At 71.3% G+C, this 368,781-nt stretch carries 323 protein-coding genes, 6 tRNA genes, 1 rRNA gene, 2 pseudogenes and 3 riboswitches (1 of these 335 cut by a window edge); of the genes and pseudogenes, 118 read left to right on the forward strand and 214 right to left on the reverse strand.

What is annotated here, in order from left to right; genetic code table 11:
* From ACFYZA_RS18660 to ACFYZA_RS18670, 3 genes are all read left to right on the forward strand, one after another.
* On the forward strand, nucleotides 1-12 hold the end of the coding sequence (locus tag ACFYZA_RS18660; protein WP_359832340.1) for a DUF3618 domain-containing protein. 309 nt of this gene lie to the left of the window's left edge; only the last 12 of its 321 coding nucleotides appear in the window; its start codon lies off the left edge, out of view; it ends in the stop codon at nucleotides 10-12.
* Between the two features lie 44 nt (nucleotides 13-56).
* Complete coding sequence (locus tag ACFYZA_RS18665; RefSeq protein WP_100578561.1) at nucleotides 57-389, forward strand: co-chaperone GroES; 333 nt, start codon at nucleotides 57-59, stop codon at nucleotides 387-389.
* 78 nt (nucleotides 390-467) lie between these two features.
* A riboswitch (guanidine-III (ykkC-III) riboswitch) is annotated at nucleotides 468-538 on the forward strand.
* Between the two features lie 31 nt (nucleotides 539-569).
* Entirely contained in the window at nucleotides 570-890 is a 321-nt protein-coding gene (locus ACFYZA_RS18670) for a multidrug efflux SMR transporter (RefSeq protein ID WP_161256944.1), read from the forward strand.
* Nucleotides 891-903: 13 nt separating this feature from the next.
* On the opposite strand, the gene ACFYZA_RS18675 is transcribed toward ACFYZA_RS18670, so the two are convergent.
* Nucleotides 904-3,537 (reverse strand): transglycosylase domain-containing protein, encoded by a 2,634-nt coding sequence (locus ACFYZA_RS18675; RefSeq protein WP_388491645.1) that lies wholly within the window; start codon nucleotides 3,535-3,537, stop codon nucleotides 904-906.
* Between the two features lie 205 nt (nucleotides 3,538-3,742).
* Between ACFYZA_RS18675 and ACFYZA_RS18680 the strand changes: the two genes are divergently transcribed.
* The 4 genes from ACFYZA_RS18680 (at nucleotide 3,743) to ACFYZA_RS18695 (ending at nucleotide 7,429) form a co-directional block, all read left to right on the forward strand.
* A complete protein-coding gene (locus tag ACFYZA_RS18680; RefSeq protein ID WP_388491984.1) occupies nucleotides 3,743-4,543 on the forward strand; it encodes an ABC transporter permease in 801 nt (266 codons plus the stop codon).
* Between the two features lie 178 nt (nucleotides 4,544-4,721).
* On the forward strand, nucleotides 4,722-5,549 hold the full coding sequence (locus ACFYZA_RS18685; protein ID WP_388491648.1) for an ABC transporter permease: 828 nt from the start codon (nucleotides 4,722-4,724) through the stop codon (nucleotides 5,547-5,549).
* Between the two features lie 64 nt (nucleotides 5,550-5,613).
* On the forward strand, nucleotides 5,614-6,702 hold the full coding sequence (locus ACFYZA_RS18690) for an ATP-binding cassette domain-containing protein (protein WP_388491651.1): 1,089 nt from the start codon (nucleotides 5,614-5,616) through the stop codon (nucleotides 6,700-6,702).
* 43 nt (nucleotides 6,703-6,745) lie between these two features.
* Nucleotides 6,746-7,429 (forward strand): DUF1707 domain-containing protein, encoded by a 684-nt coding sequence (locus tag ACFYZA_RS18695; RefSeq protein WP_382592279.1) that lies wholly within the window; start codon nucleotides 6,746-6,748, stop codon nucleotides 7,427-7,429.
* 96 nt (nucleotides 7,430-7,525) lie between these two features.
* Here the strand turns inward: ACFYZA_RS18695 and ACFYZA_RS18700 are convergent, their stop codons facing one another.
* Nucleotides 7,526-8,911, reverse strand: coding sequence for a DUF445 domain-containing protein (locus ACFYZA_RS18700; protein ID WP_388491653.1), 1,386 nt, complete (start codon nucleotides 8,909-8,911; stop codon nucleotides 7,526-7,528).
* A gap of 212 nt (nucleotides 8,912-9,123) precedes the next feature.
* On the opposite strand from ACFYZA_RS18700, the gene ACFYZA_RS18705 reads away from it, so the two are divergent.
* A complete protein-coding gene (locus tag ACFYZA_RS18705) occupies nucleotides 9,124-10,380 on the forward strand; it encodes an SGNH/GDSL hydrolase family protein (protein WP_388491655.1) in 1,257 nt (418 codons plus the stop codon).
* 373 nt (nucleotides 10,381-10,753) lie between these two features.
* Here the strand turns inward: ACFYZA_RS18705 and ACFYZA_RS18710 are convergent, their stop codons facing one another.
* The 4 genes from ACFYZA_RS18710 to ACFYZA_RS18725 all read right to left on the reverse strand — a co-directional run bounded on the left by ACFYZA_RS18710 (nucleotide 10,754) and on the right by ACFYZA_RS18725 (nucleotide 12,873).
* Nucleotides 10,754-11,065, reverse strand: coding sequence for a hypothetical protein (locus ACFYZA_RS18710; RefSeq protein ID WP_382592136.1), 312 nt, complete (start codon nucleotides 11,063-11,065; stop codon nucleotides 10,754-10,756).
* A gap of 94 nt (nucleotides 11,066-11,159) precedes the next feature.
* A complete protein-coding gene (locus tag ACFYZA_RS18715) occupies nucleotides 11,160-11,288 on the reverse strand; it encodes a DUF397 domain-containing protein (protein ID WP_388491658.1) in 129 nt (42 codons plus the stop codon).
* Nucleotides 11,289-11,377: 89 nt separating this feature from the next.
* Entirely contained in the window at nucleotides 11,378-11,830 is a 453-nt protein-coding gene (locus ACFYZA_RS18720) for a very short patch repair endonuclease (RefSeq protein WP_388491661.1), read from the reverse strand.
* Between the two features lie 29 nt (nucleotides 11,831-11,859).
* Nucleotides 11,860-12,873, reverse strand: coding sequence for an SEC-C metal-binding domain-containing protein (locus ACFYZA_RS18725; RefSeq protein WP_382592153.1), 1,014 nt, complete (start codon nucleotides 12,871-12,873; stop codon nucleotides 11,860-11,862).
* Between the two features lie 137 nt (nucleotides 12,874-13,010).
* On the opposite strand from ACFYZA_RS18725, the gene ACFYZA_RS18730 reads away from it, so the two are divergent.
* The 3 genes from ACFYZA_RS18730 to ACFYZA_RS18740 are packed head-to-tail and all read left to right on the forward strand — an operon-like array spanning nucleotide 13,011 to nucleotide 15,520.
* Entirely contained in the window at nucleotides 13,011-13,790 is a 780-nt protein-coding gene (locus ACFYZA_RS18730; protein ID WP_382592282.1) for a class E sortase, read from the forward strand.
* 9 nt (nucleotides 13,791-13,799) lie between these two features.
* Nucleotides 13,800-14,012 (forward strand): DUF3311 domain-containing protein, encoded by a 213-nt coding sequence (locus ACFYZA_RS18735; protein ID WP_382592156.1) that lies wholly within the window; start codon nucleotides 13,800-13,802, stop codon nucleotides 14,010-14,012.
* Nucleotides 14,009-15,520, forward strand: a complete 1,512-nt coding sequence (locus ACFYZA_RS18740; protein ID WP_388491666.1) for a sodium:solute symporter — start codon at nucleotides 14,009-14,011, stop codon at nucleotides 15,518-15,520. Before ACFYZA_RS18735 ends, ACFYZA_RS18740 begins: the two co-directional genes overlap by 4 nt.
* Before the next feature lie 62 nt (nucleotides 15,521-15,582).
* Here the strand turns inward: ACFYZA_RS18740 and ACFYZA_RS18745 are convergent, their stop codons facing one another.
* Complete coding sequence (locus ACFYZA_RS18745; RefSeq protein WP_388491668.1) at nucleotides 15,583-16,965, reverse strand: MFS transporter; 1,383 nt, start codon at nucleotides 16,963-16,965, stop codon at nucleotides 15,583-15,585.
* A 184-nt stretch (nucleotides 16,966-17,149) separates the two neighbouring features.
* Between ACFYZA_RS18745 and ACFYZA_RS18750 the strand changes: the two genes are divergently transcribed.
* The 4 genes from ACFYZA_RS18750 (at nucleotide 17,150) to ACFYZA_RS18765 (ending at nucleotide 20,057) form a co-directional block, all read left to right on the forward strand.
* Nucleotides 17,150-17,683: a winged helix-turn-helix transcriptional regulator gene (locus ACFYZA_RS18750; RefSeq protein ID WP_388491671.1), complete on the forward strand. Its 534-nt coding sequence runs from the start codon at nucleotides 17,150-17,152 to the stop codon at nucleotides 17,681-17,683.
* A gap of 186 nt (nucleotides 17,684-17,869) precedes the next feature.
* Nucleotides 17,870-18,193, forward strand: a complete 324-nt coding sequence (locus ACFYZA_RS18755; protein ID WP_388491674.1) for a DUF6412 domain-containing protein — start codon at nucleotides 17,870-17,872, stop codon at nucleotides 18,191-18,193.
* Nucleotides 18,194-18,298: 105 nt separating this feature from the next.
* A complete protein-coding gene (locus tag ACFYZA_RS18760) occupies nucleotides 18,299-19,066 on the forward strand; it encodes a YidC/Oxa1 family membrane protein insertase (RefSeq protein WP_382592171.1) in 768 nt (255 codons plus the stop codon).
* Nucleotides 19,067-19,199: 133 nt separating this feature from the next.
* Nucleotides 19,200-20,057 carry a fumarylacetoacetate hydrolase family protein gene (locus tag ACFYZA_RS18765; protein ID WP_388491676.1) on the forward strand — a complete coding sequence of 286 codons (858 nt, stop codon included), beginning with the start codon at nucleotides 19,200-19,202 and terminating at the stop codon, nucleotides 20,055-20,057.
* A 274-nt stretch (nucleotides 20,058-20,331) separates the two neighbouring features.
* Here the strand turns inward: ACFYZA_RS18765 and ACFYZA_RS18770 are convergent, their stop codons facing one another.
* The 9 genes from ACFYZA_RS18770 to rpsB all read right to left on the reverse strand — a co-directional run bounded on the left by ACFYZA_RS18770 (nucleotide 20,332) and on the right by rpsB (nucleotide 30,250).
* Nucleotides 20,332-21,360 carry an ABC transporter ATP-binding protein gene (locus tag ACFYZA_RS18770; protein ID WP_388491678.1) on the reverse strand — a complete coding sequence of 343 codons (1,029 nt, stop codon included), beginning with the start codon at nucleotides 21,358-21,360 and terminating at the stop codon, nucleotides 20,332-20,334.
* Nucleotides 21,360-22,973: an ABC transporter permease gene (locus ACFYZA_RS18775; protein WP_388491680.1), complete on the reverse strand. Its 1,614-nt coding sequence runs from the start codon at nucleotides 22,971-22,973 to the stop codon at nucleotides 21,360-21,362. The genes ACFYZA_RS18770 and ACFYZA_RS18775 overlap by 1 nt, the downstream gene beginning before the upstream one ends.
* Nucleotides 22,974-23,050: 77 nt before the next feature.
* A complete protein-coding gene (locus tag ACFYZA_RS18780; RefSeq protein ID WP_388491683.1) occupies nucleotides 23,051-24,148 on the reverse strand; it encodes a thiamine ABC transporter substrate binding subunit in 1,098 nt (365 codons plus the stop codon).
* Between the two features lie 82 nt (nucleotides 24,149-24,230).
* A riboswitch (TPP riboswitch) is annotated at nucleotides 24,231-24,349 on the reverse strand.
* A 91-nt stretch (nucleotides 24,350-24,440) separates the two neighbouring features.
* Nucleotides 24,441-25,547 (reverse strand): 23S rRNA (adenine(2503)-C(2))-methyltransferase RlmN, encoded by a 1,107-nt coding sequence (gene rlmN, locus ACFYZA_RS18785; RefSeq protein WP_053729267.1) that lies wholly within the window; start codon nucleotides 25,545-25,547, stop codon nucleotides 24,441-24,443.
* A gap of 90 nt (nucleotides 25,548-25,637) precedes the next feature.
* Nucleotides 25,638-26,744 carry a phosphatidate cytidylyltransferase gene (locus tag ACFYZA_RS18790; RefSeq protein ID WP_382600355.1) on the reverse strand — a complete coding sequence of 369 codons (1,107 nt, stop codon included), beginning with the start codon at nucleotides 26,742-26,744 and terminating at the stop codon, nucleotides 25,638-25,640.
* The gene (gene frr / locus ACFYZA_RS18795) at nucleotides 26,744-27,301 is read right to left on the reverse strand and encodes a ribosome recycling factor (protein ID WP_120727660.1); all 558 of its coding nucleotides are present in this window, start codon (nucleotides 27,299-27,301) and stop codon (nucleotides 26,744-26,746) included. The genes ACFYZA_RS18790 and frr overlap by 1 nt, the downstream gene beginning before the upstream one ends.
* A 123-nt stretch (nucleotides 27,302-27,424) precedes the next feature.
* Nucleotides 27,425-28,213, reverse strand: a complete 789-nt coding sequence (gene pyrH / locus ACFYZA_RS18800; RefSeq protein ID WP_388491687.1) for a UMP kinase — start codon at nucleotides 28,211-28,213, stop codon at nucleotides 27,425-27,427.
* A gap of 157 nt (nucleotides 28,214-28,370) precedes the next feature.
* Entirely contained in the window at nucleotides 28,371-29,207 is an 837-nt protein-coding gene (tsf, locus tag ACFYZA_RS18805) for a translation elongation factor Ts (protein WP_388491690.1), read from the reverse strand.
* Between the two features lie 122 nt (nucleotides 29,208-29,329).
* Nucleotides 29,330-30,250, reverse strand: coding sequence for a 30S ribosomal protein S2 (gene rpsB, locus ACFYZA_RS18810; RefSeq protein WP_382600349.1), 921 nt, complete (start codon nucleotides 30,248-30,250; stop codon nucleotides 29,330-29,332).
* A 293-nt stretch (nucleotides 30,251-30,543) separates the two neighbouring features.
* Between rpsB and ACFYZA_RS18815 the strand changes: the two genes are divergently transcribed.
* Nucleotides 30,544-31,059 carry a murein hydrolase activator EnvC family protein gene (locus tag ACFYZA_RS18815; protein WP_388491692.1) on the forward strand — a complete coding sequence of 172 codons (516 nt, stop codon included), beginning with the start codon at nucleotides 30,544-30,546 and terminating at the stop codon, nucleotides 31,057-31,059.
* Nucleotides 31,060-31,124: 65 nt separating this feature from the next.
* Here ACFYZA_RS18815 and ACFYZA_RS18820 read toward each other — a convergent pair whose 3' ends face one another.
* The 18 genes and pseudogenes from ACFYZA_RS18820 to proS form a co-directional block, all read right to left on the reverse strand.
* Complete coding sequence (locus ACFYZA_RS18820) at nucleotides 31,125-31,682, reverse strand: TetR/AcrR family transcriptional regulator (RefSeq protein ID WP_382595129.1); 558 nt, start codon at nucleotides 31,680-31,682, stop codon at nucleotides 31,125-31,127.
* Between the two features lie 83 nt (nucleotides 31,683-31,765).
* On the reverse strand, nucleotides 31,766-32,608 hold the full coding sequence (gene whiG, locus ACFYZA_RS18825; RefSeq protein WP_100577968.1) for an RNA polymerase sigma factor WhiG: 843 nt from the start codon (nucleotides 32,606-32,608) through the stop codon (nucleotides 31,766-31,768).
* 242 nt (nucleotides 32,609-32,850) lie between these two features.
* Nucleotides 32,851-34,116 (reverse strand): DNA-processing protein DprA, encoded by a 1,266-nt coding sequence (gene dprA / locus ACFYZA_RS18830; protein ID WP_388491694.1) that lies wholly within the window; start codon nucleotides 34,114-34,116, stop codon nucleotides 32,851-32,853.
* Nucleotides 34,117-34,211: 95 nt separating this feature from the next.
* The gene (locus ACFYZA_RS18835; protein WP_382595112.1) at nucleotides 34,212-35,828 is read right to left on the reverse strand and encodes a YifB family Mg chelatase-like AAA ATPase; all 1,617 of its coding nucleotides are present in this window, start codon (nucleotides 35,826-35,828) and stop codon (nucleotides 34,212-34,214) included.
* A gap of 1 nt (nucleotide 35,829) precedes the next feature.
* Nucleotides 35,830-36,207 carry a YraN family protein gene (locus ACFYZA_RS18840; RefSeq protein WP_388491697.1) on the reverse strand — a complete coding sequence of 126 codons (378 nt, stop codon included), beginning with the start codon at nucleotides 36,205-36,207 and terminating at the stop codon, nucleotides 35,830-35,832.
* 245 nt (nucleotides 36,208-36,452) lie between these two features.
* Entirely contained in the window at nucleotides 36,453-36,761 is a 309-nt protein-coding gene (locus tag ACFYZA_RS18845) for a DUF2469 domain-containing protein (protein WP_003965949.1), read from the reverse strand.
* Nucleotides 36,762-36,816: 55 nt separating this feature from the next.
* Nucleotides 36,817-37,302, reverse strand: coding sequence for an NUDIX hydrolase (locus tag ACFYZA_RS18850; RefSeq protein ID WP_388491701.1), 486 nt, complete (start codon nucleotides 37,300-37,302; stop codon nucleotides 36,817-36,819).
* Between the two features lie 5 nt (nucleotides 37,303-37,307).
* Nucleotides 37,308-38,048, reverse strand: coding sequence for a signal peptidase I (gene lepB, locus ACFYZA_RS18855; protein ID WP_388491704.1), 741 nt, complete (start codon nucleotides 38,046-38,048; stop codon nucleotides 37,308-37,310).
* A gap of 104 nt (nucleotides 38,049-38,152) precedes the next feature.
* On the reverse strand, nucleotides 38,153-39,145 hold the full coding sequence (lepB, locus tag ACFYZA_RS18860; RefSeq protein ID WP_388491985.1) for a signal peptidase I: 993 nt from the start codon (nucleotides 39,143-39,145) through the stop codon (nucleotides 38,153-38,155).
* Nucleotides 39,087-40,157 (reverse strand): annotated as a pseudogene (lepB, locus tag ACFYZA_RS18865) (signal peptidase I); the annotation flags it as partial. The gene lepB (ACFYZA_RS18860) and the pseudogene lepB (ACFYZA_RS18865), both read right to left, overlap by 59 nt.
* The gene (lepB, locus tag ACFYZA_RS18870) at nucleotides 40,150-40,923 is read right to left on the reverse strand and encodes a signal peptidase I (protein ID WP_388491706.1); all 774 of its coding nucleotides are present in this window, start codon (nucleotides 40,921-40,923) and stop codon (nucleotides 40,150-40,152) included. The pseudogene lepB (ACFYZA_RS18865) and the gene lepB (ACFYZA_RS18870), both read right to left, overlap by 8 nt.
* A 56-nt stretch (nucleotides 40,924-40,979) precedes the next feature.
* Nucleotides 40,980-41,330, reverse strand: coding sequence for a 50S ribosomal protein L19 (gene rplS / locus ACFYZA_RS18875; RefSeq protein ID WP_100577961.1), 351 nt, complete (start codon nucleotides 41,328-41,330; stop codon nucleotides 40,980-40,982).
* Between the two features lie 126 nt (nucleotides 41,331-41,456).
* Nucleotides 41,457-42,278 carry a tRNA (guanosine(37)-N1)-methyltransferase TrmD gene (trmD, locus tag ACFYZA_RS18880; RefSeq protein WP_382595088.1) on the reverse strand — a complete coding sequence of 274 codons (822 nt, stop codon included), beginning with the start codon at nucleotides 42,276-42,278 and terminating at the stop codon, nucleotides 41,457-41,459.
* Complete coding sequence (rimM, locus tag ACFYZA_RS18885; RefSeq protein ID WP_388491708.1) at nucleotides 42,278-42,874, reverse strand: ribosome maturation factor RimM; 597 nt, start codon at nucleotides 42,872-42,874, stop codon at nucleotides 42,278-42,280. Before rimM ends, trmD begins: the two co-directional genes overlap by 1 nt.
* 144 nt (nucleotides 42,875-43,018) lie before the next feature.
* The gene (locus ACFYZA_RS18890) at nucleotides 43,019-43,258 is read right to left on the reverse strand and encodes an RNA-binding protein (RefSeq protein ID WP_005311361.1); all 240 of its coding nucleotides are present in this window, start codon (nucleotides 43,256-43,258) and stop codon (nucleotides 43,019-43,021) included.
* Between the two features lie 2 nt (nucleotides 43,259-43,260).
* Nucleotides 43,261-43,698, reverse strand: a complete 438-nt coding sequence (gene rpsP, locus ACFYZA_RS18895) for a 30S ribosomal protein S16 (RefSeq protein WP_161245001.1) — start codon at nucleotides 43,696-43,698, stop codon at nucleotides 43,261-43,263.
* A 236-nt stretch (nucleotides 43,699-43,934) separates the two neighbouring features.
* The gene (locus ACFYZA_RS18900; RefSeq protein WP_100577957.1) at nucleotides 43,935-44,537 is read right to left on the reverse strand and encodes a hypothetical protein; all 603 of its coding nucleotides are present in this window, start codon (nucleotides 44,535-44,537) and stop codon (nucleotides 43,935-43,937) included.
* A gap of 281 nt (nucleotides 44,538-44,818) precedes the next feature.
* The gene (gene proS, locus ACFYZA_RS18905) at nucleotides 44,819-46,231 is read right to left on the reverse strand and encodes a proline--tRNA ligase (RefSeq protein WP_382595080.1); all 1,413 of its coding nucleotides are present in this window, start codon (nucleotides 46,229-46,231) and stop codon (nucleotides 44,819-44,821) included.
* 198 nt (nucleotides 46,232-46,429) lie between these two features.
* Between proS and ACFYZA_RS18910 the strand changes: the two genes are divergently transcribed.
* The gene (locus tag ACFYZA_RS18910) at nucleotides 46,430-47,293 is read left to right on the forward strand and encodes an SAM-dependent methyltransferase (protein ID WP_388491711.1); all 864 of its coding nucleotides are present in this window, start codon (nucleotides 46,430-46,432) and stop codon (nucleotides 47,291-47,293) included.
* A 64-nt stretch (nucleotides 47,294-47,357) separates the two neighbouring features.
* Here the strand turns inward: ACFYZA_RS18910 and ftsH are convergent, their stop codons facing one another.
* The 6 genes from ftsH to ACFYZA_RS18940 form a co-directional block, all read right to left on the reverse strand.
* Nucleotides 47,358-49,202, reverse strand: a complete 1,845-nt coding sequence (gene ftsH / locus ACFYZA_RS18915; RefSeq protein ID WP_388491986.1) for an ATP-dependent zinc metalloprotease FtsH — start codon at nucleotides 49,200-49,202, stop codon at nucleotides 47,358-47,360.
* Between the two features lie 255 nt (nucleotides 49,203-49,457).
* Nucleotides 49,458-50,999: a signal recognition particle protein gene (gene ffh, locus ACFYZA_RS18920; RefSeq protein ID WP_382595071.1), complete on the reverse strand. Its 1,542-nt coding sequence runs from the start codon at nucleotides 50,997-50,999 to the stop codon at nucleotides 49,458-49,460.
* A gap of 277 nt (nucleotides 51,000-51,276) precedes the next feature.
* Nucleotides 51,277-53,736 carry a [protein-PII] uridylyltransferase gene (locus ACFYZA_RS18925; protein ID WP_382595068.1) on the reverse strand — a complete coding sequence of 820 codons (2,460 nt, stop codon included), beginning with the start codon at nucleotides 53,734-53,736 and terminating at the stop codon, nucleotides 51,277-51,279.
* Between the two features lie 65 nt (nucleotides 53,737-53,801).
* Nucleotides 53,802-54,140 carry a P-II family nitrogen regulator gene (locus ACFYZA_RS18930; RefSeq protein WP_161244991.1) on the reverse strand — a complete coding sequence of 113 codons (339 nt, stop codon included), beginning with the start codon at nucleotides 54,138-54,140 and terminating at the stop codon, nucleotides 53,802-53,804.
* Nucleotides 54,137-55,477 carry an ammonium transporter gene (locus ACFYZA_RS18935; RefSeq protein ID WP_388491715.1) on the reverse strand — a complete coding sequence of 447 codons (1,341 nt, stop codon included), beginning with the start codon at nucleotides 55,475-55,477 and terminating at the stop codon, nucleotides 54,137-54,139. The genes ACFYZA_RS18930 and ACFYZA_RS18935 overlap by 4 nt, the downstream gene beginning before the upstream one ends.
* A 338-nt stretch (nucleotides 55,478-55,815) precedes the next feature.
* Nucleotides 55,816-57,291 carry a hypothetical protein gene (locus ACFYZA_RS18940; protein WP_382595126.1) on the reverse strand — a complete coding sequence of 492 codons (1,476 nt, stop codon included), beginning with the start codon at nucleotides 57,289-57,291 and terminating at the stop codon, nucleotides 55,816-55,818.
* A gap of 461 nt (nucleotides 57,292-57,752) precedes the next feature.
* On the opposite strand from ACFYZA_RS18940, the gene ACFYZA_RS18945 reads away from it, so the two are divergent.
* Complete coding sequence (locus ACFYZA_RS18945) at nucleotides 57,753-58,418, forward strand: bifunctional DNA primase/polymerase (RefSeq protein ID WP_388491718.1); 666 nt, start codon at nucleotides 57,753-57,755, stop codon at nucleotides 58,416-58,418.
* A gap of 68 nt (nucleotides 58,419-58,486) precedes the next feature.
* Here ACFYZA_RS18945 and ftsY read toward each other — a convergent pair whose 3' ends face one another.
* On the reverse strand, nucleotides 58,487-59,695 hold the full coding sequence (gene ftsY, locus ACFYZA_RS18950) for a signal recognition particle-docking protein FtsY (protein ID WP_388491720.1): 1,209 nt from the start codon (nucleotides 59,693-59,695) through the stop codon (nucleotides 58,487-58,489).
* Between the two features lie 192 nt (nucleotides 59,696-59,887).
* Here ftsY and ACFYZA_RS18955 point away from each other — a divergent pair, with 192 nt between their 5' ends.
* A complete protein-coding gene (locus ACFYZA_RS18955) occupies nucleotides 59,888-61,354 on the forward strand; it encodes a cytosine permease (protein ID WP_388491723.1) in 1,467 nt (488 codons plus the stop codon).
* Nucleotides 61,355-61,425: 71 nt separating this feature from the next.
* Nucleotides 61,426-62,391 (forward strand): LLM class flavin-dependent oxidoreductase, encoded by a 966-nt coding sequence (locus tag ACFYZA_RS18960; protein ID WP_388491725.1) that lies wholly within the window; start codon nucleotides 61,426-61,428, stop codon nucleotides 62,389-62,391.
* Between the two features lie 174 nt (nucleotides 62,392-62,565).
* On the opposite strand, the gene ACFYZA_RS18965 is transcribed toward ACFYZA_RS18960, so the two are convergent.
* From ACFYZA_RS18965 to ACFYZA_RS18980, 4 genes are all read right to left on the reverse strand, one after another.
* Nucleotides 62,566-63,984 (reverse strand): sugar porter family MFS transporter, encoded by a 1,419-nt coding sequence (locus tag ACFYZA_RS18965; RefSeq protein ID WP_388491728.1) that lies wholly within the window; start codon nucleotides 63,982-63,984, stop codon nucleotides 62,566-62,568.
* Nucleotides 63,985-64,217: 233 nt separating this feature from the next.
* Nucleotides 64,218-67,775: a chromosome segregation protein SMC gene (smc, locus tag ACFYZA_RS18970; RefSeq protein WP_388491730.1), complete on the reverse strand. Its 3,558-nt coding sequence runs from the start codon at nucleotides 67,773-67,775 to the stop codon at nucleotides 64,218-64,220.
* A gap of 258 nt (nucleotides 67,776-68,033) precedes the next feature.
* Nucleotides 68,034-68,252, reverse strand: a complete 219-nt coding sequence (locus tag ACFYZA_RS18975; RefSeq protein ID WP_053727915.1) for a hypothetical protein — start codon at nucleotides 68,250-68,252, stop codon at nucleotides 68,034-68,036.
* Between the two features lie 378 nt (nucleotides 68,253-68,630).
* Nucleotides 68,631-68,924, reverse strand: a complete 294-nt coding sequence (locus tag ACFYZA_RS18980; RefSeq protein ID WP_382595041.1) for an acylphosphatase — start codon at nucleotides 68,922-68,924, stop codon at nucleotides 68,631-68,633.
* Between the two features lie 180 nt (nucleotides 68,925-69,104).
* On the opposite strand from ACFYZA_RS18980, the gene ACFYZA_RS18985 reads away from it, so the two are divergent.
* Complete coding sequence (locus ACFYZA_RS18985) at nucleotides 69,105-70,019, forward strand: CAP domain-containing protein (protein WP_388491733.1); 915 nt, start codon at nucleotides 69,105-69,107, stop codon at nucleotides 70,017-70,019.
* A 186-nt stretch (nucleotides 70,020-70,205) separates the two neighbouring features.
* Here ACFYZA_RS18985 and ACFYZA_RS18990 read toward each other — a convergent pair whose 3' ends face one another.
* Nucleotides 70,206-70,796 (reverse strand): NAD(P)H-dependent oxidoreductase, encoded by a 591-nt coding sequence (locus ACFYZA_RS18990; RefSeq protein ID WP_382595035.1) that lies wholly within the window; start codon nucleotides 70,794-70,796, stop codon nucleotides 70,206-70,208.
* A 167-nt stretch (nucleotides 70,797-70,963) separates the two neighbouring features.
* Here ACFYZA_RS18990 and ACFYZA_RS18995 point away from each other — a divergent pair, with 167 nt between their 5' ends.
* Nucleotides 70,964-71,389 (forward strand): winged helix-turn-helix transcriptional regulator, encoded by a 426-nt coding sequence (locus ACFYZA_RS18995; RefSeq protein ID WP_382595032.1) that lies wholly within the window; start codon nucleotides 70,964-70,966, stop codon nucleotides 71,387-71,389.
* Here the strand turns inward: ACFYZA_RS18995 and mutM are convergent.
* The 9 genes from mutM to ACFYZA_RS19040 all read right to left on the reverse strand — a co-directional run bounded on the left by mutM (nucleotide 71,362) and on the right by ACFYZA_RS19040 (nucleotide 80,479).
* Nucleotides 71,362-72,231, reverse strand: coding sequence for a bifunctional DNA-formamidopyrimidine glycosylase/DNA-(apurinic or apyrimidinic site) lyase (gene mutM, locus ACFYZA_RS19000; protein ID WP_388491736.1), 870 nt, complete (start codon nucleotides 72,229-72,231; stop codon nucleotides 71,362-71,364). The genes ACFYZA_RS18995 and mutM overlap by 28 nt on opposite strands.
* A gap of 110 nt (nucleotides 72,232-72,341) precedes the next feature.
* The gene (gene rnc / locus ACFYZA_RS19005) at nucleotides 72,342-73,154 is read right to left on the reverse strand and encodes a ribonuclease III (protein WP_382595026.1); all 813 of its coding nucleotides are present in this window, start codon (nucleotides 73,152-73,154) and stop codon (nucleotides 72,342-72,344) included.
* 19 nt (nucleotides 73,155-73,173) lie between these two features.
* On the reverse strand, nucleotides 73,174-73,347 hold the full coding sequence (rpmF, locus tag ACFYZA_RS19010) for a 50S ribosomal protein L32 (RefSeq protein WP_007493396.1): 174 nt from the start codon (nucleotides 73,345-73,347) through the stop codon (nucleotides 73,174-73,176).
* Between the two features lie 2 nt (nucleotides 73,348-73,349).
* Nucleotides 73,350-73,997 (reverse strand): YceD family protein, encoded by a 648-nt coding sequence (locus tag ACFYZA_RS19015; RefSeq protein WP_382595123.1) that lies wholly within the window; start codon nucleotides 73,995-73,997, stop codon nucleotides 73,350-73,352.
* Between the two features lie 166 nt (nucleotides 73,998-74,163).
* Nucleotides 74,164-75,246 carry an ATP synthase F0 subunit B gene (locus tag ACFYZA_RS19020; protein WP_388491740.1) on the reverse strand — a complete coding sequence of 361 codons (1,083 nt, stop codon included), beginning with the start codon at nucleotides 75,244-75,246 and terminating at the stop codon, nucleotides 74,164-74,166.
* Nucleotides 75,247-75,365: 119 nt separating this feature from the next.
* The gene (gene coaD / locus ACFYZA_RS19025; protein WP_216826912.1) at nucleotides 75,366-75,845 is read right to left on the reverse strand and encodes a pantetheine-phosphate adenylyltransferase; all 480 of its coding nucleotides are present in this window, start codon (nucleotides 75,843-75,845) and stop codon (nucleotides 75,366-75,368) included.
* Nucleotides 75,846-75,871: 26 nt separating this feature from the next.
* Nucleotides 75,872-76,468 carry a 16S rRNA (guanine(966)-N(2))-methyltransferase RsmD gene (gene rsmD / locus ACFYZA_RS19030; RefSeq protein WP_382595018.1) on the reverse strand — a complete coding sequence of 199 codons (597 nt, stop codon included), beginning with the start codon at nucleotides 76,466-76,468 and terminating at the stop codon, nucleotides 75,872-75,874.
* Between the two features lie 93 nt (nucleotides 76,469-76,561).
* Nucleotides 76,562-78,775 carry an ATP-dependent DNA helicase RecG gene (gene recG / locus ACFYZA_RS19035; protein ID WP_388491742.1) on the reverse strand — a complete coding sequence of 738 codons (2,214 nt, stop codon included), beginning with the start codon at nucleotides 78,773-78,775 and terminating at the stop codon, nucleotides 76,562-76,564.
* Nucleotides 78,776-78,871: 96 nt separating this feature from the next.
* A complete protein-coding gene (locus ACFYZA_RS19040) occupies nucleotides 78,872-80,479 on the reverse strand; it encodes a DAK2 domain-containing protein (RefSeq protein WP_388491745.1) in 1,608 nt (535 codons plus the stop codon).
* 278 nt (nucleotides 80,480-80,757) lie between these two features.
* Between ACFYZA_RS19040 and rpmB the strand changes: the two genes are divergently transcribed.
* Nucleotides 80,758-80,943 (forward strand): 50S ribosomal protein L28, encoded by a 186-nt coding sequence (gene rpmB, locus ACFYZA_RS19045; protein ID WP_003951095.1) that lies wholly within the window; start codon nucleotides 80,758-80,760, stop codon nucleotides 80,941-80,943.
* A gap of 109 nt (nucleotides 80,944-81,052) precedes the next feature.
* On the opposite strand, the gene thiD is transcribed toward rpmB, so the two are convergent.
* Nucleotides 81,053-81,835, reverse strand: coding sequence for a bifunctional hydroxymethylpyrimidine kinase/phosphomethylpyrimidine kinase (gene thiD, locus ACFYZA_RS19050; protein ID WP_382595009.1), 783 nt, complete (start codon nucleotides 81,833-81,835; stop codon nucleotides 81,053-81,055).
* Complete coding sequence (locus ACFYZA_RS19055; RefSeq protein WP_382595006.1) at nucleotides 81,832-82,797, reverse strand: thiamine-phosphate kinase; 966 nt, start codon at nucleotides 82,795-82,797, stop codon at nucleotides 81,832-81,834. Before ACFYZA_RS19055 ends, thiD begins: the two co-directional genes overlap by 4 nt.
* A gap of 224 nt (nucleotides 82,798-83,021) precedes the next feature.
* Between ACFYZA_RS19055 and ACFYZA_RS19060 the strand changes: the two genes are divergently transcribed.
* Nucleotides 83,022-83,255, forward strand: coding sequence for an Lrp/AsnC family transcriptional regulator (locus ACFYZA_RS19060; RefSeq protein ID WP_100577926.1), 234 nt, complete (start codon nucleotides 83,022-83,024; stop codon nucleotides 83,253-83,255).
* 20 nt (nucleotides 83,256-83,275) lie between these two features.
* Entirely contained in the window at nucleotides 83,276-83,761 is a 486-nt protein-coding gene (locus ACFYZA_RS19065; protein WP_388491748.1) for a DUF3515 domain-containing protein, read from the forward strand.
* A gap of 12 nt (nucleotides 83,762-83,773) precedes the next feature.
* Here ACFYZA_RS19065 and ACFYZA_RS19070 read toward each other — a convergent pair whose 3' ends face one another.
* The 3 genes from ACFYZA_RS19070 to ACFYZA_RS19080 are packed head-to-tail and all read right to left on the reverse strand — an operon-like array spanning nucleotide 83,774 to nucleotide 86,753.
* Nucleotides 83,774-84,931, reverse strand: coding sequence for a D-alanine--D-alanine ligase family protein (locus ACFYZA_RS19070; protein ID WP_388491751.1), 1,158 nt, complete (start codon nucleotides 84,929-84,931; stop codon nucleotides 83,774-83,776).
* Between the two features lie 59 nt (nucleotides 84,932-84,990).
* Complete coding sequence (locus tag ACFYZA_RS19075) at nucleotides 84,991-86,004, reverse strand: NAD(P)H-dependent glycerol-3-phosphate dehydrogenase (RefSeq protein WP_382594996.1); 1,014 nt, start codon at nucleotides 86,002-86,004, stop codon at nucleotides 84,991-84,993.
* Nucleotides 86,001-86,753: a lysophospholipid acyltransferase family protein gene (locus tag ACFYZA_RS19080; RefSeq protein ID WP_382594993.1), complete on the reverse strand. Its 753-nt coding sequence runs from the start codon at nucleotides 86,751-86,753 to the stop codon at nucleotides 86,001-86,003. Before ACFYZA_RS19080 ends, ACFYZA_RS19075 begins: the two co-directional genes overlap by 4 nt.
* 247 nt (nucleotides 86,754-87,000) lie before the next feature.
* Between ACFYZA_RS19080 and cofC the strand changes: the two genes are divergently transcribed.
* Nucleotides 87,001-87,624 carry a 2-phospho-L-lactate guanylyltransferase gene (gene cofC / locus ACFYZA_RS19085; protein ID WP_382595120.1) on the forward strand — a complete coding sequence of 208 codons (624 nt, stop codon included), beginning with the start codon at nucleotides 87,001-87,003 and terminating at the stop codon, nucleotides 87,622-87,624.
* Between the two features lie 9 nt (nucleotides 87,625-87,633).
* Entirely contained in the window at nucleotides 87,634-87,837 is a 204-nt protein-coding gene (locus ACFYZA_RS19090) for a hypothetical protein (RefSeq protein ID WP_100577920.1), read from the forward strand.
* Between the two features lie 107 nt (nucleotides 87,838-87,944).
* On the opposite strand, the gene ACFYZA_RS19095 is transcribed toward ACFYZA_RS19090, so the two are convergent.
* From ACFYZA_RS19095 to leuC, 4 genes are all read right to left on the reverse strand, one after another.
* Nucleotides 87,945-88,604 (reverse strand): HU family DNA-binding protein, encoded by a 660-nt coding sequence (locus tag ACFYZA_RS19095; RefSeq protein ID WP_161244487.1) that lies wholly within the window; start codon nucleotides 88,602-88,604, stop codon nucleotides 87,945-87,947.
* Between the two features lie 144 nt (nucleotides 88,605-88,748).
* Nucleotides 88,749-88,976: a hypothetical protein gene (locus tag ACFYZA_RS19100; RefSeq protein ID WP_161244486.1), complete on the reverse strand. Its 228-nt coding sequence runs from the start codon at nucleotides 88,974-88,976 to the stop codon at nucleotides 88,749-88,751.
* 239 nt (nucleotides 88,977-89,215) lie between these two features.
* On the reverse strand, nucleotides 89,216-89,809 hold the full coding sequence (gene leuD / locus ACFYZA_RS19105) for a 3-isopropylmalate dehydratase small subunit (protein WP_382594986.1): 594 nt from the start codon (nucleotides 89,807-89,809) through the stop codon (nucleotides 89,216-89,218).
* A gap of 5 nt (nucleotides 89,810-89,814) precedes the next feature.
* Complete coding sequence (gene leuC, locus ACFYZA_RS19110) at nucleotides 89,815-91,239, reverse strand: 3-isopropylmalate dehydratase large subunit (RefSeq protein WP_388491757.1); 1,425 nt, start codon at nucleotides 91,237-91,239, stop codon at nucleotides 89,815-89,817.
* Between the two features lie 172 nt (nucleotides 91,240-91,411).
* On the opposite strand from leuC, the gene ndgR reads away from it, so the two are divergent.
* A complete protein-coding gene (ndgR, locus tag ACFYZA_RS19115) occupies nucleotides 91,412-92,128 on the forward strand; it encodes an IclR family transcriptional regulator NdgR (RefSeq protein WP_329462822.1) in 717 nt (238 codons plus the stop codon).
* Nucleotides 92,129-92,248: 120 nt separating this feature from the next.
* Here ndgR and ACFYZA_RS19120 read toward each other — a convergent pair whose 3' ends face one another.
* The gene (locus ACFYZA_RS19120) at nucleotides 92,249-92,752 is read right to left on the reverse strand and encodes a DUF4188 domain-containing protein (RefSeq protein WP_382594979.1); all 504 of its coding nucleotides are present in this window, start codon (nucleotides 92,750-92,752) and stop codon (nucleotides 92,249-92,251) included.
* A gap of 96 nt (nucleotides 92,753-92,848) precedes the next feature.
* On the opposite strand from ACFYZA_RS19120, the gene ACFYZA_RS19125 reads away from it, so the two are divergent.
* Complete coding sequence (locus ACFYZA_RS19125) at nucleotides 92,849-93,496, forward strand: MerR family transcriptional regulator (protein ID WP_382594976.1); 648 nt, start codon at nucleotides 92,849-92,851, stop codon at nucleotides 93,494-93,496.
* A gap of 82 nt (nucleotides 93,497-93,578) precedes the next feature.
* On the opposite strand, the gene ACFYZA_RS19130 is transcribed toward ACFYZA_RS19125, so the two are convergent.
* The 10 genes from ACFYZA_RS19130 to ACFYZA_RS19175 all read right to left on the reverse strand — a co-directional run bounded on the left by ACFYZA_RS19130 (nucleotide 93,579) and on the right by ACFYZA_RS19175 (nucleotide 98,547).
* Nucleotides 93,579-93,651: transfer RNA gene (locus ACFYZA_RS19130), tRNA-Glu, on the reverse strand.
* A 52-nt stretch (nucleotides 93,652-93,703) separates the two neighbouring features.
* Nucleotides 93,704-93,775 (reverse strand) — tRNA-Gln (locus tag ACFYZA_RS19135).
* Nucleotides 93,776-93,791: 16 nt separating this feature from the next.
* Nucleotides 93,792-93,864 (reverse strand) — tRNA-Glu (locus tag ACFYZA_RS19140).
* 61 nt (nucleotides 93,865-93,925) lie between these two features.
* A tRNA-Glu gene (locus tag ACFYZA_RS19145) sits at nucleotides 93,926-93,998 on the reverse strand.
* Between the two features lie 22 nt (nucleotides 93,999-94,020).
* A tRNA-Gln gene (locus ACFYZA_RS19150) sits at nucleotides 94,021-94,092 on the reverse strand.
* Between the two features lie 89 nt (nucleotides 94,093-94,181).
* A complete protein-coding gene (locus ACFYZA_RS19155; RefSeq protein WP_388491760.1) occupies nucleotides 94,182-94,901 on the reverse strand; it encodes an HAD family hydrolase in 720 nt (239 codons plus the stop codon).
* Nucleotides 94,902-94,968: 67 nt separating this feature from the next.
* A complete protein-coding gene (locus ACFYZA_RS19160; protein ID WP_382594971.1) occupies nucleotides 94,969-95,640 on the reverse strand; it encodes a DUF4241 domain-containing protein in 672 nt (223 codons plus the stop codon).
* A gap of 298 nt (nucleotides 95,641-95,938) precedes the next feature.
* Nucleotides 95,939-97,423, reverse strand: coding sequence for a glutamate--tRNA ligase (gltX, locus tag ACFYZA_RS19165; protein ID WP_382594968.1), 1,485 nt, complete (start codon nucleotides 97,421-97,423; stop codon nucleotides 95,939-95,941).
* The gene (locus ACFYZA_RS19170) at nucleotides 97,416-98,210 is read right to left on the reverse strand and encodes a fumarylacetoacetate hydrolase family protein (RefSeq protein WP_382594965.1); all 795 of its coding nucleotides are present in this window, start codon (nucleotides 98,208-98,210) and stop codon (nucleotides 97,416-97,418) included. The genes gltX and ACFYZA_RS19170 overlap by 8 nt, the downstream gene beginning before the upstream one ends.
* A 145-nt stretch (nucleotides 98,211-98,355) precedes the next feature.
* Nucleotides 98,356-98,547 (reverse strand): hypothetical protein, encoded by a 192-nt coding sequence (locus tag ACFYZA_RS19175; protein WP_382595118.1) that lies wholly within the window; start codon nucleotides 98,545-98,547, stop codon nucleotides 98,356-98,358.
* Nucleotides 98,548-99,128: 581 nt separating this feature from the next.
* Here ACFYZA_RS19175 and ACFYZA_RS19180 point away from each other — a divergent pair.
* The 8 genes from ACFYZA_RS19180 to ACFYZA_RS19215 all read left to right on the forward strand — a co-directional run bounded on the left by ACFYZA_RS19180 (nucleotide 99,129) and on the right by ACFYZA_RS19215 (nucleotide 109,672).
* Nucleotides 99,129-102,851: a nitrate- and nitrite sensing domain-containing protein gene (locus ACFYZA_RS19180; RefSeq protein WP_388491763.1), complete on the forward strand. Its 3,723-nt coding sequence runs from the start codon at nucleotides 99,129-99,131 to the stop codon at nucleotides 102,849-102,851.
* 9 nt (nucleotides 102,852-102,860) lie between these two features.
* The gene (locus tag ACFYZA_RS19185) at nucleotides 102,861-103,274 is read left to right on the forward strand and encodes a roadblock/LC7 domain-containing protein (protein ID WP_100577622.1); all 414 of its coding nucleotides are present in this window, start codon (nucleotides 102,861-102,863) and stop codon (nucleotides 103,272-103,274) included.
* Between the two features lie 178 nt (nucleotides 103,275-103,452).
* A complete protein-coding gene (locus tag ACFYZA_RS19190) occupies nucleotides 103,453-103,860 on the forward strand; it encodes a DUF742 domain-containing protein (protein ID WP_053727885.1) in 408 nt (135 codons plus the stop codon).
* Nucleotides 103,841-104,422 carry an ATP/GTP-binding protein gene (locus ACFYZA_RS19195; protein WP_100577621.1) on the forward strand — a complete coding sequence of 194 codons (582 nt, stop codon included), beginning with the start codon at nucleotides 103,841-103,843 and terminating at the stop codon, nucleotides 104,420-104,422. The genes ACFYZA_RS19190 and ACFYZA_RS19195 overlap by 20 nt, the downstream gene beginning before the upstream one ends.
* Nucleotides 104,423-104,792: 370 nt before the next feature.
* Nucleotides 104,793-107,993, forward strand: coding sequence for a nitrate- and nitrite sensing domain-containing protein (locus ACFYZA_RS19200; RefSeq protein WP_388491766.1), 3,201 nt, complete (start codon nucleotides 104,793-104,795; stop codon nucleotides 107,991-107,993).
* Between the two features lie 10 nt (nucleotides 107,994-108,003).
* Nucleotides 108,004-108,417 carry a roadblock/LC7 domain-containing protein gene (locus ACFYZA_RS19205; protein ID WP_053725133.1) on the forward strand — a complete coding sequence of 138 codons (414 nt, stop codon included), beginning with the start codon at nucleotides 108,004-108,006 and terminating at the stop codon, nucleotides 108,415-108,417.
* A gap of 111 nt (nucleotides 108,418-108,528) precedes the next feature.
* A complete protein-coding gene (locus tag ACFYZA_RS19210) occupies nucleotides 108,529-109,110 on the forward strand; it encodes a DUF742 domain-containing protein (RefSeq protein WP_382600775.1) in 582 nt (193 codons plus the stop codon).
* On the forward strand, nucleotides 109,091-109,672 hold the full coding sequence (locus tag ACFYZA_RS19215) for an ATP/GTP-binding protein (RefSeq protein ID WP_100577617.1): 582 nt from the start codon (nucleotides 109,091-109,093) through the stop codon (nucleotides 109,670-109,672). The genes ACFYZA_RS19210 and ACFYZA_RS19215 overlap by 20 nt, the downstream gene beginning before the upstream one ends.
* Nucleotides 109,673-109,714: 42 nt before the next feature.
* On the opposite strand, the gene ACFYZA_RS19220 is transcribed toward ACFYZA_RS19215, so the two are convergent.
* From ACFYZA_RS19220 to ACFYZA_RS19240, 5 genes are all read right to left on the reverse strand, one after another.
* Nucleotides 109,715-110,545, reverse strand: a complete 831-nt coding sequence (locus ACFYZA_RS19220; protein ID WP_388491769.1) for an alpha/beta fold hydrolase — start codon at nucleotides 110,543-110,545, stop codon at nucleotides 109,715-109,717.
* The gene (locus ACFYZA_RS19225; RefSeq protein WP_382600771.1) at nucleotides 110,538-111,131 is read right to left on the reverse strand and encodes a TetR/AcrR family transcriptional regulator; all 594 of its coding nucleotides are present in this window, start codon (nucleotides 111,129-111,131) and stop codon (nucleotides 110,538-110,540) included. The genes ACFYZA_RS19220 and ACFYZA_RS19225 overlap by 8 nt, the downstream gene beginning before the upstream one ends.
* A 145-nt stretch (nucleotides 111,132-111,276) precedes the next feature.
* Nucleotides 111,277-111,492, reverse strand: coding sequence for an acyl-CoA carboxylase subunit epsilon (locus ACFYZA_RS19230; protein ID WP_382600769.1), 216 nt, complete (start codon nucleotides 111,490-111,492; stop codon nucleotides 111,277-111,279).
* A gap of 36 nt (nucleotides 111,493-111,528) precedes the next feature.
* Complete coding sequence (locus ACFYZA_RS19235; protein ID WP_382600767.1) at nucleotides 111,529-113,112, reverse strand: acyl-CoA carboxylase subunit beta; 1,584 nt, start codon at nucleotides 113,110-113,112, stop codon at nucleotides 111,529-111,531.
* A 210-nt stretch (nucleotides 113,113-113,322) separates the two neighbouring features.
* Nucleotides 113,323-115,713 carry a polysaccharide lyase 8 family protein gene (locus ACFYZA_RS19240; RefSeq protein WP_388491773.1) on the reverse strand — a complete coding sequence of 797 codons (2,391 nt, stop codon included), beginning with the start codon at nucleotides 115,711-115,713 and terminating at the stop codon, nucleotides 113,323-113,325.
* 244 nt (nucleotides 115,714-115,957) lie between these two features.
* Between ACFYZA_RS19240 and ACFYZA_RS19245 the strand changes: the two genes are divergently transcribed.
* Nucleotides 115,958-117,010 carry a substrate-binding domain-containing protein gene (locus tag ACFYZA_RS19245; RefSeq protein ID WP_388491776.1) on the forward strand — a complete coding sequence of 351 codons (1,053 nt, stop codon included), beginning with the start codon at nucleotides 115,958-115,960 and terminating at the stop codon, nucleotides 117,008-117,010.
* A gap of 440 nt (nucleotides 117,011-117,450) precedes the next feature.
* On the opposite strand, the gene ACFYZA_RS19250 is transcribed toward ACFYZA_RS19245, so the two are convergent.
* Nucleotides 117,451-118,767 (reverse strand): M64 family metallopeptidase, encoded by a 1,317-nt coding sequence (locus tag ACFYZA_RS19250; protein ID WP_382592543.1) that lies wholly within the window; start codon nucleotides 118,765-118,767, stop codon nucleotides 117,451-117,453.
* A gap of 214 nt (nucleotides 118,768-118,981) precedes the next feature.
* Between ACFYZA_RS19250 and ACFYZA_RS19255 the strand changes: the two genes are divergently transcribed.
* Both ACFYZA_RS19255 and ACFYZA_RS19260 read left to right on the forward strand, forming a co-directional pair.
* Nucleotides 118,982-120,313, forward strand: coding sequence for a helix-turn-helix domain-containing protein (locus ACFYZA_RS19255; protein WP_388491778.1), 1,332 nt, complete (start codon nucleotides 118,982-118,984; stop codon nucleotides 120,311-120,313).
* A 262-nt stretch (nucleotides 120,314-120,575) separates the two neighbouring features.
* The gene (locus tag ACFYZA_RS19260; RefSeq protein ID WP_388491780.1) at nucleotides 120,576-121,199 is read left to right on the forward strand and encodes a YceI family protein; all 624 of its coding nucleotides are present in this window, start codon (nucleotides 120,576-120,578) and stop codon (nucleotides 121,197-121,199) included.
* A 48-nt stretch (nucleotides 121,200-121,247) separates the two neighbouring features.
* On the opposite strand, the gene ACFYZA_RS19265 is transcribed toward ACFYZA_RS19260, so the two are convergent.
* Nucleotides 121,248-121,562 carry an ArsR/SmtB family transcription factor gene (locus tag ACFYZA_RS19265; protein WP_382592535.1) on the reverse strand — a complete coding sequence of 105 codons (315 nt, stop codon included), beginning with the start codon at nucleotides 121,560-121,562 and terminating at the stop codon, nucleotides 121,248-121,250.
* Between the two features lie 137 nt (nucleotides 121,563-121,699).
* On the opposite strand from ACFYZA_RS19265, the gene ACFYZA_RS19270 reads away from it, so the two are divergent.
* Entirely contained in the window at nucleotides 121,700-122,431 is a 732-nt protein-coding gene (locus ACFYZA_RS19270; RefSeq protein WP_388491782.1) for an SDR family oxidoreductase, read from the forward strand.
* 18 nt (nucleotides 122,432-122,449) lie between these two features.
* On the opposite strand, the gene ACFYZA_RS19275 is transcribed toward ACFYZA_RS19270, so the two are convergent.
* The 8 genes from ACFYZA_RS19275 to ureA all read right to left on the reverse strand — a co-directional run bounded on the left by ACFYZA_RS19275 (nucleotide 122,450) and on the right by ureA (nucleotide 132,387).
* Nucleotides 122,450-123,346 (reverse strand): hypothetical protein, encoded by an 897-nt coding sequence (locus ACFYZA_RS19275; protein ID WP_388491784.1) that lies wholly within the window; start codon nucleotides 123,344-123,346, stop codon nucleotides 122,450-122,452.
* Between the two features lie 85 nt (nucleotides 123,347-123,431).
* Nucleotides 123,432-124,778 carry a hypothetical protein gene (locus tag ACFYZA_RS19280; RefSeq protein WP_382592527.1) on the reverse strand — a complete coding sequence of 449 codons (1,347 nt, stop codon included), beginning with the start codon at nucleotides 124,776-124,778 and terminating at the stop codon, nucleotides 123,432-123,434.
* Nucleotides 124,779-124,945: 167 nt separating this feature from the next.
* Nucleotides 124,946-126,589, reverse strand: coding sequence for a citramalate synthase (gene cimA, locus ACFYZA_RS19285; protein WP_388491787.1), 1,644 nt, complete (start codon nucleotides 126,587-126,589; stop codon nucleotides 124,946-124,948).
* A 308-nt stretch (nucleotides 126,590-126,897) separates the two neighbouring features.
* Nucleotides 126,898-128,211 carry an MFS transporter gene (locus tag ACFYZA_RS19290; protein ID WP_388491789.1) on the reverse strand — a complete coding sequence of 438 codons (1,314 nt, stop codon included), beginning with the start codon at nucleotides 128,209-128,211 and terminating at the stop codon, nucleotides 126,898-126,900.
* A 99-nt stretch (nucleotides 128,212-128,310) separates the two neighbouring features.
* Nucleotides 128,311-128,916, reverse strand: a complete 606-nt coding sequence (locus ACFYZA_RS19295) for a TetR/AcrR family transcriptional regulator (RefSeq protein ID WP_382592518.1) — start codon at nucleotides 128,914-128,916, stop codon at nucleotides 128,311-128,313.
* A gap of 44 nt (nucleotides 128,917-128,960) precedes the next feature.
* Nucleotides 128,961-129,998, reverse strand: a complete 1,038-nt coding sequence (locus ACFYZA_RS19300) for an agmatine/peptidylarginine deiminase (RefSeq protein ID WP_382592515.1) — start codon at nucleotides 129,996-129,998, stop codon at nucleotides 128,961-128,963.
* 11 nt (nucleotides 129,999-130,009) lie between these two features.
* Nucleotides 130,010-131,692, reverse strand: a complete 1,683-nt coding sequence (locus ACFYZA_RS19305; RefSeq protein ID WP_388491793.1) for an urease subunit alpha — start codon at nucleotides 131,690-131,692, stop codon at nucleotides 130,010-130,012.
* A complete protein-coding gene (ureA, locus tag ACFYZA_RS19310) occupies nucleotides 131,692-132,387 on the reverse strand; it encodes an urease subunit gamma (protein WP_388491795.1) in 696 nt (231 codons plus the stop codon). Before ureA ends, ACFYZA_RS19305 begins: the two co-directional genes overlap by 1 nt.
* A gap of 128 nt (nucleotides 132,388-132,515) precedes the next feature.
* Between ureA and ACFYZA_RS19315 the strand changes: the two genes are divergently transcribed.
* Nucleotides 132,516-133,961, forward strand: coding sequence for a cytosine permease (locus ACFYZA_RS19315; RefSeq protein WP_388491797.1), 1,446 nt, complete (start codon nucleotides 132,516-132,518; stop codon nucleotides 133,959-133,961).
* Between the two features lie 34 nt (nucleotides 133,962-133,995).
* Here the strand turns inward: ACFYZA_RS19315 and ACFYZA_RS19320 are convergent, their stop codons facing one another.
* Both ACFYZA_RS19320 and ACFYZA_RS19325 read right to left on the reverse strand, forming a co-directional pair.
* Entirely contained in the window at nucleotides 133,996-135,081 is a 1,086-nt protein-coding gene (locus ACFYZA_RS19320) for a branched-chain amino acid aminotransferase (RefSeq protein ID WP_382592503.1), read from the reverse strand.
* A gap of 234 nt (nucleotides 135,082-135,315) precedes the next feature.
* Nucleotides 135,316-136,365, reverse strand: a complete 1,050-nt coding sequence (locus ACFYZA_RS19325) for a 3-isopropylmalate dehydrogenase (protein ID WP_382592500.1) — start codon at nucleotides 136,363-136,365, stop codon at nucleotides 135,316-135,318.
* A 164-nt stretch (nucleotides 136,366-136,529) separates the two neighbouring features.
* On the opposite strand from ACFYZA_RS19325, the gene ACFYZA_RS19330 reads away from it, so the two are divergent.
* Nucleotides 136,530-138,104, forward strand: coding sequence for a purple acid phosphatase family protein (locus tag ACFYZA_RS19330; RefSeq protein ID WP_388491799.1), 1,575 nt, complete (start codon nucleotides 136,530-136,532; stop codon nucleotides 138,102-138,104).
* Nucleotides 138,105-138,125: 21 nt separating this feature from the next.
* Here the strand turns inward: ACFYZA_RS19330 and ACFYZA_RS19335 are convergent, their stop codons facing one another.
* Nucleotides 138,126-138,254 (reverse strand): hypothetical protein, encoded by a 129-nt coding sequence (locus tag ACFYZA_RS19335; RefSeq protein ID WP_267895424.1) that lies wholly within the window; start codon nucleotides 138,252-138,254, stop codon nucleotides 138,126-138,128.
* A 193-nt stretch (nucleotides 138,255-138,447) separates the two neighbouring features.
* Nucleotides 138,448-139,887 carry an MFS transporter gene (locus ACFYZA_RS19340; protein WP_388491801.1) on the reverse strand — a complete coding sequence of 480 codons (1,440 nt, stop codon included), beginning with the start codon at nucleotides 139,885-139,887 and terminating at the stop codon, nucleotides 138,448-138,450.
* Between the two features lie 86 nt (nucleotides 139,888-139,973).
* Between ACFYZA_RS19340 and ACFYZA_RS19345 the strand changes: the two genes are divergently transcribed.
* The 4 genes from ACFYZA_RS19345 (at nucleotide 139,974) to ACFYZA_RS19360 (ending at nucleotide 144,249) form a co-directional block, all read left to right on the forward strand.
* Nucleotides 139,974-140,903: a LysR family transcriptional regulator gene (locus ACFYZA_RS19345; protein WP_388491804.1), complete on the forward strand. Its 930-nt coding sequence runs from the start codon at nucleotides 139,974-139,976 to the stop codon at nucleotides 140,901-140,903.
* A 19-nt stretch (nucleotides 140,904-140,922) separates the two neighbouring features.
* Nucleotides 140,923-141,270 (forward strand): PadR family transcriptional regulator, encoded by a 348-nt coding sequence (locus tag ACFYZA_RS19350; protein WP_382592488.1) that lies wholly within the window; start codon nucleotides 140,923-140,925, stop codon nucleotides 141,268-141,270.
* Entirely contained in the window at nucleotides 141,267-142,001 is a 735-nt protein-coding gene (locus ACFYZA_RS19355; protein ID WP_388491806.1) for a hypothetical protein, read from the forward strand. Before ACFYZA_RS19350 ends, ACFYZA_RS19355 begins: the two co-directional genes overlap by 4 nt.
* 202 nt (nucleotides 142,002-142,203) lie before the next feature.
* Complete coding sequence (locus ACFYZA_RS19360; RefSeq protein ID WP_388491808.1) at nucleotides 142,204-144,249, forward strand: phosphocholine-specific phospholipase C; 2,046 nt, start codon at nucleotides 142,204-142,206, stop codon at nucleotides 144,247-144,249.
* A 20-nt stretch (nucleotides 144,250-144,269) separates the two neighbouring features.
* Here the strand turns inward: ACFYZA_RS19360 and ACFYZA_RS19365 are convergent, their stop codons facing one another.
* Nucleotides 144,270-144,803, reverse strand: coding sequence for a GNAT family N-acetyltransferase (locus ACFYZA_RS19365; protein WP_388491810.1), 534 nt, complete (start codon nucleotides 144,801-144,803; stop codon nucleotides 144,270-144,272).
* A 130-nt stretch (nucleotides 144,804-144,933) separates the two neighbouring features.
* Between ACFYZA_RS19365 and ACFYZA_RS19370 the strand changes: the two genes are divergently transcribed.
* The 4 genes from ACFYZA_RS19370 (at nucleotide 144,934) to ACFYZA_RS19385 (ending at nucleotide 148,358) form a co-directional block, all read left to right on the forward strand.
* Nucleotides 144,934-145,509 (forward strand): CDP-alcohol phosphatidyltransferase family protein, encoded by a 576-nt coding sequence (locus tag ACFYZA_RS19370; RefSeq protein ID WP_388491812.1) that lies wholly within the window; start codon nucleotides 144,934-144,936, stop codon nucleotides 145,507-145,509.
* Entirely contained in the window at nucleotides 145,506-146,348 is an 843-nt protein-coding gene (locus ACFYZA_RS19375) for a phosphatidate cytidylyltransferase (protein WP_388491814.1), read from the forward strand. The genes ACFYZA_RS19370 and ACFYZA_RS19375 overlap by 4 nt, the downstream gene beginning before the upstream one ends.
* On the forward strand, nucleotides 146,345-147,538 hold the full coding sequence (locus ACFYZA_RS19380; protein WP_388491817.1) for a 1-acyl-sn-glycerol-3-phosphate acyltransferase: 1,194 nt from the start codon (nucleotides 146,345-146,347) through the stop codon (nucleotides 147,536-147,538). The genes ACFYZA_RS19375 and ACFYZA_RS19380 overlap by 4 nt, the downstream gene beginning before the upstream one ends.
* Before the next feature lie 115 nt (nucleotides 147,539-147,653).
* Nucleotides 147,654-148,358 carry a nitroreductase family protein gene (locus ACFYZA_RS19385; RefSeq protein WP_388491820.1) on the forward strand — a complete coding sequence of 235 codons (705 nt, stop codon included), beginning with the start codon at nucleotides 147,654-147,656 and terminating at the stop codon, nucleotides 148,356-148,358.
* A gap of 96 nt (nucleotides 148,359-148,454) precedes the next feature.
* Here ACFYZA_RS19385 and pruA read toward each other — a convergent pair whose 3' ends face one another.
* Both pruA and ACFYZA_RS19395 read right to left on the reverse strand, forming a co-directional pair.
* On the reverse strand, nucleotides 148,455-150,086 hold the full coding sequence (gene pruA, locus ACFYZA_RS19390) for an L-glutamate gamma-semialdehyde dehydrogenase (protein ID WP_388491821.1): 1,632 nt from the start codon (nucleotides 150,084-150,086) through the stop codon (nucleotides 148,455-148,457).
* A gap of 90 nt (nucleotides 150,087-150,176) precedes the next feature.
* Nucleotides 150,177-151,103, reverse strand: coding sequence for a proline dehydrogenase family protein (locus ACFYZA_RS19395; protein WP_388491824.1), 927 nt, complete (start codon nucleotides 151,101-151,103; stop codon nucleotides 150,177-150,179).
* Between the two features lie 202 nt (nucleotides 151,104-151,305).
* On the opposite strand from ACFYZA_RS19395, the gene ACFYZA_RS19400 reads away from it, so the two are divergent.
* The gene (locus ACFYZA_RS19400) at nucleotides 151,306-152,463 is read left to right on the forward strand and encodes a PucR family transcriptional regulator (protein ID WP_388491826.1); all 1,158 of its coding nucleotides are present in this window, start codon (nucleotides 151,306-151,308) and stop codon (nucleotides 152,461-152,463) included.
* Between the two features lie 48 nt (nucleotides 152,464-152,511).
* On the opposite strand, the gene ACFYZA_RS19405 is transcribed toward ACFYZA_RS19400, so the two are convergent.
* The 7 genes from ACFYZA_RS19405 to ACFYZA_RS19435 all read right to left on the reverse strand — a co-directional run bounded on the left by ACFYZA_RS19405 (nucleotide 152,512) and on the right by ACFYZA_RS19435 (nucleotide 163,013).
* On the reverse strand, nucleotides 152,512-153,105 hold the full coding sequence (locus tag ACFYZA_RS19405) for a TetR/AcrR family transcriptional regulator (protein WP_382592458.1): 594 nt from the start codon (nucleotides 153,103-153,105) through the stop codon (nucleotides 152,512-152,514).
* A gap of 94 nt (nucleotides 153,106-153,199) precedes the next feature.
* On the reverse strand, nucleotides 153,200-154,792 hold the full coding sequence (gene serA / locus ACFYZA_RS19410) for a phosphoglycerate dehydrogenase (protein ID WP_382592455.1): 1,593 nt from the start codon (nucleotides 154,790-154,792) through the stop codon (nucleotides 153,200-153,202).
* A 253-nt stretch (nucleotides 154,793-155,045) separates the two neighbouring features.
* Nucleotides 155,046-156,047, reverse strand: coding sequence for a ketol-acid reductoisomerase (ilvC, locus tag ACFYZA_RS19415; RefSeq protein WP_382592452.1), 1,002 nt, complete (start codon nucleotides 156,045-156,047; stop codon nucleotides 155,046-155,048).
* Between the two features lie 109 nt (nucleotides 156,048-156,156).
* Nucleotides 156,157-156,684, reverse strand: coding sequence for an acetolactate synthase small subunit (gene ilvN, locus ACFYZA_RS19420; protein ID WP_100577584.1), 528 nt, complete (start codon nucleotides 156,682-156,684; stop codon nucleotides 156,157-156,159).
* Between the two features lie 26 nt (nucleotides 156,685-156,710).
* A complete protein-coding gene (locus ACFYZA_RS19425; protein WP_382592447.1) occupies nucleotides 156,711-158,579 on the reverse strand; it encodes an acetolactate synthase large subunit in 1,869 nt (622 codons plus the stop codon).
* A 226-nt stretch (nucleotides 158,580-158,805) separates the two neighbouring features.
* Nucleotides 158,806-161,679, reverse strand: coding sequence for a putative bifunctional diguanylate cyclase/phosphodiesterase (locus ACFYZA_RS19430; RefSeq protein WP_382592444.1), 2,874 nt, complete (start codon nucleotides 161,677-161,679; stop codon nucleotides 158,806-158,808).
* A 392-nt stretch (nucleotides 161,680-162,071) separates the two neighbouring features.
* Nucleotides 162,072-163,013, reverse strand: coding sequence for a 2-hydroxyacid dehydrogenase (locus ACFYZA_RS19435; protein WP_382592442.1), 942 nt, complete (start codon nucleotides 163,011-163,013; stop codon nucleotides 162,072-162,074).
* Nucleotides 163,014-163,087: 74 nt separating this feature from the next.
* On the opposite strand from ACFYZA_RS19435, the gene ACFYZA_RS19440 reads away from it, so the two are divergent.
* Both ACFYZA_RS19440 and ACFYZA_RS19445 read left to right on the forward strand, forming a co-directional pair.
* The gene (locus ACFYZA_RS19440; protein WP_388491831.1) at nucleotides 163,088-164,101 is read left to right on the forward strand and encodes an aldo/keto reductase; all 1,014 of its coding nucleotides are present in this window, start codon (nucleotides 163,088-163,090) and stop codon (nucleotides 164,099-164,101) included.
* Nucleotides 164,102-164,240: 139 nt separating this feature from the next.
* Nucleotides 164,241-165,389, forward strand: a complete 1,149-nt coding sequence (locus tag ACFYZA_RS19445) for a PQQ-dependent sugar dehydrogenase (protein WP_382592437.1) — start codon at nucleotides 164,241-164,243, stop codon at nucleotides 165,387-165,389.
* Between the two features lie 7 nt (nucleotides 165,390-165,396).
* Here the strand turns inward: ACFYZA_RS19445 and ACFYZA_RS19450 are convergent, their stop codons facing one another.
* The 9 genes from ACFYZA_RS19450 to gatC form a co-directional block, all read right to left on the reverse strand.
* Nucleotides 165,397-168,456 carry an AAA family ATPase gene (locus tag ACFYZA_RS19450; protein ID WP_388491989.1) on the reverse strand — a complete coding sequence of 1,020 codons (3,060 nt, stop codon included), beginning with the start codon at nucleotides 168,454-168,456 and terminating at the stop codon, nucleotides 165,397-165,399.
* Nucleotides 168,457-168,606: 150 nt separating this feature from the next.
* On the reverse strand, nucleotides 168,607-168,786 hold the full coding sequence (locus tag ACFYZA_RS19455; RefSeq protein WP_382592435.1) for a hypothetical protein: 180 nt from the start codon (nucleotides 168,784-168,786) through the stop codon (nucleotides 168,607-168,609).
* A 212-nt stretch (nucleotides 168,787-168,998) separates the two neighbouring features.
* A complete protein-coding gene (locus ACFYZA_RS19460) occupies nucleotides 168,999-169,607 on the reverse strand; it encodes a hypothetical protein (protein ID WP_388491834.1) in 609 nt (202 codons plus the stop codon).
* 133 nt (nucleotides 169,608-169,740) lie between these two features.
* Nucleotides 169,741-170,301, reverse strand: a complete 561-nt coding sequence (locus tag ACFYZA_RS19465) for a GNAT family N-acetyltransferase (protein WP_382592429.1) — start codon at nucleotides 170,299-170,301, stop codon at nucleotides 169,741-169,743.
* Nucleotides 170,302-170,476: 175 nt separating this feature from the next.
* Complete coding sequence (locus ACFYZA_RS19470; protein WP_388491990.1) at nucleotides 170,477-172,573, reverse strand: phosphocholine-specific phospholipase C; 2,097 nt, start codon at nucleotides 172,571-172,573, stop codon at nucleotides 170,477-170,479.
* 422 nt (nucleotides 172,574-172,995) lie between these two features.
* Nucleotides 172,996-174,504, reverse strand: a complete 1,509-nt coding sequence (gene gatB, locus ACFYZA_RS19475; RefSeq protein WP_382592426.1) for an Asp-tRNA(Asn)/Glu-tRNA(Gln) amidotransferase subunit GatB — start codon at nucleotides 174,502-174,504, stop codon at nucleotides 172,996-172,998.
* 17 nt (nucleotides 174,505-174,521) lie between these two features.
* The gene (locus tag ACFYZA_RS19480; RefSeq protein ID WP_267056547.1) at nucleotides 174,522-174,761 is read right to left on the reverse strand and encodes a hypothetical protein; all 240 of its coding nucleotides are present in this window, start codon (nucleotides 174,759-174,761) and stop codon (nucleotides 174,522-174,524) included.
* A complete protein-coding gene (gene gatA / locus ACFYZA_RS19485) occupies nucleotides 174,758-176,251 on the reverse strand; it encodes an Asp-tRNA(Asn)/Glu-tRNA(Gln) amidotransferase subunit GatA (protein ID WP_120721242.1) in 1,494 nt (497 codons plus the stop codon). The genes ACFYZA_RS19480 and gatA overlap by 4 nt, the downstream gene beginning before the upstream one ends.
* Before the next feature lie 5 nt (nucleotides 176,252-176,256).
* Complete coding sequence (gene gatC / locus ACFYZA_RS19490) at nucleotides 176,257-176,553, reverse strand: Asp-tRNA(Asn)/Glu-tRNA(Gln) amidotransferase subunit GatC (protein ID WP_003966094.1); 297 nt, start codon at nucleotides 176,551-176,553, stop codon at nucleotides 176,257-176,259.
* A gap of 283 nt (nucleotides 176,554-176,836) precedes the next feature.
* On the opposite strand from gatC, the gene ACFYZA_RS19495 reads away from it, so the two are divergent.
* Nucleotides 176,837-178,234, forward strand: a complete 1,398-nt coding sequence (locus ACFYZA_RS19495; protein WP_388491839.1) for a hypothetical protein — start codon at nucleotides 176,837-176,839, stop codon at nucleotides 178,232-178,234.
* A 38-nt stretch (nucleotides 178,235-178,272) separates the two neighbouring features.
* Nucleotides 178,273-180,222 carry a phosphocholine-specific phospholipase C gene (locus ACFYZA_RS19500; RefSeq protein ID WP_388491841.1) on the forward strand — a complete coding sequence of 650 codons (1,950 nt, stop codon included), beginning with the start codon at nucleotides 178,273-178,275 and terminating at the stop codon, nucleotides 180,220-180,222.
* A 202-nt stretch (nucleotides 180,223-180,424) separates the two neighbouring features.
* Here ACFYZA_RS19500 and ACFYZA_RS19505 read toward each other — a convergent pair whose 3' ends face one another.
* From ACFYZA_RS19505 to ACFYZA_RS19525, 5 genes are all read right to left on the reverse strand, one after another.
* Entirely contained in the window at nucleotides 180,425-182,542 is a 2,118-nt protein-coding gene (locus ACFYZA_RS19505) for a putative bifunctional diguanylate cyclase/phosphodiesterase (protein WP_388491844.1), read from the reverse strand.
* Between the two features lie 275 nt (nucleotides 182,543-182,817).
* Nucleotides 182,818-185,019, reverse strand: coding sequence for an NAD-dependent DNA ligase LigA (gene ligA, locus ACFYZA_RS19510; RefSeq protein ID WP_382592412.1), 2,202 nt, complete (start codon nucleotides 185,017-185,019; stop codon nucleotides 182,818-182,820).
* 25 nt (nucleotides 185,020-185,044) lie between these two features.
* Complete coding sequence (locus ACFYZA_RS19515; RefSeq protein ID WP_382592409.1) at nucleotides 185,045-186,070, reverse strand: methionine synthase; 1,026 nt, start codon at nucleotides 186,068-186,070, stop codon at nucleotides 185,045-185,047.
* Between the two features lie 40 nt (nucleotides 186,071-186,110).
* Nucleotides 186,111-186,800 (reverse strand): SDR family oxidoreductase, encoded by a 690-nt coding sequence (locus tag ACFYZA_RS19520; RefSeq protein ID WP_382592405.1) that lies wholly within the window; start codon nucleotides 186,798-186,800, stop codon nucleotides 186,111-186,113.
* A 28-nt stretch (nucleotides 186,801-186,828) separates the two neighbouring features.
* A complete protein-coding gene (locus ACFYZA_RS19525) occupies nucleotides 186,829-187,368 on the reverse strand; it encodes a TIGR00730 family Rossman fold protein (RefSeq protein WP_382592402.1) in 540 nt (179 codons plus the stop codon).
* Nucleotides 187,369-187,420: 52 nt separating this feature from the next.
* Between ACFYZA_RS19525 and ACFYZA_RS19530 the strand changes: the two genes are divergently transcribed.
* Nucleotides 187,421-187,750: a DUF427 domain-containing protein gene (locus tag ACFYZA_RS19530; protein ID WP_388491848.1), complete on the forward strand. Its 330-nt coding sequence runs from the start codon at nucleotides 187,421-187,423 to the stop codon at nucleotides 187,748-187,750.
* On the opposite strand, the gene ACFYZA_RS19535 is transcribed toward ACFYZA_RS19530, so the two are convergent.
* Nucleotides 187,723-188,751: a GlxA family transcriptional regulator gene (locus ACFYZA_RS19535; RefSeq protein ID WP_382592396.1), complete on the reverse strand. Its 1,029-nt coding sequence runs from the start codon at nucleotides 188,749-188,751 to the stop codon at nucleotides 187,723-187,725. The two genes, ACFYZA_RS19530 and ACFYZA_RS19535, sit on opposite strands and share 28 nt — an antisense overlap.
* Before the next feature lie 115 nt (nucleotides 188,752-188,866).
* Between ACFYZA_RS19535 and ACFYZA_RS19540 the strand changes: the two genes are divergently transcribed.
* Nucleotides 188,867-189,817, forward strand: coding sequence for an NADP-dependent oxidoreductase (locus ACFYZA_RS19540; protein ID WP_388491850.1), 951 nt, complete (start codon nucleotides 188,867-188,869; stop codon nucleotides 189,815-189,817).
* A gap of 18 nt (nucleotides 189,818-189,835) precedes the next feature.
* On the opposite strand, the gene mnmA is transcribed toward ACFYZA_RS19540, so the two are convergent.
* Nucleotides 189,836-190,981: a tRNA 2-thiouridine(34) synthase MnmA gene (gene mnmA / locus ACFYZA_RS19545; RefSeq protein ID WP_388491852.1), complete on the reverse strand. Its 1,146-nt coding sequence runs from the start codon at nucleotides 190,979-190,981 to the stop codon at nucleotides 189,836-189,838.
* A 150-nt stretch (nucleotides 190,982-191,131) separates the two neighbouring features.
* On the opposite strand from mnmA, the gene ACFYZA_RS19550 reads away from it, so the two are divergent.
* The gene (locus ACFYZA_RS19550; protein WP_382592387.1) at nucleotides 191,132-191,737 is read left to right on the forward strand and encodes an N-acetylmuramoyl-L-alanine amidase; all 606 of its coding nucleotides are present in this window, start codon (nucleotides 191,132-191,134) and stop codon (nucleotides 191,735-191,737) included.
* A 31-nt stretch (nucleotides 191,738-191,768) separates the two neighbouring features.
* Here the strand turns inward: ACFYZA_RS19550 and ACFYZA_RS19555 are convergent, their stop codons facing one another.
* From ACFYZA_RS19555 to ACFYZA_RS19565, 3 genes are all read right to left on the reverse strand, one after another.
* Nucleotides 191,769-192,938, reverse strand: coding sequence for a cysteine desulfurase family protein (locus ACFYZA_RS19555; protein ID WP_388491855.1), 1,170 nt, complete (start codon nucleotides 192,936-192,938; stop codon nucleotides 191,769-191,771).
* 69 nt (nucleotides 192,939-193,007) lie between these two features.
* Nucleotides 193,008-193,277: a DUF4190 domain-containing protein gene (locus ACFYZA_RS19560; RefSeq protein ID WP_382592381.1), complete on the reverse strand. Its 270-nt coding sequence runs from the start codon at nucleotides 193,275-193,277 to the stop codon at nucleotides 193,008-193,010.
* Between the two features lie 2 nt (nucleotides 193,278-193,279).
* Nucleotides 193,280-193,435 carry a hypothetical protein gene (locus ACFYZA_RS19565; protein ID WP_382592378.1) on the reverse strand — a complete coding sequence of 52 codons (156 nt, stop codon included), beginning with the start codon at nucleotides 193,433-193,435 and terminating at the stop codon, nucleotides 193,280-193,282.
* A gap of 173 nt (nucleotides 193,436-193,608) precedes the next feature.
* Between ACFYZA_RS19565 and ACFYZA_RS19570 the strand changes: the two genes are divergently transcribed.
* A complete protein-coding gene (locus ACFYZA_RS19570) occupies nucleotides 193,609-194,226 on the forward strand; it encodes a TetR family transcriptional regulator (RefSeq protein WP_382592375.1) in 618 nt (205 codons plus the stop codon).
* Between the two features lie 324 nt (nucleotides 194,227-194,550).
* On the opposite strand, the gene ACFYZA_RS19575 is transcribed toward ACFYZA_RS19570, so the two are convergent.
* The 11 genes from ACFYZA_RS19575 to ACFYZA_RS19625 all read right to left on the reverse strand — a co-directional run bounded on the left by ACFYZA_RS19575 (nucleotide 194,551) and on the right by ACFYZA_RS19625 (nucleotide 207,005).
* A complete protein-coding gene (locus tag ACFYZA_RS19575) occupies nucleotides 194,551-195,420 on the reverse strand; it encodes a thioesterase family protein (protein ID WP_388491858.1) in 870 nt (289 codons plus the stop codon).
* Nucleotides 195,421-195,490: 70 nt separating this feature from the next.
* Entirely contained in the window at nucleotides 195,491-196,150 is a 660-nt protein-coding gene (locus tag ACFYZA_RS19580) for a trimeric intracellular cation channel family protein (RefSeq protein ID WP_382592369.1), read from the reverse strand.
* Between the two features lie 46 nt (nucleotides 196,151-196,196).
* Nucleotides 196,197-197,600, reverse strand: a complete 1,404-nt coding sequence (locus tag ACFYZA_RS19585; RefSeq protein WP_388491860.1) for a M1 family metallopeptidase — start codon at nucleotides 197,598-197,600, stop codon at nucleotides 196,197-196,199.
* Nucleotides 197,601-197,697: 97 nt separating this feature from the next.
* Nucleotides 197,698-198,999 (reverse strand): ABC transporter ATP-binding protein, encoded by a 1,302-nt coding sequence (locus ACFYZA_RS19590; protein WP_388491991.1) that lies wholly within the window; start codon nucleotides 198,997-198,999, stop codon nucleotides 197,698-197,700.
* A 29-nt stretch (nucleotides 199,000-199,028) separates the two neighbouring features.
* Nucleotides 199,029-200,126 (reverse strand): ABC transporter ATP-binding protein, encoded by a 1,098-nt coding sequence (locus ACFYZA_RS19595; protein ID WP_382592364.1) that lies wholly within the window; start codon nucleotides 200,124-200,126, stop codon nucleotides 199,029-199,031.
* The gene (locus ACFYZA_RS19600; RefSeq protein WP_388491863.1) at nucleotides 200,123-201,121 is read right to left on the reverse strand and encodes an ABC transporter permease; all 999 of its coding nucleotides are present in this window, start codon (nucleotides 201,119-201,121) and stop codon (nucleotides 200,123-200,125) included. Before ACFYZA_RS19600 ends, ACFYZA_RS19595 begins: the two co-directional genes overlap by 4 nt.
* Before the next feature lie 123 nt (nucleotides 201,122-201,244).
* Complete coding sequence (locus tag ACFYZA_RS19605; protein WP_382592359.1) at nucleotides 201,245-203,017, reverse strand: ABC transporter substrate-binding protein; 1,773 nt, start codon at nucleotides 203,015-203,017, stop codon at nucleotides 201,245-201,247.
* A gap of 80 nt (nucleotides 203,018-203,097) precedes the next feature.
* Nucleotides 203,098-204,102, reverse strand: a complete 1,005-nt coding sequence (locus ACFYZA_RS19610; protein WP_382592357.1) for an ABC transporter permease — start codon at nucleotides 204,100-204,102, stop codon at nucleotides 203,098-203,100.
* Between the two features lie 388 nt (nucleotides 204,103-204,490).
* Complete coding sequence (locus ACFYZA_RS19615) at nucleotides 204,491-205,288, reverse strand: enhanced serine sensitivity protein SseB C-terminal domain-containing protein (RefSeq protein WP_388491866.1); 798 nt, start codon at nucleotides 205,286-205,288, stop codon at nucleotides 204,491-204,493.
* 168 nt (nucleotides 205,289-205,456) lie between these two features.
* The gene (locus ACFYZA_RS19620; RefSeq protein ID WP_382592350.1) at nucleotides 205,457-206,230 is read right to left on the reverse strand and encodes an enhanced serine sensitivity protein SseB; all 774 of its coding nucleotides are present in this window, start codon (nucleotides 206,228-206,230) and stop codon (nucleotides 205,457-205,459) included.
* A gap of 106 nt (nucleotides 206,231-206,336) precedes the next feature.
* Nucleotides 206,337-207,005, reverse strand: a complete 669-nt coding sequence (locus ACFYZA_RS19625) for an AAA family ATPase (RefSeq protein WP_382592347.1) — start codon at nucleotides 207,003-207,005, stop codon at nucleotides 206,337-206,339.
* 129 nt (nucleotides 207,006-207,134) lie between these two features.
* A riboswitch (glycine riboswitch) is annotated at nucleotides 207,135-207,232 on the forward strand.
* Nucleotides 207,233-207,385: 153 nt separating this feature from the next.
* On the opposite strand from ACFYZA_RS19625, the gene gcvT reads away from it, so the two are divergent.
* The 4 genes from gcvT (at nucleotide 207,386) to ACFYZA_RS19645 (ending at nucleotide 211,814) form a co-directional block, all read left to right on the forward strand.
* Entirely contained in the window at nucleotides 207,386-208,501 is a 1,116-nt protein-coding gene (gcvT, locus tag ACFYZA_RS19630; RefSeq protein WP_388491868.1) for a glycine cleavage system aminomethyltransferase GcvT, read from the forward strand.
* Between the two features lie 100 nt (nucleotides 208,502-208,601).
* Nucleotides 208,602-208,976: a glycine cleavage system protein GcvH gene (gcvH, locus tag ACFYZA_RS19635; protein WP_382592341.1), complete on the forward strand. Its 375-nt coding sequence runs from the start codon at nucleotides 208,602-208,604 to the stop codon at nucleotides 208,974-208,976.
* A 38-nt stretch (nucleotides 208,977-209,014) separates the two neighbouring features.
* The gene (gene glyA, locus ACFYZA_RS19640) at nucleotides 209,015-210,274 is read left to right on the forward strand and encodes a serine hydroxymethyltransferase (RefSeq protein WP_382592338.1); all 1,260 of its coding nucleotides are present in this window, start codon (nucleotides 209,015-209,017) and stop codon (nucleotides 210,272-210,274) included.
* Nucleotides 210,275-210,431: 157 nt separating this feature from the next.
* Nucleotides 210,432-211,814, forward strand: a complete 1,383-nt coding sequence (locus ACFYZA_RS19645) for an L-serine ammonia-lyase (protein ID WP_382592335.1) — start codon at nucleotides 210,432-210,434, stop codon at nucleotides 211,812-211,814.
* 19 nt (nucleotides 211,815-211,833) lie between these two features.
* Here ACFYZA_RS19645 and ACFYZA_RS19650 read toward each other — a convergent pair whose 3' ends face one another.
* Both ACFYZA_RS19650 and ACFYZA_RS19655 read right to left on the reverse strand, forming a co-directional pair.
* Nucleotides 211,834-212,556 carry an NADPH-dependent F420 reductase gene (locus ACFYZA_RS19650; RefSeq protein ID WP_388491992.1) on the reverse strand — a complete coding sequence of 241 codons (723 nt, stop codon included), beginning with the start codon at nucleotides 212,554-212,556 and terminating at the stop codon, nucleotides 211,834-211,836.
* A gap of 61 nt (nucleotides 212,557-212,617) precedes the next feature.
* Complete coding sequence (locus tag ACFYZA_RS19655; RefSeq protein ID WP_382592332.1) at nucleotides 212,618-212,830, reverse strand: EF-hand domain-containing protein; 213 nt, start codon at nucleotides 212,828-212,830, stop codon at nucleotides 212,618-212,620.
* Between the two features lie 390 nt (nucleotides 212,831-213,220).
* On the opposite strand from ACFYZA_RS19655, the gene ACFYZA_RS19660 reads away from it, so the two are divergent.
* Together ACFYZA_RS19660 and ACFYZA_RS19665 are read left to right on the forward strand one after the other, a co-directional pair.
* Nucleotides 213,221-213,889, forward strand: a complete 669-nt coding sequence (locus ACFYZA_RS19660) for a tRNA-dependent cyclodipeptide synthase (protein WP_388491872.1) — start codon at nucleotides 213,221-213,223, stop codon at nucleotides 213,887-213,889.
* Nucleotides 213,886-215,076 carry a cytochrome P450 gene (locus tag ACFYZA_RS19665; protein ID WP_382592326.1) on the forward strand — a complete coding sequence of 397 codons (1,191 nt, stop codon included), beginning with the start codon at nucleotides 213,886-213,888 and terminating at the stop codon, nucleotides 215,074-215,076. Before ACFYZA_RS19660 ends, ACFYZA_RS19665 begins: the two co-directional genes overlap by 4 nt.
* A 64-nt stretch (nucleotides 215,077-215,140) precedes the next feature.
* Here the strand turns inward: ACFYZA_RS19665 and ACFYZA_RS19670 are convergent, their stop codons facing one another.
* The 6 genes from ACFYZA_RS19670 to ACFYZA_RS19695 form a co-directional block, all read right to left on the reverse strand.
* Nucleotides 215,141-216,322: a YncE family protein gene (locus ACFYZA_RS19670; RefSeq protein ID WP_388491874.1), complete on the reverse strand. Its 1,182-nt coding sequence runs from the start codon at nucleotides 216,320-216,322 to the stop codon at nucleotides 215,141-215,143.
* Nucleotides 216,322-217,140, reverse strand: coding sequence for a polysaccharide deacetylase family protein (locus ACFYZA_RS19675; protein ID WP_382592546.1), 819 nt, complete (start codon nucleotides 217,138-217,140; stop codon nucleotides 216,322-216,324). The genes ACFYZA_RS19670 and ACFYZA_RS19675 overlap by 1 nt, the downstream gene beginning before the upstream one ends.
* Before the next feature lie 424 nt (nucleotides 217,141-217,564).
* Complete coding sequence (locus tag ACFYZA_RS19680; RefSeq protein ID WP_161248687.1) at nucleotides 217,565-218,068, reverse strand: ATP-binding protein; 504 nt, start codon at nucleotides 218,066-218,068, stop codon at nucleotides 217,565-217,567.
* Between the two features lie 285 nt (nucleotides 218,069-218,353).
* Nucleotides 218,354-219,121: an enoyl-CoA hydratase/isomerase family protein gene (locus tag ACFYZA_RS19685; protein ID WP_388491877.1), complete on the reverse strand. Its 768-nt coding sequence runs from the start codon at nucleotides 219,119-219,121 to the stop codon at nucleotides 218,354-218,356.
* Nucleotides 219,122-219,203: 82 nt separating this feature from the next.
* A complete protein-coding gene (locus ACFYZA_RS19690) occupies nucleotides 219,204-220,445 on the reverse strand; it encodes an Ig-like domain-containing protein (protein WP_388491879.1) in 1,242 nt (413 codons plus the stop codon).
* A 235-nt stretch (nucleotides 220,446-220,680) separates the two neighbouring features.
* Nucleotides 220,681-221,910 carry an Ig-like domain-containing protein gene (locus tag ACFYZA_RS19695; protein ID WP_382592314.1) on the reverse strand — a complete coding sequence of 410 codons (1,230 nt, stop codon included), beginning with the start codon at nucleotides 221,908-221,910 and terminating at the stop codon, nucleotides 220,681-220,683.
* Nucleotides 221,911-222,049: 139 nt separating this feature from the next.
* On the opposite strand from ACFYZA_RS19695, the gene glgX reads away from it, so the two are divergent.
* A complete protein-coding gene (glgX, locus tag ACFYZA_RS19700; protein WP_388491881.1) occupies nucleotides 222,050-224,305 on the forward strand; it encodes a glycogen debranching protein GlgX in 2,256 nt (751 codons plus the stop codon).
* 15 nt (nucleotides 224,306-224,320) lie between these two features.
* Here glgX and ACFYZA_RS19705 read toward each other — a convergent pair whose 3' ends face one another.
* The 4 genes from ACFYZA_RS19705 to ACFYZA_RS19720 are packed head-to-tail and all read right to left on the reverse strand — an operon-like array spanning nucleotide 224,321 to nucleotide 227,973.
* A complete protein-coding gene (locus tag ACFYZA_RS19705) occupies nucleotides 224,321-224,965 on the reverse strand; it encodes a response regulator (protein WP_382592308.1) in 645 nt (214 codons plus the stop codon).
* Nucleotides 224,955-226,223: a sensor histidine kinase gene (locus ACFYZA_RS19710; RefSeq protein WP_382592305.1), complete on the reverse strand. Its 1,269-nt coding sequence runs from the start codon at nucleotides 226,221-226,223 to the stop codon at nucleotides 224,955-224,957. Before ACFYZA_RS19710 ends, ACFYZA_RS19705 begins: the two co-directional genes overlap by 11 nt.
* Nucleotides 226,224-226,282: 59 nt before the next feature.
* On the reverse strand, nucleotides 226,283-227,074 hold the full coding sequence (locus ACFYZA_RS19715) for an ABC transporter permease (RefSeq protein ID WP_388491885.1): 792 nt from the start codon (nucleotides 227,072-227,074) through the stop codon (nucleotides 226,283-226,285).
* On the reverse strand, nucleotides 227,071-227,973 hold the full coding sequence (locus tag ACFYZA_RS19720; RefSeq protein ID WP_382592300.1) for an ATP-binding cassette domain-containing protein: 903 nt from the start codon (nucleotides 227,971-227,973) through the stop codon (nucleotides 227,071-227,073). Before ACFYZA_RS19720 ends, ACFYZA_RS19715 begins: the two co-directional genes overlap by 4 nt.
* A 183-nt stretch (nucleotides 227,974-228,156) precedes the next feature.
* On the opposite strand from ACFYZA_RS19720, the gene ACFYZA_RS19725 reads away from it, so the two are divergent.
* The 3 genes from ACFYZA_RS19725 (at nucleotide 228,157) to ACFYZA_RS19735 (ending at nucleotide 233,253) form a co-directional block, all read left to right on the forward strand.
* A complete protein-coding gene (locus ACFYZA_RS19725; protein ID WP_388491892.1) occupies nucleotides 228,157-230,166 on the forward strand; it encodes an ABC transporter ATP-binding protein in 2,010 nt (669 codons plus the stop codon).
* Nucleotides 230,163-232,016, forward strand: a complete 1,854-nt coding sequence (locus ACFYZA_RS19730; RefSeq protein WP_388491894.1) for an ABC transporter ATP-binding protein — start codon at nucleotides 230,163-230,165, stop codon at nucleotides 232,014-232,016. Before ACFYZA_RS19725 ends, ACFYZA_RS19730 begins: the two co-directional genes overlap by 4 nt.
* Nucleotides 232,017-232,101: 85 nt before the next feature.
* Entirely contained in the window at nucleotides 232,102-233,253 is a 1,152-nt protein-coding gene (locus ACFYZA_RS19735) for a DUF1266 domain-containing protein (protein ID WP_388491896.1), read from the forward strand.
* A gap of 23 nt (nucleotides 233,254-233,276) precedes the next feature.
* Here the strand turns inward: ACFYZA_RS19735 and ACFYZA_RS19740 are convergent, their stop codons facing one another.
* Both ACFYZA_RS19740 and ACFYZA_RS19745 read right to left on the reverse strand, forming a co-directional pair.
* Nucleotides 233,277-233,783 carry a DinB family protein gene (locus ACFYZA_RS19740; protein ID WP_388491899.1) on the reverse strand — a complete coding sequence of 169 codons (507 nt, stop codon included), beginning with the start codon at nucleotides 233,781-233,783 and terminating at the stop codon, nucleotides 233,277-233,279.
* Nucleotides 233,784-233,946: 163 nt separating this feature from the next.
* The gene (locus tag ACFYZA_RS19745; RefSeq protein WP_388491900.1) at nucleotides 233,947-235,470 is read right to left on the reverse strand and encodes an MFS transporter; all 1,524 of its coding nucleotides are present in this window, start codon (nucleotides 235,468-235,470) and stop codon (nucleotides 233,947-233,949) included.
* A 113-nt stretch (nucleotides 235,471-235,583) separates the two neighbouring features.
* Between ACFYZA_RS19745 and ACFYZA_RS19750 the strand changes: the two genes are divergently transcribed.
* Nucleotides 235,584-236,495, forward strand: coding sequence for a TetR/AcrR family transcriptional regulator C-terminal domain-containing protein (locus tag ACFYZA_RS19750; protein ID WP_388491902.1), 912 nt, complete (start codon nucleotides 235,584-235,586; stop codon nucleotides 236,493-236,495).
* Between the two features lie 203 nt (nucleotides 236,496-236,698).
* Nucleotides 236,699-238,732 carry a M4 family metallopeptidase gene (locus tag ACFYZA_RS19755; RefSeq protein WP_388491905.1) on the forward strand — a complete coding sequence of 678 codons (2,034 nt, stop codon included), beginning with the start codon at nucleotides 236,699-236,701 and terminating at the stop codon, nucleotides 238,730-238,732.
* An 83-nt stretch (nucleotides 238,733-238,815) separates the two neighbouring features.
* Here the strand turns inward: ACFYZA_RS19755 and glgP are convergent, their stop codons facing one another.
* Complete coding sequence (glgP, locus tag ACFYZA_RS19760; RefSeq protein WP_382600555.1) at nucleotides 238,816-241,446, reverse strand: alpha-glucan family phosphorylase; 2,631 nt, start codon at nucleotides 241,444-241,446, stop codon at nucleotides 238,816-238,818.
* A gap of 358 nt (nucleotides 241,447-241,804) precedes the next feature.
* Here glgP and ACFYZA_RS19765 point away from each other — a divergent pair, with 358 nt between their 5' ends.
* The 4 genes from ACFYZA_RS19765 (at nucleotide 241,805) to glgB (ending at nucleotide 249,509) form a co-directional block, all read left to right on the forward strand.
* Nucleotides 241,805-243,904, forward strand: a complete 2,100-nt coding sequence (locus tag ACFYZA_RS19765) for an alpha-1,4-glucan--maltose-1-phosphate maltosyltransferase (RefSeq protein WP_382600553.1) — start codon at nucleotides 241,805-241,807, stop codon at nucleotides 243,902-243,904.
* A complete protein-coding gene (treS, locus tag ACFYZA_RS19770) occupies nucleotides 243,901-245,616 on the forward strand; it encodes a maltose alpha-D-glucosyltransferase (RefSeq protein ID WP_382600551.1) in 1,716 nt (571 codons plus the stop codon). Before ACFYZA_RS19765 ends, treS begins: the two co-directional genes overlap by 4 nt.
* Nucleotides 245,617-245,759: 143 nt before the next feature.
* Nucleotides 245,760-247,127, forward strand: a complete 1,368-nt coding sequence (locus ACFYZA_RS19775; protein WP_382600549.1) for a maltokinase — start codon at nucleotides 245,760-245,762, stop codon at nucleotides 247,125-247,127.
* A gap of 39 nt (nucleotides 247,128-247,166) precedes the next feature.
* Nucleotides 247,167-249,509 carry a 1,4-alpha-glucan branching enzyme gene (gene glgB / locus ACFYZA_RS19780; protein WP_382600547.1) on the forward strand — a complete coding sequence of 781 codons (2,343 nt, stop codon included), beginning with the start codon at nucleotides 247,167-247,169 and terminating at the stop codon, nucleotides 249,507-249,509.
* An 88-nt stretch (nucleotides 249,510-249,597) separates the two neighbouring features.
* Here the strand turns inward: glgB and ACFYZA_RS19785 are convergent, their stop codons facing one another.
* The 6 genes and pseudogenes from ACFYZA_RS19785 to ACFYZA_RS19810 form a co-directional block, all read right to left on the reverse strand.
* Nucleotides 249,598-252,606 (reverse strand): glycoside hydrolase family 38 C-terminal domain-containing protein, encoded by a 3,009-nt coding sequence (locus ACFYZA_RS19785; protein ID WP_388491909.1) that lies wholly within the window; start codon nucleotides 252,604-252,606, stop codon nucleotides 249,598-249,600.
* Between the two features lie 28 nt (nucleotides 252,607-252,634).
* A pseudogene (locus tag ACFYZA_RS19790) lies at nucleotides 252,635-252,985 on the reverse strand (endo-beta-N-acetylglucosaminidase); the annotation flags it as partial.
* A 38-nt stretch (nucleotides 252,986-253,023) separates the two neighbouring features.
* On the reverse strand, nucleotides 253,024-254,265 hold the full coding sequence (locus tag ACFYZA_RS19795) for a glycosyl hydrolase (protein ID WP_382598138.1): 1,242 nt from the start codon (nucleotides 254,263-254,265) through the stop codon (nucleotides 253,024-253,026).
* Between the two features lie 59 nt (nucleotides 254,266-254,324).
* Nucleotides 254,325-255,191 carry a carbohydrate ABC transporter permease gene (locus ACFYZA_RS19800; protein WP_382598141.1) on the reverse strand — a complete coding sequence of 289 codons (867 nt, stop codon included), beginning with the start codon at nucleotides 255,189-255,191 and terminating at the stop codon, nucleotides 254,325-254,327.
* A 25-nt stretch (nucleotides 255,192-255,216) separates the two neighbouring features.
* Entirely contained in the window at nucleotides 255,217-256,176 is a 960-nt protein-coding gene (locus ACFYZA_RS19805; protein ID WP_388491912.1) for a carbohydrate ABC transporter permease, read from the reverse strand.
* Nucleotides 256,177-256,191: 15 nt separating this feature from the next.
* Complete coding sequence (locus ACFYZA_RS19810) at nucleotides 256,192-257,487, reverse strand: ABC transporter substrate-binding protein (protein WP_388491915.1); 1,296 nt, start codon at nucleotides 257,485-257,487, stop codon at nucleotides 256,192-256,194.
* Nucleotides 257,488-257,688: 201 nt separating this feature from the next.
* Here ACFYZA_RS19810 and ACFYZA_RS19815 point away from each other — a divergent pair, with 201 nt between their 5' ends.
* Nucleotides 257,689-258,768 carry a LacI family DNA-binding transcriptional regulator gene (locus ACFYZA_RS19815; RefSeq protein ID WP_382598147.1) on the forward strand — a complete coding sequence of 360 codons (1,080 nt, stop codon included), beginning with the start codon at nucleotides 257,689-257,691 and terminating at the stop codon, nucleotides 258,766-258,768.
* Between the two features lie 264 nt (nucleotides 258,769-259,032).
* On the opposite strand, the gene ACFYZA_RS19820 is transcribed toward ACFYZA_RS19815, so the two are convergent.
* The 3 genes from ACFYZA_RS19820 to ACFYZA_RS19830 form a co-directional block, all read right to left on the reverse strand.
* On the reverse strand, nucleotides 259,033-261,267 hold the full coding sequence (locus tag ACFYZA_RS19820) for a HelD family protein (protein WP_388491917.1): 2,235 nt from the start codon (nucleotides 261,265-261,267) through the stop codon (nucleotides 259,033-259,035).
* Between the two features lie 140 nt (nucleotides 261,268-261,407).
* A complete protein-coding gene (trxA, locus tag ACFYZA_RS19825) occupies nucleotides 261,408-261,740 on the reverse strand; it encodes a thioredoxin (RefSeq protein ID WP_388491919.1) in 333 nt (110 codons plus the stop codon).
* A 4-nt stretch (nucleotides 261,741-261,744) separates the two neighbouring features.
* Entirely contained in the window at nucleotides 261,745-262,188 is a 444-nt protein-coding gene (locus ACFYZA_RS19830) for a MerR family transcriptional regulator (protein WP_388491921.1), read from the reverse strand.
* A 129-nt stretch (nucleotides 262,189-262,317) separates the two neighbouring features.
* Here ACFYZA_RS19830 and ACFYZA_RS19835 point away from each other — a divergent pair, with 129 nt between their 5' ends.
* Nucleotides 262,318-263,229 carry an NAD-dependent epimerase/dehydratase family protein gene (locus tag ACFYZA_RS19835; protein ID WP_388491923.1) on the forward strand — a complete coding sequence of 304 codons (912 nt, stop codon included), beginning with the start codon at nucleotides 262,318-262,320 and terminating at the stop codon, nucleotides 263,227-263,229.
* A 126-nt stretch (nucleotides 263,230-263,355) separates the two neighbouring features.
* Here ACFYZA_RS19835 and ACFYZA_RS19840 read toward each other — a convergent pair whose 3' ends face one another.
* Nucleotides 263,356-265,002: an MFS transporter gene (locus tag ACFYZA_RS19840; protein ID WP_382598213.1), complete on the reverse strand. Its 1,647-nt coding sequence runs from the start codon at nucleotides 265,000-265,002 to the stop codon at nucleotides 263,356-263,358.
* A 242-nt stretch (nucleotides 265,003-265,244) separates the two neighbouring features.
* On the opposite strand from ACFYZA_RS19840, the gene ACFYZA_RS19845 reads away from it, so the two are divergent.
* The 3 genes from ACFYZA_RS19845 to ACFYZA_RS19855 all read left to right on the forward strand — a co-directional run bounded on the left by ACFYZA_RS19845 (nucleotide 265,245) and on the right by ACFYZA_RS19855 (nucleotide 267,274).
* Complete coding sequence (locus ACFYZA_RS19845; RefSeq protein WP_382598216.1) at nucleotides 265,245-265,808, forward strand: TetR/AcrR family transcriptional regulator; 564 nt, start codon at nucleotides 265,245-265,247, stop codon at nucleotides 265,806-265,808.
* Nucleotides 265,809-266,004: 196 nt separating this feature from the next.
* Complete coding sequence (locus ACFYZA_RS19850; protein WP_382598157.1) at nucleotides 266,005-266,457, forward strand: phospholipase; 453 nt, start codon at nucleotides 266,005-266,007, stop codon at nucleotides 266,455-266,457.
* Nucleotides 266,458-266,557: 100 nt separating this feature from the next.
* Entirely contained in the window at nucleotides 266,558-267,274 is a 717-nt protein-coding gene (locus ACFYZA_RS19855) for a hypothetical protein (RefSeq protein ID WP_388491925.1), read from the forward strand.
* A gap of 77 nt (nucleotides 267,275-267,351) precedes the next feature.
* Here the strand turns inward: ACFYZA_RS19855 and ACFYZA_RS19860 are convergent, their stop codons facing one another.
* Nucleotides 267,352-268,704, reverse strand: coding sequence for a cation:dicarboxylate symporter family transporter (locus ACFYZA_RS19860; RefSeq protein ID WP_388491926.1), 1,353 nt, complete (start codon nucleotides 268,702-268,704; stop codon nucleotides 267,352-267,354).
* Nucleotides 268,705-268,851: 147 nt separating this feature from the next.
* Between ACFYZA_RS19860 and ACFYZA_RS19865 the strand changes: the two genes are divergently transcribed.
* The 6 genes from ACFYZA_RS19865 to ACFYZA_RS19890 all read left to right on the forward strand — a co-directional run bounded on the left by ACFYZA_RS19865 (nucleotide 268,852) and on the right by ACFYZA_RS19890 (nucleotide 275,222).
* Nucleotides 268,852-270,450 carry an ATP-binding protein gene (locus ACFYZA_RS19865; protein WP_388491928.1) on the forward strand — a complete coding sequence of 533 codons (1,599 nt, stop codon included), beginning with the start codon at nucleotides 268,852-268,854 and terminating at the stop codon, nucleotides 270,448-270,450.
* Nucleotides 270,447-271,133 carry a response regulator gene (locus ACFYZA_RS19870; protein WP_382598165.1) on the forward strand — a complete coding sequence of 229 codons (687 nt, stop codon included), beginning with the start codon at nucleotides 270,447-270,449 and terminating at the stop codon, nucleotides 271,131-271,133. The genes ACFYZA_RS19865 and ACFYZA_RS19870 overlap by 4 nt, the downstream gene beginning before the upstream one ends.
* A gap of 121 nt (nucleotides 271,134-271,254) precedes the next feature.
* Complete coding sequence (locus ACFYZA_RS19875) at nucleotides 271,255-272,655, forward strand: extracellular solute-binding protein (protein ID WP_388491929.1); 1,401 nt, start codon at nucleotides 271,255-271,257, stop codon at nucleotides 272,653-272,655.
* Complete coding sequence (locus tag ACFYZA_RS19880; protein WP_382598169.1) at nucleotides 272,652-273,539, forward strand: carbohydrate ABC transporter permease; 888 nt, start codon at nucleotides 272,652-272,654, stop codon at nucleotides 273,537-273,539. Before ACFYZA_RS19875 ends, ACFYZA_RS19880 begins: the two co-directional genes overlap by 4 nt.
* Before the next feature lie 59 nt (nucleotides 273,540-273,598).
* A complete protein-coding gene (locus tag ACFYZA_RS19885; RefSeq protein WP_388491994.1) occupies nucleotides 273,599-274,423 on the forward strand; it encodes a carbohydrate ABC transporter permease in 825 nt (274 codons plus the stop codon).
* 130 nt (nucleotides 274,424-274,553) lie between these two features.
* Nucleotides 274,554-275,222: a helix-turn-helix domain-containing protein gene (locus tag ACFYZA_RS19890; protein ID WP_382598174.1), complete on the forward strand. Its 669-nt coding sequence runs from the start codon at nucleotides 274,554-274,556 to the stop codon at nucleotides 275,220-275,222.
* Between the two features lie 62 nt (nucleotides 275,223-275,284).
* Here ACFYZA_RS19890 and ACFYZA_RS19895 read toward each other — a convergent pair whose 3' ends face one another.
* Complete coding sequence (locus tag ACFYZA_RS19895; RefSeq protein WP_382598176.1) at nucleotides 275,285-276,310, reverse strand: ATP-dependent 6-phosphofructokinase; 1,026 nt, start codon at nucleotides 276,308-276,310, stop codon at nucleotides 275,285-275,287.
* 256 nt (nucleotides 276,311-276,566) lie between these two features.
* Between ACFYZA_RS19895 and pta the strand changes: the two genes are divergently transcribed.
* The 7 genes from pta (at nucleotide 276,567) to ACFYZA_RS19930 (ending at nucleotide 288,391) form a co-directional block, all read left to right on the forward strand.
* Nucleotides 276,567-278,654: a phosphate acetyltransferase gene (pta, locus tag ACFYZA_RS19900; protein ID WP_388491932.1), complete on the forward strand. Its 2,088-nt coding sequence runs from the start codon at nucleotides 276,567-276,569 to the stop codon at nucleotides 278,652-278,654.
* Nucleotides 278,651-279,868 carry an acetate kinase gene (locus tag ACFYZA_RS19905; RefSeq protein WP_388491933.1) on the forward strand — a complete coding sequence of 406 codons (1,218 nt, stop codon included), beginning with the start codon at nucleotides 278,651-278,653 and terminating at the stop codon, nucleotides 279,866-279,868. Before pta ends, ACFYZA_RS19905 begins: the two co-directional genes overlap by 4 nt.
* 106 nt (nucleotides 279,869-279,974) lie before the next feature.
* Nucleotides 279,975-281,405 (forward strand): pyruvate kinase, encoded by a 1,431-nt coding sequence (pyk, locus tag ACFYZA_RS19910; RefSeq protein WP_382598182.1) that lies wholly within the window; start codon nucleotides 279,975-279,977, stop codon nucleotides 281,403-281,405.
* A 339-nt stretch (nucleotides 281,406-281,744) separates the two neighbouring features.
* Complete coding sequence (locus ACFYZA_RS19915) at nucleotides 281,745-282,668, forward strand: FG-GAP-like repeat-containing protein (protein ID WP_388491935.1); 924 nt, start codon at nucleotides 281,745-281,747, stop codon at nucleotides 282,666-282,668.
* A 91-nt stretch (nucleotides 282,669-282,759) separates the two neighbouring features.
* Entirely contained in the window at nucleotides 282,760-286,590 is a 3,831-nt protein-coding gene (locus ACFYZA_RS19920; RefSeq protein WP_388491937.1) for a hypothetical protein, read from the forward strand.
* Between the two features lie 14 nt (nucleotides 286,591-286,604).
* Nucleotides 286,605-286,958, forward strand: a complete 354-nt coding sequence (locus tag ACFYZA_RS19925) for a hypothetical protein (RefSeq protein WP_382598188.1) — start codon at nucleotides 286,605-286,607, stop codon at nucleotides 286,956-286,958.
* 194 nt (nucleotides 286,959-287,152) lie between these two features.
* Nucleotides 287,153-288,391 carry a D-alanyl-D-alanine carboxypeptidase family protein gene (locus ACFYZA_RS19930; protein WP_388491939.1) on the forward strand — a complete coding sequence of 413 codons (1,239 nt, stop codon included), beginning with the start codon at nucleotides 287,153-287,155 and terminating at the stop codon, nucleotides 288,389-288,391.
* Here the strand turns inward: ACFYZA_RS19930 and ACFYZA_RS19935 are convergent.
* The 5 genes from ACFYZA_RS19935 to ACFYZA_RS19955 form a co-directional block, all read right to left on the reverse strand.
* A complete protein-coding gene (locus ACFYZA_RS19935; protein ID WP_388491941.1) occupies nucleotides 288,370-289,830 on the reverse strand; it encodes a hypothetical protein in 1,461 nt (486 codons plus the stop codon). The two genes, ACFYZA_RS19930 and ACFYZA_RS19935, sit on opposite strands and share 22 nt — an antisense overlap.
* A gap of 258 nt (nucleotides 289,831-290,088) precedes the next feature.
* The gene (locus ACFYZA_RS19940; protein ID WP_388491942.1) at nucleotides 290,089-291,447 is read right to left on the reverse strand and encodes a hypothetical protein; all 1,359 of its coding nucleotides are present in this window, start codon (nucleotides 291,445-291,447) and stop codon (nucleotides 290,089-290,091) included.
* Nucleotides 291,437-291,955, reverse strand: coding sequence for a DUF6114 domain-containing protein (locus tag ACFYZA_RS19945; RefSeq protein WP_388491943.1), 519 nt, complete (start codon nucleotides 291,953-291,955; stop codon nucleotides 291,437-291,439). Before ACFYZA_RS19945 ends, ACFYZA_RS19940 begins: the two co-directional genes overlap by 11 nt.
* 99 nt (nucleotides 291,956-292,054) lie before the next feature.
* On the reverse strand, nucleotides 292,055-292,735 hold the full coding sequence (locus ACFYZA_RS19950) for a DUF6230 family protein (RefSeq protein ID WP_382598198.1): 681 nt from the start codon (nucleotides 292,733-292,735) through the stop codon (nucleotides 292,055-292,057).
* A gap of 644 nt (nucleotides 292,736-293,379) precedes the next feature.
* Complete coding sequence (locus ACFYZA_RS19955; protein WP_388491945.1) at nucleotides 293,380-294,351, reverse strand: tetratricopeptide repeat protein; 972 nt, start codon at nucleotides 294,349-294,351, stop codon at nucleotides 293,380-293,382.
* Nucleotides 294,352-294,647: 296 nt separating this feature from the next.
* Between ACFYZA_RS19955 and ACFYZA_RS19960 the strand changes: the two genes are divergently transcribed.
* The gene (locus ACFYZA_RS19960; RefSeq protein WP_382598202.1) at nucleotides 294,648-295,283 is read left to right on the forward strand and encodes a TetR/AcrR family transcriptional regulator; all 636 of its coding nucleotides are present in this window, start codon (nucleotides 294,648-294,650) and stop codon (nucleotides 295,281-295,283) included.
* A 27-nt stretch (nucleotides 295,284-295,310) separates the two neighbouring features.
* Here the strand turns inward: ACFYZA_RS19960 and ACFYZA_RS19965 are convergent, their stop codons facing one another.
* On the reverse strand, nucleotides 295,311-296,309 hold the full coding sequence (locus tag ACFYZA_RS19965; RefSeq protein WP_388491947.1) for a GDP-mannose 4,6-dehydratase: 999 nt from the start codon (nucleotides 296,307-296,309) through the stop codon (nucleotides 295,311-295,313).
* The gene (locus ACFYZA_RS19970) at nucleotides 296,306-297,451 is read right to left on the reverse strand and encodes a glycosyltransferase (RefSeq protein ID WP_388491949.1); all 1,146 of its coding nucleotides are present in this window, start codon (nucleotides 297,449-297,451) and stop codon (nucleotides 296,306-296,308) included. The genes ACFYZA_RS19965 and ACFYZA_RS19970 overlap by 4 nt, the downstream gene beginning before the upstream one ends.
* Nucleotides 297,452-297,514: 63 nt before the next feature.
* Between ACFYZA_RS19970 and ACFYZA_RS19975 the strand changes: the two genes are divergently transcribed.
* Both ACFYZA_RS19975 and ACFYZA_RS19980 read left to right on the forward strand, forming a co-directional pair.
* A complete protein-coding gene (locus ACFYZA_RS19975) occupies nucleotides 297,515-298,210 on the forward strand; it encodes a response regulator transcription factor (RefSeq protein ID WP_382598209.1) in 696 nt (231 codons plus the stop codon).
* Entirely contained in the window at nucleotides 298,207-299,595 is a 1,389-nt protein-coding gene (locus ACFYZA_RS19980) for an ATP-binding protein (protein WP_388491951.1), read from the forward strand. Before ACFYZA_RS19975 ends, ACFYZA_RS19980 begins: the two co-directional genes overlap by 4 nt.
* 243 nt (nucleotides 299,596-299,838) lie before the next feature.
* On the opposite strand, the gene ACFYZA_RS19985 is transcribed toward ACFYZA_RS19980, so the two are convergent.
* The 3 genes from ACFYZA_RS19985 to ACFYZA_RS19995 form a co-directional block, all read right to left on the reverse strand.
* Nucleotides 299,839-301,539, reverse strand: a complete 1,701-nt coding sequence (locus tag ACFYZA_RS19985) for a methylmalonyl-CoA mutase (RefSeq protein WP_382600797.1) — start codon at nucleotides 301,537-301,539, stop codon at nucleotides 299,839-299,841.
* Between the two features lie 95 nt (nucleotides 301,540-301,634).
* The gene (locus tag ACFYZA_RS19990; protein ID WP_382600800.1) at nucleotides 301,635-301,973 is read right to left on the reverse strand and encodes a DUF3817 domain-containing protein; all 339 of its coding nucleotides are present in this window, start codon (nucleotides 301,971-301,973) and stop codon (nucleotides 301,635-301,637) included.
* A gap of 259 nt (nucleotides 301,974-302,232) precedes the next feature.
* Nucleotides 302,233-302,739, reverse strand: coding sequence for a MarR family winged helix-turn-helix transcriptional regulator (locus ACFYZA_RS19995; protein WP_382600802.1), 507 nt, complete (start codon nucleotides 302,737-302,739; stop codon nucleotides 302,233-302,235).
* Nucleotides 302,740-302,919: 180 nt separating this feature from the next.
* Between ACFYZA_RS19995 and ACFYZA_RS20000 the strand changes: the two genes are divergently transcribed.
* Nucleotides 302,920-303,927: a glycoside hydrolase family 6 protein gene (locus ACFYZA_RS20000; protein ID WP_382600804.1), complete on the forward strand. Its 1,008-nt coding sequence runs from the start codon at nucleotides 302,920-302,922 to the stop codon at nucleotides 303,925-303,927.
* A gap of 36 nt (nucleotides 303,928-303,963) precedes the next feature.
* Here the strand turns inward: ACFYZA_RS20000 and ACFYZA_RS20005 are convergent, their stop codons facing one another.
* The 4 genes from ACFYZA_RS20005 to ACFYZA_RS20020 form a co-directional block, all read right to left on the reverse strand.
* On the reverse strand, nucleotides 303,964-305,919 hold the full coding sequence (locus ACFYZA_RS20005) for a galactose oxidase-like domain-containing protein (protein WP_382600806.1): 1,956 nt from the start codon (nucleotides 305,917-305,919) through the stop codon (nucleotides 303,964-303,966).
* Between the two features lie 3 nt (nucleotides 305,920-305,922).
* The gene (locus ACFYZA_RS20010) at nucleotides 305,923-307,689 is read right to left on the reverse strand and encodes a glycosyltransferase family 2 protein (protein WP_382600808.1); all 1,767 of its coding nucleotides are present in this window, start codon (nucleotides 307,687-307,689) and stop codon (nucleotides 305,923-305,925) included.
* A gap of 233 nt (nucleotides 307,690-307,922) precedes the next feature.
* The gene (locus ACFYZA_RS20015) at nucleotides 307,923-308,219 is read right to left on the reverse strand and encodes an MTH1187 family thiamine-binding protein (RefSeq protein WP_100577478.1); all 297 of its coding nucleotides are present in this window, start codon (nucleotides 308,217-308,219) and stop codon (nucleotides 307,923-307,925) included.
* Nucleotides 308,216-308,560, reverse strand: coding sequence for a DUF3817 domain-containing protein (locus ACFYZA_RS20020; RefSeq protein WP_382597205.1), 345 nt, complete (start codon nucleotides 308,558-308,560; stop codon nucleotides 308,216-308,218). The genes ACFYZA_RS20015 and ACFYZA_RS20020 overlap by 4 nt, the downstream gene beginning before the upstream one ends.
* A gap of 164 nt (nucleotides 308,561-308,724) precedes the next feature.
* Between ACFYZA_RS20020 and ACFYZA_RS20025 the strand changes: the two genes are divergently transcribed.
* The 4 genes from ACFYZA_RS20025 (at nucleotide 308,725) to ACFYZA_RS20040 (ending at nucleotide 311,405) form a co-directional block, all read left to right on the forward strand.
* Entirely contained in the window at nucleotides 308,725-309,357 is a 633-nt protein-coding gene (locus ACFYZA_RS20025; protein ID WP_382597211.1) for an AIM24 family protein, read from the forward strand.
* Nucleotides 309,357-310,007: an AIM24 family protein gene (locus ACFYZA_RS20030; protein ID WP_382597203.1), complete on the forward strand. Its 651-nt coding sequence runs from the start codon at nucleotides 309,357-309,359 to the stop codon at nucleotides 310,005-310,007. Before ACFYZA_RS20025 ends, ACFYZA_RS20030 begins: the two co-directional genes overlap by 1 nt.
* The gene (locus tag ACFYZA_RS20035) at nucleotides 310,004-310,780 is read left to right on the forward strand and encodes an AIM24 family protein (RefSeq protein ID WP_388491954.1); all 777 of its coding nucleotides are present in this window, start codon (nucleotides 310,004-310,006) and stop codon (nucleotides 310,778-310,780) included. The genes ACFYZA_RS20030 and ACFYZA_RS20035 overlap by 4 nt, the downstream gene beginning before the upstream one ends.
* 148 nt (nucleotides 310,781-310,928) lie before the next feature.
* Complete coding sequence (locus tag ACFYZA_RS20040; RefSeq protein WP_382597199.1) at nucleotides 310,929-311,405, forward strand: MarR family winged helix-turn-helix transcriptional regulator; 477 nt, start codon at nucleotides 310,929-310,931, stop codon at nucleotides 311,403-311,405.
* Nucleotides 311,406-311,442: 37 nt separating this feature from the next.
* Here ACFYZA_RS20040 and meaB read toward each other — a convergent pair whose 3' ends face one another.
* Nucleotides 311,443-312,399: a methylmalonyl Co-A mutase-associated GTPase MeaB gene (gene meaB / locus ACFYZA_RS20045; protein ID WP_382597197.1), complete on the reverse strand. Its 957-nt coding sequence runs from the start codon at nucleotides 312,397-312,399 to the stop codon at nucleotides 311,443-311,445.
* Between the two features lie 55 nt (nucleotides 312,400-312,454).
* Nucleotides 312,455-313,657 (reverse strand): acetyl-CoA C-acetyltransferase, encoded by a 1,203-nt coding sequence (locus ACFYZA_RS20050; protein WP_382597195.1) that lies wholly within the window; start codon nucleotides 313,655-313,657, stop codon nucleotides 312,455-312,457.
* A gap of 138 nt (nucleotides 313,658-313,795) precedes the next feature.
* Between ACFYZA_RS20050 and mce the strand changes: the two genes are divergently transcribed.
* From mce to ACFYZA_RS20085, 7 genes are all read left to right on the forward strand, one after another.
* Nucleotides 313,796-314,236 (forward strand): methylmalonyl-CoA epimerase, encoded by a 441-nt coding sequence (mce, locus tag ACFYZA_RS20055; RefSeq protein ID WP_382597193.1) that lies wholly within the window; start codon nucleotides 313,796-313,798, stop codon nucleotides 314,234-314,236.
* 200 nt (nucleotides 314,237-314,436) lie between these two features.
* Nucleotides 314,437-318,660, forward strand: coding sequence for a polarized growth protein Scy (scy, locus tag ACFYZA_RS20060; protein WP_388491956.1), 4,224 nt, complete (start codon nucleotides 314,437-314,439; stop codon nucleotides 318,658-318,660).
* A 114-nt stretch (nucleotides 318,661-318,774) separates the two neighbouring features.
* On the forward strand, nucleotides 318,775-319,713 hold the full coding sequence (locus ACFYZA_RS20065; protein ID WP_100577468.1) for a cellulose-binding protein: 939 nt from the start codon (nucleotides 318,775-318,777) through the stop codon (nucleotides 319,711-319,713).
* A gap of 98 nt (nucleotides 319,714-319,811) precedes the next feature.
* Complete coding sequence (locus ACFYZA_RS20070) at nucleotides 319,812-320,813, forward strand: ABC transporter ATP-binding protein (protein WP_382597188.1); 1,002 nt, start codon at nucleotides 319,812-319,814, stop codon at nucleotides 320,811-320,813.
* A 3-nt stretch (nucleotides 320,814-320,816) separates the two neighbouring features.
* Nucleotides 320,817-321,596: an ABC transporter permease gene (locus ACFYZA_RS20075; protein ID WP_382597186.1), complete on the forward strand. Its 780-nt coding sequence runs from the start codon at nucleotides 320,817-320,819 to the stop codon at nucleotides 321,594-321,596.
* A 163-nt stretch (nucleotides 321,597-321,759) separates the two neighbouring features.
* Nucleotides 321,760-322,998, forward strand: coding sequence for an ABC transporter ATP-binding protein (locus ACFYZA_RS20080; RefSeq protein ID WP_388491958.1), 1,239 nt, complete (start codon nucleotides 321,760-321,762; stop codon nucleotides 322,996-322,998).
* Nucleotides 322,995-323,846 (forward strand): ABC transporter permease, encoded by an 852-nt coding sequence (locus tag ACFYZA_RS20085; RefSeq protein WP_382597182.1) that lies wholly within the window; start codon nucleotides 322,995-322,997, stop codon nucleotides 323,844-323,846. Before ACFYZA_RS20080 ends, ACFYZA_RS20085 begins: the two co-directional genes overlap by 4 nt.
* Nucleotides 323,847-323,865: 19 nt before the next feature.
* On the opposite strand, the gene ACFYZA_RS20090 is transcribed toward ACFYZA_RS20085, so the two are convergent.
* Entirely contained in the window at nucleotides 323,866-324,195 is a 330-nt protein-coding gene (locus ACFYZA_RS20090) for an ATP/GTP-binding protein (RefSeq protein WP_161247694.1), read from the reverse strand.
* 226 nt (nucleotides 324,196-324,421) lie between these two features.
* On the opposite strand from ACFYZA_RS20090, the gene ACFYZA_RS20095 reads away from it, so the two are divergent.
* Nucleotides 324,422-325,459: an LLM class flavin-dependent oxidoreductase gene (locus ACFYZA_RS20095; protein ID WP_388491959.1), complete on the forward strand. Its 1,038-nt coding sequence runs from the start codon at nucleotides 324,422-324,424 to the stop codon at nucleotides 325,457-325,459.
* 97 nt (nucleotides 325,460-325,556) lie between these two features.
* Here the strand turns inward: ACFYZA_RS20095 and ACFYZA_RS20100 are convergent, their stop codons facing one another.
* On the reverse strand, nucleotides 325,557-325,949 hold the full coding sequence (locus ACFYZA_RS20100) for an SCO5389 family protein (protein WP_120721356.1): 393 nt from the start codon (nucleotides 325,947-325,949) through the stop codon (nucleotides 325,557-325,559).
* Nucleotides 325,950-326,177: 228 nt separating this feature from the next.
* Between ACFYZA_RS20100 and nucS the strand changes: the two genes are divergently transcribed.
* Nucleotides 326,178-326,849, forward strand: coding sequence for an endonuclease NucS (gene nucS, locus ACFYZA_RS20105; RefSeq protein ID WP_382597177.1), 672 nt, complete (start codon nucleotides 326,178-326,180; stop codon nucleotides 326,847-326,849).
* Between the two features lie 92 nt (nucleotides 326,850-326,941).
* Here the strand turns inward: nucS and ACFYZA_RS20110 are convergent, their stop codons facing one another.
* The 4 genes from ACFYZA_RS20110 to ACFYZA_RS20125 form a co-directional block, all read right to left on the reverse strand.
* A complete protein-coding gene (locus tag ACFYZA_RS20110; protein ID WP_388491961.1) occupies nucleotides 326,942-329,482 on the reverse strand; it encodes an ATP-binding protein in 2,541 nt (846 codons plus the stop codon).
* Between the two features lie 334 nt (nucleotides 329,483-329,816).
* A complete protein-coding gene (locus tag ACFYZA_RS20115; RefSeq protein WP_100577458.1) occupies nucleotides 329,817-330,140 on the reverse strand; it encodes an STAS domain-containing protein in 324 nt (107 codons plus the stop codon).
* A gap of 136 nt (nucleotides 330,141-330,276) precedes the next feature.
* On the reverse strand, nucleotides 330,277-331,125 hold the full coding sequence (locus ACFYZA_RS20120) for a 3-hydroxyacyl-CoA dehydrogenase family protein (RefSeq protein WP_388491995.1): 849 nt from the start codon (nucleotides 331,123-331,125) through the stop codon (nucleotides 330,277-330,279).
* Between the two features lie 145 nt (nucleotides 331,126-331,270).
* Nucleotides 331,271-331,912, reverse strand: a complete 642-nt coding sequence (locus tag ACFYZA_RS20125) for a TetR/AcrR family transcriptional regulator (protein ID WP_382597170.1) — start codon at nucleotides 331,910-331,912, stop codon at nucleotides 331,271-331,273.
* A gap of 82 nt (nucleotides 331,913-331,994) precedes the next feature.
* Here ACFYZA_RS20125 and ACFYZA_RS20130 point away from each other — a divergent pair, with 82 nt between their 5' ends.
* The 3 genes from ACFYZA_RS20130 to ACFYZA_RS20140 are packed head-to-tail and all read left to right on the forward strand — an operon-like array spanning nucleotide 331,995 to nucleotide 334,134.
* Complete coding sequence (locus ACFYZA_RS20130) at nucleotides 331,995-332,777, forward strand: ABC transporter ATP-binding protein (protein WP_388491962.1); 783 nt, start codon at nucleotides 331,995-331,997, stop codon at nucleotides 332,775-332,777.
* Nucleotides 332,778-332,786: 9 nt separating this feature from the next.
* On the forward strand, nucleotides 332,787-333,548 hold the full coding sequence (locus ACFYZA_RS20135) for an ABC transporter permease (protein ID WP_382597166.1): 762 nt from the start codon (nucleotides 332,787-332,789) through the stop codon (nucleotides 333,546-333,548).
* 13 nt (nucleotides 333,549-333,561) lie between these two features.
* A complete protein-coding gene (locus tag ACFYZA_RS20140) occupies nucleotides 333,562-334,134 on the forward strand; it encodes a cob(I)yrinic acid a,c-diamide adenosyltransferase (protein WP_382597164.1) in 573 nt (190 codons plus the stop codon).
* Nucleotides 334,135-334,347: 213 nt separating this feature from the next.
* Here the strand turns inward: ACFYZA_RS20140 and ACFYZA_RS20145 are convergent, their stop codons facing one another.
* From ACFYZA_RS20145 to ACFYZA_RS20165, 5 genes are all read right to left on the reverse strand, one after another.
* Complete coding sequence (locus tag ACFYZA_RS20145; RefSeq protein WP_388491964.1) at nucleotides 334,348-334,527, reverse strand: hypothetical protein; 180 nt, start codon at nucleotides 334,525-334,527, stop codon at nucleotides 334,348-334,350.
* A 14-nt stretch (nucleotides 334,528-334,541) separates the two neighbouring features.
* On the reverse strand, nucleotides 334,542-334,958 hold the full coding sequence (locus tag ACFYZA_RS20150) for a hypothetical protein (protein WP_382597160.1): 417 nt from the start codon (nucleotides 334,956-334,958) through the stop codon (nucleotides 334,542-334,544).
* A gap of 45 nt (nucleotides 334,959-335,003) precedes the next feature.
* Nucleotides 335,004-336,467: a sensor histidine kinase gene (locus ACFYZA_RS20155; protein WP_388491966.1), complete on the reverse strand. Its 1,464-nt coding sequence runs from the start codon at nucleotides 336,465-336,467 to the stop codon at nucleotides 335,004-335,006.
* A gap of 66 nt (nucleotides 336,468-336,533) precedes the next feature.
* The gene (locus ACFYZA_RS20160; protein WP_388491967.1) at nucleotides 336,534-337,229 is read right to left on the reverse strand and encodes a response regulator transcription factor; all 696 of its coding nucleotides are present in this window, start codon (nucleotides 337,227-337,229) and stop codon (nucleotides 336,534-336,536) included.
* Between the two features lie 31 nt (nucleotides 337,230-337,260).
* On the reverse strand, nucleotides 337,261-337,887 hold the full coding sequence (locus tag ACFYZA_RS20165; RefSeq protein WP_382597154.1) for a hypothetical protein: 627 nt from the start codon (nucleotides 337,885-337,887) through the stop codon (nucleotides 337,261-337,263).
* A gap of 162 nt (nucleotides 337,888-338,049) precedes the next feature.
* Between ACFYZA_RS20165 and ACFYZA_RS20170 the strand changes: the two genes are divergently transcribed.
* From ACFYZA_RS20170 to ACFYZA_RS20180, 3 genes are all read left to right on the forward strand, one after another.
* Nucleotides 338,050-339,243 carry a sensor histidine kinase gene (locus ACFYZA_RS20170; RefSeq protein WP_388491969.1) on the forward strand — a complete coding sequence of 398 codons (1,194 nt, stop codon included), beginning with the start codon at nucleotides 338,050-338,052 and terminating at the stop codon, nucleotides 339,241-339,243.
* Nucleotides 339,240-339,884, forward strand: coding sequence for a response regulator (locus tag ACFYZA_RS20175; RefSeq protein WP_382597150.1), 645 nt, complete (start codon nucleotides 339,240-339,242; stop codon nucleotides 339,882-339,884). The genes ACFYZA_RS20170 and ACFYZA_RS20175 overlap by 4 nt, the downstream gene beginning before the upstream one ends.
* A 167-nt stretch (nucleotides 339,885-340,051) precedes the next feature.
* Complete coding sequence (locus ACFYZA_RS20180; protein WP_382597148.1) at nucleotides 340,052-341,893, forward strand: glycosyl hydrolase family 18 protein; 1,842 nt, start codon at nucleotides 340,052-340,054, stop codon at nucleotides 341,891-341,893.
* A gap of 214 nt (nucleotides 341,894-342,107) precedes the next feature.
* Here ACFYZA_RS20180 and ACFYZA_RS20185 read toward each other — a convergent pair whose 3' ends face one another.
* From ACFYZA_RS20185 to ACFYZA_RS20305, 25 genes are all read right to left on the reverse strand, one after another.
* Nucleotides 342,108-342,554, reverse strand: coding sequence for a DUF2550 domain-containing protein (locus ACFYZA_RS20185; RefSeq protein ID WP_382597146.1), 447 nt, complete (start codon nucleotides 342,552-342,554; stop codon nucleotides 342,108-342,110).
* A 127-nt stretch (nucleotides 342,555-342,681) separates the two neighbouring features.
* On the reverse strand, nucleotides 342,682-343,056 hold the full coding sequence (locus tag ACFYZA_RS20190; protein ID WP_382597144.1) for a F0F1 ATP synthase subunit epsilon: 375 nt from the start codon (nucleotides 343,054-343,056) through the stop codon (nucleotides 342,682-342,684).
* 110 nt (nucleotides 343,057-343,166) lie between these two features.
* A complete protein-coding gene (gene atpD / locus ACFYZA_RS20195) occupies nucleotides 343,167-344,609 on the reverse strand; it encodes a F0F1 ATP synthase subunit beta (RefSeq protein WP_167156903.1) in 1,443 nt (480 codons plus the stop codon).
* Complete coding sequence (locus ACFYZA_RS20200; RefSeq protein WP_382597142.1) at nucleotides 344,609-345,526, reverse strand: F0F1 ATP synthase subunit gamma; 918 nt, start codon at nucleotides 345,524-345,526, stop codon at nucleotides 344,609-344,611. The genes atpD and ACFYZA_RS20200 overlap by 1 nt, the downstream gene beginning before the upstream one ends.
* 23 nt (nucleotides 345,527-345,549) lie before the next feature.
* On the reverse strand, nucleotides 345,550-347,142 hold the full coding sequence (gene atpA / locus ACFYZA_RS20205) for a F0F1 ATP synthase subunit alpha (protein ID WP_359831613.1): 1,593 nt from the start codon (nucleotides 347,140-347,142) through the stop codon (nucleotides 345,550-345,552).
* Between the two features lie 139 nt (nucleotides 347,143-347,281).
* Complete coding sequence (locus ACFYZA_RS20210; protein ID WP_382597139.1) at nucleotides 347,282-348,097, reverse strand: F0F1 ATP synthase subunit delta; 816 nt, start codon at nucleotides 348,095-348,097, stop codon at nucleotides 347,282-347,284.
* Nucleotides 348,094-348,630 carry a F0F1 ATP synthase subunit B gene (locus tag ACFYZA_RS20215; RefSeq protein ID WP_063802014.1) on the reverse strand — a complete coding sequence of 179 codons (537 nt, stop codon included), beginning with the start codon at nucleotides 348,628-348,630 and terminating at the stop codon, nucleotides 348,094-348,096. The genes ACFYZA_RS20210 and ACFYZA_RS20215 overlap by 4 nt, the downstream gene beginning before the upstream one ends.
* Nucleotides 348,631-348,681: 51 nt before the next feature.
* Complete coding sequence (gene atpE / locus ACFYZA_RS20220; protein ID WP_053726990.1) at nucleotides 348,682-348,915, reverse strand: ATP synthase F0 subunit C; 234 nt, start codon at nucleotides 348,913-348,915, stop codon at nucleotides 348,682-348,684.
* Between the two features lie 76 nt (nucleotides 348,916-348,991).
* Complete coding sequence (gene atpB / locus ACFYZA_RS20225; protein WP_114038173.1) at nucleotides 348,992-349,816, reverse strand: F0F1 ATP synthase subunit A; 825 nt, start codon at nucleotides 349,814-349,816, stop codon at nucleotides 348,992-348,994.
* Between the two features lie 225 nt (nucleotides 349,817-350,041).
* Entirely contained in the window at nucleotides 350,042-350,479 is a 438-nt protein-coding gene (locus ACFYZA_RS20230; protein ID WP_053726988.1) for a hypothetical protein, read from the reverse strand.
* 264 nt (nucleotides 350,480-350,743) lie between these two features.
* Nucleotides 350,744-352,072: an MraY family glycosyltransferase gene (locus tag ACFYZA_RS20235; RefSeq protein ID WP_388491973.1), complete on the reverse strand. Its 1,329-nt coding sequence runs from the start codon at nucleotides 352,070-352,072 to the stop codon at nucleotides 350,744-350,746.
* A gap of 202 nt (nucleotides 352,073-352,274) precedes the next feature.
* The gene (gene glyA / locus ACFYZA_RS20240; protein ID WP_388491975.1) at nucleotides 352,275-353,513 is read right to left on the reverse strand and encodes a serine hydroxymethyltransferase; all 1,239 of its coding nucleotides are present in this window, start codon (nucleotides 353,511-353,513) and stop codon (nucleotides 352,275-352,277) included.
* Between the two features lie 66 nt (nucleotides 353,514-353,579).
* Nucleotides 353,580-354,230 (reverse strand): protein-tyrosine-phosphatase, encoded by a 651-nt coding sequence (locus ACFYZA_RS20245; RefSeq protein ID WP_382597132.1) that lies wholly within the window; start codon nucleotides 354,228-354,230, stop codon nucleotides 353,580-353,582.
* The gene (locus tag ACFYZA_RS20250; protein ID WP_382597129.1) at nucleotides 354,227-354,874 is read right to left on the reverse strand and encodes an L-threonylcarbamoyladenylate synthase; all 648 of its coding nucleotides are present in this window, start codon (nucleotides 354,872-354,874) and stop codon (nucleotides 354,227-354,229) included. The genes ACFYZA_RS20245 and ACFYZA_RS20250 overlap by 4 nt, the downstream gene beginning before the upstream one ends.
* A 46-nt stretch (nucleotides 354,875-354,920) precedes the next feature.
* On the reverse strand, nucleotides 354,921-355,802 hold the full coding sequence (gene prmC, locus ACFYZA_RS20255; RefSeq protein ID WP_382597127.1) for a peptide chain release factor N(5)-glutamine methyltransferase: 882 nt from the start codon (nucleotides 355,800-355,802) through the stop codon (nucleotides 354,921-354,923).
* Nucleotides 355,803-355,834: 32 nt separating this feature from the next.
* Nucleotides 355,835-356,914, reverse strand: coding sequence for a peptide chain release factor 1 (prfA, locus tag ACFYZA_RS20260; protein WP_100577433.1), 1,080 nt, complete (start codon nucleotides 356,912-356,914; stop codon nucleotides 355,835-355,837).
* Between the two features lie 102 nt (nucleotides 356,915-357,016).
* A complete protein-coding gene (rpmE, locus tag ACFYZA_RS20265; protein WP_053726981.1) occupies nucleotides 357,017-357,244 on the reverse strand; it encodes a 50S ribosomal protein L31 in 228 nt (75 codons plus the stop codon).
* Nucleotides 357,245-357,401: 157 nt separating this feature from the next.
* The gene (locus ACFYZA_RS20270) at nucleotides 357,402-358,511 is read right to left on the reverse strand and encodes an LCP family protein (RefSeq protein ID WP_382597124.1); all 1,110 of its coding nucleotides are present in this window, start codon (nucleotides 358,509-358,511) and stop codon (nucleotides 357,402-357,404) included.
* Nucleotides 358,512-358,911: 400 nt separating this feature from the next.
* Nucleotides 358,912-360,996: a transcription termination factor Rho gene (gene rho, locus ACFYZA_RS20275; RefSeq protein ID WP_388491977.1), complete on the reverse strand. Its 2,085-nt coding sequence runs from the start codon at nucleotides 360,994-360,996 to the stop codon at nucleotides 358,912-358,914.
* Nucleotides 360,997-361,399: 403 nt separating this feature from the next.
* The gene (gene thrB / locus ACFYZA_RS20280; RefSeq protein ID WP_382597119.1) at nucleotides 361,400-362,317 is read right to left on the reverse strand and encodes a homoserine kinase; all 918 of its coding nucleotides are present in this window, start codon (nucleotides 362,315-362,317) and stop codon (nucleotides 361,400-361,402) included.
* 280 nt (nucleotides 362,318-362,597) lie between these two features.
* Nucleotides 362,598-363,656, reverse strand: a complete 1,059-nt coding sequence (gene thrC / locus ACFYZA_RS20285) for a threonine synthase (RefSeq protein WP_382597117.1) — start codon at nucleotides 363,654-363,656, stop codon at nucleotides 362,598-362,600.
* Nucleotides 363,657-363,662: 6 nt separating this feature from the next.
* On the reverse strand, nucleotides 363,663-364,952 hold the full coding sequence (locus ACFYZA_RS20290) for a homoserine dehydrogenase (protein ID WP_382597209.1): 1,290 nt from the start codon (nucleotides 364,950-364,952) through the stop codon (nucleotides 363,663-363,665).
* Between the two features lie 101 nt (nucleotides 364,953-365,053).
* Entirely contained in the window at nucleotides 365,054-366,445 is a 1,392-nt protein-coding gene (lysA, locus tag ACFYZA_RS20295) for a diaminopimelate decarboxylase (protein WP_388491979.1), read from the reverse strand.
* A 68-nt stretch (nucleotides 366,446-366,513) separates the two neighbouring features.
* On the reverse strand, nucleotides 366,514-367,506 hold the full coding sequence (gene nrtL / locus ACFYZA_RS20300; RefSeq protein ID WP_388491980.1) for an ArgS-related anticodon-binding protein NrtL: 993 nt from the start codon (nucleotides 367,504-367,506) through the stop codon (nucleotides 366,514-366,516).
* Between the two features lie 91 nt (nucleotides 367,507-367,597).
* On the reverse strand, nucleotides 367,598-368,023 hold the full coding sequence (locus ACFYZA_RS20305) for a response regulator (protein WP_388491998.1): 426 nt from the start codon (nucleotides 368,021-368,023) through the stop codon (nucleotides 367,598-367,600).
* A 166-nt stretch (nucleotides 368,024-368,189) separates the two neighbouring features.
* Between ACFYZA_RS20305 and ACFYZA_RS20310 the strand changes: the two genes are divergently transcribed.
* Nucleotides 368,190-368,261: transfer RNA gene (locus tag ACFYZA_RS20310), tRNA-Arg, on the forward strand.
* Between the two features lie 427 nt (nucleotides 368,262-368,688).
* Here ACFYZA_RS20310 and rrf read toward each other — a convergent pair.
* Nucleotides 368,689-368,781: ribosomal RNA gene (rrf, locus tag ACFYZA_RS20315) — 5S ribosomal RNA — on the reverse strand; the annotation flags it as partial.

Below are 368,781 nucleotides of genomic sequence, written 5' to 3' on the forward strand. Positions count from 1 at the left end.
CGACGGGCCTGACCCTTCCGCGTACGGCCGTGGCCGGTGCGGGTAGGTTCGACCCCGTGAGCGAGAACACCCACGACAAGCTGCCCATCCGGATGCTGCACGACCGCGTGCTGGTCCGGTCAGACACGCCAGAGGGCGAGCGGCGTTCGGGCGGCGGCATCCTCATTCCGGCGACCGCCGCCGTCGGCAAGCGCCTGGCCTGGGCGGAGGTGGTCGCGGTCGGCCAGAACGTACGCACCGTGGAGCCGGGCGACCGGGTCCTGTACGACCCCGAGGACCGTGCCGAGGTCGAGGTGCGGGGCGTGGCGTACGTCCTGATGCGGGAGCGCGATCTGCACGCCGTGGCCTCCGAGCGGGTGTCGGAGGACTCCACCGGGCTGTATCTGTGAGTCGCGGGTCCGGGCGGCGCCGTCGGCCGCGTCCATAGCCGTCCTCAAGGGCTGGTGACCGTTGTCACCAGCCCTTTTGCCTGCCCTTTGTTATCGTGGTGGGACCCCGACGAGACGCGTCGTACCGGGTCAGGACAAGACGACGCACCCGTGTTTCCGTACCGCGTCTCGGAGGTCCTCATGGCCTGGGTTCTGCTCGTCGTCGCCGGTCTGCTCGAAGTGGGCTGGTCGATCGGAATGAAGTACACCGACGGCTTCACCCGTCTGGTGCCCAGCGTGCTCACCGGCGCCGGGATCATCGCTTCCATGATGCTGCTGTCGCAGGCCGCCAAGACGCTGCCCATCGGTACCGCGTACGGCGTGTGGGTGGGGATCGGCGCGGCCGGTGCGGCGGTGCTCGGCATGGTGGTGCTCGGTGAACCGGCCACCGCCGCCCGGATCTTCTTCGTGTGTCTGCTGCTCGTCTCCGTGGTCGGGCTCAAGGCGACGAGCGGGCACTGACGCCGCCCGGTCCTCAGGGGCTCCGTGAGCCCCGGGGCCGTTCGGCCAGGCCCGTCGTGGCGGCGCCCGGTCCTTCGGTGCCTCCGTTGTCCGTGCCGCCCTGGGTCTGGCCCTGTGTCTGGCCCTGGTCCTGGCCCTGGATCTGACCTTGTGTCTGGCCCTGGGTCTGGCCGCCGGTGTTGGTGCCTCCGTTGTCGGCGCCGCCCTGCGTCTGGCCCTGGGTCTGACCCTGCGTCTGCCCCTGTGTCTGGCCCTGCGTCTGACCTTGGTTGCGGCCGCCCTGGGTCTGCCCCTGGTCCTGGCCCTGCGTCTGCCCCTGGGTCTGGCCCTGGTTGCGGCCGCCCTGGGTCCGGCCCTGGTCCTGGCCCTGCGTCTGGCCCTCGTTCTGCCCCTGGGTCCGGCCCTGGTCGCCGCCGGGCGTCGGGGACTGGAACGGGTTGGGGGCCGGCGGCTCGACGGGGATGTTCGCGCCGTCCTGGAGCTCCAGGTCGAAGTCCTTGGGCTCGCTCCCGCTGAGCGCGCCCTTGGTGTACTGCGCCCAGATCTGCGCGGGCGGCCCGCCGCCGTTCACACGGGGGTAGCCGAGCGCCCCGTACAGCGGCTGCTGCACGGCCGTTTCGGGGTCGGCGCCCATCAGCGCGACGACGGTGGCCAGGTCCGGGGTGTAGCCCGCGAACCAGGCGGCCTTGTCCTGTTCGGCGGTGCCGGTCTTGCCGGCGGCGGGCCGCCCGGAGGCCTGCGCGGCCGTGCCCGTACCGCCGTCGACGACGCTCTGCAGCATCGACGTCGTGGTGTCGGCGGCCTCGCGCGTGACGGCCTGTTCGGCGTCCTGCGAGGGCAGTTCGGTCTTCTCGCCGTCCTTGATGACGGACTCGACCATCGTGTACGTGCCGTGCCGGCCGTGCCCGGCGAGCGTGGCGTACGCCTGCGTCATGTCGAGCACGCTCGCGGTGGCCGGGCCGAGCGCGATCGAGGGGGACGCGTTCAGGTCGGGGGTGTCGGCGGGGAGGCCGAGGTCGATCGCGGTCTGCTTGACCTTGGCGGAGCCGACGTCGACGGCCATCTGCGCGTACACCGCGTTGACGGACTTGTCGGTGGCGGTGCGCACGGTGATAGGCCCGTAGGAGGCGTCGTCCTCGTTGGCGGGCGCGTAACTGCCGCCGTCCCAGCCCTGTACGGGGCGCTTGTTGGTGCCGTCGTAGATGGTGTTGGGGGTGATGGGGCGGCCGTCCTGGGTCCTGGAGTTGTTGACCACCGCCGAGGTGAAGACGAACGGCTTGAAGGTGGAGCCCACTTGGAAGTCGCGCCGGGTCGCGTTGTTGACGTACTGCTTGGTGTAGTCGATGCCGCCGTACATCGCGAGGACCTTGCCGCTGGCCGGGTCGATGGAGGCGCCCCCGACCCGGACGTTGCGGTCGGCCTTGCGGTCGGCGCTCAGCTTGGAGTTGACGCTGTCGTCGACGGCCTTGACGAAGGCGTCCTGCTTGTCCCTCTGGATGGTGGTGGTGATCCGGTAGCCGCCGGTGGCCAGGGTGTTCTCGTCGATGATCTTGTTGCTGGTGAGGTAGTCCTTGACGGCTTCGACGAGGTAGCCGCGCTGACCCGCGAGGCCCGCGCGCGCCTTGACCTTTCCGGGTACGGGGAAGGTGGTCGCGGCCCGTTCGGAGGCGCCGAGCCACTTCTTCTTGACCATGCCGTCGAGCACGTAGTTCCAACGGGCCAGCGCCCGGGGCTTGTTCTGCGGGTGGGCGATCACGTCGTACGCGCTGGGGGAGTTGAGCAGCGACGCGAGGTAGGCGCCCTCGCCGGTGGTGAGCTTCTCGACGTCCTTGCCGTAGTACGCCTGTGACGCGGCCTGGATGCCGTAGGCGTTGCGGCCGAAGTAGCTGGTGTTCAGATACCCGGCGAGAATGTCCTCCTTGGTCTCCTCGCGATTGAGTTTGATCGCGATGAAGAACTCCTTCACCTTGCGGGTGACGGTCTGTTCCTGGCCCAGGTAGTAGTTCTTGACGTACTGCTGGGTGATGGTGGAACCGCCCTGGGTCCCCTTGCCGGTGAGGGTGTTCCAGGCGGCGCGGACCATCGCCTTGGGGTCGACGGCGCGCTCGGAGTAGAAGTCCCGGTCCTCGGCGGCCAGTACGGCGTGCTGGACGGTCAGCGGGACCTGTGCGAGCTGTACATTCTCGCGGTTGATCTCGCCGTCCGAGGCGAGCTGGGTGCCGTCGGCGTACAGGAAGACGTTGGACTGGGCGGTGGCCCCGGCGTTGGCGGCCGGGATCGACACGAGCGTGTAGCCGGCGATGAAGCCGCCGATGAGCAGCAGCGCGAAGAGCAGGACGATGCCGAGGACCACCCGCCAGCGGGGCACGAACCGGCGCCATCCGGTCCGCCTGGGCCGCTTTCCGGGGCCGCTGGGCGCGCCTGGTCCGGTACCGGTGCCGGGGCCGGGGCCCGCGCCGGTGGGCGTGCCAGGGGCCGGGTCGGAGTGGCCGGGCGGGTCCGTGGGGTGGTCCGGGTCGACGGGGTCCTCGGCCGCGGCGCCGTGGCCCGGCGGGGTGGCTCCGGCGGCGCCGAGGTCGCGGGGCGTCCACTTGCGCGGCCCCTCGGGTCCGGGGTGCGGTGGCTCCGGCTGCTCGTCGTCGCTCATGTCTCTCCGGCTCTCTCCGGCCATTGCGTCCCGGTCGCGTGCGGGGTGGGGTGCGGGCTGGTCGTCGGTACGAATCGCCTGATTAGGGCGATTCGTACCGTAAAGGACATCTTGCCTGTCCTGCCGCGGAAATTCCGTCGCGAAGGGCCGGGGGGCTGGGCTAGGCTCCCGCGCTTTGGTGTCCATGACGGGTGAGGGGGCGTTCGTGCGGCTGTACGGGGTCGTGGCCGCGGGCGGGTTCCGGCGCTATACGACGTACCGGGTCGCCACCGCGGCCGGGGTGTTCACCAACACCGTCTTCGGCGTGATCGTGGCGTACACCTATATAGCCCTGTGGGACCAGCGCCCCAACCTCGGTGGCTACGACCAGTCCCAGGCGCTCACCTATGTGTGGGTCAGCCAGGCCCTGCTGATGACGGTCAACATGTTCGGCGGAGGCTTCGCGGACGAACTCGTGGAACGCATCCGTACGGGTGACATCGCGATCGACCTCTACCGTCCAGCCGACCTCCAGCTGTGGTGGCTGTCCGCCGACCTGGGCCGGGCGCTCTTCCACTTCCTGGGGCGCGGAGCGGTCCCGCTCGCCTTCGGCGCGCTGTTCTTCGACCTCGCGCTGCCCACGAACCCGGGTACCTGGCTCGCCTTCCTGCTCGCGGTCCTGTTCGGCGTGGTGGTGAGCTTCGCTCTGCGCTTCCTGGTGGCCCTCTCGGCGTTCTGGCTGCTCGACGGGGCCGGCGTCTCCTCGCTCGTCTCCATCGCGGGCCTGTTCTTCTCCGGGATGCTGCTGCCGCTCAACGCCTTCCCGGGCCTGCTCGGCGAGGTGTCCCGGGCGCTGCCCTGGTCCTGCCTGCTCCAGATCCCGGCCGACGTCCTGATGGGCCGCCACCAGGGCGGCGGCCTGCTCGGCGCCTACGGCTTCCAGCTCGGCTGGGCGGCGGCCCTGCTCGGCGCGGGCCGGCTGCTCCAGTCCGCGGCGGTACGGAGGGTGGTGGTGCAAGGTGGCTGACACGGGAGCGGGAGAGACGGGCGCGGCGGGCACGGTGGGCGCGGCTGGCGCGGTTGGCGTGCCGGGTGCGGCGGATGGGGCGGGCGCGACCGGCGTGACGGGGGCCACGGGTGTCACGGGTGCCACGGGTGCCACGGGGGCGACCGGCGTGACGGGGGCCACGGAGGTGACCGGAGTCATGGGTGTGGCCGCGCGGCTTCCGGCGCCGGGTATGTGGGCCACGTACAGGATGATCGCCGCAATGTGGATCCGCTCCACACTCGCCTATCGGGCGTCCTTCGCGATGATGCTGGTCGGCAACTTCCTGGTGACGGCCTTCGACTTCGTCGTGATCGCCCTGATGTTCTCGCAGGTCCGCTCGCTCGGCGGGTACTCCTTCGCCGAAGTGGCCTTCCTGTACGGGACGTCGACGACGGCGTTCGGGCTCGCGAACGCGCTGCTCGGCTCGATCGACAGGCTGGGCGCGCGGATCCGGGACGGTACGCTCGACACCCTCCTCGTACGCCCGGCGCCGGTCCTCGCCCAGGTCGCCGCCGACCGCTTCGGCCTCCAGCGCCTGGGCCGCCTCCTGCAAGGCATCCTCGTGCTCGGCGGTTCGCTGCTCGCCCTGGACGTGCACTGGACGGTGCCGAAGGTGCTGCTCGTGCCGGTGATGCTGCTCAGCGGGACCGCGATCTTCTGCGCGGTGTTCGTGGCGGGCGCCGCCTTCCAGTTCTGGGCGCAGGACGCGGCCGAGGTGCAGAGCGCGTTCACGTACGGCGGCCAGACGCTCCTCCAGTACCCGCCGACGGTGTTCGCCAAGGACATGGTGCGCGGCGTCACCTACGTGCTGCCGCTGGCCTTCGTGAACTGGCTGCCCGCGCTCTACGTCCTGGGCCGCCCCTACCCGCTGGCCCTGCCGGACTGGCTCGCCTTCACACCCCCGCTGGTGGGGGCGCTGTGCCTGACCCTGGCGGGCCTCGCGTGGCGGGTGGGCGTCAGGGCGTACCGCAGCACGGGAAGCTGACCGGCGTGCTCCTTCCCGAACGGCCGAGCGCCCATGAACTCGCAGAGCAGGAAGGGCAGTTGAAGTGACGGACCTCATCGAACTCGACGGCGTCGAGAAGGTCTTCGACGTACGCCGCAGGACGGGCCGCTGGCGGCGGGAGAAGCGGCAGGTCAGGGCGGTGGACGGGATCAGCTTCCGGGTGCCGCGCGGCGAGATGGTCGGCTACATCGGCCCGAACGGCGCCGGCAAGTCCACCACCATCAAAATGCTGACCGGCATCCTCACCCCGAGCGCCGGCCGCCTCAGCGTCGCGGGCCTGGACCCGTCCCGCGAGCGTACGAAGATGGCGCAGCGGATCGGGGTGGTGTTCGGTCAACGCACCACGCTCTGGTGGGACTTGCCGCTCTACGACTCCTACCGCCTGGCCCGCCGCATGTACCGCGTCCCGGACGCCCGCTTCCGCGAGAACCTCGACCGCTGCGTCGAACTCCTCGACCTGGCAAGCCTGTTGGACGTTCCCGTACGTCAGCTCTCGCTCGGCCAGCGGATGCGCGGCGACATCGCGGCGGCCCTGCTGCACGATCCGGACGTGCTGTACCTCGACGAGCCGACGATCGGGCTCGACGTCATCAGCAAGGCCAAGGTCCGCCAGTTCCTGCGCGACCTGAACGCCGAGCGCGCCACCACGATCCTGCTCACCACCCACGACCTGACCGACATCGAGCAGCTCTGCAAGCGCGTGATGGTCATCGACCACGGGCGCCTGATGTACGACGGCGCGCTCGCCGGGCTGCACGAGGCGGGCGAGAGCGAACGCACCCTGGTGGTCGACCTGGAGCGCGAACTCCCGCCGGTCCGGGCCGAGGGCGCCCGCGTGGTCAAGGTCGAGGGCCCCCGCCAGTGGCTCGCCTTCCCCGCCTCGGCGTCGGCGGCTCCGCTGGTCGCGCACATCGCGGCGGCGTACCCGCTGGTCGACCTCTCGGTGCGGGAGCCGGACATCGAGGCCGTGATCGCGCGCATGCTGTACCCGGACGGGGCGGGCCCCGGGGAGCCGGGCGGGCCGGGCCGCCCCGAAGCGGGTGGGGGGAGCCCCGGGGAATCGGAGGGGTCGGACTCTTTGGAATCGGACGGAACGAGCCCGAGGGCTCCCGTGGATGGCGGCCTTCATTAGGCTTCGCACCATGACGAGTGAACCAACGGGTGGGCTGCCGGAGATGCGTGCGTCGGACGCCGAACGGGAGCGGGTCGCCGAGTCGTTGAGGGACGCGGTGGCCGAGGGGCGCCTCGACATGGAGGAGTTCGAGCAGCGCCTGGAGGCGGCCTACACGGCGCGCACGCACGGGGAGCTGGAGCCGCTCGTCCGCGACCTGCCCGCGCCGGGATCGGCGGGTCCGATGGGTGCGGCGGGTCCGGCCCCCGCCCTCCGCCGCACCGAGAACGAGGCCGAGGTGCACTGGCCTTCGCGCATCGGCCACCCGCCCACCTCCGCGGGAGGGTTCGCCTTCTGGAGCGGGTTCTCCCGCAAGGGCACCTGGACGGTGGCGCGCAGGTTCACCGCGTTCGCGATGTGGGGCGGCGGCAACATCGACCTGCGCGAGGCCCGCTTCGAGGACCGCGACACGGTGCTGCGCCTGTTCACGATCATGGGCGGCATCGGCGTGACCGTACCGCCCGAACTGAACGTCCGAGTCAAGGGCTTCGGCATCATGGGCGGCGTCGACGGCAACAAGGCCAGCGGCGACGGCACCCCAGGCTCCCCGAACGTCACGATCGTCGCGTACGCCCTGATGGGCGGCATCGGCGTGGACCGCAAGCTGCGGAAGGCGCAGAAGGAGCGGCTGCGGCTGGAGAAGCAGCAGGAGCGGCTGGAGAAGCGGGAGCGGAAGGAACTGGGCTGAGGCGGCCGCGCGAGCCGGGGGAGCTGGACCTGGGCGGCCCAACTCCCTTGCCTGCCGAGCAAGTTGCCGGGATCGGCCCTGCTTCCCGTGCCGGTCCTATCCGCCCAGCGCGTGCGACACCGTATAGATCAACAGGCCGGCGAGCGCACCCACCACCGTGCCGTTGATGCGGATGAACTGCAGGTCGCGGCCGATGTTCGCCTCGATCTTGCGGGAGGTGTCGTTCGCGTCCCAGGAAGCGACCGTGTCCGTGATCAGGGACGTGATCTCGGCGCGGTACGTCGACACCACATAGGCCGCCGCGTCCTCCAGCCAGCCGTCCACCTTGGACTGGAGGCGGGGGTCGGTGGACAGCCGGGTGCCGAGCGAGAGCAGGGACGCCCGTGCGCGCAGGCGCAGTTCGCTGTGGTCGTCCTCCGCCGCCGCGATGATCATTGACCGTACGGAGGACCAGGCCGAGGCGATGATGTCCTGGACCTCGGGGCGGGCCAGTATCTCCGACTTGAAGCGCTCCACCCTGGTCCGGGTCTCGGAGTCCGACTGAAGGTCCGCCGCGAAGTCCGCCAGGAAGCGGTCCAGGGCGCCGCGCGCCGGGTGGGCCGGCATGTCCCGCATCTCCGTGACGAAGCGCAACAGCTCCCGGTAGACGCGCTCGCCCACCTTGCGGTCGACGAACCGGGGGGTCCAGCCGGGGGCGCCGCCCTGCACCGCGTCCATCACCGAGTCGCCGTGCGTCACCAGCCAGTCGTGGGCCCGTACACACACCAGGTCAACGGCCCTGCGGTGGCTGCCGTCGGCGACGATCCGCTCCAGGGCCTTGCCGACGCCCGGCGCGATCTCCGCCGCGTCCGCCCGGCGCGTGATGGCCTCGCCGACCACCGCCTGCACGTCGGAGTCCCGCAGCACGGTCAGCGCGCCGCGCAGGGCTGTGGCCAGCTCCGACGTGACCCGCTCGGCGTGATCGGGCTCGGCGAGCCAGGTGCCGAGGCGGCGGCCGATGCCGAGGGCCTGGAGGCGGGTGCGCACCACGGCGGCCGACAGGAAGTTCTCGCCCACGAAGGTGCCGAGGGAGGCGCCGAACTGGTCCTTCTTGTTCTGGATGATCGCCGTGTGCGGGATGGGCAGGCCCAGCGGGCGGCGGAACAGCGCCGTCACCGCGAACCAGTCGGCGAGCGCACCCACCATGCCCGCCTCGGCCGCCGCCGCGACATAGCCGGCCCAGGCGCCCGCGCCCGAGCGGTCCGCCCAGGTGGCGAGCCCGAAGACGACCGCGACCAGGAGCAGCAGCCCGGTCGCGGTGGCCTTCATCCGGCGCACGCCCCGGCGCTTCTCCTCGTCCGCCGCCGTATAGGCGAAGGGGGACGAGGACGCGCGGGGCGTGCGCGCGGCTTCGCCCGCCGCCGCGGCTGCCGCAGCTGTCGCTGCCGTCGCTGCCGTCGGCTCGGCGTCCTCGGCGTCGGGCCCCGTTCTCGTACGTTCCATTCGCTCCACCTGTCCGCGGGTACCCACGCCCCGATCATTCACATCCACCACGAACCGACTTCGGCCCGTCTCCCCCGTGCGTGTGGCGGGCCCCCGCCCACCTCCACTGACCTCTACAGGAAGTACTCACGGGGCGCACGTTCAGTTCCCGTACACGCGTCCCGTCACCCGTTCGCGTGGCCGGACTGGCCGTCGCTCCGTACATTCGGATCATGTCCACGCGGACTCGCCTGGCCCAGCTCGCGGCGGTGATGGTGCTGGTCGCCGCGGCCCTGTGCGCGGTGGTCCCGCCCAGCGTGGCGGGGGCCGGGCCGGGTGTGGGTGCGGCCCGGGACGGCTGGGCTGCGGATGCGGGAGGCGACGGCTGGGCTGCGGCTGCGGGCTGGGACGGCTGGGCCGGAACCTGGTACTCCGCCCCCGTCGAGGCCGAGCCCGGGGGCGTCGCGGCGCGGACGGTACGCAATGTCGTGCACACCTCGGTGGGCGGCAGCCGGGCCCGCGTCACCTTCTCGAACCTGTTCGGGACGGCCCCGCTCGACCTGCGCCACACCACCCTCGCGACCGCGGCCGACCCGGCACGGACCATGCGGACGCTGACCTTCCGCGGCCACGCGCGGATCTCCGTACCGCCCGGCGGACAGGCCGTGAGCGACCCGCTGCCGTTCGAGGTGCCCGCGTCGGCCGACCTGTACGTGTCCGTGTACGCGGCCGGCCCCGTCACCTGGCACCCCCAGGCACAGCAGACCTCGTACGAGTCCTGGGGCGAGGCCGACCGGGCCGCCGACCCCGGCGCGTTCGCGGTAACGACGGGGGCCTGGCAGTACGTGACCGCGCTCGACGTGCAGGGCGCCGGATCGGCGGCGGGCAGTGTGGTCGCGTTCGGCGACTCGATCACCGAGGGGGTCGGCTCCACCCAGGGTGCCGACCGCCGCTGGACGGACGTGCTGGCCGGGCGCCTGCGGGAGGCGGGTCCGGCCGGCGCGCCCCGGGCGGTCCTCAACGCCGGCATCGGCGGGAACGGCCTGCTCGGACGACTCACCGGCCCGAGCGGCCTGGACCGCTTCCAGCGGGACGCGCTGGCCCGCGCCGGGGTGCGGACGGTCATCGTGGAGCTGGGCATCAACGACCTGCTCAGCGGCGGCGAGCGGAACGCGGACGCGCTGCTCGCGGGCCTGCGGGAACTGGTCCGGCTCGGCCACGCGCGGGGCGTACGCGTCCTGGGCACCACGCTTACGCCGTGCGGCGGCCTGCGCGTCTGCACGGCGGAGGTCGAGGCGGTGCGGGAAACGGTGAACGCGGCGATCCGCGAGGGCGGGGTGTACGAGCACGTCATCGACACGGACCGCGCACTGCGGTCCCCCAACGCCCCGCACGAGCTGCGCGCCCCGTACGACTCGGGGGACGGGCTGCATCCGAGCGATGCGGGGTACGGGGTGATGGGGCGGGGGGTGGATCTGGGGGTGCTGTGAGGGGGTGGGCGGGGGTGGGCCGTTGTGCGGGGCGTGCCTGTGCCGGTCGGCCCTCCGTCGGGTGGGCCGTTGTGCCGGGCGGCCCTTCGGCGGGTATGCCTGTGCCGGTCGGCTCTCCGCCGGGCGGCCGTCTGCCGGGCGGGTCTGTACGGCCTGCCCTCCGCCGGGTGTGCCTGTGCCGGGCACCTCTCCGCCGGGCGGGCCTGTACCGCACGCCACCCCCCCCGCCGGGTGCACGACCGAGAACGGCCGGCTTCTGCCTGTCCCTGCCGTACGGCCATGCACCCGACCACTATGGGGAGTTGCCCCTAAGTACGGGCGGGAGGCGCCGAGTGTTCAGCGCCCCCGAGTTCTCTTTCCGCGAGTTCGACCGCTACTCACCCGCGCCAGAGCCACGCGTGACGGCCCAGGACGCGAGGGCGACGGCCCCGGCCACGCCGAACACGGAGGGCCAGGCGCCGACCTTCTTGGCCAGCGGGTGCGAGCCGGCGAAGGCCGCGACATAGGCGCTGGTCAGCCCGACGGCCGCCTTGGTTCCGGCCGACTGCTGCCACTGCCGGGCCGCGACCGCCCCGGCCCCGGCCAGCGCCACCCCACCGAGCGGCCGCTTCTTGGTCCACCGGGCCACCCCGTACCCCCCGATGAGCCCACCGGCCGCGATCAGACTTGCGGGGACCTTTGCCATGGTTTGCCTCCTGGAGTGCGATTTCCTTGAGGCTAGCTGCCGGGGGTTGTGGGGGGTCGAGGGGGGCCCGGGATGCGTGTGCGCGGCGCTCCCCTCACAGCGCCTCGCGCCTGATCGCCCGCACGAAGTCGACCCAGGGGCCGGCCGCAAACGATATGCGGGGCCCATCGGACCGCTTGGAGTCACGCACAGCCATACGCGTCGAAACTCGCGCTGTCTCCACGCATTCCGCCCTTGTCGGACGTGTTCGGTCTGCCGTCTCGATATCCGCAGAGTGAACTGATGAATGGGGCAGGCATTCTCCCTCAATCCCTATCGGTGAGTTTTCCGCGCTCGGCCGGGAAGGTCGACTGCGCAGCTCTCCCTCGCCCGGCGAATCGAGCGGGCCACGAGTTCCGGACTCTCGTGTTCCCAGAAGCGGAGCACTGTCCATCCCGCAGCCCGCAGGTGCTCGGTCGTCTCCTGATCGCGTGCCATGTTCTTGTCCAGCTTCGCCCGCCACCACTCCGCGTTCGCCTTTGGGTGGGTGGCATGTTGGGGGCAGCCGTGCCAGAAGCAGCCGTCCATGAAGACGGCGATCTTGGCCGAGCCGAAGGCGATGTCGATCGTGCGGCGTGGCATGCCGGGGACCGGGACGTTGACGCGGTAGCGCAGGCCCGCCGCGTGCAGCAGTCTGCGGACGGCCAGCTCCGGGGTGGTGTCCCGGGAGCCCTGACGGCTCATGCGGGCCGAGACGGAGGCAGAGGACGGGAGGGCGTCGGACATGGCGGGCATTCTGTCAAAGGGTCGACGGATCAAGCCGACCCGTGGCAGTCCCCATAGTTGACCCCCGAGCCGCACCAGCAGTCGGCGCCTCGGCCGGGGGGCCAGGAGGTGGCTCGGGCTCGGGCGGCCAGGGTGGTGGCGTACTGGGGGAGGAGGTCGGCGTTGGCGGGGGAGGAGGACTCCGAGGCGGCGAAGGCCTCGTAGGAGGGGACCGTGGCCGTCACGATGCCGAGGTTGGGGGTGCCGGCCGCGGCGAGTTCGCGCAGGGAGGCCTCGATGTCCAGCAAGTGGGCCGCGTGCGTGGGGTATTCGGACTGCAGCTCTGGGTACGCCGTCAGGAGTTCCTCCAGTTCGGGCTCCGGCCAGTGCAGGACCGCCACCGGGAACGGGCGGGACAGGGCCGCGCGGTAGCTGCCCAACTCCGCGCGCAGGCGCGCGAGTTCGGCCTGGAGTTCGGCCGGGTCCTCCGAGCCGAGGGACCACAGGCGCTTGGGGTCGTGGAGTTCGTCCAGGGAGATCGGCGCCGTGTGCAGCTCGTCGGCGAGGGAGTCCCAGGTGTCGTGGGGCAGCGCGAGCAGGCGGCGCACCCGGTGGCGGGTGGTCACCAGGGACTGGGTGCTGTACGGGATCGCCCTCGTGTCGACCGTGGCCTCGGCGATGCCCAGGAGCGTCAGGGCCGTGGTCAGGGAGGCGTGGGCGAGGTCCAGCTCGTCGTGGGCCTCAAGGGTCTCGGCGACGATCTCCCACGCCGCCGGGTCCAGCGGGGCCGCCGCCCGGATGCCCTCGATGATCGCGCGGGCCTCGGCCTCGTGGCCGTACTCCCACAGGTTCGCGGCCTTGAACGCCTTCACCAGGTGGGGGTGGTCCACCGCCGAGGACAGCAGGCGGTCGTAGAGCGCCGTGGCCCCGGGGCGGTCGCCGGAGAGCTCCAGGTGGGCCGCGGCCTGGAGCAGCAGGGGCTCTTGGTCCTCCGGATACTGCGCCGCGGTGCGCAGCAGACGCTCGGCTTCGGTGGTGTGATCGGCAGGCGTGTCGGGGCGCATGAGGGACACCGTACTGCTGTACGGGGGCCCGGCGGAGGGCGCTTCCGGCCCTGGTGGGTCGACTGCGTCACGTTGTGGGCCTGGTGAGTTGCCGCCCCGGCACCTACCCTGCGCCCGTGCGCACAGGGATACCGGTGATGGTGCAGGGCGGACGCGGGCGGCGGGCCTGGGCGGCGCGCGGGCTGTGGGGCGGGGCCGAGCTCGCCGTGACGTTCGGGCTCCTGGTGCTGCTGCTCGTCGCGCACCAGCTGTGGTGGACCAACCGGGAGGCCCGCGCCGAGGCCGGCCGCACCGTCCATTCCCTTGAGGATCAGTGGGCTGCCGCCGCTCCGTCCGTTGCTCCCGCGCCTTCCACGGACGTTCCGGCCGATGAGGGTGACGAGAGCGTCGCCGTTGAGGGCGGGGGCCCGGCCGGCGCCCCCCGTGGTGGCAAGGGCGGTCCCGGGGGCGGGGCGGCGCCGCGCGGGGACCAGGCGTACGCCGTCATCCGGATACCCGGGATCGGGGTCACCGCGCCCATCGCGGAGGGGATCAGCAAGGCCGGGGTCCTCGACAAGGGGTACGTCGGGCACTACGTGGGGACCGCTCAGCCGGGGCAGACCGGGAACTTCGCGCTCGCCGGGCACCGCAACACCCACGGTGAGCCGTTCCGCTACATCAACCGGCTGCGGGTGGGGGACTCCGTCGTCGTCGAGACGCGGGACACCGTCTATACGTATGTGGTCGATTCGCTCCTGCCGCAGACCTCCTCGCGCGACGGCGGGACCATAGCTCCCGTTCCCCGTAGCGCCGTCAAGCCCTCGTACGGGTACAGCGCGCCCGGGCGTTACATCACGCTCACCACCTGCACGCCCGAGTTCACCTCCACCTACCGGCTTGTCGTGTGGGGCAAGTTGCGGGGGAGCCGTCCGCGCTAGCGTTCGGGGATGCGTCGTCGTCGATCTCATGTGCTCTGGCTCGGAGTGCCCTATGTGCTGTATCTCGGGGCGTTGCCCTTCGTGAACAAGGTGCGGCCCGTGGTGTTCGGGCTGCCCTTCCTCTTCTTCTGGCTGCTGGTCGCGACGGTGGCCACCCCGCTTGCCATCTGGCTCACCTGGCGGGGCGATCACAAGGGCGGACGCCAGAGGAGGGCTCGATGAGCAGCGCCGCTGTCGCCACGTCCGTCTTCGGGGTCTTCATGGTGGCCACCGTCGCCCTCGGGCTCTTCGCCGTGCGCGGCCGGGGCGGCGGGGGCGGTGGGCTCGCCGAGTGGTCGGTGGGCGGGCGGAGCCTCGGGACCGTGTTCATCTGGGTGCTGATGGCGGGCGAGAGCTACACCAGCTTCAGCTATCTGGGCGCCGCGGGCTGGGGCTACAACTACGGTGCGCCGGTGCTGTATGTGGTCGCCTACATGTCCTGCGGCTACGCCGTGGGCTATGTGGTCGGGCCCATGTTGTGGGCGTACGCGAAGAAGCACCGTCTTGTGGGGATCACCGACATGGTGGCCCATCGGTACGGGCGGCCCTGGGTGGGCGCGCTCGTCGCGCTGCTCGCCACCGTGTTCCTGCTGCCGTACATCCAGTTGCAGATCACCGGCATGGGTGTGGTCGTGTCGACCATCTCCTACGGGGCCATCTCCCTCAACTGGGCTTATTTCATTGCCTTCGCGGTCACCACGGGATTCGTGGTGGTCAGTGGGCTGCGCGGCAGCGCCTGGGTGTCGGTGCTGAAGGACGTGCTCGTCATCGCCACCCTGGCCTTCCTGGCGGTCTATGTGCCGACGCACTACTTCGGCGGCTACGGGGACTTCCTCGACCGGGTCGTGAACGAGAAGAGTGACTGGCTCACATTGCCGGGACACGGCGGGGCCTTCGGGCAGGCGTGGTTCGCCACCACATCCGTCCTCAACTCCCTCACCGTGGTGATCTTCCCGACCACCGTCGCCGGATACCTCGGGGCGCGCAGCGCCGACGCCCTGCGGCGCAACGCCGTGCTGCTGCCCGCGTACAACGTGCTGCTCTTCGTGCCGATGCTGCTCGGGATGGCCGCGATCTTCGTGGTGCCGGGCCTCGCCGGGGCCGACTCCAACCTCGCGCTGTTCAAGCTGGTCGTCGACTCGCTGCCCGCCTGGACGGTCGGCCTGATCGGGGTGGCGGCGGCGCTCTCCTCCATCGTGCCGATGGCCGTGTTCATGCTGGTCATCGGCACGATGTGGGGGCGGAGCGTGCTCTCGCTCGTGCCCCGGCTCCGAGAGCGGCAGAAGGCGGCCTCGCAGGTCGTGGTCGTCGTCGCGGGGGCGCTCGCCCTGCTCATGACGTACACCGTGCCCAACACCCTCGTACGGCTCTCGCTCATCTCCTACGAGGGGATGGCGCAGCTTCTGCCGATGCTGCTTCTGGGGCTCGTGTGGCGGAAGTTGACTCTGGTGGGCGGTCTCGCGGGGCTCGCGGTGGGGGTCGGGGTGGTCTGCGGGTTCGTGTTCACCGACCACGATCCGGTGTGGGGGGTCAACGCCGGGATCGTCGCTCTGGGCGTCAACCTCCTTGTGGCGCTGGCCCTTTCCTACCTCGGTCCGCAGGGGACGCCGGTGGGTGACGACGACGATGTGCTGGCCCGTGATCCCATCCACGACCTGGACGAGGAGGAGCCCGCCTCGGTTCGGACGTAACGCGTCCCCTCTCGTCCGTCCGTTCCCCTCTCGTCCGCCCGTCCCCGCGCGAGCCCCGCCGCCTACCCCCGCGTGCGCAGCATCGCCGTGAGCGCCGCGGCCGCCGCCGCGAGGGCGGCCGAGAGGACGAGCACCGTGTTCGGGCCCGCCGGCGCCACCGCGATCGTCAGGGCGACGCCCGCCGACGAACCGATGTAGCGGGCCGTGTTGTTGGCGCCCGAGCCCATCGCCGCGCGCTCGGACGGTACGGATTCGACGGCGAGGCGGGGCAGCGCGGCGTTCAGGAGGCCGCTGCCGATGCCCGCGAGGAGGAGGCCGGGGACGAGGCGCGGGAGCGGGCCGGAGGCGAGGGCGCCCAGCATCGCGAGGACTCCGGCCGCGTGCAGGACGAAACCGATGGCCAGCTGGTGGCGGGCGGCGACGCGGCCCGCCAGGCGCCTGGCCTGGAGCGCGACCACGAACGCGGAGCCCGACCACAGCACGAACAGCCAGGCCGCGTTCATCGGCGAGGTGCCGAGCGAGTGGCTGAGCAGGGCGGGCAGATAGCTGAAGAAGCCGATCACGGCGAGGCCGGTGAACAGGGCGCCCGCCGAGGAGGCGAGGAACTCCGCGCGGCGGAAGAGTGCCAGGTCGATCATGGGGGTCGCGGCGCGGCGCTCCACGTGGACGAAGCCGGTCGTCAGGGCGGCCGCGGCCACCAGCAGGACGATCACGCCGGGGCGCAGCCAGCCGTCGCGGCCCAGCGTCAGCGCGCCGATCAGGGCGGTGAACGCCAGGCTCAGGGTGAGCGCGGCCGGCACGTCGGGGCGGCCGCCGCGCGGGGCCCGCGACTCGGTGAGGACGCGCAGCGCGAACCCGGCCGTGACCAGTGCGGGGATGGCCAATACCCCATATATCAGGCGCCAGTTGAGGGTGGCGAGGGCGCCGGCGAGCAGCGGGCCGAGGGCGATGCCGCCGCTGACGAAGGCGCCCCACACGCCGGTGGCGCGGATGCGGGCGGCGCCCGCGGGGAAGGCGGCGACGAGCAGGCCGAGGCTGCTCGCGAGGACGGCGGCCGACGCCATGCCCTGGGCGACCCGGGCGAGGGTGAAGGTCAGGGTGGTGGGAGCGAGCGCGCCCAGCGCCATGGTGATGCCGAGCGCGAGGGTGCCGGCCAGGAAGACCCGGCGGCGGCCGTGGTCGTCGGCGAGGCTGCCCGCGATCAGGAGCAGCGCGGCGAGCCCGAGCGGGGCGCCGTTGAGCAGCCAGGCCTGGGCGGAGAGCGCGGTGTGGAAGGACGCGGTCATGCCGGGCAGGGTCAGCATCGGGGCGGTGTAGTTCATCAGCGCGACGGCGGTGGCGGCGCTGGTGACGGCGAGCGTGGCGCCGGGCCGGACGCCGGGACCGGTCGCCTCGCCCGGGTGCGAGGCCGAGGTGGCGTGAGTGGTGCGTGCTGCCTGCGTCATGGCTTCCCTCACCAAGGCGTGGGTCCGGTGCGGTTGCACAGCGGGTGCGGATGGGGCGGACGAGGGGTTCGGACCGCGTGCCCCGGAAGGGCCGCACCCCGGCCTGGTTCAGTGAATGAACCCGCCCGTCTTCGACCTTAGCACCGTAGGTTCGTTCAGTGAACCCAGGCGGTAGACTGGGCGTATGGCTCTGGGCAAGGACTACGACTACGCCGCGCAGGAGTGCTCCATCGCGCGGGCGCTGGAGATCGTCGGCGAGCGCTGGACGCTGCTCGTCGTGCGGGACGCGCTCTACGGGGTGCGCCGCTACAACGACTTCCTGGTCCACCTCAAGATCCCTCGGGCGGTGCTCGCCGCCCGCCTCCAGTCGCTCACCGAGGCCGGGATCCTGGAGAAGCGCCGCTACCAGGACTCACCGCCGCGCGACGAGTACGTACCGACGGAACTGGGGCGGGGGCTGTGGCCGGCGCTGAGGGCGCTCGGGCTCTGGGGGCGGGCCTTCAACCCGGACGCGCGCCCGATGCGGACCTTCCACCATGCCGAGTGCGGTACGGAACTCGGGTCGTACGGGCAGTGCCCGGCCTGCGGGCGGGCCGTCGACCCCGCAGACGTCGAGATGCGGCCCGGTCCCGGGCTCGGCCCGGCCGAGGACGCGGTGAGCCGCGCGCTGCGGGCTCCGAGGCGACTGCTCCAGCCGCTCGAACTCCAGCCGCTCTGATCTCCGTTGCCCCTGGCCCTCCCTCTTTGGCTCTGACGGCGACGGACGGCGACGGCCGGTGACCGCTGTTCGAGCACCGCTGTTCGAGCGTCGTGTATAACGGCTGGAGGGAAATCCGCAGGAGCTGCCACGGAAGGCCGTGGCATGCGTGAAGCCGGCGGAACGAGAGCGAGCGGGGAGGTCGGCATGAGCGGCGTCATCGCGCGTTGCGCCCGGCCGGCCCGGCCGCTGCTCGGACTCTTCCTCTTCCTGCTGGCCCAGGCCGTCCTCATCGAGGGCGGCATGCTCTCGGCCGCCGTCGCGCTCGCCGCGACCGCCGCCGCCGGATCCGCGCTCGCCGTGTGCGCCACGCTGGCCTCGCGCGCGGTGCCGCAGGTGGCCCGCACCCGGGTGCGCACCGCGATCCGGGACCGGGAACGGCGTACCGCCTTCCTTCCGCAGCGCGACCCCGACGCCTCCGGGCGGCCCCGGCCCCGAGCGCCCGGGGCCCTCGTCCCGACGGCCGCGTAGGGGCACCCTCGTACCTCCGCTCCGCCCGGCTCGTCACGCCGAACCGCACCTCATTCAGGTGCGCTCACGTGCCATTCCTGACGAGACGCCCCGGAGGGCTTCGCCATGTTCACCTCCCTTTTCAGCGCTATCGCGAGCCTCGCCGCGCACCTGGCCGACCTGCTCGAACCGGTCTTCCACGGTGCTTCGACAGCTGCGGCGATCGTGCTCTTCACCGCTCTTGTACGTCTCGCTGTTCACCCCCTGTCGCGGCAGGCAGCGCGCGGTCAGAAAGCGCAGGCCAGGTTGAGGCCGCAGCTGACGGCGTTGCGCGAGAAGCACGGCAAGGACAGCAAGGCACTCCAGAAAGCGGTCATGGAGCTGCATGCCGCCGAGAAGGTGTCCCCGCTGTCCGGCTGCCTGCCCAGCCTGCTGCAGATGCCGGCGTTCTTCCTGCTCTACCACCTGTTCTCCAGCGCTCGGATCGGCGGCAGGGCGAACGCGCTGCTCGACCACACCCTCTTCGAGGCTCCGCTCGGCGGGCGCTGGACGGACGCGCTCGCGCACGGCGGGGTCTTCGGGGCGCAGGGCCTCGTCTACGTCGTGCTGTTCGCGGTCGTCGCGGCCGTGGCCACGTTCAACTTCCGGCGGATGAAGCGGCAGATGGCGGCCAACCCCGTCGCCGCGCCGGGCGGGCAGGACGCGGTGCCGGGGATGGCGGCGATGAACAAGTTCATGCCGCTGCTGTCCTTCGCGACCCTGTTCACCGTCGCCGTGGTGCCGCTCGCCGCCGCGCTCTACGTCGTGACCAGCACCACCTGGACCGCCGTCGAGCGGGCCTTCCTCTACCGGGACGTGCTGCCCGCGCCGGCCGCGCTGGCCGCCGCCGCATAGCACCCCGAACCCTGGTTACGGTCCAGTTTGTGAACGGGGTCTTGCGGACTGGACGTACACCTTGGAGGATCGGACGATCCTCCGATGGCCGCTACCCATCGGCCGGGCCCGGCTCGACCAAGGGAGACTGACCATGAAGCTGCTGCGCGTAGGCAACGCCGGTGAGGAGCGTCCGGCGCTGCTCGACGCCGACGGGACCCTGCGGGACCTGTCCGGCCTTGTGGGCGACATCGACGGCGCACTGCTCGCCGACGAGTTCGCCCTGGACCGGATACGTGCCGCGGCGGACACCGGCGTGCTGCCCGCGCTCGACGACGCCGGTGTGCGCGTCGGGCCGCCGGTGGGGCGGATCGGCAAGGTCGTGTGCATCGGGCTGAACTACCACGACCACGCCGAGGAGACGGGGGCGGCGATCCCGGCCGAGCCGGTCGTCTTCTTCAAGGCGGCGGACACGGTCGTCGGGCCGAACGACACGGTGCTCGTGCCGCGCCGCTCGGTGAAGACGGACTGGGAGGTCGAACTCGCCATCGTCATCGGCCGCACCGCGCGGTACGTGAGTGACGACGAGGACCCGCTGGCGTACGTCGCCGGGTACGCGGTGTCGCACGACGTGTCGGAGCGGGAGTTCCAGATCGAGCGTGGCGGCACGTGGGACAAGGGCAAGAACTGCGAGACGTTCAACCCGTTCGGGCCGTGGCTGGTCACCCGGGACGAGGTCCCGGACCCGCAGGCGCTCTCGCTCAAGCTCTGGGTCAACGGGGAGCTCCGGCAGGACGGGACGACGGCTCAGCAGATCTTCCCCGTCGCGGAGGTCGTCCGGTACGTCAGCCAGTTCATGACGCTGTACCCGGGGGACGTCATCAACACGGGTACGCCCGCGGGCGTGGCCATGGGGCAGCCCGAGCCCAAGCCGTACCTGCGGTCGGGGGACGTCGTGGAGCTGGAGGTGTCGGGGATGGGGCGGCAGCGGCAGGTGTTCAAGGACGCGTAGCGCCTCCGGCGGGGGTGGGGGGTTGGGGGGCTCGGGCCTGCGGCCCTTCGCCCCTTTTTGCCCCCCCCCCCCCCCCCCCCCCCCCCCCGCGGGGGGGGCCCCCCCCGGGGGGGGGGGGGCGGGGGGCCCCCCCCCCCCCCCCCCCCCGCCCCCCCCCCCCCCCCCCGCCCCCCCCCCCCCCCCCGCGGGGGGGGGGGGGGGGGGGGGGGGGGGGGGCCCCCCGGGGGGGGGGGGGCCCCCCCCCCCCCCGCACCCCGGACAGCCCGACAGCCCCCTACCCCTCCCCCTCCCCCAGCACCACGACCCCGCCCGCCGCGAAGGCGACCCCCACTCCGGAGCCGACCTCCGGCGCCCCCGCCAAGTCGCACTCGGCCTCGAGCAACGGCCCGTCGACCGGCCGCAGTTGGAGCGCCACATGGCTCCCCCGGAACGTGCGCGAGACGACCTCGCAGGCCAGGCCGTCGAGCGGGGGAACGAGACGGATGCCGCCGGGCCGGACCAGCAGGCGCACCTCGCCCCGCCGGGAGCCGGGAGGCACCGGCACCTTCCCCCAGGGGGTGGCCGCGACGGCCCCCGACACCGTCGCCGGCACCACGTTCTCGAAGCCGAGGAAGCGGGCCACGAACTCGGAGGCCGGATGCTGCCACACCTCCAGCGGCGTACCGCTCTGCGCGATGCGGCCGTCGCGCATCACCACGACCCGGTCGGCCAGCGCGAACGCCTCGCCCTGGTCATGGGTGACGGCGAGCACCGTCGTGCCCAACCGGCCGAAAAGGGCGCGGAGTTCGAGCACCAGACGCTCGCGCAGGGTGCGGTCCAGCTGGCCGAGCGGCTCGTCCAGCATGAGCAGGCGCGGCGAGGGCGCCAGCGCCCGGGCGAGGGCGACGCGCTGCTGCTCGCCGCCGGAGAGCGCGGCGACGGCCCGTCGCTCCGCGCCGGGAAGCCCGACCAGATCGAGCAACTCCTCGACCCGGCGCGCCTGTTCGGCCCGCGATGTCCCGCGCATGCGCAGCCCGAACGCCACGTTTCCGGCGACGTCGCGCTGCGGGAAGAGCTGGTGGTCCTGGAACATCAGGCCGAGCCCGCGCTTGTGCACGGGGACTCCGGCCTGGTCGGCGCCGCCGAGCAACACCCGTCCCGCGTCCAGGGGTTGGAGGCCCGCGACGACCCGCAGCAGGGTCGACTTGCCGCTGCCGCTGGGCCCCAGCACGCACACCGTCTCGTGGTCGGCGACCTCCAGATCGACCGCGTCGAGCGCGGCCCGCTGTCCGAACCGTACGGTCACACCGTCGAGCTTCAGCATCAGAACTCCCCGCTCCGGTCGGTCCGGATGCGTTCCAGGACGAGCAACGACACCGCGCACACCACCATCAGAATCGTGCTGAGGGCCATCGCCTGGCCGTAGTTGAGGTCGCCGGCCCGGCCGAGCAGGCGGGCCACCGCGACGGGCAGCGTCGGGTGGTCGGGCCGGGCGATGAAGACGGTCGCCCCGAACTCGCCGAGCGAGACCGCGAACGCGAAGCCCGCCGCGACCAGGAGTGCCCGGCGCACCAGCGGCAGGTCCACCTCGCGCCAGGCCCGCAGCGGGGACGCGCCTAGCACGGCCGCCGCCTCGCGCAGCCGTCCGTCCACCGCGCGCAGCACCGGCAGCATGATCCGTACGACGAAGGGCGTGCCCACGAGTGCCTGGGCGAGCGGCACCAGGATCCAGGAGGTCCTGAGGTCCAGCGGCGGTTTGTCGAGGGTGATCAGGAAGCCGAAGCCGACGGTCACGGCGGAGACGCCGAGCGGCAGCATCAGGAGCGCGTCGAAGCTGCGCATGAGGCGGCCGGTGCCGCGCCGGGCGAGGGCGGCCGCCGCGAGTCCGCCGACGACGAGCGCGATGGCGGTGGCGGCGAGCGCGTACTGGAGCGAGTTCCCGATCGCCTCGATGGGCGGCACCAGGAAGCTGCCGTTGTCACCGGCGGCCTGGAGCGCCCGGTAGTAGCCGAATCCGTAGCCGTCGGGGGTGTCGAGGGAGCGCTGGATCAGGACGCCCAAGGGCAGCAGGATCAGCAGCGCGACGACCACGAGGACCGAGGCGAGCAGGGTGCGCTGGGCGGCGCCGCGCGGCCGTCGTGCGGTCTGGGCGGGGTCGACGAGTCTGAGGGCGCTCTCGCGGCGGCGCACCGTCCAGGCGTGCACGGCGAGGATCAGACCGACCGCCGCGAACTGCACGATCGTCAGGACGGCCGCGGTCGGCAGGTCGAGGAGTTCGGCGGTCTGGCGGTAGATCTCCACTTCGAGGGTGGAGAAGGTGGGGCCGCCCAGGATCTGCACGACGCCGAAGGAGGTGAAGGTGAAGAGGAAGACCATGAGGGCGGCCGCGGCGACGGCGGGGCCGAGCGCGGGCAGCGTGACCTTGCGCCAGGCCGCGAGGCGGGACGCGCCGAGGACGCGGGCCGCTTCCTCCTGGCGCGGATCCAGCTGGGACCACAGGCCGCCGACGGTGCGTACGACGACCGCGTAGTTGAAGAAGACGTGCGCGAGCAGGATCGCCCACACCGTGGTGTCCAGGCGTACGCCCCACAGCTGGTCGAGCAGCCCGCCACGGCCGAGCAGAGCCAGGAACGCGGTGCCCACGACGACGGTCGGCAGCACGAACGGCACGGTGACCGCGGCCCGCAGGAGCTGTTTGCCGGGGAAGTCGAGGCGGGCGAAGACATAGGCGCCGGGCAGCGCGATCACGAGGGTGAGCGCGGTGGAGGCGAGCGCCTGCCAGGTGGTGAACCACAGGACGTGCGCGATGTCCGGGTCGGCGAGCACCTCGGTGATCCGGCCGAACTGCCAGGCGCCGTCCGCCTTGAGCCCGCGGCCGACGATGGCGGCCACGGGCCAGGCGAAGAACAGCGCGAAGAACGCGAGCGGCAGTGCCATGAGGCCGAACCGCACGCCGCCGCGGCGCAGCGCACCGCGCCGCGCCGCGTTTGCCCGCGCTCGGCCCGGGGGGCGTTCTACTTCAGGACGAGCGAGGACCACGTCTTGACCCACTGGTCACGGTTCTTGGCGATCTTGTCGGGGGCGACGGTCGTCGACTCCGTGATCTTCGTGCCGAACTTGGTGAACTCCGCGGGCAGCGCCGCGTCCTTGGCGACCGGGTCCACGAACATCTGGAGCGGCATGTCCTCCTGGAACTTCTTGGAGATCAGGAAGTCGAGGAGCGCCTTGCCGCCGGTCTCGTTCTTGGCGCCCTTGAGCAGGCCCGCGAACTCGGTCTGGCGGAAGCAGGTGCCGGTGGCGACGCCGGTGGGGGCTTCGGCCGGCTTCGGGTCGGCGTAGATCACCTCGGCGGGCGGGCTGGAGGCGTAGGAGACGACCAGCGGGCGGTCGCCCTCGGCCTTCTTGCCGCCGGCCGAGCCGGAGAAGTCCGTGTTGTAGGCCTGCTCCCAGCCGTCGACGACCTTGACGCCGTTGGCCTTCAGCTTCTTCCAGTAGTCCTGCCAGCCGTCGTCGCCGTACTTGGCGACCGAGCCGAGCATGAAGCCGAGCCCCGGGGACGAGGTCGCCACGTTCTCCGTGACGAGCAGGTCCTTGTACTCGGGCTTGATCAGGTCGTCGAAGGATTGCGGGGGGCTGAGCTTCTTGTCCGCGAAGTACTTCTTGTCGTAGTTGACGCAGATGTCGCCGGTGTCGATGGGCGTGACCCGGTGCTTGTCCTTGTCCAGCTGGACGTCGGCGGGCACCCGGTCCAGGCCCTTGGCCTCGTACGGGGTGAAGATGCCGTTGTCGAGGGCGCGCGAGAGCAGGGTGTTGTCGACGCCGAAGAACACGTCGCCGCGCGGAGAGCCCTTGGTGAGGATCTCCTGGTTGAGGGCGGCGCCCGCGTCCCCGCTCTTGAGGACCTTGACGGTGTATCCGGTCTCGGCGGTGAACGCCTTGAGCACCGGGTCGGAGGCGTTGAACGAGTCGTGGCTGACGAGCGTCACGGTCTTGCCGCCGGACCCACTGGCCGAGCCGGACGCCTTGCCGTCCGAGCCGCCGCAGGCCGCCAGCGTGGTGACCCCGAGGGCGGCGGCGAGAGCGCCGGCCGCGAGCCTCTTGGTACTGCGCATTTCTTCATTCCTCCTGGAGATGACCAGGAAGAGACGCGGCCCTGCCCGCACGACACGAGGTCGTGCGGGCAGGGCGCAACAGCTTGAGTAATCGCCGAACTTCCTACCCCGAATGACCGGGGCAAGGTTCAGAGGGTCTGCGGTCCGTATCCCTTGCGGGTACCGCACTCTCAGCGCTGTGGCGCTCCCCTGTCGGAATATGCAGATGTTTCCAGCCAGGTTACACGGGGCCCCTGACATGGCCCCGACCGTTCTGCCCTTCGGACTGCGGCGCTGCCGGGCCCGCTCGGGACTACCGCTCGGAGGCGGCGAGCTGCCCGCAGGCCCCGTCGATCTCCTGGCCGCGGGTGTCGCGGACGGTGACGGGCACGCCGTGGGCCGCGATGGCCTCGACGAACGCCTTCTCGTCCTCGGGCCGCGAGGCCGTCCACTTGGAGCCCGGCGTCGGGTTCAGCGGGATCAGGTTGACGTGGACCCGCTTGCCCTTGAGGAGCCGGCCGAGCAGATCGCCGCGCCACGCCTGGTCGTTGATGTCGCGGATGAGGGCGTACTCGATGGAGATGCGGCGCCCGGACTTCTCGGCGTACTCCCACGCGGCGTCGAGGACCTCGCGGACCTTCCAGCGGGTGTTGACCGGGACGAGGGTGTCGCGCAGCTCGTCGTCAGGGGCGTGCAGGCTCACCGCGAGGCGGCACTTGAAGCCCTCGTCGGCGAAGCGGTGCATGGCCGGCACCAGGCCCACGGTGGAGACGGTGATACCGCGCTGGGACAGGCCGAGGCCGTCCGGCTCGGGGTCGGTGAGGCGGCGGATCGCGCCGACGACCCGCTTGTAGTTGGCGAGCGGCTCGCCCATGCCCATGAAGACGATGTTGGACAGGCGTGCCGGGCCGCCCGGCACCTCGCCGTCGCGCAGCGCGCGCATGCCGTCGACGATCTGGTGCACGATCTCGGCGGTCGACAGGTTGCGGTCCAGGCCCGCCTGGCCGGTGGCACAGAACGGGCAGTTCATACCGCAGCCGGCCTGCGAGGAGATGCACATCGTCACCCGGTCCGGGTAGCGCATCAGGACGGACTCGACGAGGGTCCCGTCGTGCAGCTTCCACAGCGTCTTGCGGGTGGTGTCGTCGTCGCAGGAGATGTGCCGCACGACGGACATGAGGTCGGGCAGCAGCTCCTCCTGGAGCCGGCCGCGCGCGGCGAGCGGGATGTCGGTCCACTCCGCCGGGTCGTGGGCGTACCGCGCGAAGTAGTGCTGCGAGAGCTGCTTGGCGCGGAACGGCTTCTCGCCGATCGCGGCGACGGCTTCCTTGCGCTCGGCGGGCGAGAGGTCGGCGAGGTGCCGCGGCGGCTTCTTGGCTCCGCGGGGGGCGACGAAAGTGAGTTCTCCGGGCTTGGGCATGGTTCCTCAAGTGTCTCAGACGTACGGAAAAGGGCTCGCCGTCCTGTGGACGAGGAGCCCTCACCGTTCAAAGCGATAAGAAAACGCAGGTCAGCCAGTTCCTACGAACACCGCCAACAGCAGCCACACCACTGGAGCCGTGGGCAGCAGGGAGTCGAGGCGGTCCATGATGCCGCCGTGGCCGGGCAGCAGGGTGCCCATGTCCTTGATGCCGAGGTCCCGCTTGATCATCGACTCGCCGAGGTCGCCGAGGGTGGCGCTGGCGGCGACCGCGAGGCCGAGCAGCAGGCCCTGCCACCAGGTGCCGTCGTCGATCAGGAACTCCATGCACAGGGCGCCCGCGACCATCGCGAAGGACACCGCGCCGAACAGGCCCTCGCGGGTCTTTCCGGGGCTGATGCGCGGCGCCAGCTTGTGCTTGCCGAAGCGCCAGCCGATCGCGTACGCGCCCGTGTCGCTGACCACGGTCAGGAGCAGGAAGGTGAGCACCCGCCAGGGGCCGTCGTCCGCGGTGAGCAGCATCGCCACGAACGTGGCGAGGAACGGCACGTAGAACGCGGCGAAGACGCCCGCGGTGACGTCCCGCAGGTAGTTCTCGGGCGGCTCGGTCATCCGCCACACGAGCACCGCGAGCGAGGTGAGCGCCATCGCCACCCACGCGCCCTCGGCGCCGCTGACGTACCCGGCGACGACCATCGCCGCGCCGCCGACGGCGAGCGGCACCAGGGGCGCCTTGATCTGCTTGCGTTCCTGGAGGCGACTGGTCAGCTCCCACAGTCCGACGACCACGGCGACCGCGACGACCCCCACGAAGACGGCCTTCACGATGAACAGCGACGCGAGGACGACCGCGCCGAGGCCGACACCGACCCCTATCGCGGACCGCAGGTCGCGGCCCGCCTTCTTCTTCTCCGGCTGGGCGGGCACGGGCGGCACGGGCGGAGGGCTTGCCATGGGCTCCTGCGGCGTCTCGTCGCGGAAGTCAGGGCCGCCCGGCAGAGCGGCCCCCAGATCACGTTCGCGGTCTTCGGCGCCTCTGCCGGTGTCGGGCACGACGGGCATCGGCTGTGTCCGTGACACGGGCGGGGCGTCATACGCATCGTATGCAGGCCCCGCCGGGAACGCCCCCTGGGAAGGCCCCTCGGGGGTTCCCCAGTATTCGGGTCTCGGCGGAGCCCCCCAGGAAGAGTCGTTCATCAGACCTCGAGCAGCTCGGCTTCCTTGTGCTTGAGCAGCTCGTCGACCTGCGCCACGTACTTGGCGGTGGTGTCGTCGAGCTCCTTCTCCGCGCGACGGACCTCGTCCTCGCCGGACTCCTTGTCCTTGACGAGCTTGTCGAGGGCGTCCTTGGCCTTGCGGCGCACGGCGCGGATCGACACCTTGGAGTCCTCGGCCTTGGTGCGCGCGACCTTGATGTAGTCCTTGCGGCGCTCCTCGGTCAGCTCCGGGAAGTTCACGCGGATGATGCTGCCGTCGTTGCTGGGGTTGACGCCCAGGTCCGAGTCGCGGATGGCCTGCTCGATGTTGCGCAGCGCGCTCTTGTCGAACGGCGTCACGACCGCCATGCGCGGCTCCGGCACGGAGAACGAGGCGAGCTGGTTGATCGGCGTCAGCGCGCCGTAGTAGTCCGCCACGATCTTGTTGAACATCGCCGGGTGCGCACGGCCGGTGCGGATCGCGGCGAAGTCCTCCTTGGCGACCACGACGGCCTTCTCCATCTTCTCCTCGGCCTCGAGGAGGGTTTCTTCGATCACCACTTGCTCCTGCATGTCTTGGATGGGCCGGGAGTTCTCAGTGCGACCTGAGCCTTGGGCCCTGGATAACCAGCGTCTTTCCCTGCACGGTGTCCGACCGGCAGGGGATTGTCCATCCCCCGGTCAGGCCCGGGTGCCCTGGTCGCTCACGAGCGTGCCGATCTTCTCACCCTTGACGGCGCGCGCGATGTTGCCGGCCGTCAGGAGCTCGAAGACGAGGATCGGGAGGTTGTTGTCGCGGCACAGGGTGATCGCGGTCATGTCGGCGACCTTCAGGTCCCGGGTGATGACCTCGCCGTACTCGAGGGCGTCGAACTTCACCGCGTCCGGGTTGGAACGGGGGTCGGAGTCGTAGACCCCGTCCACTCCGTTCTTGCCCATCAGCATGGCCTCGGCGTCGATCTCCAGGGCGCGCTGGGCGGCGGTGGTGTCGGTGGAGAAGTACGGCATGCCCATGCCGGCGCCGAAGATCACGACGCGGCCCTTCTCCAGGTGGCGTACGGCCCGCAGCGGGATGTACGGCTCGGCGACCTGACCCATCGTGATGGCGGTCTGGACGCGCGAGTCGATGCCCTCCTTCTCCAGGAAGTCCTGGAGGGCGAGGCAGTTCATGACCGTGCCGAGCATGCCCATGTAGTCCGAGCGGGCCCGGTCCATGCCGCGCTGCTGGAGCTCGGCGCCCCGGAAGAAGTTGCCCCCGCCGATGACGACGGCGATCTGCGCGCCGTCCCGGACGACTGCGGCGATCTCGCGGGCGATGTTGTGCACGACGTCGGGGTCGACACCGAGCCCCCCACCGCCGGCGAACGCCTCACCGGAAAGCTTCAGCATGAAGCGCCCGGCCACCTTGCCGTCATCGCGCTTGTGGTCGGCCGAGTGATCGGCCTTGGCGGCGTCCGCGCCCTGATTCATGGGGATCTCCTCGTGCACATACGAAGAAGGCCATTGCCGGTGGGTACTCGTAGTCCCTAGCGGCAATGGCCTCCTCGTCAGATCTGCGGTCGTCCGTCGCGTGCGCGGACGACTGCCTCAGACCCTAGCGGGGTCTAGTGTCGAACGCTGAACAGACTCAGATGCCGACCTTGATGCGCGAGAAGCGCTTCAGGGTGACACCGGCCTCCTTCAGAATCTGCTCGACGGACTTCTTGTTGTCCAGCGCGTACGGCTGGCCGAGGAGCGTGGCGTCCTTGAAGAAGCCGTTCACGCGACCCTCGACGATCTTCGGGAGCGCGGCCTCGGGCTTGCCCTCGGCGCGGGTGGTCTCCTCGGCGACGCGACGCTCGGTCTCGACGACCTCGGCCGGAACGTCCTCACGGGTGAGGTACTTCGGCGCGAAGGCGGCGATGTGCTGCGCGACACCCTTGGCGACCTCGGCGTTCTCCTTGTCGAGCTCGACAAGGACACCGATCTGCGGCGGCAGGTCAGGCATGGTGCGGTGCATGTACGCGGCCACGTAACCGCCCGTGAACTGCGCGAAGCGGTCCAGGACGATCTTCTCGCCGAGGTTGGCGTTGGCCTCGTCCACGAACGCCTGCACGGTCTTGCCGGCCTCGATCTCGGAGGCGAGCAGCGCGGCGATGTCGGCCGGGGAGGTGGCGGCGACGTGCTCGGCCAGCTTGGCGGCGACGGCCTGGAACTTGTCACCCTTGGCGACGAAGTCCGTCTCGCACTTCAGCTCGACCAGAACGCCGGAGGTCTTGTCCTCGGAGATGAGGGAGACGACGGCGCCGTTCTCGGCAGAACGGCCCTCGCGCTTGGCGACGCCCTTCTGACCCTTGATGCGCAGGGCCTCGACGGCCTTGTCGACGCTGCCGTCGGCCTCGTCCAGGGCCTTCTTGCAGTCCATCATGCCGGCGCCGGTGAGCTCACGGAGCTTCTTGACGTCAGCGGCGGTGTAGTTCGCCATGAGTCTGTGTTTCTCTCTCGGAGTCTAGAAAGATCTACGAAGATCTGCGGGGCTACGGGTCGACGGCGGGGGCTTGTGGCCCCCGCCGTCAACTACCGCACCTGTGGTTCCCGGTTAAGGGGTCAGGCCTGCTCGGCGTCCGCGGCCGGAGCCTCGGTGGCCTCGGCGGCCGGAGTCTCGGCAGCGGCCTCGGCCTCGGCCGGCTTCTCGGCCTCGGCGGCCGGAGCAGCCTCGGCCGCGGGGGCCTCGGCGTCGTCGGCCTTCTTCTCACCCTCGAGCAGGTCGCGCTCCCACTCGGCGAGCGGCTCGCCGGCCGCCTTCTCGCCCGGCTTCGAGTCGCCCGTGGCCGCACCGGAACGGGCGATGAGGCCCTCGGCGACGGCGTCGGCGATCACGCGGGTGAGCAGGGTGACGGAACGGATCGCGTCGTCGTTGCCCGGGATCTTGTAGTCGACCTCGTCGGGGTCGCAGTTCGTGTCGAGGATCGCGACGACCGGGATGTGGAGCTTGCGCGCCTCACCGACGGCGATGTGCTCCTTCTTGGTGTCGACGATCCAGACGGCGCTGGGAACCTTCGACATCTCACGGATACCACCGAGGGTCTTCTCCAGCTTGGCCTTCTCACGCGAGAGGACCAGGAGCTCCTTCTTGGTGAGACCCGAGGCCGCGACGTCCTCGAAGTCGATCTGCTCGAGCTCCTTGAGGCGCTGCAGACGCTTGTAGACGGTGGAGAAGTTGGTCAGCATGCCGCCGAGCCAGCGCTGGTTGACGTAGGGCATGCCCACGCGCGTCGCCTGCTCGGCGATCGCTTCCTGCGCCTGCTTCTTGGTGCCGACGAACATGATGGAGCCGCCGTGCGCGACGGTCTCCTTGACGAACTCGTAGGCGCGGTCGATGTACGACAGCGACTGGAGCAGGTCGATGATGTAGATGCCGTTGCGCTCCGTGAAGATGAAGCGCTTCATCTTCGGGTTCCAACGACGGGTCTGGTGACCGAAGTGGACGCCGCTTTCCAGCAGCTCCCGCATCGTGACGACGGCCATGGCCGTACTCCTTGAGGTACTCGGTTACCGCGGCCGCCGGTCGGCTGCCGCGCCTGACGCCCCGGTGCGCCGTGCCCTGGACCCTGCGTGGGTTGAGGACCGAGAGGCGCGGCCGGCGATAGTGGTGAGACCGCCGGCGGGGCGTGCGAAGTCGATCCGGTCACCCGGATCGCCACAAGAAGTGTACGGGACCCGCACAGTGCCGGGTGACGGCGCTGTCCACAACCAGCGAGTACTCCACAGCTTCCGAGCAAGATCCACCCCGATCGCCCCGCCCCGGGACCCTGTTCCCCATGTACCGAGCACTCCTGCTGACCCTCACCGGCCTGACCGCCACGGCCACCTGGCCCATCGTCCCGCCCACCGTCATCCACCCCTGGGCCCCGCCCTCCACGCCCTACGGCCCCGGCCACCGCGGCATCGACCTGGCCGCACCCCCGGGCACCCCCGTCCGCGCCGCGGCCGCCGGCCGCATCACCTTCGCGGGCCAGGTGGCAGGCCGAGGAGTCCTCACGATCACCCTGTCCGGCACCGCGCCCCCGCTCCCGGAAACCCCGGGAACGCCAGGAACCCCGGGAACCCCGCTGAGAACCACCTATGAACCAGTACGGGCCACGGTGAAGGAAGGCGCGGAAGTAACCCCGGGCGAGATCGTGGCCACCACCACCGAAACCCCCTCCCACTGCCCGGAAGGCTGCCTGCACTGGGGCCTGAGAAGAGGCGACGTCTATCTGAACCCGCTGCTGCTCCTGCACCGGGCCGCACGGTCACGGCTACTGCCGGTGGTGGGGGTGGTTGAGCCGGGGTGAGGGGGTGGGGTGGGTGGGGAGGGGGTGGGGGCGGGGGGGAGGGAGGGGGAGCCCCCCCCCGCACGTCAGCCCCTGACGCCCGTCAGTGCCATCGCCACCGCCGCGTCCGCGATCGCGGAGGAGGATTCCGCTGTGGCCGTCTCGATGCGGCGGACCGCCGCGTCGACGATGCCCTGGAGGAGGACCGCGGCCAGGCGGGGCTCGGTGTGGTCCAGGTCGGCGAGGGCTTCGACGATCATGGCGATGAGGCCGCCGTGGGCGGCACGGATCTTTTCGCGGGCCCCGGCGTCGAGTTCGCTGGCGGAGATGGCGACCACGGCTCGGTGGCGCTGGTCGCCGACGAGGCCGAGCTGGTGGCGTACGTACGCCTCGACCTTGCCCTCGGGGGTGTCGGCCCGCTGCATGGCGCCCTCGATCTCGGCGGCCCAGAGCGGGAAGTCGACGGCGCACAGTTCCTCGACGACCGCGGCGCGGGAGCGGAAGTACTCGTACACGGAGGAGCGGGCGAGGCCGGTGCGCTCGGCAAGGGCGGGGAAGGTCAGCGCTTCCGTTCCGCCTTCGGACAGCAGCGATCGTGCGGCGTCCAGCAGGGCGTCGCGCTGCATGGTGCGGTGCTCGGCCACGGAGGCCGCTCGGATCCTGGGCACTGCTCCACTTTACGGCCGGGCGCCGAACGAGATCGGCAGGGACGATTCGCCAGGGCCCCTCAGCGCCCGACGTCCGCCAGTTTGGCCCTCAGCTGGAGCACCGATTTGGTGTGGATCTGGCTCACCCTGCTCTCGGTGACCCCGAGGACGTTGCCGATCTCGGCGAGCGTGAGGCCTTCGTAGTAGTAGAGCGTCACGACGGTCTTCTCGCGCTCGGGCAGCGTGTTGATCGCGCGGGCGAGCAGCCGGCGCAGTTCTCGGTCCTCGGCGACTTCGACGGGGTCGTCGGCTGAGGTGTCTTCGAGGGTGTCCATGAGGCTGAGCCGGTCGCCGCTCTCGCCGCCGACGTGCAGCAGTTCTTCGAGGGCCACGACGTTGGCGAGCGACAACTGGCTGAATACGGCGTGCAGTTCCTCGACGGCGATGCCCATCTCGGAGGCGACTTCCGCCTCCGACGGGGTACGCCTGAGCTGGGCTTCGAGGGTCGCGTAGGCGCGCTCCACGGCGCGTGCCTTCTGGCGTACGGAGCGCGGGATCCAGTCGAGGGCGCGGAGCTCGTCGATCATCGCGCCACGGATCCGGGTGATGGCGTACGTCTCGAACTTGATGGCCCGCTCGATGTCGAACTTCTCGATGGCGTCGATGAGTCCGAAGACTCCCGAGGAGACGAAGTCGGCCTGTTCGACGTTGGGCGGCAATCCCACGCTCACGCGTCCCGCGACGTACTTGACCAGGGGCGAGTAGTGCAGGATCAACTGCTCGCGCAGCCGCTCGTCGCCGGTGGCCTTGTACGACCGCCACAGCTCGTCGACGGAGGAGGGTGCCGGTGGCCGCACGGTGCCGCTGCCGCGGGCAGCCGGGGGCGCTGCCGTGCGATCAGACCCGGAGGTGTGCTGGGGCATGCGTTGCCTTGAGCCGTTCTGCTGTGACGTGAGCGGGGGCTGTTTCCGGTCGGGGATCCTCGTGAGCGTAGCGTGACTGGGCGGTCGCGGTGCGCGAGGGCCGGGTGGGCGGGCCCGGTCGCCCCGGCCGCCTCCGGCGCACGCGCAGGTGGGGGCCGCGGTGCCGCGCGTCGGCCCCGAAAGCTCTGCCGTGCGGCCCGCGGTGGACATCGCCTCTCACCTTGTCACCCGAATGCCCCTGGTCAAGCACCGCCTCGCCGGGTGCTCGGCGCCTGGAGTGCGCCGGGCGCCAACTTCCAGCTGTCGCCGACGCGTTCGACGAAGCCGAGCGAGTGCAGTTCGTAGAGGCGGCCGAGTGCTTCGTCGAGGCTGGTTCCGGCTTCGCGGGCGAGGTCGCGGGCGGCCGCGGTCCCACGGGCGGGCAGTGCTTCCAGGACACGGGCGGCGTCCGGGGCGAGGAGGTCCCTTGGCAGTACGGGGCCGCGGCGGGCGGGGGCGAGTTCGCCCATGTCACCGACGAGTTCGACGATTTCGGCGGCGTCGGTGACGAGGGTGGCCTCGCCGCGCAAAAGTTCGTGCACGCCGGCCGAGAGTCCGCTGGTGGCGGGGCCGGGGACGCCCATGGTGAAGCGGCCCAGCTTCTGTGCGGCGCGGGCGGTGACGAGCGAGCCGCTGCGGTATTCGGCCTCGACGACGACGGTGCCTCGGGTGAGGGCGGCGATGACGCGGTTGCGCAGGATGAACCTGCTGGGCGTCGGGTGGTCTCCGGGTGGCAATTCGCCCACGAGGAGGCCCTGTTCGGCGATGCGTCCGATCAACTCGGCGTGGCCGCGCGGGTAGATGACGTCGACTCCGCAGGCGAGCACGGCGATGGTGGCTCCCCCGGCGGCGAGGGCGCCTCGATGGACGGCTCCGTCGACTCCGGCGGCCGCCCCGGACACGACGACCCACCCTTTTTCGGCGAGCCCGGAGCCGAGGACCGCGCCCATGTGGGCCCCGTAGGGGGTGCAGGCCCGGGCGCCGACCACGGCGACGGACCGCAGTGCCCAGATCCGCAGGTCGGCGTGGCCCCGTACCCAGAGGCCGATGGGCCGGGCGTCGGCGAGGTCGTCGAGTTGGCTCGGCCATTCCTCGTCGCCGGGGATGAGGAATCTGGCGCCGGCTGTCGCGGCGGCGGCCAGGTCGCGTTCGGGGTCGGCCAGGGCGGCTCGGCGGCGGTGGCTGTCGAGCCGGGCGGGGCTGGCGCCGGGCGGGTCGTCCTCGGGCCCTTGGGGTGCGGTGAGGCGGCGCAGCAGGTCGACGGCGCCGTAGGTGCGCAGCCAGCGGCCGCCGCGTTCGTCGCCGGGTTCGATGACGCGGGTGAGGGCGGCTCTGGCGAGGCGCTCGGTGGCTGTCGCCGCACGGCACCCGGGATCCTCCTGACCGGCGTGGATGCGCGTCGCGGGGGGCTCCCGCCAGGCATCGGGGCTGTCCACCTCCCGCTCCCGCCGGGCACCGGGGCTGCCCACGTCGCGCTCCCGCCCTGCGTCGGCTCTCGTCGTGGGCGGCTCCTGTCCAGGGTGCGTGCGGTCCCGGGGATGCTCGCCGCCGGCGTGGGCGCCGTTCACAGGCTCGCTCCGGCCGGCATGGGGGCCCCTCGGGAGATGCCGGTGCGCAGTTCCAGGGCGAGGGCGACGTGTCCCGCGTCGGGGCGGTCGTGTCCGGCGAGGTCGGCGATGGTCCAGGCGACGCGCAGGACCCGGTCGAGTCCTCGGGCGGTGAGCAGGCCGCGTTCCATGTCGCGTTCGGCGCCGGTGAGGGCGCCGGGGGCGGTGAGCCAGCGGGTGCGCAGTTCGTGTCCGGGGACTTCGCTGTTGTTGCTCCAGGGGGTGTCCTCCAGGCGGGCCGCGGTGCGTTCGCGGGCGGCGAGTACGCGGGCGGCGACGATGGCGCTGGGTTCGCCTCGGCCGCCTCCGCCGAGGAGGTCTTCGCGGCGTACGGGTTCGACTTCTACGCGGAGGTCGACGCGGTCGAGGAGGGGGCCGGAGAGTCTGGCCTGGTAGCGGCGGATCATGGAGGCGGGGCATTCGCAGCCGGCGCCGTGCAGGGTGTGACGGCCGCAGGGGCAGGGGTTGGCGGCGAGGATCATCTGGAAGCGGGCGGGGAGGCGGATGACTCCGGCGCTGCGGGCGATGACGACGTGGCCCGATTCGAGGGGTTGGCGGAGCGCGTCGAGGGCTTTGCCGGCGAATTCGGGGGCTTCGTCGAGGAAGAGCACGCCTCGGTGGGCGACGGATACGGCGCCGGGGCGCGGCAGGCCGTTGCCGCCGCCGACCAGGGATTGCATGGTGGCGGAGTGGTGGGGGGCGCAGTAGGGGGCGCGGCGGACGAGGGGTTCGCCGGGCGGGAGGATTCCGGCGACGGAGTGGACGGCGGTGACTTCGAGGGATTCCTGGCGGGTGAGGGGCGGCAGGATGCCGGGGAGGCGTTCGGCGAGCATGGTTTTGCCTGCTCCGGGTGGGCCGGAGAGCAGGAGGTGGTGGCCTCCTGCGGCGGCGATTTCGAGGGCGGCGCGGGCGGCGTGCTGGCCTGCGACGTCGATGAGGTCGAGGTCGGCGTCGCGTGGGCCTGCGGCGAGGCCGGTGCCTGCTCCCGCGCCGGGTACGACGAGTCCGGCGAGCATGGCGTCGGGGCGGCCTTTTTCGGCGGGTTCCTCTTCGGGGACGGGCTCGTCGGTGAGGATGGCGACGAGTTGGCGCAGGCTGCGGACGCCGAGGACGGAGATGCCGGGGACGAGGGCCGCTTCGGCGGCGGTCTGTTCGGGCACGACGACTTGTTCGTAGCCGGCTTCGGCGGCGGCGAGGACGGCGGGCAGGATGCCCCGGACGGGGCGTACGCGTCCGTCGAGGCCGAGCTCGCCGATCATGACGAGGTCGGTGAGTTCGCGGGGGTCGATGCGTTCCGCCGCGCCGAGGATGGCGCAGGCGATGGCGAGGTCGAAGCCGGCTCCGCTCTTGGGGACGGATGCGGGGCTGAGGCCGACGGTGAGTTTCTTCTGGGGCCAGGTGTCGCCGGAGTTGACGACGGCGGCCCGCACCCGGTCGCGGCTTTCGGCGAGGCTTTTGTCGGGGAGTCCGACGAGGGTGAAGGCGGCGACGCCGGGTTCGAGGTCGGCCTGGACTTCGACGACGACGCCTTCGACGCCGACGAGGGCGACCGAGCAGGTGCGTGCGAATCCCATGTCAGGCCACCCCTCGCACGTGTTCGGCGCGGGGTGCGCCTTTGCGGGGCAGGACGATGCCGACGAGGTCGACGCGTACGCCGCCGGAAGGTGGTCCTCCGTGGTCGGCGAGCCAGTGGCCGGCGAGGCGTTTGAGGCGGTCGGCCTTGGTCGGGGTGATGGCGGCCATGGGGTGTTCGTAGGCACCGGTTCTGCGGGTCTTGACCTCGCAGATGACGAGCACGGGCCCGCCGGGGGACGTGTCGTCGTGGGCGACGATGTCGATCTCGCCGGTCCTGCCGCAGCGCCAGTTGCGTTCCAGGATCGTCATTCCGGCCGCTTCGAGCAGCCGCACCGCCAGGTCTTCGCCGTATTTTCCGAGTGCTCCGCGAGCGTTCATCCGGCACCACCTCCGGCACCGACTTTTACGCATCCGGCGCGAAGGAGTGGATCTTGGTGGATAACCCTTCGGTTGTGGAAAACTCCGCCCCCCGAAGGGGTTCCTCCGCCCTCGCCCGACCCCGACCCCGACCCCGGCCCCGGGACCACCGCACCCGCGAGCACGCACGCCCTCGGCGCGCGCCCAAAGCAGGCCCCCTCGGCCCACCCGGCCCACCCGGTGTCGGCCGCTCAGCGGCCCTCCGCTCAGCCCCCCGGCAGTTCGAGGTCGCTCTTGTTCAGCTCCTCGATGTTCACGTCCTTGAAGGTGAGGACCCGGACCTGCTTGACGAATCTGGCGGGCCGGTACATGTCCCACACCCAGGCGTCCGCCATCGACACCTCGAAGAACACCTCGCCCTGGACCGAGTGCACCTGCATCTCGTAGTCGTTGGTGAGGTAGAAGCGCCGCTCGGTCTCGATCACGTATTTGAACAGACCGACGACGTCGCGGTACTCCCGGTAGAGCTTCAGCTCCATCTCGGTCTCGTACTTTTCGAGGTCCTCGGCGCTCATGGCATGTTCCCCTTCAGCCGTGCGTCCCCCTATTGTGCGTCAGCCCCCTGGGCCCCTAGACGATTTCCGGGGCCAGGACCACCGGCGCGTGCGGAGGACCCTCGTCGAGCAGCGTGCGCAGCAGCTCGGCGAGCCTGGTCGGGTACACCGTCTCACGCGCCGCTGACAGTTCGGCGGAGGTCCACCACCTCAGACCGGAGGTACTGCGTCGCTCCAGTTCGGTCAGGCCGGCCACGGTGACCTCGGTCTGGGTGGTGCGGGCCAGGTAGTACCACTCGTCCTGGTCCCAGCGGCGCCCGTCGAAGGGGAACGAGCAGACGCGCTGCCACAGGACGGGGCCGAGTTCGACGTCTGTGATCCCGGTCTCCTCGGCGAGTTCGCGCAGGGCCGCCTCGGCGCGGGTCTCGTCGCCCTCCAGGCCGCCGCCGGGGGTGAACCACCAGGTGTCGGCGGGGTCTTCGGGCTCGTAGCCGTGCATGAGCAGGATGCGGTCGTCGGGGTCGAGCAGGATGATCCGGGCGACCTTGCGCAGTTCGGTCACGGGTTTCACCTTCCGGCGGGCGTGGTGGCGCGGGTCCTGCGGCGGCGGGCGAGGCCTGCGATGGGGCCGTAGGCGGCGCCGGCCACGATCAGCACGGCGCCGGCCACGACGGCGCCCAGGAGCAGTTTCAGCGGCCCGGGCGAGGAGATGCCGCCGGGCATGCTCTCGAAGCCCGTGGGCCGCGCCAGCATGCCGCCCATGGGCCAGGCGATGGCGTCCACGCGGGCGGTCACCGTGCTCAGCGGGACGGAGCCGTTGGCGGCGTCGTCCAGGTGGACGCGGGAGTCGAGCGAGACGAGGCGGTCGTCGCCGAGGAGGAAGACCTGTCCGGCGGGGACCTTGGCGTCGAAGGGGTTGCCGGAGGCCTTCGCGCCGTGCAGATACGGTTCGTCAACGGGCTTGCCGTTGACGGCGAGGCGGCCGTCCTGGCCGCAGCAGGTCACGTGGTCGCCGCCGATTCCGACGACGCGCTTGAGCATGGGCACGTTGGCCCACTTCGGGTCGTTGAACACCACGACGTCGCCACGCCGTACGTCGCCGCCGGATATGCGCTGGGCGAGCACCCGGTCGCCCGCCTTCACGGTGGGCGACATGGACTGGGTGGGCACGGTGTACGGCTTGTACTGCACGGCGCCCCAGGCGAAGCCGCCGAGGAAGAGGACACAGCCGACGGCCACGGCCACCCCCGACAGCACACTGCCGAGACTGCGGCCGTGGCCGTCGTGGTCCTGTCCGTTACCGCTCATCGCAGCGCTCCCTTGCCGGCAGCGCCCCGGGACGCACATGGCATCCCGGGACCCCGGAGATCGACATTCCGGGACCGCACCCTACCCGGCGGTATGCCCGCGGGTCAGCCCTTGGCTGCCGGGGTTTCCGCCTTGACCTGCGCTTGAACGAGCTTGCGGCGGCGCCACAGCACCATCGGCATCGCGCCCGCGAGGCCGACCGCGGCGGGTGCCGCCGTGCCCATCGCGCTGAGGCCGGGCTGGTCGAAGGTGTCGGGGACGCCGAGCCAGTCGATGCGGTTGAGCGGCCAGGCGATGGTGAAGGCGCGGCCGACGACCTCGTCGGTGGAGACCGTGCCGCCGCCCGTCAGTTCCTGGTGGTAGCGGGAGTCGAGCGAGTTCTGGCGGTGGTCGCCCATCACCCAGATCCGCCCGTCGGGCACCTTGATCGGCCCGAACGGCATGTCGTCGCAGGCGCTGTCGCCCGGGAAGATGTACGGCTCCTTCAGGGCCTTGCCGTTGACCGTGACCGGTCCGCCCTTCTTGCACTCGACGGTGTCGCCGCCGACCGCGATGACCCGCTTGATCAGGTCCTTCTCCTCGGCGGACGGCATCAGGCCGATGAAGCTGAGGAACTTCTGCGCCGCGTTCGGGTTCGGCGTGGGCTCGCCGTCGAGCCAGCCGCCCGGGTCGTGGAAGACGACGACCTCGCCGCGCTGCGGCTCGGCGCCGAACCACGGGGTGAGCTTGTCGACCAGCACCCGGTCCCCGCGCTGCAGGGTGTCCTGCATCGAGTCGGACGGGATGGAGAACGCCTGGACCAGGAACGTCTTGATCAACAGGGCGAGGACCAGCGCGATGCCGATGAGGAGCGGCAGTTCCTTCCAGAAGGAACGCGGCTTCCTGGGGGTGCGCCCCTCGCCGTCACCGGGTCCTTCGCCATCGGTACCGCCGTCGCCCCGGCCGCTGTCCTGCGCCGGCACCAGGTGCTCGCCCGGGGGGCTGTTCGCCGGTTCCGCGGAGCCGTGGCCCGCGGCGGGGCCCGGGGAGGAATCGGCGAGCTGCTGCTCCGGCCGCTCCTCCGGCTCTTCGCGTCCGGATCGTGCGCCGACCGCCAAATCCCCCACATCCACTCCTCACTCTGTGCCACCGCCTGGCCCGTACGAGGCTCAGGCCCACCACTCCCATAACGAGCGGGAGTTCCGCAGGGGTCGGGGGCTGGGTCGCTTGGTCCGGCTGCGCCGCCGGATCTCGGGACGACACCCTATGCGACATACCCTGTGCGAAATCGCCGGGCGCGGCGGGCACCGAGCCGAAGGTGGGCGGCACCTCGAGTCTGCGCCAGTGCGAGAAAGGCCAGGCCACGACCACTGCGCGGCCCACCACCCCGCTCACCGGCACGGTGCCGTGCTGACCGTCGTCGAGGTGGTAGCGGGAGTCCGCGGAGTTGGACCGGTGGTCGCCCATGACGAAGATCCGGCCCTCGGGAACCTTTACTTCGAATTGGATGAGTGCGGGCGGATCGTCGGGCGGCGTGAAGACGTACGGCTCGTCGAGGGGGCGGCCGTTGACGGTGACCTTGCCGTCCTTGTCGCAGCATTTGACGGTGTCGCCGCCGACCCCGATGACGCGCTTGATGAGGTCCTGCTCGTTGTCGGAGGGCAGCAGGCCGATGAAGGTCAGGCCCTGTTTGACCTGTTTGACGACGACGGGGTCCTGGCTTGAGGGCGCCTTCTGTTCGCCCTTGAGCCAGCCGCCGGGGTCCTTGAAGACGACGACGTCGCCCCGTTCGGGCTCGGAGCCGAACCAGGGGGTGAGTTTGTCGACGAGGACGCGGTCGCCGATGGTGATGGTCTGCTGCATCGAGCCGGAGGGGATCACGAAGGCCTGGACGAGGAACGTCTTCAGGACGAGCGCGATGAGCAGCGCGACGGTGATCAGCAGCGGTATCTCGCGCACCGCGGACCTGCGTCTGCGCCGTTTGACCTTGCGGGCGAGCCTGCGCCGCTCGGCCCGGCCGCTCTGGCCGCGCCGCCCGGGGGCGGCCGGCGCGGGGGTGGGCCGGGTGCCGGTGGGCAGCGGCTGGTCGCCGGCGGGGGCGGTGGGGCGCGAGCGCCCGCGGCTACCCACGGCCGCCGCCCGGACCCCGTACGTCAGTGAAGGCGCCGGAGCCGCCGACCGAGGTCCAGCGTCCCAGCGGCCAGCCGATCCAGTCGGCCCGTCCGATCACCCGGTCCACCGGGACCATGCCGCCGCCGGGGTCGCCGAGGTGGTCGCGGGAGTCGCTGGAGCGGGAGCGGTGGTCGCCGAGGACCCACAGGGTGCCGTCGGGCACGACGATGTCGAAGGGCACCTGGGAGGGGCTGTCGCCGGGGTGGAGATAGGGCTCGTCGATGGCCGTGCCGTTCACCTGGATCCTCCCCCGCCGGTCGCAGCACACCACGTGGTCGCCGCCCACGCCGATGACGCGTTTGACGTAGTCGGTCTCGGCGGGCTCGGTCAGACCGAGGGCCGCTCCTGCTGAACGCACCGCGCGTCCCAGCGGGTTCCCCTCGTCGCCTTCTCGTACGAAGGAACCCCGTCCGTCGAAGACGACGACGTCGCCGCGTTCGGGCCTCGTGCCGAAGCGGTAGGCGAGCTTGTTGACGAGGACCCGGTCGCCGACCTGGAGAGTGGGTTCCATCGAGCCGCTGGGGATGAGGAAGGGCTGCACCACGAAGTGGCTGAGCAGCAGCAGGAAGACGACGCAGAGCGCGAACAGCGCCCCGGTCTTGCGCCAGGGGCCTTCGAGGCGGCCGGCCAGGGTGGTGAAACGCGCGGAGCGCGACCGTTGCGCGGGCCCCGGGTCGGGGGTCGCGCAACGGTCGCGCTCCGTGTGCTGTGCTTCGGTGTCCATCGGGGCCAGAGCTTATCCGGCCGCCGTCAGGCCCGTACGCGGGTGTGAGCCGGGGCTCAGCGGTCGCGCTTCTCCTTGATCTTCGCGGCCTTGCCGCGCAGCTCACGGAGGTAGTAGAGCTTGGCGCGACGGACGTCACCGCGGGTCACGACCTCGATCTTCTCGAAGATCGGGGAGTTCACCGGGAAGGTGCGCTCGACGCCGACGGAGAAGGAGACCTTGCGGACCGTGAAGGTCTCGGAGACACCGGCGCCCTGGCGGCGGATGACTACGCCCTTGAACTGCTGGATACGGGAGCGGTTGCCCTCGATCACGCGGACGTGGACGTTGACGGTGTCACCCGGGCGGAACGACGGGACGTCGCTGCGCAGCGTGGCGGCGTTGACGGAGTCGAGCAGGCTTGCCATGACTGACTACTTCCTCACTGATGCCACAGGTCATCAGCGGAATTCGAGATGAATGGGGTGCTGTGCGCGAAGGGCGGGCGTCGTTCCCCCTGTGGCAGGGGCGCCGGCTGAGCGTACGGCAGCGGCCTATTCTTCCACGGCCTGCGGCCTGCGCCAAAATCGGCCGCCGGGCTCGGGGGCCCAGCCGAGGATGGAGAGGGTTTCGCGGTCCTTCTTGTCGAAGGCGGCGGCCTCGCAGCGCTCGATCAGGTCGGGCCGGTTCAGGGCGGTGCGCTTGAACGCCTCGTCCCGCCGCCAGCGCGCGATCTTGCCGTGGTGGCCGCTGAGCAGGACGTCGGGGATGCCGTGGCCGCGCCACTCGGGGGGCTTGGTGTAGACGGGCCCTTCGAGGAGGTTGGCCATGGCGCCGGGTGCGAAGGAGTCGTCGCGGTGGGACTCGGCGTTGCCGAGGACGCCGGGCAGCAGCCGGGCCACCGCCTCGGTGATGACCAGGACCGCGGCCTCGCCGCCGGCCAGGACGTAGTCGCCGATGGACACCTCGTACACGGGCAGCCGGGTGGCGTACTCGTCCATGACGCGGCGGTCGATGCCCTCGTAGCGGGCCGGCGTGAAGATCAGCCAGGGCCGCTCGGAGAGTTCGACGGCGAGTTCCTGGGTGAAGGGGCGGCCGCTGGGTGTGGGCACGACGAGGACCGGGCCGTGCGCCCCGGCCTCGTAGCCGTCCGCGAGCGCGTCGTCGAGGCAGTCGCCCCAGGGCCCGGTCTTCATGACCATGCCGGGGCCACCGCCGTAGGGGGTGTCGTCGACCGTGTTGTGCCGGTCGTACGTCCAGTCCCGCAGGTCGTGGACGTGCACGTCGAGCTGGCCGCGGGCCCGGGCCTTGCCGACGAGCGAGACGTTCAGCGGTTCGAGGTACTCGGGGAAGATCGTGACGACGTCGAGCCGCATCAGCCGGCGTCCCCGGCGTGGTCGGCACCCTTGGCGGGCTCTTCGGAAGCTTCGGTCTCCTCGTCGCGCGCGGAGGCGATCTCGGCGCGGTCGTCGATCAGGCCGGGCGGCGGGTCGATGACCGCGCGCTGTGCCTCCAGGTCGATCTCGGTGACGATCTGTCCGACGAACGGGATCATGACCTCGCTGCCGTCGGGCCGCTCCACGATGAAGAGGTCCTGCGAGGGCAGGTGGGTGATCTCGGTGATGCGGCCGACCTCGGTGCCGTCGGCGAGGACCACGTCCAGGTCCATGAGCTGGTGGTCGTAGTACTCGTCGGGCTCTTCCGGCAGTTCGGCCGGGTCGACGTCGGCGATGAGCAGGGTGTTGCGCAGGGCCTCGGCGGCGGTGCGGTCGCGCACGCCCTCGAAGCGCAGCAGCAGCCGGCCGCTGTGCACCCGGCCGGTCTCGATGGTGAGCGGGCCCGCCGACGCCGGGTCGGTGGTGAGGACGGCGCCGGGGCCGAGCCTCAGCTCGGGCTCGTCGGTACGCACCTCGACGGTGACCTCGCCCTTGATGCCGTGGGCGCGGCCGATCCGCGCGACTACCAACTGCACGCTTGCTTCTCCTTCGGACAACTGCGGCCTCGTGGTGGCCGAGGCCTTCGTACCACTATGGCCCGGAATACGACTACGGGCCGGGGAGGGCGAGAAGCCCTCCCCGGCCCGAGCCGGCGTATCTAGGTAAAGCGACCCAACTGGTCAGCGAACCTGGTCCACGTCGACGAGGTCGACCCGGATGCCACGTCCGCCGATTGCGCCCACGACGGTGCGCAGGGCGCGAGCGGTGCGGCCGTTGCGGCCGATCACCTTGCCGAGGTCGTCGGGGTGGACCCGGACCTCCAGCACGCGCCCCCGGCGCAGGTTGCGCGAGGCGACCTGCACGTCGTCGGGGTTGTCGACGATGCCCTTCACGAGGTGCTCGAGAGCCTCCTCGAGCATGCTCAGGCCTCGGTCGACTCGGCGGCGGCCTCGGCCTCGTCCGCCTTCTTCTCGGTCTTCTTCGCCTTCTGGGTGATGGCCTCACCCTTGGCGTCGTCGCCCTCGAGGGTCTTGGCGAAGGCCTCGAAGGAAGCGCGCTTGTCTTCCTTCGCCTCCGGCTGCAGCAGCGGCGCGGGGGCCGGGAGGCCCTTGTGCGCCTGCCAGTCGCCGGTGAGCTTCAGGATGGCGAGGACGGCCTCGGTCGGCTGGGCGCCGACGGACAGCCAGTACTGCGCACGCTCGGCGTCGACCTCGATGCGCGAGGGGTTGTACGTCGGGTGGTACAGACCGATTTCCTCGATCGCGCGACCGTCACGGCGAGTGCGGGCGTCGGCGACGACGATGCGGTAGTGCGGCTGGCGAATCTTGCCGAGGCGCTTGAGCTTGATCTTGACTGCCACTGGAGTGGTGTCTCCTGGTCTTGACGTGGTTGGGCACATGAGATGCCACGTGGGGTTGCGGTACTCGGGTGCCCGATGGACGCGTCAGCCGGAGGCGAGAGGGTTCCTATGCGGCTGTCGAGTACAGCTAGCCATTGTGCCACACGCCTGGAGTGCGCACGCCGGGGGTCCGTGGGGCACCCCCGGGCGGCCCGCTCCCCCGGACCTGCCGCCCCTGCCGGCGGCCGGGCCCGGGGTCAGCCGGCCGCGGCGACCACCTCGGCCCCTTCCGGGATGCGGAACGGCTTGCCGCAGCCGCCGCAGACGATGGGCGCCTGGGCGAGCACGGACGGGACGACGCGTACGTTGCGCCCGCAGTCGCAGACCGCCTTGACCCGCACGCCTCCTCCGGAGGAGCCGTGCCGGGCGGCCGGTCCGCGGAAGGAGCGCTTGGTGTCGGCGGCGGTGGCGACGGTGTGCGCCTTGAGCGCGCGCTGCAGCCGTTCGATGGTCGGCCGGTAGCGGCGCCTTGCCTCGGCGTTCAGCGTGACCAGGGAGAAGCCGCTGCTGGGGTGCGGTTCCTCCGGATGGTCGAGGCCGAGCTCCTCGGCGATCGCCAGGAACCTCCGGTTGTGGTAGCGGCCGGCGCGGGAGGTGTCGCGTACACCGCGGGCGGCGGCAATGCCGTGGACTGCCTCATGGAGCAGTCGCTCGAAGGAGAGCTCGGCGCCACAGGCGGACGACGACTCTCCGATCAGGGACTCGGGCGCGGCTAGGTCCGGCAGCTCGGAGTGGTACCGCTGAATGTCGGCCCACGCCTGTGCCAGCTCTGCGGCGAGAACAGGTGGTGTCGTGCTCACGTCGTGACAACGAGCCGCAGGGCCGCTGTGTTCCTATTCCGGGGCATCCCAAATAATTTGCTCGTACCCGTCAGTTGGCATTGATGCGCGCGGACGAGGGCGGGTGCGCTGATCTGCGGAGAAGGCTCACAGCTCACACCAAGGTATGACGTAGCGGCGTGTACGCCCCGGCGTGTAGATGAAGTACCCACGCCGGGACGACCGTTGTCGGACGGTGCGCAAGAGGGGTTTCGGCCGACTGTGCGTGGCCGGTGCGCCACCGGTGCCGGGACGGACCCTCCTCAGTAGGCGCGGGCCACGATCGCGACCGTACCGGGTGCGTCGTCGGCGTCGGGCACGGACCCGTCCTCGGCGACCAGGCACCGTACGGAGACGGCCTGTTCGGCGAGCTTGGCCTCGCCCTCCGGGCCGAGTTCGGCCCACGGGATGCGCGCCCAGCCGCCGGCGATCGCGGCCTCGGCCGCCTCGGCGAGGGTGGCCACATCGCTGGTGCGGGATTCGCGGCGCTCGCGGGACTGCTTCAGGAGCAGCGCCTGGTCCTCTTCGAGGAGGGCGGGCAGGAGCTCGGCGAGGGCGTCGATGGAGACGGGCTCCTTGCCGCCTGGGATGCGGCGGGCCAGCATCGCGGTGCCCGCCTCCAGGTCGCGCGGGCCGATCTCGACGCGTACGGGGACGCCCTTGAGCTCCCAGTCCACGGCGCGGCGGCCGAAGGGGGTGTCGGTCCGGTCGTCGACCTGGACGCGCAGGCCCGCGGCCTTGAGCCGGTCGCCGACCTCGCGGACCTTGGCGACGGCCTCGTCGCCCTTGATCGCCACGACGACGACCTGGACGGCGGCGAGCCTGGGCGGCACCCGCAGTCCGCTGTCGTCGCCGTGCGACATGATCAGGCCGCCGACCATGCGGGTGGAGACGCCCCAGGAGGTCTGCCAGACCAGTTCCTGCTTGCCCTCCTTGGACAGGTACTGGGTGTTGAAGGCCTTGGCGAAGTTGGTGCCCAGTTCGTGGCTGGTGCCCATCTGCAGGGCCTTGCCGTCGCCCATCATCCCTTCGAGGGTGAGGGTGTTGATGGCTCCGGCGAAGCGCTCCTTGGCGGTCTTGCGGCCGAGGACGACGTCGATGCCGAGCACGTTGATCATGAAGTCGGCGTAGACGTCCCGGTGGATGCGCGCGGCGTAGTCGCGGGCGTCCTCGTAGGTGGCGTGGGCGGTGTGCCCTTCCTGCCACAGGAATTCGCTCGTACGGAGGAAGACGCGCGGGCGCATCTCCCAACGGACCACGTTCGCCCACTGGTTGATGAGCAGCGGCAGGTCGCGGTAGCTCTGGACCCACTTCGAGAAGTAGTCGTTGATGATCGTCTCGGAGGTGGGGCGGACCACGACGGGCTCGTCGAGCTCCTTGCCGCCACCGTGTGTGACCACCGCGAGCTCGGGCGCGAAGCCCTCGACGTGCTCAGCTTCGCGAGTCAGGTAAGACTGGGGGATGAAGAGCGGGAAGTAGGCGTTCTGGGCGCCTGCGTCCTTGATGCGTGCGTCCATCTCCTGCTGCATCCGCTCCCAGAGGCCGTAGCCGTACGGTCGGATCACCATGGTGCCGCGCACCGGACCGTTGTCCGCGAGCTCGGCCTTGTTGATCAGATCCTGGTACCAGCGCGGAAAGTCTTCCGCCTGGGGCGTGAGTACGGGTGCCTTTGCCATGGCGCGAATGGTACGGCGCCGGGGTCGCGGGGCGTGAATCGCCTTCCGGCCGCGGCTGGAGCGCGGTTGATGGCTCCGCCCTCTGGACGCGGGCCGGGATGCGGAGTTCCCTGGCATACGGGGGAAGTGCGTACGGACATTCACGGGGGGCTGTCAATCAGGGCACAGCTGACCTCTCGGCGGATTGGGGCGCTTTCCATGACACCAACGCTCGTCCGGCATCACTCCCGCACGGCCACCGCCCCTTCGGCGGGCACGACCGAGCGCGCGCGGGACTGGGCGGAGATCCAGGAACGGATGCTGGTCCCCCTCATCGAAGCGGCCTATGAACGGCTCGACGTGGGCCCGTCCACCCGGCTGCTCGGGCTCGGCTGCGGCTCGGGGCTCGCCCTGCTGGTCGCGGCGTCGCGCGGCGCGGCGGTGACCGGCGTGGACGGCCCCGAGCGGGTCGCGCGCCTGGCGCTGGCGCGGGAGCGGCTCGCCCCGGATTCCGGGCGCCTCGGCGGGGCGGGCAGGGGCCCGGCCCGGCTGGTGTCGGGCGGTCCCGCCGATGCGGCGGAGCCGGACCGGCCTCCGTACAACTTGATCACCGCTTTTGAGCCCATCGGCTGTGCGGCCGGCGATACGGAAGGCCTGGTGCCCGCCCTGGAGGCGGCCGTGGCGCTGGCCGAGCGCGGCAGCCCGGTGGTGCTGGCCGGCTGGGGGCCGCCGGAGCGGTGTGCCACCTCGGCGGTGCTGCGGGTGGCGACCCGGCTGACGACCCGCGTGAGCGATGCCCCGCGCTGGCGGCCGAGCCTGCGTGACGACCTGGAGGACGTGGCGGCCCGCGCCGGCCTCAAGCCGGACGGCTCGGGCCGGGTGGCGTGCCCGTTCGGATATGCGGATCTGGACAGTGCGATACGGGGTCTGATGTCGACCGGTGCCTTCGACGCGGCGGCCCGCGCCACCGACCAGGCGCAGGTGGAGAAGGAGATCGTCGAGGCGCTGCACGGTCATGTACGGCGCGACGGCACGGTGTGGATGCCGAACGTCTTCCGTTATCTGATCGCCCGCACCCCGTGAGTCATCTGTAACTCCCTTGCGGGAAAGGGCAGTTGGGGCGGCCTCGGTCTCGGTTCCGTCCCGCCTACGCCCCCGCCTTCGACAGGCGGGGGATGCCGGCCGCGCGGTAGGCCGCCTCCTCCTCCAGCGTCTCGTTGGCGAGCAGCGCCTCCGCGAGGGCGTCCAGCTTGTCGCGGTTGTCGCGAAGGAGCCGGCACGCCTTGTCGTAGCACTCGTCGACGATGCGGCGCATTTCGACGGCGATGGTGTCCAGGGTGCCGGGCGCGGCCGAGAGCCCGTAGGCCTGCTGGGCGTCGCCCGGCAGCGCGGACAGCGGGCCGATCTTCTCGCTCATGCCCCAGCGGCCGACCATGCCGCGCACGATGTTGGTGACCTGTTCCAGGTCGTTCTCGGCGCCGGTGGTGATCACGTCGAAGACGATCTGCTCGGCCGCCATGCCGCCGAGCGCCCCGATCACGCGGCCGCGCAGATATTCCTCGGTGTAGGCGTACTTGTCGGCGTCCGGGGTGGACAGGGTGACGCCGAGCGCGCGGCCGCGCGGCACGATGGTGACCTTGCGGACCGGGTCGGCGCCGGGCTGGAGCATGCCGAGCAGCGCGTGGCCGCTCTCGTGGTAGGCGGTGCGCCGACGCTCCTCGTACGGCATCACCAGGGGCCGTTCCGCGCCGAGTTGGACCTTTTCGAGGGCGTCGGAGAGGTCGGACTGGGTCACCTCGCGCTGCTGGCGCTTGACGGCGAGCAGGGCCGCCTCGTTGGCGAGGTTGGCGAGGTCGGCTCCGGTCATGCCGGGTGTGGTGCGGGCGACCTGTTCGAGGTCGACGTTCGGCGCCATCGGGATCTCACGGGTGTGGATCTTCAGGATGGCCTCGCGGCCGCCCCGGTCGGGCGGGCTGACGTGGACGATGCGGTCGAAGCGGCCGGGCCTGGTGAGCGCCGGGTCCAGAACGTCGGCCCGGTTGGTGGCGGCCAGCACGATGACGCCTTCGGAGCCGGTGAAGCCGTCCATCTCGGTGAGGATCTGGTTGAGGGTCTGTTCGCGTTCGTCGTGGCCGCCCATGCCGGAGCCGCCGCCACGGGCCCGGCCGATGGTGTCGATCTCGTCGATGAAGACGATCGCGGGGGCGACCTTGCGGGCCTCGGCGAACAGCTCGCGTACGCGGGACGCTCCGACGCCGACGATCATCTCGATGAACTCGGAGGCCGAGGCCGAGAAGAACGGCACCCCGGCCTCCCCCGCGACGGCCCGTGCGAGCAGTGTCTTGCCGGTGCCGGGCGGGCCCGCGAGGAGGACGCCGCCGGGCATGCGGGCGCCCATCTCGTGGTAGGCGGCCGGGTTCTTGAGGAAGTCGACGACGTCGTTGAGTTCGCCCTCGACCTCGTCGATGCCGGCCACGTCCTGGAAGGTGGTGCGCTTGTCGTCGGCCATCTCGACCGGTTTGGGCGGGGTCTTGCGGCCGAGCATCCCGCCGGCGCCGCCGCCGAGTCCCGCGCTCATGCGCCGGGCGATGAACAGCCACAGGACGACGAGCAGCAGCATCGGGGCGAGCGAGATCAGCAGGTTGGCGAGGAAGCTGCGGTGTTCGACGACGGGCTCGGCGGTGACGGTGACGTTCTGCTTGGTCAGCTGGGCCCACAGGTCGTCGTCGGCGAAGGTGGGGCGCTGGGTGGTGAACTTCGTGTAGTCGCCGCTGCCCTCGCCGGAGGGTACGGGCGCCTTGTTCTTGAGCTGGCCCTGGATGGCGTCGCCCTTGGCGTAGATCTTGGAGACGTTGCCTGCCGTGACCTGCTTGCTGAACTCGGTGTACGAGACGGTCGGCTCGTCGCCGTCGTTGAAGAACGACAGGATCAGATTGGTGATCAGGTAGACGATCAGGGCCGTGAGGATGAGCCGGCCCCAGCCGCCGGGCATCTTCTTCTTCGGAGCGGGCGGCGGAGGCGCCCCTTCCGAGCGCCACGGTTGGTCGGGGCGGTCGCGCGGGGGTACGGAAGTGGGCACGTGCTCTCCTCTTGGCCGGTACGCGCCATTATTGGAGACCCGCGCAAAGAGGGCATTCCGGGCGGGTCCTGACGGGGTGCCCGCCCGCGTGGGCGTGCGGCGCCGACATACGCGTGGGGCGCCTTCCCGGTCCACCGGGAGGCGCCCCACACAGCCGTACGCGGGCGGTCAGCCCATGAACTTCTTGAACTCGTCGGGCAGCTCGAAGTTCTTCTGCTCCTCGGCGGACGGCAGTCCCAGCGCGCCGCCCTGGGCCTTGCGCTCGGCGGCCGCGGCCTCCTCGGCCTTGCGCTTCATCGGGTTGCCGCTCTTGCGCTTGCCCTTGCCCTGCTTGATCTGCTTCTTCTGCCGGCCGGGGCCGCCGCCCATGCCCGGCATCCCCGGCATGCCCGGCATGCCGCCGCCCTGGGCCATCCGGGACATCATCTTGCGGGCGTCGAAGAAGCGCTCGACGAGGTTCTTCACCGCGCTGACCTCGACGCCGGAGCCCTTGGCGATACGGGCGCGGCGCGAGCCGTTGATGATGGTCGGGTCGTGGCGCTCGCCGGGGGTCATCGACTTGATGATGGCCGCGGTGCGGTCCACGTCCCGCTCGTCGATGTTGTTGATCTGGTCCTTGATCTGCCCCATGCCGGGCAGCATGCCGAGCAGCTTGGAGATGGAGCCCATCTTGCGGACCTGCTCCATCTGGGCCAGGAAGTCGTCGAGCGTGAAGTCCTTGCCCTTGCTGGACGCCAGCTTGGAGGCCATCTTCTCGGCCTCGGCCTGGCTGAAGGTCTTCTCCGCCTGCTCGATCAGGGTGAGCAGGTCACCCATGTCGAGGATGCGGGACGCCATCCGGTCCGGGTGGAAGGCGTCGAAGTCCTCCAGCTTCTCGCCGTTGGAGGCGAACATGATCTGCTTGCCCGTGACGTGGGCGATCGAGAGCGCCGCGCCGCCCCGGGCGTCGCCGTCGAGCTTGGAGAGCACCACGCCGTCGAAGCCGACGCCGTCGCGGAAGGCCTCGGCGGTGTTGACCGCGTCCTGGCCGATCATCGCGTCGACGACGAAGAGGACCTCGTCGGGGCTGACGGCGTCGCGGATGTCCGCGGCCTGCCGCATCAGTTCCTGGTCGATGCCGAGGCGTCCGGCGGTGTCGACCACGACCACGTCGTACTGCTTGGACCGGGCGTACTCGATCGAGTCCTGCGCGACCTTGACCGGGTCGCCGACGCCGTTGCCCGGCTCCGGGGCGTAGACCGCGACTCCGGCGCGCTCGGCGACGACGCTCAGCTGGTTGACGGCGTTGGGGCGCTGGAGGTCACAGGCCACCAGGAGCGGGGAGTGACCCTGCCCCTTCAGCCACTTGCCGAGCTTTCCGGCGAGGGTGGTCTTACCGGCACCCTGGAGACCCGCGAGCATGATCACGGTCGGCGCGGTCTTGGCGAACCTCAGGCGCCGGGTCTCGCCGCCGAGGATGCCGATGAGCTCCTCGTTGACGATCTTGATGACCTGCTGGGCGGGGTTGAGGGCCTGGGAGACCTCGATGCCGGACGCGCGCTCCTTGACCTGCTTGATGAAGGCGCGGACTACGGGCAGCGCGACGTCGGCCTCGAGGAGCGCGATGCGGATCTCGCGCGCCGTGGCGTCGATGTCCGCCTCGCTCAAGCGTCCTTTGCCCCGGAGGTTCTTGAACGTCGCACTCAGGCGGTCGGAAAGGGTATCGAACACGGTGGTCGCGGGTCCTCGGCTCGTGGGGCGGTCGGGTGGGAACCTGTGTCCGCGCCCCGGCCGGATCGGCGCGCGGCGTCTGGTGCGGGCGATCGCAAGGCGCCGGAAGGTTCTGGTGGCGGAGCCACCAGGGCCTTTCGGCGACGCGGCGAGCGTGCGTGCCAGGCGTCGTGCGCCCGGCCGGGACGCGGACACAGGCTTCGAACGTCCCCCAGGGTATCCCGGCGGGTGGGGGTACGCGGGGGTGCCCGCACAGCCCTTCCCCCGCCGGGCACGCTCACACCGGCCCGGGCACCGCTCCCAGGGCCGACTCCAGCTGCCGGGCCACCTCCGCCGCCTCCCCCGGCTCAAGGGCCGCACCGTGAGCGTCCGTCACGTAGAAGGCGTCCACGGCGTTGGAGCCCAGCGTCGAGACGTGTGCGGAGCGCACCCGTACGCCCGCGCTCTCCAGGGCGTGGCCGATGCGGTGCAGGAGGCCGGGGACGTCCTGGGCGCGGACCTCGATGACGGTGGCGTGCCGGGAGGCCGACGGAGCCACGGTCACCCGGGGCGGTGGGGCTTGGGCGCCGCGGCGGCGCGGGTAGGCGGCTTCGCGCTCGGCGAGGCGGGCCTCGATGTCGAGGGAGCCCGCGAGGGCCCGCACCAGGTCGGCCCGGAGCCGGGCGGCCTGCGGCAGGGAGCCGTACGCGGCGGCCACCCGCCAGTCCAGGAGCAGGACCGAGCCGCCGACCGGGTCGGGGAGTTCGACCGCGCGCAGGTCGGCGGCGCGGACGGTGAGGCGGTGCAGGGCGAGCACGCCGGCCGTCACGGGCAGCACGGCGGGCTGGTCGGGGACGGCGATCAGGAGTTCCACGCCGAGGGGTTCGTGTTCGTCCGAGCCGTCGGTACGGGCCCGCAGGGCGAGGACGGGCCCGCCGGTGCGGTGGGCCTCCACGGCGAGGCGTTCCTGTTCGGCGGTGACCGCCGCGGGTTCGGGGTCGACGGGCCTGCCCGCGAGGACCGCCGAGGCCCGCCCGGCCAGGTCGGCGACGAGCGAGCCGCGCCAGGAGGACCAGGCCGCGGGGCCGGTGGCCAGCGCGTCCGCCTCGGTGAGGGCGTGCAGCAGTTCCAGAGTGCCCGTCGAGCCGACCGCCTCGGCGACCGAGCGGACGGTCACCGGGTCGTCGAGGTCGCGCCGGGTGGCGGTCTCGATGAGCAGCAGGTGATGGCGTACGAGGGTGGCGATGACGGCCACGTCGGCGGGGTCGAAGCCGATCCGGGTGGCGACGTCGCGGGCGATGGTCTCGCCGGCCACCGAATGGTCGCCGGGCCAGCCCTTGCCGATGTCGTGAAGCAGGGCGGCGACCAGGAGCAGGTCGGGGCGGTGCACGCGGCGGGTGAGGTGGGAGGCGCGCACCGCCGTCTCGACGAGGTGGCGGTCCACGGTCCAGGTGTGCACGGCGTTGCGCTGGGGCCGGCAGCGCACCCGCTCCCAGTCGGGAAGCAGCGCGGTGATGAGCCCTTCCGCTTCGAGGGCCTCCCACACGGCGACGGTGGACTCGCCCGCGCCGAGCAGCGTGACGAGCCGGTCGCGGGCCTCGGCGGGCCAGGGCGTGGGCAGCGGGGCCGCCGTGCTCGCCAGGTGGCGTACGGCGTGCAGGGAGATGGGCAGGCCTGCCTCGGCGGCCGCGGCGGCGGCGCGCAGCGCGAGGACGGGGTCCTTCTCGGGGCGGGCGGCGAGCGCGAGCCCGACCTCGCCGTCCTGTTCGACGACGCCTTCGGCGAGCGGGGTGCGCTCGGGCGCGCCGGGGCGGCCGCCGCCGAAGAGCTGGCGCAGGCGGGGCCGGGCGGAGCGGGCGCGCAGCACCCGGCCGACCTCGCGCCAGGTGACGTCGCCGGCGTAGGCGATGACGCGGGCCGACTCCGAGACCTGACGCAGCATCACATCGGCGTCGAGGAGGTCCAGTTCGGCCGCCACCGCGTCCTGCTCCTGGAGGGCGAGGCGGTCGGTGGCGCGGCCGGTGCACAGGTGCAGCGCGTCGCGTACGTCGAGCAGGCGGCGCCTGGCCTCGGTGAGGCCCTCCCGGGGGGCGTCCGCGAGCCAGGACGCGGCGACCGCGCGCAGGGCGGTCGCGTCCCGCAGTCCGCCCCTGGCCTCCTTGAGGTCGCCTTCGAGGAGGTACTGCAACTCGCCCTGGCGCTGCGCCCGTTCACGGCACAGTTCGTCGAGCTCGGGCAGCCGTCGGGGGGCGGTGTTGCGCCAGTCGGCGAGGACGGTGGTGCGCAGCGCGGTGGTGAGGCCGAGGTCGCCCGCGACATGGCGGGCGTCCAGGAGGCCGAGCTGCACCTTGAGGTCCTCCCCCGCCGTCCTGCGCGCCTGGGCCGGGGTGCGTACCGAGTGGTCGAGGGCGAGGCCGAGGTCCCACACCGGGTACCAGATCCGGTCGGCGAGCAGGGCGAGCGCTCCGGCGTCGGCCCGCCCGTCGTGCAGGAGCAGCAGGTCGAGGTCGCTGCGCGGGGAGAGTTCGCCGCGCCCGTAGCCGCCGACCGCGACCAGGGCCGCGCCGCCCACCCCGGCCGCCTCGGCGGCGCCGGCGAACAGGGTGGCCAGCCAGTCGTCGGTCAGCTGGGACAGGGCCGTGCGGCGCGGCGGCCCGGACCGCCCCTTCTCGGTGAGAAGGCGCAGCCGGGCCGCCGCGTAGCCGCCGGGCTCCGAGTCGCCGTCGTTGGATCCGGTACTCACTTCAACGCTCGTCACCCAGCAGCTCCTTGCCGTGTCCAGCGGGCGTCCGGCGGTTCGCGGCCGCGGCCCGCCGGACGCCCCTACAGTGCGTCAGGTCCGCGTTCGCCGGTCCGCACCCGGACGGCGGTCTCGACGGGCACGCTCCACACCTTGCCGTCGCCGATCTTTCCGGTGCGGGCGGCCTTGACGACGACGTCGATGAGTTCCTCGGCGTCCTCGTCCTCGACCAGGACCTCTATGCGGATCTTGGGGACGAGGTCGACGGTGTACTCGGCGCCGCGGTAGACCTCGGTGTGGCCGCGCTGGCGGCCGTATCCGCTGGCCTCGGTGACGGTCAGGCCCTGGACGCCGAAGGCCTGGAGGGCTTCCTTGATCTCGTCGAGCCGGTGCGGCTTGACGACCGCGGTGATGAGCTTCATGCGTCCACCTTCTTGTTCGCTGCCACGTCGCCCGGGGCCGGCACGGCCTTGCGGGGGGCGGTGCCGCCGCCCGCGCCGCTGAAGTCGTACGCCGTCTCGGCGTGCTCGACCTGGTCGATGCCGGAGACCTCGTCGTCCTCGGGCACCCGCATCCCGATCGTCTTGTCGAGGGCGAAGGCGAGGACCGCGGAGACCACGAGGGAGTAGCCGAGGACCGCGCCGACCCCGATGGCCTGCTTGCCGAGCTGGTCCAGGCCGCCCCCGTAGAAGAGGCCCTTGGCGGTGGACTGTACGCCGCCGGTGGCGAAGAGGCCGACGAGCAGCGAGCCGGTGATGCCGCCGACCATGTGGACGCCGACGACGTCGAGCGAGTCGTCGAATCCGAAGCGGTACTTGAGGCCGACGGCCATGGCGCACAGGACACCGGCGACGGCGCCGATCGCGATCGCGCCGAGCGGGCTGACGCAGCCGCCGGAGGGGGTGATCGCGACGAGGCCCGCGACCGCGCCGGAGGCGGCGCCGAGGGTGGTGAAGGAGCCGTGGCGCAGCTTCTCGTAGAGGAGCCAGGCGAGCATGGCCGCGGCCGTGGCGACCTGGGTGTTGATGAACATCACGGCGCCCACGCCGTCGTCGTTGCCGAGCCAGGAGCCGGCGTTGAAGCCGAACCAGCCGAACCACAGCAGGGCCGCGCCGAGCATGACGAGCGGCAGGCTGTGCGGCCGCATCGGGTCCTTCTTGAAGCCGACGCGCTTGCCGATGACCAGGATCACGCCGAGGGCGGCCGCACCCGCGTTGATGTGCACGGCGGTGCCGCCGGCGAAGTCGATGACGCCCTTCTTGAAGAGCCAGCCGTCCGAGGCCCACACCCAGTGCGCGACGGGGAAGTAGACGACGGTGACCCACAGGGCGGTGAACAGCGACCAGGCGGTGAACTTGACGCGGTCGGCGAGGGCGCCGCTTATGAGCGCGGGCGTGATGACGGCGAACATCAGCTGGAAGACGGCGAAGACGTAGATCGGGATGGTGTATCCGGGCCAGAGCTGGACCAGGCCGATGCCGCTGAGCCCGAAGTAGTCCTTGGACCAGCCGATGAAGCCGTTGCTCTCGCCGAAGGTCAGGCTGAACCCGTAGAGCACCCACAGGATCGTGACGATGCCGAGGCTGATGAAGCTCATCATCAGCATGTTGAGGGTGCTCTTGACGCGGACCATGCCTCCGTAGAAGAAGGCGAGGCCGGGCGTCATGATCATCACCAGCGCTGAGCAGATCAGCATGAATCCGGTGTTGGCGCTGGACAGCTGCGGAGCGTCAGCTGCGAGCGTGATGCCTGGAGGCATCGGCGTCTCCTCGTCGTCGGTACGGCCCGTGCGGGGGCGTTACTCGGGCGGGAACTGGCTGGGGGCCGGTTATGCGCCATGAGGTTGTCCCAGCACGGTTTCCGTCGATGCCGCTCGATGTTTCACCGCAGTGACGAAGGAGGCGGGCGTGTTACACACCGGTGAACTGCCGGATCAGCCGGGGTGCGGCCCCTGCCGTCCGGGGCGTCCGCACCGGGCGGACCGGCCGCGACGCCACCCGTTTGACCTGGCGTGGGGGAGCCGAGTCGGGCTGAACGGGGTGGGTGTCGCGGCCGGGGTCTTGTATGCCGTCGCGGGGCCGGGCGACGGCGGGTGACTCAGACGGCCTCGGCCGTCTCGGGCAGCTCCCTGGTGAGCAGGTCGGTCATCCGGACCACCTCGGCGACGTCCGAGAAGTCACGGGCGGCGGTGTCGACGGTCTTGCGCAGCCGGGTGTTGACCCGCTCGGAGCGGACCCGCTTGGCGACCCGGAGGGCCTGCTCGGCCAGCACGGTCGACTGCTCGGGCTCCCGCTTGAGCAGGTGCACGGTGGCCATCCCGATGAGGTTCAGGGCGTAGCTGCGCTGGTGCTCCTCGTCCTTGCCGAACAGGGCCACGGCCTGTTCCATCACGGGCTCGGCGAGCGAGGCGTAGGTGGGGCTGCGGCCGGCCACGTAGGCCAGGTCACGGTAGGAGTGGGCGTTCTCCCCGTTGAGCTCCGCCTCCGAGAAGAAGCGGATCCAGTCGGGCTCCGGCTCGCCGTCGAGCCCGGCGTCGCCGAAGGTGTCCTCGGCCATCCGGACGGCGCGCTTGGTCTTGCTGGGCTGCCCCATGTTGGCGTATGCGCGGGCCTCCATCGCATACAGCATGGCCTGGGTGCGGGCGGTGGCGCAGTCGCGGCTGCCGTACTGGGCGAGGTGGATGAGTTCGAGGGCGTCGTCGGGCCGGCCGAGGTGGATCATCTGGCGGCTCATGGAGGACAGGATGTACGAGCCGAGCGGCTTGTCGCCCGCCTCCTTGGAGGCGTGCAGGGCGAGCACGAAGTACTTCTGGGCGGTGGGCTGGAGGCCGACGTCGTAGCTCATCCAGCCCGCCAGCTCGGCGAGTTCGGCCGCGCACTTGAACAGGCGCTTGGAGGTGGCGGCCGGCTGGGGCTCCTGGAGCAGGTCGGTGACCTCGTGGAGCTGGCCGACCACGGCCTTGCGGCGCAGCCCGCCGCCGCACTGGGCGTCCCACTGGCGGAACATCGCGGTGGTGGATTCGAGCAGTTCCAGCTCGGGCCGCGAGAGCCGGGAGGGGCGCCGCGCGCTCGCGGCGGTCTCCGGCGGCCCGGGGTCGCTGGTGAGCGAGGGGACCAGCCAGCGCTGCATGGGCTCGATCAGGGAGGGGCCCGCGGCCAGCATCAGCGAGGTGCCGAGGAAGCCGCGCCGGGCGAGCATGAGGTCGCTGCGCGAGAACTCGCTGAGCAGCGACACCGTCTGGGGCCCTGCCCAGGGCAGGTCGACCCCGGAGACCGAGGGCGACTGGTGGGCCTGGCGCAGGCCGAGGTCCTCGATCGCGACGATGCTCCCGAAGCGCTCCGAGAACAGCTCCGAGAGGATGCGGGGAATGGGCTCGCGCGGCATCTCGCCGTCGAGCCAGCGCCGGACTCTGGACGTGTCGGTGCTGATGTGGTGGGCGCCCATCTGGCGCGCCCGCCGGTTGACCTGGCGCGCCAGCTCGCCCTTCGACCAGCCGCTGCGTACGAACCACGAACCCAGCTGCTCGTTGGGGCGCTTTCCGGCGCTCGTACCGCTAGCCCCACTGCCGCCCACTGGAACGCCCCCAATCTGCTGAAGCCTCATGTGCGTCGGTTGTGCGTCGATCGCGCGAACCCCTATCAGAATGCCGCTAGTTGGGCTCCCTGTCCCGCGGTTGCACCCGCCCGGACCGGAAACCGCCTTGCCTCCGGCATACCCGCGGGTGCGCATACCCCCAAGGTCCGTGTACCGACGGTAATCCTACGATCACCCGTCCGGCCATGGCGATTCCAGAAACGCCACCATTCGCCACCCCTTCGAATGAACTCCCCTGCCGCCAGGCGCGATTCACTTGACACATGACGATCAGCGTCGGGTGGAGCGGAGTGAGCCGGGGCGCGCGAAGCACCTCGCACCACCCCTTTCACGACCGTGTCCAACCTGGCGGAGACGGAAAGTGACGGGAAAACTCCGGATCGTCACGACTACGTCACTGGCGTCGTAACCACCGACGCGGCAGACCCGTTGGAGGGGGCATGGGCTTCACGATCGGCGGCAGCCGGGGCATCAGGGAGACCCGGCCCGGCTCTTGGCGCCGCGGCCGCTCCACGCGCACGACCCGTACCAGCGAGGTCACCGCCGTGGCCGAGTACACCGGCCTGTGGGGCTGGGACGTCGCACCGGGCGCCCGCGCCCTGAACGGCGCCTGCTCGTGCGGCAGTTCGTCCTGCACCGAACCGGGCGCGCATCCGCTCGCCTTCACCCCCGAGGTCCCGGCGGGCGCCACGCTCGACGAGGTGACCAAGGCCTGGTCGCAGTGCCCCGGCGCGGCGGTGCTGCTGCCGGTCGGGCGGACCTTCGACATCCTGGACGTGGCGGCCCCGGCGGGCCGGCGGGCGCTGGTGCGCCTGGAGCGGATGGGGCTTCCGCTGGGCCCGGTGTCCTCGACGCCGGCCGGCCGCACCCACTTCTACGTCGCACCGGGTGCCTCGGGTGAACTCCCCCGGCTGCTCTACCGGATGGGCTGGGACGACGCGGTCCTCGACCTGCGCTGCCCGCCGCGCGGCAGTTACGTACCGGCGCCCCCCTCGGGCCAGGTGAACTGGCTGCGCCCGCCCTCCCTGGACACCGCGACGCGCCCGCCGGAGGCGCGCCTCCTGCTCGGCACGCTCGCCTACATCTGCCACCGTTCGGCGGCGTAGACCCCGGACGCGCGAACGCCCCGCCGCACCTGACTGGTGCCGCGGGGCGTTCTGGCGCAAGGGGTTGGCTAGTCGCCGATGAGCGCGTCGACGAACGCCTCCGGCTCGAAGGGGGCCAGGTCGTCCGCGCCCTCGCCGAGTCCGACGAGCTTGACGGGGACGCCCAGTTCGCGCTGGACGGCGATGACGATGCCGCCCTTGGCGGTGCCGTCGAGCTTGGTCAGGACGATGCCGGTGATGTCGACGACCTCGGCGAACACGCGGGCCTGGACCAGGCCGTTCTGCCCGGTCGTGGCGTCGAGCACGAGCAGGACCTCGTCGAGCGGGCCGTGCTTCTCGACGACGCGCTTGACCTTGCCCAGCTCGTCCATGAGACCGGTCTTGGTGTGCAGGCGGCCCGCGGTGTCGATGAGCACGACGTCCGCGCCCTCGGCGATGCCTTCCTTGACGGCGTCGAACGCGATCGAGGCGGGGTCGCCGCCCTCGGGGCCGCGCACGGTGCGGGCGCCGACGCGCTCGCCCCAGGTCTGGAGCTGGTCGGCGGCGGCGGCACGGAAGGTGTCGGCGGCGCCGAGCACGACGGACTTGCCGTCGGCGACCAGGACCCGGGCGAGCTTGCCGGTGGTGGTGGTCTTGCCGGTGCCGTTCACGCCGACGACCATGACGACGCCGGGGACGGTCTCGCCGCCCTCGGTCTTGACCTCGCGGTCGAAGTCGGTGCCGAGCAGGGCGAGGAGCTCCTCGCGCAGCAGCGCGCGCAGGTCCTCCGGGGTGCGGGTGCCGAGCACCCGGACGCGCTCGCGGAGCCGGTCGACCAGCTCCTGGGTGGGCGCGACGCCGACGTCGGCGGTCAGCAGGGTGTCCTCGATCTCCTCCCAGGTGTCCTCGTCGAGGTGCTCGCGGGAGAGCAGGGTGAGCAGCCCCTTGCCGAGCGAGTTCTGCGAGCGGGCGAGGCGGGCGCGCAGCCGGACGAGCCGGCCGGCGGTCGGCTCGGGGACATCGAGCGCCGGCGCCTCGGGGGCGGCGGGCTCCTCGATGACGACCGGGGTGGCGGGCGCCTCGGGGAGGCCGACCTCCTCGATGGTGCGGCGCGGTTCCTCCGCCGTCTCCGCGGCGTCCTCACCGACCTGAGGCTCGGCGGGCGGGGCTGTGATGGTCGGCGTGCTCGGCGGGGCGGTGGGCGGCAGCTGCTTCTTCTTGCGGCTGCTGACCACGAGCCCGCTGATCGCGCCGACCGCGACCAGGGCGATGACTACAGCAAGGATGACGAATTCCATAACGCTCCCAGTATCGGGTACGAGCCCACAGGGGCCCAGTTTGTACCTTTCTCCGAGAACGGAAGGGAATTATGGGGCAGGTGTCAGATTAAAGTACGATAGAGGTGGAAGCATCAACGCGCGTAGAGTCCCCTTCGACTACCCCCACCGGCTCAGCGTCGAGCCGAGCGAGAGGCACGGAACTCCACCCCCATGAACGACACCGGCTCCCCCGACGAACCGCAGAGCGCCCTGGAAACACGTGGCTTGGAGCCCGTGCCGGACGCGGAGCGCACCGCCAGAACCCGCGAGCTCTTCCCCACCTGGGTCGCCGCGAACATCAGCGTGCTGCTGCTCACGATGGGCGCCAGCCTCGTCGTCGCGTACAAGCTCAACTTCTGGCAGGCGATCGTGGTCGCCGTGTGCGCGCCCATTCTCTCGTACGGCCTGGTCGGGCTCATCGGGATCGCGGGCAAGCGCGGCGGCGCCCCCGGCATGGCCCTGTCGCGCGCGGTGTTCGGCCAGCGCGGCAATCTGCTGCCCGGTTCGCTGATCTGGGTGGCGCGCTGGGGCTGGGAGACCATCAACGCGGTGACCGGCGCCTATGCGGTGCTGACCGTGCTCGACATCCTCTTCGGGATCAAGAGCAACACGTTCCTGATCATCGTCACGCTCGCCGTCTTCGTGGTCATCACGTTCGCCATCTCGGGCCTCGGCATCCACGTCGTCCAGAAGTGCAACAAGTACGCGACGTTCCTGTTCGGCGCGTTCTCGGTCCTCGTGCTCGTCTACCTCGTGATGAACACCGACTGGTCCGCCGTCTTCCACCAGCCGGCCGGCAAGACCTCGCTGATGGTCGCGGGCATCGGCATGATCGCCGCAGGCGGCGTCAGCTGGATCCCGTCCGCCCCCGACTTCGCGCGCTACCTGCCGCGCGACGCCTCCGCCAAGGCGATCGTCGGCAACTCCATCGGCGGCGCCGGCATCGTGGTGCTGCCGATGGTCCTGATGGGCGCGGTCATGGCCGTCTCCACGCCGGACCTCGCCTCGGCCGCCGACCCGGTGTCCTTCCTCGGCGAGATCCTGCCGATGTGGATCGCGGTGCCCTACCTGCTGATCGCGCTCGTCGGCATGCTCCTGATCAACTCGATGTCGATGTACTCGGCGGGCTTCACCGCCCAGACCCTCGGCTTCAAGATCCCCCGGCACTGGGCCGTCTCCGTCAACGCGGTGATCTCGCTGGTCTTCGGCGGCATCCTGATGCTGGTCGCCACCAGCTTCATGGGCTCCTTCATCGCCTTCCTCTCGCTGCTCGCCGTCGCGTTCTCCGCCTGGGTCGGCGTGTTCGGCGCGGACATGCTGCGCCGCACCGAGTACGACGCGAAGGCGCTGCTCGACACGACCCGCACGAGCGCCTACTGGTACAAGGGCGGCTTCTCCCCCGCCGCGGTCATCGCCTGGGCGGTGGGTCTGCTCGGCGGCCTGATGTTCACCAAGTCCGACTGGTTCACGGGCCCGCTGTCCGCGAACAACCCGGTCGGCGAGTACGGCCTCGGCTGGGTCGCCACCATCGTGATCTCCGGCCTGCTGTACCTGGCCCTGCCCAAGCCGCCGGTGGCGCCGGCGAAGGCCGTCGAGGCCTCGGAAGCCGACAAGTCCGCCGAGACCCTGGCCGTCTGACGCTCCGTCAGCTACCGTCCCCCTTCGCCCGGGGTTCCCCTGGAACCCGCCCGGTGGAGGGGGACGTTGCCATGCCGTTCACGGTCGTACGCATGAACCTGGTGGACCCGGACGCCACCGCGCAGTCGCTGTCCGCCCGCTACCGGGCGGCCCTGGAGATGGCGGCGTACGCCGACGACCGGGGCATCGACACCGTCCAGACCGAGGAGCACCACGGCACGGACAACAACTGGCTGCCCTCCCCCTTCGCCTTCGCGGGCGGGGTCTTCGGCGCCACCCGCCGCATCGCGGTGACGGTCTCCGCGATCATCGGGCCGCTGTACGACCCGCTGCGGCTCGCCGAGGACATCGCGGTGCTCGACCTCCTGAGCGGCGGCCGCCTGGTCACGGTCTCCGGGATCGGCTACCGCCCGGCCGAGTACGAACAGCAGGGCGTCGAGTGGGGCCGGCGCGGCAAGCTCCAGGACGAGCTCCTCGAAACCCTTCTGAAGGCGTGGAGCGGCGAGGAGTTCACCTTCCGGGGCCGTCAGGTGCGGGTCACACCGCGTCCGTTCACCGAGCCGCATCCGATGCTCCTGGTCGGCGGCTCCTCGCGGGCGGCCGCGAACCGCGCGGCCCGGCTCGGCCTGCCGTTCTTCCCGAGCGCGCATCTGCCGGAGCTCGAGGCGTACTACAACGAGAAGCTCGCCGAGTACGGCACCGAGGGCTTCTGCATGATGCCGGCGGCGGCGACGCCCCTGCTGCACATCAGCGAGGACCCCGACCGCACCTGGGCCGAGTACGGCGAGCACTTCCTGCACGAGGCGCGGATGTACGCGTCCTGGCAGTCCAAGGACATCCGCTCGGCGGTGAAGTCCGCGGCGTCGACGGTGGCGGAGCTGCGCGCGGAGGGCGTCTACCGGGTGCTGACCCCGGAGCAGTGCGCCTCGCTGGCCTCGGACTCCCTGGTCCTGCACCCGTTGTGCGGCGGCATGCCCATCGACGAGGCGTGGAGCAGCCTCCACCTGTTCTGCGACCGGGTGCTTCCGGCGCTCTGACGACTCCTTTCGGCGGCGGGCCGCCGGGGCCCTCGCGCAGTTCCCCGCGATCCTGGGTACGGCACCCGGCACCAACCAACCGCGCCCCCGGAGGGCGGCCGCACGGAACGCCGGACCGCCCCGGCTCGATGGGCGAGCCGGGGCGGTCGGGTGAGAGGAGAGGGGCAGCGGGGATTAGCCCATCTCCTCCAACGCCTTGCCCTTGGTCTCCTTGACGTACCGGAGCACGAAGGGGATCGAGAGCGCGGCGAAGACCGCGTAGATGATGTACGTGCCCGACAGGTTCCAGTCCGACAGGCTCGGGAAGCTCGCCGTGATGGCCCAGTTGGCGATCCACTGGGCGGCCGCGGCCACACCGAGGGCGGCGGCGCGGATCCGGTTCGGGAACATCTCGCCGAGGAAGACCCAGACCACCACGCCCCACGACAGGGCGAAGAAGAGCACGAAGACGTGGGCGGCGATCAGGGCGACGACGCCCTGGGTGTTGGGGAGCTTGCCGTCGACGAGGTGGGCGGAGAACGCCCAGGCCTCCACCGCGAGGGCGATCGCCATGCCGATGGAGCCGACGAGCGCGAGCGGCTTGCGGCCGACCCGGTCGACCAGGACCATCGCGATCACGGTGCCGATGATGTTGATGATCGACGTGGTGAACGAGTAGAAGAACGAGCTCGAGGGGTCGATGCCGACGGACTGCCACAGCGTCGAGGAGTAGTAGAAGGCGACGTTGATGCCGACCAGCTGCTGGAAGACCGAGAGGCCGATGCCGACCCAGACGATGGGCAGGAAGCCCATCTTGGAGCCGAGCAGGTCCTTGAAGCTCGACTTGTGCTCGGACCGCATCGCGTGCTCGATCTCGGCGACGCGGGCGTCCAGGTCGACGTCCTTGCCCTCGACGTCGGCGAGCACCTTCTTGGCGTCGGCGTCGCGGCCGACCGAGATGAGGAAGCGCGGCGACTCGGGGATGGCGAAGGAGAGCAGCCCGTACAGGACGGCCGGGATGACCATCACGCCGAGCATGACCTGCCAGGCCTCGAGACCCATGAGCTTGCCGCGCTGGTCACCGTTGGCGGCGTTGAGGATGCCCCAGTTGACGAGCTGGGAGATCGCGATGCCGATGACGATGGCGGCCTGCTGGAAGGAGCCGAGCCGGCCGCGGTAGGCGGGCGGGGCGACCTCGGCGATGTAGGCCGGGCCGATCACCGAGGCCATGCCGATGGCGAAGCCGCCGATGACCCGCCAGAAGGCGAGGTCCCAGAGCGCGAACGGCAGCGCGGAGCCGACGGCGCTGATGGTGAAGAGGGTCGCCGCGATCTGCATGCAGCGGATGCGGCCGATGCGGTCGGCGATCCGGCCCGCCGTGGCGGCGCCGATCGCGCAGCCGATCAGGGCGATGGCGATGACCTGGGCGAGCGTCCCCGAGCCGATGGAGTACCGGTCGCGGATCGCCTCTACGGCGCCGTTGATCACGGAACTGTCGTAGCCGAAGAGGAAGCCGCCCATCGCGGCCGCCGCCGTGATGAAGATGACATGGCCGAGGTGGTCCGGGGCGGTGTGGCCGCCTCCGGACGCCTGCGCCTGCGCGGTACTGGTCACATGTACTCCTGGGGCCGCCCGGCAACGCCGCCGGGGGTGAGGGGACTCCTCCAAGTGGGGCACAACTTCCGGTCACCCACCACTTGAACGTAAAGACAACGTTGCAGAGACTATGCCTTCAAGTTTCGAAGTCAATACCTGTTCGGTTGTGAATTTTCGGGGACGACTCGCCGCAGGATGTTCAAGACTTGAACAGGCGAGGGTCAGTCCCCGGCTCTGCCCGGGGTCGGCGCTCAGCGCAGCCGCTGGCTGATGACCTTGGAGACGCCGTCGCCCTGCATCGAGACGCCGTACAGCGCGTCGGCGACCTCCATGGTCCGCTTCTGGTGCGTGATCACGATCAGCTGGGAGGACTCCTGGAGCTCCTGCATGATCCGGATCAGCCGCTGCAGGTTGGTGTCGTCGAGGGCGGCCTCGACCTCGTCCATCACGTAGAACGGGCTGGGCCTGGCCTTGAAGATGGAGACGAGCAGCGCCACCGCGGTCAGCGAGCGCTCGCCGCCCGAGAGCAGCGAGAGGCGCTTGACCTTCTTGCCCGGCGGACGTGCCTCCACGTCGACCCCGGTGGCCAGCATGTTGCCCGGGTCGGTCAGGATCAGCCGGCCCTCGCCGCCCGGGAAGAGCCGCGAGAAGACGCCCTCGAACTCCCGGGCCGTGTCCCGGTAGGCCTCGGTGAAGACCTGCTCCACCCGCTCGTCCACCTCCTTCACGACTTGAAGGAGGTCGGCCCGGGTCTTCTTGAGGTCTTCCAGCTGCTCGGAAAGGAACTGGTGGCGCTCCTCCAGGGCCGCGAACTCCTCCAGGGCGAGCGGATTGACCTTTCCGAGCTGCTGATACGCCCGTTCGGCTGCCTTGAGCCGCTTCTCCTGCTCGGCCCGCACGTACGGGACGGGCTGGTTGCGCGGGTGCATGGGGTCATCCGGCAGCTCCTCTCCCTCGGCGGGCGGAGAGGGGGCCACCGGCTGGTCGGGCCCGTACTCGGCCACGAGCCCGGCCGGCTCGACCCCCAGTTCCTCCAGCGCCTTGGTCTCCAGCTGCTCGATCCGCAGCCGCTTCTCCGCTCCTAGTACCTCGCCGCGGTGAACTGAATCAGTGAGCTTGTCGAGTTCTGCCTTCAGGTCCCGGCCGGCGCCCCGGGCCGCGGTCAGCTCCTGCTCCCGCTCCGCCTTGGCGGCCTCCGCCCCGGCCCGCTCCCGCTCGGCCCGCACCAGGGACACCTCGACATGGGCGAGCAGGGTGCGGGCACCCGAGGCGACGGCCTCGGCGACGGCCGCCTCGTGCCGCAGCCGGGCGCGCCGCTGCTCGGCCCTGGCCCGCGCCTCGCGCTCGGCCCTGGCCGCGCGGTCGAGCGCCTCGGCCCGTCCGGCGAGCGCCTTGACGCGTTCCTCGTGGGTACGGGCCTGGAGGCGGGCCTCCATCTCGGTCTGGCGGGCGTTGGCGCCGTCCGCCGCGAGCCGGTCCCGCACCGAGGTGTCGGGCTCCTCCTCGACCGGCATCTCCTCGGCGACCAGGAGCCGTTCGGCCAGTTCCTCGGCCTCCTCGGTCGCCCGCTCCAGCGCCTCCTGGGCGCGGGCGGCAGCGGCGGCGGTCCGCTCGGCCTCGCCGGCCGCACCGCGCGCCTGTCCCGCGAGCCGCCCGAGCTGCTGGGCCACGGCCGACCGCGCCTTCTCGGCGGCCCGCCTGCGCTCCCCCAACTCCTCTACCTCTACGCCCAGTTGACTCCGCCGCTCCCCCGCCGCCCGCTGCGCCCCGGCCAGCTCCTCGCAGCGTACGGCCAGGTCGGCGAGCTCGGCGGCGGCCTCGTCGACGGCTGCCTGGACCTCGAGGAGGCTGGGTGCGCCGGCCGAGCCGCCGTGCGCGAAGTGGGCGCCGAGCACATCGCCGTCGGCGGTGACGGCGGTCAGCGCGGGACGCGCGTAGACGAGGTCCTCGGCGTCCTCAAGGGTGGCGACCACGACGACCCCGCGCAGCAAGTGCCGTACGGCGGGCATCAGTTCGGCGGGTCCGCGCACCAGGTCGGCGGCGCTGGGCGGGCCCTCGCCGCGCGCCGGCCGCTCGCCCTCGTCCTCGGGGGCGCCGCTCAGGAGCAGGGCGGCGCGGCCCGCGTCCTGCTTGCGCAGCATCCGGATGGCTTCGGCGGCCGACGAGGGGCCGCTGACCGCGATCGCGTCGGCGGCGACCCCGAGGGCGGCGGCGAGCGGCACCTCGTATCCGGGGGTCACGGTGAGCAGTTCGGCGGCGGGGCCGAGCAGTCCGGTCAGCGCGTCGCGGGCGCCGAGCAGGGCGCCCGTGCCGTCCTTGCGGCGCAGGCCGAGCGCGAGGGCGTCGTGCCGGGCGGCGACGGCGGCACGTTTGCGCTCGGCGGCGGTGGCCTCCTCGCGGGCGGCGCCGAGCGCGGCCTCGGCCGCGGCCAGCTCCCGCTTGGCCGCGTCGTGGGCGTCGGCGAGCTCGGTGTCATCGGCTTCGAGGCCGTCCACCTCGGCCTTGAGCCGCTCGTACTCCTCCTGCGCGAGCGCGGCCCGCTCGCCGGCCTCGTCGCGCGCGGCGGCGAGCCGGTCGATCTCGGCCTGCGCGGAACCCGCCCGGCCGCGCGCCGCGTTCACCTGGCCGTGCAGCCGCGCGAGGCCCTCGCGCCGGTCCGCGATGGAGCGGGCCACATCCTTCAAACGGCGTTCCTCGGCGGCGAGTTCCCGTTCCAGCTCGCCTCGGTGGGCCGTGGTGTCCTCAAGCGCGTGTTCGGCCGCTTCCAGCGCGGCCTCCAGCTCGGCCTCCTGCTCGCGGATCCGGGCGGCCTCGCGCTCCATGTCCTCCGGGTCGCGGCCGCGCCGCTCCTCGGGGGGCTGGGCGCTCGCGCTCTTGACCCGGGCGTCGGCGAGCGAGATCGTGCCGCGCACCCGCTCGGCCAGCTGGGACAGCTCGTACCAGGTCTGCTGGGCTCGCTGGAGCCGTGGCGTCAACTGCCGCACCTGGTCCTCCAGTTGGGCCTCGCGTGCGAGGGCCGCCCTGAGGTCGGCGGCGGCGCTCTCCTTGCGGCGCAGCAGCTCGGCCTCGTCGGCGATCTCCGCGCTGAGCGCCTCCCGCATCCGGACGAGGTCGTCGGCGAGCAGCCGCAGCCGGGCGTCGCGCAGGTCGGCCTGGATGACGGCGGCGCGGCGGGCCACGGCGGCCTGCCGGCCCAGCGGCTTGAGCTGTCGGCGCAGCTCGTCGGTGAGGTCCTGGACGCGGGCGAGGTTGGCCTTCATCGCGTCCAGCTTGCGCAGCGCCTTCTCCTTGCGCTTGCGGTGCTTGAGGACGCCCGCGGCCTCCTCGATGAAGGCGCGCCGGCCCATCGGGTCGGCGTGCAGCACGGAGTCGAGCTGGCCCTGTCCGACGATGACGTGCATCTCGCGGCCGATGCCGGAGTCGGAGAGCAGTTCCTGGATGTCGAGAAGACGGCAGGTGTCGCCGTTGATCTGGTATTCGCTGCCGCCGTTGCGGAACATGATCCGCGTGATGGTGACTTCGGCGTATTCGATGGGCAGCGCGCCGTCGGAATTGTCGATGGTGAGGGAGACCTCGGCCCGGCCGAGCGGCGGACGGCCGGTCGTCCCGGCGAAGATGACGTCCTCCATCTTTCCGCCGCGCAACGACTTGGCGCCCTGCTCGCCCATGACCCAGCTCAGCGCGTCCACGACATTGGACTTGCCGGATCCGTTGGGGCCCACCACACAGGTGATGCCCGGCTCGAACTTCAGCGTGGTCGCGGAGGCGAATGATTTGAATCCGCGCAGGGTGAGGGCCTTGAGGTGCACGCCGCCGGACTCTACCTTTCGCTCTCGGTTTCGCCCAGGAAGGTCCAGGGCAGATCAGAGCGTGAAGGGAAAGGCCGCCGGTCCGGTGCCCGCCGGAGGAAGTCGCGCCGGGGCGCGTTGGACCGAAGGGCAGTGCACCCGGGAAAGGTGCACGGGAGGAAAGAAAGAAGGGACGCCGAAGCGTCCCTTGCAATACATTGCAGGTCTTGCGGATCTCTCGATCTCGACGAGAGAGCGGAAGCCTCTCCCACCTCTGGATCAGGTGAGGGCGGGCTCCGCCTGGGGGACGTCGATGTCGATGCCTTCGAGCAGCGAATCTCCGCGGTGCGAAGCGGCGGCAGCGGACAGCACGTCGTTCTCGGACTGAATCCGGTTGAGCTCGGATTCGAGGTCCTGGACGCGCTGCTGGAGCCGTCGCATCTCGGCGAGGAGTCGCGGGTCGGAACCGCCGACGTAACCGAGAAGCGCCTTTGCCATGATGGATGGTCCTCCACACTGAGTGACCGACCGAAGCGGTGTGGGTCGTGAGGGAATCGCACCCGCGGTGCTTGGACTTGACTGCGGTTCTTCATGCCAAACAGCTAAGGTGCGCGGGGCTTCCAGAGTCTCACCAAAAAGTTTGACGGTCAACACGATCACGCCCCGTATCCACCGGCAATCCGGGGGCACGCGGCCGCGAACCGGGCGGCGGTGCCTCTCCTCGGAGCCCTGGGGGCGTGGAGATCATCCTTACTGGCAGAGCCTTCCACGCCGAGCGCTCGATGGCAACAGGCAGATCGTTCGAGGTCAGCGCGTGGTTGCGAGCCGGGCGCGGGGTGTCACCGGGGCCGGCCCGCACGCGCGGGCCGGCGCGGCTCAGCGGATCGCGAAGCCGTCGTAGCCGCCGCGGGCTGTGTCCCAGATCTCGGTCACTCCGTCGACCCGGCCCGGTGTGTCGTCGGAGCGAAGCCACTCCAGCAAACGGTGGCAATTCTCACGCGGCCCCTCGGCGACGACCTGCACCCGCCCGTCGTCCAGATTGAGGGCGAAACCACGGAGGCCCCCGATCTCCAGAGCATTTGCCCTGGTGAACCAGCGGAAGCCGACTTGCTGTACTCGCCCGCGCACCCAGGCCGTGACTCGAACATCTCCGTGCGCATCTTCGTTCATACGTGCACGCTAACCGGCCAATTGCTCACGCGGCACTTCGCCCCCATGCGTCATGGCGTACAGTCGCGACGCACTGAGCCTCACCCGTATGGGTTAGTGGCCATTTGATCATTCCGGGCCGATCGCGGCCCCCGGGGCCATGCGCCAGGCATTGCCCCGGCATTGAGGAAGGCACCGCAGATGGGACGCCATCGTCGCTCCGCCGCCGACCCCGCGCCCGCCGAATTCGCGGCAGGGCAGGACGGCCGGTCATCCCGGGGTGGGTCACGCCGGAGGAAGCGTGCCGCCGCGCCCGTGCGCACCGGGCTGCTCGGTGTCTCCGCGGCGGTGGCCGTGGGCGCCGTGGCCGTCGCCTCGGGACTGCTGCCCGGCGGCGGTACGTACAAGGTGAGCGGCGACACGATGACCGGCCCCCGGGTCCAGGCGAGCCGCACCCCCGATGTGCGGGCGCAGGGCGGCGAGTCGGAGAAGCCGACCAACGCGGCGCCCACGCCCGCCGGCTCGGCCAAGGCCTCGTCGCGGACGCCGTCGGCCGCCCCCTCCTCCCCCAGCTCTTCGGCCACGCCGTCGGCACCCGCCCCCGCCACTCCCTCCGCGCCGCCCAGCCAGCGGCAGCAGAAGTCCGAGGCCCCGGCCCCCGCGCCGTCGAAGCCGGCCACCGCCTCCAGCGCCCCGCCGAGCGCCGCGCCCTCGCAGCAGGTCCAGCTGCCGACCGCCGAGGTATCGGCCGCCGCGACCGTGGTGTCACTGGTCAACCAGCAGCGGGCGCAGGCGGGTTGCAGTCCCGTGGCGGCGGACCCGGCACTGGCCTCGCTCGCCACCGCCTTCAGCGACGACATGGCGGCCCGCGGCTTCTTCGACCACACCGACCCGGACGGCCACACCCCGTGGGACCGGGCCGCGAAGGCGGGCGTGCAGGGACTCGGCGGCGAGAACATCGCGCGCGGCCAGGCCGACGCCAAGGCCGTGATGGACGCCTGGATGAACAGCCCGGGCCATCGCGCGAACATCCTCAACTGCGAGTACAAGTCCCTGGGCGTCGGTGTGCACTTCGGCCCGGGCGGCCCCTGGTGGACCCAGGACTTCGGTTTCTGATCATTCGCCCGGGCCCGCTCGCGATACGGGAATTTGATCAATTCCATCGCTCATTCGTTACCGCGGTCCCGTAATTCGTTCGTACGCGCGTGACGTTCTCGCAGGAACACGAAAGGGCCCCCTCCGTTGCGAAGGGAGGGGGCCCTTTCGGCTGTGCGGAATTCGATCATGCGGCGGGCGATCCCGTCAGGCGCCTACGGCCGCCCTGCCCGAGACGAAGACGCGGGCCGTCTCGGCGATGCGGCGGCCCAGGTGCTCGGCGGTCGCGATGTCGGCCTTGTGGACGGCCTCGGGGCCCTCGTCGTTGTTGGTCTGGGCGCCGGCCCCGGCGAAGAAGCCGAGCCGGTTGAGGTCGTACTCGGATCCCGTCGAGACGTTCCAGCCGGGCTTCAGGCCGAGGTTGACCCAGTGCATGCCGTGCTGGGCGGCGAGGGTCTGGAAGAACTGCAGGGTGTGGCCCTTGTCGCCGCTCTTGGAACCGGAGTTGGTGAAGCCGGCCGCGAGCTTGTCCCGCCAGGCGTCGGTGAACCAGCGCTGGGAGCTCGCCTCGGCGAACTGGTGGAAGGCGCCGGAGGCGGTGCCCATGTAGGTGGGCGAGCCGAAGACGATGGCGTCGGAGCCGTCGAGCAGCTCCCACTCGGCCTCGCTGATGGCGTCGACCTTGATGAAGTGCACGGTGGCCCCGGCCTCGGCGGCCGCGCGGCGGACCGCCTCCGCGAGGACGGCGGTGTGGCCGTAGCCGGAGTGGTAGGCGATCGAGACGACAGGAGTGATCACGGCGGTAATCCCCTCAAGGGCATGGAAAGGCGGCAGTACGGGTGCGACGGCCGGGGCCGGGGCCGGTGCAGCGGCCCGGCGGCCAGGGTGTCGCTGCACTCAGGTAAGCACTAACTTCTAGTTAGCGCAACCTGTGCGTCGGCGCTGTCGCGGAGTATGGTGAGGTCATGAATGAGACTTCTGCCCCGCGCACGGGCAACGCCGACGAGGGCGCCGCGGATGCGGACCTCGCGTTCAATGTGTTCGCCAAGACCTGCCCGTCGCGGCGCACCCTGGAGGACGTCACGGGGCGGTGGGGCAGCCTGACGCTGGGCGCCCTGCACGAGGGGAGCCTGCGCTTCAACGAGCTGCGGCGCCGGGTCGACGGCGTGAGCGAGAAGATGCTCTCCCAGACGCTGCACTCACTGGAGCGCGACGGGCTCGTCCACCGGGAGGCGCAGCCGACGAATCCGCCGCGGGTGGACTACGAACTGACCCCGCTGGGGCGCGAGGTGGCCGAGCGGCTGCTCTCGCTCATCCACTTCGTGGAGGAGCGGATGCCGTCGGTGCTCGACGCGCAGCAGAGCTACGACGTGACGCGCGGGACCCGCTGACACTTCGGGCAGAAGTAGCTGGACCGGTTCATCCAGGCCCGCCTGCGCATCGGCGTTCCGCAGCGCCGGCACGGCTCGCCCTCGCGGCCGTATGCGTCGAGCGAGCGGTCGAAGTAGCCGGACTCGCCGTTGACGTTCACGTAGAGGCTGTCGAAGCTGGTGCCGCCGACGGCGAGCGCCGCGTTCATCACGTCCCGCGCGTGGCCCAGGAGTTCGGCCGCCTTGGGGCGGTTGAGGGTCGCGGTCGGGCGGTCGTAGTGCAGCCGGGCGCGCCAGAGCGCCTCGTCGGCGTAGATGTTGCCGACTCCGCTGATGAGCGATTGATCGAGCAGTGCTCGTTTGACCGTGGTGCGCTTGAGCCGGAGCGCCACGAAGAAGGCCTCGTCGTCGAACTCGGGGTCCAGCGGGTCCCGGGCGATGTGCGCGATGACGTCCGGGAGCCCGTCCGTGCTGTTGGCGGCGGTGTCGTGCAGCGAGAGACCGCCGAAGGTGCGCTGGTCGACGAAGCGCAGTTCGGTGCCCGCGTCGTCCTGGAACCGCACCCGGATCCGCAGGTGCTTCTCGTCCGGGGCGTCCTCGGGCTGCACCAGGAGCTGCCCGCTCATCCCGAGGTGCCCGAGCACGGAGGCGTCGGTGTCCGCGAGCGGCAGCCACAGGTACTTGCCGCGCCGACGCGCCACGCCGATCCGGTGGCCCTTGAGCCGGGCCGCGAAGTCGTCGCCCCCGGCGAGGTGACGGCGTACCGCGCGGGGGTGCAGCACCTCGACGTCGGCCACGGTGCGTCCGGCCACCCAGCGCTCAAGACCACGCCGGACCACTTCGACTTCAGGCAGCTCGGGCATGGCCGCAGATTACCCCCGTGGCGCCGGTCGAGTCGCGGCGGGCCCGGACAGAGCGAAACCCCCGCCCGGCGCCGGAGCGCGCTGGACGGGGGTTCGCAAGGAAGGGGCGGTCAGGCCGCCGAGCCGCCGGCGGCGGGGGTCGGCGACCCGCCATCGGCCGGAGCGGCGACGGGGGCCTCGGCCGCCGTCTTGGCCCGCTCGTCGGCGGCGGCCCTGATGGCCCGCCATGCCGACTCCGCGGCCTGCTGCTCCGCTTCCTTCTTGCTGCGGCCGGTGCCGGTGCCGTACGAGACACCACCGACGCGGGCGGCAGCAGTAAAGGTCTTCTCGTGGTCGGGACCGGTTTCGGAGACCAGGTACTCGGGGACACCGAGCCCTTCGGCCGCCGTCAGCTCCTGGAGACTGGTCTTCCAGTCCAGGCCGGCTCCGAGGTTCGAGGACTTCTCGATCAGGGGGTCGAACAGCTTGTGGACGAGCGCGGACGCCGCCTCAAGCCCCTGGTCGAGATAGACAGCACCGATCACCGCTTCAAGGGTGTCGGCGAGGATGGAAGCCTTGTCCCGGCCGCCCGTGCCCTCTTCACCCCGGCCGAGCCGGATGAAGGAGCCGAGTTCGAGCCCACGGCCCACCTCCGCGAGCGCACGAGAGTTGACCACCGCGGCCCGGAGCTTGGCCAGTTGGCCTTCCGGAAGGTCGGGGTGGGTGCGGTACAGCGTGTCGGTGACGACCAGACCGAGCACCGAGTCCCCGAGGAACTCGAGCCGCTCATTGGTCGGCAGACCGCCGTTCTCGTACGCGTACGAACGGTGGGTGAGCGCACGCACCAGAAGGGCGGACTCGAGCTGATACCCGAGCCGCCCTTCCAGAAGCGTGTGGGACGAGGCCGTGTTGTTGTCCGCCTTTTTGGCGTTGGACTCAGACATCGGGCCTCTCACCAGCCGCTCAGACCTCGAGGACCTGGCGCTTGTTGTACGTGCCGCAGCTCGGGCACGCGATGTGCTGGAGCTTCGGCTCATGGCAGCGCTCGCACGCAACCAGGGTGGGGACCGCAGCCTTCCACTGCGACCGGCGGTGGCGCGTGTTGCTGCGCGACATCTTCCGCTTCGGAACAGCCACGGCTACTTCTCCTGCTTCTCGGCGGCATCCTGCACGTCAGACGCAGTGCCGCTCATGTTGTCCTTCTCGCCGTCCTGGATGGTCCCGGCGAGTCCCTGCAGTGCCGCCCAACGAATGTCGACGGCGTCATGGTGGTGGTCCGGGTCGTCCGCCAGGCGCGCTCCGCATTCGGAACACAGGCCCGGGCAGTCCTCCCGGCACACCGGCTGCATCGGCAGTGCGAGCACTACCGCGTCACGCAGCAAAGGCTCGAGGTCGAACAGGCCGTCCTCGAGCGGAATCATGTCCTCGTCGTCCTCGGCATCGTCGTCCGCGGCCGCCTTGTGGCGACCCCGGTCGTCGGTGTCGGGGTACGAGAACATTTCCTGGAAGTCCACTTCAACGTCCTGCTGAAGCGGCTCCAGACACCTTACGCACTCGCCCTCGGCCGATGCACGGGCGGTGCCTGTGACAAGCACCCCTTCCATGACCGACTCCAGGCGGAGCTCAACATCCACGGGCCTGCCCTCGGGCACGTGGATGACCTCGGGAATCCCGAGTTCCTTCGGGGCCTCCACGGTGCGGGAAACACGCTGGAGCGCACCGGGACGCCGTCCCAGCTCGTGTGTGTCGAACACGAGGGGATTGCGGTGGTCAAGGCGCGTGCTCAGGGTTCTTCCCGCTTTCAGGGTCGTGGAGTGGCTGCCACCGGCTTCGCGGAGCGAATCGGGCAGCTTGGATCGCGGACGTACGCGCGACCGAAGAACCAGGATACTGGACCGGCCGCCATAGACCCAATCCGGCCCGGTCCCTCCCGTTCGGGCCGCCCGGAGGGGGCTAGGAGCGGTTCTGCCCGTGGCCCTGCTCGTAGGCGCGCAGCTGCTCCAGGTCGATCATGCTGGTGTCGAAGAGGCTGGTCTCGTCGAGCGCGGCCTGCTGCGGCTGGTGCTGGTGCTGCACCCCGTACTGCCCGGCGTCCGGGGCCGCGTACTGCTGCTGGCTCTGGTCGTAGGCGTACGGATCCTGCTGTGCGTACCCGTACTGCGCGTACGGGTCCTGCTGGGCCTGGGGCTGGTAGGCGTACGGGTCCTGCTGCGGCTGCGGGTAGCCGTAGGGGTCGTAGGCCGGGGGCTGTGGCTGGGCCGGGATGAGCGGCTCGGCGGCGGCGTGGGCGGCGGCCGGCTCGGGCTCGGCGAGTTCGGCGAGGCCGGCCAGGTAGTCGGCGTCGCTGGTGTGCTGGTGCTGGCCGGCCGCCGCGTCCTGGGCGGCCATGTGGGCGCCGAGTTCGTCGGAGACCGTCCTGCCGTGCAGCTTGAGACGGCCGCGGCCGACCGCTTCGAGGGTCTTGGCGAGCACCGCCTCGAAGGCGCCCAGCTTGGCGTCGACGTACTCGTCGGCCCGGTGGATCAGGGTCTGGGGGTCCGCGCTGTACTCGGGGGCGTCCTCGTCCGTGCGGCCCTGGTCGTCCAGGCCGGGGCCGCGGCCGAGCAGCTTCTCGCGGCCGCGGTCGACCGAGCCGATGGTCTTGGTGAGGACGACCTCGAAGTTGGCGAGCTTGGAGTCGACGTAGTCGTCGGCCTCGGCGCGGATCTCCTCGGCGTCCCGGCGGGCCTCGTCGAGGATGCGGTCGGCCTCGTCCTGGGACTGGCGGGCGACGGCGGTGTCGGAGATCAGCGTGCCGCGCTGGGCGTGTGCGGACTCGATGATCCGCTCGGCCTCCTGGCGGGCCTGCTCGACCATCTGCTCCCGGCCGCCGATGAGCTCCTGGGCCTGGGCGAGCGAGCCGGGCAGCGCCTGGCGCACCTCTTCCAGCATCGCGAGGAGGTCGGCGCGGTTGACCACGCACGAGGCCGACATGGGCATGGACCGGGCGCTGCCGACCACCTCGACGATCTCGTCGAGCTTCTTCTGCACGTCCACCGGTGATCGCCACTCTTCTAACGGATTGGAGACGGACGGGACGACTGTAAGGCCAGTCGGCGCCCGCCCGACACCGGATGACGGACTGTCAGCGATCCGCTCCCCGTCCGCTCAGTGGCTCACTTCTGGGCGAGCCGGGCGACCAGGGCCTCGTGGACGGTGGCCGGCAGCAGGTGGGAGACGTCTCCGCCCCAGGTGGCGACCTCCTTGACCAGCGAGGACGACAGGAAGCTGTACGTCGGATTGGTCGGCACGAACAGGGTCTCGACGCCGGAGAGCCCGTTGTTCATCTGGGCCATCTGCAACTCGTAGTCGAAGTCACTGACGGCCCTGAGGCCCTTGACGATCGCGGGGATGTCCCGCTGCTTGCAGAAGTCGACGAGCAGGCCGTGGAAGGACTCGACCTCCACGTTGCCGAGGTCGGCCGTCACCTCGCGGATCATCTCGATCCGCTCCTCGATGGTGAACAGGCCCTGCTTCGACTGGTTGATCATCACCGCGACATGTACGACGTCGTACAGGCGGGAGGCGCGGGCGATGATGTCGAGGTGTCCGTTGGTGATGGGGTCAAAGGACCCCGGACAGACGGCGCGGCGCAACTGATGTCCCTCGCTCTCCGGTCCGGTCATGGGGTGTCTCGTGGTGCGTTTTCGCACGTGGAGGCGGCGCGACCGTACCAAAGCGTGCCCTCGCCGTAACGACGGGCCCGCAGCGCTTCGAATCCTTCGGGCCAGCCGAATTCCCCGCCTCTGGTGCTGCGCTCCACGGTGACGAGACAGTCCTCCGCGAGCCAGCCCCCACGACCGAGTGTGAGCAGGATCTCCCGAAGATCGTCATCGGTCACGGCGTACGGCGGGTCCAGGAAGACCACGTCGTACGGATCGGCGGGCGCCGGACCTGTCACGATCTGTTCCGCTTTGCCGGCACGCACCTCGGCGCCCGGCAGCTTCAGCGCGGCCACGTTGTCCCGGACGGTACGGGCGGCCCGGGCGTCGGCCTCGACGAGCAGGGCGTGGGCGGCGCCCCGGGAGAGCGCCTCCAGGCCCACGGCACCCGACCCGGCGTACAGATCGGCGATCCGGATGCCGTCGAGCGTGCCGAGCAGCGCCTCCCAGGTGGAGAAGAGGCCCTCGCGCGCCCGGTCGGAGGTGGGGCGGGTGCCGTTGCCCGGCGGTACGGCCAGGCGGCGTCCACCGGCCAGGCCGGCGATCACGCGGGTCATCTCAGTCCTTGTCCGTGTCCATGCGGTTCAGGCGGGTTCAGGCAGTTCATGCGGTTCATGCGGTGCCTGTGTCGGATGTGCTCCCCCAGTCTCTCAGCCCTTGTCGAGGTACTGCTCGCGGTCCTTGTCCAGCAGGGCGTCCAGGGCGGTGCGCAGTCCCGGCAGGTGGACGAGGTCGGGGTCGGCGGCGACCACGGAGACGGCCTCCTCGCGGGCCGCGGCGATGACCTCCTCGTCGTCGATGACGGTGAGCATCCGCAGCGAGGAGCGCACCCCGGACTGGGCCTGGCCCAGCACATCGCCCTCGCGGCGCTGTTCGAGGTCGATGCGGGAGAGCTCGAAGCCGTCGAGGGTGGCGGCCACGGCGTTGAGCCGGGCCCGGGCCGGGCTCGCCTCGGGCATGTCGGTGACGAGCAGGCACAGGCCGGGCGCGGAGCCGCGGCCGACGCGCCCGCGCAGCTGGTGGAGCTGGGAGACGCCGAACCGGTCGGCGTCCATGATCACCATCGCGGTGGCGTTCGGCACGTTCACACCGACCTCGATGACGGTGGTGGCGACCAGGACGTCCACCTCGCCGGCGCCGAAGCGGCGCATCACGGCGTCCTTGTCGTCCGGCTGCATCCGGCCGTGCAGGATCTCGACGCGCAGCCCTTGCAGCGGGCCCTTCGCCAGCTGCCCTGCGGTCTCGATCACGGCGAGCGGCGGCCGCTTGTCGGCGGTCTCGGCCTCCTCCGCCTTCTTCTTGCCCTTGGCCGTCTTCGCCTCCTCCTCGTCGTCCCCGATGCGCGGGCAGACCACGTACGCCTGATGTCCCTTGTCGACCTCCTCGCGGACCCGCTCCCAGGCGCGGGCGAGGAAGTGCGGCTTGTCCTGGGCGGGGACGACATGGCTGGCGATGGGCGAGCGGCCGGCGGGCAGCTGGTCGAGGACGGAGGTCTCCAGGTCGCCGAAGACCGTCATGGCGACCGTGCGCGGGATGGGCGTGGCCGTCATGACGAGCAGGTGCGGGGGCTGCTTGCCCTTGCCGCGCAGGGCGTCGCGCTGCTCGACGCCGAAGCGGTGCTGCTCGTCGACGACGACCAGGCCCAGGTCGTGGAACTGCACCTTGTCCTCGATGAGGGCGTGGGTGCCGATGACCAGGCCCGCCTCACCGGTGACCAGGTCGAGCAGGGCCTGGCGCCGGGCGGGCATCCCCATCGAGCCGGTGAGCAGCACCACCTTGGTGCCCTGCTCGGACCCGCCGAGCAGTCCGCCCTCGGCGAGCTCGCCCATCATCTCGGTGATCGAGCGGTGGTGCTGCTGGGCGAGGACCTCGGTGGGCGCGAGCATCGCGGCCTGGCCGCCCGAGTCGACCACGGCGAGCATGGCGCGCAGCGCGACCATCGTCTTTCCGGAGCCGACCTCGCCCTGGAGCAGCCGGTGCATCGGGTGCTCGGTCGCCAAGTCGTCGAAGATCTCCTTGGAGACCTTCTCCTGGCCCTCGGTGAGGGTGAAGGGCAGCTTGGCGTCGAAGGCGTCGAGCAGGCCGCCGGGGGCCGGTCGCCTTGCCGCGGCCGGGAGTTGGCCGTCCGCGTGGCGGCGCCTAGCCAGCGCCACCTGGAGGACGAAGGCCTCGTCCCACTTCAGGCGCTGCCTCGCGTCCTCGATGTCGGCCTTGGTGTGCGGCCGGTGCACCTTGAGGAGGGCCTCGGGCAGCGGGACGAAGCCGCGCCCCTCGCGCAGGGCTTCGGGCAGCGGGTCGACGGCCTCCTGGGCGCTGGGCAGCACCGCGTCGACCGCCTTGGCGATCTTCCAGGACTCCAGGCCCTTGCAGGCCGGGTAGAGCGGGATCAGGGCGCCCGCCCACGAGTCGATGTCCACCGCGTCATCGCCCTCGGCCGCGTCCGCGCCCAGCTTCGCGTAGGTGGGGTGGGCGAGCTGCATGCGCCGGTTGAACATCGACACCTTGCCGGCGAACATCGCCCGGCTGCCGGGCAGCAGTTCCTTGTGGGGCTTGTGGATGCCACGTCCGAAGAAGACCAGTTGGAGCCGGCCGCTGCCGTCCGTGATGGTGATCTCCAGGCGCTGGCCGCGCCCGCCGTTGAAGGTGTGCACCCGGGCGTCGGCGACCTGGGCGACGACGGTGACGTCCTCGTCCAGGGGCAGCTCGGCCAGCTTGGTGAGCTGGCCGCGCTCCTCGTACCGCCGGGGGTAGTGGTGCAGGAGGTCGCCGACCGTGTGCAGGTCGAGGTGCTCGGCCATCACCTTCGCGGTGGGTCCGCCGAGCAGCTTCTTCAGTGGTTCTTCGAGCGCAGGCACGCGATCCATTGCACACCACCGGACTGACAGCCCGCCAAAGCCTGTGGATAACCGCTGGTCAAACCCGTGCCGCGGCCGTCTCCCGAAGAGCGCGGCGCCCGGGTCCTACTCCACGCCGATCAACAGCGGCACCCCTTGGCGGCCGCCCTCGTACACGACGGTGTCGACCGCCAAGTGGCCCTTGCTGACGTGCGATTCGAGCTGTGCGGCCAGGCCCGGCGGGGCGTCGGCCGACAGGACGAGGGTGACCAGCTCGCCGCCCGCCGCCAGCATCCGGTCGAGCACGGTACGGGCGGTGTCGGCCAGGTCCTGGCCGATGACGACGACGTCGCCGTCGATGAGGCCGAGCACGTCCCCGGCCTGGCAGACGCCGGCCATCGTCCACGACTGCCGTTCCGCGACGGCCAGTTCGGCGTGCCGGGTGGCGCCGGCCGCCGACGTCATCGCGACGACGTCCTCGTCGAAGCGCCGCTCGGGGGCGTGCACGGCGAGCGCCGCGATGCCCTGGACGGCGGCCCTGGTCGGGATGAGCGCGACCCGGATGCCCTCGGCGCGCGCCTGCTCGACGGCGGCCGCGGCCGTGTGGCGCAGCTCGGCGTCGTTCGGGAGCAGCACGACCTCGCGGGCGTGCGCGCGCCGGATCGCCTCGACGAGTTCCCCGCTCGCCGGGGCCTCGCCCGGCCGGGCGAGCACGGTCGTCGCGCCGGCCTCGGAGCACAGCCCGGCGAGCCCCTCGCCCGGCACGACGGCGACGACGGCCCGCTGGACCTGTTCCCTGGGCGGCTCGACGGCGGCCCGCTGCTCGAAGTGCGTGATGCGGATCCGGTGGGGCCGGCCCGCCTCGACCCCGGCCTCCACGGCGGCGCCCGCGTCGTCCACGTGGACGTGCACGTTCCACAGGCCGTCGCCGCCGACGACCACCAGGGATTCGCCGAGCCGGTCGAGCCGGGCGCGCAGCCGGTCCACGGCCGCGTCGTCGGCGTCCAGGAGGTAGATCACCTCGAAGGCGGGCCCCGCCCCGGCGGCCTCGGCCGGGCAGTCGTCGTCAGGCACCGGCACCGGCGCCTCCCGGCGCACCACGGGGGCCTCGCCGGAGAGGGCCTGGACGAGGGCGCCGAGCACCGTGACCAGGCCCCGCCCGCCCGCGTCCACGACGCCCGCGCGGCCGAGGGCGGCCAGCTGGGAGGGCGTCGCGTCCAGGGCGTCGCGGGCGCCCGCGTAGGCGGCCTGGGCCACCGCCGCCGGGGTGCCGCTCGCGTCCCCGGCCGCCTTCGCGGCGGCGGTGGCGACGGTGAGGACGGTGCCTTCGACGGGGTGGGCGACCGCCAGATAGGCGGCGGACGCGGCCCGGTCGAGGGCCGCGGCGAGGCCGCCCTCGCCCGCCGCGACGACCTCCGCCATGCCCCTCAGGAGCTGGGCCAGGATCGTGCCGGAGTTGCCGCGGGCGCCGATCAGGGCGCCGTGCGCCATGGCCCGTACGACATCGGCGGTGGGCGGGACCCCGTCGTACACGGGCGGCTCGGGGTAGGCGGCGAAGACGGCCTCGACGGCCTGTGCCGCGGACTCCATCGTCAGATAGAGGTTGGTGCCGGTGTCCCCGTCCGCGACCGGATAGACGTTGATCGCGTCGATCGCCTCGCGGTCCCGGCCCAGTGCGTCCAGCGCCAGCGCGCACCAGCCGCGTACCGCGACGGCATCGAAGGTCTGCGGCACCTGGTGGTCCTCCTTGTGGGCGGGGAGCGGATGAGAGCCCGTGTCGGGGTGCGGACACAGGCTCTGAGCGCAGGGTAGACCCGGGGCGCCCGGGGGCCGGGGCGGGGGCGGCCGCGACCGTGGTAGTTTCGTATCTCAGGAGCAGGCGTTGTATGCTGCTTCGGTTGCCCGGCGAGAGTCGGGCCAATTCCCCCGGCAAGCCACTTCAGATCTCTGATTCCGGTGCGCCGGATTCACTGTAAGTGCATTTAATGCATCTGAAGCTTTTGGAGTGACCCGTGGCTGCCAACTGCGACGTCTGCGGCAAGGGGCCGAGCTTCGGCAACAACATTTCGCACTCGCACCGCCGTACGTCTCGTCGCTGGAACCCGAACATCCAGCGTGTGCGTGCCGTGGTCGGTCGGACGCCGAAGCGGCTCAACGTCTGCACCTCGTGCATCAAGGCCGGCAAGGTCTCGCGCTAATTGCGACGTCTGTCGTAGCGCAGCCCCTGCGGTTGCCTTGAAAAGCCGGTCCACCTCGGTGGACCGGCTTTTTGCCGTACCCGGGGGCCGGCCCCCGGGTACGGCTTCGCTAACGGAAGCGCCAGCCGTGGTCGACCGGCCCTATGCCCGCGCCGAGCGCGAAGCCCGCGGCTATCGCGCCCGTGACGTACTCCTTGGCCGCCGCGACCGCCTCCGGGACCGCGAGCCCCCTCGCCAGGCCCGAGGCGATGGCGGAGGCGAGCGTGCAGCCGGTGCCGTGGGTGTGCCGGTTGTCCAGGCGCGGGGCGCGCAGCCAGTGTTCCTCGGTGCCGTCGCTGAGCAGGTCCACGGCGTCTCCGGGGAAGTGCCCGCCCTTGATGAGCGCCCAGCGCGGCCCGAACTCCAAGATCGCGCCCGCCGCCCGCCGCATCCCGTCCTCGTCCTCGACGTGCACGCCGGTGAGCTGGGCCACCTCGTCCAGGTTGGGGGTGGCCACGGTCGCGGTGGGCAGCAGCCTGGTGCGTACGGAGTCGAGTGCCTCGGCGGCGAGCAGCGGGTCGCCGTGCTTGGAGACGCCCACGGGGTCCACGACGACCGGGGCGTCGGTGCCGGCGAGCAGCTCGGCGACCGCTTCGACGAGGGGGGCCGAGGAGAGCATGCCGGTCTTCACGGCCTGGACGCCGATGTCGTCGACGACGGCCCGGTACTGGGCCCGCACCGCGTCCACCGGAAGCTCCCACGCACCCCGCACGCCCAGCGAGTTCTGCGCGGTGACGGCGGTGATCACGCTCATGCCGTGCACGCCGAGCGCCAGCATCGTCTTGAGGTCGGCCTGGATGCCGGCGCCGCCGCCGGAGTCGGATCCGGCGACGGTCAGCACGCGGGGGATCATTCGGGATCGTCCCCGAAGTGGTCCCAGCCGCCCTTGCTGGTCCAGGGGGCACCGTCCACGGTGACGGTGGGCAGCGCGGACGGGTTGAGGACCTCGCCGATGACCCGCCAGCGGGCGGGCAGCTTCACGTCCGGCGGGAACGTCGCCACGATCGCGTGGTCCTCGCCGCCGGTGAGCACCCACTGCAGCGGGTCCACGCCGACGGCCTGGCCGATGTCGCTCATCTGCGTCGGAATGTCGATGAGCCCGGACCGCAGGTCGATGCGGACCTTGCTGGCCTCGGCGATGTGGCCCAGGTCGGCGACGAGGCCGTCGCTGACGTCGGTCATGGCGGTGGCGCCGAGCCCGGCCGCGGCGGGGCCCGCGTGGTACGGGGGTTCGGGGCGGCGGTGGGCCTCGACGAAGGCGCGCGGCGAGCGGAAGCCGCGCGAGAGCACCGCGTAGCCCGCCGCCGACCAGCCGAGCCAGCCCGTCACCGCGACGACGTCGCCGGGCTGCGCGCCGGCCCGGGTCACGGGCTCGTGGTTGCGCAGGTCGCCGAGCGCGGTGATGGCCACGGTGATGGTGTCCCCGCGCACGACGTCACCGCCGACCACGGCCGCGCCCGCGACCTGGCACTCGTCGCGGATGCCGTCCATCAGCTCGGTGGGCCAGGTGACCGGCAGCTCGGCCGGCACGACGAGACCCAGCAGCACCGCGGTCGGGACGGCGCCCATGGCGGCGATGTCGGCCAAGTTCTGCGCCGCGGCCTTGCGGCCCACGTCGTACGCCGTCGACCAGTCGCGCCGGAAGTGCCGCCCCTCCAGGAGGATGTCCGTGCTGGCGACCACCCTGCGGTCGGGTGCGGTCACGACCGCGGCGTCGTCGCCCGGCCCCAGCCGGACCGCGGGGGTGGTGGTGAGCCGGGAGGTCAGCTCCCTGATGAGCCCGAACTCCCCCAACTCGCCCACAGTGCCTTTCACCGTGTCCCACCTCTCATCGTCGTACCTCTTCTGCCCCCGTGCGCTTGCGGTCGCGAGCGGTCACGTGCATGGGTACCGTCAACACATACGTCAACTTCAGGGCCGCTCTCGCTGCTCGGCGTGAGCGGCCGCTCGCGCGGGTCTCCCCGTCGCGCGTGGCGACGCGGTACCGTGGCGTCTCTTTCTCTCCCCCACATGATCCTCGTGGCCGCCCTGGAGGTTCCGTGGTACAGGCGTACATCCTCATCCAGACCGAGGTGGGCAAGGCGTCGACCGTCGCCGAGGCCATCGCAAAGCTCCCGGGAGTGATCCAGGCCGAAGACGTGACCGGGCCCTACGACGTGATCGTGCGGGCCCAGGCCGAGACGGTCGACGAACTCGGTCGCATGGTGGTCGCCAAGGTCCAGCAGGTGGACGGCATCACAAGGACCCTGACCTGCCCGGTCGTCCATCTGTAGCCCCCGCATACCCTGGGCTGGTGACTCTTCTCCGCCACCGGCCGCTTCTCGTCCTGTCCGCGGTCGCCGTCCTGGCGGCCGCGGGCTGTTCTTCGTCCGACGCCACCGCGGATGTGGCGGTTCCCTCGCCCCCCGCGAAGGAGGCGCAGGCGTGCGCGGCGCTGGACAGGCTCCTGCCCGACACCGTCGCCGGCCAGAAGCGGCACGACCCCACCCCGGACTCGCCGCTGACGGCCCGGTGGGGGGACGGGGACGCGGAGATCGTACTGCGCTGCGGGATCCCGCGGCCCGACGAGGTGGCGGATCCGAAGTATCCCGGGGTCGAGGTGGAGGGGGTCTCGTGGACCGTGCAGGCCCGCGCCCAGGGCCCGCGCTTCATCACCCAGTACCGGGAGCCCTACGTCGAGCTGCTGACAGGGGCACGGTACGAGCACGACGCCTCGGTGCTCCAGCCGTTCGGCGCCCCTGTCGGCAAGGCGATTCCCAAGACGCTCGACGTGCCCTAGGGCCCGAAGGCGTCAGCGCAGCCCGGTCGGCCGGCGCAGCGCCGCCTGGATCAGCTTGTCGACCAGGTCCGCGTACCCGACGCCGCTCTCCTGCCACATCCGCGGGTACATCGAGATCGGCGTGAAGCCGGGCATCGTGTTGATCTCGTTGATGACGAACTCGCCGTTGTCCTGGAGGAAGAAGTCCGCGCGGACCAGGCCCTCGCAGGAGGCGGCCTCGAAGGCCTCGACGGCCAGGCGCCGCACCTCGGCCGTGGCCTCCTCGCCGATCGGCGCGGGCACGATGCCGGCCGCCGAGTCGATGTACTTGGCCTCGAAGTCGTAGAAGTCGTGGGCGGTCACCGGCGGGATCTCGGCGGGCACGCTGGCCCGCGGCCCGTCCTCGAACTCGAGCACCCCGCACTCGATCTCGCGGCCGCGCAGCAGCGATTCGACGAGGAACTTGGGGTCGTGGCGGCGGGCCTCGGTGATGGCCTCGTCCAGGCCCTCGAAGGAGTCGACCTTGGTGATGCCGAACGAGGATCCGGCCCGGGACGGCTTGATGAACAGCGGCCAGCCGTGCTCGCCGGCGAAGTCCGCGATGCGCTGGCGGGCGCCCTTCTCGTCCTGCTCCCACTCGCGCGGGCGCACCACCAGGTAGGGCCCGACGGGCAGCCCGAAGGAGGTGAAGACGCGCTTCATGTACTCCTTGTCCTGGCCGACGGCCGAGGCGAGGACGCCCGCGCCGACGTACGGGATGCCGGACAGTTCCAGGAGGCCCTGGAGGGTGCCGTCCTCGCCGTAGGGGCCGTGCAGCAGCGGGAGGACGACGTCGACCTCGCCGAGGACCTTGGGCGCCATTCCGGGCTCGCTGTAGACGACTTCGCGGCTGCTCGGGTCCACGGGCAGGACCACGCCGCCCTCGGCGGACTCGGCGAGCTCCTCGACGCTGGGGGTGCGCCGGTCGCTGATCGCCATGCGCTCCGGTTCGTCGGCGGTGAGCGCCCAGCGGCCGTCCGTCGTGATGCCGATGGGCAGCACGTCGTACTTCGTACGGTCGATGGCGCGCAGCACCGCGCCGGCGGTCACGACCGAGATGCCGTGCTCCGAACTGCGGCCGCCGAACACCACGGCCACCCGCGGCTTGCGGAGCTGCTTCTCAGGACTCTGGGGGAGGTTCTCGCTGCTCATATCGCGTTGAGGGTACCCGTTCGAGGCGTCGTAGCCACGGCCGCAGGGGCCCGGCGCGGTCAGCGTCGCTCGGCCTTGGCGCTGCGGGACATGAGCTCCTTGAGCGCGACGACCGGCGGCTTCCCCTCGTGGACGATGCCGACGACGGTCTCCGTGATGGGCATGTCGACCCCGTGCCGACGGGCCAGATCCAGCACGGATTCACAGGACTTGACGCCCTCGGCGGTCTGCTTGGTGACCGCGATGGTCTCCTGCAGGGTCATGCCCCGGCCGAGGTTGGTGCCGAAGGTGTGGTTGCGCGAGAGCGGCGAGGAGCAGGTGGCGACGAGGTCGCCGAGGCCCGCGAGCCCGGAGAACGTCAGCGGGTCGGCGCCCATCGCGAGGCCGAGCCGGGTGGTTTCGGCGAGGCCCCGGGTGATGAGCGAGCCCTTGGCGTTGTCGCCGAGCCCCATGCCGTCGGCGATGCCGACGGCGAGCCCGATGACGTTCTTGACGGCGCCGCCCAGTTCGCAGCCGACGACGTCGGTGTTGGTGTACGGGCGGAAGTACGGGGTGTGGCAGGCGGCCTGGAGGCGCTGGGCGACGGCTTCGTCGCGGCAGGCGACGACGGCCGCGGCCGGCATCCGCTTGGCGATCTCCTTGGCCAGGTTGGGCCCGGTGACCACGGCGACGCGGTCCTCGGTGACCTTGGCGACCTCGGCGATGACCTCGCTCATCCGCTTGGCGGTGCCGAGTTCGACGCCCTTCATCAGGGAGACGAGGACGGTGCCGGGGGCCAGCAGGGGCGCCCAGGCGGCGAGGTTGTCGCGGAGCGTCTGCGAGGGGACGGCGAGGACGGTGAAGTCGGCGCCGGCCGCGGCCTCCGCGGGGTCGGTGGTGGCCCGCACGGACGCGGGAAGTTCGATGCCGGGCAGGTAGTCCGGGTTGGTGCGGGTGGAGTTGACCGCTTCGACGAGGTCGGGGCGACGGGCCCACAGGGTCACCTCGCAGCCCGCGTCGGCGAGGACCATGGCGAACGCCGTGCCCCACGAACCGGTCCCGAACACCGCTGCCTTGGTGGTGCCGTGTGTCACTTGGTGCCCTCCCCGGCGGCCTCGCGGCGCTGGCGCGCGCGGACTTCGCGCAGATCGTACGGCTTCTCCGGGGCCCGCTCGCCCCGCAACTCCTCGAGCAGGGAGGTGATCGCGGCCATGATGACCTCGGTGACCTCCTTGAGGACCTCGGGCGTCGGCTCCTTGTCGTAGAACCGGTCGAGGTCGACCGGCGGACCGGCCTTCACCTGGAGGGTCTTGCGGGGGAAGAAGCGGACCTTCTTCTCCTTGGCGTAGGGCGGCATCGCCAAGTTGGCGCCCCACTGGGCGACCGGGATGACGGGCGCCCGCGTCAGCATGGCGGCCCGCGCGACGCCGGTCTTCGCGGTCATCGGCCACTGGCCGGGGTCCCGGGTGAGGGTGCCCTCGGGGTAGAACGCGACACATTCACCGCGTTCCACGGCATCCACGGCGGCCCGGAAGGCGCCGACCGCGTTGGTGGACTCGCGGTAGACGGGAATCTGGCCCGTGCCGCGCAGCAGGATCCCGACGCCGGGCGCCTTGAAAAGCGCGGCCTTGGCCAGGAATCGGGGCACCCGTCCGGTGTTGTATTGGAAATGCCCGTACGAGAACATGTCCAGATACGAGTTGTGATTGATGGCGGTGATGAATCCGCCGTCGGCCGGAATGTTCTCCATTCCCTGCCAGTCCCGCTTGAACAGAACGACCAGCGGCGGTTTTGCGATGACCGCTGCCAGGCGGTACCAGAAGCCGATTCTGCGGCGGGACACTCGGACACCTTCCTCTGTGGACCCCTGTCGGGCCGCTGCGGGACCCGGGGGAACTGACCTGCGTGGCTGCTGGGGGAAAGTGTCGCCCCAGGCCCCTGGTCTGTCGAGAACACCGTACGCCCCGGTCCGCACGGCGGCCGTCCGGGCGGGTGACAATGAAGCCCGCCGCCGCCCGGCCGACTCGGGGCGGCGTCCGGACGGAGGGGACGCCACGAACACCGCCACAGCTGCCCGCTGGTCCCTCGTCATCCCGCTCAAGCCCTTGGCTCTGGCCAAGAGCAGGCTCGCGGCCGCCGTCGGCGACGAGCTGCGGCCGCGGCTCGCCCTGGCGTTCGCCCGCGACACCGTGGCGGCCGCCCTCGCCTGCCCCGCCGTGCTTGATGTGGCGGTCGTCACGGACGACCGGCTCGCGGGCGCCGAACTGGCCGCGCTCGGCGCCCGCGTCGTGCCCGACTCCCCCGGCGCCGGCCTCAACGCGGCGCTCGCGCACGGGGTGCGGCGGGTGCGCGCGCGCCGGGCGGCGCTCCCGGTGGCCGCCCTCAACGCGGACCTGCCCGCGCTGCGGCCGGCCGATCTCGGCCGGGTGCTGGGCGCGGCCGGGGCATTTCCGCGGGCATTTCTCTCGGATGCGGCCGGAATCGGCACGACTTTTCTCTCGGCCCTTCCCGGCAAGGATTTGAACCCGCTTTTCGGCGGCCCGTCACGAACGGCCCATTCGGTGTCGGGCGCCGCCGAAATCCTGCTCGACGGCGTGGACTCGGTACGCCGTGACGTGGACACCGGCGCCGATCTGCGCACCGCCCTCGCCCTGGGCGTCGGCCCCTCCACCACCGCCCTCCTGGGCGCCCTGGACGCCGTACAGGGGCACTAGGCTGGCGCCATGCAGGCGACCGCGTACACATACGACTCCGAGACCCGCAGCGGCAGTGTGCTGCTCGACGACGGCACCCCCGTGGACTTCGGGGCGCCGGCCTTCGACGCGGGCGGGCTGCGGCTGCTGCGGGCCGGGCAGCGGGTCCGTATCGAGACCGAGGGGTCGGGGGCGGAGCTGCGCATCACGCTGGTGACGCTGCAGACCTTCTGAGGCGGGCCTTCCGAAGCCGCCGCGCGCGTGACTTGGCCGGAAAACGGCCGCGGGCCGGGTCTCCCCGAGGGGAGCCCGGCCCGGCGCATGAGCCTTGCCGCTGGTGACTACTTCTTGCGAGCGGTCGCCTTCTTGGCGGTGGTCTTGCGCGCCGTGGTCTTCTTCGCGGGCGCCTTCTTCGCGACGGTCTTCTTGGCCGGCGCGGTCTTCTTCGCGGTGGCCTTCTTGGCGGTCGCGGTCTTGGCCGGCGTGGCCTTCTTGGCGGTCGCCGTCGTCTTCTTGGCGGTCGCCTTCTTCGCGGTGGTCTTCTTCGCCGCCGTGGTCTTCGCGGCAGCGGTCTTCTTCACCGCCGCGGTCTTCTTCGCGGTCGCCTTCTTGGCGGTCGTGGCCTTCTTGGCCGCGGCCTTCTTGACGGTCGTCCGGGTGGAAGTACCGCCCGAGAGGCTGCCCTTGGGGGCCTTCTTGACGGCCACGTCGTTCTTCGGGAGCTTCTTCGAGCCCGCGACGAGGTCCTTGAAGCCCTGGCCCGCGCGGAAGCGCGGCACCGAGGTCTTCTTGACCCGGACGCGCTCACCCGTCTGCGGGTTGCGGGCGTAACGGGCCGGGCGGTCGACCTTCTCGAACGAGCCGAAACCGGTGACCGAGACGCGGTCGCCGGCGACGACTGCGCGGACGACCGCGTCCAGCACCGCGTCCACCGCGTCCGCGGCCTGCTGACGGCCGCCGACCTTGTCGGCAATCGCTTCTACGAGCTGCGCCTTGTTCACGTCTTCCCCTTCGGAGACATTGCCTGAGCGAAAGTGTCCAGGCCTTTTCGCACGTTAGGCAGATATATACCGCAAATCAAACACGAAACGGGCTAATCACCCTAGTGCCGCAACGAAGTCGGCTCTCGCCTAGTTCCTTACGGCTCAGTCGCCTTCGGGGAATCGGCCCTCGTCGAGGTCCTTCAACAACCGGTCCAGACGCCTTGCCGCATCGGCGAGATCGTGTTTGGCAGCCGCTGTTATGACCAGCAGCTTCCGGGACAGCGCCATCCGTACGCCCTCCGGGACTTGCAGTTCGCGCACCCTTGTGTGCGCTTCTTTCAGTTGGTCCGCCACCACCCCGTAGAGCTCGAGTTGGCTGTCGCGTTCCATGCGTCGATTGTGCCATCTGAGGCGAGTTGTCACCTCCGGCGGGGGCAACTGAGCGAATCCGGCGACTCGGGGACGTCCGCACGTCCCCGCGATCGCGCAAGCGACTATCCGGCCATCTGCCCTGCGCACAAGGCTAGTTGACGTCACCCCCGGAGCCCAAAACGCGACGCGCCCCCTGCCCGGAAATCAATCCGGAAATCAGGGGGCGCGATGCAGCCGAAGGGGGGTCAATAGGCGGTTCAGGCCTGGATCGTGCTCGGCTTGAAGGAGGGCCGACGACCCTCGTAGGCGGCGATGTCGGGCTCGTTCTGGAGCGTGATGGAGATGTCGTCCAGGCCGTTCAGGAGCCGCCAGCGGGCGTTCTCGTCGAGTTCGAAGTCGGCCGTGACGCCTTCCGCGCGAACTTGGCGATCCTGCAGGTCAACGGTGATTTCGGCCTCGGGATCGCGCTCGATCAGCTGCCACAGGGCGTCCACGACTTTCTGGTCGAGAACAACGGTGAGCAGTCCGTTCTTCAGCGAGTTGCCGCGGAAGATGTCGGCGAAGCGGGACGAGATCACCGTTTTGAAGCCGAAGTTCTGCAGCGCCCACACCGCGTGCTCGCGGGAGGAGCCGGTACCGAAGTCGGGACCGGCCACCAAAACGGTGGCGCCCTTGTACTCGGCCTTGTTCAGGACGAACTCGGAGTCCTTGCGCCAGGCCTCGAAGAGGCCGTCCTCGAAGCCGTCGCGGGTGACCTTCTTCAGCCAGTGGGCCGGGATGATCTGGTCCGTGTCGACGTTGGAGCGGCGCAGCGGAACGCCCCGGCCGGTGTGCGTGGTGAAAGCTTCCATGGTTCTCAGGCCTCCACGGGGGTACGGGCGTCGGAGAGGTCGGCGGGCGAGCCCAGATGGCCGAGAACCGCGGTTGCGGCGGCGACCTGGGGCGAAACCAGGTGGGTGCGGCCGCCCTTGCCCTGCCTGCCCTCGAAGTTGCGGTTGGAGGTGGACGCGGAGCGCTCGCCGGGGGCCAGCTGGTCCGGGTTCATGCCGAGGCACATCGAGCAGCCCGCGTGCCGCCATTCGGCGCCGGCGGCCGTGAACACCTTGTCCAGGCCCTCGTCCATCGCCTGCAGGGCGACCCGGACCGAGCCGGGGACGACCAGCATCCGTACGCCGTCGGCGACTTTGCGGCCCTCGATGACGGCGGCCGCGTTGCGCAGGTCCTCGATGCGGCCGTTGGTGCACGAACCTACGAAGACGGTGTCGACGTTGATGTCGCGCAGCGGCTGGCCCGCAGTCAACCCCATGTATTCCAGGGCCTTTTCGGCGGCCAGGCGCTCCGAAGCGTCCTCGTACGAAGCCGGGTCGGGGACGTTGGCCGACAGGGGCGCGCCCTGGCCGGGGTTGGTGCCCCAGGTGACGAACGGCGCGAGTTCGTCGGCCTTGATGACGACCTCGGCGTCGAAGACCGCGTCCTCGTCGGACTTGAGGGTCTTCCAGTACGCGACGGCCGCGTCCCAGTCCTCGCCCTGGGGGGCGTGTGCGCGGCCCTCCAGGTAGTCGAACGTGGTCCGGTCCGGGGCGATCATGCCGGCGCGGGCGCCCGCCTCGATGGACATGTTGCAGATGGTCATGCGGGCTTCCATCGACAGCTTCTCGATGGCGGAGCCGCGGTACTCCAGGACGTAGCCCTGGCCGCCGCCGGTGCCGATCCTCGCGATGATGGCGAGGATCAGGTCCTTGGCAGTGACGCCGTCGGGCAGTTCGCCGTCGACGGTGATGGCCATCGTCTTGAAGGGGGCCAGCGGCAGCGTCTGGGTGGCCAGGACGTGCTCGACCTGGCTGGTACCGATGCCGAACGCCAGCGCGCCGAAGGCGCCGTGGGTGGAGGTGTGCGAGTCGCCGCAGACCACGGTGGTGCCCGGCTGGGTCAGGCCCAGCTGCGGTCCCACCACGTGGACGACGCCCTGCTCGACATCGCCGAGCGGGTGCAGACGCACACCGAACTCGGCGCAGTTCTTGCGCAGCGTCTCCAGCTGGATCCGGGAGACCGGGTCCGCGATCGGCTTGTCGATGTCGATGGTGGGGGTGTTGTGGTCCTCGGTGGCGATGGTGAGGTCGAGGCGCCGCACCTGGCGACCGTTCTTGCGCAGTCCGTCGAAGGCCTGCGGGCTGGTCACCTCGTGCAGCAGGTGAAGATCGATGAAGAGCAGGTCCGGCTCGCCCTCTGCTCGCCTGACGACATGGTCGTCCCAGACCTTCTCCGCGAGTGTCCTACCCATCGCCTTCCCTCCGGCCGGCGGCTTCGCCGGCACTTCTAGAGACCGATTGCCCGTACCCGTGCGCACGCCCCGGGCGAGGCCGCGTCCCGTTGTACGGATCGCCAGTACAGCTTGACGACTTCCGGAGAAAATTGAACTTGCGTTTCACAGAGTGAGACGCGAATATCGTTGCATGGACAACTCTAGCGGCGTAGGCGTTCTGGACAAGGCTGCCCTTGTCCTGAGCGCTCTGGAGTCCGGTCCGGCCACCCTCGCAGGTCTGGTCGCGGCCACTGGGCTCGCACGACCCACGGCACACCGACTGGCCGTGGCACTGGAACACCACCGGATGGTGGCGCGGGACATGCAGGGCCGTTTCATTCTCGGCCCGCGTCTCGCCGAGCTCGCGGCGGCGGCCGGCGAGGACCGCCTGCTGGCCACGGCCGGCCCGGTCCTGACGCATCTGCGGGACGTCACGGGCGAGAGCGCGCAGCTCTATCGCCGCCAGGGCGACATGCGGATCTGCGTGGCGGCCGCCGAGCGCCTCTCGGGCCTGCGCGACACCGTGCCGGTCGGCTCCACGCTGACCATGAAGGCCGGGTCCTCCGCGCAGATCCTGATGGCCTGGGAGGAGCCGGAGCGCCTGCACCGCGGGCTCCAGGGCGCCCGCTTCACGGCGACGGCCCTCTCCGGCGTACGCCGCAGGGGCTGGGCCCAGTCCATCGGCGAGCGCGAGCCGGGCGTGGCCTCGGTGTCGGCGCCGGTGCGCGGCCCGTCGAACCGGGTGGTGGCCGCCGTCTCGGTCTCCGGCCCCATCGAGCGCCTGACCCGGCACCCGGGCCGGATGCACGCCCAGGCCGTCATCGACGCCGCGGGTCGCCTGTCCGAAGCCCTGCGCCGCAACGGCTGAGTCCCTCCCCTCTCCCACAGTCCGGCCCACCGCTTCAACGCCGCAGCGGTGGGCCGGAGGTGTGTCCGGGGCCGGCCCCCGGGCGTTCGAGGCCTGCCCCGGGATGTCCGAGGGGCGGGATCAGACGGCCTTGATCCTGAGACGGTCGGCCGCCCGGTCGCCGCGACGGCCGACCGGGACGAGTCCGGTGGCCGCGCCGAGCCCGGACGCCGACTCCGGCATGTTCACGTACACCGATTCATACGACCCGGCGGGCACGACGTACGTCTCGTGCCAGATCCCGACGTTGTCCCGGCCCGCCCGGGCCCGGCGGTTGAAGGCCGCCCAGGCCGGCCGGTGCTCCTTGTCCGCCGCCGACGCGTACGCCAGGAGCTTCTCCTTGGACTCCCAGTACTGGATCACGCCGATCAGGCGCGGCCCGCCGAGCACGGGCCGGTAGCCGAGCAGCCCGTTGCCCTGCGCCTTCTCCCTCTCCAGTTCCTTCAGCATCCGCGGCATGGCCGCCGAGACGGGCCACCAACTCCGCAGCGCCCGGAAGCTGTTGATGCGCATCCCGATGAGGAAGACGACCACATCGCCCTCGGCCGCGGCGGTCATCCGTCCCTGGACCGGCTTGTCGTTCATGACGTTCCCCCTGTCACGATTCCTGCCCGTTGGATAGCCGCGCTATCCATGATTGGATAGTGACACTCTCCAACTGACGACGCAAGGGGGCAGGCCGTGAAACTGGCGGAACTGAGCGAGCGCAGCGGGGTCTCCACGGCCACGATCAAGTACTACCTGCGCGAGGGACTGCTGCCGCAGGGCCGCCGGGTCACGGCCACCCGGTCCGCGTACGACGAGACCCACCTCCAGCGCCTCCGACTGGTGCGCGCCCTGATCCAGGTCGGCCGGGTGCCGGTGGCCACGGCCCGGGAGGTGCTCGCGGCGCTGGAGGACGACTCCCTCGACCACCACCACCGCCTGGGCATCGCGGTCGGAGCACTGCCGACCACGCCCGAGCCGGCCCCCGGCGACCCCGCCGTCGACCGCGCCCGGCACACCGTCGACGCCCTGCTCTCACGGCTCAACTGGCTTCAGGGGCCGCACGCCTGGGGCCCGGACTCCCCCGCCTACGGCACGCTGGTCGGCGCGGTCGGCGCCCTGGCGCGGCTCAACTACCCGTGTGACGTGGACGACTTGCTGCCCTATGCCCGGGCGGCGGCCGAACTGGCCGTGACGGACCTGGATTTGGTGGAGCGCTACGAATCCGCCGACGCACAGGTGGAGGCGGCGGTGGCCCTGACCGTGCTGTACGAGCCGGTGCTGCTCAGTCTGCGCAGGATCGCCGAGGCGCAGGAGTCGGGCCGGCGCTTCGCGAGCGGGTGACCGGGAGGCAGGGGACGGTGACCGGGCCACCGGGCACACGAAAAGGCCCTCCGCAAGATGCGAAGGGCCCATTCTCTGTGCGTACCCCCGACCGGATTCGAACCGGCGCTACCGCCTTGAGAGGGCGGCGTGCTAGGCCGCTACACAACGGGGGCCTACCTGCGTGTTCGGACCTTCGAAGAAGATCCAGGATCTTGAAATGACCCGCTGGGCTACCAGGACTCGAACCTAGAATGACGGTACCAGAAACCGTAGTGTTGCCAATTACACCATAGCCCATGGTGGTTTAGACCAGTACCCCCGACCGGATTCGAACCGGCGCTACCGCCTTGAGAGGGCGGCGTGCTAGGCCGCTACACAACGGGGGCCCTAGCGATCCTGCATCAGGTTCACCGGGTGCGACCCTGGTGATCCCGCGGGAAGGATCTGTACCCCCGACCGGATTCGAACCGGCGCTACCGCCTTGAGAGGGCGGCGTGCTAGGCCGCTACACAACGGGGGCCTTGCAGATAAAGCTCTGCGAGCTGGGCTACCAGGACTCGAACCTAGACTAACGGAACCAGAAACCGTCGTGCTGCCAATTACACCATAGCCCACCAAAACGCAACTCCCGTAAGGAGTTTTGCTTGGCTTGCGCTTTCGGTTCGGGGTTTTTCTTCCCGTTCCCCTTGGCGCAGGAAGAACATTACCCGAAGGTGTCCGGCGCTCCAAAACGGGTATCGCGGCGCAGCAGACCGGGGAGCTGGTCGAGTCCCGTGATGCGGACGAGCTCGGGCCTGCCGCCCGTCCCCGAGCGGTCCAGCCAGACCGCCTTGAGCCCCGCCTCGACCGCCCCGCGTGCGTCGATGTCCGGCTGGTCGCCCACGTAGACGACCTCATCGGGCGGCAGTCCGAGCGCCGCGCAGCCCGCGTGGAAGGCGCCCGCCTGCGGCTTGGCCACGCCGAGTTCGGCCGCGCAGAGCAGTGCCTCGAAGCGGTCCCGCACACCCAGGATGCGCAGCTTCCGATCCTGGTTGGGCAGGGAGGAGTTGGACAGGACGGCGTGCCGGTAGTCCTCGGCGAGCACGTCGAGGACGGGCAGCGCGTCCGGGAACAGGCTCCAGGCGGCCTCGTAGTGCGCGATGTGCCGCTCGAACCAGGCCTCGGCCCGCTCGTCGCTCATGGCCTCGCCCAGGAACGCCCGCACCCGGTCGCGCCGCTGCCCGTGCCAGTCGGTCTCCCCCGCCGCGAACCGCGCCCAGTGGTACGCGGTGAGCTCGTCCCAGGCGTCGAGGGCCGTCTCCAGGGACTCGTACGCGCGGGGCAGTCCCTCGATGTCGAGGTGCGCGCGCATGCCGGAGCGGGAGGCCGTGGCGTAGTCGAAGATCGTGTCGTCGATGTCCCACAGGACGGCGCGGATGGCCATGCTTCGAGCTTAGGCCCCGGGCCCGGCGGAGGCGCCGCGTTCCGGCATGTGCGGCGGGGCCGGCGGCTCAGGGCACCAGTGCCTCGGTGGGGACGACGAAGAAGTCGGTGACGAAGCAGGTGACCGCGCCCGCCTCGTCCCGGCCTATCCAGGTCGGGTACGCGCCGTCGCCCCAACCGGAGGTGAAGGCGATCAGGTTGTGACCGGAGGCGGGGTCGGTGACGGTGTGCGGGCCCGGCGAGGGCGGGACGGTGTCGAAGGCGTCCCACAGCGGCCCCTCGTCGCCCTCGCAGTCGGGGAAGGACCCGTCGGACCCCGCGTCGTAGAAGCAGCCGGTGCCCGCGTCGACCCCGTACCCGAAGAACTCCTCGTCATCCAGCTCGGCGAGGTCCTGCCCCGGCTGGAGGGCGAGCTCCCACGAGACGGCGGGGGCGTCCTTGATGACCAGCCGCGCGGCGGCCACCCGCAGGTGCGGGCCGTCCACCTCGGGCTCGCCCGGCCGCACCAGGGTGGCCACGGCCGCGTCCACCCGGTAGCGCCCCGGTGCCACCTGTGCCGTGAACGGCTCGGCCTCGCCGGCCCCCAGCGAGACGAACGGGTCGCAGGCGATGACCCGCCCGGTGTGCAGCCACAGCTCCCCGCCCCGCACCACACTCATCGTGCCGGTACTGCCGGACTCCTCCTCGAACACGTTGCCCGGAGTGAAGTGCCAGGAGAAGTCGGGGGCGGGCATGGGCATGAGGGTCTCCCGGTGTGACAGGCGTGGAGGCGGCGGCGGTTCGCACTACAGGCAACATAACTCGCCCCGCTGACAGAGCAGTCCCGGTCAGTATGAGGCCGGGCCGCCAGGCCGCCGTCCTGCACGCGGGGTCAACTCGCCCACGGGCGGGGCCCGTTGAGCCCCGGCACAGGCATGGCGTGGCACGGCGTGCGGTGCGGGCCACCGGGTGGTGTCACGCCGGAGTTCGGGCCGAGCCGGACACGCCGAGGGGCGGCAGCCGGCCGGCTGCCGCCCCTCTCTCACGTACCGCCTGCGGCTACGCGGCCAGCTTGGCCAGGGCCGCGTCGATCCTCGCCAGGGTCTTCTCCTTGCCCAGGATCTCCAGGGACTCGAAGAGGGGCAGGCCCACCGTGCGGCCGGTGACCGCCACGCGGACCGGGGCCTGGGCCTTGCCCAGCTTCAGGCCGTGCTGCTCGCCCGCCGCAAGGACCGCGTCCTTCAGGGACTCCGGGGACGTCCAGTCCGCCGACTCCAGCTTCTCGCGGGCCGTGCGCAGGAGCGCGTCCGAGCCCTCCTTCATCGCCTTCGCCCAGGACGCCTCGTCCTCGACCGGCTGGTCGAGGAAGAGGAAGTCGACGTTGGCGGTGATGTCCGAGAGGACGGTCACGCGCGTCTGGGCGTGCGGGGCGATCGCCTCCCAGGCCTTCTCGTCGAAGGCCTCGGGGGCCCAGTTGGCGTGCGGGGCGCGCAGCCACGGCTCGCAGGCCTTGGCGAACGCCTTTTCGTCCAGCATGCGGATGTGGTCCGCGTTGATGGACTCGGCCTTCTTCAGGTCGAAGCGGGCCGGGTTGGCGTTCACGTCGGCGATGTCGAACTTCGCGACCATGTCCTGGATCGAGAAGACGTCCTGGTCCGCCGAGAACGACCAGCCGAGCAGCGAGAGGTAGTTGAGCAGGCCCTCGGGCAGGAAGCCGCGCTCGCGGTAGACGTTCAGGGACGCCTGCGGGTCGCGCTTGGACAGCTTCTTGTTGCCCTCGCCCATCACGTACGGCAGGTGGCCGAAGGACGGGACGTCCTTGGCGATGCCCAGCTCGATCAGCGCCTTGTAGAGCGCGATCTGGCGCGGGGTGGAGGAGAGCAGGTCCTCGCCGCGCAGGACGTGGGTGATCTCCATCAGCGCGTCGTCGACCGGGTTGACCAGCGTGTAGAGCGGGGCGCCGTTCGCGCGGACGATGCCGTAGTCGGTGGTGTTCTCCGCCTGGACGGTGATCTCGCCGCGGACGAGGTCCGTGAAGGTGGTCGCCTCGTCCGGCATCCGGAAGCGGACGACGTGGCTGCGGCCCTCGGCCTCGTACGCCTGCTTCTGCTCGGCGCTCAGGTCGCGGCAGTGGCCGTCGTAGCCGGAGGGCTTGCCGGCGGCGCGGGCCGCCTCGCGGCGGGCGTCCAGCTCCTCGGTGGTGCAGTAGCAGTTGTACGCGTGGCCGGCGGCGAGCAGCTTCTCGGCGACGTCACGGTAGATGTCCATGCGCTGCGACTGGCGGTAGGGCGCGTGCGGGCCGCCGACCTCCGGGCCCTCGTCCCAGTCGAAGCCCAGCCAGCGCAGGGAGTCCAGGAGCTGGTTGTAGGAGTCCTCGCTGTCGCGGGCCGCGTCGGTGTCCTCGATGCGGAACACGAACGTGCCGCCCTGGTGCCGGGCGAACGCCCAGTTGAACAGGGCGGTGCGGACCAGGCCCACGTGGGGGTTGCCGGTCGGGGAGGGACAGAAGCGAACGCGGACGTTCGCGTCCAGGGGGTTAGCCACGCTTGATCACCCTGTTGGTGAGAGTGCCGATGCCTTCGATGGTGACGGCGACTTCGTCGCCGACGTTGAGGGGGCCGACTCCGGCCGGGGTGCCGGTGAGGATGACGTCGCCCGGGAGCAGCGTCATGGCCTCGGTGATGTGGACGACCAGGTCCTCGATGGAGCGGATCATGTCGGTGGTGCGGCCGAGCTGGCGCTGTTCGCCGTTGACGGTGGCCTGGATGGTGAGGTCGCTCGGGTCCAGGTCCGTCTCGACCCAGGGGCCCAGCGGGCACGAGGTGTCGAAGCCCTTGGCGCGGGCCCACTGCTTCTCGCGCTTCTGTGCGTCACGGGCGGTGACGTCGTTGGCGCAGGTGTAGCCGAAGATGACGTCCTTGACGCGCTCGCGCGGGACCTCGCGGCACATGCGGCCGATCACGACGGCGAGCTCGGCCTCGTGGTGCAGCTCGTTGGAGAAGGAGGGGTACTCGATGTTGTCGCCGGAGCCGATCACCGAGGTGGTCGGCTTGAAGAAGGCGACGGGCATCTCCGGACGGCCTTGGTCGTCGACGATGGCGTTGCCGAGCTCCTTGGCGTGCTCCGCGTAGTTGCGGCCGATGGCTACGACCTTGTTGGGGAGCACGGGCGGCAGCAGGCGGACCTTGCTCAGCGGCACCTTGGTGCCGGAGAGCTCGAAGTCCGCGTACGGGATGCCCTTGATGATGTCGAGTACGAGACCGTCGGGGCCTTCGCCCTCGACGGCTCCGAAGGCGACATTGCCGTCGATGGAGAACCTGGCGATGCGCACGAGTGCTGTCGCCCCTCACTTCGCTTAGCTGGTACTGGCCGACTGGCCGGAGTCTGACGCTCCAGGCTAACGCGGGCGGGGGCACCGGCCGTGCGATTTCCCCCGGTCGCGGGGCCGCCGGGTCGGGCGCGGCGGGGCCGCCGGGTCAGACGGTGGCGGCGTCGGCCTGGGCCGGGGCCTTCATCAGGATGGTGCGGCGCGGGTTGGCCGTCTGGGCCGGCAGTTCGACGGTGTGCTCCGGCTGGGCCGCCCGCTGCAGTTCCTCGGCGTCCGCGAGGTGCGCCAGGGTGGTGCGGCGCGGGTTGGCTATGTTGCGGATGATCATCGTCGTCTTCATCTCTGCTACGAACCCTGTCTTTACGGACGCCTCGGGGGCGCCGGTTGTCGGAGTGGCCATCCCTGTAAAGCGTCAGGCTAAACATTCGAATTCCCGGCAAAGGGACGTAGAGACGACGATCAACATGTGAGTTTGCTCACGAATCAAGCCACAAAAGGGATATAAGGGTCCGTCAACTGGCCCTCCAGGAACGGACATTCCGGTATTGAACCCTGCATTCCGCTCCTGATCATCGCGACTGGGACACCCCCCGCCCGTAAGTGACTCGTAAGCATAAGTCCGTTTTCTCCGCGATCACTTTCTACGTCTTGTGACGCGATACTCACAATGTGTCACCCAGGTCACGGCCCGGTACGCGGGCCTTGTTGGAGATCCGGCACTGTGCTGGAATTCCACGCACCGCCGCGGGTCACTGACCGGTGCGCAGGGGCGCAACGCAGCGCCGGGTGAGCGGCGGGAGGGGGAGCAGGACAAGCGCCGGTCACTCAGACCACACAGGGGGCGCGCAGTGCCCCCATGACGCCGACACCGTCCCATCCGCCTACAGCGGGGGGACGCCTGGTCCAGAGGTTGCGACGCTAGTGCAGGGACGTTTCAAGAGGGATGGCAGCGCTGCGGCGGAGCAGGAGCCGCAGGGCGGGACTGGCCCCAAGACGGCCAGTTCCTCGCCCCAGCACGCCCAGAACCCCCGGGGCCCCGAGAACCCATCAGCCTCGCCGGCCGGCGAGGCGAGCGGCCAGACGGCCCGCACCGGTGGGCCCGCCGGCCCGTCCGGAGGCGAGAGCGCCGGCGCCGACCGCAAACCCACGGGTCCCGTGGACACGGGCTCCCGAATAGCCCTGCGCAACTGGCGCATCTCGACCCGCCTCGTCGCCCTGCTCGCCCTCCCCGTGGTGGCCGCGACGACCCTGGGCGGGCTGCGCATCCAGCAGTCGATGAACGACATGCAGCAGCTCGACCACATGCAGCTGCTCACCGACATGACCAAGCAGGCGACCGAGCTCGCCGCCGCGCTCCAGACCGAGCGCGACGACTCGGCGGGCCCGCTCTCCACCCAGACTTCGGACGCCCGCGTCCAGACCGACCGGTCCGCCACCGACCTGGTCAAGAAGTCGTTCATCAACGCGACCCAGGACGTCAGCGGCACGGAGAACGACGACGCGCTCGAGTCGATCCGGCGCAACGTCACCAACATCGCGATCCAGCTCCAGGACCTGGAGAGCATCCGCAGGACCGCGTACAAGGAGGGCTCGACCAACTCCCAGACGGTCGAGTCCTACAGCCGTCTGATCCGCGGTCTGCTCAGCCTCTCCCAGGACATGGCCCAGGCCACCTCCAACCCGGAGATGATCAAGCGGACCCGTGCGCTCGCGGCCTTCTCCTCGGCCAAGGAGTACGCCTCGGTCCAGCGCGCGATCATCGCCGCGGCGCTGCCGGCCACCAAGGACAAGGCGGGCGACCTCACGGAGCCCGACCGCCTGTACGCCAAGGCCGCGCAGGACGGCGAGCGCCAGTCGCTCGCCTCGTTCCAGAACGTGTACGAGGCCAACGGCGGCAACTCCACCGAGCTGATGGCCCCGCTCGACAAGGGCAACTCGGAGATCACCGCCGCCAACGCGTACTCGCAGCGCGTGCTCAAGAACACCGGCGGCATCAACCAGGAGCAGCGCCGCTCGTACCTCGACTGGTACGACCAGGACTCCAACAAGATCAACCAGATGAAGACCATCGAGCAGACCCTGCTCGGTGAGATGGAGCAGAAGGCGCGCGAGCTGCGCGACTCCTCGCAGCGCGACGCGATCCTCAACGGTGCGCTGATCCTCATCGTGCTCGGCGTCTCGCTGGTCGGCGCGTTCGTCGTGGCCCGCTCCATGATCCGCTCGCTGCGCCGCCTCCAGGACACCGCGACCCGGGTCGCCCAGGACCGTCTGCCCGAGCTCGTCAAGCAGCTCTCGGAGTCGGACCCGCAGGACGTCGACACCTCCGTGGAGTCGGTCGGCGTGCACTCACGCGACGAGATCGGCCAGGTGGCCGCGGCCTTCGACGACGTGCACCGCGAGGCCGTCCGGCTCGCCGCCGAGCAGGCGCTGCTCCGAGGCAACGTCAACGCGATGTTCACCAACCTCTCGCGCCGCTCCCAGGGTCTGATCCAGCGTCAGCTCTCGCTCATCTCCGAGCTGGAGTCCCGCGAGGCCGACCCGGACCAGCTGTCCTCGCTCTTCAAGCTGGACCACCTCGCGACCCGTATGCGCCGTAACGGCGAGAACCTCCTCGTCCTCGCCGGTGAGGAGCCGGGCCGCCGCTGGACCCGCCCGGTCCCGCTGGTCGACGTGCTGCGCGCCGCGGCCTCCGAGGTGGAGCAGTACGAGCGCATCGAGCTGGCCGCCGTGCCCGCGACCGAGGTCGCCGGACGCGTGGTCAACGACCTCGTGCACCTGCTCGCCGAGCTGCTCGAGAACGCGACCTCGTTCTCCTCGCCGCAGACCAAGGTCCGCGTCACCGGTCACGCGCTGCCCGACGGCCGCGTCCTGGTCGAGATCCACGACACCGGCATCGGCCTCTCCCCCGAGGACCTCGCCGCGATCAACGAGCGGCTCGCGTCGCCGCCCACCGTGGACGTCTCGGTCTCGCGCCGCATGGGCCTGTTCGTGGTCGGCCGCCTGTCCCTGCGACACGGCATCCGCATCCAGCTGCGCCCGTCGGACTCCGGCGGCACGACCGCGCTCGTCATGCTGCCCGTCGATGTCGCCCAGGGCGGCAAGAAGGTGCCCGGCAAGCCGGGTGCCGGCCAGCCGCAGGCCCCGGCGGGCCAGGGCGGCCGTCCCGGTCTCGCGGGCGGTCCGCCCTCGCGTGCCGGTCTCGCCGCGGGCCCGCTCAGCGGTGGCGGCCCCGGCGCTCCGGCCGGACGGCTCGGCGCGGGCGCCCCGCGCGGCCAGGTCACCGGTGGCCAGGGTCCGCGTGCCGCCCTCCCGCCCCGGAACGGCGGCCCCCAGCAGGGCCAGCCCCCGCAGCAGCAGGGCCAGCAGAACGCCTTCGGCAGCGCCCCGGCGGCCCCCCGCCGCGGTGACCGTCCGATGACCCCGCCGCCCGGCGCCCCGCGTGCCGAGCTGCCCGGCGGCAACCCGCTGACGCAGCAGCCGGCCCGGCCGCAGGCCACGAGCTGGGGCACCGACCAGCCCTCGGCCCTGGACGCGCCGCGCGGCCACGAGGAGCCGGAGCAGCACACCGGCCAGTACCCGCGCCCCGCCCTCGACGACCGCCAGGGCCCGGCCGCGACCGCCGAGTTCGCGCGCCCGGGCTTCGACGGGCCTCCGCCCGGCTCCCAGCAGGACCAGGGTTCGGGCACCGGCACGTTCGTGCGCCCCGACGTGTTCGGCACGCCGGCCGCCCAGGACCCGGCGGCGACGGGGCAGTTCGAGCGCCCCGGCACCTACAACGGGTACGGCGACCAGTCCTCGAACACCGGCCAGTTCACGCGTCCGGACCAGGACCCGTCCAGCACCGGCTCGTTCGCGCGGCCCGGCCAGGACGCCTCCAGCACCGGCTCGTTCACCCGGCCCGGCCAGGACACCGGCCAGTACGGGCGCCCCGCGGCCGACGACCGGCAGAACCCGGCGGCGACCTCCGCGTTCGCCCGCCCGGACTTCAACGCGCCGCGGCCGCCCGCGCCGCAGCCGGTCCAGCCGCAGCAGTACCAGCAGGGTCAGCAAGGCCAGCAGGGGCAGCAGGGCCAGGACTTCGGTCCGGGTGCCCCGCGCCGGCGCCCGGAGGGCAACGACTTCGGTGCCCCGCGTCAGCCCGAGGCGCTGCCGCCGGCCGGTGCCGGTGACGGTCGCACCCCGCTGTACGACACGCTCGAGACCAACTGGTTCCAGCAGCAGGGCGGCCCGCAGGCTGCCCAGGCCCCGCAGCAGCAGGGGCCGCAGGGCCGGGGCGATGCCCCGCAGCAGCCCGCGCCCGAGCGGCTGCCGGTCCGCGAGGGCGGCTCGGCCGGCTCCAACGGCGGCGGCAACTGGCGCAGTTCGCCCAACGACGACCTGGTCCGCCAGGCCGAGCGGGCCCGCAAGCCCGCCGCCGGCGGCGTGACCACGTCCGGACTTCCCAAGCGGGTCCCGCGCGCCAACCTGGTGGCGGGCACCGCACAGCAGCAGAACCACCAGGCAGGACCCCAGGTCTCCCGGGCGCCCGATGACGTGCGCGGCCGACTGACCAATCTCCGCCGGGGCATCCAGCAGGGCCGGCAGGCCAACAACGGCTCAACCGGCAGCTTCCACGTGGACCCCACTCACCAGCAGGAGCGTTAGTTGAGTCCGATGAGCCAGGCGGCACAGAACCTGAACTGGTTGATCACCAATTTTGTGGACAACACCCCAGGGGTGTCCCACACGGTGGTGGTCTCCGCCGACGGCCTGCTCCTCGCCATGTCCGAAGGCTTCCCGCGCGACCGCGCCGACCAGCTGGCCGCCGTGGCGTCCGGTCTGACCTCGCTGACCGCCGGGGCCTCCCGGATCTTCGAGGGGGGCAGCGTCGCCCAGACCGTGGTCGAGATGGAGCGCGGTTTCCTCTTCCTCATGTCCGTTTCCGACGGTTCCTCGCTGGCCGTACTCGCCCACCCGGAGTGCGACATCGGCCTGGTGGGCTACGAGATGGCCCTCCTGGTCGACCGCGCGGGCAGCGTCCTGACTCCGGACCTGCGCGCCGAGCTCCAGGGCAGCCTGCTCCACTGACCGCAAACCCCCCGGCCGAGCCGCTCGCGAGGCCGGGGGTCGGGAGCCGAGGCGCCGCCCCCTCCGGCGCGTACGGCTCCCGCACGACGCAGAACATCCGTCCAGGCCGCACCACTTCCCCCCACCGGCCCTGCCAGACGGCTTGCAGATGCCTTGCTGTCCCCGCCCGGAGGAACCAATGACCCCGCCACCCGCCTCACACGATTCGTACGGCGCGCTGCACGACGCGGCGTACGACGGTGAAGGCGACCAGCCGCTGGTCCGTCCGTACGCCATGACCGGCGGCCGGACCAGGCCGCGCTACCAGCTCGCCATCGAGGCGCTGGTCAGCACCACAGCAGACCCGGCGCACCTTGCCACGCTGCTTCCCGAGCACCAGCGGATCTGCCACCTCTGCCGTGAGGTCAAGTCGGTGGCCGAGGTCTCCGCGCTGCTCCAGATGCCGCTCGGTGTCGCCCGGATCCTCGTAGCCGACCTGGCCGAGGCCGGCATGGTGGCCATCCACCAGCCGGGCAATGGAGAGACCGGCGGCACGCCGGACGTAACGCTGCTCGAGAGGGTGCTCAGTGGACTTCGCAAGCTCTAGCGGCGGTGCCGCCCGTTCCACCACGTCGGCGAAGATCGTGGTGGCGGGCGGCTTCGGCGTGGGCAAGACCACGTTCGTCGGCGCGGTCTCGGAGATCAACCCCCTGCGCACCGAAGCCGTCATGACCTCGGCCTCCGCCGGAATCGACGACCTGACCCACACCGGAGACAAGACCACCACCACCGTGGCCATGGACTTCGGCCGCATCACCCTCGACCAGGACCTCATCCTCTACCTGTTCGGCACCCCCGGACAGGACCGCTTCTGGTTCATGTGGGACGACCTCGTCCGCGGCGCCATCGGCGCCGTCGTCCTCGTCGACACCCGCCGCCTCGCCGACTGCTTCCCCGCCGTCGACTACTTCGAAAACTCGGGACTCCCCTTCGTCATCGCCCTCAACGGCTTCGACGGACACCAGCCCTACACCCCCGACGAAGTACGCGAAGCACTTCAGATCGGCCCCGACACCCCCATCATCGTCACCGACGCCCGCCACCGCGCCGACGCCAAAAGCGCCCTCATCACCCTCGTCGAACACGCCCTCATGGCACGACTCAAGTAGGCAGTGCTCAAGTAGGCAGTGCCCTACGGCAGTTGTCGTAGGCGAAACGGGGGCGGACTGTGTCCTTTGACACGATCCGCCCCTGTGTTCATAACGTTTCGACAGAGAATTCTCGTGTCACCGCAACCCGCCGCGTTCATCCGGTGTCACTGCGCTCACAACAGCCCCGTCATTTGGCGGGGCTCGCTCTTTATGCCCGTTTTATCTGAGGTCTTGGCCACTCGGAACCCCAGATTCCAGACGTTTGGATGGCAGCCGTCCCACGTGCTGGAATTCGACGAACTCCCGAGTAGTACGGCCCCGAGAAGTACGGCTCTGAAACACACGCGGCACGCCCCACGGGTGCCGGCTCCGAGAGGTTGTTGGTCGAGTGAAGCGAAGCAGGACGAGCTCCGCGACGCAGCAGGCGCGGGGCAACTTCACCCCGCCGCAGCGCACGGCGGTGTCACAGCCCGCGCCCCAGACCTCTGCCCCGGACAACGGCAAGAAGGCCGCCCCGGGCAGCAACAGCCGTTTCTCGCCGCGCAACTGGCGGGTGGCCACCAGGCTGAACGCGATCCTCCTCATCCCCGTGCTGGTCGGCCTCGTCATGGGCGGCTTCGAGGTGAAGGGGTCCATATCCACCTGGCGCGACGCCCGCAACGCCGAGAAGGTCGCGACCATCGTCCGCGCGGCCTCCGACTACGGCCAGGCCCTGCTCAACGAGCGTGACCTCACCGCTCAGCCGCTGCTCGAGAACAAGCGCGACAGCGACATCGTCAGCAAGGCGTACGCCACCTCCGACGCGGCCCGCGCCAAGTTCGACGAGTCCGTCCAGGGCATGCCGGACACCCCGAGCCTCAAGCGCCGTCTCGCCAAGGTGCACGAGGCCGAGAAGACCCTCGACGACCTGCGCAAGACCGCGTACGCCAAGGGCGTCGAGGCCAAGAACCCGGTGCTGACCGAAGAGGGTTACACCGCGATCCCGCACTACCTGAGCACGTTCTCCAACGAGCTCGGCCTGGGCACCGGCAACATCACCAGCTACGGCCGCATGGTGTACGCGGTCGACCTCGCCAAGTCGGCGGAGTCGCTCCAGCGCTCCATCGGTCTGCACCTGCTGCTGCGGCCCAACGACGACCTCAAGACCTTCCAGATGCAGGTCAAGGCCTTCAACTCGTACAACTACCTGGAGTTCATCGCCCTCGGCGAGTTCGACGCGGGTGGTACGGACGCCGACAGCCAGCGGCTGAAGGACGTCCTGCAGACGAAGGCGGCCGAGGTCGCCAAGCAGTTCCCCGGCACCAAGCTGGGCGCCGACAACGGCCCGCACATCGGTGCCGCTCCGGCCGCCGACGGCTCGATCTACAACGGGATGGCCGCCGCGCTCGGCGAGGGCCAGACCCCCAAGCAGCTCAAGGCCGCGGGCATCACGCCCGAGTCCTGGATGGCCGCCTCGACCTCCAAGTTCGACGGCTACAGCCAGATCGAGGACGAACTGGTCACCCGGGCCGTCACCGAGGCCGGCCAGATCGCCGACGACGCCAAGACCACCGCGTACATCAACGGCGCGATCGTCGTGGTCGCCCTGCTCGCCGCGTTCATCCTGGCCGGCATGGTGGCCCGCCAGATGAGCCGCTCGATGCGCCGGCTGCGCAACGCCGCCTTCGACGTGGCCGAGCAGCGCCTGCCGATGCTCGTCGACCAGCTCTCGCGCACCGAGCCGGGCCGGGTCGACACCCGGGTCGAGGCGATCCCGATCGACTCCACCGACGAGATCGGCGAAGTCGCCCGCGCCTTCGACCAGGTGCACCGCGAGGCCGTCCGGCTCGCCGCCGAGCAGGCCCTGCTGCGCGGCAACGTCAACGCGATCTTCACCAACCTCTCGCGCCGCAACCAGTCGCTGATCGAGGGCCAGCTGACCCTCATCACCGACCTGGAGAACAACGAGGCCGACCCGGACCAGCTGGAGAGCCTGTTCAAGCTCGACCACCTGGCGACCCGTATGCGCCGCAACGGCGAGAACCTCCTGGTCCTCGCGGGCGAGGAGCCGGGCCGCCGCTGGGACCAGCCGGTCCCGCTGGTCGACGTGCTGCGCGCCGCCTCCTCCGAGGTGGAGTCCTACGAGCGCATCGAGCTGTCGGGCGTGCCGGAGGCCGAGATCCACGGCCGGGCCGTGACCGACCTCGTGCACCTGCTCGCCGAGCTCCTGGAGAACGCGACCACGTTCTCCTCGCCGCAGACCAAGGTCCGCGTCACCGCGACCCGTCTTCCGGACGGCCGCGTGATGGTCGAGATCCACGACAAGGGCATCGGCCTGACCGCCGAGGACTTCGCGGACATCAACCACCGCCTGGCCAACCCGCCGACCGTGGACGCCGCGGTCTCGCAGCGCATGGGCCTGTTCGTGGTCGGCCGGCTTTCCGACCGGCACGGCATCCGCGTCCAGCTGCGCCCCTCGGGCGAGCAGGCCGGAACCACGTCCCTGGTCATGCTCCCGGACCCGATCACCCACGGTGGCGGTGGCGAGAGCTCGCCGATGGGCGACGACTTCACGGTCTCCTCGATCATCCCCGAGCAGCACAAGCAGCAGCCGTACGAGGCCGTGCCCGCGCCGATGCGCACGGCGGCCGAGCTCGGCTTCGACGACTCCCGGTACGAGAGCGGCGAGCAGTCCGACCCCCGCGAACTCGACCCGGTGAACCGGTCGTTGCTGCGCGAGGAGCGCCGCGCGGCCCTGGAGGCCCAGGCGCAGGGCGGCGAACGCCCGCTGTACCGGGACGAGATCGAGCCGCAGAACCCGGCGTACGACGGCTCGTACCAGGACCAGCAGCAGTACGCCGCGCAGGACCAGTCCTACGAGGGCTCCTACGAGCCCCAGCAGGGCGCCGGTTACGACGGCTCGTACCAGGGCCAGGGTTACGCCCCCGAGCACACCGGTGCCTACGCACAGGACTCCTACGCGCCCCAGGAGGGTTACCGGGAGTCGGCCTATCCGGAAGGCTCCTACCGGGAGCCGGCGGCCGACCAGGGCCCCTACGAGGCACCGTACGCGGGCCAGGCGCCGCAAGGCGATTGGCCGCAGGAGAACGCCTACCAGGAGCCGTACACGGCCCCCTTCCAGCCGGAAGCGGAATCCGCGGAGGAGTCCCGGGGCGTTCCCGCGGGCGCCGCGGACCGCGTAGGCTTCGACCGTCCGGGCTCCACGCCGGCCGCCCACGAGATGACCGACGCGGGTCTGCCGCGGCGCGGCAGCCAGCAGAGCTGGCCGGCCGAGCCCGAGCAGGAGCAGCAGGCCGAGACCTCGGACGGACCGGCAGGCGACTGGCGCTCGACCAACGACGAGCGCTGGACGCGGGCCGAGAAGCTCCGTGAGCCCAAGGCCGGCGGGGTCACTCCCTCCGGTCTCCCCCGGCGGGTGCCCAAGGCCAATCTGGTCGAGGGCGCGGCCGAGCAGACCCCGCAGGGCGGCCCCCAGGTCTCCCGCGCTCCGGAGGACGTGCGCGGCAGGTTGAGCAACCTGCGGCGCGGTGTCCAGCAGGGCCGTAACGCGGGGTCGGACACAAGTAACACCTACAACCAGGAGCGTTAGTGTGAGCCCGATGAGCCAGGCGGCGCAGAATCTGAACTGGTTGATCACCAACTTCGTGGACAACACCCCCGGGGTGTCCCACACGGTGGTGGTCTCCGCCGACGGACTCCTGCTGGCGATGTCCGAAGGCTTCCCCCGGGACCGGGCCGATCAGCTGGCGGCCGTGGCCTCCGGTCTGACGTCCCTCACCGCGGGCGCCTCCCGGATCTTCGAGGGCGGCGCCGTCAACCAGACGGTGGTGGAGATGGAGCGCGGCTTCCTCTTCATCATGTCGGTGTCCGACGGTTCCTCCCTCGCCGTCCTCGCGCACCCCGAGGCCGACATCGGCCTGGTGGGTTACGAGATGGCACTGCTCGTGGACCGGGCCGGAAGCGTGCTGACCCCCGACCTCCGCGCGGAGCTTCAGGGAAGCCTTCTTAACTAGTTACCGATCAGTTCTCAATCAGCAGACAGGCCGTGCGTTTCTCGCCACCGCCCCATAAGGTGCGGTGGCGCGGCCCCAATGGGACGGGCACCGGTAGTCGGAGGAGGAAACGTGACAACACCCCCAGGCGGGCACCCCTACAGCGGTGGACAGCAGTCTCCGGGTGAGCACGGCCAGAACCGCTTCAACTTCCCCTCCGCAGCCGGCAGACACGGTCAGGGCCAGGGCCCGTACCAGCAGCCCTATCAGCAGCCGAACCGTCAGCCCAGCCCGTACGACCAGCCGCCGCAGCCCCGGATCGAACCGGTGCAGCCGAGGCAGACCCCCCAGCCCTCACCCGCGGGCGGCGCGCACAACCCTCTCGTGCGCCCGTACGCCATGACCGGCGGCCGTACCCGGCCGCGCTACCAGCTCGCCATCGAGGCGCTGGTGCACACCACGGCCGAACCGTCCAGGCTGCAAGGGCAGTTGCCCGAGCACCAGCGGATCTGCCACCTGTGCCGCGAGATCAAGTCGGTCGCCGAGATCTCGGCACTCCTCACCATCCCCCTCGGCGTTGCCCGGATCCTCGTAGCCGACCTGGCCGAGGCCGGACTCGTCGCCATCCACCAGCCCGGCGGCGACGAGTCCGCCGGCGGACAGCCAGACGTGACACTGCTCGAAAGGGTGCTCAGTGGACTTCGCAAGCTCTAGCGGCGGTGCCGCCCGTTCCACCACGTCGGCGAAGATCGTGGTGGCGGGCGGCTTCGGCGTGGGCAAGACCACGTTCGTCGGCGCGGTCTCGGAGATCAACCCCCTGCGCACCGAAGCCGTCATGACGTCCGCAAGCGCGGGCATCGACGATCTGACCCACACCGGAGACAAGACCACCACCACCGTGGCCATGGACTTCGGCCGCATCACCCTCGACCAGGACCTCATCCTCTACCTGTTCGGCACGCCCGGACAGGACCGCTTCTGGTTCATGTGGGACGACCTCGTCCGCGGCGCCATCGGCGCCGTCGTCCTCGTCGACACCCGCCGCCTCGCCGACTGCTTCCCCGCCGTCGACTACTTCGAGAACTCAGGACTCCCCTTCGTCATCGCCCTCAACGGCTTCGACGGACACCAGCCCTACACCCCCGACGAAGTACGCGAAGCACTCCAGATCGGCCCCGACACCCCCATCATCGTCACCGACGCCCGCCACCGCGCCGACGCCAAAAGCGCCCTCATCACCCTCGTCGAACACGCCCTCATGGCACGACTGCGGTAACGAGACGCAGCTGCGCGCGGAGCCCCGAATCCGGGGCTCCGCTCAGCGCGACAACTCGCCCAGCCTGACGGCGAATTCGCGGGCGTGCGTCACCACGCCGACGTGGCCCCCAGGGAACTCCGCGAGAGCGACCCCGTACCGCTGCGCGAGCCAGGCCGCCGGCCGGTACAGCCGCAAGCCGTACGAGGCCCAGCCCGCCGCCGGCACCAACTTGGCCGCGCACGCGTCGAGTTGGGCCAGGTCCGGGGCATGGGAACTGAACTGCCCCAGGATCCGCCCCAGGAAGAACGCCGAGTTCCCCTGGACCCGCTGGAACGTGGTGGCCATCCGGGGCGAAAGCCCGGAGAGGTCCGGCTTCTCGCCCCGCTCCTCACCGCACCCCGCACTCATCTCGGCCATCGCGGCGCCCACTCCCGCGCGATGGAAGGTCGCCACGATCTGGCCGAAAAAGGCGTGTTGCTCGGCCGCGTCGGGCAGCAGCGAGACCAGCACCGGCTCATGTGCGACGACCCGCGCCAGCCGTTCGGGATGCCGCGTGAGCAGCTCCACCGCGACGATCGCCCCCGAGCTGGTGCCGAAGACGTACGCGGGCGAGCCGTCGGGCGCGACCCGGCCCAGCAGCCGGTACGCGTCGTCGGCCTGCGTCGCGACGCACTGGTCCACGTCCGGCCCGTCGAGCGGGCTGCGCGAGTGGCCGCGCGGATCGTAGGTGACCACCGCGAAGCGGTCGGCGAGCGCTTCGGCGACCGGCTCGAAGATTCCGGCGTCCCCGCCGCCGCCCGCGATGAGCAGCAGCACGGGCCCCGTGCCGCGCACCTCGTAGCGCAGGGTCGCGCCGGGCACCTTCAGTGTGTCCACGACCGGCTCAGTCATCGTCCTTCTCCCCCTCCTCGCTCCTGGGCCAGTGCTCCAGGAGGATGTGCAGTGCTTCCACCCCGCGCTCCCACGACCTCCGCACCTCACGGGGGTGGCCGAATCCGCCCTCCGACTCCAGGGCGATGTAGCCGTGGAAGGTGCTGCGCAGCAGGCGTACGGCGTCGGTGAGGTCGGGCTCGGCCAGGCCGTAGGCGCGGAGCATTCCGTACGTCGTGTCCACCGTGCGCGCCATGACGGCCGAGCCGGCCAGCAGCTCCGGGTCGACCTGGTGCTGGGTGGCGGCGTAGCGGCCGGGGTGGGCGAGCGCGTAGGCCCGGTAGGCGTCGGCGAAGGCGACTAGCGCGTCCTTGCCGGCCCGGCCGGCGACGGCGGCCGCGATGGAGTCGATGAACTCGCCGGCCGCGTACAGCGTGACGCGCTGGCGCAGCTCGCGGAGGTTCTTCACGTGCGAGTACAGGCTCGCGTCCTTGACGCCGAAGCGCCGGGCCAGCGCGGACACCGTGATGCCGTCGAACCCGGCCTCGTCCGCCAGCTCGGCGCCCGCGACGGTGAGCCGCTCGACCGTCAGCCCCGCTCGGACCATCCCCGCACTCCCCCGATTCCGGCACCCAGGCCGAACCTAGGCCCCCTAGGTTCGCGGCTAATATACCTAGCCTCTGGCTTCGGGGACAGCGAAAAAGCCCCCGCCTGGCGAGGCGGGGGCTTTCTGCGTACGGCTCCTGGGCGGGTCAGCCCTGCCAGGAGTGGGGAGCGCGGAAGCCGGGGGTGCGCTCCAGGCGGCGCCAGCCCGCGGTGGAGCGGCCGCGCTTGGGGGCCGCGGCAGCGGGCTGGGCGGCGGCGCGCGCCAGCAGGACCGCGGTGATCGCGGCGAGCTCCTCGGGAGCGGCGTCGCCCTTCTCCACGCGGAGCAGGGACTCGGACGAGTTGGAGTTCGGGGTGTTCAAGTTCGTCTCCTCTTGACTGAGGTCCGGTAGGTCCTCTTACTGAGGCGGGTTGCCGTGCTTGCGGGACGGCAGGTCGGCGTGCTTGGTCTTGAGCATCGCGAGCGAGGCGATGAGGACGGCCCGGGTCTCGGCGGGGTCGATCACGTCGTCGACCAGGCCCCGCTCGGCCGCGTAGTAGGGGTGCATCAGCTCGGCCTTGTACTCCTTGACCATGCGTGCCCGCATCGCCTCCGGGTCCTCGGCGTCCGCGATCTGACGGCGGAAGATGACGTTGGCGGCACCCTCGGCACCCATCACCGCGATCTCGTTGGTGGGCCACGCGTAGGTGAGGTCGGCGCCGATGGACTGGGAGTCCATGACGATGTACGCGCCGCCGTAGGCCTTGCGCAGGATCAGCGAGATGCGCGGGACCGTCGCGTTGCAGTACGCGTACAGGAGCTTCGCTCCGTGGCGGATGATTCCACCGTGCTCCTGCGAGACACCCGGCAGGAAGCCGGGGACGTCCAACAGAGTGACGATCGGGATATTGAAAGCGTCGCACATCTGGACGAAGCGTGCCGCCTTCTCGGACGCCTCGATGTCCAGGACGCCGGCCAGGGACTGCGGCTGGTTCGCGACGATGCCGACGACCTGGCCGTCGAGGCGGGCCAGCGCGCAGATGATGTTCCGCGCCCAGCGCTCGTGGATCTCCAGGAAGTCGCCGTCGTCGACGAGCTCCTCGATCACCTTGTGCATGTCGTACGGGCGGTTGCCGTCCGCCGGGACCAGGTCCAGAAGGATCTCGGAGCGGCGGTCGGCGGGGTCGTCACTGGCGTGGACCGGCGGGTTCTCCCGGTTGTTCGACGGCAGCATCGAGATCAGGTAGCGCACCTCCGCGAGGCACGTCTCCTCGTCGTCGTACGCGAAGTGCGCCACACCGGAGGTCTCGGCGTGCACGTCGGCGCCGCCGAGGCCGTTCTGGGAGATCTCCTCGCCGGTGACCGCCCGCACCACGTCCGGTCCTGTGATGAACATCTGCGAGGTCTCGCGGACCATGAAGACGAAGTCGGTGAGCGCCGGGCTGTAGGCGGCGCCGCCCGCGCACGGGCCGAGCATGACGCTGATCTGCGGGATCACGCCCGAGGCCCGGGTGTTGCGCTGGAAGATGCCGCCGTAGCCGGCGAGCGCCGAGACGCCCTCCTGGATACGGGCGCCCGCGCCGTCGTTGAGGGAGACCAACGGGGCACCGGCCGCGATGGCCATGTCCATGATCTTGTGGATCTTCGTGGCGTGCGCCTCGCCCAGCGCGCCGCCGAAGATGCGGAAGTCGTGCGCGTAGACGAAGACCGTGCGGCCCTCGACCGTGCCCCAGCCGGTGATCACACCGTCCGTGTACGGCTTCTTCGCCTCCAGACCGAAGCCGACGGCCCGGTGCCGGCGCAGCTGCTCCACCTCGTGGAACGAGTCCGGGTCGAGCAGCAGGTCGATGCGCTCGCGGGCGGTCAGCTTGCCCTTGGCGTGCTGCGCCTCGGTCGCCCGCTCACTCGGCCCGCGACGGGCTTCCTCACGCAGGGCGAGAAGTTCCGCCACACGTCCACGCGTATCGCTCGGCTCACCCGGGGTCTGGTCCACAACGGTCATGTATCGACCCTACGAAAGGGGTCAAGGATTTCCTCCGTCGACTCCGAACAGTCTCGGGACCGCTTTCCTAGTGAGGGCTGACAGTAGACCTGCACCAGGCAGCCGACTCGACAGCGCAGGGGCCCCGAGATCTGTTGGGTTCCGACAACGACCCCGACCCCCGTCGTCAGCGTCGCGTCAGCGCGTCGTCAGGCCGGTGTCAGCTCCGCGTCAGCCGAGGACGACCTCGGTGCGCACCGTGGCGCAGGAGGTGCCGGGCGTGATGCGCAGCCGGAGCGAGCGCCCGGTGGCCAGGACCGTCACCCTCGCATCCCGGGTGGCGACCGAGCGGACGGGCCTGTCCCAGGTCAGCTCGACCGGCGCTCCGGTGCGCTCGGGCGCGGCGAGCGAGAGGGTCGCCGTGCGGTGTGCGGTGTTCACGAGCACGCTCGCCGGGCCGTTCACGCCGAGCCCGCCGGTCGCGCCCGCCGTCCAGAAGTTCGCGGCGAGCAGCCCGAGCCTACGGGCCGAAATGGCCTGCACGGAGGCCGAGTTGGCCAGGATCCGCACCTTGTCGCGGTCGGCGGCGCGGACCGCGGTCTCCAGCTGACGGGCACCGGGCAGCAGCACGTAGGCGTACGAGGCGTCGGCGGGGTCGGTGCCGTGGTCGAACCAGAGGGTGAGGTAGCGGCGGGTGACCGGGTCGGCGGTGCCGCCGGTGTTGATGGCCTTCCAGGTGCCGGTGCGCTCCTCGCGCAGGGTCTGGACGGCGGCGCCTTCGGGGAACACATAGCCGCCGTGGCCCGCGAGGTGCGCCCAGCGGGCCCGCCGGAAGGTGTCGTGGCGGCCGAGCGTGGCGGGCAGGCGGCGGCCGTCGACGGTGAGGGCGTTGGTGCCGGCGGCGCCGAGGTTGCGGTGGTCGGCGACCGTTTCGACGGGGGTGCCGTCGGCGGCGGTGATCCCGGCGCCGAGGCAGACGATCTCGTCGCCGACGAAGAACCAGGACTTGCGCGCGGTGAGGGTGGAGGAGAGCCCCTTGAGGTGCTGGCCGACCGCCGCGTACGTGCCGTCACCGGCGCCGCCGACCCAGGCCGTGTCGGGCCTGGCCGCGCCCCACGCGCCGCCCTCGCCGTCCGCGAGCGGCTTGCGCGAGACGGTGGTGCCGGGCATGCGGTACGGATCGGCGGTCGGCCAGAAACCGTCGCTGTACTGGTCGCCCGCGAAGCCCTCGCCCCACCAGGCGAGCATGCCCGAGCCGGTGTGCCAGCCGCGCAGGTTCTCGCCGTTGCCGTTCTCGTAGTACGCGATGCGCCGCGAGGACATGCTCAGGGAGGCGGCGAAGCGGGCGCCCCGGTGGACCGCGCGGTCCATCGCGGGGAACAGGCGCGGCCCGGTGGGCGCGGGCGCCGCCGAGGGCGCGGCGTCCACGGCCGCGCGCAGCAGGGCCAGGTTGGCGACGGAGAGGCGCTGGTCGGTGAGGACGGGACTGGTCCGGGACCGTTCGGACCAGCCCTTGATCAGCGTGCGCCAGCGGTCGCGTTCGGCGGCCGACGCCCCGAGGGCGAGCATGGCGATGTGGGCCATGATCGTGCGGCCCATCAGCTGGTCGTCGGTGGTCTGGCGGGAGATCGCCCGGCCGTTGACGCAGTCCATCATCAGGCCGTCGTGAATGAACGGCGCGTAGCTGCGCTCGACGGAGTCGAGGATGATCTGCCGGTTCGGGTCGGTGACCGCCCAGGTGGAACCGGCGAGCAGGGCGAAGAGCCGGGACAGGCCGTCGATCTGGACCTCCCCGTACGAGCCGGTGTAGGCGATCCAGGTGTGCTGGACGAACGATCCGTCGGCGTACAGGCCGTCCCCGCCGGTGACGTACGGGAAGACGGGCGAGAGCGCGTCGCGGGCGAGGGCGATCTTCGCGGCGCTCTTGCCGAGCACCCCGCGCGTGGCGAGCACCCGGCACAGGTCGGTGCGGTTGGCGCCGGTGGAGGTGCCGCTGTAGACGGCGACCGCGCTGTCCGGCACGAAGTGGTCGATCGCGGCGGTGTAGTGGGCGATCTGCTCGGCGGTGAGGGTGTCGTACGCGATGACGGCGGTGTCCAGGACGAGGCGGGAGCTGCCGATCTGCCAGTCCCACCAGTTCCCGAAGGACTTGGTGTTCTCGTTGTAGATCCGCGTGTAGAGGTGGTCGAGGCCCCTGCCGACGGCGGCGATCAGGGCGGCGTCGCCGGTGGATCCGGTGCCGGGCTGGGCCCAGGCCTGCGCCATGGTGTTGAGCCGGCCGTAGCTCGCGCTCATGTTGGCGGAACCGGTGGCGGGGTCGGTCAGCGGCTGGTCGGGCCAGAGCGAGCCGTTCGCGGGGGCCATGGTGGCGAGTGCGGTACGGGCCGAAGTGCCGAGCGCGGCGAGCTTGGTGGCGTAGGGCTCGGCGGTGGCGTCGAAGCCGGTGCCGAGCGTCAGATCGCGCCACCGCAGGCGCAGGGTGTCGAACTCATCGGCCGCCGGGGCGAGTTGGGCCGCGCCGGCCGCGGCGGCAGGCAGTGTCAGACCCAGGGTGACGGCGGCGGCGCCGGTGCCGGAGGCGGCGAGGAAGGTACGGCGTGAACTGCCCTGCGGGGATGGCATGGTGGCGGAACCTCCGGAGCGAAAGCGAAGAAGGAGGGGCACGGGTGCGCGTGGAGCCCGGGGCGAGCGAGGCGCGATTGAGCGGTTTCTCTCATGACATCGAAAGAACGCGCAATACTTCGCACATTCATCAAGGAAATTGATCGTTCGCGCAGAATCGTGCACGAACGATCTAACGAGGGTTACGCTCCTGGTCAGCGGTTGACGGCGGTCGGCGGAAGCCGACGGGGAGGGGCGGAACCACGTGCACGCCGAGGACAGGCACCAGGCGATACTGCGGCGGCTGCGGGAGCGCGGCTCGCTTCGAGTGACGGACTTCGCCGCGGAGTTGAAGGTCTCCGCGGTCACCGTGCGGCGGGATGTGGAGGCGCTCGCCGAGCGGGGTCTGGTGGCCCGGGTGCACGGCGGGGCGCTGCTGCCCGAGACGGCTTCGGCCCCCGCTTTCCAGCCGCCCGTTCCGCCCGGCCCGGGTCTGGTCTTCGGCCTCGTCGTACCGACGGCCGACTACTACTACCCCGAGGTCATCAGGGGAGCGAGGGAGGCGGCCGCCGCCCGGGGCATCCGCCTGGTGCTCGGCCTCTCGCAGTACCAGCCCGACGAAGAGCGGGCCCAGGTCCGCCAGTTGCTGGCCCACGGCATCGACGGGCTGCTCATCGCCCCGTGCACCCCGGTCGGCGACCACGACTGGCTGGCGGCGCTCGGGGTGCCGTGCACGCTGGTGGAGCGGCGTTCGGGGGACGATCTGCCGGACGCGGAGCGGGTGGTGACCGACCACGCCCACGGCGCCCGGCTGGCCGTCCGCCATCTCGCCGACTCCGGCCGCGAGCGGATCGGGCTGCTGCTGCGCGCGGACAGCCCGCACAGCGCGCTGGTCCAGGAGGGCTACCTCGCGGGCCTCGCCTCGCTCGGCCTGCCCGCGCCGGAGTCACTGCGCTTCACGATCGCGGCGCCGGAGGCGGACCCGGTGCGCCGCGAAGCCCAACTGGACGCGTTCACGAGGGCGGTTGAGGCCGGCCTGCTCGACGCGGTCCTGGTCCACAACGACCACGACGCGATCGTGCTGCTGCCTCGGCTGCGGGTGCGGGGCCTGTCGGTGCCCGGCGATCTCGCGATCGTGGCGTACGACGACGAGGTCGCCGCGCTGGCGGACATCCCGCTCACGGCTGTGGCGCCGCCGAAGCGAGCGGTCGGGGTGGCGGCGGTCGACCTCCTCGCCCTCCGCGTGGCCGACCCCGCGCGACCGAGGCACCACCTCTCGATCCTGCCCGAACTGAACCGCCGCGCCTCCAGCACGTAGCCCGACCCCTGGGGGTGCTCCGCCCCCCACCCCCGCCGGCCGCGCGGGCCGTGCGGCCTCGCCTCGGGCGCGGGGCGGCTTCGGGCGCGGGGCGGCTTCGGGCGCGGGGCGGCTTCGGGCGCGGGGCGGCTTCGGGTGCGGGGTTGCGCGCGTGTGCGGGGTTGCGCGCGTGTGCGGGGGCCGTTCGCGCGGTTCCTCGCGCCCCTGAGGGTTTTCCCCCGCCCCGCCCCTTCCCTAGCCCCTCCGGGGGAGAGTTCATCGGCTGCAGACCGTGCGTGGCTGGGCGCGCAGTTCCCCGCGCCCCTAAATGCCTCGGTGCCGGCCAGTACGGGCATCCTCAGCCCGTCCGGCGATTGAGGACGAGCGCCCTTAAGGCGCGAACGGGGGTCTGGGGGCGGAGCCCCCAGGGGCCCGGAACCAACCAACCCCGAGCCGGGCCGCTAGCCGCGCACAGCCCAGCGCACCGCACCCCCCAACCCCGCCCGCACCGCAGGATCCCGCACCGAAGGCGTCCGGTCGGAGACCCGGACCGTCAGGGCATGGGACCCCCGGCCGAGGCCCAGCTCCCGCACCGGCACCCCCGTACGCCCCGCATACCGCCGCAACTCCCTGCCGTCCAAGTACCACCGCACCGTCAACTGCCGCGCACCCGCGAGGCGCGGCACGACGACCCGAGCCGTGTCGGACGGCCGCAACGTACGCGCCGTGGAAACCCCCGGCGTCGCGATCGACGCATGCCGGTAGAACCCCGCGATCATCGCCTCGACCCCCGGCAGATTGAACGGCTTGCCCAGAATCCGCATGATCGACCCATCGGTCGGCCGGCTGAGCCCGGTGACGTAATAGCCGCCGCCCTCGTACGCCCCCACCGTGCCTCCGTCCGGCGAGGTCTCGCCCAGCCACCGGTACCACTTGGTCCGGTCCGCGGCCATCTGATCCGCCGTCAGGATCGAGATGTTGGACTGCTCGGCCTCGGGCCCCTCGTAGTGCTCGTAGCCCGGCGTGTCCGGATAGAAGTACTCGTCGGCCAGCTTGCCCAGCGAGTGTCCCGTCTCGTGGATGGCCACCTGCCCGGACTTCGCGTTGCCGGCCGACGCGGTGGATATGCCCTCGTAACCCAGCTTCTGCGAGGGCTCGTTGTACCCGGCCCCGCCGTACTTCGCGCTGTTGGCGAGGACGACGACCAGGTCGGCCTCGGGCGCCTTCGCCACGTACGAGTCGACCTTGTCCTGGTCGACGCAGAGCAGCCGCTCGATGCCGTCGCACCAGAAGTACGAGCCGAGCGCGGTGCTCTTCGCATCGCCCTGCGCCGGGTCACCGGAGACGCCGCTCTCGGGCGAGACCGCGTCCACCGTCCATACGTTGAAGAGGTTCTGGTACGTCGTGTACGGCTCGACGCCGGTGATCTCGCCCCACTTCTCCTCGGCGTCGGCGTGGAACTGGTCCAGCTGGTCCGCCGTGTAGCCGTCGCCCACGACCACGATGTCCAGGCGGTCCGCGGTGGAGCCGTGGTCGACGACCTTGGTGACCCGGCCGTCCGCGGCGAGCGCGGCCGGCGCCGAGAGGTGCGGCGCGGGCCCGCCGCGCCCGGTCGTCGGCACCAGGGTGTGGCCGGAGCCCGCGAGGGTGGGCCCGGAGGCGGCTTCCGGGCCGGGTATCTCGACCTGCACCCGAGGCCCCGGCGGGGGCGGGCCGGCGGCGGCCGCGGTGCCGGGCCCGGCGACGAGCGCGGCCAGAACGGCGCCGCCGGCGAGCACGGCGGTACCGAAACGCCCAGGCAGACGCGTGAATGAGCGCGTGGACGAGCGCGTGGATGGACGTATGAATGGACCCATGGATGGACGTATGGGCGGACGCATGAAGTCCCCTCCCGGTAACGGAAGTTAAGCAGTCGGGTAAACGCATTGAACGGGCTGCTTAAATTAGGGGGCGCACGGGGCGTGCGCAATGCCCTGGGGCCAAGGGGACGCCATGGATGAACCTGCCGTGATCGGCCGCCGAGTTCAGCGACTGCGCGCCCAACTGGGCCTGACACAGCGCCAGTTGGCCGAGCCCGCCTATACGCCCGCCTATGTCTCCACCCTGGAGTCCGGCAAGGTCCGCCCCTCCGACGCGGCCCTCCGCCATCTCGCGGAGCGCCTCGGCACGACGTACGAGGAACTGGCCACCGGCCGCCCGGCCCGCCTGGTCACCGAGCTGCGGCTCTGCCTCACCGACGCCCAGCGGGCGCTCGCGACCGGCGAGGCCGACGAGGCGGCCGTCCGCTTCCGCCACCTGCTCACCGAGGCCGAGCTGCACCACCTCGACGAGGAGCGCGCCGAGGCGTTGCTCGGGCTCGGCGACTGCGCGCTCGAAACGGGTGAACTGACCGACGCGGTACGGCACTTCGAGGCGAGCGAGCGGATACTGGCCGCCGAGCCGCTGCCGCGCCGGGTGCGGGCGGTCCGGGGCCGGGCGGTCGCCCACATCCTGGCGGGCGAGCTGCGCTACGCCTGCTACGTGCTGGAGTCGGCCATCGACGAGCTCGGCACCAGCGGGCTCGCCGACCCCGAGGCGCTGGTGCTCCTGTACGCCGCGATCATCGGGCCGTACCTGGACATGGGTGCCCAGGCCCGCGCGGCGCGCGCCGCCGAGCTGGCGCTCGCGCTCGCCCCGCAGGTCTCGGATCCGGCCCTGGTGGCCGGGATGCACCGCCAGGTCGCCCGGACCTTCCTGGCCGAGGGACGCCTCGCCGACGCGGACGTCTCGCTGGCCAAGGCCCAGTCGATCTACCGCCAGCTTCGGCTGCGCACCGACCTGGCGCACTGTCACTGGATGCGCGGCTACGTGTACGCCCAGGAGTCCCGACTCGGCCTTGCGGAGCGGGAGTTGCGTACCGCACGGGACATGCTCGCGGCCAAGCGGGCCGCGTTGTTCACGGCGCAGGTCGAGGTGGAGCTGGCGGACGTCCTGCGGCGCCTGGGCCGGCACGCGGAGGCGATGACCCTGCTCACCCCGCTCACCGAGCTCGGCGACCAGCACGGCGCGGTGCACGCGGGCGGCGCCCACCGCCTGCTCGGCCTGATCCACGAGGAGCAGGGGGACGGCGAGGCGGCGGAGGAGCACTACGTCACCGCGCTCGGCCTCCTTGAGCGCAGCGGGGCGAGCGGGGACCTGGCCGACCTGTGCCGGCTGCTCGGCGACCTGCTGCGCCGCACCGGACGTGTCGAGGCGGCCATGGACGCCTACCGCACCGGCCTCGGCCACCGCGCCGCCCCGGGCACCACCACCCTGGGCCCGGCCCCCCTGCCGCCCCGCATCTGAGGACCCACCCCGACCGGCAGGCCCCACCGCGCCGCACATCCGGCCCCACGCCCCCCGGACGCCCCAGCCCCATCACGCACTACCGCACCCCGCCGGACCCTGCCGGACCCTGCCGGACGCCGCCCGCACACGGGCCGCCACGCCGTCGCGTCGAAGTAGTTGAATCTCGAACGGAATAGTCCTACAGTGAATCGCGTTGAACTCGTTGAAACTTAAACCGCTTCGGCGCAAGGCCGCGGCACGTCCCCCAAGGGAGCACGTCATGGGTCTCTTCGGCCGCAAGAACAGCACCGCCACCACCACCCCCGACTCCGCCGCGCCCGCGGCCACCGCGGTCGACCCGGCGCTGGCCGCGCTGAGCGGTACGTACACCATCGACCCGGCGCACAGCAGCATCGGCTTCACCGTGCGGCACGCCATGGTCACCAACGTCCGCGGCTCCTTCACCGAGCACGAGGGCACCCTCACCCTGGACGGCTCGAACCCGGCCAACGCCACCGCGTCCATCGACGTCAAGATCGCCAGCGTCGACACCGGCATCGCCGACCGCGACGCGCACCTGCGCAGCGGCGACTTCTTCGACGCCGAGCGGTTCCCGCAGATGAGCTTCCGCTCCACCGAGGCCCGGGAGCTGGGCGGCGACAAGTACCGGATCATCGGCGACCTCACGATCAAGGACGTCACCCGGCCGCTCTCCATCGACCTGGAGTTCAACGGCACGGCCACCGACCCCTACGGCAACGAGCGCGTGGGCTTCGAGGGCGGCGCCGAGATCCTGCGCTCCGACTGGGGCCTGACCTGGAACGCGGCGCTGGAGACCGGCGGCGTCATGGTCAGCGACAAGGTGAAGCTCACCTTCGACATCTCCGCGATCAAGTCCGCGTGACGCGCGGCCGCGTCGCGTGACGCGCGGCCCGGATCCCCGCCGGGGGCCTCACGGCTCCCGTGGCGGGGCCGCCGCAAGCACCGCCGCGAGCAACCCCGGGAAACGGGCGTCGAGTTCGGCCGTGCGCAGGGTGATCTGCTTCTCACGGCCGGAGCGGCTCTCGCGGGTCAGGCCGTTCTCGCGCAGCACCCGCCAGTGGTGGGTGGCGGTGGCCTTGGTGACCTCGACGGGCAGGCTGCCACAGCTGCGCGGCCCGGCCGAGCCGGCGAGCTCGCGCACGATCGACATCCGCACCGGATTGCCCAGGGCGGCGAGCACGTCTTCGACGGCGATGCGGTCGAGGTCCGGGTGGTGGGTCGGCATCCCCCCAGTGTAAGCGCCACGGTAAGAGAGATCTCGTACTGTACGATTTCTTACGTACTCTCGTACTGAGACGAGCCGCACCGCGCACTGCGGGCCACCCCACGGCCCCGCCGACCGAACTCCCGGAGTCCTCCCCCATGCCTCACCCGACCCCGACCCCGACCTCGACCCAGCCCGTCGCCCTCGTCACCGCCGCGAGCCAGGGCATCGGCGCGGCCATCGCCCGCGAGCTCGCCGCCGACGGCTACCGGGTGTCGCTGCTCGCCCGTTCCCCGGGCGTGCTCGACCTGGCCGAGGAACTCGGCGGCATCGCGGTCCGAGGTTCGGTGACCGAGCCCGCCGACCTGGAAAGGGCCGTCGCCGCGACCCTCGACGCGTACGGCCGGATCGACACGGTCGTCAACAACACCGGGCACCCGGCCAACGGCGGCCTCCTGGAGACCAGCGACGCCGAGTGGCACGCGGGGCTCGACATGCTGCTGCTCAACATCGTCCGCATGGCCCGGCTCGTCACCCCGCACCTGACGGCCAACGAGCACGGCGGCACGATCGTCAACATCTCCTCGTACACGGCCTTCGAACCGCTGGACTTCATCCCGGTCTCGTCCAGCCTGCGCGCCGCCCTGACGTCGTTCACCAAGCTGTACGCCGACGAGTACGCGGCCCGGGGCGTCCGCATGAACAACGTGCTGCCCGGCTATGTCGACAGCTGGCCCGAGGACCCCGACACCGTCGCCCGCATCCCGGCCGGCCGGTACGCCACCGTCCAGGAGGTGGCCCGCGCCGTCACGTTCCTGGCCTCACCGGCGTCCTCGTACATCACGGGCCAGAACCTGCGCGTGGACGGCGGTGTGGCCCGCACCCTCTAGCGGATCCCCGGGCCGCGCTCAGCCGGGGAAATGGGCCGCGAGCACGGCCAGCGTGACGGCGACCGTGAGCACGACCAGTGCCGCGGTCGCCTTTTCGCGTGTCGTGTACGGCGGCACGGGCGGCAGTGACGGGAACGCATCGTGGGCGGGCGTCGGCGCGGGCTCGGCGGGCGCACGTCCGGCGGCCCTGCGGCGGGCGCCGCGCAGCAGCCCCCACAGCAGCGGGAACAGCGCCGGGCCGAGCAGCGCGGCCAGGCCCGTCCAGGCCGGCAGGTGCAGTGCGGCCACCGTCAGGAGCACCGCCTCGAACCACGCCCAGCAGCCGAGTGCGGCGCTCAGCGGGGCCCTTACGAGCAGCCGCAGCGGGGCGCGGCCCCGGCGGGCCAGCGTGGTGAGGGTCTCCGCGAGCACGGCGGTCCGGTCGTCCGCCGGCCGCGCCCGCGCCCGGTCCCAGGCCTGCTGGGCGGCGCCCGCCGGGTGGCCGATCACCGTCAGGACGAGGCGGGCGTCATGGCGCTGCATCCGGCCCCCGGGCGTCGGCGCCGCTTCGGGGCCAATCGGCCCGGGCACCGCGTCGGGGTCCAACTGCCGTATCCGCGCGGTGAGTTCGGGGAGCTGACGGCCGCGTTCGGGGTCGTCGCCGGCCCGGCACAGCTCGAAGTAGGCGAGCAGCAGGCCGAGGTCGTCGGGGAAGGTCGCGAGGCCCTCGCTGAAGACGGCCTCGGCCCGGTCGGCGTGGTCGCCGTGGCCCTCGGCCGCGTGCGCGCGGCCGAGCAGGGCGTACAGAGCGGGGTCGGGCCCGTCCGTGTAGAGCGCGGCCCGTGCCGCCTTGCGGGCGGCGCTGGTGCGGCCCGCCCTCAGCAGCGCCTCCGCGTCGGCGCAGGCCGCCGTGACGTCTTCGTGCCCGGCTTGCAATGTGTCCCCAACCCTGGATGTGCGGCTCGCAACTATCACCCGCTGGAACGGGGCGGGTCAACAGCGGCCTGGCAGGTCAGGCGGGTTACCAGTCCCCGCCGCCGAAGCCGCCGCCGTCTCCGCCGCCGCCCCCGTCGCCCCAGCCGCCGCCGAAGTCGGACGGGTTGAAGTCGGAGCCCGACACGTCGCCGCCGTCGAAACCGGAGCCCGCGTCGTAGGACCCGGCCCCGTAGTCGGCCGCGTACGCGGGCGTCGACAGCATCGAGCCGAGCATCGTGCCCATCAGGAGGCCGGGCAGCATGCCGCCGCCGAAGTAGCCGCCCGCCCAGGGGCCGTAGGCCGGGCCCGCGTCGTAGTAGGGGCGGCGGCCCTGGTCCGTGTCGACCTCGCGGACCATCGGGTCCTGGCCGTCGCGCAGCCGGGTCGCGTCGGCCTGGCACACCGGGACCTGGCGCGGGGCGCCGCCCGCCGGGGTCCAGGTGGCGTCCTCTACGGAGGGCCCGTGGCGCGGGTCGAAGAAGCAGGGGGCACGGCGCTCGGGCAGCGGCCGGTGCTCGCGGCGGGCGGCGAGGGTGGCGAGCGAGAACCGGCCGTCCTCCAGGGCCTGGGTCACGCCCGTCACGTCGGCGGGCCGCTCGGCCTTCGCCATCAGGGTCTTGGACGTCTCGTAGGAGTCGAGGGCGCGCTCGTAGTCGGCGCGCATCGCGTCGTCGGCACCGGCCTCGGCGGGGTGGAAGTCGAGCCGGTCGAGCTCCTCGCCGAAGGCGGTGATGTCCTCGTCCACGACGACCTGGAGGCGCTGGAGCGCGGCCCGCTCCTCCTCGGCCTTCTTCTTGCGGTTGCGGCGCACCAGGGCGTACGCACCGGCGCCGCCCGCCACGACCACCGCTCCCACCGCGATCAGCGCGCCGGTGCCGTCCCCGCCGCCCGAGGAGCCCGAGCCGCCGCCCCACGAGGCGGGAGCGCGGCCCTTCATCTGCGGGAGCGCCTTGTCGACGAAGGCGTTGAGCTGGGTCGCGGCGTCTTCCCCGGTGCCGGGGGCGCGCACGGCACTGTTCAGGTTCTGGACGGCCTGGCGCTGCATGACCTTGCTGTCCGCGCCGGAGGTGAAGGCGTCGCCGAGCCGGATCGCGTACAGGCCGGTGACGCCGGTGTCCGTGCGCAGGTTCGGCAGGATCGAGTTCTTGGGGAACGCGCTGCTGTTCGGCAGCACGGCCACGAACAGCGGCTTGTTGGCGTCCTTGATCTTCTTGGCCAGGGCGTCGGCCTGGGCCTGGCTGAGCTGGTTCGCGGCTCCGGGATCCACGTAGACCGGGCTCTGCTTGAGGTGGTCGGCCACGTCGGACGCGCCGCTGGCGGCCATGGCGGGACCCGCCGTGGCCAGTGCGGCGAGCGCGACGGCGGAGAGTGCGGAGAAAACCCTGAGCCTCATGGTCCCGACGCTACCCGAGGCCGCGCGGAAACGGACATACGGGGTGGAGCGGCCGGGGGTCGGCCGTGCCGCGGCGGACCGGACTCCGGGGAGCCGCGAGCCTCGGATCCGCCCGCTCCCCCGGTCGCGCGGGCCGGCGCGACGGCCGGGTCCCGGCTCCCGCGCGGCTAACGGAGCGGCTGGGTCCCGGCCCGCAGCAGGCCGTAGGTGTACGCGTCCTGGAGTGCCTCCCAGGACGCCTCGATCACGTTGGGGGCAGCACCGACCGTGGTCCACTCGCCGGTGCCGTCGGTGGTGGTGATCAGGACGCGGGTGGTGGAGGCCGTGCCGTGCTTGCCCTCCAGGGTGCGGACCTTGTAGTCGACCAGCTCGAACTTGGCGACCTGCGGATAGAACCGCTCAAGGCCCTCAAGGAGCGCCGAGTCCAGCGCGTTGACCGGGCCGTTGCCCTCGGCGCTGACGATGATGCGCTCGTCGCCGACCCAGAACTTCACGGTGGCGCCGTTGGCGTGGGTGCCGTCCTTGAGGGTCTCGATGATCGCCCGGTAGGACTCGATGCGGAAGTAGTCGCGCGGGCCGCCCTCGACCTCGTCGCGGAGCAGCAGCTCGAAGGAGGCGTCGGCGGCCTCGTAGGTGTAGCCCTGGAGTTCGCGGGCCTTGACCCGCTCCACGACCCGGGCGACGACCTCGCGGTCGTTGCCGAGGTCGACGCCGAGCTCCTTGCCCTTGAGCTCGATGGAGGCGCGTCCCGCCATGTCGGAGACCAGCATCCGGATGTGGTTGCCGACCAGGCCCGGGTCGATGTGCTGGTACAGATCGGGGTCGACCTTGATCGCGGAGGCGTGCAGGCCCGCCTTGTGGGCGAAGGCAGAGACACCGACGTACGGCTGGTGCGTGGAGGGGGCGAGGTTGACCACCTCGGCGATGGCGTGCGAGATGCGGGTCATCTCGGCGAGCGCGCCCTGCGGCAGCACCCGCTTGCCGTACTTGAGCTCCAGGGCGGCGACGACCGGGAACAGGTTGGCGTTGCCGACCCGCTCGCCGTAACCGTTGGCGGTGCACTGCACGTGGGTGGCGCCCGCGTCGACGGCGGCCAGGGTGTTCGCGACCGCGCAGCCGGTGTCGTCCTGGGCGTGGATGCCGAGCCGGGCGCCGGTGTCGGCGAGCACGGTGGCGACCACGGCCTGGACCTGGGCGGGCAGCATCCCGCCGTTGGTGTCGCACAGGATGACGACGTCGGCGCCGGACTCGCTGGCGGCCCGCACGACGGCCTTGGCGTACTCGGGGTTGGCCCGGTACCCGTCGAAGAAGTGCTCGCAGTCCACGAAGACCCGGCGGCCCTGCTCGCGCAGGTGGCTGACGGTGTCCCGGACCATCTCCAGGTTCTCGTCCAGGGTGGTGCGCAGGGCCAGTTCGACGTGCCGGTCGTGCGACTTGGCGACCAGCGTGATCACCGGGGCACCGGAGTCGAGCAGCGCCCGCACCTGCGGGTCCTCGGCGGCCCTGCCGCCCGCGCGGCGGGTGGCGCCGAAGGCCACGAGCTGGGCGTTGCGGAAGCTGATCTCCTGCTGCGCGCGGGCGAAGAACTCCGTGTCGCGGGGGTTGGCGCCGGGCCAGCCGCCCTCGATGAAGCCCACACCGAACTCGTCCAGGTGCCGGGCGATCGTCAGCTTGTCCGCGACGGTGAGGTTGATGCCCTCGCGCTGTGCCCCGTCGCGCAGCGTCGTGTCGAAGACGTGGAAGCTGTCGTCGACCCGGAGGCCGTCGCGAAGACTCTCCTCGGCGGCTTCGTTCGCCTCGTTGGTCGTCATGCTGATCTGACTCCTGTCGGGTGAGTGGCTCCGAACTCATGGCTCCACTTGCCCCCGTCGTCGCGCTCCTCGCCCCGGCCGTGGTGGGGGCCGGTAAACGAAAAGACCCCTCGCGGGTGCGAGAGGTCTGCGCGCGGGTCTGGGGCACGATGGCCGCTGCCGCGGGATGTGTCCACGGTTTCAGCGGTCACTGCGGACCGGCGCGCTGCTGTCCATAATCATGTCGGAAGCGAGCACGCTCGCAGTCTGCCATACGGGCCGGGGGTCCCGAGATGGGGTCTCACCATCCGGGCGCCCCCCGACCTGCGCTAATTCGACGGAACCGGTTCCGCCTGGGTTCGCCGGGACTCGTCCTTGACCCGGTTGAGATCGATGTCGCGGGTCTCGCGCATGGTCAGGTAGACGACCAGGGACACGGCCGCGCAGCCCGCCACGTACCAGTAGAACCCGGACTCGACGCCGGCCTTCTTGAACCACAGCGCCACGTACTCGGCGGTCCCGCCGAACAGCGCGTTGGCGATCGCGTAGGGCAGGGCGACGCCGAGGGCGCGGATGTTGGTCGGGAAGAGCTCGGCCTTCACACAGGCGTTGATCGAGGTGTAGCCGGTGACCACGACCAGGGCGAGCAGGGCCAGACCGAAGGCCGGCCAGAAGGTGCCCGCGTGCTTGAGCATCGTCATGATCGGCACGGTCAGGAAGGTGGAGCCGACGGCGAAGGTGATCAGGAGCGGGCGGCGCCCGATCCGGTCGGACAGCGCGCCCGCCAGCGGCTGGAGGCACATGAACACGAACAGGGCGCAGAAGCTGACGAGCGAGGCGGTCGACTTGTCCATGCCCGCGCTCTTGGAGAGGAACTTCGTGAGGTAGGTCGTGTACGTGTAGTACGCGACCGTGCCGCCCATGGTGAGCGCCATCACCAGGAGCGCCTCGCGCTTGTGCGCCCACAGCGCCTTGAGGGTGCCCCGGTCCTCGTCGCGGGCCGCGTCCGACTCCTCGTACACCTCGGTCTCCAGCATGGAGCGGCGCAGGTAGAAGACGACGGCCGCGCCCAGTGCGCCGACGATGAAGGGGACGCGCCAGCCCCAGCTGTGCAGGGCCGCGTCCGAGAGGTTCCGCTGCATCACGATCTGCAGGCCGAGGCCGAGGAGCTGGCCCGCGGTCATCGACACGTACTGGAAGCTGGAGGCGAAGCCGCGCTTCTTCGGGTCGGAGGCCTCGGTGAGGTAGGTGGCGCTGGCCGCGTACTCGCCGCCGACGGAGAGCCCCTGGAGGAGGCGGGCGACCAGCAGGACGGCCACTCCCCCGTATCCGGCGACCGCGTACGTCGGGGCGACCGCGATCAGGATCGCGGAGGCCGACATGAGGGTGACGGTCAGGGTGAGGGCCGCCTTGCGGCCCTTGCGGTCGCCGATCCGGCCGAGCAGCCAGCCGCCGACCGGCCGCATGAAGAAGCCGACCGCGAAGATCCCCATGGTGTTCATGAGGTTGGCGGTCTCATTGCCCTTCGGGAAGAACGCGTCCGCGAAGTAGACGGCGAACGTGGCGTACACGAACCAGTCGAACCACTCGACCATGTTGCCGGCCGAACCGACCCAGATCTTCTTCCAGTGTTCTCGTCCCATGGACGCTCACGTTGGCGCAGGCCCGCCCGGCCGACAAGGCGTGCGGGCGCAACGATCGGGCCTACTTGCGTGCGTTGCGTTCCCCGCGCCGGGACCGGGTCACGGGCGCATCAGCGTCTCGTCCACGAACTCCCTCACGTGGTCGAGGACTTGGGACCTTCCGGTGCCGGGCAGGCCGACCGCGACGTGCACGCTGAAACCGTCGAGCAGGGCCCGCAGGCGGGAGGCGAAGCGGTCGGCGTCGACCGGGCGGAACTCACGGCGCGAGACGCCCTCGGCGAGTATCGCGACCAGGTCGCGGTGCCAGGCGCCCTCGATGGCGGCCTGACGGGCGCGGGCCGCGACGTCGGCGTTCTGCGAGCGGTTCCAGACCTCCAGCCACAGGATCCAGTGCGGATCGCGCGGCCCGTCCGGAACGTACAGGTCGACATAGGCGTCGAGGCGCTCGCGGACGGTGCCGGGCCGGGCGAGCAGTCCGCGCCGCTCGTCGCCGAGGCGGCCCTCGCTCCACTCCAGGGTCTGGAGCAGCAGCTCGTCCTTGGTGCGGAAGTAGTAGAGGAGGTGCCCGCTGGACATGCCGACCTCGCGGCCGAGCCCGGCCATGGTGAGCCCGTCGAGTCCGCGTTCGGCGATCGTGGCCATGGCGGCGACGAGCACCTCCTCGCGGGGCGGAGCGGTGTTGCGGCGGCGGGCGGCGGGACTCATCACCCGTAAGTTCTACCCGATGCGCCCGCCGCCGCCCCGCGCGGTCACGCCTTGGGCTGCTGCTGGGTGATGCAGTGGATGCCGCCGCCGCCCGCGAAGATCGTCCGGGCGTCGACGAGGGTCACCGTGCGCTCGGGGAAGAGCCGGCGGAAGATGCCCGCCGCGTTCTCGTCGCGCGGGTCGTCGAAGGCGCACAGGACCACTCCGCCGTTGCAGAGGTAGTGGTTGATGTACGAGTAGTCGACCCAGCCGTGCTCGTCCTTGATGACGGTGGGGGCGGGGATCTCCACGACTTCGAGGGAGCGGCCCCGGGCGTCCTTCTGGGCCCGCAGCAGCGCCACGTTCTCCTTGCAGAGCTCGTGGTCGGGGTGGGCCGGGTCGGGCTGGGTGTGCACGACCACGACGCCGGGCCGGGCGAAGGCGGCGACGATGTCGACGTGGCCGAGGGTGCCGTAGCCGTGCGGGGGGTAGTCGGCGGTCAGGCCGCGGCGCAGCCAGATGGCCTTGCGGGTGCCGAGCATGGCGTGGATCTCCGTCTCGACCTCCTCGCGGGTCCAGTCCGGGTTGCGCTCGGGGCCGAGCTGCACGGTCTCGGTGAGCAGCACCGTGCCCTCGCCGTCGACGTGGATGGCGCCGCCCTCGTTGACGAGGCGCGAGGTGTACGTGCGGGCCCCGGCCAGGTCCGAGACGTGCGCGCCGATCTTGGCGTCGTGCTCCCAGGTCGCCCAGTCCTGGGCGCCCCAGCCGTTGAACGTCCAGTCCACGGCGGCCAGTTGGCCCTTTCCGTCGGTGAGGAAGGTGGGCCCGATGTCGCGCATCCAGGCGTCGTCGAGTTCGCGCTCGACGAGTTCGACGTCGGGGCCGAGCAGAGCGCGGGCGCCCTCCGCCTGGCCGGGGCCGACGACCATGGTGACCGGCTCGAAGCGGCGTACCGCGCGGGCGACCGAGGCCCAGGCGGCACGGGACTCGGCGAGTTCGGCCTCGTTCGGGAAGGTGACGTTGGGGCCGGGCCACGCCATCCAGGTCCGCTCGTGCGGGGTCCACTCGGCGGGCATGCGGAAGCCGTCGGCGGCAGCAGACATCAGCGTGGTCCTTAGAGGAAGTAGAGGCGGTTGAGGGAGACGGAGTCGGCCGGTTCGGAGCGCAGCGGGTCGCCGTCGAGGGTGACGAGCCCGGTGCGGCCGTCCACGCCGACCGCGCCGGTACGGGAGTTGAGCAGCAGGTCGGCGGGGCCGATGCCACGGGTGCCGCGGACCGCGACCCGGCGGCGGCGGGTGGGCAGTTGGTCCCCGCCCTGGTCGAGGGCGGCCTTCGCCACGAAGGCGACGGACAGCTCGGCGGCGGTGCCGCCGTGGGCGCCGAACAGCGGGCCGAGTACGAGGGGTTCGCAGGTGTCGGTGGCGGCGTTGGGGTCGCCGGTGACGCCCCAGGCGGGGAAGCCGGACTTGAGGACCATCTGCGGCTTGGCGCCGAAGTAGGCCGGCCGCCACAGCACGATGTCGGCCATCTTGCCGACCTCGATGGAGCCGATCTCGTCCGAGAGACCGTGCGCGATCGCCGGATTGATGGTCAGCTTCGCCATATAGCGCAGCACCCGCGCGTTGTCGTCGCCGTCCCCGTCGCCCTCCAGCGGGCCCAGCTCGGCCTTCATCTTCCCCGCCATCGCGAACGTGCGCCGCACCGTCTCACCGGCCCGGCCCATGCCCTGCGCGTCCGAGGACGTGATACCGATCGCACCCAGGTCGTGCAGCACGTCCTCGGCACCCATCGTGCCCGCCCGGATCCGGTCCCGGGCCATCGCCGCGTCCCCCGGCAGATCCGTCTTCAGATCGTGCACCGAGACGATCATGCCGTAATGCTCCGCGACCGCGTCCCGCCCGAACGGCAGCGTCGGATTCGTGGACGAGCCGATCACATTCGCCACCCCCGCCATCTTCAGCACGTTCGGCACATGCCCGCCCCCGCACCCCTCGATGTGGAAGGCGTGGATCGTGCGCCCCTCCAGCACCTTCAAGGTGTCCTCGACCGTCAGGCACTCGTTCAACCCGTCGCTGTGCAGGGCGACTTGGACATCGTGCTCCTCCGCCACCCGCAACGCCGTATCCAACGCCCGGCTGTGCGCGCCCATGTCCTCATGCACCTTGAACCCGCACGCCCCGCCCTCCGCCAACGCCTCCACCAACGGAGCCGGATGCGAGGACGAACCCCGGCCCAGGAAACCGATGTTGACCGGCCACGCGTCGAACGCCGCGAAGGCGTTGCGCAACGCCCACGGCGAGTTCACCCCCACCCCCCACACCGGGCCGAACTCCTGCCCGATGATCGTCGTCACACCCGAGGCGAGGGAGGCCTCCATGATGCGCGGCGACAACAGATGCACATGGGTGTCGACCGCCCCCGCGGTCGCGATCAGCCCCTCGCCCGAGACGATCGACGTGCCGGTGCCGACCACGACGTCCACCCCGTCGAGCGTGTCCGGATTCCCGGCCCGCCCGACCGAGCAGATCCGCCCCTCACGGATACCGATCGACACCTTGCGGATGCCCTGCACCGCGTCGATGACGACGACGTTGCTGATCACGACATCACACGTCTCGCGGACGGCGGCGGCCTTCAGATGCAGCCCGTCCCGGGCCGTCTTGCCGAACCCGGCCAGGAACTCATCACCCGGGGCCTGCGAGTCGGACTCGACGCGCACGGTCAGGCCGGAGTCCCCCAGCCGGATCCGGTCCCCGGCACGGGGGCCGTGCACGGAGGCGTACTCATACGGGTCCATCACTTGTCTCCCTCTCCCGCGCCGGTTCCGAGGTATCCGCAGGCGGCGGCCCTGCGCAGGGCCTCGTCCTTCGCGCCGGGCGCATCGAGCGGCCCGTCCACCAGACCCGCGAAGCCGATCGCGACGCGGTCGCCGCCGATGGGCACGAGGCCGACCTCCGCACTCTCCCCGGGCCCGAACCTCACCGACGACCCGGCGGGCACACACAACCGCATGCCATAAGCGGCAGCCCGGTCGAAATCCAGCCGGGGGTTGCACTCGAAGAAGTGGAAGTGCGAGGTGACCGAGACGGGCACGGTGGCGGTGTTGGTCACGGTGAGCCGCACCACCGGTTCCGCCTCCGGGTAGCCCGCGCCGGGGAGGAGCGCGCCGGGCGCGTCCTGGCCGGCCGAGCCGCCGATGGGGTCGGAGACCACAGCGAGCCGGGAGCCGTCGTCGAAGACGGCCTCCACATGCACCTCGGTGACCACGTCGGACACACCGGGCAGCACGTCGTCGGGGCCGAGCACGGACCGGGCCGCCTCGATGGCCTCGGCGAGGCGCCGGCCGTCCCGGGCCGCCTCGCAGACGGCGTCCGCGATCAGCGCGGTCGCCTCCGGCACGTTCAGCCGCAGCCCCCGGGCCCTACGGGCCCGGGCCAGTTCCGCGGCGCCGAACAAAAGCAGCCGGTCACGTTCCGTCGGGGTCAGTCGCACGCCACCACACCTCCTGTTTGAACGTCACTCTAACCAGAGATTTCACAGACGGGAAGCATTGACGTCACGGCTTGGTGTGCGTCACATTGAGCGGCACTCAAACCCCACGAAGAGTGAGAGGCCCCGGCATGCCCATAGAACAGCGCGGAGTCGATACGGTCCCGGAGGCGGAACGCACCAGCGGGCCGCGCGATCTCGTGTCGATCCTCCTCGGCTCCAACCTGTGCCTCGGGGTGATCGTCTTCGGCTGGCTGCCGGTCTCCTTCGGACTCGGCTGGTGGGCCTCGATCGGCGCGGTGGTGGCCGGCACCGCTCTCGGCACCCTCCTGACGGCCCCGCTCGCGCTCGTCTCGCTGCGCACCGCGACCAACCTGTCGACGTCCTCCGGCGCCCAATTCGGCGTACGGGGACGGCTGGTGGGCTCGGTCGTCGGTCTGCTGCTCTCGCTCGGCTACACCGCCCTGACCGTGTGGATCGGCGGGGACGCGATGACGGGCGTCCTGCACCGCCTGTTCGGCCTGCCGACCGGCGGGGTCTCGTACTCGGTGGTGTACGCGCTGCTCGCCGCGGCCACCGTCGTCGGCGCGGTCTACGGCTACCGGGTGATGCTGCGCCTGTCGCGCATCCTCGCGGTGGGCATGACGGCGCTGCTGATCCTCGGAGTCGTCGCCTACGCACCGCACTTCACCACCGCCGCGCTGCCGGACGCGGGCGGCTATCTGCTCGGCTCGTTCTGGCCGACCTGGCTGCTCGCGCTCGTCGCGGCCGGACTCAGCGGGCCGATCGCGTTCATCACGCTGCTCGGCGACTACACGCGCTACATCTCACCGACCCGGCACCGCCCGCGCCGCGTACTGCACGCCACCTGGCTCGGCCTGACAGCGGGTCTGCTGCTTCCGCAGCTCTTCGGCACGTTCACGGCGTACGCGGCCCGCGCGGCCACCGACTACGCGGGCCCGCTGGTCGCCGCCGCCCCCGGCTGGTACCTGGTGCCGCTGCTGCTCGCGGCCTCGGCGGGCTCGGTGGGCAACGCGGGTCTGATGCTCTACTCGATGGGCCTCGACCTGGACGCGATCCTGCCGCGCGCCTCACGCACCCAGGCCACGTTCGCGGTGGCGGGCGTCGCCACGGTGTGCGTCTTCGCGGGCCACTTCGCGTGGGACGCGCAGGCCGCGATGACCTCGTTCGTCCTGCTGCTCACGGCGATCGGCACGCCCTGGGCGGTGATCACCCTGATCGGCTTCGTGCGCTGTCGTGGCGTGTACGACGCGGACGCCCTCCAGGTCTTCAACCGCCGCTCGCGGGGCGGCGTCTACTGGTACCGCTCCGGCTGGAACCTCCGCGCGGTGGCCGCCTGGGCCCTCGGCGCGGGTGCCGGACTGCTGGCCGTGTCCCTGCCCAACTACCAGGGCCCGCTGCTGAGTTGGACCGGCGGAGTGGACTGCAGCTTCCTCATATCGGGGGTCGTGGGAGGACTGGCGTACCTGATCCTGACGCCACGTCGGGCGGACGCGCCGGAGGGGCTGGATGTCACGGCTGAGGTCAGCCCGGCATCCAGCCCCTCCGGCGTTTAGCCGTTCCGGGGGCGCGAGCCCCCGGAAGTGCCGCCTAGCCCAGCGGGTGCATCCAGCCGTGCGGGTCCGGGGTCACCCCGGTCTGGAGGTCGAGCAGCGCCTTGCGGAGCTTCATCGTGACCTCGCCCGGCTCGCCGTCGCCCTGCGTCCAGTTGGCCCGCGCCGACTTCACCGAGCCGACCGGGGTGATGACCGCGGCGGTGCCGCAGGCGAAGACCTCGGTCAGAGTGCCGTTCTCGTTGTCCCGCTTCCAGTCCTCCGTCGAGATCCGGCCCTCGACGGCCTCGTAACCGAGGTCGCGGGCGATCTTCAGGAGGGAGTCGCGGGTGATGCCGGGGAGGAGCGAGCCGGTCAGCTCGGGCGTGACGATCTTGTTCCCGTACACGAAGTACAGGTTCATGCCGCCCATTTCCTCGATCCAGCGGTGCTCGACCGCGTCCAGCCAGACCACCTGGTCGCAGCCGTGCTGGGCGGCCTCGGCCTGGGCGACGAGGGAGGCCGCGTAGTTGCCGCCGGTCTTGGCGGCGCCGGTGCCGCCCTTGACCGCGCGCACGTACTCCTCGGACAGCCACACCGAGACGGGCTGCACGCCGCCGGGGAAGTAGGCGCCGGCCGGGGAGGCGATCACGATGAACAGGTACTCGTTCGCCGGCCGCACCCCGAGGCCGACCTCGGTCGCGATCATGAACGGGCGCAGGTAGAGGGAGGCCTCTCCGGTGGCGGGCACCCATGCCTTGTCCTGCTGGATCAGCGCGTCACAGGCGGCGATGAACAGGTCGGTGGGGAGCGCGGGCATCGCGATGCGGCGGGCCGAGTTCTGGAAGCGCTCGGCGTTGGCCTCGGGCCGGAAGGTGGCGACCGTGCCGTCGGGCTGGCGGTACGCCTTGAGGCCTTCGAAGATCGTCTGCGCGTAGTGCAGCGTCATGTTGGCCGGGTCCATGGACAGGGGGGCGTACGGCACGAGCTGGGCGTCGTGCCAGCCGCGGCCCTCGGTCCAGCGGACCGTCACCATGTTGTCGGTGAAGTGGCGGCCGAAACCGGGGCTGGCCAGAATCGCCTCGCGCTCCGCGTCGGACAGCGGGTGCGAGGTGGGCTTGAGCTCGATCGTGGGCGTCGTCATGAGTGCTGTGTCCTTCACCGGTGGATAGTGACGGACCGCGCTCACGCCGCTGCCTGTGCTGGACGTCCGAGCTCCGCATGCCGCGGCCCACGTCCGATTATCGCTCTTGCTTGGGCCTTGGACATAACGGTGTGATGTGCGGTCCGGGGTTGATGGTGTCACCCGGTGGCCGCATGCGAAAAGCCGCCGGGTGCGAAATGCGACCCGGCGGCTTCTCTTGCGTGTGCCGCGGGGTCAGCCGGCTACCTGTGCGGCGAGGGCGTCGCCGATCTCGTCCGTGGTGCGGACCGAGTCGCCGCGCGAGGCCAGGTCGGCGGAGACGGCGCTCTCGATGCGGACCGCCTCGGCCTCGTATCCGAGGTGGCGGAGCAGCAGGGCGACCGAGAGGATCGTGGCCGACGGGTCGGCCTTGCCCTGGCCGGCGATGTCCGGCGCGGAGCCGTGCACCGGCTCGAACATCGACGGAAACTCGCCGCTCGGGTTGATGTTGCCCGAGGCCGCGACGCCGATGCCGCCGGAGACGGCCGCGGCGAGGTCGGTGATGATGTCGCCGAAGAGGTTGTCGGTGACGATCACGTCGAACCGCGCCGGGTCGGTGACGAGGAAGATCGTCGCCGCGTCCACGTGCAGGTAGTCGGTGGTGACGTCGGGGAACTCCTTGGCCACCGCGTTGAAGACGTTGGTCCACAGGTGACCGGCGTGGGCCAGCACGTTGTTCTTGTGGACGAGCGTCAGCTTCTTGCGCGGGCGGGCCTGGGCGCGGGCGAAGGCGTCCCGGACCACGCGCTCGACACCGTAGGCGGTGTTGACCGACACCTCGGTGGCGACCTCGTGCGGCGTCCCGGTACGGATGGAGCCGCCGTTGCCGGTGTACGGACCCTCGGTGCCCTCGCGCACGACGATGAAGTCGATCTCGGGCTGGCCGGCGAGCGGGGTGGCGACGCCGGGGAGCAGCCTGCTGGGGCGGAGGTTGACGTAGTGGTCGAAGAGGAAGCGGAGCTTCAGCAGGAAGCCGCGCTCCAGGACGCCGGACGGGACCGTGGGGTCGCCGATCGCGCCGAGCAGGATCGCGTCGTGCTGCCTGAGGGCCTCGACGTCGGCGTCGGTGAGGGTCTCACCGGTGGCGTGGTAGCGCCGCGCGCCGAAGTCGAACTCCCTGGTCTCCAGCTTCACATCCTGCGGGAGGACGGACCTGAGGACCTTGAGGCCCTGGGCCACGACCTCCTGGCCGATGCCGTCACCGGGGATCACTGCGAGATTGATGCTGCGAGAACTTGCCGACATGGGGGAACCCTACTCGCCGTCCCAGCCATTGACACCCGATGTCCAGAGTGTGGACGCCCTTGCGGGCGGTCCGGAAGTGCTCGGGGAATCGCGTAGGCAGTTGTACGCCTCGCGTTCACCCGCCGGAGAGAATCGCGTCGACTCGATGGAGGACTTTTTCGGCCATGGACATCCCCAGATTCGGCATCCCCGACAAGCTCGCCGAGCGCATGAGCATGGCCGAGCAGCACGAATACCTGCGGAGCAGGCTGAGCCGTCGCGGTGTGCTGCGGACCACCGCGGCCACGGCCGCCGTCGCCGGAGCGGGTCTCGCCACGGCCGGAGCGGCCTCGCCCGCGTTCGCCGCGCCGACCGCGCTCACCTCCACGTCCCGGCACGGCGTGGACGGCTCGCTGGCCGCGCCCTTCGGCCGCCACCTCGCGTACGGGGCCGACCCCAAGACGCAGATGCGCGTCTCCTGGCAGGTCCCGTTCGCGGTGAAGAAGCCGTACATCCGCATCGGCACCAGCCCCTGGTCGCTGAGCCGGAAGATCGACGCCGAGGTGCGCCATCTGACGACGCCCGCGCTGAACGGCGGGAAGATCGCGGCGGCCGAGCAGTTCTACGTGCACGCCGGCCTCGACCGGCTGCGGCCGGGCCAGACGTACTACTACGGCGTCGGCCACGACGGCTTCGACCCGGCGGACCGCCGCAACCTGGGCACCCTCGGCACCTTCACCACCGCCCCCGCGCACGCCGAGAACTTCACCTTCACGGCCTTCGGCGACCAGGGCGTCAGCTATCACGCCCTGGGCAACGACCAGGTGATCCTGGGCCAGAACCCGTCCTTCCACCTGCACGCCGGCGACATCTGCTACGCCGACCCGTCGGGCTCGGGCCAGTCCTCGGACCAGTACGACGCGCGCACCTGGGACCAGTTCCTCGCGCAGACCGAGTCGGTCGCCAAGACCGTGCCGTGGATGGTGACGACCGGCAACCACGACATGGAGGCCTGGTACTCGCCGCAGGGCTACGGCGGCCAGAACGCCCGCTGGTCGCTGCCGGCCAACGGCCCGGACCCGGTGAACCAGCCCGGCGTCTACTCCTTCGTGCACGGCAACGTCGGCGTGGTGGCCCTCGACGCGAACGACGTCTCGTACGAGATCCCCGCCAACTTCGGCATCAGCGGCGGCAAGCAGACGAAGTGGCTGGACAAGCGGCTCGGAGAGCTGCGCGCCAACCACGCCGTCGACTTCATCGTGATCTTCTTCCACCACTGCGCGTTCTCCACGACGAGCTCGCACGCCTCGGAGGGGGGCGTGCGCGACGCGTGGGTGCCGCTGTTCGAGAAGCACCAGGTGGACCTGGTGATCAACGGCCACAACCACGTGTACGAGCGGACCGACGCCATCAAGGGCAACAAGGTGGGCCGCAAGGTCGCCATCGGCGAGCGCACCGACCCGACCCGCGACGGCATCGTGTACGTGACGGCCGGCGCGGCGGGCCGTTCGCTCTACAGCTTCCCGGTGCCCGACTCGTACGAGGGCCATGTCGCGGACCGCGACAGCGTGGACACCTACCACTGGGCCAACGGCGGCACGAAGGTCACCGAGACCGTGGAGTGGTCGCGGGTGCGCTACACCAACTACTCGTTCCTCGCGGTGGAGGTCGAGACCGGCCGTCACCCGAAGCTGAAGGTCAGCGCGCTCGCCGAGACGGGCGAGCGCATCGACCACTTCGAGATCCAGCGCGGACGCTAGTTCCGGTGCGGGACCCGGGCCTCAGTGCCCGGTGGCGCCGCCGTTGTCCCTGCGGTCCAGCGCACGCTGGAGGGCGGCGGCGGCGTTCTTGCGGTCGGACTCGCTGCTGCGCGAAGAGTGACGGACTCGGCGGGCGGGCTGCTGGACCATGGGGATTCGACTCCTCTGCTGGGAGGTCCGGGGACAGGCCCCGGCGGATGCAGTGAGGTGCCGGAAGGGGCGGGGAGCGCTGCCGCAGGGGTTGCCTGCCAAAGGGCACTGCGCTCTCGACCGCCATTCGCTGGATCAGCGAGACGTTCGGCTCCTACAAAGCTAAGCCTTCCGCTGGAGTCTGTCTCCACAATTACTCGGACTTCCTACTATCTGAGACGGCCGCCCCCGCCGGGGCCCCGGCGGCCGGCCGCCCGGGCCGGCTGCGCACCGCGTCGCCGGCGTCCCCGTGCAGCCGGAGCGCGCCTGCCGTGGCGGCCAGGCAGACCGCTCCGAGCAGGCAGAACGCCACCGCGTAGGAGCCGGACGGGGTGGTGGTGACGGCACCGCCCAGGCGCAGCGCGACCGTGGCGACGGCCACCCCGACCCCGGCCCCGAGCTGGTTGGCGGTGGCGGCCAGCGCGTTGGCGTCGCGCAGCCGCTCGGGCGGCACCTCGCTGAACGCGATGGTGGAGTAGCAGGTCAGGCCGAGCGAGCGGGCCGCGCCGCCGAGCAGGACGAGGGCCGCGGTCACGGCGACCGGGGTGGCCGGCGTGAGCAGCGCGCAGCCGGCGACCGTGACGGCGAGGCCGACGGTGGCGACGAGCAGCAGCGGGCGGAACCCGAAGCGGTTGAGCAGCGCGGTGGTCGCGGGCTTGATCCCGATGTTGCCGACGAAGACGAAGAGCACCACCGCGCCGGACTTCACCGAGCTCCAGCCGAAGACCTCCTGGAACAGCAGGGGCAGCAGGAACGGCATCGAGCCGACCACGATCCAGAAGAGCGAGCCGCCCGTCACGCTGGCCCGGAACGAGGCCACGTCCAGGGTGCGCAGATTCACCAACGGGTGTGCGGTACGCAGTAGATGACGTCCGGCGGCGCCGAGCGCGAGGACGGCGGGCGCGGCGACGGCGACGACGGCCCGCCAGCCGCTGTCGGTCTCGGCGACCAGATGGGCGGCCCAGGTGAGGGCGCCGAGGCCGGTGCAGGTGAGCAGCACGCCGGGCACGTCGAGCGGGGGCGGGGTCGCGGTGGGCCCGGCCGCCACCAGGCGCCGGGCGACGGCGAACGCCACGGCCCCCAGCGGAAGGTTCACCAGGAACATCCAGTGCCAACTGGCGTACGTGGTGAGCAGTCCGCCGAGCAGCGGGGCGACCACGGGCGCCATGAGCCCCGGCCACACGATGTAAGCCATGATCTTCGGTATGTCGGTCCTGGCGGCCCCGGCGAGCACGAGGAGGCGGCCCACCGGCACCATCATGGCGCCGCCCGCGCCCTGCAGGACGCGCATCGCGACGAGCACGCCGAGGCTGTCGCTCGCGGCGCAGGCCACCGAGGCGAGGGTGAAGAGGGCGATGGCGGTGAGGAAGATCCGCCGGGCGCCGAAGCGGGCGGTGAGCCAGCCGCTGAGCGGTATGAGCACGGCGAGGGTCAGCAGATAGACGGTGATCACCAGGCCCACGGAGGAAGGCGTGGTGCCGAGGGAGTCCGCCAGCTGCGGGGCGGCGGTGGCCACGATGGTGCCGTCCAGCATCTCCATGAAGAAGCAGCCGGCGATGAGCAGGGCGGTGGCGCGCTGTCGGGTGTCGAGCATGGGGTTCAGCCTGGCCGCCCCCATTGCTGCACACAAGGTCCGGTTGGTCAGGTGAGGAATGCGCGAGACGCACGCATACTGACGGCATGCAACAGCTCCCCGACATGAATCTGCTGCCCGCGCTCGACGCCCTGCTGCGGGCCGGGAGCGTGGCGGGGGCCGCCGCCGAGATGCGGATCTCGCCGTCCGCGATGAGCCGGACCCTTGGCCGGCTGCGCCGGGTGGTGGGCGACGAGCTGCTCGTGCCGTCCGGGCGCGGCCTGACCCTGACGCCGCGCGCCCGCGAGCTCCAGCCCCGCGTGGAGGCGGCACTGGCCTCCGCCCTGGCCGCGCTCAGGCCGCCACCGGCTCTCGAACTCGCCAATCTGGAACGGGAGTTCAGGATCCGAGTCAATGACTCCGTGGCCATCATCTTCGGCTCGGCGCTCACCGAGCGGGTGCTGCGGGAGGCGCCCCGGGTGCGGCTGCGGATGCTGCCCGAGGGCGATGAGAACCCGGCGGACCTGCGGGACCACATCGATCTGGACGTGGGGCAGATGGGCGAGCTGCCGCACGACATCCGCAGCGAATCGCTCGGCGCGTACGGCTATGCGGCCATCGCGCGCGCCGACGGCCCGTACGCCACCGAACGGCTGACCCCCGAGCGGTTCGCCGCGCTCCCCCACATCACGGTCACCCGGCGCGGCCGGGTGCGCAGCGTCGTCGACGAGAGGCTGGCCGAACTCGGCCTGGAGCGGGACGTGCTGGCCACCGCGCCGACGTACACCGCGGCCTGCTTCCTGGCCCTGCGCTCGGACGCGCTCGCGCTCGTGCCGCGCGAGTTCGCGGTGGAGGCGGCCCGGGTGATGCCGCTCGCGGTCCTCGACATCCCGCTCGACCTGCCGGCCAACCCCTACCGCCAGGCCTGGCACATCCGGGTGGACGCCGACCCCGCTCACCGCTGGCTGCGGGGCGCCCTGGCGGAGATCGTCGCGGATCTCGCACGGCGTTCCCATCTAGGTTGCATTCCTACCTAGGTGGTGCTGGAATACACGCATGGCCGCAGACCGCAGATCCAGCTGGCTCAAGGGTGTCCTCGACCTTCTCGTCCTGTCCTGCCTCACCGGAGGTGAGAGCTACGGGTACGAGATCTCGAAGGCGCTCACCGCCGCCGGGCTCGGCGAGATCAAGGGCGGCACGCTCTATCCCGTGCTCAACCGCCTGGAGGAGGCCGGCCTCGCCGTCGGCGAGTTCCGGGCGGCCGAGCGCGGGCCGGGGCGCCGCTACTACCGGCTGACCGACGAGGGACGCCGGGCACTTGCCGAACAGGGCGCTTCCTGGCGGGAGTTCCACTCGTCGGTCACGGCCATGCTCACCAGCACACTTCCAGGGGGACCAGCGTGAACACCGAATACTTCGCGGAACTGAGCCGACTGCTCACGGCTCGCGGGATGCCGGACCAGGACGTGGCGGCGACCGTCACCGATCTCACCGGCTACCTCGCGGAGTCCGGATCGCCCGACGCCCGCGAGGAGTTCGGCGCACCGGAGACCTTCGCGGACCGGCTCACCCAGGGGCACGGGAGCGAGCGGCCCGAGGGCGACGCCGAGACCTGGAAGTGGACCAGCGACATCTACACCGACCGGCTGCTCCTGAACCGGTACGGGGCCGAGGGCTGGGAGGTCGAGGGGATCGACTTCGTCGGCCGCTTCGTGTGCCGCCGCACCTCCGAGGACGCGATGCGCTGGGAGTACCGGCGCGAGACCGCGCACGGCGCGAAGGAGCGCGAGGAGCTGGCCGCCGAGCTGGCACCGGACGGCTGGGAGCCGTGCGGGCGCTGGCTGCACATGGCGTACTTCAAGCGCCCGCTCGCGGCCGGCGCGGGCCCGGCCGCCGATCTGGCCGTGACGCCCGCGCCGCCGGCCCGGCACCTGTTCTTCAGCGCCAAGTACCGGGGGCTGATCGCCCTGTTCGTGGTGTCCGTGGGACTGCTCGCGCTCGGCCTCGGCTTCGACGTGATCGAGCTGAACCGGCCGGCGGTCTGCTTCGCCCTCCTGGGCGCGGCGGCCGGTGGCGCGCTGCTCGGCTGGTACGGGGTCAGGCGGGACATCGCCGACGGCGTCGAAAGCCCCTGACCCGCACGGCGGTAAGGGCGCACCGGCCCCCGTCCCGCTGCGGGGCGAGACCGCCGGAAGCTCTCATCGAACCTTAAGAAACCCTGGCGTTGACCGACTGTTCACAAATCCATCCCTGTAGAGGTCTAGCTTCAGACCATTGGGCGGCGCCACTCTTGCGCTCGATGTGCCGCAGGGGCACATGCGACGAAGAGGCGGGCGGATGACACCGATCAGTCGTAGAGGGTTCGTGGCACTCGGCGCCGGCGTGGCGGCCGGCGCCGTACTGCCATCGGGGGCGGCGGCCCAGGCCGTCGATTCGGCGGTCACGAGCACGGCGGCCGCTTCGGCGACCGGCACCATCAAGGACGTCAAGCACGTGGTGATCCTCATGCAGGAGAACCGCAGCTTCGACCACTACTTCGGCCGCCTCAAGGGCGTCCGGGGCTTCGGCGACAAGAGCGGCATCCTGCTCTCGGGCGGCCAGCCCGTCTTCAACCAGCCCAACGGCCTCGGCCGCCAGTACCCGTGGAAGCTCAGCTCGACCCCGGCGGCGGGCGGCGTCGACGGCGAGACCCTGGCCCAGTGCAACGGCGACCTGCCGCACAGCTGGACCTCGCAGCACTCTGCCTGGAACAAGGGCCGGATGGACAACTGGGTCGCGGGCGTGGGCAACGTGCGCTCGCTCGGCTACCTGGACCGGGGCGACATCCCGTTCCACTACGCGCTGGCCGACAACTACACCATCTGCGACGCCTACTTCAGCGCCACGCTCAGCGCCACCGGGCCCAACCGCACCTTCCTGTGGAGCGGCAAGGTCGACGCCACCAGCAACGACGGCGGCGACGAGTCGGGGCTGACCTGGGAGACGTACGCGGAAGCGCTCCAGCGTGCCGGGGTGAGCTGGAAGGTCTACCAGAACGCCAACGACAACTACGGCGACAACGGTCTGGCGTACTTCTCGAAGTTCACCGCCGCCAAGGCGGGCGACCCCCTGCACGACCGGGGCATGGGATCCGTCCCGGCGGCCACCGGCTCCACCCCCGACGACATCGCCGCCGCGATCAAGGCGGACGCGCTGAACGGGACGCTCCCCCAGGTGTCCTGGGTGGTCGCCAACCAGGCCTTCTCCGAGCACCCCTACGCCCCGCCCGGCGACGGTGCCCACTTCGTCGACCTGGTCTACCGCGCGCTCGCCTCGGCTCCGGAGGTCTTCGACTCGACCGTCCTGTTCCTCAACTACGACGAGAACGACGGCTTCTTCGACCACGTGCCCCCGCCCTCACCGCCCGCCGGAACCGCGGGCGAGTTCCTGAACGGCATCCCCTACGGGCTCGGCTTCCGGGTGCCGATGCTCGTCATGTCGCCCTGGACGCGCGGCGGTTGGGTCTCCTCCGAGGTCTTCGACCACACCTCGGTCCTGCGGTTCATGGAGAAGTGGACGGCCGCGATCGGCACCCCGGCGAACTGCCCCAACATCAGCGCCTGGCGCCGCAAGGTCACCGGCGACCTGACGGGCCTCTTCGACTTCGCCTCGCCGGTGTACGGCATGCCGTCCGGGCTCCCCGGCACCAAGGTGATCGGCATCGGCACCTGCGGGCCGCTGCCCAACCCGGCGCCGCAGAACAACGCGCTGCCCGCGCAGGAGTCCGGCACCCGCCCGGCCCGCGCGCTGCCGTACCAGCCCAACGGCAACCTCGACCGGTTCGAGTTCAAGGCCGCCGGGCAGATCGTGGCCTGGTTCGGCATGGCCAACCAGGGCGCCCCCGCCACCAGCGCCGCGCATCTGTCCATCCACCCCAACGCCTACCGCGACACCACCCCGTGGCAGTACACGGTCGACCCGGGCGGCACCGCAACGGACTTCTTCCAGATCGGTACGGGCGCGGGGGCGGGCAAGTACGACTTCACCATGGCCGGCCCGAACCGCTTTCTGCGCCGGTTCGTCGGCGACGCCACGAAGGCGGGCAAGTCCATCGAGGTGGCGGCGCGCTACGCGGTGGAATCCGGCACGGGGAAGCTGGCGATCTGGTTCAAGATGACCAACTCCTCGGCGGCGGCCGTGAAGTTCACGATCACGTCCAACCAGTACCGGACCGGCACGTGGACCTACACCGTCCCGGCGGGCGGCTCCACCGAGGACTTCTTCAACGCGGTGGCGCTCCAGAACGGCTGGTACGACTTCACGATCACGGCGGACTGCGACGGCACGTGGTCGCGGCGGTACACGGGCCACCTGGAGACGGGGGCGGTGTCGGTCAGCGGCTGACCGGCCCCCGCGCCGGGGACCTAGAGCACATCCCCGTCGCGCCAGTCGAAGGTCAACGCACCTTCGACACAAGGGACTTGGCGCCCCCACACATAGGTGGTGCCCTCCTCCTCGGGGAGCGGCACCACCCCGTGCGGCGCCAGCACCTCGATGCGGCCGCCCCACACCCGCCAGCCCCGCGCCCGGTACAGCGGCGCGCCCTTCGCGCTCGCCGACAGCGCGCCGAAGGCGTAGGCGGCCTCGACGGCCTGCTCCAGGGGCGCCATGACGAGTCCGCCGAGCCCGTGCCGGCGCAGGTCCGCGCGGACGGCGACGCCCTCCACATACCCGACGCGGTACGAGCGCCCGGCGTGCAGCACCCGCCGCTGTACGACGCTGCCGTGCGCGACGAGGTCGGGGCCGTGGTGGACGAGGGCGTGCACACCGCCGAGGGTGTGGTCCCAGTCGTCGTCGCTGAAGCCGCCCTCGAAGGCGGCGTCGAGCAGCGCGCGGATGCCGTCGAGCTCGGCGGCGGTCAACTCGGCCGTGTGCAGGGTTCGTTGGGTCACGTCCATGCGCTCCATCATCTCAGCCCCCATCCGTCACGGCACTCAGGCGGCGGACACCTCGGCGGGGCCGATCCTGAGCTGCTTCTGAGTACGAGCACTCATGTGGCGCCGGTCACCCGCCCGCACAGTGGAGCCCATGAACGGCCTCTACGCACTCAAGCCCTGGTACGCGGACCGCCTCAGCGGCGTCCGTGGGGCGCTCGCCCTGCGCGGGGTGTCACCCGACACCCTGACGGCGGCGGGCGCGGTGTCCGCCACGGGGGCGGCCGCGGCGCTCGCCCTGCTCCCCGCACCGCTCGCGGCCCTGCCGGTCGCCCTGCTGCTCGCGGCCCGCCTCGCCTTCGCGAACCTGGACGGGGCGCTGGCCCGCGACACGGGACGCACGACGAGGCGCGGCGCGCTCCTGAACGAACTGGGCGACCGGGCGGCCGACTTGGCGATGCTCGCGGGCTTCGTACCGCTGGCACCGCTGTGGCTGGTGGCGGTCGCGGCACTCGCCGCGACCCTGCCGTCGTGGATCGCCCTGGCGGGCGCGGCGGCCGGTGCCCCGCGCCACAACGGCGGCCCCGTGGGCAAGACCGAACGCTGTCTGCTGGTGGTGGTCGCGGCGGCGTCGGGCTGGTGGGTACCGGTCCTGCTGCTGATCGCGGCGGGCTCGGTGGTGACGGCGGCGTTCCGGTTCGGCCGGCTGTGGCGGGAGCTGGCGGCGTGAGCACCTACGGCCGGGCGGCCCTCGTGAGCGCCGGGGTGCTCGGGGTGAGCGGGCTCGCGGTGGCGGCCCTGCCGGCCCGGATCCGGCTGCGGGCCGAAGTGCGCAAGCGCTGGCGCACCTGGGCCCTCGCGGCGCCGGTCTACCTGGGGGCGCTGTTCCTGGGCGACGGCGGGGCGTTCGCGCTGGCCGTGGCGCTGGGCGCGGTCGCGGTGACCGAGTACGTACGGATGGCGGGGCTCGGCCGGGCCGAGCACGCGGTGCTGTGCGCGACGGCGGTGGCGCTCCCGGCACTGGCGTGGCGGGCGCCCGCGCTCCTCGACCTGCGCACGGCGGCCCTGCTCCTGCTCGCGGCGGCCCTCCCCTCCCTCCTGGGCGGCAACAGCGCATCGGGTTTCACCGCCTCGGCCCGTACGGTCTTCGGCCTGCTGTGGATCGTGGTGCCGCTGACCGGCCTGGTGACGCTCGGGGATACGGCGGCCGTGGTGGGCATCGCGGTGGCGCTCGGGGACGTGGGCGCGTGGTGCGGCGGTACGTTCCTGGGCCGCCGGGGCCCCCTGGCCCGCCCGCTCTCCCGCCTCTCCCCGAACAAGACCTGGGCGGGGGTGCTGGGGGCCGGTGTCGCAACTGCCCTGACGCTCTGGGCAGTTGGGTGCTGGGGCGTGCTCCTCTGGGCCGGGGTGACGCTCGGCTGCGTCCTGGGCGATCTCCTCGAATCCATGGTGAAGCGGGAGGCGGGGGTGAAGGACGCGGGCAGCTGGCTGCCCGGTTTCGGCGGCCTGCTCGACCGCGTCGACTCCCTTCTCGTTGCCCTGCTGCTCGCGACGGTGGTGACCCGATGACGACGACCCTGACCCCGGTGGCCCGGACCCGGCCGCGGCTCGCCGCGCTCGCGCGGCGCGCCCTGTGGTGGTGCGTGCTGACCCTGTCCGGCGGCGTCGAACGCCGTGGGCACCTGCCGCGCGGCGGCTGCGTGGTCGTGGCCAACCACTCCTCGCACGCCGACACCGCGGCGCTGCTCGCCGCCCTCGACGCCCGGCACACCCCGGCGATCGGGGCGGCGGCCGACTACTGGTTCGCCTCGCCGTGGCGGCGGCGGATCTGCAGCCGGCTCGCGGCGGGCTTCCCGGTGCGGCGCTCGGGCGGCGGCATGGACGACCTGCTCGCCATGGCGGACGGGCTGCGCGCGGGCCGGGCGGTGGTCCTGTTCCCCGAGGGCACCCGGGGCCGCGACGGCGAGGTCGGCTCCTTCCACCGGGGCGCGCTGGTCCTCGCGGAACACGCGGGGGTGCCGGTGGTGCCGGTGGGCATCGCGGGCACGGACCGGCTGCTGCCCAAGCACGGACGGTTCCGCTCCGCCCTGATCCGGGTGCGCATCGGGGCCCCGCTGCCCGCTTCGGTCACGCCGGACGAGGCGCGGGACGCGGTGGCGGCGCTGCATGCCCGCACCAACGCGGAGGCCCTGCGCGACTCGGCGCTGCGGCGCCGGGTTGCGGGCCTTGCGGCCTCGCGGGCCGGCCTCCTCCTGGCCTTCGCCTGGGCCTTCGCGGAGGCCCTGAGCTGGCCCCTGATGCCGGAGCTCCTGCTCGCGGCGCTGTGCGCGGCGGCCCCGCGCCGGGCCGTCCCCCTCTCCCTCACCGCCCTGGCGGGCAGTCTCGCGGGCAGCGTCCTGGCCCTCCAACTCGCCCTGTCGGGCGTCCACTTGCCCGCGCCGCTGACGACGGAACGGATGCGGGCGGAGGTCCGCCACGAGCTCTCCACGCAGGGCGCGTCGGCGGTCCGCCACCAGCCGTGGAACGGCATCCCGTTCAAGGTGTACGCCGCGACGGCGGGCCGCACCGGCGTCCCCGCGGTCCCCTGGCTCCGCGAGGCCGCCCTCGCCCGGGGCACCCGCACCCTGACGGTGGGCGTGACCTTCGCCGGTGCGGCCCTGCTGGCCCGGCGGTGGAGGCGCTGGTACGGGGCCGGTCTGGCCCTGCTGGGAGCGGGCTTCGGGGTGGGGCTCGGGCTGGTCGTGGGGGCGTGGGCGTAGGGCGGGCGCCGGCGAACGCGGCGGACGCCGGCGCCCGAGAGCGGATCTGCGCCGTTCAAGTCACGTGTCCCGCAAAGGACTTGGACTGGACCAGCCCGGCCGCCAGACTCGCTCCATGCCCACACCTACCGAGCAGCACTGGACCCCCGTCCACGGCGAGCCCTACCGGCCCGTCCCCTACCGCCCCGCCCGCATGGCGAGCGCCGAAACCCTGGCGCGGGCCGCCGAGTTGCGCGAGCGCATGGACGAGCGCCGTACCGTACGCAGCTTCTCGCCCGACCCGGTGCCCGAGCAGGCCGTCCGGGACGCGGTCGCCTGCGCCGCGACCGCGCCCTCCGGCGCCCATCAGCAGCCGTGGACCTTCGTCCTGGTCAAGGACGCGGACGTACGGCGCAGGATCCGCGAGGCGGCCGAGGAGGAGGAGAAGATCTCCTACGACGGGCGGCTCGGCGAGGAGTGGCTCGCGGCGCTGCGCCCGATCGGCACGGACGCGGTGAAGACCCACCTCACGGACGCGCCGGTGCTGCTCGTCGTGTTCCAGCAGCGTTACTGGCTGGCCGAGGACGGCACCAAGCACAAGCACTACTACGTCGACGAATCGGTCGGCATCGCGGTGGGCCTGCTGCTCTCCGCGCTGCACCAGTCGGGCCTGGCCGCCCTGGTGCACACGCCGAGCCCGATGCGGTTCCTGTCCGAGGTCCTGGAGCGGCCCGCGAACGAGAAGGCGTTCGCCGTCATCCCGGTCGGCTATCCGGCCGACGACTGCGAGGTGCCCGACCTGGTCCGCAAGTCACTGGACCAGGTCCTCGTGGAGGTCTGAGCCTCCCGGCCCGGACACGGAAGGGCGGACATGGAACCGCCCCCGTCCTCGGTTGGGGGACCAAGGACGGGGGCGGGGTTTCGGTGCGACCGCAGGTCAGCCCATGTGCGGGTAGCCGTAGTCGGTCGGCGGGACCAGCGTCTCCTTGATGGCGCGGGTCAGCGTCCAGCGCATCAGGTTCTGCGGGGCGCCCGCCTTGTCGTTGGTGCCGGACGCGCGGCCGCCGCCGAAGGGCTGCTGGCCGACGACGGCGCCGGTCGACTTGTCGTTGATGTAGAAGTTGCCCGCCGCGTAGCGGAGCTTCTCCATCGTGTGGGCGGCCGCGGCGCGGTCGTTGGAGATGACGGCGCCGGTCAGGGCGTAGTCGGAGGCCGACTCCATCTGCTCCAGCATCTCGTCGTACTTGGCGTCGTCGTAGACGTGGACCGCCAGGATCGGGCCGAAGTACTCGGTCGTGAAGACCTCGTTCGCCGGGTCGGTGCACTCGATGACGGTCGGGCGCACGAAGTAGCCCACCGAGTCGTCGTAGCTGCCGCCCGCCACGATCGTGCAGGAGGCGTCCGCCTTCGCGCGGTCGATCGCGGCCTTGTTCTTGGCGAAGGAGCGCTCGTCGATGACCGCGCCGATGAAGTTCGACAGGTCGGTGACGTCACCCATGGAGATGCCGTCGACCTCGGCCGCGAACTCCTCCTTGAAGCCGTCGTTCCAGATCGAGGCCGGGACGTAGGCGCGCGAGGACGCGGAGCACTTCTGGCCCTGGTACTCGAAGGAGCCACGGGTCAGCGCGGTCTTCAGGACGGCGCGGTCGGCGCTGGGGTGCGCGACGACGAAGTCCTTGCCGCCGGTCTCGCCGACCAGACGCGGGTAGGTGCGGTACTTCTCGATGTTCGTGCCGACGGTCTTCCACAGGTGCTGGAAGGTCTTGGTCGAACCGGTGAAGTGGATGCCGGCCAGGTCGCGGTGGTTCAGGGCGACCTCGGAGACGGCCAGGCCGTCACCGGTGACGAGGTTGATGACGCCCTTGGGCAGCCCGGCCTCCTCCAGGAGCCGCATGAGCAGCACGGCGGCGTGGGTCTGCGTCGGGGACGGCTTCCACACGACGACGTTGCCCATCAGGGCCGGGGCGGTCGGCAGGTTGCCCGCGATGGCCGTGAAGTTGAACGGCGTGATCGCGTAGACGAAGCCTTCGAGCGGGCGGTGGTCCATGCGGTTCCACACGCCCGGGGAGTTCGCCGGGGGCTGCTCGGCGAGCAGGTTGCGGGCGTAGTGGACGTTGAAGCGCCAGAAGTCGACGAGCTCGCACGGGGTGTCGATCTCGGCCTGCTGGGCGGTCTTCGACTGGCCCAGCATGGTGGAGGCGGCCAGCGTCTCGCGCCAGGGGCCGGAGAGCAGCTCGGCGGCGCGCAGGATGATCGCGGCGCGGTCGTCGAAGGACATCGCGCGCCAGGCCGGAGCGGCGGCGAGGGCGGCGTCGACCGCGTCCTTGGCGTCCTGCTCGGTGGCGTTGGCGTAGGTGCCGATGACGGCCCGGTGGTTGTGCGGCTGCACGACGTCGAAGCGCTCGCCGCCGCCCATCCGCTTCTCACCGTTGATGGTCATCGGCAGGTCGACGGGGTTCTCCGCCAGTTCCTTGAGCTTGGCTTCCAGACGGGTGCGCTCCGGGGAACCAGGGGCGTAGCCGTGCACCGGCTCGTTGACCGGGGTGGGGACCTGGGTCACAGCGTCCATGATTCCTTGACTCCTTTGTCCTGTGTGAGGGGTGTTCGGGTGAACGGAGGCTCGGGGCCTGTCCGCAAAATCCGTGGTCCTGGTGGACGACTAGTTCTTGGTGATCATCGAGCGGACGAAGAACAGCAGGTTGGCCGGCTTCTCCGCGAGGCGCCGCATGAAGTAGCCGTACCAGTCGGTGCCGTACGCCGTGTAGACGCGCATCCGGTGGCCCTCGGCGGCGAGCCGCAGGTGCTCCTCGCTGCGGATCCCGTACAGCATCTGGAACTCGTACTCGTCCAGCTTGCGCCCTGCGCGGCGGGCGAGCTCCTGGCCGATGGCTATCAGGCGCGGGTCGTGGGACCCGATCATCGGGTAGCCCTCGCCCTCCATCAGGATCTTCAGGATGCGGACGTACGCCTTGTCGATCTCGCTCTTGTCGAGGTAGGCGACCTCGGCGGGCTCCTTGTAGGCGCCCTTCACGATGCGCACCCGGCTGCCCGCGGCGGCCAGGCGCCGGGCGTCGTCCTCGGTGCGGAAGAGGTAGGCCTGGATGACGCAGCCCGTCTGCGGGAAGTCCTTCCGGAGCTCCTCGTGGATGGCGAACATCGAGTCCAGGGTGGTGTGGTCCTCGGCGTCCAGGGTGACCGTGGTGCCGATCGCGGCGGCGGCCTCGACGACCGGGCGCACGTTGGCGAGGGCCAGCTCGTGGCCGCCTTCCAGGGCCTGGCCGAACATGGAGAGCTTCACCGACATCTCGGCCTTGGTGCCGTGGCCGAGGTCCGCCAGCCGCTCGATGAGCTCCAGGTAGGCGTCGCGCGCGTGGGCGGCCTGCTCGGGGGTGGTGATGTCCTCGCCCACCACGTCCAGGGTGAGTTCCAGGCCCTTGCCGACCATTTCCTCGACGATGCCGACGACCTGGTCGACGCTCTCGCCGGGGATGAACCGGTTCACCACGGGCTTGGTCACCGGAGCGGCCGAAACGAGCTTGCGCATCTTGTCGCTGCGCGACGCTGCGAGGATCACGGGACCCAGCACGGGGCACCTCCACGGAAAGAACTAGACGGGGCCGCGACCGGGGCCTTTGGGACGATGGACGCCTTCGGGGCGAAACGGTAACGGCACGGAGAACCACCGTGAAACCTATGGATCTCCCCGATCCTCTGCCATGGACAGCTGTCACGCATCCGTGGCCCAGATCTCATACACATGTCTGAAGCGCGGCGCGCGATGAGCGAGAATGGCTTCCGTGAAGGGCGACTACCAGGACCTGGCCGATGAGATCTCGGCGCTGCTCGGCGCCCCCGCGACGCTGGAGAACCGGGATTTCGGGCTGATCGCGTTCGGTGCGCACGACAGCGAGGACGACCTCGCCATGGACCCCGTCCGCACCCGTTCGATCCTGACCAGGAAGTCGACGCCCGCCGTCCGCGCCTGGTTCGAGGCCTTCGGCATCACCCGCGCCACCGGCCCGGTCCGCATCCCGGCCGCGCCCGACGCCGGGGTCTTCCGCGGCCGGATCTGCCTGCCGGTACGCCACCGGGGCGTGGCCCTCGGCTACGTCTGGCTGCTGGACGCCGAGCCGGGCCCCGCCGAGGACAAGCTGGCCGCCGCGATGGAGGTCGCCGCCAGGATCGGGGTGCTGCTCGCCGACGAGACACAGGCCGGCGCCGATCTCTCCCGCGAGTTCCGGGCGGTCCTCACCGCCGGGCGCGGCTGGCAGCGCGACACCGCGACGGCCGCACTCCAGACGGCCCTCGGCCCGGACGCGGACGGCCTGCACGCGCTGGTGTGCGTGGCGCCCTGGCCGGCCGAGGACGCGCCTTCGGTCCGTACGGTGCCGGGGGCCGCGGCGGTGTGCACCGTGCCGTGGCCCGCCCCGGGCGGGGGCGGGCACGGCCTGGCCGCCCTGGTGCGGCTGCGCTCGGCGGACGCGCTCGCCCCGGCCCGCACCGCGGCGGAACGGCTGCGCGGGGACGCCGGGCACGGGGCGGCGGCCGGGGTGGCGACGGCCCGCCGCGGTCTCGCCGAGCTGACCCTCGCCCACGGGGAGGCAACGTCCGCCGTGCGCGCGGCACTTGCCGAACCCCGGCTCGGCCCCGTGGCGCACTGGTCGGACATCGGTCCGTACCGGATGCTGACCGCGCTGCCGACGCCGGAGCACCAAGACCCCTGTGTGCGCGCCTTGTTGAGCCCGACCCATGTCGAACTCGCGCGCACCGCCGAGGTGTTCCTCGACAACGCGGGGCAGGCGGGGCGCGCGGCGGCCGCGCTCGGCATCCACCGCCAGACGCTCTACTACCGCCTTTCCCGCGTCGAGCACCTCACCGGCCTCGACCTGGACCAGGGCGAGGACCGGCTGCTGCTGCACATGGCGCTGAAGGCGGCGCGGCTCTGAGGACGAGGGCGGCACGGCCGCGATCCGAAGGCGGCGCGCCCGTGCCGCTCAGCTGTCGCCCGGGTCCCCGTCGAGCCCCATGACGATCTTCAGCCCCTCGGTGAGGTCCTTGGCCGAGGGGGCCGACTCGGGGTCGACCATCCACTGGACCATCACCCCGGCGAGCAGCGCCTGGTAGAACGTTCCGGCCAGCCGCGCCCGCTCGGGGTCGGCGTGCTCGTCCATGCCGAGGAAGCCCTCCGCGAGGCCCTTGCGGCCCTCCAACTGCGGCTCGGCGAGCGCCTTCTGGAGCTCGGGGTCACTGTCGAGGCGGGAGACGATCTCCATCTGGAGCTTCCACACCGGGCGGCTCTCCTCGTACGAGTCGATGACCTTGGCCCAGCCCCGCTCGAAGCGCTCCAGCGGGGGCAGGTCCGCGGTCACGGCACCCGCCCCGCGACTCTCGGCGACGACGTCGCCCCACTCCTCGGTGAGCTTCAGGAAGGCCAGGTTGAGCAGGGCCTCCTTGGAGCCGTAGTGGTAGCCGATGGAGGCCAGGTTGGTGCCGGACTCGGCGACGATGTCGCGGGCGGTGGTCCTGGCGTAACCCTTCTCCAGCAGGCAGCGCTTGGCGCCTTCGAGCAGATCCTCACGGTGTCCCATGACAGCAGCGTACCCGGCATGCAGACATCCGTCTAAGACAAGCGTCTAGACGGGATGCCCGCAGCCGGGTACGGAAGCGGCGGGACCTCGGGGGTCAGTCCGTCAGGTTCACCGAACGGGCCGAGTTGGCACCGATCTCCTCGGCGACCTCGGCCAGCACGTGCTGCGGGATGGTGTCGTCCACGGTCAGCACGGCGAGCGCCTCGCCGCCCTCCTCGGCGCGGGCGACCTGCATGCCGGCGATGTTGAGCCCGGCCTCGCCGAGGACGCGGCCGACGGTGCCCACGATGCCGGGGCGGTCCTCGTAGCGCAGCACGATCATGTGGTCCGCGAGCGCCAGGTCCACGTCGAACTCGCCGATCGCGACGACCTTCTGGAGGTGCTTGGGACCGGCCAGGGTGCCGGAGACCGAGACCTCCTCGCCGTCCGACAGGGTGCCGCGCACGGTCACCACGTTGCGGTGGTTCGGGGACTCGCTCGACGTGGTCAGCCGCACCTCGACACCGCGCTCCTGCGCGAACAGCGGGGCGTTGACGTAGGAGACCGTCTCGTCCACCACGTCCTCGAACACGCCCTTGAGCGCGCTGAGTTCGAGCACCTTGACGTCGTGCTGGGTGATCTCGCCGTACACCTCGACGTCGAGGCGGACCGCGACCTCGCCGGCAAGGGCGGTGAAGATGCGGCCCAGGCGCTCGGCCAGCGGCAGGCCCGGCTTCACGTCCTCGGCGATGACGCCGCCCTGGACGTTGACCGCGTCCGGCACCAGCTCGCCCGCGAGCGCGAGGCGTACGGACTTGGCGACGGCGATGCCGGCCTTCTCCTGGGCCTCGTCGGTGGAGGCGCCCAGGTGCGGGGTGCAGACGACCTGGTCGAGCTCGAACAGCGGGGAGTCCGTGCAGGGCTCCTTCGCGTACACGTCCAGACCGGCGCCCGCGACGCGGCCCTCCTTGAGGGCGGAGTACAGGGCGGCCTCGTCGACGATGCCGCCGCGCGCCGCGTTCACGATCCGCACGTGCGGCTGCACCTTGTGCAGCGCCTCGTCGCCGATCAGGCCGAGCGTCTCGGGGGTCTTGGGCAGGTGCACGGTGATGAAGTCGGAGACTTCGAGCAGCTCGTCGAGGGAGAGGAGCTTGACGCCCATCTGCGCGGCACGGGCCGGCTGCACATAGGGGTCGTACGCGACGATCTTCATGCCGAAGGCCGACATGCGCTGCGCGACCAGGACGCCGATGCGGCCGAGGCCGACCACGCCGAGGGTCTTCTCGCTCAGCTCGACGCCGGTGTACTTGTTCCGCTTCCACTCGCCGTTCTTGAGCGCGGTGTTGGCCTGCGGGATGTTGCGCGCGGTGGCGACCAGGAGGCCGCAGGCGAGCTCGGCGGCGGTGACGATGTTGGAGGTCGGTGCGTTCACGACCATCACGCCGGCCTTGGTGGCGGCGGAGACGTCCACGTTGTCGAGGCCAACTCCCGCGCGGGCGACGACCTTCAGCTTCTTGGCGGCGGCGATGGCCTCCGCGTCGACCTTGGTGGCCGAGCGGATCAGAATCGCGTCGACACCGGCGATGGCGGGCAGCAGCTCCGCGCGGTCGGCTCCGTTGCAGTGCCGGATCTCGAAGTCCGGCCCGAGGGCGTCGACAGTGGCGGGCGACAGCTCTTCAGCGATGAGTACGACAGGTTTCGAGCTCACGTGGGTCCTCACTGAATCCTTTGCGGACGGCCGTCCCGACGGCCGCAGGCGGTGGAGGGGCTAGCCGCGTGGAAGACGCACGACGCTGTGGGCCTGACGCGTAGGTGTTGCTGAGCAGTGTAGTGCCGCACCCCCGGAGGTTTTCCGCCGTGGAGGCAGGATCACCCGATGGGGGTTGGACGCGGTGTCCAGGGCCGTGCGATACCAGCGGGGTCGGACACCGACAGCGTGCCCGACCCCGCTGACAGGAGGCTTACGCCTCGTCGTTCTGCACCCAGCTCATGAGCTTGCGCAGCTCCTTGCCGGTGGTCTCCAGGAGGTGCTCGGAGTCCTGGGTCTTGTACTCGTTGTACTTCTTCAGACCGCCGTGGTACTCGTCCATCCAGTTCTTGGCGAACGTGCCGTCCTGGATCTCGGTGAGGACCTTCTTCATCTCGGCCTTGGTGTCGGCGGTGATGATGCGGGGGCCGGTGACGTAGTCGCCCCACTCCGCGGTCTCGGAGATCGACCAGCGCATCTTCTCCAGGCCGCCCTCGTACATGAGGTCCACGATCAGCTTCAGCTCGTGGAGGCACTCGAAGTACGCGATCTCCGGCTGGTAGCCGGCCTCGGTCAGCGTCTCGAAGCCCGCCTTGACCAGCGCCGCGGTGCCACCGCACAGCACGGCCTGCTCACCGAACAGGTCGGTCTCGGTCTCCTCGGTGAACGTCGTCTTGATGACGCCGGCCCGCGTGCCGCCGATGCCCTTGGCGTACGAGAGCGCCAGCGCCAGGCCGTTGCCCTGCGGGTCCTGCTCGACGGCCACGATGCACGGAACGCCGCGGCCCTCTTCGTACTGACGGCGCACCAGGTGGCCCGGGCCCTTGGGCGCGACCATCGCGACGGTCACGTTGGCCGGGGGCTTGATGAAGCCGAAGCGGATGTTGAGGCCGTGGCCGAAGAACAGCGCGTCGCCGTCCTTCAGGTTGTCCTTGATGGACTCCTCGTAGACCTGGGCCTGGATCGGGTCCGGGACCAGGATCATGATGACGTCGGCCTCGGCGGCCGCCTCGGACGGCGTCACCACGCGCAGGCCCTGCTCCTCGGCCTTCGCCTTGGACTTGGAGCCCTCGTGCAGGCCGACGCGGACGTCGACACCCGAGTCACGGAGCGACAGCGCGTGGGCGTGGCCCTGGCTGCCGTAACCGATCACCGCGACCTTGCGGCCCTGGATGATGGACAGGTCGGCATCGTCGTCGTAGAACAGCTCGGCCACTGGGAAATCTCCTTGGTGTGCTGGTGTTGCGTCCACCGTATCGGTGGGGGTGAGTAAGGAACGGGTGAGTCTCGCGATACGGGCGGGTCAGAGCCCGTCCCCGCGGGGCTCAGGCGCTGCGGTCCAGGGCGCGCAGCGAGCGGTCCGTGATGGACCGGGCGCCGCGCCCTATGGCGATCGTGCCGGACTGGACGAGCTCCTTGATGCCGAACTGCTCCAGCATCTTCAGCATCGCCTCCAGCTTGTCGGCGCCGCCGGTGGCCTCGATGGTGACGGCCTCGGGCGAGACGTCCACGGTCTTGGCGCGGAACAGCTGGACGATCTCGACGATCTGGGAGCGCGTTTCGTTGTCGGCACGCACCTTCACCAGGACGAGCTCGCGCTGGATCGCAGCGCTGGGCTCGAGTTCGACGATCTTCAGGACGTTGACCAGCTTGTTGAGCTGTTTGGTCACCTGCTCGAGCGGCAGGTCCTCGACACTGACCACGATGGTGATGCGGGAGATGTCGGGGTGTTCGGTGACACCGACCGCGAGCGAGTCGATGTTGAAGCCGCGGCGGGAGAACAGGGCGGCGATCCGGGCGAGGATGCCGGGGGTGTTCTCGACCAGGACCGAGAGCGTGTGCTTGGTGGACATGAGCCTCTTACCTCTTCCTACAGCTCTCAGTCGTCTTCGTTGTCGCCGAAGTCGGGGCGGACGCCGCGGGCGGCCATGACCTCGTCGTTGGAGGTGCCGGCGGCGACCATCGGCCACACCTGGGCGTCCTCGTGGACGATGAAGTCGATCACGACGGGGCGGTCGTTGATGGAGTTGGCCTCCTCGATCGCCTTGTCGAGGTCCTCGGGGCGCTCGCAGCGGATCGCGTAACAGCCCATCGCCTCGGACAGCTTGACGAAGTCGGGGACGCGGGTGCCGCCGCTCGGCTTGCCCTGCTCGGCGACGCCGTTCTCGGGGCCGGAGTGCAGCACGGTGTTGGAGTAGCGCTGGTTGTAGAACAGGGTCTGCCACTGGCGGACCATCCCGAGCGCGCCGTTGTTGATGATGGCGACCTTGATCGGGATGTTGTTGAGCGCGCAGGTGGTCAGTTCCTGATTGGTCATCTGGAAGCAGCCGTCGCCGTCGATCGCCCAGACCATCCGGTCCGGCTGACCGGCCTTGGCGCCCATGGCGGCCGGGACCGCGTAGCCCATGGTTCCGGCGCCGCCCGAGTTCAGCCAGGTGGCGGGCAGTTCGTAGTTCACGAAGTGCGCGGCCCACATCTGGTGCTGGCCGACGCCGGCCGCGTAGATGGTGTCCGCGTCCGCGAGCTCGCCGATGCGCTGGATGACGCGCTGCGGGGACAGCGTGCCGTCGTTGGGCTCGTCGTAGCCGAGCGGGTAGGTCTCGCGCCAGCGGTTGAGGTCCTTCCACCAGGCGGTGTAGTCGCCCTTGTGGCCCTCGGAGTACTCGGCCTGGACGGCCTGGACCAGATCGGCGATGACCTCGCGGGCGTCGCCCACGATCGGGACGTCGACCTCGCGGTTCTTGCCGATCTCGGCCGGGTCGATGTCCGCGTGGATGACCTTGGCGAACGGCGCGAAGCTGTCCAGCTTGCCGGTGACGCGGTCGTCGAAGCGGGTGCCGAGCGCGATGAGCAGGTCCGACTTCTGCAGTGCGGTGACGGCGGTGACCGCACCGTGCATGCCGGGCATTCCCACGTGCAGCGGGTGGCTGTCGGGGAAGGCGCCGAGCGCCATCAGGGTGGTGGTGACGGGCGCTCCGGTGAGCTCGGCGAGGACCTTCAGCTCGGCGGTCGCGCCGGACTTCAGGACGCCGCCGCCGACGTACAGGACGGGGCGCTTGGACGCCACGATCAGCTTGGCGGCCTCGCGGATCTGCTTGGCGTGCGGCTTGGTGACCGGGCGGTAGCCCGGCAGGTCGGTCGACGGCGGCCACGCGAACGTGGTCTGCGCCTGCAGGGCGTCCTTGGCGATGTCCACCAGGACGGGGCCCGGGCGGCCGGTCGAGGCGATGTGGAAGGCCTCGGCGATGGTGCGCGGGATGTCCTCGGCCTTGGTGACCAGGAAGTTGTGCTTGGTGATCGGCATGGTGATGCCGACGATGTCCGCCTCCTGGAAGGCGTCCGTGCCGATCGCCTTGGAGGAGACCTGGCCGGTGATCGCGACCAGCGGCACGGAGTCCATGTGCGCGTCGGCGATCGGGGTGACCAGGTTGGTGGCGCCGGGGCCCGAGGTCGCCATGCACACGCCGACCTTGCCGGTGGCCTGGGCGTAACCGGTGGCGGCGTGGCCCGCACCCTGCTCGTGCCGGACCAGGACGTGGCGAACCCGGGTGGAGTCCATCATCGGGTCGTACGCCGGCAGGATGGCGCCGCCGGGGATCCCGAACACGACCTCCGCCCCGACTTCCTCGAGAGAACGGATGAGGGACTTCGCGCCCGTGACGTGCTCAACGGTCGCGGACTGGTGTCCGCCGTTACGGGGCCGCGGCTGCGGATGGTGGGCCCCGGTGGCCTGCTCGGTCATCGGCATTCTCTTCTCGAAGCTGAGGGCTTTTGCGGTGGTTTAGTCGAGATCGCGGTGGTGCTTGAGGGGTGCCAGTGCAACAAAAAACCCCTCGTGCCGTGAGGCAGGCGAGGGGAGCGCGTCGGGTGCGGTCTGCGGAGCCCACAAGGGCTCCGCTTCAGCCGACGCGCTTTCCAAGTACGAGAATTCGGGTGCGCATGGCCTTGACCCTCCCCCCGGCGCGCAGGTGGTGTCAAGTAGGTGGGACGGGCGTCTCATTATTTGAGCCGAGCAAGGGTCCGCTCCGGCCACTGAGCACGGGCAGCGCGGCCCCGCCCGGCACCGGGTATTCCCCGCGCAGCAGGGCCCTGCGCAGCCGGAACTCGTCGAGGGGGCCGGAGAACGCCATGCCCTGTCCGTGCGTGCACCCCATGGCGCGCAGCGCGAGGACCTGCTCCGGCACGTCCACGCCGTCGGCCACCGACTGCATGCCGAGATCGCACGCGATCCGGAGCAGCCCGGCGGTGATCTTGTGCAGCCGGGCCGATTCGACGACGCCCTCGACGAGCCCCCTGTCCAGTTTCAGCACGTCGACGGGGAGGCGGCGCAGCGCGTTGATGGCCGCGTAGCCGCTGCCGAACCCGTCGAGCGCGATCCGTACGCCGAGCCGGCGCAGGCCCACCAGACGCCGCTCCAGCTCGTCGAAGGAGATCCTCGGGTCGCTGTCGGCGAGCTCGATGACCAGGGCGCCGGAGGGCAGCCCGTGCCTGGTCAGGAGGGCTTCCACCGCGCCAAGCGGCATCGACTTGTCGAGCAGCCGGCGGGCCGAGAGGCGGACCGATACGGGCGCGTCATGGCCGGCCCGGCGCCGCTCGGCGGCCTGCTCCACGGCCTCTTCGAGCAGCCAGCGGCCGAGCTCGGCGGCACGCTCGCTCTCGTCGGCGACCCGCAGGAATTCGGCCGGGGTGAACAGGATGCCCTGGGCCGACCGCCACCTGGCCTGGGCCGCGACGGCGGAGACCTCGCCGGTGGTGAGGTCGACGACGGGCTGGTGCAGGACGGCGAACTCGCCCTCGGTGAGCGCGGTGCGCAGCCGGGCCGCGAGCTCGGACTTGCGGACGACCTCGGCCTGCATCTGCGGGGCGTACAGCTCGACCCGGTTCTTGCCGCCCTTCTTGGCGCGGTACATCGCGAGGTCGGCGTTGCGCAGCAGTTCGCCGGCGCCGACGCCCGGCTCGGCGAAGGCGACGCCGATGGAGGCGGCGACCCGGACATCGTTGCCGTCGATCTGGTACGGCTGCGACAGGGTCAGGCGCAGCCGGTCCGCGATCTCGCGGACCTGGTACTCGCGGGCCGCCGGGTCACGGGTGCCGTCGCCGAGGATCAGGGCGGCGAACTCGTCGCCGCCGAGCCGGGCGGCGGTGTCGCCGGCCCGTACCGAGTCCTGGAGCCTGCGGGCGGCCTGGATGAGCAGTTCGTCGCCGGCCTGGTGCCCGATGGTGTCGTTGACCTGCTTGAAGCCGTCGAGGTCGATGAAGAGCACGGCGGTGCCGGGGTCCGTGGTGCGGCGGCCGCCGAGCGCCTTGCGCACCCGCTTGGTGAACAGCGCCCGGTTGGGCAGGTCGGTCAGCGGGTCGTGCTCGGCGTTGTGCTCCAACTGCGCCTGCAGGCGCACCCGTTCGGTCACGTCGCGGCTGTTGAGAATGAGCCCGCCCTGGTGGCGGTTGACGGTGGACTCCACGTTGAGCCACTCGCCGGTCCCCGACTTGAAGCGGCACTCGATCCGCGTCGTCGGCTCCTCGGCGGGCGGCGCCGCCAGAAACCGGCGCACCTCGTGCACCACCCGGCCCAGGTCCTCGGGGTGGATGAGCGAGGCCAGCTCGGAGCCCACCAGCTCCTCCGCGTCCCGCCCGTAGACGCCCGCGGCCGCCGGGCTGACGTAGCGCAGCATTCCGGTGGGGGCGGCGATCATGATGACGTCGCTGGAGCCCTGCACCAGGGAGCGGAAGTGGTTCTCCTTCTGGGCCAGTTCATGGGTGAGCGCGATGTTGTCGAGCAGCATGATCCCCTGGCGGACCACCAGGGCGAGCACGACGGTGCAGCCGGTGAAGACGACCATCCGGTCGACCCGGTGGCCCTCGATGACGTTGTAGAGGATGCCGAGGGTGCACACGGCGGCCGCGAGGTACGGCGTGAGCGCGGCCAGCGAGCTGGCGAGCGGCCGGGTCGCGGGAACCGGGTGCGGGCGCGGCCGGCCGGCGGCCGGACGGGCGCCGCGCGGGGCGACGGCGGGCCGGTGCGGCGGCGCGGCGGGGAGCCTGCGGGCGCCCCAGGGCGCGTAGGCGAGCAGCAGCGAGCCGGCGAACCAGCCGGCGTCCAGGAGCTGACCCGAGTGGTAGTGCTGGCGCAGCAGCGGCGAGGTGAACAGGGCGTCGCACAGGACGGTCAGGGCGAGCGCCGCGATGGCGGTGTTCACCGCGGACCGGTTGGCCGAGGAGCGCCGGAAGTGCAGCGCGAGCACCATGCTGACGAGCACGATGTCGAGCAGCGGATAGGCCAGCGTGAGGGTGGCGTGAGCCACCCCCTCCCCCTCGCCCTCGCGTGCGGTGCGGGCGAGCGCGAGGCTCCAGGACAGGGTGAGCAGCGAGCCGCCGATGAGCCAGGAGTCGAGGCCGAGACAGACCCAACCCGCCCTGGTGACAGGGCGTTTGGCGAGGACGAGCAGGCCCACGATGGCGGGCGGCGCGAAGCAGAGGAAGAAGAAGTCGGCGGCCGAGGGGGTGGGCACGTCCTGCCGGAGCACCACCTCGTAGAAGCCCCAGACGCCGTTGCCGCAGGAGGCCATGGCGGAGGAGAAGGAGAACAGCAGCCAGGCCGGCCGAAAGCTGCTCTCGCTGCCGGTCGCGCCGCCACGCGCGTAGCGGAAGCAGGAGACCGCGGCGATCAGGGCGGCGGCGGAGAGCCCGAAGTCGCCCATGACTTCGGCGAGTTCCTTCGAGCCCCAGCCGAGGAATGCGCCGGTGGCATATCCGGCACAGATCAGTGCGAGTACGAGTTGGGAAACCATGCCGGTCCCGCCACCTCCGGTCATGGGGGGCCGGGTCAGAATCGCTCCCGGCGCGCTCACCGGACCGCTCCACGCCACCGGGGCCGCAGCGAGGTCCCGCCCGGCCGGGGCCGGGTGCCGAGATTCGACGCCCAAGGGCCGTGCTTTCGGGCGCCGTTCGTCGTTGTGCCGCTTATCGCCTCGGCGACCGCCGCTCCACCGCGGTGCATCGCCGCGCGCTGCCCGCGGCGGGGTCGCCGCAAGCGGCTCCACCGCGTCGGATCGTTCGTCCATTGGCCGTGCATCGCCCGTCGCCCCCCTCGCAGTGATCGCTCCCCGCGCCGTAGACGCACGGCAGCGGGCCCCGGTCGGGACGATACACCAGTCTCGTCACTCAGGGACATAGCCCTTATACGCTCAGTGACAGCCCGGAGTCGCGAGGGCACCCGGTGCACCCGAATCGCTTCGGAGCGTTACTGATCCGTCGTCAGAACCACGTTGTCGAGCGGCTCTTGGGCCGCGAAGCGGGTGAGCTGAGCGGCCAGCAGACGCTTGGCGCGGGGCAGGAAGGCAGAGCTGGAACCGCCCACGTGCGGGCTGATGAGGACGTTGGGCGCGTGCCACAACGGGTGCCCCGCGGGGAGGGGTTCGGGGTCGGTGACATCCAGTGCCGCGTGGATGCGGCCGGACTCCAGTTCGGCGAGCAACGCCTTGGTGTCCACGACGGGCCCGCGCGCGACGTTCACCAGGAGCGCCCCGTCCTTGAGGCGGGCCAGGAACTCGGCGTCCACCAGGCCCTTCGTCTGTCCGGTGAGCGGCGTGGAGACGATGACGACGTCCGCCTCCGGAAGCAGTGCGGGCAGATCGGTCAACGCGTGCACTTCACCGCGCTCCGTTGTGCGCGAGGAGCGCGCGACGCGCGCCACCCGCGCGCACTCGAAGGGCGCGAGCCTGTCCTCGACGGCGGCCCCGATCGACCCGTACCCGACGATCAGAACGGACTTGTCGGCGAGGGCCGGATAGAAGCCGGAGCGCCACTCCTGCCGCTCCTGCCCCTGGACGAATCCGGGGATCCCGCGCAGCGAGGCGAGGACCAGGGCCAGGGTCAGCTCGGCGGTGGACGCCTCGTGCACCCCGCGCGCGTTGCACAGGCGTACGCCCGGCGGCAGCAGCCCGATGCCCTGCTGTACGTGGTCGATGCCGGCGGTCAGCGTCTGCACCACCTGGAGCCCGGTCATGGCGGCGAGCGGGCGGACCGAGGTCTCGGCCGGCTTCATGTAAGGGACCACGTAGAAGGCGCAGTCGGCGGGGTCGGCCGGAAAGTCCGGGCCCCCGTCCCACACCCGGTAGGCGAAGGAGTCGGGCAGGCCCGGGACGTCGGCCGGGTCGAAGGGGATCCACACGTCAGCAGTCATGGTCAGGAGGCTATGCGAAGGCCGTAGGCGGCCAGAGGTTAGTTTGGGGAGCGACGAGGGAGGGATCCGGCCAGGTGGAGCGCAGGACAATCGGGGCGGGGGCCCTGCGGGCGGGTGCGATCGGGCTCGGCTGCATGCCGATGAGCTGGGGCTACACCCGCTCGCAGCAGGACCTGGAGCGCTCGCTGCGCGCCGTGCACGCCGCCTTGGACACCGGCTCGAACCTGCTTGACACCGCCGACATGTACGGCCCGTTCACCAACGAGCTGCTGATCGGGCGGGTGCTCAGGGAGCGGCGGGACGAGGCGTTCGTCGCCACCAAGTGCGGGCTGCTCGTCGGCGTCGACCAGCACGTGGTCGCCAACGGCCGCCCCGGCTATGTGCGCCGGGCCTGTGACGCCTCGCTGCGCCGGCTGGGCACCGAGGTCATCGACCTGTACCTGCTGCACCGCGCCGACCCCGAGGTTCCCGTCGAGGAGACCTGGGGGGCGATGGCGGAGCTGGTGACGGCGGGCAAGGTGCGCGCCCTCGGACTCAGCGCGATGGGTGCGCGGGCGGTGCGCCGGACCGCGCCGGTGGCCGGGGTGCACGGGCTGCACGTGGGCCGGTACGAGGAGACGGTGCGGCTGCTCGACCGCGTCCAGCAGGTGTTCCCGGTCGCGGCCGTGCAGGCGGAGCTGTCGCTCTGGTCGCGCGAGGCGCTGCGCACGCTGCTGCCGTGGTGCACGGTCCGGGGGGTGAGCCTCCTGGCCGCGATGCCGCTGGGCAACGGGTTCCTGACGGGCACGCTCACCCCGGGGCAGGGCTTCGAACCGGACGACATCCGGGCCCGCCACCCCCGCTTCACGGCGGAGATGATGGCCGCGAACCAGCCCGTGGTGGTGGGCCTGCGCCGGGTCGCCGAGCGGCACGGGGCGACCCCGGCGCAGGTGGCCCTGGCCTGGCTGCTGCGGCTCGGACAGCAGGTGGTCCCGGTGCCGGGGGCCAAGCGGGAGGAGTGGGTCCGCGAGAACGCCCTCGCCGCGGGCCTCGCGCTGACCCCGCTCGACCTGGCGGAACTGGCGGCGCTGCCGCCCGCCCGGGACTGACCGGGCCGCGCGGGCACGCGCCCGGAGCGGGTGCGGCCCACACGAACCGTGCCCGCCAAGGGAGTTGGAACCGCCGGGCGCCGGGCCGAGCCCCCAGAATGAGCCCAGCGCATCGACCCCGGCGAAGGGAACCTGAACCGTGCGACGTACCACCGTGGCGACCGCCCTGGCCACAGCCGTGCTGGTGCTGGCGGCGGGCTGCTCCTCGGGGCCCGCGCGGCCTCGGGCGCAGGGCGCCACCTCCGCGACCAAGGCGGCCCCTACAACCTCACCGGGGGCCCAACTCCCGCCCGCCAAGGGCTCGGTGAAGGTGGCGAGGACCGTCACCGACGGGCTCAAGTCGCCCTGGGGCATCGCGGCGCTCCCCGAGGGCGCGCTGCTCGTCGGCTCGCGGGACGACGGCTCCGTGGTGCGCGTCGACACCGCGACCGGCGAGAAGACCGCCGTGGGCAGCGTGCCCGGCGTCGCCCACCAGGGCGAGGCGGGCCTGCTCGGGCTCGCCCTTTCGCCCTCGTACGCCTCGGACCATCTCCTGTACGCGTACTTCACCACCGAGTCCGACAACCGCATCGCCCGGATGATCTACGACCCGGCACGGCCGGCGGGCCAGCAGCTCGGGGCGCCGGACACCATCCTGCGCTCGATCCCCAAGGGCAGCGTCCACAACGGCGGGCGCATCGCGTTCGGACCCGACCGGATGCTGTACGCCGGCACCGGCGAGACCGGCGAGAAGGGGCTCGCCCAGGACAGGAAGTCGCTCGCCGGGAAGATCCTGCGGATGACACCGGACGGACAGCCCGCGTACGGCAATCCGGAGGCGGACTCGGTCGTCTACTCCCTGGGGCACCGCAATGTGCAGGGCCTGGCCTGGGACGGCGAGAACCGGCTGTGGGCCGCGGAGTTCGGGCAGGACACCTGGGACGAGCTCAATCTGATCGAGCCCGGCAAGAACTACGGCTGGCCCGTCGTGGAGGGCAGGGCGGGCAAGGCCGGGTACGTCGACCCCGTCGCCCAGTGGAAGACGTCCGAGGCCTCGCCCAGCGGGATCGCGTTCCAGGACGGCTCGGTGTGGCTGGCCGCGCTGCGGGGCGAGCGGCTGTGGCGCGTCCCGCTCGACGGCACCAAGGCGCTCGCCGGCCCCGAGGCCTTCCTGGGCGGCCAGTACGGCCGGCTGCGCACCGTCCTCGCGGCCGGGGCCGGCAAGCTGTGGCTGCTCACCAACAACACCGACTCGCGCGGCACCCCCAAGCCCGGCGACGACCGCGTCCTGGAACTGGACGTCACCTGAGGGAACGTCAGCCGCGCGCCGGCTGTTCGGTGAACAGGTTGAGGCGGTGAGCCAGGGCCGCCGCCTCGCCACGGCCCGAAACCCCCAGCTTGGCAAGGATGTTGGAGACGTGCACGCTCGCCGTCTTCGGCGAGATGTACAGCTCCTCGGCGATCTGACGGTTGCTGTGTCCGGCCGCGACCAGGCGCAGCACGTCCTGCTCGCGGCTGGTCAGCCCGAGCGCCTCCACCGGGTCGGCCAGGTCCTCGGGCCCGGCCGGATCCGGGGCGGTCAGCGGGACGCGGGCCCGGCGGGCCAGGAGCTCCAGCTGCTCGCGCAGGGGCCGGGCGCCGACGCGCTCGGACTCGGCGTGGGCCCCGCGCAGCAGCGTGGCGACGGTGTCGCGGTCGCCGCCCTCGGCCAGCAGGGCATAGGCCCAGCGGTGGCGGGCCAGGGCCAGTTCGTAGGGGCGCTCCACGGCTTCGAGCGCGTGGGCGGCCGCTTCCCAGCGGGCCGCCGAGTCCCGGCCCTCGGCGCGGTCCAGTTCGGCGGTGACGACCAGCGAGAGCGCCTCGCAGCACGGGGCGCCGGTCGGCAGCCTCCTGGCCGCGGTGCGGATCACTTCGAGGGCGGCGCTCCGGCCCTGCTCGGCCGAGGGGAGCCCGCGCACATCGGCTTCCACCGCGGCGGCCGCCGCGAGCAGCGGCCAGCCGTAGCGCTGGGTGCCGGGCGGGAAGCCGGGCTCCACGGCACGGGCCAGCTCCGCGCGGGCCTCGTCGACGCGGCCCCGGGCGGCCGCGATGCCGAGCGCGATCCGGGCGAGCGGGATGGCGTGCTGGGCCAGCGGGTCGTACTTGCCGAAGGCCGCGTGGGCGTCGCCGAGGGAGGCCGCCGCCTGCTCCAACTCGCCCCGGAACAGGGCGAGTTCGGCCCGGCGCAGCAGGGCGAGCCCGAGCGGTTTGGTGCTCACCGCGGTGCGCTGGACCCGCTCGATGGAGTCGGCGGCCTCCTCCCAGCGGTTGAGGCTGAACAGGGATTCGGCCCGGTTGGCCTGCACCCAGGCCTCGTTGTCGAGCAGCCCGTACTTCTGGGCCAGGCGCACCCCGTCGTCGGCGACGCGTACGGCCGCGGCCGAGCGGCCGACGGCCTCAAGACCGGAGCTGAGGTTCACATGGCCCCGGGTCGCCTCGCCGACCAGGCCGAGTTCCAGGGATCGGTCGATCACCGCGCGCATCGTGACGATGCCCTCCTCGATCGATCCCGAGTCGACCATCAGGCTGCCCAGAGTGAGCCTGACGTTGAGCTCGATCTCCTCGGTCCGCACCAACCGGGCGTATTCCACGGCCTGTTCGGCCGCGGCGAGGGACTCGGGGCCGGGCTTGTGGAGCATGCCCCAACTGGCCGCCGCGGCCAGGACCTCGGCGTGCACGGGGGACGGGGCGAGGCCGCGCACCAGGTCCTGGGCGGTGGCTATCTCCGCCCAGCCGTCCCCGCGCCCCGCGTGCTGCACCAGGCGGGAGCGCTGGATCCAGAACCAGGCGGCGCGCAGCGGGTCGTTCCCGGAGCTCAGGTCGCTCTCGGCCTCGATGAGTCGCAGCGCCTGCTTGGCGAGTTTCAGGGCGCCCTCGCGATCGCCGCAGAGCCGGGCCGCCTCCACGGACTCCGCCAGCAGATCGAGATAGCGCAGCGAAGCGGCCTGTTCGGGTGCGCAGCCGCACGGCGGGTAGGAGCCCGCGTGGTCCAGGGGCCTGAGCCCCTTGCGCAGCTCGGCGGGGACGCTGTCCCACAGCTCCATCGCCCGTGAGAGCAGCCGCAGTTGCTCCGCGTAGGCGTACCGCCGGCGGGCCTCCACCGCGGCGCGCAGGACCACGGGCAGTGCCTTGGCCGCGTCGTGCGCGTGGTACCAGTACGTCGCGAGCCTGGTGGTCCGCTCGTCGGCCCTGACCAGGGACGGGTCGGCCTCAAGTGCTTCGGCGTAGCGGCGGTTGAGGCGTGAGCACTCGCCGGGCAGCAGGTCGTCGCTGACGGCCTCGCGGACCAGGGAGTGGCGGAAGCGATAGCCGTCGCCGTCGCCCGCCGGCAGCAGGATGTTGGCGCCGACGGCGGCCCGCAGCGCCTCGATGAGCTTGTCCTCGGGGAGCCGGGCGACGGCGGCCAGCAGCGGGTACTCCACGGTGGAGCCGCCCTCGGCGGCGATCCGCACCACCCGCTGGGCGTCCTCGGGCAGGCTCTCGACGCGGACGAGCAGCAGATCGCGCAGCGAGTCGCTGAGGTCGGGGCAGGTGCCGTCGGGGTCGCGGCCCACCACGAGTTCCTCGACGAAGAAGGCGTTGCCGTCGGAGCGTTCGAAGATCTCGTCGGCCAGGCGCTGCTCGGGCTCGGCGGCGAGGATGCCGGTCAGCTGGTGGTGGACCTCGGCCCGGTTGAAGCGCGGCAGTTCGATGCGGCGCACGCTGCGCAGCCGGTCCAGCTCGGCGAGCAGGGGGCGCAGCGGATGGCGGCGGTGGATGTCGTCGGCACGGTAGGTGGCCACGACGACGAGTCGGCCGCGCCGCAGGGTGCGGAAGAGGTAGGCGAGCAGATGGCGGGTGGAGGCGTCCGCCCAGTGCAGGTCTTCGAGGACGAGGACGACGGTGCGCTCGGCGGCGATCCGCTCCAGCATCCGCACGGTGAGCTCGAAGAGGCGCGCGGTGCCGTCCTCGCGGGAGGTGGGCGGCCCGGTCCTGGCCAGCTCGGGCAGGAGCAGGGCCAGCTCCTCCTCCTGGCCGTCGGCCGCCGCCGCCAGCTCCTGCGGCAGGAGGCGGCGCAGCGCGCGGAGCGCGGCCGAGAAGGGGGCGAAGGGCAGCCCGTCGGCGCCGACCTCGACGCAGCCGCCGATGGCGATCACGGCGCCGGCCGCGCGGGCGGCGTCGGTGAACTCCTCGATGAGCCTGCTCTTGCCGACGCCCGCCTCACCGCCGACGAGCAGCGCCTGCGGCTCGCCCTGGGCGGCCGCGGCGCGCGCGAGTGCTTCGTTCAATATCCGCAGCTCACCGGCGCGGCCGACGAACACGGGGCTGACTGACCTGGTCTCCACGCCGCTGAGCATCGCACAGGCCCGGGTCGGCGAGGTGGCGGGCGGTCCGTCCCCGGCTGGGGAGGCGGCCCCGGAGGAGGTCGGGGTCACGGCCGGGGACGGCGTCCGGGCGGGGTTGGCGGGGCGGGTCGGGGTGGTCGTCATCGCGGGCGGCCGGGCGGGTCAGGCGGCCCGTGCGAACCGGCTCCGCGGTGAACTCACCCGCCCCTCCGGCCCGTTGCCGTCACTGCGGCGGCGGCCGAAGCGGCGCCGGGCCCCGCGGACCTGGCCCGCGAGACGCTCCTGGTCGGCCTGGCGCAGCAGCTCGGCCTGGCGGTTCTTGTAGATCTCGTAGTCGAACATCTCGGTGCTCCTGGGGATGAGTGGCTGGGGTTTTCCGCTCGGGGCCCGGTGTTCCGGGCTCCTTGCGATGCCTCAACTCTCGTCTCCCAGGGGCCCCTCGCGCATGGGGCGAGTGCCGCATCTGTGCGGGGGCGCTGCCTTAGACGGTCCGCATGGCGGACCGGAGCCGCCTAAGGCAGGGGGCGGGTGCCTTAGGCGGCCCGCCGGGAAGCTCAGCCCTTGGTGCTGGGCAGGGCCGCGAACAGGTCGAGGTACATGCCCGCCGAGATCAGCAGGCCGACCACGCCGAGGACGACTCCGGCGAGCGCGACGGCCTTGACCCACACCGGCTGCTCGGCGCGGCCGGGCGTGCCGAAGGCGGGCCGGGCGAGGACGACCGCGCCGACGATCAGGGCGAGCAGCGCGAAGATGCCGTTGACCAGGGCGGTGGTGTGCCAGGAGTTGCCGTAGATCTCCTGGATCTGCTGGGCGGCGGTGCCGCTCTGGGAGGTCTTGATCTGGCCGATGAGGGTGGCCCGCTCGGAGAGCGTCTTGCCCATCCAGGTGCCGCTGAGCGAGACCGCGCCGAGCGCGCCGGCGACGACGGCCGCGGCGCCCGCGCCGAAGCCCGCGCGGGCGGGGGCCGCCTCGGCGGCCGGTTCGTCTGCCGGCTCGGGGCCGTCGGGGTCCGTCGCGTCGGGGACTTCGGCGGCCTCGGGGGCCGTTTCGGCGCTCGCTCCCCCGGTGGTGGCCGTGGCCCCGGCGGCCGCGGCTTCCGTCTCGGCATCCGTCCTGGGCTCGGTCTCGGCGTCGGTCTTCGTCGTGGCGGGGGTGGCGTTCATGCCCGGCACGCTAGGGGCCGTTTCTGAGAGCCCGCTGAGAGCTTCCTTAACGCCCGGCCCGTACCTCGACGACGCCCGGCATGTTCCTCGACGCCCGGCCCGTACCCCGCCCGGCTTCCTTCTGCCCCCGGCGTCAGCGCCCGGCGCGTGCCGCCCGCCAGTCGTCGGCGAGGACGGCCCACACCTCGCTGTCGTGGCGCACCCCCCGGTACAGGTAGTTCTCGCGCAGGACCGCGTCCCTGGTCATGCCGAGCCGCTTGGCCACGTTGATGCTCGGGGTGTTCTCGGCGACCGCCACCCACTCGACGCGGTGCATGCCGCGCACGTCCACGGCCCAGTCGATCAGCAGCGTGATGGCCCGGGTGATCAGGCCCCGCCCGACCGCCGCCGGCTCCAGCCAGCAGCCGACCTCGCAGGTGCCCTGCGCCGAGTCGAAGATCCGGAACAGGACGCCGCCGACGAGGGTGCCGTCGAGCCGGATGCCGTACAGGCGCCCGGCGTCCGCGGCCGTCTTGTCCGCGTAGCTCTGGAGGTAGGCGCGGGCGGAGGCCGGGTCGGTCACGAAGTCCGGCAGCGCGATGTGGGTGCCGATGAACTCGCGGCCCCGGTCCATGTGGGCGAGGAACTCCTCGGCCTGCCACGGCTCCAGGGGGCCCAGCTCGGCCCCGTCGTCACCCAGCGATACTGCGAACATCCCCGCTCCTCCACCTGCGTACGTCCGGCCGGCCACGGCTCGGTCCGGGCCGGTCGGCCCGCCCGGCCGCCGGCCGCTCCGGAATCTTCGCACGGTGGTGTACGGGGCCCGGCCAGGGCGCCGGGGGCCGCAGCGGGCTCCGCCCGGCGCCCCCTCCCCCCTGCGCGTCGCGGGTTCAGCCGGAGACGCTGGGCCGGCCGTTCTCGATGTGTCCCATCAGGCGGCGGCGGAACGGGGTCTCGCCGTCCGTGGTCACTTCGAGGTCGTACCAGCCGTGCGCGTCGGCGGCGGAGTGCACGACGGTGCGGCTGCGCCCCGGCTTGACCGTCACGGTCCGCTTCCAGTCCCGCAGATCGGCCTCGTCGGCGTAGCCCAGCGGCCGCACGACGAAGGTGACCGACCGGTGGCCACGGTTGCGGAGCGTGAGGTGGACGTCGCGGTCGTGATGGTCGAGGTACGTGGTCACCTCGGCGGCGTCGGTGTCCGCGGCGCCCTCGAACTCGCGCCGGAACCCGTTCGGCCCGGTCACCGTGAACTTGTAGGCGCCGTTCGCTCCCTGGGCCAGGGGCACGCTCCACTGTGCCTTGCCCCGGACGTCCTTGTGCTGCGGCGCCGCGAACTCCTTGGCGTACGGGAAGAGCGCGAAGTGGGCGCTGGCCCGGCCGTTGTTGCTGAGCTGCACCTGGAGCGCCCCGTCCGCGACCTTGGCGTAGGCGTCCGGCTGGTACGGCAGCGGCCGGGCGGGCCGGGTGCCCTCCTCCTGTACGGGCATGTGCTGCTGGGCGGGCGGCAAGGGGCGCCAGCGTCCGCTCAGCGGCGGGATGGGGCCCGGGTGGGTCACGGCGGGCTGCGGCCTGCCGCGCTTGAAGTCGAAGGCGGAGGTCAGGTCGCCGGTGACGGTACGGCGCCACTTGCTGATGTTGGGCTCGCGCACCCCGGTCCAGTTCTCCAGGAAGCGGATCACGGAGGTGTGGTCGAAGACCTCGGAGCAGACGTAACCGCCGACGCTCCAGGGGGACACGACGAGCATCGGCACCCGGGCGCCGAGCCCGGTCGGGTTGCCCTGCCACTGCTCGTCGGTCACCTCGGGCGGGGCGACGGGCGGCGGGACGTGGTCGAAGAAGCCGTCGTTCTCGTCGTAGTTGATGAGGACGACGGTGTGCCGCCAGACGTCGGGGTGCTTGCCGAGCGCGTCCAGGACCTTGTAGACGATGGTGGCGCTGTGCACGGGCGAGGAGACGCTCGGGTGCTCGGAGTCCAGCGCCGAGGGCACCAGGTAGGAGACCTCGGGCAGGGTGCCGGCGGCCACGTCCTTGCCGAAGGCGTCGGCGAGCGTGCCGGTCGGCACCCGCCTCAACCCCCGCTCGAACAGGCTGCGTTCGGCCTTGGTGAGGGTGGCGACGCCCTGGTCGAGCAGGGCGAGCAGCCGCTGCCGCTCGGCGTCGTCCGGGGCGTCGCGCACGACACCGTAGAAGGACTCCATGAACGTGTGGCCGCCGGTCTTGGCCAGTGCCTTGCGGGCGATCGCCTTGAAGGTGGTGAAGAACTCGATCTGGTTGTCGGTGAAGTTCTCCCACTCGGTGTACGTCTTCCAGCTGCGCCCGGCCTTCTCGAGCCGCTCGGCGTAGGTGCCCCAGTCGTACCCGGCGTGGGTGCCCTCGTCGTAGGCGTCGTTGCCGACCGCTCGTTGGCCGTTGGCCTCGAACCCGGTCTTCCCGCTCCACAGGTGGTTGCGGTTGGGACTGGTGGAGCTGTGGATGGAGGAGTGGTACGCGTCGCAGACGGTGAAGGTGTCGGCGAGCTCGTAGTGCAGCGGGATGTCCTGGCGGTCGTAGTAGGCCATGGTCGCCGAGGTCTTGGCGGAGACCCAGTTGTTCATCCAGCCGCCGTTCCAGGCCTTGGCGCCGCCGCTCCAGGAGTGGTCGAGGGCGCCTATGTACTGGAGGTCCTTGTGCTGGGCGGCCGCGGCGCCGCGCACGGGGAAGGGCAGGACGGTGCTGCCAAGCGGACCCGGCTGCTCGAACACGGGCTTTCCGCCCGGGAGTTGGAGGGCGTTGCGGTCACCGAAGCCGCGTACGCCGCGCAGGGTGCCGAAGTAGTGGTCGAAGGACCGGTTCTCCTGCATGAGGATCACGACGTGCTTGACCGCGCTCAGCCCACCGGGGGGCGGCCCGGCGGCCATCGCCGACTGCAGCGACGGCGGCAGCAGCGAGCCGGCGGCGGCCGCGCCGAGGGCGCCGCCGCTCAGTGCGAGCAGTCGTCGCCGTGAGATGCCGCCGTCTGCGTTGTCCGTGGTCAAGTGATCCTCCCGGGCCGTGTGGTGTGTACGGGGGGAACGGTAATGACCCGGGGTGTCCCCCAGAAGGCCCCGCCCCGGCCCCCGGGTGAACGTCCAAGCACTCCCTCCGAAAAGTCCAACCCGGTTTTCCCCTTCGGGGGGCTGGGGGGCTTGGCCCTGCGGGCCGGGTGCTGGAGGGGAGTCGATCCCTGCGGATCGTGGGGGCTGGTCGCGCAGTTCCCCGCGCCCCCAACAGCACTGGTGCCGGCCGGCACCGGAGCATTTCAGCCCGTCCGGCGAATTGAGGCGCCGTTCAGGCGCGAACGGGGTCCGGGGCGGAGCCCCAGGGCATGGGGAAGGGGCAGCCCCGCCGGGCAACTCGCCGACGGGGGCCGCCCCTTCACGGGGTCGGAGGGCTAGCCCTCCACGCCCAGCTTCTCCAGGATGAGCTGCTTCACACGGCCCGCATCGGCCTGTCCGCGCGTCGTCTTCATGACCGCACCGACCAGCGCCCCCACCGCCGCGACCTTCCCGCCCCGGATCTTGTCCGCGATCGCCGCGTTGGACGCGATCGCCTCATCGACGGCCGCCCCCAGCGCACCCTCGTCCGAGACGACCTTCAGGCCGCGCTTCTCGACGACCGCGTCGGGGTCGCCCTCGCCCGCGAGGACACCCTCGATGACCTGGCGAGCCAGCTTGTCGTTGAGGTCGCCCGCGGCGACCAGCGCCACGACCCGGGCGACCTGCGCCGGCGTGACGGGCAGCTCGTCGAGCGCGACGCCCCGCTCGTTGGCGTTGCGGGCGAGCTCGCCCATCCACCACTTGCGGGCGCCGGCCGCATCCGCCCCGGCCGAGATCGTCGCGACGATCGGGTCGACCGCACCGGCGTTGAGCATCGACTGCATGTCGTGCTCGCTGACGCCCCACTCCTCGCGGAGCCGGTTGCGCCGCACCCGCGGCATCTCGGGCAGCGCGGAGCGCAGTTCCTCGACCCACGCGCGCGCGGGAGCCACCGGCACCAGGTCCGGCTCGGGGAAGTAGCGGTAGTCCTCGGCGTTGTCCTTGATGCGGCCCGAGGTGGTGGAGCCGTCCTCCTCGTGGAAGTGACGGGTCTCCTGCACGATCGTGCCGCCCGAGGACAGCACCGCCGCGTGCCGCTGGATCTCGAAGCGGGCGGCCCGCTCCACCGAGCGGAGCGAGTTGACGTTCTTGGTCTCCGAACGCGTGCCGAACTTCTCGACGCCGTGCGGGCGCAGCGACAGGTTCACGTCGCAGCGCATCTGGCCCTTGTCCATGCGGGCCTCGGAGACGTCGAGCGCCTTGATGACCTCGCGCAGCTCGGCCACGTACGCCTTGGCGACCTCGGGGGCGCGCTCGCCGGCTCCCTCGATCGGCTTGGTGACGATCTCGATGAGCGGGATGCCCGCGCGGTTGTAGTCCAGGAGCGAGTGCGAGGCGCCGTGGATGCGGCCCGTCGCGCCACCGACGTGCGTGGACTTGCCGGTGTCCTCCTCCATGTGGGCGCGCTCGATCTCCACGCGGAAGATCTCGCCGTCCTCCAGCTGGACGTCCAGATAGCCGTTGAAGGCGATCGGCTCGTCGTACTGCGAGGTCTGGAAGTTCTTCGGCATGTCCGGATAGAAGTAGTTCTTCCGGGCGAAGCGGCACCACTCGGCGATCTCGCAGTTCAGCGCGAGACCGATCTTGACGGCCGACTCGACGCCGATCGCGTTGACGACCGGGAGCGAGCCGGGCAGGCCGAGGCAGGTGGGGCAGGTCTGCGAGTTGGGCTCGGCGCCCAGCTCGGTCGAACAGCCGCAGAACATCTTGGTTTTGGTGCCGAGTTCGACATGGACCTCAAGGCCCATGACGGGGTCGTACGACGCGAGGGCGTCCTCGTACGAGACCAGATCAATGACGGTCACGGTGAAAAACTTCCCTCTCAGCCCAACAGGACGTCGTCGTCACCGATGCGCTTGAGCTCGCGCAGCAGGATGGCGACGCCGGTGGCGATGGCGGCGGCGGAGACGATGGCGTCCAGGAGCTTCAGCGTGTCGTTCTCGGTGCGGGCCTTCTTGGCCTGCTTCGCGACGCTGATGGCGCCGAAGGCGGTGGTGCCGATGGACAGGTACGTACCGGCCTTGGACTTCTTGAAGCCTTTGGCCTTGGTCAGTGCACTCACAACGACGGAGCCTCCTCGAGCAGCGGGTGTCCCCACTTTTCCACGAAGGCGGCCTCGACGGCGGCACCCACCTTGTACAGGCGGTCGTCCTTCATGGCGGGGGCGATGATCTGGAGCCCGACCGGCAGGCCGTCCTCCGGCGCGAGGCCGCAGGGCAGCGACATGGCGGCGTTGCCCGCCATGTTGGTCGGGATGGTGCACAGGTCCGCGAGGTACATCGCCATCGGGTCGTCGGCGCGCTCGCCGATCGGGAAGGCGGTGGTGGGCGTGGTCGGCGAGACGATCACGTCGACCTGCTCGAAGGCCTTCTCGAAGTCGCGCGTGATGAGCGTGCGGACCTTCTGGGCGGAGCCGTAGTACGCGTCGTAGTAGCCGGAGCTCAGCGCGTACGTACCGAGGATGATGCGGCGCTTGACCTCGTCGCCGAAGCCGGCCTCGCGGGTCAGCGCGGTGACGTCCTCGGCGGACTTCGTGCCGTCGTCGCCGACCCGCAGGCCGTAGCGCATGGCGTCGAAGCGGGCCAGGTTGGAGGAGCACTCCGACGGCGCGATCAGGTAGTACGCGGAGAGCGCCAGGTCGAAGGACGGGCAGTCCAGCTCGACGATCTCGGCGCCGAGCGACTTGAGCAGCTCGACCGACTCGTTGAAGCGCTGGACGACACCGGCCTGGTAGCCCTCGCCCGAGAACTGCTTGACGACGCCGACGCGCATCCCGGCCACCGAGCCGTTGCGGGCGGCCTCGACGACCGGCGGGACCGGCGCGTCGATGGACGTCGAGTCGAGCGGGTCGTGCCCGGCGATGACCTCGTGGAGCAGCGCCGCGTCCAGGACCGTACGGGCGCAGGGGCCGCCCTGGTCGAGGGAGGACGAGAAGGCGACCATGCCGTAGCGGGAGACCGCGCCGTAGGTCGGCTTGACGCCGACGGTGCCGGTGACGGCGGCGGGCTGGCGGATGGAGCCGCCGGTGTCCGTGCCGATAGCGAGCGGCGCCTCGTAGGAGGCGAGGGCGGCCGAGGAGCCGCCGCCGGAGCCGCCGGGGATGCGGGTCAGGTCCCACGGGTTGCCGGTCGGGCCGTACGCGCTGTTCTCGGTGGAGGACCCCATGGCGAACTCGTCCATGTTGGTCTTGCCGAGGATGACGACGTCCGCGTCCTTGAGGCGCTTGGTGAGCGTCGCGTCGTACGGCGGGATCCAGCCTTCGAGGATCTTCGAGCCGACGGTGGTCGGGATGCCCTCGGTGGTGAAGATGTCCTTCAGCGCCAGGGGCACGCCGGCCAGCGGGCCGAGCTTCTCGCCGGCCGCGCGCTTGGCGTCGACGGCACGGGCCTGCGCGAGCGCGCCCTCGCGGTCGACGTGCAGGAAGGCGTGGACCTTCTCGTCGACGGCCTCGATGCGCGCCAGGTGGGCCTCGGTGACCTCGACGGCGGTGAGTTCACCGGCCGCGATCTTCGCGGCGATCTCGGCCGCGGTGAGCTTGATGATGTCCGTCATGGTGATTAGTCCTCCCCCAGGATCTGCGGCACCTTGAAACGCTGCTGCTCCTGGGCCGGGGCGCCGGAGAGCGCCTGCGCGGGGGTGAGCGACGGACGGACCTCGTCCGCGCGCATGACGTTGGTCAGCGGCAGCGGGTGGGAGGTCGGGGGTACGTCTTGGTCGGCGACCTCGGAGACGCGGGCGACCGCGCCGATGATGTCGTCGAGCTGTCCGGCGAAGTGGTCGAGCTCTTCGCCCTTCAGCTCCAGACGCGCCAGCCGGGCGAGGTGGGCGACCTCCTCGCGCGTAATGCCAGGCATGCAGCGATCCTCAGGGGTGAGTGAGTGTGGTTTGGGCCCAATCCTATGGGGCGCACCACCCTCATCACGAAACGGATTACCCGCTCACCCTCGGTCACGGCCCCGGCGCCCGTCGTCGGCCTCTTCCGTCACCGTCCTCCCCGCCGCCTCCCCGCGCGTCCGTGGATCTCCGACATCTGGTCATGTTCCGTTCACATCGCGTGTGCGCACGCCTGGCTCACTTGGCGAAGTTGTTCAGCCAACTCGCCCCACCACGGCGTCCATCGAGAGGACCAGACCCTCCGTGTCCCCGCTCAGTACGGTCCGGCTCGTCGCGCCGGGCAGCCCCCGCGAGGGCGACAGGCTCGCCTTCCACTGGACCACCGACGCGCCCGATCCCAAGAACTGGATCGGCGTCTACGACGGCGACCGCGCCCCCGGCACCGGCTCCTCGCTCGCCTGGTCGTACGTGACGACCGCCGCCGGCGACATCACGCTCGACACCTCCGGCCTCGGCGAAGGCACCTACACCGCCTACCTGCTCGCCAAGGACGGCTACGGGATCCTCGCGCGGACCGCGCCGATCACGATCACCGCGCGGCCGCCGGTGGTGGCGCCGCACGCCGTCGTCGACTCCTTCACGACCGGCGCGTACGCCGCCGGGGCCGCGGTGTCGGTGCCGCTGGCGCCGCTGTGGGTGCGCCCGCCGGGCAACCCGGCCGGGACCCCGTCCTTCCGGCGCCTCTCCGGGGACGCGTGGCTGGCCGTCGGCGCCGACGGCACGGTGACCGGGACCGCGCCCGCGCGGCCGGGCCCGCACCCCGGGCGGATCGTGGTCGCGGTCAAGGACAGCGCGGGCGCGGGCGACACCGTCACCGTCCAGGTACCGGTGCGCGCGGCCGGGTCCCGGCCGCGCCTGACGATCGCCTCCCTGAACCTGTGGGACGCGGGGACGCACGTCGACGGGCTGCCGGAGAAGCTGGCGCGCCTCGTGCTCGGCCAGGGACTCGACGTGCTGGCCCTCCAGGAGACGGGCGGCACGGTGGCCAAGCCGCTCGCCGACACCCTTGGCTGGCATGCCTACGACACCCCGGCCGGGGTCGGCGTCGTCAGCCGCTTCCCCCTCACGGACGCGGCGGCCCCCGTCGCGGACCTGCCCGCGGTCGCGGCCACCCTTCAACTCCCGGGCGGGCGGCGGCTGCGGCTGTGGACGGCCCAGCTGGACGAGGCCGCGTACGGGCCCTACGCCCTGCGGGACGGACGCACCCCCGCCGAGGTCGAGGCCGCCGAACGCGCGAGCCTGCGCCACCGGCAGGCGACGGCGCTGCTCGCCGCGATGAAGGGCGATCTGGCGGCGAGGGGCACGCCGTTGGTGCTCGCGGCCGGACTCGCCTCGCCCTCGCACCTCGACCGGTCCTCCAAGGTGCGCTGGCCGGTGACCGTGGCGCTCGCCGCGTCCGGCCTGCACGACGCGTTCCGCGAGGCCCACCCGAGCCCGTCCCGCGAGCCCGGCACGACCTGGTCGCCGGTGCGCCCGGCCGAGCCGCAGGACCGCATCGACCAGATCCAGTACGCGGGCCCCCTGCACGTCGAGGCCGCGTACGCGCTGTGCACGGGCTGGCCGAAGCCGGTGCCGGACACCGCCGCCAACGGCTGGCCCTCCGATCACGCCGCGCCCGCCGTCACCTTCACCGCCCGCTGAGCCGTCGCCTCCTCCCCCGACCCGAAGGACCTTCCGTCATGACTCCGCTCAGCCGCCGCGCCTTCGTGGGCGCGTCCGCCGCGACCGCCGCCGCTGCCGCCGTCGGCCTGCCCGACACCGCCACCGCGGCCCCGCGTCCGAAGGGCAGCATCGAGGACGTCAAGCACGTCGTCGTCCTGATGCAGGAGAACCGCAGCTTCGACCACTACTTCGGCACCCTGTCCGGTGTCCGGGGCTTCGACGACCGCCAGGCGCTGACCTTCCCCAGCGGCGACTCCGTCTTCCGCCAGCCGGACGCGGGCCGCTCCGACGGCTTCACCCTGCCGTTCCGGATGGACACCACGAAGTACAACGCCCAGAACGCGGGCGGCCTCCCGCACGACTGGGGCACCGGGCACACCGCGATCAACGGCGGCGCGATGAACAAGTGGGTGGCCGCCAAGGGCGAGCGCACCATGGGCTACTTCACCCGCGAGGACATCCCCTACCAGTACGCCCTCGCCGACGCGTTCACCCTCTGCGACGGCTACTTCTGCTCCCAGGCCGGCCCCACCGACCCCAACCGCCTCTACCTGTGGTCGGGCACCTGCGGCCCCGGCAAGGACGGCACGACCGGGCCCTGGACGGACAACACGCCGGTCACGGACAACCCGGTCGCGGACTGGACGACGTACGCGGAGCGCCTGGAGGCGGCGAAGGTCAGCTGGCGGGTCTACCACAACCCGTCGAAGGACGACCGGTACGGCGACTACGACGACAACGCGCTCTCCTACTTCAAGCAGTTCCACAACTTCCCCGCCGACGACCCGCGTTACGTCAACGCGATGACAAAGTTCGACCCGGCCGCCTTCGACAAGGACTGCAAGGACGGCACCCTGCCGACGGTGTCCTGGCTGGTGGCGCCGTACCTGTTCAGCGAGCACCCCTCGGCGGGTCCCGACTACGGCGCCCACTGGGTCGACCAGGCGCTCCAGTCGCTCTTCTCGAACCCGGAGGTGTGGAAGCACACCGTCTTCCTCGTCATGTACGACGAGAACGACGGCTACTTCGACCACGTGCTGCCGCCGTTCCCCGAGCCGGGCACCCCGGACGAGTTCGCGGCGGGCCGCCCGATCGGCCTGGGCAACCGGGTCCCGCTCTGGGCGATCTCCCCGTGGTCGCGCGGCGGCTACGTCAACTCCCAGGTCTTCGACCACACTTCGGTCCTCCGCTTCCTGGAGCTGGTGACGGGAGTCCAGGAGCCGAACATCTCGGACTGGCGCCGCTCGGTGTGCGGCGACCTGACGAGCTGCTTCGACTTCACGAAGCCCGACTACTCGATACCCCGGCTCCCCGACACGGTGGCCCTGATGGCCAAGGCGGACGCGGGCAACGCGCTGCCCGCCGTCAAACTGCCCCCCAACGGCGCCCAGTCGATGCCCACCCAGGAGCCCGGCACCCGGCCGCACCGGCCGCTGCCGTACCGCCCCTGGGCGGATGTGACGGTGGACCGCACGACGGGCCGCGTCACCTGCGTCCTGGCCAACCAGGGCTCGGCCGCCTTCCACTTCACGGTGCTCCCCAACACGCTGAAGCCGTTCACGGGTACGCCGTTCACCGTGGCGCCGGGGCGGTCGAGGACGTACGTCTGGGAGACGGCGGAGACGGACGGGCGCTACGACTTCACGGTCCACGGCGCGGACGGCTTCCTCCGCCGCTTCTCCGGCACGGTGGTGCGCGCGGGCCACGAGGCCTCGGCCCCGGTCCCCACCACGACCGCCACCCTGCACGGCCGCCGCACCCTGGAACTCCGCCTGCGCAACGAGGGTACGTCCGAGCTGTCCTTCACGGTGTCCGACGAGCGGGGTTCCCGGGTGGTGTGGGTCCCCCCGAGAGACCGCACATCGGTGAACTGGCCGCTGAGGGACGGAAGTTACGACGTCACGGTGTCGGCGGCGAGCGGGGGCCGCTTCGCTCGGAGGTACGCGGGGACGGTCCACGCGGGGTAGGGCGAACCCGGGGCGCGGGGTCGGTGCGCGGCACCGGGAGCGGGGACGGGGGCGCGGGGCGGGGGCGGGGACGGCCGCGGGCCGTGCAGGGCTGGTCGCGCAGTTCCCCGCGCCCCTGTAGGTGACCCCAACCCCCGGAGGGTCTCGGGAAGGGGCGGGGTGGGGAAAGGCTTCCGGGGCCCGGGGCGGAGTCCCGGCCGGGTCACTGGACGGGCTGGCCCGAGGACCGGGCCGCCTCCGCCGCCGCCCGCGCAGCAGCCGCCGCGATCTCGGCGGGCCGATGCCACCCGGAGTCCCCCCTGGCGAGCAGCCACGCCGTCGCCTCGGCCGGCGGCATCGCCGCGGCCACCAGCCACCCCTGCACCGCGTCGCACCCCAGGTCCCGCAACCGCTCCCACGTCTCGTCGTCCTCGACCCCCTCCGCGACCACCAACAGGCCCAGCGAGTGCGCGAGATCGACGGTGCAGCGCACGATCTCCGCGTCCTCGTTGTCGATGGCGAGCCGGGCCACGAACGACCGGTCGATCTTCAGCTCGCTGACCGGCAGCCGCCTGAGGTGCACCAGCGAGGAGTACCCCGTACCGAAGTCGTCGAGGGACATCTTGACGCCGTGCCCGGTCAGCCCGGCCAGCGTGTCGGCGGCCCGCTGCGGGTCCTCCAGCAGGACGTGTTCCGTTATCTCCAGCTGGAGCGCGCCGGCCGGCACCCCGTGTCGGGCGAGCCGGGCCGCGACGGCCCCCGCGAAGCCCGGGGTGTGGACGTCGCGCGGGGAGACGTTGACCGCCACCGGCACGTTGAGGCCCTGCGCACGCCACCGGGCGACCTGCGCGAGCGCGGTGTCCAGGACGTACTCGGTGAGGTGCGGCATGAGCCCGCTGGACTCGGCGATGGCGATGAACTCGTCCGGCGCCACCCGCCCGCGCTCCGGGTGCACCCAGCGCACCAGCGCCTCCAGGCCCGCCACCTGGCCGTCGAACTGGACCTTCGGCTGATAGTGCAGCTCCACGTCACCGGCGTCGAGCGCCCGCCGCAGATCGCCCAACAGGCCAAGCCGGTCAGGGGTGTTGGAGTCCCGCTTGGACTCGTACACCTCCACGCCCGTACGGTCGCGCTTGGCCTGGTACATCGCTACATCGGCCCGCCGGAGGAGCCCTTCGGCGTCCAGCGCGTGGTCGGGGAAGAGCGCGACACCTGCGCTGGCCTCCAGGACGAGGGTCAGCCCGTCCAGGTCGAGCGGCGAGGACAGCTCGGCGACCAGGCCCCGGGCCGTGCGCATGGCGCTGGTCGCGGAGTCGCAGACCGGCAGCAGCACGGCGAACTCGTCCCCGCCCAGCCGGGCCGCCTCCGCGCCACGCGGCAGAGCCGTCCTGAGGCGTTCGGCTATCTGGAGGAGCAGGCGGTCGCCGGCGAGGTGCCCGAGCGTGTCGTTCACCGACCGGAAGCGGTCGAGGTCGATCAGGACGAGCGCGGTGCGGGAGCCCGAGCCCTCCGCCTCTTCCAGGGCCGACCAGGTGCGCTCCAGGAGCCACTGGCGGTTGGGAAGCCCGGTCAGCGGGTCGCGCAGCTGCTCCTCGGCGCGGGCCCGGGCGATCCAGAGCGTCGAGTCGAGGGCGACGAGCGGCACCGCGAACAGCGGGAGCAGTACGGGCACCGACATGGCGACGACGCAGATCAGCGGGGCGATGCCGAGCAGCGCCACCGCCACGAGACCCTGCCGGAGCAGGGCCGTGCGGGCGACCGTGGGCAGGCCGTTGCGCGGGGCCACGGCGTACCAGAGCAGGGTCCGGGTGATCAGCAGATAGGTACCCGCCGCGAGCACGACCTCGGGGACGGTGGCGACGCTCCACTCGGTGGGCCACCACGGGTGGGCGACGCTCGGAACGATGTCGAACGCGGCCAGGACCAGGCCCGCGGCCCCTATCCCGAGGACGTCCGCGGCGCCGTGGAGCACGCCCTGGCGCCAGCGGTTGCGCCGCGCGGCGCCGACCAGGACCACCACCGCGAGGCTGACGAGCGCGGCCGGCAGCCAGCCGTACAGGAGCAGCACCGCGATCGTGAGGGCGGCTCCGGAGCCGGTGCCGCCCCACCAGCGCTCCCGGCCGAGCGCGACGAGGTGGCCGACGATGATTCCGCTGAGGACGGCGAGCGACCAGCCCGTGGTCCCGCCGGGGAACAGGGCGTCGCCGGCCTGGACGGCCCGGTAGAAGCCGGTGGCGAGGACCACGCCCGCCAGGCCTGTGACCACGGCCGTCAGCCTGGACGAAAGGCCCGTGAACCCGCGCAGCCTCACGGCCGGGGCGGTGCTCTCGGTCGGTTTCATTCCCGTCCCTCTCACAGCCGGCGGTGCCCGTGCACGCGATGGCCCCGATGTCATGCCACCACGACTGGTGTTCGTCCCCAACCGCTCCACGAGCAGGGGCCATCAGCCGTGCACGACCGGCGCACATCTCAACAGTAGGCCGCGGAAGGCTCTGTCGGGCAGCGGTCTACAGCTCTTGCCCGAATGCGACCCAGCCACCCGCATCGGTCTGCTATGCGCCGAACGGGTGACTCCGCGCAGCCTCCAGGCCCCCTGTTACTACCCTTATTTGAGTCTCATTCCCCCTCCGGGGCGGTCGGCATCGCGGCTTCTCTCGCCGCGTCGGGCCCTTGTTCCAGCAGAATCGCGAAGCCGTCCTCGTCCAGAACCGGAACCTTCAGCTGCATCGCCTTGTCGTATTTCGAACCGGGGCTGTCGCCGACGACGACGAACGACGTCTTCTTCGAAACGGAACCGGTGACCTTGGCTCCACGGCTCTGCAACGCCTCTTTCGCGCCATCTCTGGTGTGCCGCTCCAAAGTTCCGGTCACGACCACGGTGAGGCCTTCCAGCGGGCGCGGCCCCTCGTCCTCGCCGGTGCTCTCGTCCTCCATGCGGACGCCCGCGGCCTTCCACTTGCGCAGGATCTCCTGGTGCCACTCCTCGGCGAACCACTGCTTGAGGGAGGCCGCGATGATGCCGCCCACGCCCTCGACCGCGGCGAGTTCCTCCTCGGTTGCCTGCTCGATGCGGTCGATGGAGCGGAATTCGCGGGCCAGCGCCTCGGCGGCGACCGGGCCGACGTGCCGGATGGAGAGCCCGGTGAGGATGCGCGCCAGCGGACGCTCCTTGGCGGCCGCGATGTTCTCCAGCATCGAGACGGCGTTCTTGCGCGGCTCGCCGTTCATGTTGGCGAAGACGAGGGCCGTCTTCTCCTCGCCGGTTTTCGGGTCGCGCTTGGGCAGCCCGCTGTCCTGATCGAGCACGTACGCCCTGATGGGCAGGAGCTGATCCATCGTGAGGTCGAAGAGGCCGCCCTCGTCCAGCAGGGGCGGGTCGGAGGGCTCCAGCGGCTTGGTGAGGGCGGCGGCCGCGACGTATCCGAAGTTCTCGATGTCGAGGCTCTTGCGGCCCGCCAGGTAGAACAGGCGCTCCCTCAATTGGGCGGGGCAGGACTGCGCGTTGGGGCAGCGCAGGTCGATGTCGCCCTCCTTCATCGGGCGCAGCGCGGTGCCGCACTCCGGGCACTCGGCGGGCATCTCGAAGGGGTATTCGCTGCCGTCGCGCAGGTCGGCGACGGGGCCGAGGATCTCCGGGATCACGTCCCCGGCCTTGCGCAGCACCACGGTGTCGCCGATGAGGACGCCCTTGGCCTTGACCACGTCCTGGTTGTGGAGGGTGGCGAACTCGACCTCGGAGCCGGCCACGGTGACCGGCTCGACCTGGGCGTAGGGCGTGACGCGGCCCGTACGGCCCACGCCCACGCGGATGTTGATGAGCTTGGTGTTGACCTCTTCCGGCGCGTACTTCCAGGCGATGGCCCAGCGCGGGGCGCGCGCGGTGGAGCCGAGGCGGCCCTGGAGGGGGATCTCGTCGAGCTTGACGACGACGCCGTCGATCTCGTGCTCGACCACGGAGTGCCGGTTCTCGCCCATGTAGGCGATGAACTCCCTTACTTCTTCGAGGGAGTTGACGACCTTGTTGTGCTGGGCGGTCGGCAGGCCCCATTCGCGCAGCAGGTCGTAGGCCTGGGAGAGGCGGTCGATGTCGAAGCCCGCGCGGGCGCCGATGCCGTGCACCACCATGTGCAGCGGCCGGGTCGCGGTGACCTTGGGGTCCTTCTGGCGCAGTGAACCGGCGGCCGCGTTGCGGGGGTTGGCGAACGGCTTGTCGCCCGCTTCGACCAGGCGCGCGTTCAGGCCCTCGAAGGCCTCCATCGGGAAGTAGACCTCGCCCCGGATCTCGACGAGGTCGGGGACGCGGTCGCCCTTGAGGCGGGTGGGGATGTCGGCGATGGTGCGCACGTTGGGCGTGATGTCCTCGCCGGTGCGGCCGTCGCCGCGGGTGGCGGCGCGGGTCAGCCTGCCGTGCTCGTACGTCAGGTTCACGGCGAGGCCGTCGACCTTCAGCTCGCACAGGTAGTGATAGGCGCCGGTGCCGACGTCCTTGGCCACGCGCTCGGCCCAGGCCGCCAGTTCCTCGTCGTCGAAGGCGTTGTCCAGGGACAGCATGCGCTCGCGGTGCTCGACCGAGGCGAAGTCCGTCTCGTAGGCGCCGGCGACCTTCTGGGTCGGCGAGTCGGGGGTGCGCAGCTCGGGGTGCTCGTCCTCCAGGGCCTCCAGGGAGCGGAGCAGCTTGTCGAAGTCGCCGTCGCTGATGACCGGTTGATCCCGGACGTAGTACCGGAAGCGGTGCTCCTCGATCTGCTCGGCGAGGAGCGCGTGCTTCTCCCGTGCCTCCGCGGGCACCGCTGCGTTCTGTTCGCCAGCCACCGTCATGTCCTCCCGTTTCCCGTCTTCCCCGTCACTCAGGGTTGTCCGCGAGCGATCTCGCCGCCCGGACGCAGTGGGCGAGCGCGGCCCGGGCGTGGGCCGGGGACGCACCCGCCATGCCGCACGTGGGGGTGATCACGACGGACTCGCCCAGAGTCCCCGGATTCAGCCCCAGCCTGCGCCACAGCGTCCTGACACCCATGACGCTACCGGCAGGGTCTGACAATGGGCCGTCGGTGGCGGGCACCACTCCGGCGAAGAGCTTCACCCCGCTCTCGGCCGCCTCACCGATCTGCTCGTCGTCACGCTCGGTGAGGAGCGAGAAATCGAACGACACTCCGGCGGCTCCGGCCCGCCGCAGCAGCGCGAACGGGACGTCGGGGGCGCAGGAGTGGACGACGACGGGACCGTCGTGCACGGCCATGACCTCGCGCAGCGCGGCCTCCACGACCTGCCGGTCGACGGCCCGGTGGGTGCGGTATCCGCTGGCGGTACGGATCCGGCCGCGCAGTACGGAGGTGAGCGAGGGCTCGTCGAGCTGGAGCACGAGCCGGGCGCCGGGGACGCGGCGGCGTACGTCGGCGAGGTGGTCGCGCAGGCCCTCGGCGAGCGATCCGGCGAGGTCGCGGCAGGCGCCGGGGTCGCCGAGCGAGAGCTCGCCGTTCCTGAGTTCGAGGGCCGCGGCCAGCGTCCAGGGTCCGACGGCCTGCACCTTGAGCGGGCCTGTGTACTCCTGGGTGTACTCCTCCAGGGCGTCGAGGTCCTCGCCGAGCCAGGACCTGGCCCGCCGGGTGTCCCGGCCGGGCCGGTCGCCGACCCGCCAACCGCTGGGCTCCACGTGCCCGTACATCTCGACGAGGAGCCCGATGGTCCGCCCGATCATGTCGGCGCCGGGCCCGCGCGCGGGCAGCTCCGCCAGGTGGGGGAAGTCGCCGCTCGCCCCTTCGGCCCCGATCAGCGAGCCGGTGACGGTCCTGGCGGTCTCCCGCGCGTCGCCGCCCGGCATCGAGCCGACGCCGGTGGCGGGCCCCCAGGGGAATTTGCTCTGTTCGCTCACCCCGGAAGCCTACGCAACCGGGCGCACGGCCCGGTCCCGGCTACTTGCCCGGGCGCACGGTGAGGTCGTTGACCTCGGCGTCGGCCGGCAGGTCGATGGCCATGACGATGGTGGTGGCCACCGACTCGGGGTCGATGAACTTCGCCGGGTCGTACTCCTTGCCCTCCTGCGAGTGCACCTTGGCCTGCATGGGGCTCGCGGTGCGGCCCGGGTAGACCGAGGTCACGCGGACGCCGTTCGGGTGCTCCTCGTGGCGCAGCGAGTCGGCGAGCGCCTTGAGGCCGTGCTTGGAGGCGGCGTACGCGCCCCATTCGGCGTGGGCGGCAAGGCCGGCGCCGGAGTTCACGAAGACGACGTGGCCGCGCGAGGCACGCAGTTGGGGCAGCAGGTGGCGGGTGATCTCGGCGGGGGCGATCAGGTTGACGTTGAGCTGCTGGTGCCAGGTCTTGGGGCGCAGTTCGCCGACCGGGCCGAGGTCGACGATGCCCGCGATGTGCAGCAGCGAGTCGAGCTGCTCCGGCATCGGCTGCTTGTCGAAGGCCCAGGAGAGGCGGTCGGGGTCCGCGAGGTCGCCGACGAGGGTGCGCGCGCCCGGGTAGCGGGCGGCGAACTCCTTGGCGCGTCCGGCGTCGCGGGCGAGCAGGATGAGCTCGTCGCCGCGCTCGTGCAGTCGGCGGGCGACGGCCGCGCCGATGCCGGAACCGGCGCCGGTGATCAGATGAGTAGCCATACCCGCCATGCTCGCACTGGTCGGGAGCTCACTGGATACCGAGGGACTCCTCCAGGTAGGCGAGCGCGGCGACGCCGTCCTCGGCGAAGAAGACCAGCTCGGTGAGGGGGACGGGCAGGAAGCCCTCCTCCTCCATGCGGCGGAACTGCTCCTTGAGCCCGTCGTAGAAGCCCGCGGTGTTCAGGAGCACGACCGGCTTGGTGGTCTTCCCGTGCTTCTTCAGCTCCAGGATCTCGGTGGCCTCGTCCAGGGTTCCGGTCCCGCCCACCATGATCACGACGGCGTCCGACTTGGCGAGCAGCAGCGCCTTGCGCTCGGCGAGGTCCTTGGCGATGACCATCTCGTCGGCGTTCTCGCGGGCCTTGGCCGCCAGGAAGTCGACGGAGACGCCGACGAGCCGGCCGCCGGCGTGCTGCACTCCGTCGGCGACGACCTTCATGAGGCCGCTCTCGGAGCCGCCCCACACCAGGGTGTGGCCGCCCTTGCCGAGCAGCTCGGCGAATTCACGGGCGGGGCGCGTGTAGCGCTCGTCCAGGTCGGCCGCGGAGAGGAAGACACAAATATTCATAGGGCAACGATACGAGGGGAAGAAGCGGGCCTTCCCGGGCGCTGCACTTCTTATGACGACAGGACATCGCATCACCGTGGAGCGGGGAACCGAGCATGTGCGGGTCGTGCGCGACGGGCAGGTGCTGGCCGAGAGCCGGCGCCCGCTGCTGCTGCGCGAGACCGGACTTCCGGTCCGCTACTACCTTCCGCCCGAGGACGTCCGCACCGACCTCTTGACACCGTCGGACACCCACACCTATTGCCCGTTCAAGGGCACGGCCTCCTATTGGTCGCTGCCGGAGGCGCCCGATCTCGTCTGGTACTACCCCGACCCCAACACGGAGGTGGCCGAGATCAAGGACCACCTGTGCTTCTACGAAGTGGAGACCGTCACCGGCTGACCGGCACCCGGCGCGGCGACGCGGTCGGTGAGCTGGAAGGTGCGCCGGTAGGCCACGGGTGAGACGCCGAGCACGGAACGCATGTGCTGGCGAAGCGAGTTGGCCGTGCCGAAGCCCGACCGGTGGGCGACCAGGTCCACCGCGAGATCGCTGGACTCCAGGAGCTGGCGGGCGACTTCGAGGCGCTGGGCGGTGAGCCACTGCCCCGGCGTCATGCCCGCCTCCTCCCGGAAGCGTCGCGTGAACGTGCGCAGGCTCATGCGGGCGTGGGCGGCCAACTCGCCGAGCGAGAGCGGCTCCTGGAGCCGCTCAAGGGCCCAGGCGCGGGTGTCGGCGGTGCTGGCGAGGGTCGGCTCGGGGACCGGGCGCTCGATGTACTGGGCCTGCCCGCCGTCGCGGTACGGCGGTACGACGCAGTGCCGGGCGGCCCGGTTCGCGACCGCGCTGCCGTGGTCGAGGCGCACGATGTGCAGGCACAGGTCGATGCCGGCGGCGGCGCCCGCCGAGGTCAGCACGTCGCCGTCGTCGACGAACAGGACGCCGGGGTCCAACCGGACGCGCGGGAAGGTGCGTTGGAAGGCGTCGGCGTCGCACCAGTGCGTGGTGGCGGGGCGCCCGTCGAGCAGCCCGGCGGCGGCCAGGACGTAGGAGGCCGTGCAGATGGAGACCATGCGCGTGCCGGGCCGGATCCGCTCGAAGGCGCGGGCCAGCGGCTCGGGCAGCGGTCCGCCCTGGGCGAGGACACCGAGGTCGTGGGTCGGCGGGACCACCACGGTGTCGGCGGCGGCGAGCGCCTCGGGCCCGTGCTCGACGGCCACCGAGAACCCGGCCTCGGTACGCACCGGCCTTCCGTCGACCGTGCAGACGACCACGTCGTAGAGGCGCTCGCCCCCGGGGCCCTGGGCGCTGTCGAAGATCCGGGAGGGGATGCCCAGCTCGAAGGAGACCACTCCGTCGAGGGCGAGCACCGCGACGCGGTGAGCTTTCGGTCGTACGGCCATGGCCAGATTCTGTCACATCATGGCCAAACGGCCAGCACCGCTTGAGGCGCCCCGGGTGCAGGCTGGTCTCCGTTGGCGGCTCCCACCAGCGAAAACACCCCTCAAAGGATCAGACATGTCTCAGACCATGCGTGCCATCAGCGCTCCCCGGCTCGGCGGCCCCGAGGTACTCGCCGAGATCGAGACCGAGCGCCCCGAGCCGGGCCCGACCGAGGTCCTGGTGCGTGTGCACGCCGCCGGCGTCAACCCCGCCGACTGGAAGATCCGCGAGCACGGCCCCTTCGGCCGGGAGACCACGCCGCCGGTTCTCGGCTTCGACGTCTCCGGCACGGTGGAGGCGGTGGGCCTCGGCGTCACCCTGTACGAGGTCGGCGACGAGGTCTTCGGCATGCCGCTCTTCCCGCACCAGGCCGGCGCCTACGCCGAGTACGTGGCCGCCCCCGCCCGGCACTTCGTCCGCAAGCCCGCCGGGATCGACCACATCCAGGCCGCGGCGCTGCCCCTGGCCTCGCTCACCGCGTACCAGGCGCTCATCGAGACGGCCCGACTGACCGCCGGGCAGCGGGTGTTGATCCACGCGGCGGCGGGCGGCGTCGGCCACCTCGCCACGCAGATCGCCAAGGCGCACGGCGCGTACGTCATCGGCACGGCCAGCGCCGGCAAGCACGACTTCCTGCGCGGGCTCGGCGTGGACGCGCTGATCGACTACACGGCGGTGGACTTCACCGAGGCCGTGCGGGACGTGGACGTCGTCCTCGACCCCATCGGCGGCGAGTACGGCAGCCGCTCCCTGAAGGTGCTGCGCCACGGCGGCACCCTGGTCTCGATCTCGTCCCCGGACGAGGACGCGCTGCGCCCGGAGGCGGCCGCGCTGGGCGTCCGTGCGGGCTTCACCCTGGTCGAGCCGGACCAGGCGGGCATGCGGACGATCGCGGCGCTGGTCGAGGAGGGCCGGCTGCGCGCCGAGATCGACTCGGTCTTCGACCTGTCCGACGCCGCGAAGGCGCACGCGTACGGCGAGCGCGGACGCACCCGGGGCAAGATCGTGCTGCGGGTCGCCGAGTAACCGCCCCGCTTCTCGGAGCTAGACTCTCGCGGCGGCCCGCTCGGTCGTCGCGATCGTCGCGGAACCCACCACGCGCGTGCCGTCGTACAGGACGATCGCCTGGCCGGGGGCGACACCGCGGACCGGCTCGGCGAACGTCACGTTCAGGACGCCGTCGACCAGTTCCGCGCTCACCTCGGTCTCGCCGCCGTGGGCGCGCAGCTGCGCGGTGTAGGTGCCGGGTCCGGCCGGCGCGGTGCCGCACCAGCGGGGCTTGATCGCGCCGAGGGCGGTGACGTCGAGGGCCTCGACGGGGCCGACGGTCACCGTGTTGTTCACCGGGGAGATGTCCAGGACGTAGCGGGGCTTGCCGTCGGCGGCGGGGTGGCCGATGCGCAGGCCCTTGCGCTGGCCGATGGTGAAGCCGAACGCGCCCTCGTGGCTGCCGATCTTCGCGCCGGACTCGTCGACGATGTCGCCCTCCGCCTTGCCGAGGCGGTTCGCGAGGAAGCCCTGCGTGTCGCCGTCGGCGATGAAGCAGATGTCGTGGCTGTCGGGCTTCTTGGCGACCGCGAGACCCCGGCGCTCGGCCTCGGCGCGGATCTCGTCCTTGGTGGTGAGGGTGTCACCGAGCGGGAACATCGCGTGGGCGAGCTGGCGCTCGTCGAGCACGCCGAGGACGTAGGACTGGTCCTTGGCCATGTCGGACGCGCGGTGCAGCTCGCGGCTGCCGTCCTCGTTCAGGACGACGGTCGCGTAGTGGCCGGTGCACACGGCGTCGAAGCCGAGCGCGAGCGCCTTGTCGAGCAGCGCCGCGAACTTGATCTTCTCGTTGCAGCGCAGGCACGGGTTGGGGGTGCGGCCCGCCTCGTACTCGGCGATGAAGTCCTCGACGACGTCCTCGCGGAAGCGTTCCGCCAGGTCCCAGACGTAGAAGGGGATGCCGATGACGTCCGCGGCGCGGCGGGCGTCCCGGGAGTCCTCGATGGTGCAACAGCCGCGGGCCCCGGTGCGGAAGGACTGGGGGTTCGCGGAGAGCGCCAGGTGCACACCGGTGACGTCGTGTCCCGCCTCGGCGGCCCGGGCGGCGGCGACGGCGGAGTCCACCCCGCCGGACATGGCGGCGAGGACGCGCAGGGGACGCGGGGAGGTCATCGGCGAGGGCTGCGGCGAAGTCTGAGTCATAGCACTCGTAAGGGTACGTGGGATCGGGAACCCGGGGCGCGGGAGTATCCGTTGTGGATCTCAGAGGGGTCAGATCCGGGAGCCCACCGGCCCACGGGTCGCGGTGGGACCCCACGGGGAGCGGTACGGGGAACGACGGGGGCGGGGCGTATGGCGACCAGCCGCAGAGGGCTGCTGATCGGGGGCGCGGTGGTGGCGTTCGGCACGATCGGATATCTCAACAGGCCGCACGCGCGCCCGCACAAGCCGCGCAAGGCCGGGGAGCTGGACTACGCGGGCGCGCAGTGGGTGGCTGCGGCCCAGCCGAACTGGCGGCTGGCGGACCGGCCGGACGACTACGCGGTGGACCGGGTGGTGATCCATGTGGTGCAGGGCAGTTTCGACAGCGCCCTCAGGACGTTCCAGGACCCGGAGAACAAGGCGGCGGCGCACTATGTGGTCCGCAGGGACGGACACATAGCGCAGACCGTACGGGAGCTGGACGTGGCCTTCCACGCGGGCAACCGGAAGTACAACGAGCGCAGTGTCGGCATAGAGCACGAGGGCTTCGTGGAGGAGGCCTCGTCCTTCACGGACGCCATGTACGCCTCGTCGGCGCGGCTCACGGCGGCGATCTGCGCCCGCTATCGAATAACCGTGGACCGGACGCACATCGTCGGGCACGTGGAGGTGCCCGGCACCGATCACACCGACCCCGGCCCGCACTGGGACTGGCCGCGCTACATCAAGCTGGTCGGGGCGGCCGGCCGGGCCTGAGCCGGGTCCCGGGCGGGGCGCCGGCCCGGCCTCAGACGAGCCCCGCCGTACGGGCCCGCTCGACCGCGGGGCCGATGGCTCCGGCGACCGCTTCCACGTCGGCCGCGGTGGAGGTATGGCCGAGCGAGAAGCGCAGGGTGCCACGGGCCAGATCGGGATCGGTGCCGGTGGCGAGCAGGACGTGGCTCGGCTGGGCGACGCCCGCGGTGCAGGCGGAGCCGGTGGAGCACTCGATGCCCTGCGCGTCGAGCAGCAGCAGGAGGGAGTCGCCTTCACAGCCGGGGAACGTGAAGTGGGCGTTGGCGGGCAGCCGGCCGGCCGGGTCGGGGTCGCCGCCGAGGATGGCGTCGGGTACGGCCTTGCGCACGGCCTCCACGAGCCGGTCGCGCAGTCCGCCGGTCTCGCGGGCGAACGCGCCGCGCCGTTCGGCGGCGAGCCGCCCGGCGACCGCGAACGCGGCGATGGCGGGAACGTCGAGGGTGCCGGAGCGTACGTGCCGCTCCTGACCGCCGCCGTGCAGCACGGGGACGGGGGTGTACTCGCGGCCGAGCAGCAGGGCGCCGATGCCGTACGGGCCGCCGATCTTGTGCCCGGACACGGTCATCGCGGCGAGGCCGGACGCGGCGAAGTCCACGTCGAGCTGACCGAAGGCCTGCACCGCGTCGGCATGCAGCGGGACTTCGAACTCCCGCGCCACGGCGGCGAGTTCGGCCACCGGCATGACGGTGCCGATCTCGTTGTTGGCCCACATGACGGTGGCCAGGGCGACACTGCCGGGGTCGCGCTCGATGGCGTCGCGCAGGACCTGGGGGTGCACCCTGCCGTACGCGTCGACGGGCAGGTACTCGACGGTGGCGCCCTCGTGCTCGGCGAGCCAGTGCACCGCGTCGAGCACGGCGTGGTGCTCGACGGGGCTGGCGAGGACGCGGACGCGGCGCGGGTCGGCGTCCCGGCGGGCCCAGTACAGGCCCTTGACGGCGAGGTTGTCGGCCTCGGTGCCGCCGGCCGTGAAGACGACCTCGCTGGGGCGCGCGCCGAGCGATGCGGCGAGGTCCTCGCGGGCCTCCTCGGCGGTGCGGCGGGCCCGCCGGCCGGCGGCGTGCAACGAGGACGCGTTGCCGGTGGCGGTCAGCTGGGCGGTCATCGCCTGGACCGCCTCCGGGAGCATCGGAGTGGTCGCGGCGTGGTCGAGGTAAGCCATGGTGGGCCCGATTCTACGAGCCGCGCGGGGCGAGCCGTGCCGCAGTTCCGGCCAGGACCGGGATGGGGCTCAGCCGTTGAGGCCCCAGGACACGGTGTGGTCGGCCATCATCAGGCCGGCCAGGACCGCGAGGTCGGCCACGCCCAGGGCGAGCCCGAGCAGGGCCCGGCCGCGGCGCTCGGTGCCGTAGAGCAGGGAGAGCGAGGACAGCACGATGGCGATGGGGCCGAGGACGACATTCATGACGAGCAGCCCGACCAGCCCGAGGACGAAGGCCGCGACGGCCATGCCGTCCCGGTCACGGTTGCGGGTGCGGCGGCGGATCACTGCGAGTTCCATGGTCAGCCCTTCCGGTGCGAGAGGCGTTCACGGGCGGCGAAGACGAGCAGCCAGACGCCGATGACACCGGCGATGGCCAGGGTGACCGGGAGCGGGAGGTGCGCCGCTGAGCCCAGCACGACCCCCAGCAGGAGGAGGGCGGCGACGAGGAAAAGCATGGGATCCCTTTCTGAGTCGGCTTGCGGTCTTCCGGGGTTTTGCGGGGTCTTCCGGGAAGGAGGACGGCGTCAACGGTCGGACGCCTTCGTCAACCAGACTTGGGAGTACGACTGTTCACTGACTGCTGAGTCTAGTCTTCCCAACTTCGGCGAACACATGTTTACTGAGTGGTATGAGCCACACTCTCGGGATCAGGCAGGCCCAGAAGCAGAAGACGCGGCAGGCCCTCATGGACTCGGCGCTCCAGCTGCTCGAGCACCAGAGTCTGAGCAGCCTGGGCCTGCGCGAGGTCACGCGGGCCGTGGGGGTGGCTCCGGCCGCGTTCTACCGGCACTTCACGGACACGGCCGACCTCGGGGTGGCACTGGTCGAGCAGGCGCTCGGCTCGCTCCACGACACGATTCGCGCGGCGATCGTGACGACGGGGGCGAGCGAGGAGCGGATCGACCGGGCGGTGGCGCTGATCGCCGCGCAGGTGCGGACGCATCCCGCGCACGTCCGCTTCATCGCCCGCGAGCGGCACGGCGGGGTCGCCCCGGTGCGCGAGGCGATCGGCGTGCAGCTGCGCCGCTTCGCGGACGAGGTGGCGGAGGCGCTCGGGGCGGATCCCGAGTCGGCGGGCTGGACGCGGGAGGATCTGCGGATGCTGGCCGGGGTGTACGTCGACCACATGGTGATGACGGCGTCGGCGCTGCTGGAGGGCGACGAGGGCTCCGAGGAATCGGTCCTGGCCACGGCCAGGGCCCAGCTGCGCCTGGTGACCCTGGGCCGCCACCACTGGCTGGACTAACCCCCTGCGGGCTCCGCCCCCGCCGCCATCCGCAGGCCGCGCGTGGCCGGTCGCGCGGTTCCCCGCGCCCCCGGGCTTTCCCCCACCCCGCCCCTTCCCGAGACCCTCCGGGGGAACAGCGCGTCGGCTGCGGACCGTGCGTGGCTGGTCGCGCAGTTCCCCGCGCCCCTTGGCGGTACCGGGTGCTGGGGCATCTTCAGCCCGTCCGGCAATTGAGGACGAGCGCCCTTGAGGCGCGATACGGGGTCTGGGGCGGAGCCCCAGGAGGCCCGGAACCAACCAACCCCGGGCAACGGGCGGGCGGGTGGGCAACCCCACCCAGACTCAGCCCCGCGGCGCCCGCGCCAGCTGACGGGACTGGGCCACCAGGCGGTCCGCCGAGTCCCAGACCTCCGCGTCCTCCTCCAGGAAACCCCCCGCCAGGTTCCGCGTGGTGATGGACACCCGGAGGGGCCCGGGCGCCGGCCGGCACCGGATGTGCGTGGTCAGCTCGACCGTGGGCGTCCAGCCCTTGAGGCCCAGCTCGAAGGAGGTCGGCGGCAGCGCGTCCACCGTGAGCAGCAGCGAGAGCGGATCCGCGTCGCGCCCGTCCGCGAGCCCGAACCACGCCCGCATCTCGCCCTTCCCGGACGGCGCCCCCACGGCCCAGCCCAGCGTCGTCGGGTCGAGCTTGAGCATCAGCCGGTCGGTGATGGCGGAGCTGCCGGGGATCGGCGGACGGCTGCCGTCGGGGGCGTCCGCCGCGCCGATGCAGTGCGAGAGCGGCGGCATCGCGGGCGGCTCGGCCGTGGTGCGCACCTCGTCGCTGAGCGCGTCGAGGTCCCCGTACGAGGCGAGGACCCGGATGCGTTCGACCTCCGCGCCGTTCTCGTCGTACTGGAAGAGCGAGGCCTGCCCGGTGGAGAGCGTGCGGCCGGCGCGTACCACCTGGGTGCGGATGACGGCGGGCCCGGGCACGGACGGCGTGAGGTAGTGCGCCGAGACCGTGAACGGGTCCGGGTGCGGCAGCGCGTCGCCGAGCGCGCGGCCCAGCAGGGCCAGCAGATAGCCGCCGTTGACGGCGTGGATGATGGTCCAGCCCGCCGAGAGATCCGCGTCATAGACCCCCGCTTCCCGCAGGGAGACCGCGGTGTCGCGGTCGAACTCGCTGTCCCCGATCGCGGCGGGGAGTACCGGTGACGATGCCTGTGCCATGGGCAGCACCGTACACCGATAAATTACTGAGCGGTAGCTTTTTCTGCGGCCCCGCGCTCCCCCACAACCCTCACGCCTCCTCCAGCGTCGAACTGCGCCGGTTCCAGGCGCGCGGGGCCCGCCAGTGGTACTTCAGGGCGGCGATCCGCAGCAGGAACGCGGTGACCACCGCGAGGCCGCTGGTCCCGGCGGTGAGCACGTCGAAGCGGATGAAGAGCACGATCATCGTGGACCCGACGATCGCGGGCACCGCGTACAGATCGCGGTCCCAACGCAGCAGCGAGGGAACCTCGTTGGCGAGGACGTCGCGCAGCACACCGCCGCCCACCGCCGTCGCGAGACCCAGCGCCGCCGACGAGGTGAGCCCGAGCCCGTAGTCGTAGGCCTTGGTGGTGCCGGTGACGCAGAACAGGCCGAGCCCCGCCGCGTCGAAGACGTTGACCGCGGTCTGGGTGCGCTCGACCTCGGGGTGCAGGAAGAAGACGAGCACCGAGGCGAGCAGCGGGGTCACGAAGTACCCCAGGTCCGTGAAGGCCGCAGGCGGTACGGCCCCGATGATGAGGTCGCGGAACAGCCCTCCGCCCAGCGCGGTGACCTCGGCGAGCACCGCGATGCCGAACACGTCGAAGTTCTTGCGCACGGCGAGCAGGGCGCCGGAGATCGCGAAGACGAAGATTCCGACGAGGTCCAGCGCGTGCTGGACGGAGGGACTGAACAGTGAGTGAAGCACCCCGCATTTTTACTCATCGCGGGGTGCCACCCGGCACACCCCGGGCTCAGAGCGCGGGCTTGCCCGTGTCGTGGACCCACTTCTGGAACAGGCCGTCGAGCGACTTGCCGGACACCTTCTCGGCCAGCTTGATGAAGTCCTCGGTGTCGGCGTTGTGGTAGCGGTGCGCCTTGGTCCAGGCCGGGAGCAGCTTGAAGAAGGCCTGGTCACCGATGTTCTCGCGGAGTTCCTGGAGCATCATCGCGCCGCGCTGGTAGACCGCGTCGGAGAACATCGTGTCGCGCTGGGGGTCGGCGACCTCGATCTTCCAGAAGTCGTCGTCGGCCGGGATCGAGTTGTAGGCGGCGAGGAAGGAGTCGTGCGCGCTCTTGGTGCCGCGGTGCTCGGCCCAGAGCCACTGGGCGTACGTCGCGAAACCCTCGTTGAGCCAGATGTCGTCCCAGTGGGCGACCGAGACGGAGTCGCCGAACCACTGGTGGGCGAGCTCGTGGACGATCGTCGACTCGCTGCGCACTGCCGAGTAGCTCGGCTTGGACTGGGTCTCCAGGGAGAACCCGGCCTGCGGCATGTCGTCGACGACCGCGCCGGTCACCTCGAAGGGGTAGGGGCCGAAGAGCTTGGACCAGTAGTCGGTGGCCTCGGCGGTCACCGCGTACACATCGACCTTGTTCTGGTTGGCGAGCACCGGGTCGATGGCGACGTAGATGGGGGTGCCGCCGGGCGTCCGGCCCGTCTTCACGTCGAACTTGCCTATGGAGGCGGTGGCCAGATAGGTCGCCATCGGCTTGGACTCGCGCCAGTGGTAGTACGAGCGGTTGCCGCGGTCGTGGGACTCCACCAGGCGGCCGTTGGAGACACCGGTGAGGCCCTTGGGGGCGTCGATGCGGATGTCGTACGTCGCCTTGTCGGAGGGGTGGTCGCTGGAGGGGAACCAGGTGGAGGCGGCGTTGGGCTCGCAGGCCACGAAGACGCCGTCCTTGGTCTTCATCCACCCGTAGTCGGAGCCGAAGACGATGGGTCCGTTCAGTGGCTGCGGCACCCCGCCGTAGACGACGGTGACCTCGAACTCCTCGCCCCTGCCGATGCGGTGGCGCGGCGTGATGACGATCTCGTCATCGACTCTGTTGAAGTCGGCCGGCTTGCCGTTCACCCGGATCGAGTCGACGGTCAGCTTCTGCAGGTCGAGGTCGAAGCGGGAGAGGTTCTGGGTGGCGCGCGCCGTCACGGTGGTACGCCCGTCCAGGCGCCCCGAATCGGGGTTGTAGCTGACCCCCAGGTCGTAATGGAGGGCGTCGAAGCCGCCGTTGCCCAGCTCGGGGAAGTACGTGTCTCCGATGCCGGGGGCGCCCGGTGAGGCGGCCGGCGCGGCGGCGATGGTGAACCCGGCGGCCACCGCGGTGGCGAGGGAGAGCCAGCGGGAGGTGCGACGTGCCGAACGGGAGAGTGCCATATGAGTCTGCCCTTCGAACGCATGCCGTTGTTACGGACACGCAGACTCTGCACTCTCCCGCTTCGGCATGAACATGACTTTGCCGAACTGTCATGCCCTACTTGTCGGTTGACTCCTGAGCGGCGTCCTCCGGTCCGGATCCGCCCTCTCCGTCCGCAGCCGCGGCCGGCTCGGCGGACGCCCCGGCCGGCTCGGCGGACGTCCCAGCCGGCTCGGTCGCGGTCGCCGGCTCGGTGACCTCCGTCGCCTCAGTCGCCTCCGGCTCCGCCGTCACCGTCTCGCCGATCGTCACGACCTCGACCGACTCCCTGGCCTCCGGCAGGACCGCCTCGCCCGGCGCCTGGTCCGGCGCGTTCTCCGGGTGGTGGCAGGCGACGCGCTGGCCCGGCTTCAGCTCGACGAGCACCGGCTCCCGCGTCGTGCAGATCTCGGTCGCCTTCCAGCACCGGGTGTGGAACCGGCAGCCGCTCGGCGGCGAGATCGGCGAGGGGACATCGCCCTTGAGCAGGATCCGCTCGCTCTTCACCCCGCGCCGCTTGGGATCCGGCACCGGCACCGCGGACATCAGGGCCTTCGTGTACGGGTGCATCGGCGCCGCGTACAGCGACTTGCGGTCGGCCAACTCCACGATCTTGCCGAGGTACATGACCGCGATCCGGTCCGACACGTGCCGGATGACCGACAGGTCGTGCGCGATGATCACGTACGTCAGGCCGAGCTCCTGCTGGAGGTCGTCGAGCAGGTTGACCACCTGCGCCTGGATCGACACGTCGAGCGCCGAGACCGGCTCGTCCGCGACGACCAGCTTCGGGTTGAGCGCGAGCGCGCGGGCGATGCCGATGCGCTGGCGCTGGCCGCCGGAGAACTCGTGCGGATAGCGGTTGTAGTGCTCGGGGTTGAGACCCACGACCTCCAGGAGGCGCTGGACCTCCTTCTTGATCCCGCCCTCGGGGTTGACGCCCTGCAGCTTGAAGGGGGCGGAGATGATGCCGCCCACCGTGTGCCTCGGGTTCAGCGAGGAGTACGGGTCCTGGAAGATCATCTGCACATCGCGGCGCATCGGCCGCATGCCGCGCACCCCGAGGTGGGTGATGTCACGGCCCTCGAACTCGACGCTGCCGCCGGTCGGTTCGAGCAGCCGGGTGATGAGCCGGCCCATCGTCGACTTGCCGCAGCCGGACTCGCCGACCACGCCGAGCGTCTCGCCGGAGCGGACGTCGAAGTCGATGCCGTCGACGGCCTTGACCGAACCGGTCTGCCGCTTGAGCAGCCCGCTGCGGATCGGGAAGTGCTTCTGCAGACCGCTGACCTTGAGCAGGACCTCGCCGGGGGCGGCGGCCTTGTTGAGCACGCTCTTCCCGGCCGCGCCCTTGGCCTTGCCCTGGGCGGGAATCGTCACGTCGTTGTCCGTCACGCCTTTGTCCTCGCTCACAGCTTGGGCGCAATCTCTTCGGTCCAGATGCGCTCCCGCTCGTCCGGCGTCATGTGGCAGGCGGCCCAGTGGCCGCTCCCGCCGTCGCTCAGCTCGGGGCGTACGGTCCTGGTGATGTTGTCCTTGGGCACATCGGCGTACGGGCAGCGCGGGTTGAAGGCGCAGCCGGACGGGATGTTGATCAGGGACGGCGGGGAGCCCTTCACCGGGATGAGGCGCTCGGTCTCCTCCCGGTCGATGCGCGGCATCGAGCCGAGCAGGCCCCAGGTGTAGGGGTGGCGGGGCTCGTAGAAGACCTTTTCGGCGGGGCCGCGCTCCACACAGCGGCCGCCGTACATCACGAGGATGTCGTCGGCCAGCTCGGCGACGACGCCCAGGTCGTGGGTGATGATGATGACCGCGGAGCCGAACTCCTTCTGCAGGTCCCGGATCAGGTCGAGGATCTGCGCCTGGACGGTGACGTCGAGGGCGGTCGTCGGCTCGTCCGCGATCAGCAGGTCGGGGTTGTTCACCAGCGACATCGCGATCATCGCGCGCTGGCGCATGCCGCCCGAGAACTCGTGCGGGTAGGAGTCCACGCGCTTGTCGGGCTGCGGGATGCCCACCCGGTCGAGCATCTCGATCGCCCGGGCGCGGGCGGTCTTCTTGTCGACGTCGTGGTGGACCCGGTACGCCTCGACGATCTGCTTGCCGATGGTGAAGTACGGGTGCAGCGCGGACAGCGGGTCCTGGAAGATCATGGCCATGTCGCGGCCGCGCAGCTTGCGTACGTCGTCCGGGTCGGCGGAGAGCAACTCCTTGCCGTTGAGCCAGATTTCGCCGGATATCTGCGCCTTGCGCTTGCCGTACTGGCCGGCCGTGTGCAGGCCCATGATGCCCATCGAGGTGACGGACTTGCCGGAGCCGGACTCGCCCACGATGCCGAGGGTCTTGCCCTTCTCCAGGGAGAAGCTGAGCCCGTCGACGGACTTGACCAGGCCGTCGTCGGTCGGGAAGTGCACCTTCAGGTCACGTACGTCGAGGAAGGCGTCCGAGGGCCGCTCACCCGCGACCGGCTCGCCGACCGCGGCGCCGGTCTTGTTCAGGTCGGTCATGCGAGCCTCACTCGGGGGTCGATCACGGCGTACAGGAGGTCCACGACGAGGTTCGCGAAGATCACCGCCGCCGAGGTGATCAGCGTGACGCCGAGGATCACCGGAAGGTCGCGCTCACCGATCGCGCGGAGCACCGCCTGGCCGAGGCCCGGGATGCTGTAGGTGGTCTCGGTCAGGATCGCGCCGCCGATGAGGGCGCCGATGTCCATGCCGAGCACCGTGAGGATCGGCGCCATGGTGGAACGCATGGCGTGCTTGCCGATGACGGTGGATTCGCTCAGGCCCTTGGCCCGGGCGGTTCTGACGTAGTCCTCGCCCATCACTTCGAGCATGGTCGCTCGGGTGAGCCGGGCGTACATCGCCGCCTGGAGGAAGGCGAGCGTGATCCAGGGCAGGATCAGACCGCTGAACCACCCGCCCGGTGAATCGCTGAAGGAGACGTACTGGCCGTCGATCCAGTGCAGTCCGTACGTGAAGATCGCCAGCGAGAGCAGACCGGTGAAGTAGATCGGCAGTGAGACGCCCGCGAGGGCCACGGTCATCGAGAAGCGGTCCCACAGCGAGCCGCGCTTGAGGGCGGAGACCACGCCGGTGAGCACACCGAAGATGACCCACAGGATGGCCGCGCCGATGACCAGCGACAGCGTGACCGGGAAGCGCTCCTTGAGCACCGGCCAGATGGCCTGCTCGTTGCGGAACGAGTAGCCGAAGCACGGGGCGTCGCAGTGGATCGTCGAGCCGCCGCCGGTGTAGTCGCGGCCGGCCAGGATGCCCTTCACGAAGTCGAAGAGCTGCACGAAGATCGGGTCGCCGAGACCCAGCTTCTCGCGGACCGCTTCGAGCGCGGCGGCGTCGGACTGCTTGCCGACGTACATCGTGGCCGGGTCGACGCCCGTCCACTTGGGGATCAGGAAGAAGATGCCGAACGTCACGAGCATGACGATCAGCAGCATCACGATGGCGGCGAAAAACCGCCTGATGAGATATGCGAGCACTGCTCTCGGCCCGGCGGCGGGCCGGGGGCACCGGATTGCGGTACCCCCGACCCGTCACGCGACGGCCTTCACCTGCCCTTCGTGCCTAGCGGCGGGTGCGCCGGCGGAGCGATTGGACGACGGTCACTTCTCGACGCCGAGCGAGGCGTAGTCGTAGAAACCGTTGTTGTTGGTCGTCGTGTAGACGTTCGTGAGCCGGGAGCTGCGCCACTTGACGTTCTTCTCGAAGACGAACGGCAGGTAGACGGCGTGCTCGGAGACCTTCTGGTTGATCTGCTTGTAGATGCCGGCCGCCTCTTCGGGGGTGGCCGCCGCGATGGCGTCCTCGAAGAGCTTGTCGATCGCCGGGTCCTTCAGCATCGAGTAGTTGTTGTTGCCGTTCGACAGGATGAACTTGGAGTCGACCAGCGGGAGCAGGAAGCCCTGGCCGGACGCGAAGTCCGGGCCCCAGCCCATGATGATGATTCCGTAGTTCTTCTTCTTGACGACCTCGGGGTTGCCGATGATGCCGGTCGTCTGCGAACCGTCGTACTGGTCGATGTCGGCCTTGATGTTGACCTTGGCGAGCGCGGCCTGCATCGACTGGGCGGTGGCGACCTCGGCCGGCTTGTTGTTGCGGACCGCGATGGTGGTCGAGAAGCCGCCCGGCTTGCCGCAGGCGGCGAGCTCTTCCTTGGCCTTGGCGGCGTTCGCGGCACCGTCGTTCTGGGTCACGCCGTACGGGTCGTACGACGGGTCCGAGCCGCTGATGATGGGCGGCAGCATGTTGGTGGCGATGTCACCGCCGGCCTGCGGGCCGCCGCGGGCGGTCTGCAGGGACTTGTGGTCCGAGCCGTAGATGACGGCCTTGCGGCAGTGCTCGTTGTCGAACGGGGCCACCGTCTGCGGGAAGACCGCGTAACGGATGTAGCCGGTGTCCGGGTTGTCGACGTTGCCCTTGGCCGTCTGGAGCGCCTTGGTGCGGCCGGCCGGGCTGAGGCCGGTGCCGTTGAGGTCGACGTCGTAGTCACCGTTGATCAGACGGCTGTCCATGTCGTCGGCGCTGGTCAGCAGCGTGAGGCTGATCTTGTCCGGCAGGGCCTTGCGGACGTTGTCCGTCTTGGCGTCCCACTGGTCGTTGCGGACCAGGACCATGGACTTGTTGGGCTCGTAGGACTGCCACTTGTACGGGCCGAGCGAGAACGGCTTCAGGCCGTACTTCGACTGGGTGTCCTTGTCCTGGCGGACCGGCGAGCCCGAGGGCATGGCCAGCATCTGCTGGAAGTCGACGTTGGGCGCCGGCAGCTTGAAGACGATGGTCTTGTCGTCCGGCGTCTCGATCGCCTTCAGACCCAGCTTGTCGGCGGAGGTGTCCTTGTAGGGACCCTTGTACTCACCGGTCGGGTCGAGGACGTCCTTGAGGTAGACGGGGCCGCCGGAGATGACGTCCTGCGCCCAGATGCGCTCGATGCCGTACTTGATGTCCTTGGAGGTGACGGGCTTGCCGTCCTCCCACTTGACACCGTCCTTGAGGTGGTATGTGTACGTCTTCTTGTCCGCCGACACGTCCGCGAGCCCGGTCGCGATGTCCGGGACGAGCGTCTCGCTCTCCTTGCCCGGGGCGGGCTTGTAGGTGATCAGCGTGCGCGTGTAGTAGCGCGCGTAGTCCCACATGAAGCCGTAGTAACCGCGCTGCGGGTCCCAGGAGTCGGCGTCCTGGGTGCCGACGAACTTGAGCTCGCCGCCCTTCTTCGCCGACGCGTTCGCCAGCTTGCTGTTGGCGGCGTTGAACCCGGGGGCCTTGCCCTTGGAGTCGTTGCCCCCGCCCCCGCCGCAGGCCGCGGTGGACAGCAGAGCCGCAACGACGATGGCGGCGCCGGCGACCGTCTTTCGCCTTGATGAACCTAGGGTTGTCACGATCTCGCTTCCTCCGTAGTGGGCGTCTTGGGTGTCGCGGCCCGTGCGGTGCGCCGGGCCGGAGTCTGTGAAGTCCCGCATCAGCGGGTGCCCTTCGGGTCGAAGGCGTCGCGGACGCCGTCGCCGAAGAGGTTGAACGCCATCACGGTGATGAAGATCGCCAGACCCGGGATGATCATGAACATCGGATCGGACTGGTAGGTCGCGATCGCGGTCGAGAGCATCTGTCCCCAAGAGGCCGTGGGCGGCTTGACGCCCGCTCCCAGGAAGCTGAGCGCCGCCTCGGTGAGGATGTTCGTGGGGATCATCAGTGTCATGTAGACGGTGATCGGCGCGATCAGGTTGGGCAGCAGCTCCCGGAACAGGATGTAGCCGCGTCCGGCGCCGAGGCTGCGTGCCGCCTCGACGTACTCGCGCTCGCGCAGCGACAGCGTCTGGCCGCGCACGATGCGTCCGACGTACGGCCACCCGAAGAAGCCGATCACCAGGATCATCACGAGCAGCCGGACCCCGGTGCCGCTGAGCCCGAAGAGCTGGGTGGGCACCACGGAGATCAGCGCGATGATGAAGAGCAGCTGCGGGAAGGAGAGCAGCATGTCCATCACGCGGCTGATGATCGCGTCGAGCCAGCCGCCGAAATAACCGGCGATCACGCCGAGGACGGTGCCGACGAGGACGGCGAAGACAGCCGCGAGGAAGCCCACGAGCAGCGAGATCCGCGCGCCGTAGACGATGCGGCTGAACACGTCGCGGCCGTTGACCGGCTCAACTCCCAGCAGGAAGTGCGAGTTGATGCCGCCCCAGCTGCCGATAGGGGTGGAGAGCAGCGGGTCGATCTGGTCCTCGTGGAAGTCGTCCGGGGGATGCCCGAACGCGTCGACGATCAGCGGCGCGAAGATCGCGACGAGGACCAGGAACACGACAACGATGCCACCGGTGAGGGCGAGCTTGTCCTTCTTCAGCCGGTTCCAGGCGATGCGGCCCAGCGAACGCCCCTCGACCGCTCTGGTCTCGCCGCTCGGCGTGACACTGATGTCCGCGGTCGGGTCCGCTTCGGCGGGTGTGTCGTGCAATGGTGCCGTCATCGTGGCAAGGACCCCTCTCAACCGGCGGTGACCGGCCCGCACTTGCCGCTGTAGCGGCGCGTTCCCATCAGCAGTGCGAGCGGGGGGCGACACCGGGCAGCGGGTCGAGCTGCTCGCACAAGGGCCCGAACGGCCCTGCATGCCGGGAGTCTTCAATGGCGTCGCGATCACCCGCCAGACCTGGCGGCGAATGTATGCGTAAACGTGATGCGGAAAGAGGGTTTCCGTTATGCGGACGCGCCTGAACCAGGGGCGGACATGGGGAAGTTGGGGCGCAAGCGACGCGCGGGCCTATTGCGGCCTTCGCCCCACCAGAACGGACATTCCCCTTACGTGCGTGGGGAGTTGAGGGGATCTGCCCCGGTTGGTTCCCCGGGCGGGACGCGGCTCAGTACGGGCGCGGGGCGGCCGGCGGATAGCCGTAGCCGGGCCCGCCGGGCGCCGGGGCGGCGTGCGCCTCGCGGTCGTAGAAGGGCCGGGCGCTGGCTTTCAGCCACATGCCGACCGGGTCGTACTCGTCCGACATCGCCACCGTGGACACGGCGAGGCCGTCCGGCACCGCCGGGATGGACTGCTGCATCATCGCCCGCACGGCGTCGACCGACTGCGGGCTGGTGTCGTAGAGGTCGAGCCCGATCGCGAGGTACGGCGTGCCGAGGGCGGGCTGCACCCAGGCCCGGCGCAGCGAGCGCACGGCCGGGGTGCGGTGCGCGTGCTGGGCGAGCAGGGCGTAGAACTGGGGGATCTCCACGGCCGGTTCGGAAAGCCGCAGGGGCCCCGCGGGCATCCGGTCGAGGCCGGTGGCGATCCGGCGCAGATCCGTCCAGGGGACGCCGACGCCGCCGCCGGGGGCGTGCGGATTGAGCCAGATCCCGTAGCGGTCGGGGTAGAGCGCCCGGGCGACGTCCAGGGCGCCGGTCACTTCGTGCGCCCGGTTCCAGCCGCTGGCGGAGAGCTCCTGCGCGGAGGTCACACAGGGCGCGTAGGAGACGCCGTCGACCTCCATGTTTCCGTACTGCGCGTCCGGCGAGCCCGGCCGGCCGTTCCACAGGAGCATCCAGACCTGGCCGGAGGCGGGGTCCGCGAGGGCGTGGAGCAGCGCCTCGTACACGTCGTAGCGCCCGGGGGTCACCTGGCGCAGCATGTGCTCGACCTGCCCGGCCGCCGCGGTGCCTGACGCGCTCACCCTGGGTCCCGCCCCTCTTCGATCCACCGTGCCGACGCCTGCGCCGCCCCGCAGCCCCGGGCACACGCGTGCGGCTGCGGGGATGCAAGGGTCATGAAACCAGGTTAAGCCGCCGTACAGACACCGCCATGGCCCGGCGGGGAGCTGTCGCGACGCACCCGTTGGCTGTTACTGGGCCCGTGCGTAGAAGGGCCGTACCCGCTCGCGCATCCAGATGGCGACCGGATCCTGGGTCACGTCGAGCAGGACCAGATTGACCGGCCAGCCGACCGGGACCCGGCCGAGCGCCCGGCCGAGCGCCTCCATGGGGGCGTTGCGTCCCGCGCCGTCCCAGGTGGCGAACTCCACGCCGATGAAGAGCGTGGGCGGCTCGCCCTCGATGGAGGCGAGCGCGCGACGGGCGCTGAGCACCACGCCGATCGTCTCGAACTCCTCGGCGGCGACGGCCAGGAAGTCGACCGGGTCCTCCTGCCAGTCCGGCTCGAAGAGCCGCACCCGCGCGCCGGACGCGGGCCCGTCGAGGGCGGTGAGCCCGGTGCGGCACAGCTCGGCGACGGCGGGCGGGGGCAGCGGCATGCCCACCGCGCCCTCGGGGTTGACCACGATGCCGAGCCGCGGCGGGAGCCCGCGGGCGAACTCGACGGCCGGGGCGACCGCGAACGACATGTGGGAGCCGACGCACTGGAGGAACTGCTGCTCGGAGCTGTACACCGGTACGTAGGGGACGCCGTCGAGCTCCATGGTGGGGAGGTCGAGGTCCCTGCTGCCCTGACCGCCGCCGTTGGGCAGCGGCACCCACACGGGGTTGCGGCCGAGCACCTCTATGAGGCGGGGGCCCGCGTCGGGCTGCCCGAGGGCCGCCGCGAGGACCTCTTCGAGCTCGTTGCCCGGCCAGCCTCCGCCGCCGTGCGGATGCGCGAACGCCTGCTCCGGAAAGTTCATGTGCCGTCCTTCTCCCCCGACTGCTGTCGTGCTCCACGACCCTAGCGCCGCCGACGCGCACGGGTGAAAGGGTGCCGGGAACGGGCCCGGCGCGCGCCACCGGGCGCTACCGCGCGAAGCCGATGCGGTGCAGCGCGGAGGCCGACTCGCGGTCGAGCAGGACCGCGCTCGCGCAGCCGGTGGGCAGCCGCCCGGCCTCCACCTGGGCTATGAGGCGGCGAGCCGCGCCGCGATGCCGGGCGAAGGCGTACTTGGACACCCAACGTCCCCGGGTTGCCTGGCCCTCCAGGGCGGTGCCGGCCGGCACGTCGAGCACGACCAGGCGCAGTGCGCGGCCGCGGCGCCGGGCGCCCCGGCCGAGCCAGTGCCGCACCCAGGCCTGCGTACCGCAGTCGTGCACGACGAGGCTGTCCCCGGAGCGCAGGGCCCACCAGGTCCTGGCGAAGTGCGCGGTGCGGGTGAGCGGGCGGTACAGCGCGTACGGGATGCCGGGGAGCCGGCGCTGCCAGGCGAGACGGGTGTCCTGGGAGTCGATGCGGCGGTCGGTGACGGTGCGGCGCATCAGTGTCGTCTTGCCGCTGCCGGGCAGACCCGACACCACCACGACGTCCCCCGCGTCGAAGAGCAGCTCCGGCGGCGTGCGCCCGGGCCTCCCGCGCAGATCCCGCACCGCCTCGGTCACCACCGGCCGCGCCCGCTGTCCCGGGACCTCCCGGCCGGGCCCGTCCGGCGCGGGCACCTCCCGCACCCGGCCCGTTTCGCGTCCAACCGTCATGGCACTCCCCCCTGTTCGGATCCCGGGACCCCTGCCCTGGAAGTGTAAAGAGACGGTAATAGGGCTCAAGCGATTTGCCGCTTCCGGGATGCGTGCAATGATGTGCGCGCCAACTGCATACCGGCCGTTCGAATCCGCGCGGGAGAGTCCTCAGCAGCTGTGAGCTGGGGCGCCGAAGGAGCAAGTCCCTCCCTTGAATCTCTCAGGCCCCGTACCGCGCGGACGAGGCAGATCTGAAAAGCGGGCCGTCCCCTGCCGGGCGGCCCCACCCAAGGTGCAAGCCGTGACGCGCAGCGCGCGACGGTGAACCTCTCAGGTTCCGATGACAGATGGGGAGGATGTCCTCGACCGTCATGCCCCGGGACCTTGGAGCAACATCCATGAGCAACGCCCCCCGTCTGACCTCCCTCGATGCCCTGCATCGTTCGCTGGGCGCCACGATGACCGACTTCGCGGGCTGGGACATGCCGCTGCGGTACGGGAGCGAGCGCGACGAGCACAACGCCGTGCGCACCCGAGCCGGGCTGTTCGACCTGTCCCACATGGGCGAGATCACCGTCACCGGCCCCGAGGCCATGCAGGCCCTGAACCACGCGCTGGTCGGCAACATCGCCACCATCGGCGCCGGCCGCGCCCGGTACACGATGATCTGCCAGGAGGACGGCGGGATCGTCGACGACCTGATCGTCTACCGCCTGGGCGAGACCGAGTACATGGTCGTCGCCAACGCGGGCAACGCGCAGACCGTGCTCGACGCGATCACCGAGCGCGCGGCCGGCTTCGACGCCGAGGTCCGCGACGACCGCGACGCCTACGCGCTGATCGCGGTGCAGGGCCCCGAGTCCCCCGGCATCCTGAAGTCCGTGACCGACGCCGACCTCGACGGCCTGAAGTACTACGCCGGTCTGCCCGGCACCGTCGCCGGCGTCCCCGCGCTCATCGCCCGTACCGGCTACACCGGCGAGGACGGCTTCGAGCTGTTCGTGACGCCCGAGCACGCCGAGCGGCTGTGGCGGGCGCTGACCGAGGCCGGCCAGGACGCGGGCCTCGTGCCGTGCGGCCTGTCCTGCCGCGACACGCTGCGCCTGGAGGCGGGCATGCCGCTGTACGGGCACGAGCTGACCACCGCGCTGACCCCCTTCGACGCCGGCCTCGGCCGGGTCGTGAAGTTCGAGAAGGACGGCGACTTCGTGGGCCGTACGGCTCTGGAGGCCGCCGCCGCGAAGGCCGAGTCGAACCCGCCGCGCAAGCTGGTCGGCCTGATCGCCGAGGGCCGCCGGGTGCCGCGCGCCGGGTTCTCGGTCGTGGCCGGCGGCGAGGTCGTCGGCGAGGTCACCTCGGGCGCCCCGTCCCCGACGCTCGGCAAGCCGATCGCCATCGCGTACGTGGACGCCGAGCACGCCGCGCCCGGCACCCCGGGGGTCGGCATCGACATCCGCGGGACGCACGAGGCGTACGAGGTCGTCGCGCTGCCCTTCTACAAGCGCCAGAAGTGACGCGCGCCTCCCTTCGGCAGCCCCTTTCCCGTCTCGCCGTCCGAGACACTCGTCGAGACCCCGTCACCAGCACTCCCCCGCGTACAGGAGAATTCAGGTCATGAGCAACCCGCAGCAGCTGCGCTACAGCAAGGAGCACGAGTGGCTGTCGAGCGCCGAGGACGGCGTGTCGACGGTCGGCATCACGGAGCACGCGGCCAACGCGCTCGGTGACGTCGTGTACGTACAGCTTCCGGAGGTGGGTGACACGGTGACCGCGGGCGAGACCTGCGGCGAGCTGGAGTCCACCAAGTCGGTCAGCGACCTGTACTCCCCGGTCACCGGCGAGGTCGTGGCCGCCAACCAGGACGTCGTGGACGACCCTTCGCTGGTCAACTCGGCCCCGTTCGAGGGCGGTTGGCTGTTCAAGGTGCGCGTCACGGACGAGCCGGGCGACCTGCTCTCCGCCGACGAGTACACCGACTTCGCCAGCTGACCCAGACCACAGGGATAAGGGATTCAAGGGATCGTCTGATGTCGCTTCTGAACCAGTCTCTCCACGAGCTGGACCCGGACGTCGCCGCCGCCGTCGACGCCGAGCTCCACCGTCAGCAGTCCACCCTCGAGATGATCGCCTCGGAGAACTTCGCTCCGGTCGCGGTCATGGAGGCCCAGGGCTCGGTCCTCACCAACAAGTACGCCGAGGGCTACCCGGGCCGCCGCTACTACGGCGGCTGCGAGCACGTCGACGTGGTCGAGCAGATCGCGATCGACCGCATCAAGGCGCTCTTCGGCGCCGAGGCCGCCAACGTGCAGCCCCACTCGGGCGCCCAGGCGAACGCTGCCGCGATGTTCGCGCTGCTCAAGCCGGGCGACACCATCATGGGTCTGAACCTGGCCCACGGCGGTCACCTGACCCACGGCATGAAGATCAACTTCTCCGGCAAGCTCTACAACGTGGTCCCGTACCACGTCGACGAGACCGGCGAGGTCGACATGGCCGAGGTCGAGCGCCTGGCCAAGGAGTCGAAGCCGCAGCTGATCGTGGCCGGCTGGTCCGCGTACCCGCGTCAGCTGGACTTCGCCGCCTTCCGCCGGATCGCGGACGAGGTCGGCGCGTTCCTGATGGTCGACATGGCCCACTTCGCGGGCCTGGTCGCCGCGGGCCTGCACCCCAACCCGGTGCCGCACGCCCACGTCGTGACCACCACCACGCACAAGACCCTCGGCGGTCCGCGCGGCGGTGTCATCCTGTCGACGCAGGAGCTCGCCAAGAAGATCAACTCGGCGGTCTTCCCGGGTCAGCAGGGCGGCCCCCTGGAGCACGTGATCGCGGCGAAGGCGGTGTCCTTCAAGGTCGCGGCCTCGCCCGAGTTCAAGGAGCGCCAGCAGCGCACCCTGGACGGCGCCCGGATCCTGGCCGAGCGCCTGGTTCAGGACGACGTCAAGGCCGTCGGCGTCGACGTCCTGACCGGCGGCACCGATGTGCACCTGGTCCTGGTGGACCTGCGCAACTCGGAGCTGGACGGCCAGCAGGCCGAGGACCGCCTCCACGAGGTCGGCATCACGGTCAACCGGAACGCCATCCCGAACGACCCGCGGCCGCCGATGGTGACCTCGGGCCTGCGGATCGGCACCCCGGCGCTCGCCACCCGCGGCTTCGGCGACGACGACTTCCGCGAGGTCGCCGACATCATCGCCGAGACCCTCAAGCCGGACTTCGACAAGGACGGCCTGGCCGCCCGCGTGTCCGCTCTGGCCGCCAAGCACCCGCTGTACCCCGGCCTGAAGTAGTTTCGTACGCTTTCGTTCTCGGTTCATTCCGTACGAAGCCCCGGGGCACCGCGCACACTGGGTAGTGAGCGCGGTGCCCCATCCCATGCTGTGCCAGCTTTGCTCTGCGATACCCCGGCAGACAACGGCGTCTTCCAACCCCCACAAGGAGTCTCCCGTGGCCATCTCGGTCTTCGACCTGTTCTCGATCGGCATCGGCCCGTCCAGCTCCCACACCGTCGGCCCGATGCGGGCGGCGCGCATGTTCGCCGCGCGCCTCAAGAACGAGGGGCTCATCGCCCACACCGCGCGGATACGGTCCGAGCTGTACGGCTCGCTCGGCGCGACCGGCCACGGCCACGGCACCCCGAAGGCGGTCCTGCTCGGCCTGGAGGGCGCGTCCCCGCGCACGGTCGACGTGGAGAACGCCGACGAGCGGGTGGAGCGGATCAAGGACTCCGGGCGCCTCGACGTCCTCGGCATGCACGAGATCGACTTCGCCTACGACGACGACCTGATCCTGCACCGCCGCAAGGCGCTGCCGTACCACGCCAACGGCATGACGATCTTCGCCTACGACGCCGACGGCGCGCTGCTCCTGGAGAAGACGTACTACTCGGTCGGCGGCGGCTTCGTCGTCGACGAGGACGCCGTGGCCGGCGAGAACCCGATCGTGCCGGACGACACCGTCCTCAAGCACCCCTTCCGCACCGGCGACGAGCTGCTCCGGCTCGCGCGGGAGACGGGCCTCTCGATCTCCGCGCTGATGCTGGAGAACGAGAAGGCGTGGCGCACCGAGGAGGAGATCCGCTCCGGGCTGCTCGACATCTGGCGGGTCATGCAGGCCTGCGTCTCGCGCGGCATGTCCCGCGAGGGCATCCTGCCCGGCGGCCTCAAGGTCCGCCGCCGTGCCGCCAACACCGCGCGCCTCCTGCGCGCCGAGGGCAACCCCGAGGCGCACGCCATGGAGTGGGCGACGCTGTACGCGATGGCGGTCAACGAGGAGAACGCGGCGGGCGGCCGGGTCGTGACCGCGCCCACCAACGGCGCCGCGGGCATCATCCCGGCGGTCCTGCACTACTACATGAACTTCGTGCCCGGCGGGTCCGCCCAGGAGAAGGAGGACGGCATCGTCCGCTTCCTGCTCGCGGCCGGCGCGATCGGCATGCTGTTCAAGGAGAACGCCTCGATCTCCGGCGCCGAGGTCGGCTGCCAGGGCGAGGTCGGCTCCGCCTGCTCGATGGCGGCGGGCGCGCTCGCCGAGGTGCTCGGCGGCACTCCCGAGCAGGTCGAGAACGCGGCCGAGATCGGCATGGAGCACAACCTGGGTCTGACCTGCGACCCGGTCGGCGGCCTGGTCCAGATCCCGTGCATCGAGCGCAACGGCATGGCCGCCGTGAAGGCCGTCACCGCCGCCAAGATGGCGATGCGCGGTGACGGCAGCCACAAGGTGTCCCTGGACAAGGTCATCAAGACGATGAAGGAGACGGGGGCCGACATGAGCGTCAAGTACAAGGAGACGGCCCGAGGCGGCCTCGCCGTCAACATCATCGAGTGCTGAGCCGGTAACCCGGCCCCGCTCAGGCGGAGTGTGCCGCCGGGCGCTCCCTGGGGGCCGCCGCCAGGGCCGCGGTGACCTCGTCCTTGTTGCCGCGCAGGCCGTAGACGGGGGTCGCGGGCTGCTGGCGCCAGGAGTCGTCGATGCCGCCGGCGTCCACGGTGTCGAAGCCCAGCTCGTCGACGAGTTCGCGGACCAGCCGCTTGGCGGCCTCGTCGTCGCCCGCGATGGGCACGGCGACCCGGTCGGGGGCGCCCTGGGGGCGCGGCCGGTCCAGGAGGTCCTGCGCGTACGTGCCGTTGAAGACCTTGATCACCGGGTGGCCGATGTGCTGCTCGGTCCAGCGGCTCTCGGCGAGCCCGTCCTCGATGGCGTCGATCCGGCCGTCGCGTTCCTTCGGGTAGTAGTTCCCGGTGTCGATGACGGCGAGGCCGTCGGCAGCCTTGTCGAACAGGCCCTTGGGCAGGGCGGGCACGTTCTTCAGCGGGATGGTGACCACGACGACCTGGGCGCCGTCGGCCGCCTCCTCGACGGTGACCGGCGTCGCGCCGGTCTCCTCGGCGAGGGCGGAAAGGGTCTCTGGGCCACGGGAGTTGGCGACGGACACCTGGTGGCCGAGCGCGGTGAGACGGCGGGTCAGATTGCCGCCGATGTTGCCCGCGCCGATGATGCCGATCTTCATGAGCTGGCCTTCCGGAGTTGGTGCGTTGGCACGCTCCGGAAACCCGCGGCCACCGCGCGTTATTCCGGTCCGGTGCCGGTGGCGTTCCGCCGCGGCGGTTCCACGCCACCGGCACCGCTCGGGGTCACTTGTTCAGGGACGCCCAGAACTCCTCGAAGGAGAGCTTTCCGTCGCCGTTGGCGTCCTTGGCCCTGATGATGGCCTGGGCCACGGTCTCGGTGACGTGGAAGTCGCCCAGCTGCGCCATGACCGCCTTGTACTCGCTCGCGGTGACGCGTCCGTCGCCGTCGATGTCGAGCTTCGCGAACGCCTTGCGCGCCTCTTCGATGTCCGCCACTGGGTCCACCCCTTTGTTGGTGCTACTGCTTGGTGCTTTTCTGACGCCGGTCAGATTAGCCGCCGATGTGCGCGCGCCGTGCGGCGGCCAGCCCTTTGACAGCCGCCCCGGCCGATGGCCGGTTCCCGCCGGTGCGCGACGGCACGACTCCGGCGCCTCCCGCCCCGGAGTGGGTGCGCGGCTCCCCGACCCTGACTGTTCGCCATACACGGAGGACAGTTTTCCGCCCGACAAAGAGGACTTCACGCCAACTTCCCGTCACCGCTTCCTCACGCTCCGCCACTGCCGGATAACTTCATGCTGTCGCCGCCACACCGGGAGCACAGGGCACCCAGGGACTAGCGGCGCTGGGGCGTTACAGCTGTGGCCATCACAACTGAAGCATTCACCGTGCAGCCCTTCACACGAAGTTGCCACCACATATGGGACGAGGGCGATCACGTCCTCATCGGTGTGAGTCCGGGTAACAGCTATTTCAGTGCCGGCCGCATCACCGAACTCGTCCGCTGGGCTTCGGCACGGTTCTCCCGCATCGACATCGTGTACGCCGACCTCCATGTGTCCGAGCTGTTCAGCGCGCTGGGCTACGAGGAGGACCACGCGGCGCGCCGCGCCTCGAAGGAGCTGAAGGCGGTCCGCCGCAGGGTCCTCCGGGGCGTCGAGGAGGCGGGCCCGCAGGGCACTCCGGTCGCTGTGCACGCGCTCTCGGAATTCGCCGGGAATCCCGTGTACGCACTGCTGCACCGCCGGGTGCGGCACTTCCTGTCCACCGACCCGCACTTCCGCGCCGGCTGCGAACGCATGGCGGCGCACTTCCTCTCGACGAAGGTCGGCGAGCCCGCCCCGAACGCGGACCAGCTCTCCGCCTGCCTCGACTACATCGCCGCCGAGCTCCCCTTCTTCCTGGACACCCCGGGCATCCTCGGCGTCCCCTCCTCGGTGTCGTGCTACCACGCGCCGATCCCGCTGACCGAACTCCTCTACGCCAAGGGCGGCGGGCTCCGCGCCTCCCGCAATCAGGCCTACGCCGTGGTGCGCCCGGAAGGAACAGCCGCATGACCCCCGAGCCCGTACTCGACTTCCCGCTCTCGCGCCGTGGGGACGTGCTGCCCGAGGAGTGCACCTGGCTGCGCGAGAAGCAGCCGGTGGCCCGGGTGCGTACGCTCACCGGCGACCAGGCCTGGCTGGTGAGCAGTCACGCGCTGGCCAAACAGGTCCTGGAGGACGAGCGGTTCAGCCTCAAGGACACCGCCGCCGCCGGGGTTCCGCGCCAGTACGCGCTGACGATCCCGCCCGAGGTCGTCAACAACATGGGCAACATCAACAGCGCGGGCCTGCGCTCCGCCGTGATGAAGTCGCTGAGCCCGCGCTCCGACGGCCTCGCCGCGCGGCTGCGCGAGCGGGCCGGGGAGTTCATCGACGCGCTGCTCACCGAGGGCCCGCCCGCCGACCTCCGGGCGGGGTTCGCCGACCCCTTCTCGGCGGCGCTGCACTGCCAGGTGATCGGGGTCCCGTTCACGGACTGGCGCCGGCTCATGTCGGGCCTGGACACCGCGTTCATGACGAGCGCGCACACCTTCGAGGGCGCCGGGCTCAACTGGTACAAGGACCTCGGGTACATGGTGGAGCGCCTGAACGCTCCCGATGTGCCGCCGGACAGCCTGCTGGGCCGGCTCGGGGCGCTGCGCGAGGACCGCGAGTCCGCGCATCTGACGGACGAGATGCTGGCCACGGTCGCGGTCTCCATGTTCGGCGCGGGCGCGGTCTCCACCTCCGCGTTCCTGACCCTGGCGATCCTGGCGCTGCTCCAGCACCCGGAGCTGATCGGCCATCTGCGCGAGCACCCCGAGCGCATGGGCCGGGCCGTGGAGGAGCTGCTCCGCTGGAACCTGTCCATCGGCGACGGGCTGCCCCGGCTCGCCCTTGAGGACGTGCGGCTCGGTGAAGTCCTCGTCCAGAAGGGCGAGTTGGTGCTCGTCCTGGTCGAGGGGGCCAACTTCGACCCGGCGGTCTTCAGCGACCCCGAGCGGCTCGACCTCGACCGGGAGCACAACCCGCACCTCTCGTTCGGTGCGGGCCGGCACTTCTGCCCGGCCACGGGCCTGGGCCGGCTGCACGCGGAGACGGCGCTCTCGGTCCTGGTGGACCGGATGCCGGGGCTGCGCCTCGCGGTCCCGGCCGAGCAGCTGGTGTGGCGCACGGGCTTCATCAAGCGCCTGCCGGAGCGGCTGCCGGTGCTGTGGTGACCCAGGGGTGCCCCGGGGCCGGCGGGCCCCGGGGCACTGCGTGGCCGTACCTGCCGGGGCCGGCTCAGCGGAAGATGCCGGTGTGGCCGAGCGAGTACCGGCCGGGCTGCGGGTAGACGGCGAGGCCGTGCGGGCCGGAGCCGACGGGGATGCGGGCCAGCTCCTTGCCGGTGGTGGTGTCGATGGCGTACACCTCGGCGTTGTAGCGCCCGGACAGCCAGAGCACCTTGCCGTCGGCGGACACGCCGCCCATGTCGGGGCTGCCGCCGTCCGGCAGCTCCCACTTCTTGGTCAGCTTGTTCTTGGTGAAGTCGAAGATGGAGATGGTGCCCTCGCCGCGGTTGGAGATGTACATCTCCTTGGAGTCGCGGCTGATGTAGAGGCCGTGGCAGCCCTTGCCGGTGGGCAGCAGGACCGGCTTGTCGAACGTGTCGCCGTTCAGGACCCACATGCCGTGCGCCATCATGTCGGCCACGTAGAACGTCTTGCCGTCCGGGGACATCTTCACGTCCTGCGGCATCGCCCCGTCGAACGGCAGCTTCTGCTGGCCGACGATTCTCATCTTCTCGGTGTCGACCTTGAGCAGCTCGCCGGAGAACTCGCAGGAGACGATGAAGTACCGGCCGTCCATGGAGAAGTCCGCGTGGTTGACGCCCGCGCAGGTCACCGGGACGGTCTTGACCCGGTTCATGGTGACGGGATCGCGGAAGACCAGCTCGCGGTCCATCGAGGCCATGACGATGGCGTACTTGCCGTTGGGCGTGAAGTAGAGGTTGTACGGGTCGGAGACCTGCACGGTACGGCCGGTCTTGCCGGTCGCCGGGTCGATGGCGGTGAGCGAGTCGCCCAGGTCGTTGTTGACCCAGAGCGTCTTCATGTCCCACGACGGCACGACGTGCTGCGGCTGGTGGCCGACCGGGATCGTCTCGATGACCTTGTACGTGGCCGGGTCGATCACGGACACCGTGTTGGAGTTGGTGTTGGGCACGTACACGCGCGGCAGGAAGTTCTTCACCGCGGGCTGGAGCGCGTTGGGCCGGTCCGCCGCGTAGGCGTCCTTGGGGTCGAGGACGGGCGGCATTCCGGGCAGGCCCTGCGGCACGGGCTTCTTGGCGACGGCGGGCGGGAGCGCCGCCTTGGTGCTGAGCGCCTCGTCCTTGTGGTCGGCGCCCGATCCGCAGCCGGCGAGGGCCGCGAGCAGGGCCGCCGCGAGCAGCGCGGTGGTCGTCTTCGTTACGGTCGGCATCAGATCAGCAGCTCCGTGGTCGTGACCGCGCGCAGTCGGCGGCGTTCCAGTTCGGCGAGTAGGACGGGCAGCGCGGCGACCGTGTCCGCATAGCCGAAGTGCAGGCTCACCACCGATCCGTTGCGGATCTGCCCGGTGACGTTGCGGGTCACGGCCGAGGCGCCGGGCGAGGTGAAGTCGAGCGAGTCGACGTCGTACGACAGGACGTGCGGGTACCCCGCCCGCCGGGCCAATTTCTGAACGAGCGGCGTCGCGTACTGGGCACGGGAGGGCCGGAACCACGTCCCGATGGAGCCGGTGAGCCGGCGCAGGCGGTCCGCGCAGCCGGTGATCTCGGCGTAGGCCTCCGACTCGTCCATGGTGGAGATGTCGATGTGGTGCTGGGTGTGGTTGCCCAGCTCGTGGCCGCCGTCCAGGATGCGGCGGGCCATCGCGGGCTGCTCGTCGAGCCAGCTGCCGACGGCGAGGACGGTGACGCGGGCACCGGCCTTCTCGGCCTCGCTGAGCAGGGTGGTGGCGATCTTCGGATCGCCCTGGCCGTGGAAGGTGAGGGCGACCTGCGGGCGGGCCCGGGGTCCGCTCTCGATCTGGACCGGCTGCCCGGAGAAGGCGCGGGGGGCCGGTGCGGGGCGGGGCTTGCCGGGGCGGGCGGGGGCGGCGGCCGCCGCGGAGGCGGACGGCTGCGGCGTCGGGGATCCGGCCGGCTGCGCGCCGTCCTTGTCGTCCGAGCAGCCCGTCGTGAATGCCCCCACGATGGCCGCGCCCGCCCCGGCCCGCAGGGCGCTGCGGCGGTCTACCGCACGGGGTGATGGATTCAGCACATGGACATTTAAGTGCGCCGAAGGGCACTTGGTAACGATTGACCCACTTCAGGACCTTTGCGGGTCGCGCCCACCGGGCCTTCTCGCAGGCGCCGGGGGCGCTGATTCACTCAGCACCCCTGATATTTATTCATGCTTTGGAAGGTGAGTGCTCTAGCTCACCTACGATTCACAGCTAAACTGTGATGATTCGTACCTGTATGTCCGACTAAGGACTTTTGAGGATGGGGCGCCCATCTGTCATAGTCGGAGCCACGACCCCCATTGACCCGGGCCAGGTCGTCTTCAGTCGCCGTGGATCACACCCCCCCCAGATCCGCGGCGCTCCACAGAAGCCCCCGCGGCGCCGCATCCGGCAGCCAGGGGGCTTCTGTGATTCCAGGCGACTCGCGCGGGATCCCGGTTCCGGACGCCCGGCGCCTCAGCGGTCGGCGACCCGCATCTCGAACCAGGTGGTCTTGCCGCGCGGCAGCAGGTCCACGCCCCAGCGGTCGGAGAGCTTGTCGACGAGGAAGAGGCCGCGGCCGCTGACGTCGAGTTCGTGCACCGGCATCAGACAGGGCAGCCCGCGCGAGGGGTCGCGGACCTCGATCCGGATCCAGCCCCGGCGGCGCAGCATGCGCAGACCGAAGACCCGGGCCCCGGTGTGCCGCACCGCGTTGCCGACGAGCTCGGAGACCAGCAGCACCGCGTGTTCGGCGAGGGTCGGCGAGAGCGCCCACTGGCGCAGCACCACGGACTGGGTGATCCGGCGGGCCGTCGCCGCGGACTCCGGCCGCGAGGGCAGCCGTACTTCTTCCTCGGTCGGATTGCCGAACAACTCCAGTGCTTTCAGAGCCAGTTCGTCATCGGCGGACGGCATCCACCGTGCTGCGGTCGCACTCACACGCTGCGCCGGTTGTTCCACACCCTCCAGCCCCGCCATGCCTCCATCATGGCGGCCCGGGGCGGCCTCCGGGGCGGTTCCGAAGGAATAGCGCCTCCGGAACCTGACGTTCCGGAGGCGCTGTCTGGCATATGACGGGGGCAGTCCAGGACCGCTGACACCCCTCCGACCTGCGATGACGTGCTGCGTTCACTTGATCACCAAGCGTTCCGCAGAGGTTTTCCTTAAGGTGCCCTTAAGGCTGTGCTAATCCCCCCACAGGGTGTACACATCACCATCACATGTACAGCCGTGGTTGACCCGGGCCCCTCAACTGCCCTGTGATCAGAGGAACTTGGCCTTGCCCGGGCCCTCCTCGACGAAGCTGCGCATGCCCCGCTCGCGGTCCTCGGTGGCGAACAGGCCCGCGAACCAGTTGCGTTCGACGGCGAGACCCGTGTCGATGTCCGTCTCCAGACCGGTGTCGATGGACTCCTTGGCGGCCCGCAGCGCGATCGCCGGGCCCTGCGCGAGCCGCGCGGCCCAGGCGTGGGCCCGCTCGTACACTTCGGCGGCCGGCACCACCTGGTCGACCAGGCCGATGGCGAGCGCCTCGTCCGCCTTCACCTGGCGGCCGGTGAAGATGAGGTCCTTGGCCTTGGACGGGCCCACCAGACGGGCCAGGCGCTGGGTGCCGCCCGCGCCCGGGATCAGGCCGAGCAGGATCTCGGGCTGGCCGAGCTTGGCGTTGTCGCCGGCGATGCGGAAGTCGGCGCAGAGCGCCAACTCGCACCCGCCGCCCAGCGCGTAGCCGGTGACGGCCGCCACGACGGGCTTGGGGATCCTGGCGACGGCGGTGAAGGACTCCTGCAGCGCCCGGCCGCGTACGACCATCGCCGCGTGGTCCATGGCCTGCATTTCCTTGATGTCGGCGCCCGCCGCGAACAGCTTCTCGCCGCCGTACAGGACCACCGCCCGCACGTCCTCGCGCCGGGTCGCCTCCTCGGCCAGCTCGCGCAGCCGGTCCTGTGTCGCGACGTCCAGCGCGTTCATCGGGGGGCGGTTCAGGCGGATGGTGCCGACGCCTTCGGAGACTTCCAGGTTCACAGTCATGAAGGCAGGTTAACGGTCACTAACGACAACGGACCCGGTGCTGTGGCTCACAGCACCGGGTCCGTCGAGGGTACGTACGGGGTTACTTGGTCCACTCCGACCAGGAGAGGTTCCAGCCGTTGAGACCGTTGTCGGCCTGGATGACCTTGTCCTTGGAGTTCTTCACGACGACCACGTCGCCGATCAGGGAGCTGTTGTAGAACCAGGCGGCCGGCGTGGACGGGTCGCCCGCGCCCCGGGCGTCCCGCAGACCGACGCAGCCGTGGCTGGTGTTGGCCGAGCCGAACACCGAGGGGTCGCCCCAGTAGTTGCCGTGGATGAAGGTGCCGGAGCTGGACAGGCGCATCGCGTGCGGCACGTCCTTGATGTCGTACTCGCCGCCGAAGCCGACGGTGGCACCGTTCATGCGCGTCACCTCGAACTTCTCGCTGATGACCATCTGCCCGTTGTACGTGGTGTTCTGCGGGGAGCCAGCGCTGATCGGGATGGTCTTCAGGAGCTTGCCGTCGCGCTCCACCTTCATGGTGTGGGCGCTCGCGTCGACGGTGGAGACCTGGGAGCGGCCGATGGTGAAGTGGACGGTGCGGGTCTGCTTGCCGTAGACCCCGGGGCGGCCCTCGACGCCGTCCAGGTTCATCTTGACGGTGACCTTGGTGCCGGGCGCCCAGTAGTTCTCGGGGCGGAAGTCCAGGCGGTCGTTGCCGAACCAGTGGCCCTCGACCGGGACGGACGGCTCGGCCGTCACGGTGATCGCCTTCTCGACCGCCTCCGGGTTGGTGATGCCCCGGCTGAAGTTGATGGAGACCGGCATGCCCACGCCGACGGTGGAGCCGTCCTCGGGCACGTACTGGCCGATGAAGGTGTTCTTCGGGACGAGCGTGGTGAAGGTGGTGTCCTTGGCGGACTCACGGCCCTTGGCGTCCTTGGCGACCGCGTGCACCTTGTACTGCGTGGCGGAGGCGAGGTGCTGGTCCGGGACCCAGCCGAGGCCGTCCGCGGATATCTTCCCGGCGACCGCGTTGCCCTTGCTGTCGGCGACCGCGACGGCGGTCAGCCTGCCCTTGTCGGCGGATATCTTCAGCGCGCCGTTGGTGGCCACGTCCTTGGCGTTGTCCGCCGGAACGACGTCGACCACGGCCTCGGACGCCTTGGTGTCCTCGGTGGCGCCCGCGCTGCCCGCCTTCGACTTGGAACCGCCGTCGCCCCCGCCGCACGCGGTGACGAGCAGCAGCAGCGCCCCGCATATGAGGGCCAGCAGTGCGCTGCCCCGACGACCGCGCCGTCCGGCCGCCGCCGGAGCCCCCGAAATAGGCTGCCCGTTCAAGACTGTTCTCCCCTCGCACGGCGTGGCCCCGCCACCGCCCGCACTCACTCACCCCCGCGCACGTCCTCGCGCGCGCACGGCGCTAGATAATCACACCGAACCGGCCACGATCTCCCCCTCCCATGTCACCGTTCAGTCCCAAGTTTTCCTGGAACTCTCAGGTGAAACACAGGAACCGTTCCCGGTTGGTTAACCGGGAACGGTCAGGGGCCATACGTTCGAGGGTGCGGGGATCTCAGGAGACCGCGGAGCCCGCCTTCCACTTCGCCCAGTCCAGGTTCCAGCCACTGAGCCCGTTGTCCGGAGCGACCTCGCGGTCATGGGAGTTGACGACCTCGACCACGTCGCCGATGAGGGTGCGGTCGAAGAACCAGCCCGCCGGGGTGTCCGAGCTGCCGCCCTTCACGTCGCGCAGGCCCACGCAGCCGTGGCTGGTGTTGGAGTTGCCGAAGGTGCTGGAGGGGGCCCAGTAGTTGCCGTGCAGGAAGGTGCCGGTGTTGGTCAGCCGGATGGCGTGCGGCACGTCCGGGATGTCGTACTCCCCGCCGAAGCCGACGGTCTGGCTGTTCATCCGCGTCACGTCGTACATCTCGGTGACGATCATCTTCCCGTTGTACGTGGTGTTCTTCGGCGACCCCGCGGAGATCGGCAGCGTCGACACCAGCTCGCCGCCGCGCCGCACCTCCATGGTGTGCGCCTCGGCGTCCACCAGGGACTCCTGGTCGCGCCCCACCGTGAAGGCGATCGTCTTGTCCTGGATGCCGTAGACGTCGGGGGCCGCGAGCACGTCGCGCAGCCGCATGTCGACGGTGACCTTGGTGCCGGGCACCCAGTACTTCTCGGGCCGGAAGTCGAGCCGGTCCTTGCCGAACCAGTGGCCCCGCACCTGGACCGGGGGCTGCGAGCTGATCCTGATGGCGCGTTCGACGGCCGCCTTGTCCTTGATGGCCTGGTTGAAGTTGAACGACACGATCATGCCGACGCCCACCGTGGAGCGGTTCTCCGGCTTGAAGTACCCGATGAAGCGGTGCTCGGGCACGAGGGTGGCGAAGCTGGTGTGGCGGGCCTGCCGGCGGCCGTGGCCGTCGAGCGCCACGGTGTCCACCGTGTACAGCGCGGCCAGTTGCAGCGCGCCGCCGGTCGGCGTCCACGTCAGCCCGTCCGCCGAGATCTTCCCCGGCACCTCCTCGGGCTGCGCGTCCTCCGTCTTCATGACCTTGACCCGCTCCAGGCGCCCGCCCGGCACCCGCACCTCCACCTTCTGGTCCGCCTTGACTCCCTTGGCCCCGTCGTCCGGGGTCACCAGGATGGCCTCCTGCGGCGTCAACGGCTTTCCGCCGATGTCGCCGATGTCCAGGGTGCCGCCCGAGCACCCGGTCAGCGCGGTCACCAGGACCGCCGTCAGTCCTGCCCATGCCAGGGCGGCGGCCGCGCCCGCCCCTGCCCGCTTCAGTACGTCTCTCACGACCGGCCCAACGACCGCCCCCCGCCGGGGGAAACGTGAGTACGAGGGCTGTTGCGGGAAGAACAGGTGCAGAGACGCGCAGGGAAGCCGCGGCCGGGACGCCGTTGCCCTCCCGCGCCGAGCCGCGGGAGGCCGTCAGGTGTCGAGCGCAGCCGAACAGAAGGCAGTGCAAAGTGCCGTGGGCGGCGCCCCCGGTACGGAGGGGTCCCGCACGGTGAACGGCCACCGGGGTGAACCGGGGGCCCTGCGCCCCCCTGTCTGGCCGGGCGCCCCCACGCCGCTCGGCGCCCGCTTCCGGGTGGGCCCGGACGGGGTCGCGGGCACCAACTTCGCGCTGTGGGCGGGAGGCGCCGAATCGGTCCAGCTGTGCCTGTTCGACGCGGCGGGCACCGAGACCCGGCTCGTCCTCACCGAGCTGACCCACGAGATCTGGCACGGCTTCGTCCCCGGGGTGCGCCCCGGGCAGCGGTACGGATTCCGGGTGCACGGGCGCTGGGACCCGTGGACGGGGGCCCGCTGGAACCCGGCGAAGCTGCTGCTCGACCCGTACGCGCGGGCCGTGGACGGCGACTTCGCGCTGCCGCCCGAGGTGTACGGGCACGTACGGGACTGGCCGCAGCAGCAGGTCGCCGACACCGTGCGCGACGACCGCGACTCGGCGCCGCACGTGCCCAAGGGCGTGGTGGTGCAGGACGACGACGACTGGGCGGACGACCGCCGGCCCAAGACGCCCTGGTCCGACTCCGTCATCTACGAGCTGCACGTGCGCGGCTTCACCCGGCTCCACCCGGACATCCCGGAGCCGCTGCGCGGCACGTACGCGGGGCTCGCGCACCCGGCGGCGATCGAGCATCTGGTGCGGCTCGGCGTCACCGCGGTCGAGCTGCTTCCGGTGCACCAGTTCGCGCACGAGGACCATCTGCTGCGGCGGGGCCTGAAGAACTACTGGGGCTACAACTCGATCGGCTACTTCGCGCCGCACGCCGGCTACTCGGCGAGCGGGACCACCGGCCAGCAGGTCGGCGAGTTCAAGCGGATGGTGCGGGCGCTGCACGAGGCGGGCATCGAGGTCATCCTCGACGTGGTCTACAACCACACCGCCGAGGCGAGCGAGATGGGGCCGACGCTGTCCCTGCGCGGCGTCGACAACCGCGGCTACTACCGGCTCCAGGCGGACGCCCGGCGCTATGCCGACTACACCGGCTGCGGCAACACCCTCCATGTGGTCCAGCCCCATGTGCTGCGCCTGATCACCGATTCGCTGCGCTACTGGGTGACCGAGATGGGGGTGGACGGCTTCCGGTTCGACCTGGCGGCGGCCCTGGCCCGCTCGATGCACGACGTCGACATGCTGTCGCCCTTCCTCGCCGTGATCGCCCAGGACCCGGTGCTCCGCCGCGTGAAGCTGATCGCCGAACCGTGGGACGTCGGCAACGGGGGCTACCAGGTGGGTGCCTTCCCACCGCTGTGGACCGAGTGGAACGACCGCTACCGGGACGCGGTACGGGACTTCTGGCGGGGCGCGCTGCCGGACATGCGCGACCTCGGCTACCGGCTCTCGGGCTCCAGCGACCTGTACGCCTGGGGCGGCCGGCGCCCGTACGCGTCCATCAACTTCATCACCGCGCACGACGGCTTCACGCTGCGCGACCTGGTGTCGTACGAGCGCAAGCACAACGAGGCCAACGGAGAGGGCAACCGGGACGGCACCAACGACAACCGGGCCTGGAACTGCGGAGTGGAGGGCGAGACCGACGATCCCGGGATCAACGCGCTGCGCCGGCGCCAGCTGCGGAACCTGCTCACCACCCTCCTCGTGTCGACGGGCGTGCCGATGCTGGTCGCGGGCGACGAGATGGGCCGCACCCAGGGCGGCAACAACAACGCGTACTGCCAGGACGGCGAGGTGAGCTGGCTCGACTGGTCGCTCCTGGAGCAGCCGGGCTCACGTGAGCTGCTCGAACTGACCGCCCGGCTGGTTGAGTTGAGGCACCGTCACCCGGTGCTGCGGCGGCGCGCCTTCTTCTCCGGCCGGGCCCAGGGCGCGGACGGGCTGCGGGACCTGGCCTGGTTCACCGCGCGCGGCGAGGAGATGACCGAGCGGGACTGGTACGCGCCCGCCGCGACGCTCGGCCTGTATCTGTCGGGGCGCGACATCCCGGGGCGCGACGCCCGGGGCGCGCCGGTGACCGACGACAGCTTCCTGATCCTGCTGCACGCGTCGGACCGCCCGGCGGACTGCGTCCTGCCGGGTCCGCCGTGGGCGGCGGCCTACGAGCTGGTCGTGGACACCTCGCGGGAGGAGCAGGGCGAGCCGCCGGGGGTGACGCACCGGGGCGGCGAGATGGTGACGCTGCCGGCCCGCTCGGTGCTGGTCCTGAAGGTGGCGGAGTAGGGAGGGGGCCGGCGGCTAGCCGAGGATCTTGCGGTCGTACGCCACCGCCACCGCTGCCGCCCGGTCCTTGACCCCCAACTTGCCGTAGATATGGGTGAGATGGGTCTTCACCGTGGCCTCGCTGATGAACAGGGCACGGGCGATCTCCCGGTTGGAGGTGCCCTTGGCGACCAGTTCGAGGACCTCGCGCTCGCGGCCGGAGAGCGGTTCGCCCGCGGGCACCGCGGGCGTGCGGACCGCCGTGACCAGACGGGAGGCGACGGCCGGGGAGAGGACCGTACGGCCCGCCGCGGCGGCCCGGACGGCGGTGAACAGCTCCTCGCGCGGGGCGTCCTTGAGGAGGTAGCCGGTGGCGCCCGCCTCGATCGCGGGCAGGGTGTCGGAGTCGGTGTCGTACGTGGTGAGGACGAGGACCTTGGAGCGCAGCCCGCGCCGGGTGAGCTCGGCGATCGCGGCCACTCCCCCGCCGCCGGGCATGCGCAGGTCCATCAGGACGACGTCCGGGTCGAGCCGCTGGGCGAGGTCGACGCCCTCGACGCCGTTGGAGGCCTCACCGAGGACCTCGAAGCCGTCGGCGGAGGCGAACATGCCGCGCAGACCGTCCCGCACTACGGGGTGGTCGTCGCAGATCAGGAGGGTGATGGTGGCGTCAGTGGTCATGGGGCACCAACGGTACGCGGGCGGAGACCGCGGTGCCATGGCCGGGCTCCGACTCCACCGTGACGCTGCCCGCGATGCGTTCGGCGCGGGCCCGCATCCCGTCGAGGCCGAAGCCGCCGGTGCCCGAGCGGGCCGGCAGGTCCAGCGGGTCGAAGCCCCGGCCGTCGTCGCGGACGTCGAGGGAGACCTCGTCGCCCATGAAGGAGAGGGTGACGCCGATGCGGGAGGCCGCCGCGTGGCGGCTCGCGTTGGCGAGGGCCTCCTGGGCGATGCGGAGCAGGGTGGCCTCGATCTCGTCGTGGAGCTGGACGGCGGTGCCGGTCACGGTGAAGTCGGCGCGCACCCCGTGCCGGGTGCCCCACTCGGCGACGGTCTTCTTCAACGCCTCGTGCAGGAGGTCGTGTTCGAGGTCGAGGGGGCTGAGGTTCTGCACCGAGCGGCGGGCCTCGCCGAGACTGTGCCGGGCCAACGCCTGCGCGCTGGCGAGGTGTTCGCGCACGAGCACGGGGTCGTTGCTGCTCGTCACCACCTGGAGCTGGGCGATGATGCCGGCCAGGCCCTGGGCGATGGTGTCGTGGATCTCGGCGGCGAGCCGGCGCCGTTCGTCGGCGACGCCCGCCTCCCTTGCCTGGAGCAGGAGTTGGGCGTGCAGTGCGGCGTTCTCGTCGAGGGCCTGCTGGAGCCGGGCGTTGGTGGTCTCCAGGGCGGCGATGGTCTCGACCTGCACGCGGGAGCGCTCGTCCTCCTGGGCGGCGAGATGGCTGAACACCGTGAGCAGGACGCAGTTGATGGCGAGCACGGCGCCGAACACCACCCACCCCATGGAGCCCTTGGGCGGCAGCCCGCCGGACTGCGAGCCGGCCATGGTGACGGCGGTCGCGAACAGGCCGATCCGCACCAGCCGGCGGGGCAGCACGGCCTGGGCGCCGAAGTAGCCGCAGACGGCGTAGAACGCGAAGAACGGGTTGAGCCAGGTGAGCGCGAAGGCGAGGCCCCAGCGCAGGAAGTAGTAGACGGCTCCCGCCGGGTTCGGACCCGGCCGGGCGCGGCGCACCAGGTCCCAGCAGACCTGGAGCAGCAGGGCGCCGCCGACCAGGCCGAGGGCGGCCCAGCGGGCGGCGGGGCTCATCAGCAGGTCGGCGGTGGCGGCCGCGGCGAGGCAGCCGATGAACAGGAGGCCGAAGGGGCCCCAGCGGTGGAACACCTCCCAGCGTTCCTCCACCAGGTCCCGCTTCACCTCGTTCGCCCCGTCGCTCATGGCTCCAGTCTCGTCCACGCCGAGGCGCCCGCCGTTACCGCCCCAGCGGGCGACGGCCGTCATTCCCACCGGAACCAGCGGGTCGCGGCGGCCGAGAGCAGCACGGTCCACAGGGCGAGGACGCCGATGTGGTCCCAGCCCGGCCAGCTTCCGGCCGCGGCCTCGGTGAGGGCCTGGGCGGCCGCGCCGAAGGGCGACAGCTCGACGATGCGGCCGAGCGTGTCGGGCATGGCCTGGACGGGCAGCCACACCCCCGCGCTGAACATCATGGGGAAGAACACCGCTGAGCCGATGGCGTTGGCGACCTTGGAGGTGCGCGAGAGCGCGGAGATCAGGGCGCCGAGGGCGAGCGCGCTCAGGACGGCGAGCAGCAGCGCGAAGGCGTAGCCGAACAGCTGGTGCGGCAGCGCCACCTGGAAGGCGAGCCGGCCCACCGTGATGGAGAGGACGGCGGAGCAGACGGCGGCCACCCCGTGCAGCGCCATCTGGGCGCCGAGCAGGGCGGACGGGCGGACGGGGGTGACCGACATGCGGCGCAGGATGCCGCGCTCGCGGTACCCGGTGATGAGCGGCGGCATCGCCTGAAGACCGGCCATGATCATGGAGAGGAGGACGGCCACGGGGACGTACGCGTCGACGAAGCGGATGCCGCCGAGTGCCTTGTCGGGGTCGCGGAAGCCCGGGATCGAGCCGAGCACGACCAGCAGGACGGTCGGGAAGACCATGATCCAGAACAGTCCGGCGGGCTCCCGGCGGAAGAGCGTGGCTTCCGTCTTCAGTACCGCGACGGCGGCCCTGCGGGAGGGGCGGGCGGCACGGGCGGGGCGCGGCGGGGTGAGGGTGGTGGTCATGCCGAGGCCTCCGTCAGGTCCAGGAACGCGTCGTCGAGGGTGGCCTCGGAGACACGGAGTTGGTGGGCGGTGATGTGGTGCCGGGCGAGCAGGGTGATCACGGCGTTGACGGTCTCGTCGCTGCCGTGGATGGTCACCCGGCCCTGCTTCTCCTCCACGGCGGCCGCCTGCGGCAGCTCGGCGAGCGCGAAGTCGTCGAGCGGGGCCGAGGGGGTGAAGGAGATGACGGTGGAGCCCGCCGCGCGCCGGATCAGGCCCGAGGGGGTGTCCAGGGCGGCGATGCGCCCCTTGTCGATCACGGCGATCCGGTCGCAGAGGCGCTGGGCCTCCTCCATGAAGTGGGTGACCAGGAGGACCGTGACACCGCTCCGGCGCACGTCCTCGATGAGTTCCCAGGTGTCGCGGCGGGCCCGCGGGTCGAGCCCGGTGGTCAGCTCGTCGAGCACCACGACGCGCGGGTTGCCGATGAGGGCGAGCGCGATGAACAGGCGCTGTTTCTGCCCGCCGGACAGCTTGGCGAAGCGGGTGCCGAGCTTCTCGCCGAGCCCGAGGCGTTCGGCGAGCGGGCGCCAGTCGGCCGGGTCGGCGTAGAAGGAGGCGTACAGCTCCAGGGACTCGCGCACGGTGAGCTTGGGCTGGAGCTCGCTCTCCTGGAGCTGGGCGCCCAGGATGCGGGTCACCCGGTCGTGGTCGGCGACCGGGTCGTACCCGGCCACCCGGATCGTCCCGGCGTCCGGGACGCGCAGTCCCTCGATGCACTCGACGGTGGTGGTCTTGCCCGCGCCGTTGGGGCCGAGGATCCCGAAGATCTCCCCCTCCTCGACGGCAAAGCTGACGTCGTCGACAGCGGGCCGGCTGCCGTATGCCTTGCGCACTGCGTTGACTTCGATGATTGCCATGCCTAGAGAATCCCGGCCGGCGGGGGTCCGCCACATCGCCCATCGCGCTCGACCCCGCATCAACCGATCGGTTGACGGGCGGTACGACCTCCCGCGTTCGAGCGGTCCTAGGACCAGCGGACGAGCGGGGCCCGGCCGAAACTCGGTGGGCACTGTCAGTGCCCGTCCGTAGGCTCGGCTGTGATGTCCGAAACACGTGCAGCTATCAAGGACCGGTCGGCCACGCGCTCACTCCTGAGGCTCTGGCCGTATGTACGCCCCATACGAACTCGCCTGTTCAGTGCGGCATTTGTGGCCATTGTCGCCTCCTGTCTAGGTCTGGTGATCCCGCTCGTCCTGAAGTGGATCGTCGACGGCCCGGTGGCCGAGCACGACCCCGGCGGGGTGTGGCTCGGCGCGCTGTACCTGCTGCTGCTCGGCCTCGCGGAGGCCGCGCTCTTCGGGTACCGGCGGTGGCTGGTGGCGCGGCCGCTCGCGAGCGTCGAGGCGGAGATGCGGGCCGATCTGTACCGGCACGTGCAGCGCCTTCCGGTCTCCTTCCACGACCGCTGGGCCTCGGGCCAGCTCCTGTCGCGCGGCACCACGGACCTGATGCTGCTCCGCATGTTCCTGGCGTTCCCGCTGACCTTCCTCGTCGTCAACGCGGTCACGATCCTGGCCGGGTTCGGGATCCTGCTCTCCCAGCAGTGGAGCCTCGGGCTCGTCCTGCTCGTGCCGGTGATCCCGCTGGTGATCCTCTGCTCGCTCTTCGAGACCCGCTACTCGCTGGTCGCCCGGCAGGCGCAGGACCAGGTGGGCGATCTGACGACGGTCGTCGAGGAGAGCGTGCTCGGCATCCGCATCATCAAGGGGTTCGGGCGGCACCGCAGCCAGGCGCTGGCCTTCCGCGAGCTGTCCCGGCGGCTGCGCGGCACCGAGCTGGCCAAGGCCCGGCTGCTCGCCGGGCTCTGGGGCCTGATCACCACGATCCCCGAACTCGCCATCGGCGCGGCCCTGGTGCTCGGCACGGTGCAGGTGGCCGACGGCGGCCTCTCCGCCGGGACGCTCGTGGCGTTCCTGTCCACGGCCCTCGCGCTGCGCTGGCCGGTGGAGTCGATCGGGTTCCTGCTCGCGATGAGCCAGGAGTCCGCGACGGCGACGGCCCGCTTCTTCGAGGCGATGGACGCGCGGGAGGAGGCGGAGGCGCCGGGCGCCTCCACGGGCCACCCCTCGGGGGAGTTGCCCCCGGGTGCCCCTCAAGGGGCTTCGCCCCTGGAACCCCGGGAACCCCTGGAGCCCCCTCGGGGCTCCGCCCCGGGACCCGCCTCCGCCGCTGCTCCGCCTGCGGACCGTGCACCGGGGGCGCCGCCCCCGGATCATCGCTCCTCAAACGCCGGAGGGGCTGAACTGGGTTCGTCCAGCGCCGAGTCGGAACCCCGCGCCGCCGGTCGAACGGCCGGCATCCGGTTCGAAGGGGTCACCTTTCGCTATCCCGACGCCGCCGACGGCAGCGCGCCCGTCCTGGCCCGCATCGATCTGCACATACGGCCCGGCGAGACCATGGCCCTCGTCGGCGGGACCGGGTCGGGCAAGACCACGCTCACCGCGCTCGTGCCGCGACTGCACGAGGTCGGCGGAGGGCGGATCACGCTCGACGGGGAGGACATCGCGCACATGACGCGCGAGCGGCTGCGCGGGCTCGTCTCCGTGGCGTTCGAGGAGCCCACCCTCTTCTCGGCCTCCGTGGGCGACAACGTCGCGATGGGCGGCGGGAGTCCGGCCGATCTGGACCGGGCGCTCGACATCGCGCAGGCCCAGTTCGTACGGCGGCTGCCGCAGGGCGTGGACACCCAGGTCGGCGAGCAGGGACTGAGCCTGTCCGGCGGGCAGCGGCAGCGGCTCGCGCTGGCCCGGGCGGTCGTGGGGCGGCCGAGGTTCCTGATCCTGGACGACCCCCTGTCGGCCCTGGACGTCCACACCGAGGCGCTGGTCGAGGCGGCCCTGCGCCGGGTGCTCCAGGACACCACCGCCCTCGTGGTCGCGCACCGGCCGTCCACCGTGCTGCTCGCCGACCGGGTGGCGCTCCTGTCGGAGGGCCGCATCGCCGCCGTCGGCACGCACCATGAACTGCTGCGCGGCAACGCCGAATACGCCTGGCTGATGTCCGGCGCCGATGACCCGCACGCCGAGTACGAGGGGGAGGACGGGCGATGACCACGACCGTCGGGGAGCAACAAGCCACGGGCGAAGCGGAGTTGAGGCCCGCCGGAGACGGCGATCCCTTCGACCGGGACGAGCTGCCCGCGCCCCCCGGGGCGACGCGGGCGCTGCTCGCCTCGCTGCTGCGCCCACTGCGCCGGGGCGTGGTCCTCGCGACTCTGCTGCTCGTCGTGCAGCAGGCCGCGGCCCAGGCCGGCCCGCTGCTGGTGGCGTACGCCATCGACCGGGGCGTTCCCGCGTTCCGGGCGCACGACTACGGGCCGCTGACCGCCGTCGGCGTCGGCTATCTGGTGTGCGCGCTGGCCTCCGGGTTCTTCCAGTACGCGTTCGTACGGGCCTCGGCGGTCGTCAACCAGGACGTGCTGCTCGATCTGCGCGGGCGGATCTTCCGGCAGGCGCAGGCGCTGAGCGTCGACTTCCACGAGCGCTACACCTCGGGCCGGCTGATCTCGCGCTCCACCACCGACGTCGAGTCGCTGCGCGAGCTGCTCAGCGAGGGCCTCCAGGAGCTGATCGGGGTGGTCCTCTCCTCGGTCTACATCTGCGCGATGCTGCTCTGGCTGGACTGGGGCATCGGCGCGCTCGCCGTCGCCTCCTACGTACCCCTGCACTTCCTGATCCGGCGCTACCAGCGCCGAGCCGGGGTCGTGTACGCGGCCCGGTCCACGGCGATCGCCGCGGTGATCGTCAAGTTCGCCGAGACGCTCAACGGCATCCGGCCGGTGCAGGCGTTCCGGCGCGAGCGGGCCAACGACGCCGAGTTCAGGGAGCTCAACCAGCGGCACGAGCGGACCAACGGCGACGCGCTCCTGGAGATGGCCCGCTATGTGGTGGGCTCCCGGCTCACCGCCAACGTCGCGGTCGCCGCGATGGTCCTGTGGGGTGCTACGCGGGTCGCGGACGGCGACCTCGAACTGGGCGTGCTCGCGGCCGCGGTGCTCTATCTGCGCCGCCTGTACGACCCCATCGACCGGCTCGGCATGTTCCTCAACTCCTATCAGTCGGCGGCCGCTTCCCTGGAGAAGGTCGCGGGTCTGCTCGCCCAGACGCCGTCGGTACCGGAGGCGGCCCGGCCGACCCCGCTGCCGGAGGCGACGGGCGAACTCCCGGGCCGCCGCGTCGACTTCGAGGGCGTCGGCTTCGGCTACCGCACCGGCGGCGAGGTGCTGCCCCGCTTCGACCTGAGCATCCCGGGCGGCCAGACCGTCGCCGTGGTCGGCTCGACGGGCGCCGGCAAGTCCACCCTCGCCAAGCTCCTGGCCCGCTTCTACGATCCGACGGCGGGCCGCGTCCTGCTCGACGGGACGGACCTGCGCGAGCTGTCGGTACGGGATCTGCGGCGCGGGGTCGTCATGGTCACCCAGGAGGCGTTCCTGTTCTCCGGCACGGTCGCCGAGAACATCGCGATCGGCCGCCCGGACGCCACCCGGGCCGACATCGAGCAGGCCGCGAAGGCGATCGGCGCGCACGACTTCATCGCGAGCCTGCCGGACGGCTACGACACCGACGTGCGCAAGCGGGGCGGCCGCATCTCGGCCGGACAGCGTCAACTGGTCGCGTTCGCGCGGGCGTTGCTCGCCGACCCGGCCGTCCTGATCCTCGACGAGGCGACCAGCTCGCTGGACATCCCGGGCGAGCGGGCGGTGCAGCGCGCCATGCACACCGTCCTCAACGGGCGTACGGCGGTGGTGATCGCACACCGCCTGTCCACGGTCGAGATCGCGGACCGGGTCCTCGTGATGGAGCAGGGCCGGATCGTCGAGGACGGCTCCCCCGCCGACCTGATCGCGGGCACCGGCCGCTTCGCCGACCTGCACCGCGCCTGGCGCGACAGCCTGGCCTGACCGTGCCACGCGGCGCCCGCCCCCACCTGCGGGTTTCCGGTACCTGCCGGTCCTCGGCGGGTACCGGGTTCGTAGGATCGGGGGCGTGACAACGGTGACGGGTACCAACTGGGCGGCGCCGACGGAGACGGAGTGGCTGCTGCACACGGCGGGGCTGCGCGGCGACGTGGAGGCACAGTTGCGGGTGCTCGCCCGCGAGGAGCTCTACATCGCGGCGCCGAAGGCGGAGGTCGACGCACGGCCCGACCTGATTCGCTGGCCCTCCTACCGGGACGCCTCGGGCTGGCTGTGCAAGCCGGTGCTCACCCGGGGGATGCTGCCGCCGTGGCACCCGGACTGGGTGTTCCACGGGGTCTCCCTCCGGTGGATCGCCGACTCGGGCCTCCTGGACGGGCGGACGCTGCTCGCGGTCAACGCCGGGACCCCGGCCCAGTCGTTCCTGTCCGCCGCGCCGGAACACCTGGCCCACTGGCGCCGGCTCCACGAGGAGACCGACCGCCCGGCCCGCCTGATCGGCCTGCGCCACGGCGCGCTGCGCGGACCGCTGGCCTACGGACTGGCCTGCGGAGCGCACCTGGCCCTCGCCAACGGCGTCCCATGGAACGAGGTGGGCACCGTCTACCACGAATACAACGACGAGCTCCGTTCGCTCCGCGAATCCTGGGGCATCACCGAACGGGCGGACTGGCAGCGGCAGTTGGACGTCCTGTTGGACGCCCGCAACAGCCCGGCCGAGCCCGACTTCGTCCTGCGCGTGCGCGAGGAGCTGCGCGCCGGTCTCGACGAGGCGCCGCCCGCCGAGCTGTGGCGCGAGACGGCCGCCGGGCACGCCCAGGACATCGGGGTGGGCCACGGCGCCGTGAAGGAGATCGAGGAGCTGGTGCGGCGCATCATCCGCTACGAGGCCCGGTTCCGGGCGGACGGGCTGCTGCCGCCGGACGGCCGGGTCACCACCGCCGCCGCCTACGACTACGGACGGGCCGTGAACCTGGCGCGCTGGGGGCTCTCGGCCCGGTTCTGCACCCCGCACGAGGCGGAGCAGGCGATCGTGCACGCGGGCGCCCTGAGCAGGTCGGCCTACCGGTCGTGGGAGGACTTCTCGGCGGCGTACGCACTCGGGCGGGTGCTGCGCTTCGACGGGGAGTCGTACGGGAGTTACTACCAGGGGAACGTGACCGCGCACCGGATGCTGACCGAGCACGAGGCCAGCCCCTGGCGCAACATTCCCTGGCGCTGAACCGCCGCCGCACGGCGGTGGGCTCAGGCGCCCACGGTGCCGTCGACGCCCTCGCGCAGGAGGTCGGCGTGGCCGTTGTGGCGGCCGTACTCGAGGATCACGTGCAGCATCACCATGCGCAGCGACACGTCCTCGTCCCAGCGCGGCTGCAGGGCCACGAGGTCGAGGGACTCGGCCTCGCGCTCGATCCGCCGGGAGTGCTCGACCTCGGCCTCCCAGGCGGCGAACGCCTCGGCGCGGCTGGAGCCGCTCGCGTCGTAGGCCGCCTGGAAGTCGACCTTCTCCGACCACACCATCGGAACGTCGTGATCCTCGAACACCCTGCGGAACCAGGCCCGTTCGACCTCGGCCATGTGCCGGACGAGGCCGAGCAGCGAGAGGGTGGAGGGGGGCATCGACTGCCGCCGCAGCTCGTCGTCGTCGAGTCCCTCGCACTTCATGGCGAGCGTCGTGCGGTGGTAGTCGAGGAACGCCCGCAAGGTCTCGCGCTCGTCGCCGAAGTGGGGTGGGCCTATGCGGGGGTCGTTCATGGGGGCTCCTCGTACGCATCCGTTCCGGCCGCCGAACAGTACCCGCCCCGGACCCCTGGGGCTCCCCCAGGGCCTTGAGGGCACGGATCCCGCCAGGGGCGCGGGGAACCGCGCGAAGCACCACCAACCCCCGCATCCGACAACAACCCGACGCCCGCGCCCCTCACCTCCCCGGGGGCAAGGGCACTCCCTCGGCCCGGCGGCCCCGGAGTCGCGCGAGCGCGACCCCCGCCGCCCCGGCCATCAGCACCGCCGCTCCCAGCGCCGCGTAATCGAGGCCGCGCGTGAAGGACGCGAAGGCGGGGGCCAGGTCGGGGCCCGGCAGGGACGCCACCGCCCCGCCCAGCGTCTCGCGCGCCGCACCCGGCGCGTGGGCCATGCCGTGGCGGTACACCGCCGCCCCGATGGAGCCGAGCACCGCCATCCCGAGCGCCCCGCCCAGCTCCTGGCCGGATTCCATGACCGCGGCCGCCGCCCCCGCCCGCTCGGGCGGCGCCGCGCCGAGGGCGAGTTCGTTGGCGAGGGCCATCGCGGCCACCAGCCCCGAGGTGTAGACCGCGCAGGCCGTGAGCGTGAACCAGAGTGCCGAGTCCGTACGCACCTGGGTCAGCGCGAGGAAGCCGCAGGCCGAGACGCCGAAGCCGCCCGCCATCACCCACCCCCGGTCGAAGCGCCGCGCGAGCAGCGCCCCGGCCGGCGCCCCCGCGAACGCCCCCGTCGCGGGCACCAGACTCCACAGCGCCGCCTCGAAGGGGCTCTTGCCGAGCACCGACTGGAGGTACTGCGTGAGGAACACCGCCATGCCGACGGTCGCCGCGATGGCGAAGAGGTTGGCGAGCACCGCCCCGCCGTACGTGCGCCGGCGCAGCAGTTCCAGGTCGACCAGCGGATGGGCGAGCCTCGACTGGCGCCGCACGAAGACGTACAGCAGGACGAGGCCGGCCAGCACGGACAGGACGGGCGGCAACTCCACGCCGTTGCGGGCCAGTTGCTTGACCCCCTGGATCACGGGGAGCAGCCCGGCGAGCGACAGCACCGCGCTCGCCCAGTCGAAGCGGCCGGCCGCGGGCTGTTTCACCTCGGGCAGCAGCAGCGGCGCCAGGATGAGCAGGAGGACCATGGCGGGCAGGTTGATGAGGAACACCGAGCCCCACCAGAAGTGTTCGAGCAGGGCGCCGCTGACGACCGGCCCGAAGGAGATGCCGAGCGTCATGACGCCGGTCCAGGCGGTGACCGCCTGGGCGCGCTGCTTGTCGTCGTGGAAGAGGTTGCGGATCAGGGCCAGCGTGGAGGGCATGAGCGCGGCGCCGCCCACTCCGAGCAACGCCCGCACGGCGATGAGGAGTTGGGGCGAGTCGGCGTAGGCCGCCGCGGCCGAGGCCAGGCCGAACAGGCCGGCGCCTGCCAGTACGAGCCGGCGGCGGCCGACGCGGTCACCGAGGGCCCCCATGGTGATGAGGAGTCCGGCGAGCACGAAGCCGTACATGTCGAGGATCCACAGCTGCTGGGTGGAGCTGGGCGCCAGGTCCTCGCTGATGAAGGGGATCGCGAAGTAGAGGACGGAGACGTCCATGGAGACGAGCAGCAGCGGCAGCATGAGGACGGCGAGCGCGGTCCATTCCCTGCGGCCGGCGCGCGGCGGCGCCGGGTCCGTGCGGCCCGCGAGGGGGCCGGTCGTGGTGTCCATGGAGGGAGCGAACAGCGCGGCCCTGTACGGCGCAATCGTGGGACTGGTGCACCCTAGAGCACCCTTGGCATATCTGGGCAGGACGCCGCACCGCGCACTAGTACACTCCCGCCGTGACCGAGCAGCCGCCCTACCTCGCCATCGCCGACGGCATCCGGCGCCGCATCGCCTCGGGTGAGCTCGTGCCGGGCGACCGGGTGCCGTCCACGCGGGCCATCGTGCGCGAGTCGGGGGTGGCGATGGCGACCGCGACCAAGGCGCTCGCAGCCCTCGCCCGGGAGGGCCTGGTGCGGGCGGTGCCGGGCGTGGGCACGGTGGTCGCCGAGGCGGCTCCGGCGCGCGCCGCGCACGACGGGGCGGCGCCCTTGAGCCGGGAGGCCCTGATCGCCGCCGCCGTCCGCGTCGCGGACGCCGAAGGGCTCGTCGGCGTGTCCATGCGGCGGATCGCGAGCGACCTCGGCACCTCGACGATGGTCCTGTACCGGCACGTCTCCAGCAAGGGCGAGCTCGTCCGCCTGATGACGGACGTGGGGTTCGCGGAGGTGGCGCTCGGCCGCCCGTCCGGTGACTGGCGGGCCCAACTGACGCACGCCGCGCGCCAGTTGTGGGCGGCCTACCGAAGGCATCCGTGGATGGCGCGGGCGATGGCCTCCTTCATCCGGCCCGACCCGATGCCCCAGGCGATGAAGTACACCGAGTGGATGCTGCGGGCGCTGCGCGACACCGGCCTGAGCGCGCACGACGTGATGCACGTACACCTGACGGTCATCGCGTTCGTCCAAGGTCTGGGCGTGGCAATGGAGTTGGAGTCGAACGCCCTCCAGGACACCGGAGTCTCCAGCGATCAGTGGATGGACCGCAACGAGGGGCGGTTTGCGGCCATCGTGTCGGAGGGCGGCTACCCCGTCCTGACCACCATCTTCGAACACGAGCCGTTCGAGCTGGACTTGGACTCGCTCTTCGGGTTCGGGCTGGCCCGACTACTCGACGGCGTCGACGCACACATCCGTGAAACGTCCGCTTAACGAACGACGACCTTCGGACAACGGACGGTTTTCGGCCAACTTCTTGACGCGCTCCTGACACCGGTTCTCCACTGCTGGCACTCTTCCCCCGTTCCACGCACGAAGTTTTCACGCAGCACATCTCGTTGCCGCACATGCTCCGCTTTGCTCTGCCCGGCCGGCCCCACCCAGTCGACCGGAACCCCCTCGCAGAAGGAGTTCGCGTGAGATCCACGCACCGTCGTCGTGCCACCGCCACCGGCGCCCTGATCGCCGCAGCCGCCATGCTCAGTGTCGGCGTCCAGGCAGGTAGCGCCAGCGCACGCCCCGACGACTCCGCGGCCGCCGCGGCCGTGAAGGCCCAGGCAGTACGCAACCCGGGCGCCCTGCCCGCGAGTCTCACCCCCTCCCAGCGTGCCGAGCTCATACGCCAGGCCACGGCCACCACGGCGGCCACGGCCAAGGACCTCGGTCTCAGCGCGCAGGAGAAGCTCGTCGTCCACGACGTGTCCAAGGACCAGGACGGCACGGTCCACACCCGCTACGAGCGCACCTACCAGGGTCTGCCCGTGCTCGGCGGTGACCTGATGGTCGACACCGCGGCCGGCAAGACCAAGGACGTCCTCAAGGCGAACAACGCGCAGCTGCAGGGCGTCTCCACCGCCGCCCCCGCGAGCGCGCCGGCCACCGCCGAGGGCCAGGCCCTCAAGGCCGCCAAGGCCGCGGGCTCGAAGGCCGACAAGGCCGACAGCGCCCGCAAGGTCATCTGGATGGTCAAGGGCGCGCCGACCCTCGCGTACGAGACGGTCGTGGGCGGGCTGCAGGACGACGGCACCCCGAACCAGCTGCACGTCATCACGGACGCCAAGACGGGCGCGAAGCTGCACCAGTGGCAGGGCATCGAGACCGGCGTCGGCAACACCCGCTACAGCGGCCAGGTCACCCTCAACACGACGAAGTCCGGGTCGAACTACACCCTGACCGACGCGACGCGGGGCAACCACAAGACGTACAACCTGAACCACGGGTCCTCCGGCACCGGTTCGCTGTTCACCCAGACCACCGACACCTGGGGCGACGGCACCAACTCCAACGCCGCGACCGCGGGTGCGGACGCCGCCTACGGCGCGGGCGCGACCTGGGACTTCTACAAGAACGTCTTCGGGCGCAGCGGCATCCGGGGCGACGGCGTCGGCGCCTACTCCCGCGTCCACTACGGCAACGCGTACGTCAACGCGTTCTGGGACGACAGCTGCTTCTGCATGACGTACGGCGACGGCACGGGCAACAACGACCCGCTGACCGCGCTCGACGTGGCCGGCCACGAGATGTCGCACGGCGTCACCGCCGCGACGGCGGGCCTGGAGTACGCGGACGAGTCGGGCGGCCTGAACGAGGCCACCTCCGACATCTTCGGCACCTCGGTGGAGTTCTACGCGAACAACGCGTCGGACCCGGGTGACTACCTCATCGGCGAGAAGATCAACATCAACGGTGACGGCACCCCGCTGCGCTACATGGACAAGCCGAGCAAGGACGGCGGCTCCGCGGACAGCTGGTACTCCGGCGTCGGCAACCTGGACGTCCACTACTCCTCGGGTCCGGCGAACCACTGGTTCTACCTCGCCTCCGAGGGCAGCGGAACCAAGGTCATCAACGGCGTGACCTACAACTCGCCTACCTCGGACGGCCTTCCGGTCACCGGCGTCGGCCGGGACAAGGCCCAGCTGATCTGGTACAAGGCGCTGACCACCAAGTTCAACTCCAGCACGGACTACGCGGGGGCCCGCGCGGGCACCATCGCCGCGGCGACCGAGCTGTACGGCGCCACCAGCGCCGAGGTCACCAACATCACCAACGCCTGGGCGGCCATCAACGTCGGCGCCCGCGCCGGCGGTGGCAACCCCGGTGGCAAGGTCTTCGAGAACACGGCCAGCGTGGCCATCCCGGACTACCCGGGTGCCGCGGTGACCTCGCCGGTCACCGTCTCGGGCATCACCGGCAACGCGCCGGCCGCGCTCCAGGTCGGCGTGAAGATCACGCACACCTACATCGGTGACCTCCAGATCGACCTGGTGGCCCCGAACGGCACCTCGTACCGTCTCCAGAGCTCTTCCTCGGACTCGACGAAGAACCTCAACAAGACGTACACCGTCAACGCCTCCGCGGTCGCCGCCAACGGCGTGTGGAAGCTGAAGGTCCAGGACAAGGCGAAGCAGGACGTCGGCACCATCACCGACTTCAAGCTCACCTTCTGACCAGGCGGCTGGCCGGAAAGTGAAGGTGCCCGGAGCCCACAAGGCTCCGGGCACCGCCCATGTCCGCATGTCCGCGGCCGGGCTCAGCGCATGAGCACGCCCGCGCCCTCCCCGGTCGTCTCGGTCGGACCGGCCACCAGACCCAGCTCCGCGTGGGTCGCGAGGTGGCGATGGGCCGGAAGCACCCGGACCGTGTAGCCGAACGGGCCCGCGCGGTCGAGCGCGAGAGGCCCCTCGTACATCCAGCGGCCCTCCAGGTCGGGGCCGCCCGTCGGCTTCAGCGGGAAGGTCTCGGCGTCCGCGATGGCGTCGGCCGCGTCCACCCGGCCCGCCACGGCCTGGACCTCCACGTCGTCGGGCCCGAGCTCCCCGAGCGCGACCCGGACCTTGAGCGCGAGGGTGGAGCCGAGTTCGGCGGTGCCGTTCGGGGCCGCGACCGGCGCCAGCGCCTCCACGTGGTCGACCGCGACCCTCGGCCAGGCACCCCGCACCCGCGCCTTCCACTGCGCCAACTCCTGTGCCGTGGCGGGGTCCAGGGCCCGATGGGCCGCGGCGGCCGGTGCGTACAGGCGGGTCACGTACTCCCGCACCATCCGGCCCGCGAGCACCTTCGGGCCGAGCGTGGTGAGGGTCTGGCGGACCATCTCGATCCAGCGGTCCGGAAGGCCTGCCGTGCCCCGGTCGTAGAAGCGCGGGGCGACCCGGTCCTCGATGAGGTCGTACAGCGCGTTGGCCTCCAGCTCGTCGCGCCGGTCCTCGTCGGTGGCCGCGCCGTCGGCGGTCGGGATGGCCCAGCCGAAGTCGGGCTCGAACCACTCGTCCCACCAGCCGTCCAGGACGGACAGGTTGAGGCAGCCGTTCAGGGCCGCCTTCATCCCGCTCGTCCCGCAGGCCTCCAGGGGGCGCAGCGGGTTGTTGAGCCACACGTCGCAGCCCGGGTAGAGCTTCTGCGCCATGGCCATGCCGTAGTCGGGCAGGAACACGATCCGGTGGCGCACCCTCGGGTCGTCGGCGAACCTCACCAGTTCCTGCACCAGGCGCTTGCCGCCGTCGTCGGCCGGGTGCGCCTTGCCCGCGACGACGATCTGCACCGGCCGGGTCGGATGCAGGAGCAGCTCCATCAGCCGGTCCCGGTCGCGCAGCATCAGCGTGAGCCGCTTGTACGAGGGGACCCGCCGGGCGAAGCCGATGGTGAGCACGTCGGGGCTCAACACCCCGTCGATCCAGCCGAGTTCGGCCGATCCGGCGCCGCGCTGACGCCACGAGGCGCGCAGCCGCTCGCGGGCCTCCACGACGAGCTGTTCGCGCAGCTCCCTGCGCAGCTCCCAGATCTCGGCGTCCGGGATGTCGGCGACCGCGTCCCAGCGTTCGGAGCCGCCGACGCTCAGCGCGTCCTCGGTGCGGCCCGCGCCGATCTGGCGGGCGCCGAGCCGCATGACTTCGGGCGCCACCCAGGTCGGGGCGTGCACGCCGTTGGTGACGGAGGTGATCGGCACCTCCTGCGCGTCGAAGCCGGGCCACAGGCCGGCGAACATCTCCCGGCTGACCGCGCCGTGCAGGGTCGAGACCCCGTTGGCCCGCTGGGCGAGCCGCAGGCCCATGACGGCCATGTTGAAGAGGTTGGGCTCGCCGCCCGGGTAGGTCTCCATGCCGAGCCGGAGGATCTTCTCCACGTCGACGCCGGGCAGCTCGCCGTCGTCGCCGAGGTGGCGGGCGACCAGCTCGCGGTCGAAGCGGTCGATTCCGGCCGGCACCGGGGTGTGCGTGGTGAACACCGTCCCGGACCGCACCGTTTCGAGCGCGGCGTCGAAGTCGAGTCCCTGGCCCGCGAGTTCGCGGATGCGTTCGAGTCCGAGGAACCCGGCGTGGCCCTCGTTGGTGTGGAACACCTCGGGGGCCGGGTGGCCGGTGAGGCGGCAGTACGTGCGCACCGCGCGCACCCCGCCGATGCCGAGCAGCATCTCCTGGAGCAGCCGGTGCTCACTGCCGCCGCCGTAGAGGCGGTCGGTGACGTCGCGCTCGCCCGGGGCGTTCTCCTCGACGTCCGAGTCGAGCATGAGCAGCGGCACCCGGCCGACCCGCGCCTGCCAGATGGTGGCGTGCAGGGCGCGGCCGCCGGGCAGTGCGAGCGAGACCCTGGCCGGGCTGCCGTCCTCCTCGCGGAGCAGTGAGACGGGCAGCTCGTTCGGGTCCAGCAGGGGGTAGTGCTCCTGCTGCCAGCCGTCGCGCGAGAGCGACTGGCGGAAGTAGCCGTGCCGGTAGAGGAGGCCGACCCCGATGAGCGGTACGCCGAGGTCGCTGGCGGATTTGAGGTGGTCCCCGGCGAGGATGCCGAGGCCGCCGGAGTACTGGGGCAGGGCGGCGGTGATGCCGAACTCGGGCGAGAAGTACCCGATGGCACACGGGAGTTCGCCGCCCTGCTCCTGGTACCAGCGGCGGCCGTGCAGATAGTCGTCGAGGTCGTCGGCGGCGGCGCTCAGCCGCCGCAGGAAGCGGCGGTCCTGGGCGAGCGAGTCGAGGCGGGCGGCGCCGACGGAGCCGAGCAGCCGCACCGGGTCCTCACCCGCCGCCCGCCAGCCGTCGGGGTCCACGGACTGGAAGAGTTCTCTGGTCTCGGTGTGCCAGGACCAGCGCAGGTTGCGCGCGAGGTCGCTGAGCGGCCGGAGGGCGTCGGGCAGGACAGGGCGCACGGTGAATCGACGGATTGCCTTCACGCTTCCACCTTTGCAGGGGACCTACGTACCGGGGTGGGCACACCGCGATGTGCGCCCCTCCTTCACACCCGAAGGTAATGCCGACGCGCCCCGCCAACCACAGCGCCTCGCGGCCGGTCCTGCGGATTCCGCTTTCGCGTCCCCCGTCGCTCTGATGGCCCGTCACGTAGGCGCCGGATAGCCGGAGTTCGGACCACTGTCGAGGGAACCCGGGGCGCTCACCTGTCTGAAACCGTTACGCGCAGGTAGTTAACAAGCTGCCGGAATGCCCACCCGTACACCGTGGAAGGCTCATCCGGTAACGCATTCCCGCAGTCTCTCCCGCACGCCATTCGAGTGAACGCGGACAGGAGCGGCCATGCCCGCAGCCGGTCAGCCGTCAACGGAGCAGCTAAAAAGGACAGATTCCCGCAAACGCGGCAAACCCTACCAATCACCCGCAGGTGAGCCCGTGAACCCGAACCCGTCAATCGGCCGCATCCCCGTGCTCGACGTACGCCCCGCCGTCGAGTGCGGCACCAGGCCCGCCAAGGCGGTGACCGGGGAGAGCTTCCAGGTCACCGCCACCGTCTTCCGCGAGGGCCACGACGCCGTCGCCGCCAACGTCGTGCTGAGAGATCCCGGTGGGCGCCCGGGACCCTTCACACCCATGCGCGAACTCGCCCCCGGCACCGACCGCTGGGGCGCCGAGATCGCCGCCGGGGCCGAGGGGCGCTGGACGTACACCGTCGAGGCCTGGAGCGATCCGGTCGCGACCTGGCGCCACCAGGCCGGCATCAAGATCCCGGCCCGTCAGGACACCGAGCTCGTCCTGGCCGAGGGCGCCGCCCTCTACGAGCGGGCCGCCGCCGGGGTGCCCAAGACCAAGGGCCGGCGCGAGGCGGTGCTCGCCGCCGCGGACGCGCTGCGCGACACGCGCCGCACCCCCGCGGCCCGGCTCGCGGCCGCCCTCGCCCCCGAGGTCGACGCGGCCCTCGCCACGCACCCGCTGCGCGACCTGGTCACCGCCTCGGCCCCGATGCCGCTGCTCGTCGAGCGCGAGCGCGCCCTGTTCGGCTCCTGGTACGAGCTGTTCCCGCGCTCCGAGGGGGCCGTGGTCAAGGCGCGCGGCAAGCCGGTCTCCGGCACCTTCCGCACCGCGGCCGAACGGCTCCCGGCGGTCGCCGCCATGGGCTTCGACGTGGTCTATCTGCCGCCGGTCCACCCCATTGGCAGCACCCACCGCAAGGGCGCCAACAACGCCCTGACGGCCAAGAAGTGGGACGTGGGCGTGCCGTGGGCGATCGGCTCGCCGGACGGCGGCCACGACGCCGTGCACCCCGACCTCGGCACCCTGGACGACTTCGACGCCTTCGTGGGCGCGGCCCGCGACCTGCGTCTGGAGGTGGCCCTCGACTTCGCCCTGCAGTGCTCCCCCGACCACCCCTGGGTGCAGAAGCACCCCGAGTGGTTCCACCACCGGGCGGACGGGACGATCGCGTACGCCGAGAACCCGCCGAAGAAGTACCAGGACATCTACCCGATCGCCTTCGACGAGGACATGCCGGGCCTGATCGAGGAGACCGTCCGGCTGCTGCGGTTCTGGATGGAGCACGGCGTACGGATCTTCCGCGTCGACAATCCGCACACCAAGCCGGTGGTCTTCTGGGACAAGGTCATCGCCGAGGTCAACGGCACCGACCCGGACGTGATCTTCCTGGCCGAGGCGTTCACCCGGCCCGCGATGATGCACACCCTGGGCAAGATCGGGTTCCAGCAGTCGTACACGTACTTCACCTGGCGCAACACCAAGCACGAGCTCACCGAATACGTCACCGAACTGGCGGGCGAGAGTGCGCCCTACATGCGGCCCAATTTCTTCGTGAACACGCCGGACATCCTGCACGCCTACCTCCAGGAGGGCGGCCGGCCGGCCTTCGAGGTGCGGGCCGTGCTCGCCGCGACCCTCTCCCCCACCTGGGGCGTCTACGCCGGCTACGAGCTGTGCGAGAACGCCCCGGCCAAGCCGGGCAGTGAGGAGTACCTGGACTCGGAGAAGTACCAACTCCGGCCCCGGGACTGGGAGTCGGCCGAGCGCTCGGGCCGCTCCATCGCCCCGCTGATCACCACCCTCAACCGCATCAGGCGGCGCCAGCCGGCGCTGCGGCAGCTGCGCTCGGTCCACTTCCACGAGACCGACAACGACGCGCTGATCGCCTACAGCAAGCGCTCGGGATCGAACACCGTTGTGGTGGTCGCCAACCTCGACCCCCACCACACCCAGGAGGCCACGGTCTCGTTGGACATGCCGGCGCTCGGCCTCGCGTGGGACGAGACCGTCCCGGTGCGCGACGAGCTCACCGGAGAGACCTACCACTGGGGCAGGGCCAACTACGTGCGCCTAGAGCCGGGCCGAGCGCCCGCGCACATCCTGGTCCTGCGACCGTCCCCGCCGATCGGAGGGTCACCCACACCATGATCGTCAACGAGCCCGTCCACGACACCTTCGAGGACACCCCCGCCAAGGACCGCGACCCCGAGTGGTTCAAGCGTGCGGTGTTCTACGAGGTGCTCGTGCGGTCCTTCCAGGACAGCAACGGCGACGGCGTCGGGGATCTCAAAGGCATCACCGCCAAGCTGGACTATCTGCAATGGCTGGGTGTCGACTGTCTCTGGCTGCCGCCGTTCTTCAAATCCCCGCTGCGCGACGGCGGTTACGACGTCTCGGACTACACCGCGGTACTGCCCGAGTTCGGCGATCTCGCCGACTTCGTGGAGTTCGTGGACGCCGCCCACCAGCGCGGCATGCGCGTGATCATCGACTTCGTGATGAACCACACCAGCGACCAGCACGAGTGGTTCCAGGAGTCGCGCCGGGACCCGGAGGGTCCCTACGGCGACTACTACGTCTGGGCCGACGACGACAAGCAGTTCCCCGGCGCCCGGATCATCTTCGTCGACACCGAGACGTCCAACTGGACCTTCGACCCGGTCCGTAAGCAGTACTACTGGCACCGCTTCTTCTCCCACCAGCCGGACCTCAACTACGAGAACCCGGCCGTGCAGGAGGAGATCATCTCCGCGCTGCGCTTCTGGCTCGACCTCGGCATCGACGGCTTCCGCCTGGACGCCGTGCCGTACCTGTACCAGGAGGAGGGAACCAACTGCGAAAACCTTCCGGCAACGCACGAGTTCCTCAAGCGGGTGCGGGCCGAGATCGACGCGAGCTATCCGGACACGGTGCTGCTCGCCGAGGCCAACCAGTGGCCCGAGGACGTCGTCGACTACTTCGGCGACTACGCCAAGGGCGGCGACGAGTGCCACATGGCGTTCCACTTCCCGGTGATGCCGCGCATCTTCATGGCGGTGCGCCGCGAGTCGCGCTACCCGGTCTCGGAAATCCTCGCCAAGACCCCGGCGATCCCGGGGAACGCCCAGTGGGGCATCTTCCTGCGCAACCACGACGAGCTCACCCTCGAAATGGTCACGGACGAAGAGCGCGACTACATGTACGCCGAGTACGCCAAGGACCCCCGGATGCGGGCCAACATCGGCATCCGGCGCCGGCTCGCCCCGCTGCTCGACAACGACCGCAACCAGATCGAGCTGTTCACCGCGCTGCTGCTCTCGCTGCCCGGCTCGCCGATCCTGTACTACGGCGACGAGATCGGCATGGGCGACAACATCTGGCTCGGTGACCGCGACGCGGTGCGCACCCCGATGCAGTGGACCCCGGACCGCAACGCGGGCTTCTCCTCGTGCGACCCGGGCCGGCTCTATCTGCCCACGATCATGGACCCGGTCTACGGCTACCAGGTGACGAACGTCGAGGCGGCCATGGCCTCGCCCTCCTCGCTCCTGCACTGGACCCGGCGCATGATCGAGATCCGCAAGCAGAACCCGGCCTTCGGGCTCGGCTCGTACACCGAGCTGATGTCGTCCAACCCGGCCGTCCTCGCCTTCCTGCGCGAGCGCGGCGACGACCTGGTGCTGTGCGTGCACAACTTCTCGCGCTTCCCGCAGCCCACCGAGCTGGACCTGAGGGCGTTCAACGGGATGCATCCGGTGGAGCTGATCGGCGGAGTGCGCTTCCCCGCCATCGGCGAATGGCCGTATCTGCTCACCCTGGCCGGACACGGCTTCTACTGGTTCCGGCTGCGGAAGGACCCCGCTTCGCCCGCCATCGGCTGACCGTCGACCGGGGCGGGGCGGTTTCCGCCGCTCCGCCCGGGGCACTCTGAAAGCCGAACCCCGCGCGCCGCCGGACAGCTTCTGTTGCAATCCGGGACACTCTGCGCAAATCGATTGTGTGCCCGGGGAAAGGATGCGCCGCCATGCCGAAGGCCGCACCGCCCCGTACCACCGGCCTCCCGACCACCCCGCTGCTGACCTCGCTCGCCCCGCTCCTGCACGAATGGCTGCCCCGGCAGCGCTGGTTCGCGGGCAAGGGGCGGCCCGTCACCGACTTCGTCCTGCTCACCGCCACCGAGCTGCTGCCCGGCTTCCTGCACCTGCTCGTCCGTGCCGAGCACGCGCCCCTGGCGCTGCCCGCCGACGCGGCGCCGGTGCCGGCCGACTGCTACCAGCTCCTGATCGGGGTGCGCGACCAGCTCCCGCCACGGCTGGCCCCCGCCCTCATCGGCCGCGCGAGCCAGGGGCCGCTGGCCGGGCGGACGGTCTACGACGCCCTGCAGGACCCGCAGTCCGCGGCCCTGCTCCTGGAGCGGCTGCGCACCCCGGGCACGGTCGGCCCGCTCAGCTTCGAGCACGATCCGAAGGTGACGGTCCCGCCGGGGCTCGCGCCGCGCCTGCTCGGCGTTGAGCAGTCCAACTCCTCGCTGGTGTACGGAGATACGTTCATTCTCAAGGTGTTCCGGCGGGTGCAGCCGGGCGTCAATCCCGATCTGGAGCTGCCGTGGGCGCTGGCCCGCCAGGGCTGCGACCGGGTGCCCGCGCCCGCCGCCTGGTTCCGCACCTCCGAGCCGGAGGAGGCCACCCTCGGCGTGCTCCAGCCGTTCCTGCGCGGCGCCGACGACGGCTGGACACTGGCGCTCGCCTCGCTCGCCCAGGGCCGGCCCTTCACCCGGCAGGCCTTCGAGCTCGGGCGGGCCACCGCCGAGGTGCACCTGGCCCTGGCCGACGCCTTCCCGCCCATCACCCTCGGCCGCCCGCAGACGGCCGCGATCGCCGCCGCGATGACCGAGCGCCTGGACGCGACCGCCCAGGCGGTGCCCGCGCTCGCGCCCCACGTGCCCGGTCTGCGGGCCGCGTTCGAGGCGGTCGCGGCCCTCGACTCGGCGGGCACGGCCCAGCGGGTGCACGGCGATCTGCACCTGGGCCAGGCACTGCGGCCCGTCGAAGGACCCTGGTCGGTGATCGACTTCGAGGGCGAGCCGGCCCGCCCGCTCGCCGAGCGCCGCCGGCCCCAGCCCCCCGTCCGCGATGTCGCGGGCATGCTGCGCTCCTTCGACTACGCGTCCTGCACCGCACGGCCCCCCAACCCGCAGTGGGCCAAGGAGTGCCGGGCCGCGTACTGCGACGGATACGCCGCCCGGTCGGGCTCCGACCCGCGCGACACCCCCGAGCTGCTGCGCGCGTACGAGACCGACAAGGCGGTGTACGAGGTGCTCTACGAGGCCCGGCACCGACCCGACTGGCTGCCGGTGCCGATGGCGGCGGTCCGCCGTCTGGCCGGAGCCTGAACTCGCCCTGGATTGAACCCATTTGAGGAGGCCGACCCCGTGACCCCCCGCCCCGCCCGCAACTCCTCCGAGCCCGCCCCCGCCGCCGAACCCGCGGCGGCGGCGAAGCCCGCCAAGGCACCGGCCAAGCCGGCCAAGGCGCCGGCGAAGGCCCCGGTGAAGGCCGCCAAGAAGCCGCCCGCACCACGCCGGGCCGCGAGTCGCGGCGTACGGCCCGCGCCCGCCCTCGACGCGGCGGAGCGGGGTCGCCTGCTCGCGGGCGGGCACCACGATCCGCACTCCCTGCTCGGCGCGCACCCGGTGCGCGGCGGGGTGGCGTTCCGGGCCCTGCGCCCCTACGCCGAGGCCGTGACCGTGCTCGGCAAGGGGCTGCGCGCCGAGCTCCACAACGACGGCGACGGGCTGTTCTCCGGGGTGCTGCCGCTTAGCGAGATCCCCGAGTACACCCTGCTCGTCACCTACGAGGACTCCGAGATCGAGGTGCAGGACCCGTACCGTTTCCTGCCCTCGCTCGGCGACCTCGACCTGCATCTGATCGGCGAGGGCCGCCACGAGGAGCTGTGGACGGCGCTGGGCGCCCGGCCCATGGCCCACCAGGGCGTGACCGGCACCCGCTTCACCGTCTGGGCGCCCAACGCCCAAGGGGTGCGCGTCACCGGGGACTTCAGCTACTGGAACGGCACCGCCCACCCGATGCGCTCGCTCGGCTCGACCGGGGTGTGGGAGCTGTTCCTGCCGGGGGTGGGCGACGGGGCCCTGTACAAGTTCGAGATCATGCGCCCCGACGGCAGCCACACCCTGCGGGCCGACCCGATGGCGCAGCGCACGGAGGTGCCGCCCGCCAACGCCTCGATCGTCACCGAGTCGCACCACGTCTGGCGCGACGAGGAGTGGATGGCCCGGCGGGCCGCGCGGCCGGTGCACGAGGCCCCGTTCTCGGTGTACGAGGTGCATCTGGCGTCCTGGCGCCCCCGTCTGACGTACCGCCAGCTGGCCGACCAGCTCCCGGCCTACGTCAAAGACCTCGGTTTCACGCATGTGGAATTCCTACCGGTGGCGGAGCATCCCTACGGCGGATCGTGGGGCTACCAGGTCACCGGCTTCTACGCGCCGACGTCCCGGATGGGCACGCCCGACGACTTCCGCTTCCTGGTGGACGCGCTGCACGAGGCGGGCATCGGGGTGCTCGTGGACTGGGTGCCGGCGCACTTCCCGAAGGACGACTGGGCACTGGCCGAGTTCGACGGGCGCACGCTGTACGAGCACGAGGACCCGCTGCGCGCCGAGCACCCCGACTGGGGCACCCTGGAATTCGACTACGGCCGCAAGGAGGTGCGCAACTTCCTCGTGGCGAACGCCACTTACTGGTGCGAGGAGTTCCACGTCGACGGGCTGCGCGTGGACGCGGTGGCCTCCATGCTCTATCTGGACTACTCGCGCGAGCACGGCGAGTGGACTCCGAACGAGCACGGCGGGCGGGAGAACCTGGACGCGGTGGCCTTCCTCCAGGAGATGAACGCGACGGTCTACCGGCGCTGCCCCGGCGTCGTGACCGTCGCCGAGGAGTCCACGGCGTGGGACGGGGTCACCCGGCGCACCGACCACGGCGGCCTGGGCTTCGGCCTGAAGTGGAACATGGGCTGGATGCACGACTCGCTGGGCTACGTCCAGCACGAGCCGGTGCACCGCAAGTACCACCACAGCGAGATGACGTTCTCGATGGTGTACGCGTACAGCGAGAACTACGTGCTGCCGATCTCGCACGACGAGGTCGTCCACGGCAAGCGGGCCCTGGTGTCCAAGATGCCCGGCGACTGGTGGCAGCAGCGCGCCACCCACCGCGCCTATCTGGGCTTCATGTGGGCCCACCCCGGCAAGCAACTCCTCTTCATGGGGCAGGAGTTCGCGCAGGGCGCGGAGTGGTCGGAGGGCCACGGCCCGGACTGGTGGCTGCTCGACCCCTCCTACAGCGCCGAGCCGGACCACCGGGGCGTACGCGATCTGGTCCGCGATCTGAACCGGGTGTACGCGGCGCAGCCCGCCCTGTGGGAGCGCGACACCGACCCGTCGGGCTTCACCTGGGTGGCCGGGGACGCGGCGGAGGACAACGTGTTCGCCTTCCTGCGCCACGACGCGGCGGGCGTCCCGCTCCTGTCGGTGTCCAACTTCTCCCCGGTCGTCCGGGCGGAATACCGCCTGGGCGTGCCCGAAGGCCCCGGCGCCTGGCAGGAGGTCCTCAACACGGACGAGTCCCGCTACGGCGGAGGCGGCGTCACCAACCCCGACCCCCTGAAGCCGGACCCCACCCCGTCCCACGGCCGCCCCACCTCCCTGACGGTGACGCTGCCGCCCCTGGCGACGGTCTGGTTCCGGCCGGTGTGAGAAGACGGCCGGCCCGCTCATCAGCGGGCCGGCCCGGCGCGCGCCCCGGCCGATACGTCATCGGCCGGGGCGCGCCCGTCTGCTCCGGCTACGCCCGGGTGAACCGCAGGGTTCGCAGTTCGAAGGGGCGCAGGGTCAGGTCCACCGGGCCGGATGTCGGGGACGGGGCGGACAGGGGGCGTTCCAGGAGGTCGGTCGGGGTGACCGAGGTGGTGGGGAAGCCCGGGGTCAGGGTGGCGCGGGCGCGGCCGCCGTGGGCCTCGTGGAAGCGGACGATCACGTCGCCGCTGCCGTCGTCCGCCAGCTTCACCGCCGTCACGACGACCGCGTCGTTGTCGACCTCGGCCAGCGGGGCGACCGGGCCCGCTCCGGGGAGCGTGCGCTCGGGGAGGTTCACGACGTAGCCCTCGCGCACCGCGTCGCCGATCGTGGCGCCCGGCACCAGCGCGTGCCGGAAGCGGTGCGGGCCCTGGTCGGTCTCGGGGTCGGGGAAGCGGGGGGCCCGCAGCAGGGAGACGCGCAGTGTGGTCGTCGTGCCCGCGTCCTCGGCCCGTACCGTACGGGTCACGTCGTGGCCGTACGTCGAGTCGGTGACCAGGGCGACGCCCCAGCCGGGCTCCTCCAGGTGCACGAAGCGGTGGTTGCAGGCCTCGAACTTGGCCGCCTCCCAGCTCGTGTTGGTGTGCGTGGACCGGTAGAAGTGGCCGAACTGGGTCTCGGAGGCGTACCGCTCGGCGTGGACGTCCAGCGGGAAGGCCAGCTTCAGGAACTTCTCCGTCTCGTGCCAGTCCACCTCCGTGAGGATGTCCAGGCGGTTCGATCCGTCGGCCAGTGTCAGGGTCTGGGTCACCTTCGAGGAGCCGAACGAGCGCACCACCCGTACCGACGCGCCGTCGCCCGCCGTCACCTCGTCCGCCTCGACCAGGTCGGTCACCGTGTTGCGGTAGAACGCGTCCACGTCCCACGCGTCCCACATGTTCGGGAAGTCGGGGTGCATCTGGAGCAGGTTCGCCGGTCGGTCCGGCGCGATCGTCTCGCGGCGGGCGGTCAGGTCGTACGCCGAGACGATCAGGCCGCGCCCGTCGACCTCGACCCGCAACCGCCCGTTGGAGAGGACGAAGCCGCCGTCCGGGCGGTCCGACCGTTCGGCAGGGCCCTCGCCCGCCGGTACCGCGGCCCCGCCCGCGGCGATGCCGTGCCGTGCGTGCGGGGTCGCGTTGAAGACCAGGGTCTGGGTGCCCTGCCCGGCGAGGGCGCGCTGGGCCTTCTCGATGAGGGCGGTCAGCTCGGCGGCGACCGCCGCGTACGTCTTCTCCGCCTCGCGGTGCACCCAGGCGATCGACGATCCCGGCAGGATGTCGTGGAACTGGTGGAGCAGGACCGTCTTCCAGATGCGGTCCAACTCCTCGTAGGGGTAGGCGAATTCGGGCTCCCGCACCGCGGCCGTCGCCGACCACAGTTCCGCCTCGCGCAGCAGGTGCTCGCTCCTGCGGTTGCCCTGCTTCGTCTTCGCCTGGCTCGTCAGGGTGGCCCGGTGCAGCTCCAGGTACAGCTCGCCCACCCACACCGGCGGGTTCTGGTACTCCGCCTCCGCCTTCGCGAAGAACTCGGCCGGGGTCTCCCACACGACCTGCGCGCTGCCCTCCAGGTCCCGCAGCCGGGCCGCCTTCGCGATCATCTCGCGGGTGGTGCCGCCGCCCCCGTCGCCCCAGCCGGTCGGCGCGAGCGAGTGCCGGGCGACGCCCTTGTCCTTGAAGTTCTTGGCCGCGTGGGCGATCTCACTGCCCTTCATGGCGCAGTTGTAGGTGTCGACCGGCGGGAAGTGGGTGAAGATCCGGGTGCCGTCGATGCCCTCCCACTGGAAGGTGTGGTGCGGGAACTTGTTGGTCTGGGACCAGGAGATCTTCTGGGTGAGCAGCCACTTGGAGCCCGCCGCCTTGATGATCTGCGGCAGTCCCGCGGCGAAGCCGAACGTGTCGGGCAGCCACGCCTCGTCGTTCTCGACGCCGAACTCGTCGATGAAGAACCGCTTGCCGTGCACGAACTGACGGGCCATCGCCTCGGAGCCCGGCATGTTGGTGTCGGCCTCGACCCACATGCCGCCGGCCGGCACGAACCGGCCGTCGGAGACCGCCTTGACCACCTTCGCCCACACCTCGGGCCGGTGCTCCTTGATCCACGCCCACTGCTGGGCCTGCGACATGGAGAAGATGAACTCGGGCTCGTCCTCCAGGAGCGCCGTCATGTTGGACGTCGTGCGCGCCACCTTGCGCACCGTCTCGCGCAGCGGCCACAGCCACGCCGAGTCGATGTGGGCGTGGCCCACCGCGCTGATCCGGTGCGCGGAGGGTTCGGCGGGCGAGGAGAGCACGCCGGTCAGCTCCGAACGGGCCGCCTCCGCCGTGCTGTTGACGTCCTGGAGGTCGAGGGCGTCCAGGGCCCGGTCCACGGACCGCAGGATGTCCCAGCGCCGGCCGGAGTCGACGGGCAGCTCCGCCATCAGCTCGCCGAGCACCTCCAGGTCGATGACCAGGCGCCACACGGTCTCGTCGAACACCGCGAGGTCCATGCGGGTCAGCTTGTACAGCGGGTCGCGGTGCGAGGTCTCGATGTCGCCGAGCCGCGTGGGCACGAAGGGGTGGTAGTCGAGCAGGACCGGGTTGGAGGCGGCCTCGATGTGCAGGACGACCTCTTCGCCGCCGTCGACCGGGGCGCCGACGCGCACCCACTGGTTGCGCGGGTTGAGGCCCTTCACCGGGGTGCCGTCGGGCCGGTAGACCAGGCCCTCGCACTGGAAGCCCGGCATGTTCTCGTCGAAGCCGAGGTCGAGCAGGGCCTCCACCGACTTCCCGGCCCACTCCTCGGGCACGGTCCCGGTCACCCGGAACCAGCTGGTGCCCCAGGGCGGGCCCCACATCTCGCCGACCGCGACCGGCGTCACCGGCGCGGCCAGGCCTTCCTCCACCGGTACTGGCTCGCCCGGCGCGTTCCAGACGGCGACCTCCAGCGGCACCGACTCCGGGTACACGGCGGGGCGGACGCGCTCCTCCAGAACGCGCTTGAGGCGGGCTTCGACCAGGCCGCGGTCGTCATGCATGAGGGTGCTCCGTTCGAATGGGGTGGATCTACCAGGTGTGGGCGGCGGAAGCCGGATGGGACGCGGTGTAAAGCTCCCCCACCGCCCGCACCTCGAACCGGGCCGCCCGCTCGCCCCGCTCGGGTACCAGGCCGGGTACGTAGTACGCCTGCCGGCAGGTGCCGCCGAGGAAACGCCGGGTGCCGTCCGGCAGGATCCGGTGCAGCTCGTAGTGGCGTACGGGTCCGGGTGCGCGGCGCCAGGTGAAGCGCATGCCGTCCGGACCGGTGGCGGCCAGCTCGACCCGGACGTCCGCGTCGGCCCGGTGGGTGAGCTCGACGACCGTGCGCCCCGACAGGGGAAGGCGGGTCGCGTACAGGTCCAGGGTGACCGGCGCGTCGGGTGGGGTGGTGCACGGGGTGCCTCCTGGTGGGAGCGTTACCGGACCTGGTCGGGGGTGACGACGTCGGTGATGCCGCGCGCCAGGAGGTGGGCTCGGTCGTCGGCGCGGGTGGCGAGGACGGTGGTGGGCCGGGCGCCGTCGGCGGTGAGCCGGAAGAACGCCTCGAAGACGGCGCCGCCGGGTGCGCAGGCGGAGCGGGCGGCCGGGTCGGCGGGCACGGCGAGCGCGGTCGTGCGGGGCGCGGGGGCGTAGGTGCGGGCTCCGTCGCGGAACGCGGCGGCGGCCCGGGCCAGCACCCGGGCGGTGTCCTTGGGCGTGCCGTCGTTGGTCAACAGGCCCAGGCCGTATTCGAGTTCGGGGAAGTCGGCGAGCTCGCGCGAGACGTCGTGGGAGCACCACCAGGTGATGCCCCACAGGTCGGGGCAGTCCAGGGCGTTCTCGACGGTCGCCTCGGTGAAGGCGGCGGCGTGCGCGGGCGGCACGAGCGGGGCCGGGGCGCCGACCTCCTGGAGCCAGACCGGGCGGCGCGGGTCGTCGGCCCACGCCTTGGACAGCTCGACGAGGTAGGCGGCGTGGTGCTCGCTCGGCACCGACGCGCGGCCGTGGCGCTGCGCGGTGCCGTTGAAGACCCAGGAGTGCACGGCGGTCACCGCGCCGCGCCGGGCCGCCTGGGCCGGGGTGAACGGCATGTCGTCCTGGTACCAGCACGCGTCGTACTCGGCGTGCAGGTGCAGCTTGCCCGGCGCGCCCTCCGCGCAGGCCGCCAGCATCCGCTCCAGCCAGCGGTCGGCCTCGGCCTCGGTGGCCCGGTCGGGGTCGGGGTGGGGCCCGGCGGAGAACTGGTTGACCTCGTTGCCGAGCGTCATGCCGATGAAGTTGGGCCGGTCGGCGAGGGCCGCCGCCAGGGTGCGCAGATAGGCGGCCTGCCCGTCGACGACCTCGGGGTCGGTGAACAGGTTGCGGCGGTGCCAGGTCCTGGTCCAGGCGGGCAGGAAGTCGAAGCTCGACAGATGCCCCTGCAGCCCGTCGACGTTGACGTCGAGGCCGCGTTCGGCGGCGGCGTCCGCGAGGTCGACGAGCTGCTCGACCGCGCGGGGACGGATCAGGGTGCGGTTGGGCTGGAAGTAGGGCCAGAGCGGGAAGACCCGTACGTGGTCGAGGCCGAGGGCCGCGATCGCGTCGAGGTCGGTCCGTACCGCGTCCCGGTCGTAGTCGAGCCAGTGGTGGAACCAGCCTTGGCTGGGCGTGTAGTTGACGCCGAAGCGCGGGGCTGCCATGGGATGGACTCCAAGGTAGTTCTGCGGAAGGGGAGTTGGGGGGCCCGGCGCGTGACGGGTCAGCCCTTGACCGCGCCTTCGCCGACCCCGCGGAAGAAGAACCGCTGGAGGCAGGCGAACATAACGATCAGCGGGGCCACGGCGATGATGGTGCCCGCCGCGACGACGCGCTGGTTGTTGGAGAACGTGCCGTGCAGGAAGTTCAGGCCGACGGTGAGCGTGAAGTGGTCCGAGTCCGAGAGCACGATCAGGGGCCACAGGAAGTCGTCCCAGGCACCCATGAAGGAGAAGATCGCGACGACCGCGAGGGTGCCCTTCACGGCGGGCAGCGCGATCCGGGTGAAGCGCTGCCAGACGTTGGCGCCGTCGACGATGGCGGCCTCTTCGATCTCGTACGGGATGTTGTCGAAGGCGTTGCGCATCAACAGCACGTTCATCGCGCCGATGCAGCCCGGCAGCACCACGGCGACCAGGGTGTTGTTGAGCTCCAGGGAGCGCATGGTGGCGAACTGGGCCAGCATGGTCGCCTCCATCGGCACCAGGAGCGCCAGCACGAACACGATCCCGGCGGCGCCCCGGCCCTTGAAGCGGAGCCGGGAGAGCGCGTAGCCGGCCATCGCGGCGCCGATGACGTTGGTCGCGACGTTGCTGACGGCCACCTTCAGGGAGTTCAGGATGAAGTCCCAGACGGGGATGATGTCCGCGACGCCCCGGTAGTTGGCGAACGTGGGGTGCTCCGGCAGCAGCCGGGGCGGCGAGGTGTAGATGTCCTCGGTGGTGCCCTTGAGCGAGGTGGACAGCTGCCACAGGAACGGCCCGATCATGATGAGCAGCACGACGACGAGGGCCGCGTACCGCAGGGCCTTGCGCCAGCGGGGGGCACGGGTGCGACGGGGTCCGGCCGGGTGGTGGGTGACGGCGGCCATCAGTGGGTGTCCTTCCGGTCGGCCATCAGTCCTTGTCCTTCCGGTCGGCGCGCAGCACGAGCAGCATCAGGACCAGGGTCAGCAGGAACAGCACGATCGACATCGCCGAGGCGTAGCCGGTGCGGCCCTGGAGGCCGGTGCCGGCCCGCTGGATGAGCATGACGAGGGTGGTGTCGGCGCCGCCGGGTCCTCCGGTCGGGCCCGCGATCATGAAGACCTCGGTGAAGACCTTGAAGGCGGAGACCGAGGAGAGCGCGCCGACCAGGACCATGGTGGAGCGCACGGACGGCATGGTGATGGAGACGAAGCGGCGGATCGGCCCGGCGCCGTCCACCTCGGCGGCCTCGTGGAGCTCCTTGGGGACGTTCGCGAGCGCCGCCAGGTAAATGATCATGTAGTAGCCGAGGCCCTTCCACACGGTCAGGGCCATCGAACTGAGCAGCAGCAGCCACTGGTTGGACAGGAACGGCACCGGGTCGACGCCCACCATGTGCAGCACGCCGTTGATGAAGCCGCGGTCGTCCAGCATCCACACCCACATCAGGGCGACGACGACCACGGACGCCACCACGGGCGTGTAGTAGGCGGACCGGAAGAAGGCGATGCCGGGGATGTGCCGCTGCACCAGGAGGGCGAGCAGCAGCGGCAGGAAGACCAGGCACGGCACGACCAGGACGACGTACAGGGCGCTGTTGCGCAGCGCGACCCAGAACTGGTCGTCGTGCACGAGGGCCGTGAAGTTGTCGAAGCCGACGAAGGTGCCGGGCGTCAGGGTGCGGGCGTCGGTGAACGACTTCCACACCGTGGCGAGGAACGGGTAGAGGTTGAAGGCGAGGGTGATCAGGAGGCCCGGCGCCAGGAACAGCCAGGGGCTGAAGACCTTGTGCGTACGGCCGGCGGGGCGGCCCGCGCGCCGGCCGGGGGCGGCGGCGCGCGGTCGGTCCGCCGCCCCCTTCGCGGCGGCGGCCCGGGTGGAGGTGCTCATCGCTCGGTCACCGGGTCACTTCTGCTGGATCAGCTTGGTCATCTGGTTCGCCGCGCTGTCCAGGGCCGCCTTCGGCGACTCCTTGCCCTGGAGGCACTTGGCTATCTCGTTGCGCAGGATCGTCTTCATCTCGTCGCTGAACAGGACCGGGGTGTAGTTGACGGCGGTCGGCAGCATCTTGGCCGAGGCGACCCGGATCCTGCCCTCCTCGGTGCCGTCGGACTTGGTCCAGTACTCCTTGTCCAGCGAGCCCTTGGTGCTGGGGAAGACGGCGACCTTGTGGCCGAAGTCCTCCTGGTTCTTCTGGTCGGTGACGAAGTGCGCGAAGGCGAGCGCGGTCGCGGCGTTCTTGCTCTGCGAGTTGACCGAGAGGCCCTGCAAGTACATGTTCTGCTTGCCGGTGTTGGTCGGTACGTCCGTGATCCCCAGGCTGCTGTAGAGCGACAGGGCGTTCTTCTTGAAGGTGTCCAGGTCGTGGGCGCTGCCCGGGTTCATGGCGACCTCCTGCTGGAGGAACTTCTGCCCGGCCGTCTCGGCGGTGAGGGTCAGCGCCTGCTTGTGCAGGCCGCCCTCCTTGAACATCGTCTGGTACTTCGTCAGGAACTCGACGCCCTTGGCGTCGTTGAAGGTGAACTTCGTCCCGTCCTTGCTCATGATCTCGACGCCGTACCGGCCGAAGTCCTCGACGGTCGGCGGCTGCGCGAGGGTGGCCTTGCCCTTCTGCGCCAACTGGCCGGCGTCCGCGAAGAGTTCGTCGAAGGTCTTCGGCGCCTTGTCGGGGTCGAGCCCGGCGTCCTTGAACATGGACTTGTTGTAGAAGAGCGGGCCGGTGTTCAGATACCAGGGGAAGGCGTACGAGCCGTCGAGCCCCGGCATGTCGAAGCCCTGCCAGGCGCCGTCCAGGTACTCGGGCTTGAACTTGGCGGCGACCTTGTCCTTGTCCAGGTTGAGCAGCGTGCCGGCCTTGGCGAGCGGATAGGCGAGGTCCGGGGAGAGGTTCACGACATCGGGGAGGGTGCCGGCGGTGGCGTCCGCGCTCAGCTTGTCGGCGTAGTTGTCGGCGGGCTGGTCCACCCACTTCACCGTGGTGCCGGGGTTGGCCTTCTCGAAGTCCTTGATGACGCCTTCGAAGTAGTCCTTGAAGTTGGCGCGGAGGTTCCAGGTCTGGAACTTGATCTCGCCCTCGATCTTCCCGTCGGTGGCCGACCCCTTGCCGCTCCCGCCGCCACCGCACGCGGTGAGCACGGTGAGCGAGAGGGCCGCGCCGAGACCTACGGCCGTCCGGATCGCGACACTGCGATGAATGGACATGAGTGGCTGACTCCTTCGCCTCGTCCCGATGACGTTGCCGCACACCATGCAGCGCGAATTAATTGGCCGTCAATAGCGAATAAGTGAGCCGATTAACTAAACGCGCAGGTCAACGACACTAAAAAGGACTAAAGTCCTGAATGTTGATGCCCTACTAAGGCGGTTTAGTTCGATCCAGCTAAACCGCGTTACCATCAGCGCATGAGCGAGATCGAAAGCGATGCGCCGCCGCCCCGCCGGCCGACGATGAAGGACGTGGCCAGGGAGGCCGGCGTCTCCACGAGCGCGGTCTCCTTCGCCCTCAACAACCGCCCCGGGGTGTCCGATTCGACCCGCCGCCGGGTCATACGGGTCGCGGACCGGCTGGGCTGGCGGCCCAGCTCGGCGGCGCGCGCGCTCTCCGGCGAGAGCGCGGGGGCGATCGGCATGGTGCTCGCCCGGCCGGCGGACAGCCTGGGCGGGGAGTCGTTCTTCCTCCAGCTCGTCTCGGGCATCCAGGCGAGCCTCGCGCCGCGCGACCAGGCGCTGGTGTTCCAGATGGTCGACGACGTCCAGGCGGAGTGCGAGCTGTACCGGCGCTGGTGGGCGGAGGGCCGGGTCGACGGCGTGATCGTGGTGGACCCCCGGGTGTCGGACCCGCGCCCCGAGACGCTCGCGGTACTCGGCCTGCCGGCCGTGATCATCGGCGGGATGGAGGCGCCGGGGCACCCGGGCGCGCCCCAACTCCCGCGCCAGGCAAGGCTTTCCAACATCTGGGCCGACGACTCGGGGGCGATGGACCTGATCGTCCGGCATCTGTACGGGCTCGGCCACCGCCGCATCGGTCACATCGCGGGTACGCCGGGCTTCGCCCACACCGCGCGCCGGATAGCGTCGTTGCGGGCGGCCGCGCGACGGCTGGGCCTGGAGCACGCGGTGTCCGTGACCACGGACTTCACGGACCGTCAGGGGGCCAAGGCGGCACGGCGGTTGTTCTCGGCGCCGGTGCCGCCCACGGCCCTCATCTGCGACAACGAGGTGATGGCGGTGGCGGCGGTCAGTGTGGCGGCGGAGCGGGGGCTGCTGATTCCCCGGGACGTGTCGGTGGTGTCCTGGGAGGACTCCGTCATCTGCCACACCCTGCATCCGCAGCTCACGGCGCTGGTGCGGAAGGCCGACGAGTTCGGGGAGCGGGCGGCGTCGCAGCTTCTGGCCCTGCTGGACGGCGGCGCCCCTCGCCAGCTCCAGGATCCGCTGCCGCGGTTGCAGCCCCGCGAAAGCACGGGGGCGCCTCCCGCTTAGGGTTCGGGGGTGGGTGAGCCCGGCCCCCCGGGGGCTCCGCCCCCAGACCCCCGTTCGCGCCTGAACGGCGCTCGTCCTCAATCTCCCCCAAGGCCTTAAGGGCCAGGGGGGACCCCCATGACGGGCTGAGGATGCCCATGCCACCGGCGCTGCTAGGGGCGCGGGGAACTGCGCGAACGGCCCCTGCGGTTCGCGGATGACCGAGGGGCCCGGGGCGCAGCCCCGGGGGCCCGCCCGGCCCGGAGGGGCCCGGTACCCGGCGCGTCAGGCCGCGCGCAAACCGGCCAGTGCCCGCGGGAGGGGGCCCGAGGTCAACACCCCCAGCCGCTGCGTCGCCCGCGTCAGCGCGACGTACAGGTCGCTCACCCCGTACTCCCCCGGCTCCACCACGAGCACCGCGTCGAACTCGAGCCCCTTCGCCTGGCGCGGGTCCAGGAGGACTACCTCGCTCGTCAGGTCGGGGACGGGGCCGGACGACGCGTCGGGCAGGGCTTCGAGGAGCGCGGGGTGCAGGGGGGCGGGGGCGATGACCGCGAGGCGGCCCGTGCCCCGGTCGGCCGTGACGGCCTCCGCCACCGCCGGGGCGAGCGCGTCGGGGGCGACCCGCCGGGCCCAGGGGCGTACCCCCGTGGTCCGGACGGAACTCGGCGGCACGAAGGACGGGTCGGCCGCCCGGCACACCTCGGCCGCCACCTCCATGATCTCCGCCGGGGTGCGGTAGTTCACGCCGAGGCGGACGTGCTCCCAGTGCCCGGGCGAGACGTACGGCTCCAGGATCCGCTCCCACGAGCCCACCCCCGCCGCGTCCGCGGTCTGCGCGGGGTCGCCGACGAGCGTCATCGAGCGGGTCGGGCAGCGCCGCATCAGCAGCCGCCACGCCATCGCCGACAGCTCCTGCGCCTCGTCGACGATGATGTGTCCGAACGCCCAGGTGCGGTCGGCGGCCGCGCGCTCGGCCGCGCTGCGGTGGTCGGCCTCCTCGTGCCGCTCGGCCATCCGCTCGGCGTCGATGATGTTGTGCGCCGCGAGCACCTCGGACTCCTCGTCCTCGAACTCGTACGACTCCGAGCCCGCGGAGAGGTCGAGCACGCCCTGGGCGTAGGCGATCCGCTCCTGGCGATCGGCCTCGGCGGCGGCCCGCGCCGCGCTGTCGTCCGCGCCGAGGAGTTCGGCCGCCTCGTCGAGCAGCGGCACATCGCCGGGCGTCCAGTCGCCGCCGTCGCGCTGGATCAACTTGGCTTCGGCGTCCGGGAGATGGGTGGGATCGGCCAGGAAGTCCGCCACGAATTCCTGCGGGGTCAGCTTCGGCCACAGCTCCTCGATGGCCGCGTGCACCTCGCGGCTCGTCGCGATCTCCTTGCCCATCTGGGCGGCGTCGTCCGGGCCGAGGAGGTTCGGGCCGCCGAAGGGGTCGGCGCCGATGCGCTCCACCAGCTGTGCGGTGAGCGCGTCGATGATGTGGAAGGCGAAGTGCGGCCTGGCGAGGTTGTGCGGCAGGCCGCTCTCGCGCGCCCGCCACCTGGCGTCCTCGGCCATCGCCCGGTCGAGCTGGAGCGTGCCGTACCCGTCGTGCTGGATGTCGGTGGCCCACTGGGGCACGGTCTGGCGGTCGCGCACGGCCGCCGCGAGCACCTCGGCCATGGCGGCCCGGCCCTTCACCTCGGCGGCCTCGGGGGTGTCGGCACCCGTCGCGCGCACCCCGGGGAACAGCTCCGACATCGTCGACAGGAGTACGCCCGTCTCGCCGAGCGAGGGCAGCACATCGCCGATGTAGCCGAGGAACGCCGGGTTGGGGCCGACGACGAGCACGGCCCTGCGGGCCAGCAACTCCCGGTACTCGTACAGGAGATACGCCGCCCGGTGCAGCGCGACGACCGTCTTGCCGGTGCCGGGCCCGCCCTCCACGACGAGCACGCCGCGGTGCGGGGCCCGGATGATGCGGTCCTGCTCGGCCTGGATGGTCTGCACGATGTCGTGCATCCGGCCGGTGCGGGCGGCGTCGAGCGCGGCGAGCAGCACCTCGTCGGCGTTGGCGCCCTCGTGGCCGGTGCGCTCCGAGTCCGTCAGGTCGAGCAGCTCGTCATGCAACGCGGTGACGGTGCGGCCCTCGGTGGTGATGTGGCGCCTGCGCCGCAATCCCATAGGGGAATATCCGGTGGCGAGATAGAACGGGCGTGCCACTTCCGCCCGCCAGTCGATCACGAGCGGAGTGCGTTCCCGGTCATTCCTGCGGATTCCGATACGCCCGACATGACGGGTGGCGCCGTCCCGGAAATCGAGCCGTCCGAAGCACAGCCCGTTCTCACCCGCGTTGAGCGCGGCGAGCAGGCCGGACTGCTCGGCGACCATCACATCCCGTTCCAGCCGGGCCTGTAGACCCGTGCCGACCTGGGACAACGCCGACTGCACCGCGACCTCGGCCTGATCCCGCAGCTGGTCGAGACGGGCATAGAGGTCGGTGATGAATTGCTGTTCCTTCCGAAATTCCTCGGTTGACAATTCCACTCCTGACGCGATACAGTGCTTCCATAAGTCTTCTTCGTGACTTCATTATCAGAAGGCGCGAAACACTTAATATACGCAGGAGAAGGCCCCGGATGTCAATTCATCCGGGGCATTTTTTGTGGGCCCGGCGGCCCTCAGATCACGTCGGCGAGTTCCTGCCGCAGCCGGCGCTTGGGGCGCGCGCCCACCATCGACTTCACCGGTTCGCCGTCGACGAAGACCATGAGCGTGGGCATCGACAGGACGCCGTACTTCGTGGTCGTCTCCGGGTTCCGGTCCACGTCCAGCTGGACGATCTTCAGCCGGTCCGCCTCCTCAACCGCCATCGCGCTCAGCACGGGCGCGAGCTGCCGGCACGGCCCGCACCAGTCGGCCGTGAACTCCACCAGGACCGGAAGTCCCGACCCCCTCACCTCGTCAGCGAACGTCTCGTCGGTGACCTCGTCCACACCTGCCGCCTTGACCATCACGTCATCCCCTTCGGTCTGTGTCGTCCGGTCCCCCGGTCGCGCCCGGGCCCAACTCGCAGCGCGGCTCGGGGCCGCCCGGCACCTCCGCCGTCGCCAGCACCTCGGCCCGCGCCAGTTCGGCCCGGACCCGGGTGCGCACGGCGCCGAGCTCGTCGATCAGGGCGTCGAGCTCCGCCAGCTTGCGGCGGTACACCGCGAGCGACGCCGGGCAGCTGTCGCCGGCCGGGTGGCCGGCCCGCAGGCACTCCACGAACGGCCGGGTCTCCTCCAGGTCGAACCCGAAGTCCTGCAGGGTCCTGATCTGCTGGAGCAGCCGCAGGTCGTCCTCGTCGTACGTCCGGTAGCCGTTTTCGGTCCGCCGCGCGGCCAGCAGGCCGCGCGACTCGTAGTACCGAAGCGCGCGGGTGGTGGTGCCCGCCCGCGCCGCGAGTTCGCCGATGCGCATGACAAGGACCGTAAGCCTTCACGCCGACGTCAAGGCAAGCCCGCGGGGCGGGGCCCCACGGCAGGGCCGTGAGCGGGTCAGTGACACTGGTGATCCGGGAAGGCCGCTGGTGGGAAGGGATTTGAGGACATGCGCGAGGTTCTGGTCATCGGGGGCAACCGGTACTTCGGGAAGCGGCTCATCGCGCGGCTGATCGCGGCCGGTGACCGGGTGACGGTCCTGAACCGGGGCTCGGCACCGCCCCCGCCGGGGGCGGTCCAGCTGATCGCGGACCGCGACGACGAGGCGGCGCTGGTCGCCGCGCTCGACGGGCGCACCTTCGACGTGGTGGTCGACCAGGTCTGCTACACCCCGCGCCAGGCGGCGATCGCCCGCCGCGTCCTCACCGGCCGCACCGCGCGCTACGTCATGACCTCGACGGTCGAGGTGTACGAGTACGAGGACTCCGCCGAGCCGGTCCCCGAGGGCGCCCTCGACCCCCGTACCGTCATCGTCACGCCCCAACTGCCGTGGGAAGAGCCGGAGTTCGTCACGCAGCACTACGGCGAGGGCAAGCGCCAGGCGGAGGCGGTGTTCGCGCGCGGCGACTTCCCGTACGTCTCGGTGCGGGTGGCGCACGTCCTGGGCGGCGCCGACGACTTCACCGGGCGGCTCGCCCACTACGCGGACCGGATCCGCGCGGGCGAGCCGGTGGCGGTGGCCGTGCCCGACCGTCCGGCCACGTACATCCAGGTGGACGAGATCGCCGCGTTCCTGTTCTGGACGACCCGGCAGGACTTCACCGGACCGGTGAACGCCGCCTCGCACGGGCCGCTGATGTGCGAGGACATCGCGGGGGCGGTGGCGGACGCGGTGGGCGGCGACCGGCACGCCGTGCGCTATCGGGCGGTGGAGGTGGGCGCCGTCTCTCCGTTCTCCTTCGCCCGCTCCTACGGGATGGACACCTCCCGCGCCGAGTCGCTCGGCTTCGCCTTCAGCCACACCGGGGAGTGGCTGACGGACGCGGTGGCCGAGACACTAGGGACGGACCGAGGGCTCTGACTCGCTTACGCGGAAGCCCACTTGGGCCAGGCCGTACACGACGGCGAGCCCGAGCCGCGGCTGTGTGCCGGGCTCGGGCTCGGGGGTGGGGCCCGGCGCGCTGGGCGCCGGGCCGGGTGCGGTCGGTCAGACGGTGAGGGGCTCGTGCTCCGAGTCCCGCGCGGCCTGACCCTCCGGCGCGTCGTCGCCCTTGTCGCGGCGCGGCAGGAGGACGGCGACCAGGACGGTCCCCACGCCCAGGATCACCGCTCCGATGAGGCTGGTGCGGGCGACGGCGTCGGAGAAGGCGGAGCCGACCGCGTGGCTCATCTGCTGCGCGCCGGCGGCGAGTTGCTCGGCCTGGGCCTTGAGCTGGGCCGCCTGCTGCGGGGAGCTCGCGTGCAGCGCCTGGGCGCCGAGCTGCTTGGCCTGCTCACCGATGCCCTGGGCGACGGCGTAACCGGCGCCGACCGAGTCCTGCGCGGTGGCGAGCGCCGAGGCGGGCAGCTTGGTGCCGGCGGTCGCGTCCGCGAGGTGCGAGGAGTACGACTTGGCGAGCACGGAGCCGAGGATGGCGATGCCGAGCGAGCCGCCGAGTTCGAGCGAGGTGTCGTTGACGGCGCCGCCGACGCCGAGTTCGGCCTCCGGGAACGCGCCCATGATCGCGTCGGTGCAGGGCGAGAGGGCGAGTCCGATGGCGACGCCCAGGATGATCAGCGGGGCGAGGAAGTCGCCGTACCCGGAGCCGGAGTCGACCCGGGTGAGCAGCGCGAGCGCGACGGTTCCGGCGACCATGCCGGCTGTGACGGTGACCTTCATGCCGAGCCGGGGGGTCAGGAACCCGGTGAGCGCGGAGCCCACGAAGACCGCGCCGGCCAGCGGCAGCATGCGGATGCCGGTCTCGAGCGGGGTGTAGCCGAGCACGAACTGGAGGTGCTGGGTGAGGAAGTAGAAGGCGCCGAAGACCGCGAGGAAGAACAGCGCCACGGCGAGCAGCGAGCCGGAGAACATGCGGTGCGCGAAGCGGCGCACGTCCAGGACGGGCCGCGGGTGGCGCAGCTCCCACAGCACGAAGAGGACGAAGCCGAGGCCGGCGATGACGGCCGCGGAGATCGCCTTGGCGTCCCAGCCGAAGTGCGGGCCCTGGATGATCATGTAGACCAGCGCGCCGACGGAGACGACCGAGAGGAGCCCGCCGACGTAGTCGATGCGGTCGTGGTGGGCGGCCTTCGACGGCGGTACGAGGACGAACGCGCCGACGACCGCGAGCAGTGCGATCGGCACGTTGATCAGGAACGTCGAGGCCCAGCCGTGGTTCTCCAGGAGGGCGCCCGCGACCAGCGGGCCCGCGGCGATGGCGATTCCGGCGGTCGCCGTCCACAGCAGGATCGCCTTGGCGCGCTCGGCGCGCGGGAAGGTCGAGGCGAGCAGCGACAGGGTCGCGGGCATGATCAGCGCGGCACCGACGCCCATGACGGCGCGGGACGCGATGACGCCGGTGGAGCTGTCGACGAGCGAGCCGGCCACGGAGGCGCCCGCGAAGACGAGCAGGCCGAGCACGAGCGCGCCGCGCCGGCTGTACTTGTCGCCGATCGCGCCGAGCAGCAGCATCAGGGCGGCGTACGGGACGGTGTAGCCGTCGATGACCCACTGCAGGTCGGAGCTGCTGAGCCCCAGGTCCTTGGTCATGTCGGGGGCGGCGACGGTGAGGGCGGTATTCGCCATCACGATGATCAGCAGGCTGAGGCAGAGCACGAGCAGCGCCCACCAGCGCCGCCGGTAGGGCGCCCCCATCTTCTCGACGGGCTGGTTGATGACGAGACCCACGGTGTCTCACCCTTCCTCGGTCTTGCTTCCCCCGAAGGTCTGGTTCTTCCTTCGGGCCCCCATCGGGGAAGATCTACTTGCACATCACTGTGCAATTACACACTGCTGTGCAATTTACGCCCCTGCACGGCGCTGTGCAAAATGGGGGCGTGACAGCAACCCCTGCCGCCCCCTCGGGGGGCCGCGCCGACGCGAACCGCCGCCGCATCATGGAGGTGGCCTTCGCCGAGCTGCTCCGCGACCCGGACGCGTCGATGGACCAGATCGCCCGCGCGGCCGGGGTCGTACGGCGCACGGTGTACGGGCACTTCCCGAGCCGGGACGCGCTGATCGCGGCGCTGGTGGACGAGGCGGCGGAGACCGTCGCGGACGCACACCGCGAGGGGCGCGAGGGCATCACCGACCCGGCCGAGGCGCTGGCCCGGGCCACCCTCGCGGTCTGGGAGATCGCCGACCGCTACCGGCTCCTGGTCGCTCTGGCCCAGCGCAGCGTCACCATGGCGGGCATCAAGCTGCGCCTCGCCCCGGTCCGCAAGGAGTGCGTGGACCTGCTCCAACTCGGCCTGCGCGAAGGGGTGTTCACCTCGCCCCTGCCGCCCGCCGCCCTCGCGTACGTGCACGAACAGTCCCTGTTCGGCCTGATGGAGGCGGTCAACGAGGGCGCCCTGCCCGCGTCCGAGGCCGGCCGCTCGGCCGCGACGACCCTCCTGCTCTCGGCGGGCGTCCCGGCCGACCGCACGGCCGCCATCGTGGCGGCGGCGCTCGGCCGGTAGGCCTCGGGGCGCTCGGCAGACAATCCCCCGGTCCGCGCCCGGTCCGGTGACCGGACTGCCGGCGCTCGGCCGGTAGCCGGCAGACGACGGCCCCGGAAATCTTTCGGGGCTTCTTCAGCAAGCCCGTAGCACGCCCCTAGTCCGTGGGGCGAGAGTGACGGCACGTCAATTGCCCCTCTCCTCACGGAGGTTCAGGATGCGCCGTCGTACCACCCTGAGCATGACCGCGACCGCGGCCCTCGCCCTCGCCGCCCTCGCCACCGCCCCGGCCCAGGCCGCCCCGGCCGACAAGGCGCAGGTACTGGCCTCCTTCACCCAGACCAGCGCGGCCAGCTCCACCGCGTGGCAGGCCGCCCACAACGACCAGGGCCGCTGGTCCGCCTACGGCTTCGACTGGTCGACGGACTACTGCTCCAAGTCCCCCGACAACCCTCTCGGCTTCCCCTTCAAACTGTCGTGCGCCCGGCACGACTTCGGCTACCGCAACTACAAGGCGGCGGGCCAGTTCCCCGCGAACAAGGCGCGCGTCGACAGCGCCCTGTACGAGGACCTCAAGCGCGTCTGCAACGCGTACGGCACCGCGAAGAAGGCGTCGTGCGACGCGACGGCGTGGACGTACTACCAGGCGGTGAAGGTCCTGGGCAGCTGATCCCCGGACCCGTCCGGGAAACCGGGGCCGCCCCGCCCTCCGGCGGGAAACCGCCCCGTCCGCGGCCCCCGGTTCGCCCCCGTCCGGCCGGGGCGGCAGCATGGGGCCCGTGACACACGTACCGCATGACGAGTCCCGGCACGACTCCACGCACCGGCCGGTGCCCGCCTGGCAGCGGGTCACCCGGGGGGAGTCGCGCTGGGCCTCGGCGGTGGCCGTGCTCGTCGCCGTCGCGTTGCAGTGGACGCTGCCCGAACGGCTGACCATCCATCCCAGGTGGCTGCTGCCCGCACTGGAGGTCGCGCTCATCGCGGCGCTGATCGCGGCCAACCCGCTGCGCATCGAGCGGGCCTCCCGGCTCTACCGGCTGGCGGGGCTCGTCCTGATCGCCTGCATCAGCGCCGCCAACGGCTGGTCGGCGGTGCGGCTCGTGGTCGGGCTCGTACGGGGGCGGGAAGGCCACGATGCCGCCGCCCTGCTGGTGACGGGCGGCGGCATCTGGCTGACCAACGTGATCGTGTTCGCGCTCTGGTACTGGGAGTGGGACCGGGGCGGCCCGGTCGCCCGGATGCACGCGACCCGGCTCTACCCCGACTTCCTCTTCCCGCAGATGCAGAGCCCCGAACTGGCCCCGCCCCACTGGGAACCGGCCTTCCCTGACTATCTGTACCTGTCGTTCACCAACGCCACCGCGTTCAGTCCGACCGACGTGATGCCGCTGAACCGGTGGGCGAAGATGCTGATGATGCTGCAGTCGGCCGTTTCCCTGCTGACCGTTGTCCTCGTGGTCGCCCGCGCGGTCAACATCCTCAAGTAGCCGAGACCCCCAAGTGGCCGTCGTTCTCAAGCGGTCAGGGCCCTCAAGCGGTCGCGGTCCTCAAGCGGTCAGGGTCCTCAAGCGGTCGCGGGCGAGGGCGACTTGGGCTCCTCCCGCTGCTCGGGCACCTCGGGCTCACCCGCCGCGAGCATCCGCTCGTCGAAGGGGAGGCGGCCCGCCAGGACCTCCGCGACCCGGGCCTTGTCGATCTCCTTCGTCCAGGTGCCGACCAGGACGCAGGCCACCGCGTTGCCCGCGAAGTTGGTCAGCGCCCGCGCCTCGCTCATGAAACGGTCGATGCCGACGATCAGGCCGACGCCGTCGACCAGTTCGGGGCGGTGGGACTGGAGGCCGCCCGCCAGGGTGGCGAGGCCCGCGCCCGTGACCCCGGCCGCACCCTTCGAAGCGATGATCATGAAGAGGAGCAGCGAGATCTGCTCGCTCGCGCCCAGCGGCTTGCCCATCGCGTTCGCGATGAACAGCGAGGACATCGTCAGGTAGATCGCGGTGCCGTCCAGGTTGAACGAGTACCCCGTCGGCACGGTGATGCCGGCCACCGAGCGGCTCACGCCCAGGTGCTCCATCTTCGCGATGAGCCGCGGCAGCGCCGACTCCGACGAGGAGGTGGACAGGATCAGCAGGAACTCCCTGGCCAGGTACTTCAGGAGGCCGAAGATGTTCACTCCGGTCATCAGCCTCAGGATCGCGCCGAGCACCACGAACACGAACAGGGCGCAGGTGACATAGAAGCCGATCATGATGACCGCCAGCGCCTTCAGGGCGTCCACGCCGGTCTCGCCGACCACCCCCGCGATCGCGCCGAACGCGCCGACGGGCGCCGCCCACATCACCATCGCCAGGATGCGGAAGACGAGCCGCTGGATGTGCTCGATGCCGCGCAGCACCGGCTGTCCCGCCGAGCCGAGCGCCTGGAGGGCGAAGCCGGCGAGCAGGGCGATCAGGAGGGTCTGGAGGACCTGGCCCTCGGTGAAGGCGGACACCATCGTCTTGGGGATGACCGACAGCAGGAAGTCGGCCGTCGACTCGCTGGCACCGGCGGCCTGCTTGGCCCCGGCGTGCCGGGCGGCCTCGGTCAGATGCAGGCTGGAGCCGGGCTCCAGGATGTTGCCGACGACCAGGCCGATGGCGAGGGCGACGGTCGACATGACGAGGAAGTAGCCGAGCGCGAGGCCGCCCACGGCGCCGACCTTGGCGGCTTTGCGCACCGAGCCGACGCCGAGCACGATCGTGCAGAAGATGATGGGCGAGATCATCATCTTGATCAGGTTCACGAACCCGGTGCCGATCGGCTTCAGCTCGACGGCGACTCCCGGCGCCGCGAAACCCACGATGATGCCGAGCACCACGGCGCCGATCACGGCCAGGTAGAGATAGTGGGTGCGCTCCCGGCGGGCGGCTGGCTCTGCCACGGGGTTCTCCTTCGTTGCGGCTCCGTTGCGGCTGCGGCCATGTCCCGATGGCCGATTCAGCGATCCCCGCGACTATCCAGCACACTGTGACGCCGGTCACCCTTACGTGCATTTCGTTCATGCAGATCCAGCCAGCACACTTACCGGATGCGTCTCCCCGGACCCCGCTCGCTCGCCGGCCAGCTCTTCGCCATGCAGGTGGTTCTGGTCGCCGCGATCGTGGCGGGCTGCGCGCTCTTCTCGTACCTGGCCGACCGCCGTCAGGCCGAGGAGACCGCCCGGCGCCAGGCGATCGCGACCGCGACCTCGGTGGCCGCCTCGCCCTCGGTGGTCGCGGCGGCCCGCACCAAGGACCCGACGGCCGCCCTCCAGCCGTACGCGGAGACCCTGCGCACCACGACGGGCGTCGACTTCGTCGTGGTGATGGCGCCGGACGGCACCCGCTGGACGCACCCCGTGCCGGGCGAGATCGGCAGGACCTACCTCGGCGACACCGCTCCGGCGCTGCTCGGCGAGACGTTCACCGAGACGCACATGGGAGTGCTCGGCCCTTCCGTACGGGTCGTGACGCCGGTGCGCGACCCCGATGATCATGGCCGGATCACCGCGCTCGTCAGCGCGGGCATCACCATCGACCGGATCAGCGAGCAGGTGCGCGAGCAACTGGTGGCGCTCGCCGGGATGGCGGGCGGCGCGCTCGTGCTCGGCGGGCTCGGCACGTACGTGATCAACGCGCGCCTGCGCCGCCACACGCACGGCATGAACGCCGCCGAGCTGAGCCGGATGCACGACTACCACCAGGCCACCCTGCACGCCGTGCGCGAGGGGCTCCTGATGCTCGACGGACAGCGGCGGATCGCGCTGATCAACGACGGCGGGCGCGAGCTGCTCGGGCTCGGCGAGGACGCGGTGGGCCGCCCGGTGGCCGGACTCGGCCTTCCCGCCGCCCTCGCCGGGGCGCTGCTCGCCAGTGAGCCGAGGGTGGACGAGGTGCACATGACGGCCGACCGGATCGTGGTCCTGAACACCCGGCCGGTCTCCTCCGGCGGGCAGCGCGGCACCGTGGTGACCCTGCGCGACCACACCGAACTCCAGGCACTCTCCGGGGAGTTGGACTCCGAGCGCGGCTTCACCCAGGCGCTGCGGGCGCAGGCCCACGAGGCCGCGAACCGGTTGCACACGGTGGTCTCGCTCATCGAGCTGGACCGGGTCGAGGAGGCCGTCGAGTTCGCGACCGCCGAGCTGGAGCTGGCCCAGGCGCTCACCGACCAGGTGGTCACGGCGGTGGGCGAGCCGGTGCTCGCCGCGCTGCTGCTCGGCAAGGCGGCGCAGGCCAACGAGCACGGCGTGGAGCTGGTCCTCACCGAGGGCAGCGCGATCGGGGACGGCCTCCTCCAGGACTCCCTGCCCGCCCGCGACCTGGTGACCGTCCTCGGAAACCTCCTCGACAACGCGGTGGACGCGGCGCAGGGCAGCGCCGCCGCCGAGGTCGCCGTCACGCTCACCACCGAGGACGGCGACCTCGTGGTGCGGGTCGCGGACAGCGGGCCCGGCATCGACCCGGCGGCCGCCGAGGCCGTGTTCGAGCGGGGGTGGTCGACGAAGAGCCCGGGGCGCGGCCTCGGCCTCACCCTGGTGCGGCTCACCGCGGCCCGGCACGGCGGCACCATCGCGCTCGACCGAAGTCCTTACGGGGGCGCCGAGTTCACCGTGCGGCTGCCCATAGAGCAGGGAGTGCGCACATGATCAGGGTGCTGGTCGTCGAGGACGATCCCGTCGCCGCCGAGGCGCACCGGCTCTATGTCGGCCGGGTGCCCGGCTTCACCGCGGTGGCGGTCGCCCACTCGCGGGCCGAGGCGCTGCGCGCCCTGGAGCGGACCGAGGTGGACCTCCTGCTGCTCGACCTGTATCTGCCGGACGGGCACGGCCTCCAGCTGGTCCGGTCGCTGCGGGCGGCGGGGCACAGCGCCGATGTGGTGGCGGTGACCTCGGCCCGGGACCTGACGATGGTGCGCGAGGGCGTCTCGCTCGGGGTCGTGCAGTACGTGCTGAAGCCGTTCACGTTCCCCACCCTGCGCGACCGGCTCGTGCGGTACGCCGAGTTCCGGGCGACGGCCGGGGAGGCCAGCGGGCAGGAGGAGGTGGACCGGGCGCTCGCCGCGCTGCGCGCCCCGCAGCCCTCCGCGCTGCCCAAGGGGCTGAGCGCGCCCACCCTGCAAGCGGTCACCCGTACGTTGCGCGAGGCGCCGCAGGGGGTGACGGCGGCGGAGGCCGGCCTCGCGGTCGGCATCTCGCGGATCACCGCACGCCGCTATCTGGAGCATCTGGTCACCACCGGCCGCGCCGAGCGCAGTCCCCAGTACGGCCAGATCGGCCGCCCCGAGCTGCAGTACCGCTGGCTCAACTCACCACGGCGCCACGGCGGTTGACAAGGTTGTCGGCCGGGGGCGGGCGCGGGGTTGACCTTGCCTGCGGGCGCCCTTACGTTCACCGGGCAGCCAAGTGCGGCCGTGGCCACGGCCGCACGCCCGGCCCGAGGAGGTCGTGCCCGTGCGCCCCACCGCCCCCGCCGCAGCCCCCGTGTCCCGCCCCCACCCGCGTCGCCGAGCGGCGTACGGACACCGGCTCTCCCTGATCCTCGCCGCCGCCCTCGCCGCCGGAGCGCTCGCCGGCTGCGGCGGCTCCGGCAGCGACGCCAACACCGTGAAGATCGCGTACAACCGCTCCACCGACAACAAGATCCGCTTCAAGGACGCGTTCCTGGAGGACGTCAAGAAGCAGTTCGAGCAGGCGCACCCCGGCAAGAAGGCCGAACTCGTGCCGATCCAGGCCGCCGACAACGACTACGCGGCCAAGGTGCAGCAGATGATGCGCTCCCCGAAGACCGCCCCCGACCTGGTCTACGAGGACACGTTCCGCATCAACGCCGACATCGGGGCGGGCTATCTGCGCCCGCTGGACGACTACTTGTCCGGGTGGGACCAGTGGGGCCAGTTCGTCGACACCGCGAAGGCCGCGGCGAAGGCCGAGGACGGAAAGACGTACGGGGTGCCGGACGGCACGGACACCCGGGGCCTGTGGTTCAACAAGCAGATCTTCGCGAAGGCGGGCCTGCCCGCGAACTGGCAGCCGAAGAACTGGGCGGAGGTCCTGGACGCCGCCCGCACGGTCAAGGAGAAGGTGCCGGGCGTCATCCCGCTCAACGTCTACACCGGCAAGGCCGGCGGCGAGGCGTCGGCCATGCAGGGCCTGGAGATGCTCCTGTACGGGACCGGCGCGAACCCGCTGTACGACCCGGCCGCCAAGAAGTGGGTCTCGGGCACCCAGGGCTTCAAGGACGCGCTCGACTTCGTACGGACGGTGTACGCGCGGAAGCTCGGGCCCGACCCCTCCGACGCCCTCGACCCCAATGTGGGCACCCACCTGGCGACCGACTGGATGCCGAACGGCAAGCTGGCGATCGCCCTCGACGGCTCCTGGCTCGGCCAGAACTGGATCAACAAGGGCCCCAAGGAGTGGCCGGCCTGGTCGGCCGTGCTCGGCCAGGCCGCGATGCCGACCCAGTACGGCCAGGCGCCGGGCAAGGTCTCGATGTCGGGCGGCTGGACCTGGGCGATCCCCGCGAAGGCGGCCAGCCCCGCCCTCGCCTTCGACTTCGTCAAGACGATGCAGACGAAGGAGAACGCGGTGAAGTGGGACGTGGCGGACGCCCAGATCGCGGTCCGCCGGGACGTGGCCGCCGATCCGACGTATCTGCACTCCATGCCGGGCATCACCTTCTTCACCGGCCTGGTCCCCTCCACCCACTACCGGCCCGCGCTTCCGGTGTATCCGCAGGTGTCGACGGCGATCGGCGAGGCGATGGAGTCGGTGACGACCGGCGGCTCGGCGGCCGCCGCGGCCAAGGCGTACGACGACCAGCTCAAGTCGATAGTCCAGGGCGCCAGTTGAGCGCCTTCGCGGCCGCGCGGGGCGGCCCGGGGGCCCGTGCCGCGCGCTGGCTGCCGATCGCACCGGCGACCCTGCTCCTGCTGCTCTTCCTCGCCGGGCCGATCGGCTACTGCGTCTACATCGCGTTCACCGACATGCGGCTGACCGGATCCTCGTCGGTCGACTTCGTCGGCTTCGCCAACTTCCGGCGGGCGTTCGCGGACCCCGCGTTCCGCAACGCGGTCTGGCTCACCCTGGTCTTCACCGTCCTGTCCTCGCTCGTGGGGCAGAACACGCTCGGCCTGGCGCTCGCGGCCCTGATGCGGCGGGCCTCGCGCCCGGTGCGGACGGTGACGGGGGCGCTGGTGATCACGGCCTGGGTGCTGCCGGAGATCGTGGCGGCCTTCCTCCTGTACGCCTTCTTCCGCCGCGAGGGCACGCTCAACGCGATCCTCGAATGGCTCCATCTCCCCACCCAGAACTGGCTGTTCACGCTGCCGGTCCTCGCCGTGTCCTTCGCCAACGTGTGGCGCGGCACCGCGTTCTCGATGCTGATCTACTCGGCGGCGCTCGCCGAGATCCCGCGCGACATCGAGGAGGCGGCGGAGGTCGACGGGGCGGGCGGGGCGCGCCGGTTCTGGCACATCACCCTGCCGATGATCCGCCGCTCCATCGGCACCAACCTGATGCTCAACACCCTCCAGACGCTCTCCGTCTTCGGCCTCATCTGGGCGATGACCCGGGGCGGCCCGGGCGACCGCAGCCAGACACTGCCGGTGTTCATGTACGACCAGGCGTTCCTGAAGAGCCTGATCGGCTACGGCACGGCGGTCGCACTCCTGCTGCTCCTGGTCGGCTCGCTGTTCTCGGTGGTCTATCTGCGGCTGATGAGGGTGGACGTGTGACGGCCCGCGAGGGACGCGGGCCGTCCACCCATGGCGCCGGGCCGGCCCGCACGGGCCGGGTGCGCCGCCGCACCCGGCAGCGGATCGCCGCCGACCTGGCCCTGCTCGCGGTGGCGGCGGCCTTCGCCGTGCCGCTGCTCTGGCTGCTGCTGGCCTCCGTCGACACCCAGGCCGATCTGCGGGTACGGGTGCCGGGCTCGGTGACCCCGGACAACTTCTCGGCCGTCCTGACCCCCGACATCACGTTCACGCCGATGCTCAACAGTCTGGTGCTGTGCGGGAGTTCGACGCTGCTGACGGTGGTGTGCGCGGCACTCGCCGCCTACCCGCTCTCCCGCTACCGCTCGCGCGTGACCCGCCCGTACCTGCTCACGATCCTGTTCACGACGTGCCTGCCGATCACGGCGGTGATGGTTCCGGTGTACGGGCTCTTCGTGCAGGTGAACCTCGTCGACACGACGTACGGCACGGCACTGTTCCTCGCCACCTCCCAACTCCCGTTCGCCATCTGGCTGATGAAGAACTTCATGGACGGAGTGCCGCTCGCCCTGGAGGAGGCCGCCTGGACGGACGGGGCGTCCATGCCCCAGACCCTGGTGCGGGTGGTGCTGCCGCTGATGGGGCCGGGCGTGACGGTGGTGACGATCTACACCTTCATCATGCTGTGGGGGAACTTCTTCGTCCCCTTCATGCTGCTGCTCTCCCCCGACCGGCTGCCCGCCTCGGTCTCGGTCTTCACCTTCTTCGGGAACTACGGCTCGGTGGTCTACGGCCAGCTCGCCGCCTTCTCGATCCTGTACTCGACGCCGGTGCTCCTGCTGTACGTCCTGATCGCACGGCGGCTCGGCGGAGGTTTCGCGCTGGCCGGCGGGGTGAAGGGTTAGCGTTGGCGAGCACACGCTTACCCAACCCTTAGGTAACCCGGACGCCACCAAAACCGTACTTTCCTCCAATTCACCTTCTTTGGTGGAACACACCGTAGGCAGATGTCACTTACCGTCCTACGGTGTGCGCGTGCACCCCACCCCACCCTTCAATGCCCTCGCGGCCCGCCGACTGCGAGAGGCCCTGGGCATGGCCCCCGGCCACGTCGCCTACGGCATGCGCGCCCAGTACGGCCTTCTGGTGTCACCGGACACCGTGATGGCGTGGGAGCGGGGGCTCGCGGCGCCCGAGGCGCGGGAGCTGACCGCACTGGCCGGAGTCCTGTGGTGCTCCCCCGGCGATCTGATGGCGGCCGCCTCCACCCTGCGCGAGCACCGCCTCGCACGCGGTCTGACCCTGGAGGACATGGCCCGCCGGGTCGGGCTCGACGTCGGGGCGTACCGGCGCATGGAGGACGCGGGGCGCTGGCGGGGCAACGAACGCCAGTCGGCGTCCCTGGCCGATCTGCTCCAGCTGTCGCTGCGCGACTACGTGACGGCCACCGGCCAGAACGAGGATCTCGCCGAGCTGCTGCGCGGCGCGGTGACCACGCGCTGGCAGGCCTACGTCAAGCCGACGGCGAAGCTGCTCCCGCTCTCCAAGCAGCATGTGGAGGGGGTGCTCGATCAGCTCCACACCGAGTACCAGTCGCACATGGTCGCCACGCTCAACTGGGGCTCGGACAACGACACCGGGGACGCGGGGCGGGACTTCCTCGACCGCATCGTCGACCGGTTCTGGGAGCTGGCCCACGGCTGAACGCGCCCCAACACGTGACCTTCGGCCCCCGCGAACAGGGGCCCAGGTCCCGTGTGGTCGGGCTAGAACACCGACTCGGCCTCGTACATCCGGTTGTCCGGGACCGTCTTCAGGGTCGTCACCGCGTGGGCCAGCGGGGCCATCACGATGTCCGTGCCGCGCAGCGCCGTCATGTTGCCGAACTCGCCGCGGTGCACGGCCTCCACCGCGTGCCAGCCGAAGCGGGTCGCGAGGACGCGGTCGTAGGCGGTCGGAACGCCGCCGCGCTGGACGTGGCCGAGGATGACGGGGCGGGCCTCCTTGCCCAGGCGCCGCTCCAGTTCGACGGCGAGCCGGTTGCCGATGCCGGCGAAGCGCTCGTGGCCGTACTGGTCGATCGCACCCTTCTCGTACGGCATCGAGCCGTCGGCGGGGTGCGCGCCCTCGGCGACGCAGACGACCGCGAACTTCTTGCCGCGCGCGAAGCGCTCCTCGACCATCTTGACCAGGTCGTCGACCTGGAAGGGCCGCTCGGGCAGGCAGATGCCGTGGGCGCCGCCGGCCATGCCGGACTCCAGCGCGATCCAGCCCGCGTGCCGGCCCATGACCTCGACGACCATCACGCGCTGGTGCGACTCGGCGGTGGTCTTGAGGCGGTCGATGGCCTCGGTGGCCACGCCGACGGCGGTGTCGAAGCCGAAGGTGCGGTCGGTGGCGGAGATGTCGTTGTCGATGGTCTTGGGCACGCCGACCACGGGCATGCCCGCCTCGGACAGCATGCGGGCGGCGGTGAGCGTGCCCTCGCCGCCGATCGGGATGAGCGCGTCGATGCCGTAGCGCCTGGTCAACTCGGCGCAGTTCTCGGACGCTTCGCGCAGCCGGTCGCGCTCCAGGCGGGCCGAGCCGAGGATGGTGCCGCCACGGGCCAGGATGCCGCTCACCGCGTTGAGGTCGAGCGGGCGGTAGTGACCGTCGAGCAGGCCCTTGAACCCGTCCTCGAATCCGATGACTTCGTCACCGTGCCCGACCACGGCCCGGTGCACGACCGACCGGATGACTGCGTTCAGGCCGGGGCAGTCGCCGCCTGCGGTGAGAACTCCGATGCGCATCGTGGTCAATCTCCTGCTTCGCTGGTCCTGGGAGGTCACGCCCGAATCCCCCGTAACGTGAGCAATTCAGATTGTCCCACGCACCCTGGGCCACCCGCCCATCCTGCTACTCCGACCATCATGGGGGGCGGGTCTTCCGACCCTTCCGCCGGGCCTTTCGTCCGGCGGGCGCCCTATCCATCCGCAGAGGTATTGTCAAGGGGGCAAGACCGCCCTATATGGACAATTTCCTGCGATGCAGAACAGGAGAGCACGCGTGACGCGCAGCGTGTACGTGACCGGGATCGACCGGGGAGACGGCCGCCAGGTCATCGAGCTGGGAGTCATGGAGCTCCTGACCCGCCAGGTGGACCGGGTGGGTGTCTTCCGCCCCCTGGTGCACGACGGCCCTGACCGCCTGTTCGATCTGCTCCGCGCCCGCTACCGGCTGGCACAGGACGCCGCCACGGTGTACGGGATGGACTACCACGAGGCGTCCGCGCTCCAGGCGGAGCAGGGTACCGACGAACTCGTCTCCCGGCTCGTCGACCGCTTCCACCGGGTGGCCCGCGACTACGAGGTCGTCCTGGTCCTCGGCACCGACTTCGCCGACACCCAGCTCCCCGACGAACTGGCGCTCAACGCCCGGCTCGCCAACGAGTTCGGCGCCTCGGTGATACCCGTGGTCGGCGGCAAGGGCCAGACCGCCGAGTCCGTACGGGCCGAGGCGCGCAACGCCTACCGGGCCTACGACGGGCTCGGCTGCGATGTGCTGGCCATGGTGGTCAACCGGGTCGCCCCGGCCGACCGGCACGAGATCGAGGAGCGCCTGAAGGCGCGCCTGCCCGTGCCCTGCTACGTCCTGCCGGACGAGCCCGCCCTCTCGGCGCCCACGGTCGCGCAGATCACCGCCGCCCTGGACGGCACGGTGCTGCTCGGCGACGACGCGGGGCTCGCGCGCGACGCCCTCGACTTCGTCTTCGGCGGCGCGATGCTGCCCAACTTCTTGAACGCCCTGACCCCGGGCTGTCTGGTCGTGACCCCCGGCGACCGCTCGGACCTGGTGGTCGGCTCGCTCGCCGCGCACAGCGCCGGCACCCCGCCGATCGCGGGCGTGCTGCTCACGCTCGACGAGCGTCCCGGCGAGGCGATCCTGACCCTGGCCGACCGGCTCGCACCCGGCACCCCGGTGGTCGCGGTCAGCCACGGCTCCTTCCCCACCGCGCAGGAACTCTTCGCCCTGGAAGGCAAGTTGAACGCGGCGACCCCGCGCAAGGCGGAGACCGCGCTCGGCCTCTTCGAGCGGCACGTGGACACCGCCGACCTGCTGCGCCGCGTCTCGGTGGCCCGCAGCGGCCGGGTCACCCCGATGATGTTCGAGCACGTCCTCCTGGAGCAGGCCCGCGCCCACCGGCGCCGGGTCGTGCTGCCCGAGGGCACCGAGGACCGGGTGCTGCGCGCGGCCGATGTGCTGCTGCGCCGGGACGTGTGCGAGCTGACGCTGCTCGGTGACGTGGAGGCGATCCGCAAGAAGGCCGCCGACCTCGGCATCGACGTCACCAAGTGCCAGATCATCGACCCGGGGACCTCCGAGCTGCGCCAGGAGTTCGCCGAGCGCTACGCGCAGCTGCGCGCCCACAAGGGCGTCACCGTGGAGCTGGCGTACGACGTGGTCGCGGACGTGAACTACTTCGGCACGCTGATGGTCCAGGAGGGACTTGCCGACGGCATGGTGTCGGGTTCGGTGCACTCCACCGCCGCCACCATCCGCCCCGCCTTCGAGATCATCAAGACGAAGCCCGAGGCCTCGATCGTCTCCTCGGTCTTCTTCATGTGCCTCGCCGACAAGGTGCTCGTGTACGGCGACTGCGCGGTCAACCCGGACCCGAATGCCGAGCAGCTCGCGGACATCGCGGTGCAGGCGGCCGCCACCGCCCAGCAGTTCGGCGTGGACCCGCGGATCGCGATGCTGTCGTACTCGACGGGCACCTCCGGTTCGGGCGCGGACGTCGACAAGGTGCGCGAGGCCACCAAGCTGGTGCGCGAGACGCGGCCCGACCTGAAGATCGAGGGCCCGATCCAGTACGACGCGGCCGTGGAGCCCTCGGTGGCGGCGACCAAACTGCCGGAGTCGGAGGTGGCCGGGCAGGCGACCGTGCTGATCTTCCCGGACCTCAACACCGGCAACAACACCTACAAGGCCGTGCAGCGCTCGGCCGGCGCCGTGGCCGTGGGCCCGGTGCTCCAGGGTCTGCGCAAGCCGGTCAACGACCTGTCGCGCGGCGCCCTCGTCCAGGACATCGTCAACACCGTCGCCATCACGGCCATCCAGGCCCAGGCGCGGGAGCAGGAGGCCTCCGCATGACCACCGCCAACCAGGGCACCCGCGTCCTCGTGCTCAACTCCGGTTCCTCGTCGGTGAAGTACCAGCTTCTCGACATGCGCGACGCCTCACGCCTGGCCGTGGGGCTCGTCGAGCGGATCGGCGAGGAGACGTCCCGGCTCAAGCACACGCCGCTGGTCACCGGTGGTGGGGCCCGCGAGCAGAACGGCCCGATCGCCGACCACGCGGCCGCGCTCAAGGCCGTCGCCGCGGAGCTGGCGACGGACGGACTCGGCCTGGATTCACCGGAGTTGGCGGCCATCGGGCACCGGGTGGTGCACGGCGGGCTCAAGTTCAGCGCGCCGACCGTCATCACCGATGAGGTGCTCGCGGAGATCGAGCGCCTGGTGCCGGTCGCGCCGCTGCACAACCCGGCGAACATCACCGGCATCCTCACCGCCCGCGCGCTGCGCCCCGATCTGCCGCAGGTCGCGGTGTTCGACACCGCGTTCCACACGACGATGCCGGAGTCCGCGGCCCGGTACGCGATCGACGTGGCGACCGCCGACGAGCACCGCATCCGCCGCTACGGCTTCCACGGCACCTCGCACGCCTACGTGTCGCGCGAGACGGCGCGGCTCCTCGGCAGGGCGCCCGAGGACGTGAACGTGATCGTGCTGCACCTGGGCAACGGCGCCTCGGCCTCCGCGGTCCGAGGCGGCCGGTGCGTCGACACCTCGATGGGGCTCACGCCTCTGGAGGGCCTGGTCATGGGCACCCGGTCCGGCGACATCGACCCGGCGGTCACCTTCCACCTCAAGCGGGTCGCCGGAATGTCGGCGGACGACATCGACGTGCTGCTCAACAAGAAGAGCGGCCTGGTGGGTCTGTGCGGCGACAATGACATGCGGGAGATCCGCCGCCGCTGTGACGAGGGCGACGAGAAGGCACAACTCGCCTTCGACGTCTACATTCACCGTCTGAAGAAGTACATAGGCGCCTATTACGCCGTGCTCGGCAAGGTCGACGCGATCGCGTTCACGGCCGGCGTCGGCGAGAACGCCGCCCCGGTCCGCGAGGCCGCGATCGCCGGCCTGGAAGAGCTGGGGCTCGCGGTGGACGGCGAGCTCAACGCCGTGCGGTCCGACACGGCGCGGCTGATCTCGCCGGAGTACGCCAGGGTCGCGGTCGCCGTGGTACCGACGGACGAGGAGCTGGAAATCGCTCAGCAGACGTATGCGCTGGTGAATAGCTGACCGAATTTCCGGTTTGCCGCAGCGACACCTGAGCGTCATCCCGCCCATTTGTACATTCCACCAGACGGAATATTCCGTAGCGAAACAAACCGATAGGATCCGCCTTATGCGCCGTTCCAAAATCGTTTGCACCCTGGGCCCCGCCGTCGACTCTCATGAGCAGCTCGTCGCTCTGATCGAGGCCGGCATGAGCGTGGCCCGCTTCAACTTCAGCCACGGCTCCCAGGCCGAGCACCAGGCCCGGTACGACCGGGTCCGCAAGGCCGCCGAGGAGACGGGCCGCGCGGTGGGCGTGCTCGCCGACCTCCAGGGCCCCAAGATCCGCCTCGCGAAGTTCGCCGAGGGCCCGGTCGAGCTGGTCCGGGGTGACGAGTTCACGATCACCGCCGAGGACGTCCCCGGCGACAAGTCGATCTGCGGCACCACCTACAAGGGCCTGCCGGGCGACGTCGCCAAGGGCGACCCGATCCTGATCAACGACGGCAACGTCGAGCTCAAGGTCGTGTCGGTCGAAGGCCCCCGGGTGAAGACCATCGTCATCGAGGGCGGTGTCATCTCCGACCACAAGGGCATCAACCTGCCCGGCGCGGCCGTGAACGTCCCGGCCCTGTCCGAGAAGGACATCGAGGACCTGCGGTTCGCCCTGAACATGGGCTGCGACCTGGTCGCGCTGTCCTTCGTCCGGGACGCCGACGACGTCAAGGACGTCCACAAGGTCATGGACGAGGTCGGCCGCCGCGTGCCGGTCATCGCCAAGGTCGAGAAGCCGCAGGCGGTCGCCAACATGGAGGGCGTCGTCGCCGCCTTCGACGGTGTGATGGTGGCCCGTGGCGACCTCGCCGTGGAGTACCCGCTCGAGAAGGTCCCGATGGTGCAGAAGCGCCTCGTGGAGCTGTGCCGCCGCAACGCCAAGCCCGTGATCGTCGCGACCCAGATGATGGAGTCGATGATCACCAACTCGCGGCCGACGCGCGCCGAGGCGTCCGACGTCGCCAACGCGATCCTGGACGGCGCGGACGCGGTCATGCTCTCCGCCGAGTCCTCGGTGGGCGCGTACCCGATCGAGACGGTCAAGACGATGTCGAAGATCGTCGAGGCGGCCGAGGAGGAGCTCCTCTCCAAGGGCCTCCAGCCGCTGGTGCCGGGCAAGAAGCCGCGTACCCAGGGCGGTTCGGTGGCCCGGGCCGCCTGCGAGATCGCGGACTTCCTGGACGGCAAGGCGCTCGTCGCCTTCACCCAGTCCGGCGACACGGCCCGGCGGCTCTCGCGCTACCGCACGTGCCAGCCGATCCTCGCGTTCACCACGGACCCGAGCACCCGCAACCAGCTCGCGCTGAGCTGGGGCGTCGAGACGTACGTCGTCCCGCACGTGGACTCCACGGACGCGATGGTCGACCTGGTCGACGCCGAGCTGCTCAAGCTCAACCGCTACAGCGCGGGCGACACCATGGTCATCACGGCCGGTTCGCCCCCCGGCATCCCCGGCACCACCAACATGGTCCGGGTGCACCAGCTCGGCGGCTCCGGGCAGGAGTAGCCCCGGCCCCACCGCGCAGGAGGGCGGCACCACGTCCTGGACGGGTGCCGCCCTTTGGTGTGTCCGGGCTTACCCGCGCCCGGCCAAGATTTTTCCGGGCGAAAAGCGGAACTTTGCCCGCCATTTTCCCTGTCAACTCCCAAACCGTTACTTCCAGTTGTGGGGGTGAGGTGTAAGGATCATGTCAGCCCTGGGGGGGCGACAGGGTTTTCAGACATCGCGTCCGGGCGCACGCGCCCGACGGCACTTTCCGCGGTCTTCTACGGAACGGCCCGTCAGCCGGCACCGCACCATCCGCTTCCTCCTGGGCCGAACCATCACCCAGAGGCAGGAAGACACGTGCGAAGAGGATTCCTTTCCGCGGCCGGATCCGTCCGGCGGCCCTTGCGCAGGGCGCTGGTCGCGGCCGTGGCGCTGGCCGCCGTCGGCGCGGTGGGCGCGGCCGCCGCCACCCAGAACGGGCAGGCACCGGCGCGGAACGCGGCCGCCGGTCAGCAGACGGCACTGGCCGCGCCCGGCGCCGCCAAGACGTTCCCGCTGCTCGCGCGCAAGAGCACCGGGCACCTCTACGACTACGAGGCCAAGGGCACCGGCGGCTTCCAGGCCCAGGTGGACCTGGGCGGCGGGTTCGGCGACGCGAGCGCCCTGGTCCAGGCGAACGTCTCGGCCGGCGGCACCGGCAACGACCTGTACTACCGCATGGGCGGCACGCTCTACTACACCGCCGAGGAAGGCGCCGACACCAAGGTCATCGGCGGCGGCTGGGACACGTACAACCTGCTCGTGTCGGCCGGGAACATGGGCGGCAGCGCCGACCCCGACCTCGTCGCGCGGGACGCGGCCGGCGCCCTGTGGCTCTACCAGGGCAAGCCGGACGGCAGCTTCCAGACGAAGATCCGGATCGGCAGCGGCGGCTGGAACGGCATGAACCAGATCGTCGGGCGCGGGGACTTCACCGGTGACGGCAAGAGCGACCTGATCGCCCGGGGCACCGACGGAACGCTCTACGTCTACCCCGGCACCGGAACCGCGACGGCGGACGCCGCGCTCGGCTCCCGGATCACGGTGGGCAAGGGCTGGGAGGCGTACAAGCAGCTGGTGTCGACCGGCGACAACAACGGCGACGGCAAGGCCGATCTGATCGGCAGCGACGCGGCCGGGGCGCTCTGGCTGTTCAAGGGCACCGGCGACCCCAAGGCGCCGTTCGCGGCCCGGGTGCAGATCGGCACCAGCGGCTGGGCCGGCTTCGACACCCTCTTCTGAACCTCCCGCTGAGCCCCGCACGGCGGACCTCCGCCGTTCCGCGCCCGGCCTTCCACTCCCCCAACTGCCTTCTCAGAACGGCTACTTCGTGATGCGTACGCACGCGCCCGGGGCCAGACGCCGCCGATATCTCGGCAACTGGTCGAAGCTCCTGGCCTCCACGGCCCTCGCCACCGCGCTGGCCACCACCGTCTCCGGCAGCGGTCTGCAGCCGCCGCTCGCCGCCCAGAACGCCGCCGCGGTCACCGACCCGCCGGCCGGCTTCGACCTCGACGCCGCCGCCAAGGTCCGCCAGGACCAGTGCCGGCTCGACTTCGTCCTGCGCAAGGGCGGGGCCGAGATGAAGTCGGTCGCCCGCACGGGCCTGAGCGGCACCGACGCCGAACTGGCCACCGCCGCCAACCCGCAGTACTGGGACGGCACTCCGCTCTCCGCCGCGTTCAAGAAGGACCACGACGCGGGCCTGGCCAAGATGGACGAGCTGTACGGGCGCAACGACGTCTGGTCACAGTCCCTCAACCAGGAGCCGCCGCCCGGCTACGCCTCGGTCGCCGCCTTCCAGGACCCGCCCGGCATGCCCGGCGACTCCACGCCCTCGATCTTCCAGCAGACCGGGTTCTCGGGCTGGATAGCCGACCAGTTCTGGACGGGCGAGAGCGACTTCTACAACGACCTCACCCCGCTGGCCAACAAGGCGTCCGCGGACGCGGTCACCGCGCTCGCCAAGTCCCTGTACTACCCGGAGACCAGCGACAACTACTACGACCGCCGTGCCTTCGAGGACATGACGTTCATGCACGGGATGTACGCGGACGACGCGCGCATCTTCCTGCAGAACGGCGGCTTCCCCACCAGCGCGCCCGACCCGGACTCCATGGAGTTCCGGATCGACGTGGAGAACCTCAAGGCGCGCTTCGCGTCGTGTGCCAGCAAGAACCCGCCGGACCCGCACAACGTGCTCGGCCCGGAGCTGGCCACCGCCGCCCTGGAGTGGCAGGCCGAACTCGCCGCGCAGAAGGACCAGCGCGGCGCCGTCCTGACCGCCGAGGCGCAGGCCAACAAGGACCTCCAGATCGCGACGCAGGCGATGGGCGAGTCCCTCGGCCAGTCCCTGATCGCGAGCCGGCTCGCCGACTGGGAGGCCTACTGGCTGAAGGCCGACCCGGCGAAGGCGGGGCTCTCGTACCCGTCGAAGGCCGACTTCGCGAAGGTCAAGGTCGACATCGCCAACGCCAAGGCGCGGGCCACCGGGCGGCTCTTCGTCGCCTCGCGTGCCGCCCTCGACGCCAAGGCGCAGGCCGACACCGTGGACAGGGCCCAGCAGGCGGCGTACGCGATCGCGGACGCGGCGGGTGTGCCGCGCGGGCGCGGTCTGCTGTACGGGCAGCAGGCCGCCCAGATCACCAAGGCGTCGGCCGCGGCCGCCCTTGCCGCGGCCAAGGCCACCGAGACGGCGTCGAACGCGACCCGCGCCTCGGCCGCCGACAGCAAGACGCTCAACGCCCTGGCGATGACGCAGGCGCACGCCTCGAAGGCGGAGTTCCGCCGCAAGGCCGCCGAGGAGGCCGCGGCGCAGGCCAAGGCCGCCGCCGACGGCGCGGCCCTGCAGGCCAAGGCCGCCGCCGACAACGCCACCAAGGCGAAGGCCGCCCAGGTCAAGGCCGAGGCCGCCGAGTCGACCGCCAAGACGGCGGCCGCCGACGCCCACGCCAAGCGGGCCACCGCCGAGGCCGAGCGGGACAGGGCGGCGGCCGAGCGGGCCACCGCCGACAGCGAGCGGGCCAAGGCCGCCGACGCGGAGGCCCGGGCGCAGACCCAGCAGGCCGCGGCGAGCACCGCGCGGCAGAACGCGGAGGCGGCGGGCGCGACCGCAGGCAGCAAGCGGGCGGACGCCGAGGCCGCCGAGCTGAAGGCGTTCAACGCGCGCAACGACGCGGCGGACGCCGACCGCAACAAGGACGCCACCACCGCCCGGGCCAAGGCCCTGGAGGCGGCCGCCGCCGCTGCCGAGGGGACGGCGGCCGCGGGCGAGACCCGGCAGGCCGCCACGGACGCGCGCAACGCCGCCAACGCGGCCACCGGCGCGGCCACTTCGGCCCGTTCGGCGGCCAATGACGCGGGCGCCGCGTCGCAGGCCGCGGACGCGGCCGCCACGCGCGCCGAAGGTGCGGCCGCACGCTCGCAGGCGGCCGCGGACGGAGCGGCGGCCGACGCCGCGACCACGCACGCCGCGGTGCTCAAGGCGCATGCCGCGGCGGCCGACGCGATCGAGGCCTCGGAGGCCGCGGCGCAGAACGTGAAGAACGCCCAGGCGCTCGCGGCGGAGTCCGCCAAGCAGGCCGTCGTGGCGCGGCAGAACGCGACGGCGGCCCGGACCGAGGCAACCGCCGCCGCGGCAACGGCCGTTCAGACCGCGGGCTTCGCCTACGCCACCGCACAGGCGGCCACCGCCGCCCGTGACTCGGCGCTCCAGGTCGTCAAGCCGGCCAACGACGCCATCGAGCTCGGCTCCCCGTACAAGGAGACCGACTCCTCGGCGGGCCTGGCCGTGCTGACCGGGCAGGCCGCCAAGTCGGCCGCCGACCAGCAGGCGGCCGTCGCCCAGGCCAAGGCCGACCAGGCGGCGAAGGCCGCCGTCGAGGCGAAGGCGCTCGCCGCCAAGGCCGACGCCGACGCCAAGGCCGCGGCGACCGCCGCGTCCCAGGCGGCCGACTCGGCGGCGGCCGCAGCCGTGTCGGTGCGGCAGGCCCGGGCCTCCGCGTCCGAGGCGGCCGCCGCGGCCAAGGCGGCGAAGACCGCCGAGGCCCACACGGTCGAGTACGACCGGCAGGCCAACGAGGACGCGATGTTCGCGCAGCAGGCGGCCACCACCGCCGGCACCTCCGCGACCGCGGCGCGCGCCTCGGCGACCGACGCGGAGCAGAGCGCGAGCGGCGCCCGCTCGGCGGCCTCGGCCGCCGAGGGCGACGCGTCGAGCGCCCGCGCCACGGCGACCACCGCCGAGTCGGACGCCACCGCCGCCGAGGAAGCCGCCTCGAACGCGGACGGCTACGCGAAGGACGCGGACGCCTCGGCCGACCACGCCGAGGAGGAGCTCCGCGAGTTCCAGGCCCAGCAGCGCGCGGCGGCACTCGCCGCGAGCAAGGGCGACGGCGGCAGTGGGAACGCGGGTCCCGATCTGACGTCCGACGAAGAGGCGGCGCTGCGCCAGGAGTGCGGGCAGGCCTGTGTGGACGAGTTCCGCAAGGCGCTCGCCGACTCCAACAAGAGCGTCATCGACTGGGTGATCGAGAACGGCGGCCAGGTCCTCCTGGACGTCGTCGGCGTCACCGACGCGAAGCGCTGCTTCTCGTCGGGCGATGTCGAGAGCTGCCTGTGGACGCTGGTGAACGTGGCCAGCCTGGTGGCGGTCATCGGGAAGATCCCGGCGGTCAGCAAGGCGATCGTCGCCATCTCCTCCGGCCTCTCCGACTTCTTCCGCTCGCTGCGGATCGCCGAGCGGACGGTGGAGCGGCTGCGGTCGCTGGTGCGGGCGAAGGTCGTGGCCAGCGCGCACATGGAGATCGGCGAGTTCAAGGAGATCTCCAAGGCGGGCGAGGCCCTCGTCAACATGCGGCGGGCGGTCCAGGCCGGCGGCTACACCTGGCGGTTCAAGACCGGCCACTCCTTCTACCGCGCCCACCCCGGGCCCGGCACCCTGAAGGACTTCCGGCTCACGGACCTCACGCCGGACCAGGTCGAGAAGGCGATCATCAACGACGTCGTCACCTACCTCGGCCAGGGCGGCAAGCTGCCGAAGGCGGGCCCCGGTGTCCAGGCGCTGACCAGGACCTTCAAGATCGGCAAGGTGGAGGTCGGGTACCGCATCATGCAGATCACCGATGACATCATCGACAGCAGCACCTACTGGCCCGGCCCCTGAGAGGAGCTGACCCCGTGACCGACCTGATCTCCCTGGCGCGTGCCGTCGTGGCCGGCGGCCGCCCCGCGGACGCCGAGCCCGGATTCGCCCTGCCCGAGCACGAGTTCATCGAGGCGGTGAGCTACGCCGACGCGGACGCCATCCGCGAGATGCTGCGGGTGGTCATCGCGGAGGACTGGTCGGGGCTGCCCGTGTGGGCCCGCAACCTGTCCTACCGGATCGCCTGTCTGCAACGTCCCGACGATGCCGGCCTGCTCCGGGAGGCCGCGGCCGACCTGTACAACTTCGGCCCCGACTGGGACGACATCGCGGCGGACCTCCAGGCGAGGGCCGACCGCATCGACGCGGGCCCGAAGCCGGGGGCGTAGCGCGCGCGGCCGGTGCGGACACCGGCCCGTACGGTGTGGCCCGTACTCCCTCGGGGGTGCGGGCCACACCCGTGTCCGGGGCCCGTCGGATGGTGGACGGGCTGAGGCGCCTGGCCGTTCCATGAACAGGGCGTGGCAAATTCCACGGTCGGACGGCTCAATTCCGTGACAACTCCTGGGGTACGTTCGCGTGCATGCGTCTTCCCATATCGCCGCAGGTCCGACGCGCACTCGTGGCGCTCACCGCCACCGCTGTCACCGCGGGCGCCGCCGTCGGTCCGGCCGTGGCGAGCGGTCACCCCGCGAAGCCGGGCACGGCGACGCCGGGGGCGCCCGGCGGCGAGGCCAAGAAGCAGCCGCCGGCGAACATGTCCCAGCTGGGCGGCGCTCAGCTGGGCGCGGCGGGCGATCAAGTCGGCCCGGGCGCACCGGCGTTGCCGCCGGAACTGTCCGCGCTCTCCTGGGTGGTGGCGGACGCCGACACCGGGCAGGTGCTCGGGGCGAGGAACGCGCACTGGCCGCTTCCGCCGGCCAGCACCCTGAAGATGCTCTTCGCGGACACCGTGCTGCCCGGGGTGCCGCACGACGCCAGCCGCAAGGTCGGCGACGAGGACCTCAAGGGCATGGGCGACGGCAGCAGCGCGGTGGGCATCGTGCCCGGCCAGACGTACCAGGTGCCCGACCTGTGGCGCGGGGTGTTCCTGCGCTCGGGCAACGACGCGGTGCACGTGCTCGCCGCGATGAACGGCGGGGTCCCCAAGACGGTCGCCGACATGCAGAAGAAGGCCGAGGCGCTCGGCGCCAGGGACACCCACGTCCTGAGCCCGGACGGCTATGACACCCCGGGCCAGGTGTCGTCCGCGTACGACCTGGCGCTCTTCCTGCGCTCCGGCCTGAAGAACAAGGACTTCAAGGCGTACTGCGGTACGGCGTCGGCCGACTTCCCCGGCGGCCCCAACACCAAGGGCAAGCCGTTCGGGATCTCCAACACCAACCGCATGCTGTCCGGCATCGACGGGGTGGCCAGGTATCCCGGCCTGATCGGCGGCAAGAACGGCTACACCACGAACGCCGGGAACACCCTGGCCGAGGCGGCCCAGCGCGATGGCCACACCCTGGTGGTGACGGTGATGAACCCGCAGGAGAACAAGCACGACAAGGTGTACACCGAGATGCGCCAGCTGCTGGACTGGGGCTTCGCGGCGGCCGGCAAGGCCAAGCCCGTCGGCACCCTCGACCCGCCGCCGGCCGGGACGGGGGCGGGCAAGGGCGGCACGGTGGCGGCCGGGAGCGCGGCCGGCTCGGACGACTCGGGCCTCGGCGTGCTCGGCTGGACGGGCATCGGCGCGGCCGTGATCGTGGCGGGCGGCGCGGGCGTACTGGTGCTCACCCGCCGCAAGCGGGGCGGCTCTCAGACCGACGCGGTGGGCTGAACCGGGGTTCCGGTCATCCAGTCGATGACCTCGGCGGCCGAGTAGGGACGCCCGTCCGGGCTGATGTCGTCGAGGAAGCCGAGGTCCTGGCCGATGGTCACGACGGGCGGTTCGACGGCGCCGCCGGGCCTGCGCTGGCCGAGGCCCACCGTGGCGAGCAGCCCGTTGCACAGACACACCCGCCCGGCGGTGTCCACGGCCGCGCCGCCCTTGCGCACGTAGGCGGCGACCGGCTCGGCGGCGCAGCGGTAGACGAGGGCCCCGCTCGCGGAGCGGGCGGGTGTGCGCAGATAACCGAGGTCGCACACGGGCCGCCGGGCCGCCCGTACGGCCTCGTCGGACAGGGTGCCGGGGAGTTCGGCGACCTTGAACGGGAACGCGGTCGGCGAGGCGCGGGGGTCGTTGCGCACCCGCAGCGTTCCGGCGCGGGCCCGCGTCCGCAGCTCCTCGCGCAGATCGTCCCGCAGCCCCGATTCCTCGCACAGCGCGAACACGCTGCCGAGCTGTACGCCGACGGCCCCCAGCGCCCGCGCCTCGGCGAGCCGCTCGGGGTGGGCCGCGCCGCCCGCCAGCCAGAACGGGATGCCGAGGGCCGCGACCTTGGCGAGGTCGGGATGGTCCCGAGGCCCGTACACGGGCTCCCCCGTCGCGTCGAGGACGAGCTTGCCGCGCGGCGGCGCGCTGTGCCCGCCGGCCCGGTGCGTCTCGATGACGAACCCGTCGGGGCGGGTGGCGGGATCCCGTACGAGGTACGAGGCGAGCACGGGCAACGACACGATGGCGAGCACGTCGGGGCGCCGCAACGGAGTTGATCCGTCCGGCAGTTGACCCATGAGGGCCGCCCCGGGGTCGAACGTATGCGGAAGCGGCTCCTCGTCCCCCTCCACGGCCACCAGGGTGGTGACGGGTTCCGCGCGGGCGAGCCGGGAGGCGAGGTCGGGGATCTGCCCGGGGATCCCGGCGCCGACCAGGACGTGGTCGGCCCCGGCGAGGATCGCCCCGAACAGGGCGGGCGCGATGGCCAGTTGGATCTTCGCGAGGTAGTTGACCCCGACGGGCCCGTCGTGGCCCTCCTTGGCGAGCCACACCTCGACGAAGTTGCCGAGCACGGTGAGGAGTTCGGCGCTCTCGCCCCGGTCGACCCGCAGCCGGGACATGGCCCGCATCCGCTCCCCGGGCGCGACCCCGCCCTCGACGAAGTACCGGTCGATCACGTATTCGGCCGCCTCCGGCACCGGGAAGGCGGCGAGTGCCCGCCGCATGTGGCCACCGGGGTCACCGAGCTGGAGCCGCCTCGCCAGCACCGCGTCCAGCGCGGTCCCGGACACCACGCCGAGCTGCCCCCGCCCGGCCACGGCCCGGGCGAGCCGCCATCCGGACACGGCGACGCCCATGCCGCCCTGGATGATCGGGGGCTGGGCTCGGCGGAGTGTCGCCATCGGCGTGGTCCATTCGTCGGGGCACGCGAAGGCGCCCGGGCCGCACAACCTACGGAACCGTAGGTTTCTGCTCCCGAGTCTCGGCCAGAGCGTCCCGCCGTCACCCCGCCGAAGGTCCCCACTTGGGGTGCCGTCGGCCCCGGGGATGCGGGGAATTGGGCCCGGCGCCGGGCGGGACCACGGCACGGCCGTGGCCCGCACCCCCCGGAGGGGAATGCGGGCCACGGCTCAACTGCGGCTCCCGGACGGGCCGTTGGGTTACGTCGTCGGGTTGCCGTCCGTGACGTAGTTGTGCAGTCCGGGGACCGTCAGGGTGCCGCCGAACTGGCCGGCCTGGCGGACCGTCGCGTTGGTGAAGAACGCGAACGGCACGTTCAGCGGGGGCGGCGTCGCCGGGCTGAAGGTGATCGGGATGAGGCCGAAGAGGTTGCCCTTCAGCTCCTCCGTGTACATCGTCACCGTGCCGTTGCGGATCGTCGACGTCGAGCCGGAGCGCGCCACGACATGGGCCGTGGTGGGCTTCCCGTTCACGTCGGGCCCGTACACCTGCTGGTCCAGGTCCTTGATGTCCACGGTCGAGGCCGTGAACTTGAGGACCTTCTTCGTCGTGTCGCCCGCCTTGACCTCGACGATGCCCTCGTAGTTCAGGCCGCCCAGGGTGAGCAGCGAGCTCTTGAGGATCCACGGCTGGGTCGGCAGAGTCGGTACGCCGCCGTCCTGCTTGGCCTCCGCGAGCGCCTTCGGGTCGGCGGTCGGGCACGGGAAGGCGGGCTTGGCGCCATCGGGGATGGCCGTGTCCTTCTTCGGGTCCAACCCCTTTGCCGCGTCCGGGAGTTCGGCGACCTTCTGGCCCGCCTCGTCGGCCGCCTTCTTGATCGCCTCCGTCGCCTTGTCGAGCGTGCCGCTCGCCTTGTCGCCCGTCTTCGCCCCGGCGGTGCCGGGCTCGGCCGACTTCGTCGACGGCTTCGTCGACGGCTTGGGGGCGGCCGTGCTCGCCGAGGGCTTCGGCGCGGGCGGCGTCGAGGTGGTCGGCGTGGGCGTCGGAGCCGGCGTGTCGTGGATGCCGAACAGGCCCTTGAGCGCGTCACCCAGGCCCAGCGGGTCCAGCGGGTTGGTCTTCTTGGCGGGCGGCGGCGTCGTGGCCGTGCTCGCCGGCGGCTGGGCCGTGGACGGTTTCTGGGAGGGCTGGGTCGCGGGCTTCAGGAGCTTGTCGACGGCGTCCCCGGCGGAACCGGAAGCGGTGGGCGTCGGCGTCTTGGAGTCCGTGGCCTTGTCGTCCGCCGGCTTGTCGGCCGGCTTCGACGCCGACGGGCTCGGCGAGGCCTTGCCCGAAGCGCTGCTCGACGGGCTCGGCGAGGCCGAGGGGCTGTCCGAGCGGGTCACACAGGGGCCGGGGGCGAACGGGATGTCCGTCTTCTCGTCGGCCATCGCGAGCTTGGGCGTGAGGCTCATCCCGACCAGCACGGCCGTGGGCATGGCGGCGAGTGCCATCGCCCTGCCCGCGGGCATGTGCCACTTGGTCAGCAGCGACTTCCTCGGGGCCGCGTGACGCGGCCCTCTTCTTTCCCGCGGGTCGCCGCCTCCGGTCGAGTCCAGCTGCGTCTCGTCACCCCGCACTGTTCCTCCCGCCGTTGGCGTCAACTGTCGTTTCGGTGGCGGCGGTTGTCGGCTCCGGCGCGCCCTCGGAGGCGGGAACGCCGTCCGTCGACTCCGTCTGCTTGTCCCCCCGCCGCGGCTTGGCCGGCACCCAGGCACAGGCCAGCGCACCGCCGAACAGCGAGAGCAGGAAGCCGATGACGAACCCGCCGATGTTGGCGATGGGCAGGGAGATGAGCGCGAGCAGGATCGCCGCGATGCCCGCGAACGTCCGCACCACGCTGTGGAACCACATGGTCAGACCGAGCGTGATCAGCAGGACGCCGATGATGAGCGAGCCCGCGCCGGCCGTCGTCGACATGGCCAGCGTGACGTTGCCGAGGTGCATGTTGGCGTACGGGAAGTACATGATGGGCACGCCGCCGGCGATGGTGAGCAGTCCGGCCCAGAACGGCCGACGGCCCCTCCACGCCCGGAAACGAAGCCGCCAGTGCTGGAAGTCGCGGGAACCCGTGGTCTCGGCGCTCATGGAAACAGCTCCCTGGTACCGCAATTGCTGTGAGATGTAGAAGAAGGTCCCGGTGACCGACGCGCTCTGGGGGGATACCCGCCGGTCACCGGTCGAGGCCTAGGCCTTGGGCGCCGGCTCGCACTCGTGCTTGCCACCGGACAGGCTCAGGCTGAGCCCCGGGAGCTTGAACGAGCCCGCGGTCGTCGCCCACGCGCGCTGCTCCACGTTGGAGAGCACCGCACGGTCGGCACGCTGGGCGAAGCCGTACGGGCTGCCGCCCGGCGTCTTGCCGTCCGCACCGGGCTGGATCTTGGTGACGACGTTGCCGTTCGCGTCCCGCTTGCCTTCGCCCGCCGCCACACCGATGTCGATGTTGGTGAACTGGGCGTCGGTGGAGAGCTCGGACACATCGAGGTAGATGTTGGTCGCCTCGATCTTCTGGTCGCCCTGACCAGCCTTCAGCGTCATCGTCACGTCGCCGAGGCCGAACGGCAGCGGCTGGACGACCGACTGGCACATCTTGGTGATGGTGGCGTCGCTGAACCCGGAAACGACGACGGGGTGCACCGCGTCCTTGCCGTTCAGGTCCTTGCCGGTCGCGACGCTCCCGTACTGCAGGAGGTTACGACCGTCCAGCTGCTGAGCCGTCACCTTGAAGTCGACACCCGACACACTGAACGACGCCGCGAGCGCGCCCTGTGCCAGGCCGACGCCGATCGCGGCCGTCGCGGCCACGCTCGGCACCATGACCAGCGCGAACCGCTTCCATCTGGTCCCGCCACGTACTTGGGACTCCATGACTTTCCTCCTTCTCGGACGTACATCTCCGGGACGGACCCTCAAGGGCTGTCACGGGATGGGAGAAGTGCTACGTCCTCGGGAAGGGGAGCGCACGGGAGGTCGACCGCGTACGACTCGCGCACTTCGTCCGACACCGGCGATCACCCCCGAGCGACAACCACTGGCCACGCATTCGCGCAACCTCTGGACAGGCCCTGCCGGAGAGCAGAGACCCCCCTGTCCACGGCCGGTGCCACTGCCACCGGCCGGCCCGGTGGGGACCCAAGTGGGCGGCAGCGCCGAGTGGCTGTCGGGCTGGTGCGTTATTGGACCGAGCGTGGCCGATCGTGGTCCATTCCGAGCCGTGACACAAGGGGGTTCGTTACTAGCCAGTAACGGCCTGATAACCGAGGCGCGACCGGCGGGTATCGACCGGGCACGCAGGGTGCCGTCAAGTGGCCGGACAGAAGGTGAAATCGCCGCAGAAAAGCGGACGTAAGATCCAGCTCAACTTACTGGAAGTAACAGCGGCCGCGTTTACCAAGTTTTGGTAAAACGCGGCCGCCTCTTGTCTCTCTGTCGCCAAATCGTCCGCCGCGTACCGCGTTTCGGGACTCACTCGGTGACAGGTTCATGAACGTCCGGAGACGTTCGGAGGTGGGTCAGAAGAGCACCCTCGCCAGCGCCGTTCGCGCCGCCGAGACGCGCGGGTCGTCCCCGCCGATCACGTCGAAGAGCTCCAGGAGCCGGACGCGCGCGGCATCGCGATCGTCACCGAACGTGCGCCGCACGGTCTCGACGAGCCGCCCGAAGGCGTCCTCGACGTGACCGCCGACCAGATCCAGGTCGGCCGCCGCGATCTGGGCCGCCACGTCGGCCGGCTTGTCGGCGGCGTCCTTGCGGACCTGGACTGGGTCGAGCGACTGGACGCGCTGGAGCAGCTCGGCCTGCGCGAGGCCGAGCTTGGCCTCGGGGTTGCCCGGGTCGTCGCTCAGCACGTTCTTGTACGCCTGGACCGCGCCGGCCAGATCGCCCGAGTCGAGGGCGACGACGGCCGCTTCGAGCAGGGCGTCGTACGGGCCGACCGGGACCTGCGCCTCGGCGGCGGGAGCGGCGGCCGCGTCCGCGTCCACCGCGATGCCGGTCAGGCCGAAGCGCTCCTCGGCGACCTGCACCAGCTGGTCCAGGGTCTCGCGGATCTGCGCCTCCGGGGCCGCGCCCTGGAACAGGGGCAGCGCCTGGCCGGCGACGACCGCGAAGACGGCCGGGATCCCCTGGATCCCGAACTGCTGCATCAGCATCTGGTTGGCGTCGACGTCGATCTTGGCAAGGAGGAAACGGCCGTTGTACTCGACGGCGAGGCGTTCGAGCAGCGGGCCGAGCTGCTTGCAGGGCTCGCACCACTCGGCCCAGAAGTCGATGACGACCGGCACCTCGGCGGAGCGGGTCAGTACGTCGCGCTCGAAGGAGGCCTCGTCGACATCGATGACGAGGGCGGACGGCGCGACCGCCGGGACCCCGCCCTGCCGGGCGGCCTCGGCTCGCGCCTGCTCCGCCTTGCTCTTGGCCTCACCGGCCGCCTTCACCGCGGCGAGGTCGACGACGCCGCTCATGGACATGTTCCTAGGCTGCATGCGTACATCCTCCCCCTTCCGCGACGGTGCGTGGTGATCCGGTGGCAGGATCCGGGCCCGCCCGGTGCCTCCCGCCGGATTGCGAGGCATCGAGGGGCCGGATCGGGCCGTGAATTCTGTTCTGGTGGCACCTGGGTCCCCACCCCGGCGCCCTCACATGTGGTTGTCGCGGAAGGCCGCTCAAGGCTTTCGCTACGAGCCGTAGCGTAACTGGTGCGAGCGCGGCGGCACAGCGTGATCTCGCGCACACCGCACGCCCCCTGGCGCGATTGCTACCGGCCGGTATGGTCGCCGTCATGCCTTCCTCATCCCACGCCGCGAGCCCGTCCTGTACGGGTCGCACGGGCCGTCCCCGCAGCGCCGAGGCCGATGCCGCGATCCTGCTGGCGACCCGGGAGGCGCTGGTGGACCTGGGCTGGTCGAAGCTGACGATGGGGGACGTGGCGACGCGGGCCGGGGTCGCCAAGACGACGCTCTACCGTCGCTGGGCGGGCAAGAACGAACTCGTCGTGGACGCCGTGGCGGTCCTCTTCGACGAGCTCGAACTCCCGGACCTGGGAAGCCTGATGGCCGATGTGGAGGGCGTCGTCCTCCAGTTCGCGGCGCTGCTGGAGCGCCCCGAGGCGAAGACCGCGCTGATGGCGGTGGTGGCCGAATCCACTCGGGACGACGCGCTGCGCGGGCGGATCCGCTCGGCCATCGTCGACCGCCAGAAGCGGCTGGTTCTGGTCGGCCGCGAGCGCGCCCAGGCCCGGGGCGAACTCCCCTACGAGCCGGACCCGACGGCCTCCGCCCGGCACACCGACCTCATCTTCGACGTGGTGGCCGGCGCGGTCGTCCACCGGGCGCTGGTCAGCGCGGAACCGGTGGACGAGGAGTGGGCCCGCGACTTCACCCTGCTCATCTGCACGGGACTCGCCGCGACGGCCTGAGCGGCGGGCCCGTCACCCCCAGCGGGCTCAGACCTGGTACCGCCCCGGCGCGAACAGCGCGAGGTTCTCCGCCACCCACTCCGAGGTCAGCTTCAGGCCGTCCTCCAGGCTGACTTCCGGGTGCCAGCCCGCCCACTCGCGGGCGCGGGTGTTGTCCGAGAGCAGGCGTTCCACCTCGCTGCCCGAGGGGCGCAGACGGGCCGGGTCGACCACGACCGAGGCCTCGCGGCCCGACGCGGCGATGAGGGCTTCGGCGAGGTCACCGATCGCGATCTCGCGGCCGGTGCCGAGGTTCACCGCCTGGCCGAGCGCCCGGTCGCACTCGGCGACCGCGAGGAAACCCCGCGCGGTGTCGGTGACGTACGTGAAGTCACGCGTCGGGGTCAGCGAGCCCAGCCTGATCTCCCTTACGCCCGCGTGGAGTTGGGCCAGGATCGTGGGGATCACGGCGCGGGCCGACTGCCGGGGACCGTAGGTGTTGAAGGGGCGCACCACGGTGACCGGGAGCTCGAAGGCGTGCCAGTGCGAGAGCGCCATCATGTCGGCGCCGATCTTGGACGCGGAGTACGGCGACTGCGGCTGGAGCGGGTGCTCCTCGCTGATCGGCGCGGTGAGGGCGGTCCCGTACACCTCGCTGGTGGAGGTGTGGACGAGGCGGCGGACGCTGTGGCGGCGGCAGGCCTCGGCGATGTTCTCGGTGCCGACCACGTTCGTCTGCACGTACGCGCCCGGGGAGTCGTAGCTGTACGGGATGCCGATGAGGGCGGCGAGGTGGAAGACGGTGTCGCAGCCGGCCACCGCGTCCGAGACGCGGCCGGCGTCCCGGACGTCCCCGGCGATCATCTCCACCGAGGGGTGGTTCATCAGATGCGCCAGGAAGCCCTTCTCGGCGTACGGCTTGTAGTGGACGAACGCCCTTACGTTCGCGCCGAGTTCGACCAGGAGGTCGACGAGGGTCGAGCCGATGAAGCCCTCGGCGCCGGTGACGAGGACGGTGCGGTTGTGCCAGGCGGTGACCGTGTTCATGCTGCGTACTCCCTGGTGTACGAGGTGGGGTAGGAGGCGAGTTCGAGGACCCGGGCGGCCAGCAGTTCGGCGGCGCGGGCGTGCTTGCCGGGGTCGGCGGCGCCGCTCATCGCGGCGAGCCGGGCCGGGTCGGCCAGGAGCGGCTCGACGAGTTCGGCCAGGCGGAACGCGGTGGTCTCGGCGTCCGGCACGAGCAGGCCTGCGCCCGCGTCGGACAGGACCCGCGCGTTGTGGGTCTGGTGGTCGCCGGGCGCGTGCGGGTAGGGCACGAGCACGGCGGGCACGCCGGTCGCGGCGAGTTCGGCGACGGTCGCCGAGCCGGCCCGGCACACGACGAGGTCGGCGGCCGCGTACGCGAGGTCCATCCGGTCGAGGTAGGGCACCGCACGCGCGCCGGGCAGGCCGGACAACTGCCGTTCGGTGTCGGCCAGTTGGGCCGGACCGGTCTTGATGAGGAGGTGGACGTCGTGCCGGTCGCGCCACCGCTGGGCCAGGCCGACGGCCGCCGCGGTGAGCCGGGCCGCGCCCAGGCTGCCGCCGTTGACGAGGACGAGCCGCGCGCCGGGCGGCACGCCGAGCGCCCGCCGGGCCTCGGTGCGCAGCGCCGGGCGGTCGAGCGAGGCCAGCGAGGCGGCGATGGGCATGCCGGTGGTGAGGGCGTCCTGGCCGCCCGAGAGATGGGCGCGGCTGCGGTCGAAGGCGACCGCGATGTGGGGGGTGAGCCGGGCCGCGAACTGGTTGGCTCGCCCCGGCACCGCGTTGGACTCGTGGATGAGGCTGGGCAGCCCGGCCATCTTGGCGCCGACGATGACCGGCGCGCTCGGATAGCCGCCCATGCCGACGGCGACCTGGGCGCCCTGCGCCTTGAGGATGGCCCGGCACTGCGCGCCCGACTTCAGCAGCGCGGCGGGCAGCAGATACCGCTTGGCGCCGAGCGAGGGGTCGAAGGGGATCATGTCGACGGTGTGCAGCCGGTACCCGGCCCGGGGTATCAGCTCGCCCTCCAGGCCCCGGGTCGTGCCGACGAACGAGACCACCGCGTCGGGGACGGCCCGCCGCAGTGCCTCGGCGAGCGCGAGCCCGGGGTAGATGTGCCCGCCGGTACCGCCCGCCCCGATCACTACTGACAATGGTGTGCGCATGGCACCGAGGTTCACGGGGCGGCTTAAGAGGGTTCTAAGAGCGGCGTTTGGCAGGCTTTGCCCATGAGCACCACGCGCGCGGTCAGAATTCTCGTCGTCGACGACGAGCCGGAGGTACGGGCGGCCGTCGAGGACGGCCTCGCGGTGGAGGGGTACGAGGTCCACGGCGCCCCGGACGGACTCGCGGCGCTCTCCGAGGTGGCCGCCTGGCGCCCGGACGCGATCGTCCTGGACGTGATGATGCCGGTCCTCGACGGCCTCGGGGTGTGCCGCCAGCTGCGGGCGATGGGCGACCGCACGCCGGTCCTGGTACTGACCGCCCTGGACTCGGTGAGCGAGCGCGTGGACGGTCTGGAGGCGGGCGCCGACGACTATCTGGTCAAGCCCTTCGCCCTGGACGAACTCATCGCCCGGGTCAGGGCGTTGCTGCGCCGGGCCGCCCCCGACCCGGCCGAGCCGCAAGAGCTGCGGTACGCGGACCTCGTGCTCGACCCGGTCGCGCACACGGCCCGCCGGGGCGAGCGCCCGATCGACTTCACCCGTACCGAGTTCGCGCTGCTCGAACTGCTCATGCGCAACCCGGGGCAGGTGCTGCCGAGGGAGCTGATCCACGAGCTGGTCTGGGGCCGCGACTTCGGGCCCGACTCCAACTCCCTTGCCGTGTACGTGGGTTATCTGCGGCGCAAGCTGGAGGCGGCGGGCGAGTCGCGCCTGGTCCACACCGTGCACGGGGTCGGCTACCGGCTGGAGGCCTCGTGAGCGCCCGGCGCCGCCTCGGGGCCCGCTGGCGCCGCCACCGCCCGCTGCGGACCCGGCTCGCGCTGGCCGCGTCGGCCGCGGTGGCGCTGGTCGCGGTCGGCGTGTGCACGGCCGCGTTCTTCGTGATCCGCTTCGAGCTCTACCACCAGCTCGACCTGAACCTGACGCAGTCGGCGACCCTGGCCACCCAGCAGAACCGGGGCGCGGCGCCCGGCGTGCTGGCCGGCGAGTGCCGCTTCCTGTCCGCCCCGGCGTGTTCGCAGGTGGTCCCCGCCGACCCGGCGAGGGACCCGTCGAAGCCGTATCTGCTGCCGGTGAGCCCGCCGGTCCGCGAGGTCGCCTCGGGTGCCCGCAACGCGTACTACACCAACATCACGCTGCCCTCCGGCGAGCCCGCCCGCATGCTCACCCAGGCCTTCGGCGGGGGCAAGTCCCTTCAGGTGGCGCTGCGTTCGGACGTCGTACGCAAGGGGGTGGGGCAGGCGGCCGGGTGGCTGAGCGGGGTCGGGGCGGCGGGGGTGCTGCTCGCCGCCGCGCTCGGGTACTGGGTGTCGCGCACCGGGCTCGCCCCGGTGGCCCGGCTCACCGCGACGGCCGAGCGCATCGCGGCCACCCGCGATCCGAGCCACCGCATCGAGCTGCCTCCGGGGCCGGCGGACAAGGAGGACGAGGTGACACGGCTCGCGGCGTCCTTCAACACGATGCTGGGCGAGCTGGAACAGTCGGTGGCGGCCCAGCGGCGCCTGGTCGCCGACGCGTCCCACGAGCTGCGTACGCCGCTGACGGCACTGCGGACGAACGCGGAACTGCTGGCGCGGGCCGACCGGTTGACGGTGGCTCAGCGCGATCGTGCCTCGGCGGCGCTCGGGCGCCAGATCCGGGAGGTCTCGGTGCTGGTCAACGACCTCATCGACCTGGCGCGGGACGAGGAGCCGACGCCGCTCCTCGAGGAGGTCCGGCTGGCTCCGCTGCTCGCGCACACCGTGGACACGGCGCGGGCGCACTGGCCGGCGACGCCGTTCCGGCTCGACCTCGCCGACGCCTCGGTGACCCTGCCGGGCGTTCCGGCCCGGCTCGCCCGGCTGATCTCCAACCTCCTGGACAACGCGGCGAAGTTCAGCCCGCCCGGGGTGCCGGTCGAAGTCACCCTGTCTTCGAGGGAGTTGACGGTACGGGACCACGGTCCGGGGATCGCACCGGCCGACCTCCCCCATGTCTTCGACCGGTTCTACCGCGCGGAGCAGGCGCGGGCGTTGCCGGGGTCGGGCCTCGGCCTCGCGATGGCCCGGCAGATCGCCCGTGCGCACGGGGCAGAACTGACGGCCCATCAGGCCCCGGGCGGCGGGGCGGCGTTCCGGCTCCGCCTGCCGGGTGCGCCCCGCTAGCCCGGGGGGGGTCGCCCACCCGCCCGCCCGTTGCCCGGGGTTGGTTGGTTCCGGGCACCCTGGGGGCTCCGCCCCCAGACCCCCGTTCGCGCCTGAACGGCGCTCGTCCTCAAACGCCGGACAGGCTGAGGATGCCCCCGCACCCGGCGCCGCTAGGGGCGCGGGGAACTGCGCGAACGGCCGCGGGCGGGCCGTGCACAAGGTCGCCGCGCCCCAGCCCCCCGGCGTCTGAGGGAAAGGGGGTCAGAAGCCGGGCGGCTCCGTATACGTTCCCCACTCCTCGCGGAGCACCCCGCAGATCTCACCCAGCGTCGCCTCCGCCCGCACCGCGTCCAGCATGGGCGCGATCATGTTCGAGCCGTCCCGCGCCGCCGCCAGCATCGCGTCCAGGGCCGCGTGGACCGCCGCGTCGTCGCGGTGGGACTTGCGGTCGGCCAGGGCGCGTACCTGCTCCCGCTCCACCTCGTGGCTGACCCGCAGGATCTCCAGGTCTCCCGTCACCGAGCCGTGGTGGCAGTTGACGCCCACCACGCGCTTGTCGCCCTTCTCCAGCGACTGCTGGTAGCGGAAGGCCGACTCCGCGATCTCCCCGGTGAACCAGCCGTCCTCGATGCCGCGCAGGATGCCCGAGGTGATCGGGCCGATCGGGTGCTGCCCGTCGGGGTGTGCCCGGGTGCCGCGCTCCCGGATCTGGTCGAAGATCTTCTCCGCGTCCGCCTCGATGCGGTCGGTGAGCTGCTCGATGTACCAGGAGCCGCCGAGCGGGTCGGCGACGTTGGCGACGCCGGTCTCCTCCATCAGCACCTGCTGCGTGCGCAGCGCGATCTCCGCGGCCTGCTCGCTCGGCAGTGCGAGGGTCTCGTCGAGGGCGTTGGTGTGCAGCGAGTTGGTGCCGCCGAGCACGGCGGCGAGGGCCTCGACCGCGGTGCGCACGACGTTGTTGTACGGCTGCTGCGCGGTCAGCGACACCCCGGCGGTCTGGGTGTGGAAGCGCAGCCACTGCGCCTTGTCCGTCTGCGCGCCGTACTCCTCCTTCATCCAACGGGCCCAGATCCGGCGCGCGGCGCGGAACTTGGCGATCTCCTCGAAGAAGTCGACGTGGGCGTCGAAGAAGAACGAGAGCCCCGGCGCGAAGACGTCCACGTCCATGCCCCGGCTGAGGCCCAGTTCCACGTACCCGAAGCCGTCCGCGAGGGTGTACGCCAGCTCCTGCGCGGCCGTCGCCCCGGCCTCGCGGATGTGGTAGCCGGAGACCGAGAGCGGCTTGTACGCGGGGATGCCCCGCGCGCAGTGCTCCATGAGGTCGCCGATGAGACGCAGATGGGGCTCCGGCTGGAAGAGCCACTCCTTCTGCGCGATGTACTCCTTGAAGATGTCGGTCTGGAGCGTGCCGTTGAGGACGCCCGGGTCGACGCCCTGCCGCTCGGCGGCGACGAGGTACATGCAGAACACGGGCACGGCCGGCCCGCTGATGGTCATGGACGTGGTGACGTCACCCAGCGGGATGCCCTGGAACAGGACTTCCATGTCGGCCGCCGAGTCGATGGCGACGCCGCAGTGGCCGACCTCGCCGAGCGAGCGGGGGTCGTCGGAGTCGCGTCCCATGAGCGTCGGCATGTCGAAGGCGACGCTCAGGCCGCCGCCGCCGGCGGCCAGGATCATCTTGTAGCGCTCGTTGGTCTGCTCGGCGTTTCCGAACCCGGCGAACTGCCGGATCGTCCAGGTACGCCCCCGGTAGCCGGTCGGGTACAGACCACGGGTGAAGGGGTACTCCCCGGGCCAGCCGATCCGCTCGAACCCGTCATAGGTGTCGCCGGGCCGGGGCCCGTACGCCGGGTCGACGGGGTCCCCGGAGAGCGTGGTGAAGTCCGCGTCGCGCTTGCGGGCCTTGTCGTAACGGGCCTGCCAGCGACGGCGGCCTTCTTCGATGGCGTCAGCGTCCATGGCTCAAATTTACTTGGACGTCCTAGTAAATGTCGATGGGAGACCGCCGCGGATTGCTCGCGCGGCGGTGGTGACGCCGTCCCGGTACCCCCGAATCAGGCTCGGGCGGCGGCGGGGACGCCGTCGGCGACCTTGGACTCCAGCTCCTTGGAGACCTTGCGCTCGACGAAGAAGGCGGCGGTGGGGATCGTGCCGGCGATCAGCACCCACAGCTGCTTGCCGACCGGCCACTTCGCCTTGGAGCCGAGGTCGAAGGCGAAGACGAGGTAGATCACGTACAGCCAGCCGTGGGCGATGCCGACGACCTTCGTGAAGTCCGCGGCGCCGTTCATGTCCAGGATGTACTTGGCGATCACGCCGAGGGTCAGCAGGACCAGCAGTACGCCGGTGACGTACGCCATCACCCGGTAGCGGGTCAGTACGCTCTTTTTCATGCGGTCGAGCGTAACGGGACATGCGGGGCGATCTTCCCCCGGGTACCCCCGGCGGCCCGCTCCCGGGGGCTCCGCCCCAGACCCCGTTCGCGCCTTGGGGGCGCTCGTCCTCAAATGCCGGACGGGCTGAAGATGCCCGCACAGCGGGCATCCAGGGGCGCGGGGAACCGCGCGACCAGCCACGCACGGTCCGCACACGAAAACGGGTTTGAGGGGCGAAGCCACACGAACGGGGTGCGGGGCGGAACCCCGCCGGGGGTCACTCCTCGAAGTCGTCGGCCGCCACCCGCAAAGGGCGCAGGATCGCGAAGATCTCTCCGCACTCCTCGGCGTCGTACGCGCCGAGGCCGAACTCCATCGCCATCAGGTCGCGCGTGGCCTGCTCCACCACCTCGCGGCCCTTGTCCGTGATGGACGCCAGCGTGCCGCGGCCGTCGTTCGGGTTGGGGCGCTTGTCCACGAGGCCCGACTTCACGAGGCGGTCCACCGTGTTGGTGACCGAGGTCGGGTGGACCATCAGGCGCTCGCCGATCTTGGACATCGGCAGCTCTCCCGCCTTGGAGAAGGTGAGCAGCACCAGCGCCTCGTACCGCGCGAACGTCAGCCCGTACGGCTTGACCACCGCGTCGACCTCGGCCAGCAGGATCTGGTGCGCCCGCATGATAGAGGTGATCGCCCCCATCGCGGGCACGGGTCCCCAGCGCTGCTGCCAGAGTTCGTCGGCTCGGGCGATGGGATCGAAGGGAAGGCTGAGCGGCTTGGGCACCCGTCGACCTTACCCACTGGTCACATGCCGGTCAGCTCCGTCTCGAAGTTCGGTACCGCACGCGCCACCCCGCGCCCGGGCGCGCCCCTCCCCCGGCATGGCGCTCCCCCACGCAGAGTGACCGTTATGTCACCATTGCCCGGTCCCGTGCACGCCCTCGCGACCCCCAAGGGGGGCTGGATGTCCCGGTACCGAATCCTCATCGCCGCCGCTCTGCTCGCCGCCGTCGCCGGCTGCTCCTCCGGTGCCGGCCCCGGCGACGCCTCCGTGGTCCGGGACCGCACCCCGGCCGAGGCCGCACCCGCGCCCGGCTCCCCCTTCTGGGTCGACCCGGAGAGCGACGCCGCCCGGCAGATCAGGCTCTGGCAGGGGCAGGGGCGTACCGCCGACGCCCAGGTGCTGCGGCGGATCGCCGACCGGCCGGTGGCCGTATGGCCGTCCGGGGACAACCCTCGGCCCCGCATCCACAAGGCCGTCGAGGGCGCGGCCAAGGAGAAGCGGACCGCGCTGTTCGTGGCCTACGACATTCCGCACCGCGACTGCGGCAAGTACTCGGCGGGCGGCGCGGACGGCGTCGACGGCTACCGTGCCTGGATCGGGACGTTCGCCGACGCCATCGGGGACGCCCCGGCGGTCGTGGTCCTGGAGCCCGACGCGGTGGCCCACATGGTCGACGGCTGCACGACTCCCGACCATCACGCCGAGCGCTATCAGCTCCTCAACGAGGCGGTCGAGCACCTCAAGAAGCTGCCTCACACGAAGGTGTACGTGGATGCCGGGAATCCGTCCTGGATCCCGGATCCCAACAGCCTGGTGGAACCGCTGCGGCGGGCCGGGGTCGAGAGGGCCGACGGGTTCGCGCTGAACGTGTCCAACTTCCAGACGGACGCGACGGTCCGGGCCTACGGGGCGAAGGTGTCCCAGGGCCTGGACGGCAAGCACTTCGTCATGGACACCAGCCGCAACGGCGAGGGGCCCCTGCTCGACGACCGCGACCAGGCCTGGTGCAACCCCCCGGGCCGCTCGCTCGGGGCGCCGCCGTCGGTCAGCACGGGCGACCGGCTCGTCGACGCGTTCCTGTGGATCAAGCGGCCCGGAGACTCGGACGGGCCCTGTCGAGGGGGCCCGTCCGCCGGCACCTGGTGGCCGGAGTACGCGCTCGGGCTCGCCAAGCGCGCCCGTTTCTGACGTCCGTCCACTCCGTGCGTCCGTCCACGCCGTCCGTCAGTCCACCCGGAGCCACTTCGCCTCGGACGGGGTGCCCTCCTGGTCGGCCACGAAGAGCATGTACCAGCCGGGCGGGACGAGCGCCCGGTCCTTCGGGACGGTGACCGTGACCGAGTTCTTGTCCTTGGCCAGGCCCAGCTCGATCGAGCGCTGCTCCACGTCCGTGGTGTGGGTGACCGCGCTCGGCCGCAGCAGCCGGGCCTTCACGACCCGCTCGGGGTGGTCGGTCCTGAAGGTCGCCCTGCCGTCGGCGGCCGCGGCCTCGGGGCCGTCGCCGAGCGCGGGGCGCTTGGCCTTGTCGCGGTAGAGGTAGGGCGGGGTGTAGACCTCCATGCGCTGCTCGAACTTGCCGAGCTTGGTGTTGGCCTTGTCCCCGAAGAGCGAGTCGGAGCCGAAGGTGGCGACCCGTCCGTCGGGCAGCAGCAGCGCCTCGGAGTGGTAGTTGCGGCCGATGGTGGGGTCCGCCGCCTCGCGGAACACGTTCGCCTTGGGGTCGTAGAACTGCGCCTTGAGGATGTTGGAGCCGCCCCGGCCCCGGTAGTCGGACGAGCCGCCGCTGGTGAAGACGGAGTCGTCCGGCATGAGCACGCTGTTCAAGTACCGCGTGCCCTGCGGGAGTTCGGGCCCGCTCTGGAAGACGGGGCTGTTCTGCTTCAGGTCCACCACGGCGGTGCGCGGCGTGGCCTTCTCGGACTCGCCGACCCCGCCACCGCCGAGCAGCATGAAGCGCTGGTCCTGGGCGGGCGGCAGCAGGAGCGAACTGGCCGTCTCCAGCTGGTCGGCGGCGTTCAGGCCGCCGATCTTGGTGAAGGTGTTCTTCTCGACGTCCCACACGCCCGGCTCGCGGCCCTTGTTGGCGGGCCCGTAACCGGAGTTGGCGCCGGAGTAGAAGAGCTTGCCGCCCTTGGTGAGGAACAGCGAGGGGTAGGTCGGGAAGTAGCGGGTGGGGCCCTTGGACCACTTCTTGGTCTTCGGGTCGTAGATCTCGTTGTCGCCCTGGAGGATGGCGCCCACGTCGTCGAGCCCGGAGACGGCGAGCACCTTGCCGTCCTGGAGCGTGGTGAGCGTCGGGTACCAGCGGGCCTCCTTCATGGGGGCCACCGGGACGTACTTCTCGGCCTTGGGATCGAACTCGTAGGCCGCCCTGATCCCCTGGTAGTCCTGCTTGTCCAGGGTTATCTTCTCGGCCAGCCCGTACACGTTGTCGGCGTCCTTGCCGGTCAGGCCCTCGACCTCGTACTGGGCCTGGTCGGTGGCGACCGACTGGGCGCCCGGCACGACGGCCTCGACGAAGACGCGCGCCTCGGCGGCGGTGGTCTTGGTCTTCCAGGGCTTCATCTGCCCGCTCGCGTAGTACGAGATCTCGAACTCGCGCTTGGCGCGCGGCACCGTGACGTCGAACTTGGCGACGTACTCCACGCCCGAGGGGGAGCGGAACTTGGTGCCCTTCTTGACGGTGACGTCCTTGTTCGGGTCCTCGTTCTTGACCCGCATGCCGCCGCCGGCCCGTTTCACCTCGCCGTCCAGGACCTCGTATCGGGCGGTGCCGCCGGCCACCAGGAGGTTGCCGTCCGGGAGTTGGGCGTGGCCGCCGCAGAAGAAGTCCTCGGGGGTGGGGATCTTCTTGAAGGTGTTGTCCTTGGGGTTCCACAGGACGGTGTCGAAGGTGCCCGCGTCGAAGTGGTCCTGTTTGTTGCCGGAGCCCGCGATGATCAGGACCTTGCCGGTGTGCAGCAGGGCCGTGTGGATGGCGTTGGTGCGGTACTCCTTGGGGATGTCGACGTCCTGCCAGGCGCCGAACTTCGCCATGTATTCGGGCTGCGCGATCTCGTAGGCGTGGTACTGCTCGGTGGCGAAGGAGAGCGCGGCGGGTGCGTTGAGCCCCGCCAGGACCACGACGGCGCCACCGCCGAACAGGGTCTTCTTCGTCCGCTTCGAGGGCCGGTAGGCCATGGCTCAGTTCCCTCCTGTCGTCGTGGCGATGGCGGGTTCCGCCTCGCCCGTGGTGGTGGGTTTGTGGCCGGTGCGCTTGGCCGCGGCGCGGGCCGCGGCGCGTTCGCGCACCGTGGTCCAGGCCCAGATCACGGCCGGGGCCAGCGCGATGCACAGCGCGAGCACGGCCCAGGTGCGCATCGCGACGTGGGTGTGCCGGTAGTGCACGGAGGCGATGAGCGAGCTGGTCAGCACGGCCGCCCAGAACAGATGGATCCGGAAGGTCCACAGCCGGTCGGGGCTGGCCTGGCCGCCCTTGGGGGTGACGACGAACCGGCCACGGGTGCGCAGCACGGCCGAGCCCAGCGACTTGAGGTAGATGGGCGCCGAGAGGGCCGACATGCCCATCCCGGCGAGCCCGCCCGAGCCCTCGGGTTCGTGCGGCGAGACGTTGTGCCGCCGGTTCCACAGGTACAGGCCGATCTGGAGGGCCGCCGCGTCGCTGTAGAGCATCAGCCAGACCGAGGCGGTGACCTGGGTGCCGGAAGCGCCGAACCACAGGAACAGGACGCAACTGAGCATGCCCAGAAGCCAGTTGACCGCCGTCATGGGGTAGTAGACGAGCATCAGGGTGTACGAGAGCAGCCGGCCGGGCGGCATGGTGAACGGCGCCTTCCAGTACTGCTTGAACAGCGTCTCGTAGGTGCCGCGCGACCAGCGCATCTGCTGGGTGAAGAAGTCGGTCCAGGAGGCCGGGCCCTCGCCGACGGCCAGCACGTCCGGGGTGTACACGGAGCGCCAGTGGCGGCCGGTCTTCGGGTTCTTGTGCCGGTGCAGTTCGAAGCCGGTGGCCATGTCCTCGGTGATCGAGTCGTACAGGCCGCCGATCTGCCGCAGCGCCGCGATCCGCACCACGTTGTTGGTGCCGACGAACATGGGGGCCCGGTAGCGGTTGCCGGCCCGCTGGATCAGCGCGTGGAAGAGGAACTGCTGGGATTCGGCGGCCTTGGTGACGGGCGAGTCGTAGTTGCCGTACACCTGCGGTCCGACGACGAAGGCGACGTCGGGGTCACGGAAGTAACCCATCATCCGCTCCAGGAAGTTGGGGAGCGGGGCGTGGTCGGTGTCGACGGAGGCGAAGAAGTCGTAGCCGCCGCCGTGCATCGCGATCCAGGCGTTGTAGTTGCCGTGCTTGGTGCGGGCCTTGTGGACGCCCTTCTTGCGGTTCCACTCGGGGACGCCCTTGCGGGTGAAGTGCCGCACGCCCAGTTCGGCGCAGAGCGCCCGGGCCTGCTCGTCGTCGCCCTCGTCCAGGAGCCAGACGTCCAGGGTTCCGGGGTGGGTGAGCCGGACGGCCGCCTCCAGGGTGTTCCGCACCATGGATATGGGTTCCTTGCCCGGCACGTACGTGGTGAGGAAGGCGACCCGGGTGCCCTCTTCGGGAGTGACCGGGACCGGGTCGCGGGCCACCAGCGTGGCGTGGGCGACGGAGGCGACGTTGGCGACCATGAAGAGTTCGATCAGACCGATCGAGACCAGCATCGCGATGTCGAGGTCCACCAGCCAGCGGTCGCCGCCCTCGCGCTCGACCCAGTGGGTGGGCCAGACGAGGTAGACGAGCAGCAGGCCGGTGAGTATCGGCGCCAGGGTCATCAGGAGTATGGCGCGTATGCGGTGCGGCTCCTGGGCGAGGAGGCTCCGGTACTGCACCCGGTAGGGCGAGGGGCCCGGATCGGTGAGCGGTCCGGCTAGCCGGCTGTGGGTGTCGTAGTCGTAGCCCTCCGGGCGCACGGTGCCCTCCAGCGGATCGTCGAGCAGGGTTTGAACTGGGTTGATATCCCCACAAAAGTGGAGAAAGCCCGGCGTGTCGACTGGAGTACTCCGAGTGAGCGGTTCTGGATTGAGCGCCCTTTCCGGGGCCGGGCCGCCCGGACCGCCCCGCCCGGCCGTTCCCCGCGCACGCGCGAGAGCCCCCGGCCGGGGTGGCCGGGGGCTCTCGCGCGTGGTGTTCCTGGGGGTGGGCGCTACTCGGCGGCCAGGTGGCGCTCCACCGTCTCCACCTTGGACGTCAGGCCGTCCGTGACGCCGGGGCGGATGTCGGCCTTGAGCACGAGGGAGACCCGGTTCGAGCGGGCCTCGACGGCGGCGACGGCGCGCTTGACGACGTCCATGACCTCGTCCCACTCGCCCTCGATGGAGGTGAACATCGCGTCGGTGCGGTTGGGCAGGCCGGACTCGCGCACCACGCGGACCGCCTCCGCCACGTACTCCCCCACGTCCTCGCCGACGCCGAGCGGGCTGACCGAGAAGGCGACGATCATGCGTTGACCACGCCTTCCTTGCGGGCCCGGGTCGCGATCACCGCGTCGTCCAGCTCGCGCCGGATCTTGCGCTCGGCGAAGAAGCCGCCGAAGGGCAGCACGGCGAGCACGAAGTAGAGCACGCCGGTCTTCGCCGACCACTTGGTGCGGTTCCAGGCGTCCAGCCAGAAGAGCACGTACAGCGTGAACAGGATGCCGTGGACCATGCCCATCACCATGACCCCGTCGAACGAGGTGGTGCGCTTGAGCACGGAGCAGACCAGCAGGATCGGGAACGAGATGGCCTCGGGGAGCGAGACCAGTCGGAGTCGATGCAGGGCGGAGGCTGTCTTGATGTCCACGGGCGGGGGCACCTTCGCTGAGAGGGAGCGGGCGGCAGTGATCGTCTGGCGTCGATCGTTCGGCAGCGATCTTTGTGAACGCATGCACAAACGTTCCCCATTCTGACATCGCACCCTTGCCCCTGTCGGGGCGGGTCCCCGCCCGCTAACGTCGGGCCGTGGCAATGTTCCGACTCCAGGGCAGCAAGGTGCTCGCCGTCGACATGACCGGCGACGCCGTCAAAGCGAAGAACGGCTCGATGGTCGCCTACGACGGCCAGATGGCGTTCAAGAAGATGTCCGGCGGCGGTGAGGGTCTGCGCGGCATGGTGACCCGCCGCCTCACCGGCGAACAGATGACCGTGATGGAGGTGAAGGGGCACGGCACGTGCTACTTCGCCGACCGCGCGAGCGAGATCAACCTCGTGAACCTCCACGGGGACAAGCTCTATGTCGAGGCGAGCAATCTGCTCGCCACCGACGCCGGGCTGCGCACCGGCACCACCTTCACCGGGCTGCGCGGCGCGAGCCAGGGCAACGGCCTGTTCACCACGACCATCGAGGGCCAGGGCCAGGCCGCGATCATGTCGGACGGCCCCGCCGTGGTGCTGCGGGTCAGCGCCCAGTACCCGCTCTCCGTCGACCCCGGGGCGTACATCGCGCACCAGGGCAACCTCCAGCAGCACTTCCAGTCCGGGGTGACCTTCCGGACCTTCCTCGGCGAGGGCTCGGGCGAGGCCTTCCAGATCCGGTTCGAGGGCGAGGGCCTGGTGTACGTGCAGCCCAGCGAGCGCAACACGATCGGCGGGGACGTCTGATGCCCTTCCGCGAGATCAATTCCAAGATGGTCGAGGCGACGATCGGCCCCGGCCAGAAGATGTTCAGCCAGCGCGGCGCGATGCTCGCGTACAAGGGCGAGGTGTCCTTCACGCCCAACATCCAGGGCGGCCAGGGCGGCCTCATGTCGATGGTCGGCCGCCGGGTGGCCAACGAGGCGACCCCGCTGATGACGGTCGAAGGCAGTGGCACGGTGATGTTCGGCCACGGCGGCCACCACATCCAGGTCATCAACCTCCAGGGCGACACCCTGTACGTGGAGGCCGACCGGCTGCTCGCCTTCGACGGCACCCTCCAGCAGGGCACGATGTTCATGGGCTCGCAGGGCGGGGTCATGGGCATGGTGCGCGGCCAGGTGACCGGGCAGGGCCTGTTCACCACAACGCTCAAGGGCCACGGGGCAGTCGCGGTCATGGCGCACGGCGGCGTGATCGAGCTGCCGATCACCCCGCAGCGCCCGGTCCACGTCGACCCGCAGGCCTATGTCGCCCACCACGGCGACGTTCGCAACAAGCTCTCGACCGCGCTCGGCTGGCGCGACATGGTGGGCCGGGGCTCCGGCGAGGCCTTCCAGCTCGAACTGTCCGGCCAGGGCGCGGTGTACGTGCAGGCCTCGGAGGAGAAGCTGTGACCGCCCCGGTGATCTTCGATCCCTACTCGCTGCCGACCGACGACAACGTCAACAAGTACACCTTCTGCGTGGAGCTCAAGTCGAGCCAGTGGTTCCTGCAGAAGGGCAAGATGATCGCCTACTACGGGCAGATCGAGTTCAACGGCATCGGCCACGGCCGGCTCGACCGGCTGCTGCGCACGAGCTTCCACTCCCCGCTGCACGCCAGCGACTGGGTGGTGGCGGACGGCAGCGGCAAGATGCTGCTCGCGGACCGCGCCTTCGACGTGAACAGCTACGACCTGGACGACGGCAACCTGACGATCCGCTCCGGCAACCTGCTCGCCTACCAGCCCTCGCTCGCCCTGAAGCAGTCGATCGTGCCGGGCTTCCTGACCCTGATCGGCACCGGCAAGTTCGTGGCGGCGTCCAACGGCCCGGTGGTCTTCATGGAGCCGCCGATCCGGGTGGACCCGCAGGCCCTCGTCGGCTGGGCGGACTGCCCCTCCCCCTGCCACCACTACGACCACGGCTACATGACGGGCGTCCTGGGCGGAATCCGGTCACTCACCGGGCTCGGCGGAACGTCCGGCGAGGAGCACCAGTTCGAGTTCGTGGGGGCGGGTACGGTCCTGCTCCAGTCCACCGAGGTCCTGATGGCGGAGCAGGCTACCGGCCAGGTCGCCAACGAGCCCGGGGTGCCGGGCGGCGGCCAGGGCGGCCCCGGCCAGGCCGGTGCGGCACCGCGTCTTCCCGGCCAGCTGGGGGACCTCCAGCGTCGCTTCGGCCTGTGAGCGGTAGTCTGCGGAGTGTGACGTCGAACGCCTGAGCCCCTCGGGGCCCGGCGCGGGCACGCTACGGGGGGCCGGGGGACGGCTCACGTGCCAGGCGTCACACACCCTCACTTGGTTCAGAATTCAACTTCTTAGGTAGAATCCACATATGGAGACCGAGACGGCCACGAACTGGCTGAGCGACGACGAGCAGTGCGCCTGGCGCACCTATCTGGACGTCAACAGGATGCTGACGTACCAGATGGAGAAGGATCTGCAGCCGTTCGGCCTGACCAACAACGACTACGAGATCCTGGTGAACCTCTCGGAATCGGCGGACAAGCGGATGCGGATGAGCGACCTCGCGGCCGCCACCCTCCAGTCCAAGAGCCGCCTCTCGCACCAGATCACCCGGATGGAGAACGCGGGCCTGGTCCGGCGCGAGAACTGCGAGTCGGACCGGCGCGGGCTCTTCGCGGTGCTGACCGAGCAGGGCACGGAGACCATGGAGAAGGTCGCCCCGCACCACGTGGCCTCCGTACGCCGCCACTTCATCGACCTGCTGTCGGGCGATGCCCTCGCCGATCTGCGCGAGTCCCTCGGCCCGGTGGCCGACCACCTGCGCGGGCACCGCGGCAAGATCTGACGGCCGGGACCCCCGGTCCCGGCCGCTCCGGCCGGCCTCAGGCGCCGGTGAGGCCCGCCACCAGCTCGTCCGCCGCCGCGTAGGGGTCGAGCTCGCCGTCGACGATGCGCTGGGCGAGCGTGTCCAGGCGGCGGTCGCCGTGCAGCGAGCCGATGCGCTCGCGCAGCGCGGTGACCGCGATGGTCTCGACCTCCCGGGCCGCCCGCGCCCGGCGGCGCTCCGCGAGGACGCCGTGCTCGGCCATCCACGCGTGGTGCTTCTCCAGGGCCTCCAGGACCTCGTCGATCCCCTCGCCACGGGCCGCCACCGTCTTGACGATGGGCGGCCGCCAGTCCCCCGGGCCGCGTGATTCACCCAGGCCCAGCATGTGGTTGAGCTCGCGGGCCGTGGCGTCCGCGCCGTCCCGGTCCGCCTTGTTGACGACGTACACGTCGCCGATTTCGAGGATGCCCGCCTTGGCCGCCTGGATGCCGTCGCCCATGCCGGGCGCGAGCAGCACCACCGAGGTGTCGGCCTGCGAGGCGATCTCCACCTCGGACTGTCCGACGCCCACTGTCTCGACCAGGATCACCTCGCAGCCCGCCGCGTCCAGCACCCGGATCGCCTGCGGGGCGGCCCAGGCCAGGCCGCCCAGGTGGCCCCGGGTCGCCATCGAGCGGATGTAGACCCCGGGGTCGGAGGCGTGCTCCGACATCCGGACCCGGTCGCCGAGCAGGGCCCCGCCCGAGAACGGCGAGGAGGGGTCGACGGCGAGGACGCCGACCCGCTTCCCGGCCCGCCGGTAGGCGGTGACGAGCGCGGAGGTGGAAGTCGACTTGCCGACACCGGGCGAACCCGTCAGACCCACCACGTATGCGTTGCCCGCCAGCGGGGCCAGCGCCGCCATGACCTCCCGCAGCTGCGGGGACGCCCCCTCGACCAGCGAGATCAGCCGGGCGACGGCCCTGGGCCGCCCTTCCCGGGCCTGGGCCACCAGTTCGGGGACGTCCACCATTGCCGCTCCGTTCAGTCGCGTACGCACCGCAGGGATCAGGGAGTTGTTGCCCGGACTACTTGCCCGGGACGCGCAGGATCAGCGCGTCGCCCTGGCCGCCGCCGCCGCACAGGGCCGCCGCGCCCACGCCGCCGCCGCGGCGCTTCAGTTCGAGGGCGAGGTGCAGCACGACGCGGGCGCCGGACATGCCGATGGGGTGGCCGAGCGCGATGGCACCGCCGTTGACGTTCACCTTTTCCGGGGACACCCCGAGGTCCTTCATTGACTGGACGGCGACCGCCGCGAAGGCCTCGTTGATCTCGATCAGATCGAGGTCCTCGACCGCGATGCCCTCCTTGCCGACCGCGTGCCGGATCGCGTTCGAGGGCTGCGACTGGAGCGAGTTGTCGGGGCCCGCCACATTGCCGTGGGCGCCGATCTCGGCGATCCACTCGAGACCGAGCTCCTCGGCCTTGGCCTTGGACATGACGACGACGGCGGCCGCGCCGTCCGAGATCTGCGAGGAGGTGCCGGCCGTGATCGTGCCGTCCTTCGCGAAGGCCGGGCGCAGCTTGCCGAGGGACTCGACGGTGGTGTCGGCGCGCACGCCCTCGTCCTTGGCGAACAGGACCGGGTCGCCCTTGCGCTGCGGGATCTCGACCGGGGTGATCTCGGCCTCGAAGACGCCGTTCTTCTGGGCGGCCGCGGCGCGCTGGTGCGAGGCCGCGGCGATCGCGTCCTGCTCGGGGCGGGCGATGCCCAGACGGGTGTTGTGCTTCTCCGTGGACTCCCCCATGGGGATGTTCTCGAAGGAGTCGGTCAGACCGTCGTACGCCATCGCGTCGAGCATCTCGATCGCGCCGTACTTGTAGCCCTCGCGGGACTTGGGCAGCAGGTGCGGGGCGTTGGTCATGGACTCCTGGCCGCCGGCGACCACGATGTCGAACTCGCCGGCGCGGATCAGCTGGTCGGCGAGCGCGATCGCGTCCAGACCCGAAAGGCAGACCTTGTTGATGGTGAGCGCGGGGACGTTCATCGGGATGCCCGCCTTGACGGCCGCCTGGCGCGCGGGGATCTGCCCGGCCCCGGCCTGGAGCACCTGGCCCATGATCACGTACTGCACCTGGTCGCCCCCGATGCCGGCCCGGTCCAGGGCCGCCTTGATGGCGAAGCCGCCGAGGTCGGCGCCGGAGAAGGACTTGAGGGAGCCGAGGAGCCGGCCCATGGGCGTACGGGCGCCCGCGACGATCACTGAGGTGGTACCGGTCGTTCCAGACATGAGGCACGGCCCCTTGGGAGGTGAGGTGAACGAGGGTTTACTTGGAGCGTACTGAGCGGTACCTCCCCACGTCACCGGCCAGCCGGTGTGACGGCGCGCACGTTGCGTAACCACCCCTGTGAGCGCTGCACTACATGCATGCTGACGCGAATCGACCACATCGGGATCGCCTGTTTCGACCTCGACAAGACCGTCGAGTTCTACCGTGCGACGTACGGATTCGAGGTGTTCCACACCGAGATCAACGAAGAGCAGGGCGTGCGCGAGGCCATGCTCAAGATCAACGAGACCTCCGACGGCGGGGCCTCCTACCTCCAGCTCCTGGAGCCCACCCGCGAGGACTCCGCCGTGGGCAAGTGGCTGGCCAAGAACGGCGAGGGCGTCCACCACATCGCCTTCGGCACCGGGGACGTCACCGCCGACTCCGAGGCCATCCGCGACAAGGGCGTACGCGTCCTCTACGACCAGCCCCGCACCGGCTCGATGGGCTCGCAGATCACCTTCCTGCACCCCAAGGACTGCCACGGCGTGCTCACCGAACTCGTCACTTCGGCCCCCCAGGGCACCGTCGCCCACTGAGCCCACACAATGGAGGCCGGACCTCCGGATACTCGGCCCGGTACAGTGGGCGGTTCCGGGCCGGGGTCGGGTCGGGGCCTGGGACCCACGCCCCTGTTTTGATCTGACACCATTCACCGGGGGCCCGTCCGCTGTCACTCGCGGTCGGACGGCGCTCGTACGGGCAGTGTTCGCGACCAGGGGACGGATGGGACCGCGCAGTGCGGGGCTACGAACGCCAGGAGAGCCAGAGCCACCGGCCTGACGACCACCTCTCGCGGTTCGAGGCCGAGATGGAGCGGCTGAAGACCGAGCGGGAGAAGGCCGTTCAGCACGCCGAGGATCTCGGCTACCAGGTCGAAGTGCTGCGCGCCAAGCTCCACGAGGCGCGCCGCAATCTCGCGACCCGTCCCGCCTACGACACGGCGAACGTCGGCTACCAGGCCGAACAGCTGCTCCGCAACGCCCAGATGCAGGCCGAGCAGCTGCGCACGGACGCCGAGCGCGAGCTGCGCGACGCCCGCGCCCAGACCCAGCGCATCCTCCAGGAGCACGCCGAGCACCAGGCGCGCCTCCAGGCCGAACTGCACGCCGAGGCCGTCAACCGCCGCCAGCGCCTCGACCAGGAGCTGGCCGAGCGCCGGGCCACGGTCGAGTCCCACGTGAACGAGAACGTGGCCTGGGCCGAGCAACTGCGCGCCCGTACCGAGGCGCAGGCCCGCCGGCTGATGGAGGAGTCCCGCGCCGAGGCCGAGCAGTCCCTCGCCGCGGCCCGCGCGGAGGCCACCCGGATCGCCGAGGAGGCCCGCCAACGCCTGGGCTCCGAGGCCGAGTCGGCGCGCTCGGAGGCGGAGGCGACGCTGCTGCGCGCCCGCAAGGACGCCGAGCGGCTCCTGAACGCGGCCTCCACGCAGGCCCAGGAGGCCACCTCCCACGCGGAGCAGCTGCGTACGACCACCACCGCCGAATCCGACCAGGCCCGCCAGCAGGCGGCCGAGTTGAGCCGCGCCGCCGAGCAGCGGATGACGGAGGCCGAGGCCGCGCTGCGCGAGGCGCGCGCCGAGGCCGAGCGGGCCGTCACCGAGGCCAGGGAGGCCGCGGCCAAGCAGGTCGCGAGCGCCGAGTCCGCCAACGAGCAGCGCACCCGCACGGCGAAGACCGAGATCGCGCGTCTGGTCGCCGAGGCCACCAAGGAGGCCGAGACCCTCAAGGCGGAGGCCGAGCAGGCCCTTGAGGACGCCAAGGCGGAGGCCGAGCGGCTGCGCACGGAGGCCGCCGAGAAGGCCCGCACCAGCGCCGCCGAGGATGCCGCGGCCCAGCTCGCCAAGGCCGCGCGCACGGCCGAGGAGGTCCTGACCAAGGCGTCCGAGAACGCCCGGGAGACCACCCGCAAGGCGTCCGAGGAGGCCGAGCGGATCCGGCACGAGGCGGAGGCCGAGGCCGAGCGGCTGCGCGGCGAGGCGGCCGAGCAGGCCGACGAGCTCAAGGGCGCGGCCAAGGACGACACCAAGGAGTACCGGGCCAAGACGGTCGAGCTCCAGGAGGAGGCCCGCCGGCTGCGCGGCGAGGCCGAGCAGCTGCGCGCCGAGGCGGTCGCCGAGGGCGAGCGGATCCGGGGCGAGGCGCGGCGCGAGGCCGTCCAGCAGATCGAGGAGGCGGCCAGGACCGCCGAGGAGCTGCTCGCCAAGGCGAAGGCGGACGCCGACGAGCTGCGCACGACCGCGGGCAACGAGTCCGAGCGCGTACGCAATGAGGCGGTCGAGCGGGCCAACACCCTGCGCAAGCAGGCCGAGGAGACCCTGGACCGCACCCGCGCCGAGGCCGAGCGGATGCGCGCGGAGGCCGAGGAGCAGGCCGAGCAGACCACAACGGACGCCGAGCGGGCGGCCGTTGGCCTGCGCGAGGAGACCGAGCGGGCGATAGCGGCCCGTCAGGCCGAGGCCGCCGAGGAGCTGACGCGCCTTCACACCGAGGCCGAGCAGCGCCACGCCGCCGCCGAGCAGGCCCTCACCGACGCCCGCGCCGAGGGCGAGCGGATCCGGCGCGAGGCCGCCGAGGAGACCGAGCGGATCCGCACCGAGGCCGCCGAGCGCATCCGTACGCTCCAGGCGCAGGCCGAGCAGGAGGCCGAGCGCCTGCGCACCGAGGCCGCCGCCGATGCCTCGACCGCCCGTTCCGAGGCCGAGAACGCGGCCGTGCGGCTGCGCGCCGAGGCGGCCGCGGAGGCCGAGCGGCTCAAGTCCGAGGCGCAGGAGACCGCCGACCGGATGCGCGCGGAGGCCGCGGCCGCCGCCGAGCGGGTCGCCGCCGAGGCCGCCGAGGCGCTCGCCGCCGCCCAGGAGGAGGCCACCCGGCGCCGCCGCGAGGCCGAGGAGACCCTCAACTCGGCGCGTGCGGAAGCCGATTCGGAGCGTTCCCAGGCCCGCGAGCAGAGCGAGGAGCTCCTCGCCTCCGCCCGCAAGCGGGTAGAGGACGCGCAGGCCGAGGCGCAGCGGCTCGGCGAGGAGGCCGACCGGCGCGCCACCGAGCTGGTGTCGACGGCCGAGCAGACCGCCAAGGACGTACGGGATTCGGTGTCCGGGCTCCGCGAGGAGGCCGAGCAGGAGATCGCGGGTCTGCGCAGTGCCGCCGAGCACGCGGCGGAGCGCACCACGAGCGAGGCGCAGGCGGAGGCGGACCGGGTCCGCGCCGACGCGCACGCCGAGCGGGAGCGGGCCGGCGAGGACGCGGGCCGCATCCGCACCCGCGCCCAGGAGGAGTCCGAGGCCGCCAAGGCGCTGGCCGAGCGGACCGTCGCGGACGCCATGGCCGAAGCGGAGAAGGCCCGTTCGGACGCCTCCGAGTACGCGCAGCGCATGCGCACCGAGGCCTCGGACGCGCTGGCCTCCTCCGAGCAGGACGCGGCCCGCACCCGGGCCGAGGCACGTGAGGACGCCAACCGGATCCGCTCCGACGCCGCGAGCCAGGCCGACCGCCTGGTCACCGAGGCGACGGCGGAGGCCGAGCGCCTTGCCGCCGAGTCGACCGCCGAGGCCGAGCGCCTCACCACCGAGGCCCAGCAGGTACGGGTCGAGGGCCAGGCCGAGGCCGACGCGCTGCGCGCCGAGGCGCGCGAGGAGGCCGACCAGGTCACCTCCGCCGCGCTCGCGGAGGCGGAGCAGGTCACCACCGCGGCGCTCGCGGAGGCCGAGCAGGTCACGACGGCCGCCCGCGAGCAGGCCGAGCGGGTCACGGGCCAGGCGCGGGCGGAGGCGGAGCGCACCACCAACGAGGCCAACGCGTATGCCGAGTTGGTCACCACCGAGGCGCGCTCGGACGCCGGTTCCACGCTCGGCGCGGCCAACGCCGAGGCCGAGCAGACCATAAACGAGGCGCGCGCCGAGGCCGACCGGGTGCTCGACGAGGCGCGCCGGGCCGCCGACAAGCGGCGCAGCGACGCGGCCGAGCAGGCCGACAAGCTGGTCGCGGAGGCGAGCGGCGAGGCCGAGCGGCTGCGCGCCGAGGCGGCCGAGACGGTGGGCTCCGCGCAGCAGGCCGCCGAGCGGATCCGGGCGGAGGCCGAGAAGAACCGGGCCCGTGCGGACGAGGCGGCCGAGAAGACGCGCACCGAGGCCCGCGAGGAGGCGGACCGGCTGCTCGACGAGGCGCGTACGGCCGCGGCCAAGCGGCGCTCCGACGCGGCCGAGCAGGCCGACCAGCTCATCAACAAGGCCCAGGAGGAGGCGTTGCGCGCCGCCACCGAGGCCGAGGAGCAGGCCGACACGATGGTCGGCGCGGCCCGCAAGGAGGCCGAGCGGATCGTCGCGGAGTCGACGGTCGAGGGCAACTCCCTGGTGGAGAAGGCGCGTACGGACGCCGACGAGCTGCTTGCCGGGGCGCGTGCGGACGCCACCGCCATAAGGGAACGCACCGAGGAGGTGCGCGCCCGTACGGAGGCGGAGATCGAGGAGCTGCACGAGCGGGCCCGCCGCGAGAGCGCCGAGCAGATGAAGACGGCGGGCGAGCGGGTCGACAAGCTGGTGAAGGCCGCGACCGAGCAGTCCGCCGAGGCCGAGGCCAAGGCCAAGGAGCTGGTGTCGGACGCCAACTCCGAGGCGGGCAAGGTGCGCATCGCCGCCGTGAAGAAGGCGGAGGCGCTGCTCAAGGAGGCCGAGACCAAGAAGGCCGAGCTGGTCCGCGAGGCCACCGCACTGCGCGACGAGGCGGCCGCCGAGGCGCGCCGCACGGTCGAGGAGGGCAAGCGTGAACTCGACGTCCTGGTCCGGCGGCGGGCCGACATCAATGCCGAGATCTCCCGTGTCCAGGACGTACTTGAGGCGTTGGAGTCATTCGAGGCGCCGGCCTCGGGCGGCAAATCCGGGTCCGGCAGCGGTACTTCCCCCGGTGTCAAGGCTGGTGCGGCGGCCGGGGCGACACGTTCGAGTGGCAAGTCTTCGGAGGGCTAGCCACTCAAAAGGCTGGACATTCTCCAGATCAAACGGGCATCCGCTCGATGACACGCCGCTTGGGCCCCTAGGATTCCCCCTATCACCTCACCGGTCTCATTCGACAGGAACCCCATGAGCGACACTTCCTCCCCCTTCGGCTTCGAGCTCGTGCGGCGTGGTTACGACCGCGGTCAGGTGGATGACCGCATTACCAAGCTCGTCGCCGACCGTGACAGTGCTCTGGCACGGATCACTTCTCTGGAAAAGCGCATCGAGGAGCTCCACCTCGAAACGCAGAACGCCCAGGCCCAGGTGAGCGACGCGGAGCCGTCGTACGCGGGTCTGGGTGCGCGGGTCGAAAAGATCCTCCGGCTGGCCGAGGAAGAGGCGAAGGACCTGCGCGAGGAGGCCCGTCGGGCCGCCGAGCAGCACCGTGAACTCGCCGAGTCGGCCGCCCAGCAGGTGCGCAACGACGCCGAGTCCTTCGCCTCCGAGCGCAAGGCCAAGGCCGAGGACGAGGGCGTACGGATCGTCGAGAAGGCGAAGGGTGACGCCTCTCAGCTCCGCTCCGAGGCGCAGAAGGACGCGCAGTCCAAGCGCGAGGAGGCGGACGCGCTCTTCGAGGAGACCCGCGCCAAGGCCGCCCAGGCCGCCGCGGACTTCGAGACGAACCTCGCCAAGCGTCGCGAGCAGTCCGAGCGCGACCTGGCGTCGCGTCAGGCCAAGGCCGAGAAGCGCCTCGCGGAGATCGAGCACCGCGCGGAGCAGCTCCGCCTGGAGGCCGAGAAGCTGCGCACGGACGCGGAGCGCCGGGCGCGCCAGACGGTGGAGACGGCGCAGCGCCAGGCCGAGGACATCGTGGCCGACGCCAACGCCAAGGCCGACCGCATCCGTTCGGAATCCGAGCGCGAGCTCGCGGCCCTCACCAACCGCCGCGACTCGATCAACGCGCAGCTCACCAACGTCCGCGAGATGCTGGCGACGCTGACCGGTGCGGCCGTGGCCGCCGCCGGTTCCCCGGTCGACGACGAGCCCGTCTCGCGCGGCGTTCCGGCCCAGCAGTCCCGCTAGCAGCTCCGCAGCCCTTCCCCCGTGGGCTGCGGCCGCAGGCCGCGAAGCCCCCTGCCACTCCGGTGGCGGGGGGCTTTGTCCGCATTTAGCGTTGCCGCATGATCGAGCTCGAGGGCCTCACCAAGCGCTACGGCAGCAAGGTCGCCGTCGACCACCTGTCCTTCCAGGTCAGACCCGGTGTGGTGACCGGTTTCCTGGGGCCGAACGGGGCCGGCAAGTCGACGACCATGCGCATGCTGCTCGATCTGGACAACCCGACCAGCGGTTCCGTGCGCATCGACGGCAAGCACTATCGCGAGCTGGCCGAGCCGTTGAAGTACATCGGGGCGCTGCTCGACGCCAAGGCGATGCACGGCGGCCGCACCGCGTACAACAACCTGCTGTGCCTGGCCCAGTCCAACCGCATCCCGGCCGCGCGGGTCTCCGAGGTCCTGGACACGGTGGGCCTGACGGCGGTGGCGAAGAAGAAGGCGAAGGGCTTCTCGCTCGGTATGGGGCAGCGCCTGGGAATCGCCTCCGCGCTGCTCGGCGACCCCGAGATCCTGATGTTCGACGAACCCGTCAATGGTCTGGACCCCGAGGGAATTCACTGGATCCGCAATCTGATGAAGCAGCTCGCGGGCGAAGGGCGAACGATCTTCGTTTCGTCTCACCTGATGAGCGAAATGGCGCTCACGGCGGATCACTTGATCGTTATTGGGCAGGGCCGACTGCTCGCCGATACATCGATGGCCGATTTCATCCGGCAGAACTCCCGGAGTTTCGTACGGCTTCGCTCCCCGCAGTGGGAACGGCTCCTCGACGTGCTGCACCAGGCCGGCGTCCCCTTCCTCCAGACCGGGGACGGCGCCATCGAGGTCGACAACGGCAGGATCGAGGCGCTCGGCGAACTGGCCGCACAGCACCAGCTCGTGCTGCACGAGCTGTCCGGCCAGCAGGCCTCCCTCGAAGAGGCGTTCATGCAGATGACGGCGGGCTCGGTGGAGTACCACGCGCACGGCGCGACCACCCCGGGCGGGCCGCCTGCCGCCCCACCCGACTGGGGCGGCGCCAAGGAGGCCCCGCGGTGGGGCGCCCCCGGTCAGGGCAAGGGGGTCTGAGCGATGGCATCGGTACCCGCGGTCCTCAAGTCCGAGTGGACCAAGATCCGTACGGTCTCCTCGACGACCTGGACGCTGGCCTGCGCCCTGATCGTCACGGTCGCGATCGGCGCCGCGCTCTGCGCGCTGATGAAGTCGCAGTTCGACGACCTCAAGCCGGCCGAGCGGCTGACCTTCGACCCGACGCTCATCAGCTTCTCCGGGATGATCCTGGGCCAGCTGGCGATGGTCGTCTTCGGCGTCCTGGTCGTCGGCACCGAGTACAGCTCGGGCATGATCCGCTCCTCGCTCGCCGCCGTGCCCCGGCGCGGCACGTTCCTGTTCTCCAAGCTCGCCGTGGCCACCGTGCTCGCGCTGGTCGTGGGCATGGTGACCAGCTTCGTGTCCTTCTTCCTCGGCCAGGCGCTGCTCGGCCCGCACAGGACCACCATCGGCTCCCCCAACGTGCTGCGCGCGGTGATCGGGGCCGGGCTCTACATGGCGCTGATCGCGCTGTTCTCGATGGGCGTCGCCGCGATGCTGCGCAGCTCGATGCTCTCGCTCGGCATCCTGATGCCGTTCTTCTTCCTGATCTCGCAGATCCTCTCGGCGGTGCCGGGCGCCAAGAGCGTGGCCCGCTACTTCCCCGACCGGGCGGGCTCGCAGATCATGCAGGTGGTGCCGGACGCCATGAACAGCGACCCGGCGCCGTACGGGCCGTGGGGCGGTCTGGGCATCATGGCGCTGTGGGTGATCGCGGCGCTGGCCGGCGGCTATCTCGTCCTGAGGCACCGGGACGCCTGAGCCGGGGTGCGTCGAGCCGGACGGCTCCACCGCGTCGGATCGACGGAGATCACGGCTTGGCCGGAACCGTCAAGGCCTGGATAAGCTCCTCACTCATACGGGGGCATGCCGGCCGCACGCCGGACACCGCCCCGACGACCCAAACCGTCGATGGGGCTGGAGAATGATCGAGGCAGTCGGCCTGACGAAGCGCTACGGCGCCAAGACGGCCGTGCACAACCTTTCCTTTCAGGTACGACCGGGCACGGTCACCGGATTCCTGGGGCCCAACGGCTCCGGCAAGTCCACGACCATGCGCATGATCCTCGGCCTCGACCAGCCGACCGCCGGGCACGTGACCATCGGCGGCCACCCCTTCCGCGAGCTGCCCAACGCGCCGCGCCAGGTCGGCGCGCTGCTCGACGCCAAGGCGGTGCACGGCGGCCGCAGCGCCCGCAACCACCTGCTCTCGCTCGCCCAGCTCGCCGGCATCCCGGCCCGCCGGGTGGACGAGGTGCTCGGCGTGGTCGGCCTCCAGCAGGTCGCCAAGCAGCGCTCCAAGGGGTTCTCGCTCGGCATGGGCCAGCGGCTCGGCATCGCCGCGGCGCTGCTCGGCGACCCCCAGGTGCTGCTCTTCGACGAGCCGGTCAACGGCCTCGACCCCGAGGGCATCCTGTGGGTGCGCAACCTGATGAAGCAGCTCGCCGCCGAGGGCCGCACGGTGTTCGTCTCCTCGCACCTGATGAGCGAGATGGCGCTGACCGCGGAGCACCTCATCGTGATCGGCCGCGGGCAGCTGCTCGCGGACATGAGCGTCACGGACTTCATCTCGCACAACTCCGCCGACTTCGCCCGCGTCCGCACGCCCGGCACCGAGCCCGCCCAGCGCGAGAAGCTGACGGCCGCGCTGACCGAGGCCGGCGGCCAGGTGCTGCCCGAGCCGGACGGCGCGCTGCGCATCATGGGCCTGCCCCTGCCGCGCATCAGCGACGTGGCCCACGAGGCGGACGTACGCCTGTGGGAGCTCTCCCCGCACCAGGCCTCGCTCGAAGAGGCGTACATGCGGATGACGCAGGGCGCGGTCGACTACCGCTCGACGGACGACCAGAAGGCCGGGCTGCAGCCCGCCATGCCGCCCGGGTACCTGCCGCCGCCGGTCGTCCCGGACGTGCCGCAGCAGGGCTGGTACGCCCCGCCGCCGCCCGGCCAGAACCCGTACGCGGCCGCGCCCCCGCAGGCCCCGGCACAGCAGGCCCCGGCACAGCAGCCCCCGGTCGCGCAGGCACCGGTCGCGCAGCCGCCGGTCGCGCAGGCGCCGGCCCCGCAGCCCCCGGCCCCGCAGGCGCAGCCCCCCGCCGCTCCCCCGGTTCCGCAGGCCCCGGCCGCGCCTGCCGCCCCGACCAAGCCCGAGGACACCCGATGACCACCCCCTACCAGCAGCAGCCGCACTTCCCGCAGGCGCCGGGTCCCCAGCTCGGCACGTACACCTCGCCGATCGCCCTGCGGCGGGCCACCTTCGGTGACGCGCTCGCCTCCGAGTGGACCAAGATCCGGTCGGTGCGTTCCACCATGTGGACACTGGGCGTGCTTATCGTGCTCCTGCTCGGCCTCGGCCTGCTCATCGGCTTCGTCGTGCGCTCCAGCGACGCGCACATGGGCGGCACCCCGGTCCTCGCGCTCGGCTTCTACGGGGTGCTGCTCGGCCTCATCTGCGTGATCACGCTCGGCGTGCTGACCATCTCGTCCGAGTACGGCACCGGCATGATCCGCACGACCCTGACGGCCTGTCCGAGCCGGGCGCGGATCCTGGCCGCCAAGTCGGTCGTCTTCTTCCTGCTCACGTTCGTCATCGTGGCGATCGCGACGACCCTGGTCGCGGTCACCCAGGTCGCGATGGTGCCGAACGCGGCGGCTCCCAGCGGCGGCGAGTGGCTGCGCGCGACGGTCGGCGTCAGCCTCTACGTCGCGATGACCGGACTGCTCGCGCTCGCGGTGGGCGCGCTGATCCGGCACTCCGCAGGCTCGATCACGATCATGATCGGCGTGGTGCTGCTTCCGCTGGTGCTCGCCCTGTTCATGTTCACCGACTCGCTCAGCGGGGTGCGGGACTTCCTCCTGAACTACTCGATCCCGAGCCAGCTGGGCGGCTTCTACGGGGCCACGCTCTCGGAGACCGGGCCGAGCGGCTGGGAGCCGCTGTGGATCATGACCGGCATCGCCGCGGTCGCCCTCGGCGGCGCGTTCTTCTCGCTCAACTCCCGCGACGTGTAAGGGAGTCCGACCCGAACGCTCAGTACCTCGGCGCGTTCCTGGACCGCTGCACCCTCGTGGTGCGGCGGTCCTTCGCGTTCCAGCAGGCCTTGTGCCAGTGCCGACGCTCGTCGACGCCCCCGTACTCGGGCCAGGCCACCAGGTGCGGGGCGCCGGAGGGGATCTCCTGGTCACAGCCGGGGCAGCGGTAGCGCTTGCCGGCCGCGCTGGCCCCCGCCACGTGCCGCACCGACCACTCCTCGCCCTGCCAGGACTCGGTGCCCTGGACGCCGAAACGGTCGCCGCCCGTCCGGCTCTCGGACTCGGTCGGGTTCTCGCCGCCCTTGGGGCGGTTGCGGCGCGGGGACACGTAGACACCTCACGGGGCGGGTCGGACGTTTCTCCCCAGCCTAGGCCCACCAGGTGGGGGTACCCGCCCGGGTAGGGACCGCCGGAGCCCGCCGGTGTCACTCGTTCGAGGGACTCTTAGCGGACAATCGCAAGAAGTTGGCGACTGCCCGTGCCTTTGGCACTTGTCAGACGTTCTTGCCAGTAAGAGGGGGAGAGCCGCGTCGGCCGCAAGGAGGCAGAAGGCGATGCGTGTCGGAACTTTTGTACTGGCGGCCCAGTTTCCGGGCCAGGGGCAGGGAGAAACGCTCCATCGAGCGGTCAGGTCCGCCGAGGTGGCCGAGGAGTCCGGGCTTGAATCGGTGTGGCTGGCCGAACATCACTTCGTACCGTACGGGGTGTGCCCGTCCGCCGTGACGCTGGCGGCGTTATTGCTCGGGCGCACCCAGCGGATCAGGGTCGGCACGGCCGTGTCCGTGCTGCCGACCGCGCACCCGGTGGCACTCGGCGAACAGGCCGCGCTGCTGCACCTCACCTCCGGCGGGCGGTTCTCGCTCGGCGTGGGTCGCGGTGGGCCGTGGGTGGACCTGGAGGTGTTCGGCGCGGGCCTCAAGGCGTACGAGCAGGGCTTCCCGGAGTCGCTCGACCTGCTCCTGCGCTGGCTGCGCGAGCCCCGCGTCTCCGGCGAGGGGGAACGATTCAGCTTCCGGGAGGTCCCGGTCGTGCCGCGGCCCGACGAGATCCTGGACGGCGGGCCGGAGGACGCCTGCCCCGAGGTGATCGTGGCGTGCACCTCACCGAAGAGCGTCAAGCTGGCCGCGGAGCGCGGCCTTCCGATGCTGCTCGGGATGCACTGCGGGGACGAGGACAAGGCCGAGATGGTCGCGCTGTGGCGCAGGCAGGCGCTCGCGGCCGGGCACGCGCCGGAGAAGGTCGCGGCGGCGGGCCATGTGTCGGCCGGCGTGGCGCAGATCGCCGACCGGCGGGTCGAGGCCGCCGAGACGCTGGTGAAGTCGATGCCGGGCTGGCTAAAGCAGGGGCTCGACGCCCATGTGACGGTCGACGGCCGCCACCGCGCGATGCGCGACCCGGTGGCGTACACCGAGCTGCTCTGCGGACTGCACCCGGTGGGCACCCCCCGGCTCGCCGCGGACCGGCTCGCCGCCACCTCGGAGCGCACCGGCATCACCCGCTTCGCCCTCCTGGTCGAGGGCTCGGGCGACCTGTCGGCGACGGAGGAGAACGTACGCAGGCTGGGCTCGGAGGTGCTCCCGCTTCTGACGTAGCCGGGGCGGCGGGCCCGGAGCGCAGGGCAGGCCGCCCCAAGTGGCCGCCGCCCCGCGTCAGTTGCACCTCCCGCGACGCGGAGCGGCAGCGAAGACGTCAGCAGTCCCGGAGCTCCGGCGACTGGTTGAGGAGCTGACCCCTGATCGAGGTGAAGCGGGCAAGCCGCTCATCGGAGGAGGGGTCCAGAGGGAACACCGCGACACGGTGGCAGTTCTGGAACGCCAGACGGACACCGAAGTGCCGCTGGAGCGCACCGCGTATGGCGTCACTCGCAAGGGCACGCAGCAGCTGGCCGCGCGCCTGCTCGTCCGGCGGTGGCGTCTGGTTGTCGGCGAACGTTCCGCCGTCGACCTTCAGCTGGGCCACCAGAGAGCTGATCATCTCCCACGCGTAGGGCAGGGAGGTCCGGACGCAGTCGACGAAGGCGGCTTCGTCGACCTCGCCTCGCTCGGCCTGTTCGAGTAGGGCCGGTGAGACGTCGAGCGACATGGTTTCTCCTCTCGCGACCCCGGGGAGCGGGGCCTTACGGGCAGGGAAAGGGAGCATGACGGCCGTCTCTCCCGACAACGCAGCGTGCGCGGCCGACAACCTCCCGCTTCCACGGTAGGCGCGATGTCCGGCCCGTGGCAGGTACTTGGCACATAACCGGCCAATAACGAACAGTGCACTCCCGGGCGAATCGCGTTCGGCGGGGGGATTCGAGTAGCGTTGCGCCCCATGCGTCTCGTCATCGCCCGCTGCTCCGTCGACTACGCGGGCCGCCTCACCGCCCATCTCCCGTCCGCCCCCCGCCTCATCCTGGTGAAGGCGGACGGCAGCGTCTCCATCCACGCTGACGACCGGGCCTACAAGCCCCTCAACTGGATGTCTCCGCCGTGCACCCTGAAAGAGGGGACGGGGGACGACGAGGGCGTCTGGACCGTCATCAACAAGGCGGGCGAGAAGCTCATCATCACGATGGAGGAGGTCATCCACGACTCCTCGCACGAACTCGGCGTAGACCCTGGCCTGATCAAGGACGGCGTGGAAGCGCACCTCCAGGAACTGCTCGCCGATCGGATCGACACCCTCGGCGAGGGCTACACCCTGATCCGGCGCGAATACCCCACGGCCATCGGCCCGGTGGACATCCTCTGTCGTGACGGTGACGGCAGGACGATCGCGATCGAGATCAAGCGCCGCGGCGAGATCGACGGCGTCGAGCAGCTGACCCGCTATCTGGAGCTGCTCAACCGCGACCCGCACCTCGCCCCGGTCACCGGCGTCTTCGCGGCCCAGGAGATCAAGCCCCAGGCCCGGGTGCTCGCCACCGACCGCGGCATCGGCTGCGTGGTCCTCGACTACAACGCCCTGCGCGGCATCGAGGACGACAAGCTGCGCCTGTTCTAGCCCGCGACAGCGGTACGTACGAGAAGGGGCCCGCAGAGTGCTGCGGGCCCCTTCTCGTGTGTGCTGTCACGCGTTCCGCGCGGCGTTCTGTTCTACGGGGTGGTCGACGCCTTCGGCGGCGTGGAGCCGGCCGGCACGGTGGACGTCGGGGTCTTGGAGGCCTCGCTCGAAGGCGGCGGCGGTTTGGTGGAGTCAGGCGGGCTGCTGCCCCCGCTGTTCGACGGCGTGGGCGAGGGCGACCCCGAGGACGAGGGCGAGCCTGATCCGCTCGGCTGCGTGGGCGGCGTCGGGTGCGAGGGCTTGCTCGACGACGGGGAGGGCTTGCCCGAGGTGGACGGCTTGGTGGTGCCCGGGCTCGACGAGCCGGAGGAGGGGTGGCCCGGGGTGCTCGGGCTGCCGCTGGTGCCGGGGACCGGCTGACCGGAGGCACCGGGCTTGCCACTGGCTCCCGGCCTGCTCGGGCTCACCGGGCCGCTGCCCTTGCCGTCGCCCGGCTTGGCGCTGCTGCCGGGGTTGTTGGGGTCGGCGTCCAGGCCGCCGCTCGACCCGTCCTCGTTGGCCGACTGCTGCTGCGTCACGTCGCCGCCCCGGCCGTCGCCGCTGTTGTTGGAGGTCGCGCCCAGCGTGACGACGGTGCCGAGCACCGCGGCGAGCAGCGCGCCGGCGCCGGCCGCGACGAGGTTGCGCCGGGCTCCCCCGAACAGCGCCCGGCGCCGCGCCTTGGGCATCGCGCCGCCGACCGGAGTGACCCGGCGGGTGACCAACGTGACGCCCGGGTCCGGGAGTTGGGCGGTCACCACGGCCGAGGGAACGCCCCCGGGCGGCGCCTTGGACTCCTCGTGGCGGGCGGCGGGCACCTCTTCCCCGACGGGGGTGCGCGGCGCCACCGGGAGGCCGCCCGAGCGGTCCTCGACCAGGGCGAGCGCCCGCCGTCCGGCGACCGTGCCGCGCTTGTCGGCGAGGGCGCCGCGCAGCGCGATGGAGGCCTCCAGCTCGGCGCGGGCCCGGTCGAGCCCGCCGTTGCAGAGCGCGAGGACGCCCAACTCGTGGTGGAAGTACGCCTCTTCGCCCACCTCGCCGGTCAGCCGGGCCGCCTCGGACCCGACCCGCAGGCTGCGCTCCCAGGCGCCCCAGTGCAGCCCCGCGGCGAGCGCGGGGGCGGCGGTGCGGGCCAGCTTGACGGCGGTGGCGGGGTGGTCGTCCTGGTCGCCGGGCACGAGCGCGCTCATGGCGGCGAGCACCGCGTCCGCCTCGGTGGCGGCCCGCTCGGGGGTGACCGAGGGGTGTCCGGTCCACCAGATGTAGTGCTGGGCGGCGGCGTGGGCGCGCTCCCCCGCGCCGGCGTCGTACCCGCTGCTCTCCAGCTGGGTGAGGACGCCGGCGGCGAGGCGGTAGCGGGAGCCGACCGGGGACAGGAGTCCGCTGTCGAGGAGTTCGCCGAGGGCGGCGTCCGCGTGGGTGTCGCCGATGAGCGCGGGCAGGTGCGCCTGGTGCGGCACCTCGCCGCCAAGTGCGACCGCGAAGCGCAGGGTGTCCCGGGCGGCCTCGCTCAGCCGGGAGGCGAGCAGGGCCGCGGGGGCCGCGCCCTCGCCGAGGGTGGGCAGCGGGATCTCGCGGCCCTCGCCCGTGAACACGGACGCCTCGGCGGGCTCGTCCAGCGGAAACCCGTACGCGTCAAGGGAGTTGGGCTCGCCGCGCAGCCGGTCGCGCTGGCGCAGCAGGGCGCCGGCCTGGACGAAGCGCAGCGGCAGGCCCTCGGACTCGAACCAGAGGTCGCCGGCCCAGTTGGCCTCCTCGTCGGTGAGCGCCCGGTCGACGGCCTGCTCGAGGAGTTCGAGCGAGGCGCTGCGGCCGAGGCTCCCGAGGAAGACCTCTTCGATGTGGGAGTCGGGGTGCGGGGCCGGAACCTCAGGGGTCGCGGCGAACACATAGGCGCACTCGGGCGTGGCCAGAAGCAGTTCTTCGAGGGTGGCCCCGCCGAATTCGAGGTCGTCGAGGACCACTACGGCGCCGATGTCGTGGACGCGGTCGAGGAGCACGGCCCGGTCGGGCCGGTGCAGCGGGGTGTGGAACACCGTGGCGTACAGCTCGTGGAGGAGCTCGGTGGAGGTGCGGCGGTGGCCCGAGAGGCGTACGACGCCGTCGGGGGCGAGCTCGGCGCAGTCACCGGCGACCGCGTCGAGCAGGGCGCTGCGCCCGGAGCCCGCGGGCCCGGTGAGCCGCACGGAGCGGCCGCGGCCGAGGAGGCGTACGAGTCTGGCGCGTTCCTCCTGCCGTTCGAGCAGGGCGGGGGTGGGCGTCATCAGACCGGGTGGCAGCGGCGGCCGGGCGGCCCGTTCGCCCTCGGCCCGCTCGGCGGCGCTGCGCCGCACGGGGGCTCCGGGTATCTCGCCCGGCGGGCAGTTCTCGATCTCGCTGCCGTCGATCGGGTTGACCGTCAGGAGGAAGTCGCCCGCGACGAGCTGGACGGTGCGGGCGAGTCCGGCGGCGCGCTGCCCGAAGTCGGGTGTGACGGGCTCCCTGTCGCGTGCGGAGCGCTGCGGTCCGGCGCCCGGTTCCGCGTGTGCGCCCGCAACGCCGACCGTGTCGTCGGCATGGTTGAACTCTTCCGGTCCCCGGTTCATCGGGTCCATGGTGAAAGCCCCCCAGATGCGTGGTGCGTAAGGAATGCCCCTCCCGGTCCTTACGCACTTCGCTCTTCGCTGTCGCTTCTGGTCCGGTGCCCGCCGTGTGGGTTCGTCGATCGGCGGGAAGCCGAACCCTAGACTCCGGACAGTATCTACGAACAGCCGGGGTGCCGCCCCGCCCAAGACGTCACAGTCTCATGAGGATTGCGCGCGGAGTCCGTTTCCCGCACTCCTGTCACGACAACTCCGGTCACGGCAGCTCCCGTCCCGGGATGTCCGCCGGGCGCGGGAGCCGGGGGCGGGAGCCGGGGGCGGGAGCGGGGGCGCGGGAGCGGGCCTCTCAGACGCGCGGCAGGGCCTCGGCGACGATGCCGCCCTCGATCGCGAGGATGCGGTGCAGCCGGGTGGCGACCAGGAGGCGCTGCATCTGGGGTGGCACGCCGCGCAGCACGAGGCGCCGGCCGCACCGCCCGGCCCGGCGGTGGGCTCCCATGATCACGCCGAGTCCGGTGGCGTCCCACGAGTCCAGTTCGGTGAGGTCGAGCACGAGGTCACCGGCCCCGTCGTCGACCGCCGAGTGCAGGGCCGTACGGGCGTCCGCCGCGCTGCGGACGTCGAGGCGGCCCCCGACGACCAGCTCGACGTGGTCGCCCCTGATGTGCATATGCGCTCCCGAGAGTGCTTGGCTTTTCGACAACCGACTCAACAACTGACTGCCCCACGGCCACAGAAGTTGCCGCCCGTGAGCGAACCGATACCAAATTCACCCGGTGGGGTGAGGGCTTCGGGCGGTCGGCGGCTCAGTGCTTGTAGAAGCCCTGCCCGCTCTTGCGACCGATGTCACCCGCGTCCACCATCCGGCGCATCAGCTCCGGCGGGGCGAACTTCTCGTCCTGGGACTCCGTGTAGATGTTGCTGGTGGCGTGCAGCAGGATGTCCACGCCGGTGAGGTCGGCGGTGGCCAGCGGGCCCATCGCGTGGCCGAAGCCCAGCTTGCAGGCGAGGTCGATGTCCTCGGCGCTGGCCACGCCCGACTCGTACAGCTTGGCCGCCTCGACGACGAGCGCCGAGATGAGGCGGGTGGTGACGAAGCCGGCCACGTCGCGGTTGACCACGATGCAGGTCTTGCCGACCGACTCGGCGAACTCCCGTGCGGCGGCGAGGGTTTCATCGCTGGTCTTGTAGCCGCGCACCAGCTCGCACAGCTGCATCATCGGGACCGGCGAGAAGAAGTGGACGCCGACGACCCGCTCGGGGTGCTCGGTGGCCGCCGCGATCTTGGTGATCGGAATGGCGGAGGTGTTGGAGGCGAGCACGGTCTCCGGGCGCACGATCTTGTCGAGCGTGCGGAAGATCTCGTGCTTGACCTCCAGCTTCTCGAAGACGGCCTCGACGACGATGTCGGCGTCGGCGGCCGCGTCCAGGTCGGTGGTCGTGGTGATGCGGGCGAGAGCCGCCTCTGCGTCCTCGGCGGCCAGCCTGCCCTTGCTCACGAACCTGTCGTACGAGGCCTTGATGCCGTCGGTGCCCCGGATGAGGGCCTCGTCGGTGACGTCGCGCAGGACGACGTCCCAGCCCGCCTGGGCCGAGACCTGCGCGATACCGGACCCCATGAGTCCGGCTCCGATGACGGCGAGCTTCCTGGCCACGACGCTTCCCTCCAACAGGTTTCCAACCAAGCCTTCTTGAGCCTTCTTGGCGGAGGCTATCGGCCGGGCGGGCTTCTGGGAGCGCTTAGAGATGCGCGTCACGTCTCAGATGACGGACATCACACCGGGCGGCGTGAGGTGGGTCTCAGCGGGCGGCCCGTACGGCGTAGTTGAGCACCTTGTCCCCCAGGAGCCCCTCCATCTCGTCGATCAGGACGAGCACCTCGCGGGAGACCGCCTTGGGGTCGCGGCCGGCCATCATCTCGCGCCCGATGGCGGCCATGGCCGTCTGGTGGACCCAGTTGATCTGACCCGCGATCAGGGCGGGCAGCGGCTCCCCGGGACCCGCGCCGGTCTCCTCGCGCAGGGTCGCCTCCAGGTTCGCGAGGACCTCCTGGCCCACGGCCCACAGCCGGGCCTTGAGTGCGGGTGAGGCGTCGATGACGGCCATGAACCGGCTGTAGCCCTCCATCAGGCCGACCCTCGGCGAGACCGACTCGACCTCGGCGCGCAGCTCGCGCAGGACCGCCTCGGCGGCGGACTCCCGGTCGTCGCGGCCGCGCACCCAGCGCGAGAGCCGGTCGACGATCCCCCGGCTGCGGTCGAGGAACAGGTCCTCCTTGGCGGGGAAGTAGTTGTAGACGGTGTTCACCGAGACGTCGGCCACCTCGGCGATCTCCGCGATCGTGACCGCTTCGAAGCCGCGCTCCAGGAAGAGCCCGGTGGCCAGGTCCGAGATCCGCTGCCTGGTCTCGCGCTTCTTCCGCTCCCTGAGCCCTTCTGCCATGGCCCCAGCGTAGGCGATCCTCTGCACCCTCTTAAATTTTGGAGGCATTGCAAAATTTAAGTGACTCTGTTTTTCTGGAGCCATGGCAATCATCAGCACGGCCGGGCTCGCCCGGACCTTCCAGAGCAAGGCGGGCCCGGTCGAGGCGGTCCGCGGCATCGACCTGACGGTCCGGGCCGGCGAGATCCTCGGCTTCCTCGGCCCCAACGGCGCGGGCAAGACGACCACCCTGCGGATGCTCACGACCCTGCTCCCGCCGACCGGCGGCGCCGCGACCGTGGCCGGCCACGACCTGCTGCGCGACCCGGGCGCGGTGCGGCGGGCCTGCGGTTACGTGGCCCAGTCCGGCGGTGTCGACCCGAACATCTCGGTACGCGAGGAGCTGGTCACCCAGGGCCGCCTCTACCGCCTGACCAAGCCCCAAGCCGCCCTGCGAGCAAGGGAGTTGGCGGCCGACCTCGGCCTCGACGGGCTACTGGAACGCAGGACGTCAACGCTCTCGGGCGGCCAGCGCCGCCGTCTGGACATCGCGATGGGCCTGATGCACCGGCCCGAGGTGCTGTTCCTCGACGAGCCGACCACCGGGCTCGACCCGGGCAGCCGCGCCGACCTGTGGGACCTGGTCCGCCGGATCCGGGCCGACCACAACACCACCGTCTTCCTCACGACCCACTACCTGGACGAGGCCGACGCCCTCGCCGACCGCCTGGTGGTCGTCGACAAGGGCGTGATCGTGGCCGACGGCACCCCCGCCGACCTCAAGTCCCGGTACGCGGGCGACCCGGACGCCTCGCTCCAGGACGCCTTCCTCGCCATCACAGGGCGCAGCGCCGCCCCGCAGGAATCCACCCCCGTAGCCGTCTAGGACTCCCCCATGACCGTCGCCCCGCTGCTCTCCGACACCGCGCTGATCTTCGGCAGGTACGCCCGCCAGACACTGCGCTCCAAGTTCCAGATCCTCTTCGGCGTGCTGATGCCGCTGCTCTACCTGCTCTTCTTCGGACCGCTCCTGACCGGGATGCCGCTGGGCTCGCGCGGCAGCTCCTGGCAGGTCCTCGTCCCCGGCCTGCTGCTCCAACTCGGCCTGTTCGGCGCCTCGTTCGCGGGGTTCGCGGTCATCATCGAGAACAGCTGGGGCGTCATGGAGCGCATGCGCGTCACCCCCGTCTCCCGGCTCGCGCTGCTGCTCGGCCGGGTCCTGCGCGACTCCGCGCTCTTCGTCTTCCAGGCGGTGCTGCTCGTGCTCGCCGCCCTGGTGATGGGCCTGCGCGCCCCGCTGGCCGGCATCCTCATCGGCTTCGCCTTCGTGGCGCTCCTGACGCTGTCGCTCGCCTCGCTGTCGTACGCGCTCGCCATGAAGGTGACCACCCCGCAGGGGTTCGGCCCGGCGGTCAACGCCATCGCCATGCCGTCGATGCTGCTCTCCGGTCTGATGCTGCCGATGACGCTCGCGCCCGGCTGGCTGAACGTGCTGTCGCACTTCATGCCGTTCCGCTATCTGGTGGACGCGGTGCGCTCCGCGTACCTGGGCTCGTACGCCACCACGACCATGCTGTACGGGGGCCTGGTGGCGGCCGGTTTCGCGGTGCTCGCCGTGACGGTGGGCACACGCGTCTTCCGGACGGCCGGAGCGTAACTACTCTGGCGGCATGGTCAATCTGACGCGCATCTACACCCGCACCGGCGACCAGGGCACGACCGCCCTCGGCGACATGAGCCGGACCGCCAAGACCGATCTGCGGATCTCGGCGTACGCCGACACCAATGAGGCCAACGCCGTCATCGGCACGGCGATCGCGCTCGGGCAGCTGTCCGAGGAGGTCGTGAAGGTGCTGGTCCGGGTCCAGAACGACCTGTTCGACGTGGGCGCGGACCTCGCCACGCCGGTCGTCGAGAACCCGGAGTACCCGCCGCTGCGGGTGGAGCAGTCCTACATCGACAAGCTGGAGGCGGACTGCGACCGCTTCCTGGAGGACCTGGAGAAGCTGCGCAGCTTCATCCTGCCCGGCGGCACCCCCGGCGCGGCCCTGCTGCACCAGGCGTGCACGGTGGTGCGCCGCGCGGAACGCTCGACGTGGTCGGCCCTTGAGGCGCACGCCGCCGTGATGAACCCCCTGACGGCGACCTACCTCAACCGCCTCTCCGACCTCCTGTTCATCCTGGCCCGCACGGCGAACAAGGCGGTGGGGGATGTGCTGTGGGTGCCGGGTGGGGAGAGGTAGGGCTCGGGGGGTTGCGTTTGGGCAGGGGGTGGCTCCCTGGGGCCCATTGCGCAGTTCCTCGCGCCCCTAGCCGCCTTCGGGTGCGGGGCCGTAGTCGCTTCTCGCGCAGTTCCTCGCGCCCCTGAACCCGCCCTCGGTGGGCCGTCGGTGGTGGTGGACCGGGGCTCTTGGCGGCGGTCTCGTCACCGGGGTGCGAACAGGGGCGGAGGCGCTTCACTTGTCGGATTGGGCGTCCGTGTCGGCCGCGGCCGCCGCCGACTCCGCGTCGCTCACCTTCTTCTCCATCTGCTGCTCGGTGCCTGCCGAGGCCCCCGGCCCCGGCTGCGGGTGCTGGTGGGCGCAGCCCGTGGCGAGCGCGGCCGTCAGGGCCGCGGCCGCCACCGCGAGCGACACGCCCCGGCTCCGCCTCACTTGGTCCCGTTCTGGTTCGTCGAGCACCAGGAGGCCACGTCCTTGAGGTCCTTCTGGCGTTGCTGAAGGGTCGTCACCAACCCCTTGCGGTAAGCGAGTTTGTGATCCAGGTACGTGGCGATCGCCGTGTGGCCCGCCTTCTTCGCGTCGTCCTCACGCTGCTGCATCCGCGCCACCGACCCCACCGTGTCCGCTCCCCCACCGAGCCGGTTCAGGGCCTTCTCGATGTGCTTCTCGGCCTTGGGCGCGCGCTTGCAGATGCCCTTGGCGCCGTCGCTCGCCGGCGGCTTCGCCGCGGGTGCGGCGTCCGCGACGGCGGCGGGCGCGGCGACGGTCAGTACGGCCGTCGCGACGAGCGTCGCCGCCGCGATCCGGCGGCCTCGGGCGGTGCCTCGAAAGTTGGCGTTGCGCATGGCTGCTGCCTCCCTGCTGTACGGGTCTGCGGTACGCCCAGGAGGCTAGGAGGGCTCTTTGTGGGAACTCTGTGATCGCTCCGCGGTGACCGTCAACCAGTCCCGCCGGCCCGGCAGTTCACCCGCGCCCACCGGACCACCGGCGGGCAGCCGCACCGCGCACCGGGTGCCCGTGCCGCCGGGCCCCGCGCCCAGCTCGACCGTGCCGCCGTGCAGCGCCGCCTGCTGGGCCACCAGCGTCAGGCCGAGCCCGGAGCCGGCGCTGTCCGGCCCCCGGTGGAAGCGGCGGAACACCTTCTCGCGGTCGGCGGGCGCGATGCCGGGGCCGCGGTCGTCGACGGTGATCAGCACCTGGTCATCCGCGAGACCCACGGCCACCGCGATCTCGGCCCGCCCCCGCGCATCCCGGCCGTGCGCGAGCGCGTTGCCGAGGAGGTTGTCGAACAGGATGCGGATCCCGGGCTCCCAGCCGCGCAGCGGTGCCGGCCCGGCGCTCAGCGTGAGCACGGCGTCCGGGGCATGCCGGCGCGCCTCGGCGACAGCGGCGTCCGCGACCTCCGCCACATCGAGCACCTGGAACGCCTCGGCCTCGACGAGGTCGCCGCGTCCCAGCTCGCGCAACGCCACCAGCATGGCGAGCAGCCGCCCGTGCTCGCGCCTCAGATCGTCGACGACCTCGGCCCGCTCGGCGTCCGCCAGGTTCGGGTGGGCCAGCACATCGAGGTTGGTGCCCATGCTCATCAACGGGTTGCGCAGCTCGTGCGAGGCGGCCGCCGAGAAGGAGCGGGCCGTGTCCAGTGCCTGCCCGGTGCGGGCGGCCTGCTCGTCGTAGCGGGCCAGGACCGTCCGCAGGGTGGCGGCGAGCTCGTCCACCTCGACGATCCGGGTCGGGCGGTGTTCCAGACGTACCGCCGTGGCCCTCGGATCGAGCCCCGCCGCCGCCTTGCGCAGCCGCCCCAGCGGCCGGGCCGCGGCGCTCGCGATCGCCCAGGCGAGCAGCGCGGAGAGCGGGGCGGCGAGCAGGGCGGTGGTCACCACCCGCCTGCGGACCAGGGCGACCTGGGTCCGGCTCGCGGTGTCCGGCGCGAAGACCCACAGGGTGCCGGAGACCTGCGCCCCCTGGACCGGCAGCGCGTACGCCCGCCAGCCGCGACCGCCGGACCGCACGGTGACCGGGCCCTTTCCCGGCGCGGGCAGCGCCACCGAGGGGGCGGGCTGGGGCCCGCCGCTGAAGGTTCCGTCGGGGCCGGTGAGCCGTACGCCGACGTCCAACGCGGCGTTGAAGAGCCTGCGTTGACGGTTCTCCTCGGCGGTCGGCTGCCCGTTGGCCGCGGCCCGCAGCAGGGTGCGGGCGTCCTGGGCGATCGCGGTGGCCCGTTTCGTGAGGTGGCTGTCCTCCGCGCTGTGCAGATCGCGCGCGACCAGGGTGAGCAGCAGCCAGCCGCAGGCCAGGACGAGGAGCGGGACGGTGACGCCGACCGCGAGTGCGATCCGGGTGGAGAGCTTCACGGCCACTCCCGATGGGCGAGCACGGAGAACGTCACGGCCACTCCCGACGGAGGAGGATCGCGGGCTTCACGGCCGCTCCCGAAGCACGAAGCCGACGCCACGAACGGTGTGCACCAGCCGGGGCGCGCCGTCGGCCTCCAGCTTGCGGCGCAGATAGCTGACGAAGGTGTCGACGGCGTCGGTGCGTACGTCGAAGTCGTACCCCCAGACCCGTTCGAGCAGCTGGTCCCGGCTCAGGACGAGACCGGCGTTGCGCGCGAGGACCTCCAGGAGCGCGAACTCGCGCCGGGTGAGGTCGAGGGGGCGGCCGTCGCGGTGGGCGGTGCGGGCCGCCGGGTCGATGACCAGGCCGCAGGCGCGGACCACGTCGTGCGGGGCGGCCGGGCGGCGGCGCAGCAGGGCGTGCAGGCGCAGCACCAGTTCCTGGAGGGCGAAGGGCTTGACCAGGTAGTCGTCGCCGCCGGCCTGGAGTCCGGCGATGCGGTCGGCGGTCTCGTCGAGCGCGGAGAGCATCAGGACCGGCAGATCGTGCCCGGCGTCGCGCAGCGTCCGGCACACCTCGATGCCGCTCATGCCGGGCATGGACACGTCCAGGACCAGCACATCGGGCGGACCCTGCTCGATGGCGGCGAGCGCGGCGCGGCCGCTGTCGGCGGTGCGGACCCGGAACCCGTCGAGCCTCAGCCCCCGGTCGAGCGAGCGGCGCACCGCGTCGTCGTCGTCCACGACCAGGACGTCTCCGGCACGGCCGGACCCACTCATCCGCGCTCCCTCACGTCATCAGGTCATCCCGCTAGCGCCCGGTCAGCGTACGGTCCTCGGCTGTGTGCTCCCGGGGGCGGTCCGTCGGCGGCTTCAGGAGGCGGTCGAGCAGCGAGGGCCCGGCCTCCCCCGCCCGGCCCGGAAACAACGTGTAGCTCAGCGCGATGAGCACATTGACGCCGATCACGATCAGCATCCTCCCCTGCCACATCCGCAGGGACGCGACCCCGCCGTCCCCGCCGACGTACCAGATCGCCCCCTGGAGCAGCCCGATCGCGACCAGCGCGGACACGGTGAAGCGCCCCGCCGTCCGCCACTCGTGGAGCGTCCTCGCCGCACCGCCCCTCGGCGTCCTGGACGGCCGCGGACCGCCCGCGAAGCGGTAGGCGACCCAGGCGTCGGCGCGGGTCACCAGGTGGTGGCCCATCCCGGCCGAGAAGCCGATGTAGACGGCCGCGAGGCCGTGCTTCCAGTCCGGCTGCGCGCCGTTCTTCAGGTCGACCGCGGTCACCACGAGCAGCACCAGTTCGAGGAGCGGCTCGCACAGCAGCACCGCCACGCTCGCTCTCCGCATACGGGCGAGGTAGCGCAGGGCGAGGCCCGCGGCCAGCAGAACCCAGAACCCGACTTCGCAGGCGATGATCAGTGTCACGATCACGGCGGTCTCCCCTCGTACGGCTCACGGCACACCTCAACCCTGTCCCGCCCCCGGCGCCCGATCGTCGTCGCCAGTGACGAAAGGGGACTGCATCCTTCGATGTAGCGGCGCTTCACCTGGTGAGGGGAGGCCCGGGCCCCGGGGGCCGTGTTGGATGGGACCGTGACCCCGTTTCTCCGACCGCACCGCGACGACGTCCTCATTGCCGTGGCCGGCCTGCTCGGCGGGCTCGCGCTGTGGGCCGTCGGGCTGCACACGCAGGGCGGCCGTCCCCTGGGCGGCGCCTGGGTGCTGCTGCCCCTCGTGGGGACGGCCGGCCTCGAACTGCTGCGCCGCACCGCTCCCCAGGCCGGCCTGGTGCTCGGCACCTGTCTGCTGGTCCTCGACCAGTTCACGCTCGGCAGCCTGGCCACGGTCGTGATGTTCACCGACCTCGTGTACGCGGCCGTCGTGTACGGCACCCCGGCCGCCGCGCGCCGCATCCCGGTCACCACCGGCCTCGTCACGGTCGGCGTGACGATCGGCTTCCTCACCTGGTTCCACAAGCCGGAGGCGCTGCTCATCGGCGTGGTGACCGGCCTGGTCTCGTTCGTGCCGGCCACCACCGGAGCACTGGTGCGCAATCACCGCGAGGCCGCCGACAGCGCCCGCCTGCGGGCCGAACAGACCGCGCTGCTCGCCGAGATGGACCGCAGCCAGGCCGTGGTCGCCGAGCGTGCCCGGATGGCCCGCGAGCTGCACGACATGGTCGCCAACCACCTCTCGGCGATCGCCATCCACTCCACGGCCGCGCTCTCCCTGGACGACCCGGCGACGACCCGGCAGGCCCTCACCGTGATCCGCGAGAACAGTGTGGACGGGCTCGCCGAGATGCGCCGGCTCATCGGGCTGCTGCGCGACACCAGCGGCCACGACGAGCCGGCGGCCGCGCCCACCCTGGCCGGGCTCGACGCGCTGATCGCCCAGGCCCGTACCAACGGGGCCGACAGCGGGCTCGGTTTCGCGCTCGCGGACCGCCGCGTCGAGGAGGGGCCGCTGCCCGCGCCGGTGGAGCTGGCCGCGTACCGGATCGTGCAGGAGTCGCTCACCAACGCGCTCAAGCACGCGGCGCCCGGCACCGTGGAGGTCGCGCTCGCCCGCGTGGACGGGCTGCTCACGGTGTGTGTCACCAGCCCGTACGGTGACCGGGCCGGGCCACGCGCGCCCGGCTCGGGGGCGGGGCTCGTCGGGATGCGCGAGCGCACCGAGCTGCTCGACGGCACCTTCGCCGCAGGGCCCGGAACGGCGCCGGACGGCTCCCGCATGTGGCAGGTGCGGGCCCAACTGCCCGCAGGGGAAAGGACGTTGAGCACATGACCATCCGGGTACTGGTCGCCGAGGACCAGTCGGCGGTACGCGCCGGGCTCGTCCTGATCCTCTCCAGCGCCCCCGACATCGAGGTGGTCGGCGAGGCGGAGGACGGCGAACGGGCCGTCGCGCTCGCCCGCGAACTGCGCCCGGACCTGGTCCTGATGGACGTTCAGATGCCGAAGCTGGACGGGGTCTCGGCCACCGCCGCCGTGACCGGCGAGCAGCTCGCCGACGTCCTGGTCCTGACCACCTTCGACCTCGACGAGTACGTCTTCGGGGCGCTGCGCGCAGGCGCCTCGGGGTTCCTGCTGAAGGACGCGGACGCCAAGGACCTGATCGAGGCGGTACGGACGGTGGCGCGCGGCGAGGGCCTCATCGCCCCGGCCGTCACCCGGCGCCTGATCGCGGAGTTCGCCTCGTCTCCGCGCCCGGTGGCCCCGCGACGCCCAGCAGCCCTCGACACCCTCACCCGGCGCGAGGGCGAGGTGCTTTCCTGTCTGGGCCGGGGCCTGTCCAACGCGGAGATCGCGGGCTGCCTGGACATGGCGGAAGCGACCGTGAAGACCCACGTCAGCAGGCTGCTCGGCAAGCTGGAACTGCGCAGCAGACTCCAAGCTGCGGTACTGGCACAGGAGTTGGGGCTCTGAGGCTTCGGGAGCCGTCGAAGGTCTGGACCTCTTGACGGTTGGTCCAGACCTTTCTACGCTCACCGCACACTGCTGTGGTGGGCAGGCCGTCCCTGGCGCTCTGAGGCACGCCCACCGGACGGAGCAGGGTCCCACCCCCACCACCGTCGCACCACACGGGAGCAGCCTTGAGAACCGCACGCAAGCGCTTCAGATCAAGAGCCGCCGCGGCCCTGACCGCACTCGCCCTCCCCCTGGCCGCCCTGGTCGGCCTGGCTTCCCCCGCCGAAGCCGCCGGCTCGGCGACCGCCACCTACGCCAAGTCCTCGGACTGGGGTACGGGATTCGGCGCCGGCTGGACCATCAAGAACACCGGCACCACCGCACTCAGTTCCTGGACCGTGGAGTGGGACTACCCCTCGGGTACGTCCGTGACCTCGGCCTGGGACGCGGACGTCACCAGCTCCGGCACGCACTGGACCGCCAAGAACAAGTCGTACAACGGCACCATCGCCCCCGGCGCCAGCGTCAGCTTCGGCTTCAACGGCGCGGGCTCCGGCTCGCCCTCGGGCTGCAAGCTCAACGGGGGCTCCTGTGACGGGAGTTCGACGCCGCCGGGCGACAGCCCGCCGTCCGCACCCGGCACCCCGACCGCGAGCAACGTCACCGACACCGGTGTCTCGCTGTCCTGGTCGGCCGCGACCGACGACAAGGGCGTCAAGAACTACGACGTCTACCGGGGCACCACGAAGATCGCGACCGTCACGGGCACGACGTACGCCGACTCGGGCCTGACCAAGGGCACGACGTATACCTACAGCGTGACCGCCCGCGACACCGCCGACCAGACGGGCCCCTCCTCGGGCTCGGTCACCGTCACGACCACCGGCGGGGGCGGCGGCCCCCAGCCCGGCGGCGACAAGGTGCGGCTCGGCTACTTCACCGACTGGGGCATCTACCAGCGCAACTACCAGGTGAAGAACATCGTCACCTCGGGCTCGGCGAGCAAGCTGACGCACATCAACTACGCGTTCGGCAACGTCACCAACGGGCAGTGCGCCATCGGTGACGCGTACGCCGACTACCAGAAGACGTACGACGCCTCCTCCAGCGTGGACGGCACCGCCGACACCTGGGACCAGCCGGTCGCGGGCAACATCAACCAGCTCCGCGAGCTGAAGAAGAAGTACCCGAACATCAAGATCCTGTGGTCCTTCGGCGGCTGGACCTGGTCCGGCGGCTTCGGCGCGGCGGCCGCCAACCCGACGGCCTTCGCCAACTCCTGCTACTCGCTGGTCAAGGACCCGCGCTGGGCCGATGTCTTCGACGGCATCGACATCGACTGGGAGTACCCCAACGCCTGCGGCCTGTCCTGCGACACCAGCGGTCCCGCGGCCCTGAAGAACCTGCTCTCCGCGCTGCGCACCAAGTTCGGCAGCTCGGCGCTCGTCACGGCGGCGGTCACCGCCGACGGCTCGACGGGCGGCAAGATGGACGCGGCCGACTACGGGGGCGCGGCGAGTTATGTCGACTGGTACAACGTGATGACGTACGACTTCTTCGGCGCGTGGGACGCCAAGGGCCCGACCGCCCCGCACTCCCCGCTCACCTCGTACAACGGCATCCCGATCGCGGGCTTCAACACGGACGCGGCGATCCAGAAGTACCTCGGCAAGGGCGTCCCGGCGAGCAAGCTCAACCTGGGCATCGGCTTCTACGGCCGGGGCTGGACGGGCGTCACACAGGACGCCCCCGGCGGCACGGCGACGGGCCCGGCGCCCGGCACGTACGAGCAGGGCATCGAGGACTACAAGGTCCTGAAGTCGGCCTGCCCCGTGACCGGCACGATCGCGGGCACGGCGTACGCCCACTGCGGGTCCAACTGGTGGAGCTACGACACGCCGGCGACGATCGGCGGCAAGATGACGTACGTGAAGAACCAGGGGTTGAGGGGGGCCTTCTTCTGGGAGTTCAGCGGTGACACGTCGAATGGAGAGTTGATCTCGGCGATCGACAGCGGCCTGAGGTAACCCGGGCCGACCTGCCCGACCCTGCCTGACCCGGAAAGCGGGCCCGTCCCCCGCCCCGGGTCAGGCTTTCGCCTGCGGACCGTGGGGGCCGTTCGCGCAGTTCCCCGCGCCCCTAAAAGCACTGGGTGCTGGGGCATCCTCAGCCCGTCCGGCGTTTGAGGACGAGCGCCGTTCAGGCGCGAACGGGGGTCTGGGGGCGGAGCCCCCAGGGTCACTACGCCACATTGACCCGTTGGCCGGGCGGGGCCGCTTCCAGCCAGGCGAGGAAACCGGTCAGCGCGTCCTCGCTCATCGCGAGCTCAAGCCGCGTACCCCGATGCGTACAGCCCAGGATGATCGCGTCGGACAGCAACGCCAGCTCCTCCTCGCCCTCGGGAAGCCGACGGGACACCACGTCGATGGCGGAACGCTCAAGAACGCGCCGCGGCCGAAGCGCGTACGAGAAGACGCGGAACCACTCGATCCGGTCGCCGTTGTAGCGGGCCACTCCGTACACCCAGCCCTTGCCGCTGGTGTCCGGCACCTCCGGAAGGTTCCAGCGCAGACTGCAGTCGAACGTGCCGCCCGACCGCTGGATCAGCCGCCGGCGCAGACCGAAGACGAAGAGTCCCACCAGTACCAGCGCGACAACCAGACCACACACAAGCAGAGCGAGGGTCATCTACACCGACCTCCTCGCTCAACCAGTAATCCAGCAACGGAAAAATCTGCCTGCATCGCCTCAGCCGCGACCGGCTCCGGAAAATTCCGGACCGAGCCGCGGCTGAGGGAAATCTCCGGCGGGGGTGCTAGCGCACCGCCACCGCGCGCAGTCGTACATCGGCGCGTCGCTCAGCGGCGGCGTCCGATTCCGACTTCGCGCTCTCCAGCGCACGCTCGGCACGCTGGACATCGATCTCGTCCGCCAGCTCGGCGATCTCCGCGAGCAGCGAAAGCTTGTTGTCGGCGAAGGAGATGAATCCCCCGTGCACCGCCGCGACGACGGTGCCGCCCTCGGTCGTACGGATCATCACCGGGCCCGACTCCAGCACACCAAGGAGCGGCTGGTGACCGGGCATGACGCCGATGTCGCCGGACGTGGTGCGCGCGACGACCAGGGTGGCCTCGCCGGACCACACGCTGCGGTCCGCGGCGACGAGCTCGACGTGCAGCTCAGTAGCCATGGTTGGCTCCTCGGGTCACCACCCGGCGGTTCGGCCGGGTGTTGGGTCGAATTCTAGTAGGCGTACGCGGAGGGGCGGGACGCACCCGCCCCTCCGTGTGGTCGGGCGCGTCAGGAGACGCCGAGCTCCTTGGCGTTGGCCTTGAGGTCTTCCAGGCCACCGCACATGAAGAACGCCTGCTCGGGGAAGTGGTCGTACTCGCCGTCGCAGATCTGGTTGAACGCGACGATCGACTCTTCCAGGGGGACGTCCGAACCGTCGACGCCGGTGAACTGCTTGGCGACGTGCGTGTTCTGCGACAGGAAGCGCTCCACGCGGCGGGCGCGGTGCACGACCAGCTTGTCCTCTTCGCCGAGCTCGTCGATGCCGAGGATGGCGATGATGTCCTGGAGGTCCTTGTACTTCTGCAGGATCGTCTTGACGCGCATGGCGGCGTCGTAGTGCTCCTGCGCGATGTAGCGCGGGTCCAGGATGCGGGACGTGGAGTCCAGCGGGTCCACGGCCGGGTAGATGCCCTTCTCGGAGATCGGACGGGAGAGAACCGTCGTCGCGTCGAGGTGGGCGAACGTGGTGGCCGGGGCCGGGTCGGTCAGGTCGTCCGCGGGGACGTAGATCGCCTGCATCGAGGTGATCGAGTGACCACGGGTCGAGGTGATGCGCTCCTGGAGGAGACCCATCTCGTCGGCCAGGTTCGGCTGGTAACCCACCGCGGAGGGCATACGGCCGAGCAGGGTCGACACCTCGGAACCCGCCTGGGTGTACCGGAAGATGTTGTCGATGAAGAAGAGGACGTCCTGCTTCTGGACGTCACGGAAGTACTCCGCCATCGTCAGACCGGCCAGGGCGACCCGAAGACGCGTGCCCGGCGGCTCGTCCATCTGACCGAAGACAAGGGCGGTCTTGTCGATGACGCCCGAGTCCTGCATTTCCTCGATGAGGTCGTTGCCCTCACGGGTGCGCTCACCGACACCGGCGAACACCGACACACCGTCGTGGTTGTTGGCCACGCGGTAGATCATTTCCTGGATGAGGACGGTCTTGCCGACACCGGCACCACCGAACAGGCCGATCTTTCCACCCTTGACGTACGGGGTGAGAAGGTCGATGACCTTGACGCCGGTCTCGAACATCTCGGTCTTGGACTCGAGCTGGTCGAAGTTGGGCGCCTTGCGGTGGATCGGCCAGCGCTCGCCGATGTTGGCGTTCTCCTCGGGCTTGTTCAGCACCTCGCCGAGGGTGTTGAACACCTTGCCCTTGGTGAAGTCGCCGACCGGCACCGTGATGCCGTCGCCCGTGTCGGTCACCGGGGCCTGGCGGACCAGACCGTCGGTGGGCTGCATCGAGATCGCGCGGACGATGCCGTCACCCAGGTGCTGGGCGACTTCGAGCGTCAGCGTCTTGAGCTTGCCGTCCTCGGCCGGGTCGGCCACCTGGACGTGCAGCGCGTTGTAGATCTCCGGCATCGCGTCGACGGGGAACTCCACGTCGACGACCGGGCCGATGACCCGGGCGACGCGGCCCGTGGCAACGGCCGTCTCAACAGTGGTCGTCATTACTTGTCACTCCCCGCGGTCGCGTCGGCCAGCGCACTGGAGCCACCGACGATCTCGCTGATTTCCTGGGTGATTTCGGCCTGGCGGGCCGCGTTGGCAAGCCGAGAGAGGCTCTTGATGAGCTCTCCGGCGTTGTCGGTGGCCGACTTCATCGCGCGGCGGCGGGCGGCGTGCTCGGAAGCGGCCGACTGCAGCAGCGCGTTGTAGATGCGGCTTTCGACGTAGCGCGGCAGCAGGGCGTCGAGGACGTCCTCCGCCGACGGCTCGAAGTCGAAGAGCGGAAGGATCTCGTCCTTCGTACCCGTCTGCTCCTGAGCCTTCTCCAGCGACAAAGGCAGCATCCGGTTGTCGACCGGCGTCTGCGTCATCATCGACACGAACTCCGTGAAGACGATGTGCAGTTCGTCCGCGCCGCCCTCGGCCGTCTCCGTCTGGATGGCCTCGATCAGCGGTGCGGCCACCTGCTTGGCGTCCGCGTAGGTCGGGCTGTCGGTGAAGCCGGTCCACGACTGTGAGACCTTGCGCTCACGGAAGCCGTAGTAGGCGACACCCTTGCGGCCGACGATGTACGTGTCGACCTCCTTGCCCTCCCCGCGCAGCCGCTCCGAGAGCCTCTCCGCGGCCTTGATGGCGTTGGAGGAGTAGCCGCCGGCCAGACCGCGGTCGCTCGTGACGAGCAGAACCGCGGCGCGGGCCGGGGCCTCGGCCTCGGTGGTGAGCGGGTGCTTGGTGGTGGAGCCGGTCGCAACCGCGGTCACCGCACGGGTGAGCTCGGTCGCGTACGGCGTGGAGGCCGCCACCTGGCGCTGCGCCTTGACGATGCGCGAGGCGGCGATCATCTCCATCGCCTTGGTGATCTTCTTGGTCGCGGTGACGGATCGGATGCGACGCTTGTAGACCCGGAGCTGCGCTCCCATGAGTCAGGTCCCTTCCGTCGTCGTCACTTGCTGGTGCTGACCGGCGCGTCGTCGCCCAGGAGCTTGCCGTCCGAGGTCTCGAACTGCCGCTTGAAGCCGGCGATGGCGTCGCCCACGGACTGCAGCGTGTCGTCCGACATCTTGGCGCCCTCGGCGATCGAGGTGAGGAGCTCCTTGCGCTCGCGGCGCAGGTACTCGAGCAGCTCGGCCTCGAAGCGGCGGATGTCCTCGACCGGGACGTCGTCCATCTTGCCGGTGGTGCCGGCCCAGATGGAGACGACCTGCTCCTCGACCGGGTACGGCGAGTACTGCGGCTGCTTCAGCAGCTCGACCATGCGCTTACCGCGCTCGAGGGAGGCCTTCGAGGCGGCGTCCAGGTCGGAACCGAAGGCGGCGAACGCCTCCAGCTCGCGGTACTGGGCGAGGTCGACACGCAGTCGGCCGGACACCTGGCGCATCGCCTTGTGCTGCGCGGAACCACCGACTCGGGAGACGGAGATACCGACGTTCAGCGCGGGGCGCTGACCGGCGTTGAACAGGTCCGACTCCAGGAAGCACTGGCCGTCGGTGATGGAGATGACGTTGGTCGGGATGAACGCCGACACGTCGTTCGCCTTGGTCTCGACGATCGGCAGACCCGTCATCGAACCGGCGCCCATCTCGTCCGACAGCTTCGCGCAGCGCTCGAGCAGACGCGAGTGCAGGTAGAAGACGTCGCCCGGGTAGGCCTCGCGGCCCGGCGGACGGCGCAGCAGCAGGGACACGGCGCGGTAGGCGTCGGCCTGCTTCGACAGGTCGTCGAAGATGATGAGGACGTGCTTGCCGTCGTACATCCAGTGCTGGCCGATGGCCGAACCGGTGTACGGCGCAAGGTACTTGAAGCCGGCCGGGTCGGACGCGGGCGCGGCGACGATCGTCGTGTACTCGAGCGCGCCGGCCTCTTCCAGGGCGCCACGCACGGAGGCGATGGTCGAGCCCTTCTGGCCGATGGCGACGTAGATGCAGCGGACCTGCTTCTTCGGGTCGCCCGAGCGCCAGTTGTCGCGCTGGTTGATGATCGTGTCGACGGCCAGAGCGGTCTTGCCGGTCTGACGGTCACCAATGATCAGCTGACGCTGGCCACGGCCGATCGGCACCATCGCGTCGACGGCCTTGTAACCGGTCGCCATCGGCTCGTGCACCGACTTACGGACCATGACGCCCGGAGCCTGCAGCTCCAGGGCGCGGCGGCCGTCGGTCTCGATCTCGCCGAGGCCGTCGATCGGGTTGCCGAGCGGGTCGACGACGCGGCCGAGGTAACCCTCGCCTACGCCGACCGAGAGCACCTCACCGGTGCGCTGCACCGGCTGGCCCTCTTCGATTCCGCTGAACTCGCCGAGGACGATCGCACCGATCTCGCGCTCCTCGAGGTTGAGGGCGAGACCAAGGGTTCCGTCCTCGAACCGCAGCAGCTCGTTCGCCATGGCCGAGGGAAGACCCTCGACCTTCGCGATGCCGTCGCCGGCAACGCTGACCGTACCGACCTCCTCGCGCGAGGCCGCGTCCGGCTGGTACGACTGGACAAAGGTCTCCAGCGCGTCCCGGATCTCCTCCGGCCGGATCGTGAGCTCCGCCATCTGGGTTCCCTGCTCTCCTTGTTGGGCCCGAAGTTTCTAAGGGGGTCTGGGGGCCGACCCCCAGGAATCTTCTGCAATTTCTGCACGGCCCAACCGGGCCGCTGGTGTTGCTAATTCAGTTGCTGTGCCGACCGTGAGGTCAGCGCGCCAGCCGCCGGTTCGCCTCTTCGAGGCGCTCCGCGATGGTGCCTTCGATGACCTCGTCGCCGACGCGCACCGAGATCCCGCCGAGGACCTCGGGGTCCACGTCGAGGTTCAGGTGCATCTGGCGGCCGTAGATCTTCGCCAGAGCCGCGCCGAGGCGCGCCTTCTGGATGTCGGTCAGCGGGACCGCCGAGGTGACCACGGCGACCATCCGGTCCCGGCGACCCGCGGCGAGCTTGGAGAGGGACTCGAGTCCCGATTCCAGGCTACGTCCACGCGGCCGGGTCACAAGACGGGCGACCAGACGCTCGGTGACCGGGTTCGCCCTGCCGCCGAGCAGGCTGCGCAGCAGCTCGCCCTTGGCCGCGACCGTGGCGGTGCGGCTGGTGAGCGCGGAGCGCAGTTCGGTGCTGGAGGTGACGATGCGGCCGAACCGGAACAGCTCGTCCTCGACGTCGTCCAGCGCGCCCGACTGCTGCGCGGCGGTGAGGTCGGCGGTGCTCGCCAGCTCCTCGAGCGAGTCCACCAGGTCACGGGACTGCGACCAGCGGGAGCGGACCATGCCGCTCACCAGGTCGGCGGTCTCGCCGCCCACCTGGCCGCCGAGCAGACGCCCGGCCAGCTCGGCCTTGGCCTCGCCGGCCTGCGCCGGGTCGGTCAGGACCCGACGCAGCGAGACCTCGCGGTCGAGCAGCGTGGTGACGGCGGCCAGCTCGTCGCCGAGCTTCGCCGCGTCGACGGACGTGTTGTCCATCAGCGCGTCGAGACGCTCGCGTGCGGCGGCCAGTGCCTCGCGGCTCGCGCCGTTCATCGGACGGCCTCGGCCTTCTCCTCGAGCTCGCCGAGGAAACGGTCGATGGTGCGGCTCTGGCGGGCGTGGTCCTCGAGGGACTCGCCGACCAGCTTGCCGGCCAGGTCGGTCGCCAGCTTGCCCACGTCCTGACGGAGCGAGTGCGCGGCGGCCTTGCGGTCGGCCTCGATCTGGGCGTGGCCGGCAGCGATGATCTCCTCACGCTGCCGCTGGCCTTCCGCCCTCATCTCCTGGATGAGCGCGGTGCCCTGCTCGGTCGCCTCCTGGCGCAGGCGGGCAGCCTCGTGGCGGGCCTCGGCGAGCTGCGCCTTGTACTGCTCAAGGACGCTCTGGGCCTCGGTCTGAGCGGCCTCGGCCTTCTCCATCCCGCCTTCGATGGCCTCGCGACGCTCGTCCAGAACCTTGTTGATGTTCGGGAGGAGCTTCTTGGCGAGGAAGCCGAAGACGATGACGAAGGCGATGAGGCCGATGACGAGCTCAGGCCACGGCGGAACGAGGGGGTTTTCCTTGCCCTCGGCCGCCAGCTGAACCATGGTGAGGTTCACATCAGTGCCTTTCGTCGGTCGGTCTGGTCGTGGTTCGTCTTAGTAGACGAACGGCATGACGAGGCCGATCAGGGCCAGCGCCTCACAGAACGCGAAACCGAGGATCTGGTTGGCGCGGATCAGGCCGGCCGCTTCGGGCTGACGGGCAAGAGCCTGCGTGCCGTTACCGAAGATGATGCCGACGCCGACGCCGGGGCCGATCGCGGCGAGGCCGTAACCGATGGAGCTGAGCGAGCCGGTGACGCCATCGGAGGCAGCGAGGATCTGGGACATGCCAGTTCTTCCTTCTCTTTCACGGACCGGTGGGGGTTGGCCACCGGACGACTGGGGGTATGGAGGGGGCGGGCGGTCAGTGGTGCTCGGCGACGGCGCCCTGGATGAAGCTGCACGCCAGGAGCACGAACACGTATGCCTGCACGGCCTGGATGAAGAGTTCGAAGCCGGTCATCACGATGACCATCACGAACGAGACGCCGGAGTACGCGATGCCGATGCCGTTGAGCATGTACCAGCTGGCGATCGTGAACAGGAGCAGCAGGGTGTGACCGGCGAACATGTTCGCGAAGAGTCGCACCGCGTGCGTGAAGGGGCGGACCAGCACGTTCGAGAAGAACTCGATGACCATGACCATCGGCAGAACCGCGCCGAGCGACTTGTCATAGCCGGTGAGGTTCTTGAAGCCACCGACGAAGCCGTGCCGCTTGAAGGTGAGGCTCATCCAGACGACGTAGACGATCCCTGCGAGGACCGCGGGGTACGCGATGATCGACGTCACCGGGAACTGGGCGACGGGGATGATGGACCAGAGGTTCATCATCCAGACGAAGAAGAACAGCGAGACCATGAGGGGAACCCACTTCTCGCCCTCCTTCTTGCCGATCGTCTCGTAGACGATGCCGCGGCGCACGAAGTCGTAGCCGGCCTCGGCGACCATCTGGAACTTGCCGGGGACTACCTTCGGCTTGCGGAAGGCGGCCCAGAAGAAGCCGACGATGACGACCGAGCCCAGCAGGGCCAGCAGCATCGGCTTGTTGAAGTACAGGCCGTTGGTGTCGCCCCAGAGCGGCTCGAAGAGGAACGAGTGCAGGCCGGGACCCTCGAAGCCACAGCCGTTCGACTGGAAGATGTGGCAGCTCGGATCGAAGGCGAGCACCTGCGTCGGGTCAGCACTCACCGCGGGCTCCTTCAGCGTGGCGCATAGGTACGGCAACCTCGTTGTGTCGGCGCGGCGCGCAGCCGCGGTTCGGCACTGGACTGGTGTTACGGATGATGGGGCGGCGGTCGGGCATCAAGCCTCGCGATCGAGCAGGCGTCAGCTCAGATGCCCGCGCCCGCAGTGCCGCAGTTGGCACCGGACGATAGCAGGGTCCTGAACTCGCATTTATTCCGGCCCTACCGTTCACGACGACGGCCCCGTCTTTTCGGGCTTGTTGCCCTCGGCGGTATCCGGTTCGACGTAAAGGATCTTCGCCTTCATGTGCGCACGTGCCTGCGCGCCGATCCAGACGAGGGTCAGCGCGACGAGGGTGGCGGCGAAGCATTTCGGGTTGAACAGCGTCGTGTTCTTGAAGACCGCGACAAAGATGAAGAGCAGGAGCAACTGCGCGGTGTACAGCATCAGTCCCATCGCCTGGAACAGATGCGGAAGCGATTTGGCAGTGCGTTCCAGGACGACGAGTCCGATGCCCATGAAGAGGATCACGACCAGCGTCGCGACGATGGCACCCACCGCTCCCTTGCCGCCCGCGACCACACCGCTGATCACGGCGGCAACAGCGCCCGCGGCGGCGGTGGGTAGGGCGGTCTGGAGAAGAGTGCGTGCGTCGTTGGACGGCATGGCGGCAGCTCCGCTTGCTGGTGGGGGCAAAGTGGTGTCGTCATGGACGAGCGTAAGCCCGGGCCGAGTTGGTCCCTCGGGCCAACGGACCGTCGCACTACGGTCCTTCGGCTCTGGCGCCGGGTCTCGTGAACCGTATCACAAACTATTTGATGAGGTCTTTACCATGGAAGTGTGATGGGCAGCACACTTGAGAGTGATGCTGCGCGTTTGTGCGCAACGGGCTGCGAGATGTCTGGTATTGGGCATCGACGCGGCAAATCGTCAGCGTGATGCGCCGGTCTTACGTCGGTCGGGGAAACGCGAACGGGGGCCGATCGCTGTCGCTCCGTTGACGCCGGAGACCCCGGCCGCCACGGGAGTGCGCTCGCCGCGGACCTCGTCTTCCCCCTCGGAGGCCATCGAGTGCACCGCCTCCGGCTCCCCGCGCGCGTGCCGGTAGCGCGGCGGCACGAACCGCTCGGCCCACCTCGGGGTGCGCGGCGCGAACCGCGGCAGCAGCAGCAGGACGAGCCCGACCGCGCTCAGCGCGACGATGAGCAGCACGATCCACATCGACGCCGAGTGCACGGAGTAGGAGACCGCGCCGAAGGCGATGAGCGCCGACCAGAAGTACATGATCAGCACCGCCCGGCTGTGCGAATGCCCGATCTCCAGGAGCCGGTGGTGCAGGTGCCCGCGGTCCGCGGCGAACGGCGACTGGCCGTTCCACGTCCTGCGGACGATCGCGAGCACCAGGTCGGCCATCGGGATCGCGATGATCGTCAGCGGCATGAGCAGCGGGATGAAGACCGGCAGCATCGCGTGCGTGGCATCGCGGGTGCCGCCGAAGTTGAGCTTCATCGCGTCCGGGTCGACCTGGCCCGTGATGGAGATGGCGCCGGCCGCGAGCACCAGGCCGATCAGCATCGAGCCGGAGTCGCCCATGAAGATCCTCGCCGGGTGCATGTTGTGCGGCAGGAAGCCCAGGCACATGCCCATGAGGATGGCGGCGAACAGCGTCGCGGGGGCGGCCGCCTCGATTCCGTACCCGTACCAGAGCCGGTAGGCGTACATGAAGAACGCCGCCGATGCGATGCAGACCATGCCGGCGGCCAGGCCGTCGAGGCCGTCCACGAAGTTCACCGCGTTGATGGTGATCACGACCAGCGCGACCGTGAGCAGGGTGCCCTGCCAGGAGGTCAGCGAGACCGAGCCGATGCCGGGGATGGGCAGCCACAGGATCGTCAGACCCTGCATGACCATGACGCCCGCGGCGATCATCTGGCCGCCGAGCTTGATCAGGGCGTCGATCTCGAACTTGTCGTCCAGGACGCCGATCAGCCAGATCAGCGCGGCACCGGAGAGCAGGGCTCTGGGTTCGTTCGACTGGAAGACGGCGTTGAGACCGTCGAGGTGGTCGGCGACGAGCAGACCCGCGCACAGACCGCCGAACATGGCGATGCCACCGAGTCTCGGCGTCGGTTCCCGGTGCACGTCGCGCGCGCGGATCTCCGGCATCGCACCGACGGCGATGGCGAACTTCCGCACCGGCCCGGTGAGCAGGTAGGTCACCGCGGCCGTGACGCAGAGCGTCAGCAGGTATTCACGCACGGGCTGCCCCAGAGGTATCGCTGGCCATCTCAGCCCCACACCCTAGCTTCGCGCGCATGTGGTTGAGGACACGCGTATCCGGCAGATGGTTGCGGGTACCCCGCAGAAGCGGGGATAAGCCCGCATTTCTCCGCTATGTGAAACCTGTGAAAAAGCCCCGAACGCCGAAAACAGGCCCCTCTTATGGAGGTCTCGGGAAACCTCAGGGAGGGGGAAACCTCTCCGCCAGTTCCCGCACTTCCGCCCGCGTCCTCGGATCCTCCCGCATCGCCATCGCGAACAGCACCGCGATTCTGGCCATTTCCGTCTCGCGCATCCCTTGCGTGGTCACGGCCGCGGTGCCGAGCCGGATGCCGCGGACGTCCGCGTGCGGCAGGGCGCAGGAGTCGAGGACGAGGCCGGCGCCCGCGAGGCGGCCGCGCGCGGTGCGGCCGTCGACGCCGAAGGAGGACGGGTCGGCGAGCACGAGGTGGGTGTCGGTGCCGCCGGTGACGAGCCCGAACCCCTCGGCCAGCAGCCCCTCCGCGAGGGTGCGCGCATTGGCGACCACCTGATGGGCGTACCCGCTGAAGGCGGGGGTGGAGGCCTCGCCGAAGGCGACGGCCTTGGCGGCGATCGTGTGCATCTGGGCGCCGCCCTGGGTGAAGGGGAAGACGGCACGGTCGATGCGGGCCGCGAGGTCGGCGCCGCACAGGATCAGGCCGCCGCGCGGTCCGCGCAGCACCTTGTGGCTGGTGGCGCACACGACGTCGGCGTACGGGACCGGGCTCGGCGCCGCTCCCCCGGCGACCAGGCCGATGGGGTGCGCGGCGTCCGCGATCAGATAGGCGCCCACGTCGTCGGCGATCTCCCGGAAGGCCCGGTAGTCGGGATGGCGGGGGTAGGCGATGGAGCCGCACACGATCGCCTTGGGCCGGTGCTCGACCGCCAGGTCCCACACCTCGCCGTAGTCGATGAGCCCGGTGTCCGGCTCGACGCCGTACCCGACGAAGTCGAACCAGCGCCCCGAGAAGTTGGCGGGCGAGCCGTGCGTGAGGTGTCCGCCGTACGGAAGCCCCATCGCCAGAACGGTGTCTCCGGGCTTCAGGAGCGCCGCGTAGGCCGCCAGTACCGCCGAAGTCCCCGAATGCGTCTGGACGTTGGCGTGGGCGGCCCCGAACAGGGCCTTGGCGCGGTCGACGGCGATGCGCTCGGCGACGTCGACGACTTCGCAGCCGCCGTGGTGGCGGGCGCCGGGGTATCCCTCGGCGTACTTGTTGCCGAGCTCCGAGCCGAGGGCCGCGCGCACGGCGGGCGAGGTGAAGTTCTCCGCGGCGATCAGCTGCAACGAGGTGGCCTGGCGCTCGGCCTCGCCGAGCAGCACGTCGGCCATTTCGGGGTCCTGCCGCCTCAGGGCGTCGGACCCCGCGAGTTGGGCACTTTCCGCGGAGATGACCGGCATGTCCCCAGCGTAGGCCGCAACCGCCGGGGGCGCCCGGCGTGCGGGGACTCGGTACTCCGGGTGGTGTCAGTGGTGGGTCGGGACGCCCGTCAGGGCGGTGACGACCGGGTCAAGGGCCTGGTTGATCTCGTCGCCGATGGAGCGGAAGAACGTGATCGGGGCGCCGTAGGGGTCGTTGACCTCGTCGGCCTCGACGCTCGGCGCGAGCAGCCAGCCGCGCAGCGCGGCCGCGGCCCGCACCAGTGCCCTCGCCCGCTCGACCATGCCCTCCTGGAGGGGGTCGGGCAGCGTGGCCGGGTCTATGGCCCGGACGAGCCGGGTGAACTCCTTCAGGGTGAAGGTGCGCAGGCCCGCGGAGTGGCCCATCGAGATGACCTGGGCCCGGTGGTCGCGGGTGGCCGTGAGGACCAGGTCCGCGGTGATGACGTGCTCGTCGAGCAGCTCGCGCCCGGTGAAGCCGCTGGCGTCCGCGCCGAAGTCGGCGAGGACGGCTGCGGCGTTGGCCTCCATCGGAGCGCCCTCGTGCCCCCAGGTGCCGGCACTCTCCACGATGAGGCCGCCCGTGAACGGGTCGCCGAGCCGGTCGCTCAGGGCATGGCGGGTCAGCCGCTCGGTGATCGGCGAGCGGCAGACGTTGCCGGTGCTGACGTGGAGGATGCGGAACGAGTTCCCCGCGGGGTGAACCGTGCCTATGCCACGCCCCTCAGGGGCGGTCAATTGGCCACCTCGAGGTCGGGTACCACCTTGCGCAGCTCGTCCGCGTCGAGCGCGCCGGCGCGCAGCAGCACCGGGACCTTGCCCGTGACGTCGACGATCGAGGACGGGACGATGCCCGGCGTCGGGCCGCCGTCCAGGTACACGGACACGGAGTCGCCGAGCATGCCCTGGGCCGCGTCGCAGTCCTCGGGCGCCGGGTGACCGGTGAGGTTGGCGGAGGACACGGCCATCGGGCCGACCTCGGTGAGCAGCTCGATGGCGACCGGGTGCAGCGGCATCCGGATCGCGACGGTGCCGCGGGTGTCCCCGAGGTCCCACTGGAGCGACGGCTGGTGGCGGGCGACCAGGGTCAGGGCGCCCGGCCAGAACGCGTCGACGAGCTCCCAGGCCTGCTCGGTGAAGTCGGTGACCAGGCCGTGCAGGGTGTTGGGCGAGCCGATGAGCACGGGGGTGGGCATGTTGCGGCCGCGCCCCTTGGCGTCGAGCAGGTCCATGCAGGCCTGCGAGCTGAAGGCGTCGGCGCCGATCCCGTACACGGTGTCCGTCGGCAGCACCACGAGCTCACCGCGGCGGACGGCGGACGCGGCTTCGCGCAGACCGGTCGTGCGGTCGGTCGCGTCGTTGCAGTCGTATCGCCGAGCCATTAGCGGGCCTCCTCGTACACAAACACGGTCTGGGGGTTGGAGCGGATCACGGGGTGGCCTTGCGGGCCGTGGCGAAGCGCGGGCGGTTGTTCAGGTCGGGGTGGTCGGCCGCGTCCGCCCAGCCGGCCTCCTCGTTGAAGATCCACGGCACTTGGCCGCCCTGGGTGTCGGCGTGCTCGATGACGACGAGCCCGCCGGGCCGCAGGAGGCGGTGCGCGGTCCTTTCGATGCCCCGGATGGTGTCGAGGCCGTCCTCCCCGGAGAACAGCGCGAGCTCGGGGTCGTGGTCGCGCGCCTCGGGGGCGACGTACTCCCACTCGGTGAGCGGGATGTACGGCGGGTTGGAGATGACGAGGTCGACCTGGCCGTCGAGCTCGGGCAGCGCGGTGAGCGCGTCGCCCTGGTGGAGAACGACGCGGGACCCCTCGACGTTCTTCCGCGTCCACTCCAGGGCGTCCTCGGACAGCTCGACGGCGTGCACGCGCGAGCGCGGCACCTCCTGCGCCATGGCGAGCGCGATGGCGCCGGAGCCGGTGCACAGGTCGACGATGAGCGGCTCGACGACGTCCATCGCGCGGACGGCGTCTATGGCCCAGCCGACCACCGACTCGGTCTCCGGCCGGGGCACGAACACCCCTGGCCCGACTTGGAGTTCGAGGTAGCGGAAGAAGGCGCGGCCGGTGATGTGCTGGAGCGGTTCGCGGGCCTCGCGGCGCGCGATCGCCTCCCAGTAGCGGGCGTCGAAGTCGACGTCCTTGACGTTGTGCAGCTCTCCCCGCTTGACGCCGTGGATGTGCGCGGCGAGCTCCTCCGCGTCGAAGCGCGGTGAGGGCACGCCGGCGTCGGCCAGCCGCTGGGTCGCCTGTGCCACCTCGGCAAGCAGCACGCTTCGGGGGCCTGGGGGTCGCCCCCCAGTGTTTTGCTGCACGCTGGTCCTCCGGCAGTCGTACGGGGGTGTGATTACTGGGCGGCCGCGAGCTTGGCGGCGGAGTCCGCGTCGACGCAGGCCTGGATCATCGCGTCCAGGTCGCCGTCGAGGACCTGGTCCAAGTTGTACGCCTTGAAGCCGACCCGGTGGTCCGAGATGCGGTTTTCCGGGAAGTTGTACGTCCGGATCTTCTCGGAGCGGTCGACCGTGCGCACCTGGCTGCGGCGGGCGTCGGCGGCCTCCTGCTCGGCGGCCTCCTGGGCGGCGGCGAGCAGCCGGGAGCGCAGGATGCGCATGGCCTGCTCCTTGTTCTGGAGCTGGCTCTTCTCGTTCTGGCAGGAGGCGACGACGCCGGTGGGGACGTGCGTGATGCGGACGGCGGAGTCGGTCGTGTTGACGGACTGCCCGCCGGGGCCCGAGGAGCGGTACACGTCGATGCGGAGGTCGTTCATGTTGATCTCGACGTCGACCTCCTCGGCCTCGGGCGTGACGAGCACGCCGGCGGCGGAGGTGTGGATGCGGCCCTGCGACTCGGTCGCGGGCACGCGCTGCACGCGGTGCACGCCGCCCTCGTACTTCATCCGCGCCCAGACGCCCTGGCCGGGCTCGGTCGCGCCCTGGCCGCCCTTGGTCTTCACGGCGACCTGGACGTCCTTGTAGCCGCCCTGGTCGGACTCGGTGGAGTCGATGATCTCGGTCTTCCAGCCGACCCGCTCGGCGTAGCGCAGGTACATGCGCAGGAGGTCGCCGGCGAACAGGGCCGACTCGTCGCCGCCCGCACCCGCCTTGATCTCCAGGAGTACGTCCTTGTCGTCGCTGGGGTCGCGCGGGACCAGGAGCAGGCGGAGCTTCTCGGTGAGCTGCTCGCGCTGTGCGGTCAGGTCCTTGACCTCGGCGGCGAAGTCCGGGTCGTCGGCCGCGAGCTCGCGGGCCGTCTCGATGTCCTCGCCCGTCTGCTTCCAGGCGCGGTAGGTCCCGACGATCGGCGTCAGCTCGGCGTAGCGCTTGTTCAGCTTGCGCGCGTTGGCCTGGTCGGCGTGGACCGAAGGGTCGGCGAGCTTCGTCTCAAGGTCGGCGTGCTCGCCGATCAGGTCCTCGACCGCTTCGAACATCGGTTGCTCCTGGGGTTCAAACGAAGAAGTAGGGCTGGACGGCAAAGCGCCGGTCGCGGCGCCCCCGGAACGGAGGCGCCGCGGACCGGCGCAGTTGGCTCGCTACTTCTGGGCGGAGCCGGCAGCGGCCTTGCCGAAGCGGGCCTCGAAGCGGGCCACGCGGCCGCCGGTGTCCATGATCTTCTGCTTGCCCGTGTAGAACGGGTGGCACTCGGAGCAGATTTCGGCGCGGATGGAGCCGCCGCCGATCGTGCTACGGGTGGTGAAAGCCGCGCCACAGGTGCAGCTGACCTGGGTCTCGACGTACTCGGGGTGGATGTCGCGCTTCAAGGTGTCTCCTAGGTTCGGGAGGGCGCCGGGTCGCAGGCGCGGATTGCGCATACGTGAACCGGGGCCGACGTACCAGTCTGCCAGGACTGGCCGCATCTCCCAAAACCGGGGTGGACGCACATCTATTCCCGGGCCCGCCGGTGAGCGGCGCGCCCCGCTACTGACCGGCTACGTAACCGCCCGCGGTGCCCTTGTCGCCGGCCGAGTCGGCCGTCGCGGAGGCCGGGATCGGCTGGTCCTTGGCGAGGGCGTCCCAGACCTGCTTCGACTGCTCGGGGAGCGGGCTGACGCGGTTGGGGTCGAGCTTGTCGTACTGCACGGGCAGCGTGATCATCTTGACGTTGCCGGCGTCCAGGCCCTTGAGGCCGTTGGCGAATCCGATCAGCGAGTTGACCGAGTTCAGCTCGGAGTCGGTGGTGATCGCCTTGGTGGCGGCGTCGGCGAGGCCGTAGAGCTTGGCCGGATTGCTGAACACACCGACGCTCTTGACCTGCTCGATCAGCGCCTTGATGAAGGCCTGCTGGAGCTGGATGCGGCCGAGGTCGCTGCCGTCTCCGACCACGCCGTGCCGGGTCCGTACGAGGCCGAGCGCCTGCTCGCCGTTGAGCGTGTGCCTGCCGGCCGGCAGGTCGAGGTGGCTCTTGTCGTCCTTGATCGGCTTGTTCGTGGTGACGGGCACCCCGCCGAGCTGGTCGATGAGCTTCTTGAAGCCGGTGAAGTCGACCTCGACGTAGTGGTCCATGCGGATGCCGGACATCTGCTCGACGGTCTTGACGGCGCAGGCCGGGCCGCCGACCTCGTACGCCGTGTTGAACATCTGGCGCTTGGCGCCGGGGTCGCTCTTGCCGTCCTGCGTGGTGCAGGAGGGGCGCGTGACCAGGGCGTCGCGCGGGATGGAGACCACGCTCGCGGTCTTGTGGCCCTGGTAGACGTGGATGATCATCGCGGTGTCGGACCGGGCGCCGCCCCCGTCGTCGCCGTACTCCTTGTTGGCACCGGCCCGCGAGTCCGAGCCGAGGACCAGGATGTCCTCCGAGCCGTTGTCGACGTTCTGCGGGCGGTCGGTGCCGAGCTGGGCGTTGATGTCGACGCCCTTGAGGTTGCCGTTGAGCTTGAAGTACACGTAACCGAGCCCACCCCCGCCGACGAGCACCACGCCGGCCGCGCTCCACGCCGCGATCCGCACGGCGCGACGGCGCGTGCTGAGCTGCTTGCGGCGCTTGCCGCCCCCGCGTATTCGGCTGCTGCGTGTGCCCTGCTCGGTCATGGTCTCCTCAGTTCTCGGTGCTCCTCCGATTACCCCCTGCCCCGGTGTTCAGGCACGGATTGTCGACACTCGTCAGACGTCGAAGCACCAAGAAGGGTTGCACAGGGTTCTAAGAAGGCCATAAGAGCGCATCGCGGCCGCCGCGCAACCCGGATCCGCCCCCACCGCTCTCACCTGCGGTTTCGCGAGGGCGCCCGGTCACGCATCGCGCGGCCGCGGGTGCGGGGCGTGTGTCGTATGCCTCAGCCCGCACGGAAGCGGCCACCGAGCCCCTGCCGGGCCCGCGCCGGTCCCGCGCCGAGCCCCCGGCCGGGTGTCCGCCGGTGCCGCGCACGCGAGAGCGCCCCCGGCACCGAAGTGCCGGGGGCGCTCTCAACTGGCCCTGCTGGAACCGGAGTTACTAGTCGTTGCCGTTGCCCGGCCCCGGCGTCGTCTTCTGGATCTGGAGCAGGAACTCGGCGTTCGACTTCGTCTGCTTCATCTTGTCGAGGAGCAGCTCGATGGCCTGCTGCTGGTCGAGCGCGTGCAGCACCCGGCGCAGCTTCCAGACGACCGCGAGCTCGTCGCTGCCGAGCAGGATCTCTTCCTTACGGGTGCCGGACGCGTCCACGTCCACCGCCGGGAAGATGCGCTTGTCGGCGAGCTTGCGGTCGAGCTTGAGCTCCATGTTGCCGGTGCCCTTGAACTCCTCGAAGATCACCTCGTCCATGCGCGAGCCGGTCTCCACGAGCGCGGTGGCGAGGATGGTCAGCGAGCCGCCGTCCTCGATGTTGCGCGCGGCACCGAAGAAGCGCTTCGGCGGGTAGAGCGCGGTCGAGTCGACACCACCGGACAGGATGCGCCCGGAGGCCGGGGCCGCCAGGTTGTACGCACGGCCCAGACGGGTGATCGAGTCGAGCAGCACGACCACGTCGTGGCCGAGCTCGACGAGACGCTTGGCGCGCTCGATGGCCAGCTCGGCGACCGTGGTGTGGTCCTCGGCGGGACGGTCGAAGGTCGAGGAGATGACCTCGCCCTTCACCGACCGCTGCATGTCGGTGACCTCTTCCGGACGCTCGTCGACCAGGACGACCATCAGGTGGCACTCGGGGTTGTTGTGCGTGATCGCGTTGGCGATCGCCTGCATGATCATGGTCTTGCCGGTCTTCGGCGGGGCCACGATCAGGCCTCGCTGGCCCTTGCCGATCGGCGACACGAGGTCGATGATCCGCGTGGTCAGCACGCCCGGGTCGGTCTCCAGACGGAGCCGGTCCTGGGGGTACAGCGGGGTCAGCTTGTTGAACTCCGGGCGGCCGCGGCCCGAGTCGGCGGCCATGCCGTTGGAGGAGTCCAGGCGCACGAGCGCGTTGAACTTCTCGCGGCGCTCGCCGTCCTTGGGCTGGCGGACCGCGCCGGTGACGTGGTCACCCTTGCGCAGCCCGTTCTTGCGGACCTGGGCGAGCGAGACGTACACGTCGTTCGGGCCCGGCAGGTAGCCGGAGGTCCGGATGAACGCGTAGTTGTCGAGGATGTCGAGGATGCCCGCGACGGGGATCAGCACGTCGTCGTCGGCGACCTGCGGCTCGGCACCGAACTCGTCACGGCCACCACGGCGGCCACGGCGGTCGCGGTAGCGTCCGCGCCGGCCACGGCGGCTGCCGTCGTCGTCGAAGTCGTCCTGCGGACCGTTGTTCTGCTGCTGGCCCTGCTGCTGACCGCCCTGGCCACCCTGGCCGCCCTGGCGCTGCTGGCGCTGGCCGCCCTGCTGGTCCTCGCCCTTGCCCCGGCGGTCGCCACGGTCACCGCGGTCGCCCCGCTCACCGCGCTCGCCACGGTCACCGCGCTCGCCGCGCTGGCGGTCCCGGCGGTCGCCCCGCTCACCGCGGTCGCGGCGGTCCCGGCGGCCCTCGGCGGTGTCGACGGCCTCGGCGGCCTTCGCCTCGGGCTGTGCCTCCGTCTTCACTTCGGCCTTGGCCTCCGTCTTGGTGACGGTCTCGGCAGCGGCCGAGGCGGACTCGGGGCTGCCGGAGGGCGCGGTGGCACGGCGGCGACGGCGCTCGCCCGCGGGCTGGTCGTCGCTGGGGGCACCCTGGTCGGAGACCTTGGGGGACGGCTGGCCGGGGATGTCGATCTGCTGCTGCGCGGCCTGCTTCTCGGCGGCGGGCGCGGCGGCGTCGTCGCCGGTACGGGCCTTGGAGGTGGCGCGGCGCTTCGGCTTGGTCTCGGCATCGGCCGACGCGGCGGCGCTCTTGGCCGGGGCCGAGGAACCGCCGCCGGCCTGCGCCTCCTTGATGACCTCGATCAGCTGGCTCTTGCGCATGCGCGCGGTGCCCCTGATGCCGAGGCCGGACGCGACCTGCTGCAGCTCGGCCAGGACCATGCCGTCGAGGCCGGTGCCGGAGCGGCGGCGCCGTGAGGTGGTGCCAGAGGCAGCACCTGCGGCGGGCGCGGAGGTGTCGACAGAGCTGTCGGCAGTCACGCCCATCAGATCGGTGGTGTCGCTCACGAAGGGTCCTTCCCTGGAGCGGACGTCGGCCTGTCTGGCTCGGCGACCGGTTGTGCTGTCCGGCTGCGGCCTGTGATCTTCTCGACCACTGATCGTGCCGGGGCGGTGGTCCGCCGCGTACGGCGGAGAGACAAAAGTGCGTGGGTTCCGGCCCGAGGTCCCCCTACTCGGCCCCTGCCGGGAAAAAGCGTGGGGTGTCGTGCCGGTTCCGGAGCGTGCTCGCAACTGCTCAGGCAGGCTGCACAGGCAGTTGGGGAGGCTCTCGGAAGAATGGCGGTCCCTGAAGGGGACACGAAGCACCGCGCCACGAAGACGACCGATGCAGACTTGAGGTTAACACTACCGGATCCAACAAACATTCCCCCTCTCGTTCACCGGCAAGCCGTGCTTCCCGCGCCCGTTCCTACGCTCCGAGCGGCAGGACGCTCGCACCCGCGGCGTCGAGATTGAGCCGGTTGGCGGCCCACCCCTCCCCCGCAAGGCGTGCGACCTTGTCGGCCGCACCGTCCTCGACCAGCGCGAGCACCGTGGGCCCCGCGCCGGAGATGACCGCGGGGACACCGTCCGCGCGCAGCCGGTTGACCAGTGCCACGCTGTCCGGCATCGCCGGTGCGCGGTACTCCTGGTGGAGCCGGTCCTCGGTGGCGGCGAGCAGCAGCTCGGGACGCCTGGTCAGGGCCTCCACGAGCAGGGCGGCCCGGCCGGCGTTGGCCGCGGCGTCGACGTGCGGAACCGTGCGCGGGAGCAGCCCTCGGGCCGTCTCCGTCAGGACCGCCTTGCCCGGCACGAAGACCACCGGAACGACGGAATCCGCCGGATCCATCCTGATCGCGCGGGCAGCTCCCCCGTCCATCCAGGACAGCGTGAATCCGCCGAGCAGACAGGCGGCCACGTTGTCGGGGTGTCCCTCGATCTCGGTCGCGAGCTCCAGCAGGGCCGCGTCGTCGAGCCGGGCGTCGCCGCCTATGGTCACGGCCCGCGCGGCGACGATGCCGGCGCAGATGGCGGCGGAGGAGGAGCCGAGGCCGCGGCCGTGCGGGATGCGGTTGGCGCAGACGACCTCGAGGCCGCGCGGCTGTCCGCCGAGCAGGTCGAACGCGGTGCGCAGGGACCGTACGAGGAGGTGGCTCTCGTCGCGGGGCAGCGTCTCGGCGCCCTCGCCCGCGATGTCGATGCCGAGGCCGGAGTCGGCGACGCGGACGACCACGTCGTCGTACAGCCCCAGTGACAGGCCCAGGGAGTCGAAGCCCGGGCCGAGGTTGGCACTGGTGGCGGGGACGCGCACCCGTACGGCGGCGGCGCGGAATGCGGGACCGGCCATCGCTCTGATGACTCCTTGTGAGGCTGCTGCTGGTGTCTGCTGCGAGATTTTCGAAGACGTACGGAACACCCGAGGGCCACGTGGGCGACTGCACCACGGCATATGCGGCGGGGCGGGTTGGGTACAGCCTATCGAAGGAAGGTTCTGTGGCGACATAGGGCGCACAGGAGGCGCACGATGCGTGTCGCGTGCCCCCTGTGCCCCTACGTAGCGGCTTGTCCGGCTTTACGTACGCGTCCCGGCGGTGCGGGACGCGTACGCGACGCGGTCCGTGCGGGGACTAGGCGAGACCGAGGCGCTCGGCCGCGGCCGCCGCGTCCACCGGGACGGTGACGGGCTGCGGCGCTCCGGCGACGGCCCAGTCGGGGTCCTTGAGGCCGTTTCCGGTCACCGTGCACACGATCTTCTGGCCCGGGTCGACGAGGCCGCGCTCGGCGGCCTTGAGCAGACCGGCGACCGATGCGGCGGAGGCGGGCTCGACGAAGACGCCCTCCTGCGAGGCGAGCAGCCGGTACGCGCGCAGGATCTCACGGTCCGTCACTTCGTCGATGAGACCGCCGGATTCGTCCCGCGCGGCCAGCGCGAACTGCCACGAGGCCGGGTTGCCGATGCGGATCGCGGTGGCGATCGTCGAGGGGTCCTTGACGACCTCGCCGCGCACGATCGGCGCCGAACCGGACGCCTGGAAGCCCCACATGCGCGGGGTGTGCGTCGAGATGCCGTCCCCGGCGTACTCCTTGTAGCCCTTCCAGTACGCCGTGATGTTGCCGGCGTTGCCCACGGGCAGGACGTGGATGTCGGGGGCGTCGCCGAGCGCGTCCACGATCTCGAACGCGGCGGTCTTCTGGCCCTCGATGCGCACCGGGTTGACCGAATTGACCAGCGCCACCGGGTAGTTGTCGGACAGGGAACGCGCGAGCGTGAGGCAGTCGTCGAAGTTGCCGTCGACCTGAAGGATCTTGGCGCCGTGGATGAGGGCCTGGCCCATCTTGCCCAGCGCGATCTTGCCCTGCGGCACGAGGACCGCGCACACCATCCCGGCCCGCACCGCGTAGGCGGCGGCCGAGGCCGAGGTGTTGCCGGTGGAGGCGCAGATGACCGCCTTGGCGCCCTCCTCCTTCGCGCGGGTGATCGCCATCGTCATGCCGCGGTCCTTGAAGGACCCGGTCGGGTTGGCACCCTCGACCTTGAGGTGGACCTCGCAGCCCGTGCGCTCGGAGAGCACCTGCGCGGGCACGAGGGGCGTGCCGCCCTCGCGGAGGGTGACGACCGGGGTCGTAGCGGAGACGGGGAGCCGGTCCCGGTACTCCTCGATGATTCCGCGCCACTGGTGGGTCATTGCTGGTTACTCCCCTTCAACACGCATGATGCTGGCGACACCACGCACGGTGTCGAGCTTGCGCAGGGCGTCCACGGTCCCGGTGAGGGCCGCGTCGGCCGCGCGGTGGGTGACGACGACGAGGGAGGCCTCGCCGTCCTTGCCGGACTGCCGCACGGTGTCGATGGACACCCCGTGCTCGGCGAAGACCGTCGCCACCTGGGCGAGCACGCCCGGCTTGTCGGCCACGTCGAGGCTGATGTGGTAGCGGGTCACGACGTCGCCCATGGGGCTCACGGGCAGCTGCGTGTACGCCGACTCCCCCGGCCCGGTCGATCCGGCGAGCTTGTTGCGGCAGACCGCGACCAGGTCGCCGAGAACGGCGGACGCGGTCGGGGCGCCGCCCGCGCCGGGCCCGTAGAACATCAGCTGTCCGGCGGCCTCGGCCTCGACGAACACCGCGTTGTAGGCGCCCCGCACGGAGGCCAGCGGGTGGTCGAGCGGGATCATCGCCGGGTGGACCCGGGCGGTCACGGAGCCGCCGTCGGCGGCCCGCTCGCAGATGGCGAGCAGCTTGATGGTGCAGCCCATCTGGCGCGCGGAGGCGAAGTCGGCGGAGGTCACCTCGGTCATGCCCTCGCGGTACACGTCGTCCAGGCGGACCCGGGTGTGGAAGGCGATTCCGGCGAGGATGGCGGCCTTGGCGGCGGCGTCGAAGCCCTCGACGTCGGCGGTCGGGTCGGCCTCGGCGTAGCCGAGCGCGGTGGCCTCGTCGAGGGCCTCCTGGTAGCCGGCGCCCGTCGAGTCCATCTTGTCGAGGATGAAGTTGGTCGTGCCGTTGACGATGCCGAGGACCCGGTTGACCTTGTCGCCGGCGAGGGACTCGCGCAGCGGGCGGATCAGCGGGATCGCGCCGGCTACGGCGGCCTCGTAGTACAGGTCCCGGCCGTGTTCGACGGCGGCCGCGTGCAGCGCGGCGCCGTCCTGGGCGAGCAGCGCCTTGTTCGCCGAGACGACCGACGCACCGTGCTCGAAGGCGGTGGTGATGAGGGCGCGGGCCGGCTCGATCCCGCCGATGACCTCGACGACGACGTCGATGTCGCCGCGTTTGACGAGGGCGGTGGCGTCGGTGGTGACCAGGGCGGGGTCGATGCCCTCACGCACCTTGGAGGGCCGGCGGACGGCGACTCCGGCGAGCTCCACGGGCGCGCCGATGCGCGCCGTGAGGTCGTCGGCGTGCGTCGTCATGATGCGCGCCACCTCTGAGCCGACCACTCCACAGCCCAGCAGCGCCACCTTCAGCGGACGCGTACGCATCATCCGACCTCGTTTCCTCTTCAAACCTGGAATCCGAACCAGTCTCACTCACCGGACGGGAGTTTCTGCCCCTCGTCCGGATCCTGAGACAAGTATTTCATTTACCCGACATCGAGACGCAGGAGATCTTCCTCCGTCTCACGCCGGACGATCACCCGCGCCGAACCGTCGCGCACGGCGACGACCGGCGGGCGCAGGGCGTGGTTGTAATTGCTGGCCATGGAGCGGCAGTACGCACCGGTGGCCGGCACCGCAATCAGATCACCCGGCGCGAGATCGGCGGGCAGGAATGCGTCACGGACCACGATGTCACCGCTCTCGCAGTGCTTGCCGACCACCCTGACCAGCATCGGCTCGGCGTCGGACGTGCGCGAGACGAGCGCGACCGAGTACTCGGCGTCGTACAGCGCGGTGCGGATGTTGTCCGACATGCCACCGTCCACGCTCACGTACGTGCGCAGCCCCTCGAGCGGCTTGATGGTGCCGACCTCGTACAGCGTGAACGCGGTGGGGCCGACGATCGCGCGGCCCGGCTCGACGGAGATGCGGGGGACGCGGAGACCGGCGGCGTCGCACTCGCGCGTGACGATCTCGCTGAGCGCCTTGGCGATCTCGTGCGGCTCGCGGGGGTCGTCGTCGGAGGTGTACGCGATGCCGAGGCCGCCGCCGAGGTCGATCTCGGGCAGCTCGACGCCGTGCTCGTCGCGCACCTCGGCGAGCAGCTGGACGACGCGTCGCGCGGACACCTCGAAGCCGGCCATGTCGAAGATCTGCGACCCGATGTGCGAGTGGATGCCGACCAGTTCGAGCCCGTCGAGCTTGAGGGCGCGGCGCACGGCCTCGGCGGCCTGGCCGTCGGCGAGCCCGATGCCGAACTTCTGGTCCTCGTGGGCGGTGGCGATGAACTCGTGGGTGTGGGCCTCGACGCCGACGGTGACGCGGATGAAGGCCTTCTGCACGGTGCCCAGCTCCTGGGCGATGTGCGCGACGCGCACGATCTCCTGGAAGGAGTCGAGCACGATCCGTCCGACACCGGCCTCGACGGCCCGCCGGATCTCGGCCTCGCTCTTGTTGTTGCCGTGGAACGCGATGCGCTCGGCCGGCATCCCCGCGTCCAGCGCGGTGACGAGCTCGGTGCCGGAGCACACGTCGAGGTTGAGCCCCTCCTCGTGCAGCCAGCGCACAACGGCCCGCGACAGGAAGGCCTTCCCGGCGTAGAACACGTCGGCGTCCCGGCCGAAGGCGTCGGCCCAGGACCGGCACCGCTCGCGGAAGTCCTCCTCGTCGAGGAAGTAGGCCGGAGTCCCGAACTCCTCGGCCAGGCGCGTCACTTCGAGCCCGGCGACGGTGACCTCCCCGTCCCCGTTGCGCGCGACGGTGCTCGACCAGACCTTCGGGTCAAGGGAGTTGAGGTCGGTGGGCGGCGCGGAGTAGTGCCCCTCGGGGATCACGTCGGCGTAGCGGGGGCCGGCGGGGTGCGCGGATCGGCTCATGTTCTGTACGTCTCTTCTCTTACACGTCTGCGGTCATGTGCGCGCCTGACGGCGGGGGTCTACGCATGTCACAGAAACTCGGGGGCGTCGACGCCGAGCAGGGACAGGCCGCCGGCCAGCACCGTCCCGGCGGCCTCGGCGAGGGCGAGCCGGGAGCGGTGGGCGGCCGAGGGTTTCTCGTCACCGAGCGGCAGCACCGCGTGCTGGAAGCGGAGCAGTTCGTCGGCCACGGCTTCGAGGTACCGGGCGAGCCGGTCGGGCGCCCGGTGCCGGGCGGCGCCTTCGAGCACGCCGGGGTAGTCGCCGACGAGCCCGAGCAGTCCCTCCCCCTCGACAGCGGCCCCGGGCTCGCCCGCGAATCCGAGGTCGAGCGCGTTGCGTGTGACGGCGCGGCTGCGGGAGTACGCGTACCGCACCCGGAAAAGGGAGTTGGACTCCCGCTGGGCGAGCAGCTCCTCGACATCGGTACGGGGCCGGTCGTGCCGGGCGGCCCGGAGCACGGCCCAGCGGGCGGCGTCGACCCCGACGAGGTCGGCGAGCCCCGGCACGGGACACGGAACGACCGCGAGGACCTGCCCCGGCTCTCCCCGCCCGACGATCCGGGCGACGGCCCCCTGGCTCCGGAGCAGCCCCACGACGACCTCGGTGACGACGCGCGCCCGCTCCTCGGCACCGGCCACGAAGGCGTGGGCCTCCCCGAGCAGGGTCTCGCCGTGTCCGTAGGTGGTGGGTGCGTCGAGCACCTGCCGTACGGCCTCGAACCGCGTACCGCGATCGAGGGTGATGTTGAGGAAACCGGGCCCGCTGATCTCGACGAGGGCGATACCGGGCTGGCCTGCGATCCGCCCGCGCAGCACCTCGGCGACCTCGCGCGGCGGCAGACCGGCCGCGGCGGCCAGCTTGAGGGCGATTCCGCTGGCGTAGTCGCCACCGCCGCCGGGCCGGGGACGCTCGACCTTGACGGCCTCGGGCACCGCGTCGCCCACCCGTCCCAGGGCACCCTCGTCGACCGCGCTGCGCACGACGCGCACGACGGTACGGGAGAGCTCTGCGGGGGTCACGGGACAAGCGTATGGGAGAGGGGGGGTCCCTCCGCGAACCGGTTTCGCCATACGGGCAGGACGGCGGGCTCGGAGCGCTCGTACCGGGGACTCAGCCCCGGCTGCTGCCGGCCCGCCCGGACTCCCTGCTGCCGTCGGCAGACGGCGGAGCCTCCCGGTGCAACAGCTGCCGCACGAGCCTGACCAGCTCGGACGGCTCGAACGGCTTCGCGAGGAAGGCGTCGACCCCGGCGGCGAGCCCGGTCTCCACCTCGTACTGGGTGCAGGCACTGATGATCGCGACGGGCAGCGCCCTGGTCCGCGGGTCCGAGCGCAGCCGGGCGGCCGTACGCAGGCCGTCGAGGCGGGGCATCATCACGTCGAGGGTGACCACGTCCGGGCTGACCTGGTGCACGACCTCCAGGCATTCGGCACCATCGGCCGCGGTCACGACCTCGAAGCCCTCCAGCTCGAGGTTGACCCTGATCAACTGCCGGATGACCTTGTTGTCGTCCACCACAAGGACCCGGCCGGACACGCCTGACACACCTTGAGGTTAGGTCCGAGGAGGGCGCCGCGTCCGGGTTTTCCCCACTTCCACCCCGCCCGGGCGACGGGGCCCGCCCGAGGGACCGAAATACCTGTTCACAGCCACCCCGAGAGAGCTGGTAGGGTTCTACCCGTCGCCGCCAAACACGGTGAACGCCCCCGTAGCTCAGGGGATAGAGCAACGGCCTCCGGAGCCGTGTGCGCAGGTTCGAATCCTGCCGGGGGCACCTTGCAGAAGGTGCCTGAAGACCCCGCCACCAGCGAAGTTGCTGGGTGCGGGGTCTTTTTCTTTGTGCCCTTCGTGCTCTCCGTGCGCCCGACTTCGTTTCGTGCGGCCCGACTTCGCTCGGTGCGGGTCGACCTGCTTGGTTCGGGGGTCGACGTCCGCGTCTCGTGCAGCATCGGGCCGGCCCTGGGTGCCGGCGTACTGCTCCTCCGTCCTTCACGGCGTCGGCGTACGCCTCTGGGCCCCGCTCGGCCGCCCTGTAGCCCTCCGAGCTCTACCTGCCGCTGTAGGGGCCCTCAGCGAGCCCTGCGGCGCCCACCGCGTCGACGTCGGGGAGGGTAAACGCGGAAACGTATTGAAACGCGAAAAAGCCCCGCACCGTGACCGTAATTCCTTACGGTCTGGTGCGGGGCTTTCCCCTAAAATTTGTTCGGCGGCGTCCTACTCTCCCACAGGGTCCCCCCTGCAGTACCATCGGCGCTGAAAGGCTTAGCTTCCGGGTTCGGAATGTAACCGGGCGT

The sequence above is a fragment of the Streptomyces sp. NPDC001828 genome (assembly GCF_042892175.1).
Lineage (GTDB): Bacteria > Actinomycetota > Actinomycetes > Streptomycetales > Streptomycetaceae > Streptomyces.

Bases quoted from the DNA above. Each gene is read 5' to 3' on its own strand.
- ACFYZA_RS18670 (WP_161256944.1), top strand. From the start codon at position 570: ATGGCCTGGGTTCTGCTCGTCGTCGCCGGTCTGCTCGAAGTGGGCTGG.
- ACFYZA_RS18675 (WP_388491645.1), bottom strand. From the start codon at position 3,537: ATGAGCGACGACGAGCAGCCGGAGCCACCGCACCCCGGACCCGAGGGG.
- ACFYZA_RS18685 (WP_388491648.1), top strand. From the start codon at position 4,722: ATGGGTGTGGCCGCGCGGCTTCCGGCGCCGGGTATGTGGGCCACGTAC.
- ACFYZA_RS18695 (WP_382592279.1), top strand. From the start codon at position 6,746: ATGCGTGCGTCGGACGCCGAACGGGAGCGGGTCGCCGAGTCGTTGAGG.
- ACFYZA_RS18700 (WP_388491653.1), bottom strand. From the start codon at position 8,911: ATGGAACGTACGAGAACGGGGCCCGACGCCGAGGACGCCGAGCCGACG.
- ACFYZA_RS18705 (WP_388491655.1), top strand. From the start codon at position 9,124: ATGTCCACGCGGACTCGCCTGGCCCAGCTCGCGGCGGTGATGGTGCTG.
- ACFYZA_RS18710 (WP_382592136.1), bottom strand. From the start codon at position 11,065: ATGGCAAAGGTCCCCGCAAGTCTGATCGCGGCCGGTGGGCTCATCGGG.
- ACFYZA_RS18720 (WP_388491661.1), bottom strand. From the start codon at position 11,830: ATGTCCGACGCCCTCCCGTCCTCTGCCTCCGTCTCGGCCCGCATGAGC.
- ACFYZA_RS18725 (WP_382592153.1), bottom strand. From the start codon at position 12,873: ATGCGCCCCGACACGCCTGCCGATCACACCACCGAAGCCGAGCGTCTG.
- ACFYZA_RS18730 (WP_382592282.1), top strand. From the start codon at position 13,011: ATGGTGCAGGGCGGACGCGGGCGGCGGGCCTGGGCGGCGCGCGGGCTG.
- ACFYZA_RS18735 (WP_382592156.1), top strand. From the start codon at position 13,800: ATGCGTCGTCGTCGATCTCATGTGCTCTGGCTCGGAGTGCCCTATGTG.
- ACFYZA_RS18740 (WP_388491666.1), top strand. From the start codon at position 14,009: ATGAGCAGCGCCGCTGTCGCCACGTCCGTCTTCGGGGTCTTCATGGTG.
- ACFYZA_RS18745 (WP_388491668.1), bottom strand. From the start codon at position 16,965: ATGACGCAGGCAGCACGCACCACTCACGCCACCTCGGCCTCGCACCCG.
- ACFYZA_RS18750 (WP_388491671.1), top strand. From the start codon at position 17,150: ATGGCTCTGGGCAAGGACTACGACTACGCCGCGCAGGAGTGCTCCATC.
- ACFYZA_RS18755 (WP_388491674.1), top strand. From the start codon at position 17,870: ATGAGCGGCGTCATCGCGCGTTGCGCCCGGCCGGCCCGGCCGCTGCTC.
- ACFYZA_RS18760 (WP_382592171.1), top strand. From the start codon at position 18,299: ATGTTCACCTCCCTTTTCAGCGCTATCGCGAGCCTCGCCGCGCACCTG.
- ACFYZA_RS18765 (WP_388491676.1), top strand. From the start codon at position 19,200: ATGAAGCTGCTGCGCGTAGGCAACGCCGGTGAGGAGCGTCCGGCGCTG.
- ACFYZA_RS18770 (WP_388491678.1), bottom strand. From the start codon at position 21,360: ATGCTGAAGCTCGACGGTGTGACCGTACGGTTCGGACAGCGGGCCGCG.
- ACFYZA_RS18775 (WP_388491680.1), bottom strand. From the start codon at position 22,973: ATGGCACTGCCGCTCGCGTTCTTCGCGCTGTTCTTCGCCTGGCCCGTG.
- ACFYZA_RS18780 (WP_388491683.1), bottom strand. From the start codon at position 24,148: ATGCGCAGTACCAAGAGGCTCGCGGCCGGCGCTCTCGCCGCCGCCCTC.
- rlmN (WP_053729267.1), bottom strand. From the start codon at position 25,547: ATGCCCAAGCCCGGAGAACTCACTTTCGTCGCCCCCCGCGGAGCCAAG.
- ACFYZA_RS18790 (WP_382600355.1), bottom strand. From the start codon at position 26,744: ATGAACGACTCTTCCTGGGGGGCTCCGCCGAGACCCGAATACTGGGGA.
- pyrH (WP_388491687.1), bottom strand. From the start codon at position 28,213: ATGAATCAGGGCGCGGACGCCGCCAAGGCCGATCACTCGGCCGACCAC.
- tsf (WP_388491690.1), bottom strand. From the start codon at position 29,207: ATGGCGAACTACACCGCCGCTGACGTCAAGAAGCTCCGTGAGCTCACC.
- rpsB (WP_382600349.1), bottom strand. From the start codon at position 30,250: ATGGCCGTCGTCACGATGCGGGAGCTGCTGGAAAGCGGCGTCCACTTC.
- ACFYZA_RS18815 (WP_388491692.1), top strand. From the start codon at position 30,544: ATGTACCGAGCACTCCTGCTGACCCTCACCGGCCTGACCGCCACGGCC.
- whiG (WP_100577968.1), bottom strand. From the start codon at position 32,608: ATGCCCCAGCACACCTCCGGGTCTGATCGCACGGCAGCGCCCCCGGCT.
- ACFYZA_RS18835 (WP_382595112.1), bottom strand. From the start codon at position 35,828: ATGGGATTCGCACGCACCTGCTCGGTCGCCCTCGTCGGCGTCGAAGGC.
- ACFYZA_RS18840 (WP_388491697.1), bottom strand. From the start codon at position 36,207: ATGAACGCTCGCGGAGCACTCGGAAAATACGGCGAAGACCTGGCGGTG.
- ACFYZA_RS18845 (WP_003965949.1), bottom strand. From the start codon at position 36,761: ATGAGCGCCGAGGACCTCGAAAAGTACGAGACCGAGATGGAGCTGAAG.
- lepB (WP_388491704.1), bottom strand. From the start codon at position 38,048: ATGAGCGGTAACGGACAGGACCACGACGGCCACGGCCGCAGTCTCGGC.
- lepB (WP_388491706.1), bottom strand. From the start codon at position 40,923: ATGGACACCGAAGCACAGCACACGGAGCGCGACCGTTGCGCGACCCCC.
- rplS (WP_100577961.1), bottom strand. From the start codon at position 41,330: ATGGCAAGCCTGCTCGACTCCGTCAACGCCGCCACGCTGCGCAGCGAC.
- trmD (WP_382595088.1), bottom strand. From the start codon at position 42,278: ATGCGGCTCGACGTCGTCACGATCTTCCCCGAGTACCTCGAACCGCTG.
- ACFYZA_RS18890 (WP_005311361.1), bottom strand. From the start codon at position 43,258: ATGCTCGAGGAGGCTCTCGAGCACCTCGTGAAGGGCATCGTCGACAAC.
- proS (WP_382595080.1), bottom strand. From the start codon at position 46,231: ATGGCAAAGGCACCCGTACTCACGCCCCAGGCGGAAGACTTTCCGCGC.
- ACFYZA_RS18910 (WP_388491711.1), top strand. From the start codon at position 46,430: ATGACACCAACGCTCGTCCGGCATCACTCCCGCACGGCCACCGCCCCT.
- ftsH (WP_388491986.1), bottom strand. From the start codon at position 49,202: ATGCCCGGCGGCTGGGGCCGGCTCATCCTCACGGCCCTGATCGTCTAC.
- ACFYZA_RS18930 (WP_161244991.1), bottom strand. From the start codon at position 54,140: ATGAAGCTCATCACCGCGGTCGTCAAGCCGCACCGGCTCGACGAGATC.
- ACFYZA_RS18935 (WP_388491715.1), bottom strand. From the start codon at position 55,477: ATGCCTCCAGGCATCACGCTCGCAGCTGACGCTCCGCAGCTGTCCAGC.
- ACFYZA_RS18945 (WP_388491718.1), top strand. From the start codon at position 57,753: ATGGGCTTCACGATCGGCGGCAGCCGGGGCATCAGGGAGACCCGGCCC.
- ftsY (WP_388491720.1), bottom strand. From the start codon at position 59,695: ATGGAATTCGTCATCCTTGCTGTAGTCATCGCCCTGGTCGCGGTCGGC.
- ACFYZA_RS18955 (WP_388491723.1), top strand. From the start codon at position 59,888: ATGAACGACACCGGCTCCCCCGACGAACCGCAGAGCGCCCTGGAAACA.
- ACFYZA_RS18960 (WP_388491725.1), top strand. From the start codon at position 61,426: ATGCCGTTCACGGTCGTACGCATGAACCTGGTGGACCCGGACGCCACC.
- ACFYZA_RS18975 (WP_053727915.1), bottom strand. From the start codon at position 68,252: ATGGCAAAGGCGCTTCTCGGTTACGTCGGCGGTTCCGACCCGCGACTC.
- ACFYZA_RS18980 (WP_382595041.1), bottom strand. From the start codon at position 68,924: ATGAACGAAGATGCGCACGGAGATGTTCGAGTCACGGCCTGGGTGCGC.
- ACFYZA_RS18985 (WP_388491733.1), top strand. From the start codon at position 69,105: ATGGGACGCCATCGTCGCTCCGCCGCCGACCCCGCGCCCGCCGAATTC.
- ACFYZA_RS18995 (WP_382595032.1), top strand. From the start codon at position 70,964: ATGAATGAGACTTCTGCCCCGCGCACGGGCAACGCCGACGAGGGCGCC.
- mutM (WP_388491736.1), bottom strand. From the start codon at position 72,231: ATGCCCGAGCTGCCTGAAGTCGAAGTGGTCCGGCGTGGTCTTGAGCGC.
- rnc (WP_382595026.1), bottom strand. From the start codon at position 73,154: ATGTCTGAGTCCAACGCCAAAAAGGCGGACAACAACACGGCCTCGTCC.
- rsmD (WP_382595018.1), bottom strand. From the start codon at position 76,468: ATGACCCGCGTGATCGCCGGCCTGGCCGGTGGACGCCGCCTGGCCGTA.
- recG (WP_388491742.1), bottom strand. From the start codon at position 78,775: ATGGATCGCGTGCCTGCGCTCGAAGAACCACTGAAGAAGCTGCTCGGC.
- thiD (WP_382595009.1), bottom strand. From the start codon at position 81,835: ATGATCCCCCGCGTGCTGACCGTCGCCGGATCCGACTCCGGCGGCGGC.
- ACFYZA_RS19070 (WP_388491751.1), bottom strand. From the start codon at position 84,931: ATGAGCAGCGAGAACCTCCCCCAGAGTCCTGAGAAGCAGCTCCGCAAG.
- ACFYZA_RS19090 (WP_100577920.1), top strand. From the start codon at position 87,634: ATGCAGGCGACCGCGTACACATACGACTCCGAGACCCGCAGCGGCAGT.
- ACFYZA_RS19100 (WP_161244486.1), bottom strand. From the start codon at position 88,976: ATGGAACGCGACAGCCAACTCGAGCTCTACGGGGTGGTGGCGGACCAA.
- leuD (WP_382594986.1), bottom strand. From the start codon at position 89,809: ATGGAAGCTTTCACCACGCACACCGGCCGGGGCGTTCCGCTGCGCCGC.
- leuC (WP_388491757.1), bottom strand. From the start codon at position 91,239: ATGGGTAGGACACTCGCGGAGAAGGTCTGGGACGACCATGTCGTCAGG.
- ndgR (WP_329462822.1), top strand. From the start codon at position 91,412: ATGGACAACTCTAGCGGCGTAGGCGTTCTGGACAAGGCTGCCCTTGTC.
- ACFYZA_RS19120 (WP_382594979.1), bottom strand. From the start codon at position 92,752: ATGAACGACAAGCCGGTCCAGGGACGGATGACCGCCGCGGCCGAGGGC.
- ACFYZA_RS19155 (WP_388491760.1), bottom strand. From the start codon at position 94,901: ATGGCCATCCGCGCCGTCCTGTGGGACATCGACGACACGATCTTCGAC.
- ACFYZA_RS19160 (WP_382594971.1), bottom strand. From the start codon at position 95,640: ATGCCCATGCCCGCCCCCGACTTCTCCTGGCACTTCACTCCGGGCAAC.
- ACFYZA_RS19175 (WP_382595118.1), bottom strand. From the start codon at position 98,547: ATGAAGACGACGATGATCATCCGCAACATAGCCAACCCGCGCCGCACC.
- ACFYZA_RS19185 (WP_100577622.1), top strand. From the start codon at position 102,861: ATGAGCCAGGCGGCACAGAACCTGAACTGGTTGATCACCAATTTTGTG.
- ACFYZA_RS19190 (WP_053727885.1), top strand. From the start codon at position 103,453: ATGACCCCGCCACCCGCCTCACACGATTCGTACGGCGCGCTGCACGAC.
- ACFYZA_RS19205 (WP_053725133.1), top strand. From the start codon at position 108,004: ATGAGCCAGGCGGCGCAGAATCTGAACTGGTTGATCACCAACTTCGTG.
- ACFYZA_RS19220 (WP_388491769.1), bottom strand. From the start codon at position 110,545: ATGACTGAGCCGGTCGTGGACACACTGAAGGTGCCCGGCGCGACCCTG.
- ACFYZA_RS19225 (WP_382600771.1), bottom strand. From the start codon at position 111,131: ATGGTCCGAGCGGGGCTGACGGTCGAGCGGCTCACCGTCGCGGGCGCC.
- ACFYZA_RS19235 (WP_382600767.1), bottom strand. From the start codon at position 113,112: ATGACCGTTGTGGACCAGACCCCGGGTGAGCCGAGCGATACGCGTGGA.
- ACFYZA_RS19240 (WP_388491773.1), bottom strand. From the start codon at position 115,713: ATGCCATCCCCGCAGGGCAGTTCACGCCGTACCTTCCTCGCCGCCTCC.
- ACFYZA_RS19255 (WP_388491778.1), top strand. From the start codon at position 118,982: ATGGATGAACCTGCCGTGATCGGCCGCCGAGTTCAGCGACTGCGCGCC.
- ACFYZA_RS19260 (WP_388491780.1), top strand. From the start codon at position 120,576: ATGGGTCTCTTCGGCCGCAAGAACAGCACCGCCACCACCACCCCCGAC.
- ACFYZA_RS19265 (WP_382592535.1), bottom strand. From the start codon at position 121,562: ATGCCGACCCACCACCCGGACCTCGACCGCATCGCCGTCGAAGACGTG.
- ACFYZA_RS19270 (WP_388491782.1), top strand. From the start codon at position 121,700: ATGCCTCACCCGACCCCGACCCCGACCTCGACCCAGCCCGTCGCCCTC.
- ACFYZA_RS19280 (WP_382592527.1), bottom strand. From the start codon at position 124,778: ATGAGGCTCAGGGTTTTCTCCGCACTCTCCGCCGTCGCGCTCGCCGCA.
- cimA (WP_388491787.1), bottom strand. From the start codon at position 126,589: ATGACGACCAACGAGGCGAACGAAGCCGCCGAGGAGAGTCTTCGCGAC.
- ACFYZA_RS19290 (WP_388491789.1), bottom strand. From the start codon at position 128,211: ATGGGACGAGAACACTGGAAGAAGATCTGGGTCGGTTCGGCCGGCAAC.
- ACFYZA_RS19295 (WP_382592518.1), bottom strand. From the start codon at position 128,916: ATGAGTCCCGCCGCCCGCCGCCGCAACACCGCTCCGCCCCGCGAGGAG.
- ACFYZA_RS19300 (WP_382592515.1), bottom strand. From the start codon at position 129,998: ATGTCTGCTGCCGCCGACGGCTTCCGCATGCCCGCCGAGTGGACCCCG.
- ACFYZA_RS19305 (WP_388491793.1), bottom strand. From the start codon at position 131,692: ATGGACCCGTATGAGTACGCCTCCGTGCACGGCCCCCGTGCCGGGGAC.
- ACFYZA_RS19315 (WP_388491797.1), top strand. From the start codon at position 132,516: ATGCCCATAGAACAGCGCGGAGTCGATACGGTCCCGGAGGCGGAACGC.
- ACFYZA_RS19320 (WP_382592503.1), bottom strand. From the start codon at position 135,081: ATGACGACGCCCACGATCGAGCTCAAGCCCACCTCGCACCCGCTGTCC.
- ACFYZA_RS19325 (WP_382592500.1), bottom strand. From the start codon at position 136,365: ATGTCGGCAAGTTCTCGCAGCATCAATCTCGCAGTGATCCCCGGTGAC.
- ACFYZA_RS19330 (WP_388491799.1), top strand. From the start codon at position 136,530: ATGGACATCCCCAGATTCGGCATCCCCGACAAGCTCGCCGAGCGCATG.
- ACFYZA_RS19335 (WP_267895424.1), bottom strand. From the start codon at position 138,254: ATGGTCCAGCAGCCCGCCCGCCGAGTCCGTCACTCTTCGCGCAGCAGC.
- ACFYZA_RS19340 (WP_388491801.1), bottom strand. From the start codon at position 139,887: ATGCTCGACACCCGACAGCGCGCCACCGCCCTGCTCATCGCCGGCTGC.
- ACFYZA_RS19345 (WP_388491804.1), top strand. From the start codon at position 139,974: ATGCAACAGCTCCCCGACATGAATCTGCTGCCCGCGCTCGACGCCCTG.
- ACFYZA_RS19350 (WP_382592488.1), top strand. From the start codon at position 140,923: ATGGCCGCAGACCGCAGATCCAGCTGGCTCAAGGGTGTCCTCGACCTT.
- ACFYZA_RS19360 (WP_388491808.1), top strand. From the start codon at position 142,204: ATGACACCGATCAGTCGTAGAGGGTTCGTGGCACTCGGCGCCGGCGTG.
- ACFYZA_RS19365 (WP_388491810.1), bottom strand. From the start codon at position 144,803: ATGGACGTGACCCAACGAACCCTGCACACGGCCGAGTTGACCGCCGCC.
- ACFYZA_RS19370 (WP_388491812.1), top strand. From the start codon at position 144,934: ATGAACGGCCTCTACGCACTCAAGCCCTGGTACGCGGACCGCCTCAGC.
- ACFYZA_RS19380 (WP_388491817.1), top strand. From the start codon at position 146,345: ATGACGACGACCCTGACCCCGGTGGCCCGGACCCGGCCGCGGCTCGCC.
- ACFYZA_RS19385 (WP_388491820.1), top strand. From the start codon at position 147,654: ATGCCCACACCTACCGAGCAGCACTGGACCCCCGTCCACGGCGAGCCC.
- pruA (WP_388491821.1), bottom strand. From the start codon at position 150,086: ATGGACGCTGTGACCCAGGTCCCCACCCCGGTCAACGAGCCGGTGCAC.
- ACFYZA_RS19400 (WP_388491826.1), top strand. From the start codon at position 151,306: ATGGCTTCCGTGAAGGGCGACTACCAGGACCTGGCCGATGAGATCTCG.
- ACFYZA_RS19405 (WP_382592458.1), bottom strand. From the start codon at position 153,105: ATGGGACACCGTGAGGATCTGCTCGAAGGCGCCAAGCGCTGCCTGCTG.
- ilvN (WP_100577584.1), bottom strand. From the start codon at position 156,684: ATGTCCACCAAGCACACGCTCTCGGTCCTGGTCGAGAACACCCCCGGC.
- ACFYZA_RS19425 (WP_382592447.1), bottom strand. From the start codon at position 158,579: ATGCCGATGACCGAGCAGGCCACCGGGGCCCACCATCCGCAGCCGCGG.
- ACFYZA_RS19435 (WP_382592442.1), bottom strand. From the start codon at position 163,013: ATGACTGCTGACGTGTGGATCCCCTTCGACCCGGCCGACGTCCCGGGC.
- ACFYZA_RS19450 (WP_388491989.1), bottom strand. From the start codon at position 168,456: ATGCTCAGCGGCGTGGAGACCAGGTCAGTCAGCCCCGTGTTCGTCGGC.
- ACFYZA_RS19455 (WP_382592435.1), bottom strand. From the start codon at position 168,786: ATGTTCGACTACGAGATCTACAAGAACCGCCAGGCCGAGCTGCTGCGC.
- ACFYZA_RS19460 (WP_388491834.1), bottom strand. From the start codon at position 169,607: ATGAACGCCACCCCCGCCACGACGAAGACCGACGCCGAGACCGAGCCC.
- ACFYZA_RS19465 (WP_382592429.1), bottom strand. From the start codon at position 170,301: ATGTTCGCAGTATCGCTGGGTGACGACGGGGCCGAGCTGGGCCCCCTG.
- gatA (WP_120721242.1), bottom strand. From the start codon at position 176,251: ATGACGGACATCATCAAGCTCACCGCGGCCGAGATCGCCGCGAAGATC.
- gatC (WP_003966094.1), bottom strand. From the start codon at position 176,553: ATGCCTGGCATTACGCGCGAGGAGGTCGCCCACCTCGCCCGGCTGGCG.
- ACFYZA_RS19500 (WP_388491841.1), top strand. From the start codon at position 178,273: ATGACTCCGCTCAGCCGCCGCGCCTTCGTGGGCGCGTCCGCCGCGACC.
- ACFYZA_RS19505 (WP_388491844.1), bottom strand. From the start codon at position 182,542: ATGAAACCGACCGAGAGCACCGCCCCGGCCGTGAGGCTGCGCGGGTTC.
- ligA (WP_382592412.1), bottom strand. From the start codon at position 185,019: ATGACGGTGGCTGGCGAACAGAACGCAGCGGTGCCCGCGGAGGCACGG.
- ACFYZA_RS19520 (WP_382592405.1), bottom strand. From the start codon at position 186,800: ATGGCTACTCATCTGATCACCGGCGCCGGTTCCGGCATCGGCGCGGCC.
- ACFYZA_RS19525 (WP_382592402.1), bottom strand. From the start codon at position 187,368: ATGAATATTTGTGTCTTCCTCTCCGCGGCCGACCTGGACGAGCGCTAC.
- ACFYZA_RS19530 (WP_388491848.1), top strand. From the start codon at position 187,421: ATGACGACAGGACATCGCATCACCGTGGAGCGGGGAACCGAGCATGTG.
- ACFYZA_RS19535 (WP_382592396.1), bottom strand. From the start codon at position 188,751: ATGGCCGTACGACCGAAAGCTCACCGCGTCGCGGTGCTCGCCCTCGAC.
- ACFYZA_RS19540 (WP_388491850.1), top strand. From the start codon at position 188,867: ATGTCTCAGACCATGCGTGCCATCAGCGCTCCCCGGCTCGGCGGCCCC.
- mnmA (WP_388491852.1), bottom strand. From the start codon at position 190,981: ATGACTCAGACTTCGCCGCAGCCCTCGCCGATGACCTCCCCGCGTCCC.
- ACFYZA_RS19550 (WP_382592387.1), top strand. From the start codon at position 191,132: ATGGCGACCAGCCGCAGAGGGCTGCTGATCGGGGGCGCGGTGGTGGCG.
- ACFYZA_RS19555 (WP_388491855.1), bottom strand. From the start codon at position 192,938: ATGGCTTACCTCGACCACGCCGCGACCACTCCGATGCTCCCGGAGGCG.
- ACFYZA_RS19560 (WP_382592381.1), bottom strand. From the start codon at position 193,277: ATGGAACTCGCAGTGATCCGCCGCCGCACCCGCAACCGTGACCGGGAC.
- ACFYZA_RS19565 (WP_382592378.1), bottom strand. From the start codon at position 193,435: ATGCTTTTCCTCGTCGCCGCCCTCCTCCTGCTGGGGGTCGTGCTGGGC.
- ACFYZA_RS19570 (WP_382592375.1), top strand. From the start codon at position 193,609: ATGAGCCACACTCTCGGGATCAGGCAGGCCCAGAAGCAGAAGACGCGG.
- ACFYZA_RS19575 (WP_388491858.1), bottom strand. From the start codon at position 195,420: ATGGCACAGGCATCGTCACCGGTACTCCCCGCCGCGATCGGGGACAGC.
- ACFYZA_RS19585 (WP_388491860.1), bottom strand. From the start codon at position 197,600: ATGGCACTCTCCCGTTCGGCACGTCGCACCTCCCGCTGGCTCTCCCTC.
- ACFYZA_RS19595 (WP_382592364.1), bottom strand. From the start codon at position 200,126: ATGACCGACCTGAACAAGACCGGCGCCGCGGTCGGCGAGCCGGTCGCG.
- ACFYZA_RS19610 (WP_382592357.1), bottom strand. From the start codon at position 204,102: ATGACGGCACCATTGCACGACACACCCGCCGAAGCGGACCCGACCGCG.
- ACFYZA_RS19620 (WP_382592350.1), bottom strand. From the start codon at position 206,230: ATGAACTTTCCGGAGCAGGCGTTCGCGCATCCGCACGGCGGCGGAGGC.
- ACFYZA_RS19625 (WP_382592347.1), bottom strand. From the start codon at position 207,005: ATGACGGTTGGACGCGAAACGGGCCGGGTGCGGGAGGTGCCCGCGCCG.
- gcvT (WP_388491868.1), top strand. From the start codon at position 207,386: ATGAGCAACGCCCCCCGTCTGACCTCCCTCGATGCCCTGCATCGTTCG.
- gcvH (WP_382592341.1), top strand. From the start codon at position 208,602: ATGAGCAACCCGCAGCAGCTGCGCTACAGCAAGGAGCACGAGTGGCTG.
- glyA (WP_382592338.1), top strand. From the start codon at position 209,015: ATGTCGCTTCTGAACCAGTCTCTCCACGAGCTGGACCCGGACGTCGCC.
- ACFYZA_RS19665 (WP_382592326.1), top strand. From the start codon at position 213,886: ATGACCCCCGAGCCCGTACTCGACTTCCCGCTCTCGCGCCGTGGGGAC.
- ACFYZA_RS19670 (WP_388491874.1), bottom strand. From the start codon at position 216,322: ATGCCGACCGTAACGAAGACGACCACCGCGCTGCTCGCGGCGGCCCTG.
- ACFYZA_RS19680 (WP_161248687.1), bottom strand. From the start codon at position 218,068: ATGGCGGGGCTGGAGGGTGTGGAACAACCGGCGCAGCGTGTGAGTGCG.
- ACFYZA_RS19685 (WP_388491877.1), bottom strand. From the start codon at position 219,121: ATGACTGTGAACCTGGAAGTCTCCGAAGGCGTCGGCACCATCCGCCTG.
- ACFYZA_RS19705 (WP_382592308.1), bottom strand. From the start codon at position 224,965: ATGACCACTGACGCCACCATCACCCTCCTGATCTGCGACGACCACCCC.
- ACFYZA_RS19710 (WP_382592305.1), bottom strand. From the start codon at position 226,223: ATGAGCGACGGGGCGAACGAGGTGAAGCGGGACCTGGTGGAGGAACGC.
- ACFYZA_RS19715 (WP_388491885.1), bottom strand. From the start codon at position 227,074: ATGACCACCACCCTCACCCCGCCGCGCCCCGCCCGTGCCGCCCGCCCC.
- ACFYZA_RS19720 (WP_382592300.1), bottom strand. From the start codon at position 227,973: ATGGCAATCATCGAAGTCAACGCAGTGCGCAAGGCATACGGCAGCCGG.
- ACFYZA_RS19725 (WP_388491892.1), top strand. From the start codon at position 228,157: ATGTCCGAAACACGTGCAGCTATCAAGGACCGGTCGGCCACGCGCTCA.
- ACFYZA_RS19730 (WP_388491894.1), top strand. From the start codon at position 230,163: ATGACCACGACCGTCGGGGAGCAACAAGCCACGGGCGAAGCGGAGTTG.
- ACFYZA_RS19740 (WP_388491899.1), bottom strand. From the start codon at position 233,783: ATGAACGACCCCCGCATAGGCCCACCCCACTTCGGCGACGAGCGCGAG.
- ACFYZA_RS19745 (WP_388491900.1), bottom strand. From the start codon at position 235,470: ATGGACACCACGACCGGCCCCCTCGCGGGCCGCACGGACCCGGCGCCG.
- ACFYZA_RS19765 (WP_382600553.1), top strand. From the start codon at position 241,805: ATGCCCGCAGCCGGTCAGCCGTCAACGGAGCAGCTAAAAAGGACAGAT.
- treS (WP_382600551.1), top strand. From the start codon at position 243,901: ATGATCGTCAACGAGCCCGTCCACGACACCTTCGAGGACACCCCCGCC.
- ACFYZA_RS19775 (WP_382600549.1), top strand. From the start codon at position 245,760: ATGCCGAAGGCCGCACCGCCCCGTACCACCGGCCTCCCGACCACCCCG.
- ACFYZA_RS19785 (WP_388491909.1), bottom strand. From the start codon at position 252,606: ATGCATGACGACCGCGGCCTGGTCGAAGCCCGCCTCAAGCGCGTTCTG.
- ACFYZA_RS19795 (WP_382598138.1), bottom strand. From the start codon at position 254,265: ATGGCAGCCCCGCGCTTCGGCGTCAACTACACGCCCAGCCAAGGCTGG.
- ACFYZA_RS19800 (WP_382598141.1), bottom strand. From the start codon at position 255,191: ATGGCCGCCGTCACCCACCACCCGGCCGGACCCCGTCGCACCCGTGCC.
- ACFYZA_RS19805 (WP_388491912.1), bottom strand. From the start codon at position 256,176: ATGAGCACCTCCACCCGGGCCGCCGCCGCGAAGGGGGCGGCGGACCGA.
- ACFYZA_RS19810 (WP_388491915.1), bottom strand. From the start codon at position 257,487: ATGTCCATTCATCGCAGTGTCGCGATCCGGACGGCCGTAGGTCTCGGC.
- ACFYZA_RS19815 (WP_382598147.1), top strand. From the start codon at position 257,689: ATGAGCGAGATCGAAAGCGATGCGCCGCCGCCCCGCCGGCCGACGATG.
- trxA (WP_388491919.1), bottom strand. From the start codon at position 261,740: ATGGTCAAGGCGGCAGGTGTGGACGAGGTCACCGACGAGACGTTCGCT.
- ACFYZA_RS19830 (WP_388491921.1), bottom strand. From the start codon at position 262,188: ATGCGCATCGGCGAACTCGCGGCGCGGGCGGGCACCACCACCCGCGCG.
- ACFYZA_RS19835 (WP_388491923.1), top strand. From the start codon at position 262,318: ATGCGCGAGGTTCTGGTCATCGGGGGCAACCGGTACTTCGGGAAGCGG.
- ACFYZA_RS19840 (WP_382598213.1), bottom strand. From the start codon at position 265,002: ATGGGGGCGCCCTACCGGCGGCGCTGGTGGGCGCTGCTCGTGCTCTGC.
- ACFYZA_RS19845 (WP_382598216.1), top strand. From the start codon at position 265,245: ATGGAGGTGGCCTTCGCCGAGCTGCTCCGCGACCCGGACGCGTCGATG.
- ACFYZA_RS19850 (WP_382598157.1), top strand. From the start codon at position 266,005: ATGCGCCGTCGTACCACCCTGAGCATGACCGCGACCGCGGCCCTCGCC.
- ACFYZA_RS19855 (WP_388491925.1), top strand. From the start codon at position 266,558: ATGGGGCCCGTGACACACGTACCGCATGACGAGTCCCGGCACGACTCC.
- ACFYZA_RS19865 (WP_388491928.1), top strand. From the start codon at position 268,852: ATGCGTCTCCCCGGACCCCGCTCGCTCGCCGGCCAGCTCTTCGCCATG.
- ACFYZA_RS19870 (WP_382598165.1), top strand. From the start codon at position 270,447: ATGATCAGGGTGCTGGTCGTCGAGGACGATCCCGTCGCCGCCGAGGCG.
- ACFYZA_RS19895 (WP_382598176.1), bottom strand. From the start codon at position 276,310: ATGCGCATCGGAGTTCTCACCGCAGGCGGCGACTGCCCCGGCCTGAAC.
- ACFYZA_RS19905 (WP_388491933.1), top strand. From the start codon at position 278,651: ATGACCACCGCCAACCAGGGCACCCGCGTCCTCGTGCTCAACTCCGGT.
- pyk (WP_382598182.1), top strand. From the start codon at position 279,975: ATGCGCCGTTCCAAAATCGTTTGCACCCTGGGCCCCGCCGTCGACTCT.
- ACFYZA_RS19920 (WP_388491937.1), top strand. From the start codon at position 282,760: ATGCGTACGCACGCGCCCGGGGCCAGACGCCGCCGATATCTCGGCAAC.
- ACFYZA_RS19930 (WP_388491939.1), top strand. From the start codon at position 287,153: ATGCGTCTTCCCATATCGCCGCAGGTCCGACGCGCACTCGTGGCGCTC.
- ACFYZA_RS19935 (WP_388491941.1), bottom strand. From the start codon at position 289,830: ATGGCGACACTCCGCCGAGCCCAGCCCCCGATCATCCAGGGCGGCATG.
- ACFYZA_RS19945 (WP_388491943.1), bottom strand. From the start codon at position 291,955: ATGAGCGCCGAGACCACGGGTTCCCGCGACTTCCAGCACTGGCGGCTT.
- ACFYZA_RS19950 (WP_382598198.1), bottom strand. From the start codon at position 292,735: ATGGAGTCCCAAGTACGTGGCGGGACCAGATGGAAGCGGTTCGCGCTG.
- ACFYZA_RS19955 (WP_388491945.1), bottom strand. From the start codon at position 294,351: ATGCAGCCTAGGAACATGTCCATGAGCGGCGTCGTCGACCTCGCCGCG.
- ACFYZA_RS19960 (WP_382598202.1), top strand. From the start codon at position 294,648: ATGCCTTCCTCATCCCACGCCGCGAGCCCGTCCTGTACGGGTCGCACG.
- ACFYZA_RS19965 (WP_388491947.1), bottom strand. From the start codon at position 296,309: ATGAACACGGTCACCGCCTGGCACAACCGCACCGTCCTCGTCACCGGC.
- ACFYZA_RS19970 (WP_388491949.1), bottom strand. From the start codon at position 297,451: ATGCGCACACCATTGTCAGTAGTGATCGGGGCGGGCGGTACCGGCGGG.
- ACFYZA_RS19975 (WP_382598209.1), top strand. From the start codon at position 297,515: ATGAGCACCACGCGCGCGGTCAGAATTCTCGTCGTCGACGACGAGCCG.
- ACFYZA_RS19985 (WP_382600797.1), bottom strand. From the start codon at position 301,539: ATGGACGCTGACGCCATCGAAGAAGGCCGCCGTCGCTGGCAGGCCCGT.
- ACFYZA_RS19990 (WP_382600800.1), bottom strand. From the start codon at position 301,973: ATGAAAAAGAGCGTACTGACCCGCTACCGGGTGATGGCGTACGTCACC.
- ACFYZA_RS20000 (WP_382600804.1), top strand. From the start codon at position 302,920: ATGTCCCGGTACCGAATCCTCATCGCCGCCGCTCTGCTCGCCGCCGTC.
- ACFYZA_RS20005 (WP_382600806.1), bottom strand. From the start codon at position 305,919: ATGGCCTACCGGCCCTCGAAGCGGACGAAGAAGACCCTGTTCGGCGGT.
- ACFYZA_RS20015 (WP_100577478.1), bottom strand. From the start codon at position 308,219: ATGATCGTCGCCTTCTCGGTCAGCCCGCTCGGCGTCGGCGAGGACGTG.
- ACFYZA_RS20025 (WP_382597211.1), top strand. From the start codon at position 308,725: ATGTTCCGACTCCAGGGCAGCAAGGTGCTCGCCGTCGACATGACCGGC.
- ACFYZA_RS20030 (WP_382597203.1), top strand. From the start codon at position 309,357: ATGCCCTTCCGCGAGATCAATTCCAAGATGGTCGAGGCGACGATCGGC.
- ACFYZA_RS20040 (WP_382597199.1), top strand. From the start codon at position 310,929: ATGGAGACCGAGACGGCCACGAACTGGCTGAGCGACGACGAGCAGTGC.
- meaB (WP_382597197.1), bottom strand. From the start codon at position 312,399: ATGGTGGACGTCCCCGAACTGGTGGCCCAGGCCCGGGAAGGGCGGCCC.
- ACFYZA_RS20050 (WP_382597195.1), bottom strand. From the start codon at position 313,657: ATGTCTGGAACGACCGGTACCACCTCAGTGATCGTCGCGGGCGCCCGT.
- mce (WP_382597193.1), top strand. From the start codon at position 313,796: ATGCTGACGCGAATCGACCACATCGGGATCGCCTGTTTCGACCTCGAC.
- ACFYZA_RS20065 (WP_100577468.1), top strand. From the start codon at position 318,775: ATGAGCGACACTTCCTCCCCCTTCGGCTTCGAGCTCGTGCGGCGTGGT.
- ACFYZA_RS20070 (WP_382597188.1), top strand. From the start codon at position 319,812: ATGATCGAGCTCGAGGGCCTCACCAAGCGCTACGGCAGCAAGGTCGCC.
- ACFYZA_RS20075 (WP_382597186.1), top strand. From the start codon at position 320,817: ATGGCATCGGTACCCGCGGTCCTCAAGTCCGAGTGGACCAAGATCCGT.
- ACFYZA_RS20080 (WP_388491958.1), top strand. From the start codon at position 321,760: ATGATCGAGGCAGTCGGCCTGACGAAGCGCTACGGCGCCAAGACGGCC.
- ACFYZA_RS20085 (WP_382597182.1), top strand. From the start codon at position 322,995: ATGACCACCCCCTACCAGCAGCAGCCGCACTTCCCGCAGGCGCCGGGT.
- ACFYZA_RS20095 (WP_388491959.1), top strand. From the start codon at position 324,422: ATGCGTGTCGGAACTTTTGTACTGGCGGCCCAGTTTCCGGGCCAGGGG.
- ACFYZA_RS20100 (WP_120721356.1), bottom strand. From the start codon at position 325,949: ATGTCGCTCGACGTCTCACCGGCCCTACTCGAACAGGCCGAGCGAGGC.
- nucS (WP_382597177.1), top strand. From the start codon at position 326,178: ATGCGTCTCGTCATCGCCCGCTGCTCCGTCGACTACGCGGGCCGCCTC.
- ACFYZA_RS20110 (WP_388491961.1), bottom strand. From the start codon at position 329,482: ATGGACCCGATGAACCGGGGACCGGAAGAGTTCAACCATGCCGACGAC.
- ACFYZA_RS20115 (WP_100577458.1), bottom strand. From the start codon at position 330,140: ATGCACATCAGGGGCGACCACGTCGAGCTGGTCGTCGGGGGCCGCCTC.
- ACFYZA_RS20125 (WP_382597170.1), bottom strand. From the start codon at position 331,912: ATGGCAGAAGGGCTCAGGGAGCGGAAGAAGCGCGAGACCAGGCAGCGG.
- ACFYZA_RS20130 (WP_388491962.1), top strand. From the start codon at position 331,995: ATGGCAATCATCAGCACGGCCGGGCTCGCCCGGACCTTCCAGAGCAAG.
- ACFYZA_RS20135 (WP_382597166.1), top strand. From the start codon at position 332,787: ATGACCGTCGCCCCGCTGCTCTCCGACACCGCGCTGATCTTCGGCAGG.
- ACFYZA_RS20140 (WP_382597164.1), top strand. From the start codon at position 333,562: ATGGTCAATCTGACGCGCATCTACACCCGCACCGGCGACCAGGGCACG.
- ACFYZA_RS20150 (WP_382597160.1), bottom strand. From the start codon at position 334,958: ATGCGCAACGCCAACTTTCGAGGCACCGCCCGAGGCCGCCGGATCGCG.
- ACFYZA_RS20160 (WP_388491967.1), bottom strand. From the start codon at position 337,229: ATGAGTGGGTCCGGCCGTGCCGGAGACGTCCTGGTCGTGGACGACGAC.
- ACFYZA_RS20175 (WP_382597150.1), top strand. From the start codon at position 339,240: ATGACCATCCGGGTACTGGTCGCCGAGGACCAGTCGGCGGTACGCGCC.
- ACFYZA_RS20185 (WP_382597146.1), bottom strand. From the start codon at position 342,554: ATGACCCTCGCTCTGCTTGTGTGTGGTCTGGTTGTCGCGCTGGTACTG.
- ACFYZA_RS20190 (WP_382597144.1), bottom strand. From the start codon at position 343,056: ATGGCTACTGAGCTGCACGTCGAGCTCGTCGCCGCGGACCGCAGCGTG.
- atpD (WP_167156903.1), bottom strand. From the start codon at position 344,609: ATGACGACCACTGTTGAGACGGCCGTTGCCACGGGCCGCGTCGCCCGG.
- ACFYZA_RS20200 (WP_382597142.1), bottom strand. From the start codon at position 345,526: ATGGGAGCGCAGCTCCGGGTCTACAAGCGTCGCATCCGATCCGTCACC.
- atpA (WP_359831613.1), bottom strand. From the start codon at position 347,142: ATGGCGGAGCTCACGATCCGGCCGGAGGAGATCCGGGACGCGCTGGAG.
- ACFYZA_RS20210 (WP_382597139.1), bottom strand. From the start codon at position 348,097: ATGAACGGCGCGAGCCGCGAGGCACTGGCCGCCGCACGCGAGCGTCTC.
- ACFYZA_RS20215 (WP_063802014.1), bottom strand. From the start codon at position 348,630: ATGGTTCAGCTGGCGGCCGAGGGCAAGGAAAACCCCCTCGTTCCGCCG.
- atpE (WP_053726990.1), bottom strand. From the start codon at position 348,915: ATGTCCCAGATCCTCGCTGCCTCCGATGGCGTCACCGGCTCGCTCAGC.
- ACFYZA_RS20230 (WP_053726988.1), bottom strand. From the start codon at position 350,479: ATGCCGTCCAACGACGCACGCACTCTTCTCCAGACCGCCCTACCCACC.
- glyA (WP_388491975.1), bottom strand. From the start codon at position 353,513: ATGCCGGTCATCTCCGCGGAAAGTGCCCAACTCGCGGGGTCCGACGCC.
- ACFYZA_RS20250 (WP_382597129.1), bottom strand. From the start codon at position 354,874: ATGGCTCGGCGATACGACTGCAACGACGCGACCGACCGCACGACCGGT.
- prfA (WP_100577433.1), bottom strand. From the start codon at position 356,914: ATGTTCGAAGCGGTCGAGGACCTGATCGGCGAGCACGCCGACCTTGAG.
- ACFYZA_RS20270 (WP_382597124.1), bottom strand. From the start codon at position 358,511: ATGACCGAGCAGGGCACACGCAGCAGCCGAATACGCGGGGGCGGCAAG.
- thrB (WP_382597119.1), bottom strand. From the start codon at position 362,317: ATGGCCGGTCCCGCATTCCGCGCCGCCGCCGTACGGGTGCGCGTCCCC.
- thrC (WP_382597117.1), bottom strand. From the start codon at position 363,656: ATGACCCACCAGTGGCGCGGAATCATCGAGGAGTACCGGGACCGGCTC.
- ACFYZA_RS20290 (WP_382597209.1), bottom strand. From the start codon at position 364,952: ATGCGTACGCGTCCGCTGAAGGTGGCGCTGCTGGGCTGTGGAGTGGTC.
- lysA (WP_388491979.1), bottom strand. From the start codon at position 366,445: ATGAGCCGATCCGCGCACCCCGCCGGCCCCCGCTACGCCGACGTGATC.